Source organism: Pigmentiphaga kullae, from assembly GCF_004216695.1.
GTDB classification, from domain to species: Bacteria; Pseudomonadota; Gammaproteobacteria; order Burkholderiales; family Burkholderiaceae_B; genus Pigmentiphaga; species Pigmentiphaga kullae.
In genome coordinates this window covers 899,377-1,346,933 of the sequence record NZ_SGXC01000002.1, presented here as the reverse complement: position 1 = coordinate 1,346,933, position 447,557 = coordinate 899,377, and the positions used below count along the sequence as shown (strand labels likewise).

At 67.7% G+C, this 447,557-nt stretch carries 418 protein-coding genes, 2 tRNA genes and 2 pseudogenes (2 of these 422 only partly in view); 238 read left to right on the top strand and 184 right to left on the bottom strand.

The window, feature by feature from the left end:
* Positions 1–551: the 3' portion of an NUDIX domain-containing protein gene (locus EV675_RS20680; protein WP_087839420.1), read on the top strand. It extends 25 nt beyond the left edge of the window; only the last 551 of its 576 coding nucleotides appear in the window; its start codon lies beyond the left edge, outside the window; it ends in the stop codon at positions 549–551.
* On the opposite strand, the gene EV675_RS20675 is transcribed toward EV675_RS20680, so the two are convergent.
* The gene (locus EV675_RS20675) at positions 541–1,530 is read right to left on the bottom strand and encodes a 2-dehydropantoate 2-reductase (protein WP_130359374.1); all 990 of its coding nucleotides are present in this window, start codon (positions 1,528–1,530) and stop codon (positions 541–543) included. The two genes, EV675_RS20680 and EV675_RS20675, sit on opposite strands and share 11 nt — an antisense overlap.
* 14 nt (positions 1,531–1,544) lie before the next feature.
* Positions 1,545–2,558: a Bug family tripartite tricarboxylate transporter substrate binding protein gene (locus tag EV675_RS20670; RefSeq protein WP_423213233.1), complete on the bottom strand. Its 1,014-nt coding sequence runs from the start codon at positions 2,556–2,558 to the stop codon at positions 1,545–1,547.
* 84 nt (positions 2,559–2,642) lie between these two features.
* Here EV675_RS20670 and EV675_RS20665 point away from each other — a divergent pair, with 84 nt between their 5' ends.
* Complete coding sequence (locus tag EV675_RS20665) at positions 2,643–3,323, top strand: peroxiredoxin-like family protein (RefSeq protein WP_242621517.1); 681 nt, start codon at positions 2,643–2,645, stop codon at positions 3,321–3,323.
* A gap of 61 nt (positions 3,324–3,384) precedes the next feature.
* Here EV675_RS20665 and EV675_RS20660 read toward each other — a convergent pair whose 3' ends face one another.
* The gene (locus EV675_RS20660) at positions 3,385–5,562 is read right to left on the bottom strand and encodes a malate synthase G (protein ID WP_130359372.1); all 2,178 of its coding nucleotides are present in this window, start codon (positions 5,560–5,562) and stop codon (positions 3,385–3,387) included.
* Between the two features lie 253 nt (positions 5,563–5,815).
* On the opposite strand from EV675_RS20660, the gene EV675_RS20655 reads away from it, so the two are divergent.
* From EV675_RS20655 to EV675_RS20640, 4 genes are read left to right on the top strand one after another with little or no spacing between them, the layout of a single operon-like run.
* Complete coding sequence (locus EV675_RS20655) at positions 5,816–6,430, top strand: biliverdin-producing heme oxygenase (protein WP_130359370.1); 615 nt, start codon at positions 5,816–5,818, stop codon at positions 6,428–6,430.
* Positions 6,431–6,443: 13 nt separating this feature from the next.
* The gene (locus EV675_RS20650; protein WP_242621516.1) at positions 6,444–7,340 is read left to right on the top strand and encodes a heme/hemin ABC transporter substrate-binding protein; all 897 of its coding nucleotides are present in this window, start codon (positions 6,444–6,446) and stop codon (positions 7,338–7,340) included.
* Between the two features lie 10 nt (positions 7,341–7,350).
* The gene (locus EV675_RS20645; protein WP_242621515.1) at positions 7,351–8,460 is read left to right on the top strand and encodes a FecCD family ABC transporter permease; all 1,110 of its coding nucleotides are present in this window, start codon (positions 7,351–7,353) and stop codon (positions 8,458–8,460) included.
* Positions 8,457–9,278, top strand: a complete 822-nt coding sequence (locus EV675_RS20640; RefSeq protein ID WP_207222006.1) for a heme ABC transporter ATP-binding protein — start codon at positions 8,457–8,459, stop codon at positions 9,276–9,278. The genes EV675_RS20645 and EV675_RS20640 overlap by 4 nt, the downstream gene beginning before the upstream one ends.
* An 11-nt stretch (positions 9,279–9,289) precedes the next feature.
* On the opposite strand, the gene EV675_RS20635 is transcribed toward EV675_RS20640, so the two are convergent.
* Positions 9,290–10,918, bottom strand: a complete 1,629-nt coding sequence (locus EV675_RS20635; protein ID WP_130360241.1) for an electron transfer flavoprotein-ubiquinone oxidoreductase — start codon at positions 10,916–10,918, stop codon at positions 9,290–9,292.
* A gap of 159 nt (positions 10,919–11,077) precedes the next feature.
* On the opposite strand from EV675_RS20635, the gene EV675_RS20630 reads away from it, so the two are divergent.
* The 7 genes from EV675_RS20630 (at position 11,078) to ftsB (ending at position 17,671) form a co-directional block, all read left to right on the top strand.
* Entirely contained in the window at positions 11,078–11,770 is a 693-nt protein-coding gene (locus tag EV675_RS20630; protein WP_124689058.1) for a CoA transferase subunit A, read from the top strand.
* A 113-nt stretch (positions 11,771–11,883) separates the two neighbouring features.
* A complete protein-coding gene (locus EV675_RS20625) occupies positions 11,884–12,546 on the top strand; it encodes a 3-oxoacid CoA-transferase subunit B (RefSeq protein ID WP_130359366.1) in 663 nt (220 codons plus the stop codon).
* Between the two features lie 37 nt (positions 12,547–12,583).
* Positions 12,584–13,204 carry a hypothetical protein gene (locus tag EV675_RS20620; protein ID WP_130359364.1) on the top strand — a complete coding sequence of 207 codons (621 nt, stop codon included), beginning with the start codon at positions 12,584–12,586 and terminating at the stop codon, positions 13,202–13,204.
* 201 nt (positions 13,205–13,405) lie between these two features.
* A complete protein-coding gene (locus EV675_RS20615) occupies positions 13,406–15,064 on the top strand; it encodes a CTP synthase (protein WP_130359362.1) in 1,659 nt (552 codons plus the stop codon).
* A gap of 16 nt (positions 15,065–15,080) precedes the next feature.
* A complete protein-coding gene (gene kdsA / locus EV675_RS20610; RefSeq protein WP_130359360.1) occupies positions 15,081–15,968 on the top strand; it encodes a 3-deoxy-8-phosphooctulonate synthase in 888 nt (295 codons plus the stop codon).
* A gap of 22 nt (positions 15,969–15,990) precedes the next feature.
* Positions 15,991–17,274 carry a phosphopyruvate hydratase gene (eno, locus tag EV675_RS20605; RefSeq protein ID WP_130359358.1) on the top strand — a complete coding sequence of 428 codons (1,284 nt, stop codon included), beginning with the start codon at positions 15,991–15,993 and terminating at the stop codon, positions 17,272–17,274.
* A 49-nt stretch (positions 17,275–17,323) separates the two neighbouring features.
* Positions 17,324–17,671, top strand: coding sequence for a cell division protein FtsB (gene ftsB / locus EV675_RS20600; RefSeq protein ID WP_130359356.1), 348 nt, complete (start codon positions 17,324–17,326; stop codon positions 17,669–17,671).
* A gap of 13 nt (positions 17,672–17,684) precedes the next feature.
* On the opposite strand, the gene EV675_RS20595 is transcribed toward ftsB, so the two are convergent.
* The gene (locus EV675_RS20595; protein WP_165404680.1) at positions 17,685–18,356 is read right to left on the bottom strand and encodes a TadE family protein; all 672 of its coding nucleotides are present in this window, start codon (positions 18,354–18,356) and stop codon (positions 17,685–17,687) included.
* Between the two features lie 135 nt (positions 18,357–18,491).
* A complete protein-coding gene (gene hslO / locus EV675_RS20590) occupies positions 18,492–19,424 on the bottom strand; it encodes an Hsp33 family molecular chaperone HslO (protein ID WP_130359352.1) in 933 nt (310 codons plus the stop codon).
* A gap of 68 nt (positions 19,425–19,492) precedes the next feature.
* On the opposite strand from hslO, the gene EV675_RS20585 reads away from it, so the two are divergent.
* Entirely contained in the window at positions 19,493–20,320 is an 828-nt protein-coding gene (locus EV675_RS20585; RefSeq protein ID WP_130359350.1) for a ferritin-like domain-containing protein, read from the top strand.
* On the opposite strand, the gene EV675_RS20580 is transcribed toward EV675_RS20585, so the two are convergent.
* Positions 20,250–21,938, bottom strand: a complete 1,689-nt coding sequence (locus EV675_RS20580) for an acetate--CoA ligase (RefSeq protein ID WP_130359348.1) — start codon at positions 21,936–21,938, stop codon at positions 20,250–20,252. The two genes, EV675_RS20585 and EV675_RS20580, sit on opposite strands and share 71 nt — an antisense overlap.
* Before the next feature lie 286 nt (positions 21,939–22,224).
* Between EV675_RS20580 and EV675_RS20575 the strand changes: the two genes are divergently transcribed.
* The 3 genes from EV675_RS20575 to greB are packed head-to-tail and all read left to right on the top strand — an operon-like array spanning position 22,225 to position 24,454.
* Positions 22,225–23,040, top strand: a complete 816-nt coding sequence (locus EV675_RS20575; protein WP_242621514.1) for an alpha/beta fold hydrolase — start codon at positions 22,225–22,227, stop codon at positions 23,038–23,040.
* A 2-nt stretch (positions 23,041–23,042) separates the two neighbouring features.
* Positions 23,043–23,885 (top strand): 3',5'-nucleoside bisphosphate phosphatase, encoded by an 843-nt coding sequence (locus EV675_RS20570; RefSeq protein WP_130359344.1) that lies wholly within the window; start codon positions 23,043–23,045, stop codon positions 23,883–23,885.
* 5 nt (positions 23,886–23,890) lie between these two features.
* Positions 23,891–24,454: a transcription elongation factor GreB gene (gene greB, locus EV675_RS20565; RefSeq protein WP_130359342.1), complete on the top strand. Its 564-nt coding sequence runs from the start codon at positions 23,891–23,893 to the stop codon at positions 24,452–24,454.
* Between the two features lie 8 nt (positions 24,455–24,462).
* Here the strand turns inward: greB and EV675_RS20560 are convergent, their stop codons facing one another.
* The 4 genes from EV675_RS20560 to EV675_RS20545 form a co-directional block, all read right to left on the bottom strand.
* Positions 24,463–26,721 carry a RelA/SpoT family protein gene (locus tag EV675_RS20560; RefSeq protein WP_130359340.1) on the bottom strand — a complete coding sequence of 753 codons (2,259 nt, stop codon included), beginning with the start codon at positions 26,719–26,721 and terminating at the stop codon, positions 24,463–24,465.
* A gap of 93 nt (positions 26,722–26,814) precedes the next feature.
* A complete protein-coding gene (gene rpoZ / locus EV675_RS20555) occupies positions 26,815–27,018 on the bottom strand; it encodes a DNA-directed RNA polymerase subunit omega (protein WP_087839443.1) in 204 nt (67 codons plus the stop codon).
* A gap of 35 nt (positions 27,019–27,053) precedes the next feature.
* Complete coding sequence (gene gmk / locus EV675_RS20550; RefSeq protein WP_130359338.1) at positions 27,054–27,695, bottom strand: guanylate kinase; 642 nt, start codon at positions 27,693–27,695, stop codon at positions 27,054–27,056.
* An 87-nt stretch (positions 27,696–27,782) separates the two neighbouring features.
* Positions 27,783–28,469, bottom strand: coding sequence for an MlaC/ttg2D family ABC transporter substrate-binding protein (locus tag EV675_RS20545; protein ID WP_130359336.1), 687 nt, complete (start codon positions 28,467–28,469; stop codon positions 27,783–27,785).
* A 176-nt stretch (positions 28,470–28,645) separates the two neighbouring features.
* On the opposite strand from EV675_RS20545, the gene EV675_RS20540 reads away from it, so the two are divergent.
* On the top strand, positions 28,646–30,502 hold the full coding sequence (locus tag EV675_RS20540) for an alpha/beta hydrolase family protein (protein ID WP_130359334.1): 1,857 nt from the start codon (positions 28,646–28,648) through the stop codon (positions 30,500–30,502).
* 13 nt (positions 30,503–30,515) lie between these two features.
* Here the strand turns inward: EV675_RS20540 and EV675_RS20535 are convergent, their stop codons facing one another.
* Entirely contained in the window at positions 30,516–31,157 is a 642-nt protein-coding gene (locus tag EV675_RS20535) for a DsbA family protein (protein WP_130359332.1), read from the bottom strand.
* A 115-nt stretch (positions 31,158–31,272) separates the two neighbouring features.
* Between EV675_RS20535 and EV675_RS20530 the strand changes: the two genes are divergently transcribed.
* Positions 31,273–32,235, top strand: a complete 963-nt coding sequence (locus EV675_RS20530) for a LysR family transcriptional regulator (RefSeq protein WP_130359330.1) — start codon at positions 31,273–31,275, stop codon at positions 32,233–32,235.
* Here EV675_RS20530 and EV675_RS20525 read toward each other — a convergent pair.
* Together EV675_RS20525 and EV675_RS20520 are read right to left on the bottom strand one after the other, a co-directional pair.
* Positions 32,226–33,608, bottom strand: coding sequence for a UDP-glucose dehydrogenase family protein (locus EV675_RS20525; RefSeq protein WP_130359328.1), 1,383 nt, complete (start codon positions 33,606–33,608; stop codon positions 32,226–32,228). The genes EV675_RS20530 and EV675_RS20525 overlap by 10 nt on opposite strands.
* Before the next feature lie 75 nt (positions 33,609–33,683).
* The gene (locus EV675_RS20520; protein ID WP_130359327.1) at positions 33,684–34,754 is read right to left on the bottom strand and encodes a VWA domain-containing protein; all 1,071 of its coding nucleotides are present in this window, start codon (positions 34,752–34,754) and stop codon (positions 33,684–33,686) included.
* Positions 34,755–34,993: 239 nt separating this feature from the next.
* On the opposite strand from EV675_RS20520, the gene EV675_RS20515 reads away from it, so the two are divergent.
* The 6 genes from EV675_RS20515 to EV675_RS20490 all read left to right on the top strand — a co-directional run bounded on the left by EV675_RS20515 (position 34,994) and on the right by EV675_RS20490 (position 40,471).
* A complete protein-coding gene (locus EV675_RS20515; RefSeq protein WP_130359325.1) occupies positions 34,994–36,007 on the top strand; it encodes a S1C family serine protease in 1,014 nt (337 codons plus the stop codon).
* Positions 36,008–36,042: 35 nt separating this feature from the next.
* The gene (locus tag EV675_RS20510) at positions 36,043–37,044 is read left to right on the top strand and encodes an AAA family ATPase (RefSeq protein ID WP_423213232.1); all 1,002 of its coding nucleotides are present in this window, start codon (positions 36,043–36,045) and stop codon (positions 37,042–37,044) included.
* Positions 37,019–38,014 carry a DUF58 domain-containing protein gene (locus tag EV675_RS20505; RefSeq protein WP_130359321.1) on the top strand — a complete coding sequence of 332 codons (996 nt, stop codon included), beginning with the start codon at positions 37,019–37,021 and terminating at the stop codon, positions 38,012–38,014. Before EV675_RS20510 ends, EV675_RS20505 begins: the two co-directional genes overlap by 26 nt.
* Positions 38,015–38,030: 16 nt before the next feature.
* Positions 38,031–39,080, top strand: a complete 1,050-nt coding sequence (locus EV675_RS20500; RefSeq protein WP_130359319.1) for a VWA domain-containing protein — start codon at positions 38,031–38,033, stop codon at positions 39,078–39,080.
* Positions 39,081–39,163: 83 nt separating this feature from the next.
* Positions 39,164–40,084, top strand: a complete 921-nt coding sequence (gene ppk2 / locus EV675_RS20495) for a polyphosphate kinase 2 (RefSeq protein ID WP_130359317.1) — start codon at positions 39,164–39,166, stop codon at positions 40,082–40,084.
* A 66-nt stretch (positions 40,085–40,150) separates the two neighbouring features.
* Complete coding sequence (locus EV675_RS20490) at positions 40,151–40,471, top strand: tetratricopeptide repeat protein (RefSeq protein WP_207222005.1); 321 nt, start codon at positions 40,151–40,153, stop codon at positions 40,469–40,471.
* A gap of 4 nt (positions 40,472–40,475) precedes the next feature.
* On the opposite strand, the gene EV675_RS20485 is transcribed toward EV675_RS20490, so the two are convergent.
* Complete coding sequence (locus EV675_RS20485; RefSeq protein WP_130359313.1) at positions 40,476–41,402, bottom strand: LysR family transcriptional regulator; 927 nt, start codon at positions 41,400–41,402, stop codon at positions 40,476–40,478.
* 106 nt (positions 41,403–41,508) lie between these two features.
* Between EV675_RS20485 and EV675_RS20480 the strand changes: the two genes are divergently transcribed.
* The 3 genes from EV675_RS20480 to EV675_RS20475 are packed head-to-tail and all read left to right on the top strand — an operon-like array spanning position 41,509 to position 44,138.
* On the top strand, positions 41,509–42,447 hold the full coding sequence (locus EV675_RS20480) for a dihydrodipicolinate synthase family protein (RefSeq protein WP_130359311.1): 939 nt from the start codon (positions 41,509–41,511) through the stop codon (positions 42,445–42,447).
* A gap of 40 nt (positions 42,448–42,487) precedes the next feature.
* Positions 42,488–43,453: a Bug family tripartite tricarboxylate transporter substrate binding protein gene (locus EV675_RS30075; RefSeq protein ID WP_242621513.1), complete on the top strand. Its 966-nt coding sequence runs from the start codon at positions 42,488–42,490 to the stop codon at positions 43,451–43,453.
* Positions 43,443–44,138 carry an SDR family NAD(P)-dependent oxidoreductase gene (locus EV675_RS20475; protein WP_242621512.1) on the top strand — a complete coding sequence of 232 codons (696 nt, stop codon included), beginning with the start codon at positions 43,443–43,445 and terminating at the stop codon, positions 44,136–44,138. Before EV675_RS30075 ends, EV675_RS20475 begins: the two co-directional genes overlap by 11 nt.
* A 13-nt stretch (positions 44,139–44,151) precedes the next feature.
* Here the strand turns inward: EV675_RS20475 and EV675_RS20470 are convergent, their stop codons facing one another.
* Positions 44,152–44,964, bottom strand: coding sequence for a DUF72 domain-containing protein (locus EV675_RS20470; RefSeq protein ID WP_242621511.1), 813 nt, complete (start codon positions 44,962–44,964; stop codon positions 44,152–44,154).
* Here EV675_RS20470 and EV675_RS20465 point away from each other — a divergent pair.
* Together EV675_RS20465 and EV675_RS20460 are read left to right on the top strand one after the other, a co-directional pair.
* Entirely contained in the window at positions 44,963–45,700 is a 738-nt protein-coding gene (locus EV675_RS20465) for a uracil-DNA glycosylase family protein (RefSeq protein ID WP_242621510.1), read from the top strand. The genes EV675_RS20470 and EV675_RS20465 overlap by 2 nt on opposite strands.
* Before the next feature lie 13 nt (positions 45,701–45,713).
* Positions 45,714–45,992, top strand: coding sequence for an Rdx family protein (locus EV675_RS20460; protein ID WP_130359303.1), 279 nt, complete (start codon positions 45,714–45,716; stop codon positions 45,990–45,992).
* Here the strand turns inward: EV675_RS20460 and EV675_RS20455 are convergent, their stop codons facing one another.
* The 4 genes from EV675_RS20455 to EV675_RS20440 form a co-directional block, all read right to left on the bottom strand.
* Entirely contained in the window at positions 45,993–46,574 is a 582-nt protein-coding gene (locus EV675_RS20455) for a nitrogen fixation protein NifQ (protein ID WP_130359301.1), read from the bottom strand.
* Positions 46,575–46,757: 183 nt separating this feature from the next.
* The gene (locus tag EV675_RS20450) at positions 46,758–47,984 is read right to left on the bottom strand and encodes a type II toxin-antitoxin system HipA family toxin (protein WP_130359299.1); all 1,227 of its coding nucleotides are present in this window, start codon (positions 47,982–47,984) and stop codon (positions 46,758–46,760) included.
* Entirely contained in the window at positions 47,981–48,253 is a 273-nt protein-coding gene (locus tag EV675_RS20445; protein ID WP_278044771.1) for a helix-turn-helix domain-containing protein, read from the bottom strand. Before EV675_RS20445 ends, EV675_RS20450 begins: the two co-directional genes overlap by 4 nt.
* Before the next feature lie 173 nt (positions 48,254–48,426).
* Entirely contained in the window at positions 48,427–49,347 is a 921-nt protein-coding gene (locus EV675_RS20440) for a YicC/YloC family endoribonuclease (protein WP_130359296.1), read from the bottom strand.
* Between the two features lie 202 nt (positions 49,348–49,549).
* Between EV675_RS20440 and rph the strand changes: the two genes are divergently transcribed.
* The 6 genes from rph (at position 49,550) to ntrC (ending at position 56,670) form a co-directional block, all read left to right on the top strand.
* Positions 49,550–50,305, top strand: coding sequence for a ribonuclease PH (rph, locus tag EV675_RS20435; protein WP_130359294.1), 756 nt, complete (start codon positions 49,550–49,552; stop codon positions 50,303–50,305).
* A gap of 26 nt (positions 50,306–50,331) precedes the next feature.
* Positions 50,332–50,931 (top strand): RdgB/HAM1 family non-canonical purine NTP pyrophosphatase, encoded by a 600-nt coding sequence (gene rdgB, locus EV675_RS20430; RefSeq protein WP_130359291.1) that lies wholly within the window; start codon positions 50,332–50,334, stop codon positions 50,929–50,931.
* Positions 50,931–52,166, top strand: coding sequence for a radical SAM family heme chaperone HemW (gene hemW / locus EV675_RS20425; protein WP_130359289.1), 1,236 nt, complete (start codon positions 50,931–50,933; stop codon positions 52,164–52,166). The genes rdgB and hemW overlap by 1 nt, the downstream gene beginning before the upstream one ends.
* A gap of 368 nt (positions 52,167–52,534) precedes the next feature.
* Positions 52,535–53,947 (top strand): type I glutamate--ammonia ligase, encoded by a 1,413-nt coding sequence (glnA, locus tag EV675_RS20420; RefSeq protein WP_130359287.1) that lies wholly within the window; start codon positions 52,535–52,537, stop codon positions 53,945–53,947.
* Between the two features lie 63 nt (positions 53,948–54,010).
* A complete protein-coding gene (gene glnL / locus EV675_RS20415) occupies positions 54,011–55,099 on the top strand; it encodes a nitrogen regulation protein NR(II) (RefSeq protein ID WP_130359285.1) in 1,089 nt (362 codons plus the stop codon).
* A 50-nt stretch (positions 55,100–55,149) separates the two neighbouring features.
* The gene (ntrC, locus tag EV675_RS20410; protein WP_130359283.1) at positions 55,150–56,670 is read left to right on the top strand and encodes a nitrogen regulation protein NR(I); all 1,521 of its coding nucleotides are present in this window, start codon (positions 55,150–55,152) and stop codon (positions 56,668–56,670) included.
* Between the two features lie 30 nt (positions 56,671–56,700).
* Here the strand turns inward: ntrC and EV675_RS20405 are convergent, their stop codons facing one another.
* The 3 genes and pseudogenes from EV675_RS20405 to EV675_RS20395 all read right to left on the bottom strand — a co-directional run bounded on the left by EV675_RS20405 (position 56,701) and on the right by EV675_RS20395 (position 58,820).
* On the bottom strand, positions 56,701–57,597 hold the full coding sequence (locus EV675_RS20405; protein ID WP_130359281.1) for a ZIP family metal transporter: 897 nt from the start codon (positions 57,595–57,597) through the stop codon (positions 56,701–56,703).
* A 7-nt stretch (positions 57,598–57,604) separates the two neighbouring features.
* Positions 57,605–57,799, bottom strand: a pseudogene (locus EV675_RS20400) (superoxide dismutase); the annotation flags it as partial.
* Positions 57,800–57,914: 115 nt separating this feature from the next.
* Complete coding sequence (locus EV675_RS20395) at positions 57,915–58,820, bottom strand: LysR family transcriptional regulator (protein WP_130359279.1); 906 nt, start codon at positions 58,818–58,820, stop codon at positions 57,915–57,917.
* 100 nt (positions 58,821–58,920) lie between these two features.
* Here EV675_RS20395 and EV675_RS20390 point away from each other — a divergent pair, with 100 nt between their 5' ends.
* From EV675_RS20390 to EV675_RS20380, 3 genes are read left to right on the top strand one after another with little or no spacing between them, the layout of a single operon-like run.
* Positions 58,921–59,664 carry an SDR family NAD(P)-dependent oxidoreductase gene (locus EV675_RS20390; protein WP_242621509.1) on the top strand — a complete coding sequence of 248 codons (744 nt, stop codon included), beginning with the start codon at positions 58,921–58,923 and terminating at the stop codon, positions 59,662–59,664.
* Positions 59,665–59,698: 34 nt separating this feature from the next.
* A complete protein-coding gene (locus tag EV675_RS20385) occupies positions 59,699–60,676 on the top strand; it encodes a Bug family tripartite tricarboxylate transporter substrate binding protein (protein ID WP_130359275.1) in 978 nt (325 codons plus the stop codon).
* Between the two features lie 51 nt (positions 60,677–60,727).
* The gene (locus EV675_RS20380; RefSeq protein WP_242621508.1) at positions 60,728–62,176 is read left to right on the top strand and encodes an NAD-dependent succinate-semialdehyde dehydrogenase; all 1,449 of its coding nucleotides are present in this window, start codon (positions 60,728–60,730) and stop codon (positions 62,174–62,176) included.
* A 1-nt stretch (position 62,177) separates the two neighbouring features.
* Here the strand turns inward: EV675_RS20380 and EV675_RS20375 are convergent, their stop codons facing one another.
* Entirely contained in the window at positions 62,178–63,461 is a 1,284-nt protein-coding gene (locus EV675_RS20375; RefSeq protein WP_130359273.1) for an adenosylmethionine--8-amino-7-oxononanoate transaminase, read from the bottom strand.
* Between the two features lie 99 nt (positions 63,462–63,560).
* On the opposite strand from EV675_RS20375, the gene EV675_RS20370 reads away from it, so the two are divergent.
* From EV675_RS20370 to bioD, 3 genes are read left to right on the top strand one after another with little or no spacing between them, the layout of a single operon-like run.
* On the top strand, positions 63,561–64,763 hold the full coding sequence (locus EV675_RS20370; RefSeq protein WP_130359271.1) for an aminotransferase class I/II-fold pyridoxal phosphate-dependent enzyme: 1,203 nt from the start codon (positions 63,561–63,563) through the stop codon (positions 64,761–64,763).
* Complete coding sequence (locus EV675_RS20365) at positions 64,760–65,428, top strand: alpha/beta fold hydrolase (protein WP_130359269.1); 669 nt, start codon at positions 64,760–64,762, stop codon at positions 65,426–65,428. Before EV675_RS20370 ends, EV675_RS20365 begins: the two co-directional genes overlap by 4 nt.
* The gene (bioD, locus tag EV675_RS20360; RefSeq protein ID WP_130359267.1) at positions 65,425–66,849 is read left to right on the top strand and encodes a dethiobiotin synthase; all 1,425 of its coding nucleotides are present in this window, start codon (positions 65,425–65,427) and stop codon (positions 66,847–66,849) included. The genes EV675_RS20365 and bioD overlap by 4 nt, the downstream gene beginning before the upstream one ends.
* Positions 66,850–66,858: 9 nt before the next feature.
* Here bioD and EV675_RS20355 read toward each other — a convergent pair whose 3' ends face one another.
* Positions 66,859–67,773 carry a LysR family transcriptional regulator gene (locus EV675_RS20355; protein ID WP_130359265.1) on the bottom strand — a complete coding sequence of 305 codons (915 nt, stop codon included), beginning with the start codon at positions 67,771–67,773 and terminating at the stop codon, positions 66,859–66,861.
* A 243-nt stretch (positions 67,774–68,016) separates the two neighbouring features.
* Between EV675_RS20355 and EV675_RS20350 the strand changes: the two genes are divergently transcribed.
* The 9 genes from EV675_RS20350 (at position 68,017) to EV675_RS20310 (ending at position 77,610) form a co-directional block, all read left to right on the top strand.
* The gene (locus EV675_RS20350; protein ID WP_130359263.1) at positions 68,017–68,397 is read left to right on the top strand and encodes a RidA family protein; all 381 of its coding nucleotides are present in this window, start codon (positions 68,017–68,019) and stop codon (positions 68,395–68,397) included.
* Positions 68,398–68,468: 71 nt separating this feature from the next.
* A complete protein-coding gene (locus EV675_RS20345; RefSeq protein ID WP_165404679.1) occupies positions 68,469–69,476 on the top strand; it encodes a Bug family tripartite tricarboxylate transporter substrate binding protein in 1,008 nt (335 codons plus the stop codon).
* 2 nt (positions 69,477–69,478) lie between these two features.
* The gene (locus EV675_RS20340; RefSeq protein WP_130359259.1) at positions 69,479–71,851 is read left to right on the top strand and encodes a xanthine dehydrogenase family protein molybdopterin-binding subunit; all 2,373 of its coding nucleotides are present in this window, start codon (positions 69,479–69,481) and stop codon (positions 71,849–71,851) included.
* Positions 71,848–72,696, top strand: coding sequence for an FAD binding domain-containing protein (locus EV675_RS20335; RefSeq protein WP_130359257.1), 849 nt, complete (start codon positions 71,848–71,850; stop codon positions 72,694–72,696). The genes EV675_RS20340 and EV675_RS20335 overlap by 4 nt, the downstream gene beginning before the upstream one ends.
* Positions 72,693–73,172, top strand: a complete 480-nt coding sequence (locus EV675_RS20330; RefSeq protein WP_165404678.1) for a (2Fe-2S)-binding protein — start codon at positions 72,693–72,695, stop codon at positions 73,170–73,172. Before EV675_RS20335 ends, EV675_RS20330 begins: the two co-directional genes overlap by 4 nt.
* The gene (locus tag EV675_RS20325; protein WP_165404677.1) at positions 73,169–74,263 is read left to right on the top strand and encodes a DODA-type extradiol aromatic ring-opening family dioxygenase; all 1,095 of its coding nucleotides are present in this window, start codon (positions 73,169–73,171) and stop codon (positions 74,261–74,263) included. Before EV675_RS20330 ends, EV675_RS20325 begins: the two co-directional genes overlap by 4 nt.
* A gap of 37 nt (positions 74,264–74,300) precedes the next feature.
* Complete coding sequence (locus EV675_RS20320) at positions 74,301–75,452, top strand: FAD-dependent oxidoreductase (protein WP_130359251.1); 1,152 nt, start codon at positions 74,301–74,303, stop codon at positions 75,450–75,452.
* The gene (locus tag EV675_RS20315) at positions 75,449–76,060 is read left to right on the top strand and encodes an SRPBCC family protein (protein WP_130359249.1); all 612 of its coding nucleotides are present in this window, start codon (positions 75,449–75,451) and stop codon (positions 76,058–76,060) included. Before EV675_RS20320 ends, EV675_RS20315 begins: the two co-directional genes overlap by 4 nt.
* Before the next feature lie 5 nt (positions 76,061–76,065).
* On the top strand, positions 76,066–77,610 hold the full coding sequence (locus EV675_RS20310; protein WP_165404676.1) for a gamma-glutamyltransferase family protein: 1,545 nt from the start codon (positions 76,066–76,068) through the stop codon (positions 77,608–77,610).
* Positions 77,611–77,615: 5 nt separating this feature from the next.
* Here the strand turns inward: EV675_RS20310 and xth are convergent, their stop codons facing one another.
* From xth to EV675_RS20285, 5 genes are all read right to left on the bottom strand, one after another.
* Positions 77,616–78,395 (bottom strand): exodeoxyribonuclease III, encoded by a 780-nt coding sequence (xth, locus tag EV675_RS20305; RefSeq protein ID WP_130359245.1) that lies wholly within the window; start codon positions 78,393–78,395, stop codon positions 77,616–77,618.
* Between the two features lie 232 nt (positions 78,396–78,627).
* A complete protein-coding gene (locus EV675_RS20300; protein WP_130359243.1) occupies positions 78,628–79,614 on the bottom strand; it encodes a Bug family tripartite tricarboxylate transporter substrate binding protein in 987 nt (328 codons plus the stop codon).
* 308 nt (positions 79,615–79,922) lie between these two features.
* A complete protein-coding gene (gene azu / locus EV675_RS20295) occupies positions 79,923–80,378 on the bottom strand; it encodes an azurin (RefSeq protein WP_130359241.1) in 456 nt (151 codons plus the stop codon).
* 11 nt (positions 80,379–80,389) lie between these two features.
* On the bottom strand, positions 80,390–81,586 hold the full coding sequence (locus EV675_RS20290; protein ID WP_130359239.1) for an NnrS family protein: 1,197 nt from the start codon (positions 81,584–81,586) through the stop codon (positions 80,390–80,392).
* 98 nt (positions 81,587–81,684) lie between these two features.
* Positions 81,685–82,719 carry a helix-turn-helix transcriptional regulator gene (locus EV675_RS20285; protein ID WP_130359237.1) on the bottom strand — a complete coding sequence of 345 codons (1,035 nt, stop codon included), beginning with the start codon at positions 82,717–82,719 and terminating at the stop codon, positions 81,685–81,687.
* Between the two features lie 209 nt (positions 82,720–82,928).
* On the opposite strand from EV675_RS20285, the gene EV675_RS20280 reads away from it, so the two are divergent.
* The 4 genes from EV675_RS20280 to EV675_RS20265 all read left to right on the top strand — a co-directional run bounded on the left by EV675_RS20280 (position 82,929) and on the right by EV675_RS20265 (position 86,866).
* Complete coding sequence (locus EV675_RS20280; RefSeq protein WP_130359231.1) at positions 82,929–84,953, top strand: hypothetical protein; 2,025 nt, start codon at positions 82,929–82,931, stop codon at positions 84,951–84,953.
* A 160-nt stretch (positions 84,954–85,113) separates the two neighbouring features.
* Positions 85,114–85,707, top strand: a complete 594-nt coding sequence (locus tag EV675_RS20275; RefSeq protein WP_130359229.1) for a hypothetical protein — start codon at positions 85,114–85,116, stop codon at positions 85,705–85,707.
* Positions 85,704–86,288, top strand: coding sequence for a hypothetical protein (locus EV675_RS20270; RefSeq protein ID WP_242621507.1), 585 nt, complete (start codon positions 85,704–85,706; stop codon positions 86,286–86,288). The genes EV675_RS20275 and EV675_RS20270 overlap by 4 nt, the downstream gene beginning before the upstream one ends.
* Positions 86,285–86,866, top strand: a complete 582-nt coding sequence (locus EV675_RS20265; RefSeq protein WP_130359227.1) for a hypothetical protein — start codon at positions 86,285–86,287, stop codon at positions 86,864–86,866. Before EV675_RS20270 ends, EV675_RS20265 begins: the two co-directional genes overlap by 4 nt.
* 10 nt (positions 86,867–86,876) lie before the next feature.
* Here EV675_RS20265 and EV675_RS20260 read toward each other — a convergent pair whose 3' ends face one another.
* Entirely contained in the window at positions 86,877–88,166 is a 1,290-nt protein-coding gene (locus EV675_RS20260) for a hypothetical protein (protein WP_130359225.1), read from the bottom strand.
* Positions 88,167–88,338: 172 nt separating this feature from the next.
* Between EV675_RS20260 and EV675_RS20255 the strand changes: the two genes are divergently transcribed.
* Both EV675_RS20255 and EV675_RS20250 read left to right on the top strand, forming a co-directional pair.
* Complete coding sequence (locus EV675_RS20255) at positions 88,339–88,692, top strand: cupin domain-containing protein (protein ID WP_130359223.1); 354 nt, start codon at positions 88,339–88,341, stop codon at positions 88,690–88,692.
* A 20-nt stretch (positions 88,693–88,712) separates the two neighbouring features.
* Entirely contained in the window at positions 88,713–89,207 is a 495-nt protein-coding gene (locus EV675_RS20250) for a DUF6306 domain-containing protein (protein ID WP_130359222.1), read from the top strand.
* A gap of 1,071 nt (positions 89,208–90,278) precedes the next feature.
* Here EV675_RS20250 and EV675_RS20245 read toward each other — a convergent pair.
* Genes EV675_RS20245 through EV675_RS20230 form a run of 4 tightly spaced genes read right to left on the bottom strand, consistent with a single transcriptional unit; the run spans position 90,279 to position 94,225 of the window.
* Complete coding sequence (locus EV675_RS20245) at positions 90,279–91,100, bottom strand: amidohydrolase family protein (protein ID WP_130359220.1); 822 nt, start codon at positions 91,098–91,100, stop codon at positions 90,279–90,281.
* Positions 91,101–91,102: 2 nt separating this feature from the next.
* A complete protein-coding gene (locus EV675_RS20240; RefSeq protein WP_130359218.1) occupies positions 91,103–92,164 on the bottom strand; it encodes an isocitrate/isopropylmalate dehydrogenase family protein in 1,062 nt (353 codons plus the stop codon).
* Positions 92,165–92,217: 53 nt separating this feature from the next.
* A complete protein-coding gene (locus tag EV675_RS20235; protein ID WP_130359216.1) occupies positions 92,218–93,210 on the bottom strand; it encodes a Bug family tripartite tricarboxylate transporter substrate binding protein in 993 nt (330 codons plus the stop codon).
* A 37-nt stretch (positions 93,211–93,247) separates the two neighbouring features.
* The gene (locus EV675_RS20230) at positions 93,248–94,225 is read right to left on the bottom strand and encodes a tripartite tricarboxylate transporter substrate binding protein (RefSeq protein WP_130359214.1); all 978 of its coding nucleotides are present in this window, start codon (positions 94,223–94,225) and stop codon (positions 93,248–93,250) included.
* A gap of 114 nt (positions 94,226–94,339) precedes the next feature.
* Between EV675_RS20230 and EV675_RS20225 the strand changes: the two genes are divergently transcribed.
* Positions 94,340–95,296: a LysR family transcriptional regulator gene (locus EV675_RS20225; RefSeq protein WP_130359212.1), complete on the top strand. Its 957-nt coding sequence runs from the start codon at positions 94,340–94,342 to the stop codon at positions 95,294–95,296.
* Entirely contained in the window at positions 95,293–97,332 is a 2,040-nt protein-coding gene (gene ftsH, locus EV675_RS20220; protein ID WP_130359210.1) for an ATP-dependent zinc metalloprotease FtsH, read from the top strand. The genes EV675_RS20225 and ftsH overlap by 4 nt, the downstream gene beginning before the upstream one ends.
* Positions 97,333–97,362: 30 nt before the next feature.
* Here ftsH and EV675_RS20215 read toward each other — a convergent pair whose 3' ends face one another.
* The 4 genes from EV675_RS20215 to EV675_RS20200 form a co-directional block, all read right to left on the bottom strand.
* Positions 97,363–98,331 (bottom strand): Bug family tripartite tricarboxylate transporter substrate binding protein, encoded by a 969-nt coding sequence (locus tag EV675_RS20215; protein WP_130359208.1) that lies wholly within the window; start codon positions 98,329–98,331, stop codon positions 97,363–97,365.
* Positions 98,328–98,681 carry an AtuA-related protein gene (locus tag EV675_RS20210; protein WP_130359206.1) on the bottom strand — a complete coding sequence of 118 codons (354 nt, stop codon included), beginning with the start codon at positions 98,679–98,681 and terminating at the stop codon, positions 98,328–98,330. The genes EV675_RS20215 and EV675_RS20210 overlap by 4 nt, the downstream gene beginning before the upstream one ends.
* Complete coding sequence (locus EV675_RS20205; RefSeq protein WP_130359204.1) at positions 98,678–100,063, bottom strand: acyclic terpene utilization AtuA family protein; 1,386 nt, start codon at positions 100,061–100,063, stop codon at positions 98,678–98,680. The genes EV675_RS20210 and EV675_RS20205 overlap by 4 nt, the downstream gene beginning before the upstream one ends.
* Positions 100,064–100,185: 122 nt before the next feature.
* On the bottom strand, positions 100,186–101,142 hold the full coding sequence (locus EV675_RS20200) for a LysR family transcriptional regulator (protein WP_242621506.1): 957 nt from the start codon (positions 101,140–101,142) through the stop codon (positions 100,186–100,188).
* Between the two features lie 107 nt (positions 101,143–101,249).
* Here EV675_RS20200 and EV675_RS20195 point away from each other — a divergent pair, with 107 nt between their 5' ends.
* The 9 genes from EV675_RS20195 to EV675_RS20155 all read left to right on the top strand — a co-directional run bounded on the left by EV675_RS20195 (position 101,250) and on the right by EV675_RS20155 (position 112,800).
* Entirely contained in the window at positions 101,250–103,523 is a 2,274-nt protein-coding gene (locus EV675_RS20195) for a DUF6351 family protein (RefSeq protein WP_130359202.1), read from the top strand.
* A 95-nt stretch (positions 103,524–103,618) separates the two neighbouring features.
* Positions 103,619–106,039 (top strand): heavy metal translocating P-type ATPase, encoded by a 2,421-nt coding sequence (locus EV675_RS20190; protein ID WP_130359200.1) that lies wholly within the window; start codon positions 103,619–103,621, stop codon positions 106,037–106,039.
* A 100-nt stretch (positions 106,040–106,139) separates the two neighbouring features.
* Positions 106,140–107,849, top strand: coding sequence for a copper resistance system multicopper oxidase (locus EV675_RS20185; RefSeq protein WP_130359198.1), 1,710 nt, complete (start codon positions 106,140–106,142; stop codon positions 107,847–107,849).
* Positions 107,850–107,859: 10 nt separating this feature from the next.
* Positions 107,860–108,849, top strand: coding sequence for a copper resistance protein B (locus EV675_RS20180; protein ID WP_130359196.1), 990 nt, complete (start codon positions 107,860–107,862; stop codon positions 108,847–108,849).
* Positions 108,850–108,890: 41 nt separating this feature from the next.
* On the top strand, positions 108,891–109,274 hold the full coding sequence (gene copC / locus EV675_RS20175) for a copper homeostasis periplasmic binding protein CopC (RefSeq protein ID WP_130359194.1): 384 nt from the start codon (positions 108,891–108,893) through the stop codon (positions 109,272–109,274).
* Between the two features lie 3 nt (positions 109,275–109,277).
* Entirely contained in the window at positions 109,278–110,207 is a 930-nt protein-coding gene (copD, locus tag EV675_RS20170) for a copper homeostasis membrane protein CopD (protein ID WP_130359192.1), read from the top strand.
* Between the two features lie 16 nt (positions 110,208–110,223).
* Complete coding sequence (locus tag EV675_RS20165) at positions 110,224–110,688, top strand: DUF411 domain-containing protein (protein ID WP_479724758.1); 465 nt, start codon at positions 110,224–110,226, stop codon at positions 110,686–110,688.
* Between the two features lie 19 nt (positions 110,689–110,707).
* Positions 110,708–111,394, top strand: a complete 687-nt coding sequence (locus tag EV675_RS20160; RefSeq protein ID WP_130359188.1) for a heavy metal response regulator transcription factor — start codon at positions 110,708–110,710, stop codon at positions 111,392–111,394.
* The gene (locus tag EV675_RS20155) at positions 111,394–112,800 is read left to right on the top strand and encodes a heavy metal sensor histidine kinase (protein WP_130359186.1); all 1,407 of its coding nucleotides are present in this window, start codon (positions 111,394–111,396) and stop codon (positions 112,798–112,800) included. The genes EV675_RS20160 and EV675_RS20155 overlap by 1 nt, the downstream gene beginning before the upstream one ends.
* On the opposite strand, the gene EV675_RS20150 is transcribed toward EV675_RS20155, so the two are convergent.
* From EV675_RS20150 to EV675_RS20135, 4 genes are all read right to left on the bottom strand, one after another.
* Positions 112,771–113,094 (bottom strand): hypothetical protein, encoded by a 324-nt coding sequence (locus tag EV675_RS20150; RefSeq protein ID WP_130359184.1) that lies wholly within the window; start codon positions 113,092–113,094, stop codon positions 112,771–112,773. The genes EV675_RS20155 and EV675_RS20150 overlap by 30 nt on opposite strands.
* A 125-nt stretch (positions 113,095–113,219) precedes the next feature.
* Positions 113,220–114,197 (bottom strand): Gfo/Idh/MocA family oxidoreductase, encoded by a 978-nt coding sequence (locus EV675_RS20145; protein WP_165404675.1) that lies wholly within the window; start codon positions 114,195–114,197, stop codon positions 113,220–113,222.
* A 93-nt stretch (positions 114,198–114,290) separates the two neighbouring features.
* A complete protein-coding gene (locus EV675_RS20140) occupies positions 114,291–115,154 on the bottom strand; it encodes a ChaN family lipoprotein (RefSeq protein WP_130359180.1) in 864 nt (287 codons plus the stop codon).
* A complete protein-coding gene (locus tag EV675_RS20135) occupies positions 115,151–116,182 on the bottom strand; it encodes a hemin-degrading factor (protein ID WP_130359178.1) in 1,032 nt (343 codons plus the stop codon). The genes EV675_RS20140 and EV675_RS20135 overlap by 4 nt, the downstream gene beginning before the upstream one ends.
* Before the next feature lie 156 nt (positions 116,183–116,338).
* On the opposite strand from EV675_RS20135, the gene ilvD reads away from it, so the two are divergent.
* Entirely contained in the window at positions 116,339–118,225 is a 1,887-nt protein-coding gene (gene ilvD, locus EV675_RS20130) for a dihydroxy-acid dehydratase (protein ID WP_130359177.1), read from the top strand.
* A 39-nt stretch (positions 118,226–118,264) separates the two neighbouring features.
* On the opposite strand, the gene EV675_RS20125 is transcribed toward ilvD, so the two are convergent.
* Positions 118,265–118,654 carry a helix-turn-helix domain-containing protein gene (locus EV675_RS20125; protein WP_130359175.1) on the bottom strand — a complete coding sequence of 130 codons (390 nt, stop codon included), beginning with the start codon at positions 118,652–118,654 and terminating at the stop codon, positions 118,265–118,267.
* A 148-nt stretch (positions 118,655–118,802) separates the two neighbouring features.
* On the opposite strand from EV675_RS20125, the gene EV675_RS20120 reads away from it, so the two are divergent.
* A complete protein-coding gene (locus EV675_RS20120; RefSeq protein ID WP_130359173.1) occupies positions 118,803–119,102 on the top strand; it encodes a hypothetical protein in 300 nt (99 codons plus the stop codon).
* Here the strand turns inward: EV675_RS20120 and EV675_RS20115 are convergent.
* The 5 genes from EV675_RS20115 to EV675_RS20095 form a co-directional block, all read right to left on the bottom strand.
* The gene (locus EV675_RS20115) at positions 119,099–121,246 is read right to left on the bottom strand and encodes a M3 family metallopeptidase (RefSeq protein ID WP_130359171.1); all 2,148 of its coding nucleotides are present in this window, start codon (positions 121,244–121,246) and stop codon (positions 119,099–119,101) included. The two genes, EV675_RS20120 and EV675_RS20115, sit on opposite strands and share 4 nt — an antisense overlap.
* Positions 121,247–121,395: 149 nt before the next feature.
* Complete coding sequence (gene folD / locus EV675_RS20110) at positions 121,396–122,253, bottom strand: bifunctional methylenetetrahydrofolate dehydrogenase/methenyltetrahydrofolate cyclohydrolase FolD (protein WP_130359169.1); 858 nt, start codon at positions 122,251–122,253, stop codon at positions 121,396–121,398.
* 78 nt (positions 122,254–122,331) lie between these two features.
* Complete coding sequence (locus tag EV675_RS20105) at positions 122,332–122,982, bottom strand: FMN-binding negative transcriptional regulator (protein ID WP_130359167.1); 651 nt, start codon at positions 122,980–122,982, stop codon at positions 122,332–122,334.
* 147 nt (positions 122,983–123,129) lie between these two features.
* Positions 123,130–123,753 (bottom strand): response regulator transcription factor, encoded by a 624-nt coding sequence (locus tag EV675_RS20100; RefSeq protein ID WP_087839517.1) that lies wholly within the window; start codon positions 123,751–123,753, stop codon positions 123,130–123,132.
* Complete coding sequence (locus EV675_RS20095) at positions 123,753–126,131, bottom strand: PAS domain S-box protein (protein ID WP_130359165.1); 2,379 nt, start codon at positions 126,129–126,131, stop codon at positions 123,753–123,755. The genes EV675_RS20100 and EV675_RS20095 overlap by 1 nt, the downstream gene beginning before the upstream one ends.
* A 270-nt stretch (positions 126,132–126,401) precedes the next feature.
* On the opposite strand from EV675_RS20095, the gene aceE reads away from it, so the two are divergent.
* The 3 genes from aceE (at position 126,402) to lpdA (EV675_RS20080) (ending at position 132,739) form a co-directional block, all read left to right on the top strand.
* Positions 126,402–129,116 (top strand): pyruvate dehydrogenase (acetyl-transferring), homodimeric type, encoded by a 2,715-nt coding sequence (gene aceE, locus EV675_RS20090; RefSeq protein ID WP_130359163.1) that lies wholly within the window; start codon positions 126,402–126,404, stop codon positions 129,114–129,116.
* A gap of 112 nt (positions 129,117–129,228) precedes the next feature.
* Complete coding sequence (gene aceF, locus EV675_RS20085; RefSeq protein WP_130359161.1) at positions 129,229–130,899, top strand: dihydrolipoyllysine-residue acetyltransferase; 1,671 nt, start codon at positions 129,229–129,231, stop codon at positions 130,897–130,899.
* A 10-nt stretch (positions 130,900–130,909) separates the two neighbouring features.
* Positions 130,910–132,739, top strand: a complete 1,830-nt coding sequence (gene lpdA / locus EV675_RS20080; RefSeq protein WP_130359159.1) for a dihydrolipoyl dehydrogenase — start codon at positions 130,910–130,912, stop codon at positions 132,737–132,739.
* 99 nt (positions 132,740–132,838) lie between these two features.
* Here lpdA (EV675_RS20080) and EV675_RS20075 read toward each other — a convergent pair whose 3' ends face one another.
* Positions 132,839–133,552, bottom strand: a complete 714-nt coding sequence (locus EV675_RS20075; RefSeq protein WP_130359157.1) for an SDR family NAD(P)-dependent oxidoreductase — start codon at positions 133,550–133,552, stop codon at positions 132,839–132,841.
* A 130-nt stretch (positions 133,553–133,682) separates the two neighbouring features.
* Between EV675_RS20075 and EV675_RS20070 the strand changes: the two genes are divergently transcribed.
* Complete coding sequence (locus EV675_RS20070; RefSeq protein ID WP_130359155.1) at positions 133,683–134,642, top strand: LysR family transcriptional regulator; 960 nt, start codon at positions 133,683–133,685, stop codon at positions 134,640–134,642.
* A 46-nt stretch (positions 134,643–134,688) separates the two neighbouring features.
* On the opposite strand, the gene EV675_RS20065 is transcribed toward EV675_RS20070, so the two are convergent.
* Positions 134,689–135,036: a hypothetical protein gene (locus EV675_RS20065; RefSeq protein ID WP_130359153.1), complete on the bottom strand. Its 348-nt coding sequence runs from the start codon at positions 135,034–135,036 to the stop codon at positions 134,689–134,691.
* Positions 135,037–135,149: 113 nt separating this feature from the next.
* Here EV675_RS20065 and EV675_RS20060 point away from each other — a divergent pair, with 113 nt between their 5' ends.
* Positions 135,150–135,842, top strand: a complete 693-nt coding sequence (locus tag EV675_RS20060; RefSeq protein ID WP_130359151.1) for a phytanoyl-CoA dioxygenase family protein — start codon at positions 135,150–135,152, stop codon at positions 135,840–135,842.
* Between the two features lie 10 nt (positions 135,843–135,852).
* On the opposite strand, the gene EV675_RS20055 is transcribed toward EV675_RS20060, so the two are convergent.
* The 6 genes from EV675_RS20055 to EV675_RS20030 form a co-directional block, all read right to left on the bottom strand.
* Positions 135,853–136,836, bottom strand: coding sequence for a Bug family tripartite tricarboxylate transporter substrate binding protein (locus EV675_RS20055; protein ID WP_130359149.1), 984 nt, complete (start codon positions 136,834–136,836; stop codon positions 135,853–135,855).
* A gap of 24 nt (positions 136,837–136,860) precedes the next feature.
* A complete protein-coding gene (locus tag EV675_RS20050) occupies positions 136,861–138,240 on the bottom strand; it encodes an FAD-dependent oxidoreductase (RefSeq protein WP_130359147.1) in 1,380 nt (459 codons plus the stop codon).
* 18 nt (positions 138,241–138,258) lie between these two features.
* The gene (locus tag EV675_RS20045) at positions 138,259–139,680 is read right to left on the bottom strand and encodes an FAD-dependent oxidoreductase (RefSeq protein WP_130359145.1); all 1,422 of its coding nucleotides are present in this window, start codon (positions 139,678–139,680) and stop codon (positions 138,259–138,261) included.
* Positions 139,681–139,698: 18 nt separating this feature from the next.
* A complete protein-coding gene (locus EV675_RS20040; protein ID WP_165404674.1) occupies positions 139,699–140,664 on the bottom strand; it encodes a Bug family tripartite tricarboxylate transporter substrate binding protein in 966 nt (321 codons plus the stop codon).
* A gap of 19 nt (positions 140,665–140,683) precedes the next feature.
* Entirely contained in the window at positions 140,684–142,033 is a 1,350-nt protein-coding gene (locus tag EV675_RS20035; protein ID WP_130359141.1) for an FAD-dependent oxidoreductase, read from the bottom strand.
* Positions 142,034–142,120: 87 nt separating this feature from the next.
* Positions 142,121–142,942, bottom strand: a complete 822-nt coding sequence (locus EV675_RS20030) for an IclR family transcriptional regulator (protein ID WP_165404673.1) — start codon at positions 142,940–142,942, stop codon at positions 142,121–142,123.
* A 111-nt stretch (positions 142,943–143,053) separates the two neighbouring features.
* On the opposite strand from EV675_RS20030, the gene EV675_RS20025 reads away from it, so the two are divergent.
* The gene (locus EV675_RS20025) at positions 143,054–143,437 is read left to right on the top strand and encodes a DUF1090 domain-containing protein (protein WP_130359136.1); all 384 of its coding nucleotides are present in this window, start codon (positions 143,054–143,056) and stop codon (positions 143,435–143,437) included.
* Between the two features lie 11 nt (positions 143,438–143,448).
* A complete protein-coding gene (locus EV675_RS20020; RefSeq protein ID WP_130359134.1) occupies positions 143,449–144,816 on the top strand; it encodes a 3-deoxy-D-arabino-heptulosonate 7-phosphate synthase in 1,368 nt (455 codons plus the stop codon).
* A 22-nt stretch (positions 144,817–144,838) separates the two neighbouring features.
* Here EV675_RS20020 and EV675_RS20015 read toward each other — a convergent pair whose 3' ends face one another.
* Together EV675_RS20015 and EV675_RS20010 are read right to left on the bottom strand one after the other, a co-directional pair.
* On the bottom strand, positions 144,839–145,795 hold the full coding sequence (locus EV675_RS20015) for a tripartite tricarboxylate transporter substrate binding protein (RefSeq protein ID WP_130359132.1): 957 nt from the start codon (positions 145,793–145,795) through the stop codon (positions 144,839–144,841).
* Between the two features lie 9 nt (positions 145,796–145,804).
* Positions 145,805–146,617: an amidohydrolase family protein gene (locus tag EV675_RS20010; protein ID WP_130359130.1), complete on the bottom strand. Its 813-nt coding sequence runs from the start codon at positions 146,615–146,617 to the stop codon at positions 145,805–145,807.
* A 117-nt stretch (positions 146,618–146,734) separates the two neighbouring features.
* On the opposite strand from EV675_RS20010, the gene EV675_RS20005 reads away from it, so the two are divergent.
* The gene (locus EV675_RS20005) at positions 146,735–147,619 is read left to right on the top strand and encodes a LysR family transcriptional regulator (RefSeq protein WP_130359128.1); all 885 of its coding nucleotides are present in this window, start codon (positions 146,735–146,737) and stop codon (positions 147,617–147,619) included.
* Between the two features lie 46 nt (positions 147,620–147,665).
* On the top strand, positions 147,666–148,640 hold the full coding sequence (locus EV675_RS20000; protein WP_130359126.1) for a LysR family transcriptional regulator: 975 nt from the start codon (positions 147,666–147,668) through the stop codon (positions 148,638–148,640).
* Here the strand turns inward: EV675_RS20000 and EV675_RS19995 are convergent.
* Positions 148,610–149,092, bottom strand: a complete 483-nt coding sequence (locus EV675_RS19995; RefSeq protein WP_130359124.1) for a carboxymuconolactone decarboxylase family protein — start codon at positions 149,090–149,092, stop codon at positions 148,610–148,612. The two genes, EV675_RS20000 and EV675_RS19995, sit on opposite strands and share 31 nt — an antisense overlap.
* A 227-nt stretch (positions 149,093–149,319) precedes the next feature.
* Between EV675_RS19995 and EV675_RS19990 the strand changes: the two genes are divergently transcribed.
* From EV675_RS19990 to EV675_RS19960, 7 genes are all read left to right on the top strand, one after another.
* The gene (locus tag EV675_RS19990) at positions 149,320–149,916 is read left to right on the top strand and encodes a TetR/AcrR family transcriptional regulator (protein ID WP_165404672.1); all 597 of its coding nucleotides are present in this window, start codon (positions 149,320–149,322) and stop codon (positions 149,914–149,916) included.
* A 130-nt stretch (positions 149,917–150,046) separates the two neighbouring features.
* Positions 150,047–150,349 carry a recombinase-like helix-turn-helix domain-containing protein gene (locus EV675_RS19985; RefSeq protein WP_130359120.1) on the top strand — a complete coding sequence of 101 codons (303 nt, stop codon included), beginning with the start codon at positions 150,047–150,049 and terminating at the stop codon, positions 150,347–150,349.
* A 29-nt stretch (positions 150,350–150,378) separates the two neighbouring features.
* Positions 150,379–151,365, top strand: coding sequence for an ABC transporter substrate-binding protein (locus EV675_RS19980; RefSeq protein WP_130359118.1), 987 nt, complete (start codon positions 150,379–150,381; stop codon positions 151,363–151,365).
* 10 nt (positions 151,366–151,375) lie between these two features.
* Positions 151,376–152,413: an aromatic ring-hydroxylating dioxygenase subunit alpha gene (locus tag EV675_RS19975; protein ID WP_130359116.1), complete on the top strand. Its 1,038-nt coding sequence runs from the start codon at positions 151,376–151,378 to the stop codon at positions 152,411–152,413.
* 65 nt (positions 152,414–152,478) lie between these two features.
* Positions 152,479–153,603 (top strand): porin, encoded by a 1,125-nt coding sequence (locus EV675_RS19970; RefSeq protein WP_130359114.1) that lies wholly within the window; start codon positions 152,479–152,481, stop codon positions 153,601–153,603.
* Between the two features lie 97 nt (positions 153,604–153,700).
* The gene (locus tag EV675_RS19965) at positions 153,701–154,378 is read left to right on the top strand and encodes an isochorismatase family protein (RefSeq protein WP_130359112.1); all 678 of its coding nucleotides are present in this window, start codon (positions 153,701–153,703) and stop codon (positions 154,376–154,378) included.
* An 86-nt stretch (positions 154,379–154,464) separates the two neighbouring features.
* Complete coding sequence (locus EV675_RS19960) at positions 154,465–155,871, top strand: GntP family permease (protein WP_130359110.1); 1,407 nt, start codon at positions 154,465–154,467, stop codon at positions 155,869–155,871.
* On the opposite strand, the gene EV675_RS19955 is transcribed toward EV675_RS19960, so the two are convergent.
* Genes EV675_RS19955 through EV675_RS19915 form a run of 10 tightly spaced genes read right to left on the bottom strand, consistent with a single transcriptional unit; the run spans position 155,872 to position 165,493 of the window.
* On the bottom strand, positions 155,872–157,257 hold the full coding sequence (locus EV675_RS19955) for an MmgE/PrpD family protein (RefSeq protein WP_130359108.1): 1,386 nt from the start codon (positions 157,255–157,257) through the stop codon (positions 155,872–155,874).
* A complete protein-coding gene (locus EV675_RS19950; protein WP_165404671.1) occupies positions 157,241–157,984 on the bottom strand; it encodes an SDR family NAD(P)-dependent oxidoreductase in 744 nt (247 codons plus the stop codon). Before EV675_RS19950 ends, EV675_RS19955 begins: the two co-directional genes overlap by 17 nt.
* Before the next feature lie 2 nt (positions 157,985–157,986).
* Positions 157,987–158,985, bottom strand: coding sequence for a Bug family tripartite tricarboxylate transporter substrate binding protein (locus EV675_RS29755; RefSeq protein ID WP_165404670.1), 999 nt, complete (start codon positions 158,983–158,985; stop codon positions 157,987–157,989).
* Between the two features lie 58 nt (positions 158,986–159,043).
* Positions 159,044–160,714 carry a rhodanese-like domain-containing protein gene (locus EV675_RS19940; RefSeq protein ID WP_130359102.1) on the bottom strand — a complete coding sequence of 557 codons (1,671 nt, stop codon included), beginning with the start codon at positions 160,712–160,714 and terminating at the stop codon, positions 159,044–159,046.
* Entirely contained in the window at positions 160,695–161,288 is a 594-nt protein-coding gene (locus EV675_RS19935; protein ID WP_130359100.1) for a flavin reductase family protein, read from the bottom strand. Before EV675_RS19935 ends, EV675_RS19940 begins: the two co-directional genes overlap by 20 nt.
* A complete protein-coding gene (locus EV675_RS19930) occupies positions 161,275–161,841 on the bottom strand; it encodes a VOC family protein (protein ID WP_165404669.1) in 567 nt (188 codons plus the stop codon). The genes EV675_RS19935 and EV675_RS19930 overlap by 14 nt, the downstream gene beginning before the upstream one ends.
* Before the next feature lie 7 nt (positions 161,842–161,848).
* Entirely contained in the window at positions 161,849–162,298 is a 450-nt protein-coding gene (locus tag EV675_RS29750) for a nuclear transport factor 2 family protein (RefSeq protein ID WP_165404668.1), read from the bottom strand.
* Positions 162,292–163,536: an aromatic ring-hydroxylating oxygenase subunit alpha gene (locus EV675_RS19925; RefSeq protein ID WP_130359096.1), complete on the bottom strand. Its 1,245-nt coding sequence runs from the start codon at positions 163,534–163,536 to the stop codon at positions 162,292–162,294. Before EV675_RS19925 ends, EV675_RS29750 begins: the two co-directional genes overlap by 7 nt.
* The gene (locus EV675_RS19920) at positions 163,533–164,333 is read right to left on the bottom strand and encodes a TlpA family protein disulfide reductase (protein WP_130359094.1); all 801 of its coding nucleotides are present in this window, start codon (positions 164,331–164,333) and stop codon (positions 163,533–163,535) included. The genes EV675_RS19925 and EV675_RS19920 overlap by 4 nt, the downstream gene beginning before the upstream one ends.
* Positions 164,334–164,356: 23 nt before the next feature.
* A complete protein-coding gene (locus EV675_RS19915; RefSeq protein ID WP_130359093.1) occupies positions 164,357–165,493 on the bottom strand; it encodes an acyl-CoA dehydrogenase family protein in 1,137 nt (378 codons plus the stop codon).
* A gap of 133 nt (positions 165,494–165,626) precedes the next feature.
* On the opposite strand from EV675_RS19915, the gene EV675_RS19910 reads away from it, so the two are divergent.
* Positions 165,627–166,421, top strand: a complete 795-nt coding sequence (locus EV675_RS19910) for an IclR family transcriptional regulator domain-containing protein (RefSeq protein WP_165404667.1) — start codon at positions 165,627–165,629, stop codon at positions 166,419–166,421.
* A gap of 48 nt (positions 166,422–166,469) precedes the next feature.
* Here EV675_RS19910 and fhuE read toward each other — a convergent pair whose 3' ends face one another.
* From fhuE to EV675_RS19895, 3 genes are all read right to left on the bottom strand, one after another.
* The gene (gene fhuE / locus EV675_RS19905; RefSeq protein WP_130359089.1) at positions 166,470–168,653 is read right to left on the bottom strand and encodes a ferric-rhodotorulic acid/ferric-coprogen receptor FhuE; all 2,184 of its coding nucleotides are present in this window, start codon (positions 168,651–168,653) and stop codon (positions 166,470–166,472) included.
* 133 nt (positions 168,654–168,786) lie between these two features.
* Complete coding sequence (locus EV675_RS19900; protein ID WP_130359088.1) at positions 168,787–170,016, bottom strand: formyl-CoA transferase; 1,230 nt, start codon at positions 170,014–170,016, stop codon at positions 168,787–168,789.
* 77 nt (positions 170,017–170,093) lie between these two features.
* On the bottom strand, positions 170,094–170,882 hold the full coding sequence (locus EV675_RS19895) for an alpha/beta fold hydrolase (protein WP_165404666.1): 789 nt from the start codon (positions 170,880–170,882) through the stop codon (positions 170,094–170,096).
* A 170-nt stretch (positions 170,883–171,052) separates the two neighbouring features.
* Here EV675_RS19895 and EV675_RS19890 point away from each other — a divergent pair, with 170 nt between their 5' ends.
* The 4 genes from EV675_RS19890 to EV675_RS19875 all read left to right on the top strand — a co-directional run bounded on the left by EV675_RS19890 (position 171,053) and on the right by EV675_RS19875 (position 174,642).
* A complete protein-coding gene (locus tag EV675_RS19890; RefSeq protein ID WP_130359084.1) occupies positions 171,053–171,910 on the top strand; it encodes an IclR family transcriptional regulator in 858 nt (285 codons plus the stop codon).
* A 118-nt stretch (positions 171,911–172,028) separates the two neighbouring features.
* The gene (locus tag EV675_RS19885; protein ID WP_130359082.1) at positions 172,029–173,000 is read left to right on the top strand and encodes a Bug family tripartite tricarboxylate transporter substrate binding protein; all 972 of its coding nucleotides are present in this window, start codon (positions 172,029–172,031) and stop codon (positions 172,998–173,000) included.
* A gap of 19 nt (positions 173,001–173,019) precedes the next feature.
* Positions 173,020–174,126: an LLM class flavin-dependent oxidoreductase gene (locus tag EV675_RS19880; RefSeq protein WP_242621505.1), complete on the top strand. Its 1,107-nt coding sequence runs from the start codon at positions 173,020–173,022 to the stop codon at positions 174,124–174,126.
* A 12-nt stretch (positions 174,127–174,138) separates the two neighbouring features.
* Positions 174,139–174,642: a flavin reductase family protein gene (locus EV675_RS19875; protein ID WP_130359080.1), complete on the top strand. Its 504-nt coding sequence runs from the start codon at positions 174,139–174,141 to the stop codon at positions 174,640–174,642.
* A gap of 183 nt (positions 174,643–174,825) precedes the next feature.
* On the opposite strand, the gene EV675_RS19870 is transcribed toward EV675_RS19875, so the two are convergent.
* Genes EV675_RS19870 through EV675_RS19860 form a run of 3 tightly spaced genes read right to left on the bottom strand, consistent with a single transcriptional unit; the run spans position 174,826 to position 177,411 of the window.
* Positions 174,826–175,806, bottom strand: coding sequence for an alpha/beta hydrolase (locus EV675_RS19870; RefSeq protein ID WP_130359078.1), 981 nt, complete (start codon positions 175,804–175,806; stop codon positions 174,826–174,828).
* Positions 175,803–176,411 (bottom strand): cupin domain-containing protein, encoded by a 609-nt coding sequence (locus tag EV675_RS19865; RefSeq protein WP_130359076.1) that lies wholly within the window; start codon positions 176,409–176,411, stop codon positions 175,803–175,805. Before EV675_RS19865 ends, EV675_RS19870 begins: the two co-directional genes overlap by 4 nt.
* Positions 176,412–176,439: 28 nt before the next feature.
* The gene (locus EV675_RS19860; protein WP_130359074.1) at positions 176,440–177,411 is read right to left on the bottom strand and encodes a Bug family tripartite tricarboxylate transporter substrate binding protein; all 972 of its coding nucleotides are present in this window, start codon (positions 177,409–177,411) and stop codon (positions 176,440–176,442) included.
* Positions 177,412–177,553: 142 nt separating this feature from the next.
* Here EV675_RS19860 and EV675_RS19855 point away from each other — a divergent pair, with 142 nt between their 5' ends.
* The 10 genes from EV675_RS19855 to EV675_RS19810 all read left to right on the top strand — a co-directional run bounded on the left by EV675_RS19855 (position 177,554) and on the right by EV675_RS19810 (position 186,810).
* Complete coding sequence (locus tag EV675_RS19855) at positions 177,554–178,483, top strand: LysR family transcriptional regulator (RefSeq protein ID WP_130359072.1); 930 nt, start codon at positions 177,554–177,556, stop codon at positions 178,481–178,483.
* Positions 178,484–178,556: 73 nt separating this feature from the next.
* The gene (locus tag EV675_RS19850) at positions 178,557–178,958 is read left to right on the top strand and encodes a RidA family protein (protein ID WP_130359070.1); all 402 of its coding nucleotides are present in this window, start codon (positions 178,557–178,559) and stop codon (positions 178,956–178,958) included.
* Positions 178,959–178,960: 2 nt separating this feature from the next.
* Positions 178,961–179,917, top strand: a complete 957-nt coding sequence (locus tag EV675_RS19845; protein WP_130359068.1) for a Bug family tripartite tricarboxylate transporter substrate binding protein — start codon at positions 178,961–178,963, stop codon at positions 179,915–179,917.
* Positions 179,918–179,980: 63 nt separating this feature from the next.
* Positions 179,981–180,667 carry a GntR family transcriptional regulator gene (locus tag EV675_RS19840; RefSeq protein WP_130359066.1) on the top strand — a complete coding sequence of 229 codons (687 nt, stop codon included), beginning with the start codon at positions 179,981–179,983 and terminating at the stop codon, positions 180,665–180,667.
* Positions 180,668–180,817: 150 nt separating this feature from the next.
* Positions 180,818–181,513: a PAS domain S-box protein gene (locus EV675_RS19835; protein WP_130359064.1), complete on the top strand. Its 696-nt coding sequence runs from the start codon at positions 180,818–180,820 to the stop codon at positions 181,511–181,513.
* Positions 181,514–181,625: 112 nt separating this feature from the next.
* Entirely contained in the window at positions 181,626–182,342 is a 717-nt protein-coding gene (locus EV675_RS19830) for a DUF3348 domain-containing protein (RefSeq protein ID WP_130359062.1), read from the top strand.
* 10 nt (positions 182,343–182,352) lie between these two features.
* On the top strand, positions 182,353–184,719 hold the full coding sequence (locus tag EV675_RS19825; protein WP_130359060.1) for a DUF802 domain-containing protein: 2,367 nt from the start codon (positions 182,353–182,355) through the stop codon (positions 184,717–184,719).
* The gene (locus EV675_RS19820) at positions 184,719–185,357 is read left to right on the top strand and encodes an OmpA family protein (protein WP_130359058.1); all 639 of its coding nucleotides are present in this window, start codon (positions 184,719–184,721) and stop codon (positions 185,355–185,357) included. Before EV675_RS19825 ends, EV675_RS19820 begins: the two co-directional genes overlap by 1 nt.
* Positions 185,350–185,952: a DUF2894 domain-containing protein gene (locus tag EV675_RS19815; protein ID WP_242621504.1), complete on the top strand. Its 603-nt coding sequence runs from the start codon at positions 185,350–185,352 to the stop codon at positions 185,950–185,952. The genes EV675_RS19820 and EV675_RS19815 overlap by 8 nt, the downstream gene beginning before the upstream one ends.
* Before the next feature lie 102 nt (positions 185,953–186,054).
* Positions 186,055–186,810: a YoaK family protein gene (locus tag EV675_RS19810; protein WP_130359054.1), complete on the top strand. Its 756-nt coding sequence runs from the start codon at positions 186,055–186,057 to the stop codon at positions 186,808–186,810.
* Here the strand turns inward: EV675_RS19810 and EV675_RS19805 are convergent.
* Positions 186,807–187,631, bottom strand: a complete 825-nt coding sequence (locus EV675_RS19805) for a helix-turn-helix transcriptional regulator (RefSeq protein ID WP_130359052.1) — start codon at positions 187,629–187,631, stop codon at positions 186,807–186,809. The two genes, EV675_RS19810 and EV675_RS19805, sit on opposite strands and share 4 nt — an antisense overlap.
* 107 nt (positions 187,632–187,738) lie before the next feature.
* On the opposite strand from EV675_RS19805, the gene EV675_RS19800 reads away from it, so the two are divergent.
* From EV675_RS19800 to EV675_RS19775, 6 genes are read left to right on the top strand one after another with little or no spacing between them, the layout of a single operon-like run.
* Positions 187,739–189,442, top strand: a complete 1,704-nt coding sequence (locus EV675_RS19800; protein WP_130359050.1) for an FAD-dependent monooxygenase — start codon at positions 187,739–187,741, stop codon at positions 189,440–189,442.
* Positions 189,443–189,452: 10 nt separating this feature from the next.
* Entirely contained in the window at positions 189,453–189,674 is a 222-nt protein-coding gene (locus EV675_RS19795; RefSeq protein WP_130359048.1) for a hypothetical protein, read from the top strand.
* A 34-nt stretch (positions 189,675–189,708) separates the two neighbouring features.
* Positions 189,709–190,677 carry a Bug family tripartite tricarboxylate transporter substrate binding protein gene (locus EV675_RS19790; RefSeq protein ID WP_130359046.1) on the top strand — a complete coding sequence of 323 codons (969 nt, stop codon included), beginning with the start codon at positions 189,709–189,711 and terminating at the stop codon, positions 190,675–190,677.
* Positions 190,678–190,681: 4 nt separating this feature from the next.
* A complete protein-coding gene (locus tag EV675_RS19785; RefSeq protein ID WP_130359044.1) occupies positions 190,682–191,224 on the top strand; it encodes a VOC family protein in 543 nt (180 codons plus the stop codon).
* A complete protein-coding gene (locus EV675_RS19780; protein WP_130359042.1) occupies positions 191,221–192,240 on the top strand; it encodes a fumarylacetoacetate hydrolase family protein in 1,020 nt (339 codons plus the stop codon). The genes EV675_RS19785 and EV675_RS19780 overlap by 4 nt, the downstream gene beginning before the upstream one ends.
* Positions 192,241–192,263: 23 nt before the next feature.
* Entirely contained in the window at positions 192,264–193,244 is a 981-nt protein-coding gene (locus EV675_RS19775) for a Bug family tripartite tricarboxylate transporter substrate binding protein (RefSeq protein ID WP_130359040.1), read from the top strand.
* Positions 193,245–193,253: 9 nt separating this feature from the next.
* On the opposite strand, the gene EV675_RS19770 is transcribed toward EV675_RS19775, so the two are convergent.
* A complete protein-coding gene (locus EV675_RS19770; RefSeq protein ID WP_130359038.1) occupies positions 193,254–194,435 on the bottom strand; it encodes an ABC transporter substrate-binding protein in 1,182 nt (393 codons plus the stop codon).
* A 185-nt stretch (positions 194,436–194,620) separates the two neighbouring features.
* Between EV675_RS19770 and EV675_RS19765 the strand changes: the two genes are divergently transcribed.
* Positions 194,621–195,526 (top strand): LysR family transcriptional regulator, encoded by a 906-nt coding sequence (locus tag EV675_RS19765; RefSeq protein ID WP_130359036.1) that lies wholly within the window; start codon positions 194,621–194,623, stop codon positions 195,524–195,526.
* 23 nt (positions 195,527–195,549) lie between these two features.
* Here the strand turns inward: EV675_RS19765 and EV675_RS19760 are convergent, their stop codons facing one another.
* The 8 genes from EV675_RS19760 to phnD all read right to left on the bottom strand — a co-directional run bounded on the left by EV675_RS19760 (position 195,550) and on the right by phnD (position 202,611).
* Positions 195,550–196,446 (bottom strand): fumarylacetoacetate hydrolase family protein, encoded by an 897-nt coding sequence (locus EV675_RS19760; protein ID WP_130359034.1) that lies wholly within the window; start codon positions 196,444–196,446, stop codon positions 195,550–195,552.
* Positions 196,443–196,976, bottom strand: coding sequence for a VOC family protein (locus tag EV675_RS19755; protein WP_130359032.1), 534 nt, complete (start codon positions 196,974–196,976; stop codon positions 196,443–196,445). The genes EV675_RS19760 and EV675_RS19755 overlap by 4 nt, the downstream gene beginning before the upstream one ends.
* Positions 196,977–197,010: 34 nt before the next feature.
* Entirely contained in the window at positions 197,011–198,039 is a 1,029-nt protein-coding gene (locus EV675_RS19750) for a CDP-6-deoxy-delta-3,4-glucoseen reductase (protein WP_130359030.1), read from the bottom strand.
* A gap of 116 nt (positions 198,040–198,155) precedes the next feature.
* Entirely contained in the window at positions 198,156–198,974 is an 819-nt protein-coding gene (phnX, locus tag EV675_RS19745) for a phosphonoacetaldehyde hydrolase (protein ID WP_130359028.1), read from the bottom strand.
* A gap of 26 nt (positions 198,975–199,000) precedes the next feature.
* Positions 199,001–200,086, bottom strand: a complete 1,086-nt coding sequence (gene psrA, locus EV675_RS19740; protein ID WP_130359026.1) for an iron-containing alcohol dehydrogenase PsrA — start codon at positions 200,084–200,086, stop codon at positions 199,001–199,003.
* Positions 200,087–200,117: 31 nt separating this feature from the next.
* Positions 200,118–200,942 (bottom strand): phosphonate ABC transporter, permease protein PhnE, encoded by an 825-nt coding sequence (gene phnE, locus EV675_RS19735; RefSeq protein WP_130359024.1) that lies wholly within the window; start codon positions 200,940–200,942, stop codon positions 200,118–200,120.
* Complete coding sequence (phnC, locus tag EV675_RS19730) at positions 200,939–201,742, bottom strand: phosphonate ABC transporter ATP-binding protein (RefSeq protein WP_130359022.1); 804 nt, start codon at positions 201,740–201,742, stop codon at positions 200,939–200,941. The genes phnE and phnC overlap by 4 nt, the downstream gene beginning before the upstream one ends.
* On the bottom strand, positions 201,739–202,611 hold the full coding sequence (gene phnD / locus EV675_RS19725; protein ID WP_130359020.1) for a phosphonate ABC transporter substrate-binding protein: 873 nt from the start codon (positions 202,609–202,611) through the stop codon (positions 201,739–201,741). Before phnD ends, phnC begins: the two co-directional genes overlap by 4 nt.
* A gap of 111 nt (positions 202,612–202,722) precedes the next feature.
* Between phnD and EV675_RS19720 the strand changes: the two genes are divergently transcribed.
* Both EV675_RS19720 and EV675_RS19715 read left to right on the top strand, forming a co-directional pair.
* Positions 202,723–203,601: a LysR substrate-binding domain-containing protein gene (locus EV675_RS19720; RefSeq protein ID WP_130359018.1), complete on the top strand. Its 879-nt coding sequence runs from the start codon at positions 202,723–202,725 to the stop codon at positions 203,599–203,601.
* Positions 203,602–203,675: 74 nt separating this feature from the next.
* On the top strand, positions 203,676–204,422 hold the full coding sequence (locus tag EV675_RS19715) for a GntR family transcriptional regulator (RefSeq protein ID WP_130359016.1): 747 nt from the start codon (positions 203,676–203,678) through the stop codon (positions 204,420–204,422).
* Positions 204,423–204,444: 22 nt separating this feature from the next.
* Here the strand turns inward: EV675_RS19715 and EV675_RS19710 are convergent, their stop codons facing one another.
* Positions 204,445–206,196 (bottom strand): tannase/feruloyl esterase family alpha/beta hydrolase, encoded by a 1,752-nt coding sequence (locus EV675_RS19710; RefSeq protein WP_130359014.1) that lies wholly within the window; start codon positions 206,194–206,196, stop codon positions 204,445–204,447.
* A gap of 212 nt (positions 206,197–206,408) precedes the next feature.
* Between EV675_RS19710 and EV675_RS19705 the strand changes: the two genes are divergently transcribed.
* Both EV675_RS19705 and EV675_RS19700 read left to right on the top strand, forming a co-directional pair.
* A complete protein-coding gene (locus EV675_RS19705) occupies positions 206,409–207,440 on the top strand; it encodes a TauD/TfdA family dioxygenase (protein WP_130359012.1) in 1,032 nt (343 codons plus the stop codon).
* Positions 207,441–207,450: 10 nt separating this feature from the next.
* Entirely contained in the window at positions 207,451–208,422 is a 972-nt protein-coding gene (locus EV675_RS19700; RefSeq protein WP_165404665.1) for a Bug family tripartite tricarboxylate transporter substrate binding protein, read from the top strand.
* 9 nt (positions 208,423–208,431) lie between these two features.
* Here the strand turns inward: EV675_RS19700 and EV675_RS19695 are convergent, their stop codons facing one another.
* On the bottom strand, positions 208,432–209,163 hold the full coding sequence (locus EV675_RS19695) for an IclR family transcriptional regulator (protein WP_130359008.1): 732 nt from the start codon (positions 209,161–209,163) through the stop codon (positions 208,432–208,434).
* Positions 209,164–209,322: 159 nt separating this feature from the next.
* Between EV675_RS19695 and EV675_RS19690 the strand changes: the two genes are divergently transcribed.
* Genes EV675_RS19690 through EV675_RS19675 form a run of 4 tightly spaced genes read left to right on the top strand, consistent with a single transcriptional unit; the run spans position 209,323 to position 213,849 of the window.
* The gene (locus EV675_RS19690; RefSeq protein WP_242621503.1) at positions 209,323–211,071 is read left to right on the top strand and encodes a hypothetical protein; all 1,749 of its coding nucleotides are present in this window, start codon (positions 209,323–209,325) and stop codon (positions 211,069–211,071) included.
* A complete protein-coding gene (locus EV675_RS19685) occupies positions 211,068–211,814 on the top strand; it encodes a hypothetical protein (protein WP_130359006.1) in 747 nt (248 codons plus the stop codon). Before EV675_RS19690 ends, EV675_RS19685 begins: the two co-directional genes overlap by 4 nt.
* Positions 211,815–211,833: 19 nt before the next feature.
* Positions 211,834–212,841, top strand: a complete 1,008-nt coding sequence (locus EV675_RS19680; RefSeq protein ID WP_165404664.1) for a dipeptidase — start codon at positions 211,834–211,836, stop codon at positions 212,839–212,841.
* Between the two features lie 21 nt (positions 212,842–212,862).
* On the top strand, positions 212,863–213,849 hold the full coding sequence (locus tag EV675_RS19675; protein ID WP_130359002.1) for a Bug family tripartite tricarboxylate transporter substrate binding protein: 987 nt from the start codon (positions 212,863–212,865) through the stop codon (positions 213,847–213,849).
* Positions 213,850–213,898: 49 nt separating this feature from the next.
* Here EV675_RS19675 and EV675_RS19670 read toward each other — a convergent pair whose 3' ends face one another.
* Entirely contained in the window at positions 213,899–214,333 is a 435-nt protein-coding gene (locus EV675_RS19670) for an RcnB family protein (RefSeq protein WP_130359000.1), read from the bottom strand.
* Positions 214,334–214,460: 127 nt separating this feature from the next.
* Positions 214,461–215,423 carry a Bug family tripartite tricarboxylate transporter substrate binding protein gene (locus EV675_RS19665; RefSeq protein ID WP_130358998.1) on the bottom strand — a complete coding sequence of 321 codons (963 nt, stop codon included), beginning with the start codon at positions 215,421–215,423 and terminating at the stop codon, positions 214,461–214,463.
* Positions 215,424–215,659: 236 nt separating this feature from the next.
* Between EV675_RS19665 and EV675_RS19660 the strand changes: the two genes are divergently transcribed.
* The gene (locus tag EV675_RS19660) at positions 215,660–217,450 is read left to right on the top strand and encodes a putative bifunctional diguanylate cyclase/phosphodiesterase (protein ID WP_130358996.1); all 1,791 of its coding nucleotides are present in this window, start codon (positions 215,660–215,662) and stop codon (positions 217,448–217,450) included.
* 20 nt (positions 217,451–217,470) lie between these two features.
* Positions 217,471–218,634: a GGDEF domain-containing protein gene (locus tag EV675_RS19655; protein WP_130358994.1), complete on the top strand. Its 1,164-nt coding sequence runs from the start codon at positions 217,471–217,473 to the stop codon at positions 218,632–218,634.
* A 6-nt stretch (positions 218,635–218,640) separates the two neighbouring features.
* On the opposite strand, the gene EV675_RS19650 is transcribed toward EV675_RS19655, so the two are convergent.
* On the bottom strand, positions 218,641–219,420 hold the full coding sequence (locus EV675_RS19650; protein WP_130358992.1) for an IclR family transcriptional regulator domain-containing protein: 780 nt from the start codon (positions 219,418–219,420) through the stop codon (positions 218,641–218,643).
* 115 nt (positions 219,421–219,535) lie between these two features.
* Between EV675_RS19650 and EV675_RS19645 the strand changes: the two genes are divergently transcribed.
* From EV675_RS19645 to EV675_RS19610, 8 genes are all read left to right on the top strand, one after another.
* Positions 219,536–220,510, top strand: coding sequence for a Bug family tripartite tricarboxylate transporter substrate binding protein (locus EV675_RS19645; protein ID WP_130358990.1), 975 nt, complete (start codon positions 219,536–219,538; stop codon positions 220,508–220,510).
* Positions 220,511–220,533: 23 nt separating this feature from the next.
* On the top strand, positions 220,534–221,775 hold the full coding sequence (locus EV675_RS19640) for an aromatic ring-hydroxylating dioxygenase subunit alpha (RefSeq protein ID WP_130358988.1): 1,242 nt from the start codon (positions 220,534–220,536) through the stop codon (positions 221,773–221,775).
* 3 nt (positions 221,776–221,778) lie between these two features.
* Positions 221,779–222,252 (top strand): aromatic-ring-hydroxylating dioxygenase subunit beta, encoded by a 474-nt coding sequence (locus tag EV675_RS19635; protein WP_130358986.1) that lies wholly within the window; start codon positions 221,779–221,781, stop codon positions 222,250–222,252.
* Positions 222,249–223,256 carry a PdxA family dehydrogenase gene (locus EV675_RS19630; RefSeq protein ID WP_130358984.1) on the top strand — a complete coding sequence of 336 codons (1,008 nt, stop codon included), beginning with the start codon at positions 222,249–222,251 and terminating at the stop codon, positions 223,254–223,256. Before EV675_RS19635 ends, EV675_RS19630 begins: the two co-directional genes overlap by 4 nt.
* Before the next feature lie 23 nt (positions 223,257–223,279).
* Positions 223,280–224,299, top strand: a complete 1,020-nt coding sequence (locus EV675_RS19625; protein WP_130358982.1) for a 2Fe-2S iron-sulfur cluster-binding protein — start codon at positions 223,280–223,282, stop codon at positions 224,297–224,299.
* A 58-nt stretch (positions 224,300–224,357) separates the two neighbouring features.
* Positions 224,358–225,284 (top strand): LysR family transcriptional regulator, encoded by a 927-nt coding sequence (locus EV675_RS19620; protein WP_130358980.1) that lies wholly within the window; start codon positions 224,358–224,360, stop codon positions 225,282–225,284.
* Positions 225,285–225,377: 93 nt separating this feature from the next.
* A complete protein-coding gene (locus EV675_RS19615; protein ID WP_242621502.1) occupies positions 225,378–226,349 on the top strand; it encodes a Bug family tripartite tricarboxylate transporter substrate binding protein in 972 nt (323 codons plus the stop codon).
* 32 nt (positions 226,350–226,381) lie between these two features.
* On the top strand, positions 226,382–227,962 hold the full coding sequence (locus tag EV675_RS19610; RefSeq protein ID WP_130358978.1) for a sulfatase family protein: 1,581 nt from the start codon (positions 226,382–226,384) through the stop codon (positions 227,960–227,962).
* A 111-nt stretch (positions 227,963–228,073) separates the two neighbouring features.
* Here the strand turns inward: EV675_RS19610 and EV675_RS19605 are convergent, their stop codons facing one another.
* Genes EV675_RS19605 through hmgA form a run of 3 tightly spaced genes read right to left on the bottom strand, consistent with a single transcriptional unit; the run spans position 228,074 to position 231,685 of the window.
* Positions 228,074–229,048, bottom strand: a complete 975-nt coding sequence (locus tag EV675_RS19605; protein WP_130358976.1) for a Bug family tripartite tricarboxylate transporter substrate binding protein — start codon at positions 229,046–229,048, stop codon at positions 228,074–228,076.
* 19 nt (positions 229,049–229,067) lie between these two features.
* A complete protein-coding gene (gene fahA / locus EV675_RS19600) occupies positions 229,068–230,357 on the bottom strand; it encodes a fumarylacetoacetase (RefSeq protein ID WP_130358974.1) in 1,290 nt (429 codons plus the stop codon).
* Positions 230,354–231,685, bottom strand: a complete 1,332-nt coding sequence (gene hmgA, locus EV675_RS19595; RefSeq protein ID WP_130358972.1) for a homogentisate 1,2-dioxygenase — start codon at positions 231,683–231,685, stop codon at positions 230,354–230,356. The genes fahA and hmgA overlap by 4 nt, the downstream gene beginning before the upstream one ends.
* Before the next feature lie 160 nt (positions 231,686–231,845).
* Here hmgA and EV675_RS19590 point away from each other — a divergent pair, with 160 nt between their 5' ends.
* On the top strand, positions 231,846–232,664 hold the full coding sequence (locus EV675_RS19590) for an IclR family transcriptional regulator (protein ID WP_130358970.1): 819 nt from the start codon (positions 231,846–231,848) through the stop codon (positions 232,662–232,664).
* Between the two features lie 238 nt (positions 232,665–232,902).
* Here EV675_RS19590 and EV675_RS19585 read toward each other — a convergent pair whose 3' ends face one another.
* The 4 genes from EV675_RS19585 to EV675_RS19570 form a co-directional block, all read right to left on the bottom strand.
* Complete coding sequence (locus EV675_RS19585) at positions 232,903–234,123, bottom strand: vWA domain-containing protein (protein WP_130358968.1); 1,221 nt, start codon at positions 234,121–234,123, stop codon at positions 232,903–232,905.
* Between the two features lie 246 nt (positions 234,124–234,369).
* On the bottom strand, positions 234,370–234,672 hold the full coding sequence (locus EV675_RS19580) for a Dabb family protein (protein ID WP_165404663.1): 303 nt from the start codon (positions 234,670–234,672) through the stop codon (positions 234,370–234,372).
* 37 nt (positions 234,673–234,709) lie between these two features.
* A complete protein-coding gene (locus tag EV675_RS19575) occupies positions 234,710–235,831 on the bottom strand; it encodes a methyltransferase (RefSeq protein WP_423213231.1) in 1,122 nt (373 codons plus the stop codon).
* A 34-nt stretch (positions 235,832–235,865) separates the two neighbouring features.
* Positions 235,866–236,498, bottom strand: coding sequence for a class I SAM-dependent DNA methyltransferase (locus EV675_RS19570; protein ID WP_130358964.1), 633 nt, complete (start codon positions 236,496–236,498; stop codon positions 235,866–235,868).
* A 74-nt stretch (positions 236,499–236,572) separates the two neighbouring features.
* Here EV675_RS19570 and gor point away from each other — a divergent pair, with 74 nt between their 5' ends.
* Positions 236,573–237,928, top strand: coding sequence for a glutathione-disulfide reductase (gor, locus tag EV675_RS19565; protein WP_130358963.1), 1,356 nt, complete (start codon positions 236,573–236,575; stop codon positions 237,926–237,928).
* An 11-nt stretch (positions 237,929–237,939) separates the two neighbouring features.
* The gene (locus tag EV675_RS19560; RefSeq protein WP_130358961.1) at positions 237,940–238,794 is read left to right on the top strand and encodes a beta-keto acid cleavage family enzyme; all 855 of its coding nucleotides are present in this window, start codon (positions 237,940–237,942) and stop codon (positions 238,792–238,794) included.
* Between the two features lie 25 nt (positions 238,795–238,819).
* Here EV675_RS19560 and EV675_RS19555 read toward each other — a convergent pair whose 3' ends face one another.
* The 3 genes from EV675_RS19555 to EV675_RS19545 are packed head-to-tail and all read right to left on the bottom strand — an operon-like array spanning position 238,820 to position 241,171.
* Positions 238,820–239,782 (bottom strand): Bug family tripartite tricarboxylate transporter substrate binding protein, encoded by a 963-nt coding sequence (locus EV675_RS19555; protein WP_130358959.1) that lies wholly within the window; start codon positions 239,780–239,782, stop codon positions 238,820–238,822.
* A 41-nt stretch (positions 239,783–239,823) separates the two neighbouring features.
* Positions 239,824–240,705 (bottom strand): amidohydrolase family protein, encoded by an 882-nt coding sequence (locus EV675_RS19550; RefSeq protein WP_130358957.1) that lies wholly within the window; start codon positions 240,703–240,705, stop codon positions 239,824–239,826.
* Between the two features lie 16 nt (positions 240,706–240,721).
* Positions 240,722–241,171, bottom strand: a complete 450-nt coding sequence (locus tag EV675_RS19545; protein ID WP_130358955.1) for a carboxymuconolactone decarboxylase family protein — start codon at positions 241,169–241,171, stop codon at positions 240,722–240,724.
* 144 nt (positions 241,172–241,315) lie between these two features.
* On the opposite strand from EV675_RS19545, the gene EV675_RS19540 reads away from it, so the two are divergent.
* Positions 241,316–242,020: a GntR family transcriptional regulator gene (locus tag EV675_RS19540; protein WP_130358953.1), complete on the top strand. Its 705-nt coding sequence runs from the start codon at positions 241,316–241,318 to the stop codon at positions 242,018–242,020.
* Positions 242,021–242,025: 5 nt separating this feature from the next.
* Here EV675_RS19540 and EV675_RS19535 read toward each other — a convergent pair whose 3' ends face one another.
* Together EV675_RS19535 and EV675_RS19530 are read right to left on the bottom strand one after the other, a co-directional pair.
* Positions 242,026–242,835, bottom strand: a complete 810-nt coding sequence (locus EV675_RS19535) for an IclR family transcriptional regulator (RefSeq protein WP_130358951.1) — start codon at positions 242,833–242,835, stop codon at positions 242,026–242,028.
* A gap of 6 nt (positions 242,836–242,841) precedes the next feature.
* Positions 242,842–243,969, bottom strand: coding sequence for an FAD-dependent monooxygenase (locus tag EV675_RS19530; RefSeq protein ID WP_130358949.1), 1,128 nt, complete (start codon positions 243,967–243,969; stop codon positions 242,842–242,844).
* A gap of 331 nt (positions 243,970–244,300) precedes the next feature.
* On the opposite strand from EV675_RS19530, the gene EV675_RS19525 reads away from it, so the two are divergent.
* From EV675_RS19525 to EV675_RS19475, 11 genes are all read left to right on the top strand, one after another.
* Entirely contained in the window at positions 244,301–246,145 is a 1,845-nt protein-coding gene (locus EV675_RS19525; RefSeq protein ID WP_130358947.1) for a DUF2207 domain-containing protein, read from the top strand.
* A gap of 26 nt (positions 246,146–246,171) precedes the next feature.
* Positions 246,172–246,939 (top strand): type I methionyl aminopeptidase, encoded by a 768-nt coding sequence (map, locus tag EV675_RS19520; protein WP_130358945.1) that lies wholly within the window; start codon positions 246,172–246,174, stop codon positions 246,937–246,939.
* Positions 246,940–246,989: 50 nt separating this feature from the next.
* A complete protein-coding gene (gene folC, locus EV675_RS19515; RefSeq protein ID WP_130358943.1) occupies positions 246,990–248,312 on the top strand; it encodes a bifunctional tetrahydrofolate synthase/dihydrofolate synthase in 1,323 nt (440 codons plus the stop codon).
* Positions 248,313–248,371: 59 nt separating this feature from the next.
* Positions 248,372–249,169 carry an SPOR domain-containing protein gene (locus tag EV675_RS19510; RefSeq protein ID WP_130358941.1) on the top strand — a complete coding sequence of 266 codons (798 nt, stop codon included), beginning with the start codon at positions 248,372–248,374 and terminating at the stop codon, positions 249,167–249,169.
* Entirely contained in the window at positions 249,166–249,654 is a 489-nt protein-coding gene (locus tag EV675_RS19505) for a CvpA family protein (RefSeq protein ID WP_130358939.1), read from the top strand. Before EV675_RS19510 ends, EV675_RS19505 begins: the two co-directional genes overlap by 4 nt.
* Before the next feature lie 29 nt (positions 249,655–249,683).
* Positions 249,684–251,204, top strand: a complete 1,521-nt coding sequence (gene purF, locus EV675_RS19500; RefSeq protein WP_130358937.1) for an amidophosphoribosyltransferase — start codon at positions 249,684–249,686, stop codon at positions 251,202–251,204.
* Between the two features lie 223 nt (positions 251,205–251,427).
* Positions 251,428–253,161 carry a nitrite/sulfite reductase gene (locus tag EV675_RS19495; protein ID WP_130358935.1) on the top strand — a complete coding sequence of 578 codons (1,734 nt, stop codon included), beginning with the start codon at positions 251,428–251,430 and terminating at the stop codon, positions 253,159–253,161.
* The gene (locus EV675_RS19490; protein WP_130358933.1) at positions 253,154–253,672 is read left to right on the top strand and encodes a DUF934 domain-containing protein; all 519 of its coding nucleotides are present in this window, start codon (positions 253,154–253,156) and stop codon (positions 253,670–253,672) included. Before EV675_RS19495 ends, EV675_RS19490 begins: the two co-directional genes overlap by 8 nt.
* A 3-nt stretch (positions 253,673–253,675) precedes the next feature.
* Positions 253,676–254,437 (top strand): uroporphyrinogen-III C-methyltransferase, encoded by a 762-nt coding sequence (gene cobA / locus EV675_RS19485; RefSeq protein ID WP_130358931.1) that lies wholly within the window; start codon positions 253,676–253,678, stop codon positions 254,435–254,437.
* Between the two features lie 24 nt (positions 254,438–254,461).
* Positions 254,462–255,169 (top strand): MarC family protein, encoded by a 708-nt coding sequence (locus tag EV675_RS19480; protein ID WP_130358929.1) that lies wholly within the window; start codon positions 254,462–254,464, stop codon positions 255,167–255,169.
* Between the two features lie 21 nt (positions 255,170–255,190).
* Positions 255,191–255,706, top strand: coding sequence for a disulfide bond formation protein B (locus EV675_RS19475; protein ID WP_130358927.1), 516 nt, complete (start codon positions 255,191–255,193; stop codon positions 255,704–255,706).
* Here the strand turns inward: EV675_RS19475 and EV675_RS19470 are convergent.
* A complete protein-coding gene (locus EV675_RS19470; RefSeq protein ID WP_130358925.1) occupies positions 255,703–256,578 on the bottom strand; it encodes a hypothetical protein in 876 nt (291 codons plus the stop codon). The two genes, EV675_RS19475 and EV675_RS19470, sit on opposite strands and share 4 nt — an antisense overlap.
* Positions 256,579–256,716: 138 nt before the next feature.
* On the opposite strand from EV675_RS19470, the gene EV675_RS19465 reads away from it, so the two are divergent.
* The 3 genes from EV675_RS19465 (at position 256,717) to EV675_RS19455 (ending at position 259,019) form a co-directional block, all read left to right on the top strand.
* Positions 256,717–257,871, top strand: a complete 1,155-nt coding sequence (locus EV675_RS19465; protein ID WP_165404662.1) for an enoyl-CoA hydratase/isomerase family protein — start codon at positions 256,717–256,719, stop codon at positions 257,869–257,871.
* Between the two features lie 19 nt (positions 257,872–257,890).
* A complete protein-coding gene (locus EV675_RS19460) occupies positions 257,891–258,580 on the top strand; it encodes a helix-turn-helix transcriptional regulator (protein WP_130358921.1) in 690 nt (229 codons plus the stop codon).
* A 64-nt stretch (positions 258,581–258,644) separates the two neighbouring features.
* On the top strand, positions 258,645–259,019 hold the full coding sequence (locus tag EV675_RS19455; protein WP_130358919.1) for a VOC family protein: 375 nt from the start codon (positions 258,645–258,647) through the stop codon (positions 259,017–259,019).
* 4 nt (positions 259,020–259,023) lie between these two features.
* Here EV675_RS19455 and EV675_RS19450 read toward each other — a convergent pair whose 3' ends face one another.
* Both EV675_RS19450 and EV675_RS19445 read right to left on the bottom strand, forming a co-directional pair.
* Entirely contained in the window at positions 259,024–260,742 is a 1,719-nt protein-coding gene (locus tag EV675_RS19450; RefSeq protein WP_242621501.1) for a CocE/NonD family hydrolase, read from the bottom strand.
* 23 nt (positions 260,743–260,765) lie between these two features.
* Positions 260,766–261,752: a tripartite tricarboxylate transporter substrate binding protein gene (locus EV675_RS19445; protein ID WP_165404661.1), complete on the bottom strand. Its 987-nt coding sequence runs from the start codon at positions 261,750–261,752 to the stop codon at positions 260,766–260,768.
* Positions 261,753–262,010: 258 nt separating this feature from the next.
* On the opposite strand from EV675_RS19445, the gene EV675_RS19440 reads away from it, so the two are divergent.
* From EV675_RS19440 to EV675_RS19390, 11 genes are all read left to right on the top strand, one after another.
* Positions 262,011–262,853, top strand: a complete 843-nt coding sequence (locus tag EV675_RS19440; protein WP_130358915.1) for a p-hydroxycinnamoyl CoA hydratase/lyase — start codon at positions 262,011–262,013, stop codon at positions 262,851–262,853.
* 21 nt (positions 262,854–262,874) lie between these two features.
* Positions 262,875–264,995: an acetate--CoA ligase family protein gene (locus EV675_RS19435; protein ID WP_130358913.1), complete on the top strand. Its 2,121-nt coding sequence runs from the start codon at positions 262,875–262,877 to the stop codon at positions 264,993–264,995.
* 30 nt (positions 264,996–265,025) lie between these two features.
* Complete coding sequence (locus EV675_RS19430; RefSeq protein WP_130358911.1) at positions 265,026–266,189, top strand: acyl-CoA dehydrogenase family protein; 1,164 nt, start codon at positions 265,026–265,028, stop codon at positions 266,187–266,189.
* Positions 266,190–266,330: 141 nt separating this feature from the next.
* The gene (locus tag EV675_RS19425) at positions 266,331–267,122 is read left to right on the top strand and encodes an FAD binding domain-containing protein (RefSeq protein WP_130358909.1); all 792 of its coding nucleotides are present in this window, start codon (positions 266,331–266,333) and stop codon (positions 267,120–267,122) included.
* A gap of 43 nt (positions 267,123–267,165) precedes the next feature.
* Positions 267,166–267,621, top strand: coding sequence for an SRPBCC family protein (locus EV675_RS19420; RefSeq protein ID WP_130358907.1), 456 nt, complete (start codon positions 267,166–267,168; stop codon positions 267,619–267,621).
* Entirely contained in the window at positions 267,618–268,115 is a 498-nt protein-coding gene (locus EV675_RS19415; RefSeq protein WP_130358905.1) for a (2Fe-2S)-binding protein, read from the top strand. The genes EV675_RS19420 and EV675_RS19415 overlap by 4 nt, the downstream gene beginning before the upstream one ends.
* Positions 268,108–270,468, top strand: a complete 2,361-nt coding sequence (locus EV675_RS19410; protein WP_242621500.1) for a xanthine dehydrogenase family protein molybdopterin-binding subunit — start codon at positions 268,108–268,110, stop codon at positions 270,466–270,468. The genes EV675_RS19415 and EV675_RS19410 overlap by 8 nt, the downstream gene beginning before the upstream one ends.
* Complete coding sequence (locus EV675_RS19405; RefSeq protein ID WP_130358903.1) at positions 270,465–271,199, top strand: enoyl-CoA hydratase/isomerase family protein; 735 nt, start codon at positions 270,465–270,467, stop codon at positions 271,197–271,199. Before EV675_RS19410 ends, EV675_RS19405 begins: the two co-directional genes overlap by 4 nt.
* Before the next feature lie 29 nt (positions 271,200–271,228).
* Positions 271,229–272,191: a Bug family tripartite tricarboxylate transporter substrate binding protein gene (locus EV675_RS19400; protein WP_130358901.1), complete on the top strand. Its 963-nt coding sequence runs from the start codon at positions 271,229–271,231 to the stop codon at positions 272,189–272,191.
* Positions 272,192–272,212: 21 nt separating this feature from the next.
* On the top strand, positions 272,213–272,944 hold the full coding sequence (locus EV675_RS19395; protein ID WP_130358899.1) for an SDR family oxidoreductase: 732 nt from the start codon (positions 272,213–272,215) through the stop codon (positions 272,942–272,944).
* 11 nt (positions 272,945–272,955) lie between these two features.
* A complete protein-coding gene (locus tag EV675_RS19390; RefSeq protein WP_124689281.1) occupies positions 272,956–273,357 on the top strand; it encodes a hypothetical protein in 402 nt (133 codons plus the stop codon).
* A 4-nt stretch (positions 273,358–273,361) separates the two neighbouring features.
* Here the strand turns inward: EV675_RS19390 and EV675_RS19385 are convergent, their stop codons facing one another.
* Positions 273,362–274,036 (bottom strand): TetR/AcrR family transcriptional regulator, encoded by a 675-nt coding sequence (locus EV675_RS19385; RefSeq protein WP_165404660.1) that lies wholly within the window; start codon positions 274,034–274,036, stop codon positions 273,362–273,364.
* Positions 274,037–274,237: 201 nt separating this feature from the next.
* Between EV675_RS19385 and EV675_RS19380 the strand changes: the two genes are divergently transcribed.
* From EV675_RS19380 to EV675_RS19370, 3 genes are all read left to right on the top strand, one after another.
* Positions 274,238–275,065 (top strand): alpha/beta fold hydrolase, encoded by an 828-nt coding sequence (locus EV675_RS19380; protein WP_165404659.1) that lies wholly within the window; start codon positions 274,238–274,240, stop codon positions 275,063–275,065.
* Between the two features lie 69 nt (positions 275,066–275,134).
* Entirely contained in the window at positions 275,135–276,106 is a 972-nt protein-coding gene (locus tag EV675_RS19375; RefSeq protein WP_165404658.1) for a Bug family tripartite tricarboxylate transporter substrate binding protein, read from the top strand.
* A gap of 141 nt (positions 276,107–276,247) precedes the next feature.
* Positions 276,248–277,156 carry a LysR family transcriptional regulator gene (locus tag EV675_RS19370; protein ID WP_130358890.1) on the top strand — a complete coding sequence of 303 codons (909 nt, stop codon included), beginning with the start codon at positions 276,248–276,250 and terminating at the stop codon, positions 277,154–277,156.
* 39 nt (positions 277,157–277,195) lie between these two features.
* Here EV675_RS19370 and EV675_RS19365 read toward each other — a convergent pair whose 3' ends face one another.
* The 4 genes from EV675_RS19365 to EV675_RS19350 all read right to left on the bottom strand — a co-directional run bounded on the left by EV675_RS19365 (position 277,196) and on the right by EV675_RS19350 (position 280,331).
* A complete protein-coding gene (locus tag EV675_RS19365) occupies positions 277,196–278,380 on the bottom strand; it encodes an FAD-dependent monooxygenase (protein ID WP_130358888.1) in 1,185 nt (394 codons plus the stop codon).
* Positions 278,381–278,383: 3 nt separating this feature from the next.
* Positions 278,384–279,376, bottom strand: a complete 993-nt coding sequence (locus EV675_RS19360) for a Bug family tripartite tricarboxylate transporter substrate binding protein (RefSeq protein WP_130358886.1) — start codon at positions 279,374–279,376, stop codon at positions 278,384–278,386.
* A gap of 113 nt (positions 279,377–279,489) precedes the next feature.
* Positions 279,490–279,954, bottom strand: a complete 465-nt coding sequence (locus tag EV675_RS19355; protein WP_130358884.1) for a MarR family winged helix-turn-helix transcriptional regulator — start codon at positions 279,952–279,954, stop codon at positions 279,490–279,492.
* A 95-nt stretch (positions 279,955–280,049) separates the two neighbouring features.
* Positions 280,050–280,331, bottom strand: a complete 282-nt coding sequence (locus EV675_RS19350) for an HU family DNA-binding protein (protein WP_124689288.1) — start codon at positions 280,329–280,331, stop codon at positions 280,050–280,052.
* Between the two features lie 370 nt (positions 280,332–280,701).
* Here EV675_RS19350 and bioB point away from each other — a divergent pair, with 370 nt between their 5' ends.
* On the top strand, positions 280,702–281,703 hold the full coding sequence (gene bioB / locus EV675_RS19345; RefSeq protein ID WP_130358882.1) for a biotin synthase BioB: 1,002 nt from the start codon (positions 280,702–280,704) through the stop codon (positions 281,701–281,703).
* Between the two features lie 8 nt (positions 281,704–281,711).
* A complete protein-coding gene (gene arfB / locus EV675_RS19340) occupies positions 281,712–282,134 on the top strand; it encodes an alternative ribosome rescue aminoacyl-tRNA hydrolase ArfB (protein ID WP_130358880.1) in 423 nt (140 codons plus the stop codon).
* 15 nt (positions 282,135–282,149) lie between these two features.
* On the opposite strand, the gene EV675_RS19335 is transcribed toward arfB, so the two are convergent.
* The 5 genes from EV675_RS19335 to EV675_RS19315 form a co-directional block, all read right to left on the bottom strand.
* A complete protein-coding gene (locus EV675_RS19335; protein ID WP_130358878.1) occupies positions 282,150–282,710 on the bottom strand; it encodes a DUF1415 domain-containing protein in 561 nt (186 codons plus the stop codon).
* Between the two features lie 11 nt (positions 282,711–282,721).
* The gene (locus EV675_RS19330) at positions 282,722–283,612 is read right to left on the bottom strand and encodes a cation diffusion facilitator family transporter (protein ID WP_130358876.1); all 891 of its coding nucleotides are present in this window, start codon (positions 283,610–283,612) and stop codon (positions 282,722–282,724) included.
* Positions 283,613–283,718: 106 nt separating this feature from the next.
* Positions 283,719–284,423, bottom strand: a complete 705-nt coding sequence (locus tag EV675_RS19325; RefSeq protein WP_130358874.1) for a hypothetical protein — start codon at positions 284,421–284,423, stop codon at positions 283,719–283,721.
* 94 nt (positions 284,424–284,517) lie between these two features.
* Positions 284,518–285,168, bottom strand: a complete 651-nt coding sequence (locus EV675_RS19320) for a carbonic anhydrase (protein WP_130358872.1) — start codon at positions 285,166–285,168, stop codon at positions 284,518–284,520.
* 93 nt (positions 285,169–285,261) lie between these two features.
* Entirely contained in the window at positions 285,262–285,723 is a 462-nt protein-coding gene (locus tag EV675_RS19315; protein ID WP_130358870.1) for a hypothetical protein, read from the bottom strand.
* A gap of 312 nt (positions 285,724–286,035) precedes the next feature.
* On the opposite strand from EV675_RS19315, the gene EV675_RS19310 reads away from it, so the two are divergent.
* Positions 286,036–286,332: a hypothetical protein gene (locus EV675_RS19310; RefSeq protein WP_130358868.1), complete on the top strand. Its 297-nt coding sequence runs from the start codon at positions 286,036–286,038 to the stop codon at positions 286,330–286,332.
* Positions 286,333–286,339: 7 nt separating this feature from the next.
* On the opposite strand, the gene EV675_RS19305 is transcribed toward EV675_RS19310, so the two are convergent.
* On the bottom strand, positions 286,340–287,323 hold the full coding sequence (locus tag EV675_RS19305) for a Bug family tripartite tricarboxylate transporter substrate binding protein (RefSeq protein ID WP_130358866.1): 984 nt from the start codon (positions 287,321–287,323) through the stop codon (positions 286,340–286,342).
* A gap of 352 nt (positions 287,324–287,675) precedes the next feature.
* On the opposite strand from EV675_RS19305, the gene EV675_RS19300 reads away from it, so the two are divergent.
* Together EV675_RS19300 and EV675_RS19295 are read left to right on the top strand one after the other, a co-directional pair.
* Complete coding sequence (locus tag EV675_RS19300) at positions 287,676–288,590, top strand: LysR family transcriptional regulator (RefSeq protein ID WP_130358864.1); 915 nt, start codon at positions 287,676–287,678, stop codon at positions 288,588–288,590.
* 145 nt (positions 288,591–288,735) lie between these two features.
* Positions 288,736–289,548, top strand: a complete 813-nt coding sequence (locus EV675_RS19295) for a TauD/TfdA dioxygenase family protein (protein ID WP_130358862.1) — start codon at positions 288,736–288,738, stop codon at positions 289,546–289,548.
* Between the two features lie 83 nt (positions 289,549–289,631).
* On the opposite strand, the gene EV675_RS19290 is transcribed toward EV675_RS19295, so the two are convergent.
* Positions 289,632–290,426 (bottom strand): AadA family aminoglycoside 3''-O-nucleotidyltransferase, encoded by a 795-nt coding sequence (locus EV675_RS19290; RefSeq protein ID WP_130358860.1) that lies wholly within the window; start codon positions 290,424–290,426, stop codon positions 289,632–289,634.
* A 203-nt stretch (positions 290,427–290,629) separates the two neighbouring features.
* Here EV675_RS19290 and EV675_RS19285 point away from each other — a divergent pair, with 203 nt between their 5' ends.
* The 11 genes from EV675_RS19285 (at position 290,630) to EV675_RS19235 (ending at position 302,003) form a co-directional block, all read left to right on the top strand.
* On the top strand, positions 290,630–291,223 hold the full coding sequence (locus EV675_RS19285; RefSeq protein WP_242621499.1) for a diguanylate cyclase: 594 nt from the start codon (positions 290,630–290,632) through the stop codon (positions 291,221–291,223).
* A 162-nt stretch (positions 291,224–291,385) separates the two neighbouring features.
* Entirely contained in the window at positions 291,386–291,703 is a 318-nt protein-coding gene (locus EV675_RS19280) for a co-chaperone GroES (RefSeq protein WP_130358856.1), read from the top strand.
* A gap of 25 nt (positions 291,704–291,728) precedes the next feature.
* Positions 291,729–293,351 carry a chaperonin GroEL gene (groL, locus tag EV675_RS19275; protein ID WP_130358854.1) on the top strand — a complete coding sequence of 541 codons (1,623 nt, stop codon included), beginning with the start codon at positions 291,729–291,731 and terminating at the stop codon, positions 293,349–293,351.
* Positions 293,352–293,535: 184 nt separating this feature from the next.
* Complete coding sequence (locus EV675_RS19270) at positions 293,536–294,699, top strand: Gfo/Idh/MocA family protein (RefSeq protein ID WP_130358852.1); 1,164 nt, start codon at positions 293,536–293,538, stop codon at positions 294,697–294,699.
* Positions 294,696–295,886 carry a dihydrodipicolinate synthase family protein gene (locus EV675_RS19265; RefSeq protein ID WP_130358850.1) on the top strand — a complete coding sequence of 397 codons (1,191 nt, stop codon included), beginning with the start codon at positions 294,696–294,698 and terminating at the stop codon, positions 295,884–295,886. The genes EV675_RS19270 and EV675_RS19265 overlap by 4 nt, the downstream gene beginning before the upstream one ends.
* Positions 295,887–295,919: 33 nt before the next feature.
* On the top strand, positions 295,920–296,939 hold the full coding sequence (locus EV675_RS19260; RefSeq protein WP_130358848.1) for an amidohydrolase family protein: 1,020 nt from the start codon (positions 295,920–295,922) through the stop codon (positions 296,937–296,939).
* A gap of 55 nt (positions 296,940–296,994) precedes the next feature.
* The gene (locus EV675_RS19255) at positions 296,995–297,963 is read left to right on the top strand and encodes a Bug family tripartite tricarboxylate transporter substrate binding protein (RefSeq protein WP_130358846.1); all 969 of its coding nucleotides are present in this window, start codon (positions 296,995–296,997) and stop codon (positions 297,961–297,963) included.
* Positions 297,964–297,984: 21 nt separating this feature from the next.
* On the top strand, positions 297,985–298,860 hold the full coding sequence (locus EV675_RS19250; protein ID WP_130358844.1) for a sugar phosphate isomerase/epimerase family protein: 876 nt from the start codon (positions 297,985–297,987) through the stop codon (positions 298,858–298,860).
* Positions 298,861–298,935: 75 nt separating this feature from the next.
* Positions 298,936–299,577, top strand: a complete 642-nt coding sequence (locus tag EV675_RS19245) for a class I SAM-dependent methyltransferase (RefSeq protein ID WP_242621498.1) — start codon at positions 298,936–298,938, stop codon at positions 299,575–299,577.
* A 186-nt stretch (positions 299,578–299,763) separates the two neighbouring features.
* On the top strand, positions 299,764–301,185 hold the full coding sequence (locus EV675_RS19240) for an SIR2 family protein (RefSeq protein ID WP_130358840.1): 1,422 nt from the start codon (positions 299,764–299,766) through the stop codon (positions 301,183–301,185).
* 167 nt (positions 301,186–301,352) lie between these two features.
* A complete protein-coding gene (locus EV675_RS19235; RefSeq protein WP_130358838.1) occupies positions 301,353–302,003 on the top strand; it encodes a DUF7002 family protein in 651 nt (216 codons plus the stop codon).
* A 132-nt stretch (positions 302,004–302,135) separates the two neighbouring features.
* Here the strand turns inward: EV675_RS19235 and EV675_RS19230 are convergent, their stop codons facing one another.
* Both EV675_RS19230 and EV675_RS19225 read right to left on the bottom strand, forming a co-directional pair.
* Positions 302,136–303,836: an adenylosuccinate synthetase gene (locus tag EV675_RS19230; protein WP_130358836.1), complete on the bottom strand. Its 1,701-nt coding sequence runs from the start codon at positions 303,834–303,836 to the stop codon at positions 302,136–302,138.
* Complete coding sequence (locus tag EV675_RS19225; RefSeq protein WP_130358834.1) at positions 303,829–304,398, bottom strand: AAA family ATPase; 570 nt, start codon at positions 304,396–304,398, stop codon at positions 303,829–303,831. The genes EV675_RS19230 and EV675_RS19225 overlap by 8 nt, the downstream gene beginning before the upstream one ends.
* A gap of 324 nt (positions 304,399–304,722) precedes the next feature.
* On the opposite strand from EV675_RS19225, the gene EV675_RS19220 reads away from it, so the two are divergent.
* The 3 genes from EV675_RS19220 to EV675_RS19210 all read left to right on the top strand — a co-directional run bounded on the left by EV675_RS19220 (position 304,723) and on the right by EV675_RS19210 (position 306,878).
* Entirely contained in the window at positions 304,723–305,040 is a 318-nt protein-coding gene (locus EV675_RS19220; RefSeq protein WP_130358832.1) for a pyrophosphohydrolase domain-containing protein, read from the top strand.
* Between the two features lie 291 nt (positions 305,041–305,331).
* Positions 305,332–306,126, top strand: coding sequence for a HEPN domain-containing protein (locus tag EV675_RS19215; RefSeq protein ID WP_130358830.1), 795 nt, complete (start codon positions 305,332–305,334; stop codon positions 306,124–306,126).
* Positions 306,127–306,374: 248 nt separating this feature from the next.
* Positions 306,375–306,878: an MgtC/SapB family protein gene (locus EV675_RS19210; protein ID WP_130358828.1), complete on the top strand. Its 504-nt coding sequence runs from the start codon at positions 306,375–306,377 to the stop codon at positions 306,876–306,878.
* Between the two features lie 3 nt (positions 306,879–306,881).
* Here the strand turns inward: EV675_RS19210 and EV675_RS19205 are convergent, their stop codons facing one another.
* From EV675_RS19205 to EV675_RS19175, 7 genes are all read right to left on the bottom strand, one after another.
* A complete protein-coding gene (locus EV675_RS19205; RefSeq protein WP_130358826.1) occupies positions 306,882–307,811 on the bottom strand; it encodes a LysR family transcriptional regulator in 930 nt (309 codons plus the stop codon).
* Positions 307,808–309,205, bottom strand: coding sequence for a CoA transferase (locus tag EV675_RS19200; RefSeq protein ID WP_130358824.1), 1,398 nt, complete (start codon positions 309,203–309,205; stop codon positions 307,808–307,810). Before EV675_RS19200 ends, EV675_RS19205 begins: the two co-directional genes overlap by 4 nt.
* Positions 309,195–309,980, bottom strand: coding sequence for an enoyl-CoA hydratase (locus tag EV675_RS19195; protein WP_130358822.1), 786 nt, complete (start codon positions 309,978–309,980; stop codon positions 309,195–309,197). Before EV675_RS19195 ends, EV675_RS19200 begins: the two co-directional genes overlap by 11 nt.
* Positions 309,970–311,163 (bottom strand): CaiB/BaiF CoA transferase family protein, encoded by a 1,194-nt coding sequence (locus tag EV675_RS19190; RefSeq protein WP_130358820.1) that lies wholly within the window; start codon positions 311,161–311,163, stop codon positions 309,970–309,972. The genes EV675_RS19195 and EV675_RS19190 overlap by 11 nt, the downstream gene beginning before the upstream one ends.
* 16 nt (positions 311,164–311,179) lie before the next feature.
* Positions 311,180–312,163: a Bug family tripartite tricarboxylate transporter substrate binding protein gene (locus tag EV675_RS19185; protein WP_165404657.1), complete on the bottom strand. Its 984-nt coding sequence runs from the start codon at positions 312,161–312,163 to the stop codon at positions 311,180–311,182.
* A 41-nt stretch (positions 312,164–312,204) separates the two neighbouring features.
* Positions 312,205–313,425, bottom strand: coding sequence for an alpha-hydroxy acid oxidase (locus EV675_RS19180; protein ID WP_130358816.1), 1,221 nt, complete (start codon positions 313,423–313,425; stop codon positions 312,205–312,207).
* Positions 313,426–313,531: 106 nt separating this feature from the next.
* Positions 313,532–314,326 carry a tripartite tricarboxylate transporter substrate-binding protein gene (locus tag EV675_RS19175; protein ID WP_130358814.1) on the bottom strand — a complete coding sequence of 265 codons (795 nt, stop codon included), beginning with the start codon at positions 314,324–314,326 and terminating at the stop codon, positions 313,532–313,534.
* Positions 314,327–314,409: 83 nt separating this feature from the next.
* On the opposite strand from EV675_RS19175, the gene EV675_RS19170 reads away from it, so the two are divergent.
* Positions 314,410–314,802: a LysR substrate-binding domain-containing protein gene (locus EV675_RS19170; protein WP_130358812.1), complete on the top strand. Its 393-nt coding sequence runs from the start codon at positions 314,410–314,412 to the stop codon at positions 314,800–314,802.
* Between the two features lie 706 nt (positions 314,803–315,508).
* Positions 315,509–315,766, top strand: a complete 258-nt coding sequence (locus EV675_RS19160) for an immunity protein Tsi6 family protein (protein ID WP_130358808.1) — start codon at positions 315,509–315,511, stop codon at positions 315,764–315,766.
* Between the two features lie 579 nt (positions 315,767–316,345).
* Here the strand turns inward: EV675_RS19160 and EV675_RS19155 are convergent.
* The 5 genes from EV675_RS19155 to imuA form a co-directional block, all read right to left on the bottom strand.
* On the bottom strand, positions 316,346–317,620 hold the full coding sequence (locus EV675_RS19155; RefSeq protein WP_130358806.1) for an McrC family protein: 1,275 nt from the start codon (positions 317,618–317,620) through the stop codon (positions 316,346–316,348).
* A gap of 18 nt (positions 317,621–317,638) precedes the next feature.
* Positions 317,639–319,480: an McrB family protein gene (locus tag EV675_RS19150; RefSeq protein WP_130358804.1), complete on the bottom strand. Its 1,842-nt coding sequence runs from the start codon at positions 319,478–319,480 to the stop codon at positions 317,639–317,641.
* A gap of 524 nt (positions 319,481–320,004) precedes the next feature.
* On the bottom strand, positions 320,005–323,172 hold the full coding sequence (locus EV675_RS19145; protein ID WP_130358802.1) for an error-prone DNA polymerase: 3,168 nt from the start codon (positions 323,170–323,172) through the stop codon (positions 320,005–320,007).
* Positions 323,173–323,178: 6 nt separating this feature from the next.
* Positions 323,179–324,648, bottom strand: coding sequence for a Y-family DNA polymerase (locus tag EV675_RS19140; protein ID WP_130358800.1), 1,470 nt, complete (start codon positions 324,646–324,648; stop codon positions 323,179–323,181).
* Positions 324,578–325,330 carry a translesion DNA synthesis-associated protein ImuA gene (gene imuA, locus EV675_RS19135; protein ID WP_130358798.1) on the bottom strand — a complete coding sequence of 251 codons (753 nt, stop codon included), beginning with the start codon at positions 325,328–325,330 and terminating at the stop codon, positions 324,578–324,580. The genes EV675_RS19140 and imuA overlap by 71 nt, the downstream gene beginning before the upstream one ends.
* A 170-nt stretch (positions 325,331–325,500) precedes the next feature.
* Between imuA and EV675_RS19130 the strand changes: the two genes are divergently transcribed.
* Positions 325,501–326,805 (top strand): pyridoxal phosphate-dependent aminotransferase, encoded by a 1,305-nt coding sequence (locus EV675_RS19130; RefSeq protein WP_130358796.1) that lies wholly within the window; start codon positions 325,501–325,503, stop codon positions 326,803–326,805.
* 8 nt (positions 326,806–326,813) lie between these two features.
* Here EV675_RS19130 and EV675_RS19125 read toward each other — a convergent pair whose 3' ends face one another.
* Both EV675_RS19125 and EV675_RS19120 read right to left on the bottom strand, forming a co-directional pair.
* On the bottom strand, positions 326,814–327,989 hold the full coding sequence (locus EV675_RS19125) for an alpha/beta hydrolase family protein (protein ID WP_130358794.1): 1,176 nt from the start codon (positions 327,987–327,989) through the stop codon (positions 326,814–326,816).
* 50 nt (positions 327,990–328,039) lie between these two features.
* Positions 328,040–329,014 carry a Bug family tripartite tricarboxylate transporter substrate binding protein gene (locus tag EV675_RS19120; RefSeq protein ID WP_130358792.1) on the bottom strand — a complete coding sequence of 325 codons (975 nt, stop codon included), beginning with the start codon at positions 329,012–329,014 and terminating at the stop codon, positions 328,040–328,042.
* Positions 329,015–329,136: 122 nt separating this feature from the next.
* Here EV675_RS19120 and EV675_RS19115 point away from each other — a divergent pair, with 122 nt between their 5' ends.
* On the top strand, positions 329,137–330,054 hold the full coding sequence (locus EV675_RS19115) for a LysR family transcriptional regulator (RefSeq protein WP_130358790.1): 918 nt from the start codon (positions 329,137–329,139) through the stop codon (positions 330,052–330,054).
* Positions 330,055–330,070: 16 nt separating this feature from the next.
* Here the strand turns inward: EV675_RS19115 and EV675_RS19110 are convergent, their stop codons facing one another.
* The 5 genes and pseudogenes from EV675_RS19110 to EV675_RS19095 form a co-directional block, all read right to left on the bottom strand.
* Positions 330,071–331,537, bottom strand: coding sequence for a diguanylate cyclase domain-containing protein (locus tag EV675_RS19110; protein WP_130358788.1), 1,467 nt, complete (start codon positions 331,535–331,537; stop codon positions 330,071–330,073).
* 82 nt (positions 331,538–331,619) lie between these two features.
* Entirely contained in the window at positions 331,620–332,126 is a 507-nt protein-coding gene (rnhA, locus tag EV675_RS19105; protein WP_423213235.1) for a ribonuclease HI, read from the bottom strand.
* Positions 332,127–332,186: 60 nt separating this feature from the next.
* Positions 332,187–332,306: pseudogene (locus EV675_RS30200) on the bottom strand (DUF5710 domain-containing protein); the annotation flags it as partial.
* Between the two features lie 198 nt (positions 332,307–332,504).
* On the bottom strand, positions 332,505–333,839 hold the full coding sequence (locus EV675_RS19100; protein WP_130358784.1) for an MATE family efflux transporter: 1,335 nt from the start codon (positions 333,837–333,839) through the stop codon (positions 332,505–332,507).
* A 94-nt stretch (positions 333,840–333,933) separates the two neighbouring features.
* Positions 333,934–334,009: transfer RNA gene (locus EV675_RS19095), tRNA-Asn, on the bottom strand.
* Between the two features lie 73 nt (positions 334,010–334,082).
* Here EV675_RS19095 and EV675_RS19090 point away from each other — a divergent pair.
* Positions 334,083–334,679, top strand: a complete 597-nt coding sequence (locus EV675_RS19090; protein WP_130358782.1) for an IMPACT family protein — start codon at positions 334,083–334,085, stop codon at positions 334,677–334,679.
* Between the two features lie 16 nt (positions 334,680–334,695).
* Here the strand turns inward: EV675_RS19090 and EV675_RS19085 are convergent, their stop codons facing one another.
* The 5 genes from EV675_RS19085 to EV675_RS19065 all read right to left on the bottom strand — a co-directional run bounded on the left by EV675_RS19085 (position 334,696) and on the right by EV675_RS19065 (position 339,268).
* The gene (locus tag EV675_RS19085) at positions 334,696–335,514 is read right to left on the bottom strand and encodes an alpha/beta hydrolase (protein ID WP_130358780.1); all 819 of its coding nucleotides are present in this window, start codon (positions 335,512–335,514) and stop codon (positions 334,696–334,698) included.
* A 137-nt stretch (positions 335,515–335,651) separates the two neighbouring features.
* A complete protein-coding gene (locus EV675_RS19080; RefSeq protein ID WP_130358778.1) occupies positions 335,652–336,134 on the bottom strand; it encodes a copper chaperone PCu(A)C in 483 nt (160 codons plus the stop codon).
* Between the two features lie 67 nt (positions 336,135–336,201).
* Positions 336,202–336,561 (bottom strand): DUF2946 domain-containing protein, encoded by a 360-nt coding sequence (locus tag EV675_RS19075; protein WP_165404656.1) that lies wholly within the window; start codon positions 336,559–336,561, stop codon positions 336,202–336,204.
* 41 nt (positions 336,562–336,602) lie between these two features.
* Entirely contained in the window at positions 336,603–337,571 is a 969-nt protein-coding gene (locus EV675_RS19070; protein ID WP_165404655.1) for a Bug family tripartite tricarboxylate transporter substrate binding protein, read from the bottom strand.
* Between the two features lie 206 nt (positions 337,572–337,777).
* Positions 337,778–339,268 carry an FAD-dependent oxidoreductase gene (locus EV675_RS19065; protein ID WP_130358772.1) on the bottom strand — a complete coding sequence of 497 codons (1,491 nt, stop codon included), beginning with the start codon at positions 339,266–339,268 and terminating at the stop codon, positions 337,778–337,780.
* A 47-nt stretch (positions 339,269–339,315) separates the two neighbouring features.
* Between EV675_RS19065 and EV675_RS19060 the strand changes: the two genes are divergently transcribed.
* On the top strand, positions 339,316–339,813 hold the full coding sequence (locus tag EV675_RS19060) for a MarR family winged helix-turn-helix transcriptional regulator (RefSeq protein WP_207222003.1): 498 nt from the start codon (positions 339,316–339,318) through the stop codon (positions 339,811–339,813).
* A 276-nt stretch (positions 339,814–340,089) separates the two neighbouring features.
* Here the strand turns inward: EV675_RS19060 and EV675_RS19055 are convergent.
* Together EV675_RS19055 and EV675_RS19050 are read right to left on the bottom strand one after the other, a co-directional pair.
* Positions 340,090–340,165, bottom strand: a tRNA-Asn gene (locus tag EV675_RS19055).
* A 175-nt stretch (positions 340,166–340,340) separates the two neighbouring features.
* The gene (locus EV675_RS19050; RefSeq protein WP_130358770.1) at positions 340,341–341,543 is read right to left on the bottom strand and encodes an amino acid aminotransferase; all 1,203 of its coding nucleotides are present in this window, start codon (positions 341,541–341,543) and stop codon (positions 340,341–340,343) included.
* A gap of 148 nt (positions 341,544–341,691) precedes the next feature.
* Here EV675_RS19050 and uvrB point away from each other — a divergent pair, with 148 nt between their 5' ends.
* From uvrB to EV675_RS18995, 11 genes are all read left to right on the top strand, one after another.
* Positions 341,692–343,884, top strand: coding sequence for an excinuclease ABC subunit UvrB (gene uvrB, locus EV675_RS19045; RefSeq protein WP_130358768.1), 2,193 nt, complete (start codon positions 341,692–341,694; stop codon positions 343,882–343,884).
* A 250-nt stretch (positions 343,885–344,134) separates the two neighbouring features.
* On the top strand, positions 344,135–344,626 hold the full coding sequence (locus EV675_RS19040) for a low molecular weight protein-tyrosine-phosphatase (protein WP_087779776.1): 492 nt from the start codon (positions 344,135–344,137) through the stop codon (positions 344,624–344,626).
* A gap of 237 nt (positions 344,627–344,863) precedes the next feature.
* Positions 344,864–345,367 (top strand): Rrf2 family transcriptional regulator, encoded by a 504-nt coding sequence (locus EV675_RS19035; RefSeq protein WP_130358766.1) that lies wholly within the window; start codon positions 344,864–344,866, stop codon positions 345,365–345,367.
* 32 nt (positions 345,368–345,399) lie between these two features.
* Positions 345,400–346,611 carry an IscS subfamily cysteine desulfurase gene (locus tag EV675_RS19030; protein ID WP_130358764.1) on the top strand — a complete coding sequence of 404 codons (1,212 nt, stop codon included), beginning with the start codon at positions 345,400–345,402 and terminating at the stop codon, positions 346,609–346,611.
* Positions 346,612–346,626: 15 nt separating this feature from the next.
* Positions 346,627–347,013: a Fe-S cluster assembly scaffold IscU gene (gene iscU / locus EV675_RS19025; RefSeq protein ID WP_087841075.1), complete on the top strand. Its 387-nt coding sequence runs from the start codon at positions 346,627–346,629 to the stop codon at positions 347,011–347,013.
* Positions 347,014–347,022: 9 nt separating this feature from the next.
* Positions 347,023–347,346, top strand: a complete 324-nt coding sequence (gene iscA, locus EV675_RS19020; protein ID WP_130358762.1) for an iron-sulfur cluster assembly protein IscA — start codon at positions 347,023–347,025, stop codon at positions 347,344–347,346.
* Positions 347,346–347,879, top strand: a complete 534-nt coding sequence (gene hscB / locus EV675_RS19015) for a Fe-S protein assembly co-chaperone HscB (RefSeq protein ID WP_130358760.1) — start codon at positions 347,346–347,348, stop codon at positions 347,877–347,879. Before iscA ends, hscB begins: the two co-directional genes overlap by 1 nt.
* Before the next feature lie 15 nt (positions 347,880–347,894).
* Positions 347,895–349,757 (top strand): Fe-S protein assembly chaperone HscA, encoded by a 1,863-nt coding sequence (gene hscA / locus EV675_RS19010; protein ID WP_130358758.1) that lies wholly within the window; start codon positions 347,895–347,897, stop codon positions 349,755–349,757.
* A gap of 45 nt (positions 349,758–349,802) precedes the next feature.
* Positions 349,803–350,144: an ISC system 2Fe-2S type ferredoxin gene (gene fdx / locus EV675_RS19005; RefSeq protein WP_130358756.1), complete on the top strand. Its 342-nt coding sequence runs from the start codon at positions 349,803–349,805 to the stop codon at positions 350,142–350,144.
* A 30-nt stretch (positions 350,145–350,174) separates the two neighbouring features.
* Positions 350,175–350,366, top strand: coding sequence for a Fe-S cluster assembly protein IscX (gene iscX / locus EV675_RS19000; protein ID WP_130358754.1), 192 nt, complete (start codon positions 350,175–350,177; stop codon positions 350,364–350,366).
* 76 nt (positions 350,367–350,442) lie between these two features.
* Positions 350,443–351,996: a TonB-dependent siderophore receptor gene (locus tag EV675_RS18995; RefSeq protein WP_130358752.1), complete on the top strand. Its 1,554-nt coding sequence runs from the start codon at positions 350,443–350,445 to the stop codon at positions 351,994–351,996.
* Here the strand turns inward: EV675_RS18995 and EV675_RS18990 are convergent.
* Both EV675_RS18990 and EV675_RS18985 read right to left on the bottom strand, forming a co-directional pair.
* Entirely contained in the window at positions 351,978–352,442 is a 465-nt protein-coding gene (locus EV675_RS18990; RefSeq protein WP_130358750.1) for a MarR family winged helix-turn-helix transcriptional regulator, read from the bottom strand. The genes EV675_RS18995 and EV675_RS18990 overlap by 19 nt on opposite strands.
* Positions 352,442–353,305: an amidohydrolase family protein gene (locus EV675_RS18985; protein ID WP_130358749.1), complete on the bottom strand. Its 864-nt coding sequence runs from the start codon at positions 353,303–353,305 to the stop codon at positions 352,442–352,444. Before EV675_RS18985 ends, EV675_RS18990 begins: the two co-directional genes overlap by 1 nt.
* A gap of 152 nt (positions 353,306–353,457) precedes the next feature.
* On the opposite strand from EV675_RS18985, the gene EV675_RS18980 reads away from it, so the two are divergent.
* On the top strand, positions 353,458–353,661 hold the full coding sequence (locus EV675_RS18980; protein ID WP_087841084.1) for a hypothetical protein: 204 nt from the start codon (positions 353,458–353,460) through the stop codon (positions 353,659–353,661).
* A 13-nt stretch (positions 353,662–353,674) separates the two neighbouring features.
* Here EV675_RS18980 and EV675_RS18975 read toward each other — a convergent pair whose 3' ends face one another.
* Positions 353,675–354,580, bottom strand: coding sequence for a LysR family transcriptional regulator (locus tag EV675_RS18975; protein ID WP_130358748.1), 906 nt, complete (start codon positions 354,578–354,580; stop codon positions 353,675–353,677).
* Positions 354,581–354,700: 120 nt separating this feature from the next.
* Between EV675_RS18975 and EV675_RS18970 the strand changes: the two genes are divergently transcribed.
* From EV675_RS18970 to EV675_RS18960, 3 genes are read left to right on the top strand one after another with little or no spacing between them, the layout of a single operon-like run.
* Entirely contained in the window at positions 354,701–355,861 is a 1,161-nt protein-coding gene (locus EV675_RS18970) for a mandelate racemase/muconate lactonizing enzyme family protein (protein WP_130358747.1), read from the top strand.
* A 35-nt stretch (positions 355,862–355,896) separates the two neighbouring features.
* Entirely contained in the window at positions 355,897–356,859 is a 963-nt protein-coding gene (locus EV675_RS18965; RefSeq protein ID WP_130358746.1) for a tripartite tricarboxylate transporter substrate binding protein, read from the top strand.
* Positions 356,860–356,863: 4 nt separating this feature from the next.
* Positions 356,864–357,820, top strand: a complete 957-nt coding sequence (locus EV675_RS18960; protein ID WP_130358745.1) for an NAD(P)-dependent oxidoreductase — start codon at positions 356,864–356,866, stop codon at positions 357,818–357,820.
* A 15-nt stretch (positions 357,821–357,835) separates the two neighbouring features.
* Here the strand turns inward: EV675_RS18960 and EV675_RS18955 are convergent, their stop codons facing one another.
* Positions 357,836–358,831 carry an HpcH/HpaI aldolase/citrate lyase family protein gene (locus EV675_RS18955; protein WP_130358744.1) on the bottom strand — a complete coding sequence of 332 codons (996 nt, stop codon included), beginning with the start codon at positions 358,829–358,831 and terminating at the stop codon, positions 357,836–357,838.
* Positions 358,832–359,306: 475 nt separating this feature from the next.
* On the bottom strand, positions 359,307–360,293 hold the full coding sequence (locus tag EV675_RS18950) for a malate dehydrogenase (RefSeq protein WP_130358743.1): 987 nt from the start codon (positions 360,291–360,293) through the stop codon (positions 359,307–359,309).
* A 309-nt stretch (positions 360,294–360,602) separates the two neighbouring features.
* On the opposite strand from EV675_RS18950, the gene EV675_RS18945 reads away from it, so the two are divergent.
* The 7 genes from EV675_RS18945 (at position 360,603) to gltA (ending at position 366,670) form a co-directional block, all read left to right on the top strand.
* Positions 360,603–361,412: a GntR family transcriptional regulator gene (locus EV675_RS18945; RefSeq protein ID WP_130358742.1), complete on the top strand. Its 810-nt coding sequence runs from the start codon at positions 360,603–360,605 to the stop codon at positions 361,410–361,412.
* A 215-nt stretch (positions 361,413–361,627) separates the two neighbouring features.
* Positions 361,628–362,041 (top strand): succinate dehydrogenase, cytochrome b556 subunit, encoded by a 414-nt coding sequence (gene sdhC, locus EV675_RS18940; RefSeq protein WP_130358741.1) that lies wholly within the window; start codon positions 361,628–361,630, stop codon positions 362,039–362,041.
* Entirely contained in the window at positions 362,041–362,424 is a 384-nt protein-coding gene (gene sdhD / locus EV675_RS18935; protein WP_130358740.1) for a succinate dehydrogenase, hydrophobic membrane anchor protein, read from the top strand. The genes sdhC and sdhD overlap by 1 nt, the downstream gene beginning before the upstream one ends.
* Before the next feature lie 3 nt (positions 362,425–362,427).
* On the top strand, positions 362,428–364,206 hold the full coding sequence (gene sdhA / locus EV675_RS18930; RefSeq protein ID WP_130358739.1) for a succinate dehydrogenase flavoprotein subunit: 1,779 nt from the start codon (positions 362,428–362,430) through the stop codon (positions 364,204–364,206).
* Positions 364,207–364,327: 121 nt separating this feature from the next.
* Positions 364,328–365,044 carry a succinate dehydrogenase iron-sulfur subunit gene (locus EV675_RS18925; RefSeq protein ID WP_124689358.1) on the top strand — a complete coding sequence of 239 codons (717 nt, stop codon included), beginning with the start codon at positions 364,328–364,330 and terminating at the stop codon, positions 365,042–365,044.
* Between the two features lie 7 nt (positions 365,045–365,051).
* Entirely contained in the window at positions 365,052–365,312 is a 261-nt protein-coding gene (locus tag EV675_RS18920; RefSeq protein WP_165404654.1) for an FAD assembly factor SdhE, read from the top strand.
* Positions 365,313–365,359: 47 nt separating this feature from the next.
* Complete coding sequence (gene gltA, locus EV675_RS18915; RefSeq protein WP_130358737.1) at positions 365,360–366,670, top strand: citrate synthase; 1,311 nt, start codon at positions 365,360–365,362, stop codon at positions 366,668–366,670.
* A gap of 132 nt (positions 366,671–366,802) precedes the next feature.
* On the opposite strand, the gene EV675_RS18910 is transcribed toward gltA, so the two are convergent.
* Together EV675_RS18910 and EV675_RS18905 are read right to left on the bottom strand one after the other, a co-directional pair.
* On the bottom strand, positions 366,803–367,339 hold the full coding sequence (locus EV675_RS18910) for a rhodanese-like domain-containing protein (protein ID WP_130358736.1): 537 nt from the start codon (positions 367,337–367,339) through the stop codon (positions 366,803–366,805).
* Positions 367,336–367,638: an ArsR/SmtB family transcription factor gene (locus EV675_RS18905; RefSeq protein ID WP_207222002.1), complete on the bottom strand. Its 303-nt coding sequence runs from the start codon at positions 367,636–367,638 to the stop codon at positions 367,336–367,338. Before EV675_RS18905 ends, EV675_RS18910 begins: the two co-directional genes overlap by 4 nt.
* Positions 367,639–368,012: 374 nt before the next feature.
* Here EV675_RS18905 and aceA point away from each other — a divergent pair, with 374 nt between their 5' ends.
* The 4 genes from aceA (at position 368,013) to lpdA (EV675_RS18885) (ending at position 375,421) form a co-directional block, all read left to right on the top strand.
* Complete coding sequence (gene aceA / locus EV675_RS18900) at positions 368,013–369,332, top strand: isocitrate lyase (protein WP_087841099.1); 1,320 nt, start codon at positions 368,013–368,015, stop codon at positions 369,330–369,332.
* Between the two features lie 331 nt (positions 369,333–369,663).
* A complete protein-coding gene (locus EV675_RS18895) occupies positions 369,664–372,531 on the top strand; it encodes a 2-oxoglutarate dehydrogenase E1 component (protein WP_130358734.1) in 2,868 nt (955 codons plus the stop codon).
* A 97-nt stretch (positions 372,532–372,628) separates the two neighbouring features.
* A complete protein-coding gene (gene odhB / locus EV675_RS18890; RefSeq protein WP_130358733.1) occupies positions 372,629–373,861 on the top strand; it encodes a 2-oxoglutarate dehydrogenase complex dihydrolipoyllysine-residue succinyltransferase in 1,233 nt (410 codons plus the stop codon).
* Between the two features lie 132 nt (positions 373,862–373,993).
* Complete coding sequence (gene lpdA, locus EV675_RS18885) at positions 373,994–375,421, top strand: dihydrolipoyl dehydrogenase (RefSeq protein WP_130358732.1); 1,428 nt, start codon at positions 373,994–373,996, stop codon at positions 375,419–375,421.
* 149 nt (positions 375,422–375,570) lie between these two features.
* On the opposite strand, the gene purB is transcribed toward lpdA (EV675_RS18885), so the two are convergent.
* Genes purB through EV675_RS18855 form a run of 6 tightly spaced genes read right to left on the bottom strand, consistent with a single transcriptional unit; the run spans position 375,571 to position 380,842 of the window.
* The gene (gene purB / locus EV675_RS18880) at positions 375,571–376,929 is read right to left on the bottom strand and encodes an adenylosuccinate lyase (protein WP_130358731.1); all 1,359 of its coding nucleotides are present in this window, start codon (positions 376,927–376,929) and stop codon (positions 375,571–375,573) included.
* 55 nt (positions 376,930–376,984) lie between these two features.
* Positions 376,985–377,329 (bottom strand): carboxymuconolactone decarboxylase family protein, encoded by a 345-nt coding sequence (locus tag EV675_RS18875; protein ID WP_124689372.1) that lies wholly within the window; start codon positions 377,327–377,329, stop codon positions 376,985–376,987.
* A gap of 32 nt (positions 377,330–377,361) precedes the next feature.
* Positions 377,362–378,333, bottom strand: a complete 972-nt coding sequence (locus EV675_RS18870) for a tripartite tricarboxylate transporter substrate binding protein (protein WP_130358730.1) — start codon at positions 378,331–378,333, stop codon at positions 377,362–377,364.
* A 49-nt stretch (positions 378,334–378,382) separates the two neighbouring features.
* Positions 378,383–379,120 carry an enoyl-CoA hydratase/isomerase family protein gene (locus EV675_RS18865; protein ID WP_130358729.1) on the bottom strand — a complete coding sequence of 246 codons (738 nt, stop codon included), beginning with the start codon at positions 379,118–379,120 and terminating at the stop codon, positions 378,383–378,385.
* Complete coding sequence (locus EV675_RS18860; RefSeq protein WP_207222026.1) at positions 379,113–379,628, bottom strand: cysteine dioxygenase family protein; 516 nt, start codon at positions 379,626–379,628, stop codon at positions 379,113–379,115. Before EV675_RS18860 ends, EV675_RS18865 begins: the two co-directional genes overlap by 8 nt.
* Positions 379,629–379,675: 47 nt before the next feature.
* Positions 379,676–380,842: a CaiB/BaiF CoA transferase family protein gene (locus EV675_RS18855; protein WP_130358727.1), complete on the bottom strand. Its 1,167-nt coding sequence runs from the start codon at positions 380,840–380,842 to the stop codon at positions 379,676–379,678.
* A 99-nt stretch (positions 380,843–380,941) separates the two neighbouring features.
* Here EV675_RS18855 and EV675_RS18850 point away from each other — a divergent pair, with 99 nt between their 5' ends.
* The gene (locus EV675_RS18850) at positions 380,942–381,724 is read left to right on the top strand and encodes an IclR family transcriptional regulator (protein WP_130358726.1); all 783 of its coding nucleotides are present in this window, start codon (positions 380,942–380,944) and stop codon (positions 381,722–381,724) included.
* An 18-nt stretch (positions 381,725–381,742) separates the two neighbouring features.
* On the opposite strand, the gene EV675_RS18845 is transcribed toward EV675_RS18850, so the two are convergent.
* The 4 genes from EV675_RS18845 to ku form a co-directional block, all read right to left on the bottom strand.
* Positions 381,743–382,612, bottom strand: a complete 870-nt coding sequence (locus EV675_RS18845; protein ID WP_130358725.1) for a hypothetical protein — start codon at positions 382,610–382,612, stop codon at positions 381,743–381,745.
* Between the two features lie 146 nt (positions 382,613–382,758).
* Positions 382,759–382,953, bottom strand: a complete 195-nt coding sequence (locus tag EV675_RS18840) for a hypothetical protein (protein ID WP_130358724.1) — start codon at positions 382,951–382,953, stop codon at positions 382,759–382,761.
* 113 nt (positions 382,954–383,066) lie between these two features.
* Positions 383,067–385,487, bottom strand: coding sequence for a DNA ligase D (gene ligD, locus EV675_RS18835; protein ID WP_130358723.1), 2,421 nt, complete (start codon positions 385,485–385,487; stop codon positions 383,067–383,069).
* A gap of 21 nt (positions 385,488–385,508) precedes the next feature.
* Positions 385,509–386,378: a non-homologous end joining protein Ku gene (gene ku, locus EV675_RS18830; protein WP_130358722.1), complete on the bottom strand. Its 870-nt coding sequence runs from the start codon at positions 386,376–386,378 to the stop codon at positions 385,509–385,511.
* Between the two features lie 169 nt (positions 386,379–386,547).
* Between ku and zapE the strand changes: the two genes are divergently transcribed.
* Complete coding sequence (zapE, locus tag EV675_RS18825; protein ID WP_130358721.1) at positions 386,548–387,642, top strand: cell division protein ZapE; 1,095 nt, start codon at positions 386,548–386,550, stop codon at positions 387,640–387,642.
* A 21-nt stretch (positions 387,643–387,663) separates the two neighbouring features.
* Here the strand turns inward: zapE and EV675_RS18820 are convergent, their stop codons facing one another.
* Genes EV675_RS18820 through EV675_RS18805 form a run of 4 tightly spaced genes read right to left on the bottom strand, consistent with a single transcriptional unit; the run spans position 387,664 to position 392,878 of the window.
* Positions 387,664–388,023 carry a hypothetical protein gene (locus EV675_RS18820; RefSeq protein ID WP_130358720.1) on the bottom strand — a complete coding sequence of 120 codons (360 nt, stop codon included), beginning with the start codon at positions 388,021–388,023 and terminating at the stop codon, positions 387,664–387,666.
* Positions 388,020–389,021, bottom strand: coding sequence for a tripartite tricarboxylate transporter substrate binding protein (locus EV675_RS18815; RefSeq protein ID WP_130358719.1), 1,002 nt, complete (start codon positions 389,019–389,021; stop codon positions 388,020–388,022). The genes EV675_RS18820 and EV675_RS18815 overlap by 4 nt, the downstream gene beginning before the upstream one ends.
* A 24-nt stretch (positions 389,022–389,045) precedes the next feature.
* On the bottom strand, positions 389,046–390,806 hold the full coding sequence (locus tag EV675_RS18810; RefSeq protein WP_130358718.1) for a hydantoinase B/oxoprolinase family protein: 1,761 nt from the start codon (positions 390,804–390,806) through the stop codon (positions 389,046–389,048).
* Between the two features lie 5 nt (positions 390,807–390,811).
* Positions 390,812–392,878: a hydantoinase/oxoprolinase family protein gene (locus EV675_RS18805; protein ID WP_130358717.1), complete on the bottom strand. Its 2,067-nt coding sequence runs from the start codon at positions 392,876–392,878 to the stop codon at positions 390,812–390,814.
* Between the two features lie 159 nt (positions 392,879–393,037).
* On the opposite strand from EV675_RS18805, the gene EV675_RS18800 reads away from it, so the two are divergent.
* A complete protein-coding gene (locus EV675_RS18800) occupies positions 393,038–393,889 on the top strand; it encodes an IclR family transcriptional regulator (protein ID WP_130358716.1) in 852 nt (283 codons plus the stop codon).
* A gap of 142 nt (positions 393,890–394,031) precedes the next feature.
* On the opposite strand, the gene EV675_RS18795 is transcribed toward EV675_RS18800, so the two are convergent.
* Positions 394,032–396,407 (bottom strand): Tex family protein, encoded by a 2,376-nt coding sequence (locus EV675_RS18795; RefSeq protein ID WP_130358715.1) that lies wholly within the window; start codon positions 396,405–396,407, stop codon positions 394,032–394,034.
* 55 nt (positions 396,408–396,462) lie between these two features.
* Here EV675_RS18795 and EV675_RS18790 point away from each other — a divergent pair, with 55 nt between their 5' ends.
* Genes EV675_RS18790 through yoaA form a run of 3 tightly spaced genes read left to right on the top strand, consistent with a single transcriptional unit; the run spans position 396,463 to position 399,559 of the window.
* Positions 396,463–397,236: a hypothetical protein gene (locus tag EV675_RS18790; protein ID WP_130358714.1), complete on the top strand. Its 774-nt coding sequence runs from the start codon at positions 396,463–396,465 to the stop codon at positions 397,234–397,236.
* Positions 397,236–397,439, top strand: a complete 204-nt coding sequence (locus tag EV675_RS18785) for a YdcH family protein (RefSeq protein WP_130358713.1) — start codon at positions 397,236–397,238, stop codon at positions 397,437–397,439. Before EV675_RS18790 ends, EV675_RS18785 begins: the two co-directional genes overlap by 1 nt.
* Positions 397,436–399,559, top strand: coding sequence for a DNA repair helicase YoaA (gene yoaA, locus EV675_RS18780; RefSeq protein ID WP_423213230.1), 2,124 nt, complete (start codon positions 397,436–397,438; stop codon positions 399,557–399,559). The genes EV675_RS18785 and yoaA overlap by 4 nt, the downstream gene beginning before the upstream one ends.
* Here the strand turns inward: yoaA and EV675_RS18775 are convergent.
* Entirely contained in the window at positions 399,543–400,412 is an 870-nt protein-coding gene (locus EV675_RS18775) for a LysR family transcriptional regulator (protein WP_130358712.1), read from the bottom strand. The two genes, yoaA and EV675_RS18775, sit on opposite strands and share 17 nt — an antisense overlap.
* 151 nt (positions 400,413–400,563) lie before the next feature.
* Here EV675_RS18775 and EV675_RS18770 point away from each other — a divergent pair, with 151 nt between their 5' ends.
* Positions 400,564–402,861, top strand: a complete 2,298-nt coding sequence (locus EV675_RS18770; protein WP_165404653.1) for a tripartite tricarboxylate transporter substrate-binding protein — start codon at positions 400,564–400,566, stop codon at positions 402,859–402,861.
* A gap of 12 nt (positions 402,862–402,873) precedes the next feature.
* On the opposite strand, the gene EV675_RS18765 is transcribed toward EV675_RS18770, so the two are convergent.
* The 5 genes from EV675_RS18765 to EV675_RS18745 are packed head-to-tail and all read right to left on the bottom strand — an operon-like array spanning position 402,874 to position 411,372.
* A complete protein-coding gene (locus tag EV675_RS18765) occupies positions 402,874–404,571 on the bottom strand; it encodes a M30 family zinc metallopeptidase (RefSeq protein ID WP_130358710.1) in 1,698 nt (565 codons plus the stop codon).
* A gap of 27 nt (positions 404,572–404,598) precedes the next feature.
* Positions 404,599–406,269 (bottom strand): M30 family zinc metallopeptidase, encoded by a 1,671-nt coding sequence (locus EV675_RS18760; protein WP_130358709.1) that lies wholly within the window; start codon positions 406,267–406,269, stop codon positions 404,599–404,601.
* 8 nt (positions 406,270–406,277) lie between these two features.
* Positions 406,278–407,945 (bottom strand): M30 family zinc metallopeptidase, encoded by a 1,668-nt coding sequence (locus EV675_RS18755; RefSeq protein ID WP_130358708.1) that lies wholly within the window; start codon positions 407,943–407,945, stop codon positions 406,278–406,280.
* A gap of 37 nt (positions 407,946–407,982) precedes the next feature.
* Positions 407,983–409,689 carry a M30 family zinc metallopeptidase gene (locus EV675_RS18750; protein WP_130358707.1) on the bottom strand — a complete coding sequence of 569 codons (1,707 nt, stop codon included), beginning with the start codon at positions 409,687–409,689 and terminating at the stop codon, positions 407,983–407,985.
* 12 nt (positions 409,690–409,701) lie between these two features.
* A complete protein-coding gene (locus EV675_RS18745; protein WP_165404652.1) occupies positions 409,702–411,372 on the bottom strand; it encodes a M30 family zinc metallopeptidase in 1,671 nt (556 codons plus the stop codon).
* 133 nt (positions 411,373–411,505) lie between these two features.
* Between EV675_RS18745 and EV675_RS18740 the strand changes: the two genes are divergently transcribed.
* A complete protein-coding gene (locus EV675_RS18740; protein WP_165404651.1) occupies positions 411,506–413,251 on the top strand; it encodes an ATP-binding response regulator in 1,746 nt (581 codons plus the stop codon).
* Between the two features lie 7 nt (positions 413,252–413,258).
* On the opposite strand, the gene EV675_RS18735 is transcribed toward EV675_RS18740, so the two are convergent.
* Together EV675_RS18735 and EV675_RS18730 are read right to left on the bottom strand one after the other, a co-directional pair.
* On the bottom strand, positions 413,259–413,894 hold the full coding sequence (locus EV675_RS18735) for a response regulator transcription factor (protein ID WP_130358704.1): 636 nt from the start codon (positions 413,892–413,894) through the stop codon (positions 413,259–413,261).
* A gap of 13 nt (positions 413,895–413,907) precedes the next feature.
* The gene (locus EV675_RS18730) at positions 413,908–414,756 is read right to left on the bottom strand and encodes an outer membrane protein assembly factor BamD (protein ID WP_130360216.1); all 849 of its coding nucleotides are present in this window, start codon (positions 414,754–414,756) and stop codon (positions 413,908–413,910) included.
* Positions 414,757–414,845: 89 nt separating this feature from the next.
* Here EV675_RS18730 and EV675_RS18725 point away from each other — a divergent pair, with 89 nt between their 5' ends.
* Entirely contained in the window at positions 414,846–415,856 is a 1,011-nt protein-coding gene (locus tag EV675_RS18725; RefSeq protein WP_130358703.1) for an RluA family pseudouridine synthase, read from the top strand.
* On the top strand, positions 415,853–416,608 hold the full coding sequence (pgeF, locus tag EV675_RS18720) for a peptidoglycan editing factor PgeF (protein WP_130358702.1): 756 nt from the start codon (positions 415,853–415,855) through the stop codon (positions 416,606–416,608). The genes EV675_RS18725 and pgeF overlap by 4 nt, the downstream gene beginning before the upstream one ends.
* Positions 416,609–416,647: 39 nt before the next feature.
* On the opposite strand, the gene EV675_RS18715 is transcribed toward pgeF, so the two are convergent.
* Positions 416,648–416,872, bottom strand: coding sequence for a hypothetical protein (locus EV675_RS18715; RefSeq protein ID WP_130358701.1), 225 nt, complete (start codon positions 416,870–416,872; stop codon positions 416,648–416,650).
* 225 nt (positions 416,873–417,097) lie between these two features.
* Between EV675_RS18715 and phaC the strand changes: the two genes are divergently transcribed.
* The 4 genes from phaC to rimO all read left to right on the top strand — a co-directional run bounded on the left by phaC (position 417,098) and on the right by rimO (position 421,672).
* On the top strand, positions 417,098–418,729 hold the full coding sequence (gene phaC / locus EV675_RS18710) for a class I poly(R)-hydroxyalkanoic acid synthase (RefSeq protein WP_165404719.1): 1,632 nt from the start codon (positions 417,098–417,100) through the stop codon (positions 418,727–418,729).
* A 64-nt stretch (positions 418,730–418,793) separates the two neighbouring features.
* Positions 418,794–419,531 (top strand): acetoacetyl-CoA reductase, encoded by a 738-nt coding sequence (phbB, locus tag EV675_RS18705; protein WP_130358699.1) that lies wholly within the window; start codon positions 418,794–418,796, stop codon positions 419,529–419,531.
* 106 nt (positions 419,532–419,637) lie between these two features.
* On the top strand, positions 419,638–420,204 hold the full coding sequence (gene phaR / locus EV675_RS18700; RefSeq protein WP_130358698.1) for a polyhydroxyalkanoate synthesis repressor PhaR: 567 nt from the start codon (positions 419,638–419,640) through the stop codon (positions 420,202–420,204).
* Between the two features lie 82 nt (positions 420,205–420,286).
* The gene (gene rimO, locus EV675_RS18695) at positions 420,287–421,672 is read left to right on the top strand and encodes a 30S ribosomal protein S12 methylthiotransferase RimO (protein WP_130358697.1); all 1,386 of its coding nucleotides are present in this window, start codon (positions 420,287–420,289) and stop codon (positions 421,670–421,672) included.
* A gap of 19 nt (positions 421,673–421,691) precedes the next feature.
* On the opposite strand, the gene EV675_RS18690 is transcribed toward rimO, so the two are convergent.
* Positions 421,692–422,456, bottom strand: coding sequence for an IclR family transcriptional regulator (locus EV675_RS18690; protein ID WP_165404650.1), 765 nt, complete (start codon positions 422,454–422,456; stop codon positions 421,692–421,694).
* Between the two features lie 74 nt (positions 422,457–422,530).
* On the opposite strand from EV675_RS18690, the gene EV675_RS18685 reads away from it, so the two are divergent.
* The 8 genes from EV675_RS18685 (at position 422,531) to EV675_RS18650 (ending at position 433,373) form a co-directional block, all read left to right on the top strand.
* Positions 422,531–423,691: an acyl-CoA dehydrogenase family protein gene (locus EV675_RS18685; protein ID WP_130358695.1), complete on the top strand. Its 1,161-nt coding sequence runs from the start codon at positions 422,531–422,533 to the stop codon at positions 423,689–423,691.
* Positions 423,688–425,070 carry an MmgE/PrpD family protein gene (locus EV675_RS18680; protein WP_130358694.1) on the top strand — a complete coding sequence of 461 codons (1,383 nt, stop codon included), beginning with the start codon at positions 423,688–423,690 and terminating at the stop codon, positions 425,068–425,070. Before EV675_RS18685 ends, EV675_RS18680 begins: the two co-directional genes overlap by 4 nt.
* 104 nt (positions 425,071–425,174) lie before the next feature.
* Positions 425,175–426,845, top strand: a complete 1,671-nt coding sequence (locus EV675_RS18675) for a hydantoinase B/oxoprolinase family protein (protein WP_130358693.1) — start codon at positions 425,175–425,177, stop codon at positions 426,843–426,845.
* Positions 426,842–428,890 carry a hydantoinase/oxoprolinase family protein gene (locus EV675_RS18670; RefSeq protein WP_130358692.1) on the top strand — a complete coding sequence of 683 codons (2,049 nt, stop codon included), beginning with the start codon at positions 426,842–426,844 and terminating at the stop codon, positions 428,888–428,890. Before EV675_RS18675 ends, EV675_RS18670 begins: the two co-directional genes overlap by 4 nt.
* 61 nt (positions 428,891–428,951) lie before the next feature.
* On the top strand, positions 428,952–429,932 hold the full coding sequence (locus tag EV675_RS18665) for a Bug family tripartite tricarboxylate transporter substrate binding protein (RefSeq protein WP_165404649.1): 981 nt from the start codon (positions 428,952–428,954) through the stop codon (positions 429,930–429,932).
* 11 nt (positions 429,933–429,943) lie between these two features.
* Positions 429,944–430,816, top strand: a complete 873-nt coding sequence (locus tag EV675_RS18660; protein ID WP_130358690.1) for an amidohydrolase family protein — start codon at positions 429,944–429,946, stop codon at positions 430,814–430,816.
* Positions 430,817–430,830: 14 nt separating this feature from the next.
* A complete protein-coding gene (locus EV675_RS18655; RefSeq protein WP_165404648.1) occupies positions 430,831–432,294 on the top strand; it encodes a class I adenylate-forming enzyme family protein in 1,464 nt (487 codons plus the stop codon).
* A gap of 164 nt (positions 432,295–432,458) precedes the next feature.
* Entirely contained in the window at positions 432,459–433,373 is a 915-nt protein-coding gene (locus EV675_RS18650; protein ID WP_130358688.1) for an AraC family transcriptional regulator, read from the top strand.
* Here the strand turns inward: EV675_RS18650 and EV675_RS18645 are convergent.
* From EV675_RS18645 to EV675_RS18635, 3 genes are all read right to left on the bottom strand, one after another.
* On the bottom strand, positions 433,361–434,611 hold the full coding sequence (locus EV675_RS18645; protein ID WP_130358687.1) for an MFS transporter: 1,251 nt from the start codon (positions 434,609–434,611) through the stop codon (positions 433,361–433,363). The two genes, EV675_RS18650 and EV675_RS18645, sit on opposite strands and share 13 nt — an antisense overlap.
* Before the next feature lie 2 nt (positions 434,612–434,613).
* Complete coding sequence (locus tag EV675_RS29745) at positions 434,614–435,225, bottom strand: isochorismatase family protein (RefSeq protein WP_087841146.1); 612 nt, start codon at positions 435,223–435,225, stop codon at positions 434,614–434,616.
* Positions 435,226–435,449: 224 nt separating this feature from the next.
* On the bottom strand, positions 435,450–436,412 hold the full coding sequence (locus EV675_RS18635) for a LysR family transcriptional regulator (protein ID WP_165404647.1): 963 nt from the start codon (positions 436,410–436,412) through the stop codon (positions 435,450–435,452).
* A 91-nt stretch (positions 436,413–436,503) separates the two neighbouring features.
* On the opposite strand from EV675_RS18635, the gene EV675_RS18630 reads away from it, so the two are divergent.
* From EV675_RS18630 to EV675_RS18620, 3 genes are read left to right on the top strand one after another with little or no spacing between them, the layout of a single operon-like run.
* Complete coding sequence (locus EV675_RS18630) at positions 436,504–437,445, top strand: SMP-30/gluconolactonase/LRE family protein (RefSeq protein ID WP_130358684.1); 942 nt, start codon at positions 436,504–436,506, stop codon at positions 437,443–437,445.
* A complete protein-coding gene (locus tag EV675_RS18625) occupies positions 437,442–438,407 on the top strand; it encodes a Bug family tripartite tricarboxylate transporter substrate binding protein (RefSeq protein WP_130358683.1) in 966 nt (321 codons plus the stop codon). The genes EV675_RS18630 and EV675_RS18625 overlap by 4 nt, the downstream gene beginning before the upstream one ends.
* A gap of 2 nt (positions 438,408–438,409) precedes the next feature.
* Positions 438,410–439,072 carry a DUF4286 family protein gene (locus EV675_RS18620; RefSeq protein WP_130358682.1) on the top strand — a complete coding sequence of 221 codons (663 nt, stop codon included), beginning with the start codon at positions 438,410–438,412 and terminating at the stop codon, positions 439,070–439,072.
* Here EV675_RS18620 and EV675_RS18615 read toward each other — a convergent pair.
* Genes EV675_RS18615 through mfd form a run of 3 tightly spaced genes read right to left on the bottom strand, consistent with a single transcriptional unit; the run spans position 439,047 to position 444,134 of the window.
* Positions 439,047–439,700, bottom strand: a complete 654-nt coding sequence (locus tag EV675_RS18615) for a TetR/AcrR family transcriptional regulator (protein WP_130358681.1) — start codon at positions 439,698–439,700, stop codon at positions 439,047–439,049. The two genes, EV675_RS18620 and EV675_RS18615, sit on opposite strands and share 26 nt — an antisense overlap.
* A gap of 59 nt (positions 439,701–439,759) precedes the next feature.
* On the bottom strand, positions 439,760–440,620 hold the full coding sequence (serB, locus tag EV675_RS18610) for a phosphoserine phosphatase SerB (protein ID WP_130358680.1): 861 nt from the start codon (positions 440,618–440,620) through the stop codon (positions 439,760–439,762).
* 28 nt (positions 440,621–440,648) lie between these two features.
* A complete protein-coding gene (gene mfd / locus EV675_RS18605; protein ID WP_130358679.1) occupies positions 440,649–444,134 on the bottom strand; it encodes a transcription-repair coupling factor in 3,486 nt (1,161 codons plus the stop codon).
* A 69-nt stretch (positions 444,135–444,203) separates the two neighbouring features.
* Here mfd and ispD point away from each other — a divergent pair, with 69 nt between their 5' ends.
* The 4 genes in view from ispD to EV675_RS18585 are tightly spaced (at most 25 nt apart) and all read left to right on the top strand, a layout consistent with a single transcriptional unit that may run on beyond the window.
* Entirely contained in the window at positions 444,204–444,932 is a 729-nt protein-coding gene (gene ispD, locus EV675_RS18600; RefSeq protein ID WP_130358678.1) for a 2-C-methyl-D-erythritol 4-phosphate cytidylyltransferase, read from the top strand.
* Positions 444,929–445,480: a 2-C-methyl-D-erythritol 2,4-cyclodiphosphate synthase gene (gene ispF, locus EV675_RS18595; RefSeq protein WP_130358677.1), complete on the top strand. Its 552-nt coding sequence runs from the start codon at positions 444,929–444,931 to the stop codon at positions 445,478–445,480. Before ispD ends, ispF begins: the two co-directional genes overlap by 4 nt.
* A gap of 25 nt (positions 445,481–445,505) precedes the next feature.
* A complete protein-coding gene (locus EV675_RS18590) occupies positions 445,506–446,600 on the top strand; it encodes an adenosine deaminase family protein (RefSeq protein WP_130358676.1) in 1,095 nt (364 codons plus the stop codon).
* Positions 446,601–446,605: 5 nt separating this feature from the next.
* On the top strand, positions 446,606–447,557 hold the 5' portion of the coding sequence (locus tag EV675_RS18585) for a Bug family tripartite tricarboxylate transporter substrate binding protein (RefSeq protein WP_130358675.1). Its footprint extends 29 nt past the window's final position; only the first 952 of its 981 coding nucleotides appear in the window; its start codon is at positions 446,606–446,608; the stop codon falls past the right edge of the window.

Here is a 447,557-nt window from a genome sequence, read left to right as displayed (position 1 = left end):
AACTGGCGCGCAGCTCGGACCGGCTGCGCGAGGAACCGCTGACCAGCGAGCCGGTGTTCCGCGGCAAGCTGCTGGACGTGCGCCGCGATACCGTCCGGCTGCCGGGCGGGGCCACGGCCACGCGCGAATACATCATGCATCCGGGCGCGTCCATGATCGTGCCCCTGCTGCCGGACGGGCAGGTGGTGCTGGTGCGGCAGTATCGCTATCCCATGCACCGGGCCTTCATCGAGTTTCCCGCCGGCAAGATCGACCCCGGCGAGGCGCCGCTGGCCACCGCCCAGCGGGAGCTGCTGGAGGAAACGGGCTACCGGGCCAGCAAGTGGACCGAGCTCACCACCATCCACAACGCCATTGCCTACGCCAACGAGCGCATCGTGCTGTTCCTGGCCGAGGGCCTGGAGCGGGGCGAGCAGAAGCTGGACGAGCACGAATTCCTGGAAGTATTCACCGCCCCGCTGGAGGACCTGATGACCTGGATCCGCCAGGGCGAGGTCACCGACGTCAAGACGGTGATCGGCGCGTTCTTCGTCTCTTCTTCTACGCGCTGACGTCCGGATAGAGGCCGTGCGCCCGGCCGTACAGGCGGGCCAGGCCGAACAGGGCATCGATGCTGGGCGTGGGAACGCCTACTTTCTGCCCCAGTTCGCGCACCACGGCCACGATGGCGTCCAGCTCCAGCGGACGGCCGGCTTGCGCATCCTGCAGCATGGAACTCTTGAAGGCGCCCAGCTTGCGCGTGACGGCGTGGCGGTCCTCGGCGCTCTGGTCGATGGCGCAGCCCAGCTCGCGGCCGATGCGCGCCGCTTCGTCCATGGCATCGGAGCAGAACCGGCGCACCAGCGGGTCGTCCAGGATGCGGTCGACCGTGGCGCCGGTGATGGCCGAGACCGGGTTCATGGTCATGTTGCCCCACAGCTTGTACCAGATGTCATGGCGGATGGTCCGCGAGGCCGTGGCGTCGAAGCCCGCCTGCGCGAGCAGGGCGACGATGCGCTCGACCCGATCCGAGGCCGAGCCGTCCGGTTCGCCGATGATCAGCCCGCCGCCCATGTGATGCTGGACGACTCCCGGTTCCGGCGTCGAGGTGCTGGCGTGGACCACGCATCCGACCACGCGCGCGGCGGGGATGCCGCGCGCAATCCGGCCATCGGGGTCGATGGTCGCCAGGCTGGCCTGCTCCGGCGGCAGGATACCGTGCGCGAACCACCACGGCACGCCGTTCATGGCTGGCAGCACGGCGGTGTCCGGGCCCAGCAGCGGCGCGAGACCGTCCGCCACGGCGGGCAGGGCAGGGCCTTTGACCGCGATCACCACCAGGTCCTGCCGGCCCAGGGCTTCGGCGCGGTCGCTGGCCATGGCCGGCGCCTGGAGAAGCCCGCCGTCCTGCCGCAGCCGCCAGCCGTGCGACTGCAGTGCCGCAAGCGTGGCGCCGCGGGCCAGGGCGCTGACCGCGCAGGCGCCGGTGGCGGCCAGGCGGGCGCCGATGAAACCGCCGATGGCGCCGGCGCCGACGATGCAGACCCTCATGCCCGTTCCCCGCGTCATTCCAGCGTGACGTTGGCCTTCTGGATCAGCCCCTGGTAGGTCTTGGACTTGGCCGCGACCTGGCGATGGATCTCGTCGGGCGACCAGCTGATGGTCTGGAAGGCGAAGGTGTCCAGGCGCTTCTTGATCTCGGGATCGGCCACGACCTTGGCGACGTCGGCGTTGATCTTGTCGCGGATGGCGGCCGGGAGGCCCTTGGGCGCCAGCAGCACGACGAAGGAATTGACGTCCAGACTGGCGGGCCCGCCGCTTTCGGCCACGGTGGGCACGTCGGGCATCTGCGGGATGCGCTTGGGCGCCGCGACCGCGATGTAGCGCAGCTTGCCGGCCTGGTAAGGGCCCTGGCTGGAGGCGATGGTGGCCATGCTCCAGTTCACTTCCTGGGTGCTGACGGCCGCGTACAACTGCCCGACTTCCTTGTAGGGCACGTGCTGCATGCTGACGTGGGCTTCGTTCTCCAGGGCGATGCCGCCCAGGTGGCCGGGGCTGCCTATGCCCCAGGACCCGTAGGTGACCTGGCCGGGCTTGGCCTTGGCGGCCGCGACCAGGTCGGACACGGATTTCCACGGCGACTGGGCCGAGACGGAAACCAGGAAGGGAGTGATGAACAGGGTGGCGACGGGGTCGAAGACCTTGTCCGGATCGTACTGGCGGCTCTTGTACAGATGGGGCAGGGCGGCGAGCTGTTCGCTGTCGAGCTGCAGCAGCGAGTAGCCGTCGGGTGCCGAGCGCTTGAAGGAGTCGATGGCGACGAAGCCCGCGCCACCGGGCCGGTTCTCGACCACGACGCGCTGGCCCCAGGCCTTGCCCAGGCGGTCGGCCACCAGGCGCAGCACGGTGTCGGGGCCGCTGCCGACGGAGAAGGAGGTGACCAGGGTGACGGGTTTGGAAGGGTAGGCGTCGGCGGCGTGGGCCGTGAGAGGGAGCGCGGCGCCGGCAAGCATTGCGGCGGCCGCACATTGTGCGAGGAAGGCGCGGCGCGCCAACGGGGCGCGGAGGCGGTGGGGCATGGTTGGTCTCCTCATGGTTTTTCTGTTGCCCGCTAAGAATAGTGCCCGTCCCGCAGCGCGTCAAAACAGCCGTGGGCACGGCGCTTGCCGCGCGTCATCCTGGTTCAACAGGAGGTGCATCATGACGATGAAGCTGGAAGCGGGGCAGTGCTGCCCGATTATGTCCTGCCCGACCATACGAAGACGCCCCGCGCGCTGTCGGCGCTGCAGGGCGACGATCCCATGCTGCTGGTGCTGATCCGCGGATTCTTCTGCCCGAAGGACCGCGAGCAGTTGAAGGCGTTGACGCGGTTCCATCCGCAACTGGTGGTGGGCAACTGCCGGCTGGTGGTGGTGACCATTGACGATTGGCATACGACCAACAATCTGCGCCAGCAGTTGGGGGCGCATTATCCGTTCTTGTACGACGAGCAGAGGCGGGTGCGGGACGAGCTGGACATCCTGGAGTACACGGATACGCAGCATGAACCGATGATCCCGCATACCTTGCTGCTGGCGCCGGGGCTGAAGATACGCAAGATCTGGAACGGCTACTACTACTGGGGGCGCCCGTCGGTCGCGGAGTTGCATGGGGAGTTGCGGGCGCTGACGCGCGAGATGCGTCCGGATTGGGACTTGCGGGACCCGCAGGTGCGGGAGCGGTGGCGGCGGGGTGAGAAGAAGGCTTTCTATCCCTACGGGACGAAGTCCATGGAGGAGGTGCTTAGGGAGATGGCGGGGGCGGTGGATCAGTATGCGGGGGATGCATCCAGGAAGGATGCTTGAGACGGCCGCATCCGGCCCGCGCGGGGAGCGGTGCCCCCGCCCGGGGTCGGATGTGCCCGGGTTAGCGGGCCTGCGCCTTCTTCTTGGCGCGGTACGCGTGCAGCAGCGGTTCGGTGTAGCCGTTGGGCTGGCTGCGGCCTTCGAAGACCAGGGCCGAGGCGGCCTGGAAGGCCAGCGAGCTTTCCTCGTTGCCGGACATGGGTTCGTACAGCGGATCGCTGGCGTTCTGCTGGTCGACCACCTTGGCCATGCGCTTGAGCACGTCGCGGACCTGGGCTTCGTTGGTGATGCCATGGCGCAGCCAGTTGGCGATGTGCTGGCTGGAGATGCGCAGGGTGGCGCGGTCTTCCATCAGGCCGACGTTGTGGATGTCGGGCACCTTGGAGCAGCCCACGCCCTGGTCGATCCAGCGCACGACGTAGCCCAGGATGCCCTGGGCGTTGTTCTCGAGTTCCTGCTGGATGTCGGCGGGCGACCAGGCGGCGGGGTTGCCGACGGGGACGGTCAGCAGGCCCTGCAGGAGTTCCTGGCTGACGGTGCTCAGCCTGGTCTTTTCCAGTTCCTGCTGGACCGCCTGCACATCCACCTGGTGGTAGTGCATGGCGTGCAGGGTGGCGGCGGTGGGCGAGGGGACCCAGGCGGTGTTGGCGCCGGCCTTGGGGTGGGCGATCTTCTGTTCCAGCATGGCTGCCATCAGGTCGGGCATGGCCCACATACCCTTGCCGATCTGGGCGCGGCCGCGCAGGCCGGCATCCAGGCCGATCAGCACGTTGCTGCGTTCGTAGGCGGCGATCCAGGCCGAGGCTTTCATGTCGCCCTTGCGCAGCATGGGGCCGGCTTCCATGGCGGTGTGGATCTCGTCGCCCGTACGGTCCAGGAAGCCGGTGTTGATGAAGGCCACGCGGGGGCTGGCGGCGGCGATGCAGGCCTTGAGGTTGACGCTGGTGCGGCGCTCCTCGTCCATGATGCCCATCTTCATCGCATGGCGCGGCAGGCCCAGCAGGTCTTCGACGCGGTCGAACAGTTCGCTGGCGAAGGCGACTTCGGCCGGGCCGTGCATCTTGGGCTTGACGACGTAGAACGAGCCCTTGCGCGAGTTGCGGCGGATCTTCAGGTCGGGCAGCGAGGCTAGCGTGGCCACCACGGCGTCCAGGATGCCTTCCGGGATCTCGTTGCCGTCCCGGTCGAGCACGGCGGGGTTGGTCATCAGGTGGCCGACGTGGCGCACGAACATCAGCGAGCGGCCGTGCAGCGTCAGCGACGAGCCGTCGGCGGCGGTGTAGTCGCGGTCGGCGTTCAGGCGGCGGGTGAAGGTCTTGCCGTTCTTGGTGACTTCCTCGGTCAGGTCGCCCTTGTTCAGGCCCAGCCAGTTGCGGTAGATCTTGACCTTGTCGTCGGTGTCGACCGCGGCGACGGAGTCTTCGCAGTCCATGATGGTGGTGATGGCCGATTCCAGCACGACGTCCTTGACGCCGGCGGTGTCGGTGGCGCCGATCTGGCTGGCGCGGTCGACCTGGATCTCGAAGTACAGGCCGTTGTTCTTGAGCAGGATGGCCGAGGGGGCCTGCGCCTGGCCCTGGTGGCCGATGAATTGCTCCGGCCGGCGCAGGCCGGTCTCGCCCTGCCCGAGCGCGACCACGAGCTTGCCGTCGCGCACCGAGTAGCCGGCGGCATCGCCATGCGAGCCCTGCGCCAGCGGCGCGGCCTGGTCGAGGAAGGCGCGGGCGCGGGCGATGACGGCCTGGCCGCGCACGGGGTTGTAGCCGGCGCCGCGTTCGGCGCCGCCGGTCTCGGGCAGGGCGTCGGTGCCGTACAGGGCATCGTACAGGCTGCCCCAGCGCGCGTTGGCGGCGTTCAGGGCGTAGCGCTGGTTGGAGACCGGCACCACGAGCTGCGGGCCGGCCTGTTCGGCGATCTCGGTGTCGACGTTGTCGGTGGTGACGCGCACCTGCTCGGGCTGGGGCAGCAGGTAGCCGATGCTCTCCAGGAAGGCGCGATAGGCCGCCTGGTCGTTGACGGGACCGGGATGGGCGCGGTGCCAGCCGTCGATCTCGGCCTGCAGGCGGTCGCGTTCGGCCAGCAGCGCGCGGTTCTTCGGCGCGAGGTCGTGCACGATCCGCGAGAAGCCTTGCCAGAAGCGATCGCTGTCGAGGCCCGTGCCGGGCAGGGCTTCCTGTTCGATGAAGCGGTCGAGTTCGTTCGCCACTTGCAGGCCGTGGCGATGGGTGCGTTCCGTCATGGGGGTTCTCCTGGCTATGCCTGATGGTGCTGGCGGCCCCCGCGGGCCGCGCCAATGGGATGTATCGATGATAAACGCAGGCGCCGGGCGCAGGGCCCGGGATACCGTGCGCCGGAGTCACAATTGCTTTGCGTGGGGAGAGGGAATGCGAGGGGGCGGAGCGCGCGGGGCGAGACAGATGCCGGCCGAGCAGGCATAATTCGATGTAATTGATATCGATTCTCTTTTGCATTTCCGTCAGAGGTATTACGCCATGTCGCTCCAAAGCGCCTCCCCGTCGTCGCTGGCTCTTCGCCTGAAGACCGCAACCGCTCCCTTGCACGAGAAGCTCGACAAGCTCGTGATGTCGCTCAAGCCGTTCGACACCCGGGAAAGCTACGGCCGCTTCGTCGCCGCCCAGTATCTTTTCCAGCGCGACATCGAGTCGCTGTACGACGATCGGGCCTACGCGGCGCTGATTCCGGACCTGGCCACGCGGCCCCGGCTGGCGGCGGCCCATGCCGACCTGCAGGACCTGGGGCAGGCCATTCCCGAGACCGGCGACGCGCCGCGGGGCCAGGGCATGGCCTTGCCCGAAGGCCTGGGCTGGCTGTACGTGTCCGAGGGCTCCAAGCTGGGCGCGGCCTTCCTGTTCAAGGAAGCGGGCCAGCGGCTGGGGCTGGACGAGAACTTCGGCGCCCGCAACCTGGCGGCGCCGGCCGACGGGCGCGGCGCGGCGTGGAAGCGCTTCGTCCAGGCACTGGACGGCAGCGGCCTGTCCGCCCAGGAGCAGGACCGGGTGGTGGCCGGGGCCAGCGCCGCCTTCGAGCGTTTCGCCGTGCTGCTGGCGCGCAGCTATGATCTGAAGGGCGAGCCGTCGCTCGCATGAGGGAATGATGTCGATGTCCACAATGACGGAGCGCCGCCGGGCCTTGCTGGCGGCGCTGCCGGCCGGCCTCCTGCTGGGCTCCCTGGCCCCGCTGGCGCGCGCCGCCCAGCCGCGGGCCCAGGGGACGCGCGCGGTGTCGGTGGGAGCCGGCGTGACCGAGATCGTCTACGCGCTGGGCGGCCAGTCCCAACTGTTGGCGGTCGATACCAGCAGCCTCTATCCGCCCCAGGCCCTGGCGCTGCCCAAGGTCGGCTACCAGCGCACGCTGTCGGCCGAGGGCGTGCTGTCCCTGGGGCCGCAGGTGCTGCTGGCGGGGCAGGAGGCGGGGCCGCCCGCGGTGCTGCGGCAGATCGAATCGGCGGGGGTCAAGGTCGTGCACGTCGACGGCGACTACTCCTTCGAAGGCGTGCTGGGGCGCATCGCCACCGTGGCGGCCGCGCTGGGCCGGCAGGCCGAGGGCAAGGCGCTGGCAGACGGCCTGGCATCGCGCTGGCAGGCCTTGCAGGCGCGCATCGCGGCGGCGCCGCTGCGCGGGCCCGGCGGCCAGCCGCTGCGCGCGGCCTGCCTGATGCGCCATGGCGCCAATACCATGGCGGCCGGCCGCGACACGGGCGCCGACGCGATGCTCAAGCTGGTCGGCGCGGTCAATGTGTTCGGCGGCGACTTCGCCAACTACAAGCCCTTGTCGGCCGAGGCGCTGGCCAGCGCGGCGCCCGATGCCATCGTCGGCACCTTCGACGGCACGCAGGAACCGGACGCCCGGGCCCGGTTGCTGGCCACGCCGGGCCTGGCTATGACGCCGGCCGGCAGGAACCGGCGTGCGGTCCTGTTCGACATCGTGCTGCTGCTGGGATTCGGTCCGCGCCTGCCGCAGGCGGTCGAAGACCTGTACGGCGCGCTCGCGGCATGAGGGCGGCGCCGTGACGACCGTTTCCCGCGTGGAGACCGCCACGCTGCCGTCGGGCTGGGCCCGGGTGCGGGCGGGACGCATGCCGGCCGCCTGGCTGTTCGCGGCCCTGGCCGTGCTGCTGGCGGTGCTGGTGGTGGTGGCCGCCGGCCGCGGCGCCTATCCCATTTCGGCCTCCAACGTGCTGGCCATCCTGCTGCACAAGGCGGGCTTGTCGCAGGGCGGGTTCGAGCCCCAGCAGATGGGGGTGCTGTGGACCATACGCCTGCCGCGCGTGATGCTGGGCGTGGCGGTGGGCGCGCTGCTGGGCATGGCGGGCGCGACCCTGCAAGGCTTGTTCCGCAACCCGCTGGCCGACCCCGGCCTGATCGGGGTGTCCAGCGGCGCGGCGCTGGCGGTGGCGCTGACCATCGTGTTCGGCAACCTGTGGTGGCCCGGGCTGGCCCAGGCGATGGGGCTGGCGCTGTTGCCGGTCGCCGCCTTCGCCGGCGGCGTGCTGACCACCTTGCTGGTCTACCGCATCGGCCGCACTTCGCTGGGCGTATCCGTGGCCGCCATGCTGCTGGCGGGGATCGCCATGAACGCCATCGCCATGGCGCTGATCGGGCTGGCCAGCTACATGGCGACCGACGAACAACTGCGCAACCTGACCTTCTGGAACCTGGGCAGCCTGGCCCCCGCCACCTGGCCCATCGTGGGCGTGGTGTCGCTGGTCGGCGCCGTGGCGCTGGCGGGCATGTGGCGCCTGCGCAGCGGGCTCAACGCGATGGCGCTGGGCGAGGCCGAGGCCCGCCACCTGGGCGTGGCGGTGGAAACCCTGAAGGCGCTGGCGGTGGTGTTCAGCGCGCTGGCGGTGGGCATGGCCGTGGCCTTCTGCGGCATCATCGGCTTCCTGGGCCTGGTGGCGCCGCACTGCATCCGCCTGATGGCGGGTCCGGACGCGCGCGTCGTGCTGCCCGGCGCGGCCCTGCTGGGCGCCGCGTTGACGGTGGGGGCCGACCTGGCCGCCCGTCTGATCATCGCGCCGGCCGAACTGCCCATAGGCGTGCTGACCGCGCTGATCGGGGCGCCGTTCTTCCTGTTTTTGCTGCTGCGGGCCAAGGGCAGGATGTTCGAAGGATGACGAGCATGCTGGAAGTGCGTTCATTGACGGTCGCGCGCCGCCAGGCCGGCCAGCCGCATCCGCGGGTGGTGCTGGACGGCATCGATTGCGCCGTGGCCGAGGGCGAGGTCGTGATGCTGATCGGCCCGAATGGGGCAGGGAAGTCCACGCTGCTGTCGACCATGGCGGGCGATCTGGGCCCGGCCGCGGGCGAGGTGCTGTTCCAGGGCAGGCCGTTGCGGCAGTGGGCGGCCGGCGAACTGGCCCGGCAGCGGGCGGTGCTGCCCCAGCGGGCCGGACTGAGCCTGCCGTTCACCGTGGAAGAGGTCGTGCACCTGGGGTGCCTGGCGCGCACCGAGTCGCGCCGGCGGCTCGACGGTATCGTCCGGGCGGCGCTGGAGACGGCGGGAGTCACGCACCTGGCCCAGCGGTCCATGCCCGCGCTGTCGGGCGGGGAGCAGGCCCGCGTGCACCTGGCCCGGGTGCTGGCGCAGATCTGGCCCGGCGAAAGCGGCTCGGGCACCGGCCGGCTATTGCTGCTGGACGAACCGTGCGCCAGCCTGGATCCGCATCACCAGCACTCGGTCTGCACGGCGATCCGCGATTTCGCGCATCGCACCGGCGCGGCGGTGATCGTGACCATGCACGACATGAACCTGGCGGCCCAGTATGCCGACCGCATCGTGGCGCTTTGGGAAGGGCGGGTGATGGCCGAGGGCGAGCCGCGCGCGGTGCTGACGCGCGACTTCGTGCGCCGCTGCTTTGCCGTCGACGCGGCGCATTGGCAGGCGGACGCGGATTTCCTGGTGGCGACCCGGCCGCTGCACGACCCGGCCTGAGGCCGCCGCGCTCACATCTCGTTGTAGACCGGCCCTTCGCCCCCCTGCGGCGTCACCCACACGATGTTCTGCGTGGGATCCTTGATGTCGCAGGTCTTGCAGTGGACGCAGTTCTGGGCATTGATCTGCAGCCGTTCGGCGCCGGCGTCGTCTTTCACGAACTCGTAGACGCCGGCCGGGCAATAGCGGCTTTCCGGGCCGGCATAGCGGGCGAGGTTGATGTCGACCGGAACCGAGGGGTCCTTGAGCGTCAGGTGGATGGGCTCGTTTTCCTCGTGGTTGGTGTTCGAGATGAACACCGAACCCAGGCGGTCGAAGGTCAGCTTGCCGTCGGGCTTGGGGTAGTCGATGCGCGCGCAGTCCGCGGCGGGCTTCAGGTAGACGTGGTCGGGCTTGTCGCGGTGCAGCGTCCAGGGGAAGTTGCCGCGCAGCAGCCACTGTTCGATGCCGGTCATCAGCGTACCGACGGTGCGGCCCTTCTTGAACCACTGCTTGAAGTTGCGCGACTTGTTCAGTTCCTCGTGCAGCCAGGATGCCTCGAAGGCGGCCGGGTAGCTGGCCAGTTCGTCGTGGCTGCGGCCCGCCTCGATGGCCTCGAAGGCGGCCTCGGCCGCCAGCATGCCGCTCTTGATGGCCGCGTGGCTGCCCTTGATGCGCGAGGCGTTCAGGAAGCCGGCCTCGCAGCCGACCAGCGCGCCGCCGGGGAAGGCCAGGCGCGGCAGGGACAGCAGGCCGCCGGCCGTGATGGAGCGCGCGCCGTAGGCGATGCGCTTGCCGCCTTCCAGGAAGCCCCGGATGGAAGGATGGGTCTTGAAGCGCTGGAATTCCTCGAAGGGCGAGAGCCACGGATTGCTGTAGTCCAGGCCCACGATCAGGCCGATGGCGACCTTGTTGTCTTCGAGGTGGTACAGGAACGAGCCGCCGTAGGTGTCGGCGTCCAGCGGCCAGCCGGCGGTGTGGATGACCAGTCCGGGCCGATGCTGGGCGGGGTCGATCTCCCAGAGTTCCTTGATGCCGATGCCGTAGCTTTGCGGATCCTTGCCGGCATCCAGCTTGAGTTTTTCGTTCAACTGGCGGCCCAGGTGGCCGCGCGAGCCTTCGGCGAAGATCGTGTAGCGGGCGTGCAGTTCCATGCCCGGCTGGTACTGGTCGGTGGGCTGGCCGTCGCGGCCCACGCCCATGTCGCCGGTGGCCACGCCCTTGACCGAGCCGTCCTCGTTGTAGAGGATCTCGGCGGCGGCGAAGCCGGGGAAGAGGTCCACGCCCAGGGCCTCGGCCTGTTCGCCCAGCCAGCGGGCCACCTTGCCCAGGCTGACCACGTAGTTGCCCTCGTTGTGGAAACAGGCGGGCAGCAGCCAGCCGGGCGTGGCGCGGGCGCCGGTCTCGGACAGGAACAGGAAGCGGTCTTCGCTGACGGGGGTGTTCAGCGGCGCGCCCTTGGCCTTCCAGTCGGGGATCAGCTCGGTCAGCGCGCGCGGGTCCATGACCGCCCCGGACAGCACGTGGGCGCCGATCTCGCTGCCTTTCTCCAGTATGCAGACTCCGATTTCGCGGCCTTTCTCGGCAGCAAGCTGCTTGAGGCGGATCGCGGTCGCCAGGCCGGCCGGCCCGCCTCCGACGATGACCACGTCGTATTCCATCGACTCGCGTTCGTTGCCGTGCATGTACAGGGTTCCTCCGGGTGGGGTGGGGGTGCGGAACCGGCGGTGTCGCCGCTAAGCTAAGATAGTTGGAAGTATCATCCCCGATTGTATTTCAAGCGATCACGGCCGTAGGCCACCACGTTAGCGAGGAAGACGATGAACAAGGTCTATGCCAGCGCCCGCGAGGCGCTAGCGGACATCGTGCGGGACGGGCAGACCCTGGCGGTCGGCGGTTTCGGCCTGTGCGGCATACCCGAAGCCCTGATCGCCGCGCTGCGCGATACCGGTGTCAAGAACCTGACCTGCATCAGCAACAACGCGGGCATCGACGGCGCGGGGCTCGGCCTGTTGCTGGAAACGCGGCAGATCCGCAAGATGATTTCCTCGTACGTCGGCGAAAACAAGGAGTTCGAGCGCCAGTACCTGGCGGGCGAACTGGAAGTGGAATTCACGCCCCAGGGCACGCTGGCCGAAAAACTGCGCGCCGGCGGCGCCGGCATCCCGGCCTTCTTCACGGCCACCGGCGTGGGTACCCAGGTGGCCGAGGGCAAGGAAATCCGCGAATTCGACGGCAAGAAATACGTCATGGAACGTTCGCTGGTGCCCGACGTGGCGCTGGTCAAGGCCCTGGTGGCCGACAAGAGCGGCAACCTGATCTTCAACAAGACCGCGCGCAACTTCAATCCCAACGCCGCGATGGCCGGCAAGGTCACGGTGGCCGAGGTCGAGCGCATCGTCGAGAACGGCGAGCTGGATCCGGATCACATCCACCTGCCCGGTATCTATGTGCACCGCCTGGTCCTGAACGCGACCCCGGAAAAGCGCATAGAACAACGGACGGTCCGGTAAAGGTGACCCCCCCTACGCCCTTCGGGCGCCCCCCAGGGGGCGGCGCTGGTGGACCGGCGGAGCCGGATCCACGGCGCCCTGGGTCGATGGATATCAAGGCAAGGAGAGATGAAATGGCATGGACTCGCGATGAGATGGCCGCGCGGGCGGCGCGTGAGTTGCAGGATGGGTTCTACGTGAACCTGGGCATCGGGCTGCCGACGCTGGTGGCCAATCACGTGCCCGAGGGACTGGAGGTCTGGCTGCAGTCCGAGAACGGGCTGCTGGGCATCGGGCCGTTCCCCACCGAGGACGAAGTCGATCCCGACCTGATCAACGCCGGCAAGCAGACGGTGACCACGCTGCCGGGCTCGTCCATTTTCTCGTCGTCCGATTCGTTCGGCATGATCCGCGGCGGCAAGATCAACCTGGCCATCCTGGGGGCGATGCAGGTGTCCGAGCAGGGCGACCTGGCCAACTGGATGATCCCGGGCAAGATGATCAAGGGCATGGGCGGCGCCATGGACCTGGTGGCCGGTGTCGGCCGGGTGGTGATCCTGATGGAGCACGTGGCCCGCAAGAAGGACGGCACGGTCGACCTGAAGATCCTGCCCGCGTGCACGCTGCCGCTGACCGGCGTGGGCGTGGTGAACCGCATCATCACCGACCTGGCTGTGCTGGACGTCACGCCCCAGGGGCTCAAGCTGGTCGAACTGGCCCCCGGCGTCACGGCGCAGGAAGTGGTCGAGAAGACCGCCGCCAAGCTGGATACCTCCGCCGTTGCCGCGTCGGTTTGAGTGGGGCGGGGCGGCCCGGCGGGCCGCACTGACCGTCGTGTTGGCAGTCCTCGCCGCCACCGCGCATGCCGAGGCCGGCGGGCCCTACATCCCGGCGGCGCTGGCCATTCCGGCCGTCGCATCGCGGCCCGAGGCCTTCGTTCCCGACGGGTTCACGCTCGAGCGGGAAGTGCAGGGGGACCTGGGCCAGGACGCGCCGGGTGTCGCGCAGGTCTATCGCAACGCCGACGGGCGCCGCGCGCTGCTGTTGGGAACGCGGGGCCCCCAGGGCTTCGAGGCCACGGGCTGGGGCTTCGTCCTGCCGTGCGCCACCTGCGGCGTGGACCTGCCGGCCGACCGCAACCTGGAGCTGGCCATACGCCAGCAGCGCGTCGTCGTCACGGACCGCAGCCTGTCCAGGGCGGAAGAGATCTCCACCTCGGCCGAACTGACCCTGTCCTACGACCGCGCCGCGCGCCGCTGGTGGCTGCAATCGCTGCGCCAGCTCACCCTGTTCGCCCGCACCGGCCGCGCCGAAGAGTCGCGCGTGGACTACGAAACCGGCGCCACCCGCGACGCCGTTGGCCGCTACGACGGCCAGGTATTCTTCGCCGAAACCTCCCAGACCGGCACCCTCGAAGGCGACCGTCCCGCTCTAGATACGCTAGTCCTGTACTAGGCAGTTGATCCAGGATGCGGTGGATCCGGCTCCGCCGGTCCACCCGCATCGCCCCCTGGGGGGCGCCCGAAGGGCGTAGGGGGGGGGCTCTATGTCTTTTTGTCGCCAAAGGTTACGCGCGCTCGGATCGCGGGCTTTCGCAACTCCCGCTATAATTCCAATTTCCCGCAAGCGCTCGGCAAAAACCGGGCGCCATTGGCAATGACCAAGTACGTATTCGTTACCGGTGGCGTGGTGTCTTCCCTGGGGAAAGGCATTGCCGCCGCGTCTCTGGCCGCTATCCTCGAATCGCGCGGCCTCAAAGTCACCCTCCTCAAGCTCGATCCCTACATCAACGTCGATCCCGGCACGATGAGCCCGTTCCAGCACGGCGAGGTCTTCGTCACGGAAGACGGCGCCGAGACCGACCTGGACCTGGGGCACTACGAGCGCTTCATCTCGGCGCGCATGCGCAAGGTGAACAACTTCACCACCGGCCAGATCTACGAATCGGTGCTGCGCAAGGAACGCCGGGGCGACTACCTGGGCAAGACCGTGCAGGTCATCCCGCACATCACCAACGAGATCCAGGACTTCATCGCGCGCGGCGCGTCGGCGGCCTGGGATGGCGAGACCGACGTCGCCATCGTCGAGATCGGCGGCACGGTGGGCGACATCGAGTCGCTGCCCTTCCTGGAAGCCGCGCGTCAGATGAGCCTGCGCCTGGGGCGCGGCGGCGCGGCCTTCGTGCACCTGACGCTGGTGCCCTTCATTGCCTCGGCCGGCGAACTCAAGACCAAGCCCACCCAGCACTCGGTGCAGAAACTGCGCGAGATCGGCATCTACCCGCACGCGCTGCTGTGCCGTGCCGACCGCCCGATCCCGGACGACGAGCGCGCCAAGATCTCGATGTTCTCGAACGTGCCGCTGGATGCGGTCATTTCGGTCTGGGACGTCGACTCCATCTACAAGATCCCCGCCATGCTGCACAAGCAGGGCCTGGACGAGCTCGTCTGCGAAACGCTGGGGCTGCAGCCCCAGCCGGCCGACCTGTCCATGTGGGATCAGTTGGTCCATGCCCGCGAAAACCCCGAGGGCGAGGTCCACATCGCGATGGTCGGCAAGTACGTGGACCTGACCGAGTCGTACAAGTCGCTGACCGAAGCGCTGGTGCACGCCGGCATCCACACCCGCTGCAAGGTGGTGGTGGACTACATCGACTCCGAAGAAATCGAGAGCGAAGGCGTGGGCAAGCTGAGCAAGTTCGACGCGATCCTGGTGCCCGGCGGCTTCGGCAAGCGGGGCACCGAGGGCAAGATCCAGGCGATCCGCTACGCCCGCGAGAACGGCGTACCCTACCTGGGCATCTGTCTGGGCATGCAGCTTGCGGTGATCGAATTCGCCCGCCACGTGGCTGGCCTGGCCGGCGCCAACAGCACGGAATTCGACCCGGACACGCTGCACCCCGTGGTCGCGCTGATCACCGAATGGATGGACCGCGAAGGCCGCGTCGAGCGCCGCTCCAACACGTCCGACCTGGGCGGCACCATGCGCAAGGGCGCGCAGCGCTGCCCGGTCAAGGCGGGCACGATGGCGCACGACATCTACGGCGACGAAGTGAACGAGCGCCACCGCCATCGCTACGAGGTGAACAACGTGTACGTGCCCAAGCTGGAAGAGGCCGGCATGGTCATCAGCGCGCGCACGCCCACCGAGAACCTGCCGGAAATGATGGAATTGCCCAACCACCCGTGGTTCATGGGCGTGCAGTTCCACCCCGAATTCACGTCCACGCCGCGCGACGGCCATCCGTTGTTCTCGGCTTATATCCGCGCGGCGCGCAAGCACAAGCTCCAGCGCGTGACGGCGGAGCAGGGCTGAGCGCCTGGAGGTCACCATGAGCCAAGATCCGCACGCTTCGACCCGCAGCTATTCGATCTGCGGCTTCGAGATCGGCCTTGCCAGGCCGTTCTTCCTGATCGCCGGACCCTGCGTGATCGAATCGCAGCAGATGGCGATCGACACCGCCGGCGTCCTGAAGGAATTGACCGGCAAGCTCGGCATTCCGTTCATCTACAAGAGTTCGTTCGACAAGGCCAACCGTAGTTCGAGCAAGTCGTTCCGCGGCATGGGCATGGATTTCGGGCTGAAGGTGCTGTCCGAGGTGAAGGCGCAGGTCGGCGTGCCGGTGCTGACAGACGTGCATGAAACCGAGCAGGCCCGTCCCGTGGCCGACGTGGTGGACATGCTGCAGACGCCGGCCTTCCTGTGCCGCCAGACCGATTTCATCCGCGCCTGCGCGGCCACGCTCAAGCCCGTCAACATCAAGAAGGGCCAGTTCCTGGCACCGCACGACATGGTCAACGTCGTGGCCAAGGCCCGCGAGGCCGCGATCGAGGCCGGCGGCGACGGCGGCAACATCCTGGTGTGCGAGCGCGGTGCATCGTTTGGCTACAACAATCTCGTGTCGGACATGCGCTCGCTCGCTATCATGCGCGAGACGGATTGCCCCGTCGTGTTCGACGCCACGCACTCGGTCCAGCTGCCGGGCGGGCAGGGCACGACTTCCGGCGGGCAGCGCGAGTTCGTGCCGGTGCTGGCGCGGGCGGCGGTGGCCGTGGGCGTGTCGGGCCTGTTCATGGAAACGCACCCGGACCCGGCCCATGCCAAGTCCGACGGGCCCAACGCCGTGCCGCTGGCGCGCATGGGCGGCCTGCTGGCCTCGCTGATAGAACTCGACCGCGTGACCAAGCGTCACGGGTTCCTCGAAAACGATTTCCAATAACTTTTCTAGAGACTGGACTCCTATGAGCGCAATCGTAGACATCATCGGGCGCGAGATCATCGATTCCCGCGGCAATCCCACCGTGGAATGCGACGTGCTGCTGGAATCGGGCGCGATGGGCCGCGCCGCCGTGCCCTCGGGCGCGTCCACCGGCGCGCGCGAAGCCATCGAGCTGCGCGACGGCGACAAGTCGCGCTACCTGGGCAAGGGCGTGCTCAAGGCCGTCGAGAACGTCAACACCGAGATCGCCGAAGCGCTGATGGGCCTGGATGCGCAGGAACAGGCCTTCCTGGACCGCACGCTGATCGAGCTGGACGGCACCGAGAACAAGGAGCGCCTGGGCGCCAACGCCATGCTGGCCGTCAGCATGGCCGTGGCCAAGGCCGCCGCCGAGGAATGCAGCCTGCCCCTGTACCGCTATTTCGGCGGCAGCGGCGCGATGAGCATGCCCGTTCCGATGATGAACGTCATCAACGGCGGCGCGCACGCCAACAACAACCTCGACATGCAGGAATTCATGATCCTGCCGGTGGGCGCCAGCAGCTTCCGCGAATCGCTGCGGATGGGCGCCGAGGTGTTCCACGCGCTGAAGAAACTCATCCATGACAAGGGCATGTCCACCGCCGTGGGCGACGAGGGTGGCTTCGCCCCCAACGTCGAGAACCACGAGGCGGCCATCCAGCTCGTGCTGCAGGCCATCGAGAAGGCCGGCTACGAGCCCGGCAGCCAGATCGCGCTGGGCCTGGACTGCGCCAGCTCGGAGTTCTTCCGCGACGGCAAGTACCGCCTGGAAGGCGAGGGCGTGACCCTGAGCGCCCAGGAACTGACCCACATGCTGGCCGCCTGGTGCGACAAGTACCCGATCATCTCGATCGAGGACGGCATGGCCGAGAACGATTGGGACGGCTGGAAATACCTGACCGAGCAACTGGGCAAGAAGGTGCAGCTGGTGGGCGACGACCTGTTCGTCACCAACACCAGCATCCTGAAGCGCGGCATCGAGCAGAACATCGCCAACTCGATCCTGATCAAGATCAACCAGATCGGCACGCTGACGGAAACCTTCGCGGCGATCGAGATGGCCAAGCGCGCCGGCTACACGGCCGTGGTGTCGCACCGCTCGGGCGAGACCGAGGACACGACCATCGCCGACATCGCCGTCGCCACCAACGCGCTGCAGATCAAGACGGGCTCGATGTCGCGCTCGGACCGCATGGCCAAGTACAACCAGCTGCTGCGGATCGAGGAAGACCTGGGCGACGTCGCCCACTACCCCGGCCGCGAGGCTTTCTACAACCTGCGCTGATGCGCGCGGCCGCGCCCGCTCCGGCGGCGCGGCCTAGGGAAGAGCCTCCATGCGCCTGCTCACGCTGATAATCGCCTTGCTGCTGGTGATGATCCAGTATCCGCTCTGGCTGGGCAAGGGCGGTTGGCTGCGCACCTGGGAACTCGAGCGCCAGCTTGACGCCCAGCGGCATACCAACGACGAGCTGCGCACGCGCAACGTCGCGCTGGATGCCGAAGTGCGCGACTTGAAGAGCGGGACCGACGCCATCGAGGAGCGGGCCCGCTACGAACTCGGCATGCTGCGCCAGAACGAGGCCTTCGTGCAGATCGTCGATACCCCGCCGGCCGGCACGGTGCCCGCCAGCGCGGTCTCGCCGGCTGCCCGGCCGGCGGCTTCCGCACCCAGCCGGCGTTGACGCCGGGCCGCAACTAGGGCGCCAGGATGTCCCGGTTCCTGCCATGCTCGCGCGCCGCCGACTGCATCGGCATGGCGATCTCGCGGCGTATCACCAGCAGGCCCGCCGCGCGGGCCTGTTTCACGTAATCATCGGTTTCCGACGCGCTGGCCAGGGATCGCAGCAGGGTCCGCATGCCCGGCAGATACGGAGCGTGCAGATAGGTCAGCCGGAGCACCAGCGTATTGGCGTCGAACAGCGTCTGGCCCGAGCGCGGGCCGATACCGTCGCGGTAGCGGGAAAGGTAGACCGTGTCGTGGCGCGGGCGCTGGTAGTCGTAGTCGAGTTCCCGTGGTTCCGCGGCGCGGCCGGCGGGGAAGTCCTGGAAGCTGGCGGGAGTCGGGCTGAGTTGTTCGATCCGCGCCCTGCGCAGGCCGTGGGTGCGGGTCCAGCCCGCTAGGCGAGCCCGTACCGCGGACAACTGGTCGTCGGGGTCTTGCATGGCGCGCACGCCCAGGGCGGGGGACAGCGCGCGTTCGAAGGCTTGGGCGGCAGCCGCCGGATCGGCATGCGCGGCCGTGGCCGCGCGGGCAGCCTCGAACAGGGCGTAGCCGACGGCCTGGCGCATCAGCAGCCAGCGGCCCGTTTCGAAGGTGCCCAGGCCCAACAACAGCAAGGGAATGGCGACGACCGTGAATTCGGCCATGGCGGCGCCGCGTTGGCGGGGAGGGGAGCGCATGGACGCAGGAGAGTGGCTGGAAGAGCCCTTCAGCATGCCCGTGCATGGCTGCAGCGTCGATTGTGGGAACCACGGCCGCCAATGGGACGGCCTGCCCGTTTCCTAATGCCGCGCTTCGCTCTGGTGGCGCACCTTGGCCGATGCGTTCGCGAACAGCTCGGCGCAATCGACCGGATCGAACTCGAAGCTCTTCACGCAGTAATCGCAGTTGATCTGGACGCGCCCCTGTTCGGCCAGGATGTCGTCGATTTCCTCCTTGCCCAGGCGCAGCAGCACGTCGGCCACCTTTTCGCGCGAGCAGGTGCAGCGGTACGACACGGCGGCCGGCTCGAAGGTCCGCAGGGTTTCCTGCCAGTACAGGCGCCGGACCAGCGCGTCGGGCGTCAGCGTGAGCAGTTCCTCGGACTTGATCGTCTCGGCCAGGATCTGGGCGCGTTCCCAGGTATCGTCGGCGACAGAGGCCGGCGAGGGCTCGGTCGTCGCCTTGCCGCCCTGGCGGGGCAGTTGTTGCAGCAGCACGCCGGCCGCGCAGCCGGTGTCGGCCGCCAGCCATATGCGCGTCTGCAACTGTTCGGAGGCCAGCATGTAGTGTTCCAGCGCCTGGGCCACCGATTCGCCCTGCAGGGCGACGATGCCCTGGTAGGGCTGCTGGCCGGGCAGGCGATCCTGCGGATCGAGCACCACCGAGAAGCGGCCGCCGCCGTTGGGGTTGAGCAGGCTCTGGAAGGTGCCGTCGTCGGGCACGGCATGGCCTTCGCGCAGCTTGACCGTCGCCCGCATGCCCAGGTCGGCGTGGCATTCGACGACGACCAGGCCGATGGGGCCGTCGCCCTGCAATTGCAGCACCACGGTGCCGTTGAACTTGATGTTGGCGGCCAGCAGCGCGCTGGCCGCGACGAGCTCGCCGAGCAGCTTCTGGACGGCGGGCGGGTAGTCGTGCCGAGCCTGGATTTCCCTCCAGGTATCGCGGATGGACACGACTTCGGCCCGGACCGTCTGGTCCTCGAACAGGTATTTCTTGAGTTGGTCGGACAAGAAGGCTTCCTCGGAAAAAATGGGCGGCTGCGACGATCGGCCTAACCGGGCATTTTACAATGCACCCCATGACTGCTGAATTGGAACTGCGGCAGGCCGCCTGCGCGCTGCTGGTCCTGGACGATCCGGCCGGAAAGGCCGCCCGTACCCGCGCGTTGGCGGCCACGTCTGTATATGTGGACGCCGGCCGCGTCTTGCAAGAGCCCGCGGGGGTGCCAGGCCGTCCGGCCCGGCCGCCGCTGGTGGCGCCGCGCGACGTGCCGGGGCGGGGCGTGGCCTCGGTCGAGGCGCGGGCGGCGCTGCTGCACGCGCTGGCCCACATCGAGTTCAACGCGATCAACCTGGCGCTGGACGCGGTCTGGCGTTTCGCCGGCATGCCCCGGGACTACTACCTGGACTGGCTCAAGGTCGCCGGCGAGGAAGCCCTGCATTTCTCCCTGCTGGCCGAGCACCTGCGCGCCCTGGGCCATGCCTACGGCGATTTCCCCGCCCACGACGGGCTGTGGCAGATGGCCGAGCGGACCCGGTTCGATCCACTGGCCCGGATGGCGCTGGTGCCGCGCACGCTGGAGGCTCGGGGCCTGGACGTGAGTCCGGCGATACGGGCCAAGCTGGCCGGAGCGGGGGACGCGGCGGCGGCCGGCATCCTGGACATCATCCTGCGCGACGAGATCGGCCACGTGGCCATCGGCAATCGCTGGTACCGGTATCTGTGCGAGCGCGAGGGCGTCGACCCCGTGGACCATTATGCGGTGCTGGCCCGGCGCTACGACGCGCCGGGCCAGTTCGGTCCGTTCAATTTCCCCGCCCGCCGGGCGGCGGGCTTCACGGAAGCGGAGCTGCGCCTGCTGGAGCAGTCGGCCATTTCCGGCCGCGATCGTCCTCGATCTGCCTGAGCGCCTGGCGCCGGATCTTGCCCGACGGCGTCAGCGGCAGGGCCTCGACGAATTCGATCTCCTTGGGCGCGCCGTCCTGGCCGAGCTGCGCGCAGGCGTGCGACAGCAGGGCTTCCCGCAGGGCCGCCTCGCGGCCGGCCTTGTCCTGTTCCGGCACGGCCAGGGCGACGACGTAGGCCTTGATGCCGCTGCCGTCCGGCGTCGGCACGACCACCGCCTCGGCCACCTCGGGGTGCTGGGTCAGGCAGTCCTCGATCGGTCCGGGCGCCACCAGGCGGCTGCCGAGCTGGAACATTTCGTCCAGGCGCCCCACGTACCAGAGGTAGCCGTCGGCATCCTGCCGCGCGAGATCGCCCGTGCGATGCCAGGTGCCGCTGACCGGACGCCCGGTTTCCTCGCCACGCCAGTAGCCGGCGAAGAAGGAGGGGTCGGGATGGCCGTGGATGTCGTAGCGATTGACGGCGATCTCGCCATGTTCGCCGGTGGCGACCGGCCGGCCCAGCGCATCGACGATGGCGATCTGGTGGCCGGGGTAGGGCTTGCCCAGGCTGCCCGCGCGGGCGGGCCATTTCTGGCTGCTCTGGCCGATGACGGTGCCGATCTCGACCTGGCTGAAGGTCTCGTTGGGCTCGACCCCCAGGGCGGCCTTGCATTGCTCGAACAGCGCCGCGCCCAGCGAGGTATCGGTGGCGGTGATGGCGCGCAGGGCCAGCCTGTGGCGTTCGGCCGGCCGCGGCACGGCCTTGAGCAGCCGGCGCAGGTCGCGGGTCGTCAGCGCGACGTTGGTGACGCGGTAGCGTTCCAGCAGGGCGAACGTGGCCTCGGGGCCGGGCGGCTGGCGCATGCCGACCACCGGTTGGCCGAAATACAGGCCCGGCAGGACCGCGCCGAACAGGCCGTGGGGGCTGCCCCATTCGGAGGCCGTCCACAGGACGTCGGCGGGCTGGGGAAACCAGTTCTGGGCGGCCACGAAGCCGGGCAGGTTGCCGATCAGGGTGGCATGGGGCAGGACCACGCCCTTGGGCACGCTGCCCGCGCCGGCCGTATAGAGCAGCAGCGCGGGGTCCGAGGCCGAGGTGGGGTGCATGTCGAAGGCACTTTCCTGGCGGGCGAGCAGCGTGCGCCAGGAAAGGACCCGCTCGTCGTCCAGGTCGATGCCGACCGTCTGGCGCAGCAGGGGACAGTGCTCGGTGGCGGGCAGCAGGGCCGCCGCCGCGGCGCCGTCGACGATGGCGATCCGGGCTTCGCTGTCGCGCAGCCGCTGCTCGTAGGTCTGGGCGTTCAGCGCGACCGACAGCGGGACGGTGATGGCGCCCAGCTGGTAGACGGCGATATGGGCGACGATGGCTTCGGGACGCTGGGGCAGGGCGATGGCGACGCGGTCGCCGCGCTGCACGCCCATGCGGCGCAGGCCATTGGAGAAGCGGTTGGCGTATTCGTGCAGGCGGCCATAGGTCCAGACTTCGCGCCGCCCTTCGGCATCTTCGGCGTAGATCGCGATGCGGCGGGCATCGGCGCTGGTGATGGTCCAGCGGCGGCAGCAGACATCGGCGATGTTCAGGCGTTGCGGGACCCACCAACGGAACGTGGTGTAGAGTGCCTGGTACTGGTCTTCCATAACCCTCCGCTGGATTCAGGATCTGGTCCGGCCAGGTCGGCGGACGGGGTTTGCTGCGTTATATGGCAATCATTACTGACCTGACCGATAACCGCAATGGCTTTGGTGCTCGCGGCGCGTGGGCAAAGTGCTCCGCCGGCCCCGTTTTTGCGCGGGTTTTCCTTCAATTTTCCCTAATTGTCGATAAATGAGCATATACGAGCCCCTTGTAGCCTCGCGATCGGAGTATCTGGATGTTCGGGGTTTGCGTCACCATTTTCGTCATTGGGGCGACAACGGTGCGCCGGTGTTGCTGGCGCTTCACGGCTGGATGGATTCGTCGGCATCGTTCCAGTTCCTGGCCGACCGGCTGGCGGGCGGCTTCCATGTCGTGGCGCCGGACTGGCGTGGCTTCGGCCGCACGCAATGGGGCGGCGGCGATTGCTATGAAGTCGGCGAGTATCTGGGCGATCTAGACGCTTTCTGCCGCCATCTGTCGCCTTCTTCCCCCGTCCTGCTGTTGGGGCACAGCATGGGTGGCAACATGGCCATGCTGTACGCGGGCGTTCGTCCCGAACGGGTGGCGGCGGTGGTCAACCTGGAAGGTCTGGGCCTGCCGCCACAGCCGGCCGACGCGGCACCGGGCCGGCTGCGGCTATGGATGGACCAGATCGTGGCCGGCGCGCGGCTGGGCGACTACGACAGCCCCGACGCCTATGCGCAGCGCCTGATGCGGGACAATCCCAGGCTGGATGCGGCGAAGGCGCTCTTCCTGGCCCGCGAGAACGGCTGCCCCGAAGGGGACCGATGGCGGCTGCGCGCCGATCCCGTCCACAAGATCGTCAATCGTGTCCTGTACCGGCTGGAAGAGGTGCTGGCCTGCTGGCGCGAGATCACGGCGCCGGTGCTGTGGGTGGAGGCCGCCGACAGCGCCGTCCGGACCCGGGCGCTGGCCGAGCCGGGCTACGAGGACCGGCTGAGCTGCGTTGCTTGCCTGCAACGGGCGATGGTGGACGATGCCGGCCACATGCTGCATCAGGATCGTCCGGCCGAGGTGGCGCAACTCGTAGCAGATTTCCTGGCGCGGGCGGCGACGACGCCGGGTGGCCGTCCTACAATGTGACCATGGAACCCGTCCTGAACGTCGATCTGCACTGCCACTCCCAGGTGTCGGACGGCATGCTGCCGCCGGCCGAACTGGCGGCGCGCGCGCGCCGCAACGGCGTCGACGTGCTGGCGCTGACCGACCACGATGAGGTAGGCGGCCTGCACGAGGCCGCGGCGGCCTCGCGGGAACTGGGCATGCGTTTCGTCCCGGGGGTGGAAATTTCCGTTACCTGGGCAGGAGAAACGGTCCACATCGTGGGCCTGCGCGTCGATCCCGACGACGCGGCGCTGATCGAGGGGCTGCGCGATACCCGTTCCGGCCGCGAACGCCGCGCCCGCGAAATGGCGGCGCAATTGGCGGCGGTCGGTATTCCGGACGCGTTCGACGGGGCGCTGGTCCACGTCGGCAATCCGCAACTGATCAGCCGGACGCACTTCGCGCGTTTCCTGGTCGAGCGCGGCGTGTGCAAGGATGTGGGCGAGGTCTTCCAGAACTATCTGGTGGAGGGCAAGCCCGGCTACGTGCCCATGCGCTGGGCAACACTGTCCGATGCCGTGGGATGGATACGGGGCGCAGGCGGCGTGGCCGCCATCGCCCATCCGGGCCGCTATCCTTACACGCCGCTGCAGTTCCATGCGCTGTACGACGAATTCCTGCAACTGGGCGGACGCGGCATCGAGGTCGTCACGGGCAGCCATACGCCCGACCAATACCGCGAATACGCCGAGGTCGCCACGCGCTATGGCTTCCTGGCCTCGCGCGGCTCGGATTTCCACGGTCCCGAGGAAAGCCGGGTCGACCTGGGTTGTTTGCCTTCGCTGCCGGCGTACCTGACGCCGATCTGGCACGACTGGTTTTGAGCTTCATGAACAAGGCTTTTGTCAAAGAATCCGAGGGCCAGGACGACGACGACCTGCCCGAGCACCTGGCCCTGCCGGCCGGCGTGCGCAATTACATGACGCCCGACGGCTATGCGCGCCTGCGCGGCGAACTGGTCCATTTGATGAACGTGGAGCGGCCGTCGGTGGTCCAGATCGTGTCGTGGGCGGCCTCCAATGGCGACCGCTCCGAGAACGGCGACTACCTGTACGGCAAGAAGCGCCTGCGCGAGATCGACCGCCGCATGCGCTTCCTGACCCGCCGCCTGGACATCGCCGAAGTGGTGGACACCTCCGCCCAGCCCAACCGCGACCAGGTGTTCTTCGGCGCCACGGTCACCTACATGGACCGCGCCGGCGAGGAACACACGGTCACCATCGTGGGCGTGGACGAGGCCGAGCCGCTGCAAGGGCGGATCAGCTGGATCTCGCCCGTGGCGCGCGCCCTGATCAAGGCGCGCGAGGGCGACACGGTCGTGCTGCGCACTCCGTCGGGCGTGGACGAACTGGAAATCCTGGAAGTGAGCTATCCCGATCCGGCGCCGCGGTAGCGGGCCGGTCAACCCTTGACGCGGATGATGCGCTGGACCTGGGGCACGCGCCGCAGGTGGCGGATGACCTGGGCCAGGTGCTGGCGGCTTTCGACCTGGATCGTGAAGTGCACCGCTACGGTGGACGAGGCCTCGTCCTGCATGGAAACGTGGGTGATGTTGGCGTCGGAGGCCGAGATCTCGGCCGCCACGCGGCCCAGCACGCCGCGCTCCTGGCGCAGCACCACGTCGATGCGGACGGTGAAGTGGCGCGAGGTCTGGTCGTCCCAGGCCACGTCCAGCCAGCGTTCCGGTTCGCGGGCGCGCTGGCGCCGGGCATTGGGGCAGTCCTCGGTGTGGACCACCAGGCCGTGGCCCAGGCGCACGTAGGCGACGATGGCATCGCCGGGTATGGGGGTGCAGCAGGGCGCCAGTTGCACTGCCAGGCCTTCGTTGCCCTGGATGCGTATGGGGCTGGTCGTGCCCTGTTCCGTGTAGCGTTCCACCTGTTCGGCGGTGGTCGAGATGGGGTCGCCCTCGGGCATGAAGCGCCGCGCCACCACCGCCGCGAGCCGTTTGCCCAGTCCGATGTCGGCCAGGATCTCGTCGCGCGAACGCGCGCCGCTGCCGCGCGCCAGCTTGTCCCAGATCGGGTCCGAACTGTCGGGCATCGGCATGTTCATGGACTTGAGCGCCTGGCCCAGCAGGCGTTCGCCGAAGCTGACGGATTCCTCGTATTTGACCGTGCGCAGGTAGTGGCGGATTTCCGAGCGCGCCTTGCCGGTGCGCACGAAGTTCAGCCACTGCGCATTGGGGCGCGAATGCTCGGCGGTAACGATCTCGACCGCGTCGCCGCTCTTGAGCTCGGTGCGCAGCGGCACGAACTCGCTGTTGACCTTGGCGGCCACCGTCTGGTTGCCGACGTCGGTGTGGATGCTGTAGGCGAAATCGATGGGCGTGGCGCCGCGCGGCAGCGAGATGATCTTGCCGCGGGGCGTGAAGACGTAGACCGCGTCGGGGAACAGGTCCACCTTCACGTGTTCCAGGAACTCGCTGCTGTCCCCGGTCTGGCGCTGGATGTCGAGCAGCGACTGCAGCCACTGGTGGGTGCGCTTCTGCAGGTCGTTCAGGTCGACATCGGAGGTCTTGTACAGCCAGTGCGCCGCCACGCCGCTTTCGGCCACCTGGTTCATGTCGCGCGTGCGGATCTGGAATTCCACCGGGGTGCCGTAGGGGCCCACCAGCGTCGTGTGCAGGGACTGGTAGCCGTTGACCTTGGGAATGGCGATGTAGTCCTTGAACTTGCCCGGCACGGGCCGGAAAAGCTGGTGTAGCGTGCCCAGCGCCAGGTAGCACTCGGGCTGAGAATTGACCACGATCCGGAAGCCGTAGATGTCCAGCACTTCCGAGAACGATTTCTTCTGTTCCAGCATCTTGGTGTAGATGCCGTACAGGTTCTTCTCGCGACCGTTGACCTCGGCCTCGATGCCGGCGGCCGGCAGCGCGGCGCGCACGGCTTCCTGGATCTTGCCCACCAGTTCGCGGCGGTTGCCGCGCGCCGCCAGCACCGCCTTGCGCAGCACCATGTAGCGGTGGTGATACATCGCCTCGAAGCAGAGTTCCTGCAGTTCGCGGTAGATGATGTTCAGCCCAAGGCGGTGGGCGATGGGCGAATAGATCTCGAGCGTTTCACGCGCCACGCGGCGGCGCTTCTCGTGGCTGACGGCGCCCAGCGTGCGCATGTTGTGCAGCCGGTCGGCCAGCTTGATCAGGATGACGCGCACGTCGCGCGCCATGGCCAGCAGCATCTTGCGGAAGCTCTCGGCCTGCTGCTCGGCCTTGCTGGCGAACTCCAGCCGGTCCAGCTTGGACAGGCCGTCGACCAGTTCGGCGACCTCGGTGCCGAAGCGCTCGATCAGTTCCTGTTTGGTGACGCCCTGGTCTTCCATGACGTCGTGGAGCAGGGCGGCCATCAGCGCCGCCGCATCCAGTTTCCAGGCGGCGCAGATTTCGGTGACGGCGATGGGGTGCGAGATGTACGGCTCGCCACTGGCGCGGAACTGGCCCAGGTGCGCTTCGTCGGAGAAACGGTAGGCTTCGCGCACCCGGCGGACGTCTTCCGGGCTGAGATACTGCGAAATGGTTTCGGCCAGCGGGGCGAACGACACGCCGGCGGGGGCCGGCGCCGGACTGGCTGAGGCGAGCGCCTGGGAACCGGCGGCGGCGGCAACTGCTATCGGTGTCCCGGAAGGGCTTCCGGAACGCGAGGAAGAAACTGGAAATCCCATGGTCGCCTCAGGAGGAGCGCCTCCGGGGTGACCGGATCGCTCCAGGCATCGCCGGCCTGTAGGCCGGCGGCAAGACCGTCATGGTCTTGGAAATCAGGTGGGGACCTTTTTCAGCATTTCCACCCCGGTCACGCCGGAAGCGACCTCGCGCAGCGCGGTAACGGTCGGCTTGTCCTTGCTATCGAGCTTGGGGGCATGGCCCTGGGCCAGTTGCCGGGCGCGATAGGTCGCCACGAGGGTCAGTTTGAACCGGTTCGGAATTTGCTTCAAGCAGTCTTCTACGGTGATACGTGCCATGAGGGTCCCTGAAAGCTGTGCGTACTGGACGCGAGTCAAAGCGGTGCGGAAGCTTGCGGAATGCCCAGTTGCGAAAACAGGCTGGCATGCCGGGCTGCCTGAGAACGAAAACGCAGCCGGGCGGCGGTAACGATCGTCGTCATGTCGGCCAAGGCTGCGCTAAAGTCTTGATTAATAATAACATATTCGAATTCGGGGGCATGCGCGAACTCGCCCCCGGCCGCCAGCAGCCGCCGTGCGATCACGTGGGGCTCGTCCTGGCCGCGTTCGTGCAGCCGGGTTTCCAGGGCCTCGATGGACGGCGGAAGGATGAAGATGCCGATGGCTTCGGGGAATTTGGCGCGTACCTGGCGGGCTCCCTGCCAGTCGATTTCCAGCAGGACGTCGTTGCCGGCCTCGGTCTGGCGCGCGATCCAACTGCGCGGCGTGCCGTAGAAATTGCCATGTACCTCGGCCCACTCCAGCAGATCGTCGTCGCGCTGCATCTTCTCGAAGGCGGCGGCATTGACGAAGTGGTATTCCTTGCCGTCGGTTTCACCCGGGCGGGGCGGGCGGGTGGTGCAGGAAATCGACAAGCGGATTTCGGGTCTGGCCTTGAGCAGGGCGTTGACCAGGCTGGACTTGCCGGCGCCGCTGGGCGCGACGACCATGAAGACGTTACCGGCGCGTGGAGGCATGAATCAGAGCGGCAGACAAAAAAATATTATATCCCCCCCGCCCTTGGGGGACGCAAGAATACGGCGCTCCGCACCGGCGTAGGGGGGTTATCTACCCGTATTCATCTTCTGGTTATTGGTCTGCAGCGCCTTGATGATGGCGTCCACGCCGCCCTGCGAACCGATCGAGGCGAACTGGTCGCGGTAGTTCTGGATGAACCAGACGCCCAGCACGTTCAGGTCGTAGATCTTCCAGCCCTGGTCGCTTTTCTCCAGCCGGTAGTCGACGGGGATGGGATCGCGCTGGCCGTCGGTGACCGTGGTCCGCACGACGACGTCGGTGGCGCCGGGTTCGGCGCGGAACGGGCGCATGTCGACGCGGGCCTGTGGGGTGATGGTGGAGACCGAGCCGCCGTAGGTGCGCACCAGCATGTTGCGGAACTCCTTCACGAGCGCGGTGCGCTGCTCGGGCGTGGCCTGGCGCCAGTAGCGGCCCACGGCCAGGCGGGTGGTCTTCTCGAAGTCCACATAGGGCAGGATGAGTTCGTCGATGGCCTGGTTGATCTTCTCGGGCGAGCCGGATTTCAGTTCCTGATCCTTGCGGATGCGGTCCAGCACGTTGTTGGCCGCCTTCTGGATGATCACGTTGGGCGGATCCTGCGGGTCGGGCGCCTGCGCGCGAGCCTGGCCCGCGGCGAAGAAGGCAAGGGCCAGCGCGGTCGCCCAGCAGGCGAGCCAGGCCAGGCGGTGGCGGGTCGGAGCGAGAGCGTGAAGGGCGGGGCGCGAGTCGAGCATGGGATCTCCCTGGACGGACGGCGAACGGAGGCCGCCGGTATGTATTGGAGGGTATATCACGTCCGGCGTTCCGGACGACTGAAACAGAATGCTGCAAAGGCCGGACCGGCCCGATGGCGGCACCTCGCTGTGCTATGTTTTCCGGTCATTCCCTTCCTTCCATCGCGGATCGCGCCATGACCTCGACTTCCACCCCCGCCATACGGCTCGTCAAGCGCTACGACGTGCGCGATTTTTTCCGGAAGCCGGAACGTTCCAGCTATCGCATCTCGCCCGACGGCCGCCACCTGGCCTTCCTGGCGCCCGCCCAGGGCCGGCAGAACGTGCACGTGCAGGCATTGGATGAACAAGGCGTTCCCACCGGTCCGGCGCGGGCGCTGACCGGCGAGGCCGAGCGCGACGTGGGCGGCTTCTTCTGGAAGGGGCCGGGCCACATCCTGTACATCAAGGACTTCGGCGGCGACGAGAACTTCCACCTGCTGTCGGTGCCGCTGGACGGCGCGTCCGCGCCGACCGACCTCACGCCCTACGATGGCGTGCGCGCCGACGTGGTGGACGACCTGATCGACGACGATGCCCACGTGCTGTTGTCGCACAACCGGCGGGACTCCCAGGTGTTCGACGTGTTCCGCGTCGAGGTGGCCACCGGCAGGGAGGAGCTGATCGCGCAGAACCCCGGCAACATCACCGGCTGGGCCACGGACCACGATGGCCGGCTGCGGCTGGCGGTGGCCACGGACGGGGTCAACAACACCTTGCTCTATCGCGACACCGAGGCCGAGGAATTCCGCCCCATCCTGACCACGGATTTCAAGGAAACCGTCGCGCCGCTGTTCTTCACGTTCGACAACAAGCGCATCTACGTCAGCTCGAACCGCGGCCGCGACAAGGCCGCGCTGTTCGAATTCGACCCGCACACCGCCCGCGAGGGCGCGCTGATATTCGAGCACCCCGAGGTCGACGTCTCGGGGCTGGCCTATTCGCACCAGCGCAAGGTGCTGACCGAGATCGGCTACGTGACCTGGAAGCCGCAGCGCCAGGTGCTGGATGCGGCCACCGCCGAGATCTACGCCGACCTGGAAAGCCAGTTGCGCGGCTACGAGATCGCGCTGCAAAGCGAGACGCGGGACGAGACCCGCTTCGTCGTGGCGGCCTACAACGATCGCACGCAGGGCGCGCGCTACCTGTACGACGTCGCCTCGCGCAAGCTGACCAAGCTGGGCGAGATCCAGCCGTGGCTGCTGGAACGCGACATGGCGCCGATGAAGCCCGTGCGCTACACCGCGCGCGACGGCCTGAAGATCGACGGCTACCTGACGCTGCCCGTGGGCGCGACGCCGCGCAAGCTGCCGGTCATCATCCATCCCCATGGCGGGCCGTGGGCGCGCGACACCTGGGGCTACAACCCCGAGGTGCAATTCCTGGCCAATCGGGGCTATGCCGTGCTGCAGATGAATTTCCGCGGCTCCACCGGCTACGGGCGCAAGTTCTGGGAGGCCTCGTTCAGGCAGTGGGGCCGGGCCATGCAGGACGACATCACCGACGGCGTCGAATGGCTCAAGCGCGAAGGCATCGCCGATCCCGCGCGCATCGCCATCTATGGCGGCAGCTACGGCGGCTACGCCACGCTGGCCGGCATCGCGTTCACGCCCGACCTGTATGCCGCCGCCGTGGACTACGTGGGGGTGTCGAATCTGTTCACGTTCATGGATACCATCCCGCCGTACTGGAAGCCTTTCCTGGATTCCATGCACGAGATGGTCGGCGATCCCGAGCGGGACAAGGACATGCTGCACGCGGCATCGCCGGTCTTCTTCGTCGACCGGATCAAGGCGCCGCTGTTCGTGGCCCAGGGGGCGAAGGATCCGCGCGTCAACAAGGACGAGAGCGACCAGATCGTGGCCGCCCTGCGCGCGCGTGGCGTGGAGGTCGAATACATGGTCAAGGACAACGAAGGACACGGCTTCCACAACGAAGAGAACCAGTTCGAGTTCTATGCCGCGATGGAAGCGTTCCTGGCCAGGTACCTGTAGGGGCCGTCGTCCCTTATTCCAGCATCCCGGCCAGCGCCGCGCGCCACTCGTCCACGCGGCCCAGGTAGCGGCCGGTGTCCAGCACCCGGTAGCGGCCGTCGCGTTCCAGCGCGAAGGTCGGGAAGCCCTGGCCGCCGGCATGGGCCAGCAGGGCGCGGCTTTCGGCGATGTGGTCGCGCGTGGGCTGGCCCTCCCGCGCCGCATAGGCGGCTTCGAAGGCGGGCCGGTCCAGGCCGATGTCGGCCGCCATCTCGGCCAGCACTCCGGCATCGGCGATGCGCCGGCCTTCCACGTAATGGGCGCGTTGCAGGCGCGCCAGCAGATCGAGATCGCGTCCTTCGCCGCCCGCCTCGAGCGCGGCCAGGATGGCGGTGATGGGCGGTTCGGAATCGAACACCGCGTCGTGGTCGCGCAGCAGGCCGTCGAAATAGGCCTGGCCGAAAGGCTGGCCGGTCATGGCCGCGATGCGGCGATCATGGGGCATGACGTAGTTGCGCAGTCGGTCGGTCACGGGCTGGCGATTGCTGCCGGCCATCATGCCGCCGCCGTGCGCGGTCACGGGCAGCAGTCCGCGGGCCGCCGCCATCAATGGGGCCGAGGCATAGCACCAGCCGCAGAAGGGGTCGTAGATGTAGTGAAGCCGGGTCGTTTCCATGATGGGGCCAAGGGACGCATGGCGTCCGGATTTTGTCAGATGTCAGGATAATTACAAAAAACGATAGTAAAAACCGTAAAATCAAGAATTATTTGTTGCTGGAACCGGTCAAGTCATGGACAGACTCAGCGCGATGCGCGTATTCGTCGAAGTAGTGGACCGGGGCAGCCAGTCCGCCGCGGCCGAGGCGCTGGAACTGTCGCGACCGGCCGTGTCGCGCTATCTGGCGGAACTGGAGGAATGGGTGGGCGCCCGGCTGCTGCACCGGACCACGCGCAGGCTGAGCCTGACCCCGCCTGGCGCCGAGGTGCTGGCACGCTGCCGCCAGATGCTGGAGCTCGAAGGCGACATGCGCGCCGCCGTGTCCAGCCCGGACAGCGCGCCGCGCGGCGTGCTGCGCGTGACCGCCAGCACGTCCTTCGGGCAGGCCCACCTGGCGCCGGCCATCGTCGACTACACCCGCCGCTATCCCGACGTGGCGGTGGACATGGTCATGGCCGACCGCACCGTCAATCTGGTCGACGAGCGCATCGATCTCGCGCTGCGCGTCACCAACGACCTCGATCCCAACCTGATCGCGCGCCGCCTGGCCGCATGCCGGTCGGTGCTGTGCGCGTCGCCCGACTACCTGCGCCAGCAGGGCACGCCCGGCAGGCTGGAGGAGCTCGGCCTGCACAATTGCCTGACCCATTCGTACACCGGCAAGAGCCGGTGGCATTTCGTCCGCGCCGGCGCGCCGGTGTCGGTCGCGGTGGGCGGGAACATCAGTTCCAACGAGGCGACCACGCTGGTCGAGGCGGCGGTGTGCGGAGCCGGGATCGCGATGCTGCCGACCTATGCCGTGGGCGAACTGGTGCGCGCAGAACGCCTGCGGGTGCTGCTGCCCGAGACGCCGCCGCGCGACATGACCCTGTACGGCGTCTACACCTCGCGCAAGCACATGCCGCCCACGCTGCGCACGCTGCTCGATTTCCTGGCGCAGCGTTTCTCGGACCCGCCGGCCTGGGACACCGAACTGCAGGACACGCTGGCCGCGCAGGCCGCGCCCGGCCGGCGCGGCGCGAGCCGTCACCAGTAGCCGGTCGTGACCGCGGGCGCGTCGGCATCCTCCGGTCCCGGGCGGGCGGGGCGGCCGCCGCGGCCGATGCCGTAGTAGGCCAGGCCGCAGCTTTCCACGTACTCGGGATCGTACAGGTTGCGGCCGTCGAAGATCGCGCGCGACTTGAGCTGGCCGGCCAGCCCCCGGAAATCGGGCGACTTGAACTCGCGCCATTCGGTGACCACCGCCAGCACGTCGGCGCCTTCGCAGGCCGCCTGCGCGCTGGGGGCGATGACCAGGCCGGGATGATCGATGGCGCGGCGGGCGTTCTCGGCGGCGACCGGATCGTACGCGCGCACGGTCGCGCCGCCGGCCACCAGTTCGCGCACCAGCGCCAGGCTGGGCGCCTCGCGGACGTCGTCGGTGTTGGGCTTGAAGGCCAGGCCCCACAGCGCGATGCAGCGGCCTTGCAGCGAAGGGCCGAGGTGCTGCCGTATCTTGGCCGCCATGACGCGCTTCTGTTCCTCGTTCACCCGCTGCACGCTGTCGAGCAGCGGCGTGGATTCGCCGTGGTCGGCCGCCAGCCGGGCCAGCGCCTGGATGTCCTTGGGAAAGCACGAGCCGCCGTAGCCCACGCCGGCATACAGGAAGTGGTGGCCGATGCGCGGGTCGGCGCCGGCGCCGTGGCGCACGGCCTCGATGTCCGCGCCGACTTTCTCGGCGATCCTGGCCAGCTCGTTCATCAGCGAGATGCGCGTGGCCAGCATGACGTTGGACGCGTACTTCGTGAACTCGGCCGAGCGCACGTCGGTGTGGATCAGGCGGTCCCGGTTGCGGTTGTAGGGCGAATACAGCGCCGCCATCAGCCGCAGCGCGCGGGCGTCCCCGGTGCCGATGACGATGCGGTCCGGGCGCTGGAAGTCGTCGACCGCGCTGCCTTCCTTCAGGAATTCCGGATTGGAGACGATCGAGACGCGCCAGGCGGCGTCGCGCTCGCGCAGGGTGTCCTCGATCACGGCCTGCACGCGGTGGCAGGTGCCGACGGGCACGGTCGATTTCACGACGACCACCATGTCGCGCGGGATCGATCGGCCCAGTTCGGCGCTGGCCTCGAGCACGTGGCCCAGGTCCGCCGAGCCGTCTTCGTCGGCCGGCGTGCCCACCGCGATGAAGACGATCTCCGCATCGCGCAGCGCGGCGGGCAGGTCATCGGTGAAGGAGAGGCGCCCGGCCTGCGCGTTGTGCGCGGCCATGTCGGCCAGCCCGGGTTCGAAGAAGGGGACGCCGCCTTCCCGCAGCACACGCAGGCGTTCGGCATTGCGCTCGACGCAGACGACGCGGTTGCCCACGTCGGCCAGGCAGGCTCCGGTAACCAGGCCGACGTAGCCGGCCCCTATGATCGCGAGATTCATGTCCCGATTTATATCGGGCGCGCATTGCAATCTGCTGACAGAGGCCTGTCACGGCTCTGCAATACAAGGCCGCTGCTAGCGGCTGCGCTGGAACCAGAGCATGGACAGCACGCAGGCCAGGGTCAGCAGGACCACCGCGGCGGCGCTCAGCAGGGCGCTGAGTTCGGTTTCCTTGCGTTCCATCGAGAACTTGGCGTTGAGGTTGCGGTACACCGAACTCAGGTCCGCTTCGGAACTGGCCAGGAAGTATTCGCCGCCCGTCATCTGCGCGACCGTGCGCAGCGTGGGTTCGTCCAGCCGGGCGAAGAAGGACCAGCCCTCGTCGCCGATGGGCGCGCCCTGCTGGGTGCCGAAGCCCACCGTGTAGACGCGCACGCCCCGCTCGGCGGCCATGCGCGCGGCATCCAGCGGATCCGGGCCGGTGGTGCGCCGTCCGTCGCTGAGCAGGATGATGGTGCCCGAGGTGTAGGAACCCGGCAGCACCGGCTGCAAGGTCTTTTGCTTTTTCCTGGCCGCCTCGGCCGCGCCCGCCTGGTCGAGCGGGACCGCGCGCCGCCCCGCGCGGATGGACGGTGTCTCGAAGATGACCGATTCCAGGTCGATGCCGTCGTCGGGGAACAGCATGGACAAGGCCAGGATCAGTCCGCTGCCGGTGGCGGTGGCGCGCTGCAGCTGGAAGCGGTCGATGGCTTCGACCATGTCCTGCCGGTTGTCCGTGGGCGTCTGCACGACCGCGGCGGTGCCGGCGAACGAGACGATGCCCAGCCGCACATTGGACGGCAGTTCGGAGATGAAGCGTTTGGCCGCCATCTGCGCGGCCACCAGCCGGTTGGGGGCGATGTCGGCGGCCTGCATGCTGCGCGAGACGTCCACGGCCAGGACTACGGTCAGGCTGTCCGAGGGCAGGGTGACGGTGGCGGTGGGACGCGCGCAGGCCAGCAGCGCCGCCGACATCGCCAGCAGGAACAGCAGCGGCGGGATGTGGCGCCGCAGCCGCTGGCCGGGGCCGATGGCGACCTTGGCCAGGCTCAGGCTGGCATAGCGGATGGCCGCCTTCTTGCGGCGGGCAAGCGCGTACAGGTAGAGGGCTACGAGCAGGGGAACGAGGAGCTGCAGCCAGAGAAGATCGGGCCAGAGAAACCGCATGAGTGCTCCTTGGCGCGCAGGAGTGTGCAACGTTGTCTTTAGTATGCCCACGAACCCTTGCGGCGGTAAAGGTATCTGCCCATGGTCGTCGTTTAAGTGTTACCTTATTTTGGCCGGGCCCTCGTTCGATTGAACCGGGGGCGGTCCGGGTTGTCAGCCCTGAATACCCCAAGGGATTCCGGGCCGCGCCCTGGACGCGCGACCGCATTCCGTGAAGAACGCCAAGCTGGACGGTAGTGATGAAACGGGTTGCCCTATACAGCAGGACCGCCAGGCCCCCTTCGGTCGACGCAGCGCCGAAGGACGAGGCCGATGCCGCGCGTCGTCCGGGATGGCCGAAACGTCTTCGGGACTGGACGGCCAGACACCGCTCCGCCTTTTTCGGTCTGGCCCTGCTCGCCATCGCGGGCGGCCTGGTTTTCGTTTTGTTGCAACCTCAACAAAGACCGCTGACCCAGGACGACATCGATTCGGCGGTGCTGCACACCTTGCAGAACAAGACGCTGCCGTCGCGGCCGGCCAAGGCGGCCGAGGCCGTGCGCCAGTCGGTGGTGCAGATACGCGGCTACGGCGACGAGGAAGACGCGGACGACGATGGCGGCAAGCGGGCCAAGCCGGCCACGCCGCCCGCCAAGCCCAAGGCGGGCGGCAAGTCCAAGGGCAAGGGCAAGGACAGGCAGACGGCCAGGAACGAGGAAGGCAACGCGCCCAGGCATGAAGGCAGCATAGGCTCGGGCGTGGTCATCGTCGACAGCGGCGTGATCCTGACCAACTTCCACGTCATCTCGGGCTCCAAGCGCCTGAAGGTCACCTTCTTCGACGGCTACGAGGCCGATGCCGACGTGGTCGCCATCCAGCCGGACAAGGACCTGGCCGTGATCCGCGCCAAGTCCGTGCCCGACGACCTGCCGGCCGCCACGCTGGGGTCCAGCCTGGACCTGTCGCCGGGCGACGAGGTCGTGGCGGTGGGTTTTCCGTTCGGCATCGGGCCGTCGGTGTCGTCCGGCGTGGTCTCGGGCCTGAACCGCGAATTCGTTTCCGCCGAGGGGCGGCACGTGCTGACGCGGCTGATCCAGTTCGACGCCGCGGCCAACCCCGGCAACTCCGGCGGACCGTTGGTGAACATGAACGGCGAGGTCGTCGGCATCGTCACCGCCATCCTCAATCCCACCAATGCCGGGACCTTCGTCGGCATCGGCTTCGCCACCACGATAGAAAGCGCCGGCAGCGCGGTCGGCATGCCTCCCTTCTGACTCACCACGACAGGACGCCTATGAACGACAAGCCCATGAGTGCCGTAGACAGCGCCAACCTGATGGAACGGCTGCTGTACGAGGTCAAGCGCGTGGTGGTGGGGCAGGACCACTTCCTGGAACGGGTGCTGGTGGCCATCCTGGCCCAGGGGCACCTGCTGGTGGAAGGCGTGCCGGGCCTGGCCAAGACGCTGACGGTCAACACGCTGGCCAAGACCCTGCGAGGCACGTTCAAGCGCATCCAGTTCACGCCGGACCTGTTGCCGGCGGACCTGGTGGGTACGCGCATGTACAACCAGCGCACCGGGGATTTCTCCACGGTGCTGGGGCCGGTCTTCGCCAACCTGCTGCTGGCCGACGAGATCAACCGCGCCCCGGCCAAGGTGCAGAGCGCGCTGCTGGAAGTCATGCAGGAGCGGCAGGTCACCATCGCCGGCGAGACCCACAAGGTGCCGTCGCCCTTCCTGGTGATGGCGACGCAGAACCCGATCGAGACCGAGGGCACCTATCCCTTGCCCGAGGCGCAGGTCGACCGTTTCATGATGAAGGTCATCGTCGGTTATCCCAGCGAGGAAGAGGAGTTCGTCATCGTCGACCGGGTCACGGGACCGCCGGTGCAGGTGCAGCCGGTCGCGGTCACCGAGCAGCTCACGCAGCTGCAGGCGGAATGCCGCAAGGTGTATGTCGATCCCGGCCTCGTGCAGTACGCGGTGAAGGTGGTGGCCGCCACGCGCCGGCCCGAGGCATACGGGCTGTCCGACCTGTCGCGCTACCTGACCTTCGGCGCGAGCCCGCGCGCCACCATCAACCTGGTCGAAGGCGCGCGCGCGCTTGCCTTCCTGCGCGGGCGCCACTATGCGCTGCCCGAGGACCTGGTGGACCTGATTCCCGACGTGCTGCGGCACCGGCTGGTGCTGTCGTACGAGGCGCTGTCCGACGGACTGGGGTCCGATCAGATCATCACGCGCATCCTCCAGACCTTGCCGGCCCCGGAGCGGCCATTGGATTCGCATGTTCGGGTTGCGGCGGTTCAGTAAGCGGCCGGCCGAGCCGGCCAACGACGCGGCGGTCGCGTCGGCCCCGCCCAGGGGCGACGCCGAGGAACTGCTGCGCCGCCTGGAATGGACCGTCATCCGCCGGCTGGACGGCGCGCTGCAGGGCGACTATCGGACCTTGTTCCGGGGCTTCGGCCTGGACCTGGCGGACCTGCGCGAGTACCAGGCCGGCGACGACGTGCGCCACATCGACTGGAACGTCACGGCGCGCCTGCAATCGCCGCACGTGCGCGAATTCCAGGAGGATCGCGAGGTCTCCGCGTGGTTCCTGCTGGACCTGTCGGGTTCGGTCGATTTCGGTTCGGCCGGGGTGCGCAAGCGGGCGGTGCTGACCAGCTTCGTGGCCGTGCTCGCGCGGCTGCTGACGCGCTACGGCAACCGCGTGGGCGCGGTCCTGTACGGCGGCCAGGGCGAGGGCGCGATTCCCGCCCGCACCGGCCGGCGCCACGTGCTGCATGTGCTGGATCGCATCGGCGCGCTGCGGGCCGACGGCAAGTCGGGCGAGACGCGGCTGGGCGACCTGCTGGAACGTTCTTTGTCGGCCATCGGCAGGCGCTCGGTAGTGTTCGTGGTCTCGGACTTCATCAGCGCCCCGGGCTGGGAGCAGACGCTGGGCGTGCTGGCCCAGCGCCACGAGGTCGTCGCGGTGCGCCTGTACGACCCGCTGGAGCAGGCCTTGCCCGATCTGGGCCTGGTGGTGCTGCAGGATGCCGAGACCGGCGAACAGCTTTTCGTCGATACCCACGACCCGGGCTTTCGCCGGCGTTTTTCCGCCGCCGCCGCCGAGCGCGAGACGGCGCTGCGCAAGGCCCTGGCGGAGGCGGGCGTGGACTGCCTGGAACTCGCCACCGACGAGCGGCTGGACCGGGCGCTGCTGCATTTCATGCGGCTGCGCCGCCGGCGCAGCCAGCTCGTGGGTGGACTGAACGGGCCCTGGGCCCGAGACATCTGAACCGGGACGCATCTGCATGGAGAACCTGCCCGCCCTGAGTTTCCTGTGGCCCAAGATGCTGTGGCTGCTGGTGCTGGTACCGCCGCTGGCGTTCTGCTATTGGCGGCTGGACCGCCTGCGCCGCGGCATGGCCCTGCGCTATCCCGCGCTGGACGTCGTGGGCGCGAGCGCCAGGCCGTCCCGGCTGCGCCGGGTCCTGCCGCCGCTGTTGCTGCTGCTGGGGCTGTGCTCGCTCATCGTCGCGATGGCCCGTCCCCAGGCGCTGATGATGCTGCCGTCGCGGCTGGAGACGGTGGTGCTGGCCATGGACATGTCGGGCAGCATGCGCGCCGACGACATCAAGCCCACCCGCATCTATGCGGCCCAGCGGGCGGCCAAGGAATTCGTCGACGGCCAGCCCGCCAACGTCAGCGTGTCGGTGGTCGCGGTGGCCGGCGCGGCGGCGGTGGTGCAGTCGCCCACGCGCAAGCGCGAGGACGTGATCGCCGCCATCGAGCGCCTGGAGCCCCAGCGCGGCACCGCGCTCGGCAGCGGGCTGATCATCGCGCTGGCGACCGTACTGCCCACCGCGGGCATCGACGTCGAGCGCTTCCTGGACGGCGGCAGCGCCCGGCCGGCGCCCGTCGACCTGGCCGCGGCGGGCCTGGGCGACGGGGCGGTCCCCGGCTCGTATCCGTCGGGCGCCATCGTGCTGCTGTCCGACGGCCAGAACAACACGGGACCCGATGCGCTGAAGGCGGCCGAGGTCGCGGCGGCGTACGGCGTGCGGATATTCACGGTGGGGATAGGAACGCCCGAGGGCACGACGCTGACGACCGACGGCTGGTCCATGCGCGTGCGGCTGGACGAGGACGTGCTCAAGAAGGTGGCCGACATGACCGGCGCGCAGTATTTCCAGGCCCAGGACGCGGGCGAGCTCAGGAAGGTATATCGCTCGCTCAGCGCGCGCCTGGCGTTCGACAAGCGCGACGTGGTCGAGGTCACGGCGCTGTTCACCGCGCTGGGCGCCTTGCTGGCGGTGCTGTCGGGGCTGCTGTCGCTGTGGTGGTTCGGCCGGGTGCAATAGGCGCGGGACGGGCGCGGTGTCATGACCATGTCATGTCCGTGTAGCAAAAAGAGGTGTTGGCCCGACCTTTCCAAGCGCCCCCCATGAGCTACCAGCCGATTCCCGACCACGAAGAACTGATGCGCCGCATCCACCGCGACCTGATCGACAGTTACGACGAAGAGCTGGAGATCGAATTCGAGGACCGCGAGTGGGACGCCCAGGGCCAGCCGGCCCGCGTGGAAGAGGACCGCGACGCACGGCGCCGGTACTTCCGGGAACTGTTCCGGCTCCAGGCCGAGCTCGTCAAGCTGCAGGACTGGGTCGTGCATACGCGCCACAAGGTGGTCATCATCTTCGAGGGCCGCGACGCAGCGGGAAAGGGCGGCGTGATCAAGCGCATCACCCAGCGCCTGAATCCCCGCGTGTGCCGCGTGGCCGCGCTGCCCGCGCCCAACGACCGCGAACGCACGCAGTGGTATTTCCAGCGCTACGTGCCGCACCTGCCCGCCGCGGGCGAGATCGTGCTGTTCGACCGCAGCTGGTACAACCGCGCCGGCGTCGAGCGGGTGATGGGCTTCTGCAATGACGACGAGTACGAGGAATTCTTCCGCTCGGTGCCCGAGTTCGAAAGAATGCTGGTCCGCTCGGGCATACAGCTGGTCAAGTACTGGTTCTCGATCACCGACGACGAGCAGCACCTGCGCTTCCTGGGGCGCATCCACGATCCGCTGAAGCAGTGGAAACTGAGCCCCATGGACCTGGAGTCGCGCCGCCGCTGGGAGGACTACACGCGCGCCAAGGAGATCATGCTCGAGCGCACGCACATCGACGAGGCGCCGTGGTGGGTGGTGCAGGCCGTGGACAAGAAGAAGGCGCGGCTGAACTGCATCGATCACCTGCTCAGCCTGGTTCCCTATCACGACATCCCCCATTCCCACATCGAACTGCCCCAGCGCGTGCGCCACGAGGACTACATCCGGCGGCCGGTGCCCGACACCATGATGGTGCCCGAGCGCTACTGAGCGTCGGCGCACCGTTCGCGCTATCCTGGCCTTGACGGCTCCCTGGGGCCGATGAATGCAAAGGCCATGGACAAGAACAATTTCCTGAAGATGATCGCCGCCGGCCGCGACAACGCGCTGCTGCGGTTCACGCTGGGCAACCTCTACCTGGAAGAGGACGATGCCGCCTCGGCCGCCGAACACCTGCGGCGCGCGGTCGAACTGGATGCCGGCTACGCCGCCGCGTGGAAGCAGCTCGGCAAGGCGCTGCTGGCGCTGGGGCGCGAGGACGAGGCGCGCGCCGCCTGGGGCGAGGGCATAGCGGCCGCTTCGGCCAAGGGCAGCGTGCAGGCGGTCAAGGAAATGCAGGTGCAGCTGCGGCGGCTGGACAAGAAGCGGCAGCCTTGAGGCCCTAGGCCGGCGTGTCGCCCAGCCGCGCGAGTTGCCACAGCGATTCGGCGGCCGGCGCCATGTCCACGTGCTGGCGGTACAGGCGGATCTCGGTGGCGACCTGCCACGAGGCATCGCCGGCCTCCACCAGCCGTCCGTGGGCCAGCGCCGGCGCCGCCAGGCTGCGCGGCAGCCAGGCCACGCCCCGGCCTTCCAGGGCCAGGGCTTCCAGCAGCAGGGCGTGCGGCGCGGTGAACACCGGATGCAGCCTGGGGTCGCGCGCCGCCGCGCCCAGCCCGGCGCGCAGGATGCGGCCCAGCCCCGAGGCCTCGCCATAGGCCAGCAGCGGGATGGGTTCATCCCGCCGCAGGTCGTGGCGGGGGATACCCGAAGGCGTGGGGGCGCAGACGGGGACGAGCGCATCGTCGGCCAGCCGCACCACCGGATAGGCGGCTTCCTCCAGCCGGCCGGGAAGCGCGGGGTGCGCGTGGCACAGCAGGAACTGGACCTTGCGCTGGAGCATGAGTTCTTCGCAGGCGGCCGTGCCCTCGGACATCATCTCGACCGCACCCAGCTGCAGGCTGGCTTCCAGGCGCGCCAGCCACCCGGGCAGGAAAGACAGGGACAGGGCGTGCGTGACCGCGATGCGCAGGCTGGCGACGCTCTGGTCATGGGCCATGCGGGCTTTGATGCGGGCGGCCACCAGCCGGGCCAGCACGTCTTCGACCAGGGGCAGAAGGCGCCGGCCGGCCGGAGTCAGCGTGGCAGGGTGCGCGCCGCGGTCGACAAGGTCGGCGCCCACCCATTCCTCCAGCGCGCGTATGTGCCGGCTGAACGCCGGCTGCGCGATGGCGCGGGCCTCGGCCGCGCGCGAGAAGTTGCCGCTGTCGGCCAGCGCGACGAAATCTTCCAGCCATTCCAGGTCCAGGGGGCGATTGTCCGGTCCCATCGTGGGGTGTCGTCTCCGCGATAGTTGTATGCATTTCGAGTATTGGACGCCGCGCGGGCGGCCGGCAATGATGGATTCTACTCACCGCAGCCTCATGGAGACCCACTTGCCTGCCATTGCCAACTATCGCGGCATCATCCCCGCGATCGCCTGCCCCTTCACCCCGGATCACCGCATCGACGAACCCGCCCTGCGCAAGCTGGCCTCCTGGCTGGCCGGCCACGACGGCGTGGTCGCGGTCATGACCAACGGCCACACCGGCGAGGTCTTTTCGCTGACGCCGGCCGAGCGGGCCACCGTGACCCGCATCGTCGCCGACGAACTGCGCGGCCGGCTGCCGGTGATCTCCTCCATCGTCTGCGAAGGCCTGTCCGAGGCCGCCGAGCACGCGCGCGCCGCCGTCGAGGCGGGCGCGGCCGGGCTGGACGTGATGCCGCCGCACCACTGGCTGCGCTTCGGCTTCACGTCCGGCCATGCCCTGCAATACTTTGACGCCATCCACCGCGCGGCGCCGGGCGCCGACCTGGTCTGCCATGTGTATCCCGCCTGGACGCGCGCGGCGTATTCCTCGGCCCTGCTGGCGGACCTGGCCCGGCTGCCGTACGTGCAGGCCTTCAAGGTCGGGCAGCGCGACATGAACAAGTACGCGCGCGACATCCAGGCCATCCGCGACGCCGACGCCGGCAAGGCCATCCTGACCTGCCACGACGAATACCTGCTGGCTTCCATGGTGCAGGGCGTGGACGGCGCGCTGGTAGGCTTCGCCACCTTCATTCCGCAACTGATCGGCGACTTGTGGCGGGCGGTGCAGGAAGGCGACCTGAAGCGCGCCCAGCGGATCCAGGCCGTCATTACGCCGCTCAAGGATGCCGTGTATGGCGGCGGCGAACCCACGGGCGAGGCCCATGCGCGCATGAAGGCCGGCATGTATCTGGCCGGCGTGCTGGACGACGCGACCGTCCGTCCGCCTACCGAGGCGCCCGATGCCCGGGAAATGGCGGCATTGCGCGCGGCGGTGGAGCAGGCCGGACTGCTGCGGCGCTGAGCCCGAACGCGACCCGATTCAAAATAAAACGGAGACAAGCATGCAACGCAGACCCTTTCTTGCCGCCGGGCTGGCGGCCGCGGCCTTGTGCGTGGCCGGCGGCGTATCGGCGCAGCCGTATCCCGCCCGCGAAGTGCGCATCATCATCCCGTTCCCGCCCGGCGGCACGCTGGACACGGTGGGGCGGCAACTGGCGCAGCGCCTGAGCGAGCAGACCGGCCAGTCCTTCGTGGTGGAAAACCGGGCCGGCGGCAACGGCATGATCGGGGCGGCGGCCGTCGCCAAGGCGCCGCCCGACGGCTACACGCTGATGTTCAATGCGTCCACGGTGACTACCACGCCGATGACCATGAAGACCGCTCCCTTCGACATGGACAAGGACTTCCAGCCTATTTCGCTGGTGGCCCAGGCGCCCCTGTCGGTGGCCGTGAACAAGTCGCTGCCGTTCAACGACATCAAGGGTCTGCTGGACTACGCCAGGCAGAATCCGGGCAAGCTCAGCTTCGCGGTCGGCTCCACCGGATCGGCGGGCCAGCTCGCCACCGAGCTGCTGCGCCGGGCGGGGCAGATGAACTACCTGATCGTGCCGTACAAGGGGTCCGCGCCGGCCTACCAGGATCTGGTGGGCGGGCAGATCTCCGGCTTCATCGATCCCATCCTGGGGGCCATGTCGTACTACAAGGGCGGCATGCTCAAGATCCTGGCCGTCACGTCGCGTTCGCGCGTGCCCACGCTGCCCGAGGTGCCCACCGTGGGCGAGACCGTGCCGGGCTATGAGTTCTACAGCTGGTACGGCCTGTGGGGCCCGGCCCGGTTGCCCATGGACATCGCCCACAAGCTCAACGCCGAAGTCAACAAGGCGCTGGAGGCCGGCATGCGCGAAAAGCTGGAGCAGCAGGGACTGGTGCTCAAGGCCGGTTCCATCGAGGACTTCGCGCGCTTCCAGCAGGAGGACATGGCGCGGTCGAAGAAGATCATCGTCGAGGGCAACATCCGTGCGGAATGAACGCCGCGCCGCCGTGACGGGCAGCAGCGCGGGCATCGGCCGCGCGGTGGCGGCCGCGCTGCTGGAACAGGGCTGGCGGGTCGTCGGACTGGACCGCGCGGCGGCTACCCTGGATCACCCACGCTTCGAAGGCCGGCCGGTCGACCTCGCGGATGCCAACGCCATCGCCGGCGCGCTGCCCGGTGTGCTGGACTGCGATGCGCTGGTCCACGCGGCGGGCATCATGCGGACCGCGCCGCTGGGCAGCCTGGACGGCGCCGACTTCGAGTCGATGTGGCGGCTGCACGTGGCCGCGGGCAGCCAGCTCGCCGACGGCATGGTGCCGGCCATGGCGGCTCGCGGCCGGGGGCGGGTGGTGCTGATCGGCAGCCGCGTATCCCGCGGCATGGCGGGGCGCAGTCAATATGCCGCGGTCAAGGCCGCGCTGGTGGCCATGGGGCGCAGTTGGGCGGCCGAGGTGGCGGCACGGGGCGTGACGGTGAACGTGGTGTCGCCCGCGGCCACGCGCACGGCCATGCTGGACGACCCGGGCCGCGCCGCCAGCGCGCCGCGCCTGCCGCCGCGAGGGCGCCTGATCGAGCCGGCCGAGGTGGCGGCGCTGGTGGGCTTCCTGCTGTCGGATGCCGCCGCGGCCATCACCGGGCAGGACATCCAGGTCTGCGGCGGCGCGTCGTTGTCCGGGTGAGCGATGACCGGGATCAACCCAGCCGTTCGATCAAGGCCATGGCCGCGGCGGGGGCCTTGGGCTTGAAACCGTTGATCATGTAGACGAACACCTCGCGTCCCCGCGCGGCCTTGGCCGGCGAGGCGGCCAGGCAGGGCAGGTCGGCCGGCGCCTTGCCGCCGGCCCATGTCCGGGCGCGTTCGGCCCAGGCATCGAGATCGGCCGGCGCGTAGCCCAGCTTGCGGTCTTCGCGCGCGCCCTGCAACCGGACGTAGACGAAGGGCGCCGTCACGTCGTGCAGGTGCGGCACGCCGTCCTTGTCGGCCACGATCGCCGCGACCTCGTGCCGGCGCAGCAGTTCGACGAAGGCCGGCACCGCGAAGCTCTCGTGCCGCACCTCCACCGCGTGGCGCAGCGGCCGGCCTTCGTATTCCGGAGGCAGCAGCGCCAGGAAGGCCGCGAAGTCCTCGGGGTCGAACTTCTTGGTGGGCGGGAACTGCCAGTTGATGGGGCCGAGCTTGTCCTTCAGTTCCACGAGGCCGCTGGCCAGGAACTTGTCGATGGAGGGGCCGGCCTCGGCCAGCACGCGACGGTTGGTGGCGAAGCGCGGACCCTTCAGCGCGAAGACGAAATGCTCGGGCGTCTCGTCGTGCCAGCGCGCGAAGCTGGCCGGCTTCTGCGTCCCATAGAACGTGCCGTTGATCTCGATGGAGGTCACGTGGCGGCTGGCGTATTCCAGCTCCCGGCTTTGCACGAGGCCCTCGGGATAGAAGTTGCCGCGCCAGGGTTCGAACACCCAGCCGCCTATGCCCACGCGTACGGAAGACACGCCTGTCGCCTTGCTCATGAGCCGCTTCTCCATCGCACCGGCCGACCCTACAATGCCGTTCCGGTTTTCGTTTCGCTTCGCCATGCCCCTGGACGCCGAACAACTTGCCGCTTTCCGCCGCCTGGCCGCCGGCCTCGATCGCATCGACGGCGAGGCCTATGCCGCCGCCGGCCGCGATCCGCTCGTTCCTATTCTAGGTCTGGGGCCTGCCGATGCGCCATTGTGCTTCTTCGGCCGCGACCCGGGCGCGGACGAAGTCCGGCACGGGCAGCCCTTCGTGGGCAGCTCCGGCCAGTTGCTGCGCGCCGAACTGCACCGCCACCTGGCGCCCGACGTGCCGTATTCGTTCGACGAAGGCCTGCGCGTCGGCGCGGGCTGCTTCTGGATCAGCACCGTGCCCTACAAGCCCTTGCACAACAAGGCGTGGTCGCCGGCGGTGCGGCAGCGTTTCCAGCCATTGATCCAGCATATCTTGTCGGCGCAGTGGCGCGGCGGCGATGTCGTCACCCTGGGCAACGAAGCCTTCGAATGGTTCAGCATCGGCCTGGCGGGCGAGGAACTGGCCGCTGTCCGCGAATTCTGGCGGCGCGAGGACAAGTACGAATCCAGCGTTGCCGTGCCCCTGCGCGCGCAAGGCCGCGAACGGGTCCTGCGCCTGCACCCCTTGCCGCATCCTTCGCCCGCCAATGCCCGCTGGCGGCCGCATTTCCCCCGGCTGCTGAAAGCCCGGCTGGATGCGCTGCTGCCGGCCTGATGGAGGTCTTGCCATGAACGGACCCGCGATTTCGATCACCTATTGCACACAATGCCTGTGGCTGCTGCGCGCGGCGTGGATGGCGCAGGAACTGCTGTCCACTTTCGGCACGGACCTGGGGCAGGTCGCGCTGGTGCCCGGCACGGGCGGGGTGTTCCAGATCCGCTACGACGATGAACTGATCTGGGACCGCAAGACCGATGGCGGCTTCCCGGATGCGAAGGTACTCAAGCAGCGCGTGCGCGACCGGCTGGACCCGGGGCGCGACCTCGGGCACGTCGACCGGTCCTAGCTAGCGCAGGCGTTTCGGGAAGCAGCGCCCGTATTCCTCGCAGCCCGGACAGCCTGGTGCCGGTTGCGGCGTTTCCCCGCGCGTGACCGCCAGGTCGTACGCCAGGAATTTCTTCCAGCGCATGTCGCCCGTGTTGCGCTCGGGCAGCCCCGGGAAGTAGCGGTGCAGCGCGCGCGTGACGTCGTCGCGCCCGGCCAGCCCCAGGTCGCGCCACAGGTGATCGGGCCGCAGACAGGCATGGGCGATGATCGTCGCCAGGCAGGCGACGTCGGCGGCGGGAAGCGCGGGGTTGCGCCAGGCCAGCATGTGGGTGCGCAGGTTGGCCGTGAACGTGGTGCAGGCTTCAGGGTGCGCCGGCAGCGGGGGAAGGGGCGCACCCGGAAACCAGCGGGCGTAGAGTTCCCGTAGTGTCTCCTGCGGCAGCCCCAGCAGGGGCAGTTCGCGCCGGACTTCGCGGGCGGCCAGCAGGCGGGCGAAGAGGCGTGCGTCGAATGCGTCCGGGTGCGCGGCGAAGGCGGCGAGCTGGGCGCCGCGGGCGGCGGGGTCAGCGTGCCCGGGCTGGGTGTTGGGCCGGTCGAGCAAGGCATTTGCTCCGATGGAAAGGGGCGGAAGTCGCGACGGCGTGCCGTGGCATTAACGGCTACGGGGTCTTGGCGAACAATGCTACTCCTGGAAAGCTTTGCTCAATGCGGTTCACGGTAGGGCAGCCTTTATTCAGGGGCCCCGAGGTGGGATGGGGCGGTCCTGCAGTCCCCTCAGCATTCATCACCCCCGCATGAGTTTCTCTTGGCAGTCGTGGATCGATGCTTTCATCAACTGCACCGTCTTTCGTCGGATCGGATACGCCGTCGCACGTTCAGAGAAGGTCGCCGCCTGCGCCAGCATCCGGTCAATGGTGACCTCGGCCGCCTTCGCCGCCACGCCACCCTCCGAGGCCAGGCGCAGCAGATGGCTTCGTTTCACGGCACGGCCTTCGCCGCAGACATCCATGTGGTGCTGGCCCATGGGGCCTTCGCTGAAGGTCAGGTCGAAGGCCGGGGCCAGCCGCCAACGCCGATCCCGCCCGAGGCGCCAGGCAAAGTTCTTCGGGTGGTCGTCGCGGTTGTGAAACAGCACGTTGAAGACGGCCCGCGCGTAAGCCTTCTCCACCTCGCGCTCGTCGCGGGTCAGCAGGCGTGTGGCGCGCAGGAGGGCGGTGTAGTCCGCGCTGCCGGGAAGGCGGAAGTCCACCTGCAGCAGACCCGCCAGGCTGTGCACCGGCACGCGCAAGCCTTGTTCGCGATCGAAGCGTGCCACGCCGAAGGCGGCTAGTTTGGACGATAGATCGAACCACGCACTGGCAGGCATCTCCAGCCCGCAGTCGCGAGCGAGTTCGGCATACATCTGCTCGATGACGCAGACCTCTTTGTGTTCGCCCAGGGCGGGGAATTTCACCAGCCAGGGTTCGCCTGAAGCGTCGCCGCGCGTGCTGACGTGGCCGGATCCTGTGTCGTATTGTACGAGCGCCTTGGGCCGTGCGCCTTGTGGGGAGCCCCCCGTCAACGCCAGCTCGCGCAAGGCGACTCCTGCTTCACCGGCCAGGGCGCGCTCGTTTTCCTTGGCTAAGGCCAGCAGGTTCCAGTCTGGCTCCTCGGCATCAAACTGTGCAGCCGGCACGAAGCGCAGGGCACCCATGGCGCGATCCCCGATGAAGGCCAGGCGATCCAGCGGGCCGGGATGGCGCAGGCCCTGCTGGCGGAACAGCCGGTCCATCAGCAGCAGGCCCCAGCCATCGGGCAGGCTGTCGGCGATCAGGCCTGGCAGGCGGAGCAGATGGGGGGGGAAGTCGCCGTAGGCGGTGGCACGCAGCTTGAGGTGCAGCGGTGACAGTTCCAGCCCTTGCGCCAGCGCCTCGGGCGCATATTCGAACAGGAGCGTGGTGCCATCGTCGGCGAGCAAGCCCAGTGGCAGGTCCTCGCCCCAGCCGCAGTAGTGGACGGCCAGGCGTTTCATGTGCTTTTCCGGCGGCTGGCTCGCTGCCGCTGGCTGGCTGCTTCGGCTTTTTCCATCTGGGCGATGGACTGGCGCTTGAGTATGAACAAATCCTCCAGCTCATTGACCAGTCCGAGCGCCTGCACCGTGCGAACCAAGGTCTCCAGCGAGGACTGGCCGCTACTTTCAAGCTTGCGCAGTGCGCCCAAGGAAAGACCCGCCATCTGCGCCAGCTCGCGCTGTGGCAACCCCTGGGCCAACCGCTGCGCACGCACGCGTTGGCCCAGCACCTGAAGTATTTCGCCAGACGGAGCTAGATTAAGTACCATTATTATGACTTTTATGTCATAAAAATATATACAAAAGCCATTTTAATGGTTTTTATAGGGCGTGGCCATCAGGAGGCGCGCTGTATCGCGATTGCCCACAGGGCAGTGGACTGAATCAGCCGCGCCCCATGTGCTCACTCGATATTCTGCGCCTGCTCCCGCATCTGCTCGATCAGCAGCTTCAGATCCATCGCCGCCCGCGTCACTTCCAGCCCGCCGGCCTTGGACCCCAGCGTATTGGCCTCGCGGTTCATTTCCTGGAACAGGAAGTCCAGCCGCTTGCCGGCGCTGCCCTTGTCGGCCTTCTTGCCCGCGCCGCCCTTGCCGATCAGTTGCCTGAGCTCGGCCAGGTGCGAATGCAGGCGCGACAGTTCCTCGGCCACGTCGATGCGCAGGCCGAACAGGGTGGCTTCATGGGCCAGGCGTTCGGACAGTTCCTCGCCGCGGATGTTCTGGAAGCCGCCGGGGAAGGCGGCCTCGACCGTGTCGCGCAGCTTGCGCGCGAGCCGTTCGCGGTATTCCTGGACGAGCTGGGGCATGCGCTGCTCGACCTCTCCCACGATGGCCGCGACCGAGTCGGCGCGGTCGGCGATCATGGCGGCCAGGCGTTCGCCTTCGCGGTCGCGCGCTTCCTGCATCTGGGTCAGGGCCTCGGCGGCGGCGCGCAGGGCGGCCTCGCGCCAGGTGTCTTCCGATTCCTCGGCCGCCTGCACGCCTGGCCAGGACAAGAGTTCGGACAGGCGCGGCGGCTGGACATCAGGGAGCACGGCCTGGACCTTGCGGAACAGCGTGGCGGCCTGTTCCAGGGCGGCGACGTTGATGGATTCGGGGTCGGTGCTGAGGCGGCGCTGGATGGAGGCGCGTACCTCGATCTTGCCGCGCGCCACGGCCTTGGTCAGCAGCTCGCGCAGCGGCGATTCCAGTGCGCGCAATTCGTCCGGCATGCGGAAATGGAGGTCGAGGAAGCGGCTGTTGACGCTGCGCAGTTCGATGGACACCGAACCGTGGTCGGTGTCGGCGCGCGCGGCGCCAAAGGCGGTCATGCTACGGATCATGGCGAAGGCCTGTCAGGATGTGGGCGAGGCCGACGAGCACGGCGACAGGGCCGGTGCGTTTGTCGGCATGAGCGAGCATGATAAATCGCACGACGGGATTCGTGGGGCCTTGCCCGTACAATGTCCGCATCCGGCCGCCGCGGCGCGGCCCATGCGTCCTGGGCGCCGGCGCGCCGGTCCGCCCGCCGATCTGGAGTTTTTCATGAGCATTGCCCCTTCCGCATTCGCCCGGCCGTCCGGCCGCGGCCTCGATTCGCTGCGCCCCGTGTCCCTGCAACGCGGCTACACCCGCTATGCCGAAGGGTCGGTGCTGGTGAGCTTCGGCGACACGCAGGTGATCTGTACCGCCAGCGTCGAGGACAAGGTGCCGCCGTTCCTGAAGGGCATGGGGCAGGGCTGGGTCACGGCCGAGTACGGCATGCTGCCGCGCGCCACCCATACGCGCGGCGGCCGCGAGGCGGCCAAGGGCAAGCAGACCGGCCGCACGCAGGAAATCCAGCGCCTGATCGGCCGCAGCCTGCGCGCGGTGTTCGACCTGGAAAAACTCGGCGAGCGCACGCTGCACCTGGATTGCGACGTGATCCAGGCCGACGGCGGCACGCGCACGGCCAGCATCACCGGGGCCTTCGTCGCGGCCAGCGACGCGATCGCGCTGCTGGTGGCGCGCGGCGCCCTGGCCGCCTCGCCCATTCGCGACCACGTGGCCGCGGTATCGGTGGGCATCCATCAAGGGCAGCCGGTGCTGGACCTGGACTATGCCGAGGATTCGCAGTGCGAGACCGACATGAACGTCGTGATGACGGGCAGCGGCGCCTATGTGGAGGTGCAGGGCACGGCCGAGGGCGTGCCGTTCTCGCGCCAGGAAATGGATGCGCTGCTGGGCCTGGCCGAGGCCGGCATCGCCGATCTCGTGCGCCTGCAGCGCGAGGCGCTGGCACAACCGTATCCGGGTCGCTGATGTCGGCGCGACCGGAGCGAACGACGATGGCAAGAAAACTGGTCCTGGCATCCAACAACGCGGGCAAGCTGCGCGAGTTCTCGTCGCTGCTGGCGCCGCGCGGCTTCGAGCTCGTGCCCCAGGGCAGCCTGGGCGTGCCCGAGGCGGAAGAACCCCACGTCACGTTCATCGAGAACGCGTTGGCCAAGGCGCGGCATGCCAGCCAACTGACCGGCCTGCCCGCGCTGGCCGACGATTCCGGGGTGTGCGTGACGGCGCTGGGCGGCGAACCCGGCGTCTATTCGGCGCGCTACGCGGCGCGCAGCGGCGGCGAGAAGTCCGATGCCGCCAACAACGCACTGGTGGTCGAGCGCCTGCGCGGCGCGGCCGACCGCCGGGCCTACTATTACGCCGCGCTGGTGCTGGTGCGTTCGGCCGACGACCCCCAGCCGCTGATCGGCGAGGGCCTCTGGCGGGGCGAGATCATCGAGCAGCCGCGCGGCGCCGGCGGCTTCGGCTACGATCCGCATTTCCTGCTGCCCGGCCTGGGCCGCACGGCGGCCGAGCTGTCGGCCGACGAGAAGAACCGCATCAGTCACCGCGCCCAGGCGCTGGCGGTGCTGATGGACAAGCTGGATACGTTCTGATGGCCCGCTCCATCGCGATCCGGCCGGCGGGGCAGGGGGCGCCCGCGGCGCGCGCGGCCATGCCGTTCGCGCCCGGTCCCAGCCTGCTGACCAGCCTGCCGCCGTTGTCGGTATACGTGCACGTGCCCTGGTGCGTGCGCAAGTGCCCATATTGCGATTTCAATTCGCATGCGGCACAGGGCGAGCTGCCGGAGGACCGCTACCTGCAGGCGCTGACCGCCGATCTCGACCAGAGCCTGCCGCAGGTATGGGGGCGCAAGGTGGTGTCGGTCTTCATCGGTGGCGGAACTCCGAGCCTGTTGTCGGCCGCCACGATGGACGCCATGCTGGCGCTGCTGCGCTCGCGCCTGCCGCTGCTGCCCGACGCCGAGATCACGATGGAGGCCAACCCCGGCACGGTCGAGGCCGCGCGCTTCGCCGACTTCGCGGCCAGCGGGGTCAACCGCATCTCGCTGGGCATACAGAGCTTCGACGACGACCGCCTGCGCGCGCTGGGCCGCATCCACGACGGCCGGGCCGCGCGCGAGGCCATCGCCATCGCCCAGCGCCACATCGAGCGGATCAACCTGGACCTGATGTTCGCGCTGCCGGGGCAGACCCTGGACGGCTGCCTGGACGATGTCGAGACTGCGCTGTCCTTCGGCACGGAACACCTGTCCCTGTATCACCTGACGCTGGAACCGAACACGGTCTTCGCCAAGTATCCGCCGGAACTGCCCGACGACGACACGGCCTTCGAGATGCAGGACCGCATCGAGGCGCGGCTGGCGGGGGCGGGATACGACCACTACGAGATATCGGCCTATGCCCGGCCCGGGGCCCGCTGCCGCCACAACCTGAACTATTGGGAATTCGGCGACTATCTCGGCATCGGCCCGGGCGCCCACGGCAAGTTGTCCTTCCACGACCGCATCCTGCGCGAGGCGCGCGTGCGCAATCCCCAGTCCTGGATGGATGCGCTGCTGGAGCCGGCGGCCGGCGCGACGCACCTGGCCGAATCGCGGCTGGTGGGGCCCGACGAACTGCCCTTCGAATTCATGCTGAACGCGCTGCGGCTGGCCGATGGCGTGCCGGCGGCCAGCTTCGCCGAACGCACCGGCCTGAATCTGGCCACCATCGCCCGGCCGCTTGCCCGCGCCGTGGAGCGGGGCCTGCTGGACGAGGATCCGACCCGCATCCGCGCGACGGCGCTGGGCCGGCGTTTCCTGAACGACCTGCAAAGCCTGTTTCTTTGAGCTGACGGAAAAACGGCCCATTGCCCGTAAACGTGCGCGCCGCGCCATCGCACAGCACTAATGCACTTTTTTGGTGCAAAATGGGTCTGATTTCCCGTAAGGCACCAATATGGGGAATCGTCGCGCCGGGTTTGCTTCATGGTGGTGCGTGGCCGGACATCTTCTTCCGCCCGCCAATGTGCGAGAATGCCGCGCCGTCCTGCGCAAGCGGGCCGGAAGGCGGTACGGGTCAGTGTTGGCACGGAAACTGCTTAACTTGATGCGCAACCGTCCAGCGCCCAGATCGCTTCCGGTCGCGCTGTGTGCATTATCGAGAACGCTTGAGCCTCCGGGAGCCGGAGGCGGTTACGAGACTATCAGGAGCCCTAATGGCAACGCCCAAAGACGTCCTCAAGATGATTGCGGACAACGAGGTCAAGTTCGTTGACTACCGTTTCACCGATACGCGTGGCAAGGAACAGCACGTGTCGGTGCCGTCCCACACCGTGGACGAAGACAAGTTCGAAACGGGCCACGCTTTCGACGGCTCCTCGATCGCCGGCTGGAAGGGCATCGAAGCCTCGGACATGCTGCTGATTCCCGAGCCCTCGACCGCCCGCATGGATCCGTTCCGCGAGGAATCGACCCTGATCATGACCTGCGACGTGGTCGAGCCTTCCGACATGAAGGGCTATGACCGCGATCCCCGCTCGCTGGCCAAGCGCGCCGAAGCCTACCTGAAGTCCTCGGGCCTGGGCGATACCGCCTACTTCGGTCCCGAGCCCGAATTCTTCGTGTTCGACGGCGTGACCTGGAACGTCGACATGTCCGGCTGCTTCGTCAAGATCAAGTCGGAAGAAGCCTCGTGGTCCACCGGCATCGAGTACGACGGCGGCAACCTGGCCCACCGTCCCTCGGTCAAGGGCGGCTACTTCCCCGTCCCGCCCACCGATTCCTTCCAGGACCTGCGTTCGGAAATGTGCCTGCTGCTGGAACAGCAGGGCGTGCCGGTCGAAGTGCACCACCACGAAGTGGCGGGCCCCGGCCAGCTGGAAATCGGCACCAAGTTCTCGACCCTGGTGCAGCGCGCCGACTGGAACCAGATCATGAAGTACACGATCTGGAACGTGGCCGCCGCCTACGGCAAGACCGCCACCTTCATGCCCAAGCCCGTCGTCGGCGACAACGGCTCCGGCATGCACGTCCACCAGTCCATCTGGAAGGACGGCCAGAACCTGTTCGCGGGCAACGGCTACGCCGGCCTGTCCGAATTCGCGCTGTACTACATCGGCGGCATCATCAAGCACGCCCGCGCGCTGAACGCCATCACCAACCCCGGCACGAACTCGTACAAGCGCCTGGTTCCGCACTTCGAAGCTCCGGTCAAGCTGGCCTATTCGGCCCGCAACCGCTCGGCCTCGATCCGCATCCCGTACGTGGCCAACCCGAAGGGCCGCCGCATCGAGACGCGCTTCCCGGATCCGCTGGCCAACCCGTACCTGGCGTTCTCGGCCCTGATGATGGCCGGCCTGGACGGCGTGATGAACAAGATCCACCCTGGCGATCCGGCCGACAAGAACCTGTACGACCTGCCGCCCGAGGAAGACGCGAAGATCCCGACCGTGTGCTCGTCGCTCGACCAGGCCCTGGAAGCGCTCGACAAGGATCGCGAGTTCCTGACGCGCGGCGGTGTGTTCAGCAACGCCATGATCGATGCCTACATCACCCTGAAGATGGACGAAGTCACGCGTTTCCGCGCCACGACCCACCCCGTCGAGTTCGACATGTACTACGGCCTCTGATCAGGACCTGATCAGTCGTCAGACAGGAAAACGGGGCGTTCGAACGCCCCGTTTTTATTGGCCATGACTCATTTGCTTCCAGATCCTTCCCCATATCCGGTCGACGCCTTCGCCGCGTTCGAGCTGCTGTCCAGCGCCATCCTCGTCATCGACGACGACGGCCTGATCCGCTACGCCAACGCGCCGGCCGAGGACTTGTTCGAGGTCTCGGTGCGGCAGCTGTACGCGGTCAAGGCCGGCGACCTGTTCCGCGACGGCGAGCAGTTGCGCCAGTCGCTGGAAGAGGCCCGCCAGCACCTGTTCGCCGACAAGCGGCAGATACTGGAGATCGACCGCCTGGGACGCGAGCCGACCCAGGTATCGGTAACCGTGGTCGCGCTGGACGGCCAGCCGTGGCCGGCGCTGATCGAGCTGCGCGAGATCGAGCAGCAGCTGAAGGTAGACCGCGAGGAGCGCCTGCTGGAACAGGCGCAGGCCAATCGCGAACTGCTGCGCAATCTCGCGCACGAGATCAAGAACCCCCTGGGCGGGCTGCGCGGCGCGGCGCAGCTGCTGGAAGCCGAGTTGTCCGATCCCGCCCTGATCGAATACACCCAGGTCATCATCCAGGAGGCCGACCGCCTCCAGACCCTGGTGGATCGCCTGCTGGTGCCGCATCGCGCGCCGCGCATCGTCGGCGACGTCAACATCCACGAGGTCTGCGAGCGCGTGCGGTCGCTGGTGCTGGCCGAATATCCGAACGGGCTGCGCATCGTGCGCGACTACGACGCGGCGATTCCCGAGTTCCGCGGCGACAAGGCGCAGTTGATCCAGGCCGTCCTGAACGTGGTGCGCAACGCCGCCGAGGCCCTGTCGCCGCGTATCGCGGCCGGCGATGCCGAGATCACGCTGCGCACCCGTGTGGCGCGCCAGGTCACCCTGGCCAAGCAGCGCTTCAAGCTGGCATTGGAATTGCATGTGATGGACAACGGCCCGGGGATTCCCCCTGAATTGCTGGACCGGATCTTCCACCCGCTGGTGTCCGGACGTGAGGGCGGCAGCGGACTGGGATTGACCCTGGCTCAGACTTTCGTGCAGCAGCACGAGGGTGTGATCGAATGCGACAGCCGGCCCGGCCTGACCGATTTCCGCCTGCTGTTGCCCTTACCTTGATCGAAGAATTGGATGGATTTTTTTTCCCGAGCGTACCTAGGAAGGCAGCGATGAAACCGATCTGGATCGTAGATGATGACCGTTCGATCCGCTGGGTGCTCGAAAAAGCCTTGGCCCGCGAGAACCTGCCCAGCCGCAGCTTCGGCACCGCGCGCGAGGCCCTGGACGCCCTGAACGACGACGTACCCCAGGTGCTGGTGACCGACATACGGATGCCCGGCGCCGGCGGCATCGAACTGTTGCAGGCGGTCAAGCGGCGCTTCCCGGCGCTGCCCGTGATCGTCATGACGGCGTATTCCGACCTGGAAAGCGCGGTGTCGGCCTTCCAGGGCGGCGCCTTCGAGTACCTGCCCAAGCCCTTCGACGTGGACACCGCGACCGAACTGATCCGGCGTGCCGTCGAGGAAAGCCTGCGCGAGGAGGCCTCGGCCGACGAGACCCTGGTCGGCACGCCCGAGATCCTGGGGCAGGCGCCGGCCATGCAGGAAGTGTTCCGCGCCATCGGCCGCCTGTCGCAGTCGCAGGTCACGGTCATGATCACCGGCGAATCGGGCAGCGGCAAGGAACTGGTGGCGCGCGCACTGCATCGGCACAGTGCCCGGGCCTCCGGCCCCTTCGTGGCGATCAACACCGCCGCGATTCCGCGCGACCTGCTGGAATCCGAGCTGTTCGGCCACGAGCGCGGCGCGTTCACCGGCGCGCAAAGCATGCGCCGCGGCCGCTTCGAGCAGGCCGACGGCGGCACGCTGTTCCTGGACGAGATCGGCGACATGCCCGCCGAGTTGCAGACGCGTCTGCTGCGGGTGCTGTCGGACGGCAGCTTCTATCGCGTGGGCGGACACAGCCCCGTGCATGCCAACGTGCGCGTCATCGCGGCCACGCACCAGCCGCTGGAAGAACGGGTCAAGCAGGGCCTGTTCCGCGAGGACCTGTTCCACCGGCTCAACGTGATCCGCCTGCGCCTGCCGCCGCTGCGCGAGCGGGCCGAGGACATCCCGCTGCTGGCCCGCCATTTCCTGGCGCGCAGCGCGCGCGACCTGGGCGTCGAGCCCAAGCGCTTCACGCCCGCCGCGCTGGCGGCGCTGTCGCGCTTTCCGTTTCCGGGCAACGTGCGGCAGCTCGAGAACGTCTGCCACTGGCTGACCGTGATGGCGCCGGCGCAGACGGTGGATGTGCAGGACCTGCCGCCCGAACTCCTGGAAAAGATGCCGGCCGAGGGCCATGGCACGCCGGCTCCGGGCGCGGTCGGCGCGACGATGCAGGCGCTGGCGACGGATCGCGGCGTGCTGGCGGCACCGAGCGCCGAGACGGCGCGCGCCGCCGGCGGCATGGCGGTGGCCGAGCGTCCGAATCCGTGGCTGGGCGGCCTGCAGAGCGACGTCGAGCAGCGCCTGCAGCGGGGCGAGCCCGACATCATGCAGACCCTGACGCGCCAGTTCGAAAGCATGCTGATCTCGACCGCGCTGCGCGCCACCCGGGGCCGGCGGATCGAGGCGGCTCTCAAGCTGGGCATCGGCCGCAACACCATCACGCGCAAGATCCAGGACCTGGGCCTGGACGACGACGATTGACGCCGGCGGCGCCGGGCGGCGGTCTTGCCGTCAGCCCAGCGCCGTGTCCAGCAGCATCATGATGACGAAGCCCACCATCAAGCCGCAGGTGGCGTAGACCTCGTGCCCCTTGCGGTGCGATTCGGGGATGATCTCGTGGCTGATCACGAACAGCATCGCCCCGGCCGCGAAGCCCAGCCCCCAGGGCAGCAGCATCGCGGAGTAGGAGATGACCGAGGCGCCGATGACGGCGGCGATCGGTTCGACCAGCCCCGTCAGCGCGCCCAGCACGAACGAGAAGCCCTTGCTGTAGCCGATGCCCAGCAGCGCGACGGCCACGACCAGCCCTTCGGGTACGTCCTGGATCGAGATGCCGGTGGTGAGCGCCGAGGCGCGCAGCGGATCGGTGCCGGCGAAGGCCACCCCTATGGCCAGTCCCTCGGGCAGGTTGTGCAGGGCGATGGCGAACACGAACATCCACGTGCGGCGCACGGCCAGCGGCGAATGCTTGCCTTCGACCCCCTTGATGAAGTGTTCGTGGGGCAGGTAGCGTTCCATCGCCAGCAGCAGGGCGGCGCCCAGCAGGATGGCCGCGCCCATCAGCAGGCCCGCGCCCCAGGGGCCGGCACCTTGCAGCCTCGCGGCTTCTATGCCCGGTACCACCAGCGAAAAGGCGCTGGCCGCCAGCATGACACCGGCGCCGAAGCCGAACAGGCTGTCCTGCACGCGATCGGACAGGCGCTGGGAGAACAGCACGGGCACGGCCCCCAGCGCGGTTGCGCCGGCGGCCATCATGCCGCCTATCAGGGCTTCCAGCACCACCGGATCGGTGGCCATCCGCACCCACAGCTGCCACCCGAGCACCGCCAGGCCCAGCAGCGCGATGGCGGCGCCCACGGTCCGGCGCAGCACCTGTCCAGGGGAGGCGGTTCGGTTGGCCGTCGTCATGGGGGCCTCAGCTTTGGGCCTGTCGGTAGCGCCGTTCGACTTCATCCCAGTTCACCACGTTGCAGAAAGCGGCAATGTATTCGGGACGCCGGTTCTGGTAGCGCAAGTAGTATGCATGCTCCCATACGTCCAGACCCAGTATCGGCGTGTTACCAGCCATGAGCGGGCAGTCCTGGTTGCCCGTGCTTTCCACGGCCAGCTTGGTCTGGTGGTGCCTGGTGTAGTGGATCTCCATCGTCTGCCCGTATTGGTAATGATAATCATTTATATTTTAGAATAAAAAGGCCGACTGAAGGAAGAGGCGGGACTTCGTCGCATCAACGCCGAGACGTGAGCCGGCGCAGGACGTCCAGAAGCTTCACCGCGGGCTGGGGCAAGAGCCCGTGGCTTCGCCGGTAGACCTGTAATTGGCGGCGCTTGACCACGCCGGCCACCGGTAGCCGGTCTATCCAGCCTGCCTGCCGTTCCGGCTCGTACAGCGGTTCAGCCAGCCACCCGAGGAAGCCGCCGTGCGAGATCAGGCTCTTGTTCGTGATGTTCGAGCGGGTATTGACGATCACCCCCGGCATGGGCAATCCGGCCTTGGCGAATTCCTTGGACAAGTCCTCGTAGGGGGCGGTCCCTTCGGGCGATAGCACCCACTTGTAGTCCAGGGTGTCCGCCAGGGTGATGACGCTGTTGGCGCGCAAGGGGTGGGACGGCGCGGCGACGATGTAGCTCGCGTCTTCCCAATGGCAATCCGGGATCGCGCAGATGTCGGGACTGGCGGGCATGGAAGCGCCGACGGTAAGGTCGACCTCCCGGTTGACGAGCGCATCGACGAGCACATCGGCGATTCCTTCGACGATATGCACCTGCAGCTTGGGCCATTGTTCCAGTACCTGGGCGATGGCTTGGGGGAGGATTTGTCCGACCGCGCTGGCGATCGCTCCAACGCGGATCGTACCGCGTGCCAGGCCGCGCAGTTCGTCGATTTCTTCGGTAGCGGCCTCGGCTTCTTTCTGGATCAACGCCGCGCGGGGCAGCAGGGTCTCGCCCGCGGCGGTCAGCTTCATGCCGGTCAGGTAGCGCTCGAACAGCGGCATGCCGATCTGCTCTTCCAGCTTGCGTATGGTCCGGCTCAGGGCAGGCTGGGTGATGTTGAGTTTCTGGGCTGCGCGCCCCAGGGTGCCGTACTGGGCAACCGCAAGAAAGGCATCGAGAGGGCGGATGTGGATGGTCATGCCGAAACTTAATGGCGCCCACCGGAAAAAGCAATATTCAGTGCCGCTCTGCCTTACGCATACTGCGCGCATCGTAAACGAGGAGCCAGGAGCGCAAGCAGTGAGGAGCATCATCGTTACAGGAGCGGCCAGAGGCATAGGGCTGGCGTTCGCACGGCGTTTCGCGGCCGACGGGTTCGACGTCGCCATTCTCGACAGCACGGGCGCCGAGCAGGCCGCGGCATCGATGGCACGCGAGGGACTGAGCGCGACCGGCTATTCCGGCGACGTGACGGAGGAGGCGGATTGGAGGCGCATCGTCGAAGACCTGTCCGCGAAAGGAAATGCGCTCTACGGACTGGTCAACAACGCGGCGATGTTCGCGAGCCTGCCCATGCAGCCGTTCACGCAGATTTCCAAGGAAGACTGGATGCAGGTCATGGCAGTCAACACCGCCGGTCCGTTCCTGGGCATCAAGGCGTGTTCGCCAGCCATGCGGGAGGGCGGCGGTGGGCGTGTGGTGAACATCGCGTCCACCTCGCCTTTGAAAGGGGTGACCGGGATGCCTCACTACGTGGCCAGCAAGGGCGCGGTGATCGCGCTCACGCGCAGCCTGGCCAGGGAACTGGGGCCGGCGGGGATCACGGTCAATGCGATCGCCCCGGGATTCACTCTGTCGGACGGCATCCTGACGAACAAGGAGCACGTCGATCAGTTCCGCGACGTGGGCAAGAGTGCGCGGGCGTTGAAGCGGGACCAGATGCCGGAAGACCTGGTCGGCGCGGCCTCGTTCCTGCTGGGACCCGATGCGGCATTCATGACGGGCCAGACGCTCGTCGTCGACGGCGGAGCCATCTTCGTCTGATCACAAGAACCACCAGAAACCAGGAGTCGAGACAATGAAAAAGACAATCACGGCCGCCGCGGCGGCATTCATGTTGGCGAACACGCCGGCCTTTGGCCAGGCGCCGAAATATCCCGCCAAGCCGGTCCGCATCGTGTCGGCGTTTTCCACCGGATCGGGAGCCGACGCGATGTTGCGCATCGTGGCCGATCGCCTGTCCAAGTCGTGGGGCCAGGCCGTCGTCGTCGAGAACAAGCCCGGGGGCACGGGTTTCATCGCGGCCGCCGACGTCATGCGTTCGCCTGCCGACGGCTATACGCTCTTCCATGCGGATGGCCTGAACTTCACCGCGGTGCCGCATCTCTACAAGAAGATGCCCTACGACGCCCAGAAGGATTTCGTGCCGGTGATCCCCCTGCATCACAGCAACTTCTTCATCGCCGTGTCGTCGCAATCGAAATGGAACAGCGCCGGCGATCTGTTGGCCGCCGCGAAGGCGGCTCCCGGCAGGGTGACGTACGGTTCGTGGCAGATCGGAAGCGTGGCGCATCTGGCCGGCGCGGCACTGGAGACCGCTTCGGGCACCCATATGACGCATGTCCCGTTCAAGGACGTGGGCCAATTGTATGCCTCCGTTGCCAACGGTGACGTCGACTGGGCATTCGGGACGCCGGGCAGCGCAGGTCCGTTGCAGCAGGCGGGCAAGCTCAAGTTCATCGGCTGGGCTGGCACGGAGCGTCTTGCCGCCTATCCGGACGTGCCGCTGGTCGGCGAAAGCGGCGGGCCGGCAGGTTTCCAGGTGTCGGGATGGGTGGGGCTGTTCGCGCCTGCGGGCACGCCCAGGGCGCTGGTCGATCAGGTCAACAGGGATGTGGCCGCCATCTACAGCCAGGCGGACGTGCCGCCGAAGATGATCCAGTTCGGCTACATGCCGCTGCTGATCAAGCCTCAGGAAGTCTCGGCGCTGATCCGCAAGGAGTCCGAGGCCTACGCGAAGATCGTGAAGGAAAACAACCTGACGCTGGATCAGTAGGCGCGGCCGCGTGTCTGGACCGACCGTCGGGAAATCTTTGAGGATGGAATCTTGGAACTGGGAAATACCGATACATACCGGCAGCCGGAACTGCTGATCGGGGGCGATCCCCGAGGGCTCGATGGCCGGGAAGCCATGCCGGTCGTGAACCCCGCGACAGGCGGTGCGCTGGGCCTGCTTCCGCTGGCAAGCCGGCAGGATTTGGACGATGCGCTTGAAGCCGCGCAAAGGAGCTTCATGGCATGGCGGCGGGTGGCGCCGGTCGATCGGGGGAGGATCTTGCGCCGGGCCGCCGACCTGATGCGCGGCAGCCTCGAGCCGATAGCCCGGCTGATCACCCTGGAGGTGGGCAAGCCCATTGCCGAGTCTCGCCAGGAAGCGGCGCTGGCCGCGGAGACGCTCGACTGGTTCGCGGAAGAGGGGCGCCGCGCGTATGGACGGATCTTGCCATCGGGGCTGGGCAAGACCCAGTTCATGGTGGTCAAGGAGCCGGTCGGGCCTGTCGCGGCATTCGCACCCTGGAATTTTCCGACGGTCAACGCGGCCCGCAAGATAGGGTCGGCGCTGGCGGCCGGGTGCCCCTGCATCCTGAAGCCTGCGGAAGAGGCGCCCGCGGCGGCGCTGGAAGTGGCCAGGGCACTGCTGGAGGCCGGCCTGCCGCGCGGGGTCTTGTCCGTCGTGTTCGGCGTGCCGGCGGCGGTTTCCGAGCATTTTCTCGCGTCGCCGGTCATACGGAAGGTGTCCTTCACCGGATCCATTCCCGTCGGGCAGCATCTGATGAAACTCGCCGCGGCCTCCGGGAAGCGCACCACCATGGAGCTGGGCGGGCATGCGCCGGTGCTCGTGTTCGGCGATGCCGACGTCGAACAGGCACTGGACCTGGCCGTCGCCTCGAAGTATCGCAATGCCGGCCAGGTGTGCGTGAGTCCCACGCGCTTCTATATCCATGAAAGCATCCATGAGCGCTTCGTCAGCGGCTTCCGGCAGCGGGTGCGGGCCATTCCGGTGGGCGACGGGCTGGCCGAAGGCACCCGCATGGGCCCGCTGGCGCACGACCGGCGCCGGGCTCCCCTGGAAGGCCTGATCGAAAACGCGCTGGACGGCGGCGGCCGCCTCGTCAGCGGCGGCAAGGCCATCGAGGCGGACGGCTATTTCTTCGAGCCGACGGTGCTGGCCGACGTGCCGGAGTCAGCCCGAGTGATGAACGAAGAACCGTTCGGCCCTCTGGCGCTGTTGAACTCCTTCACGTCCACGGACGAGGTGATCGCGCGGGCCAACCGGCTGCCGTTCGGCCTGGCGGCCTATGCGTTCACTCGCTCGACGGACGTGGTCAGGCGGGTATCCCAGGAGGTCGAGGCCGGCATGCTGGCCATCAATTCCTTCATGATCTCGGTTCCCGATGCACCGTTCCTGGGAGTCAAGGAAAGCGGCCATGGCGCCGAGAATGGCATCGAGGGGCTCGAGGCCTGCCTGGTGACGAAGCTGGTTTCGCTGGCCTGATTCAGGCGGCGGGCGGGCGCATGGTCCGCACGACGCCCGCCACCGCGGCGATCAGGAAGTCCAGGTCGTCCCGGCCGATGGTGAAGGCCGGCGTCAGGTAGACGATGTTGCCGAAGGGCCGCACCCAGACGCCGGCCTCGACCAGCCTGGCCCGCAGCGCGTCGCGGTCGAACGGTGCGGCCAGTTCGACCGCGGCGATGGCTCCCAGTACGCGTACGTCGCGCACCCACGGCAGCTCGCGGCAAGGCGCGAGGCCGGCTTCCAGCGCGCGGGACAGGGTCGCGACCTGCTCCAGGCGCGGTTCGTTTTCGAACAGGTCCAGCGAGGCGTTGGCGGCGGCGCAGGCCAGGGCGTTGCCCATGAAGGTCGGGCCGTGCATCAGGGCGTGGCCGGGATCGTCGGACCAGAAGCCGTCGAACACGCGCCGGCTGGCCACGGTGGCGGCAAGCGGCAGGGTGCCGCCGGTCAGGGCCTTGGACAGCGTGACGATGTCGGGCCGGGCATCGGCCTGCTCGAACGCGAACATCGTGCCGGTGCGGCCGAAGCCGGTGAAGATCTCGTCGTAGATCAGCAGCAGTCCGTGGCGGTCCGCCAGCGCGCGCAGGCGGGCCAGCACTTCGGGCGGGTGCATCAGCATGCCCCCGGCGCCCTGGACCAGGGGTTCGACCAGGATACCGGCCAGTTCGTGGGCGTGCTGGCGCAGGAGGGCGTCCAGCTCGGCCTGCGAGGCCTCGTCGCGCGGCAGCGGCGCCATCACGTGCTGGGTCAGCAGGCCGCGGAACAGGCTGTGCATGCCGTCTTCCGGATCGCAGACCGCCATCGTGCCGAAGGTGTCGCCGTGGTAGCCGCCGCGAAAGGCCAGGAAGCGCGAGCGCTGGCGTTCGCCCTGGTTGAGCCAGAACTGCACGGCCATCTTCATCGCCACCTCGACCGCCACGGAACCCGAGTCGGTGTAGAACACGCGCTCGAAGCCCGGGCCCAGCAGCGCGCACAGGCGCTGCGCGAGCCGCGCCGCGGGTTCGTGCGTCAGCCCGCCGAACATCACGTGGGGCATCGCATCGAGCTGGCCGCGCACGGCCTGGGCGATGGCGGGATGGTTGTAGCCGTGGCAGGCGGTCCACCACGAGGCCACGCCGTCCACCAGGCTGCGGCCATCGGCCAGTTCGATGCGGCTGCCGTGGGTGCGCACCACCGGCAGCGGCGGCGCGGCGGTCTTCATCTGCGCATAGGGCAGCCAGACGTGGCGGGCGCCGTCGGCGGCCCAGGCGGGAGCGGGTGTGTGCATGATCGTCCTGCGCCGGCCAGGGCGGGAAGCCGGGCCGGTCGTTCCTCTACAATGACACGCATTCTACGGTGCGGGCGCCTTCGGGCGCACCGCTGGACCATGTCCATATTCGATTCCCTGTTTACCCAAGAGCTCGACCGCGCCGCGCAGCGCCAGACGCGGCGCCGTTTGCGCACCGCCGCCGCGGCGCGCGGCGGGCATGTGACGTTCGAAGGCCATGACGTCGTCGATTTCTCCAGCAACGACTATCTCGGCCTGGCCAGGCATCCCTTGCTGGCCGAGCGCGTGGCCGACTGGACTTCGCGCCATGGCGCCGGCGCGCGCGCCTCGCGCCTGGTGTCGGGCAACCTCGACCTGCACCAGGCCGTCGAAGCCAAGCTGGCCCGCTTCAAGGGGACCGAGGCGGCGCTGCTGTTCGCCTCCGGCTGGCAGGCCAACGCCGCCGTGCTGCCGGCCTTGCTGCGCGTGCCGGGCCAGGGCGACCCGCTGGTGTTCTGCGACCGGCTGAACCATGCCAGCCTGCACCACGGCTGCCAGGCCGCGGGCGTGCGGCAGATACGCTTCCGGCACAACGATCTCGATCACCTGGATGCGCTGCTGGCCGAGCGTGCCGGCCAGCCGGGGCCGCGCCTGATCGTGACGGAAAGCGTGTTCAGCATGGATGGCGACCGCACCGACGTGGCCGCGCTGTGCCGGGTGGCCGAACGCCACGGGGCCTTCGTCTACCTGGACGAGGCCCACGCCACCGGCGTGCTGGGGCCGAGCGGGGCCGGGCTGGCCAGCCTGGGCGGGGGGAGGGTGGATCTGGCCATGGGCACTTTCAGCAAGGCCATGGGCAGCTTCGGCGCCTACGTGGCGGGCTCGCGGCAATTGTGCGACTACCTCGTGAACGTCTGCTCGGGATTCATCTACACCACGGCCCTGCCGCCGCCGGTGCTGGCCGCCATCGACGCCGCGCTCGATCTCGTGCCAGGCATGGACGACGAGCGGCAACTGCTGGCGGGCCTGGGCGACGGACTGCGGCGGGCGCTGGCGGAGCAGGGGCTGGAGACGGGCGCGTCGTCGACGCAGATCGTGCCCGCCATCGTGGGCGAAGCCGGCGCGGCGCTGGCCTTGAGCGATGGGTTGCGCGAACGGGGCCTGCTGGCGGTGGCGATCCGTCCACCCACGGTTCCGGCGGGCACCAGCCGGCTGCGGATCGCGCTCAGCGCCGCGCACAAGGAAGCGGACGTGGCCCGCCTGGCCGGCACCATCGCCGAATTGCGCGCACGGACCGCGGGCGGCAACGGAGGCCGGCCATGACCGGCGGCGCGCGCCTGCCGCTGGTGCTCCTGCATGGGTGGGGCTTCGATGCCTCGACCTGGGCGCCCATGCGCGCGCATCTGGACGGCTGGGAGATCCACGCCGACGATGCCGGCTACTTCGGCCGCGCCGTTGCGGCCCGACGCCCGCCGGCCTATGTGGCGGTGGGGCATTCGCTGGGCGCCATGCGCGGCCTGGAGGAGGCGGGCGGCGGCTGCCGCGGCCTCGTCCTGATCAACGGATTCGCGCGTTTCTCGGCCGCCGCCGATTTTCCCCAAGGGGTGGCGCCCAGGGTGCTGGACCGCATGCTGGCGCGCCTGGCGGCGGATCCCGCGGCCGTGGTGGGCGAATTCCGCCGGCGCTGCGGCGCCGAGGAGCCCGTCGACGCGGGCGCGCTGGACGGGGACGCCCTGGCCGCCGGCCTGCGCCATCTGTGCGAGGGCGATGCGCGCGCGGCCTGGGCGGGGCGGCGCGTGCCGGTCCGGGTCCTGGCCGGCGATGCCGATCCGGTCGTCGCGCCGGCGCTCACTGCCGCCTCGTTCGGCGGCGAGGTCGCTTGGTGCGCGGGCGGCGGACACCTGCTGCCGCTGACACACCCCGAGTGGTGCGCCAACCAGATTCGCATGTTCGCGCGTGAACATGCGGGTGCCGTGGATCCGGCATGACGGCGCACGTCCATGGGCGGGCCGTGGCCCGCCGCTTCGGCGATGCGGCGGAGCGCTACGAGCGCCATGCGGGCTTGCAGCGCGAGGTGGCCGAGGAACTGGCCGCGCGCATCGTCCGCCTGCCGCTGCCGGATCGCCCGCGCATCCTGGAGATAGGCTGCGGCACGGGCTTCCTGGCCGAGGCCCTGGCGCGCCGGCTGGGGCCCGCGCGGTGGACGCTGACCGACATCTCGCCCGCCATGCTGGAGACCGCGCGGCATCGGCTGGCGTTGCCCGGCACCTGTCGTTTCCTGGCCATGGACGGCGAGCATCCCGATGCGGGGCTGGGCGAGTTCGACCTGATCTGTTCCAGCATGGCCGTGCAATGGTTCGGCGACCTGGATGCCGGGCTGGCGCGGCTGGGCGGCCTGCTGGCCGAGGGCGGCTGGATGGCCGTGGCCACGCTGGCCGACGGCACCTTCGCCGAATGGCGGGCCGCGCATGAGAACCATGGCGTGGACGCCGCGGTTCGCGACTATCCCCGTCCCGCGGACATAGGCGCCGCGCTGCCCGGCCTGCGCCGCATCATGCGGGCCGAACGGCGGGTGCAGCCCCATCGCGACGGCATGGCGTTCCTGCGCGGACTCAAGGCGATAGGCGCGGATGCGCCCGCGCCGGGCCGCCGGCCGCTGCCGCCGGCCACGTTCAAACGGATACTGCGCAGTTTCGATACTCAGGGAGCAAGCGTGACCTACCACCTGGCCTACGGCACCTGGAACAAGGGAGGGGCGCCGCGCGGCGTGTTCGTCACCGGCACCGATACCGGCATCGGCAAGACGCTGGTGTCCGCCGTGCTGGCGCGCGCCTGGCAGGCCGACTACTGGAAGCCCTTGCAGACCGGCGTGGCGACCGAACCCGACGACACCGGCACGGTGGCGCTTCTGGCCGATCTTGCGCCCGGACGCATCCATGCGCCCCACGCGGTGCTGCAGGCGCCCTTGTCGCCCTGGGCGGCCGCGCGCGAGGAAGGCGTGGCGCTGGACGCGGCCGATATCGCGCTGCCCGCCACGCGCGCGCCGCTGGTGGTGGAGGGCGCCGGCGGGCTGCTGGTCCCCATCGACGAGCGGGCGACGATGATCGACCTGATCGCCCGCCTGGGGCTGCCGGTGGTGCTGGTGGCGCGCAGCACGCTGGGCACGCTCAATCACACGCTGTTGTCGCTGGAGGCCCTGCGCGCGCGCAGCATCCCGGTGGCGGGCGTGGTGATGAGCGGCGAGCCCTCGGCGGGCAACCGGCTCGGCATCGAACAGTTCGGCAAGGTCCGCGTGCTGGCCGAGATCCCGCGTCTATCCGCCGTCGATGCCGGTGTGGTGGCTGCCCTGGCGCGCGGCATCGAACCGCTGGAGCAGGTGCTGGAAGCGGCCGGAGCCGCGGGCGCCTGAGGCCGGCCTTCAGCGTCCGCCGCCGTCCTGGCCATACAACGTGCGTACCTGCTTGCGCATGTGCTGCAGATAGGCGCTGACGGCCTGCGGCAGGCGCCGGCGGCCCAGCACGCAGACGTCCACGCAGGTCTTGCCCAGGATGGGATGCGACAGCGGAATGCTGACCAGGTCGCCCGCGTCCAGTTCATGGTGGATGGACATGTGCGAAAGGATGGTGATGCCGCCCTGGTTGCGCGCGTAGTTCTTCATCGCGGCGATGGAGTTGGTCACCATCGCCGGCGCCACCCGCAGGCGTTCGCCCGCGCAGATGGAGTCGATCAGGCGGCGTATGCCGAAGTCCGAGGCCGGCAGCGCCGTGCGGTGATTCAGCATCTCGCGCAGCGATATGGACTTGCGGCGCGCCAGTTCGTGCGTGGGCGCCATCACCGCCTCCAGCGGCGCGGAGATGCGTAGCGCGCATTCGATGGCGTCGTGCGGCGTGGGGGTGAACGCCAGGCCCAGGTCCGCGTCGCCGCTGGTGACCGCGGCCAGCGTGGTCTCGGTGCCGGCCACGACGATCTCGAAGGTCACGCCGGGATAGCGCTGCTGGAATCCGGCCACGGTCTGGGTCACGAACTCGATCTGGCCCTCGGTGGAATACAGCTTCACGTGGCCGTTGCGCAGGCCCTTGAGCGCCTCGAGTTCGGCCAGCATGCGCCGCTGGCCGTGCAGCACTTCCTCGGCATAGTGCAGGCAGACCTCGCCCGCCGGCGTCAGCACGACGCCGCGGCTGGAGCGGTCCAGCAGCTTGATGCCCAGTTCGCCTTCCAGCCGCTTGATGTGCTTGCTCAGGGCCGAGGGCGCGATGTCGAGCCGTTCCGATGCGCGCCGTATGCCCTTGCATACCGCGACTTCATAGAAGCTGGCCAGGTCAGCCGGGTTCATGCAGGTTCCCCATTCCGGTGCCGCGCACCGCCCTCGTGCGATCGATGTCCAAGGATGTAGCGTCGCATGCCCCGGTGGCGTGCGGGTGTTCTCGGATCGAGAACATGGTGTGCGTGCCCCTTGTCTTGTTGGGGGGGGGCGATCTCCCGATAATTTTTCGGCGACCGGCAAGACTGACGCCAAGGTGGCGGCACAGCAGCCGGCGGTTCGAGCGTTTCCCGCCAGTCATTATCGAGGCCCCTCATGTCCACAAGCAAGATTTTCATGTCCGACGCCGTCGCCAAGCCCAAGGCGCCGCTTTCGCACGCGGTCGTCGCCGGCGACTTCGTCTTCGTCTCGGGCACCACGCCCTTCGACGCCAACCGCCAATTGGCGCCGACCTTCTCCGAGCAGATGCACCAGGTGATGAAGAACCTCAAGCAGATCCTGGGCGAATGCGACAGCTCGCTGGACAAGGTCGTGAAGGCCAACGTGATCCTGACCGACATCAGCCGCTTCAACGAGATGAACGAGATCTACCGCGGCTATTTCCAGGAAGGCAAGTTTCCGGCCCGCACCACGATCGAGGCACCCCTGGCGATCGCCGGGATGATGCTGGAGATCGAGGTCGTGGCGACCCGCTAGGCAGGCTGGCGGCGCGCGGACCCCGCGTGCCGCCGATGCGTCCTTTCCCCTCTTCGCTCAAGGTATCGAACATGAAGATGTCGTTGAGTTCATCGCTTTTCGCGCGACGCACCGCCGGTGCCGTGCTTGCCTGCGCCGCCGCGGTCTGTGCCGCCACTGCCACGGCGGCCGACCACTATCCCAGCCGTCCCATCAAGATCATCGTGCCTTTCGCCGCGGGCGGCGGCAGCGACGTGACGGCGCGGCTGATCGGCAGGAAACTTCAGGAAGTCTATGGCCAGGCCGTGGTGGTCGAGAACCAGCCCGGCGCCAGCACCCAGATCGCGACCCGCAACGTGATCCGGTCCGCGCCCGATGGCTACACGCTGCTGCTGGCCACCACCTCGGTCGTCAACAATGCGCACCTGTACCCCAGGCTCGACTACGACGCCATGAAGGAACTGGTACCGGTGGTGGGTATCGTCGAAGTGCCGCCGTTCCTGGCCGTGGGGCCCGGCATCAAGGCGACCAACGTCAAGGACTTCATCGCCGAGATCAAGGCCAAGGCCGCCACCGAGAAAGGCGTGACCTTCGGCTCGGCGGGTCCCGGCAGCACGCTGCACCTGGCTTCCGAATGGCTGATCAAGCAGCTCGGCATCAAGGCCGTCCACTCGCCCTACAAGGGCAGCGGTCCGGCATCGGTGGCGCTGGCGCAGGGCGACATCGACTTCAGCTTCGACAACATCCCGCCGCTGCGCCCCATGGTGGATGCCGGCAAGGTGCGCCTGCTGATGGTGGGGGCGCGCAACCGCTTCCCGAGCACGCCGGCGCTGCCGACCTTGAAGGAGTCCGGCCTGCCCGACGAGGAGCTGTCGAGCTGGTTCATCCTGATGGCGCCGGCGCAGACCCCGCCCGCCGTGGTTGCTTCCATCAACGACGAAGTGAACAAGATCCTGAAGAAGCCGGACGTGCGCAGTTCGCTGATCGACCTGGGGCTTGCGCCCATGGACACCTCGGTGGACGATCTGAAGAAGCGCATGCGCAATGACTTCAACATGTGGGGCGGCATCATCAAGGATGCCAAGGTGACGCTGGAGTGAGCATGGGGCAAAGCAAGGTCGACGGTGGCTACGCCCATATCGGGCGGCCGCTGGCCCGGGTGGAGGATGCCCGCCACCTGGCAGGCGGGGGCGCCTTCGTGGCGGACATCCAGGTGGCCGGGTGCCTGGAAGTGGCGTTCTGCCGCAGTCCGGTGGCCCACGGCCGCCTGAAGGGCGTGACGCTGCCGCCGGAGTTGCCGGCCGGGACGTTCTGGACCGCGGCCGACATCGCCGGCCTGGCCTTGCCCATCTACTGCGCGCTGTTGCGTCCGGAGTTCAACGGCGCGCCGTATCCGCTGCTGGCCGACGGCAAGGTGCGTTTCGCCGGCGAGCCCGTGGTGCTGGCGCTGGGCGCGACCCGGGCCGAGGCCGAGGAGCGCGCCGAGCAGGTGCAACTGGACATCGAGCCGCTGGCCGCGGTGGTCGATGCCTGGGACGAGGTCGAGCATCCGGGCGTGCCGCTGCACGACCACCTGGAATCCAACCTGGTCATGCGCATCGGCCGCGCGCTGGGCGATGCGCAGTCCATCATCGACGATCCGGCCGCGCGTGGCCTGCGGCAGGTCACGCGCCGCCTGTCCATGGGCAGGGTGCTGGCCAGCCCGCTGGAATGCCGGGGCTGCCTGGCCTATCCGGATCCGGCCGGCGGCATGGTGGTGCACGTGTCCAGCCAGCGTCCGCACCTGATCCGCACCTTCCTGGCCGAACAGATTCCGGGCCTGACCGAGGCCGACATCCGCGTGGTCGTGCCGGACGTGGGCGGCGGCTTCGGCTCCAAGAGCAATCTCTATCCCGAGGAAGTGCTGGTGACCGCGCTGGCCTGGAAGCTGCGGCGGCCGGTGCGCTGGATCGAGGACCGCTACGAGCATTTCGTCGCCAGCAACCACAGCCGTCAGCACGAGCAGCGCATCACCGCCTATTTCGACGACACGGGCCGGATCCACGCGCTGGACGCGCTGGTGGTGGTGGACGCCGGGGCCTATTCGGCCAAGACCTCCACCGGGGCCATCGAGGCCAACATGGCCACCAACGTCATGCTGGGGCCCTACGACATCCGCAACTATCGCTACGAGGCCGTCAGCATCCACACCAACAAGAGCCCGCTGGGTCCGTACCGGGGCGTGGGCCGGCCGGGCGGCTGCTTCGCGATGGAGCGCATCATCGAGGAAGTCGCCCGCGAACTGGGCGCCGACCCGCTGGACGTGCGCCGGGCCAACCTGATCTCGCCGGCGCAGATGCCCTACGTGTCGGCCACGGGGCTGGCCTATGACTCGGGCAACTATCGCGAGATCGTCGATGCCGCTGGGCGCTTCGTGGCCGAGAACTGGCCCGTTTCGCGGCAGGCCGGGGACGGCTGCCGGGTGGGCGTGGGCTATGCGATGCTGGTCGAGCAGGCCGCGCACGGCGCCGAGGAATGGCGCCGCCGGGGCTCGCCGCTGATCTATGGCCACGAGTCGGCGCGCGCCACGCTGAACATGGACGGCACGCTGGTCATCGAGGTCGGCACGCTGTCGCACGGGCAGGGGCATTTCACCAGCCTGGCGCAGATCGCGGCCGAGATCACCACGCTGCCCATCTCGGCGATACGGATACGCCAGGGCGATACCTCGGCGGCGCCCTACGGACTGGGTTCGGTCGCCTCGCGTTCCATCGTGATGGCGGGCGGGGCGGTGGCCATGGCCTGCCGCGACATCGTCGGCAAGGCGCGCGCCATCCACGCCGTGCTGCACGAGACGGACGACGCGCAGGTCGAGGTGCGCGACGGCGCCTGCGTCTCGCCGCAGGGCACGACGTCTTTCGGCGACCTGGCCCGCGTCGCCTACGTGGGCGTGAGCAAGCTGCCGCGCTCCATTTCCCCCGGCTTCTCGTTCCAGGCCGATTACCGGCCCGGCGTCGAGACCGGAACGTTTTCCTACACGCTGCATGCCGCGCGCGTCAGCGTCGACCCGGACACCGGCTTCGTCAGGATCCTGGACTACCTGGTGGTGGAGGACTGCGGCACCGTGGTCAACCCCCTGATCCTGGACGGCCAGATACGCGGCGGCGTCGCGCAAGGCATCGGCCAGGCCCTGTATGAAGAAATGATCTACGACAGCAACGGCCAGCCGCAAACGGTGACCTTCGGCGACTACGCCGTGCCCAGCGCGGTCGAGGTGCCGCCGATTTCCATCCTGCACTTCAGCACGCCGTCGCCGCATTCCGAGTTCGGCATGAAGGGCATGGGGGAAGGGGGCGCCGTGGCGCCGCCCGCCGCCATCGCCAATGCCGTGCGCGATGCGCTGGCGGAACTGGGTGTGGACGTGTGCCGCACGCCCATCACGCCCGATTACCTGCTGCGCCAGTTGCACGAAGCCGGGCAGGGAGGTGCGCGATGAAGCTGCCGCCTTTCGCGCTGCACGTGCCGCGCACGCTGGACGAGGCGCTGGCGCTGCGCGCCGCCCTGGGCAGCGATGCCAAGGTCCTGGCCGGCGGGCAGAGCCTGTTGCCCATGATGCGTTACCGCATGCTGCGTCCCTACGCGCTGATCGACATCACCCGGGTGGTCTCGCTGACGCGCCTGGATACCACGCCCGTCGTGCGCATCGGCGCGGCCGTCACTCATGCCGACGTCGAGCGGTGCACGCAGGCCGGCGTGCTGTTCGACCTGCTGCGGGCGCATGCCGCCGACATCGCTTTCCTGCCGGTGCGCGGCCGGGGAACGGTGGTCGGCAGTCTGGTCCATGCCGATCCGGCGGGAGACTGGCCGCTGCTGCTGACCGCCCTGGACGCCACGGTGGAACTGGGCAGCCTGCGTGGGCGGCGCGCCGTTGCGCTGCGCGACTTCATCCGGGGCGCGATGGACAGCGACGTGCAGGTGGACGAGATCGCGCTGGCGGCCACGCTGCCCGAGCGGGCATCCGGTCTTCTGCGGTGGGGCCGGTGCAAGCTCATGCACCGGGCCGGCGAATTCGCCTCGGCCAGCGCATTGGCCCTGCAAGGGGCGGATGGCCGGTGGGCATGCTGGCTGGGCGCGATCGACCCCGGTCCGCTGGCGCTGCCGGCCACGGCGGCACGGCTGCCCGCCGCCGGGGGCGCGCTGCCCGCCAGGCGCGACATCGCGGCCTCGGCCCTGGACGAGATCCTGGCCGCCCGGCCGCACATCGATCCGCTGGCGGCATCCCGCCACGCGCAGGCGATGGCCCGGGCGGTCGAACAGGCATGGCAAGGAGTGACTGCATGAACATCACATTGACCGTGAACGGCCGCGAAACCGGACTCGACGTCGAACCGTCCGCGGTACTGGCCGACGTGCTGCGCGAACAGTGCCGGCAGACCTCCGTGCACCTGGGCTGCGAGCATGGCGTATGCGGCGCCTGCAACGTCATCGTCGACGGCCGGGTCGTGCGTGCCTGCCTGACGCTGGCGGGCTCGGTGGACGGCTGCTCGGTGACGACGCTGGAAGGGCTGTGCGACACCACCGCCGACCGGTTGCGCCGGGCCTTCAGCGAACACCACGCCCTGCAATGCGGCTTCTGCACGCCGGGCATGGTCGTGAGCGGATACGACATCGTGCGCCGTGGCCAGTTGCGCGACGAACCGGCGATCCGTCAGTGCCTGTCCGGCAACATCTGCCGCTGCACGGGCTATCACGGCATCGTGGCGGCCGTCGTCGAGGTCGCCAACGAAGAACGACCCACTACCGAGGTGCAAGCGTGAAATCCTCCAACCCTTACGGCATCGTCGGCGCGGCCATCGTGCCGCACGCGCCGCAGTTCCTGTCCCTGCCCGAGAGCGAGGACCTCGAGCAGGTCGCCCGCGTGCGCCGCTCGCTGGAAACCATAGGCGAACAGCTGCGGGCGCTCGAACCCGATTGCATCGTCATGGTGTCCAACGACCACGGCGACCACTTCGTCACCCACGGCGTGCCGCCGTTCTGCGTGCACGTGGCCGACGAAGCCGACGGCATGCACAAGCATCGCGGCATGTGGGCCATCGACGGCGACACCGGCTACGCCCTGGTTCCGGAAATGGAGCGCGCCGGCTTCGACCTGGCCTTCACCATGAACGCCAAGCTGCAGACGGCCTTCACCATTCCCTACGAATTCATGGGCTTCGGGCGCGACGTGCCGCTGGTGGCCCTGTTCGTCAACGCCTACGTGCCGCCCCAGCCCAGCGGGCGCCGCTGCTACGCCTTCGGCGCCGCCCTGCAGACCGCCTTGCAGCGCCTGGGCAAGCGCGCGCTGCTGATCGCCAGCGGCGGCCTGTCCCACTACCCGGGCACGGTGCACTATCCGCATCCCGACCTGGAGGCCGACCAGCGCATCTTCGCCGAGATCCAGGCCGGGCACCTGACGCACCTGCTGAGCTACGACGACTGGGAGCTGGACCGCACCGGCAACGTCGAGCTGCGCGCGCCGCTGATCCTGGCCGGGGCGCTGGGCGAGAACCGGCCGCCGTTCACGGCGCTGCTGGAGCCGTCGTGGCACCACATCTATGCCTCGGCGGGGTGGGACCTGACCGAACCCTCGCCGGCGCGGGACCCGCTGCGCTATCCGGCCATGCCGCCGGAGCGGGCCCGCCTGGCCGAAGCGGTCCTGACCCTGCGTACGCGGGCCGATTCGGCGGAACGTTTCCTGGACGACCCCGCGGCCTTCTGCCAGCCGTTCCTTCTGGCAGACGACGAGCGCGAGGCGCTGTGCGCCATGCAATGGGAAGTCCTGCGCGACCGTTTCAGCATCCATGCCTTGCTGACCTCGGGCGCGGCCATGCAGATCGGCCTGGCCGCCAAGCGCCGCCAGGCCGGATAGAGATTCTTCGCTTCAACATTTTCTTCGGGTATCGGGTATGAAACGCAAAGTAGAAATCGCCGGAGGCGGCATCGCCGGCCTGAGCGCGGGTGCGCTGTTCGCGCGCCACGGCTGGGAAGTCAACGTCCACGAGCAGGGATCCGAGATCCGCGAGGTGGGAGCGGGCATCTACATCAAGAACAACAGCCTGGAAGTGCTGGAGAAGCTGGGCGTGCTGGACCGGATACGCGGCCAGGGCACGGTGCTCGAGCGCGCGCAGATCCAGTTCGCCGACGGCACGGTCAAGCAGGAGCGGCCGCTGCGGGACAAGTCCCGCGTCCACACCTTCGCCCGCCAGGTGCTGATCGAGGGGCTGCGCGACGCGGCGCTGGAGGCCGGCGTGAACATCGTGACCGGTTCGCGCGTGACCGGCGCGCTACCCGGCAAGGGCCTCCTGACCGCCGACGGCGGGCTGCATGAAGCCGATCTGGTCATCGCGGCGGACGGCGTGCATTCGGCGGTGCGCAATTCGCTCAAGATGGGAGGCGGGTTCACCGAGCTGCCGACCATCATCAACCGCTATCTGGTCGAAGGCCGCGCCTTCACGTCCCAGCCCAAGACGGTGGAGCACTGGTCCGGCAACCGGCGCATAGGCGTGACGCCTTCGGGGCCCGACCACACCTACGTCTACATGGTCGCCCCGGCCTGGGACGCCAAGGCGGCGCGCTTTCCCATCGACGTCGAGGACTGGAGCAGGCGTTTTCCCAAGATCGCCGACCTGATGCCGGTGCTGCACCGGGCCGAGGGCACGCAATACCATTACGGCCTGGTCAAGTGCCCGAAGTGGAGCGTCGGCAACATCGCCATCCTGGGCGACGCCGCCCATGGCTTGCCGCCGACCCTGGGGCAGGGGGCGGGCCTGACCCTGATGAACGCCTATGCGCTGGCGCACCTGGTGGCCGACGCCGACGACGTCGCCGCCGCGGTGGCGGCTTGGGAACAGCGCGTGCGCTTCATCAGCGACCGCACGCAGGCCTGGGCCGTGCGCTACGACTGGTTCACGCGCCAGTGGCCGACTTCGCTGGATTTCGCCCGGCCGCTGGTGGCCTGGAGCTTCGGCCAGTTCAAGTGCCTGAACGAGCGCATGCGCGTGGCCGACCGCGGCCTGGCGCAGGCGGGCATAGACATGATGGGAGAGGCACGGCCATGATCATAGACGGCACCAAGACGCTGGCGGCGCCGCGCGCCCGGGTCTGGGAGGCGCTGGACGACCTGGACTTCCTGCGCCGCACGATTCCCGATTGCCGCGCCATCAGCCGCACCGACGACGGCGGCTACCGGGCCACGATCTCGGCGGGCGTGGGGCCCATCCGCGCCAACTTCGAGGTGGCCTTCGCCCGCTCGGTGCAGGCGCCGCAGGAACGCTTCACGCTGACCGGGCAGGGCTCGGCCGGCGTGGCCGGCGCCGCCAGCGGCAGCGTGGCGGTGACGCTGGAGGACATCGCCGGCGGCACCCTGCTGGGCTACCGTGCCGAGACCGAGGTGACCGGCAAGGTTGCCCAACTGGGCGCGCGGATGATAGACGGCGCGGCGCGCAAGTTCTCGGAACAGTTCTTCGCCAACGTGCAGCGCGAACTGTCGGGGGCAGGGGCGCAAGCCGCCGCGCCCGCATCCGGGTTCGTGGCTCCCGCCCAGGCTTGGGCCGCGCCCGCGCCAACCGCCGCGCCGGCGGCGGGTCGCTGGCAGGGCTGGTGGCTGCCCATTGCCTGCGGCGTGGGTTGCTTCGTCGGCACCTTCTGCGCCAACCTGCTGCGATGACCGGCATGGCCAGGCCCGCTCCCCGCGCCGGCGTCTTTGGCCGTCGCCGCGCCATCGTCACCGGCCATCACCTGGCCAGCCAGAGCGCGCTGGACACCTTGCGGGCCGGCGGCTCGCTGGTCGATGCGATGATTTCGGCATCGGCCGTCATGGCCGTGGCGCTGCCGCATGCCACCTCGCTGGGCGGCTGCGGCATGATGCTGTATTACGACGCGGCCTCGGGCACGGTCCAGGCCCTGAACGGCACGGGCCGGGCGCCCGGCCTGGCCCGCCCGGATGCCTTCGGCGACGGCGGCATCGGTCCGCGCGGGCCATCGACCTGGGTGGTGCCCGGACTCGTGCGCCTGTGGGAGCAGGCGCACCGGCGCCATGGACGCCTGCCCTGGGCTTCGCTGATGAAGGACGCGGTGCGCCACGCGGCGGACGGCATCGGGTGCTCCAGCGAGATCCACCGCAACCTCCAGAGCGCCAGGCCGGCGGTGGTCCGCCAGCCCGGCTTCGGCACCCTGTTCGCGCCGGAGGGCCGGCCGCTGACGGCAGGAGACCTCCTGCGCCAGCCCGCCCTGGCCGACACGCTGACTCGTATCGCGCGCGACGGCGCCGGTGCTTTCTACGAAGGGCCCATCGCGCGCAGCCTGGACACCTTCGCGCGGGAGCAGGGCGGCCTGCTGTGCCTGGACGACATGCGGGCGCAGCGCGCGGACTGGGTGCCGCCGGTCAGCCTGAGCGTGCGGGACCGGCACATCCACGTCATGCCGCCGAATTCGCTGGGTGTGCTGATGCTGGCCCAGCTCGAGGCGCTGGCGCCGTACCTGGACGAGCCGGACGGCCAGCGCGCCTACGCGCAGATCCAGATCGCCCGGCTGTGCCTGGAAACCTTCCACCGCAAGGTGGCCGACCCGGCCGCGACCTGGCCCGCGACCCTGGATCCGGCGCGGGTCGCGCGGCGCCTGGCCAGCGTGGCGGATGCGGCGCCCTCGGGCGCGCGGGATCCTGGCGACACCGCCGGCATCGTGCTGGCGGACGGCCAGGGCAACGCGCTGGCCATGCTGCAAAGCGTGTTCCAGCCCTTCGGCAGCGGCTGCGTGGATCCGGCAACCGGCATCCTGATGAACAACCGCCTGATCGAATTCGATCTGGACCCGGCCAGCCCCAACGTGGTGGGGCCGGGCAAGCGGCCGGTCCACACCCTGAACCCGTACATCGTCATGGAAGGCGGCCGTCCATCCATGCTGGGGGTATCGCCGGGCGGCGTGAGCCAGACCACGACGGGCGTGCAGGTGATCGCCCATGCCTGCTTCGAGCACATGCCGCTGGCCCAGGCCATCGATGCGCCGCGCTGGAGCCTCACGCGCGGCGGCGACATCCTGCTCGAACCCGGGTTCGAGGCGGGCGTGGCGCGGCGCTTGCGCGAGGCCGGCGTGCCCGTGGAGGAGGATTCCCTGCACGAGTTCTACTTCGGGTCGGCCAAGGCCATCCGCCTGCGCGCCGACGGCACGCTGGAAGCGGCGGCCGACCTGCGCCGCCAGGCCTGCGCGCTGGCGGACTGAGCGCGCTAGATTTCCAGCGTCGCCATCACCGGCGCGTGGTCCGACGGCTGTTCGTTCTTGCGGATCTCGCGTTCGATCACGCACTCGCTGCACACGGCCTTCAAGGTGTCGGACAACAGGATGTGGTCGATGCGCAGGCCCGCATTGCGGCGGAATCCCAACTGCCGGTAGTCCCACCAGCTGAAGGACTTGGGCGGCTGCTCGAACAGCCGGAAGGCATCGTGCAGGCCCACGTCCAGCAGCGATCGGAACGCGGCGCGTTCGGGTTCGGACACCAGCACGCTGCCTTCCCACTTGACCGGATCATGCACGTCGCGGTCGTCGGGCGCGACGTTGTAGTCGCCCAGTACCGCCAGGCGCGGGTAGCGGGCCAGTTCCTTCTGCAGTCCTTCGCGGAAGGCGGCGAACCATTTCAGCTTGTATTCGTATTTGTCGCTTCCCACCGACTGGCCGTTGGGGCAATAGGCGCTGACGACGCGCAGTTCGCCGGCCGGGGTATCCAGCGTGGCGGCGATGACGCGCTGCTGGGTGTCCTCGAACCCGTCGATGTTCTTGGCTACGTCCTTGACCGGCTGGCGGGTCAGGATGGCGACCCCGTTGTAGGTCTTCTGGCCGGTGAAGACGGCGTGATAGCCGATTTCCTCCAGGGCCGCGACGGGGAACTTGTCGTCGGAAAGCTTGAGCTCCTGCAGGCACAGGGCATCGACCGGATTGGCCTGCAGATAGGCGATGACCTGCGGCAGGCGCACGTTGAGGGAGTTGATGTTCCAGGTGGCGAGCTTCATCGGGCGAGGCGATTTCTAATATGGATGCGGGCTAACGGGGGATTCATCGCCCCATCCGCTGGGCTGGCTGCAAAGCCGAGGCGCGCTTGGCGGCCGGATGGATGTCCGCCGCCTTGCGCATGATAGCAGCCTCGATTCGTGCGGACCGAATCGCTCGTCTACCCCGCCCGGCCCCGACTCCGGATGCTCCCGGCCTCGATCCGGCAGCCGGCGGACCCATGGCCGGGAACGTTCAGTCCCACTGTATGCCCAGTTCCTTCACCAGGCCGCCCCATTTGTCGCTTTCCTTCTTCAGGAAGGCCCCGAATTCGGCGGAGCTGCTGGCCACGATTTCCGCGCCTTCCGAATCGATGCGCTCCTTGACTTCGGGCAGCGCCATGGCCCTCGCGATGCCGTGGTGCAACTCGTCCAGCAGGGCCGGGGGCAGGCCAGCCGGCGCCACCAGGCCGTGCCAGTTGGAAACCTGCATGGCCGGCACGCCAGCCTCGGCGGTGGTCGGCAAATTGGGTAGCTGGTCGACACGGCGCGGACCTGCCACGGCCAGACCGGTAAGGCGGCCGGCTTCGATGTGCGAGCGTACCAGCGTGATGTCCGACACCATGACCTGGACCTGGCCGGCCAACAGATCGTTGAGCGCCGGACCCGAGCCGCGGTAAGGCACGTGCACCATCTCGACCCCGGCCACGCGCTTGAACAGTTCGCCGGCCAGGTGGGGAATGGTGGCGTTGCCGGCAGACCCGAAGTTGAGCTTGCCCGGATTGGCCTTGGCGTAGGACACCAGTTCGCCCAGGGTCTTGATGCCGGTTCGGGGGTTTACGACGATGATCTCGGGCACGCCGATGACCTGCGACACCGGGACCAGGTCCTTGAACGGATCGTAGGGCATCTTGCGCGCGATATGCGGCGCCACGGTCAGCGCGCCGGCCAGCGAATAACCCAGGGTGTAGCCGTCGGGCGCCGACCGGGCGACTTCGGACAGCCCGGTCAGGCCACCCGCGCCCGGGCGATTCTCGACGATCACCGGCTGGCCCAGGATCTTGGTCAGGCCGTTTCCAAGCAGGCGGCATACCGTGTCCGCGGAGCCGCCCGGCGCCAACGGCACGATGATGCGGATGGGGCGCGAGGGGAACTTGTCGGCCGCGCGCACCGGGAACATGGCCGTGGCCAGGGGAAGCGCCATGGCGCCAAGCGTGAGGACGCGTCGTCGTTGATCGATCACGTGGGGTTCCTTGTCTCGTGTCCGGCGGGCTTCGGAAGCGCCCGGTGGCCGGTTCTCGTTGATCTGGTGCCCGCCCGTGGCGCGGGCACCATGTACGCGCACTGTAGGCAATGTGATGCGCGCGGGCTATCCGCGCTCGCGTCAAAGCTGATATGCCTGAATTTGCAGGGGGAGGTCCAGCCGTACCAGGGCGCCGGGTCGGCTCGCGATGCCGCCCCGGGACGGATTCTTGCCGGCGGGCATCCGGGCGGCGCGGCCATGCGGCCATCGCCGGATTGGCGTATGTTCCCGCATGAACCCCCCGGCGCCTATTTCGTCACCGCCACCGTGCCCTTCATCAGCGCCGCATGCCCCGGGAACGAGCAGAAGAACGCGTAGTTTTCCCCCGCCTTGAGCTTGCTCGTGTCGAAGGTGACGGAGTCGGTTTCCCCGCCGCCTATCACCTTGGTGTGCGCGATCACGCGCGTATCGCCCGGCTTGAGGTAGTTCTTCTCCAGCCCGGCGGGAATGCCGTCGGCCGCGATGCCTTGTACGTCCGAGGCCTTGCTCAACACCCAGTTGTGCCCCATAGAGCTCTTGGGCAGCTTGCCCGGGTGCGTGAGCTTGACCGTGAACTGCTTGCAGCTTTGCGGCACGTCGATGCTGGTCTTGTCGAATTTCATGGCATCGTTGCCCGCGATCTCCACGTTGCAGGTGGCGGCGAAGGCGGGGCTGGCCAGGGTGGCGGCCAGCAGCAGCGCCGGGGTGGTGTGCAGGATCTTCATCAGGTTCTCCTTCAGGAACGTCGGTCGAAACGAGGACGGATCAGCAGCGGGAAGAAGCGCCACAGGTACAGCGCGAACCCCAGGATCCAGGCCGCCGCCGATGCGTGCAGGGCGCCCGTGGCCCAGGCCGTGGGCAGCAGCGCGGCCAGGCGCAGCGCGGCCGCCGCGATCACCAGCGCATAGGCCGCCACCATGCTGCGGTCGGTGCGCAGCGGACGCCCCAGGTGGCCCAGCGCCGTGCGGGTGACCATGCCGATGATCAGCACCGCGAAGCCCGCCGCGCCGATGACGTGCGCCGGCCAGGCCAGGCGCGGGACCCAGCCCGCCGCGTGCGCCGCGGCCACCAGCAAGCCGATGCCCAGCGCGGCGTAGCCCACGTACAGGATCCACAGGAGCGGCACGCGCCGCACCGCCCAGGGGCGCCATGCCAGCAGTTGCCAGCAGGTCAGCACGCCGGTGGCAGCAAGAGCCAGGCCCGCCCCTGGCATCCAGCCTGCCAGCAGGAGCGCGATCGCCAGCACGCCCGCGCCGAGCTGCCACTGGCCGCTGCGGGTGTGCATGGGGATGTCCAGGCCGGCCACGGCGCGCATCGCGAAGAAGGGGATCACGCGCCGCGCCACCAGCAGCGCGATCACCGCCATGCACAGCAGTCCGAGGTTGAAGCGCGCCAGCAGCAGGACGTAGTCGCCTTGCAGGACCGTATGGAGGTAGAGGACGTTCGCCGCGCCCAGTCCAAGGACGAGTACGGGTATGCCGTAGTTGCGCTTGCTGCGTGCCTGGTAGATGGAGCGTCCCAGGGCCACGGCGGCGGTGGCGAAGAACAGGGTCTCGCCGCATGCGGCAAGCCAGAAGCCCGCGCCGCCGGGCACCAGGTACCCGATCCGCGCCAGCAGCCAGAGCGCCGTCAGCGCGCCCAGGGCCGTGCCGTGCAGGGGATTGATGCCGGTCCAGTTGGCGCCGGCGGTAAGCAGGAAACCCACCGCAATGGTGGCGATGAAGCCCCAGAGCATTTCATGGGCATGCCAGGCCACGCCGCCGAGCGGCCCGGCCGAGAACTGCGGCGCATACACCCAGAGCAGGATGGACAGGGCGGCCCACAGGCAGCCCGCCAGATACAGAGGCCGGAAGCCCAGCTCCAGGAAAGCGCGCCACTGCGGGGGTGGCGGGGTGGGTGGCACCGGTTCTTCGACTTCCAGCAGGATGGCCATGGGCCGGCTCCGTGGGGGGATGGACGTCTGGTTTGAAGATATATATTAAATGAATCTTATAGGGGGAACCCCAATACCGTCGACGCCGCCGGGGATTTTCAACAGGGATCTTGCGAGCGGGCGCGGGCCACCGCCTCGGCGGCCGGACTGCTCCACGTCCGGTGGTGCCATTCGGAGGGCAGCAGGCCGAAGCGCAGCCGGAACAGCTTGCTGAAGGCCGATTGGTCCGCGAAGCCGCAGCGCCACGACAGCGAGCCGATGTGCAGCCTGGGGCTGCGCTCGATCAAGGCCTTGGCGCGTTGCAGGCGGATTTCGCGCAGCGCTCCCATCACCGTTTCGCCCCGTGATGCGAAGGCCGCGTAAAGGCGGGTGCGCGAGCAGCCGGCGCCGCGGGCGACCGCCGCGACGTCGAGGTCGTGGCGGTGGGCCTCGCGTTCCATGAAGCGCAGCGCCGCCGCATGGCGGCCCCCGTTCAGGTCATCTTCCAGGTCGGATTGTTCCTGGCTCGATCCCTGGCGCCCCAGGTTGCGCAGCATCAGCAGCGCGAGCGTACGCGTGCCCTCCAGCAGGCTGGCGTACTCCATGCCGTCGAGCTTCTGCGGCTGGCGTGTCAGCAGGGCCAGATGATTCAACTGGCTGGCCAGGGCGGGGGCCAGCGCGCAGTGTTCCAGCGGGATGGGCACGTTGCCCGGCTCGCGTCCCAGCGCCGCGCGCACCTCGTCGCGGGGCAGGGCCAGGAAGACCTCGCGCGAGCCCTGGCTCCAGCGGTAGTTCCCGATGCGCCAGGGGTCGTACAGGCCCAGGTTGCCCGGGCCGACGCGTTGAGGCTCGCCCGGAGCGGCATCGCGTATCAGTTCGCCGGCCTGGATCAGCGTGACCACCACCATTTCGGGCGCATGGGCCAGGCGGCGGGACGCCGCCCGCATTTCGTAGGCGGACGAACGCATGGTGCCGAAGATGCAGGTGCTGCTGCGCAAGGTGAGCAGTTCCGCATCCAGTTCGGTACCGGGCGGTGGCGGCAGCATTTCCACCCACTGGTGGGCACGTTCGCGCCAGGCGTCGAAACGCAGTCCCGGCTCCACGTCGTGGGAAGACAGATGCTCCGGTACGCAAGGAGGCGGGGTGGTCGACATGACACAAAATGATACACCTGTGGCGCGCAATGCTACATCCGGGACGATTTTCCGGTACTCGGGACGCTTGCCCCAAACATGCCTGCCTCGCAAAAGAGGCCTTTCTCTAACATCTGCTCATCCTTTCCATGCGAATGACGCGGCATTGCGAATGTCAGGGCGTCGGTTCGTTGCACGGGCCACGGGACCGGTTTCTCAGGAGCGGCAGTATGAAAACAAAACGATTTGTCATGTCGGCACTGGCGTTGGTCGCGGGTGCGATGCTGGCCGGTTGCGGGGGAGACGGGGCCAAGAGCGACGGCGGCTCGGGCACCAGCTACTCGCCCCGCACCTATATGCTGGTGGCCGGGTCCGGGCAGTTGTCGGCCGGCGCCGAGGAGACGACCCGGACCCTGACCTTGAAGAACGTCGAATCCGACGTGCTGTGGTACGAAGGCGGCCAAGGCCTGGAGGTGGGCAAGTCTCCGGTCAAGGACTACGCGGGCAGCATCTGGCGGGACGCCTATGGCGGCGTCGACCCCAACGCGACCGTCCAGTTCCAGCTGCAGGGCAGCGGTGCCATGGAAGGTGTGTATGTGGCGCTTTCCCAGCCCGCCTACGACGAGAAAACCGGGACGATGACGTTCCAGGCGCAGTTGCAGAACGACACGCTGGACCAGGATGCCGGTGCCGCGCTTGCTTTCGACAATGTCACCGTCAAGGTGCTCAACAACCTGGCGGACGACAAGGAGGTGGCGGAGTACACGCAGTACGCCTCGAAGGCGGCCTTGCAGCCCACCGCCACGGCCGGCCAGTACAAGGTGGTGCTGAGCCAGGCGGGCGCGGACATGTTCCTGGTGGACAACGCCCCGGGCACGTACTCCGAGGCCCGGCCGGTTTCCTATTTCCTGCCGCAGTGGTCCTATGCCTATGGCGAGGCGGCGCCGACCGCCACGCTGTTCGGCACCACGTCCAAGGGGGTCTCCAAGCTGTACGCCATGAAGCTGACCAATCCCGCCTATGACGCGGACACCGACGAGATCAGCTACACGGCGACGCTGCAGGGCGCGAACGCGGGCGCGCCGGAGGCCGTCGACGATGCCGTGCTGAGCATCGCCGCGGGCCGCTTCACGCGCTTCCCCATTCCCGGCAAGGGCACCGCCTACCAGGCCTTCGGACAGGGCTACAACCCGTCCACGGCGAACACCAGCTACATCTACTTCGGCAGCGACATCGCCCGCAAACAGGCGGGATCGCTCTGGGGTACCCAGTCCTATCTCAAGCAAGGCTGCGCGCCGAGTTGCCGCAACGACCTGAAGACTATCAAGGACATGGGCATCAACCTGATCCGGCTCTACGACTGGGACACCCGCAACGACCACAGCCAGTTCCTGGACTACGCGAACAGCCTGAACATCAAGGTGATCGTGCCGCTCAGCAACTGGATCTCCACGCAGGGCGACACGGTCTGGAATACGGCGCTGGCCGCGTATTTCTCGAACCGGAACTTCGGCAACAAGGCCGGCACCGACTGGCATCCCGCGATCGCCGGGGTGATCATCTCCAACGAGCTCGATTCCGAAGGCTATCCTGGCAACTACAACACGGCCATCGGCCTGGTCGCGCGCTTCATCGAGGAGGCCGACAAGCGCAAGTTCAGCAAGAGCGTTCCGGTCGGCATGCCCGTTACCTTCGTGCCGCGCGGCGAGCCTTATCTGCTCGGCAGGAACATGCCCGGCTGGAACCAGTTCAACCGCCTGCTGACCGACTCCCGGACCGCGAAGTACAAGGACCGCCTCATGCTTGCTCCGCAGACCTACAACGACGAGACCTATCTGCTCAAGAACGCGGAAAGCACGGGCCAGGGCTGGATTCCCGCGACCTACAAGCAGTTCGGCGTTCCCATCCTGTTCACGGAGATCGGCTACAGCCGGGCGAAGCCCGACTACACCCCGAACTACGTCAACCGGCAGTTGAAAGGCGTGCTGGACTACCAGAAGAGCAATCCTGGCCAGATACTCGGCATCGCCCACTTCCAGTTCGACGACAAGGTCTGGAAGCAGACCGACCACGACACCGACACGGAAGGGGCGTTCGGGGCATTCCATCACGGCAACGTCGTCAAGCAGATCCAGACCGTGCAGGCAGACTACGACTTCTACGAGGACCAGGCCAAGACCAACTACGGCGTGCTGACCATCGACCAATTGAACAAGACCAGCCTGTACGATGCGGTGGTCAACGCCTACAAATAAGAAAAGCGGCGTCTCTTCCTCGGGCCCGGAACCTCATCGCGCGGTTCCGGGCCCGTACGTATCGAAACAATCGCGCAATTTACGCACGGCGAGCCCGGGGGCTACCATCCCCGCTCGTCCAGCATCGCCGGACCTTCACGCGTGAACTACGGAGGGGCGGGTGCGCGTCGCATTCGGCAAACTCAGGGCTCGTCTGGCCACCGGCATCGGTTCGACCATCGCGGTCTGCGCCGCGACCGTCTACGGCATCCTGGGCGCCGCGCCGCCGCCAGCCGCGACCGAGTACACGGCCGGCAGCCAGATCGAGGCCGGACAATGGCAGGTGATACCCAGGCGGGCCTGGGTCAGCGAAGAAAAGAAGGTCCTGGGCGTCCGGCTGCAGGAAGGTGAGCGGGCGCTGGTGGTCGAGGCCGACCTGAACAACCGCACGCAAGCCTCCACCCGCGACTACGCGAAGCTGCTGAAACTGCATCCCGTGGGCGGCGTTCCCGCGCCGGATCCCGAGGTGGCGCTGGTACGCGAGGCCCGGCCGCTGCCGCTGCTGCATCCGGGGCTGGCCGAGCGCGTGGCTTTCGTCTGGAAACTGCCGGCCTCGGCCGTGTTGCCCACGAGCCTGGACGCCGATGTCATCGCCAAGACCTACAAGCCCGTCGACAACCTTTATGGCACGCCTGGCTGGTTCAATCCGCGCGTGGTGGGACGAATCACGATGGCGGTCGAGGCGACGGAAAGCGTGGCGGGGCGGGCCTCGTGAGGCGGCCGTTCACTACCCTGGGCATGGTTGCGCTGGCTGCTGCCGTGCTGTTCGCGATGCAGCGCAGTACGCCGCGCTATCAGGACCTGACCGGACCCATCCCGGCCTACGGGAAGATGGGGAAGGCGGCGTCCACGCGCCTGTTCGATATCGAGGTCGAGCGCGTGGAGTTTGCGCGGCAACTGGTCGGCAAGCGTTTCGGCGGCGAGATACGGCATGAAAGCGCGGGGGTGTGGGCGATCGTCACCGCGCGGATGGCCGCGCGTTCGCGGTCGGTCAACGTCACGCACGCCGTGTGGGAAGGGCCGACGGGACTGCGCTACGAGTTGTCGGACCGGCCGGAGTTCCTGCCGGACCTGCCGCCCCATACGCTCGAGCCAGGCCTGCCGCAGCGTGGCCGCTTCGTCTTCGAGATCCGGCCCGACCAGATCCTGGGTGCCACCTTGCTGGTTTCCGAAGGTCCGTTTCCCCGGCTGGATTCCGAGGCGCACGTCGCGTTGAACGCGCTGCCGACCGCCGCGGACGGCCTGCCGCCGATTGCCGAGACCTTCGATCTGCGGCAGGCGGGAGGCCGGCCGTGAACGCCCGGGATCCCGCCGTTGCGCGGGACGCTGCGGAGTGCCGATGGCGCCGGCGCAGCCTGTGGCTGCTGGTGATCCTCGTGCCCTTGGCCATGGCGGTGGTCATGCATGACAGCGCGCGAACGTGGTGGAGCGGGCGCGCGCGCATCGCGCGCGAAGTTCCCGCGGGCGGCCAGGCCGATCTTGGGGGAGCGAGCTGGCGGCTTCGCGCGTTGCGGATGGCGCCGCTGCCGGCGGGCAAGCGCATACCGGAAAACGCGATGGGCGTGGTGGCCGAATTTGCCGTGCAGGTGCGGGATGCCGACGTGCGCAAGAACTGGGCGGGCTGCGAGATCGCGCTGGAGGACGGCCAAGGGCGGCGCTGGATGCCGACGCGCGTCTTGCCGCTGCCGCGTTCGGAAGCGCGGGAATGCGTGCTGGCCGCGGGATCGGGGCCCAAGGCCGGCGATACCGTGCGCATTCGCCACGCCTTTCTGGTGCCGCGCGATGCCGCCGCGGCCCTGCGCGCCACGGTGGCGCTGGGACCGCAGCGGCCGCGCTACCTGCGCTTTGCCCAGCCGCCGACGTTGGTCCAATAGGCGCTGGCTTTCAGGCGCGTCGTTCCAGAGGCGCTGTGCGCGCCGACGCCGGCTCGCGCACGGGCCGTGCGAACGCGGTTTCCAGCACCGCCGCCAGGAAGCAGATGCGCAGCGGTTCGATCAGGAGTCCCGTGGACGAATCGCGGAACGGGCTGCCCAGCAGCAGCGTCAACCCGTGTGCCCAGAGCTGCCAGGTGTCCAGGTCGTGGGGGCCGATCAGCCGCGTCGCGCCTATCCATAGCCAGGCGCTGCCCCAGTCGATCAACCGGTAGCCGAGAATGAGCGTGACCAGCAGCAGGACGCCCGAATTCAGCGTCAGGCGGATGCCGTTGGCGATGGGCAGGTAGCGCGAACGATAGCCGCCGATGAAATGAGCGACGAAGTCGCGCAGGAATTTCGGAATGGCCCGGTAGCGTTCTCCAAAGCGTTCGATGCGGCGGTGGATGCGCATCAGCTCGGTATCGTCGCGCACGTCGTAGCCGTAGACCAGCGCCGTCATGACCAGCCAGACCACCGGCAGCAAGGCGTAGAAGAACAGGTTCGCCAGCAGTTTGCCGGGCGTCTCGGCCAGCGCTTCCACCGGCACCATCGCCGCCGCCTGCGCGTTCGCCAGCGGCGTGGCCAGGGCATTCAGGAGCGAGGCCAGGTAGTCCCGGATGCCCAGGCCGGTGACCCAGGTCCAGACGTCGTCCTTCCAGCGGCTGATGACGTACAGGCCGATCAGGATCCAGTTCGTCTCGCAGATCACCATGACCACCTGCCACGCCGGCCGTCCGGTGGCATCGCGGCGCCGCTTGGCCAGCTTGCGCACCAGCCACGACACCGCGACCGAGACGAACAGCCAGCGCGAATCCAGGGCGTCGAGGATGTTGCCATGCGTGCCGAACGGATCGAGCGACAGAGCCAGGCGCGAGTATTGCCGTACCGTATCGCCCAGGAATCCCCAGGCGGCGTAGTAGGCGAAGAAGGGCAGCAGGGCCACGGTGATCATCGAAGCCAGCCGGTTCGAGCCGCCGGCGGGCGAGGCCTCGCCACGGGCGGCTTCCTGGGCGGCGCGCACGGCGGGCAGGCCGGGCAGCAGGACCTGGAACATCAGCACCGTGACGATCAGGTGTGCCAGCGCCACCAGCGTCAGCACGGCCAGCCCCGCCAGGTGGTTGGCGAAGCCGGTATGCACGGCCAGCCACAACAGCAACTCGTTCGCCAGCACGCCGGCAAGCACGAGGCACATCAGTTGCGGCCAGAAGCGCAGCCACAGGCGGAAGGTCAATGCGAAGGGCGAGGCGATCGGTTCCGTCATCCCGGCTCCCCATGGGTGGCACGCGGGCGATCCTAGCAAGCGAGGCGCGCGCGTGCTGTATCTTTTTCCTTCGGAATGCGACCGCCGCCGGACTGGCGTATAACGTCAGGTACGACAAGGCAACGCGCTCGGCCTGGAGACTGGAGCGCCCACAGGTTCAGTCGGTGCGATCATGGCCCTCAGACACGCAAGTCCCCTGGAAGCGATCGACCTGCATGCCAGCGACGAACAGCGGGGAACCCACGCCAGCAGCAGCCTGCTCCGCACGGACGGCCTGCAGCTCATGCAACTGGTGCTTCCCGCCGGGCACGAACTGCCGCAGCACCACGTGCCCGGCGAATTGACCATCCAGTGCCTGACCGGCGAAGCCGTCGTCACCACGCCGCACGGCGCCTGTGGACTACGTCCCGGCCAACTGGTCGCGTTGCTCGGCCAGGAGCCGCACGCGGTGCGGGCGCTGGCCGACACGACGCTGCTGGTCACGCTGGTCCGCAAGCCGGGCGATGCCGGCCCTGGCGCCGCCTGACTCATCATCCTGGAGAAATCATGCAGTCTGAATCCGATCGCGCATCGCCGGTGTGCTACGCCGAGCAGGCCGATGCCGCGTACATGGGCCAGCTTGCGCGCGAGGAACTGCTGGCGGCGCTGGACGAATTGCTGGAGGCCGAGCGGGCCGGGGCCCGTGTGGCCGAGGAAACCGTGGCGCAATTGCAGGATCCGGCCGAGCGCGCGCTGATGGAGGCCATCCGGCAGGACGAAGTGAAATGGTGCGGCATGCTGATCGCCGCCATCAAGTCGCTGGACGCCAAGCCCGGCTCGCGCACGGGCGCCTTCCACGGCAAGGCCATGGCCATCGCCGACCTGCCCGCGCGGATGGCTTTCCTGAATCGCGGACAGGCCTGGGTGGTCAGGAAACTGGAAGCCCTGGTGCCCAGGGTCAAGGAGGCCGGCATCCAGGACAATCTGCTGGCCATGCTGGTGGCGCATCGCGAGAACATCGACCGGGTCGAGGCCAGGCTGGCCGCGGCGGGCAAGCCCTGAAGATCGCCGTCTACGCCATCTGCCGCGACGAAGCAGGCTTCGTCGAGCGCTTCATGGCGTCCTGCGCGGACGCCGACGTGGTCGTGGTCGCGGACACGGGATCGACCGACGGCGGCATCGGGCGCCTGGAGGCGCTGGGCGCGTGCGTGCACCGTCTGTCCATCGAGCCGTGGCGCTTCGACGATGCCCGCAACGCCGCGCTGGCGCTGGTGCCGGGCGATGTGGACGTGTGCGTGTCGCTGGACCTGGACGAGGTCCTGTGCCCGGGTTGGCGGCCGGCCCTGGAGGCCGCCTGGGCGCCGGGCACCACGCGTGCGCATTACGAGTTCGTGTCCGCCTTCCATGTGGACGGCAGTCCGGCGATACGCTTCCTGAACAACCGCATCCACGCCCGCCACGGCTACCGGTGGCGCCACGCCTGCCATGAAGGCATCTATCCCGACCGCATCGCCGAACGAAGCGTGCTCGCGCCCGGCGTGCGCGTGGAACACCGTCCGGACCGCGCCAAGCCGCGCGCCTCCTATCTGCCGCTGCTGGCCGCCGCGGCCGCCGAGGAACCGCACGACCCGCGCATGGCGCACTACCATGCGCGCGAACTGTTCCATGCCGGGCGCTACGAGGACGCCGCGCGCGAGTTCGAGCGCTACCTGTCTTTGCCGGGCGATCCGTTCCGGCCAGAGCGGTCGGCCGGCATGCTGTACCTGGCCAAGTGCGAGATGGCCCGCGGGCGCGATGGTCTGGACTGGGCGCTGCGGGCCGCGGCCGAATGCCCGGAGCGCCGCGAGCCCTGGGTCACGCTGGCCGACATCCGCTACCGGCGCGGCGAGTGGGCCGAGTGCCGGGCGGCGGCGATGCGGGGACTGTCGTTGTCCGGCGAGCCCGACGGCTACATGAGCGATCCGGTGTGCCATGGCGCGCTGCCGCACGATCTCGCGGCCATCGCCAACTGGCGGCTGGGCCGGGCCGAGGAGGCGCTGGCCCATGTCGAGCAGGCCCTGCGGATGGCCCCCGGCGACGAGCGGCTGCGCGCCAATGCGGACTTGATCCGCCAGACCCTGCGGGAAGGCGGCGTCAACGCCAATACAGCCGGTCGGGATTGTCCGCCAGGACGGCCCGGCGCAGCTCGGGAGTCGGCAGCCAGCGCGCCAGATCGTCCAGCAGGCGGTCCGGGCCGATCGGGCGATACGGGCTGATTTCGTGCGCCGCCTTGCCGGGCGTGCGGGCAGTGTGGGGCCAGTCGCTGCCCCACAGCAGGGCGGCGGGGACTTCCCGGCACAGTGCCTGGGCCCAGCGGGCGGCGTCTTCGGGGTCCGCCAGCCGATAGGGCGCGGACAGTTTCAGGTGGACGCGCCCCGAGCGCAACAGGCCGGTCAGGACCGCGGCGGCCTCGGCCGACCAGGGGGCCATGGCGAAGTGGTCCAGGACCACGGGGCAGGGCAGCGTGGCCAGGCGGGGCGCCAGCGCCGCGATCACGCCATGGGCGGCATACAACTGCACGTGCCAGCCCAGGCCGGCCACTTGCGCGGCGACGGCGGCTAGCGCCCGTTCCGCTGCGCCGGTGTCGTGCAGGCCGGCGCTTTCCAGGTTGACGCGCACGCCCCGCACGCCGCCTTCATGCAGCGCCCGCAACCGCGCGGGCGCGAAGCCGGCATCGATCACCGCCACTCCGCGCGCCTGTCCATCCATGTCCGCCAGGGCGTCGAGCAGGCAGCGGTTGTCGGTGCCGTAGACGCTGGGCTGCACGATGATCACGCGCGCCATGCCCGTCCGTTCCAGGTGGTGGCGCAACTGGGCGGCCGAGGCGGGACCCGGCGTGTAGTGGCGGTCCGCGACCATGGGATAGGCCGCGGCGGCGCCGATCACGTGGGTATGGCAATCGCACGCCAGTTCCATGCCTAGGCCTCCAGCAGCCGCTTGGCGAAGGCGCGGCCGGTCGCGGCGGTGCCCAGGTTGCCGCCCACGTCGCGCGTGGATTCCCCGGCTTCGACCACGACGGCGGCGGTGCGCGCGATGGCATCGGCCGCGGCGACGTAGGCGGGCTGGTTGGTGCGGCGGCCGTGCCAGTCCAGCAACTGGCCGGCCGACAGGATCAGCGAGAACGGATTGGCGATGTCCTGGTCGGCGATGTCGGGCGCCGAGCCGTGCGCGGCCTGGCCCATCGCATGGCGCTCGCCCATGTTGAGCGAACCGCCCAGCCCCAGGCTGCCTGACAATTCGGCGGTCAGGTCCGACAGTATGTCGCCGAACATGTTGGTGGTGACGATGACGTCGAAGCGCTGCGGGGCGCGGACCACGTGCGCCATCATCGCATCGACGATGAAATCGTCCACGGTCACGTCCGGGAAGTCGCGCGCGGCCTTGTTGCATTCGTCGATGAACATGCCGTCGCCGATCTTGAGCACGTTGGCCTTGTGGACGATGCTGACGTGCTTGCGCCGCGTGCGCGCCAGTTCGAAGGCGGCGCGGGCGATGCGCGCGCAGCACAGGCGGGTGATGCGGCGCAGGGACACCACCACGTCCTCGGTGATCAGCATCTCGCTGCCGCCCGAGGCGATGTTGCGGTCGGCATAGAAGCCCTCGGTGTTCTCGCGCACGACCACGAGGTCGAAGGCGTCGACCTTGTGCGGCACGCCCTGCCAGGTGCGCGACGGGCGGATGTTGGCGTACAGGTCGAGTTCCTTGCGGAAGAACATCGACGGGTTGATCTCGCCCTTGCTTTCGTCCTTGAAGTCGAAGGTGGCCATCGGGCCGAGCATCAGGCCGTCGGCGGCGCGGACCTTGTCCAGCAGCGCCTGGGTGACGGTGGCGCCGTGGCGCCGCAGGCTGTCGTGGCCCGCGACGTCGTGTTCCAGCGCAAGCTCGAAACCGAAGCGCTGCGACGCCGCGCGCAGCACCTCGACGGTGGCGGCCATGGTCTCGGGGCCGATGCCGTCGCCGGGAAGTACGATGATTTTCATGATGTTCCAGCCAGAAAGGAGAAGGGCAGGCCGATCGGCCTGGGATGCGAGGGTCAGTCGATGCTTGCCTGGGTGCTCTTGACCAGGGCCGCGTATTTGTCCATTTCCGCGCGCACGAACTTGCCGAAGCGCTCGGGCGTCATCGGATCGACGGCGCTGCCTTCCGCTTCGAAGCGGCTGCGCAGTTCCGGCTTCCGGGCGATGCGGTTGATGTGCCCGGCCAGCAGCTCGACGATCGCGGGCGGGGTGGCCGACGGCGCGAAATAGCCGCCCCACAGGCTGAACTCGAAGCCGGGCAGGGTCTGCGCGATGGTCGGCACGCCGGCCAGCGCCGCGACCGGCTCCAGCGACGAGACGGCCAGCGCGCGCACGCGCCCGCCCTTGATGTGCGGCATGATCGACGAGGCGCTGGCGAAGAAGCACTGCACCTGTCCGCCGATCAGGTCCGAGATCGCCTGGCCCGCGCCCTTGTACGGAATGTGGGTCATGTCGACCTTCGAGCGGGCGGCCATTGCCGCGGCCGCCAGGTGGCCCGGCGTGGCGGTGCCCGAGGACGCATAGGCGACGCTGCCGGGCTTGTCGCGCGCGGCCCGCAGCAGCGTCTCGACGCTGCCGTAGGGGGAATTCTGCGGCACGGCAAGCACCAGCGGCGCGTTGCCGACCAGGGCGATCGCGCGCAGGTCCTTGAGCGTGTCGTAGCCGGGGTTCTTCATGGCGAAGCCGTTGATGGCGATTTCGCCGGTCTGGCCCAGCAGCAGCGTGTGGCCGTCGGGGTCGGCACGCACGACCTGCCGGGTGCCCAGCGCGCCGCTGGCGCCGGGCCGGTTCTCGACGATGACAGATTGTCCCAGCGCCTGTCCCAGGTCCTGGGACAGCAGACGAGCGAACACGTCGCCTTGGCCGCCGGGGGCGTAGGGCACGATGACCGTGACGGGCTTGGTCGGATAGGCGCCGGCGGCGCGGCCGGTGCCGCCGGCCGCCAGCATGGCGGTGGCCGCGCCGAGCCGGACGAATTCGCGGCGGGACAAGGAGGAAAAAGCAGTCATGGGAACAGTCTCGTAGTGATTTTCTTGGCCGGTCCGGTCATTGCAGCTGCATGCCGGGCTTGGCGACGACGCCGCGCCACAGCGCCAGTTCCTTGCGCAGTTCCTCGCCGAAGGCGGCGGGGCTGAGCGCCAGCGGCGTCGCGCCTTCGTGGCGCAGCCGCTCCTGCACCGGCGCGGCCGCGGCCGCGGCGATCACCGCCTTGTTCAGCGCCCGCACCACGGCGGGCGGCGTGGCGGCGGGGGCCAGCACGCCCCACCAGGTGGTCACGTCATAGCCTTTTACCCCCGCCTCGGCCAGGGTGGGCACCTCGGGAAACAGGGCCGAACGCTTGTCGCTGGTCACGGCCAGCAGGTTCAGCTTGTTTTCCCTGATGTGCGGCAGGATGGTCGGCACCGTCGCGAAGAACACGTCCACGCGTCCGGCCAGCAGTTCCATGCTGGCCGGGGCGCTGCCCTTGAACGGGACGTGGGTCATGGCGGCCCCCGTCTGCTGGCGGAACAGTTCGCCGGCCAGGTGGTTGATGCTGCCCGGGCCGGCCGAGCAGAAGTTCAGGCCCTCGGCGCGGCCGCGCGCGGCGGCCAGCAGTTGCGGCACCGTGGTGGTGCCGAGCTGCTTGCTGGTCACCAGCAGCAGGGGCCCGCGGCCGATCATGGCGACCGGGGCGAAGTCGCGCTCCGGGTCATAGGGCAGCTTGGGCTCGAAGGCCGCGTTGGTGGCGAAGGTCGAGGTCGCGAACAGCACGGTGTAGCCGTCGGGCCGCGCCTTGGCGACCGCGTTGGCGCCCATGGAACCGCCCCCGCCGCCGCGGTTTTCCACCACCACGGGCTGGCGCAGCTGCTCGCTCATCTGCTTGGCGATATCGCGGGCGATGCTGTCGGTGCCGCCGCCGGCGGCGAAGGGAACCACGAGCGTGATCGGGCGCTGGGGCCAGGCCTCGTCGGCCCGGGCCGCGGTGGATGCCAGCGCGCCGGCCGTCGCGGCTGCGCCGGCCAGGAGTATGAAGCGTCGCTTCATGGAAGTGCCTCCGAAAATGTTCTGCAAGGCACTCATCGGTGCCTTGCCGGCATCGTCAGCCATCCCGTTCCTGCTGTAAATTGCAAAAATCCTTTCAATTGATACGGTAATCGTATGAATTTCGATCTGTCGGACCTCCGGGCCTTCGTGACGGTGGCGCAACTGGCCAGCTTCCGTGCCGCGGCCCAGGCCCTGCACGTATCCCAGCCGGCGCTGTCGCGGCGGGTCGACAAGCTGGAACAGGCGCTGGGCATGCGGCTGTTCGAGCGCAGCACCCGCAAGGTCGAACTCAATGCCATGGGCCGCTCGTTCCTGCCGCGCGCCCAGCACGTGCTGTCCGAACTGGAAGGCGCGCTGCTGGGCATGACCGAGCTGTCCGAACGCATACGCGGGCTGGTCACGGTGGCGTGCATTCCGTCGGCCGTGGACAATTTCGTCGCCCGGGCCGCCAGCATCTTCCACGCCCGCTTTCCGCGCATCCGGCTGCGGGTGCTGGACCAGCCGGCGCCCGACGTGCTGCTGTCGGTTTCGCGCTCGGACGCCGATTTCGGCATCAGCTATCTCGGCGTGCGCGAACCCGACCTGGAGTTCGAGGAACTGGCGAGCGAGCCCTTCGTCCTGGCTTGCCGGTCCGACCATCCGCTGGCCCGGCGCCGGCGCGTGCGCTGGGAGGAACTGGCCGACGTGGAATGCATCGGGCTGGCCGCCGGCGGCGGCAATCGCCTGTTGATCGATCAGGGGCTGGCCCATCTGGCCGCGCGCCCCAAATGGATAGGCGAGGTGCTGCACGTGCCGGCGCTGCTCAGCCTGATCCAGGCCGGGGTGGGCGTGGGCGCGGTGCCCAAGCACGCGCTGTCCGGGCCGGCCGGCCAGGGCCTGGCCAGCGTGGACCTGATCGAGCCGGTGCTGGGCCGGCAGGTCGGCCTGATCTGGCGCCGCGGGCAGCCGGCCGCGCCCGCGGTGCAGGCCTTCCGCGACGTGATCGTTGCCGAGGCACGGGCACGAAAGGAAGATCGTACTGGAGGAGTATGCTTGGCGGCAGCCGATCGACACAGGGAGGGGACGCCATGAAGTGGCCGAGCCAGCAGGAGCCGAAGAAATCCGCGAACACCCCCGCAGGCAAGGGCGGACTGCCCGAGGGGCGTGGCGCGGGCAGCCAGATGTCCATGCCGCCCCGCCGGATGTGGCTGATTTTCCTGGCGGTGCTGCTGGTCAACTACTTCCTGGCGCGCTATCTGTCGGGGGGCGGCGCCGACGCGCCCATCACCGTGCCTTACACGGTCTTCAAGGAAGAGGTCGCCAAGGGCAACGTCACCGCCATCTACAGCCAGGGCGAACGCATCGAGGGCCGCTTCGTCAAGGCCGTGACCTGGCCCACCGCCGTTGCCGAGGCCCCCGCCAAGGCCGGCGCGCGGGCCCAGCAGCCGCGCACGTCCACGACCTTCGAAAGCACGCTGCCGGTATTCGTGGGGCCGGGCTTCGAGCAGTTCCTGATCGACCACAAGGTCGAGATCAGCGCCGAACCCATCCAGAGCGGCAACTGGCTGACCACGCTGATCTTCGGTTTCGGGCCGGCCATCTTCATCATCGCGTTCTACGTCTGGCTGTACCGCCGCGCCGCGCGGCAGGGCGGCATGGGCGGCAGCATGTTCGGTCTGGGCAAGAGCAAGGCGCGCCGCTACGACCTGGAGGGCGGCGAGAAGGTCACCTTCGAGGACGTGGCCGGCATCGACGAGGCCGAGAACGAACTGGTCGAAGTGGTCGACTTCCTGAAGAACCCGGCCAAGTACACCCGCCTGGGCGGGTCGGCCCCCAAGGGCGTGCTGCTGGTGGGCGCGCCGGGTACCGGCAAGACCTTGCTGGCCAAGGCCGTGGCGGGCGAGGCCGGCGTGCCGTTCTTCTCCATGAGCGCGGCCGAGTTCGTCGAGATGATCGTGGGCGTGGGCGCGGCCCGCGTGCGCGACCTGTTCAAGCAGGCGCGCGAGCAGGGGCCGTCCATCATCTTCATCGACGAGATCGATTCCATCGGGCGCGCGCGCGGCCAGGTCGCGATAGGCGGCTCCAGCGAGCAGGAACAGACCCTGAACCAGATCCTGACCGAGATGGACGGGTTCTCGGGACGCGAGGGCGTCATCGTGCTGGCCGCCACCAACCAGCCCGACGTGCTGGACAAGGCCTTGCTGCGGCCGGGCCGCTTCGACCGGCGCGTGGTGGTCAACCTGCCGGACAAGAACGGCCGCGAGGCCATCCTGAAGGTCCACACGCGCAAGACGCCGCTGGCCGGGGACGTGGATCTGCCGGAGCTGGCGTCCACCACGCCGGGCCTGTCGGGCGCCGATCTGAAGAACCTGGTGAACGAGGCGGCCCTGCTGGCGGCCCGCCGCGACCAGGACCAGGTGCACCAGAAGGATTTCAACGACGCGCTGGAGAAGATCGTGCTGGGCCCCGAGCGGCCGCTGATCCTGAGCCACGCCGACCGCGAGCGCATCGCCTACCACGAGGGCGGCCACGCCATCCTGGGGCTGCTGGTGCCGGGCGCCGATCCGGTGCACCGGGTCACCATCGTGCCGCGCGGCCAGGCCCTGGGCGTGACCTACCAGCGTCCGCAGACCGACCGCTACAACTATCCCGAGGCCTATCTGCTGGCGCGCATCGTGGGCATGCTGGGCGGCCGGGCGGCCGAGGAGGTGGTCTACGGCACGCGCACCACCGGCGCCGAAAGCGACATCGAACAGGCGTCGAACCTGGCGCGCAACATGGTCATGCGCTGGGGCATGAGCGACCGGCTCGGCATGGTGCAGCTGGCGCCGCGCCAGAACCCCTACCTGGGCGGCGCGGGCGGCAGCCTGCCGTACAGCGAGGAGACGGCCCGGGCCGTGGACGACGAGGTGCAGAAAATCATCCACGGCTGCCACGACCGCGCGCTGGGCCTCTTGCGCGAGCATCGCGGCCAGCTGGATGCGCTGGTGCGGGCGCTGCTGGAGCGCGAGACGCTGGACGAGAAGGAAATCCTGGCGGTGACGGGCCTGCCGCCCGCGCCGCGCCTCAACGAACTGCCCGAAGGGATCCGGCCGCGGGACGACGAGGACAAGCTGCCGCTGCTGTAAGGCGGCAGCCTGGCCCGACGCGCATGTGCATCACTCCTTCTGGATGCCCGCCTTGGCGATGATCTGCGCCCACTTCTGCGATTCGGCGGCCTGGAAGCGGCGCAGTTCGTCCGGGGTGCTGGTCACCAGCTCGGTGCCGGTCGGGCCGTAGAACTTCGCCGCCGTCGGCGTCCTGGCCGCGGCCACCAGCAACTGGTTCAGGCGGTTCACGATGGCCTCGGAGGTGCCGGCGGGCACATAGGCCGCGAACCAGTAGGTCGATTCGTAGCCGGGAACGCCCGATTCCGCGATGGTCGGCACGTCGGGCGCGAGCGGACTGCGCGTGGAGGTCGTGACCCCGAGCGCCTTCAGGTTGCCGCTCTTGGCCTGGGGCAGTCCGGTCGTCATGTCGGTCCACATGACCTGGATCTGGCCGCCGAGCAGGTCGGTGACGCCCATGGGATTGCTGCGGTAGGGCACCGACACGATTTCCGTTCCCGTCGATTGCTTGAAGAGTTCCCCGGCGACCCGGCTGGACGAGCTTCCGTATCCGAACGACAGCTTGCCGGCCTGGGCCTTGGCCAGCGCGATGAACTCCTTGACGTCCTTGACCGGCAGGCTGGGCGGCACGACCATTATCTGTCCGCCCTTGCCGAGCAGCGTCACCGGTTCGAAGTCCTTGACGGGGTCGTAGGGCAGTTTCTTGAACAGATGCTCGTTGGCCGCATGGGTGGTATTGGTCGTGATCAGCACCGTGTAGCCGTCGTTCTTGGCGCGGGCCACGGCCTGGGCGCCGATGAAAGAGTTGGCGCCCGGCTTGTTCTCGATCACCACCGGCTGTCCGCTCGCTTCCGAGACGGCCTGGCCGATCGCGCGCGCGATCTGGTCGGTGGCGCTGGCGGCGGCGAACGGCACGACGAAGGTGATGGGCCTGTCGGGAAAAGTCTGGGCGCTGGCGGCCGATGCGCCCAGCAAGGCGAGGCCGAGCACGGCAAGCTGCCGGCGACGATGGGTGTTCATGGTGTCTCCTCCTTATTGTCGATGGAAATGGGAAGCGTCAGTAGCAGGCTGGAAAGCGTCTTCCCGTGCGTGTCGAGGTTCAGCGAGTCGTTGACGCCGCCGTCGAGCACATCGTCCAGCACGAAATTCATGGCCGCCAGGCGCGGCAGCAGGTAGCGTTTGACCTGGGTCGGCGAGCGCGAAGCGAAGAGGCGGGCCACGCGGGCCTCGGTGACCTGATCGACCAGCAACGGCCAGTCGGCGGGATCGTAGGCGATGACGCTGATGGATGCGCGATTGCCTTTGTCTCCGGTGCGGGCGTGGGCCAGCCGGTGCAGGGGAAGGGTGCGGGGGGGCGTGGTGCTCGTCATGCGGCGAACTCCCAGGTCGGTGCCAGCCACTCGCGCGGCACCAGGCATGAACCGCTGGCCAGCCTGGGCGTGACGGTCGTGCGTACGCCGCCGCCGCCGGCCGGCCCGCAGGTGTAGAGCGCCAGCACTTCGCGCGCGACGCGTTCGGCATCCCGCCGTGAAGCCGCCGCCGCGGCGATGCGCAGCCTCAGGTCTTGCGTCGGGGATGCCAGGACGTCCGCAGCCGCCGTCCAGCGGCCGTTGTCGTCGCCGAACACGCTGGCAACGCCGATGAAATCGGCGCGCATCTTCAAGTCGCCCAGGCCCAGCGCCTGCAGGCGCCTGCGCACGACGTCGGCCGCCAGCGCGGCGCGCGCGGCCGCATTGGGGCCGGCGTAGGAGATTTCCCCTTCCGCCAGCCAGGGACCTTCGTAGCAAAGCGTGGCCTTGAGCGTGGCGGGCCGCGCGTGGCCCCGCACGCCGGTGATTTCCACCCGGTCGGCGCCGATCTCGCGCACCTCGGCCTCGGTGATGTCGGCCACCACGTCGGGCGTCAGATAGGCGCCGGGGTCGTGGATCTCGTACAGCAATTGCTCGACGACGGTCCGCCGATCCACGCAGCCGCCGGTGTGTGCGGCCTTGGTGACGACGAAGCGTCCGTCCTCGTGCATTTCGATGATGGGAAAGCCCAGTCCGGCCAGGTCGGGCACGTCCTTGAAGCCGGGGTCGGCGAAATAGCCGCCGCATACCTGTCCGCCGCATTCCAGGATGTGTCCGGCCATGGTGCCCGCGGCCAGGCGATCCCAATCGTCCTCGGGCCAGTCGAAATGGGCCAGCATGGGGCCGAGCGCCAGGGCGGGATCCGCGACCCTGCCGGTGACCACCACCTGCGCGCCGGCCCGCAGCGCCGCGGCGATTTCACGGGCGCCCAGGTAGGCATTGGCGCTGACCAGGGGACGTTCGATCGACGATTGGTCGAGCAGCGCGCGCATCTGTTCGGCGGTAAGCGCCGTCAGCAGATCGTCGCCGTTGACGATGGCCACGCGCAGCGCGGGCAGCCCGAGGGACGCGGCCAGCCGTTGCAGCTGCCGCGCCGCGCCGCGGGGGTTGGCCGCGCCGAAGTTGCCGATGATGGGTATGGCGCCGTGCACGCAATCGGCCAGGACAGGGGCGACGAAGTGCTCCAGGGAAGGTTCCCAGCCCGAGTCCGGGTTCTGCCTGCGCTGCAATTGCGCCAGCGCCAGGGTGCGCTCGGCCAGGGTTTCGAAGATCAGGGCGCGAGGGCCGTCGTGCGCCAGCAGGGTACGGACCACCGGCACGGCCGCATCCCAGCGGTCCCCGGAAAATCCCGCGCCGGCGCCGATGTGCAGGCTCGGCGCGGCGGACGTAGAAGATGAATGCATGCACACCCGGTCATGGTCGTGGAAGCGGGGCCGGATCGGGTCCGGCGGATGAGTGGCACGATAGCGGCGCGCGGAGTATTCCGGGAAATGGATTATTTGGGATAACTGATCGAAAAAGCCGATTACCGGCGACGGGAATGCGGAGGGGCCGCGCCGCGCCGGCTTCCCCGCCTTTCCCCGGGCTGGGGCCGGCGCTGCATCATGAAGGCAAGCAGCGCCTGGGCGCCTATGGACAGGCTGCGGTCGCGGCGCCGGATGACGAAGACCTCCCGCGTCAGTCCCGGCGTCTCGACCGGCAGCGCGGTCAGGTCGTCGCTGTCGAAGTGGAACAGCGTCAACGCCGGCACGACGGTGATTCCCAGGCCGGCCCGCACCATGCCGGCCACGGTGCTCAACTGGTCCAGTTCCATCATGCCGTTCATCTTGGCCGGATGGATGGCCGCCTCGATATGCTGGCGCACGCTGCTGTCCTGGGCGAGGTGGATGAAGGGCTCGCCGCTCAGCGCCGGCAGCGTGAGCCGCCGCCGGCGCGACAGGGGATGGTCCTTGCGGCAGACGAGGTAGAAGCCGTCGCGGCAGAACGGTTCCGCCTGCAGGTCCGGTCCGACCGAACGCATCGAGGCCAGCGCGAAGTCGGCGCGGCCGCTGCGCACGAATTCTATGCAGCTTTCGGACAGGACGTCGGCGACGTCCACCTGGATGCCCGGATATTCCTGGTGGAACGACGCCAGCACCCCGGGCATCCAGCCGGCCGCCAGCGAAGGCAGCGCGGCGACGCCGGCGCGGCCGCGCCGCCCGGCCGAGTGTTCGCCCAGGTCCTCGAGCGCGTCGCGCAGGCTGGCCAGCACGCGCGTGGCGCCGCCCAGGAACAGCCGGCCCTCGGGCGTCAGCTCGACGCGGCGCGTGTCGCGATCGAACAGGCGTACGCCCAACGAATCCTCCAGCGTGCGGATCAGGCTGCTGAACGCCGACTGGGACAAATGGCATTGTTCGGCGGCGCGCGTGAAGTTCCTGTGCTCGGCCAGAGCCGTGAATGCGCGGACCTGGCGCGTGGAGAGATTCAGATCGGTTATCTGCATATTCGATCACTCCATCAAAAAAAAGCGATGCCCTCGATGATTGTCAAATCTTACTATCCGGTCGCTGTGGGTGACACGACAACGCTAACGGTGATGAGGAGACTTCAATGAAAAGGGCATCATTCGCGCTGACCGGCATATCGCTGGCGGTGGTGCTGGCGGGTTGCGGCGGAGGAGACGGGGGAACGCCGGGCGACGGCGGTCCCCCCGGGGCAGGGGCGCCGAGCTTGCGGATTTCGGTGCTGGGGAATCGCGCCGATCTCGTATCCGGCGGGCAGGCGCTGGTCGAAGTCAAGGTTCCCGAGGGTTCCGCCACGCGCTTCGAACAGATCCGCATGCTGCTCAATGGCAAGGATGTGACCGGCGCGTTCGCCGTGCGCGGGAATGGCCGCTACATGGGGCGGGTGGAGGGACTGGCCGATGGCGACAACAGGCTGGTGGCGCGGACGGACGACGGCGCCACCGCGTACCTGGCGATCAACAACCATCCGAATGGCGGGCCGGTCATCTCCGGCGCCCAGGTCGGCTATTGGGAATGCGCCACCAAGGTCGCGGCGCCGACGCCGACCAACCCCGATCTGGGCGACCCGCTCGACGAGCAGTGCAATATCGCCGCGCCGGTGTTCCGCTATCAGTACCGGACCACGGCCGGGCGCTTCGCCGTCTACGACCCCGCCAATCCGCCGGCCTCGTCGGAGATCGCCAGCGCGACCACGGACGAGGGCAAGACCGTGCCCTACATCGTCCGCATCGAGCGCGGCGTGATCAATCGCGGCAAGTACGACATCGCCTACCTGGCCAACCCGGCCGATCCGGTCAAGGGCTGGACACCGTATGCCCGCCCGGATTCGTGGAACGGCAAGCTGCACTGGAAGTTCGGGTCGGGCTGCGAATACAGCCGCACCCAGGGCAATCCGGGCAGCGTGCTGGACGACGTGGCCCTGAGCCGGGGGTTCATGGTCGCATCGTCCGAGATGACCCAGTACGGCACGCATTGCAACGACGTCACGTCGGCCGAGACTGTGATGATGCTCAAGGAATACATCACCGAGAACTACGGCGAGATCCGCTACACCATGGCCGACGGCAGCTCGGGCGGCGCGCACCAGCAGCACCTGCATGCCTCGAACTATCCCGGCCTGCTGCAAGGACTGCTGCCCGCGGACGGGTGGCAGGACACCTGGACCACCGGCCGGGAGTTCGCCGACTGCGGGCTGCTCAAGCGCTTCTACGACGCGCGCAAGACCGCCGGGCTCCCGTTCACCATCATGGAAAAGGCCCACGTCAACGGCCACGTCTACGATCAGGTGTGCGAAGGGCCGGCCAACACCAACATGGCCTCGCGCACGCCGTTCTATCTCGATCCCACCGTGGGCGGCGCGGGTTGCGGAACACACTGGAACGTCTGGTCGCCCGGCAATACCACGGGCATCCGCTGCACGCTGCAGGATTTCAACATCGCGGTGTTCGGACCGCGTGACGCGACCGGCTACGCCAAGACTCCGATCGACAATGTCGGCATCCTGTACGGCTTGCGGGCGGTCAACAGCGGCAGGATCTCGCCCGAGCAGTTCGTGATGCTGAACGAACAAGTGGGCGGTTACGACATCAACGGTCAATGGCAGTCCGCGCGGATGGCGGCCGATCCCGGCGCGGCCGAAATCGCGCACCGGTCGGGCAGGGTGGCGCACGGCCGGCGCCTGGGCGACGTGGCCATCATCCAGTCCATCAGTTTCAACGTGCGGGAGGAACACTACGATTTCCGCGGCTACGTGATCCGCAACCGCATCCTGCGCGAGCACGGCGACTACGCGAATCACGTCATCTGGCGCTACAAGTCCACGCCGCCCGACTACAACGCGCGCCGTTTCGACGCGATGAACGAATGGCTGGGCACGGTCGAGGCCGATACTTCCGGCAAGACGCTGCGGGAAAAGATCATCGCCAACAAGCCGGCCATCGCGGTGGACGCCTGCTGGCGCGCCGACGCCGCCACCTGGAGCACCGATCCCGACTACTGCAACACCGGCGCCGATCCGACGTCGGCATCGAGCGTGAGCGGCTCCGGGGCGACGGCGGTCTACGGCCCGGGCGCGGATGAGTGGCCCGTTTTCCGGGATACCCGCGTCGCGGCGGGCGAAGGCCTGGCCAGCGACATCATGAAGTGCGCCCTGAAGCCGCTGGCGCGGGCCGATTTCGCCGTGGCTTTCAGCGGCGACCAGTGGACGCGCCTGCAGGCGGTGTTCCCGCTGGGCGTGTGCGACTACGGCAAGCCCGGCGTCGGCCAGGGCGCGCCCGAGCCCTGGCAGAGCTTCATGGACGGGCCTGGGGGCAAGCCCCTGGGGCAGGCACCGTCGTCGGCGCCGGGCGAGGGGGCCTGAACCGCACGGGTTGCCTGCCCCGGATCCGGCGCTTGACTTTGCCATCATGGGAAGCTTGATACTGCGAAGCATCACCCCAGTATCGCGAGGAAACCATGAGTGGACAGTCAACGCCGGCAGTGGCCGGCCCGGGCGACGCCCCTGTGAGCTGGACCCTGCCCATCGAGGGCATGACCTGCGCCTCGTGCGTCGGCCGGGTCGAGCGCGCCTTGTCGCAGGTGCCCGGCGTGCGGCGCGCCAGCGTCAACCTGGCCACCGAGACGGCCGAGGTCGAGGCCGATGCTCCGGTGGAGGCCGCCACGCTGCGCGCGGCGGTCGAGAAGGCCGGCTATGAGATTCCCGCCGGATCGGTGGACCTGAGCATAGGCGGCATGACCTGCGCCTCGTGCGTGTCGCGGGTGGAGAAGGCGCTGGCCCGGGTGCCGGGCGTGGCCGGTGCCGAGGTCAATCTGGCCACCGAGACCGCCCGGGTCTCGCTCGTCTCCAAGGTCGATCAGGCGGTGCTGATCGCCGCGGTGGAGAAGGCCGGGTACGAGGCGCGCCTTGCCGCGCAGTCCGCGCCCGCTGCCGAGGCAAGCGCCGCGGGCCTGCCGACGTGGTGGCCGATCGCCCTGGCCGGGGCGCTTTCCCTGCCGCTGGTCGTGCCCATGCTGTTGATGCCCTTCGGCATCCATTGGATGCCCAATGGCTGGGTGCAATGGGCGCTGGCGACGCCGGTGCAGTTCTGGCTGGGCGCGCGTTTCTATCGCGGTGCCTGGAAGGCCTTGAAGGCGCGTGCCGGCAACATGGACCTGCTGGTGGCGCTGGGTACCAGCGCCGCCTATGGCCTGAGCGTCTATCAACTGCTGCGCCACGGTACCCACGGGGCCACGCATCTATATTTCGAGGCGTCGGCGGTGGTGATCACGCTGGTTCTGCTGGGCAAGTGGCTGGAGACCCGCGCCAAGCGGCAGACCACCGAGGCGATCCGCGCCCTGAACGCCCTGCGGCCCGAGGTGGCGCGCGTGCGGCGCGAAGGCGCCGAGGTCGAGGTGCCGGTCGCCTCCGTGCACCCGGGCGACCTCGTCGTGGTGCGTCCGGGCGAGCGCGTGCCGGTGGACGGCGAAGTGGTCGAGGGCGCCAGCCAGGTCGACGAATCGCTGATCACCGGCGAAAGCCTGCCGGTGGACAAGCAGCCTGGCGACCGCGTCACCGGCGGCTCGGTCAACGCCGAAGGCCTGCTGGTGGTCCGCACCACCGCCGTTGGCGCGGAGTCCATGCTGGCCCGCATCGTGCGGCTGGTCGAGTCGGCGCAGGCCAAGAAGGCGCCCATCCAGCGTCTGGTGGACCGGGTGAGCGAGGTGTTCGTGCCGGTGATCGTCGTCATCGCCACGGTGACCCTGCTGGCCTGGGGCGTGGCGGGCGGCGACTGGGAACAGGCCATCCTCAACGCGGTGGCGGTCCTGGTCATCGCCTGCCCGTGCGCGCTGGGACTGGCCACGCCCACGGCCATCATGGCCGGGACCGGCGTGGCGGCGCGCCATGGCATCCTGATCAAGGACGCGGAGGCGCTGGAGGTGGCGCACAACGTCAAGGTCGTCGCGTTCGACAAGACCGGCACGCTGACCGAAGGCAAGCCCGAACTGGTCGCCGCCGAACCGGCGCAGGGTGAACGCCGCGACCTGCTGGCCGCCAGCGCCGCGTTGCAGGCGGGCAGCGAGCATCCGCTGGCGCGCGCCGTCATGGCCGAGGCGCGGCGCGAGGGTATCGCGGTGCCGGCCGCCGCCCAGGCGCGGGCGGTGGCGGGGCGCGGCATGGCGGCGTCGGTGGAGGGCCGCGAGCTGCGGCTGGGCAGCGGCCGCTACATGCAGGAACTGGGCGTCGAGATCGCGCCGCTGGCGCAGCGGGCGGCGGCGCTTCAGGCCGAAGGCCGCACCGTGTCCTGGGTGGCGAGCGTGAGCGGCCAACCGGTGCTGCTGGGTCTCCTGGCCTTCGGCGACACGCTCAAGCCGACCTCGGATGCGGCGCTGCGGTCGCTGCGCGAACAAGGCATACGCAGCGTGCTGCTGACCGGCGACAACGCCGGCGCGGCGCGCGCCATCGGCCAGGCGCTGGGCGTGGACGACGTGCGCGCGGAAGTGTTGCCCGAGCACAAGGCCGAAGCCATTGCCGCCCTGCGGGCCGACGGCCACGTGGTGGCGATGGTGGGCGACGGCATCAACGATGCGCCGGCGCTGGCCGCCGCCGACGTGGGGATCGCCATGTCGACCGGCACGGACGTGGCCATGCATGCCGCGGGCGTCACGCTGATGCGCGGCGATCCCGCGCTGGTCGGCGACGCGATCGACATTTCCCGGCGCACCTACGCCAAGATCCGCCAGAACCTGTTCTGGGCCTTCATCTACAACGTGGTCGGCGTGCCGCTGGCGGCCCTGGGCCTGCTCAGCCCGGTCCTGGCCGGGGCGGCGATGGCGCTGAGCAGTGTCAGCGTGGTCTCCAACGCCTTGCTGCTGCGGCGCTGGAAGGGCCGCGCCTGAAGGCGCGGGCCCAACATTACACAAACGTAATCTTCGGGTCAGGCTGGGGTGGGGGGCCGCTGGCTAGAGTGGCGGCCTGACCGGATTCATCGGATATCGCATGCACATCAAGACTTCAAGGCGGACATTCGTCACCGCCCTGGCAGCGGGCGGCGCACTGGGCGCGCTGGGCCTCTGGCGCAAGCCAGTGTGGGCAGCCATCGGGCCGGGCGATCCCCACGTGCTGACCGGCACCGAATTCGATCTTCAGATCGGCGAGACGCCGGTGAACTTCACCGGCAGCCCGCGTACCGCGATGACCGTGAACGGCGGCATACCCGGGCCGCTGCTGCGCTGGCGCGAAGGCGACACCGTCACCCTGCGCGTGCGCAACAAGCTGAAGGCGTCCACCTCCATCCACTGGCACGGCATCCTGCTACCCGCCAACATGGACGGCGTGCCCGGATTGAGCTTCGAAGGCATCGCGCCCGACGGCATGTACGTCTACACCTTCAAGGTGCGCCAGAACGGCACCTACTGGTACCACAGCCATTCGGGATTCCAGGAGCAGTCGGGCATCTACGGGCCGCTGATCATCGATGCGAAGGAGCCGGAGCCGTTCGCCTACGACCGCGAATACGTCGTGATGCTGTCGGACTGGACCGACGAGGACCCGGCGCGGCTCATGCGCACGCTGAAGAAGCAGTCCGACTACTACAACTTCCACAAGCGCACCGTCGGCGATTTCTTCCGCGACGTCCGCGAGAAGGGCTGGTCGGCCACCATCGCGGACCGGAAGATGTGGGCCGAGATGCGGATGAACCCGACCGACATCGCCGACGTCAGCGGGTACACCTACACCTATCTCTTGAACGGACAGGCGCCGGACGGCGGTTGGACGGGGCTGTTCAAGCCGGGCGAACGCCTGCGCCTGCGCTTCATCAACGGCTCGGCCATGACCTATTTCGACGTGCGCATCCCCGGCCTGAAGATGACCGTGGTGGCGGCCGACGGGCAGCACGTCAAGCCCGTCGCGGTGGACGAGTTCCGCATCGCCGTGGCCGAGACCTACGACGTGATCGTCGAGCCCGCCGCGGACGAGGCCTACACCATCTTCGCGCAGTCCATGGACCGCACGGGGTATGCGCGCGGCACGCTGGCCGTGCGCGAAGGCGTGCACGCGCCGGTGCCCGCCCTGGATCCGCGGCCTGTCCTGGCCATGGAGGACATGGGCATGGACCACGGCGGCATGGCGGGGATGGACCATGGCAGCATGTCCGGCATGGACCATGGCGCCATGTCCGGCATGCAGACCCATCCCGCCTCGGAGGCGGGCAACCCGCTGGTGGACATGCAGACGATGAGCCCAACGCCCAAGCTGGACGACCCCGGCATGGGCCTGCGCGACAACGGCCGCCGCGTGCTGGCCTATGCCGACCTGCGCAGCACGTTCCAGGATCCGGACGGGCGGATGCCGAGCCGGACGATAGAGCTGCACCTGACCGGACACATGGAGAAATTCGCCTGGTCGTTCGACGGCATCAAGTTCTCGGACTCCCGGCCCGTGGTGCTGAAGTACGGCGAGCGGGTCAGGATCGTGCTGGTGAACGACACGATGATGACCCATCCCATCCACCTGCACGGATTGTGGAGCGACCTGGAGGACGAGCACGGCAATTTCCTGGTCCGCAAGCACACCATCGACATGCCGCCGGGGTCGCGGCGCAGCTACCGCGTGACCGCCGACGCCCTGGGGCGTTGGGCCTATCACTGCCACCTCCTGTACCACATGGAAGCCGGCATGTTCCGTGAAGTCCGGGTGGAAGAATAAGGGGCCGGCCATGATCTTTTCGATTCATCGCAATACGCCGGCGCTGGCCGCCGCGCTCATCGGCCTCGCGCTGGCCGGCGCGGCGACCGCGCGGGCCCAGGCGCAAGGGATGGACCACTCGCACATGGACCACTCCGGGATGCAGGGGACGGAACATTCCCCGATGCAGGGGATGGACCATTCCAATATGCCGGGCATGGATCACTCGACCATGCAGAACATGGACCTCGCTCCCATGCAAAGCATGGACCAGGCACCGATGCAGGGCATGGACGCCGCGCCCACGGAAAGCCGCACGCCCATTCCCAGGCTGACCGATGCCGACCGCAAGGCCGCCGCCTTCGATACGGCGGGCCACGCCGTGCACGACAAGGGCATCAATTCCCTGTTTCTGCTGGACCGGCTGGAATGGCAGGACGCGCGCGGCGGCAACGCGCTGAACTGGGATTTCAAGGGCTGGATAGGCGGCGATACCGACCGCCTGTGGCTCAGTTCGGAGGGCGAGCGCTCGGGCGGCAAGCTCCACGAGGCCGAGGTCCAGGCCTTGTGGGGGCGTTCCATCAGCCCCTGGTGGGACGCCGTGGGCGGGGTGCGCCACGATTTCAAGCCGGGCTCGTCGCAGACCTGGGCCGCGTTCGGCTTGCAGGGAATGGCGCTCTACAACTTCGAGGCCTCCGCCATGGTCTTTGCCGGCGAGAACGGGCAGACCGCCGCGCGCCTGAAAGGCGAGTACGACATCCTGTTCACGAACCGGCTCATCCTGCAGCCCGCCGCTGAGGTCAATTTCTTCGGGAAGAACGACCATGGGCGGGGCATCGGGTCCGGCCTGTCGAACACGGAAGTGGGCGTCCGCCTGCGATACGAAATCCGCCGCGAATTCGCCCCTTACATCGGCGTGACCTGGAACCGGACCTACGGCGCCACCGCGGACTATGCCCGCGCGCACGGAGAGCGCCGCAGCGACACCCGGTTCGTGGTCGGCGTGCGCATGTGGTTCTGATTCCCCTTCATTCTTCTTTCCCATCCGTTTCAAGGTCCATCATGTCCAATGCTCGCACCGCCCTGAACGCCGCCGTCCTGACGGCCGGGCTGCTTGCCGCCGCCGCGGCCCAGGCCCATCCCGAACTGCTGTCCTCGACTCCCGAGGCCAAGGCCGAGACCGCGGCGCCATCCAGGATAGAACTGCGCTTTTCGGAAGCGCTGGTCACCCAGTTCTCGGGCGCAAGGCTGCTCATGACGGGCATGGCCGGCATGACCCACGCGCCCATGCCCGTGGAGGCCCGGGTCTCGGGCGATGCCGATCCCAAGACGATGGTGATCACGCCGGCCAAGCCCCTGGCTGCCGGCACCTACCGCGTCGAGTGGCGGGCCGTGTCGTCGGATACGCACCCCATCACCGGCAATTTCTCGTTCAGCGTGAAGTAGGCGATGGCCGACGGGCTGGGCGTTGCCGTCCGCTTTGCGCTGTACCTGGACCTGGCGCTGCTTTGCGGCGTGCCGCTGTTCCTGCTCCACAGCTTTCAAAGGGAATGGGAAGAGGGCGAACCCGGCCTGGAGTTCGGCGCCTGGCCGGCCGTCGCCGCGGGCGCCGGGGCCCTGCTGGCGGCGCTGAGCCTGGCGCTGCTGGCCCAGTCCATGAGCGGGGCCGAATCGCTCACGGCGTTGCGATTTCCTATACTGGCCATGGTGGTTGGCGGCACGCACGCGGGGTTGGCCGGCGCGATACGGATAGGCGCGCTGTTGCTGGCCCTGTGGCTTGTCCTGAGAATGAAGCACCGGCGCGTCGCGGGTTTGCGGGCGTTGGCTGGCTGCGCCTTCGTCGCGCTTGCCAGCTTGGCCTGGGGCGGGCATGGCGCCATGGACGACGGCGCACGGGGCTACGTGCACCTGTGGGCTGACGTCGTCCATCTGCTCGCGGCCGCCGGCTGGGTGGGCGCGTTGGCGGTCTTTGCGAAGATGTCGTGGCCGTCCGCGGGTGCCCCGAAGCGGCAGGTCCGCCTGCTGAGCCGGGGGCTGGCGGGCTTCGCGGGCCTGGGCACCGTCATCGTCGCGGCCTTGACGCTCACGGGGGCGGCCAATTATGCGTTCATCGTCGGTCCGACCTTGAACGGCCTGCTGTCCAGCCCCTACGGCCTGCTTCTTTTGGGCAAACTGGGGCTGTTCGCCATGATGCTGGCCTTGGCGGCCGCGAACCGGTTTCGCCTTGCCCCCAGGCTGGAGGCGGCCATCGCCGCGGACCGCCCCGGCGCCGCCCTGGTCCTGCTGCGCCGGAGCGTGGCCCTGGAGGCCGGCGCGGCGACCGCTATCCTGTTGTTGGTGGCGTGGCTGGGAACGCTCGGCCCACCCACCGGATCTTGAAGGAAACCATGCCATGATGCACAAGCACGCAAGCCTGTCACGCCGCACCCTCCTGATCGGGGCGGTCTTGCTTCCACTGGGCGCCCGGGCGCAGAAGACGAACACCGTGGAGGTCTGGAAGACGCCGACTTGCGGATGCTGCAAGGACTGGATCAAGCACCTGCGGGACAACGGCTTCCAGGTGATCGCCCATGACGTCGACGATACCTCCGAGGCGCGGCGCCGCCTGGGCATCCCGGACGACAAGGGCTCCTGCCATACGGCCGTGGTGGACGGCTATGCGCTGGAAGGGCACGTGCCGGCCCGGGAGATCAAGCGGCTGCTGCGCGAACGCCCCTCGGCCGTCGGCCTGGCCGTTCCCGGCATGCCCCTGGGATCGCCGGGCATGGACGGGCCCGAATACGGCGGCCGGAAATCCGCCTACGATGTCCTGCTCGTGCGGACCGGCGGGCGGTCCAGCGTCTACCAGGCCTATCGCTGATGAGCGACGGGACGCCACCATGAAACTACTGGTCGTGGAAGACGAGGCCAAGACCGGCGAATATCTCCGGCAAGGGCTGACCGAGGCCGGCTTCGTGGTCGACCTGGCGGACAACGGCCTGGACGGGCAGTACCGGGCGCTGAGCGAATCCTACGACCTGGTCGTGCTCGACGTGATGCTGCCCGACGTGGACGGCTGGCGTATCCTGCAAACCCTGCGCGCCGTCGAGAACAACGTGCCCGTCCTGTTCCTGACCGCGCGCGACAGCGTGGCCGACCGGGTCAAGGGCCTGGAACTGGGCGCGGACGACTACCTGGTCAAGCCCTTCGCCTTCTCCGAACTGCTGGCGCGTGTGCGGACCCTGCTGCGCCGGGGCAGCGGACAGATCGCCACCGACCGCATCCAGGTCGGCGACCTGGTGCTGGATCTGGTCCGCCGCCGGGCCACGCGCGCCGGCCGGCGCATCAACCTGACGAGCAAGGAATTCGCGCTGCTGGAACTGTTCGTGCGCCGGCGCGGCGAGGTGCTGCCGCGTTCGCTCATCGCCTCCCAGGTCTGGGACATGAACTTCGACAGCGACACCAACGTCATCGACGTCGCCATCCGGCGGCTGCGCGCCAAGATCGACGATGCGTTCGATGCCAAGCTGATCCAGACCGTGCGGGGCATGGGATACGTCTTCGAAGAACCCGAGGACATAGGTTGATGCGCCCGTTTTCCCTGACGACGCGGCTGACGACCTTCTTCTCGCTGTCGTCGGCCGCCGTGCTGCTGGGACTGGGGGCCTTGATCGCCATCTCGATGGACCGGCACTTCGCGCACGAGGATTTCGCCGTGCTCGAGGAGAAAGCGGGCCTGGTCCGCGGCATCGCCCAGGTCGCCGATCCGGCGGCTATGCCGCAGCGCCTGGGCACGGCGCTTCAGAACCACCCCGGACTGGTCGCGCTGGTCCGGACGGAGCAGGGCGCGGTGCTCCATGCCACGGGGGGCTTCGAATTCGACGCTGCCGTGAGCGCGGCGCGGGCCTTGCCAGCCGGCGTGACGGAGTTCACTTGGCGGCAGGACGGGGCCGAGTACCGGGGACTGCGCACGATGGCGGGAAAACCGGGCAGCGAACTGCTGGTCATCGTCGGATTGGCGACCGAGATCCACGCGCACTTCATGCACGGCTTCCTGCATTCGCTGGTGCTGTACGTGGTGCTGTCGGCGCTGGTGAGCGGCGTGTTCGGCTGGTGGGCGGCCCGCAGCGGGCTCGCGCCGCTGCGCACCATGGCCGCCCAGGCCCGGGCCGTTACCGCGCAGAAGCTGGACCAGCGCATGCCCGTCGAGGCCGTTCCGCCGGAGATGGCGGATCTGGCATCGACCCTGAACGCCATGCTGGCGCGGCTGCAGGACGATTTCCGGCGGTTGTCGGAATTCTCTTCCGACCTGGCCCATGAACTGCGCACGCCGCTGACGAACCTGCTGACGCAGACCCATGTGGTGCTGGCGCAGCCCCGCGAGGCCGGGAAGTACCGCGAGATCCTGGCATCGAACGAAGAGGAACTGCAGCGCTTGTCGCGGATGGTATCCGACATGCTCTACCTGGCGAAAATGGAGCATGGCATTACCCTGCCCCAGGCGGAGGCCATCGCGGTCCAGGACGAGGTCAACGCCTTGTTCGAGTTCTACGAGGCCCTTGCGGAGGACAAGGCGGTGGCCTTGCGGCTGTCCGGCCAGGGCCGGATCGTGGGCGACCGCCTGATGTTGCGGCGTGCGCTGAGCAACCTGCTTTCGAACGCGTTGCGATACACCCCCGGGAAGGGGGCGATAGACGTCGACATCGCGTGCGACGAGGTGTCCGTGACGATAGGCGTCGAGAACGATGGCAAGGAGATCCCCGCCGAACTGATCCCCTCGCTTTTCGACCGCTTCTTCCGGGCCGACAAATCCAGGGCACGGCCCGACTCGGAAAGCGCCGGCCTGGGGCTGTCGATCACCCGGGCCATCATGGTGGCGCACGGTGGCCATATCGCCGCGGGTTCGGCCGCCGGCCGGACCCGCTTCACACTGGTCTTTCCGGTCAGGCACGCGCCGGACGCCTCACTTGCCCCAGACGCGCGGGGGCAATGACCACTCGCCGTTCTCGAATACCCAGCCGTCCGAAGCGATGAACCTGTCGCTCCGGGCGGAAGGGACGCTTTGCGCCCTGGGCGTGGCGGGGCGTGTTTCCTTCGAGGCGTGCGGCAGCGTGTCCGTGTGGACCAGCCTGCCGTCCTTCATGGCATAGGCGTGGTCCTGGCGGACCCATTCACCGTTGACGAAGGTCCAGCCGTCGGCGCTGGCCAGCACCGTGGGCGCGGCGTAGGCCGGGGAGGCGCCGCCCGCCAGGGCCGCGACGAGGATGAGCATCTTGCCGTTCAACATGTCGATCTCCAGAAGTACCGGGCACCGCACGGTGGCGCCTGGTGGGCTGTGCGTGGGCTTGCACAGGAGCCTTCACTTTAGGAGTCGGGCACGAACAGCAGGATGGCCGGGGAATTACATGTCGGTCATCTGGCGGCGGGTTCGCCCCGCATGATGCGGTCGATCCCGTCCAGCGCCCGCATCGCGGGCAGCACCGAGGCGATGTCGCAGCGGCTGGGCCGGCCTTCGCGCAGCGCGGCGATGAACTCGGTGTCCTGGGCCTCGAAGGCCGGCTGCGCGCCGGGCATCTCCACGACCTTGCCGTCGCTGTCGGTCAGTTCGTCGCGGAAGGCGCGGTAGGTGTCTTCTTCGCCGATGTAGCGGTAGAAGCCGCCGAAGGGGCCTTTGTTGTTGAACGACATGGCCATGGTCAGCAGCGTGCCGCGCTTGCGCGAACGCATGGCCACGGTGACGTCCATGGGAATGCCCAGTTCCGGATGGTCGGGGCCGCGCTGGCCCCAGACGTCGAACTCCGATTCGTCCAGCAGCCAGCAGAACAGGTCCACCGTGTGGCAGGCATGGTGCCACAGCAGGCTGTCGACCCAGGTGCGCGGCTCGCCGAACATGTTCAGGTTGTTGCGGCGGAAGAAATAGGTTTCGCAGACCAGGTGGTGCAGCGTGAAGTCGCCGCTCTGGATGCGTTCGCGCAGGGTAGTGTGCGGCGGCGCGAAGCGGCGGCTGTGCGCGACCATCATGGGCACGCCGGTTTCGGCCTGCACGCGCGCCAGGCGCTCGGTGTCGGCCAGGGTCAGCGCGGCGGGAATCTCGATCAGCATGGGCTTGCCCAGGCGGGCGGCCAGTTCGGCGTGCTCGGCATGCAGGCCCGAGGGCGTGGCCAGCACCACCGCGTCCACGTCGGGGCGCGCCAGCGCGGCGGCCAGGTCGCCGGTGCAGTCGGCGATGCCGTATTGCGCCGCCAACTGGCGGCCGCGCGCCATGTCGGCCGCCGCCAGGGCCACGATCTTCACGCCCGGCATGGATGCGAAGATACGCGCGTGGGTCGAGCCCATGGCGCCTTCGCCGGCGATGCACAGACGGATGGGAGCGGACGAGCGGGCAGGCATGGGAGGCGGTCTCCGTGATGAGGGCATGCGGCCGAGGACCGCGCCCGTTGTTCGAGGGGATCCCGCTATTCTAGGCGGCGCTTGCGCGCTGGACTAGCGGCCGGGTGCCTGGAACGCCTTGCACGGGTCTTCGCGCGGCGCGGGCGGAATCACGATGTCGCGGTCGTAGGCGCCGGGCGCGGCGGGCTGCTCGGTGTAGCCCACCGACAGGATGGTGCCGGGCTGGAGCCAGCGCGGCACGCCGATGTCGCGGCGGGCATGGCCATTGCCGGCCAGCAGGACGACGGGCCGTGGGGCGGATGCGCCGGGTACGCGCGCGGCGCTGGCGATCGCGCCGGCCATCACGGCATCGCGCGCGAGCTGGGCCATGGCCATGCCGCCCAGCATGGATGGGGGCAGGGCGCCGCAATGGGCCTCGGCCACTTCCTTGCGCTGCGCCGCCAGCAGGTCGGGCGGCGGCGAGAGCAGGCCGAGCCGGCGCAATTCGTCGGTAGCGAACAGGGCCGCGGGCCCTTGCTTCATGATGGTGCCGGCATCGGTGCGCGACAGATTGGCGGCGACCACCGGCAGCTTCTCGCGCAGCGCCAGTTCCAGCACGGGGCGGTAGTGCGCCCAGTCCCAGCCCGCCTTGGCCGGTGCCGCGGCCTGGATCACGCAGTCGGCGGTCGTACAGGTGCGCAGGGCACGGTCCAGGTCGGCCTGCCGTTCGCGGTCGAACTGCTCCATGGCGATGGCCGGCCGCCAACCCGCGCGCACCGCGCGCGACAGCGCCTGCAGTCGCAGGCGATGCCCCTGGGCGTTGTCGTGGACTTCGCCCAGCAGCACGACCTGATGGCGTGGCAGCTCGGCCGCCAGCGACGCGACGGCGGCGTCGCGGCTGCCGGGCAGCCACGAGCAGCCGGCCAGCAGCAGGGCCGCGGCGGCGCCGGCCAGCGGCGCGAGCGTGCCGGCCTTCATGCCGCGGGCCGGGACGCGTCCGGCGCGATGGCGGCCAGTCCGTCGGCCAGGGTCGTCCACGCCGTCAGCTCGGGCTTGCCGGGTTTGCGTTCGCCGAAGAACTGCACGATCAGCGAGCCTTCGGCGTCATAGCATTCCAGCGAGGTCACGATGCCGTCCACGGTGGGCTTGCGCACCAGCCAGGCTTCGGTGAACAGGTCCATGCGCAGGTGCAGGTTGAAACCCGGGTCCAGCACGTTCAGCCAGGGGCCCATGGGCGCGATGCGATGGACCGGTCCGGTATGGATCTGCACGCAACCGGCGTTGCCGACGAACACCATGATGGACAGCCCCGAGGCGGCGGCTGCGTTCAGCACGGCATCGACGGCGCCGACGCCGACCTGCCGCGCGAACTCCGGAGGCGCCAGCCGCAGCGCCTGCGTGCGTTCCACGCCATGCCGCCGCAGCAGGCCGAAGAACTCATGGGTGTCGCGCAGATCGCGCCATTCCTGGCGGAAAGCCTCGACGTCGACATCCTTGTCGGCCTTGCGCTCGGGCGCCGGCCGCGGTTCCGGCGTGACCGGCTGCGCGCTGTCGGCGTGCGCCGCCAGCAGGGCCTCGAACGCGGCGCGGTCGGTGCCCTCGACCACGTAGATCTTGTGCACCGCCTCGCCCTGCTGGTCGAACACCTGCAGGCTGGGGCGCTCGCCGGCCACGGCGTAGGCGTGCCGCCACTGCGACAGGAACAGGCGCAGGTCGATGTCGGGGTTCAGGGCCAGCCCCATCCTGCCTTCTACCTGGACGTGGTCGTAGACCCCGGTCTTCTCGTGGACGGCGGCCTCGTTGCGGGTCAGCGCCAGCAGCGGCCCGGCCGCCTTCAGTCCGCCCAGCAGCGCGCCCCAGTCCGGCTTGAGCCGGGTCGCGGACGGATCGGCGGCGACCAGTTCGCCTTCGCTGGCGCCGATTTGGGCTGCCGCGTCGCGCATGCGCAGTTTGGGCTGCTCGGCCTTCAGGGCCAGATAACGTTGCCAGAGAGTGGTTGCTGTCATGCCGGAAACCTTGGTGCGGAGGAAAATTGCTCGTAATGATAATGATTTTTATTAATTGACGTAAGCCACGCCCCGGAATGCATCGAGAGAGCAGGGCGGGCAGGCTCGTTCCGCCCTATACTAGAGTGTTTCGTCATTCTCTTTGCGAGTCCCCTCATGCCGCAATACCGCTCCCACACCTCCACCCATGGCCGCAACATGGCTGGGGCGCGCGCGCTATGGCGCGCGACCGGCATGAAGGACGGCGATTTCGGCAAGCCCATCGTCGCGGTCGTCAATTCGTTCACCCAGTTCGTGCCCGGCCACGTGCACCTGAAGGACCTGGGCCAGATGGTCGCCCGCGAGATCGAGGCCGCCGGCGGCGTCGCCAAGGAATTCAACACCATCGCGGTGGACGACGGCATCGCCATGGGACACGGCGGCATGCTGTATTCGCTGCCCTCGCGCGAACTGATCGCCGACTCGGTCGAGTACATGGTGAATGCCCATTGCGCCGACGCCATGGTCTGCATCTCCAATTGCGACAAGATCACCCCGGGGATGCTGATGGCCGCCATGCGGCTCAACATCCCGGCCGTGTTCGTGTCGGGCGGCCCGATGGAAGCGGGCAAGGTCATCGAGGCCTACCATCCCGCCCAGGACGTGAACGGCCAGAAGATCATCAAGGTGGACCTGATCGACGCCATGATCAAGGCCGGCGACCCCAGCGTGTCGGACGAAGACGTCGAGAACTACGAGCGCTCGGCCTGTCCCACGTGCGGCTCCTGCTCGGGCATGTTCACCGCCAACTCCATGAACTGCCTGACCGAGGCCCTGGGCCTGTCGCTGCCGGGCAACGGCACGCTGGTGGCGACCCACGCCGACCGCAAGGCCCTGTTCCTGCGCGCCGGCCGCGTGGCGGTCGAGCTGTGCCGCCGCTACTACGAACAGGAAGACGCCTCGGTCCTGCCGCGCAACGTCGCCACCAAGGCGGCGTTCACCAACGCGATGGCGCTGGACGTGTCCATGGGCGGCTCGACCAACACCGTGCTGCACCTGCTGGCCGCGGCGCAGGAGGGCGGCGTGGACTTCACGATGAGCGACATCGATCGCATCTCGCGCCATGTGCCCTGCCTGTGCAAGGTCGCGCCCGCCACGCAGCAGTACCACATCGAGGACGTGCACCGCGCAGGCGGCATCATGTCCATCCTGGCCGAACTCGACCGCGCGGGCCTGCTGGATACCTCGGTGTCCACGGTGCACAGCAAGACCCTGGGCGAGGCCATCGCCGCGCACGACATCAAGACGACCGCCGACGAGGCCGTCCATGCCTTCTTCCGCGCCGCGCCCGGCGGCGTTCCCACGCAGACGGCATTCAGCCAGGACAAGCGCTTCGACAAGCTGGACCTGGATCGCGCCCAGGGCTGCATCCGCGACAAGGCCCACGCCTATTCGCAGGACGGCGGCCTGGCCGTGCTGTACGGCAACGTGGCAGAGAAGGGCTGCATCGTGAAGACCGCGGGCGTCGATGAAAGCATCCTGAAGTTCACCGGCAAGGCGCGTATCTTCGAAAGCCAGGAAGACGCCGTGGATGGCATCCTGGGCGATACCGTGCACGCCGGCGACGTGGTCATCATCCGCTACGAAGGCCCCAAGGGCGGTCCCGGCATGCAGGAGATGCTCTACCCGACCTCGTACATCAAGTCCAAGGGCCTGGGCAAGGCTTGCGCGCTGCTGACCGACGGCCGCTTCTCGGGCGGATCCTCGGGCCTCGTGATCGGCCATGCCTCGCCCGAGGCGGCCGAGGGCGGCGCCATCGGCCTGGTGGAAGAGGGCGACATCATCGAGATCGACATCCCCAACCGCAGCATCAACCTGCGTGTGGACGCCGCCGAGCTGGCCAGGCGCCGCCAGGCCATGGAGGCCCGCGGCGGCAAGGCCTGGCAGCCGGTCGATCGCCAGCGCGTCGTGTCGCAGGCCCTGCAGGCGTATGGAATGATGGCCACCTCGGCCGACCGCGGCGCCGTGCGCGATATTTCGCAATTGATGCGCCGGCCTGCCTGATCGCGGGGCGGGCGGCAGCGAAACGCCGGAGCGGGGCGGTCAGGCCGATTCCCGCCCGGCGGTTTCTTCTTTCTGCAGGCGGTTGAGCAGCTTGGCGAATTCGATGACGAGCTTGCGGTGGTGGGCGTCCAGCGCAGCGAAGCTGCGGCGCAGGACCTGCGTGTCGTCGGTGTAGGAAGTGTCGTCGCCGTCGCGCAGCACAGGCGGCGTGGCCGGCAGTACGCGGACATTCTCGATCAGGGCGTAGAGATCCGTCACGCCCACGTTCATGGCCCGGGCGATGCTTTCCAGGCGTCCGATGGACGGTTTTTGCTTGCCTGTCTCGATGCGCGACAGATTGCCCGCATCGGTGCCGGCTTCCATGGCGACGGCCTCGAGCTTGAGCCCGAGCTGTTCCCGCATCTGCCTGATCGCCGAGCCTATGTCCATGGAGTGATTGTCCGAACGCCTTGCTTGCTGCGCAAAGCGTACGGCGCAAATTTCTGGTGTATATTTTGCGTTAAAGGCAAAATTAGGGAGGCTGTACAGGAAGGGAGTGGCCATCCAGCCGCTTGCGCCATCCTGGAAATTGCGTGCTATGCAAATACACCAAGGCGTCGTTGAACTGCTCGTGCTCAGCGGTATCGATCGCGAAGGCCATCTCGCCTGGATCTTTGTCCCCAGCGGGTGGGACATCACCAGGCTGGAGCGCAAGTTTCCTTTCTCGGGCCATGCCAGGGCATCGCGCCGCCGCGCCTTGGTCTCCGTGCAGACCGCCCGGGAGCTGATGCATCGTTACGGCACCAATCCGGTGCTGGAAATCCCGGGCAAGTCGTCGCTTGCCGACCTGCTTTCCGACGACCTTTCGGGCGTCAGAATGCTGATCTCTCGCGATTAGGACCCGGCGGTTTCGGACATGCCGCTGTGGCGCAGCAGGGCCTCGATACTGGGATCGCGGCCGCGGAACGCGCGGAACGATTCGATGGCGGGCCGGCTGCCGCCCATTTGCAGGATCTCCCGCAAGAAGCGTTCCCCGACTTCCGGCCGTAGCGTGTCCTCGGTGGCGGCGTCTTCGAAGGCCGCGTAGGCGTCCGCCGACAGCACCTCGGCCCACTTGTAGCTGTAGTAGCCGGCCGAGTAGCCGCCCGCGAAGATATGGCTGAAGGTGTTGATCCAGCGCGAGACCTCCGGCTGGGGCAGGACGTGCAGGCGGTCGTTCACCGCGCGCGACAGGGCCAGCACGCTTTGCGGGCCGTCCGGATCGTAGTCGGTGTGCAGGTGCATGTCGGTGGCTGCCAGCACGACCTGGCGCAGCGTCATCAGCCCGCCCTGGAAGTTCTTGGCGGCCACCATCTTGTCGTACAGCGCGCGGGGCAGGGGGGCGCCGGTTTCCGCGTGCGCCGTCATCTGCTCCAGCACGGCCCATTCCCAGCAGAAGTTCTCCATGAACTGGCTGGGCAGCTCGACCGCATCCCACTCCACGCCGTTGATGCCCGATACGCCCAGGTCCTCCATCTGCGTGAGCATGTGGTGCAGGCCATGGCCGCATTCGTGGAACAGGGTGATGACTTCGTCGTGCGTGAACAGCGAGGGCTTGCCGCCGCTGGGCGGCGTGAAGTTGCAGATCAGGTAGGCCACCGGCGTTTGCAACTGGCCGCCGGGGCGGCGATAGCGGGTGCGGGCGTCGTCCATCCAGGCGCCGCCGCGCTTGCCGTCGCGCGCGTACAGGTCCAGGTAGAACTGGGCGAGCAGCGTGCCGGCGGCCGATTCGACGCGGAAGAAACGCACGTCCGGGTGCCAGGCCGGCGCGCTGTCCGGACGGATGTGGACCGAGAACAGCGTCTCGATCACCTTGAACAGGCCCGCCAGCACCTTGGGCTCGGGAAAGTATTGTTTGACCTCGTTTTCCGAGAACGCATAGCGCGCCTGGCGCAGTTTCTCGGACGCATAGGCGATGTCCCAGGGTTCGAGCTCGGCCAGGCCCAGTTCGGCGGCGGCGAATTCCCGCAGTTCGCGCAGGTCGCGCTCGGCATAGGGGTGCGCGCGCTCGGCCAGCTCGGCCAGGAAGGTCTGCACCTGCTCGGGCGTGTCGGCCATCTTGGGCACCAGCGACACCTCGCCGTAGTTGGCGTAGCCCAGCAGGCCGGCTTCCTCGCGGCGCAGGCGCAGCAGGTCCAGCATGATGGCCGTGTTGTCCCACTCGGCCTGGCCCTGCCCGTATTCCGGGCCCAGCTCCGAGGCGCGCGTCACGTGCGCCTTGTACATGGTCTCGCGCAGCGCGCGGTTGTCGGCGTATTGCAGCACCGGGAAATACGACGGGAAGTGCAGGGTGAATTTCCAGGCCGGCGTGTCGTCCCGGGCCTCGCCTTCCTTGGCCGGCGCCTTCCTGGCGGCCTCGCGCGCCGCGTCCTTCACGTCCTCGGGCAGGCCGGCCAGTTCGGCTTCGTCGCGCACGATCAGCGCGTAGGTGTTGGTGGCGTCCAGCACGTGGTCGGAAAACGCCTTGGACTGCGTGGCCTGCTGTTCCTGGATCTCGGCGAAACGGGGCTTGTCGGCCTCGGGCAGCTCGGCGCCGCCCAGGCGAAAGCCCCGCAGCTCGTTCTCGATCAGCTTCTTGCGGGCCGGGGTCTGCTGCTGGAACGCCTTGCTGGCCGCCAGCTTCTTGTAGCGCTCGTACAGCGCCTGATTCTGGCCCAGGCCGGCCCAGAATTCGGTCACGCGCGGGAGGTTCTCGCCGTAGGCGGCACGCAGCTCCGGCGTATCGGCCACCGAATTCAGGTGCCCGACCACGCTCCAGGCGCGCGACAGTCCCTCGGTGCCTTCATCCAGCGTCTCGACCACGTTTTGCCAGGTGGCCGGGGCATCCGCCGCCTGGTCTGCCTCCAACTTGTCCACCGCCTGCTGCGCCCGCTCCATCAGTGCCGTGATGGCGGGGGTGATGTGCTCCGGACGGATGGCATCGAACGGGGCCAGGCCCGACAGGTCCATGAGCGGGTTGCCGGCCAGGGCGGCGGTGGACGGCTGGGAAGCGGATGACGTCATGGGGCAGACTCCAGAAAGGCAATGGGTAACCCGGCCCGCCGGGCGCCATAAGGCGCGCCGCGGGCTCGTATCAGGCATGTGGGGACATTCTCGGCGAAATCCAGGCCGAGAGGGGCGGAGCAGGGCGCTTTCGGCGCGAACCGGCGCTTTTAGCCTCGGCCGGCCACGCGCTCTGCGGATTCCAGTGTGTTGGCCAGCAGCATCGTAATCGTCATGGGGCCGACACCACCGGGGACCGGGGTGATCCAGCCGGCCACTTCCGAGACGCTGGCGAAATCGACGTCGCCGCACAGTTTGCCGGCATCGTCGCGGTTGATGCCCACGTCGATCACCACCGCGCCGGGCTTGACCATGTCGCCCGTCAGCGTGTTGCGGCGGCCCACGGCGGCCACCACCACGTCGGCCTGGCGGGTGTGGTAGGCGAGGTCGGGCGTGCCGCTGTGGCACACCGTGACCGTGGCGTTGGCCTGCAACAGCAGCAGCGCCATCGGCTTGCCCACGGTATTGCTGCGGCCGATCACCACGGCGTGCTTGCCGCGCAGGTCGTAGCCGGTGCTTTCGATCAGCTTCATGCAGCCGTAGGGCGTACACGGACGGAAACCGTCCAGTCCGGCCATCAGTTCGCCGGCGCTGAGCACCGAGTAGCCGTCCACGTCCTTGCGGGTGGAGATGGCCTCGATCACCTTGTGCGGGTCGATGTGCCTGGGCAGGGGCATCTGCACCAGGATGCCGTGGATGGCGGGGTCATGGTTGAGCAGATCGATGCGGGCCAGCAGCTCGGCCTCGGTCATCGTGGCCTCGTACTTCTCCAGCACCGAATGGAAGCCCGCGTCGTGGCACGCCTTGACCTTGTTGCGCACGTACACGTGCGAGGCCGGGTCCTCGCCCACCAGGATCACCGCCAGGCCGGGACGCGTGCCCTGGCGCGTGAGTTCGGCGGCGCGCTGGGCGATGTCGGAGCGGATCTGCTTGGAGAGTTCGTTGCCGTTGATGAGGCGTGCGGGCATGGCGGTCTGAAGGCAAAGAGGAGTGGAGGAACGAGGGCGCGGGCGCCTGGGCCATTTTAGCGCACGGGGGCCGCCGCTTCAGGCAGACGTTCCGGTTTCCGCCGCTTTCATCGCCGCCGCAACGGCCCTGTCCCCGTCTCGCCCGGACGCATCCAGGCCCGCCACCACGCCCCGCCGGTCGGCCTCGTTGCGGTTCTGGCTCATTTTCCATTTGGCCTGCAGCCGCGCGATGGGCATTTCCAGCCCGACGATGGCCGACAGCCTTTCTTCCAGGAAGGCGGGCGGCGCGTCGCTCATCTTCCACGGGTCGTCGCGTCCCTGCTCGAACATGCGCGTCAGCCGGCCCACCACGCCCGCCACCCAGCGCGGATCGTCATGCACGATGATCCGGCCATGGGCGTGCACCACGGCGTAGTTGTAGGTGGGCACGACTTCGTGGGTCGTGCGCTTGGTCTCGTACAGGCTGGGCGATACGTAGGCGCTGGGACCCTGGAAGACCGCCAGGCTTTCGGCCTGGGAATCCGCCAACTCCCGCCAGACCGGATTAGCTCGCGCCACGTGGCACAGCAGCGTGCCGTGCGGGCCGCGGTCGGGGTTGAGGATGAAGGGCAGGTGGTTGGCGTCCAACCCCTGCGGTCCCGCCGTCACGAGCATGCCGAGTGGACAGGTGCGTATCAGGTTGCGAATCCTGTCCGGGTCGGCCTGCTCGAAATGCGGCGGCAAATACATAGTTACCTTGGTGTCGAGCGACAGGAGAGCAAGAACACGATGCTTCGCACCGAGAGAACTCATCCAGACCCGGGATGCGGTGGATCCGGCTACGCCGGTCCACCCGCATCGCCCCCTGGGGGGCGCGCGTAAGCGCGTAGGGGGGGGCTACCCCTGCGGCCGATGGTGCAGGGCGACCTTCATCAGGTCGGCCACGGTCGTGACCTGCAGCTTTTCCATGATGTTGGCGCGATGCGCCTCGACGGTCTTGATGCTGATGCCCAGGTCGTCGGCGATCTGCTTGTTCAGGCGGCCGGCCACGATGCGTTCCAGCACCTGTTGTTCGCGCACGGTCAGCCGGGCCAGCAGAGCCTCGTGGCCGCGCCGGGTGGCTTCGTCGGCCGCGCGGGAATGGGCCTGTTCCAGCATGTTGGCGATGATCTGGCGCAGGTCCGCTTCGTTGAAGGGCTTTTCCAGGAAATCCACCGCGCCTTTCTTCATGGTGGAGACCGCCATGGGCACGTCGCCGTGGCCGGTGACGAAGACGATGGGCAGGGTGGACTTGCGGGCAAGCAACTGTTCCTGGAGTTCCAGCCCGGTCATGCCCGGCATCCGCACGTCTGCGATCAGCACGCCGATCACCTCGGGGTCGTACTCGGCCAGGAAACGTTCCGAACTCTCGTAGGCCCGTACCCGGTAACCGTTGGCTTCGAGCAGCCATCGGAGAGAATCTCGCACGGCTTCGTCGTCGTCGACAATGAAGACCGTGCTGGATTGGGGCGTATTGCTCATCAGGTAAGCTCCTTGGGTGCGGATTCCAGTTCGGGGGCGGGTCCGGTCGGCAGGATCGGACGTACCCACGGAAGCGTGAACTTGAAGATCGTGCCTCCGGCGGGATTGGCTTCGGCCCACAGCCGGCCGTGGTGGAATTCGATGATCGTGCGGCAGATGTTCAGGCCCATGCCCATGCCTTCCGACTTGGTGCTGTAGAAAGGCTCGAACAGCCGTTCGGGATCGGCCAGCCCATGGCCGGTATCGGTGACTGCCACTTCTACCATGTCCTCGCGCACGTTCGCTTCCACCAGCAGTTCCCGCCCCTCTGAATCCTGCATGGCCTCCAGGCCGTTTTTCATCAGATTCAGGACCACCTGTTCGATCAGGATAGGATCGGCGAGAACGTCCGGCAACTGTTCGGGTATTTTTTGAATGATATCGATCCGCCGGGTCCGGGACTCGATCCCGGCAAAACCGACCGCATTATCCACGATCGTGGGCAGGCTTACCCGCTGGCGCTTGGGCTCGCTCCGCTTCACGAATTCGCGTATGCGGCGGATGATCATACCCGCACGCTGGGCCTGTGCGGTGGTTTTTTCCAGGGCCGGGAGCAATTTGGCCGGGTCGGTATCGCCGGCGCGTACCAGCGCCACCACGCCCATGCTGTAGTTGTTGATGGCCGTCAGCGGCTGGTTCAGTTCGTGCGCCAGCGACGAGGCCATCTCGCCCATGGTGATCAGGCGGCTGGTGAGCTGGATCTTCTCCTGCTGGGCGCGGGAGGCTTCTTCCGAGGCCCGGCGCTCGGTGATGTCGCGCGCCACCTGCATCCGCACCCGGCGCCCGTCCACCCATTGCAGCATGCGGTGGCGCACCTCGAACCAGCGGTGGGTGGACGAGGAGTACACCTCGATGGCTTCATCGGTGAAACGCCCGCGCCGGCCGGCGGACAGCTCGTCGTGCCCGGTGGGCTGCGAGCCCAGCACGCGCCGGTAGGTCTTGTTGGCGAACAGCAGCTCCGAGCCCTTGGCGGTCTCGGCCGTGACCGAAATGGCGTCGTCCAGGCCCTCGAGCACGGTCATGAAGCGTTCGTGGGCGGCGGCCAGGGCCTCGCGGATGCGCTTGGGCTCGGTGATGTCGGTCATGGACGTCATCCACCCGGTCTGCACGCCGCGCTGGTCGAGCAGGGGCGAGACGTACATCCGCGCGAAGAAGATCGAGCCGTCGCGCCGCTGCGCCTCCATCTCGAAGCCGCTGCTGGGGGCGTTGCCCGACAGCAGCATCTCGGTGTTGCGCCACTGGGCGGCGTGGTCGCCCTGGGGCCAGTAGGGGTAGGGCGGGGGCCGGCCCAGCAGGTCGGCCTCGTCCCAGCCCATCATCCGGCAGAAGGCCGGGTTCACATAGGTGATGCGGCCTTCCATGTCCAGCACCCGCATGCCGGTCAGCATGGAGTTTTCCATGGCGCGGCGGAAGGCGGTCTCGGCGATCAGGGCCTGCTCGGCCTGGGAGCGGAAGCGGGTGTGGCGCCACAGCGCGAACAGGCTCCATATGATGACCGCCGACAGCGACACCACCACCCAGACCAGCATGGTCTGCGAGGTGTCGGTTTGCGTGCGGTAGCCGCGCGCGCTCAGCATCATGCCGTTGCCCGGCGGGTCCAGCGGCACTTCGTAGGCGTTGATGGCGCCCTTGTCCGCGCGCGAGGACGAGGACACCAGCGGCATTTCATTGCCGTCCAGGATGGACACCTTGTACTTGTGCTGGGTCTCCTGGGGGATCAGGTGCTGCAGGATGGCGTCCACCGAGTACACCGTGGCCAGCGTGCCCAGGAAGCGCTCGTCCTGGAACACCGGCACGTACAGGTCCAGGTAGACCTCGTTGTACTGGCCGCGGTAGGGGCGGGAATACGCCGGCCGGTGCTCGTCGCGGGCGATCTCGAAGGCGCGGAAGGCCTCGGGCTCGGCCGCGCCCGGGGCGCTCATGCGGAAGGTCTGGCCGGCGCGCCGGTCGGGGGTCGAGATCCAGACCGCCTTGCGGTCGGCGTTGATCCACGCCACGTGGATGATCTCGGGGTGCTCGACCTGGAGCTCGCGGGCATCGTCCAGGAAGCGGCCCTCGGTCATGTTGGTGCGCACCAGGTCGCGCCCCAGCGCCCCCATGCGGTCGCGCGCCGCCAGCATGCGCAGGCGCATCGATTGCTGCGCCCAGTCGACGTCCCGCACCAGCGTGCCGTAGCGCTGGGCGTCGTCGCGGGCGTCCAGCCACCACAGGATGGAGCCCATGACGCAGACGAACAGCCCCAGCGCGATGGCCGGCGTCAGCCAGTACCAGCTGCGGCGGCGCAGACGCCCCAGATCCTTGAACGGGGCGGGGATATTGGAAGGATGAACGGTAGACATGAAGAAAGTTTACGCACAGTGTGGTGCGTTCGGAGGCCCGCTGTTTTATTGCAGCGCAGAATGCTTTTATCCAGGTTTCGTGCTAGATTTCACATCGTGGTAAATGATATCGTAAAGCGAAATTTTTATTGCATGGAAGGCTTCCTGCCTTCTAGAATCGCGCCGGAGTTGCGAGGGCCCTAGTTTTACATAGGCGAAGGCCGCCAACAGCGACTTAACCCTCGGATGGCTACGAGCCGTCCGGATGTCACAGAGACTCAGGAGACAGGCATGTCCGCTCTTCCTCAGGTCGGGGCCGGTATAACCGCCGCCAACGACGAAGATACCCTGGAAACCCAAGAATGGCTCGACGCCCTGGAAGCGGTCCTGGATCGCGAAGGTCCTGAGCGCGCGCACTACCTGCTGGAACGCCTGATCGACGTGGCGCGCCGTTCCGGTGCGTACATCCCGTTTTCTCCGAACACCGCCTACGTCAACACCATCCCGCCCCACATGGAGCCGGCGCATCCGGGCAAGCTCGACCTGGAAGCCCGCATCCGCTCCTATATTCGCTGGAACGCGATGGCCATGGTGGTCCGGGCCAACCGCCTGCATCCGGCCGACGGCGGCGACCTGGGCGGCCACATCGCCTCGTTCGCCTCGCTGGCGACCATGATCGAGACCGGCCAGAACCACTTCTGGCACGGCGAGACCGAAAGCCGCGGCGGCGACCTGGTCTATTTCCAGGGCCATTCCTCGCCCGGCGTCTACGCCCGCGCCTTCCTGGAAGGCCGCCTGTCGGAAGACCAGCTCAACCATTTCCGCCAGGAAGTCGACGGCAAGGGCCTGTCGTCCTACCCGCATCCGAAGCTGATGCCCGACTTCTGGCAGTTCCCGACCGTCTCGATGGGCCTGGGCCCCCTGATGGCCATCTACCAGGCCCGTTTCCTGAAATACCTGCACGCCCGCGGCATCGCCGACACCAGCAACCGCAAGGTCTGGGTGTTCTGCGGCGACGGCGAGATGGACGAGCCCGAATCGCTGGGCGCCATCAGCCTGGCCTCGCGCGAAAAGCTCGACAACCTGGTGTTCGTGATCAACTGCAACCTGCAGCGCCTGGACGGCCCGGTGCGCGGCAACGGCAAGATCATCCAGGAACTGGAAGGCGAATTCCGCGGCAGCGGCTGGAACGTCATCAAGCTGATCTGGGGCGGCTACTGGGATCCGCTGCTGGCGCGCGACAAGGAAGGCATCCTGCGCCAGATCATGGAAGACACCGTCGACGGCGAATACCAGGCCTACAAGGCCAACGACGGCGCGTTCGTGCGCGAGAAGTTCTTCGGCAAGCACCCCAAGCTGCTGGAGATGGTCAGCCGCATGAGCGACGACGACATCTGGCGCCTGAACCGTGGCGGCCATGATCCGCACAAGGTGTTCGCCGCGTTCGACGCCGCGCAGAAAAGCGAAGGCCGCCCGACCGTCATCCTGGCCAAGACCATCAAGGGCTATGGCATGGGCGCCGCCGGCGAGTCGCGCAACCCCGCGCACCAGCAGAAGAAGCTGGACGACGACATCATCCGCGCCTACCGCGACCGCTTCAACATTCCGGTGCCGGACGACAAGCTGGGCGACCTGCCGTACTTCAAGCCTTCCGACGAATCGCCGGAAATGAAGTACCTGCACGAGCGCCGCGCGGCCCTGGGCGGCTACCTGCCGCACCGCCGCCAGAAGGCCGACGAACACCTGCCCGCACCCGCGCTGTCGGCGTTCCAGGCCGTGCTCGACCCCACCGCCGAAGGCCGCGAGATCTCGACCACGCAAGCCTTCGTCCGCATCCTGACGCAGCTGCTGCGCGACAAGACCCTGGGTCCGCGCGTCGTGCCCATCGTGCCCGACGAGTCGCGCACCTTCGGCATGGAAGGCATGTTCCGCCAGATCGGCATCTACGCCCACGAAGGCCAGAAGTACGTGCCCGTGGACAAGGCGCAGGTCATGTACTACCGCGAAGCGGAAGACGGCCAGATCCTGGAAGAGGGCATCAACGAAGCGGGCGCGATGAGCTCCTGGATCGCCGCGGCGACGTCCTACTCGTCGAACAACCGCATCATGGTGCCGTTCTACATCTATTACTCGATGTTCGGCTTCCAGCGCATCGGCGACCTGGCCTGGGCCGCCGGCGACATGCAGGCCCGCGGTTTCATGCTGGGCGGCACCGCCGGCCGCACGACGCTCAACGGCGAAGGCCTGCAGCACGAGGACGGCCACAGCCACCTGATGTCGGCCACCATCCCCAACTGCGTGTCGTACGACCCGACCTTCGCGCACGAACTGGCGGTCATCATCCAGAACGGCTTGAAGCGCATGGTGGAAGACCAGGAAAACGTCTTCTACTACATCACGGTCATGAACGAGAACTATGCCCAGCCGGGCCTGAAGGCCGGCGACGAAGAGGGCATCATCCGCGGCATGTACCAGTTGAAGAAGAGCGAGGCCAAGGCCGAGCACCGCGTCCAGCTGCTGGGTTCGGGCACCATCCTGCGCGAAGTCATCGCCGCCCAGGAGCTGCTCGAGAAGGACTGGGGCGTGGCCGCCGACATCTGGAGCGTGACCAGCTTCACCGAGCTGCGCCGCAACGGCCTGGACGTCGACCGCCACAACCTGCTGCACCCGACGGAAAAGAAAGCCCAGGTCGCCTACGTGACCGAAGCCCTGGAAAAGACCGAAGGCCCCATCGTCGCCTCGACCGACTACATGAAGTCCTTCGCCGACCAGATCCGTCCGTTCATCCCCAAGGGCCGCACCTACAACGTGCTGGGCACCGACGGTTTCGGCCGTTCCGACTTCCGCGCCAAGCTGCGCGAACACTTCGAGGTGGATCGCCACTTCGTCACGCTGTCCGCCCTGAAGGCGCTGGCCGACGAAGGCAAGATCCCGATGAAGAAGGTGGCCGAGGCCATCAAGAAGTACGGCATCAACCCCGAGAAAGCCAACCCTCAACACGCGTGATCGATGGCCGGGATGGGTAAGATAGGCACTGCCCCTGTCTTGCCCGCCCGGCCGGCGCGCGCCTGCCTGCGGCGGGGGCGCCGGTGGGGTCCGGCTTTCTGGAGACTACAGAATGAGTAATGTGAGCGAGCTGAAAGTCCCCGACATCGGTGATTTCAGCGAAGTCGAAGTGATCGAGATCCTGGTTTCGGTGGGCGACACCATCAAGGCCGAGCAAAGCCTGATCACCGTCGAGTCCGACAAGTCGTCCATGGAAATCCCGGCCGCGCAGGGCGGGGTGGTCAAGGCCATCAAGGTCAAGGTCGGCGACAAGGTGTCCGAAGGTACCCCGCTGGTCGAGATCGAAGCCGCCGGCGGCGCCGAGGCGCCCCGGCAGGAAGCGGCGCCGGCCAAGGCCGAAGCGCCCGCCGTTGCACCCGCCGCCAAGCAGGAAGCCGCGCCCGCGCCCCAGGCCGCGCCGGCCGCCGCGCCCGCGCAGGGCGGTGCCGAGGAAACGGTGGTCGTGCCCGACATCGGCGACTTCAAGGACGTCGAAGTCATCGAACTGCTGGTCAAGGTCGGCGACCAGGTCTCGGCCGAGCAAAGCCTGGTCACGGTCGAATCCGACAAGTCCTCGATGGAAATCCCGACTTCCACGGCGGGCGAAGTCACCGCCGTGCTGGTCAAGGTCGGCGACAAGGTGTCCAAGGGCAGCCAACTGGTGAAGGTCAAGAGCGGCGCCGCCGCTGCCGCGCCGGCCGCCAAGGCCGAAAGCGCCCCGGCACCCGCCGCCAGGGCCGAGGCGCCCGCCGCCGCGCCGGCCCAGGCCCCTGCGGCCAAGCAGCCGCCCGTGCCGGCCGATCCCGCCGCCGAACACACGCCTTCCAAGGCCCATGCCTCGCCGTCCGTGCGCAAGTTCGCGCGCGAACTGGGCGTGGACCTCTCCAGGGTGCCGGCCACCGGTCCCAAGGGCCGCATCACGCCCGACGACGTGCGCAACTTCGTCAAGCAGGCCCTGGCAGGCGGCGCCGCCGCCGCGGCGCCCGCTGCCGCCGGCGGCTCGGGCTCCGGCCTGGAAGTGCTGGCCTGGCCCAAGGTCGATTTCGCCAAGTTCGGCGAAATCGAGGCCAAGCCGCTGTCGCGCATCAAGAAAATTTCCGGCGCCAACCTGCACCGCAACTGGGTGATGATCCCCCACGTCACCAACAACGAGGATGCGGACATCACCGACCTGGAAGCCTTCCGCGTCCAGCTCAACAAGGAAAACGAGAAATCCGGCGTCAAGGTCACGATGCTCGCGTTCCTGATCAAGGCCGTGGTCTCGGCGCTGAAGAAATTCCCCGAGTTCAACGCCTCGCTGGAAGGCGACAACCTGATCCTGAAGAAGTACTTCCACATCGGCTTCGCCGCCGATACGCCCAACGGGCTGGTGGTGCCGGTCATCCGCGATGCCGACAAGAAGGGCGTCCTGGAACTGGCCAAGGAAACCTCCGAACTGGCCAAGAAGGCGCGCGACGGCAAGCTCTCGCCCTCGGAAATGCAGGGCGGCTGCTTCTCGATCTCGTCGCTGGGCGGCATAGGCGGCACGAGCTTCACGCCCATCATCAACGCGCCCGAAGTGGCCATCCTGGGCGTCAGCCGCTCGGCCATGAAACCCGTGTGGGACGGCAAGCAATTCGTGCCGCAACTGACGCTGCCCATGTCGCTGTCGTACGACCACCGTGTCATCGACGGCGCCGCCGGCGCCCGCTTCAACGCCTACCTGGCCTCGGTGCTGGCGGACTACCGCCGCATCCTGCTGTAAGGAGCAACGGATGGCGATAGAACTGAAAGTACCCGACATCGGCGACTTCAAGGAGGTCGAGGTCATCGAGATCCTGGTGGCCGTGGGCGACACCATCAAGGCCGAGCAAAGCCTGATCACCGTCGAATCCGACAAGTCCTCCATGGAAATCCCCGCCGAGCAGGGCGGGGTGGTCAAGGCCATCAAGGTCAAGGTCGGCGACAAGGTCAGCGAAGGCTCCGTGCTGCTCGAGATCGACGCCGCCGAAGGCGGTGCCGCCGCCAGCCCGGCCCCGGCCGTGGACACCAAGTCCCGCACCGGCTTCCCCAAGGTCGAACTGGCGCCCGCCGCCATGCACGAACTGGGCGAACCCACCTCCGACAAGCCGGATCCCGATCCCGTCCCGCTGCCCGCTGCCGCGCCGGCCGCCGCCAGCTTCGGCGGCAAGGCCGACCAGAGCTTCGACGTCGTGGTCCTGGGCGCCGGCCCCGGCGGCTACTCCGCCGCCTTCCGCGCCGCCGACCTGGGCCTGAAAGTGGCCCTGATCGAACGCTACGCCACCCTGGGCGGCGTCTGCCTGAACGTCGGCTGCATTCCCTCCAAGGCCCTGCTGCACACCGCCGCCGTGGTCGAGGAAGCCGCCAAGATGGCCGAACACGGCATCACCTTCGGCAAGCCCGAGATCGACCTCGACAAGCTGCGCGCGTTCAAGGACGGCGTCGTCGGCAAGCTGACCGGCGGCCTGGCCGGCATGGCCAAGGCCCGCAAGGTCACGGTGGTGACGGGCGTTGGCTCCTTCGTCGGTCCCAACCACATCGAGGTCGAGACCAAGGAAGGCAAGCAGGTCCTGCAATTCGCCAGCGCCATCATCGCCGCCGGCAGCCAGTCGGTGAAACTGCCCTTCGCCCCCGAAGACGAACGCATCGTCGACTCCACCGGCGCGCTGCTCTTGAAGAGCGTGCCCAAGAAAATGCTCATCATCGGCGGCGGCATCATCGGCCTCGAAATGGGCACGGTGTACTCCACCCTGGGCGCCAGGCTGGACGTCGTCGAAATGCTGGACGGCCTGATGCAGGGTGCCGACCGCGACCTGGTCAAGGTCTGGCAGAAGATGAACGAACACCGCTTCGACAACATCATGTTGAAGACCAAGACGGTGGGCATCGAAGCGAAGAAAGACGGCATCTGGGTTACTTTCGAGGGTGAAAAAGCCCCCAAGGAACCCCAGCGCTACGACCTCGTGCTGCAGGCCGTCGGCCGCAGCCCCAACGGCAAGAAGATCGGCGCCGACAAGGCCGGCGTGCAGGTGGGCGACCGCGGATTCATTTCCGTGGATTCCCAGATGCGCACCAACGTGCCGCACATCTACGCCATCGGCGACATCGTCGGCCAACCCATGCTGGCCCACAAGGCCGTGCATGAAGGCCACGTGGCGGCGGAAGCCGCGGCCGGCCAGAAGAGCCACTTCGACGCCACCGTGATCCCGTCCGTGGCCTACACGGATCCGGAAGTCGCGTGGGTGGGCCTGACCGAAGACGAAGCCAGGAAGCAGGGCCGCAAGGTCACCAAGGGCATGTTCCCGTGGGCCGCTTCGGGCCGCGCCATCGCCAATGGGCGCGATGAAGGATTCACCAAGCTGCTGTTCGACGAAGAGACGCACCGGATCGTGGGCGGCGGCATCGTGGGTACGAATGCCGGCGACATGATTGGCGAGGTCGCTTTGGCGATCGAGATGGGGGCGGATATGGTGGATATCGGGAAGACCATCCATCCGCATCCGACCCTGGGCGAGTCGATCGGGATGGCGGCCGAGGTGGCGGAAGGGGTGTGTACGGATTTGCCGCCGGTCAGGAAGAAGTAGGGTTGTCGTAGTTTGAAAAAAAGGCCGCACTTCATTGTGTGGCCTTTTTTGTTTTTTGCGGCAGCCAGGGGAACGGGTGCCTTGATGGGCCGGCCATGATCACCACCGAACGGTCCGACCACAATAGTCGAGGTATTCGAGGCCGGGATGGCCCAGCTTGGTCAGAAGCACGTTCACAACCCCGGGAACACTTTCCTCGATCGACAATCTCCCCTCAGGGCCTCCCAGGTCGGTGCGCACCCAACCCGGCGCGATCAGCAGCATGGCCCGTGGCGTTTGCGCTTGACGCGCGGCAAAGCTGCGCATGAATTGGTTCAAGGCCGCCTTGCTGCCACGGTAAACCTCCCGCTGGCCGGATTCATTGTCGGCGATACTGCCTTGTCCGGATGACATGACCCCGATCAGGCCGGCCGGCGTGACAAGGTCGGACAAGCGCTCGACCACCCGCATCGGGCCAAGCGCATTGGTGATCATGAGATTCACGAAATCCTCCGTCGAGACCTCACCGATGGTCTGAGTCGGGTCCGGATTGGTCGTCCCGGCATTGACAAACAGAATGTCGAACATCCGGCCGGACAGGCGCTCGTGTAAGGCTCGGATCTGCTCGGGTCGGGTAATGTCCAGCGTTTCAATGTCGACCCGGTCCGGATGCGCATCGGCCAAATCGTGCAAAAGAGTCCGGCCGCTACCGGCGCGAACCGTGCCCACGACGTGCCAGCCGTTTTTCAGGAATTCGGCCGCCATGGCGTGGCCGAGGCCGCGCGAGGCGCCGATGAGCAGGACGGTGGGGGTGTGAACGGGCGCTTGGGGCATGGGATTCTCCTTTTCGCACTATTGAAGCCATGGATTGTCGAACCTGGCTCTAATTTGCACCAGACGCCTGGCGTGCAATTATTGATTGCGTCAGACGCCATGCCTGGCCGGTTTCGATTATGCTGGGCGCATGACACGCGTCGACCTCAACCTCCTTCCCGCGCTGGACGCATTGTTGACTGAGCGTAGCGTCACGGGGGCCGCCCGGCGGCTGAAACTCAGTGTTTCTGCAACGAGCCGTACGCTCACTCGCCTGCGCGCGGTTACGGGCGACCGCCTGCTGCTGCAGGCTGGGCGCACGCTGGTGCTCACGCCATATGCGGAACAACTGAGCCAGCGCATCTCGGCGCTGACCCACGAAGTAGAGGGGGTCCTGAGTCGCACCGAGCATCAGTTCGACATTGCCACCCTGGAGCAGCGCTTCACCCTGCGAGTGGGTGAAGGCTTTATCGACCAGCTTGGCGCGGCTTTGATGGACCGGATCCGCCGCACGGCACCCGGTGTGCAGCTTCGCTTCGCCCCCAAGCCGAACTGGAATGCTCAACCGCTAAGGGAAGGCGCGATTGATCTGGAGATCGGCATCGTCAAAACCTCGGCCCCCGAGGTACGTACGCGTTTGCTCTTCCGCGATCGCTATGTCGGCGTGTGCCGCATCGGCCATCCGCTTCTGAGTGAACGGAGCATCAGCGTAGAACAATGGGCCGCATACGACCATGTGATGACTTCACGTACCGGCGAAGCGGAAAGTTCGATTGACGCAGCCGTTGAACCGCCGAATGGGCGGCGGAAGGTGCGGATGGTGGTGCCGTCTTATACGAGCGCCATGCAGCTGACTCGTCATTCGGACTTGCTGGCCGTTGTCCCGCATTCATGCGTCGGCAACTCCTTTGTGCCGGATTACGCGGCGGCCAATGGCTTACAGTGCTTCGAACTACCCGTGCCCATACCCGCTTTCAATATCTCGGCAATCTGGCATTCGCGCCTCGATCACGATCCGGCTCATTGCTGGTTTCGTGCCGAAGTGCTGGATCTCTGCCTGGAGGCTTATCCGCGAAATCTGCCTCAAGCTTCGCCGCCACTCCATCGCTAGTGTGGTCCTCGCCAGTTGCGCGGCCAGCCGATGCCCAAGCGGAACGTCAGAGCCGAATGACGACCGCGTATAAGTCCAACGCAGCGAGTGCGGCGTTCAGGAACAGCAGCCCGCGCTCGCGCAGCAGGATCGCGTATAGGCCAAGGCATATATGGCCGGCCAGGAATCCGCCGAATATCAGCGGTGACGATGCGCTCTCTGGCTGTATGGAAATCGCGATAGCCCCACCGATCAGCAGGAGATTCGCTATATAGATCGCGAGCTGCGGAGGGCTGGCGAATGTTCGCCACGGAGCGGTTTTCTCGCCGGCGGCGCGGGGGATCCTCTCGCGTCCGCAATTCGGACACGGCTCTGGAGGGGCGAGATGAATGGTCTGGGCGGAGGGCGATGCCATGTGTATCCTCGAAGCAGTCGAATAGACAGCGCATGGCCACGGGGCAGTACGCCGCTTTACCTGCATTGAGTGGCGGGAGTCGGGGCGCCGGTTCCTCCAAGGACTTCTTGCCAATGAAAACTGCTCAAGCCGATTGCTTCGCCGATCAAGGGTATGTCCGGTTGGAGGGTTTTCATCCGCGAGGGCGGATGATGGCTGTCCGGCAGAAGCTGCTTGATGAACTCAAGCGCGTGTCCGAGGGAAAGGGCATGCCCGCTTCGGTGCGTGGTCTGCCTGTTTTCCAGCAGATCGGCAAGCTGTCTTCGCTTGTCAGGCTGCCCGGGCTGCACGAGTCGCTGGTCACCCAGGCGTTGCTGGCCGAGGTGACGCGACTGGCCGGACGGGTGCCGAAGATTGTCCAGGATGTCGAGCTGTTGCTGTCGCCGCCCCGTCAAGGTGCCTCGACGCTGCAAGGTTTGAACTGGCATGTGGACGTGGCGGCGAAGCCGCCAGGCCGCTTGCCCGGGATACAGGCATTTTTCCTGATCGATGACGTGGCTGGCGGGGGTGGGGGAACGCTGGCGCTGGCCGGATCCCATCGTGTCGATATGCAGCCGGATGGGTCGTCGTCCCGACTACGCCGGATATTGAGAACGGCGGAAGATCTGAAGCGCGAGCTCGATGGCTTGAAGGTCAGGGTCGTCGAGATGTCCGGACGTGCGGGCGATGTCTTCCTCATGGACATGCGTCTGCTGCACACCCCGTCGGTCAATTCGACTCAGCACGTGCGGATGATGGCGACGTCCCGTTGCTTCCTCGACCCCTGATGCCGCTGGCTTACTCGATCTTGATATGGGCCTTCTGGATCACCTCGCCCCAGAGCCGATAGTCATCCTTGATCATCTTCTCGAACGCGGCCGGCGGTCCGCCGATTTTCTCCGCTCCCAGCGCCGTCAGCCGCTGCTTGAATTCCGGCGTTTCCATCACCAGGTTGATGGCCTGATTGAGCTTGGCAACGATGCTGTCCGGGGTACCGGTGCGTGCCACGATGCCGAACCACGAATACAGCTCGAAGCCCTTGATACCCTGTTCATCCAGGGTAGGCACATCGGGGAATTGCGGGGACCGCTTCAGTGCCGTGACACCCAGCGACCGCAGCCGTCCCGACTTTAGCAGCGGCTGCACCGAGAACTCGATGTCGAAGTGCACCGGCACGTCTCCCGCCACCAGCGCGACGTTGGCCGGCGCCGAACCCCGGTAGGGAATGTGTTGCATCTCCACCCCGGTTACCTGCTTGAACCGTTCCGTGCCCAGGTGCGGCATGGTACCGGAGCCGCCCGAGCCGTAGTTCATCCGTCCGCCTTCGCGCTTGGCCAGGGCGATCAGGTCCTGGATGCCCTTACCCGGAAAATCCGGCGCCACGGCCACCTGGTGCGGGCTGCGGAACACGCCGGCGACGGCGCGGAAGTCGCGCACGGGCTCGAAGTTCATGGAGGGGTAGAGCCACTTGCCGGTGGAGATGACGTTGCTGGCCATCAGCAGGGTGTAGCCGTCGGCGGGCTGGCCCAGCACGACTTCGCTGCCGATGATGGCGCCGGCGCCGGGTTTGTTCTCGACCACGACGGGTTGTCCCAGGACCTTGCCCAGTCCTTCCGCGATGGAGCGGGCCGTGGTGTCGGAGGGGCCGCCGGCGGGGAAGGGCACGATCAGGCGAAGGGGTTTGGCGGGATAGTCTTGGGCCAGCGTAGGGAGGGCGGTGCCGGCCATGACGGCGATCAGCACGGCCGTGGCCAGTGTCTTGCGTCGAACGATGTTGTGCATGGTTGTCTCCTTTTTCAATCTGGTTCAGGCGGGGCGTGCCTGGACCGCGTTTTCTTCCGCGTTGGCCACCGCCTCGTCGGCCGATATCAAGGCGCCCTGGCTGCGGAGCACCTGGCGCAGTGTGTCGACTGCGGGGTTCTCCAGCGTGGCCTGACCCGTGGCCGCCAGGGCGGCGTAGGCGCCGGCGGCATGGCCCAGGCACATGGCGGTGCCCATGTGGCGGGCGCCGCCGTTGGCCTCGCGGGTGGCGGAGATTGCCCGGCCGGTGACGACGATGCCTTCGATGGATGCGGGCAGCAGGCAGGCCAGGGGGATCTCGAAAGGCGCAGGCGGCATCCACAGGTCGACGCCGGTGCCGCCGGCCTCGTGCAGGTCCATGGGACCGGCGCCCAGGGCGACGGCGTCGGCAAAGCGTTTGCCGCCGACGATGTCTTCGGTCGTCAGGATGTGGCGGCCGACGATGCGGCGCGTTTCGCGTATGCCGACGCGTTCGGCGATGCCGGCTAGCACGGATTTTTCGAAGCCGGGCACGTGCTCGCGCAGGAAGGGCACGATGGTCTTGATCTGTTGCCGCCCGATCTGTTCGGCCCGTGTCAACTGCGCGCCGTCCAGCGCATCGATGCCGTGGATGCGGCTCATCAGGCAGATGGCGTCGGTGTCGCCGGGCGTGCTGCAGAAGGACAGGCTTTCCCAGGCCAACTGGCCGCGCTGCAATCCGTCCAGGGCGATGGCGCGCTTTTGTTCGCGGGGGATGGCGCGGAAGGCGCGCACGTCCACATTGGACATACGAAACACCAGGGTCAGGGGCTGGCGTCTGTCGCGCAGTTCGGGTTCTTCGCCCACGCAGGGGACGCCGGCCGCGGCGGCGATGACGGCGTCGCCGGTGGCATCCACCAGCATGCGGGAACGCAGGGCACGGCGGCCGGAGACGTTCTCCAGCAACAGGCCGGCCACGCGATTGTCGTCCATCAGCGGCCCGGCCACGCGCGAGTGCAGCAGCACGTCCACGCCGGCCTCCCTCGCCATGTCGTCGGCGACGATCTTGACGACTTCGGGGTTGAAGGGGAAGTTGGTGATGGTGACGGGGTTGGCGCTGGCCTCGGCCAGGGTGTAGCGGCGAAAGCCGTCGCTGCCGCCGGCGGCCTCGATGCGCCGGGTGAGTTCGAAGCCCATGCCGCCCACGCAGCGCACCGTGCCGTTGAACAGGCCGATGTACTGCGCGACCATGCCGGAAGTCGCGGTGCCGCCCAGGCAGCCGGCGCGTTCGACCAGCGCGACGCGGGCGCCGCCGCGGGCCGCCGCGACGGCGGCGATCAGGCCGGAGGCGCCGCCGCCCGCGACGATGACGTCGTAATGGTCGAGTACGGGCGTGTTCAGGGTTTCGGTAATGACCGAAGCATTCATGTCGTGTCTCCTTGCGGATCAGAAGGGCAGCGGTTCGGTCCAGCGAAGCTGCTTGGGGCTCGTGCCTTCGCGGATGGCGCGCGCGGCGGCGTGGCCGGCCACCTCGCCGGTCTGGCAGCACCAGGGGAAGTTGCGCATGACCATGAAGATGGTCTCGAAGGTGAAGGACAGCGAGGCGCCGGTCAGCAGCAGGTTGTCGACTTCCTTGGGCAGGAAGCAGCGGTAAGGCACCTCGAAGCTGTACTTCGCGTACTGGTCCCAGAAGAAGGTCTTGGTCATGGGACGCGTCACGGCGTCGGGAAAGCGCCGCTGCTCGCGCGCGTCGTCGATGGAGAAGACGTATTCGCCGATGGGATGGCGGCCGTCCCGCACGCCCACGTAGCGGCCGACGTGGGAAATGAAGGCGTCCTGGAAGCCCGGCACGTATTTGCGCAGGAAGGCAGCCTCGGCGTCGATCAGCCGGCGTAGTTCCCGCTTGGCGCGCGAGGCATGCTCGGTGTCTTCGTCCATGTGCAGCGCCCATTCGTAGGGTACGTTCTGCCACAGGATGAAGGTGCCGGGGCCCTGGATGGGGCTCATGTCCACGGTCGGATGGCCGATGTAGTGGTCGCCGTAGACGCCCTGGTCGGCCAGGCGGGGGCGGTAGAGTGCGGGCGGAATGTCGCCGGCCGCGCGCGCCGCGTTGATCAGCTTGCTCAGGGCGGGATCGTTCTCGCGCCGCTGGTAGGCGGCGGTCTGCGCGAAATCGATGCCGCTCATGATCCACAGCAGTCCGCCGGGTATGGGGCGCTCCTGCTCATCCCTGGCCACGGTTTCGGGCTGGCGTCCGCCGCCGCGCACGAAAGGGGCGCCGGCGCGCGCTACCACTTCGGCCGTGCCGCTGCCTTCGATGAAGACGCGGCCGCGTATGGCCTGGCGGCCCTGCACGGTCTCGATGATGGCGTGGGTGATGCGGCGCTGGCCGCCGTCGGGCTGCATCTCGACGTCGACGAAGGCGGCGCCGTAGATGGCCCGCACGCCGGCTTCGTCCAGCATTCGCAGCATGATGTTGCCGGCGGCATCCGGGTTGAAGGAGGAGCGGCGGAAGGGCGAACCCGGTTTCAGGTAGTGGTCGTAGTGGGACAGCGCGTTGCCGGCCCAGTCGGGCAGTTCCTTTTCGGTGGCGGTGTAGATGGCGCCTTCCGTGGCGAAGCGTTCCATCAACTCGGTATGGATGCCGCCGACGCCCGTGTTGGCGGCGCCCTGGAGCCCGGAAGTATGGACGCCGCCGGGCATGTCGAATTTCTCGACCAGGACCACGCTGCAACCCTCGCGGCGCGCGCGCAGCGCCGCCGCGAAGCCGCCGGGACCCGCGCCGATGACGACGACGTCCGCGTCCTCGATGACCGGCACGCCCCGGGCCGTGCGGCCCAGGGGCTCGATGCTGCTACTGCTGTTCAACTCAGGTTCTCCCCAGGATTATTCGGCGGTGATCTTGTTGTCCACGATCACCGGTTTCCAGCGCGCCAGTTCTTCCTGCATGAAGGCCTTGAATTGCGCGGGCGTGCCGGGCGCGGGCTCCATCAGTTGCTGGCGCAGCAGTTCCACCACCTGCGGTTGGCGCAGCACCTCGCCGATCGCCGCGCTGATGCGTCCGGCCAGCGCGGGGGACATGCCGCCAGGCGCGACGAACCCCATCCAGGCGCTGCCGACGATGTCCGGGTAGAACTCGCGCAGGGCCGGCACCTCGGGCAGCAGCGCCGCGCGCTCGGCGGTGGAGACGGCGATCGGCACCACCTTGTCGCCGCGCACCTGGGCCATCGTGGCCTGCGCGGGCAGGCAGCCCATCTGCACTTCGTTGGTCATCACGGCGGTGGTGGCCTGAACCGCGCCGGCGTACATCACGGGCACGATCTGCGTGCCGCTCTTGTTGGCGAGCAGCGTCATGACCAGGTGGCCCAGCGAACCGTTGCCCACGTACGAGTAGTTGTACTTGCCGGGATGCTTCTTCAGGGCGTCGACGAGTCCGGGCAGCGTCTTGACGCCCAGCTCCCTGGAGGCGATCAACAGGCAGGGCTGATGCACGCCCAGCGTCAGCGGCGTGAGGTCCTTGGCCGGGTCGTAGGCCATGCGCTTGTAGAGCAGGGGGTTGTGCACCAGCGGGCCGGCGATGCTGACACCGAAGGTGCTGCCGTCCGGATGGGCGCGGGCCACCAGCGTGGTGCCTATCATGCCGCCGGCGCCGGGCCGGGAGTCGACGATGAAGGGCGTGCCGAATTTCTTCTGCAAGCCTTCGGCGACGACGCGCGCCACGGTATCGGTGGTCGTGCCGGCGCTGAAAGGATTGATGACCGTGGTGGCGCGGCTGGGCCACTCCTGGGCGGCCGCCACGCTGGCGGTGGCCAGCAGGGCGAGGCAGGCGGTGGTTTGTCGTGTTCTTTTCATGGGTGTCTCCAGGGAAATCTCAGGCGGGCTGGCCTTGGGGGGCAACCTGTTCGCGGCGGAACAGGGCATGGGCTTGTGCCAGGCGCTGTTGCACTTCCGAGGCCGGAACGTTGGCGGGGCGGCGGCCGCCGGCTGCCGCGATGGCGCCCAGCGTGCCGACCGCCTGCCCCATCGCCATGGATGTCGCCATATGGCGTGCGCCGGCCATGGCTTCGCGGGTCGCGCTCAATGTGCGGCCGCATACCAGCAGGCCTTCCACGTCCACGGGCAGCAGCGCGCGCAGCGGTATTTCGAAGGGCTGGGGCGGCGCGTACAGGCGGATGCCGGTGCCGCCGGGCTGGTGGCGGTCCATGGGGCCGGCGCCCAGGGCGATGGAATCCTCGAAGCTTCGGGCCTGCATGATGTCTTCTTCGCTCAGCGTGTGGCGGCCCCGGATGCGGCGCGTCTCGCGCACGCCCACGCGTTCGGCGACGTCGGCCAGGATGGCGTTCTCGAAGCCGGGGATCTCGCGCCGCAGGAAACCGACGATGCTGGCGATTTGCCGGCGGCCTTCCCGCTCGGCGCGCGAGGCGTCGCGGGCATCCAGCGCGTCGATGTCCTGGATGCGGCTCATCAGGCAGATGGCGTCGGTGCCGCCCGGCGTGCTGACGAAGGACAGGCTTTCCCAGAACAGTTCGCCGCGCCGCAGGCCGCCCAGCACCAGGGCGCGGCGCTGGTCGGAGGGCACCGCGCGAAAGCGCGCCACGTCCACGTTGGACAGCCGGAAGGACAGCGTGCAGGGTTGGCGCTCGCCGCCGTCGTCCTGGAACGGGACCCCGGCGCTGGCGCATACCAGCGCATCGCCCGAGGCGTCCACCACCACGGGTGCGAGCAGGGCCAGGCGGCCCTGGACGGTCTCGACCGTTACCCCGGCCATGGCGCCGTCCCGCACCAGCGCGCGCGCGAAGGTCGTGTGCAGCAGCACTTCCACGCCCGCTTCGTTCACCGAGCCGTCCAGCACCCATTTCACCGTCTCGGGATTGAAGGGCAGCACGCGCAGCGGGAACGGCGTGCCGGCGGCCTCGCCCATCACGTAGCGGTGGAAGCCGTCCGAGCCGCCGGCGGCCTGCACGCGTTCGGCCAGTTCGAAAGGAATGCCGCCCACCACGCGCGTCTCGCCATGGAAGAACGCCACCCACTGGGCCACGAGGTTGGCGGTGGCGGCGCCGCCCAGGCAGCCGCCGCGCTCGACCAGCAGTGTGCGTGCGCCGGTGCGGGCCGCGGCGATGGCGGCCACGGTGCCGGAGGCGCCGCCGCCCACGACGATGACGTCATAACGGCCCGTGACGGGCGTGTTCAGGGTTTCCTGGATGGTGTCCGATGGCTGCATGCATGTCTCCCGGGCACCCTGTGCGGGTGCCTCCTGTTCATGCCACGCAGTGTCGCCCTCGGTATCGCGTGCCGCCAGCCGGTGTTCTCATATGTGAACACTTTTCGCATCGAGCGGCGGGGCGCGGTCCGCCGCCACGGCGATTTCCGCGGCGGCGGCGCGCAAGGCCTGCTCCAGTTTCAGCTTGCGCGCGTCGTCCAGCCGGCTGGCCGGCAGGGCCAGGCCGACGGCGGCCAGCACGCGGCCGTGGACGTCCAGCACGGGCACGGCCAGGCCGACGATGCCGACCGTGAATTCGCTGAAGGACCAGGCCACGCCTTCTTCCCGGATCTGATTCAGTTGCCGCCGCAGGACCGCCGTGGAGCGTATCGTCTGTTCGGTGCGCGGCCGCAGCTTGACGCGCTGGAGATAGGCTTCGCGTTCGGCCGGCGGCAGCCACGCCAGCAGCACCTTGCCCGCCGAGCTGGCGTACAGCGGCTGCATGACGCCCACGTGCACGGAGTACAGCACCGCGTTGGGCGACTGGGCCGATGCGATGCGCTCGGCCATGTCGTTGCGCAGCACGCTCAGGCCGGCCGATTCGCCGGTGTCGAGCATGAGCCGCTGCAGCCACGGTCCGCTGGCGCGCAGCAGGTCGCGGTTGTGCGCGCCGCGCCGGGCCAGCGCGTAGGCGCCTTCGCCCAGCTGGAACTGCTGCGTATCCTGCAATTGCTCGATGTAGCCCCGGCCGACGAGGTTGTGCAGCAGCGCGGTCAGGCTGCTTTTCGGCACGCCGGTCCGCCGCGAGATCTCGGCGTGCGTCATGGCGCGTCCGGTGCTGGCCAGCAGTTCCAGGATGTCGAGGACGCGGTCGGCCGACTTGACGCCGGGCCGAGGCGGGCGGGATTTGGGCGAGGGGGCGGTGTTCACGGGCAGATTGTAGGGCTGGACCGGGCAGGCTCCGGCGCCGCAATGGCCTGGCCTTTCCGGGCGGCGGCGCGGTAAGGTGCGGTCTGGAAAGCCAACAACGGAAAACCGCCCATGAAACGACTCGCCATCCTGCTGCTCCTGTCTTGCGGTGCCACCGTGTCCGTTGCCGCGCCGGACGCCGCCGATCCCTGCGTGCAGAAGCGCGCGGACATCCTCAGGCAGATCGAGCAGGCCAGACAGCACGGCAACGACAATCGGGTCGCCGGGCTGAACCGGGCCTTGCGCGAACAGGAAGCGCATTGCACGCCGGAATCGATACGCCGGGCCCGCGAAAAGGATGTTGCCCAGGCGCGCCAGAAGCTTGCCGAGCGCGAACGCGAACTGCGCGAGGCCAGGAGCGAAGGTAAGGATGCCGGCAAGATCGCCAAGCGCGAAGCCAAGCTGCGGGAAGCCCGGGATGAACTGGCGCGGACGCAGAAAGAATTGGTCAACTGAGCGCAGACCGGATGCTCGACGACCTCCTGAAAGGCGTGGTTCGCCGCTATCGCCTGCCGGCGGACGCTCGTCCGCTTCCAGGAGCGCGTACCGCCAACCCGTCGACGTCGCTCGCGCTGGTTATCGAGCAGGCCCGCCAGACGATCGCCGATGGGGGCGAACCGGACGCGAAGCTGGCGGGGGCTTTCACCGAGGCCCTTGCGGGTCTGATCCGCGAAGCGATGCGCCCGGCGGCCGGCGACCCGGTCATCCAGGCCATGGTGATCGAGCACCGGCATGCGCACGTGCGCGAATACGCCTCGCTGTTCGCGCGGGCCGGCCAGGATCGCCGACAGGTCCGGGCGGCGGTCGATGCCGTGGCCCATCCGGCCAGGCTGCAGCGCATGCCCGACGGGCCCGCGCGGCAAGCCCTGGCGCAATGGCGCGCCGCCGCTGCCCGGCAGTCCTGGCGCGACGTCCAGATGGGCCTGCCGCGCCTGCGGGCCATGCCGGAGATCGCCAGCGGCTCGCCGCTTCAGATCGGCCTGGCCAGATTGCTGGACAACCCCGCGCTGGTCCGCCTGCAACGCCTCGATGCCTTGGGCTCGGATGAAGCCGTGCGCCGCTACCAGGCGCTCCGGGATCGGCATGGGCCGCGCCCGGGAAGCGCCGAGGCAGCCGCGCAAGGAGGCGTTTCACGCAAACGCGGCAAGGCCGTCGAGGCCGCGGCAGCCCGGGCGCTCGGCGCGTTGGCCGAACGCCTGGACAGGGAGGAGGGCGGCACGGCCTACCGGGTGGTGACGTCGATGCTTGTGCCGTCTTCGATACCCGCCAGCCACGCGCACGCCAAGACCGAATGGGATGCGGTCCTGCTGCGGCGCGCGCCGGACGTGGAGGGCGAGCCGGCCTGGGACGTCTGTCTACTGGTCGAAGCCAAGGCTTCCATCGAGGCCGCGGCGACCGACCTGCCGCGGTTGCAGCGCGGTGTGCGCTTGCTGGCGCACGCCGAGGCGGGCACCGTTTATCCGTTTCCGTTCCAGTCCGGCGAGGGCGTGGTGCGCTTGCGGGGATCATCGCTGCGCGCGCTGGCCGCCGACGAAGCCGGCCTGGCGCGTTCTGTGCTGTATTGCTGCGATGCGCCCGACGAGCCCGAGCCACGGCTGCTGGGCGCGGCCAGCCGCATGCAGCTCCTGTCGGCGCCGGCCAGCCTGGCGTTCGCCAGCGCGCTGGAGGAGAGGGGTGAAGCGGATCCGCGGGACCTGGAAGCGGTCTGGAGCGATCTGCTGCATTCCCCGCGCTGGGCCGCGGTGTTGAACCAGTATCAGGCCCTGCGCCAGGCGCGCGGCCTCTTGGTCCATGTGGAAGACCTGATGGCCGCGATCGCGGGCGGATCACCCTGATCCGGTAGATTGCCGGCGCGCCTCAGTTCACGGTGATGCCGCTCTTCTTGACCACGTCCCGCCACTTCTGGATTTCCGCGCGGCGGAAGGTCTCGAGTTCGGCGGGGCTGGAGCCGACCAGTTCGGCGCCGATGCCTTCGAGCTTGGACTTGACGTCCGGATCCTTGAGGACGTCGGCCAGCGCGGCCGACATCTGGTCGACGATGGCCGTGGGGGTGCCGGCGGGCGCGAACACGGCGTTCCATTCGTAGGACGAGAAGCCCGGCACGCCGGATTCGGCGATGGTGGGGATCTGTGGCAGCACGGCCGAGCGCTTGTCGCCGCCGACCGCGATGGGCCGCAGCTTGCCGTTCTGGATGTGGGTCCACGCCGATCCCAGGCTGGCGAACATGATGGGCACCTGGCCGGACATCACGTCGACCATGGCCGGGCCGCCGCCCTTGTAGGCGACGTGGACGAGCGAGGTACCGGCCATGACGTTGAACAGTTCGCCGGCCAGGTGTTGCGCCGAACCCGGACCGGCCGAGGCGAAGTAGGCCGGGCTCGCGGACTTGCCGTTGCGGATCAGGTCCTGCACCGAGGAGATCTTGCCTTGCGGCGAGGTCACCAGCACATTGGGCACGCGCAGCAGCAGCGATACGGAGTCGAAGGCCTTGAGCGTGTCGAAGCTCATCCTGCTCTGCAACGCGGGGTTCTGCGCGTGGTTGGAAGCGTCGAGCATGAAGGTGTAGCCGTCGGGGGCGGATCGGGCCGCCGCGGCGCCGCCGATCATGCCGCCGGCGCCGCCCTTGTTGTCGATGATGACCGACTGGCCGAGCCTGGCCGAGAGCTTGGGGCCCATGATGCGGGCCACCGTGTCCACCGTGCCGCCGGGCGGGTAGGTGACGATCAGGGTGACGGGCTTTTCGGGCCAGGCCGCGTGCGCGGCCGGCAGGGGCAGGGCGAAGGCCAGGGCGGCCAGGACGGGAATGCGGATCATGGTGTCTCCTTAGAATGCAAAGCAGCGGCTCGGATTGGCCGCGAGGATGCGCAGGCGTAGATCGCTGTCGCCGATCCAGTCGGCGAGTGCCTGATAGGTTTGCGCATAGGTCACGCCGGGGTGCTGGGTATGGGGCCAGTCGCTGCCCCAGACCAGGCGGTCCGGTCCGGCATGTTCGAGCAGCAGGCGCGCGGCCTGGCGCGCCGCCGGTCCGTCCGGCTCGGACCAGTTGCGATAGGCGCCCGAGAGCTTGACCCAGACGCCATCGTCGCGGGCGGCTTCGAGCAGCCACTGGAAACCGGCGTCGGCGGCGGCCGGTGCGTGCGCGGGCCGGCCGAAGTGGTCCACCACCACGCGACATTGCGCCGCCCGCAGCGGGCCGACGATGGCGGGCAGGCGCGCCGCTTCCACGTGGACTTCGACATGCCAGTCCAGCGCCCGCAGGCAGGCCAGAAGGCGGGGCCAGCCGCCCCGATCCAGCGCGGGCAGCGGCTGGCCGATCAGGTTCAGCCGGATGCCGACGATGCCGCCGCGCGCCAGTCGCTCCAGTTCGTCCGGCGCGGCATGCTGGTCTACGACCGCCACGCCCCGCAGGCGGGTCGGCGCCTGGCGGATGGCGTCGAGCATGTAGCCGTTGTCCGTGCCCAGGAAGCTGGGCTGGATCAGTACGCCGGCCTGCAGCCCATGGGCGTCCAGGTGCCCGAGATAGTCTTCCAGCAGGGCATCGGTTTCGGGCGCATAGCGCCGTCCCGGCGCCAGCGCCAGCGAGCGGGCGAAGACATGGGCATGGGCATCGATCAGCAGGGGCGTGGGGTTGGCCACGAGGGGCTCTCCGGAATCGTGTCCGGCCTGGGCGGTCGTGCCGGAGTCGGGCCGATTCTAGAAACGCTTGTTATATTTATCTATCCAGAAAAGCATGTTTTTGTATAAGGTTTTGTGATGGATATCCGGCGCCTGGAAGAATTCATCGCGGTCCTGGACATGGGCAGCCTGAGCAAGGCGGCTGAAAAACTGGGCGTGGCCCAGCCGGCCCTGAGCCAGTCCCTGGCGCGGCTCGAACGCGAACTGGGCGTGAAGCTGTTCCAGCGGTCGCGGCGCGGCGCCGAGCCCACGCCGGCGGCGCGGCAGATCGCCGAGGAAGTGCGGCGCGGCGTGTTCCGCATCGTCAACGCCATCGACGCGGCCCAGGCCATCGCGGCGGGCCGCGCGGGAGTGCTGCGCGTCGGCCTGGTCTCCAGCGCGCTGATCGACATCCTGCCGCGCGCCCTGCGCACGCTGCGCGATGAAGCGCCCGGCCTGCGCATCGTGCTGCGCGAAATGAGCAACGCCGAACAGGCGCAGGCCTTGTCGCGCGGCGAAATCGACGTGGCCCTGGTACATACGCCGGTGGCCCTGTCCGGGGTCATGCACGAGAAAGTGCTGATGCGCGAACGCCTGGTGGCGGCGGTGCCGGAAGACCTGCTGCCCGGCGGCCGGGGCCGGGTGTCGATGGCGGACATCGCCCGCGCCGGCCTGGTGATGTTTCCCCATGAGCAGTTGCCGACCTTCTACGAATCCGTCATGGACGCGTTCCGCAAGGAGGGCCTGGACGCGGAAATCGTGCAGGAGGCCAACCGGACCCTGACCGTGCTGGCCTGCGTGGCCGGCGGCTGCGGGATCGCGCTGCTGCCCAGCTGGATACGGTCGCTGGATTTCGCCGGCGTGCGTTATTGCGAGGTCGTGGACGGCGCGCGGCTGCCCAGCTTCGACGTCAGCGCGATCTGGCCCAAGCGCGCCGTGGCGGGGCTGGCGGACGAGTTCGTGCGGGCCTGCGGGGCGGGGTAGTAGGGCAGGGGCGTCACAAAACCGGCCGCTCGTTCGTCCTATCGGCATGGACAAGCACATATTCCCCGGGCCCGACGCGCTGGCCTCCAGTTTCGCCACCAGCCATGCCGGCGTGGTGGCCTTCATCGCGGTGGCCTCGGAAGGCAGCTTCGCCAAGGCCGGCGATCGCCTGGGCATCGGTCGGTCGGCGGTCAGCCGCAGCGTGCAGAAGCTGGAAGCCCGGTTGGGCGTCCGGCTGTTCGTGCGTACGACGCGCAGCACGTCGCTGACCAGGGAAGGTGAGCGGTTTTTCGAGAACTGCCAGCCCGGCGTGGCGCGTATCGCGCAGGCGCTGGACGAGATGCGGGAGCTGCGGGAGGGGCCGCCCTCGGGGCTGCTGCGCATCAGCGCCACGGTGGGCTTCGGCCGCAAGGTCGTCGCACCGCTGCTGAACGGTTTTCGCGCGGCCTATCCGGAGGTGTCGGTCGACCTGCTGCTGGACGACAGGCCCACCGATTTCATGGCGGACCGGGTGGACGTGTCGTTCCGCAATGGCCGGATGGAAGACCGCCAGATCATCGCGCGGCAACTGATTCCCATGCAGATGCTGCTGTGCGCATCGCCCGCCTATGTCGCCGAGCGGGGGCTGCCGCGCGGCATCGATGCGCTGGCCGATCATCGGTGCGTGAATTTCCGCCTGGCCTCCGGGCGCGTGGCCGAGTGGGAGTTCCAGGTGGACGGCCAGTTGCGCAAGTTCACGCCGCAGGCGATGCTGGCTTTCAACGATGCCGACCTGGTGCTGCAAGCGGTACTGGACGGACAGGGGATCGCGCAGATGGCGGGCTATCAGGTCTGCGAACACGTGCGGGCCGGCACGCTGCTGGCCTGTCTGCCGCAGCATGCGCCGGCCGGCCGCGGCCATTACCTGTGTTATCTCAGCCGCCAGCACCAGCCTGGACGCATGCGTGCCTTTATCGACTACATGACGGCGCGTATCCGCGCGCTGGATCTTCAGTCCAGCTTGGCCCGATCCAGGCCGTAGGCCTTGTCGGCCGCGCCCGGCGTGGTCCGGAAGCCCACGTTCAGGCGGTTCCAGCCATTGATGGCCATGACCGCGAAGCTCAGGTCGGCGATTTCCTTCTCAGACAACTGGGCACGCACCTGTTCGTAGATGTCGTCGGGTACGCCGTGTTCGGGCAGGCGGGTCAGTACTTCGGTCCACGCCAGGGCCGCGCGCTCGCGCGGCGAGAACAGCGAGGACTCGCGCCAGATGGCGACGTGGTGCACGCGCAATTCCCGTTCGCCGTCGATCTTGGCTTCCTTCACGTGCATGTCCAGGCAGAAGCCGCAGCCGTTCATCTGCGAGGCGCGGATGTCGATCAGGTGCAGGATCGAGGCTTCGATGGTGCCGGATTTCTTGACCAGCATGCTGAATTCAACGAACTTCTTGAACAGCTCGGGAGACTGGGCCATGGCGTTGATGCGTTGGGTCATGATGCTTTCCTCGGTGGCTGGGGACGTCGGTTGGGGAACGGCTCCATCGTAGGCTTGGGAACGGCGGCGCGGTAGCCCCGCGCAGGGGACCGCCGTGTTGCCTGTCCGGCACCAATGACCGGTACACTGCGCGTTGCCGAGTCCCTCCGACGACACGTATGCCCGATCCCTCGCCCCGCAAGAAGCCACGCATCAAGCGCTCCGCCGGCCATCCCACGGAGAGAACCATGGTGGGAAAGGCCGCGATCATCGACGCGGCGATCGCGCTGATGAAGACCAAGACGCCGCAGGAATTGAGCGTGCTCGAGATCGCCACGGCCGCCGGCGTCGACCCCGCGTTGATCCGGTATTACTTCACCAACAAGCAGGGGCTGATGCGCGCCGCGGCCACGCACATCATGGACCAGCTCCAGGCTCGCAGCCAGGTCATGCTGGGCCGGGACGCGCCGCTGGAAGAGCGGATCCGCAAGCGCCTGGTGCTGTTGATCGAGGCGCTCAAGGACAACCCGCGCTTTCTGCAGCTCGTGCTCAACGAGATCTACAGCCACGCCGACACGCCCGAACGCATCGACACGCTGCAGGGCGTGGCGGCGCGCGGCCTGGCGCTGAGCGAGGCGCTGCTGGTCCCGCGCGACGGCGACCCGGACCTCGAGGCCATCGACCCGCGCTTCCTGCATGTGGCGTTCCTGGGACTGTGCACGTTCTTCGTCGATGCGCAGCCCATGCTCAGGATCCTGTTCAGCGACGAGCAGGACGACCCGGACCTGACCGGGCGCTACCTGGATTTCGCCACGCGCCTCATCATGCACGGCATCGTGAAGTAGGCGTTTCCGCTAGTCTGAAAATTCTTGACACCTTTTTCCGGGGTCGATAATCTGCGCTCTATTCCTAGTTTTAGGAATAGAGAAAACTCAACGCCAGCGCCGTTTTCGGCCGACTCATCGCGAGGAAGGTATGCCCGAGCAATTCAACGTCCACCTGGCCAGCTGGAAGGGAAACGAGCCCAGTCCGCACGCGGGCACGGGCATGGTGGAAGCGCCCGGCGAAGGGGTGAACCTTCGCTGGCAGAGCAGGGAGTCGGCCCCCACCGACTACGAGAACGCGCTGGCCGACGCGATCGAAAGCGCCTACCTGGCCGGCGCCAGGACCTCGCAGCAGTTCGCCGACCACCTTAACAGCGCCGGGGTGGCCAATCTGTCGGGACGGGGCTGGAGCGCCGCGAGCCTGGAACAGGAAATGTCCCGCCTCGGCTACTGAGCCGACCACGTTCACCCAAGGAAGCCGCCATGAGCCTGCTGTCCGCCGCAAGAGCCGCCGCCTGTATCGCCGCCGTGTCCCTGATGCTCCCGCAGGCACGGGCGGAAAACCTCCGGGACGTGACCTACCTGTTGCCGGCCCCGCCCAGCCTGCCGGCCTTCGCGCCGTGGATGATCGCGCAGCAGAAGGGCTACTACGCGCAAGAGGGGCTGAAGATCAATTTCGTGGTCGGCAAGGGCGGCGCCGACGTCGCCAAGCAGGTGGGCGCGGGCAATGCGCCGCTGGGCGGCGGCGTGGGCGACACGCCCATCATCGTCCGGCCCAACGGCGTGCCGGTCAAGGCGGTGGCGGTGCTGGGCGGGGCCTCGCTGATGCACCTGGCCATTAACCGCGCCGCCGTGCCGGGCGGCATCCCGGACCTGAAGGGCAAGACCATAGGCGCGATGTCCTACGCCGACACGACCTACTACGCGCTGCTGGGCATGCTGCGGGCCAACGGCCTGCCGAAGTCGGCGGTCGACATCCAGGCCAGCGGCCCCTCGGTCTGGCAGCTCTTCGCCGAGCAGAAGATTCCCGCGCTGGCCTCGGTGCCCGAATGGACGGTCAGCGCGCAGGAGGCCGGCGTGAAGGTCGAGCTCATTCCGGCGGACCGCTATTTCAAGAGCATGGCCCAGGCCATCCTGGCGTCCGACGAGACCATCCGCAAGGAACCCGAACTGATCCGCAAGTTCGTCAAGGCCACGCTGCGCGGCCTGGCCGACATCTCGCGCGATCCGGCCGCGGCCACGGCCGACTACGTCAAGGCGGTGCCCGCGTACCAGGGCAGGGAGAAATATGTGGAGTCCGTCCTGCGGCTGTACAACGCCACGGTCTACCAGGGCCAGCCCCGGTTGGGCGCCATCGACCCGGACCGCGTCGCCACGCTCCAGTTGTTCTACCTGAACGAAGGCATCATCTCGCGCGCGGTCCCGCTGAACGATTTGTTCACGAACGACTTCGTGCCGGCGAAACAGTAGGAACACATCCATGAATCCCATCGTCCAGGACGGCCTGGCCCTTGCCGCCGCGACCCGCGTGGAAACCGGTCTGCGCAACCTCTGGTACCCCGTCACGCCCAGCTATGCGGTGCGCGACACCCCGCTGGGCATCACCCGGCTTTCCGAGAACATCGTGCTGTGGCGCGACCGCGCCGGCACCGTGCGCGCGGTCGAGGACCGCTGCCCGCATCGCGGCGCCCGCCTGTCGCTGGGCTGGAACCTGGGCGAGCGCATTGCCTGCTGGTACCACGGCGTGGAAGTCGATGGCGAAGGCAAGGTGGCCGATGTGCCGGCGCTGGAAAGCAGCCAGCTCGTGGGCAGGAAATGCCTGCGGTCCTATCCGGTGGTCGAGTACGGCGGCGCCGTCTTCCTGTGGTTCGGGTCCATGGAGCATGGGCAGCCCAGGCCCTTCGCGCTGCCCGAGGAAATGACGAACGACGAATACTCGGGTTTCCTGTGCATGCAGAACTGGAAGTGCAATTACCGCTATGCCATCGACAACGTGATGGATCTCATGCACGGGACCTATCTGCATTCGAACTCGCATTCGATGGCCCAGGGCGACAAGAAGGCGGAAATGGTCATCCGCCACACCGACTGCGGCCTGGTGTTCGAGAAGGTCGGCCAGCGCGGCGTGAACTTCGACTGGGTCGAGTTCGGCCATACGTCCTCGCTGTGGATCCGCCTGTCCGTTCCCTATCGTCCCCAGTATGGCGGCGGCGAGTTCTTCATCGTGGGCTTCGTCACGCCCGTCGACGACGGCAATTGCCAGGTCTACTTCTGGCGCATCCGCAAGTCCCAGGGCTTCGAGCGTAACGTCTGGCGCTTCCTGTACCGCAACCGCCTGGAAGGGCTGCATTGGGACGTGCTGGAGCAGGATCGCGTGGTCATCGAAAGCCTGGCGCGCCACGCGCGCAGCCAGGAGAACCTTTATTCCCATGATCTCGGTCTCGTGCGGGTAAGGCGCGTGATGGAGAAGCTGGCCAGGGAACAGGTCGAGGCCGAACAGGCCGCGGCCGTCCACTGAACGGCAACGACGAGTAGTCCCCTCGGGCGGGCCTGCCCGATATCCTCCTTTCCACAGGAACGACCATGAAACTCGCGCTTTCAGGGGGGCTCGCGCTCGCCCTCGTTTCCCTGCCTTGCCTGGCCCAGTCGCCCGCCGGCAACGTGACGCTGTACGGTGCCATCGACACCGGTGTCGAATACATCACCCACGCCAGCGCCGGCGGCGGATCGGGCATGCGCATGCCCACGCTGACCGGCGGGCAACTGCCGTCGCGCTGGGGCCTGCGCGGCAACGAGGACCTGGGCAACGGCTGGCGCGGCATCTTCAACCTGGAAAGCGGCTTCTTCGCCGATTCCGGTTCGTCCGGCCAGGCGGGCCGCCTGTTCGGGCGCACCGCGATCGTCGGCGTCGAGGGACCATGGGGCAGCTTCACCCTGGGACGCCAATCGACCATGCTGGCCTGGTCGCTGATGGATGCCGACGTGATCGGACCGTCGGTGTTCAGCATGGCGAGCTTCGACAGCTACATCCCCAACGCGCGCGCCGACAACTCGCTGGCCTACCGCGGCAGGTTCGGCGGCCTGACCGTGGGCGCGACCTATTCCTTCGGCCGCGATACCTCGGCGGCCGGCAACTGCGGGGGCGAGCGCCCCGGGGACGCCCAGGCGTGCCGCGGGTGGTCGGGGCTGCTGAAGTACGACGGCGGCGGCTGGGGCGTGGCGGCCGTGGTCGACGAGCAGCGCGGCGGCCCGGGCGCGGCGCCGGCAGCGGTGGTGCCGGGCGTGGCCGGCGTCGCGATCGCTTCGTCGGACAGCCGCGACCGGCGCTACATGGCCAACGGCTACGTGCACATCGCCGACCTGAAACTGGGCGCCGGCTGGATGCACCGCCGCATCGAAGGCAGCGCCGCCGACGTCTCGACCAACCTGTATTTCCTGGGCGCCACTTATCCGATCGGCAACTGGACCCTGAACGCCCAGGCCTCGCGCATGATCGCCAATGCCTACCAGGCCAAGGGCACGATGCTGGTCGGCCGCGCCAGCTACAGCTTCTCGAAGCGGACCGCCGCCTATGCCATGCTGGCCCACATGGGCAACAGCGGCGCGGGGGCGGTGTTCTCGGTGTCCAGCAGCAGCATCGTTCCGTGGTCGCCCAAGGCGGGGCAGGGGCAGGTGGGGGTGATGGTGGGGTTGCGGCATTCGTTCTAGGCGCCGGTCGAAAGGCGGTGCGTCGTCGTCGCGATAACGAAAACGTACCGCTCGCATAGCAAAAATGTTCTGGATGCCTTCAGGGGTCCGTCATCTAATGGCGGACATCGACCCTGCCAGGACGAAGCAATTGATCGATATTTCGCAGCACCCGGATTACGCCTTCTTCCACGAACGCGGTTTCGCCGTGCGGCTGGGGTTCGGCCGGCGGCCCGCGCTGATGGTGGTGGACCTGACCAACGGCTTCACCGATCCGTCGCGTCCGCTGGGCGCCGATCTCTCGGCCCAGGTCGCCGCCACCAACGCCTTGCTGGACGTCGCCGCCGGGAAGGACGTGCCGGTCATCTTCACCTGCGTGCGCTACGACGATCCGCAGATGCGCGACGCGGGGCTGTGGGCGATCAAGCAGAAGGGAACGATGTCCCTGGCGGCCGAGGGCGACGGCCACCACGTCGATGCGCGGCTGCATCGCCGGGAGCACGACATCGTGTTGGTCAAGAAATACGCGTCGTGTTTCTTCGGCACCGATCTCGCGTCCCGGTTGCAGAACCTGGGTGTCGATACGCTGATCCTGACGGGCACGTCCACCAGCGGCTGCGTGCGCGCCACCGCCGTGGACGCCTGCCAACTGGGGTTCCGCCCCATGGTGGTGCAGGAAGGCGTGGGCGACCGCTCGGCCGCGGCGCACGCGCAAAGCCTGTTCGATCTCGACACCAAATACGGCGACGTGGTCGGCCTGGAGGAAACGCTGGCCTACCTGCGGGGGCTGGCCTAGAAGGGCGGCGCCTGGGGCCCGGACCGGAGACTGTCGCGTCGGTATGAGATGATCGGGCTTTGTCAGGCCTTGCCCGAAGGAATCCCATGACCAGCACGCTCGCCATCGTCGTTTCCCTGGCGTTGTTGATGTACCTGGCCTATCGCGGCGTGACCGTGCTGCTGCTGGCGCCGCTGATGGGCGCGCTGGCGGTGGTGCTGTCCGGGGACGCGGCATTGCTGCTGCCCATCTATACCGGCACGTTCATGACCGCCCTGAGCGGCTACGTGCTGCAGTTCCTGCCTATTTTCCTGCTGGGCTCGCTGTTTGGCCAACTGATGGCCGACTCGGGGGCCGCCAATACGCTGTCGCGCTGGATCGTCGCCAGCGTGGGCGAGAAGCACGCCATCGTCACCGTGGTGCTGGCCTGCGCGCTGCTGACCTATGGCGGCGTGTCCCTGTTCGTGGTGGCCTTCGCGATCTACCCGGTCGCGGTCGACCTGTTCAGGGCGGCGCGGATACCCAAGCGGCTGATCCCCGCCACGATCGCGCTGGGCGCCTTCACCTTCACCATGACCGCCTTGCCCGGCACGCCCGCCATTCAGAACGCCATTCCCATCCCGTACTTCGGCACCAACGTCTTCGCCGCGCCCGGCCTGGGCATCATCGCGGCCGCGATCATGTTCGGCGGCGGCTCCTGGTGGCTGCGGCGCCGCGCCGCGGCCGCCCATGCCGCGGGGGAAGGCTACGGCGACCACGACGACGCCGGGGAGGGCGCGCCCGCGCAGGCGGAGCAGGACGCCCGGTGGTCGGTCATGCCCGTGCCGCTGGCCTTGCTGCCGCTGCTGCTGGTGGTGGGGATCAACGCCTTGTTCACCTACGTGGTGTTCCCGGCGGTGGATTTCTCGTTCCTGGCCCAGCGCTTTCCCGATCTGGCGCCGCAGAAGATCGTCGGCCTGTGGGCGCTGATCATCGCGCTGGCCACGGCCTGCACGGCGCTGGTGCTGCTGCGGCTCAAGCATTGGAGCAACCTGAAGAACACCATCAACCAGGGCGTGTTCGGGTTCATGCTGCCATTGTTCAACACGGCATCCGAGGTCGGCTACGGCGCGATCATCGCGGGCCTGGCGGGGTTCGCCATCATCCGCGACGCGGTGCTGAACGTGGCGCCGGGCAATCCGCTGATCTCCGAGGCGGTGGCGATGAACGTGCTGGCGGGCATCACCGGTTCGTCCTCGGGCGGCTTGAGCATCGCCTTGCAGACGCTGGGACAGGACTACCTGCGCATGGCCCACGAGGCGGGCATCAGCGCCGAGCTGATGCACCGCGTGGCCGTGATGGCCGCCGGCGGCATGGACACCTTGCCGCACTGCGGCGCCATCATCACGCTCCTGGCCATCTGCAAGCTGACGCACCGGCAGTCGTATGGAGACATCGCCGCGGTGACGATCCTTTTTCCGCTGCCGGCGCTGGTGCTGGTCATCGCGCTGGGGACGATGTTCGGCGGGTTCTGATCAGATACCACGGACCGGCTTAGCATTCCCGGCCGCTGCCCAGTGGTTGATATCGTCGAGCTGGTCCATGCTGGCCAATCGGGCGATTTCCCCGGCGACCAGGGACGGGGCATTTTCCGCCGCCTGCACGGCCGCGCATTCCAGGTACTTCCGTTCGAGTTCGGCGACGCTCATGGGGGCAGCCGGACCGCCCGGCATGGTTGCCACCGTGTGTTCGATGGCCTGGCCCGAGCGCAGCGTCAATCGGACCGTGGCCGGCGCCAGCTCTCCGGGGTTGCGGGTGTCGACGGCGAGGTGGATGCGATCCACGATCCCGGCGATTCCGGGGTCGAGTACCGCCGCCGGCGCGATCTCGGCCAGGCCCAGCCGGCCGCGCAGCGCGATCGAGGCCAACCCGTAGCGCAGCGAGAATTGTCCCGTGACTTGAGGATGGGCGGCGGGGGAGAACGCGCCGCCGACCAGCCTGTCCATGAAAGGCGAGATACGCGCGTCGATCCTGGCGATGTCGTCGAGCCGGATGCCGCCTTGCCGCAGTACGGCGTGGAGGGCGTCCAGCGCGGCATGGCTGCAGGCGCAGACCGGGTACTTCTTCAGGCCGGTTTCCCGCAGCGAGAAACGGACGCCGAATCGATCCGAGAACCGTTCGCGATCACTTGGGAAATACAGGTTCCAGAGTCCGAATCGCCCCTCGAAGGCCTGGGCCGGCGCGGTCATGCCGGCCTGGGCGAGCAGGGCGGCCTGGACACCGGAGCGGGCAGCCAGCGCGGGTTGCAGGCGTTTGGCCAGTACCTGTTCGACGTTGGCTTGTTGCGAACCGGCGGCCATGGACAGGCACAGTCCCAAGGCATGGGTGATTTGTTGCGGAGGCAGCCGCATCAGCAGCGCGGCGGCGCCGGCGGCGCCGAAGGTGCCAAGGACGGCGCCGATGGTCCAGCCCTTCTGCGGTCCCGAGACGGCATCGGCCAGCCGGCAGACGAGTTCGCTGCCCAGGGCGTAGGCCTGCAAAACCTCGCGCCCCGTGGCCCGGACCGACTCGCCCACGGCCCAGGCCGCGGCCGCCACGATGGCATCGGGATGCACGTTGGCGTGCAGGCTGTCATAGTCCAGGGCCGAGGCGCTGAGCGCGTTCACGAATGCGGCTTCGGCCGCGGGCACCTTCCAGGGCCCTGACCAGATGCTGCTTTGCGCCGCGCCGCCGTTGCGCACCGTCAGTTCGCGCACGGCGATGACGTCGGGCTGTGCCGCCCCCGCCCATGCCACCATGCGTGTGTCGAGGATCAACCGGCGGGCGCTCCCCATGGCGTCGGCGGGAAGCCCGGTTCGGGCCGCCGCTGCCAACCGGTCGCCCAGCCATTGCGAGAGGGAAGTTTCAGTGGGTGCCGCCATCGACTTTCAGTACCGTGCCATTGACGAAATTCGACCGCTCGCTCAAGAGATAACAGACCGCCTCGGCCACATCCAGGGGCTGGCCGGCGGGGCGGTCGCCGTCGCCCTGGCCGGCAGCGTCCGAGGCCGCCACGATGGCCTGCATGCGCGGCGAGGCGATGGGGCCGGGGGCGACGACGTTGACGCGGATGCCGTCGCGGGCATAGCGCATGGCGGCGCCGCGCGAGAGCAGTTCCAGGGCGGCGTTGGCGGCTCCGCCGGGCAGGTGCACCGGCCGTGGCCGGCTGCCGCTGCCGCCGGACAGCGTGACGATGCGGCCGTAGCGCTGCGCGATCATGTCCGGCAGCACGGCACGCATGGCGCGCAGCGCGCCCAGGTATTTGGTGTCCATGGCCGCAGCGAAACTGGCTTCGGGCAATTCAAGGAATTCGCCGAACGCGGAAATGGACACTGACACGACCAGGGAGCCGGCCGCGCCCAGCCTGTGCTTGATGCTCCGCGCGGCGTCATTCACGCTTGCTTCGTCCAGCAGATCGACAGGGACGGCGATGGCCCGGCCCGGCAGGCCGGCCGCCAACTGTTCCAGTTCGGCCGCGCGCCGTCCCGACAGGGCGAGTATCGCCCCGCGTTGCGACAGCAGACGTGCCATGGCCTGTCCCAGCGTGCCGGTGGCGCCGACCAGCCAGACCGGACGTCCGCCGAATGCGTCGGCAATCGACTCGCTCACGGTCACACCCCCGTATCGATCTTGGATTGTTCGATGACCTCTCCCCATCGGGCGTATTGCTGGCGGCCGAGCGCGTCGAGCTCCTGTGGGGAGCCGGACTTCACGGCCCAGCCTTGTTCGCCGAATTGCTTGACGATGTCGGGCCTGGCCAGCACGCCGCGAATGCCCTCGTTGTATTGCGAGACGATATTGGCAGGCATGCCGGCGGGGCCCCACACGCCGTACCAGACACTGAAGTCGAAGCCGGCCAGCCCCTGTTCCTGCAGCGAGGGAATCTGGGGCAGCAGAGGAAAGCGGTCCTTGCTGGTGCAGCCGATGATGCGCAGCCTGCCGGTCTTGGCATGGGTGTTGGCGGTCGCGATGGGCAGGAACATCAGGGCCACCTGATTGCCGAGCAGGTCCTGGATGGCATTGGCCGTGCCGCGATAGGGCACGTGCATCATTTCCACGCCCGCCTGCTGCTTGAACAATTCTCCGAACAGATGGTTCTCGGTGCCGTTGCCCGGGCTGGCATAGCTGATCTTCCCGCCGCCCGCCGCGAGCCACCGTATGAGCGTGGGCAGGTCGCTGGCGGGAACGCTGTCGTTCACGACGAGCGCGAATGTGCTCCATCCTACCTGCGAGATGGGCTGGAAGCTCTTGACCGGGTCGAAGGGAATGTTCTTGTAGAAGTACGGCAACAGGAACATGGTTGACGTCTGCAGCATCAAGGTGCCGCCATCCGGCGCGGACTTGGCGACCGTATCGATGCCGATGACGCCGCCGGCGCCGGGCTTGTTCTCCACGATCACGGTGCGGTCCCAGCGCGATTGCAGAAGCGGCTGCATCAGGCGCGACATGGTGTCGGGGCCGGTCCCGGGGGTCGAGGCGATGACCAGGCGGACGGGGCCGCCATTGGCACGGACCAGCGCCGGAAAGGGGAGCGCCGCGGCCGTTGCCGTCCAGGCGATGCGCGCGATCGCCTCGCGCCGGGTCACTGCGGTCGTCTGCTTCTTGTGCATGGCTGTCTCCTGGTGTGTGAGCGATGCCCGGTGACGCGTGCGGCCCAGGCAAGGGGGGCTAGTTGCGGGATCCGGCGGCATTCGCCGGTGTGGGGGCTTCGGGAGTGCGCGGCGAAGCGGGCGGCCGGTCCCCCACGAGGTAGCGGGTGCCTGGCTCGCGGGCGACCTGGGCGGCCAGGTCGATTTCCCACGACAGGTAGTCGCGCATGGCGGAATCCAGTCCGCCCAGCGGCGAAGAGGGGATGTGCCACATGTCTTCAGGAGGATCGACGGCATCTTCCAGCCCGGTCTGCATCGGCAGGCCCGCCTCGCGCCAGGCCTGGCGCCCGCCTTGCAGGAGTCGGACCGGAGCACCGTAGAGCTCGGTGATTTCCCGGGCCGCGAACGCGCCCGTGACCGCGTCGTCGGCAACCAGGGTGACGCAAGGGAGCCGCGGCAGCGCGGGCACGCTGTGAGCCAGCCGGGAACGCATGACGAAGCGGGAGCGGGGGATGTGGCCCTTGTAGTAGTCGTCGCTGCTGCCCAGATCGAGTACCAGGGTAGTGCCGCCTTCCAGGTCGCGTGCCAGTTGCGGGGCATCGACGGTATCGACAAGAGGGATCAGGCGGGCCGGGAGCCAGCAGGCCGTGCCGGACTCGGTCATGTGGCTGAAAATGTCGCGATGATCGAGCACGCTGACGTCGCGCAAGCCCATTTGCAGCAGCCAGGCGGCGGTGATGCTGGCGCGGATGCCGTCGTCGTCGGCCAGCAGCAGGGGCGTGTTGCGGACGGCGACGTAGTAGTCGGTTGCCTGTAGCAGTTGGCCGCCGGGCGCGCTGCGAGAGCCGGGAAGGTGGCCGGCCTGGTATTCCCACGGCCCGCGCACATCCAGCAGGAGCGGACGGTTTGCGGGTTCGCCTTCGGCCCGCGACAGCCAGGCGGACATGTCCACCACGGCAATGTCGAATCGCTCCCGCAGGTTCGCGGCCATCCGCCGTATGCCGTCGAGCCGTGCCGGGTCGACGGGCTCGACCAGGTCGCTGCGGCCCGATTCCAGTGGAAATCCCGCCAGGTGCCAGCCCATGGTCCCGTTCTTCAGCGCCACCACCCGGTTGCGGACGCCGGCGCTGATCAAGGACTGCGCGCCCAGTATGCCGCGCGTGCGGCCAGCGCAGTTGATGACGATGGTCTCGTCATGATCCACCATGGCCGGCACGCGCGACAGCAGATCGGCCCCGGGGCAGTTGCGGGCGGTGGGCAGGCTCATGCGGTGGAATTCATTGGGCGGGCGGCAATCGAAGATGCGAACCTTGGCGCCGCTGGCCATCAGGCCATGCAGCTCGGCCGCCTCGATCATGGGCGTGTGATAGTGGGCCTCGACCAGTTCCCCGAAGGCCTTGCTTGGAACATGTATGCCCTTGAACAGCGACTTGCCGTGACGCTGCCAGGCCTGGTTGCCTCCCCGCAGCAGGCGCAGGTTCGTATAGCCCAGCCCGAGGCAGCGCCGCGCCGCGCGTGCCGCCATGCCGTCTCCTTCGTCGCTGGTCAGGACGATCAAGGTCCGTTGCCACGGAACCAGCCGGAACAGGCGCGCCTCCAGGTCGGCGAGCGACAGCGAACAGGCGAACAGCATGTGGGATTTGGCGAACAGTCCTTCGTCCCGGGCATCGAACAGGGCGAATCGCTGGTCCCCCAGCAGCAACGCTTCGAGTCCGGACGCGTCGATGAATTCAAACTCGTCGGTGGGCATGATGGAGACTCGGGTGGCTGGTGGACGGCCGGACCGCGGCAGCGGCCGGAGGGAAGGCGGCGACGAGCCCGGCGCCGGGTTCGTCGCCCAGCCTCAGGTATGCGCCGTTGAGATAGATCAAGGGCGAGATGGCGTCGCCGATGGCGAGCCGATAGACCGTTCCGACGAAAACGGTGTGCGTGCCGACGTCCACCTGGGAGACCCGCCGGCAGAAGATGTTCGCCTGGGCTTCGTTCAGGTAGGGCACGTCGTCGGCCGACAGCCGCCAGTCGCCGTGTTCGAAGCGTTCGTCCATGGGCATGGATTTGCCGAACAGGCGGGAATGCTCGACCTGTTCGGTACCCAGGACGTTGATGCAGAATCGCTCGCCTTCGGCCAAGGCCGCGTGCATGCTGCCGGAACGGTTCACGACCACGAGCAGGGACGGGGGATCCATCGACACCGAAGATACGGCCGTCACGGTGATGCCGTGGTTGCCCGCGCGGTCGCGGGCCGAAACGATGGAAACCGTGGCCGCGAATCCGCGCAGCGCGCGGCGGAAATCGGTACTGATCCGGTTTTCATCGGCCGACATGCGAACCCCCCATGCCCTGTTCGATACGCGCCTTCAGATCGGCCCGCCAGGCTTGCGCGGACGCGAAACTGGGGTCGGCACGGCACCATGCCTGCGTCCGGGCACGGATGCGGTCGGCCGGTTCGGTCAGGTCCAGCGGCTCGGAGCGCGGCTGCTGGACATACCAGGGCGTATCCACGAAGAGTTCGAGCCGGTTGCCCTCGGGATCGTGGAAGTACAGGGTCCAGGCATTGCCGTGGTCGATGGCGCGAAAGCGGCTCGGTCCGGACTCGCGCTGAAGCCAGCCGAACATTTCCTGCAAGCGTTCCAGCGAGGCGACGCGGAACGAAATCTGGTTGATGACCTTGTCGTCCTCGGCGCCGGTCCGCCCGCTGACCAGGACCACCTGGTGATGCTCCCTGGGGTTGCGGCTCATGAAAGCCAGCTCGCGGCCGGGCAGATGGCCGCGGTCGGTCAGGACCAGCCCCAGTACGCGCTGATAGAAGCCCACCATCGTGTCCATGTCGCGTACATGGATGCCGACGTGGCTGAATTCGAGATCGGGCGTGGACATGGCGGCCTTACACGGGCAGGAATATCGGGGTATGGACGATGTCGCCGAACAGCACGACTTCGCAGTGGCGGATGCGCAGCTTGCCGTCGTGCCGGGCAAGCGCCATCCGATAGACGCCGCAATAGGAGGGCCTGCCGTCCAGCCAGACCGTGAAGGAGGCCGTCGTGTGCGTGGCATCGTGGTTGCAGCGCACCCCGCCGACCGTGTGCACGCTGCGGCGGCGGTCGCGCTCCGCCCCGGAGACGATGCGGGCGCGCAGCCGCTTGAGGTCTTCGCCGATGATCAGGACGTTGTTGCCCTGTTCGATTTCGGCTTCGCGTGCCACCAGGTAGTAGCCGTCGGGGGTGAACAGCTCCAGCCATGCGGTTCCCCGCCTGCGGTCCAGCAGGCAGGCATATTCATCGAGCAGCGCGGTGACTTCCGGGTCGACCCGGGTGTCGTCGTCGAATGTCAGCATGTCGGCGCTCCCGCGGCTTCGTCCACTCCCATGTACTGCCGCCAGCCTTTCCACAGCGCCCGCACGGCGTGGTCGTCGGCGGGGCCGCCTTGGGGGTCGGTCCTGTCGATGCCGCGGCCGATGTTGATGCGGCCGCCGGCCCGGGCCTGCAGCCCTTTCTGGACGCGGGAGAAGACCAGGATGTCGTCGACACCGGCCCGGCCGCCGGGGCCCCAGGAATAATGGAAGCGTTCGCCGATCGCCCGGCGCTGTTCCTCGGTGGCGGACACGGGGGCCAGGCAATAGGTCAGCACATTGGTCTTGTCTACGCTGACCGGCTCGATGATCCGGAAGCTGGTGACGTCCCAGACCGGGTTGTACAAGGCGATGAAGCTCGGGAAGATGCCCAGGTAGAGACGTCTTTCGCGAAGCGTTTGAATCGTCAGCGTGCGAATGTCGTCGCATTGGTCGAACGCCCCGTGGATGCCCAGGTCCAGGGAAAAGCGCGACCCCTCTTTTTCCTGGAAACCGCTGGTTCCTTCCATCTGGAACAGCGCGGCGCGCTGCGTGAACGCGTAGTCGTGCAGATACTCGGCGTGATAGTCGTCGAGCGTGTTCTCCATCAGCAGCTTCCAGTTCGCGTCGTAGCTGTAGCGATAGGCGCCCAGCGCCACGAGCTCCTGGCCCGCATAGGCGCCGATCTCGGCCAGGTGGGGCGCGGCCAGGCCCAGGTAGGCCACCAGCGGCGGCGCGTCGGGGTCCAGGCAGCCGAACCACATGCCGGCATGGACTTCGAAACGGGCAACCGGGACCAGGCCGTTCTCGGCGAAGTGGAATCGGTCGCCGTAGGCTTCGACCTTGGGAACGCTGATCAAGCCGCCTTGCGTGTCGTAGGTCCAGTGGTGGTAGGGGCATTTCATCTTTTCGCACTGGCCGGCCGGCGCGTCGACGAGCAGCGTGCCCTTGTGGCGGCAGGTGTTCAGGAACAGCCGCAGCTGGCCGTCCGCGCCGCGGATCGCGATGACGGGTTCGCCCGCCAGCTCCGCGGTACGGAACTCGCCAGCCTGCTTCAGCTCGCTGTCGTGGGCGATGAATTGCCAGGTATGGGCAAAGATATCGCGCTGTTCGAGCGCAAAGATGCGGGGGTCGGTGTAGCACCGGCGGTCCACGTAGAGCGGGCCGGCCGCGAGACCTTGCAGCACCGGGTCGGCCGATCGTACGGACCTTGCGGTGTCCGGCGGGGATGTCGTGGCGTTCATGCCTTGTCTCCTGCCCCGGGCTCGGCGCGCTCCGCTTCCACGCCGGGGATGGGACCCATCGCCCGTTGTTCGAGGCCGATGAAGTCCATCAGTTTCTTGATGCGGGCGTTGGCGGTGGGGTCGAAGGGCTCGCGCAGCGGGCGGATGCGTTCGCTATACGTCTTCTTGATCGTCTTTTCGGTGGGGGACCTGGCGTCCCACAGCGCGGCATCGTCCAGGACCTGGGGCAGTTCCGAGGCGTCGAGCCACGCCGACTTGTAGACCACGATGCCCGCGCGATTGACCAGGAACACCGGATTGTTGAATTGCGGGTCGACCCAGGCGAGCTGGTTGGCGCCGTCCAGCGCGTCGATCAGCAGCGGAAACGGGAAGGGCTCCTGCTCGCGGAGCCGGGCGGCATTGCGGCGCTTCTCGTCCATCGAAGCATGGGCGCCGATGCGGCTGCCGGGATGGGCTTCTCGCGTATAGACATAGCAGAATTCCACCGCCTGCGAATACTGTCCGTAGAGCGAAACAAGGCTGGGCGTGGTGGTGCGGATGTTCGTCACGCACGGCGGGCACGCCAGGCTGCCGAAGACCACGAGTACGGACTTGCGCCCCCGGTAGGCGTCCAGGTCGAAGGCGGGGCCGTCCAGGGTTTCGCCTCGCAGCGGCGGCGCTTCGCGGCCCAGCGGCGCGCGGGCGCGGAATGACGCGATCAGCTCGGACCATTGGTCGCTCAGCGCGCCGCCCAGCGGGTCCGTTTGCCATGCCCTCGACCAGGACACGGGGTGGGGGGTGTTGTATTCGGATGTCATCGATGGGTTTCCTTTGCGTCGGATCAGGAGTGCGCCAGTTCGAAAGGCAGGCCGAGCTCGGCCTGCCCGACCATGACCGCGCCGAAGTGGTGCCGGCGGTGCAGCGAATGGACATCCATGTCGCGCATCATGCGTTCCAGCGGAAAGGATCTGAAGAAGGCCGTGCTGCCGACCAGCTGGCCGGCGACTTCCTTGAATCGCTGCAGGCAATCGACGGCCAGGTACTTGGCCTCGTTGCTCTTGAGCAAGCCCTGGACCATGTCATGGCGGGCCAGGTTGACGGCGTGGTAATACAGCAGCCGGGCGGCGTCGATCCTGGCGCGGATCTCGCCGACGTACATCTGGTAGACCTGGGTATCGACCTGGCCGCGTTGCCGCATGTAGTCCACCGTCCACTGGAACATGGCCTGCAGCGTTCCGAGGTAGTTGGCGGTGAAGCCGAAGTTGATCTTGCCCAGCCAATGTTCGGTCAGGAACGCGCCGGGACGCGCGAGTACGCAATCGTCGGGCACGAAGCAGTCCTTGAAGGTCAGCAGGGGGCTGACGCAGGCCCGCATTCCCGCGGGGTTCCAGAACACTTCATCGATGTCGAGTCCGGCGCTTTCCCGGTGGACCACCACCGTCTCCAGCAGGTTGGTCTGCTCGTTGCGCACATGTACCGTCAGCCAGTCGCTGCGCGAAGCGTTCGTGGCGTAGTGCTTGACGCCGGTGATCGACAGGCCGCCACGCACGGGACGGGCCACCGTGCCGCCACGGCCGCCGCCCGGCTCCGAACCGGCGCCCACCAGCAGCCGGCCATGTTCTTTGGTGGGCGCGAGAAAGCGCGCAACCTGTTCGTCGGTGCCGAATGCCCGGACGATCTGCGCGGCGTTGCTGTGGACCTGGAAGCAATGGGCCGTCGATGGATTGCCCATGGCCAGCCGCTCGATGATCAGAAAGTAGGAAAGCGGATCGTCGCCATCGAAGCCGAATCCCAGGCCGCCATCCTTGCGCGGCAGCGTCGACAGCAACAGCCCTTCGCGATGCAGGTCGCGGAAATCGGCATCGGGAAACTCGCCCCGTTGGTCCAGTTCCGCCGCGCGCTTGGATATGGACGAAAAAACCAGTTCGTCGACTCTGTCGACCAATTCCTGTTGCCGGGGACTGAACACTGTCTCCATGACGTCTCCTCGCCTTCGGTTATGATTGTGCACTAGATGAAAATGTGTGCGTTTAGTGAAAATTATGGTCGCGGTGTGTCCGGACTGTCAAGCGGTATGCTCCGCACTTGCAGGAAGACCAAGAAAGGCAGAGATGACGACGAACGAGGAATCGAGAGACCCGCAGAGCTACGTGCGCGCGCTGGCGCGCGGCCTGGCGTTGATGGAGGCATTGGGAGGGCACCCGCGAGGCAGATCGCTGACCGACCTGGCACAGGAGGCCTCGCTGGATCGGGCCACGGCGCGGCGCCTCCTCCTGACCCTGGGTTCGCTGGGCTATGTCAGGAATGAAGACAGCCGCTACATGCTGGCGCCGCGGGCGCTCAGCCTGGGCTATGCCTATTTGTCGTCCTATCCGTTCTGGGACGTTGCCCGGCCCTTGATGGCGCGGCTGACCGAGAAGGTGCACCAGAGCTGTTCAGCGGCCACGCTGGACGGGCCCTACGCCGTATACGTGGCGCGGATCCGGAGCAATCCCCATATCGTCGATGTCAGCCGGACCGTCGGCAGCCGGGTGCCGGCCTATTGCACGTCGCTGGGGCGTGTCTTGCTGGCGGCCCAGCCCGTCGACGTGCAGCGGGACTTGCTGCGCCAACTGCCGCCCGCGCGCAATACCCTCCACACCGTGGTCGACACGGACCTGCTGCTGGACATGCTGCGGGAGATCGGCGGGCAGGGCTGGGCGCTGGTCGACCAGGAACTGGAGCCGAACCTGCGATCGCTGGCGGTGCCGGTGCGGGATGGCGCCGGGAAGGTCGTGGCGGCCTTGAACATCAGCGTGCCCGAGGGAAGGGCGTCGGCGGAGGAGTTGCTGGCGAACTATCTGGAGCCGCTGCGCAAGACGGCGGATGAACTGACCGCCGCATTGCGGGCCAGGGAGTCGGCATAGAAAGCTGCCGGTGCCGCGGTTCCGGCACGCCTTCCTGGCCCGTTCGGTTCAGAACTTGTACTTCAGGCTGACCGTGACGTTGCGCGGCGCGCCGTAGGTAAGCTGGCTGTAGGCCGCGAACATGCCGTAGTACCGCTTGTCGAACAGGTTGTTGATGTTCAACTGCGCGGTCATCTGCTTGTTGATCTCGTAGCGCGCCATCAGGCCGACCAGGGCGTAGTCCTTCTGCTCGACCTTCTCGACCGTGCCCAGCGGGTTCGTCGCGTGCGTGTAGGTCTTGCCCTGCCAGCTCAGGCCGCCGCCCAGCGTCAGCCCGCTCCATGCGCCCGGCAGGCGGTAGGTGGTGAACAGGCGGAACAGCCGGCGCGGGTACAGGCTGTTCACGTCCGTGCCGTCGGCGGCCTTGGCCCGGAAGTGCGTGTAGCCGGCGCTCAGGTTCCAGTTGGGGGCCAGTTCGCCCGCGACTTCCAGTTCGAAGCCCTTGCTGGTCGCGCCATCCACGGCGCGATAGGCGGTCTCGGGCGGGTTGGTCCCGGGCACGGTGTCGGTGGTCTGCTGCGCCAGGTTGTTCTGCTTGATGTGGAACACCGACGCGGAGGCATTCACCCGGCCATCCAGGAACTCGCCCTTGATGCCCGTTTCCATGGCCTTGCCCTTGACCGGGTCGAGGTAGCGGCCGGTCACGTCGCGCGCGTTCTGGGGCAGGAAGATGTCGGTGTAGCTGGCGTAGAGCGAGTACTGGTCGTTCAGGTCGTAGATCACGCCGGCGTAGGGCGTCAGCTCGTTGTCGCTCTTGACCTCGTAGGCGCCGCTGTAGGCCACGTCGCCTTTCTTCCGGTAGTTCGTCATCCGGGCGCCAAGGATCACCTTGAGCGGATCGGTCACATTGAAGCGCGCGACGCCGTAGATGGCCTGCTGGGTGGTAGTGCCGTTCTCGTAGAAGGTGGGAGCGCCCCAGCTGGGTTCCGGAAAGGTGCCGTTCCAGGCGTTGAAGTCCGGCGCGAGGCCGCCCGCGGGATTGGCCGCGCGGGCATCGGCGTTGAACTTCTGGTTGGCGTAGACGTAGCCGAAGGCCAGCTGATGCTTGCGTCCCAGCAGCTCGAACGGACCGTCGGCCTGCACCGCCACGTCGTCCTGCGTCGTCTTGACGTCATAGGAGCCGGCGAAGGTGGTCATGCCCAGCCCGGTCGTCCGGTCGGGCGCGCCCGACAGATAGAGCAGGTAGGAGTCGGCCTTGCGTTCGCTGCGGTTGTAGCTGAGCTTGACCCGCCAGTCGTTGTCGAAGCGGTGCTGCAGCGAGGCGAAGTACGTCTGGTAGGTCGTGTCCCAGCGCGTCCAGTCGGCCGCCGCGCTCTTGGAGCGGTCCCAGTTGGTCGGGGTGCCGTCGCTGTACCACAGCGGCAGGCCGCCCCACATCGGGCCGCGCGCCTTGGTCTTCTGGTAGCTCAGGCCCGCCGTCAGCAGGGTGTTGCTGGTCAGGTCGGCTTCCAGCGTGGCGAACAGCGTCTGGTTCTTGTTGCTGAGCCGGTCGACCCAGCTGTCGCGTTCGGCATGTTCGCCCACCACGCGCAGCCGCACCGTCTTGGCGGTATTGACCGGCGTGGACAGGTCGACCATGCCGCGGCGCTGGTTCCAGCTGCCCAGGTCCAGTTCCGCGGCGCCGGTGAATTCCTTGCTGCTGGCCCGTTTGCGGACCATGTTGACGGCCGCGGAAGGGTTGCCCGAGCCGGTGGTCAGCCCGGTTGCGCCGCGCACGATTTCCACGCGGTCGTAGGTGACCAGGCTGCTGAAGATCTCGCCCGAGCTCCAGGGCTGGTCCCAGGTGGTCGGCACGCCGTCCACCATCAGCGCGTTGATGTCGAAGCCGCGGGCGTTGAACTGGGCGCGATGGGTCTCGTACTGGTTCACCGAGACGCCCGTGGTGTTGTTCAGCACGTCGGTGATGGTTTGCAGCCTCTGGTCTTCGAAGCGCTGCTGCGTGACCACCGTCACCGACTGGGGCGTGTCGCGCAGGCTCAGGCCCAGCGGGGTGGCGGTGCGGGAGGGGCCTGTCGTGGTGTACGACCCGGTGCCTTCGGTGGTGGCGGGGTCTTCGCCCTGGGGGGAGGCGTTCACCGTGATTTCCGGCAGCACGGCTGGTGCTTGCTGCGCCAGGGCGGACAGGGGCAGGGCTGCGGCAAGGCACAGGCTGAGTCGTTTGAGTCGAACGGGTACGGTTGGGCGGGCTGCCATTTTCTCCCTCGTGATGGTCGGTTTGAGTTCCCCAATTAATTGTAATGATAATTGTTTTTATTTGTGCTTATGTTTACTTTTTTCTCGGGTGTTTGCCGACGGCAACAGCCGGCATCGGAGCGGAAGGGGGCTGCTAGCCGACGACGCGCCTTTCCCGCAGCGCCTGGATCGCGGCGTCGTCCAGTTCCGCGACGCCGTGCAGGACCGCGTCCGTGTGCTCGCCCAGGTAGGGCGCGCGTACGATGTCCACCCGCGAGCCGGACAGCCGGATGGGCATGCCGACGGTGGCCCATGGGCCGCGCCCGGCATCGTCGATGTGTACGTACATGCCGCGCTGCCGGACGTGTTCGTTGCCGGCCAGTTCGCCCGTGCCCAGCACGGGTCCGCAGGCGACGCCCAGCTTCGCCAGGGCCTCGAACATCTCCGTCTTCGTGTGGCGCCTGGTGACCGACTCGATACAGGCCCAGAGCTCGTCCTGGTTGCGCTGCCGGGCGGCCGGCGTCGCGAAGCGCGGATCGCGCGCCAGCGCCTCGCCGCCCAGGAAGCGGGCCAGGGGTTCCCAGGCATCGTCCTGAAGCACGATGTAGAGATAATCGTTGGGGCCTTCGGGACGGCACCGGACGGTGTTGCCCGGCAAAGCGCCGCCGGAATGGTTGCCGGCGCGGGGCAGGTCGCCGCCGGCGCCGGGCGGGGTACCGTTCGTCTCGTGGGCCAGCCGCTGGTGGTCGCGCCATTTGATGCGGCCCAGGTTCATGACGGCGTCCATCATGGCGCATTCGACCCGCTGACCCAGGCCGGTGCGTGTGCGCTGGTGCAAGGCGGCCAGCAGGCCGATGGCCAGGTGCAGGCCGGTGCCCGAGTCGCCGATCTGCGCGCCGCTGACGGTGGGCGCGCCGTCGGCCGTGCCGGTCACGCTCATCGCGCCGCCCATGGCCTGGGCGATGTTCTCGTAGGCCTTGAGGTCCTTGTAGGGGCCGGTGTCGCCGAAGCCCTTGATGGATCCGACGATCAGCCCCGGCTGGGCGGCATGCAGGGTTTCCCAATCCAGTCCGAGCCTGTCCATGACGCCCGGCGCGAAGTTCTCGACCAGCACGTCGCAGCGTTCGGCCAGCCGCAGCAGCAGTGCCACGCCTTCGGCCTGCTTGAGGTCGATCACCACGGACTGCTTGTTGCAGTTGAGCATCGTGAAATACAGGCTGTCGATGCCGTCGGCGTGCCGCAGGTGGTGGCGGGTGATATCGCCCCGGGGCGGTTCGACCTTGATGACCTCGGCGCCCAGCCACGCCAGCAGCTGGGTGGCGCTGGGGCCGGCCTGGACATGGGTCAGGTCGAGTATCCGGACGCCATGCAGCGATGTCTCCATTCTGGAATCCTTATCCATGGGCCGGGCGAAAAAAAACAGGCCGCAGCCTGTTCGGAGTGTATTGCAGGGCGGTGTGCCTAGCGCGATCCGGCGTAGCGCTCGACGTGTCCGGCGAAGCCCGCGGGATCCTCGATCATGGGAAAGTGTCCGCAGCCATCCATGATGGCCAGGCGCTCGGCCGGCAGGGCCTGGCGCAGCGCGTCCAGGCTGTCGCCCACCGGACCCTTCGAGCCCAGGATCGCGAAGGTGGGCACGCGGGACCGGGCCAGCCCCTGCGGGGCGTCGTACTCGCGCAGGGCCCACATCGCGTCCATCATGGTGTGCGCGCCGGCCTTGCAGCGGTCGATGTTCCAGCGCTGGTGCAGTGCCGGCGTCAGGTTGCCGACGCGCGCGGCCACGTTGTCGAAGGTCTGGACGGGCAGCGCGAAATTGCTTTCCACGTAGGCCCAGCGGTCCGCCCAGGCCTGGGCCGGGCGGATGGGCGTTTCCACCAGGATGACGGCGCGCATTCTTTCCGCGTGGTGCTCGGCCAGGGCCAGGCAGACGACGCCGCCTATGGACGTCCCCAGCACGGTGGCCCGGGCGAGTCCGTGCTCGTCCATGAATGCGACTACCGCGCGGGCATACATGGGGTAGGTCCAATGGCGGACGAGCGGGTCGGAGTCCCCCTGGCCGGGCAGGTCGATGGCGTACACATGGTGGCGCCGGGCCAGGTCCTCGATCACGAACTGGAACTCGAAGACGGAGCTGCCGTTGCTGTGCAGCAGGATCAAGGGTTCGCCCCGGCCGGCCTCGACGTAGTGCAGCCGTGTGTTCTCCAGTGCCGTGAAACCTTCCTTCCACCGCGGATCCGAATGTCCAACCATGCTCGTGCCTGCTCCAGGTCCTTGTCCGCCGGGCGCCGGCGGGACGGGTTCATCGTGCGGCCAGTCTAGCCATCGGGGTCCGGCGCCATCAACGGCGTCGCGGGCGATTTCCCGCGGTCCTGGGAAATATTCCGTATCATGGAAACATTCTTCAAGATTTGCAGCGAGACATGGCCACGAAGACATCGACGGCGCGCATGGAAGGCGCGCAAAGTACCGCCCGCGCGGCATTGCTGCTGCGGACGCTGGCCACCTTCGGATCCATGGGCGCGCCGCTGATGGACATCAGCCGGCTGACCGGCCTGCCCAAGGCCACGGTCCATCGCCTGCTGGCGGCCATGGTGGACGAGCGCCTGGTCGAACGCCCGACGGGCACGCGCAACTACCGGCTGGGGCCGGACGTCTTCGCCTTCGGCATCGCCGTGCGTTCCTGCTTCGACCTGCAGCCGCTGGCCGGGGCCTCCCTGGCCCGCCTGGCCGAAGGGACGGGTACCGCGGCGTACCTGGGGGTGCGCAGCGGCTACGACATGCTGTGCCTGGACAAGCACGTGGCCGTGGCCGACGAGGCGGGCCTGCTGCTGGAAGTGAACGACCGCTGGCCGCTGGGCATAGGTTCGTTCAGCCTGGCGGTGCTGGCTTTCCTGCCCGAGCCGGAAATCCAGGACGTGATCGGCTTCAACCGCCGCCGTGTCCGCCCCGAGGACACCCTGACCTTCGAACACATCGCCGGGTCCATCGTGAAGACCCGCCGCAACGGCTACGCCCGGCGCACGATGCGCTCGTACAAGGGCAACGCCGGCGTGGCGGTGCCGATACTGGATGAGCGGAACTATCCCATCGGGTCCTTGTGCGCGGTGGCCGAGGCCAGCCGCATGAAGGGCGGCTACCTGCAGGAACTGGTGGGCAGGCTGCGGCACGAGGCCGCGCTGATCGCCAAGCTGTACGAAGGCGCGCGGCTGCAGCAGCAACAGGAAGAGAAATGGCGCGTGGCGGTGCGCGGGTCGGGGTCGCGGCACCTGCTCGGGTAGGCGGATCCGGCGCTGTCCGGTCGCCTTTGTTAATTCCATAACATGGAACTTTGACCATTCTTCCCGCAGATCCTCCTGCCTATACTGGCGTCAACCAAAACGACAGGAGGAGACCACCATGTCCGTGCACCGCTGGCTTGCGGGATCGATGCTGGCCATCGCGGCGATCGCCGCGCCCTGGGCCGCGCATGCCAACGATACCTACCCGGATCGCCCCGTCCGCCTCGTCGTGCCGTTCGCGCCCGGCGGTTCCAGCGACATCGTCGGACGCGTGTTCGGCGAATACCTGCAGAAGAAGACCGGCCAGCCCGTGGTGGTCGAGAACCGCGCCGGCGCCAACGGCATCATCGGGACCCGCTACGTCAAGGAAGCGGCGCCCGACGGCTATACGCTGGAGCTGAGCACCAACACCACGCACGCCGCCAACGTCAGCCTGTACAAACAGCTTCCCTACGACGCGATGGCGGACTTCGAGCACATCGCGCCCTTCGGCCTATCGGCCTCGGTGGCCATGGTCAGCAAGGAGTCGGGCATCGCTTCCGTCCGCCAGTTGGCGGAGTACGCCAAGGCGCATCCCGACAAGGCCTTCTTCGGCTACTACAACTCGGCCTCGCAGATGTCCGGCGAACTGTTCCGGCTGAAATCCGGCGCGCCGCTCAAGGGCGTGTCCTACAAATCCATCGGCAACGCCACCTCGGACCTGCTTGGCGGCCACATCCAGGTGATCTTCATGGAGTACCTGCCGGCGGTCGGCCAGATCCCCGGCGGCAAGCTGGTGCCGCTGGGTGTGACGGCCAGCAAGCGCTACGGCGCCTGGCCCGACGTGCCCACCATTGCCGAGACCTACCCGGGATACGAGCTCGACTTCCACCTGGGACTGGTCGCGCCCAAGGGCACGCCCGCGCCTATCCTCGCCAAGCTGCACGCCTGGATGGACGAGGCCGCGCACGACCCGGCCTTCGTCGCCAAGCTGAACGAACTGGGGATGGAGCCGCTGCCCATGAGCCGGCAGGAATACGTGCGCTTCTCGCGCGAAAAAATCGACTACTGGGCCCGCCAGGTCAAGGCCGCCGGCGTGCCGCCGCAATGACACCGCAACGAGATAGGACATGGACATGCGCCTGGGTTACTTCACGATGCCGCTGCATCCCCTGCATCGCAATCCCACCGAAACCCTGCAGGAAGACCGCGAGGCCATCATCCTGGCCGACAAGCTGGGCTTCCACGACGCCTTCGTGGGCGAACACCTGACCGACCAGGCCGAGAACGTCACTAACAGCCTGCTTTTCCTGGCTACCTTGATCCCGGTGACGACACGGATCAAGCTGGCCTCCGGAACCTCCAACCTGTCGCACTCGCATCCCACGCTGCTGGCCGCCCACGCGGCCATGTTCGACCACCTGGCCAAGGGCCGCTTCATCTTCGGCATCAGCCCCGGCGCGCTGGCGTCCGACGCCGAGGCGCTCGGCATCCTGGACCAGGACCGCAACCGCCTGTTCGCCGAAGCCATCGACGTCATCCTGGCCATCTGGGAAAAGAACGCCCCCTACGACATCGACCTGCCCGACAATCGCTTCAAGGTCACCACGGCCGGCACCTGCGCCTTCGAGATCGGCCGCGGCATCATGCCCAAGCCCTACCAGCGGCCGTATCCCGAGATCGTCGGCACCGTGGTCGCGCCGTTCTCCAAGGGCGTCGTCGCCATGGGCCGGCGCGACTTCCACCCCATGTCCGCCAACTTCCTGTTGGCGCACTGGCTGCGCAGCCATTGGGACAACTACGCCGAAGGCAAGCGCTCGGTGGGCGTGGAGCCCGACGTGGCCGACTGGCGCATCGCCCGCACCATCTTCGTGGCCGACGACGACGCCACCGCGCGGTCCTACGGCAAGCGCGACGCCAACAGCCCCTACCGGTACTACTACAAGCAGATGCTGACCAAGATGAAGATGTCCAACCGACACGTCATCTTCAAGAAGCACCGCGACGAGGACGACAGCGCCGTCACCCTGGACCGGCTGGTCGACGAACTGGTGATCGCCGGCACCGTGGACGAGGTCGTCGACCAGATCCTGGCGCTGCGCGAGACCGCGGGCGACTTCGGCGAGATCGTCTACGCCGGGATGGACATGGTGGACAAGACCCTGGCCAACCGGTCGATGGAACTGATGGCCACCCAGGTCATGCCCCGGGTCAACGCCGCCATCGGCGGCCGCTAGCGGGAGCCGGCCATGGCGCTGAGCGCGGAAGAATTCCGGCGGATGATGCGGCGCTATCCGGCCGCCGTCACCGTCATCACCACCGGCCAGGCGCCCGACCGGTCCGGCATGACGGCCACCGCGGTGATGTCGCTGTCCATGGAGCCGGTGCAATTGGTGTGCGCCATCAACCGCTCTACCTATACGCACGAGCGGCTGGTACGCCACGGCCGGTTCTGCGTGAATGTGCTGGAACGCGGGCAGATCCGGGTGGCCAAGCGGTTCGCGGGGCAGGGCGGCATGGCGGGCGAGGCCCGGTTCGGCGCCGATGACTGGACCAGTGCGCCGTCGGGCGTGCCCATGCTCAAGGGCGCGGTACTGGCGTTCGATTGTGCGCTGGTACAAAGCGTGGAGGCGGGCACGCACACCTTGATCGTGGGGGAAGTGCAGGCGGGGTGCCGCAGCGGGGAGTTGCAGCCGCTGTTGTATGTGGATGGGGGCTGGGCGGGGGTCGAGCCGGTGGCGGAGGTAGGGTGACGAGGGGCATCCTCCACCGGCAGAAGGCGAGTCAATCAGGCTTCGTCGACGATACTGTCCATTGCGGCAAGCAGATCAGGGTCGCTTTCGATTGAAAAAAACGACCCTCGCAAGGGCCCCAAGATTTGCCAGATTCTGGGTAGCCTCGTGGCGTCGCTCGCTCCGGCCGTGGTAATTGCAGATCTACGTGAATAGCGATTCGCCTTCAGCCTTTGTGTCGGGCTGCCTTTGAAGGGGACCAGATACACCACCAAGGGCCCGTCCCATGAACACCGCCGCATCACGCGCAGCTCCGGCCGCCATTGGTACGCTTTCCGCATACCCCGAAAAACCATGAGGCATGCCCGGATAGACCGTCAATTCATGTTGGCGGTTCATTCCTGCCAATCGCCCCGCGAACATGCGTGAATCCTCGATAAGAGGGTCGGCATCCCCCACCCCCAGCCAGACCGGCGGAAAGTCGTGCAGCCCGGTTTTCGCGGGTACGACCGAGTCGGGAGGATGGGGCCATGCGGGGCCAAGGTATTGTTGCCATACCCATTTCGACTGCGGCCGCAGATTCTCTCGCGGACCGCCCAGGTTTCCGTAGAACAGGATCAAACAGGGAAGCGCCGCCGCGCGCCCGGCGTCCGCCAATCGGCGCCAAGTCAGAACACATAGCGAAGCGCCGGCCGATTCGCCCCACAGAACTGCGCGGGCGGGTAGGTCCAGGTCGTTCGCATGATCCAGCAACCACTCCACGCCAGCCACCACATCATCGCGCTGTGCCGGAAACACATGCTCCGGCGAACGCCGATAATCCAACGCGACCACCGATCGCGAAGTGGCATTGGCAATGCCCCGGCAGACCGCCTCGTGCGAATCCAGCCCGCCCGCCCACCAACCCGCTCCCCGCACGAACACGACAAAAGCGTCGTCGCGGCAGATAGCCGGCCGATATAAACGTGCGCGCATATCACCCTGCGCACCCGCAACAGTCAGATCACGCGTGCTCGCAATGGGCGGCAACCGCGCATTGATCGCCGCAAAGTATCGATCCTGCTGAGCCCGTGCCTCGGCCAGCGGCAGCACAGTGGGATCCGCCTGGGCGCACCCAGCAGCCTTGAGGCGAGCAAGCTCGGCGGCAATCAGGGGATCGAGAACTGGAAGCGGTGCCGCCGTCATGCCTGAGCCTCCTGCCGCATGCTCTTGGGCACCAGGGAAAAATCCCAGCCATTGTTCTCCATCTTGTCCAGCACATCGGCACCGTACTGGTCGATGATCTTCTGCCGCACGGCGGGCAGGCGGCCGACGTCGTCGAAGTCTTCCAGCTGGCCCTGGATGATCACGAGCAGATGGGCGTCCTGGTCGGAGATGTTGATGAACTGGCGGGCGACCTTGGGGGGCATGGCGATCATGTCGTAGGGGGCCAGTTCCACGCTTTCCTGGCCTTCGTCGCCCCAGCGTATCAGCCACCGGCCGGAAAGCGCCATGAAGGTTTCGTGGGTCTTCCAGTGCACATGGAGTTCGGGGCCGTCGTTGGGCGCGGCAACGGCGAGGCCGACGCGGATGACGCCCTTGTCGCCGTCGACGATGGCGGGGTTGGGGGAAAGCCGTCCGGGCAGGGAGGCGGGCGCCATCAGCACGTAGTTGGCCTTGGGGTTGAATATGCGCAGCACGTCGGCGGGGATGCCCAGGTTGTCGTTCCAGTGGGCGGAGCGCGGTTTGAGTTTGTCGAAGCGGGCGATGCGGGATTGCATCTCGTCCTGGGTGGGGCAGAGGGTCTTCATGACGGTTCCTGGTGGCAAGGGAAGGGGCTCAGTTCTGCACGCTGATGGCCGCGTCGGACACGACTTTTTTCCAGGCGGTGTAGTCCTGCTTGATGAAGGCGGAGAAGTCGCGCGGATTGGAATAGACGACTTCGATGCCGTTGTCCGCCAGGCGTTTACGGACCTCGGCGGCCGAGAATCCGCGTTTGATGGCGGCGGAGATCTTGTCGACGATGGGCGATGGCGTGCCTTGCGGCGCGAGGACGCCGTACCAGGTCGTCACGACCATGTCGGGTAAGCCGACTTCGACCGCCGATGGGGTGTCGGGCAGCAGGGGTTGGCGTTCCCGGGTCAGCACGAACATGGCTTTCAGTTGCTGGCCTTTGATGAGCGGCACGGAGCTGGGCAGGCCGTTGATGACCATGTCGATCTGTCCGCCTACCGCCGAGGTTACGGCCTGCGAGGCGCCCTGGTAGGGAACGTGCAGGATGTCGGTGCCGGTCAGTGCCTTGAATTTCTCGAAGGCTAGATGGTTGGAGGATCCTGCGCCGCCCGAGCCGTAGCTGTACTGGCCCGGATGGGCGGCAAGCCTTGCGCGCAGCGCGGAAAAGTCATCCTGGCCGAACTTCTGTGGATTGACTACGAATACGTTGGGCACCTCGGCGACCATGGCCACGGGTGCCAGGTCGGCCAAGGGGTCGAAGCGCAGGCTCTGGTTGATGGCGGGGGTAATCGTCAGTGTGGGCGAGGTCAGCAGCAGGGTATAACCGTCGGGCTGGGCCTTGGCGACGTGTTCCATGGCGATGCGTCCGCCGGCGCCGGACTTGTTTTCCACCACGACCGGCTGACCCAGTTCCTGCGTCAATCGTTCGGCCAGCATCTGGCCGACGACGAAGGTGGCGCCGGTGGGAAACGGCAAGACCAGTTTGACGGGCTTGGCCGGGTAGTTCCCGGCATCGCCAGCAACCGCGAGCGTGGAACAGGCCGCCAACAGGGCGCCCAGCATCCATGTCGGTTTCATCGCTGTCTCCTGTGCTTGTGTTTGGCAGGGATGCTACGCGCCGCCGGACGCGGTGTCGGCGGGGTGGCGCTTATGAAGGAAATAAGCGGCGTCTAATGGGCGCAGGCTGGAGACTGCGCTTGCCTATCCCCGGGGAGTCCCTATGCATCCGTTGGCCAATGTCGACTTTCGCACCCTGCAGATTTTCCTGACGTTGATGACCGAGCGAGGGGTGACGGCTACATCGCTGGTGGTGGGCATTTCGCAGCCGGCCATCACGCAGGCGCTGAACAGGCTGCGCAAGACCTTCGGCGATCCGCTGCTGGTGCGCAGCCCGCAAGGCATGCAGCCGACGGAAAAGGCGTTGGCGCTGGAGCGCGAGATCAGGCGGTTCCTGGAGGAGGTTGCGCACATCCAGGCGTCGCAGCAGGATTTCGACCCTGCGCGCGAGCAGCGCGAGGTCGTGTTGACCGCACCCGAGTACCTGGAGCAATTGCTTTTGCCCGCCGTGGCCACGGTGCTGCGGCGCGACGCCCCGCGCGTCGCGTTGAGCATACGTTCGCCCGACCAGCGGCGCATCGATGCGCTGCTGGCCGCGGGCGACGTGGACTTCCGGCTGGGCTGGGTGCGCGATCCCCAGCCCTCGGTGCGGGCCATGCCGCTGTTCGAGGACGATGTGGTGGTGATCGGCGGACCCGGCAACCGGGCGCTGGCCGAGCCGCTGACGCTACCGGCCTATGTGGCCTTGCCGCACGTGCGGCTGCTGGGCAGCGGCCGCACCACCTCGGGACGGGTGATCGACGAGTTCATCAAGCAGCAGGGCCATAGCCTGGCGGTCTGTATTCATGCGCAAGGGTTGATGGCGCTGCTGGGCACGCTGATGGTGTCGGATGCCGTCGCGACGGTGCCGCGGCGCATGGCGCTGAAGATACGGGAGGTCTTTCCGGTGCGGATGGTCGATTTCCCGGGCCGCTTGCCGCGTGTCAGCAATGCCTTGTACTGGCACGAGCGTACCCAGCGCAGCGCGTTCCACCAATGGTTCCGGGGCGTGATCGGCGAGGCGGCCCGGCATGCCGCCGCAACGTACGCGTGACCGGGTAGCGGCGGCCGGGTTTTTATGGAATGATTGTGAAATATTACTGATATTTCACGTCAAAGGAGCCCCCATGCCTCGCAAGCAACGCATTCTCAGCCCCCACGTCGCCGAAGCCGCCCCCGGCCTCTGGTCCAACTGCCTGCAAGTGGGCGACACGCTTTACCTCTCCGGCCTGACCTCCCGCGCCAACGATGGCGACACCATCCAGGGCAGCGACGAATACGAACAGTCGCAGTACATCTTCACCAAGATCAAGCACTTGGTGGAAGCCGCGGGCGGCAAGATCGACGACGTGGTCACGCTGACGGTGTTCGTGACGCGCATGTCGGGCAACCAGGGCGTCTGGAAGGCGCGCCGCGAGTTCTTCACGGGCGACTTCCCGGCCTGCGCGCTGGTCGAGGTGAAGGGGCTGGCCAAGCCGGAGATCCTGGTCGAGATCCAGGGCCAGGCCCGCCTGGGCGCAGGGGGCTGATCATGAAGAAACTCGTGTTGGGCCTGGCGCTGTCGCTGGCATCCACCGCCCCGATGGCGCAGCCGTTTCCCTCGCAACCCCTGACGCTGATCGTGCCTTATGCCGCGGGCGGGTCGTCCGATGCGTTGGCGCGTGCGCTGGCCCAGGTGGTCGGCAAGGCGGCGGGGGTGACGGTGGTGGTGGAGAACCGTCCCGGCGGCGGTACGGTCATCGGCGCGCAGGCGCTGCTGGCCAAGCCGGCGGATGGGCAGACGGTGCTGATGATGGCGGCGAGTTTCGTCATCAATCCGTATCTGATCAAGAGCCTGCCGTTCGATGCGCGCAAGGATTTCCAGCCGGTGACGGCGCTGGCCTCGAATCCGCACGTCCTGGTGGTGTCGTCGAAGGTGCCCGCGCAGGACCTGAAGGGTTTCATCGACTGGGCGAAGGCGCAGCAGGGCAAGGCGAGTTTCTCGTCTTTCGGCAATGGGTCGTCGGGGCATCTGGGCTTCGAGCTGTTCAAGCAGCGCGCGGGCGTGGAGATGCTGCACGTGCCGTACAAGGGGTCGGCGCCGGCCACGATGGCGGTGTTGTCGGGCGAGGTGGACGCGACGCTGGGCGACGTGGGCGTGGTGGCGCCGCACATCGCGGCGGGCAAGCTGAGGGCGTTGGCCGTGTCCGGAACCAGCCGCTCGGCGGCGCTGCCCGGGGTGCCGACTTTCGCCCAGGCGGGGTTGGAGGGGTTTTCGTCGGAAACCTGGATGGGGCTGTTGACCCGCGCGGGCGTGGCCCAGGACCGGGTGGACCGGCTGCATGACCTGTTCGCGCAGGCCTTGAAGGATCCGGAGGTGCAGAAGACGTTGCAGCAGCAGGGCATGGAGGCCAAGCCCTCGACCCCGACAGAGTTCGCGCGTTTCCTGCAGCAGCAGTCGGACCAGTACCGCGTCGCGGTGGAGAAGGCGGGACTCAGGCCGGAGTGAGCCGGGGCAGGGCGCCCGCGAGGCTACAATCGCGGGCGCACCCGCCACGCATCATTGATCCGCATGCCCAGACCCTCGAAGACCTCGCGACCCGCCGCCTCCCGCGACGGCGATGAACATGCCGGCGGCTCGCTCTCGCTGGGCGAGCAGGCCTACGTGGCGGTCAAGCGGATGATCCTGTCGCACGAGCTGCGGCCGGGCGAGCACATCAATGTCGGGCAACTGTGCCAGCGGCTGGACCTGGGCCGCAGCCCCATCCATCTGGCGACGCATCGGCTGGCCCGCGAAGGGCTGGTGGAGATCCTTCCGCGCAAGGGCCTGCTGGTCAAGGCCGAGACGCTGGACGGTTTCCTGGAGCTGATCGCGGCGCGGCAGTTGATCGAGCCTTTTCTGACGGGACTGGCGGTGGATCACATGCGCCCGGAAATCGTGCAGCAGTTGCAGGAACTGGTGGATGCCGGCTGGGAACGCTATCGGGCGAAGGATCATGCGGGCGGCATGGAGATCGACCGGCGCTTCCACCATCTGCTGTACGAGACGGCGGACAACCGCACCCTGTCGGATTTCGCGGCGCTGCTGCTTGATCGTTCCATGCTGCTGTGGTTCCGCCCCAAGGTGGACGCGGGCGAGCGGGCGAACGTGGCGGAGCTGGAGGACCTGCTGGACTGTATCCGGCGCGGCGACCGCGCCGGAGCGGTGCGCACGATGGAAGCGCACGTGGGGTCGATCCGGCAGAAATACCTGGGTTGAGTCTTTCGCCTGCCACTGGTACTTGTACTTCGGACTCGTCACGTTGATCGCGATCTGCGCGCCCACGTACCGGACTCCCAGGCCGAATCCCATTGAGTAAAATCATGCGTCAGGTCTCCTTTGCGTGACCCCAATTACCCGAATGACCCGATGGCCAAGCTGCCGCCCGCCGAAGTCCTGGACCTGCTGCTAGATGCCATCTGCGTCGTGGACCACGACGGCCGTTTCCTGTCCATTACCGGGGCGGGCGAAAGCATCTTCGGCTACAAGCCCGAGGAGATGCTGGGCAGGCGCATGATCGAGTTCGTCCATCCGGATGACCGCGCGCGCACCTTGCAGGCGGTGGAGCGTATCGAGGCCGGTTATCTCCAGCGCTATTTCGAGAACCGCTACGTGCGCAAGGACGGCAGCGTGGTCCGTATCATGTGGTCGGCGCGCCTGTCGGACGACAAGGCGCGTCGGGTGGCGGTGGCCCGCGACATTTCCGCGCGCGACGACGTGCTGCCGGACGAACGCCTGCAACCGGCCGGGACGGCCGGCGAGGCATGGCGGCTTTCGTCGGCGCCGCCCAGCCTGACGCCCCCCGGGTTCGCGCCGATTCCGCTGTCGGGGCAGGACTACCGGGTGCTGCGCGCCCTGGCCAACGGCACCGGCGAATGCGTGACGCGCAAGGCCATCGTGCAGGCGCTGGGCGAGAATTTCCTGGACTACGACCAGCGCCGCCTGGACACGCAGATGCGCCGCCTGCGGCGCAAGGTGGAACAGGCGTGCGGGCTGGAACTGCCGGTGTCGACGGTGCGCAGCCAGGGGTTCAAGGTCTACCGGAAGATCGAAGTGGCCGACTAGGGGCCCGGGCCGGCTCTGTCAATGCAGATGTAACCACTTCTGTTCCCGTTGCCCCAGGCGGGTTGCCGGGCGGCCGGCCGTGTAAACTTCCGGCTTTTGCCCGTCCGGTCCCATGGCGCACATGTCCGGGCGCACAGGCGCCAGCGGCCCGGCTTTCGTCCGCCTGCTTGCCCGCCTGGCGCACGCCCACGTTCCCACCCCCCGGCAGCCGCTTGCCGACCGGCTGAGCCTGTGGCTCGGCTGGACCGATGCCATCGCGCTGTCCGCGGTATTGAGCGGCAACGCGAAAGCGGCGCCTGCCAGCACGCCCGCCAGCGATACGGCCGCGCGGGAGGATTGCGCGCGGGTGCGGGACGAACTGGCCCTGGCCATCGAGCGGGACAGGGTGCTGCGCCCCGTGCGCAGCCGCCACCGGCGCGATCCCGCGCTGCTGGTCGATCCGGACGAGGACACCGATTTTTCCCGCTACCGCCAGCGCTGCCTGGCCAAGCAGCAGCAGATGGAGACCGGCATCGCGGCCCTGCGCGGCCGGTTGCGGGCCATGCTGGCCGCCGGCTCGCCGGAAATGGCGCGGCTGGCAGCGGTGGACGCGGTCATGGAGCGGGTGCTGGGCACGCAGGAGCGCAATCTGCTGGCCTCGGTGCCCGGCCTGCTGGAAGGCCATTTCCTGCGCCTGCGCAAGGCCGGCCAGGATCCCGCCAATGACGACAACGATCCCGGCCCCTGGCTGGATACCTTCCGCGCGGACATGCGGGGCGTCCTGCTGGCCGAACTGGATTTCCGATTTCAACCGGTCGAGGGGCTGCTGGCGGCCCTTCGCGCAAGCTGATCCGTCCTAGATGAGCAGATATCTTCCTTTCGTGGTTTTCTTCGTGGGTCTGGCCGTGGTGGGCTGGGTGGGCGTGGGCTATGTCGGCTCGAACCTGCTGGCGCTGGCGGTGATCCTGCTGATCGCCGCGTTCTACGTGCTGGGCGGGCTGGAACTGCGGCGTTTCCACGAGGCGACGTCCTCGCTGGCGCGGGCCGCGGCGGAGCTGTCGGCGCCGCCGTCCAGCCTGGGGACGTGGCTGGAGCAGGTGCATCCTTCGCTGCGCAACGCGGTGCGGCTGCGCGTCGAGGGTGAAAGGGTGGGGCTGCCGGGGCCGGCGCTGACGCCGTATCTGGCCGGCCTGCTGGTGCTGCTGGGCATGCTGGGCACGTTCCTGGGCATGGTGGCGACGCTGCGGGGCACCGGCGTGGCGCTGGAAAGCGCGACCGACCTGCAGGCGATCCGCGCGTCGCTGGCGGCGCCCGTGAAGGGGTTGGGCTTCGCCTTCGGGACCTCGGTGGCGGGCGTGGCGGCGTCGGCGATGCTGGGGCTGCTGGCCTCGCTGTGCCGGCGCGAGCGCCTGCAGGCGGCGCAGATGCTGGATACGCGTATCGCGACGGTGCTGCGCCCGTATTCGCTGGCTCACCAGCGCGAGGAATCGTTCAAGCTGTTGCAGCGGCAGGCGGATCTGATGCCGGCGCTGGTGGACCGGCTGCAGGCCCTGGCCGAGTCCGTGGCCAAACACAACGAGGCCCTGGGCGAGCGCCTGGCGGCCGGGCAGGAAAGCTTCCATGGCCGGGTGGAGGCCGAGTACCGGCGCCTGGCCGGATCGGTGGAGCAAAGCCTGAAGGAAAGCCTGGCCGACAGCGCACGGGTGGCGGGCGCCACGATACAGCCGGCGGTCGAGACCGCCATGGCTGGCCTGGCGCGCGAGACGGCCAGCCTGCACGAGACGGTCACGCAGGCGGTGCAGCGGCAGCTGGATGCGCTGTCCAGCCGCTTCGAGGCCAGCACCGCCACGGTGGCCGATACCTGGAACACCGCGCTGGGCGAGCACCGGCGGACCAGCGACGCGCTGGCGGGCGACCTGCGCACGGCGCTGGACGGGTTCGCGTTGACCTTCGAGCAGCGCTCGGCCAGCCTGGTCGACGGCGTGTCCGCCCGCCTGGAGGCGTCGGTGGACAAGGTCTCGTCGACCTGGGGAACGGCGCTGGCGGCGCATCAGCAGACCAGCGAGACCCTGTCGGGCGAACTGCGCGCCACCTTCGACGGCGTCGCGCAGGCTTTCGCGCAGCGTTCGACCGAGATGGTGGAAACCGTGGCCGCGCGGCTGGAGAACGTGGCCGGGCAGGTGTCCGAGGCGTGGCGCGCGGCGTTGGACGGGCACCAGCGCACCAGCGAGGCGCTGGCCGGCGACGTCCGCGCGTCGTTCGACCGGCTGGCGGGGGATTTCGAGCAGCGTTCGGCGGGGCTGGTGGACGGGATCGCCGCCCGCCTGGATGCCACGGCCGGCGCGGTGTCCGGCGCCTGGAACACGGCGCTGGCCGAGGCCGCGGCCACCTTCGAGCGCCATGCGGCCTCGCTGCTGGACACGGTGGGACAGGCCCATGGCGAACTGCGGTCCGAGCTGGCCTCGCGCGACGAGGCGCGGCAGGCGGCCTGGACCGGCGCCCTGGAAACCCTGGCCGGCTCGCTCAGCCAGGAATGGCGCGAGGCCGGCGCGCAGATCGCGGGCCGGCAGCAGGAGGTCTGCGACACGCTGGCGCGCACGGCCGGCGAGATCTCGTCCGAGTCCCAGTCTCATGCCCGCGCCACCATCGCCGAGATCGAGCGGCTGGTGCAGGCGGCCTCGGAAGCCCCGCTGGCGGCGGCCCAGATCATCGGCGAACTGCGGCAGCAACTGTCCGACGGCATGACGCGCGACAACGCGATGCTGGAAGAGCGCGAGCGGCTGCTGCAAACGGTGGGCAGCCTGCTGGATACCGTCAACCACGCCAGCACCGAACAGCGCGAGGCGGTCGATGCGCTGGTGGCGGCGTCGGCCGACATGCTGGACCGGGTGGGCACGCGCTTCACCGAACAGGTCGGCGCCGAGACCGGCAAGCTGGAGTCCGTGGCGGCGCAGGTCACCGGCAGCGCGGCCGAGGTGGCCAGCCTGGGCGAGGCGCTGGGGCAGGCGGTCAAACTGTTCGGCGAATCCAGCGACAGGCTGATGGAGCAGCTGCGCGGCATCGAAGGCGCGCTGGACAAGGCCGTCGCGCGTAGCGACGAGCAGCTTGCCTATTACGTCGCGCAGGCCAAGGACGTGATCGACCTGAGCATGATGTCGCAGAAACAGATCGTCGAGGAGCTGCGGCAGCTCGACGCGCAACGGACGCCGGTGGGCGACGCGACCTGATGGCCGACGACATCGAATCCAACGTCGAGGCGGCATCGCCCGTCTGGGCGGTCTTCGGCGACCTGATGTCGGTCATGCTGGGGGCCTTCGTGCTGCTCCTGGTGGGCGTGATCGGCACGCAACTGGAACTCTCGACCAGGCTCGAGGAAGAAGTCCAGCGGCGACAGGGCGAGGTGCAGCGGCGGCAGGCCCTGGAGCAGGCGCTGGCCGGGCCGCTGGCTACGGGACGGGTGACGCTGGTCGATGGCCGCATCGGCATCAGCGGCAACGTGCTGTTCGCGCTGAACTCGGATGCCTTGCAGCCGGAAGGCCGGCAGGTGCTCAAGAGCCTGGTGGGGCCGCTGGGCGCCTACCTGAAGGCTCGAGACGAGATCATCATGGTGAGCGGTTTCACCGACGACCGCTTGATACGCGAGGGCAACCGCCGCTTCGCCGACAACTGGGAGCTGTCGGCGCAGCGGGCGCTGACGGTGACGCGAGCCCTGATCGACGAGGGGATTCCTTCGTCGTCGGTGTTCGCCGCCGCCTTCGGCGCCGAGCAGCCCGTGGCGTCCAATGCCAATGACGAGGGCCGGTCGCGCAACCGGCGCGTGGAGATCGCGCCCATGCCCCGGTCTTCCCAGCAGCGCCGTGAGTAGGGACACCGTGTCCGACGCGGCGGCGCTGCTCGACACCTGGCGCGGGCAGGGGGCGGATCGCGTCGATCCGCTGCGTTTCCATTTCATCGAGGCGCTGGCGCGGCGCGCGTCCGCGCACGAGGGCGAGGCGCGCCGCATCCTGGACGAGAAGCTGGCCGGCGCGCTGGCCGCCTATGCCCGCGACGTGGAGCGGGCGGCCGACCAGCGCGAGACCGTGGCGGCGCCTGCGCCGGCCGACGGCCTCGGTACGCTGGTCGATCTGCTGTCCGCCCATGGCGCCGCGCTCCAGGACGCCGCGGGCGACATGGCGGTGCTGGACTACTTCCGGGGCCTGTGGGCCGAACTGCGCGTGGGCAGGGAGCTGCGGCAGGCCCTGGAGAACGTGCCCGAGAACGCAGGGCCGCTGAACTCGCTGCATCTCGTGCACCAATCGCTGATGCTGATGCACGACCTGGCGCCGGGATACCTGCGGCATTTCCTGTCGTACGCCGATACCCTGTCCTGGCTGGAGCGCATGAGCGGCGCCGATCTGCTGCTGGGCGCCGCCCCGCGCGCCGAGGCGCCGAAGAAGGCGGGCAAGGGCAAGGCCGACTGAGGCCGCTCCCGCCCCCGGAGGGCGGGAAAACGTTATGCTTGGCGAGTCGTCCGGCGCGGCCTCTGGTGGCCCGTGCGCCGCCGTTCCCGGAATGCCCGCGCCATGCTCCTGTTCTACCTACGCAAACTGACCTCCGTCGAGCGCACGCCTCAAGCCAACCGCCACCTCGCCTATATCCTGGCCCTCGTCGCCGGCGCGGTGAACGCGGGCGGCTTCCTGGCCGTCCAGCAGTACACCTCCCACATGTCCGGCATCCTGTCGTCCATGGCCGATCACCTGGCCCTGGGCGGCATCGCCTTCTTCCTGCAAGGGCTGGCCGCGCTGCTGTTCTTCGTGCTGGGGGCGGGGACGTCGGCGGTGCTGATCAACTTCGGCCGCCGCTCGCGGCTGGCCAGCGAATACGCGCTGCCGCTGCTGCTGGAGGCGGGGCTGCTGCTGTGTTTCGGCCTGCTGGGGGGCAACATCGAGCAGTTCCGCTGGCTGGCGGTGCCGGCCACGGTCATGCTGCTGTGCTTCATCATGGGCCTGCAGAACGCCATCATCACCAAGATCTCGCGCGCCGAAATCCGCACCACCCACGTCACCGGCATGGTGACGGACATCGGCATCGAACTGGGCAAGTTGTTCTACTGGAACGTCTCGCGCGAGGCCGATCCGGGTCATTTCGTGAAGGCCGACCGCGCCAAGCTGCGCGTGCTGGCGATGCTGGTCGGTCTTTTCTTCGCGGGCGGCGTAGGGGGCGCGCTGTCGTTCGCCTATTTCGGCTTCGTGTCGACCGTGCCCCTGGCCGTGCTGCTGGGCTTCCTGGCGGCGATGCCGGTGGCCGAGGACATCCAGGGCTACTGGCGGCACCACTAAGAGGGGCGGCGCGAGGACGCCGCGCCGCGGCCCGTCACGTTCAGCGGCAGGCTGTCCAGCGCCGCCAGCAGTTCGCGCTGGGTGCGCACGCCCAGCTTGGCGAAGGCGCGGTAGCGGTAGGTCAGCACCGTGGTCAGCCGCAGCCCCAGCAATTCGGCCGTCTCGCGCGAGGTCTTGCCCGCCAGCAGGTGCGCCACCACCTGGCGCTCGCGGTTGGCCAGCAGCGACAACACCTTGTGATGCAGGGTATCGCCCGCCGTCGGCTCGGACGTCGACCGCACGTGCGCGGTAACCGCCGCCTGCAGCACCGGCGCGCAGGTGGTGATGATGTGGAAATCCCGTTCGTCGAAGGGTTTGTAGGCCAGGTTGCGGTAGAAGCTGACCGCGATGCGCCCGCCGTCGGGATTGAGCAGCAGCACCGAGGTCCGTTCGCGTATGCCGGGCTGGGTGTAGCAGACGTCCCGGTAGTGGGGATCGCGAACGTCCTCGGCGTACTGGTGGCTGAGCCAGGTCTGCGGCCGGACGGGCGCCTTCTTGCGCGCCATCCACACCATGTTCGAATCCTGCAGGTCGAAGCGGTTGCGGTAGTACTCGGCGGCCGTCACCGCTGCGACCTCGCCGTGGGCGCTGGCCGTGGAAACCGCCGCGACGCGTCCGTTCGCTTCCAGCGCGAAGACGGTGCAGTGGCTGGCGGGCAGCAATTCCTGCATGGCGGACAGGAACGAGCCGGCCAGCGACGGCGTGCCTATGCCCGCGATGGCGCGGACGGCGAAGGCCGAGGGGACGGTGTCCGAGACGGGGACGACTTTCCAGCGTTTCATGATGCGCGGGGGCTAGGGGTATTCATGTAGTAATAAATGACGACAACTCGAGCGCCGCTTTGCTGAAGAATACCGGCATCGTCCATCACCGACCAGCACGGCACAGCATGTCAGCAAGACTCGACCGCATCGGTCCCTTCATCTACCAGCGCCATGCGCCGCGACTGCCCGCGCTGCGGGACGGCGCCGAGGCGCGCCACGCGGTCCTGATTGCCGGCGGCGGGCCGGTGGGCCTGGCGCTGGCCCTGGGGCTGGCGCGGCACGGCGTGCGTTCGGTGGTGATCGAGGCCGACGACAGTGTCTGCGAGGGCAGCCGCGCGGCCTGTATCTCGCGCCGCAGCCTGGAAATCCTGGAGCGCCTGGGGGCGGTCGACGCTTTCCTGCGCAAGGGGCTGGCGTGGACCACGGGGCGCAGCTACTACGGCCGCAACGAAGTTCTGTGCTTCTCGATGCCGCACGACGAGACGCAGAAGTTTCCGCCCATGGTCAACCTGGAGCAGTACTACATCGAGCAGTACCTGCTGGACGCCATCGAGGCCCGCAACGCGTCGGACCCCGGTTGCGTGGACGTGCGCTGGGCCTCGCGCGTGACCGGCCTGCGGCAGGACGCGGACGGCGTGCGGGTCGAGATCGAGAACGCGCTGGGCGCCTACGAGGCCCGGGCCGACTGGCTGGTGGCCTGCGACGGCGGACAGAGCTTCGTGCGCGGCGAACTGGGCCTGTCCATGGCGGGCACCGGCTACGACGGGCGCTACGTCATCATCGACATCGAACTGCCCAGCCGCGCGCCCACCGAACGGCGCGCCTGGTTCGATCCGCCCTGGTGGCGCGGTTCGACCATCCTCATGCACCGGCAGCCCGACGACATCTGGCGCATCGATTACCAGGCGCGGCCCGGCGAGGACGCCCAGGAAGCCCTGCAACCGGCGCGTGTGCGCGAGTTCGTCCAGCGCCACCTGGATGCCATCGGCGAGGGACACCTGCCGTGGAAGCCGGTCTGGACGTCCATCTATCGCGCCGGCGCCATGACCATCGGGGGCTACCGGCATGGCCGCATCCTGTTCGCCGGCAACGCCGCCCACGCGATGCCCATCTTCGGCGTGCGGGGACTGAACTCGGGGTTCGACGACGCCGACAACCTGGCGTGGAAGCTGGCCTACGCGATCAAGGGGCAGAGCGGCCAGGCGCTGCTGGACAGCTACAGCGACGAACGGCTCGCGGCTTTTCACATCAACGCCGCCAGCGCCATGCGCAGCACCGAGTTCATGTCGCCGCCATCGCGCGGCTTCGACCTGATGCGCGAGGCCTGCCTGTCGCTGGCCGAAAGGCATCCGGGCATCGCGCGCCTGATCAATCCGCGGCAGACCCATGCGATCACTTATGCGGAATCGCCGCTGTCCAGTCCGGACGAAGACACGGTCGAGGGGCCCGCCCTGGGCGCGCCGCTGCTGGATGTGCTGCCCGGCGAGGGCTTGCGGCATCTTTCCACGGTGGTGAATGCGGGAGCGGGGGGGCGATTCACCTTGCTGCTGTTCGACGAGGACGGCGAGTCGAGCGGCCGCATGCGCGCGGCGTTCGACGGACAGGAATTGCCGCTGCGGGTGCTGCGCGTGGCCAGCCGCGCCGGGGAAGCCGCCGGCGATACCCTGGCCGATCCGGATCATCGCGTGCGGGCCGCCTATGGCGGCGGACGGGGGGCCGCCTGGCTGCTGCGGCCCGATGGACATGTGGCGGCCCGCTGGCGGCGGGCCGAACCGGCGGCCGTGCTCCGGGCGCTGCGGCGCGCGTGCGGACTGGCCGCGCAAGACTGAGAGGCTTTTCATGAATCTGGACGATCCGGCGCGCGATCGCGTCTATACCCGCTGCGCACAGGCGGTGTCCGAGGCCGGCGAGAACCGCGAGCCGCTGTTCCTGGCGCGGCTGGCGCTGCTGCTGTTCGAACAGGTGGGCGACGAGGCGCGCTGCCTGGCCGCCATCGACGAGGCGCTGCGCGAACTGCCCGAACCTTCGCTGTCCGCGCCGGGCGGGGCGAGGGCCGGCTAGAGCCATGTATCCATCAACGAAAACGGAGACAACCATGCATAGACGCAGATTCGCCCTGGCGGTCATGTTGCTGGCCTGGGCCCCGGCCATCCTGGCCCAGGGCGACTATCCCTCGCAGATGATCAAGTGGGTGGTGCCTTATCCCGCCGGAGGCGGGACCGACAACCTGGCGCGCACGCTGGCCGAGTCCATGCGCGCCGGCCTGGGCCAGCAGATCGTGATCGAGAACCGCCCGGGCGCCGCCACCAACGTGGGCGCGGAACTGGTGGCGCGGTCGCGGCCCGACGGCTATACCGTGATGTCGGGCGACAACGCGGTGCTGGCCTTCAATGAGTATCTGTTCAAGAGCCTGCCGTTCAGCCCCGAGAAGGACTTCACCTACATCGGCGCGATCGGCAAGTTTCCGCTGGTGCTGGTGGTGAACCCGGCCTTTCCCGCCCGGAACTTCAAGGAGTTCCTGGACTACGTGCGGGCCAACCCCGGCAAGGTCAACTACGCGTCGGTCGGCAACGGGTCGCCCCATCACCTGGCGATGGAGATGTTCAAGCACCGCACCAAGACCTTCATCACCCACATTCCCTATCGCGGCGCCGCGCCCGCCATGCAGGACGTGATGGCCGGGCACGTGCCGGCCATGTTCCTGGACCTGGCCTCGGGCCTGTCCATCATCCAGAGCGGCAAGGTGCGCCCGCTGGCGATCGGTACGCGCAACCGCACGCCGGTGCTGCCGGACGTGCCTACCCTGGCCGAGCTGGGCGTGGAGGACGTGGACGTGTTCGCCTTCCAGGGCGTGCTGGGGCCGGCGGGCATGCCCGCCGAGGTGGTGCGCCGCCTGAACGACGCGTTGAACAAGGCGCTGAAGAATCCTTCGGTGATGAGCCGCTTCACCGATTTCGGGCTGGAGCCGACCCCCGGCAGCCCCGAGCAGTTCCGGGCCCTGGCCCGCGCCGAGTCGCGCAAATGGGGCCCCATCATCAAGGCCAATCACATTTCCCTGGACTGAAGCCATGGCTGAACCAACCCTACCCGACGCGCGCCCGGTCTGCGGCCTGCATCACTTCGCGTGGCGCTGCCGCGACGCCGAGGCCACCCGGCATTTCTACGAGGACCTGCTGGGCCTGCCGCTGGTGCACGTGATCAAGAAGGACAACGTGCCCAGCACGGGCGAGTTCTGCCCCTACGTGCATATCTTCTTCCGCATGCAGGACGGCTCGCACATCGCCTTCTTCGACCTGGGCGACGACGCGGCCTCGCTGCCCAGCGCCAACACCCCGGCCTGGGTGCAGCACATCGCGCTGCGCGTGCCCGACCGGCGCAGCCTGGAGGACATGCGCGCGCGCCTGCTTGGCCACGGCGTAGAGTCCATAGGCGTCATCGACCATGACGGCTACATCGAGTCCATCTATTTCTTCGATCCCAACGGCCTGCGGGTGGAACTGACCATCGAGGTGGCCGAGCCCGCCACGGTGCGCGGCTATGCCGAGGCGGCGCACGGCCTGCTGGCGGACTGGAGCCGGGAGAAGCAAGAGCGCGCGGCGGGGCGGGCATGAAGGCGGGACAGTATCCGCTGCGGCTCGCGACACTGGCCGATGGTTCGCGCGACGGCCAACTGGTGCTGGTGAGGCCGGACCTGCAAGGCTGCGTGCCGGCGGGCGCCATTGCCAGGAGCTTGCAGGACGCGCTGGACGATTGGGAGCAGGCCGCGCCCAGGCTGGACGCGCTAAGGGCGCGGCACGACGAGGAAGGCTGGCGCCGCGCCGAACCGTTCCTGCCGGGCCACTGCATGGCGCCGCTGCCGCGCGCCTACCAGTGGGCGGACGCCTCGGTCTATCGCAATCACGCCCGGCTGATCTACCAGTGGCGCAAGGAGCCCATTCCGCCGCGCTATGAGGAAATCCCCCTGGTCTACCAGGGAGGCTCCGATGTCATGCTGTCGGCCACCGAGGACATCGTGGCTGCCGACGCCGCGCAGGACATCGACCTGGAAGCCGAGATCGCCGTGGTGACGACGGATGTCCCCATGGGCGTGGATGCCGCGCGTGCCCTGGACCACATCGCGCTGGTGGTGCTGTTGAACGACGTCTCGCTGCGGGGACTGATCCCGGGCGAAGTGGCGCGCGGCTTCGGCTTCTACCAGGGCAAGCCGGCCACCAGCTTCGCGCCGGTGGCCGTGACGCCGGCGGCGCTGGGCGAGGCCTGGCGGGGCGCGATGGCGGACCTGCGGGTGCGCGTGCGCATCAACGGCGCGCCGTTCGGCGACCTGAGGTCGGGCGAGGAGGCGGTCTTCCATTTCGGCCAGATCATCGCCCACCTGGCCGCCACGCGCGCGCTGGGCGCGGGCACCATCGTCGGCGCCGGAACCATCAGCAATGCCGATCCGGCCGCGGGCAGCGCCTGCATTACCGAGGCGCGCGTGCGGCAGATGCTGGACGGCGTGCCGGAGGCGCAATTGCACCCCTATCTGGACGACGGCGACAGGGTGAACATCGAAGCGGTCGACGCCAGGGGGCGGTCGGTGTTCGGCGCGATCGACCAACGCGTGCGCATCGCGGCAAACCGCAACTGAGCGGCGCATCACGAGGAAAGAACATGACGAGACTTCTTCCGGGACGCCTGGCGCTGGGCGCGGCTGTCCTGTGTTCCCTGGGATGGACGGCGGTCCAGGCCCAGTCCTATCCCACCCGGCCGATACGCATGGTGGTGCCGTTTCCCGCGGGCGGCAGCACGGACGCCACCGCGCGCTTGATCGCGGAGCCACTGGGCCATGCCCTGGGACAGCCCGTGATCGTCGAGAACCGTCCGGGGGCCAACGGCAACATCGCCGCCGAGCAGGTGGCGCGCGCGCCGGCCGACGGCCATACGCTGTTCTTCGCGACCTCGGCCATCCTGACGATCAATCCGGCGCTGTACCGCTCGCTGCGGTTCGACCCGCGCAAGGATTTCCAGCCCGTGGCCCTGGCCTGCACCAACCAGGTCGTGCTGGTCGCGAACCCGGCCGTGGCCGCCGATACCTTGCCGGAAGTGATCCGCCTGGCCCGCGCCAAGCCTGGCGGGTTGACCTTCGGCTCGACGGGCAATGGCGGCATCGCCCACCTGGCGGGCGAGATGCTCAACACCCGGGCAGGCATCTCGCTGCGCCACATTCCCTACAAGGGCGCGGCGCCCGCCATGCAGGACCTGCTGGGCGGCCAGGTGGACCTGATGTTCGATGCCCTGGCGACCTCGCTGCCGCAGATCGAGACCGGGCGCCTGAAGGCCATCGCCATCCCGCGGCCGACCCGTTTCGCGGGGCTGCCGCAGGTGCCCACTTTCGCCGAGGCCGGCATCGCCGATTTCGACGTGAGCGTGTGGAATGGCGTGGTGGCGCCGGCCGGCACGCCCATGGCCATTGTCGAGCGCCTGAACCGGGAAGTGAACCGCATCCTGGAGCGGCCCGAGGTGCGCGACAAGCTGGCCCGGCAGGGGCTGGAGCCCGCGCCGGCCACCGTGGACGGATTCCGCGGCCGGATGGAAGCGGACCTGGCCCGGTGGCCCGCCATCGTGAAGGCGGCGGGCGCGACGCTGGATTGAGCGTGCGGGTCAGGCGCCGCCGTCCGCCTTGAGCGCGCATTCGCGCGCGTAGGCGTCCTCGTGGTTGGCCAGCACGTTCGGCACCAGCACCTTGAAGGCGGGCTTGCCGCCCGCGCCGTCCACCACCTGGTAGATGTGGTAGTTCTGGACGGGATAGTTGTTGCGGTTGAACCGGAACGGCCCGCGCACCGACTTGAACGGCGCGCCGCGCAGCGCGGCGGCCAGCGCCCGGCGGTCGGACACGTCGCCCGAGCGCGCGCGGACGGCGGCATCGATCAGCATGGCGGCGTCGTAGCTGAACGCGGCATAGGACGTCGGGGTGCGCTTGTACTTCTTCTCGAAGGCGGCGACGAAGCGGCGCGATTCTTCGTTGTCGGCGCCGGGCTGCCAGGATTCGGCCACGATGGCGCCGACGCCGGCCTTGCCCATGGCGTTCACGCTGCCGGGCTCGACGGTGTGCACGGAATACATGGGCAGCTTCTGCAGCATGCCGAACTGCTGGTACTGGCGTACGAAGCTGACGCCCTGGCTGCCCGGGAAGAAAGCGAACAGCCCTTTCGCGCCCGAGTTTCCGGTGGCGGCCAGCTCGGCCGAGAAATCGAGCTGGGTGAGCGGCGTGTAGGTTTCCTGGGCGATCTTGCCGCGGTAGAAGCGCTTCAGGCCGGTGACCTTGTCCTTGGAACCCAGAAAGTTGGGCGCGAGGATCGCGACGGGATCGACGCCGGTGTCCTGGAGATACTTGCCCATGGCCTCGGCGGTGGCGTCGCTTTGCCACGAGGTGATGAAGAGGTTGGGCTTGCACTGCGCGCCGGCGGTGGGCGAGGGGCCCGCCACCGAGCCGATGAAGGGAACGTCGGTGCCGGCGATCTTTCCCTGCAAGGCCATCAGCACGTTGGCATAGGTCAGCCCGGTGACCACGTCGACCTTGTCCCGGTCGAGCAGCTTGGCCAGGGACTGGACGGCGATTTCGGGCTTCATCTGGTCGTCCTCGCGCACGACCCGGGTGGCCACGCCCCCCAGCTTGCCCTGCATCTGCTCCACGGCCAGCATGAAGCCATCGTACTGGTCCTGTCCGACGTCGGCCGACGGGCCGGATAGCGTGGCCAGAAATCCTATCTTGAGATCGGCGGCTGCCGGGCCGCAGACGGCCGCGGCGGCCAGGCCCAAGGTCAATGCCAGAGTGTTTCGCATGTCTGTCTCCCTTTCTTGAATGTCCTGCCCGCGCATCGGTGCGGTTCGGGCATCACTGTGTTTTATAGTTAGGCCATTGGCTGGCCAGTATCCGCGCCTGCCGGCCCGTCATCCATGGGTTGGCGATGATTCCAAGCTATTAGCAGGGTTGATAGTTCTTCCCAAGCCGCGACAGGAGCCGCGATGTGAAAGACCTGAATCTGCTCTACGTGTTCGAGGCCTTGTGGCGCGACCGCTCGGTCACGCTGGCGGCCGAGAACCTGGGAGTGACCCAGGGCGCGGTCAGCAGCGCGCTCAAACGCCTGCGCGTGGAGTACCGGGACAAGCTGTTCGTGCTGGCCGGCCGGCGCATGGAGCCCACGGCGCTGGCGGCCGAGATCGCGCCCGCGCTGCTCGAATCGCTGAACGCGATACGCAAGACCTCGGGCATGCTGTCGTCGTTCGACGCGGCGCAGTCCCGGCGGGCCTTCACCATACGCACGCGCGACGTGGGCGAGGTGGTGGTGCTGCCCAGCCTGTTCACGCGCATCGCCCGGGCCGCGCCGGACGTCAAGCTCAATGTCGTGTTCGCCCCCATCGACGAGACCGTGCAGGGCCTGTCGACCGGCCGCATCGACGTGGCCCTGGGCTACCTGCCGGCGCTCGAGCGCAACATCCACCGCAAGGTGCTGTTCAAGCAGCGCTACCTGTGCCTGATGCGGCGGGATCATCCCATCGCCCGGCAGGAGCTGACGCAGAAGCGCTTCGTGGCCCAGCAGCACCTGCTGGTGGAGTACGCGGGCAGCGGCCACATCCTGCTGGAACGGGCATTGAACGAGGTGGGCGCGCGCGACCGGATCCAGGTGCGCATGCAGCAATACCTGGCGGCCCCGCACCTGGTGCTGAATTCGGACTTGATCTGGACCTGCCCGGAGTCGCTGGTGGTGGAGCTGTGCAAGTACTTTCCGCTGGCGGTCAAGCCGGTGCCCCTGCCGCTGGGCCACTTCGAGGTGGCCCTGTACTGGCACGACCGTTTCCACAAGGATCCGGCCAGCCAGTGGTTCCGCGAACAGGTGGTCGACTGCATCGACGGCATCGGCTTTCGGCCCTGAGCGGCGGGCGTGCGCGCGCAGGCTCATTGCACGATGGTGAAGCGGAATTCGCCTATGTGCTCGATCCATTGCCGCACGACGTCGCCCGGTTTCAGGAAGCGCTTGCGCGCGGCGCCCACGCCCGCCGGCGTGCCGGTCAGGATCAGGTCGCCCGGTTGCAGCGTCAGGCGCGAACTCAGGTGGGCGATCTGGTCGGCGATGCCGAACAGCATGCGCGAGGTGTTCGAATCCTGCATCAGCTCGTCGTTCACCCACAGCTTCATGGCCAGGTTCATGGGGTCGGGCACGAAGCGCGCCGGCGTGATGGCGGGGCCCAGCGGGCAGGCGCCGTCGAAGGATTTCTGGCCTATCCAGTCCCACTTGAAGGGCGAGCCCTCGGCCACGCCGGGCCGGCCGAAATGGCCGCGCGCCGACAGGTCGTTGGCCACCACGTAGCCCGCCACGTAGTCCATCGCCTCGTCCACGGCCACGTCCTTGGCGGTCCTGCCCACGATCACGCCCAGTTCCAGTTCCCAGTCCAGCTGGGGGGCGCCGTTCGGCACGCGCACCCGGGCCTCGGGCCCGACCACCGTGGCGCCCGAGGCCTTGATGGCGTGCCAGGGCATCTGGCCCGCGCCCTTGGGGTCGATCTCCAGCGGCATGGACAGCTCGCGCTGCATCTCTTCGACGTGGTCGCGGTAGTTGGCGCCGGCGAAGTAGATGGTGGGCGGGTGGGGGTGCGGCGCGAGCAGGGTGGCGCCGCGGACCGGTTCGCGGCCCGGCAGGTCGCCGGCCAGCACGGCCAGCTTGCCGTCGGCGCGCGGCCAGTCGTCCAGCACGTCCTGCACGCGCGCGTAGCGCGGCGAGGCGTAGATGTTGCCCTCGTGGAGCAGGCCGGTACGGCTCTGGCCGTCGTGCAGGAAGGTCACGAGCTGGATCATGCGTCACCCTGGTTGCGGATCTTGAGTTCTTCCAGCGAGCCGATGTCGGCCGCGTCGTCCATCGAGAAGCGATCGCCGAAGTCGAACAGGTCGTCGTGCTGGAAGCCGTTGTCGTAGCACTGGAGTTCCCACCAGTTGTGGTCCAGGTCTTCCAGGTAGAAGGAGTACACGCCGTGCATGTCCTGCACCGGCAGCACCTGGCGGATGCCGTACTTGTCCTGCAGGCGCACGGCGTCCGCGTGGGCCTGGTTCACGGCCTCGCGGCTGGGCAGGTCCAGGCCCCAGTGGTTCAGGAGGTTGGCGGGGTGGACCTGGTCGCCCACTTCCACGCAGATGATGTGGAAGCGCATGGCCAGGCGCACCGCCATCGCCGGCTTGCCGTGGCGCACGCATTCCAGTCCCAGGAATTCCTCGTAGAAGCGGCGCGAGGCCTTCAGGCTGTAGCACTCCAGCGTGCCGTGGCCCAGGCAGAAGGGCTTGATCACGGAGTCGTGGGCCGGCGTATCGACCCTGCAATTGTCGGGCAGCATGATGTCTCCTTGTTCCAGAATGTGGGTTCGGACCTCAGCGCTTGTCGGCCGCGGTCAGGAACGCGTCGGCGAAGAATTCGTCCTCGGGCAGGCCGCAGCGCGCCACGTAGTCGCGGCGCGCCGCGTCCACCACGACCGGCGCGCCGCAGGCGTAGACCTGGTGGCCGGACATGTCGGGGAAGTCCTCCATCGCGGCCAGGTGCACGTACCCCGTGCGCCCGGTCCAGGCGCAGGCGGGCGTGGGCTCGCTCAGCACCGGCACGAAACGCACGTGCCCGTGCCGGTCGGCCCATGATTGCGCGAGATCGTGCAGATAGAGGTCGGTCCGTTTGCGGCCGCCCCAGTACAGCGTGATGGGGCGGCGGATGCCGCGCGCCAGGGCATGCTCGATCAGCGACTTGATGGGAGCGAAGCCGGTGCCCGAGGCCAGCATGATCATGGGCTTGTCGCTTTGTTCGCGAAGGAAGAAGGAACCCAGCGGGATCTCCAGCTTGTGGATCTCGCGCAGCTTCATCGCGCCGAACACGTGGTCGGTGAAGCGCCCGCCGGGCAGGTGGCGCATGTGCAGCTCGACCTGGCGCACGCCCTCGTTGTCGGGAACGCTGGCGATCGAATAGCTGCGGCGGGTGCCGTCCTGCAGCAGGATGTCCAGATACTGGCCGGCGCGGAACAGCGTGGGCTCGTTCATGGGCAGGCCCAGCGTGACGATCATCACGTCGTCGGCGGCCCGTTCCATCTTCAGCACGCGGGCCGGCATGTATTTCGAGCGGATCGCGTCGGACGGATCCAGTTCGTTCACCTGGACGACCAGATCGGTCAGCGGCGTGGCCTTGCACAGCAGCGCGTAGCCCTGGCGCTTGTCGTCCTCGTCCAGGCAACTGGGGTGGACGTCGCCGTAGTCGACCCGGCCTTCGACGATGGTGGCGCGGCAGGTGCGGCAGATGCCGGAGCGGCAGCTGTAGGGCATGAACAGCCCGTTGTCCAGGCCGGCCTTCAGGACCGGGGTGCCGGGCGGACAGGCGTAGGCATGTCCGCTGGGTTGCAGGGTGATGGTGTAGTCCATGTCTCTCCATCTGTGCCCGGTGCGTGGCCGGGGCGCAGTCATAGTGTTCGACGCCAGTCTAATGACGGTCGCGCCGGGGAACTATCGTTCGGAGAGAAGGCTTGTTATTAACGGGATTATTGGCCCGCGATCTTCGCCACCACCGGGGGCAGATCGGCCACGCTGTCGATCACGTAATGCGCGCCCGCGGCCCGCAGCCGCTGGCCGGCCGCCTGGCGCAGCGCCGCCACCCGTTCGGCGGGGAGAGCGGACAGCTCGTCAAGGGTAAGCCCGGTCTCGTTGCCCGACAGCGCCAGCCCCACGCACCACATGCCCGCGTTGCGGCCTTCCTGGATGCCGGGGAGGGTGTCGTCCACCTTGATGCAGGCGCGCACGTCGCCGATGCCCAGCGCCAGCACGTTGGCCAGCGCCATATAGGGGCCGGGGCGCCCGCCCGCGCTCAGTTCGTCGCCGGCAACCACATGGTCGGCCGCGATGCCGTGGCCGGCGGCGATGGGCAGCAGCACGTCCAGGACCTCGCGCGGATAGCCGGAGCAGGAGCCTATGCGGATACCCTGCCGGCGCAGCCACGCCAGGGTTTCCCCGGCGCCGGGGATGGGCGCCGAGTAGTCGCCCACCTTGTCGATCTGCATGGGCATGAAGCGCCGGTAGATGGCGTCGACGTCGGGTTCGCCGGGTGGCTGGCCGAAGCGTTCCCGCCACTGCGCCCGTATGCCGGGATGATCGAGCAGGGTGCGGATGTGATCGCGCTTGGACAGGCCCATGGGGCCGCGCGCCTGGTCCAGGCCGACGTCGATGCCGAAGGAGGCGAAGGCGTCGACGAAGATTTGCGTCGGGGCCAGGGAGCCGAAATCCACCAGCGTGCCGGCCCAGTCGAAGATGACGGCCTGGATGGGGTGGGGAACGGGCAGGTCGGGGGGCAGGGCGATGGACATGGCGGAGGTCGATGAAGGAATGGGAGTCATGCGGCGGCGATGAAGTTGCGGCCGCGCGGGCCGCGCAGGGCACGGTCGATGCGAAGCTGCCAGTCGGCGTCGGCGATGCCGTAGCTGGCGGGGTCGGTGTTCACGCCGGCATCCTGGAGAAAAGCCGTCAGGCGCGCGACGGCGCCGTCGCGGTCGTCGGCCTCGAAGATGGCCAGCATCTGCGCATCGACCTCGGGGTCGCGTCCCCAGGCCAGCTCCAGGATGCGAGGCAGGCTGAACGAGCAGGCGATGCCGTGCGGCACGCCGCGTTCCAGCGTGATGTCGTAGGACAGCGAGTGAGCCAGGGCGGTGCGGGTATTGGAGAAGGCCAGGCCGGCCTGGAGCGCCGCGGTGGCGAGCCGCTCGCGCAGGCCGAGGTCGCCCGGGGCGGCCAGCAGCCGGGGCAGGGTCCGGAGGATGCCGCGTGCGGCGGTCACGGCCAGGCTGGCCGAAACCGGGTTGCGATGGACGTTCCACAGGGACTCCAGCGCGTGCGACAGCGCGTCCAGGCCGCTTGCCAGGGTGGCGCCGTGCGGCAGGCTGGTCATCAGGCCGGCATCGACCACGGCGGCTTCGGGCCAGGTGCAGGGCAGGTGCAGCGAGAGCTTACGGGACCGCGCCTGGTCCCACAGGGTGGCCCAGGGGGTGACTTCGCTGCCGGTGCCGGCGGTGGTCGGGACGGCGATCAGCCGCCGGTGCCCGTGCGGGGTGCCGGGGGCGCCGGTCTCCAGCCAGTGCAGGAGTTCGCCGAAGGTGCCCGACGGCGTGCGCACCACCATGGCCTTGCCGCAGTCGATGGCGCTGCCGCCGCCCAGCGCGATCACGCATTCGACGTCGGGATGGTCGCGCCAGAGGCGCTCATACAGCGGGCCGAGCCAGGCGACGTCGGGGTTGGGCAGGACATGCGGCTCGACGGCCGCCAGGCGTTGGCCCAACAGGGTTCGCAGGCGGTCGACCAGGCCCAGCGGCCCGGCCTCGGGAAACGCGACCAGGATGGCGCGGCGCGCGCCCAAGAGGCGCGGCAGCTGGTCCAGCGCGCCGCGGCCGACGTGTGCGGCGACGGGATTGGTATAGGTCCACATGAGTCGTTGCGAGAGAGGTGGGGGCCGGGCTTCAGTGCCGGCCGGTGCGTTGGATCCGGTGGCGGAGCTGGCTGGAAATGGCGTCGGCGACGACCACCATCGCTGCGATGACGATGATGCAAGTGGCGGTCTCGGTGTAGCGGAACAGCTTCAGGCTGCTGACCAGTTCGAAGCCGAGTCCGCCGGCCCCCACCATGCCGAGCACGGTGGCCGATCGCAGGTTCACCTCGAAGCGGTACAGGACGACCGCGATCCAGGCTGTGACCACCTGGGGCAGTACGCCGAACACGATGACCTGCAGCGGCCGCGCGCCGGTGGCACGCAGCGCTTCGACGGGACCCTGGTCGATTTCCTCGATGGCCTCGGCGAAGAACTTGGCCAGCATGCCGGCGCCGTGCACGGCCAGGGCCAGCACGCCCGGAAAGGGGCCCAGTCCAACGGCCGAGACGAAGACCAGCGCGAGTATCAGCTCGTTGATGCTGCGCACGACGTTCAGCACCTGGCGCGTGGCCAGGTAGATCCAGCGGCGGCCCTGGAGATTGCGCGCGGCCAGGAAGGACAGCGGAATGGCTGGCAGGATCGCCAGCAGCGTGCCCCAGATCGCGATCTGCACGGTTTCCAGCGCGGGCGCGACGAGGCGGCCCAGCATGCTCCAGTCGGGCGGCAGGGTGCGCCCGGCGAAGTCCATGATCTGCGGCAGGCCGGAGGCCAGCTCGGTCCAGCTGATCTGCGCGCCGCTCGCGCTCCATTGCAGGGCCCAGGCCAGCGCCAGGGCAGCGCCCGCCAGGGTGATCCAGCCCTGGGCGCCGCGCGGGGCGGGGCCCATCCAGCGATACCGGTTCGTCGAGGTGTTCATGCCCGGGCTCCCGAGGAGACGACCAGCCGCGCGGCCGGAGGCGGGGCGATGCCGCCCGCGTCAGCCGGGCCGGCCGGATGCCGGTAGATGCGATCGACGGCGGATTGGCACAGCGAGCCGGCGGCGCCGTCGAACACGACGCGGCCGCCGTTCAGTCCGACGATGCGGTCGGCGAACGCGCGCGCGTAGTCGACCTGGTGCAGGTTGCACAGCACGGTGATGCCCAGGTCGCGCGAGGCATCGCGCAGGTACTGCAACACCTTGCGCGAGGTGTGGGGATCCAGGCTGGCGACCGGTTCGTCGGCCAGGATGACGCGCGGCTGCTGTGCCAGCGCGCGGGCGATGCCCACGCGCTGCATCTGTCCGCCGGACAGCGCGTCGGCGCGCTCGTGGGCCTTGTGGGCCAGTCCCACGCGGGCCAGGCATTCGTGCGCCAGCGCCACATCCTCGTCGCGGAAGCAATGCAGCACCGAGGCCAGCGTGGACATGGCGCCCAGCCGGCCGGTCAGGACGTTCTTGAGTGCGGTCAGCCGCGGCACGACGTGGTGATGCTGGAAAATCATCGCCACGCGCCGCCGCAGCGCCCGCGTGTCGCCGCATTGCATGACGTCGATCCCGTCCAGGCGCAACTGGCCGCTGTCGGCCGCGACCAGCCGGTTCATGCAGCGCAGCAGGGTGGATTTGCCCGCGCCGGACTCGCCCAGCACCACCACGAATTCCCCGGCCGCGGCATCGAGGTCGATGCCGCGCAGGACCGCGTTGTCGCCGTAGCGCTTGGTCAGCTGGCGGACGTGGATCACTTCATGCTCCGCAGGTCGAGCTTGAGCACCTTGGCGGTGTCGCGCACGATGTCGTAGGCCGCGTCATCGGTCGGCTGGAGGCCGTTCAGCACGCCCTGGTCCCCCCAGGGCAGGTCCTTGATGTTGGCCAGCGCCTCGGCCAGCTTCCGCTTCAAGGCGGGGTCCAGGTCCTTGCGCCAGACCATGGGCGATTCGGGAATCGGGTTCGAGCTCCAGACGATCCGCAGGTCGTCCTGCCTGACCTGGCCCTTGGCGATGGCGCTGGCCAGGATGCGGTCGGCCACCGAGGCGGCATCGACCTTCTTGTTGGCCACCGCCAGGATGCTGGCGTCGTGCGAGCCGGAGAAGACCACACGGCCGAAGAAGATGTCGGGATCGTATCCGGCTTGCAGCAGGCCGGCCTTGGGGAACAGGTGGCCGGAAGCGGAGGTCGGGTCGACGAAGGCGAAGTTGCGGCCCTTGAGATCGGCGGGCGTCGCGATGCCGCTGTCCTTGCGGGCGATGATCAGGCTCTTGTACGAGCTTTGCCCGGTCTTCTTCGTGACCGCGACGGCGAAGGCCTCGACGTTGGCGACCGAGTTGGCCAGCACGTAGGAGAACGGCCCCAGGTAGGCGGCGTCCAGCTTCTTGGCGCGCAGCGCCTCGATCACGCCGTTGTAGTCGGTGGCGACGAAAGGCTTGACCGGCATGCCGAGCTGGCGTTGCAGGCTGTCGAGCACCTGCTTGCTGCTTTCGATCATGGCCTGGGAGTCCTCGGCGGGGATCAGGCCGATGGTGAGCGTGCCCGCGGCATGGGCGGGTGCGGTGGCCAGCAGGGGAAGGGCCAGGGCGAGCAGGGCGCGGCGCAGGCGGGGGAAACGCAGGGACATGGAGGTTCTCGCTGGGGTTGGTTCGAGTGCCGCCAGATTAAGAACCCAATGTGACAGGGGTTTATCAAGACATTCACGATTTCGTCATCGTTCCATAGACACAATCTATGGATGTCAGCCGCCAAGCTTCGCGCCTTCCTTGCCGTTGCCCAGTACGGGACCTTCAGCGCCGCCGCGCGGGCGCTGGGCATGAGCCAGCCCACCCTGACCACCCAGGTGCAGGGGTTGGAGCGCCGCTACAACGTCGAGCTGTTCCACCGGCGCGGGCACCGGGTCGAGCTGACCGCCATTGGCGCCCGCCTGCTGCCGCTGGCGCGCCAACTGGGCGAACTGGAGGCCGATGCCTACAGCCTGCTGCACGACAGCGGAGAGCTGAACGCGGGCCAGCTCCGGCTGGGAGCGGTCGGACCTTTCCATGTGATCGAGATGGCCGATGCCTACCATCGCCGCTATCCGCGCATCGACGTATCGATACGCATGGGCAATTCGACGTCGGTGTTCAAGGACCTGGAGGACTACACGGTGGACATCGGCGTGCTCGCGCGCTTCCACGATGCGCCCGGCTTCAGCGCCATGCCCTACGCCCGGCACGCGGTGATCCTGTTCGTGCCGGTCGGCCACGCCTTCGCCGGCCGTGCCGGCGTGCCGCTGGAGGCTTTGCAGGGCCAGCCGCTGCTGCGGCGCGAGAGCGGATCCAGCACGCGCCGCGCGGTCGAGGAGGCGCTGGCGCGGCAAGGCGTGGTGCCCGACAACGCGATGGAGATCGGCAGCCGGGAGGCGTTGCGCGAGGCGGTGGCGCGCGGCATGGGCATAGGCGCCGTGTCCGAGGCGGAGTTCGTGCCCGATCCGCGCTTCGTGCCGGTCCGGATCGAGGGCGATCCTGCCTTCACCGAGACCTATCTCTACTGCCTGGAGGAGCGCCGCCACAGCCGCATGCTGGAGTCGTTCTTCGACGTCGCGCTGAGCTTGCGCAAGGCCGTTGGCCGGTAGGGTGCGCGATCCGCGCCGCGCCTGCGCCGTATACTGCCCGATTGCCCGACGCAGACAACCAACCAAGGCATTCGATGGAGCCGTCCGCTATCACCCGATCTTCCGCATTCCTGCAAGCCAACGATGAAGGCAGCGCGACCAGTTTCCGCTGGCTGCTGGGGCAGTCCAAGACCCTGACGCTGCCGGAGCAGATCGCCGCCCACGTGGGCGACCGCATCCTGAGTTCCGCCATCGAGCCGGGCGAGTGGATACGCGAGCAGGACCTGGCCGACGAGTTCGCGGTCAGCCGCAGCCCGGTGCGCGAGGCGATGCGGCTGCTGGAGAAGGAAGGCATCGTGCGCATCCATCCGCGCCGGGGGGCGCAGGCCACGCAGTTGTCGCTGAAGGAAATCGAAGACCTGCAGGAGGTGCGCCAGGCCCTGGTCCGCGTGGTGGCGCGGCGCGTGGCCAGCCAGTCGTCGCCCGAACTGGTGGCGATCCTGGAGGCGGGGGTGGCCCAGCTCGCGCCGCTGGCCGAAGACCCGGCGGGCGGCGATGCCTTCGGCGAGACGCTGTCGCGCCTGACGCTGTGCTGCGCCGCCCATAGCGGCAACGACCGCCTGTTCACGCTGATCACGTCGCTGTCCTTGCAGATGTCGCGCTATACCCGGCTGGGCCTGCGTTCGGTCGAGCGCCGCAAGCGTTCGCTGGCGCTGTGGCGCAAGTCGCTGCAGGCGATCCGCAAGGGCGACGCGGACGAGGCCGAGCGGCTGTGGGCCGCCCGGCTGGACGAGAACAGCGCGGAGATCCGCCGCCAGCTGAAGGACAGCGGCGCCGCGTAGGTCCGGGCCCGCGCGGCCCGGGCTAACGTGCCCCCAGGCTGGAGCAGCGATAGCTGTCGGCCGACAGCGGATCGCCGCCGCCATAGCGCGGGAAGGCCGGATAGCGGCACATGGGCCGCGATGCCAGGACCTTGTATGGCGCCGCCGTGTCGCGCCGGACCTGCACCAGGGCATCGGCCGGCGCGGCGCCCGCGTCGGCCCAGCGGTCCAGGGTATCCAGCGTATCGTGCGTGGTGGGAACTTCCTGGCCGGAGGTGCGGCTGGCCGCGCGGCCGCCATGCGACGAGGCGGGCGACACATACAGGCGCAGGAACTTGTCGGCGTCGGATTGCCCCATGCGCGCGACGACGCTTTCGTAGTACTGGATGCCGGCTGCCGGGCTTTGCGCGAAGTCCCCGGTGTTCTCGCGGATGATCAGCTTGCCGCCCCGCTTGAAGAAGGCCGACAGGTCGGGGTTGGTGGAGTCCATCCATTCCGACACTTGCCGGATGCGGTCCGCGTAAGCGAGGGGATCATAGCCGCGTACGTCGAACGCGGGGTCGCGGGCGATGACGTAGCGGGCGTAGCTGCTGCCGTAGATCACACCTCGCGCGTCGGTGGCCGCCGGCGTGGGAACGGAAGGGATCTGCCCGGTGCTGATCCAGCGGCCGATGCCTTCGCCTGCGGGCTGTATCTCGCCGCCGAACATCCTGCCCGGATAGGTGGTGATGCCGTTGGCGAGCGGGAAGGGCATGCTCACGGGGCCATAGGCGGCCTTCAGCGTGGCGAGCTGCGCATCCGACAGGCAACTGTCGCCGGCGTCGCCGCCGTCGGGGCAGCGCAGCGCCTGGAGGTCGAACCTGGCCTGGCAGCCCAGGTAGTCGCTGACCACGCCATCGGCGATGCCGTCCAGCGCGTCGCAGGCGCCATTGACGGCGTCGGCCACCAGCTTGATCTTGGCGGCATCCAGCGTTCCGCCGTGGAACTGCGGCTGGGTGAAGGCCAGGAAGCCGTTGAAGAGCCCGGTCCATTGGATGACGGGGACGACCGACACGATACCGTCGAAGTCCTGGGGATAGCGCTGCGCCATCGTCAGCCCCTCGCGGCCGCCTTCCGATCCGCCGAAGAAGTACTGCTTCCTGGGGGCGCGCTGGTAGAAGCGCCGAAAGACTTCGTGCGCGACGTCCTTGACCTTCTTGTAGGACTCGTGGGCGAAGTTGGCGAACATCTCGTCGTTCAGCGCGAACCTGGCGGGGTCCGTGGCGAGATAGGCGGCGGCATCGTGGCCGGAGTCGGTGCCGAACGTGGCGTAGCCCTGGGCCAGCGGCAGCGGCTGGCCGGCGGGTGCGTCGCGCAGGGGGTCGAGCCCGGTGACGAGGCTGCCGTTGAAGCCGCCGCCCCCGACCATCAGCGCTTTCTCGTTCCAGGACAGCGGCAGGTTGATCTGGAAGCGGATGGGATCGGCGCCGGCGCTGCGCGCCGCGATGGCTCCCTGCACCTGGCAATATTCCGGCAGGCCCGCGACACTGCCTGCCGGCATCAATTGCGCCGATGCCAGTGTCGCATCGCCGCTGGGCAGGCCGAGCAGGCGGCCTTCCACCTTGGCGCCGGCCAGCGCGGGACAGGCCGTCCGCAGCGCGGCCTGGTCGGGAGGGGGCGTCGTACCGGATGGGCTGCCGTCACCGCCCCCTCCGCAGGCCGCGACGGCCAGGACAAGGCCTGCGCCAAGCAGGAATCCGAGGCGGGGCCGGGCGGATCGGGTGGTACGTGGTGGGGCGGTCGGGGTTGCGTGCATGTCTCCTCCTTGCCTGGTTGTCATGACCGATGGCCGGCTTTCCATGGGTCGTTCATGAAATTTAATTCATGTTTTGCATGGAGTTTGATGCATCTTCGTGCCGATGGCAACAGGGGTTCGTGCCTCCGAGGGCATCCTTTTCGGGGGGGATTTCACCTTGAATTGTCGACAATGTTAAGATGTTCAAAATTCAACAGACCCAAGGAGACACCATGACAGCCCAAGCCTTGCAACCCATCGCCGGTCCCGAGGTCTGGACCGGCACCAGCCTGGCCGGCTCCAGCGACTGGATCTGGCGCCTGGCGCCGGACGAGATACGCGAGCTGGCCGAGGCTACCGCCGCGGCCCGCGCGAAGGGCATGAAGCCGACCGAGTTCGAGGCCGCCGACTTCCCCGTTCCGCGCATGGCCGCCCGCCTGGAGAAGGTGCGTCAGGAACTCGAGGGCGGGCGCGGCTTCGCCTTGCTGCGCGGCCTGCCCATCGCCGACTACACGGACGACGAGGCGCGGCTGCTGTTCTGGGGGCTGTCCGTGAACCTGGGCGAGCCGCAGGAGCAGGACGGCGCCGGCAATCGCATGCACAGCGTCACCAATACCGGCCTGAAAGTGTCGAACGACAACTCGGTGCGCAGCTACCAGACCGACGACGAACTGACCTTCCACAATGACGGCGGCGATGCCTTCATGCTGCTGTGCCTGCGCACCGCGGTGTCCGGCGGCGTCAGCAAGCTGGTCAGCGTCGCGGCGCTGTACAACGAGGTGCTGCGGCGCCGGTCCGACCTGGCCGGCGTGCTGCAGGAGCCGTTCCATTTCGACACGCGTGGACAGCATCGCGGCGGCCTGCGCATCCAGACCGTGCCCATCCTGAATTTCTTCGAAGGTCGGCTCAGCGCGCTGTACAAGCGCCGCTACCTGAAACTGGCGCAGGATTTGCCCGGCGTGCCGCGCTGGACCGACGCGCAGGCGCAGGCCATCGAACTGGTCGAGGAAATCTGCAACGACCCCGCGGTCCAGTTGAGCTTCAGCATGGAGCCGGGCGACATCCAGATCGGCAACAACTATTCGGTGCTGCATGCCCGCACCAAGTACCAGGACCACGACGATCCGGCCCATCGCCGGCACCTGTTGCGCGCCTGGCTGACCCTGCCCAACGGCCGGCCGCTGCCGGCGGTGTTCGGCCAGACGCGCGAGTTCGGCACCTCGTACGAGCGCCGCCATGGACAGGCCGCCGTGTCGGCGTCGTGAGGAGAGGGCGATGATCTTCAAGAATCTGTTGGCCGCCGCGCTGGGCGGCATGCTGTTGGCCACTCCGGCGGCGCGGGCGGACGATGCCTTTCCGTCGCGGCCCAGCCGGCTTATCGTGCCTTATACGCCGGGCGGCAACACCGACCTGTTGGGGCGGGTGGTCGCGCAGGGGCTGTCCCAGGTCTGGGGGCAGTCGGTCGTGGTCGAGAACAAGCCGGGCGCGGCCGGCACGATAGGCGTGGAAATGGTGGCCAAGTCCAGGCCGGATGGCTACACCACCGTGCTTGGCTCGTTCGGCAACATCCTGGTCGCGCGCAGTTTGTACAAGAGCCTGAGCTACGACCCGGCCAAGGACCTGGAGCCGGTGGTGCTGCTGGCCACGCCGCCGGTGGTGCTGGTTGCCAACGAGAAGATGCCGTTCGATGACGTGAAGGGGCTGATCGAATATGCGCGGCGCAACCCGGGCAAGCTCAACTACGGTTCGTCCGGCAATGGCTCGTCCAATCATCTGTTCGGCGAGTTGTTCGCGTCCATGGCGGGCGTCAAGCTCACCCACGTGCCTTACAAGGGCAGCGGGCCGTCCGTTTCGGACACCATCTCCGGACAGATCCAGTTGAACTTCGCGCCGTTTCCCCTGGTGCGCGAGCACATCAAGGGTGGCAAGCTCAAGGCGCTGGCGGTGACGAGCGCGAAGCGCTCGCCGGTGCTGCCCGACGTGCCCACGGTGGCCGAGGCCGGCCTGCCGGGTTACGAAGCGGTGGGATGGTTCGGGCTGATGGCCCCCGCGGGTACGCCCAAGGCTGTCCTGGACCGGATCAACCGCGACGTGAACCAGGTGTTGAAGTCGCCCGCCATCCGGGAGAACCTCGCGAGCGAAGGCGCCGAGCCGGCGGGCGGTTCGGTGGACGACGCGCGGCGGTCCATCGCCGAGGGCGAACGCAAGTGGGGAGGGCTGGTGGAGAAGCTGAACATCCAGCTCTAGCCGCCGGCGCTACTTCAGCTGGTTGAGCGTTTGTACGGCCTCGCGCAGCGGTCCGATCAGCTTGTCCGGATCGAAGCGCGAGGCCGGCGTGACCAGGGACAGCGCGGCGATGCAGGCGCCCTTGGCATCGAACACCGGCATGGCAACCGACTGCACCCCCGGCGTGTCGGTGCCTTCCGAGACCGCGTAGCCTTGCGCGGCGATCGCTTTGAGCAGGGCCGGCCTGGCCAGCACGGCGCCCTGGCGCTGGAGCATTTCCCGGTAGGCCGGACTGGAGAACGCGGTCAGCACCCGGCCGGACGAACTGTCGTTCAGCGATAGCAGGGTGCCGACCTTGACGTCGGCGCGCACCGCCACCTGCTGCGCTTCCACGCGGCGCACCAGCCGCACGCAATTGCCGTTCAGCACGGCCAGCGAGGCCGTTTCCCCCACCTGCAGGACCAGCTCCTGCATCACGTGCGCGAACCGTTCCCCCAGGTTGGCCTGGACCAGCGCGGTCTCGCCCACCAGCGCCGCGTGCAGCGACAGGCGGTAGCTGCCCTGTTCGGTCTGCTCCAGCCAGCCCGCTTCCATCAGCGTCAGCAGTTTCTGGTAGGTCGTGGCCCGGCTGCCGCCCGAGGCGGCCGCGAGTTCCATCAGCTTCATGGGCCGGTCGGACTTGCCCAGCAGATCCAGCAATTGCAGCGTCTTCAGTACCGAACTGAGCGGCCGGACGCCGCCGGCTTCGCGCGCTTCGAGCATGGCGCAGCTTCCTCGTCAGAAAAATTCTTGCATTCCCGGTTGGGGAGTATAGAATGATTTAAATAGAATCATATGTATTCTAATAGAATACATCAAAGGCCGGACGGCCAGGTGTTTCCGATGCGCCGCATGGCCGGCGCGATGACGACAGGAGCATGCATGGACTTTGCCGACGTGGAAGAGGCCGCCGCGGCCCAGGCGCAAGATGGCGCCGCGGCCGGGCACGAACCCCGGATCCGCAGCGCGGATCTGTTGATGACGCCCGCCCGCATGGGCGTGATGCAGGCCAGCCGCCTGAGCGTGTCCCGGCTGCTGATGGCCAAGGCCATACGCGAGCGCTGGACCATCGAGCTGGTGCGCTGGCAGATCGACGACCGCGCCCGCGGCACCGCGCTGTACCGCATCGACACGGGCGCGATGCCGTTCGATTTCATCGTGCATTCGTTCGAGCCCAAGATGGAAGGGCGGGCGGGCCGCATCATCGGCCGCGCATGGGACATGATGGCGGCGCTGGTCGAAGGGCCGGTGTCCGAACGCGACATCCGCATCACCGGCCAGGAAATCCCCAAGCTCTACGCCGGCCGCGCCACGCCGGGCACCTTGATCTGGGCCCGTTCGAACCGCAGCGCGCGCGTGTTCAACCACACGGTGGAGTCGCTGGCACAGGGGCGCCAGCCCGACGTGCCGACGCTGGCCGATGTCTGCTACCTGATGCGCAATACCGGACTGGACGGCAACGGCACCTTCGGCACCCGTTCGTTCCGCGCGCTGGAAAGCACGCATCCGCTGCGGCGCCCGCTGGATGCGCAGATGCTGTGCGCGTACATGATGCGGGTGTTCTCGGTGGACCTGGTCAACCACCTGGCGCGCTGCGCCTCGCCGGCGGCGGCGCGGCTGGCGCCGGAGATCGAGCGTTTCCTGGGCGTGGGCAACGCTTCGGCGCTGGGGCTGATCCTGTACGTGAACAACCATCCCAAGCTGGTGCACCACTGGGTGCAGGCGCGGGAACGGGCCATCGTGGGCGCCAGGCGGCTGCGCGTGGCGGCAGGCGACGCGAAGCTGGCGCTGCTGCTCAAGCTGCTGGACAAGGCCATCGCCTTCCGGCGCGAAGACCGGATGGATTACGAACAGTTCACGGCCAGCGCCGACATCGCCGCGGACCTGGCGTCCATCCGGACGCAGGTGCGGGCGCTGCACGATACCGGCGCGGTGCGGGGCAAGGTCGAACGCTATCCCTTGTCCGCGCTGTGCGACGTGCTGGACGGCACGGTGCACGAGGAAGCCTACGAGACCTTCCTGGGCCTGCTGACCGAGCTGGTGCCCGAACTGTGCGACCGGCTGGCCGAGGGCCTGGCGGTGGACGAGGAATACGCGACCGATCCGTCGATGTCCATCGGTCATCTGCGCGATCTGCTGCATGCCGAATACGGCTGGGCCTTCGACATCGACCTGGAGGCCGAGGGCGCGTCGAAATTCGTCTGGTACAAGTCGGCCACGGCGGAAGAGCCGCGCCGCGGCCCGCGCGCGGAGGCGGGCGAGGTCTTCAACCTGGGGCTGGACCTGCCGCGCCTGGTGGTTGGGCTGGAGCGCGAGATCGCCCAGCGTCCGCCCGCCACCAGCGTCGCGCGCTTCCTGCTGGAAAAACCGGAATACCGCTTCATCGTGAGCCGCGTGCAGACGCTCAGCGGCATGGCCTTCCACTCGCCCCACGCCAACATCATGGGCGAGCAGTTCGTGCCGTGCGAGATCACGCGCTTCATCAACATCGGCATACACGGCATCGACAAGACGCGCGACTACCTGCAGCGCAACCTGCGCGGCGTCATCTACCAGGGCGCGCCCACGGCCGCCGAGATCGCCGCCGGCGCCGATCCCCATTGGTTCTATCCCCAGGAGCCCGTCCTATGAACAGGGAAGTCGTCGATTCTCCCCGCGTGTTCGATGTATCCGTGCGCGAGGCGCGCATGTGCATAGACCGCATCCTGCTGGTGTGCCGCCTGCCGTCCGGCTACGTGCACGGCGTCAGGGAAGTGGTGCTGCTGTCCCAGTCCATGGGGCTGGGCGGCTTCCGCGCCTTGTACGAAGGCTATGAGCGGCTGCGCGAAGGGGCGCTGGAGCGGGTGTCGGTGCAGGATGCCGACGATGGCGTGCTGGTGGTGGACGGCGGCGGCATCCATGCCTGGGTGCTGCTGCCCACGCTGATGGACCTGGGCGTGGAGCGGGCGCGGTCGGCCGGCCGCGCCACGCTGCGCGTGTCGGGCGTGCAGGATCTGCACGAGCTGCACGTCATGGCCGCACTGGGCCGCCGCTACGGCACAGGCGCCGAGGTCTCGCAGCCCGACAAGGGCGCGGGCCACGAACAGAAGGCGGTGGTGACGCTGTTCAACACCGCGCGGCCCCTGGGCATGGATGAATGGGATCCGCTGCTGGCCCAGGCCATTCGCCACGGCTACCCCGTCGACGGCGGCCTGTGGCGCGCCATCCATGCCTTGTCGAACCAGGCGCTGGCCCCCGACTCGGTGGTTTCGCGCCGCCATGCCGGACCGGTCATCCTGCGCGACGACGGCACGCTGCAAGGCCGCCCGCCCGCCGACGACGACATGGACCTGAACATGCTCCGCCATGTCCCCTCCAGCCAAGGATGCGCGTGACGCGCGAAGGACGATGCAGATGAACATGGTCAACAAACAGGTCGGCATCATCGTCGACGGATTGTCGATGCCGGTGCCGGAGCGGCGCTGGTTCGAGGAATGGCGCGAGGCGGGCATCGGCTGCGTCAACACCACGGTGGCGGTGTGGGAGAACGCGGCCGAGACCCTGGGCCTGCTGGGCAAGTGGCGCGTCGTGCTGGAACAGAACCGGGACCTCGTCGCGCCGGCCGCCAGCGTGGCCGAGATCGAGGCCGTGGCCGCCTCGGGCCGCACCGCCGTGATGTTCGGGTTCCAGAACACCGCGCCGGTGGAGCACAACCTGGACCTGTTCGGCATGTTCCGCGAACTGGGCGTGTGCGTGATGCAGCTGACCTACAACCTGCAGAACTACATCGGCTGCGGCTACTGGGAGGAAAAGGACACCGGGATCTCGTCGCGCTTCGGCAAGCTGGCGCTGGAGGAAATGAACCAGCTCGGCATCCTGATCGACCTGTCCCATTGCGGCGAGCGCACGACCCTGGAAGCCATCCAGATGTCCGGCAGGCCGGTGGCCATCACCCATGCCAATCCACGCGAGTACGTGGGCACGCCGGTCTACGGCGCGGGCCGCCTGAAGCAGACCGAGGCCCTGCGCGAACTGGCCCGGCGCGGGGGCGTGATCGGCCTGACGCCCAACCGCAACATGACCCGGCACGGCGCCGCGACCACGCTGGAGCAGTTCGGCGACATGGTCGCCTGGACCGTGGACCTGCTGGGCATCGACGCGGTGGCCATCGGCACGGACTATTGCCCGGGCCATCCGCGTTCGGTGCGCACCTGGTGGCGCTACGCGAAGTGGTCGCGCCAGAGCGCGCCCGCCAAGGAAATGGAGATCGCGCCGCACGAAGGCTGGTCGGAGTGGATGCGTACGCCCGCCGGCCTGCAGAACGTCATTGTCGAGTTGGACCGGCGCGGTTTCGGCCAGGCCGACATCGACAAGATCATGGGGGGTAACTGGATGAGGCTGTTGCGTGAAACGATAGGCTGATTCGTCGACTAGGAGCTGGCCATGAACCGATTGCTGCGGTGTGTGTTGGGGGTGGGAGTGGTGGCGGTGCTGGGCGCGGCCTCGTCCGCCCGGGCGCAGGACGAGGCGTTTCCGAGCCGGCCCATCCGGCTGCTGGTGGGATTCGCGCCGGGTGGCGGAACCGATGTGGTGGCGCGGGTCATCGCGCCCCGGCTGTCCGAGATCCTCGGCCAGTCGGTGGTGGTGGAAAACAAGCCGGGCGCCAGCGGCATCGTGGCCGGCGGGATGGTGGCCAAGGCGCCGCCCGACGGCTATACCTTGATGATGGGGGTGGTGTCGGTCAACACCATCCTGCCGCATCTGTTCAACAACATTCCGTACGACACCGCCACCGACTTCGCGCCGGTGACGCTGACGGCGTCGGTGCCGCACTTCATCGCCGTGCATCCTTCCGTACCGGTGCACAGCGTGGCCGAACTGATCGCCTACGCCAAGGCGCACCCGGGCCAGCTCAGCTTCCCGTCCGCCGGCAGCGGCACCACGCCGCACATCGCCGGCGAGATGTTCAAGAGCATGGCCGGGGTGCAATTGCTGCACGTCCCGTACAAGAGCACGGGGCAATCCATGCCCGACCTGTTGGCGGGGCGCCTGCAGGTGGGGTTCGATACCTATCCGACCACGGCTCCCTACGTGAAGACGGGCAAGCTGCGCGCGCTGGCGGTAACCGGCGCGCGCCGGCTGGCGGAGTTTCCCGACCTGCCCACGGTGGCCGAGTCGGGCCTGCCCGACTACCGTTTCGCCACCTGGTACGGCGTCTTCGCGCCCAGGGGCACGCCGGCCGCCATCGTCAACCGCCTGCACGACGGCATCGCCAAGGCCATGGCGGCGCCCGACGTGCGCGAGCAACTGTTGAAGATGGGCGTGGACGGGACCGAGACCAGGACGCCGGAGGAGTTCGCGTCGCTGGTGCGTGCCGATGCGGAGCGCTTCGGCAAGCTGGTGAAGGCGGCGGGCGTGCGGGTGGACTAGGCGGCGCAGGCCTCCCGCGGCGATGGCGCGGGAGGCGTGTCGTGCGGGGCTACGGGTTGAGGATGGCCTGGAGCACGACGCCGGTGGCCACGCCGATCAGGAAGTAGTCGGCCCCGACGTTGATCCAGTGGTAGCCGCGCGGGGGCGGGGACAGGCGATGTCCGCGCCAGTTGTCCACCACGTACTGCGGCCCGCGATAGGGATAGGGGACGCGGTCGCCCTTGGACCAGTGCCTGTAGGCGGGGTCTGCCGGGCCGGGGCCCTGCGGGCCGCGGTGGCCGTGGCCGGGCGCGCGGCCCGGGCCGCGTCCCATGTCGTGGCCGGGACCTTGTCCCGGATGATTCATGCCCGGATGTCCCGGTCCGCCCGGGCCATGGCCGCCGCCGGGCCGTCCGCCGGGAGGCCCGCCCTGCGCATAGGTCGCGGTCGAGGCCGCGAGCAGGATACCGGTCAGCAGATGCGCCAGCAGACGCTTGGGTGCCATGATGATCTCCTTGAGGCATTGCAACGCCGGAACACAGGCGTTGCGTCGATTCTATGCCTCGCGCACGGCTGCGCCACCCCCGCGGGGCCATGCAGGTATTGCAGCCTGTTTCAAGGGACCGGCGACGTCATTCCACCGTGACGTTGGCGGCGCGCACGATGTCCTTCCACTTCAGGTAGTCGGACTTGAGCAACTGCGCGAATTCCTCGGTCGACATGGCCTGAGCCTCGGCGCCCTGGGCGTGGATGGCTTCGCGGGTCTCGGGCTGGGCCAGCAGCTTGTTGACCGCCGTGTTGACGGTGGCGACGATCTCCTTGGGCGTGCCCGCCGGCATGAACAGGCCATACCAGGTGCTGACGTCGAAGCCCTTGTAGCCGAGCTCGGCGACGGTGGGCACGTCCGGCAGCGAGGTGCTGCGTCTGGCGCTGGTGACGGCCAGGGCGCGCAGCTTGCCGGACTGGATCTGCGCCATGGCCGACGGCACCGAGGACACCAGCAGGTCGACGTTGCCGGCCAGCACGTCCATCATGGCGGCGTTCGATCCCTTGTAGGGTATGTGCCGGATGTCGATCTTCGCCGCATCCTTGAAGATCTCGCCGGCCAGGTGGATGGTGGTGCCGCTGCCGGGCGAGCCATAGGTGATGGAGCCGGGGGCGGCCTTGGCCGCGGCGACCACGTCGGCCAGGGTCTTGAAGCGCGAGTTGGCCTGCGTGACGATGGCGATGGGCGTATAGCCGACGTGCGCCACGGCCATCAGGTCCCTGGTCGGTTCGTAGGCCACGCTCTTGTACAGCCAGGGCGCGACCACCAGGTTGTCCTTCTGGCCCATCACCATCTCGTAGCCGGTGGGCGCCGCGCGCACGGCCGCCGCGATGCCTATGGTGCCGCCCGCGCCGGCGCGGTTCTCGGCCACGATGGTCCATTTCTCGGATTCGCCCAGCCGGGTGGCGACGAGGCGGGAAAGAATGTCGGTGCCTCCGCCCGGCGGGAAGGGAATCAGCAGGCGGATGGGCTTGGACGGATAGGCCTGGGCGTGGGCGCCCGTGGCGGCCAGCGCCAGGGCGGCGATGGCAAGACATTTGCGGAACATGGGATGTCTCCTCGTTCTGAGGGCGTCAAGCATACCGGAATCCGCCGCCGCACCCGCGCCGGCCGGACCTTCGGCCGTCGCGCCTCGCACGTGGCGATGGAAAACAAGCGTCATTTCCTGGATCATGGGGGCATTCCAGTCAATAGAATATCGGGCGGACCGTTTTTCCCCCACCGTGCCGGAGCGGCGTCGCGCGTGCGGAGGGGAGGGCGGCCCAGCCGTGGAGGAGGGAGCGCGTGCCCCCGCAGTACAACAACAGCCGACGGGCAGTCGGCACGAGGGAACCCGCCAACGATGCGAAATTCCCGGGCGGCCTCGAGCCGGAAACCGATTTCATACGCTACGCGCTGGACTGCGCAGCCATCGTGGCCAGCACCGACGCCCGGGGCACCATTACCTATGTCAATGCGCGGTTCTGCGAAATCAGCGGCTATTCCCGGCAGGAGTTGCTGGCCTCCAATCACCGGATATTGAAGTCGGGCCTGCACGGCACGGCGTTCTTCCGCGCCATGTACCGCGAGATCTCGCAAGGCCGCGTCTGGCACGGCGAGATCTGCAACCAGCGCAAGGACGGCTCGCTCTACTGGATGGAAACGACCATCGTGCCCCGTGTCCTGCAGGACGGGACGGTGGACAGCTATACCTCGATCTGCCTGGACATCACCGAGCGCAAGCTGCTCGAGGACGCCTTGAGGACCAGCAAGGAGAGCCTGCGGCGCATCGCCTATGTCGATCCGGTAACGGGGCTGCCGAACCGCAGCTGGTTCCACCAGCACGTGGTGTCGCTGGTCGGCGAATGCCGGCTGGCCGGCACGGGATTCCACCTGGGGCTGATGGACGTCGACGCCTTCAAGGAAATCAACGACTTCTTCGGCCACCTGGCGGGAGACGAACTGCTGCGCGAAGTCGCGCGGCGGCTGAGCGCGATGGGCGACGCCCGCCTGTCGGTCGCGCGGATGGGAGGCGACGAGTTCGGGCTGGTCCTGACCGGCGCGACCGATGACGAGGCCGCCGCGGTGTTCGAGCGGGCGCTGGAACGCGTGCGCGATCCCCTGCGCATCGCCGAGACGTCGCGGCGGTGTTCGGCCAGCCTGGGCGTTTCCGTGTATCCCGGCCACGGCGCAGACAGCGAAAGCATGTTCCGGGCGGCCGACCTCGCGCTCTACCATGCCAAGTCGCTGGGCCGGGATCGCCTGGAATGCTTCCAGCCCACGCTCAGGGAAACCGCCGAACGCAAGTCGGAGCTCCTGGCCGAGATCGAGACGGGGCTGCGCCGCGAGGCGTTCGAGCTGCACTACCAGCCCATCGTGCCGGTCGCGCCGGGCGGCAAGGTCGCGCTGGAAGCCTTGATGCGCTGGCGCCACCCGCAGCGCGGCCTGCTGCCGCCGGCCGCGTTCCAGGAAGGCTTCGCCGATCCGGCGGTGCGCGCCGCGCTGGGCATGTTCATGCTGGAGCGCGTGTTCCGCGACGTCGACGCGCTGTACGCGCGCAACATCCGCCTCGGCCGCGTGGCGATCAACCTGACGAATTCCGATTTCCGTTCCGAGGCCTTCCTGGACCGTTTCTTCGCGTTGTTCCGCGACAGCGGAATCGGCCCGGACCGGTTCTGCGTCGAGGTCACCGAAAGCATGTTCCTGGGGCTGAACCAGAACCGGGTCGAGGACGGCCTGCGCCGCCTGCACGAGGCCGGCGTCGAGATCGCGCTGGACGACTTCGGCACCGGCCATGCGTCGTTGACGCACCTGCGCCTGCTGCCCATCGACAGGTTGAAGATAGACCGCAGCTTCGTCGCCAACCTGGTGGCCTCGGCAGAGGACCAGGCCATCGTGCGGGGCATCATCGACATCGCGCACAGCCTGGGCAAGACCGTGACGGCCGAGGGCGTGGAAACGTCGGAGCAGGCGAAGCTCCTGGCCCGCATGGGCTGCGACCTGCTCCAGGGGTGGTATTTCGGCAAGGCGTGCGACGCCGGCGGCCTGTCCGACGTTCTCGACATGATGCCGCCCGTCGGCGATCCCTCGCCCTAGGCGGAAGGAACCGCACGAGCATGGACGCCAAGTCGGTCTTCGCGACGGTTGCGCTGATGGTGCTGGCCAACGGCGCCGTGCTGGCGAACGTCTACCGCGATCTGCCCGGGGCGCTACGGCCCGCCGCGATCCGCTGGCAGGCCGGAACGGCCCTGGTCGCGCTGGGCAGCGCCTTCTTCGCGTTCGGCAGCATCCTGCCCTTGCCGATCATGGTGACCCTGGCGAACGGTACGCTCCTGTTCGGCCTGGGTTCCTACCACCGGGCGTTCGAGCGCTTCTATGGCCGCCGCTCGGCACCGGTGGACGTCGTGGTCGCCCTGGCCGCGGCGGCAGGTACGTTCTGGCTGTCGGCCATCGATCCGTGCTTCATCTGCCGCGTCGAAATGCTGTCGGCCGCGTGGACGCTGCTGCTGCTCCGGTCGATGTGGCTGCTGCACGCGATGCGCGCGCAAGACGAGTCGCGCAGCCGGCGCATGTTGATCGTGATCTATGGTCTGGTCGTGATCTACGTCATCGGCCGGGTCGTCGTCTACCTGCATCTGGACGTGCCCGGCGAGACCTCGATCGCGACCAACGACTACGGCATCAATCTGGTCTCGCCCATGTTCGTGGCGCTGTTGCCGGTGATCGGCACCACGGCGTTCGTGCTGCTGTGCACCGAGCGGGTGAAGCGCCAGCTGGAGATCGCGGCCGCCACCGACTACCTGACCGGTCTGCCGAACCGGCGCACGCTGGTGGCGGATGGGAACTGGGCGTTCCGCAGGGCGCGCGAGACCGGCGCGGGGCTGGCCGTCGGGGTGATCGACATCGACCATTTCAAGGCGATCAACGACACCTACGGCCACGGCGTGGGCGACGAGGTGCTGGCCTTTACCGCGGACTGCCTGAAACAGGCGGCGCGCAAGGGCGATCTGGTCGCGCGCACCGGCGGCGAGGAGTTCGTGGTGCTGATGGACGACCTGGACCTGCGGGCGGCGACCGCGGCGCTGGAGCGCATCCGCGTCGCGGTGGCGGACAGCCGCTTCAGCGTCGACGGCACGCCGGTCCCCATCACCATTTCCGCCGGCGTGGCCGGCTGCGAGCCGCGCGACCGGGATTTCGACGACGTGTTCCGCCGGGCCGACCGGGCGCTGTACCTGGCGAAGCTGGCGGGGCGGGACCGGGTCAAGCAGGCGGTGGCTTAGGGCCTGTTACAGCATCGCGCTCAGCATCCGGCGGCCGCCCAGCAGCTCCGGCAGCAGGACTTCCACCATTTTTTCCAACGTATAGCGGCCCGTGGCCGCGACCAGGCTCATGGCCGCGACCGTGCGTCCCGTCTGGTCGTGGATGGGGACGGCGATGGAACGCAGGCCCAGTTCGAGTTCCTCGTCGCTGGTGGCATAGCCCAGGCGCCGCGTTTCCTCCAGCAGCGCCGTCAGTTCGGGAATGCCGGTGCGGGTGCGCGGCGTGAGCGCGCGGCGGGGCATGCGGCCCAGCAGGCGCGCGATTTCCTCGTCCGGCAGGGCCGCCATCAGCACCCGTCCGGTGGCCGCGCAATGGGCCGGCAGGCGCGAACCCATGCCCAGTCCGTCCGACAGGCTGCGGCGCGTGGCGGCGCGCGCCACGAACACCACGTCGCCGCCGTCCAGCACGGCCAGCGAACTCGATTCCTTGGTGCGCTCGCTGATGGTTTCCAGCACCGGCTGGACCAGTTTGGGCAGCGGGCTGGAGCTGACGTAGGCGTGCCCCAGGCGCAGCGCGCGCGGCGCCAGCCGGAAGTACCTGCCGTCGCTTTCCACGTAGCCCAGCCGCTGCAGCGTCAACAGCGAGCGGCGCGCCGTGGCGCGCGGATGCCCGGTGATCTCGGCCGCCTCGCTCAGGGTGAGCGGGCCGCTGCGCAGGCCGAAGGCTTCGATGATGGCCAGGCCTTTCTCCAGGCCGGCCACGTATTCCTTGTCTTCCTTGCTGCGGGGTTCGGGCACGGTGCTCATGGTCGAAAGAGTGTTCGTTTTGCGAACATTCTAACCACTTTTCTTGATCGAAGGATATTAGCGAACTAACGTTCGCTTTGCGACTTTCTGTTCGATTATCCAAAAGAGGTCAAAGATGAGACAACCTGCATGGACAGCCTGTGCCATCGCCGCATGGGCGGCGATCTCCAGCTCGGCCCAGGCCGACGAAGGCACCTTCCCCAATCGCCCGGTACGCATCGTCGTGCCTTATTCGGCCGGCGGCACCGCCGACGTGCTGCCGCGCATCCTGGGCGAGAAGCTCAGCGCGGCCTGGGGCCAGCCCGTCATCATCGACAACCGCCCCGGCGCGGGCGGCAACATCGGCGCCGACATCGTGGCCAAGGCGGCGCCCGACGGCTATACGCTGCTGGCCACGCCGCCCGCGCCGCTGGCCATCAACCAGTATCTGTACAAGAGCCTGCCGTTCGATCCCGAGCGCTTCGCGCCGGTGACCGTGCTGGCGCGCGTGCCCAACGTACTGGCGGTCAAGACCGGCCTGCCGGTGAAGTCGGCGCAGGAGTTCATCGACTATGCCCGCAAGAACCGCGGGCAGGTCACGGTGGCGACCCAGGGCAACGGCACGACCTCGCACCTGACCGGCGCGCTGGTCGCGGCCCAGGCCGGCCTGGAATTCGTGTTCGTGCCGTACAAGGGCACGGCGCCGGCGCTGGCTGACCTGATGGGCGGGCAGGTCGACGCCTTCTTCGACAACATCAGTTCGACCTTCCGCCAGCACGAGTCGGGCAAGGTGCGCATCCTGGCCGTGACCGGCGCGCAGCGCAGCCCCTTGCTGCCCAAGACGCCCACGCTGGCCGAGTCGGGGTTGCCCGGTTTCGACGTCAGCACCTGGTTCGGCGTGGTCGCGCCGGCCGGCACGCCGCCGGAGGTGGTGGGCAAGCTCAACGCCGCCATCGTCGAGGCGCTGAAGATGCCCGACGTCAGGCAGAAATTCATCGAACAGGGGGCCGAGGTGGCCGGCGACACGCCGGCCCGGATGGCCGAATTCATGCGGGCCGAGCGCGCCAAGTGGAAAAAGGCCATCGACACGGCCGAGGTCACCATCAACTGATGCTTGCAGCAACGAGGAAGTCCATGTCTAGCAGCGACACCCAAGAACCCCGGACCTGGGAGCCGGGCCTGACGCGCGTGCCTTACTGGGTCTATCGCGATCAGGCGATCCATGACGCCGAACAGCGGCGCGTCTTCCAGGGGCCGACCTGGAACTACCTGTGCCTGGAGGCCGAGATCGCCGAGCCGGGCGCCTACCGCACCACCTTCGTGGGCGACATGCCGGTGATCGTCGCCCGCGACGAGGACGGCGAACTGCAGGCCTTCGAGAACCGCTGCGCCCACCGGGGCGCGCTGATCGCGCTGGACGACGGCGGCAAGACGCGGGACTTCGCCTGCGTCTACCACGCCTGGCGCTACGACCTGCAAGGCAACCTGCGCGGGGTGGCGTTCCAGCAGGGCGTGAACGGCAAGGGCGGCATGCCGCCGGACTTCCGCATGGAGGACCATCACCCGCGCAAGCTGCGCACCGCCAGCGTGGCGGGCATGGTGTTCGGCAGCCTGGACGAGGACGTGCCGCCGATCGAGGAGTACCTGGGCGACGAGATCCTGGAGCGTATCGAACGCGTGCTGTGCAAGCCGGTGGAGGTGATCGGCCGCTTCAAGCAGACCATCCCGAACAACTGGAAGCTGTACATGGAGAACGTCAAGGACTCCTACCATGCCAGCCTGCTGCACGTGTTCTTCACCACCTTCAACATCAACCGCCTGTCGCAGAAGGGCGGGGTGATCGTGAGCGAGACCGGCGCCCACCATGTCAGCTATTCCAAGGTTTCGCACCAGCCCCAGCCCAACGCCGAGTACAGCGCCGAGAAGCTGCGCTCGGACAAGGAAGGCTACGCGCTGGCCGACCCCAGCATGCTGGACGGCTGCGACGAGTTCGGCGACGGCGTGACCTTGCAGATCCTGTCGGTGTTCCCGGGCTTCGTGCTGGCGCAGATCCAGAACACCCTGGCCGTGCGCCAGATCCTGCCCGACGGGCTGGACCGGACGGTGCTGAACTGGACCTACCTGGGCTTCCAGGACGATACGCCGGAATTGCGGCGCATGCGGCTCAAGCAATCCAACCTGACGGGGCCGGCCGGTTTCGTGTCCATGGAGGATGGCGCGGTGGGCGGCTTCGTGCAGCGCGGCATCGCGGCCGGCCGCGATCAGCAAGCCGTGCTGGAGATGGGCGGCGGCGGCATCGAGACCCAGGAGAACCGCACCACCGAGGCGTCGGTGCGCGGATTCTGGAACGCTTATCGCGGCTACATGGAGATCTGAAGCATGGCCGAATTCACCCAAGAGCGGCTGGGCACCCTGAACGCCGCCTACGCGCGCTGCATCGACAACGACGAGGTCGAGGCCTGGCCGGCGTTCTTCGAGGAACGCTGCCTGTACGTGGTCAATACCGCCGAGAACCACGCGGCCGGCATGGAGGCGGGCGTGATCTATGCCGACACGCGCGCCATGCTGCAGGACCGCGTCTCGGCGCTGCGCGACGCCAACGTCTACGAGCGCCACCGCTATCGCCACATCGTCGGACTGCCGTTCGTGCTGGGCATCCAGGACGGCGAGGCCAGTGTCGAGACGCCCTTCCTCGTGGTGCGCATCATGCGCGAGGGCGCCACCGAGGTGTTCGCGTCCGGGCGCTACCTGGACCGCGTGGTCGAGGGCGAGGATGGGCAACTCAGGTTCGCGCGGCGGCTGGCCATCTGCGACAGCCGGAACATCGACACCCTGCTGGCGATCCCGCTATGAACGCGGCCGTTGGATCGGCCGGGGGCGCGGCGCGCAAGCGCATCGCCATCGCGCTGGGCGATGCCAACGGCATCGGCCCGGAAATCGCCGTCAAGGCCGCCCGCGCGCTGCGTGACGAGCCGGTCGATTGCGTGCTGGTGGGCGATGGCTTCGTGCTGCGCGAGCAGGTGGCCCGCCATGCGCCCGGAATGGCGCTGACGGCCTTCGAGCCAGGCGCGGCGCGCCTGCCGGATCAACTGCCGTGGGCCGAGGTGGCGGCCCTGCCGCCGTCGGAATACGCGCCGGGCGAGGTGCGCGCGGCGGCCGGCGCGGCCATGGTGGCCTACGTGGGCGAGGCGGTGCGCCTGGCGCGCGCCGGCCTGGTCGATGCCGTGGTCGGCTGTCCGCATTCGGAGACCTCGGTGGCACGGGCCGGCATTCCGTTCTCGGGCTATCCGGGGCTGATCGCGCAACTGACCGGGACGCCGGCCGACCGGGTGTTCCTGATGCTGGCCACGCCCGATCTGAGGATCGGCCACGTGACGCTGCATGAACCGGTGCGGCGGGCGCTGGACCGGCTGGACACGCAACTGGTGGTCGACGCGGCGCTGGCCGTGATCGACGGCGCGCGTGCGATCGGGATCGACCGGCCGCGCCTGGGAATCTTCGGCATCAATCCGCACGCGGGCGAGGGCGGCCTGTTCGGCGACGAGGACCAGGCCATCACCGAACCCGCGGTGGCGCGCCTGCGCGCCATGGGCCTGGAGGTGGACGGTCCGCAGGGGGCCGATCTCATGCTGGCGCAGCGCGGGCACGACGTCTACCTGGCCATGTTCCACGACCAGGGACATATCCCGATCAAGCTGCTGAGCCCCCGGCAGGCCAGCGCGCTGTCGCTGGGCGGCGGCGTGCGTTTCAGCAGCGTCGGGCATGGCTGCGCCTTCGACATCGCGGGCCAGGGCACGGCCGATCCATCGGCCGTGCTGCGCACCGTGCGCCTCTTGGCCGGGTTGGCCGATCACTAGGTCCGCCGGACCGGATGGAATCCATGCAATACACCATACGCATCGATCAACGAGACATCGAATTTCCCTGCGAGGACGGCCAGACCGTCCTGGACGGCGCGCTGGCCGCCGGCTACGAGATCCCGTATTCCTGCCGCACCGGCATCTGCGGCAGTTGCCGGGGCCGCATCGTGCGGGGGGACGTGCGCGGCGGGGCCGGCGAGGGCGTGCTGGACGAGGACGAGCGGCGCCAGGGCGGGGCGCTGTTGTGCCAGGCGCGGCCCTGTTCCGACCTGGACGTGGCGGTGCGCGACATCGAGCGCCGCGATCCGGCCGCCAGCAAGACCGTGGCCGCCAAGGTCTACCGGCTGGCACGCGCCGCCCACGACGTGACGGTGCTGCACCTGCGCTTTCCCGCCGGCACCCGGGTGCGCTTCAAGGCGGGGCAGTACCTGCACGCGCGGATGGCGGACGGCACCATCCGCCACTTCTCCATGGCCAACCCGCCGCAGCAGAGCGACGGCGTGGAACTGCACATCCGGCACGTTCCCGGCGGCAAGTTCTCGGCTTACCTGGCGGAGTCGGTGCAGGCCGGCCAGCTGCTGGACGTGTCGCTGCCGTTCGGCGACTTCTATCTGCGCGAGACCGGCCTGCCGGCGGTGCTGGTGGCCAGCGGCACCGGTTTCGCGCCCATCAAGTCCATGGTCGAGGACGCCATCCGGCGCAAGCTCGACCGGCCCATGACTCTTTATTGGGGCGCGCGCCGGGAAGCGGACCTGTACCTGGCGGACCTGCCGCGCAAGTGGGCCGACAAACACCCCTGGTTCCGCTTCGTGCCCGTGCTGTCCGACAGCCCGGCGGACGACGGCTGGCAGGGCCGCCGGGGGCTCGTCCACCAGGCGGTGCTGGACGACTTTGCCTCGCTGGCCGGGCACGAGGTCTATGCCTGCGGCGCGCCGGCGATGATCAGCGCCGCGCGCCAGGACTTCGTGCACGAGCGGGGGCTGCCCACCGACCGCTTCTATTGCGACGCCTTCGTACCCATGGCGCCGCAGGCGGCATAGCGTCCGTGCCCGCTTCCGGCTGTGCCAGAATGAGGCGTCGTCGGGGTGCGGAGCTTTCATGGACTGGATTCAACGCCTGCGTGTCAGGCAACTGTATGTGCTGGTTTCGCTTCACGAGACGGCCAACCTGAGCCTGACCGCGGCGCGCATGCACATGACCCAGCCCGCCTTGTCCAAGTGGCTGCGCGAGCTGGAAACGGACCTGGGCGTGGAGCTGTTCGAGCGGCATTCGCGCGGACTGGTGCCTACGCGTTTCTGCGACACGCTGGTCGAACATGCGCGGATGGTATTGGGGGAACTCGAACGCACGGGCGAGGCGCTGCGCGCGATGAGCGACGGGGCGGTGGGGCAGTTGCTGGTCGGCACCACGCCCATCGGGACCAGCGGGCTGCTGCCGGCGTGCCTGGGCCACTACCGCCGCCTGCGGCCGGGCATCTGCGTGGGGGTGCACGAGAATTCCCTGGAGAAGCTGCTGCCCCTGTTGAAGGAAGGCCGGCTCGATTGCATCGTGTCGCGCATCGAGGCGCCGGTGGATCCCGCCGTCGTGGCCGAGCCGCTGCAAGAAGAGGGGATATGCGTGGTGGCCAGCCGCGATCATCCGCTGGCGCGGCTGCGCAAGGTGGACTGGGCCCGCGCCCGCGACTATCCCTGGGCGCTGCCCCAGGCCGGCACGCCGCTGCGGCGCGAACTGGAACTGGGCCTGGCCGCGGTGGGCGAGCCGACGCCGCGCGCGGCCATCGAGGCCTCGTCGGTGGTCCTGATCGCCTCGCTGCTGCAGGACGGCGAGATGCTGGCGGTGATGTCGGACGCCGTGGTGCAGGCGCTGTCCCGGCTGGGCCGCCTGAAGGTCCTGCCCCTGGCGCTGGGCCGCCGGGCCACGGTGGGCGTCCTGCGGCGCGCCGGCACGCTGCCGACGCCGGTGCTGGAGGATTTCCTGTCCTGCCTCAGGGACGCCGCCCAGGCGGCCGGCCGCCGGCCGGAATAACCAGAATTCATGACAGCGGGCCCAATAGTCATTATCCAGCCGCGGCCCGCGCATCCATACTCCAGGCACAAATCCATCATGCAAGGAGACAACATGGGTGCGACCCGTATCCTCGTCGCGGCCTGTGCCACATTCGCCGTGGCCGCGACCGCCGCCGCGCAGCCGGCGGCCTTTCCCTCCCGGCCCGTGCGCATCGTCGTGCCGTTCGCCCCGGGTGGCGCCGTGGACGTGATGACGCGGCAACTGGCGCGCGTCATGTCCGAACAGCAGGGCTATACCGTCATCGTCGAGAATAAGCCTGGCGCCTCCGGACTGATCGCGTCCGAGGCGGTGGCCAAATCCGCGCCCGACGGCTACACGCTGCTGATGGCGACCTCGAACACGCATGGCGTGAACAGCGCCCTGTTCAAGCAGCTGCCCTACGATCCGATCAAGGACTTCACGCCGGTGGCCATGGTGGCCGACAACGTCGTCGTGCTGCTGGCGCACCGGTCGTTTCCGGCGGCGAACTTCCAGGAAGCGGTCGCCCTGATCCGCAAGACGCCGGGCAAGTACAGCTATGCCTCGCCGGGATCGGGCACGGTCCATCACATGGGCATGGAATTGCTGAAGGCGGCCGCCCGCCTGGACGTGGTGCACGTGGGCTACAAGGGCGCCGGTCCGGCGATGGCCGACCTGGCGGCGGGACATGTGCCGCTGATGATGGGCGGCATCGCGCCGGCGGCGCCGTTCATCAAGTCGGGCGCGGTGCGTGTGCTGGCCGTGGCCAATCCCGAGCCGTTCCCCACGCTGCCCGGCGTGCCGCTGTTCAAGGACGTGGCGCCGGAGGTATCGGTGACCTCGTGGATGGGGCTGACGGCGCCGGCCGGCACGCCCGCCGCCGTGGTGGACCGCATCAACGCCGATGTGCGCAAGGCCCTGGACAAGCCCGGTTTCGCGCAGACCATGGCCGACATCGGCATGGTGCCCCGCCCGATGAACCCGGCCGACATGGGCCGCCAGATCGCCGCCGAGATGCCCAAGTGGAAGCGGGCGGTGCAGGTTTCCGGCGCCACCGCCGAATGAGTCCGGACGACAACGCTTCGATGGAATCCCCGATGCCGCAATCGCAACGCCCCGTCAATTTCCTGCTTTTCATCACCGACCAGCATCGCGCCGACCACCTGGGCGCCTATGGCAACCGGGTCGTCGCCACGCCCAACCTGGACGCGCTGGCCGCCGCCGGCTGGCGCGGCGACGAGATGCACGTCGCCACGCCCATCTGCATGCCCAACCGCGCCAGCCTGCTGACCGGCCGCTATCCGTCGGCCCACGGCGCGCGCCACAACGGCATCCCGCTGGACCTGCAATCGTCCACCTTCGTCGACGTGCTGCGCCAGGCCGGCTACCGCACTTCGCTGGTGGGCAAGGCGCATTTCCAGAACATGACGGACAACCCGCCGCCCTGGCCGCCCAACCCCGCCGACCGGCTGGCGCGCGAGGCGAAGGTGCGCGGGCCCGGACGCTACGACCAGGAGAACCGCAACAAGTGGCTGACCAGGGAAGACTATGACCTCGACTATCCGTTCTACGGTTTCGAGGACGTGGACCTGGTGGACGATCACAGCGATTCGGTCCACGGCCACTACCGGCAGTGGCTGCGCCGCCATCATCCCGAGGTCGAGGCCCTGATCGGGCCGAAGGCCGCCACGCCCGCGCCGGACTACGTGCTGACCTCGTTCGGCCAGGCCTGGCGCACGGCGGTGCCCGAGGAACTCTATCCCAGCGCCTACATCGCCGATCGCACCATCGAGCGCCTGGAGCGCGCCGGCGGCCAGCCGTTCTTCATCCAGTGCTCGTTCCCCGATCCCCACCACCCCTTCACGCCGCCGGGCAAGTACTGGGACATGTACGACCCCGACGAGATGGAGTTGCCGCCGTCCTTCCACACCGGCGCGGCGCCGCTGCCCCACGTCGAATGGCTGTACCGCCAGCGCGACAGCGGCAAGGCGGTCAAGCACACGCCCGCCATCTTCGCCTGCACCGAGCGCGAGGCCAAGGAGGCGCTGGCGCTGAACTACGGGTCCATCACCAACATCGACCACCAGATCGGCCGGGTGCTGGCGGCGCTGAAGCGGCTGGGTCTGGACAAGGATACGGTGGTGATCTTCACCAGCGACCACGGCGACTACCTGGGCGACCACCAACTGATGCTGAAGGGTCCCATCCACTACCGTGGCCTGGTGCGGGTGCCGTTCATCTGGCACGACCCCGCGCTGCCGGCGCGGGGCGCCGGCAGCGCGCTGGCCAGCACCATCGACGTCGCCCCGACCATCCTGGCGCGGGCCGGCGTGGCGGGCTTCAACGGCATCCAGGGCAAGAGCCTGCTGGACGTCATGGCCGGCAAGGCCGAGCGCGTGCGCGAGCACCTGATGATCGAGGAAGAGGGCCAGCGCGTCATCCTGGGCTTCGACGCCCGCATCCGCTGCCGCACCCTGCGCTCGGACCGCTATCGGCTCACGATCTACGACGGCGCCGAGTGGGGCGAACTGTACGACCTGGAGCGAGACCCCATCGAGGCCAGGAACCTGTGGGACGATGCCGAATACGCGGACGTGAAGGCCGACATGATGCAGGCCCTGGCGCGCGACATGCTCTACCACATCGACACCAGCCCCTATCCCGACGCGCTAGCGTAGAGACCTCCGTCAGGCACGACGCGTCCCCTACCCAGGGCACCGCGGATCCGGCTTTGCCGGTCCGCCAGTGCCGCCCCCTGGGGGGCGCGCGTAAGCGCGTAGGGGGGGAGATCAGTCCAGGGTGATCTTCAGGTCGCGGATCAGTTTTTGCCAGAGCTCGCTTTCGCTCTTGACGAGGGCGGCGTATTCCTGGGGTGTGCTGCCTACGGGCTCGATGCCGAACTCGACCAGTTTCTTGTTCACGGCCGGGGTCTTGATGGCGGCGGTGACTTGTTTCTGGAGGGTGGCGATGACCTCGGGCGGCGTGTTCGCGGGGGCGACCATGCCGACCTGGGCCGAGGCTTCCACGCCCTGGATGCCCAGTTCCGCGAAGGTAGGCACGTCGGGCAGCTGCGGCAGGCGCGTGGGGTTGGCCACGGCCAGCGGGCGGACCTTGTGGCCCTTGATGAAGGCATTGCCGGCGGCGAGGTCGGTCATCATGGCCGGCAACTGGCCGCCCGCCACGTCGACCAGCGCGGGCGCGGCGCCGCGATAGGCGATGTGCAGCATGCGCATGCCGGTGCGTTCCTTCAGCAGTTCCATGGCCAGGTGATGCGGGCTGCCCGCGCCGGCCGAGGCGTAGCTGTACTTGCCCGGCTGGCTCTTGACCTTGGCGATGAAGTCCTTGGCGTCCTTGAACTCGGTGTTCGGACCCACGATCAGGATCATGGGGAACTTGCCCATCAGCGTGACCGGCGCCAGGTCGCGCGTGGGGTTGTAGCTCAGGTTCTTGTACAGGGCGGGGTTGAACACCAGCGTGCCGTTGTCGGCCGACAGCACCGTGTAGCCGTCGGGCGCGGCGCGCGCCGTCTCGACCGCGCCGATGGCCGTGTTGCCGCCGGGCTTGTTGTCCACCACGACGGGCTGCTTGATGATCTCGGACAACTGGGCGCCGATGGTGCGGGCCAGGAAGTCGGAGCCGCCGCCCACCGCGTAGGGAACGATCCAACGAACGGGCTTGGAAGGATAGGCGTCGGCCGCCGCGGCCGCGCCGGTCCAGAGGACCAGCGCCGAAGCCGCCAGTGCCGTCGTCCACGTGCTTTTCATGTTTGTCTCCTTGGAGTTGTCATTGGTGGGGCAGGGCGGGCAGGATGGTGCCGGCGCACGAGCCGAAGCCCACGCGGTAGCCGTCGCCCTGGCACCAGCCGGTCAGGATGACTTCATCGCCGTCCTCGATGAAGGCGCGGGTCGCCCCGCCGATGTCCACCGGATTCTTGCCATTGACGGTAAGTTCCAGCAGCGATCCGTACGAACCTGCGTCGGGCCCGCTGATCGTGCCGGACCCCATCAGGTCCCCCACCCGGGTGTTGCAGCCGGACACCGTATGGTGCGCCAGTTGCTGAGCCATCGTCCAGTACATGTGCTTGAAGTTGGTGCGGGCGATGGGGGATGCGTGGTCGCGGCCCTGCGGGCGCAGCGACACTTCCAGCTGGATGTCGAAGGCGTGCTGGCCGTCGTGGCGCAGGTAGGCCAGGGGTTCGGGTTCCTGCCGCGGCTGCAGGGTGCGGAACGGCGCCAGGGCATCCATCGTGACCACCCACGGGGAAATGGTCGTGGCGAAGCCCTTGGCGTTGAAGGGGCCCAGCGGCACGTATTCCCAGGCCTGGATGTCGCGCGCGCTCCAGTCGTTCAGCAGGACCATCCCGAAGATGTGCGATTCGGCCTCGTCGCTGGACACCGGTTCGGCCATGCCGTTGGGCACGCCGACGAAAAAGCCGGTCTCCAGTTCGAAGTCCAGCTTCAGGCAGGGCGAGAACACCGGCCTTTCCTGGTTGGGAAGCTTGATCTGCCCGTTGGGCCGCCGCACCGGCGTGCCGCTGACGACCACCGACGAGGCTCGGCCGTTATAGCCGATGGGGATCTCCAGCCAGTTCGGCAGCAGGGCGTTCTTGGGATCGCGGAACAGGGCGCCGACGTTGGTCGCGTGTTCCTTCGACGAATAGAAGTCGGTATAGCCGGGGATCTCCACCGGCAGCAGCAGCGTGGCGCCGGCCTGCGGCACCAGCGCCTGGGCGCGCGCCGCGGCGTCGTCGCGCAGGGTGGCGGTATCGGCGGCCAGCAGCGTGCTGACCTGGCCGCGCACGCTGCGCCAGGTGTCCCGGCCGGCGGCCATGAAGGCGTTCAGGCTGGCGGCGGCGAACAGGGGCCGGGGCGTGCGCAGCAGGCCCGTCTGTTCGAGCCGGGCCAGGTCCAGGATCTGGTCGCCGATGGCCACGCCCACGCGGGGAGCGGCGTCGGCGGACGGCTTGAACACGCCGTAGGGCAGGTTCTGGATGGGGAAGTGGCTGTCGGCGGCATTGGCCGATTCGACCCAGCTTCGCAGGCCGGGGGCGATCGTGGGATCGGCGGGATTCATCGGGTCTCCGGGGAAAAATGCTTGGTCAGGTTCTGCCAGCACTGGAAGTACTGGCTTTGCAATTGGGCGGTGTCCAGCGCATAGCGGGTGGGCTTGATGACGTGGCGGGTCTCGAACATGAACGCCATCGTATCGCCGACCTTGTGCGGCCGGGAGGTGTCGGCGCGCGAGGCTTTCTCGAAGGTGTCGCCGTCGGGGCCGTGGCCGGTCATGCAGTTGTGCAGGCTGGCGCCGCCCGGCACGAAGCCCTCGGCCTTGGCGTCGTAGGCGCCGTGCACCAGCCCCATGAATTCGCTGGCCACGTTGCGGTGGAACCAGGGCGGACGGAAGGTGTCCTCGGCCGCCAGCCAGCGCGGCGGGAAAATGACGAAGTCCAGCGAGTCCACGCCCGGCGTGTCGCTGGGCGCCTGCAACACCAGGAAAATGGACGGATCGGGATGGTCGTAGCTGATCGAGCCTATGGTGTTGAAGCGGCGCAGGTCGTACTTGCAGGGGGCGTAGTTGCCGTGCCAGGCCACCACGTCCAGCGGCGAATGGCCGATGGCGGCGCGCCAGAGACGGCCGCCGAACTTGGCCACCAGCTCGAAGCGGCCCTCGCGGTCCTCGTAGCTGGCGCAGGGGGTCAGGAAGTCGCGCGGGTTGGCCAGGCCGTTCGAGCCGATCACGCCCAGGTCGGGCAGGCGCAGCAGGGCGCCGAAGTTTTCGCAGATATAGCCGCGCGCCTGGCCGTCGGGCAGCGACACCTGGAAGCGGCAGCCGCGCGGCACGACCGCGATCTCCTGCGGTTCGAGGTCGATCACGCCCAGCTCGGTGGCGAGGCGCAGGCGGCCTTGCTGGGGCACGATCAGCAGCTCGCCGTCGGCGCTGTAGAAATAGCGGTCCTGCATGGAGCGGTTGGCGGCGTACAGGTGGATGGCGCAGCCCTGCATGGCATCGGCCGATCCGTTGCCCGCCATGGTGACCCAGCCGTCGACGAAGTCGGTCGGCGCCTGCGGCATGGGCAGCGGATCCCAGCGCAACTGGTTGGGCGAGGTGGGCGGCACCTGGCTGAAATCGCCCACCAGACGCGGGCTTTCCATGGGCTCGAACGGCAGGTGCACCGCGGCGGGCCGGATCCGGTACAGCCACGAGCGACGGTTGTGGCTGCGCGGCGCGGTGAAGGCCGTGCCGGACATTTGCTCGGCATACAGGCCGTAGGGCGCGCGCTGCGGGGAATTGCGCCCCACGGGCAGGGCGCCCGGCAGGGCTTCGGTGGCGAATTCGTTGCCGAAGCCCGACATGTAGCCGGCGCTGGCGGCGATTTCCGCGGGATGAGAGGTCGTGTTCATGATCGTCTGCGCATGGGGGGACGAGGATAGGCGGGGTGTCTCTGGAAATTTACGTCGAAAGTAATTTATTTACGTTAAGCGTAATTTTTGTTGAGGGCGGCGTCAAGTCATTACGTCATGCGTGCTAGGATTACGTTAAACGTAATCTGACGGGGGCGGCGTGGCTACCAAGGAAAGCACGGACGCAGGCGGGGGCGAGGCGCCCGCGCGCGGCGGCGGCGGGGTCCAGGCGCTGGAAACGGGCCTGACGGTGCTCGACGCCTTCGCCGACGTGATCCGCCCCATGATGCTCAAGGAAATCGCCCTGGCGGCCGACATGCACCCGGCCAAGGTGCACCGCTACCTGGCCAGCTTCGTCAAGCGCGGATACGTGGAACAGGACGCGCAGGGGCGCTACAGCCTGGGGCGGGGGGCGCTGCGCATCGGCCTGGCCAGCCTGGCCTCGCTGGACGCCGTCCGGCTGGTCACGCCGTTGCTGGACGAACTCAGCAACGCGCTGGGCGAGACCGTGCTGGCGGCGGTCTGGGGCAACCGGGGGCCCACCGTCGTGCAATGGCGCGACTCGCCCCGGCCGGTCATGGTGAACGTGCGCCCCGGCTCGGTCCTGCCGCTGCTGTCGTCCGCCACCGGGCGGGTGTTCGCCGCCTTCATGGAGCCGCCGCTGACGGCCGCGCTGGTCGAGGAGGAACTGAAGGAGCGGGCCGCCGAGAGCGCGTATCCGTCGAACGCCGGGGAAGTCGCGGAACTGCTGGATGGCGTGCGCGCGCTGCACGTGGGCCGCGTCACCGGCGACGTCCTGCCCGGCGTGGACTCCGTCAGCTCGCCTGTCTTCGACTACGACTCGCGCATGGTGCTGGCCATCACCGCCCTGGGCAACAGCGCCCGTTTCGACTCCGACCCCGCCGGCCCCATCGCCACCGCCGTCCGCCAGGCCGCCGAAACCCTGTCCCACCGCCTGGGCTACCCCGCGGCCTCATGACGAAAAGAAGAAAAGAAAAAGCCGCTCGACAGAGCGGCAAATGACTGCACCCAACACCAGTATGGCCCTGCCCAAGGGTGGCGCGAACCCCGCACCATCCCCAATATGTCGCGAACTCGCGACCAACTCAGCCCTGCGAAGATCGCCCCATCCCGACCCAGGGCACCGCGGATCCGGCTCCGCCGGTCCGCCAGTGCCGCCCCCTGGGGGGCGACCGAAGGGCGCAGGGGGGGCTAGCCTAATACTCGACCGGCAGCAGGATTTCGCCCCGGATGCCCGCGCCGTCATTGATCACCACACGCAGCGTCTTGGTCTTGCCGTCGACCTTGGCGCGGTAGGTGATGATGTAGCCGCCAGCCGCCACTTCCGCGATGGGCAGGTCGATCAGGCTGAACTCCTTTTCGTCCCATTCGAAATACGCGCCGCCCGTGCCTTCGGTGCCGGCGAAGACCTTCATGTCCGTGTGGATGCCTGGGCTGCCGATGGCGGGCGACACCACGTGCACCACGGCCTTGCCCTTGAGCTTGGCGATGAGGTCGGCCGCGGTGGGCGGGATCCAGCGGCCGCTGATGTTGGCCTCGGTGTAGCTGCCCCCATTGTGCGACACGACGTCGGTGACGACGATCAGCACCCGCTGCGCGCCGGTGCGCCATGGCGTCTTGTCGAACGCGAACTGCAGGGCGCCGACCGCGTTCTCGGGGCCGTCGCCGCCGCCCGTGGCCGCTTCTTCACTGATGAACTGCTTGAACTTGGTGAAGTCGGTGGTGGGCGCGAAGACCTGCCGTTCGCTGGTATCGAAGGCCGGCGGCTGCGTGCTGCCCGTGCCGATGCGCGTGGAGCCGGTGGCCTTGGTGTCGAAGGCATCGCCGAAGGTGACCGCGCCCAGCTGGACGTCCAGCCCGCTCTTGCCGAGGAAGTCGGCGAACTCGATGATGGACGACTGCACGCTCTTGAGCGCGCTGCTCATGCTGCCCGTCGTGTCGAACACGAACACGATGTCGGCCTTGGCCCGGGTGGAGTCCTCGCCGATGCGGCGCACGGTGTGGCCCTTGACGATGCCGCCCTCGACCACGACGAAGTCCTCGGCATCCAGGTCAGGCACGGCCGCGCGTGTCAGGTTCGCGCGGGTCGCGGCGAATTTGTTGGGGCCCGAGCGCATGGACAACTGCCGCGCCGACAGGGTCGTGGCGGTGGGCGCCGCGAAGCCCGCGACGTTGATGTCGTACAGGCCGCTGCCGTCGGTCCTGGCGGCGATGGAGGCGGCCGCCGTGATGGTCGGGTCGGTGATCGTCGCGGGCGGTTTGGCCGTGCTGTCGGCATAAGGGTCGGGAGGCGGTGGCGGCGGGGTGGTGCCACCCCCGCCCCCGCCGCTGGGTGTGACCGCGCCGTCGCCGCCACAGCCCGCGAGCAGTCCCGCGACCAGCAGCGCCATCAATCCATTCCTGGAAAACAGTTTCATCGTCGTGCTCCCTTATGTTCCCCCCCAGGGGGCGCATGGCATGAATGCGCGGCGCGCGGACCATCCTGATGAAAGAGGGTGGGCCGTGCGACGCGGACTGGTGTTGAACCGCGGTCCGAATCGGATCAGGGGTTCGTGCAGGGGATGGTAGGGAGGAACCGCGGGCCGCTGAATATGGCAAACGGTGGGCCCGGGCTAGGCCGAAAGGAGGGGGGAGCCGCGCCTTGCGCGAAGGCGCGGCGGGGATCAGGCGATTTCGTAGTCGACCATGCAGCCCGAGCTGAGATAGCGATCCATCCTGGCGCGCGTTTCCATGTGCACCGGATGGGCGTGATAGCCCTGCAGCGCGTCGCGGTCGGTGAATACCGTGTAGACCACGACGTCCAGCGCCTTGCTGGATGTGCTGAAGTTCAGGCCGGCCTCGGACTCGAGCAGGCCCGGGATGCGTCCGCGCTGTGCCGCGATGGTTTCGCGGATGATGGCGAAGACCGATTCGCGGGTTTCGCCTTCTTCGAGTTTCAGGCGCCACATGGCGATGTGCTTGATCATGGAAGTTCCTTGGTGCATGCGTGGAAGTGGATGTCGCCTAGCGCGCCGCGAGCCGCCACAGTGCCGTGGTTTCGGCGGCCCGGGCCGCGTGCAGGGGGTCGTTTCCGTCCTGCGCCTTGGGATGCCGGGGCCGGGTCTCGATCCGGTCTATCACCTTCAGTCCGGCGGTCTCCACCCATTCCAGCAACTCGGAGCGGGAACGCAGGCCCAGGTGTTCGGCCAGGTCCGACAGGATCAGCCAGCCTTCGCCCCCGGGCGCCAGATGATCGGCCAGCCCGGCCAGGAAGCCGCGCAGCATGCGGCTGTCCGGATCGAAGACTGCTCGGTCCAGGCTGGAATGGGCCGGCCCGGGAACCCAGGGCGGATTGCAGACGACGAGTTGCGCGCGGCCCGTGGGAAAGAGGTCGGCCGCTTCGATGCGGACGCGGGCCGACAGGCCCAGCCGCTCGATGTTCTCGCGCGCGCAGGCCAGGGCGTGGGGATCGGTGTCGGTCGCGACGACGCGGCGCACGCCGCGCCGGGCCAGCACGGCGGCCAGCACGCCGGTGCCGGTGCCGATGTCGAAGGCGGTGTCCTGTCCGGGCAGCGGCGCCTTGGCCACCAGTTCCACGTATTCGCCGCGTATCGGCGAGAACACCCCGTGATGCGGATGGATGCGGGCATCGAGCGCCGCCACGGGCACGCCTTTCTTGCGCCACTCGTGGGCGCCGATCACGCCCTGCAGTTCGCGCAGCGAGACCACGGCGTCGCGGCCGATGTCGCCGTAGGCTTCCCGGCAGGCCAGCCGCACGTCGGGCGCCCGCCGCAGCGGGATGCCGAAATCCGCGTCCAGGGGGACCAGCAGCATGCCCAGCACGCGCGCGCGCTGCAATTGCGCCTGGCGGTACAGGTGAAAGGTCTGGGTGATGGTGGCGCCGGGCTTGAACGGCCGGCGTTCCACCCGCCGCCCCATGGCCTGCAGCAGCAGGCGGGCGTTCTGGAAGTCGCCGTGCCACAGCAGCGCCGTGCCCTCGCAGGCCAGGCGGTAGGCCTGGTCGGCCGGCATGCGGTCATCCGCCAGCACGACGCGCCGGGGAGGGGGATGCCCCCCGGCCGACAGCCAGGCCGCCTCGCGGGGTTCGGGGTCGTTCCAGTACAGGATGTCGTCGGCGGTCGTCACGGTGGGGAAAAGGCAAGGGCGAAGGGGGCCGAGTCTACTCCATCGGCGCGGCGCGCCGCCGCCAGACGGTGGCGAGCCAGGGCTGCTGGGCGCGGGGCAGGCCGGCGGGCCGGTAGTAGTGCTCGAGTTCGTCGAAGCCGGCGGCGTCCAGGTAGCGGCGCCAGTGCTCCAGGTCATGGTAGACCCCGTAGCGGCCCCGGTTCCAGCCTTCCTCGTTGTTGCCGCGCGGGTTGGAGCAGAACAGCACGCCGCCGGGCTTGAGCGTGGCGCGCAGCGCCGCCAGCACGCGCGGCAGGTCCTGGCTGGGGATGTGGAACATCGAGGCGTTGGCGAAGATGCCGTCGAAGCGGTGGGCCGGCAGGTCGAGCGCCAAGAAGTCCTGGCACCAGACCTCGCAGCCGCTGTGCGCCCGCGCCATGGCGGCGAACGAGGGCGAGCCGTCCAGGCCCACGGCCTCGTGGCCGAGCTCGCGCAAGGCCTTCAGGTCGCGGCCCGGCCCGCAGCCGAAGTCCAGGATGGACAGCGGCGCGGGCGCGGCGATGTGCCGCAGCAGCGCGTCGATGTTCTGCCGGACGTCGTGGTCGCGCGTGCCTTCCCAGAAGGCGGCGGCGTTCTGTTCGTAGTAGTCCAGCGTGGGGGCGGAAAGCTCGCGATGGGGTTCGGTCATGGGTTCGGTGGCGTGGGCCGTGCGGGTTATGATCCAGGGCCTACGTATCGTTTCTTGTTGCGGAGACCTGCCTGATGCCTGCGTTCGACTACGACCTTATCACCATTGGCGCCGGTTCGGGCGGCGTGGCCGGCTCGCGCCGGGCGGCGTCGTACGGGGCGCGCGTGGCGATCTGCGAGGACAACCGGGTGGGCGGTACCTGCGTCATCCGCGGCTGTGTGCCCAAGAAGCTGCTGATGTATGGCTCGCAGTTCGCCGATGCCTTCCAGGATGCGGCCGGCTACGGCTGGAGCGTGCCCGGCGCCAGCCTGGACTGGGGCGCCCTGGTGGCCGCCAAGAACCGCGAGATCGACCGCCTGGAAGGCATCTACCGCCGGATGCTGGACCAGGCCGGCGTGACGCTGATCGAAGGCCGGGCCGTGGTGGTGGATCCGCATACGGTCGAGGTCGCCGGCAAGCGCCATACGGCCGAGCGCATCATGGTCGCCACCGGCGGCCATCCCGTGCTGCCCGACATCCCCGGCATCGAGCTGGCGATCACCTCCAACGAGGCGCTGTCGCTGGACAAGCTTCCCGGCGACGTGCTGATCGTGGGCGGCGGCTACATCGCGCTGGAGTTCGCGGGCATCTTCCGCGGCGCCGGCGCGCGCGTGACCCTGGCCATCCGGCGCGACCAGGTGCTGGGAGGATTCGACCAGGACATCCGCCAGGCCGTGGCCGAAGGATTGCAGCGGCGCGGCGTCGTCATCCGCCCGCACACCCGCGTCGTGGGAATGGCGCGGCGCGACGGCCGCATCGCCGTGCAGATCGACGACGGCGAAATATTGATGGTCGACCAGGTGATGATGGCCACGGGCCGCGCGCCCAACACCCGCGGGCTGGGGCTGGAGGCCTGCGGCGTGGCGCTGGGCGAGCATGGCGAGATCAAGGTGGACGGACAGTCGCGTACCAGCGTGCCCGGCATCTACGCGGTGGGCGACGTGACCGACCGCCTGAACCTGACGCCCTGGGCGATCGCCGAAGGGCGGGCCCTGGCCGAGACGCTCTACAACAACAACCCCATGCAGGCCGATGCCGAGAACGTGCCCGCGGCCGTATTCAGCCAGCCGCCGGTGGCCACGGTCGGCCTGTCCGAAGAGGACGCGCGCAAGCGCTACGGCAAGGTCCGCGTCTATCGCTCGCGCTTCCGGCCGATGAAGAACACACTGTCGGGACGCGACGAGCAGACCATGATGAAACTGGTCGTGGACGACGCCAGCGACCGGGTGGTGGGCTGCCACATGGTCGGCCCCGACGGCCCCGAGATCATCCAGGGCCTGGCCATTGCGATGAAATGCGGCGCCACCAAGCGTCAGTTCGACCAGACCATAGGCTTGCACCCGACGGCGGCCGAGGAGTTCGTCACCATGCGCGATCCGGTCGGCGCCTGAGGGAAGAAAAGATGAACATGCCCGCTTCCACCGCGTCCGGCCTGGATGCCCCGCTGATCGTCACGGTGGCGCCCAATGGCGCCTACAAGAAGATCGCCGACCATGCCGCGGTGCCGGTCACGCCCGGCCAACTGGCCGAGACCGCCAAGCGGTGCCTGGACGCCGGCGCCTCCATGCTGCACATGCACGTGCGCAAGGCCGACCAGTCGCACAGCCTGGAGCCCGACGCCTATCTTGCCGCCACGCGCGCGGTGCGCCAGGCGGTGGGCAACGAACTGGTGGTGCAGATCACGACCGAAGCCGCGGGCGTGTACGCCCCCGACGAACAGGTCGCGGCGGTGATGGCCGTCAAGCCCGAGGCCGTGTCCGTGGGGCTGCGCGAGATCGCGCTGGGCCCGCAGGCCGACGCCCGCGTGGCTTCGCTGTTTTCCTGGCTGGCCCGGGAACGGGTGATGACCCAGGTCATCCTGTACGACACCGGCGACGTCGAACGCTGGCAGGCCTACCGCCGCCAGGGCGTGGTGCCCGATGCGCCGTGGTTCCTGCTGTTCGTGCTGGGGCGCTACAGCGCCGGCCAGACGTCGTCGCCGTCCGACCTGCTGCCTTTCCTGGCCGCCCACGACCACGCCTATCCGTGGGCCATGTGCGCCTTCGGCCGCCACGAGCACGCCTGCGCCGGCGCGGCCGCCGCGCTGGGCGGACATGCGCGTGTCGGCTTCGAGAACAACCTGTATCTGCGCGACGGATCCATCGCGCCGGACAATGCCGCGCTGGTGCGCCAGGTGGCCGAGGTCGCCGGCGCGCTGGGTCGCAGGCTGGCGACCGCGGACCAGGTGCGCGCGCTGTTCCTGGGCGACGAGCGCTAGAACCGCGCCCGTCGCGTCCGCCGGATCAATCCAGGCGGATGTCCGCGGCGCGCACGATTTCCCCCCACTTGGCGGCTTCGGCGCTGCGGTACTTGGCGAAATCCGCGGGCGTGCCGCCCAGGGGTTCGGTACCCGAGGTGGCCAGTTCCTGCCTGTACTCGGCGCTGGACAGAATCTTGTTGACGGCCTTGTTCAGGATGCCGACCGTGGCGGCCGGCGTGGCGGCGGGCGCCACCAGGCCGAACCATGCCTCGGAGGTGAAGCCCGGCAGGGTCTCGGCCACCGCGGGTATGTCCTCCATGCCCTTCACGCGCTTGGGCGAGGCCACGCCCAGCGCCCGCATCTTGCCGCCCTTGACGAAGGGCAGCGTGCTGGGCGAATTGTCGAACATCACCTGCACCACGCCGCCCATCAGATCGGTCGCCGCCGGCGCGCTGCCGCGATAGGGGATGTGCTGGATGCCGATGCCGGCCTGGGTCTTCAGGAGCTCCATCGTGAGATGGCTGGTGGTGCCGTTGCCCTGCGAGCCGTAGGACAGCTTGCCCGGATGCTTGCGCGCGTAGTCCACCAGTTCGGCCACCGTCTTGAACGGCGCGGACGGATTGGCGACCAGCATGATGGGTACCGCCGCCACCAGGGCGACCGGCGCGAAGCTGGTGGCCGGGTCGTAGCCGGGGTTCTTGTACAGGTGCTGGTTGATGCTGAGCGGGCCGGCGGTGGACAGCAGCAGCGTATAGCCGTCCGGCTGGGCGCGGGCCACGGCCTGCGCGCCGATGTTGCCGCCCGCGCCGGGGCGGTTTTCGACGACCACCGTCTGCTTGAGTTCCGTTCCCAGGCGGGCGGCCAGCGTCCGGGCGATGATGTCGGTCGTGCCGCCCGGCGGGAAGGGCACGACGAAGGTGATGGGTTTCTCGGGATAGCCGGCGTGGGCGGACGCGCCGGCGGCAAGCATGGCCGCGGCCAGCAGGAATCGCGGGTTCAAGGGCATGGGGGGTCTCCTGGATCTTTGTGGTGGGGAAGGGGCGCGGATCAAGTCTGCCGGGGCAGCGGCTCGAAGCCGTACAGCGCCTGCGGGTTGTCGACCAGCATCCGCTGGCGATCGGCCGCGTCGGGCACCCACAGCGGGATGAGGTCGACCAGGTCGCCGTCGTTGGGCATGGGGCCGGTATGGATGGGATGGGGCCAGTTGCTGCCCCAGATCATGCGGTCCGGGCGGGCGGCCACCACGCGGTGGATCATCGGCAGCATGTCGGCATGTGGGTAGGGCTGGCTGGACAACCGATACAGGCTGGCCAGCTTGATCCAGCAGCGGTCGGTGTCCAGCAGCGACATCACCGTCGAGAAGGCCGGCGAATCCAGGCCTTCGTCCGCGCGGATGCGCGCCAGGTGATCCAGCACGTAGTGGCAGCGCAGCCCGCGCAGCCGGTCGGCCACGGCCACCAGTTCTTCCGAGCGGTGGAAATGCAGCAGCAGGTGCCACCCCATTTCGCCGGCCTCGGCGGCCAGCGCTTCCAACTGGTCGAAGCCCACGCCGCCCGAGACCACGGTCGACATGCGAAAGCCTCGCACGCCCCTGGCATGCAGCGCCTCGCGCTGGCGCAGCGGCGTGCCGGGCGGCAGCACGGCGATGCCCTTGATACGGGGCCCCAGCCGTTCCATGGCGTCCAGCATCGCGGCGTTGTCGGTGCCGTGGGCGCCGCCCTGGACCAGCACGCCGCGGTCGAATCCCAGCGTGGCCAGCATGTCGCGGTACTGGTCGGCCGAGCAGTCTTCCGGCGTGTAGCTGCGCTCGGGCGAGAACGGGAAGCGGTCCCGCGGGCCGAAAATGTGGGCGTGGCAGTCGCAGGAACCGGGGGGAACGGCGAAGGCGGGCGCGCGGGTGTCGCGGTCCGGACCGGGGCAGGCTTGCATGGCGGACTCCTCGTGTTCAGGCCTGGGCGGCCAGCTCGCGCTCGCGTTCGGCGATGCGTATCAGCATTTCGGCGCCGCGGTTGGCGGCCGAGACGCCCCGGAAGACGAAGGCCAGGTTCACCACCGCCTGCATCTCGTGCCAGCTGGCGCCGGCCCGGCGCGCGGCCACGCCATGGATGACGGCGGCATCGCTCAGTTCGGCCACCAGCATGGCGAAGATCAGCAACTGCACCTGCTTGTCGTCGAAATGGGCGGTCTCCAGCGCATGGGCCCGGACCTTCTCCTGCAATTCCACCATGAGCGGGTCCAGCGCGCCGGTCACGTCGAGCCGGGCTTCGACCCGCGGGGGAAGGAAGCCGGCCATCTGGCGGTAGCTGGCGGCGCGGTCCTCCTTGGTGGCGAGGGGGTCGGCATAGGGGCCGAAGGTTTGCTGGACGAAAGCCGGATCGGGGCGCGAACGCGTCATGGATTCTCCTTGATCGATTTAAATATAGTAATCGATTATTTTTTAATTCTTCAATTTTTTGTTTTCATCGATAATTTCAGCTAAACAGGGAGGAAGCCGCTAGAATGCGCGTTGCGCGCACGCGCTTTCATCCCGAGTTCCAGCATGACCACATTGACCGATACGCCCTCCGCAAGCGGACCCACGCTGTCCACCACCCTGGTCGAAGCCCTGCGGGGTTCGATTCTGGGCGGCACGCTGCTGCCCGGCAGCAAGCTCAGGCTGGACGAATTGCGCGAGCAGTACGACGTCAGCCTGAGCCCCTTGCGCGAGGCCCTGACACGGCTGGTGTCCGACGGGCTGATCGTGACGAACGACAAGAAGGGCTACCGGGTGGCGCCCGTATCGGCGGACGACTTCCGGGAAGTGACGGCCTTGCGGATGAACCTGGAGGTGATGGCCCTGGGCGAGTCCATCCGGCGCGGCGACGAGCATTGGGAGGACGCCCTGGTGGCGGCCTACCACCGGCTGAGCCGGCTGGAGGCGGCGGACCGCAGCGGCGACAAGCTGCCGGCCTGGGAGAAGGCCCACCGCACTTTCCACATCACGCTGTTCTCGGCCTGCGGCATGCCGCTGCTGCTGCGCTTCTGCAATACGCTGCACGACCTGAGCGATCGCTATCGCCGCCTGTTCCTGGCCAGCAATTCGCCCGACCGCAACGTGCCGGCCGAACACGAGGCCATCTATCAGGCCGCGCTGGGCCGCAACGCCGAGCTGGCCTGCGACATCCTGCGGCAGCACCTGTCGCGCACGGGAACGAATCTGTTGAGCGTGCTGCCGGACGGCGAGCCCGACGCGGCCGGCCGCTGACTGCGTCAGCCCGCGGGCGGATAGCCCCGGCTGCCGAGCAGCGAGGACAAATCGCGCGCGGCCTGGAGGATGACCTGTTCCGTGCGCGCGCGCGAATCGGCATCGGCGCCGAATGCGGTTTCCGGACCCGCCACGCTGATGGCCGCGGCGGCTTCGCCCAGCGCGCCGAACACGGGCGCGGCGCATGAGTTGATGCCTTGTTCGAACCCGGAGAAGCTCCAGGCGCAGCCGCGTTCGCGGTCCGCCGCCAGTTGCGCGCGCAGCTTGCCGGCCTGGGCCGACGCCGCGGGATCCGCCTCCAGCAGCGCATCCAGGGTGGCAGGCGGCTGCCACGCCAGCAGCATGCGGCCCGGCGTGGTCAGGTGCGCGGCGACGCGGCTGCCGACGCGCACGCTGCTGATCAGGCCGGCCTCGGGCATGTCGCGCAGCAGATAGACGACGTGGCCGCCGTCCAGCGCGGCCAGGTAGGCCGAGACGTTCAGCTGGCGCCGCACGTCGGCCAGCACCCGGCGGCCCAGGTCCAGCATGTCATTGGCGGCAGTGGCGGCGGTGGCCAGCTTCAGGAAGGGCAGGCCGATGCGGTGCCCGCCCTGGGGCAGGGCTTCGAGCACCCCTTCATGTTCCAGCGTGGCGATCAGCCGCATGACCGTGACGCGGTTGACGTCGATGCTGCGGCCGACCTCGCTCAGGTTGGACGTGCTGCCGCCGTCGACCACGTAGCGCAGCAGCCGGAACGCCCTGACCACCGGCGAGACCAGGGCGCCGGGCTTGCCGGCGGATTCGTCGCTGTCCAGGGGGTCTGCGGAAAATGACATGGAAGATCAGGCCAGGGGCACGGTCCAGGCATTGTATTCGTACACCCAGTCGGCATTTCCGCCTTCCTTGAGCCAGTTGTTGCCGCGCGAGCCGATCTGGACGCGGGCGGTGCGGTCGTGGCGGGCGGCTTCGTAGCGCTTGAGGGCCTGGGCGGGCGCATCCGGCGTGTCCGCCAGGTAGCGGGCCAGCACCACGGCATCCTCGATCGCCATGCCGGCGCCCTGGGCCATGAAGGGCATCATCGGGTGGCAGGCATCGCCCAGCAGGGTGACGTTGCCGCGCGACCACGAGGGCAGCGGGTCGCGCACGTACAGCGCGGACTTCAGCACCTCGTCGCAGGCCGCCAGCAGGGCGCGCGCCTCGGGATGGAAGTCGGCGTAGGACGCGCGCAGTTCCTCGACGCTGCCCGGCATGGTCCACGATTCGTGGCGCCAGCTGTCCTGCGGCGTGGTGGCGAAGATGAAGATATCGCGGCCCAGGTTCAGCGGGAAGGTGACGATCTGTGTTTCCGGATTGGGACCCCACCACTTGGTGAACGCGCCCAGGTTGGGCACGCCGTCCAGGCGCGAGGCCGGCACCACGGCGCGGTAGGCCACCACGCCGGTGAAGTCGGGATATTCGTCGCCCAGCAGGTGCTTGCGGACCGTGGAGTGGATGCCGTCCGCGCCGACCAGCACGTCCACGCGCTGGGAGGTGCCGTCCTCGAAACGCACGGTGATGCCGTCGGCGCCTTCGTCTATGCCCACGGTGCGCTTGCCCAGGTGGATGGTCGCGGCGGGCACGGCCTGTTCCAGCGCGGCCAGCAGGTCGGCCCGGTGCATGGTCAGCTGGGGCGCGCCGTAGCGCGTTTCGGCCGCCTGCGACATTTCCAGGCGCGAGGTTTCCTCGCCCGTGTCCCAGGTGCGGCTGATGCGATGCGTGGGGCGGGCCGCGGTCTTGCGCAGTTCGTCGCCCACGCCCAGTCCGTCCAGCGCCAGCACGGCGTTGGGGGTGAGGTTGATGTCGGCGCCGACGCGCGCGAACTTGGGGGCCTGTTCGAAAACCACCGATTCCAGGCCGACCTTGCGCAGGGCGATCGCCGCTGCCAGCCCGCCTATGCCTGCGCCGCTGATGCCGATGAGGGGCGATGCCATGGAACTTCTCCTGTGCCGTGCTGGGGGTTGTACAAAAATGAACGATAAGTTCAAAAAATTCTAGAGAGACGGCAGCGGGATGTCAATGGGAAAAACACCTGGATGCGATCAGGGCAGGGGCGCACAGCCGGCGGCGCTGTGACGAGGAAACAACTTGAGACGGGCGGCGGCGCCCGTGCGCGCGGGCGGTGGTACAGTCCTGCCAAAACAAGGCTGGTGTCATGTCTGAGAGCGGATCGCATTCCCGGGCCGAGGCGGCCCATGTCGTCATTTCTTCCGTAATGGCCGCGGCCGGGCCGCTACCCCGATCCGCCCGGTGACGAGGCCGGACATGAGATTCTGTCTGCTGGCCCTGTGCTGGCTGTTGCTCCTGGCCGGGCCGGCGCGCGCGGACGAACGCATCCTCGAATTCTTCAGCGACATCAAGGTCGAGCGCAGCGGCGACCTCCTGGTGACCGAGAACCTGCGCGTGCGTTCGGAAGGCAAGCAGATCAAGCATGGCCTGCAGCGCGATTTCGCGCGTCTGTACCGGCGCGCCGACGGCAGCCGCTCGGTGGCGGGGCTGGACATCGTCTCGGTGCGGCGCGACGGCCGGGCCGAGCCCTTCGTCTCGTCGCGCCTGCGCGACGGCGTGCGGGTTTCCACCGGCCGGCCGGACGTGGTGTTTCGTCCCGGCGAATACCAGTACACGCTGGTGTATCGCGTCACGCGGCAGTTGCAGGCGGCCGGTGGCGAGGACCGGCTCTCGTGGGACGTCACGGGCCGGGACTGGACCCTGCCCATCGACCGGGTGCGCGTACGCATCGTGCTGCCGTCGGACGAGCCGGTCCGGCAGGCCGCGGTGGCGGGCGAGGGCGCGCCGGGGCGGGTCCAGGAAAAGGAAGCCGGACGGGTGGTGTTCGTGTCGACCCGCGTGCTGGAGCCGGGCGAGAACATGACGGTCGAGCTGGGATGGCCGGCGGGCGAGGTGCGGCGGCCCGGGCCGCTCAAGGCCTGGTGGTACGGCGTGCAGGACCATGCCGAGTTCTGGGTGGCCAGCGTGGGCGTCGCGCTGTTGCTGCTGTATTACCTGGCCGCCGCGGCCCAAGCCTGGCGGCGGGGCAGGCACGACCGGACGCCGCAGGCCGACCCGCCGGAAGGATTGTCCGCGCCCGCGCTGCGCTATGTGTACCGCAAGGGCTACGACCGCTGGGCCTTCCTGTCCGGCATGATGGAATTGCTGGCCCGCCGCTCGGTGCAGGTGCTGGAGCGCGCCGACGGACGCTATCTCGAACGCTTGCCCAACCAGACCGGCGGCGACGCGCGCCACGATCCGCTGCTCAACGCCATGCTGGGCCGTTTTTTCGCGGGCGGCCGCACGCTGCTGCGCCTGGACGGGCTGTACCGGCGCTGTTACGACGAAGCGCAGGGCGGCCAGCGCGAGTGGCTGGACGAAGCCTATGCGCGCTCGCTGTTCGTGGCCTACGGCGATCGCGCGCGCAAGGGGGCTTATCTCTGGATCGCCATGACGGTGGCGCTGGTCGGGCTCGCCATCGTGCGCGAGGGCAGTCCGCTGTCGTGGGCCGCGTGGGGCATCCTGCTGCCGCTGCCCGCGGTGCCGGCCTGGTTCGCGGTCTATGCGCAGTGGCGGGCGGGGGCGACCAGCCTGGCCAGCCGCACCGTGTTGAGCGTGCTGGGGCTGCTGTGCCTGGCGGGCGGGCTGGCGGTGCTGGCCACGCATGTGGAGTCGGCCAGGCTGCTGCTGACCGGGCTGGCGCCGCTGGCCTCGCTGGTGCTGGTGTGCGCGGGCTTTCTCGGCCTGCGGGGCTACACCGCGCAGGGGCGGGCGCTGCGGGCGCGGATAGACGGTTTTCGCCGCTTCCTGGTCCGTCCGCCCGCGGTCGCTCCGGCCGATGCCGAAAGCGCGCTGGCCCGCTACGAACGCTACCTGCCGCATGCGCTGGCCCTGGGCGTGGACCGCCGCTGGGCGGCCGCGCACGCCGCGCAGGCGCGCGGCGCCGCCTCGGCGGCGCGGGTGGACATGCAGGCCCGCTATGGCGGCGTCCACGACCCGCTGGTCCGGCCGCGCGCGGTCATGCGCACGCTGGACCGCTGGTCGGCCAAGGCCTCGCCGGTGCGCGCGCCGCGGACCCCGCGCGGCGGGGGCGTGGAAGAGACCGGCGAAGGCCGGCGCTAAAATCGGGCAAACACGGAGTTCACCGCATGGCAATCACCCTCAAGTCCCCGCAGGAAATCGAAGCGATGCGCGTGGCGGGCGGCATGGCGGCCGAGGTCCTGGAGATGATAGGCGAGTATGTCCGGCCCGGCGTCTCGACCGAGGAACTCGACCGCCGCTGCTACGAATACATCACCCAGGTCCAGAAGGCCATTCCGGCCAACGTCGGCTACCACGGTTTTCCCAAGACGCTGTGCACGTCCATCAACGGCGTGGTCTGCCATGGCATTCCCAAGCCCGAGGACGTGCTGCGCGACGGCGACATCATCAACATCGACGTCACCGTGATCCACGACGGCTGGCACGGCGACACGAGCCGGATGTTCTACGCCGGCAAGCCGTCGCAGGCGGCCGAGCGCCTGGTCGACGTCACGCTGGAAAGCATGCTGCGCGGCATCGCCGCGGTGCGCCCGGGCGCGACCCTGGGCGACGTGGGCGCGGCCATCCAGACCTGCGCCGAGGATGCCGGCTTTTCGGTGGTGCGCGATTTCTGCGGCCACGGCATCGGCCGCAAGTACCATGAGGCGCCGCAGGTACTGCATTATGGCCGGCCCAACAGCGGCCTGCGCCTGAAGAAGGGCATGGTGTTCACCATCGAGCCCATGCTCAACGCCGGGCGCCAGGAGGTCGAAGTGCTGGACGACGACTGGACCGTGGTGACCGTGGACGGTTCGTGGTCCGCGCAGTGGGAGCACATGGTGGCCGTGACCGACGACGGCTACGATATCCTGACCGCCTGGCCGAACCGCCGCTGACGTTTTCCCCTGAATCTCCTCGTTATTTTCCTGCCTTGCCGGTCGTATCCATGCCGTCTTCCTCCGCTTCCCGTCCCGATGCCCACAGCCCCCTGGCGCAGTGGCTGGCCTATCTCGAATCCATCCACAGCCGCCCGATAGACATGGGCCTGGGCCGCGTGCGCGAGGTGGCCGCGCGCCTGGAGCTGGACCTGGACGCGGTCAAGATCGTGGTGGGAGGCACCAACGGCAAGGGCTCGACCTGCGCGATGCTCGAGGCCATGCTGCTGAGCGCCGGATACAAGGTCGGCCTCTACACCTCGCCGCATCTGCTGGATTTCAACGAGCGGGCGCGCGTGAACGGCGAGTCCGCCAGCGATGCCGCCCTGACCGGACAGTTCGCCGCCGTGGACGCGGCCCGCGGCGATACCTCGCTGACCTATTTCGAGCTGACCACGCTGGCCATCCTGCGGCTGTTCGCGCAATCGGCGCTGGACGTGGTCATCCTGGAAGTGGGGCTGGGCGGACGCCTGGACGCGGTCAACATCGTCGACGCCGACTGCGCCATCGTGACCAGCGTGGACCTGGATCACGTCGAATGGCTGGGCGACGACCGCGAGAAGATAGGCTGGGAGAAGGCCCACATCTACCGTCCGGGCAAGCCCGCCATCTGCGCCGATCCCATGCCGCCGCAGTCGCTGGTGGATTATGCCGAAAGCATAGGCGCCGATCTCTGGCGCTTCGGGCGCGACTACAACTACGCCGGCGACAAGCAGCAGTGGAACTATGGCGGCCGCAGCCAGCGCCGCAACGCGATGGCCTATCCGGCGCTGCGCGGCGCCAACCAGCTGTTGAACGCCTCGGCCGCGCTGGCCGCGCTCGAAGCCCTGCGCGACCGGCTGCCCGTGCCGCAGCAGGCGGTGCGCCTGGGGCTGTTGCAGGTGCAATTGCCGGGCCGCTTCCAGATCCTGCCGGGGCAGCCCGCGGTGATCCTGGACGTGGCGCACAACCCCCACGCCGCCGCCGTGCTGGCCGACAACCTCGACAACATGGGCTTTTATCCCTACACCTACGCGGTGTTCGGGATGCTGAACGACAAGGACGTCGATGGCGTCATCGCCAAGCTGGGCGACCGCGTCGACCACTGGTACTGCGCCGGCCTGCCCGGACCGCGCGGGTTGAGCGGCGAGGAACTGGCCGCGCGCCTGCGCGCGCGGGGCGTCAAGGAAGACAAGGATTCCTCGATCCACGCCTGCGCCGACCCCGCCGCGGCCTATGCGGCGGCGCGGGAAAGCATGGGCGAGGGTGATAGAATCCTGGTCTTCGGATCTTTCCTTACCGTGGCAGGCGTGTTGGCGTCGATGCGTGCGGCCAGGCCCGCCCGCGCGGACTGAGCCGGAGCCCCCGCAGGGGGCGGCGCAAGACCCTGCCGCCTGTTTAGCCGGACGTATCAATGGGATTGCTCGAGCGCAAGAAGAAGGCGGCCACGACCACGGCCAAATCCAGTCGCGCCGGCTATGCAGCCGGGGCCGAATCGCAGGATCCCGCCCAGGAAGCGCGCCGCCGCGCCAGGCGCCGTCTGGTAGGCGCCATCGCCCTGGTCCTGGCAGCGGTCGTCGTGCTGCCCATGGTGCTCGATTCCGAGCCGCCCATGCTCCCGGACGACATTCCCATCCAGATTCCCGATCGCAACCTGGCCACCCCCGAACCGGTGGCCAAGCCCCCGGTGGCCGAAGCGCCCGCCGCCCCGCCCGCGGAGACGCCCGCCGCGCCGGCGGCCAGGCCCGAACCCGCGGCGCCTCCGGCAGCGCCGGCCACCCGGCCCGAACCTCCGAAACCCGAGGCGCCCAGGCCCGAGCCCGCGAAGCCTCAGGCCCAGCCCGAAGCGCCCAAGCCCGCGCCCCCGAAGCCGGCGCCCAGCGACACGTCCCGCGCGGATGCCGCGCGCGCCGAGGCGGCCCGGGCCCGTGCCTTGCTGGAAGGCAATGCGCCCGCTCCGGCGGCGCCCAAGCCCGACAGCAAGGGCAGTTTCGCGGTGCAGATCGCGGCGTTTTCCACCGAAGAGCGCGCCAACGACATGCGCGACCGGCTCAGCGCCGCGGGCATCAAGAGTTTCACCGAGCGGGTGAAGACCGGCAAGGGCGATGTGTTCCGCGTCCGGGTCGGTCCCTTCGCCTCGCGCGAGGCGGCCGATGCCGCCCGGGCGCGCGTCAGTTCGGCCGGTTTCAGTAGTTCCATCGTGCCGCTGTGACCAATTTCGACTACGGCGTCCTGCTGATCCTGGGCGCCTCGGTGGTGATCGGTCTGTTTCGCGGCCTGGTGAAGGAAGTCCTGTCGTTGATCGCCTATGTCGCCGCGTTCGTGGTGGCGGTCCGCTACGGCCCGCTGGCCTACGAATGGCTGGCGGCCTATATCGAGACTCCGGGGCTGCGCGCGATCGTGGCCTACGCGGGCGTGTTCATCGCCGTGTTGCTGGCGGTGGGACTGGTCAACGTGGCGTTGGGGCTGTTGCTCAAGGCCACGGGCCTGTCGCTGGCCGATCGCGGCCTGGGCGCGGTGTTCGGCCTGGTGCGCGGCGTGGTCATCGTGATGGTCCTGGTGGTGGCGGCGGGATTCACGCCCCTGCCCAAGGAGCCGTGGTGGACCGGAGCCGTCCTGTCTCCCTACGCGGAAGAGGGCGTGCGGGCGGTCAAGCCGTATGTGCCGGAACAGTTCGCGGACTGGATCCGCTATTAAGAAGTTTGTGCTGCTGAAAAGAGGCTCTCATGTGTGGAATCGTCGGTGTCGTCTCGCACGCGCCGGTTAATCAGTTGCTCTACGACAGTCTGCTGCTGTTGCAGCATCGCGGTCAGGATGCGGCGGGCATCGCCACGTCGCAGGGCAACACCTTCAATATGTTCAAGGCGCATGGCCTGGTCCGCGACGTCTTCCGTACGCGCAACATGCGTTCGCTGCCCGGAAACTCGGGCATCGGCCAGGTCCGCTACCCCACCGCCGGTTCCAGCTCCAGCGCGGAAGAAGCCCAGCCGTTCTATGTCAACGCGCCGTTCGGCATCACCTTCGCCCACAACGGCAACCTGACCAACACCGAGTCGCTGCGCGAGGAACTGTTCCGCGTCGACCGCCGCCACATGAACACCAACTCCGATTCGGAAGTGTTGCTCAATGTGCTGGCGCACGAATTGCAGCGCGCATCGAACGGCGTGTCGCTGGACGAGGACGCCATCTTCAGGGCGGTGTCGGCGGTGCACAAGCGCGTGCGCGGCGCCTACGCGGTGGTGGCCGAGATCGCCGGCTACGGCATGCTGGCCTTCCGCGACCCCTACGGCATCCGGCCCCTGTGCCTGGGCAAGGTCGAGACCGAAAGCGGCGTCGAATGGATGGTGGCGTCCGAGTCGGTCACGCTCGAGGGCATGGGCTTCAAGTTCGAACGCGACGTCGCGCCGGGCGAGGCCGTGTTCATCGACCTGAACGGCCGCTACGGCGCGCGCCAGTGCGCCGACAATCCGCAGCTGACCCCCTGCATCTTCGAATACGTCTATTTCGCGCGTCCCGATTCGCTGATGGACGGCGTGTCGGTGTACAGCGCGCGCCTGCGCATGGGCGAATACCTGGCGGACAAGGTCGCGCGCAACCTGCGCCTGGGCGAGGTCGACGTGGTCATGCCCATACCCGATTCGGCCCGGCCGGCGGCGATGCAGCTGGCCGCGCGGCTGAACCTGGACTACCGCGAGGGCTTCATCAAGAACCGCTACGTCGGCCGCACCTTCATCATGCCCGGCCAGGCGGTGCGCAAGAAGTCCGTGCGCCAGAAGCTCAACGCCATGAGCGAAGAGTTCAAGGGCAAGAACGTGCTGATCGTGGACGATTCCATCGTGCGCGGCACCACCAGCGGCGAGATCGTCGAGATGGCCCGGGCCGCGGGCGCCAACAAGGTGTTCTTCGCGTCGGCGGCGCCCCCGGTGCGTTTCCCGAACGTGTACGGCATCGACATGCCCACGCGCAGCGAGTTGATCGCCCATGGCCGCTCCGACGAGGAGATCGCCCGCGTGATCGGCGCCGATGCGCTGATCTACCAGGACCTGGCCGCCATGCGCCAGTCGATCACCGACATGAACCCCGCGCTGACCCAGTTCGAATCCTCGTGTTTCGACGGGCACTACGTGACGGGCGACGTGACGCCGGAGTACCTGGATCATCTCGAGCGCATGCGCAAGAGCCGCAGCGAGGACAGCGGTGCGGGCGGCCTGCGCGTCAACATGGGCTCCGCCGCGAATGAGGCGTAGCGGCTGACTGGCGGCGCCGATATAAGCGGAGGTTTTTGCCTCCGCTTTTTTTTAGATCCTTTTGTGTATATGCACATTACGAACCGGTCGTTTTATTCATAAGCCGGTCTTTGTAAGCTGCAAGCCTGGGTGCGCGCCCGCGCGGGATACGCATGCCCGCTCCGGCCCGAGGCGCCGGCGCGCTCCACCCATCGCCATCCGGCCACATCTAGAGGCTTGCCGCATGTACCAGTATCAACCCGTCGACCAGTTGCTGGTCGATCAACGCGTTGCGCAGTTCCGAGACCAGACGCGGCGTTTCCTGAACGGGCAGCTCAGCGAGGACGACTTCCGCACGCTGCGCCTGCAGAACGGCCTGTACATCCAGCGCCACGCGCCCATGCTGCGGATCGCCGTGCCCTACGGCATGCTGGCCTCGCGCCAGTTGCGCACGCTGGCCTACATCGCGCGCAAGTGGGATCGCGGCTACGGGCATTTCAGCACCCGGCAGAACATACAGTTCAACTGGCCGAAGCTGGAGGACGTGCCCGACATCCTGGCCGAACTGGCCAAGGTGCAGATGCATTCCATCCAGACCAGCGGCAACGACATCCGCAACACGACCACCGACCAGTTCGCCGGCGTCGCGCCCGACGAGATCGTCAATCCCCTGGTCTGGTGCGAACTGATCCGCCAGTGGTCCACCTTCCACCCCGAGTTCGCGTTCCTGCCCCGCAAATTCAAGATCGCGGTCAGCGGCGCGGTCACGGACCGTGCCGCGGTGGGCGTGCACGACATCGGCCTGCAGGCCGTCGAGCAGGACGGCGAAATCGGCTTTCGCGTCTGGGCGGGCGGCGGACTGGGCCGCACGCCGCTGGTGGGCCAGCTGATCAACCCCTACGTGCCCTGGCAGCATCTGCTGACCTACCTGCAGGCCATCCTGCGGGTCTACAACCTGCACGGCCGGCGCGACAACAAGTACAAGGCCCGCATCAAGATCCTGGTCAAGGACCTGACGCCGCACGTGTTCGCCGAAGAGGTCGCGCGCGAATGGGAGCACCTGAAGGACGGTCCCGAGACCCTGACCGCCGAGCGGCTCCAGGCGGTGTCCGGCCGTTTCACCGCGACGCCCTACGCGGCCGATCCCGGGCCGGATACTTCGGCCCAGCACGCGGGCAACGATCCGCGCTTCGCGCAATGGCTGCGCCGCAATACCCATCCGCACAAGGTCCAAGGCTACGCCGCCGTGACGCTGTCGCTCAAGCCCACGGGCGTGCCGCCCGGCGACATCACCGCCGACCAGATGGATGCGGTGGCCGATCTGGCCGACCGCTACAGCTTCGGCGAGATGCGCGTCTCGCACGAACAGAACCTGGTGTTCGCCGACGTGGCCCGCGGCCAGCTCCATGCGCTGTGGAAGGAGCTCGACAAGCTGGGGTTGGCGACGCCCAACATCGGTCTGCTGACCAACATCATCGCCTGCCCCGGCGGCGACTTCTGCGCGCTGGCCAACGCGGTGTCGATTCCGGTGGCCGAGGCCATCCAGCGCCGCTTCGACGACCTCGACTACCTGTACGAGATCGGCGAGCTGGACCTGAACATCTCGGGCTGCATCAACTCCTGTGGCCACCATCACGTGGGCCACATCGGGATCCTGGGCGTGGACAAGGCGGGCGAGGAGTGGTACCAGATCACGCTGGGCGGACGCCAGAGCGGGGCCGCCAAGCCCTTGCCCGACATCGAGTCCACCCGCGGGGGCGGCGCGGCGATCGGCCGCATCATCGGACCCTCGTTCGCGCGTGGGGAAGTGGCCGACGTGGTTGCGACCCTGGTCGAGACCTACATCGACCTGCGCGACAGCGATGCCGAGCGCTTCATCGACGTGGTCGAGCGCGTGGGCATCGATCCCTTCAAGACCCGGGTCTACGCCGAGCGCAAGCAGGCCAAGGCCGCCCTGGCGGAGGCTGCCCATGTCTGAGCAGCAGCAAGCCGCCACGCTGATCCGCCATCGGGATCTGGAAGTCGACACCTGGAAGCGCTTCGAGCCCACCGAGGCCCGGCCGCTGCCGGCCGACGACGAGGATTGGCTCGTGCCGCTGGCGGTCTGGCAGTCGGCGCGCGCCGAACTGCGCGGCCGCCGCCGGCCCGTGGGTGTGCTGCTGGGGCCCGCCGACGATCCCGCCGAGCTGGCCGAGGAGGGCAGGATAGACCCCACCGGACTGGCGCTGATCGCGGTCGATTTTCCCATCTACACCGATGGCCGGGGCTATTCCATCGCCTACCTGCTGCGCACGCGGCTCGGCTGGCAGGGAGAACTGCGGGCGGTGGGCGACGTGATGATCGACACCATCCATTACCAGGCCCGGTCGGGCTTCGACAGCTTCGCGGTCAAGCACGGCCACGACCCCGAACAGGCGCTGCGGGCCTTCGGCACCTTCACGGCGGCCTATCAGCAAAGCTACCCGGTGCCCGCCGCGCGGCAGGGCTGACCCATGGGCAAAGTCTATCTGGTGGGTGCGGGCCCCGGCGCGGCGGATCTGCTGACCGTGCGCGCGGCCCGGCTGCTGGGCCGGGCCGACGTGGTCTTCCACGATGCGCTGGTGGACGGCGAAGTGCTTGCGCTGGCGCCCCAGGCCCACCTCGTGGCCGTGGGCAAGCGCTGCGGGCAGTTGTCCACGGTGCAGCAGTTCATCAACCGCCAACTGGTCGATGCCGCCCGCCGGCATGCCTGCGTGGTGCGCCTGAAAGGAGGCGACCCCATGCTGTTCGGGCGCGCGCAGGAGGAAATCGCCGCGCTGGCCCGGGCCGGCATCGAGGTCGAGGTGGTGCCCGGCATCAGCGCGGCCTTCGGCGCCAGTTCGGCGCTGGGCCTGTCCCTGACGCGCCGCGGCCTGAGCCGCAGCGTCGTGTTCCTGACGCCCGCCGTGGGCAATGGCGAGCGCCCCCATGCGTGGGCGGATGCCGCCCGGGGCGCCGATACCGTGGTGCTGTACATGGCCAGCCGCCAGGCGGAGGCGATCGCCCAGGGCCTGATGGCCGCGGGCATGGCGCCGGGACGCCCGGCGGTGCTGGTCGAGAATGCCAGCCTGCCGGCCCAGCGGGTGCTGCCCACCACCCTGGAGCGCCTGCCGCAGGCCGCGCGGGAACTGGGCTCGGGGCCGGCGCTGATCATGGTGGGCGAGATCTACGCCGAACTGCTCGAGCAGGCCGCGGGCCGCCTGGACGCGGAAACGAGGCGGACCGCTGCGGCCTGACTGCATTTCTCTTACACTTCGGTCATGTTGATCGAAGACTACGGACTCGCGCTGGGCAAGAGTTTTCTGTTTTCCCTGGCGACGCTGCTCCCCATCCTGAATCCCACGGCGACGGCACCGATATTCCTGTCCCTGACCGAGGGCGCTTCCCCGGGCGTGCGGGAAGTGCTCGCGGCCAGGATCGCCCGCAACGTGTTCCTGCTGCTGTTCGCGGCGATGCTGATCGGGTCGGTCGTGCTCGATTTCTTCGGCATCTCGCTGGCCATCGTCCGCGTGGGCGGGGGGCTGCTGGTGGTGGCCAGCGCCTGGCGCCTGCTCAATTCCAGCGATGGCGGGGCCGAGCGCTCGGCCCGGCTGGCCGAGGGCTTCACGGTCGAAATGGCCAACCGCCGCGCCTTCTATCCCCTGACGTTCCCCATCGCCTGCGGGCCGGGTTCCATTGCCGCGGCCATCACCGTGGGCGCCAGCCTGCACGATCACGCCTCGCTGTTCGTCAGCGGCACCCGCATCGCCGGCGCGGTGCTGGGCCTGTCCCTGGTGGCGGGGTCGGTGCTGCTGTGCTTCCGCTACGCGCAGCAGTTGCTGCGCCTGCTGGGAGACACGGGAACTGTCGTGTTCCTGCGGTTGTCAGCATTCATTCTGCTCTGCCTTGGCGTCCAGATCGTCTGGGACGGCGCGTCCGAACTGCTGCTCGGCGTGCTGCGCCAGGTCCCGTTGCCCCCATCCACCTGACAGCCCTCGTGGCCTTGACCCATGAAAACCGTACTCGTTGACCGCCTGCTCGCCTTCACCGCCATTGCCAGCCTGGGCGCCGTGGCGGTCGCGCTGGTGTCGCAGCATGTCTTCGACATGCAGCCCTGCGCCTGGTGCGTGCTGCAGCGCCTGATCTATCTCGCGATTGCGGTATTCGCAGTGCTGGGCCTGGTGCTGCGGCGGATCGCGGCGGCGCAGAAGACCTGCGCCGGCATCGTGGCGGCGCTGGCGCTGGCCGGCGTGGCTACGGCCATCTACCAGCACAATGTCGCCTCCCAATTGATGAGTTGCGACCAGACCTTCGCCGACCGCTTCATGACCGGTTCCGGACTGGACGGGTCGCTGCCTTCGGTATTCGGCATCTACGCGACCTGCGCCGACGCGGCGGTGGACCTGCTGGGCGTACGCTACGAGATCTGGAGCGTGCTGCTGTTCGCGGTGCTGGCGGTGGCGGGCGTGGCGGCATTGCTGCTGCGCCGGCGGCCGCGCTCCTTGTTTGCCGGGGCGGCGCACTAGGCCGGCAGCATCGCCCGGATCCGGCTCAAGAGCGCTTCGAGATCGATAGGGTCGATCGCATACAGCGAGGGCCGCGCGCAGCGCTCCAGGAACGGTTCGTAGACGTCCTGGTTTTTCGGCTTGCCGATGCCGTCGAGTATCGTGAGCAGCGTATGGCCACGGTGCCGGCGGTTCCTCTGTTCGTCGGCGGCACGACCCGGGGGAAACGGATCCTCCGCACCCGATATCAGCATGGCGTGCATGCGGCCAAGTCTCATGATGTTCTGGACGGGGTCGTCAGGCCTGGCATGCCTCGTGGTCGAAGGCCGCGAAGTTGAATCCATCGTCTGCGCGACCCACTCGGCATCGCGCCTGGTCCTGCCGCTGAGCAGCGGGCCAAGCAGCCATCCGCGGGGATGGTCTCGGGGTGGCAAGCCCCGCAAGGCAAGGGTCCGGAACTGTTCTGCCGATAGATGCTCCGCGCAATCCCGCAGCTCGGTGGAATAAGCGGGTTCAGACCATTTCGACGGCGGAGCGGACAGGAGGCGGGCGATACGCAGCGCGTGCGGGTGGCGGTACACCATGTCCTTCATTTGTCTCGAAGACTGCGCCAGCTTGATCGTGGATTCGGGGTCGAGATAGGGCAACGCCGCCTGCTGCATCTCCAGCGGCAGCCGCGTGAATGGAGACGGCGATTCGGACGAGGGCTGAGCCAGCGCCGCCGGCCTGCGGCGTCCAGTCTGGTGGATGGGCGGCGGCTCGGAGGGATCGCGGGGAGAGTGGGGACGGGAGCCAGCGTCGGATGGCGGCGAGCCATCCCTTTGATCCGTGCCCTGGACGGTGTTTCTGGCCAGGGAGAACAGAGACGAGAGACGACCGTTGATCGAATCCATGATTTTCCTGGAAAAAGGATGGATGCCGATAGGTAACGATGGCCCGGGTCATGGTTCCTGGCCGGTGCCGTGGCCGGCCGGGCGGATTTCGTCGGCACATGAGTTATCGTCACGACATTGGCGCCGCGGAGAAATCGTGTGAGTGAGTCCAGAAAGCAGGGGGGGCGTACCAGTGCGCCGGTCGGGTTTCGCGAAATCTCCGCCCAGGGCGGGTATCGCGTGGGCGTGGCCACGCTCGATGCGCAGGCCACGCTGAACGCCTTGTCCCTGGAGATGGCCGAACGCCTGGCGATGCAGCTCGATGCCTGGGCCGCCGATCCGGCCATCGCGGTGGTGGTGCTGGAAGGCGAAGGGCGCGCGTTGTGCGCCGGCGGCGACCTGCGAAGCGTGTACCACGAGATGCGCGACCACCGGGGCGACGGCGCGCCGCGCCGCATCGCCCGCTTCTTCGAGCGCGAATACGGCCTGAACCACGCCATCCATGCCTATCCCAAGCCGTTCCTGTGCTGGGGCAACGGCATCGTCATGGGCGGGGGCATGGGCCTGCTGATAGGCGCGAGCCACCGCGTCGTCACGGAAAGCTCGCGCCTGGCCATGCCCGAGATCGTCATCGGCCTGTTTCCCGACGTGGGCATGTCCTGGGCCCTGAACCGCATGCCGGGCAAGTCGGGCCTGTTCCTGGGGCTGACCGGCGCCGCACTGCAGGCTGCCGACGCGTTGTTCGCCGGCTGGGCCGACTACCACATCCCGCATGCCCGCAAGCAGCAGGTGATCGATGCGCTGGCTCGCCAGGCCTGGACTGGCGAGCGCCGTGCCGACGACCTCCTGCTGCACGACGTACTCGACGCCTGCCACGTCGCCCCGGACCCGGCGCAAGGCCCGCTGCGGCGCAACCTGGATACGGTGGCGACGCTGTGCCGGGCGCCGGCGCTGGACGACGTCATCGGCGCCATCCTCCAATACGATGGCGCCGATCCCTGGCTGGAAGGGGCGCGCGACGCCCTGGCCAAGGGCGCGCCCAGCACCGCGCGGCTGGCCTGGGAGCTGCAGCGGCGCACGCGCCACATGTCGCTGGCCCAGGTCTTCCAACTGGAGTATCAGGTCGCCCTGTGGTGCTGCACCCGTGGCGATTTCCAGGAAGGTATCCGCGCCCTGCTGATCGACAAGGACCGCCATCCGGCCTGGAAGGCCACCCATGGGACCGAGGTCGGAACCGCCTGGGCGGACCGGGCCTTCCGCGACATGGCCGCCGATTTTCCCGTGCCCGCCTCGCTGCGGGCACTGGCCGGATAGGGGCCGCGAGCCGGCCGCCGTGTCCAGGTCCGAGCGCCTGTTCGCCTTGCTCCAGGCCTTGCGGCGCCGCAAGCGGCCGGTCAGCGGACGCCTGCTGGCCGGGGAACTCGGCATCAGCCTGCGCACGCTCTACCGCGACATCGCCAGTCTGCAGGCCCAGGGCGCGCAGATCGAGGGCGAGCCAGGCCTGGGCTACGTGCTCAGGCCGGGTTTCCTGCTGCCTCCCATGATGTTTTCGGAAGAAGAGATCGAGGCCCTGGTGCTGGGCTCGCGATGGGTCGCCCGCCGCACCGACGAGCCGCTGGCCTGGGCGGCCCGCAACGCCCTGGCCAAGATCGCCGCCGTGCTGCCCGACGACCTGCGCCACGGCCTGGACACCTCCGCGCTGCTGGTGGGGCCGGCGGCCCCGCAGGAACAGGTGGACCTGTCCGAGATCCGCCGCGCGATCCGCGCCGAGCACAAGCTCGACATCGTCTATCGCGATGGTGCCGGCGCCGCTTCGCAGCGGCTCATCTGGCCGTTCGGCCTGGGGTTCTTCGAGCAGTCGCGCGTGGTGCTCGGCTGGTGCGAACTGCGGCAGGATTTCCGCCATTTCCGCACCGACCGCATCCAGGCCATGAGCGCCACCGGCCTGCGCTACCCGCGCCGGCGCCAAGCCCTGCTGAAGGCGTGGCGCGAGAAAGAGGGCATACCCCCGCAAGAAGTTTGATACTGACAGAAATTGGCAGCATGGGCCGCTATCCTGGACACGCCTACCAACCAGGAGCGACTTCATGAACCATCCGAACTTCGTCATTCTCTACGTCGACCAGCCCGAGGCCAGCGGCCGCTTCTACGCGGACCTGCTGGGCGTCAGCCCGATCGAGTCCTCGCCCACCTTCGTGCTGTTCATGCTGGATACCGGCCTGATGCTGGGCCTGTGGTCCCGGCACACGGTGGAACCGCCGCCCGCCGCTGCGCCGGGCGGCGGCGAGATCGTCTTGCGCATGGAAAGCTACGATGCCGTCGACGCCCGCTGCGCGGACTGGACGGCGCGCGGCATTCCGCTGCTCATGCCGCCCGCGACCCTGGAGTTCGGCCGCTCCTTCGTCGCGCGGGATCCGGACGGGCATCGGTTGCGCGTGTTCGCGCCCGAAGCGGCCCGATAGCTTCTCAGCCAGCGGCCGGGATGATGGGCAGCGTCAGATAGGATGCCCTTTCCGGCCCGCCGTACACGGTGGTGCGGCCCTGGAAATCCTGGCCGCCGCGATCCGCGGGGTCGGTATGGGTGAGCCGCCCCTTGATGCCTTCGAACTCGAAATCCTTGCCCTGTATCGTCAGGCGCAGGCGGTAGCCGCGCGGGATGACGATAGAGGTGGGCCAGATTTCGAGGTCGAGGGGATACGCGGTACCGGGTTCGATCTTCTGGATTTCGTCGTGCGCATGGAAGATCCGGTAAGGCATGGACATCCGTTCGTCGACCTTGCGGTGCGATGCGCGCAGCCATCCCCGGGTCAGCGGCGTGGGTTCGTGGGCGCCGTCGAACACGATTTCCCTGCCGTCGGGATCGAAAAGCCGCAGGACGGCAAAGAGGTCGGCATCCCGGGTGGAGGAGGAGACCCAGATGCGCAGCGGGATGAAGCCGGTGATTTCGGTCGTGGTTTCGAAGGGCGGGGTGGTGAAGTCCAGGTGTTCCTGCTGGGCCTGAAAGCCGGCGCTGGCGGCTTGGGTGGGCGCGGCGGTATCCAGGGTCGCGTTGCCGGGATGCAGATAGAACCTGGTCCAGCGGGTGCGCGCGAGCGGAAACTCGTGTTCGGCGCGGCGGGTTTCGCCGTCTACGGTGCGGATGGACAGCAGCACGGGCGGGGTCCGGTCCCAGCCGTTGGGCAGGCCCTTCAGGAAGTGATCGAAGAATTGTTTTTGCAGCGCGATGTAGCGGGGCAGGTAGAAGCTTTCGTAGTGGGTGCCGATGTGCATGGACAGCCATTTTTGCGCGGAGCCGGCGCGCAGGTAGCCTTCGATGTTGCCGCGCAGATGGTTGCCGGGGCCGCCCCAATTGCCGGCCGACAGCACGGGAACGGCGATGCGGGAAAGGTCGGGCGTGCGTTCTTTGTGCCAGGCGTCGCACAAGCCGTGCCGCGCCATTTCCGCGGGATAGTCGCTGCGGTTGGCGGCCAGCAGGGTTGCGCTCAGCGCGGGGCCGGTCGTGGGCTGGCCGTCGTCGCGGTCGCGGTAGGGCGTATCGCCGTTGCCATGCTGGTTGGACAGCACCTGCTTGGGCCACCATGAGCTGAGGAAGCCGTTGCTGCGTATGCCGCCGTGATAGCCGTAGTCGCGGTAGTGGTCGGATCGGCCTTCCCAGGGCACGATGGCGGCCAGGTACTGGGGGCGCAGCGCGGCGACACGCCATTGGGTGGCGGCATAGTACGAAATGCCGATCAAGCCCACCTTGCCGTTGCTCCACGATTGCGTGCCGGCCCACTCGATGGCGTCGCGGTAGTCCTGGATTTCGCGCGGCGACATGGGGTCGAGGTAGCCCGGCGACTTCCCGCTGCCGCGCGCGTCGACGTGGATGACCACGTAGCCGTCGGGTACCCATCGCTCGGGGTCCACGGTTTCCCAGCGCAGGTAGCGGCCAGTCGAGCCGTCCTGGCACAGGCCGGGATGCAGGCGCTGCAGTTTTTCCCATTGCGGCTTGAAGCCGTCGGCGAAGTGGACGTCCTTGCCGTAGACCCCTTGGGCCATGACGACGGGGTAGCGTCCCGGTTCGGCGGGGCGGAAAACGTTCGCTTTCAGGACGGCGCCGTCGTCCATCGGGATCTCGACGTCTTTTTCGAAGACGAGTGTATGGGGGGCGGCTGGATTCCGGGCTGGGGTGTTCGGTTCGGTCACGATAGGGTCTCCGTGTTGTCCGGCTATTGTTTTTCGATCCTGGCGGCCTGCATGATGTCGGTGTAGGTCGCGGTTTCCTTGGCGAGGTAGTTCGCCATGTCCTGGGGCGAGCCGCCCGCCACGTCCAGCCCCATGGCGCCGAGACGTTCCTTGAGCGCGGGCGAGGCCAGCGCGTCGTTGAAGGCGCGGTTCAGCCGGGCCACGATCTCGGGCGGCGTGCCCGCCGGGGCCAGCGCGCCCTGCCAGCCGCCCTGGACTTCGTAGCCGGCGACGCCGGCTTCTTCCACCGTCGGCACGTCGGGCAATTGCGGGAAGCGCGTCGAGCCGGTTACCGCGATCGCGCGCAGCGTTCCGCTCTTGACCTGTTCGATCGCCGAGACCGGGTTGAGGAAGGCCAGCTTCACTTCGCCGGACATGACCGCATTCATGGCGGGGGCGGCGCCCTTGTAGGGAACGTGTACCAGGTGGGTGCCTGCCTTGTAGTTGAAGTACTCCGCGACCAGGTGCATGGTGTTGCCGATGCCGGCCGAGCCGTAGGGGATGTTGGAGTTGGCCGGCTTGGCGAGCTTGACCAGATCCTGCACGGTCTTGACCGGCAGGGATGGCGTGACCACGAGTACCTGGCCGCGTGTCGATCCCACCAGCACGACGGGGACGAAATCCTTGGCGGTGTCGTAGGGCAGGGATTTGTACAGCAGGGGGTTGATGACGTGCGAGCCGGTCGTGTACAGCAGGGTATAGCCGTCGGCCGGCGCCTTGGCCACGAGATCCGAGGCGATGATGGAGTTGGCGCCCGCGCGGTTCTCCACGATGACCGCCTGCTTGAGCCGCTTGCCCATTTCCTGGGCCAGGATGCGCGACACCGTGTCGGGGTTGCCGCCCGGAGAAAAGGGCAGGATCAGCTTGATGGGACGGTCGGGAAACGTGTCGCCGCGGGCGGCGGGTGCGGCAAGGGTCAGGGCTGCGAGGCAGGCTGTGGAAAGTCCAACCAGAAAAACCGGGTTCTTCATGATGTGTTCCTCCTCCATGGCGGTGTTCCCGACGAGGTCGGGGCGCGCGTCTTGTCGTGATGGCTCAGGCAGTCATGCAAAAAAATCGATAAAAATCTCAATGTGAATTTTTGTCGATAAAATTATATGAAGAAAAACAATATCGACGATCAAGGAAAACCCCGAGCCCTCATGAAATAAAAGAATGTTTCCTTATATAAAGTAATCTTATATAATACCTAGTACGCAATTCATCCGGCATCCACGAGGAGACAAGCCATGAGCGCCAACCAGACCGCCGTCCAGTCCAATGACCAATCGCCCGTACTCGTCGATTTCGAAGACGGCATCGCATGGGTCACCTTGAACCGGCCCACGAAACGCAACGCCATCAACCCGGGCATCGTCTACAACATGGTCCGGGTGCTGGAGGAACTGGAAGCGGACGACCGCTGCAAGGTCCTGGTGCTGACCGGCGCGGGCGACGCGTTCTCGGCCGGCATGGACCTGCGCGAATACTTCCGCGGCACGGACAACAATCCCAAGGAACGCATCAAGCTGTACCGCGCCAACGCCCAGTGGCAATGGCGCCAGCTGCGCTTCTACGCCAAGCCCACCATCGCCATGGTCAACGGCTGGTGCTTCGGCGGCGCCTTCACGCCGCTGGTGTCCTGCGACCTGGCGATCGCCGCCGAGGAAGCCCAGTTCGGACTCTCCGAAATCAACTGGGGCATCATCCCCGCCGGCGTGGTCAGCCGCGCGGTGGCCTCGCTGGTGCGCGAACGCGAAGCCATGTACTACGTGATGACGGGCGAAACCTTCGACGGCCGCCGCGCCGCCGACATAGGCCTGGTCAACGAGGCCGTGCCGCGCGAGCGCCTGCGCGAGCGGACCCGCCAACTGGCCAAGGTCCTGATGGAAAAGAATCCCACCGTGCTGCGCACGGCCAAGATCGCCCATCGCATGGCGGCCGAAATGAGCTGGGAGCAGGCCACCGATTACCTGATGGCCAAGGTCGACCAGTCCACCTTCCACGATCCGGAGCGCGGCCGCGACAATGCCATGAAGCAATTCCTGGACGAAAAGTCGTTCAAGCCCGGTCTGGGCGCGTATCAGCGCTAAGACGGCACGAAGGGGTATCGCATGTCTTCATTCGCTCTGGACCGCCTGCTGCGGCCCAAGTCGATCGCCGTGGTCGGCGCTTCGCCCGAGCCGGGTTCGGTCAGCGGCCTGCTGCTGGCCAATCTGCAGCGCTTCGGCTATGCCGGGCAGCTGCACCTGGTCAGCCGCAGCCGGGACGAGGTCAACGGCATCCGCTGTTTCAAGTCCATCGATGAACTGCCGGAAGGCGTGGACGTGGCCGTGCTGGTGGTGCCGCAGGTGGCGGTGGCCGATTCGGTCGCGGCCTGCGGGCGCCGGGGCGTGGGCGCGGCGGTGGTGTTCGCCTCGGGCTTTGCCGAGATGGGCGACGAAGGCCGGTCCGCCCAGGAAGCCATGGCCGCCATCGCGCGGCGCCATGGCGTGGCCGTGCTGGGGCCCAACTGCCTGGGCTTCATCAACTTCGCCGATGCCGTGCCGCTGACCTTCGAGCCGGTGCAGCCGGCGCCGGTCCGCTCCGGTCCGCGCATAGGCATCGTGGCCCAGAGCGGCGCGATGAACGGCAACCTGCGCCAGGCGTTCCTGGGGCGCGGGCTGGGGGTCTCGTTCTCGATCTCGACCGGCAACGAGGCGGTGCTGGGCGCGGAGGATTTCCTGTCCGCGCTGGTCGAGGCGCCCGACGTCGATGCCTTCGCGGTGTTCGTCGAAATGCTGCGCAAGCCGGCCGAATTCCTGCGCGTGGCGCGCCGCGCGCGCGAACTGGGCAAGCCCGTCGTGCTGATGCATCCGGGCCGCAGCCAGCGCGCCCGCGAGGCGGCCAAGTCGCACACGGGCGCGTTGGCGGGCGATCACCAGGTCATGCGCACGCTGGTCGAGCGCGAAGGCGTGGTGGTGGTCGACAGCATGGACGAAATGTTCGATGTAACGGCCATTCTCGCGCGTTACCCGCAGCCGGTGACCGAGGGCGGGGCGGCCGTGGCCTCGAACTCGGGCGCCCTGCGCGGACTGGCGCTGGATTTCTGCGAAGACATCGGCCTGCAACTGGCCGATTTCCAGCCCGCCACGATGCAGGCCCTGTCGCAGATCCTGCCCGACTTCATGGCGCCCGACAATCCGCTGGACCTGACCGCGATCGGCATGCAGAAGCCGGAGATTTTCGGGCTGTCGGCGCAGGCCATCCTGGACGATCCCGGCGTGGGCAGCCTGATCATGCCGCTGATGGGCGGCTCGCCCGCGCAGCAAGTGGCCAAGGCGGATTCACTGCTGCCGGTGATGCAGGCGTCGCGCAAACCCGTGTGCTTCGTCATCATGGGCGACAGCGGCCCGCTGGGTAGCGAATTCCTGGAGCGGGTCCATGCCAGCGGCATGCCGTTCCTGCGGTCGCCCGACCGCGCCATGCGCGCCATGGCCCATGTGCATCGCTACGGACGCCTGCACGCCGAGGCGGCCGAACGCAGCGGGGCGCAAGCCGGCCTGCGCCGCGACGATCTTCAGCCGGGGCCGCTGGCCGAGTTCAAGGGCAAGCAATGGCTGCGCGAGCTGGGCATCTCCACCCCCAAGGGCGGGCTGGCCCGCACGCCGGCCGAGGCCGAAGCGCTGGCGCGCGAGATCGGCTATCCGGTGGTGCTCAAGGCCCAGGCCGACACGCTCATGCACAAGAGCGACGTGGGCGGGGTGGCGGTCAACCTGCGCGATGCCCAGGCGCTGGGCGATGCGTGGCAGCGCATCCAATCCTCGGTGGCCCGGCATTGCCCGGATATCGCGCTGGACGGCATGCTGGTCGAGGCCATGTCCAGCCCCGGCCTGGAACTGGTGGTGGGTGGGCGCCGCGATCCCAATTGGGGCGTGGTGACGCTGGTGGGGTTGGGCGGGATATGGATCGAGGCCCTGCACGACGTGCGCCTCTTGCCGCCCGACCTGACCGAGGCGCAGATCCTGCGCGAACTGCAGCGCCTGAAGGGGGCCAAGCTGTTGTCCGGCCTGCGCGGCGCGCCGCCGGTGGACGTGGCGGCGGTGGCGGCCGTGGTGCGGCGCCTGTCCGCGCTGATGCTGGCGAATCCCGGGATCGCGGAGATCGATATCAATCCGCTGATCGCCTTGCCGGCCGGCCAGGGCATCGTGGCCCTGGACGCGCTGTTCGTCATGGACGCGGAGCCGGCGCCCTGAGGGCGCGGTGCTTGCACGGAGAGCAATCCTATGTCGTCATTCGATAGCGAGACGTTTCCTCAGTTGATGGACACCGTCGAGCGCTTCATCCGCCAACGCCTGATGCCGCTGGAGCGGCAGGTGGAGGAAAAGGAGGAAGTGCCGCCCGAGGTCATCGAGGAAATGAAGCAAATGGGCCTGTTCGGCCTGGGGATTCCCGAAGCCTACGGCGGCTGCGAACTGGACCTGATGCAGGAATTGCAGGTGCAGATGGCCTTCAGCTATACCTCGCCGGCATTCCGGCTGGTGTTCTGGCCCAACGTGGGCATAGGCAGCAAGGGCCTGGTGCTGGCCGGCACCGAGGAGCAGAAGCACAGGTATCTGCCGGGCCTGGCCAGCGGCGAGCTGCGCGCGGCATTCTGCCTGACTGAACCCGACGCCGGCTCGGACGCGGCCAGCCTGAGGACGCGTGCCGAGCGGGACGGCGACATGCTGGTCATCAACGGCACCAAGCGTTTCATCACCAACGCCACGCGCGCCCATGTCTTTACCGTCATGGCGCGCACCGACCCGTCCCGGCCGGGCGCGGCCGGCATCAGCGCCATCCTGGTCGATCGCGATACCCCTGGGCTGCACATAGGCAAGTCCGAGAAGAAGCTGGGCCAGCGCGGCTCGCCCATCGGCGACGTGATCTTCGAGAACGTGCGGGTGCCGGTATCCAATGTGATAGGCGGCGAGTCCGCGTTGGGGCAGGGCTTCAGGACCGCCATGCAGGTGCTGGATCACGGCCGCATCAGCGTGGCAGCCTCGGGGCTGGGCATGGCGCGCCGGCTGATCGACGAGGCGGCGCGCTACGCCCTGCAGCGCAAGCAGTTCGGGCAGCCCATTGCCGAATTCCAGCTGGTGCAGGCCATGCTGGCCGATTCCGAAACCGAATACCTGGCCGGACACGCACTGGTGATGCAGGCGGGCCAGGCCCTGGCGCGCGGAGAAGACGTGCGCAACCAGGCGGCCGCGGCCAAGTATTTCTGCTCGGAGGCGCTGTCGCGCATCGCCGACCGCGCCCTGCAAATTCACGGCGGCTCCGGCTATGTGGCCGAATACAACGTCGAACGCCTGTACCGCGATGCCCGGGCGCTGCGCATCTACGAAGGTACCAGCCAGGTCCTGCAACTGGTGATCGCGCGTACCATGCTCAAGCGCTACCAGGATTGAACGCCATTTTCGAGACTTATCGAAAATGTTTGTGAGGCCATCGCAAACCCGTGTTTCAGCCTTTGCGGTGTTTCTTCTACAGTTAGCGGGGATCAGGCGGCGCGGCATGTCGCGGCCGCCCACGATAATGACGGAGACAATGTGTACCCCCTGAGCTATGTGCGTCCGGCCACCTTGCAGGAAGCGCTGGACTGCCTGGCCCGCGAGCCCGAAGCCCGCCCCCTGTCGGGCGGCATGACCCTGGTGCCCACCCTCAAGCAGCGGCTGGCGGCGCCTTCGCACCTGGTTGATCTGACGCGCCTGCCGGAGTTGCAAGGCATCTCGCGCGACGGCGACATGCTGAAAATCGGTGCCGCCACGCGCCATGTGCAGGTGGCCGAATCGACCCTGGTGGGCCAGACCATTCCGGGCCTGGCGGCCCTGGCAGGCCTGATCGCCGATCCGCAGGTGCGCAACCGCGGCACCATGGGCGGGTCCGTGGCCAACAACGATCCCTCCGCCGACTATCCGGCCGCCGTGCTGGGGCTGGGGGCGACCGTGATAAGCAGCCAGCGGCGCATCGCCGCCGACGATTTCTTTACCGGCATGTTCGAGACCGCGCTGGTCCCGGGCGAGATCATCGTGGGCTTCGAATTTCCCGTTCCCCGCCGCAGCGCTTACGCCAAGTATCGCCACAAGGCCACGGGCTACGCGGTAACGGGCGTGTTCGTCGCCGATACCGCGCAAGGCGTGCGGGTGGCGGTGACCGGGGCCGGGCCCTGCGTATTCCGCTGGCACGAGGCGGAGGCGGCGCTGGCCAACGGCGACGCCGGGGCGCTGGCCACGGTTCCCCTGGATGCCGATGAACTGAACGAGGACCGCGCGGGCAGCGCCGCCTATCGCGCCAATCTGGTGCGGGTGATGGCGCGGCGCGCCTGGGCGCAATTATCTTGAATCGCGGACGGCCCGGAGCGAGGCCGCGCAAGGTGGAGAAGTCATGGAACTGAAAGGATCGCATACGCTGCGGGCACCCCGCGAACGGGTGTGGGAATACCTGAACACCCCGGAAATCCTGCAGGCATGCGTGCCTGGCTGCGAATCGTTCACCGCTGGCGAGGCGCAGGACGAATATGCCGCCGTGGTGGTGGCCGCCATCGGCCCGGTGAAGGCGCGCTTCAAGGGGACCCTGAGCATCGCCGACAAGCGCGCGCCGCAGGGCTATCGCATCATCGGCCAGGGCGATGGCGGCATCGCCGGTTTCGGAAAAATGGTGGCCGACGTCGAGTTGGCCGAAGACGGCGAGGGCACGGTACTGACTTACGTGGCCCAGGCCCAGGTCGGCGGCAAGCTCGCGCAGATCGGCGCGCGGCTGGTGGGCTCGGTGGCCAACAAGATGGCGGCGCAGTTCTTCGAACGCTTCAGCGTCAAGGTGGAAGAGAAGGTCGCGCCATGAGTCGTGTGGAACTGCGCGTCAATGGCGTGGCGACCAGCCGCGAGGTGGATGACCGAACCCTGCTGGTGGAACTGCTGCGCGGCGAACTGGGCCTGACCGGCACCCACGTCGGCTGCGATACCAGCCAGTGCGGCGCATGCACGGTCAAGCTCGACGGCGCCGCGGTCAAGTCGTGCACGGTGCTGGCCGCGCAGGCCAGCGGCGGCGAGGTGCTGACCGTGGAGGGGTTGTCGACCCCGCAGCAGCTGGGCGAGGTGCCGGCGGCCTTCGTCGCCTGCCATGGCCTGCAATGCGGCTTCTGTACGCCGGGCATGATGATGGCGATCGACTACTACCTGGATACCGACGGTTCGCTGGACGACGAGCGGATCCATCGCGCCCTGGAAGGAAACATCTGCCGCTGCACGGGCTACGTCAACATCATCGAGGCGGTCAAGCACGCGGCGCGTGCGCGCATGGAAGCGGGCAAGCCCGTCGGGAGGCAGCATGGATAGCCGATTGGTCGGCCAGCCGCGTCCGCGCGCCGAAGACCAGCGGCTGGTGCGGGGCCAGGGCCGCTATACCGACGACGTGAATCTGCCCGGCCAGGCCTATGGCGCGTTCGTGCGGTCCACCCATGCCCATGCCGTCATCCGCGGCATCGACATCGAGGCGGCGGCGCAGGCGCCCGGGGTGATCGCGGTGCTGCGCGGCCAGGATTACCTGGACGACGGCCTGCGCGGCATGGACCACATTCCCAATCCCGCCGACGCCGTTGCCTTCAAGGAACGTGCCTTCCAGCATTCGCTGACCGGCAGTATCTTCAACCAGCGGCATCTGCCATTGGTGGTGGATCGCGTGCGCCACGTCGGCGAGCCGGTGGTGCTGGTGGTGGCCCGCAGCATGCGCGAGGCCCGCGACGCCTGCGAAATGGTGCTGATCGACTACGACCCCTTGCCGGCCGTGGTGGACGCGGTGCAGGCCATGGACGAAGGGGCGCCGCAATTGTGGGACGGCGCGCCGCGCAACCTGTGCTTCCAGGCCCGGGTGGGCGACGAGGCCGCGGTGCGCGAGGCCTTTGCCCGCGCCCACCACGTCGTGCGCCGGGAGTTTCGCAACAGCCGCATCGTCAATTGCCAGATGGAACCGCGCTCGGCGCTGGGCAGCTTCGACGAAGGCTCCGGCGAATACCTGCTGATCTCGGGCAGCCAGGGCGTGACGCGCCAGCAGATGTGCATCGCCGATGCACTGGGGATATCCCCGGCGAAATTACGAGTGGTGTCGCCTGACGTGGGCGGCGGCTTCGGTCCGCGCAGTTGCGTGAATCCCGACCAGCTCGCGGTGCTTTGGGCCGCGCGCAGGGTAGGGCGGCCGGTGAAGTGGACCAGCGACCGCAACGAGGCCTTCCTGTCGGACTACCAGGGGCGCGACCAGGTCATCCGGGCGGCCATCGCGTTCGACGCGCAAGGACGCATCCTGGGCATAGACAACGAGATCGTCGGCAACATCGGCGCCCATACCGTGTCGTATGTGCCCCTGGCCAACGGCTCGCGCATCATGACCACGGTCTACCACGTGCCCGCGGCCACGGCGCTGCTGTCCGCGGTGCTTACGAACACGCCGCCCACCGGCCCTTACCGGGGCGCGGGCCGTCCGGAAGCCACGCACGTGATGGAACGGATGCTGGATGTCGCCGCCGACGAGATGGGCATGGACCGCATCGAACTGCGCCGGCGTAATCTCATCCAGCCGGCGCAGATGCCCTATCACAGTCCCATGGGGCTGACCTATGACAGCGGCGCCTTCGCGGCCAACATGGAGCGGGCCCTGGTGGTATCGCAGTGGAGCGAGGCCGGGCAGCGCAAGCGCGATGCGCGCGCGCGCGGCAAATTGCTCGGCACGGGGCTGGCCAATTACGTGGAGTCGCCGGTGGGCGCGCCGCGCGAACGCATCGAGATCACCATAGGCACCGATGGCCACGTTGATTTCGTGGTCGGCACGCAAAGCACGGGGCAAGGGCACGAAACCAGCTTCGTGCAGGTGCTGGCCGACGAACTGGGCGTGCCCTTCGAGGCCGTCACCATGCGCACCGGCGATTCCCACTTCGTCAAGGTGGGGGGCGGTTCGCATTCGGACCGTTCCATGCGCCTGGTGGGGCATCTGCTGCTGCAGGCCGGCGAGCGCTTGCGATCCACGGCGCTGGTGGCAGCGGCCTCGATGTGGGGCGTTGATGTCCAGGGCCTGCGCTACGAGGACGGTCGCGTGCGCGACCAGGCCGGGCAGCGCGCGGCGGGCCTGGGCGAGATCGCGGCCCATATCGGGCGCGAGGGCGTGCCCGGCAATCCGCAAGAGCGCCGCTTCTACGTCGACGCCGAGTTCAATGGCCGTATCGCCGCCCATCCCACGGGCACGGCGGTCTGCGAACTGGAGATCGATCCCGAGACCGGCGACGTGGAGATCGTGCGCTATACGTCCATCGACGACGTCGGACGCCCGATCAATCCGCTGATCGTCGAAGGCCAGGTGCATGGCGGCCTGGCGCAGGGCATAGGACAGGCCTTTTTCGAGGACTACCACGTCGACCCGGAAAGCGGACAGATATTCAGCGGTTCGTACATGGACTACGGCGTGGCGCGAGCGGGGGCGATCCCGCGGCGCTTCGACGTGGAACTGACCGAGGACCGCACCCACGGCAACGCGCTGGGGGTCAAGGGCGGCGGCGAGAGCGGCATCACGCCTGCCACGGCCGCCATATTCAACGCGCTGGCCGACGCGCTGCGCGGCATCACGCACGAAGAGCTGCCCATGCCGGCCACGCCCGCCGCGATCTGGTCGGCCATACAACGCGCACAGGGAGTACAGCCATGAGCGAACCGGTATCGGTCCGCAGCCATGCGGGCCTGCTGGACATCGTATTGAACACCCCGGGGAACGGCAATCTCATGAGCGCCGAGATGGGGCAACTGATCATCGACGCCGTCTCCAACCTGGACGAGCAGGTCCGCTTGATCCGCCTGTCGGGCGAGGGCGAGGATTTCTGCGCCGGGCGGGTCTCGCCCATGCCCAAGCCGGGTTCGACGCCGACCGGCGAGGCCCTGCGGCGCAATGTGGCGATGCCGGCGCTCGCGCTGTACGACGCGCTCAAGACGGCGCCGGTGCCGGTGCTGTCCGTCGTGCACGGCAAGGCCTATGGCGTCGGCTGCGCCCTGGCGGGCGTGTGCGACATCACGCTGGCTGCCGATGACGCAAGCTTCCAGATTCCCGAGATGGAGCGCGACATTCCTCCCGCCCTGGTGATGTCGGCGCTGATCGGCCGGGTACCGATGAAGACGATCGCGCGCATGGTGCTGACGCGGGATCTGGTGGGCGCCCGCGAGGCCTGGCAGGCCGGTCTGGCCAGCGAGGTCGTGCCGCGCGCCGAGCTGCGGTCGCGGGCCGACCGCATCGCGGCCACGATCCTGGAGTGCAGCCCGGTCACGGTGCGCGCGGTCAAGCAATTCATGGAGCTGGCGCCGGGATTGCCGGTAGGCACCTCCAGCAGCCTGGCCGGACATCTGTCCGGCACCGCGCTATCGGCCAAGTTCGAGCGGCCGGCGTGACGAAAAGCTTTCGAGAGGAGACGATATCAATGAAGAAGTGCCTTGCCGCGTTTGCCGCGATCACTCTGATGTCCGGCGCGCCGGCCCTGGCCGCCGACTACCCCGTGCGGCCCGTGCGCATGTTGCTGGGATATCCCGCGGGCAGCGGCATCGACAATGTGGCGCGCCAGGTGGCCGCGGGATTGGAAAAGGAACTCGGCCAGCCGGTGGTGGTGGAAAACAAGGCCGGTGCGCTCGGCAACCTGGCCGCCGATTTCGTGGCCAAGGCGCCCGCCGACGGCTACACCATCCTGTTCACGCCAAACTCCACCCACGCGGCCAACGTCCATCTGTTCAAGAAGCTGCCCTTCGATCCCATCAAGGATTTCGCGCCGGTGGGCACGGTGGCCAGCCTGGGGTTCGTCCTGCTGGTGGCGCCCGAACACACCAAGGTCGACAACGTCGCGCAGTTGACCAAGCTGCTCAAGGACCAGCCCGGCAAGTATTCGTGGGGCAGCGGCAATGCCACGGGGCAGGTGGCCGGAGAACTCTACAAGACGCTGGCAGGCGTCGATGCCGTCAACGTGCCTTACAAGGGCGTGCCGCCGGCCCTGACCGATCTGATCGGCGGGCGGGTGAGTTTCCTGTTCGCCGACGCGACACTGGCCATTCCCCAGCTCAAGGGGGGCCGCGTGAAGGCGCTGGCGGTAACGGGCAGCAAGCGGCCCACGTCGTTGCCCGATGTGCCCACCATGGACGAAGCTGGCGTGAAAGGCTACGACCTGGGGGGATGGTTCGGCATCTTTCTGCCCGCCAATCCGCCCGAGGCCGTGCGCAAGACGCTTAGCGCCGCGCTGCTCAAGGTTACCGGCAGCCCCGAGATGGCCCGCTTTCTGCGCGGCATCGGCGCCGAACCCCTGAGTGGAGGTCCGGACGATCTCGCGCGGGTGGTGGCGGTCGACACCGAGAAATGGGGGCGCATTATCCGCGCCGCGGGCATGACCGTCGAATGACGAACAAGGGACGGGGCAGACATGCGCAGCCTTGAGGATCGCGTCGCGATCGTGACCGGCGCCAGTTCCGGCATCGGCCGGGCCGTGGCGGTGGCGTTCGGCCAGGCCGGCGCGCGCGTGGTGCTGGCCGCCCGCGGCCGGGACGCCCTGGATGAGACGGCACGGATGGTGCGCGAGGCGGGCGGCGAGGCGCTTGCCTGCGTCGCCGACGTCAGCCGCGAAGAAGACGTGGCGCAATTGTTCGCCGCCGCGCTGGCCGCCCATGGCCGCGTGGACGTGCTGGTCAACAACGCCGGCGTCACCACCAGCCAGCCCATCGAGGACATGAGCCTGGATACCTGGCGCAGCGTCGTCGACGTGAACCTGACCGGCGCCTTCCTTTGCAGCCGCGAGGCCTTTCGGGTCATGAAGCCGCGGCGCCAGGGGCGCATCGTCAACATCGGCAGCGTGGCGGCCAAGGTGCCGCGGCCGGACTCGGTGCCGTACACCACGACCAAGCACGGCTTGTCCGGCATGACCCACGCGCTGGCGCTGGACGGACGGGCGCACGGCATCGCGGTCAGCGTGCTGCATCCCGGCGTGACCGAGTCGGCGCTGGCCGCCAAGTCCGGCCGCAAGTTCGAACCCGGCGAGTTGATGAAGGCCGAGGACGTGGCCCGGGTCGTGCTGCTGATGGCCAGCCTGCCGCCCGAGGTGAATTTTTATGAAGGCACGATGTTTCCCCTGTCCATGCCTTTGCTGGGCAGGGGCTAAAATCCCGAGGCATGAATGCCTCGTTTCCCATCCGCAAGGAATGCCCGCCCGGCGCCTGTATCTGCGAACGCGACCATTTGCTGGCCGACCCGCAGGGCGATAGGCGCATCCTTCTGTTGACCAAGGAAGAAGAGAAGCGCCTGGTGGCCCGTCTCGAAACCCTGGCCACCCTGGAAGACCTGATGGCGATGCAGGCGCGCATGCATGCGCAACTGGGCATCGTCTTGCATATCGAACCCAGCGCCAATGAAGTCCGCACGGTGCGAGGTATCACCATCGAACTGGCCGAGCAGCGGGGCCTGTGCCGCAAGACGCGCGAAGCCGTTCCCGCCGCGATCCGCCGCTGCTTCGAACGCACTCCCGGGATCGTCTACGCCTTGCTCGACTCGCGCGACCTGTTGGGAGGGGCGTAGCCGCTCAGTCGGTGGACGCCAGTGCCTGCCGTTCGGCCGCCATGGGCGCCAGCCCTTCGATGGCCAGGCGCAGCAGCGCGCGCAGCGAGGCCAGGCCGACGCCGGGTCGCGGCGTGGGCTGGCTGAGCCAGCGCCGCACTTCGGCCAGGTAGATGGTGACGAACAACGAGGCGATCAGATCGGGGGCCGCGTCGCTGCCGATCTGCTTTTGTTCCTGTTTGCGCCGCACCACGTCGGCCAGCATGGCGTAGATGTTGGCGCGGCGGGCGTAGAAACGGCGTGTTTCCTCGCCGCGGTCGCTGCTGCGGGCCAGGAAGTCCGAGGTGGCCTGCACCGCCGGCCTCGAGATCTGCGGATGCCTGGCCCAGTAGCGGTAGCGCAGTTCGAAGAAAGCCATGAGCAAATCGATCAAGGGACCGTCCCGCCGCAGCACCCTGGCGCCTTTGTCGTTCACGGCATCCAGGTCGTTGTTGACGATCATCATCAACAGATCGAGCTTGTCCTCGGCATAGACGAAGATGGTTCCGATGGCCACTTCGGCGCGCTGCGCGATCTCGCGCGTGGTCGCCACGTCGTAGCCCTTTTCCAGGAAGACGTCGCGCGCCGCCTGCTTGATGCGCCGCAGCTTGTCGAGTTTGGCGCGCTCGCGCAAGCCCAGTTCCTGATTCGGGGAAGACAAAGCGGATGGATTCTTCATGAAAGAGCAGGGCGCGAAGGAATGAGAGTGGCGGTGGTGCCGTGGCCGCCTATTCTAGAAGAACTCGGCAGGCCTCCTCCCATGATGATGCAAGATTCTCTTGATAAGTAAAGAAACTTTATATAAGGTGTGATGATCATAAGCGCCGGACGTGACCGGACGCGCGAGAGACAAGGGTACGAAATGGTCGACACGCTGGGGCAAGCTGCCCGGATCCACTCCACGGTTGACGATGGCCGGGCCGTGGTCTGGCGGCAATGGGGCGCGGGTCCGCTGGTTGTCCTGCTGCACGGCAACAGCGGTTCGTGGACGCATTGGGCGCGCAACATCGCCGCCCTGGCCGAACGCTTCACGGTACTCGTGCCCGACCTGCCCGGCCATGGCGATTCCGATCTGCCGGCCGGCGACGTGTCGTGCGCCGCTTTCGCCCGTCTGCTGTGGCAGGGGCTCGATCAGATCGCAGGTCCTGACGCGAACGTGGCGCTCGCTGGATTTTCCCTGGGCTCGGTCCTGGCGGAAAGCATGGCGCGGCAACAGCCGCAGCGCGTCCGCCAGATCCTGTTGTTGCGCGGCGCTTTCTCGCGCACGGTGCCGCGGCCGCCCGAATTGCTGCGGTGGCGAGGTATCGCCGATCCGGCCGAGGCGGCCCGTATCCACCGGCACAACCTCGAAGTTTCCATGTTCGGCGACGCCGCCCTGATCGATGACGAGGCCGTCCGGCTGCATGCCGACAACCTGGAGCGTTGCCGGCTGGACACCCGGCCGCTGCTGGCCAGCCGCGAATTGGAGGCTTTCCTGGGCCTGCGTTGCCCGGTGCATGGCATTGCCGGCGAACGCGATGTCTACGGCGGCGGCGATGCGCCCGCGCAAGGCCGCGCCTTGCGCGAGGTGCTGCCGCAGGCGGTCTTCGACATGATTCCCGGCGCGGGCCACTGGGCGGCCTACGAGGCCGCGGATACGGTGAATGCCCTGATGGTGCGGTCGCTGGAAATGAAACATGATCAAATTTGATCACGTTCAAAAACAAGAAGGCCGCGGCCGAGCGGCATGACCCATATGGCTATGAGTAAGGAGACTGCAATGAAGAAAATGATCATGACGGCCCTGGCGACCGCGACCGTACTGGCGCTGCCGGCGGCACACGCGCAAGGGGACTTTCCCAATCGTCCGCTGAGGCTGGTGGTATCGTTCCCGCCGGGCGGCAGCACGGACCTCATCGCCCGCGTCATGGCGCCCGTCATGTCCAAGCAACTGGGCCAGCAGGTGGTGGTCGAGAACAAGGGCGGTGCAGGGGGCAACATCGGCGTCGAATCGGTGGTTCGGTCGGCGCCCGATGGCTACACGATGGTATTCAGCGGGGCGGGCGCGCTGGGCATCAACAGCGTGCTGTATCGGACGATGCCTTTCGATCCCGTCAAGGATCTCATTCCGGTCAGCATGGTCGCGAGCTCGCCTTTCGTCGTGGTCGGGCCGGCGAACTCGCCGTACAAGGACGTCAAGGCCCTGCTTGCCGCGGCCAAGGCGGAGCCGGGCAAGCTGTCGATCGGCCATGGCGGCCTGGGCACGGTCATGCATCTGGCCAGCGAGCTTTTCAACCAGATCGGAGAGGTGAAGACCGTCCTGGTGCCCTACAAGGGCACGGGCCCGGCCACCACCGATGCGCTGGCCGGGCAGATCCCGGTGGCCATGAGCGACGTGCCCAGTGCCGTGGGGTACATCAAGGAGGGGCGCATGAAGGCCTTCGCCGTGACGACGCGCGAACGGTCGAGTTCGCTGCCCGACGTGCCTACGCTGGACGAGTCGGGCATGAAGGGCTACGAGGCCATGGGCTGGTTCGGGATCGCCGTGCCCGCCGGCACGCCCGAACCCGTCGTCAAGCGCCTGAACGCGGCGATCCGGACGGCGTTGACCGACCCCGGCGTGATCGAACGCGTGCGCGCGGCCGGGGCCGACCCCGCGCCGACCTCGCCCGAGGAGTTCCGCAAGATCATCGCTACCGATATCGCCAAGTGGGGCGACATCGTGCGGCGGACGGGGTTGAAGCTGGACTAATTCCCCCCCCCTACGCCCTTACGGGCGCCCCCCAGGGGGCGATGCGGGTGGACCGGCGGAGCCGGATCCACCGCATCCTGGGTTTGGGGTCTTGGGTCTTGTGGGGGCGCAAGGTTGGGGGAAAACTGAAATAATTGGCGCATGAATATTTCTTTGCGCCAATTGCGGGCTTTTCTGGGCGTGGCGGCATCGGGTAACTTCACCCGTACCGCCCAGCGTCTGCATCTTAGCCAGGCGGGGCTGAGCGCGACCATTCGCGAACTCGAATCCCAGCTCAATACCCGGTTGTTCGAGCGCACCACCCGTGCGGTGGTGCTGACCGAGGCCGGTCGTGTCTTTCTGCCCGCGGCGGAATTGGTCGAGCGCGAACTCAGCGCCGCGGCGGCGCGCCTGCGCGACATGGGGCGCCAGGAGGGCGCTGCCCTGCGGCTGGCGTTCACGCCCTTGATGGCGGCCAATGTCGTGCCGGAGAGCATGCGGCGGTTCCTGGCGGACCACCCGCGGGTCGAGGTCGAGATCATTGCCGGCAGTCCCCTCGAAATCCAGCAACTGGTCGAGACGGGCGAGGCCGATGCGGCTTTCGGCGCGTTCTTTTCCAAGGTGTCGGGGCTGGTGCGCAAGGCGCTGGCGCCATCGGGGCTGCTGGCGGTCTATGCGCCGGGAAGCTATGCGCCGGTGCCGTCGGCGAAGGGGCGCAGGGACACGACCTGGGAGATACTGCGCGACCAGCCTTATGTGGCGCTGACCGAAGACAGCCCTATTCATCAACTGGCCGAAGATGCCTTGTTCAAGCATCAGGTCAACGTCGGCCGCCGCATCGCGGTACAGCACCTGGATACGGCGCTGGGGCTGGCCGAGCAGGGCTTCGGCATTGCGGTGATTCCGGAGTTTTCGCAGATCGCGTGCGCACGCTACGCCGTGGAGCACCGGGTGATCAGTCCGGCGGTGGCTTTCGATTTCAGCTATGTGATGCGGGCGGGAGTGCCCCCGCCCGATACGCTGATCGAATTCGCCGAGGTCTTCAAGTCCGTGATGGCGGCCCGCACGTAGGGAAAGATTTCCGCTTGGGCCGCGATGTCGGCGGGGCGATCAGATGGGTACGGTCTCGACGTCGTAGGTGAAGAGCCACTCGTAGCGTTCCTTCACACGGTCTTCCTGCCACTCGCGGTTCACGTAGGCGGCCGCGCCCTCGGCGTGGGCCAGTTCGCGATTGTGGAATCGTTTGGCGTTGGCATTGGCGCCCAGGATGACATTGGCGGTGCGGTCCATGCGGGCCTGCTCGTAGCGTTGCAGCGCCTGTGCCGGATCCGCGTACTGGCGCAATGCGCGCGCCAGGATGTAGCCGTCCTCCAGGGCCATGCCCGCGCCCTGCGCAAGGAAGGGCAGCATGGGATGGCAGGCGTCGCCCAGCAGGGTGACCCGGCCTTCGCTCCAGCGCGGCATGGGATCGCGAACCATCAGCGCCCATTTGTAGGGCACGTCGATGGCGCGCACCAGCGTATGCACGTCCTCGTTCCAGCCGCGCAGGTCGTTCAGGCACTCTTCGGTGGTGCCGCGCTCGGTCCAGGACTCGACCTGCCAATCGCTGCGCTCCACGGCGGCGACGAAGTTCACCAGCTTGTAGCCGTGCAGCGGATAGTGGATGACGTGGGCGCCGGGGCCCACCCAGTTCACGCCCACCGGGCGGCTCAGGCGCTCGGGCAGCTTGTCGGCCTCGATCACGCCGCGCCAGGCGACCAGGCCGGAGAAATCCGGCCGGTCGGCGCCGAACAACTGGCCGCGCACCAGCGAGTGCACGCCGTCCGCGCCCACCAGCACGTCGCCCTGGAAGCTTCGGCCGTCGGCCGTGTAGGCGGTCACGCCGTCGCCGTTCTGCTCGAAGCGCTCGAACTTGGCGCCCAGCACCAGGGCGTCGGGATCGGCGCGCCGTACGCCGGCGGCGATGGCCTGGTGCAGGTCGGCGCGGTGCACGGTCAGGTACGGATAGCCGTAGAGTTCGCGCGACACGTCGCCCAGGTTGAACAGGTTCCAGGTCTGGCCGGTGTTCCACAGCCGCACGATCTTGCCTTCGGGCTCGCAGGCCTGGGCGGCCATGTCGCCTTCCAGGCCCAGCGCATACAGCACGTGCACGGCGTTGGGCCCGAGTTGTATGCCCGCGCCGACTTCTTTCAATTGCGGGGCCTGTTCCAGGATGCGGACCTGGAAACCTTGTTGGAGCAGGGCGAGGCCGGCGGTCAGTCCGCCCAGGCCGCCGCCGGCGATGATGATGCGCATGAGTCAGTCCAGTGTGGTGTTGGTGCGTTTGATCAGTTCGGCCCAGCGCTTGGTGTCGCTCGCCAGGAAGTTGCGGAATTCCTCCGGCGTGGTCTTGATCACGTCCTGGCCGCCGGCCTTCATCTGGCTCATCAGTTCGGGGTCGTCCTGGGCCGCGCGTAGCGCGGCGTTGAGCTTTTGCACGACGGCGGCCGGCGTGCCGGCGGGCGCCACCAGGCCGGTCCAGGAATACGATTCGAAATCGCCGCCGAAGACTTCGCGCACGGTGGGCACCTGCGGCATGTCGGCCGAGCGCGCGGCGCCGCCGGTGGCAAGTACCTTGGCCCGGCCGCTTTCCAGGTAGGGCCGCACGACGGTGATGGTCTCCAGCGTCATGTCGATCTGGCCGCCTATCATGTCCGCCAGCGCCGGCGCGCCGCCCTTGTAGGGCACGTGCAGGATGTTCGCGCCGGACACTTCCTTGAACCATTCACCGGTCAGGTGGTTGATCGAACCGTTGCCCGCGGAGCCGTAGGACACCTTGTTCTTGGCGGCATAGGCGACCAGTTCCTGCAAGGTATTGGCGGGAAAGGCATGGCGCACCACGAGCAGGATGGGGCTGCGCGCCACCAGGCCCACGTGCGCGAAGGATTCCATCGGCGAGTAGGCCAGGTTGCGGTACAGCCCCGGCGCCACGCCCAGGCTGCTGGTGCTGGCCCACAGCAGGGTGTGGCCGTCGGGCTTGGCGCGCGCGACCGAGGTGGAGCCGACCGTGCCGCCCGCACCCGCGCGATTCTCTATCACCACGGGTTGGCCGAGTTGTTTCGCCAGCGTCCTGCCTACCAGCCGCGCGGTGGTATCGGTGGGGCCTCCGGGCGGGAAAGGCACGACGATGGTGACAGGCCCGGCGGGAAACTCGGCGGCCGCGGCCGATACGGTGCCGGCCAGGGCCAGCGTTGCCAAAGTGGCGAGGCACGCACGCCGCGTCGGCGTTGCGCGCAAGACTCGCTTGTTCATCGATGTCCCCTCATTGTCCGTCATGTTGGGGGGACTATAAGATGAAGCGATGAGCGAGTTGAATCACATAATAATTATGGAATCACAAGGAATTTCGATCAGCGCGGTGCCCGCTATGCGGCGCCGATATGCCGGCTGCGCAAATCGTCGATGACGGTGCGCAGCAGTCCGCGCAAGGTCTTGAGTTCCTTGGGGTTGAGGCTGGAGAAGGCCTCCTGTTCGAAGCGGTTCAGCTCGCGCGTGCCGGCCTCGACCACTTCGCGTCCGGCCGGGGTCAGCGTGATGCGCAGGATGCGGCGATTGTTGGCGTCTTCCTTGCGCTCGAGCAGGCCGCGTTCTTCCAGGGTCGAGAGCAATTGGCCCATCGATTGGGGGGTGACATAGAAGCGCCTGGACAGATCCGCGGAGGACAGCTTTTCACGGTGCGCGACCACGGACAGCACGGTGAACTGGATGCCCGTCACGCCGTAGGGCTTGAGCAGCGCGTCGCTGAAGTTGCGCAGGGGATGGTGTACCTGCGAGACCAGGTAGGTGGTGCTGGGACCGCTGAAGGGCTCGGCGGGTTGGTCGGTAGGCAAGAATGACTCCGGGAGCGAAGGATTCTTGCAGTGTAAGGCAGACTGATTCGGCGCGCACCGCCGCGTGTGGCGGAGGGCGCGCGTGGCGGCGACGCTTACTTGACGTCGACGGCGTCTTTCAGGACCTTGGCGGCGCTGAAAGCGGGGGCCTTGCGGGCAGCGATCTGGATCGCTTCGCCGGTACGGGGGTTGCGGCCCGTCTTGGCGGCTTTTTCTTTCACCGAGAACTTCCCGACGCCAGGCAGCACGACCTCGTCGCCCTTGGCCAGCGTGTCGCGCAGGGCATCGCCCAGCGCGTCGATGAAGGCTTCAGAGACATTCTTCGGTTGTTGGGTGCGCTCGGCGAGAGCGTCGATCAGTTCCTTCTTGGTGCGCATGCGTACTCCTTGAAAAATATCGGCAGACCGGCCGGATGGCCGCCTGCCTATGCACAGAGCCGGCATTCAAACAATCTTGGAGCAGAAATGCAAGTCCGGCGGCGAATGTTGACAATCGGCGCAGCACTGGGCGAGAGCGGCCACTGCGTGGCGACGTCCGGGCGCCTTACCCGGAAAATCCTGCGAAGTTGCAACGGGCGTAGGCGTCATGTTGGCCGCGATTTGATCCAAAATCAGGGTGTACACGGCAAGTTCGCCGATTTTTGGTGCAAAAAACGGATTTTTAATATTTGATGCGGCCGCCCGGCTTGCTTACCATGTGCGCTGGCCGCGCCCCGTGGGCCGCGCCATTCCCCGTGTAGGAGTACCCATGCAAGCTGATCCCGTCGTCGCGCCCTCGGTCGCCGCTGTTACATCTCGCCGCAATTGCACAGCCTGGAACGTGGATGGGGTGCTGGCGCTGTTCGAGCTGCCGTTCGCCGATCTGCTCTACCAGGCGCAGCAGGCGCATCGGCGCTTCTTCGATCCCAACGCCATCCAGTTGTCGACCCTGCTGTCGATCAAGACCGGCGGCTGCCCCGAGGATTGCTCGTACTGTCCGCAGTCCTCGCGCTACGACACCGGGGTCGAGACCGAGAAGCTGATGCCGCTGGACGAGGTGCTGGAGGCGGCCCAGGCGGCCAAGGACAACGGCGCGACGCGGTTCTGCATGGGGGCGGCCTGGCGCAGCCCCAAGCCGCACCAGGTCGACGCGGTGGCCGACATGGTCAAGGCGGTCAAGGACCTGGGCCTGGAGACCTGCGTGACGCTGGGCATGCTGCGCGACGGCCAGGCCGAACAACTGCGCGAGGCCGGGCTCGACTACTACAACCACAACCTGGACACCTCGCCCGAGTTCTACGGCCGCGTCATCACCACGCGCACCTACCAGGACCGGCTGGATACGCTGGGCCGGGTGCGCGACGCCGGCATCAAGGTCTGCTGCGGCGGCATCGTCGGCCTGGGCGAATCGCGCCGCGAGCGGGCCGGGCTCATCGTGCAGCTGGCCAACATGGATCCGTATCCGGAGTCCGTGCCGATCAACAACCTGGTGCGCGTGCAGGGCACGCCGCTGGCGGACAACGCCTCGGTGGACCCGTTCGAGTTCGTTCGTACCATCGCGGTGGCGCGCATCACCATGCCCGAGGCCATGGTCCGCTTGTCGGCCGGCCGCGAGCGGATGGACGAGGCCCTGCAGGCCCTGTGCTTCCTGGCCGGCGCCAATTCCATGTTCTACGGCGACAAGCTGCTGGTGACCGAGAACCCGCAGGCCGAGGCCGACCGCGAGCTGCTGCGGCGGCTGGGCATGCGCGTGGACGCGGCCGCGCACTGAGTTCGCCCATGCCCGTCCTGCATCTGGCTCCCGGCGTCGCCATCGATGAGGACGAGATCGTCTTCACGATGATCCGCGCGCAGGGGGCGGGCGGCCAGAACGTCAACAAGGTGTCGAGCGCGGTCCACCTGCGCTTCGACCTGGGCGCCTCGTCGCTGCCGCAGGCGTGGAAAGAGGCGCTGATGCAGAAGGCGGACCGGCGCATCTCCAGCGCCGGCGTGGTGGTGATCAAGGCACAGGCCTATCGCAGCCAGGAAAAGAACCGGGCCGACGCGCTCGAACGCCTGACGGCCCTGCTGGCCTCGGTGGCGGAGCCGCCCAAGCCGCGCAAGCCCACGCGGCCCACCAAGGGGTCGCAGCAGCGGCGCCTGCAGCGCAAGGTGCGGCATGGCGAGGTCAAGCGGATGCGCGGCCGCGTGAGCGAGGACTGAAGCCCGCGCGGCGTCCTACAGCCCCAGTTTCTTCCAGCCTTCGTGGCCCAGTTCGCGCAGCGTCTCGATGTTGCGCTCGTAGATGCTTTCCGCTTCCGGAAAGGCTTCGACCGCCTTGTCCACGCTGGCCTCGCGCAGCAGATGCAGGGTGGGGTAGGGAGAGCGGTTGCTGTAGTTCTCGATGTCGTCGGCGCCGGTGCCGGCGAACTGGTAGTCGGGATGGAAGCTGGCGACCTGGATCTCGCCTTCCAGGCCCAGCGCTTCCACGGCGGCGTCGGCTTCGTCCAGGAACTCGTTGTAGTCGTAGAAATCGGCCAGCGCCCAGGGATGGATCAGCAATACGGTGTCGACCTGCTCCGGGTCGCTTTGCGCCAGCGTGCGCAGGCATGCGCCCAGTTCCTCGAGCAGCGCGTCGGCGTCGCGCGCCTCGCTGACCACGTACTGGATCTGGTCCTTGGCATGGACGGCCTTGGCGAAGGGACAGAGGTTCAGGCCGATGACGGCCTTCTCCAGCCACGCGCGGGTCGCGTCGACGATGGCCGGATGGGGGAGGGAGTCGGGCGGGGAAGTGAACATGATGCGCGGGCTCAGCTGATGCGGACCTCGGGCGAGGCGACCGCCTGTTGTTCGGGTTCGATGTGGATGACGATGGAGCTGCCTTCGATGTAGCCATGGATGGCGGCTTCCAGCCGGTCGCAGATCGCGTGGGCGGCGCCCACGGACATCGTGCCGGGAACGACCAGATTGAATTCGATGAAGACGCGGGGGCCCGAGCGGCGCGAGCGCAGGGTGTGGGCCTGCAGCGCCCCGGTGCCGTGGTCGCGGATGATCTGCCGCACGCCGTCGACGATCTCCCGCGGCAGGGCCTCGTCCATCAGGCCGCCCACCGAGTCGCGCATCAACTGCCACCCTGACCACAGGATGTGCAGCGCCACCAGGCCGGCGATGACGGAGTCCAGGCGGGTCCAGCCGGTCAGCGCGACCAGCGCCACGCCGGCCACGACGCCTATCGACGAGACCACGTCGGTCCACAGATGGCGGCCATCGGCGACCAGCGCGGGCGAGTGCCAGCGGCGCCCGTAGCGCATCAGCAGGGTGCCCCAGACCCCGTTGATCAGCGTGGCGCCCAGGCTGATCGCCATGCCCAGCGCCGGCGTGTCGAGCGGCCGCGGGTTCAGGAAACCCAGGTAGGCCTCGCGCAGGATGGTCAGCGCGGCGAATACGATCAGCGTGCTTTCCAGGACCGCGGACAGGTACTCGGCCTTGTTGTGGCCGTAGGGGTGGTTGGTGTCGGCGGGCATGGCGCTGACCGACAGCGCCACCACGGTGATGACCGCCGTGGCGACGTTGACGATGCTTTCCAGCGCGTCGGAATACAGCGCGATGCTGCCGGTCAGCCGGTAGGCAAGGTATTTCAGGCCAAGGACGACGATCCCGACGACAATGGTGGCCACGCCGAATCTCGTGGCGCGTGTCATGGGGACTCCGTGTTCCCGTGGCGCAGGACGGGAGGGGGCATGGGTTCGGGCAGGCGTGCGGATCCCCGCATTCTAGCCGGGTCCGCGCGGTTTGCGTGCCCGGCGCTCAGCGGCCGCCCAGGCCGGGCAAGAGGCCCCGCAGGTCGGGTATCTGGAACGAGCCGCCGGGCAATTCGAAGCGCGAGGCCTGGGGTGCGCGGTCGTCCAGGGTCTCGACCCTGAAGCGGTCGCCGAAGCGCAGCAGGCCGAGCCGGTCCGCCTGCAGGCGCCGCGCCAGGTCGTCGGCCCCGGGGGGAAGCAGGGTGCCCGACAGCGAGGCCAGGCTGCGGCCCAGTTTCAGCGCCGCGGCGGTCAGTTCGCTGGCGGCGGACGCCGAGGTCAGGACCAGTTCCTCGGTGCGCCGCTGCCGGCGGCCGTCTTCATAGGTCAGCACGTAGACGGTGCCGCCGATCCCGGCCACGGTCTCGCTGCGCGTGGTCGGCTGCAGGGACACGATGGCGCTGACCTGTTCGAGCGCGGCCGTGGGGCTGGGCATCAGGCCGCCCGCCATGCGCATCAGGTCGGCCGCCTCCATGACCACCTGCTGTCCGTTGACGCGGCTGACGGCGTAGATCTTGTCGCCGCGGGCAAGCAGGTAGTTGTTGGGGCTTTGGGGCGAGGCGGCCCGCAGGTTGTTGCCGGCGTATTCGACCGAGGCGGAAAAAGGCTGCCCCCGGTCGTCCAGGCCGGCCAGCCGGGCGGTCCCGGCGGCGTGGGCGAGCAGGGGAAGGGACAGGGACAACAGCGCCGTGGCGGCAATACGTAACATCATGGTCCAGGCTCCGTGCGCAGCGGCCGTGCGCGGTGCAAACCGCTTGGACCGCCGGGGCCCGATGACGTTGCGTAAAAATTGTTGCCCGGCTTCCTCAGTCCAGCGGGATCGGGCTTTCGGTAACGGGATGGAACTCGCCTGTGGCCGGATCGCGCACCATCAGCACGCCGGTGGCGACGCCGAAGTAGGCGCCGTGCAACTGCAACTGGCCGCGTTCGGCCAGGATGCGCACGCACGGGAAGGTCATCAGGTTGTTCAGGCTGTGTTCGACCGTGGCCAGTTCCAGCTGGCGGATGTACATGCCGGGGTTTTCGCCGGGCGGGACGGTGCGCTCGACCACCGGGGCGATCTGCTGCATCCATTTGCCGATGAAGTCCCCGGGCGACAGCGGGTCGGCGCTGTTGGCGAAGGCCGAGACGCCGCCGCACAGGGCGTGGCCCAGCACGACGATGTGCTTGACGCGCAGCGACTGCACCGCGAACTCCAGCGCCGCGCTGGTGCCGTGGTAGTGCTGGGTGTTGCCTTCGTAGGGGGGGACGAGGTTGGCGACGTTGCGGACCACGAAGATCTCGCCGGGGCCGGCGTCGAAGATGACTTCCGGGGCCACGCGGGAATCGCAGCAGCCTATGACCATGATTTCGGGCTTCTGGCCCTTTTCGGCAAGCGTCTTGTAGCGGTTGCGCTCGTCGTTGAAACGGCCGCCCAGGAAAGAACGGTAGCCGTCTGTGAGTCGTGCTGGGAACATGCTTCACCTGTTGCTGGCCCGCCCTGGACGGGCGGGGGACATCATGATACCAGCCGGAACTTTCCAGGGATGCTGGGGGATGCCCGGGGCCGGTCAGCGTGCGGCGTCCTGGGCGGCGCGCAGGCTGACCAGGGCCTGGGACAACAGGTGCAGGGGGTCTTCCGAGGCCACGACGGGCCCGTCGTTCAGCGTCAGCACCAGGACGCCGGCGGGCAGCTCGATCAGCTTCAGGGCCCCGGGCGGGATGGCCAGCCCCGCCTTGGGCGCGATGATCTTGAGGGTGGTCAGCAGCGCCGCGATTTCTTCGTGTTCGTAGATGGGGTGCCATTGCGACAGACGGTCCATCACTTCCCGGTGCAGGGATTCCCCGGAGCTTTGCAGGGACTGCTCGACGCCGAAGATCTGCGCGCTCCAGAGCCCGCGCTCGTCCGTCTCGATGGTGATGGCCCGGGCCGGAATGTCCGGACGCAGCGGGTGCACGGCGGCCCTGAGATGGGTTTCCGCAGTGTGGCGGGTCTCGCGCGTCGTGGGGGGAATGCGCATGGCGGAGTCCATTCCGATTTCCGGTCAGCTTAGCCGCATGCCCGGCCGCCAGGGGTTACAGCGGCGTTGCGGTCTTTTCCGGGTTTAACAGCTTGGTTGCGCCGGCGCGGCCGTGTCGCGCGCAACGCAACGAGTTTCGCGGCGTTGTGGAGTTCCGGGCCGCGCTTCTATATGCTTGCCGCTGGCCAGACAACGATAGAACTTACAAGGATTGCGGAAGCCATGAGAACGGTGCTCGCGGGACTCGCGACCGCTGTGACGATGGGGTGCACCATGAACGGTCACGACCGGGCGGGTGCAACGACTTCGGGGCAGGAGGAGTGCGTGACCAGTCGTGACGTGAAAGAGGTCGTCGTCCGGCTGCGGGACATGGGGTGGACCGCCCAGCGCACGATCGATGCCGTGCTTTCCAACTCGCAGATCGACGATGTCGAGACCCGGACCTGGTTCGTCGGTCTGGTCTCGGAAATCTACGGCGGCAACACTTCGCTGGCCGATGTCGACGCCGACTACGCCGCCTGCATGAAGACCCTGTCCCCGCAGGCGGTGCCCGTGCAGTCCGCCTCGGCCCGGCGGGAGCCGTCCGCGGCCCGGGGGCCGCGCGGCGACACGCCGGGTTAGGTCCGGCTTATTCCGGCTGCACGCCCGCGGCCTGCGCCACCTTGCGCCAGCGCGTGATCTCGCTGGCGACGAAGGCGGCGAACTGTTCCCCGGACATGGGCTTGGCGACTTCGCTGCCGGTCTGCTCGATGCGCGTGACGTAGTCGCGATCGGTCGCGACCTTGGCGATCTCGGCGTTCAGGCGCGAGGCGATGTCGGCGGGCAGGTTCGCGGGGCCGAACAGGCCGGTCCAGGTCGTGACGTCCAGCCCCTTCAGGCCGCTTTCCTTGAAGGTGGGCACGTCCGGCAGCGAGGCCGAGCGCTTGTCGCTGCTGATGGCCAGGGCGCGCAGCTTGCCGGCGCGGACCGAGGACAGCGTGTTGGGAATGGTTTCCAGCATGAGCTGGACCTGTCCGCCCAGCAGGTCCGGCATGGCGGCGCCGCCGCCCTTGTACGGTACGTGGACGATCTCCACCTTGGCTTCCGACTTGAACAGCTCGCCGCCCAGATGGGAGATGGCGCCGATGCCCGCCGAGGCATATGACAGCTTGTCCGGGTTGGCGCGGGCGTAGCCGATCAGGTCCTGCAGATTCTTGGCCGGCAGCGAGGGGTTGACCACCAGCACCAGCGGGCCGTCCTGCAAACGGCCGATGGCGGTGAAGCTCTTGGCGACGTCGAAGGGCAGGGTCTTCTTCAGCACCGGGTTGATGGCGTGGGTGCCGATGGTGCCGAACAGCAGCGTGTAGCCGTCCGGCTGCGCGCGCGCGACGTAATCGGAAGCAATGATGCCGCCCGCGCCGGGCTTGTTCTCGATGATGACCGGCTGCCCCAGGCGCGCGGCCAGCGAGGCGCCGAAGGCGCGGGCCAGGATGTCGGAGGAACCGCCGGCTGCGAAGGGCACCACCATGGTGACGGGGCGGGTCGGATAGCCCTGGGCTTGGGCGGCGGACAGTCCGATGGATGCGAAGGTCGCGGCGACACAGGCTCGCAGCACGTATTTTTTCAATACCATGGTGAATGCTCTCTGGACGAAAAAACGAAGGAAGAAAATATCCGGCCGGTTTCCGGCGGATAAATACCGATTATTCCGGCCATATGGGCGGGAATATTATTGATGTCTCTTCCGTTGATATTCCGCGCAAACCGGGGGTGGCTGGCGCGGGCCACGGGATTTCCACGAAAAAACGATCACGATATGTGGCGTTTAAACCGAATGCCGTGTTTCGTGTATGGTCCAATGGTTAATAGGTGACACACTATAAGCGCGCGTCGAAGGGTGTCAAGCGCTTCTTGCCAAATCGCCGCCTTCTCTGGAAGATAGCAACAAGCTATGCGAATACGGCATTTCTGTTAGATCGAAAACCATGGATTTCAAGCAGCTCGAATATTTCGTCCGCGTGGCCGAGCATGGCAGCTTCAGCCGGGCCGCCGCCGCGTTGGGCCTGGGGCAGCCCTTCCTGAGCCGGCAGATCCGCCAGCTCGAGGTGGACCTGCGCAAGACCCTGTTCCACCGCCATGGGCGCGGCATCGTGCTGACCGACTCGGGCGAGCAGTTCCTGCTGTTCGCCCGCAGCGTGCTGCAGCAGCTCGACGCCGCCACCCAGTTGCTGTCGCGCTCGGAAACCGAGATCACCGGCCGCGTGGTGATCGGCATGCCGCCGTCGCTGGGCAGGGTGCTGACCGTGCCGCTGGTGCGCGCCTTCAGCGAGCGTTTTCCGCTGGCCCGGCTCACCATCGTCGAGGCGCTCAGCATGACGCTGTACGAGCGGCTGATCTCCGACAAGCTGGACGCCGCGCTGATGTACGACCCGGCCGTCTCGACCCTGACCGAGGTCGAACCCCTGGTGCGCGAGCCGCTGTGCCTGATCCTGCGCAAGACCGAGGCGGGCCAGGAAAGCCGTCCGCTGGCGTTCTCGCACCTGGCCGAGCACCGGCTGATCTTCCCGTCCGAGCCGCATCCGCTGCGCATGCTGGTCGAGGCCGAAGCCGCACGGCAGGGCATCGTGCTGGACATCGCCTTCGAGATCGATGGCGTCGAGGCCATCGTGGCGCTGGTCGACAAGGGCTTTGGCGCGGCCGTGGTGCCCTACAACCTGGTGCGCGCGGGCATGCCGGGTACCGACCTGCGCATCTGCCCGTTGGTCGAGCCCGTGGTGGGCGGGGTGATCGGGCTGGTCACGCACAGCCGCCGGCCGCCCACGCTGCTCACGGCCAAGACCGTGGACCTCTTGCGGCAAACCGCGGCGGAAACCCTGGCCGGCAGCGAACCTGCCGCCTGAGTAATGCGAAAATTGCATAACAACTAGTCGGCCTGGGGGCTAGCAGGATCGCGGTCCGCGAGGGATGATTCCACCCATGCCGACCGGGCCGCCGGTGGCCGCCGGGGTTTCCGGTAGTTTGTTTTTGCGGAATCAGGAAAACACCATGAAATATGAAGCCATAACGGTCAAACCCATATCCCCGCATATCGGCGCGGAAATCGGGAATATCGATCTGACCCGCCCGCTGTCCGACCAGGAGGTCAAGGAACTGCACGCGGCGTTCATCGAGCACCAGGTCATTTTCTTTCGCGACCAGAAAATCAGTTTCGAGGACCAGATCCGCACGGCCGAGTATTTCGGCACGCTGGGCAAGCACGTCGGCGTGAACACCATCAGCAAGACCACCGATAATCCGCTGGTGCGCAAGTTCCACTACGACGAGACCTCCAAGCAGATCTCGGGCGAGAACTTCCACAGCGACCAGTCGTGTGCGCCCATCCCGCCGCTGGGCAGCATGCTGTACAACCACACGGTGCCCCCGCACGGCGGCGGCGACACCATGTTCGCCAGCATGTACGCGGCCTACGACGCGCTGTCGCCCCGCATGAAGACCTACCTGGAAGGCCTGACCGCCACCCATGACGGCACGCGCGTGTTCGGCCCCGGTACGCCGATTTCCTCGCACCCGGTCATCGTGCGCCACCCCGAAAGCGGCAAGAAGCTGATTTTCGTCAATACCGATTTCACGTCGCACATCAACGAACTGCCGCGCCTGGAAGGCGAGCGCGTCCTGCGGTTCCTGGTCGACCACTGCAACAAGCCCGAATGGACCTGCCGCTTCCGCTGGGAGCCGCATTCGATCGCGTTCTGGGATAACCGCTGCACCCACCACAAGGCCATCTGGGACTACTGGCCCAACGTGCGCTCGGGTTTCCGCGTCCAGGTCGAGGGTAAGGAAGCGCCGGTGGCGGGCTGATTCTTTTTTCGTTGTCGTTGTTGCCTGTGTTAGGCGGCCTGCATCGCGGGCCGCCTTTTTTTACGCCTGTGGCAGGCAGAGCCTTAACTTGCCAGCATTTTCCCGATCGCCGACCGGGCGTGGCGGACGAACGCGACCATCCGGTCGCCACCTGTGGCCGCGCCGGCGTTTTCCGGATCCAGGTATGCCGCGCGCGCCTGTTCCAGCACCGGCCGATGTTCGGCTGGCAGGCGCTCGAGCAGCCACGTCGCGGCGGTGTCCTTGGAGGCGATCCGGCCGGTGGACGCGCTGTACCAGATCCTGGCGAGCGCCAGCACCACGTTCCGCTCGTCTCCGGCCCAGTCCGCTTCGGTGTTCCATTGGGCCACGGTGTCCGCCAGCGCGCGGGTGAAGTCCCGCGGGGGTACGGGGTCGAACAGGCCCGCCGCGGGCGGGCCGGCCAGCACCACGCTGTGCTGGAAGGCCTTGGTCAGCAGGATGGCCAGGTCGGGATCCAGCAGGGGCGGCTCGAACGTGCCGGCGAGCAGGTCCTGGCGCAGCCATTCCCCGAATTGCAGTTCACGCCTGGCCGGATGGCGCCACGGGACGAGCGAGCTCCTTGCCACGACTGTCACTTCCAGCGGACGCCACGGCCCATCGCTGCCCGGGGGCGAGGATACCGCCAACAGGTCGAGCATCAATGCCCGGCGCGTAGCGTCGTCCGGCGCACCGTCTACCGTGACCAGCAGGTCGATGTCGCTATGCGGCTTCAGGCCGGCGTCCACCGCCGATCCGAACAGATGAATGGCGAGCAGGGTGCCGTGAAGATGCTGTTCGATCACCTTGCGCGCGAGGTCGATCTGGCCGGCGATTTCGAGGGGAACCGATAAGGTGGTCATGATGGAACGCCTGCGCGGGGGAGAGGGATGGGACCCGGGGCCCGGCGCCTTGTTCCCCGGACGCCGTCGGTCCAGGCGGCTTGAAGCGGGCGCCGCGCCGCGATAAATTTTCCGCACGGCGGGCCATGGCCGCGTGCCGGCCCGCGTATCGAATCGGAGGCACGATGAACGTCTTTGAAACGATTGCGGCCCAGGCGGCCGCCATGAAACTTCCCATCTATGCCGTTACCGCCGCGACCGTGCCGAGGCGGGACGCGCCCATTCTTCTCATCATCCATTGGCACGGCTTCGCGCGCGAGACGCCGCTGCGGCGGGACGAATTGCCGTTGCCGCCGCGGTCGGTCGCCGGTTCGGCGCTGCAGGTCGAAGTGCCGGCCGGGGACATCGAATCGGTGGAGCGGGCGCTGCTGGACGCGGCATGGCAATTGGGTGCCTGGGACCTCGAACGCGTGGTGAAGCGCCCCTGGTGGCGGCTGGGGGCGCCGGCCAGCGAAGCCCTGGCCGGACACCGGGCGTTCGGCGACTATCCCGATGCGAACGACGGCGACCCCGGCGTCGTCATGGAGGCCCCCGACCGCGACGAACTGATGCGGGCGGCCGCCCGTCGGGGCTACGTGCGATGGCTATTCCGCCCTCGCAAGAGCGGCCTGTGGCAGCGGTTCCAGGACGAGGACAGCACGCTGGACATGTCCGGGGGCCGCGCGCCGCCTTGCCCGGTACTGCCGTACCCCCTGGAAACTGGCCGCGCCGGCCGCGCGGTCTATCGGTTGGGGCGGGTGGACCGGCTCATCATTTGATGTAGCAATTTGATACAAATACCCTTCAAGAGCCCCTCTTGAAGGGCGCGGGGCCTGCTCCAATTTTTCGAACCGCAGCGGCATGCTGCCGGCGCCGGCGACCTTGCGCGAACGGTGCCGATATCCCTTTCTGATGATTTGCAATCGCTTAGGAGATTGATCATGAAGATTCGTCCCCTTCACGACCGGGTGATCGTCAAGCGGATCGAACAACAACGCAAGACGGCCTCGGGCATCGTGATCCCGGATTCGGCGGCGGAGAAGCCCGAGCAGGGCGAAGTCGTCGCGGTGGGGCCGGGCAAGTCCCTCGATGACGGCAGCGTGCGTCCGCCGGCGCTCAAGGTCGGCGACCACGTGCTGTTCGGCAAGTATGCCGGCCAGACTGTGAAGATCGACGGCGAGGAAGTCCTCGTCTTGCGCGAAGAAGACGTGCTGGGTGTGCTGGAAGGCGCCCGGGACGAACTGAAGAAAGCCGCCTGACGATCGTCACGACGAGGAGAAAGACATGAGTGCGAAAGACGTGCAATTCCATGACGGCGCCCGTGCCCGCATCGTGCAGGGCGTGAACACGCTGGCCAACGCCGTGAAGGTCACGCTGGGGCCCAAGGGACGCAACGTGCTGCTCGAACGCAGCTTCGGCGCGCCGGTGGTCACCAAGGACGGCGTGTCGGTGGCCAAGGAAATCGAGCTCAAGGACAAGTTCGAGAACATGGGCGCCCAGATCGTCAAGCAGGTCGCTTCCAAGACCGCCGACGTCGCCGGCGACGGCACCACCACCGCCACGGTGCTGGCCCAGTCCATCGTGCAGGAGGGCATGAAATACGTGGCCTCCGGCATGAACCCCATGGACCTGAAGCGCGGGATCGACAAGGCCGTGGCCACCGTCGTCGATGAACTGCGCAAGCTCTCCAAGCCCATTTCGACGAACAAGGAAATCGCCCAGGTGGCGGCGCTGTCGGCCAACTCCGACGAAGCGGTGGGCGAGATCATCGCCCAGGCGATGGACAAGGTGGGCAAGGAAGGCGTCATCACCGTGGAAGACGGCAAGTCGCTGGAAAACGAGCTGGACATCGTCGAAGGCATGCAGTTCGATCGCGGCTACCTGAGCCCGTATTTCATCAACGATCCCGAGAAGCAGGTCGCCCACCTGGAGGATCCGCTGATCCTGCTGCATGACAAGAAGATCTCCAGCATCCGAGATCTGCTGCCCGTGCTCGAGGCCACGGCGAAGGCCGGCAAGCCCCTGCTGATCGTGGCCGAGGACATCGACGGCGAGGCGCTGGCGACGCTGGTGGTCAATGCCATGCGCGGCGTCCTGAAGGTCGCGGCGGTCAAGGCGCCGGGCTTCGGCGACCGCCGTAAGGCGATGCTCGAGGACATCGCCATCCTGACCGGCGCCACCGTCATCTCGGAAGAGACCGGCCGGCAGCTCGACAAGACCACGCTGGAGGATCTGGGCAGCGCCAAGCGGGTCGAGGTCCAGAAGGAAAACACCATCATCATCGGCGGAGCTGGCGAGCAGTCGCGCATCGACGCCCGCGTCAAGTCCATCCAGGCGCAGATCGAACAGGCCACCAGCGACTATGACCGCGAGAAGCTGCAGGAGCGCGTGGCCAAGCTGGCCGGTGGCGTGGCGGTTATTAAGGTGGGCGCGGCGACCGAAGTCGAGATGAAGGAGAAGAAGGACCGCGTCGACGACGCCCTGCATGCCACGCGCGCCGCGGTGGAAGAGGGCATCGTGCCGGGCGGCGGCATCGCGCTGCTGCGGGCCCGGGCCGCCGTCGAGAAGCTCGAGGGCGCCAACGCCGACCAGCACGCCGGCATCCGCATCGTGCTGCGCGCGCTCGAGGCGCCGCTGCGCGCCATCGTGGCCAACGCCGGCGAAGAGCCCTCGGTGGTCGTGTCCAAGGTGCTGGAAGGCAAGGGCAACTTCGGCTACAACGCCGCGACCGGCGCATACGGCGACCTGGTCGCCATCGGCGTGGTCGATCCGACGAAGGTCACCCGCACGGCGCTGCAGAACGCGGCGTCCATCGCCGGCCTGATCCTGACCACGGACGCCACGGTGGCCGAGCTGCCCAAGGAAGAGAAAGTCCCGACGCCCGCCGGAGGCGGCATGGACTTCTAAGCCGCCGCAGCGTTCCAACCCCTGTTGACCGCGCCGGATTCCGGCGCGGTTTTTTTTGCGCACTAGGGTTTCCCCCGCCGTCCTGATGCCGTTCCCGCCGTTGACATCCATCGGCCATATCGTCACTATTCACCAAATGGTGAATTAAGTGCAGACCCGCACACAGTCGACGACGGAGACACGCATGGCAACACAACGACTCGGCCTGATCATGCACGGGGTGACCGGCCGCATGGGCATGAACCAGCACCTGATCCGGTCCATCGTGGCCATACGCAAGCAGGGCGGCGTCACGCTGTCCAACGGCGACAAGGTCATGCCCGATCCCATCCTGGTCGGTCGCAATGCCGAGAAGATGGAAGCCCTGGCCAAGGCCCACGACATCCCGCGCTGGGGCACGGACCTGGACAAGGCCCTGGCCAACCCGGACGATTCGGTGTTCTTCGACGCCGGCACGACGCAGATGCGCCCCACGCTGCTGGCCAAGGCCATCCGCGCCGGCAAGCACGTGTATTGCGAGAAACCCATCGCCACCAACCTGAACGAGGCGGTGGAGATCTGCCGGCTGGCCGAAGGCTCGGGCCTCAAGCACGGCGCGGTGCAGGACAAGCTGTTCCTGCCGGGCCTGCGCAAGCTGGACATGCTCAACAAGGCGGGCTTCTTCGGCAAGATCCTGTCGGTGCGCATCGAGTTCGGCTACTGGGTGTTCGAGGGCGACCTGCAGCCCATCCAGCGGCCGTCCTGGAACTACCGCACCGAGGACGGCGGCGGCATCATCCTGGACATGGTCTGCCATTGGCGCTATGTGCTGGACAACCTGTTCGGCGAAGTGCAGGCCGTGTCCTGCCTGGGCAAGACCCACATCCCCACGCGCTGGGACGAAGCCGGCAAGCCCTACCAGGCCACCGCCGACGACGCCTGCTACGCCACCTTCGAACTGGCCGATGGCGTCGTGGCCCAGGTCAACAGCTCATGGACCACCCGCGTGCGGCGCGACGACCTGGTCACCTTCCACGTAGACGGCACGCACGGATCGGCCGTGGCTGGGCTGACCGACTGCCGCACGCAGTCGCGCGTCAACACGCCCAAGCCGGTCTGGAACCCCGACGTGAAACAGACCATGCCGTTCTTCGAGCAATGGCAGGAAGTGCCCGACACCCAGGTCTACGACAACGGCTTCAAGATCCAGTGGGAGCACTTCATCCGCCACGTGGTGGAGGATGCGCCGTACCGCTGGACGCTGCCCGAGGGCGCCAAGGGCGTGCAACTGGTCGAGGCCGCGCTGCAAAGCTGGAAAGAGCGACGCTGGGTGGACGTGCCGCGGCTGGACGTCGGAGCCCAGCGATGAGCCTGTCCATCAACCTGCCTGCGGCCTGCGGCCTGCGGCGGTACGCGCTGCGCGACCGCGCGCCGTTCCAGGCCCCGCCCGCCGGCGCGCAGTTCGATCGCATCGCCTATTCGGCGGCGCACGTGGTGGCCGATCCGCTGGCGGCCATCGACCCGTGGCTGCAATGCGCCGTGGACTGGGACGCCACCATCGCCTACCGCCAGCGCCTGTGGGCACTGGGCCTGGGCGTGGCCGAGGCCATGGACACCGCGCAGCGCGGCATGGGCCTGGACTGGCCCACGTCGCTGGAACTGATCCGCCGTTCGCTGGACGCGGCCCGCGACGTGCCCGGCGCACGCGTGGCCTCGGGCTGCGGCACCGACCACCTGGCGCCCGAGGATGCACACAACATCGACGACGTGATCCGCGCCTACGAAGAACAGATGGCCGCCATCGAAGGCCTGGGCGGCCGCCTGATCGTCATGGCCAGCCGCGCGCTGGCCCGCGTGGCGCGCGGTCCCGCCGACTACGAACGCGTCTACGACCGCATCCTGAGCCAGGCCCAAGAGCCCGTCATCCTGCACTGGCTGGGCGACATGTTCGACCCCGCGTTGAAAGGCTACTGGGGCAGCGACGACGTGGATGCCGCCATGCGGACCGCGCTGGACGTGATCGCCGCGCACCCCGACAAGGTCGACGGCATCAAGATCTCGCTGCTCGACAAGGACAAGGAAATCGCCATGCGCCGCCGCCTGCCCGCGGGCGTGCGCATGTACACCGGCGACGACTTCAACTACGCCGAACTCATCGCCGGCGACGGCCAGGGCGAACTGCCCAACCACCGCCAGAGCGACGCGCTGCTGGGCATCTTCGACGCCATCGCGCCGGCCGCCAGCGCGGCGCTGGCGGAACTGGCGGCCGGCAACGTCGACGCCTTCAACCGGATCCTGGCGCCCACCGTGCCGCTGTCGCGCCACATCTTCAGCGCGCCCACGCGCTTCTACAAGACCGGCGTCGTGTTCATGGCCTGGCTCAACGGCCACCAGAACCACTTCGCGATGGTGGGCGGGCAGCAGAGCGCGCGGTCGTTGCAGCACTTCGCCGAGCTGTTCCGGCTGGCGGATGGGGCGGGGTTGTTGGAGCAGCCTGAGTTGGCGGTGGGGCGGATGAACACCTTGCTGGCCCTGCATGGCGTGGATGGTCGATAGGACTGCTGGATAGGTCTCGACAAAGGAAGCCGCGTGAGAAAAATCGATAGCTATTCCCACCTGTTCCCGCCCGCGTACTTCGAGCGCATGAAGGCGCTGGCCAAGGACCAGGGCGCGATCAAGCGCTGGTTGACGGTGCCCGTCCTGTACGACCTGGACGCCCGCCTGAAGATGATGGAGGAGTTTCCGGGATACCAGCAGATCCTGACGCTGTCGTCGCCGCCCATCGAGTTCGTGGCGGGGCCGGAAGACTCGCCGGAACTGGCCCGGCTGGCCAACGACGGCATGGCCGAGATCGTCGCCCAACATCCCGACAAATTCCCGGCCTTCGTCGCGTCGCTGCCCATGAACAACGTCGAGGCCGCCCTGCGGGAAATGGACCGGGCCATCGGCGAACTGGGCGCGCGGGGCATCCAGATCTTCACCAACGTCAACGGCCGGCCGCTGGACGATCCCGAGTTCTGGCCCATCTTCGAGAAAGCGGTGAACGAGTACCAGGTGCCGATCTGGATGCACCCGGCCCGTGGCGCGAACTTCCCCGACTACCTGACCGAGAAGAAATCCAGGTTCGAGATCTGGTGGACCTTCGGCTGGCCCTACGAGACCAGCGCGGCCATGACCCGCATGGTGTTCTCCGGCTTCTTCGACAAACTGCCCGAGATGAAACTGATCACCCACCACATGGGCGCCATGATCCCGTTCTTCGACGGCAGGGTGGGGCCGGGCCTGGACCAGTTCGGCAGCCGCACCTCGGACGAAGACTACGAAGGCCTGCTTGCGCGCATGCCCAAGCGGCCCATCGACTACTTCCGCATGTTCTATGCCGACACCGCGCTGGCCGGATCCAAGGCCGGCGTGGCCTGCGGCCTGGAATTCTTCGGCGCCGAGAAAGTCCTGTTCGCCACCGATTGCCCGTTCGATCCGGAAGGCGGACCGGCCTTCATCCGCAGCATTCCCGAGGCCATCGACGCGCTGGACCTGAGCGAGGCCGACCGCGAAGGCATTTACTTCGGCAACGCCTTGAAGCTGTTGAAAATGGGCTGCGACTGCTAAGCCGCCCGCAACGGCGATGCCGGAAACATAGCCGGCACGCACCGAGGAGACATGCATGAAATCCTGGATAGGCAAGATCGTGCTGGGCGCAGGCGTGCTGGCCGCTACCGCGGCGGCCCAGGCGCAAGGATATCCGTCGCGGCCCGTGCGCATCATCGTTCCCTACGCCCCCGGCGGCACCGTGGACCTGGTCGCCCGCGTGGTGGCCGGCAGATTGTCCGAGCAGACGGGCCAATCCTTCGTCGTCGAAAACCGCGCCGGCGCCAGCGGCGCCATCGGCAGCGAAGCCGTGGCGCGCGCGCCGGCCGACGGCTACACCCTGCTGGTGCAGTCGCCCACCCTGATCGCCAATGCGCTGATGTCCGACACCGTGCCCTACGACACGGCCAAGGACTTCACGCCCATCTCGCTGCTGGGCTCCGTGCCCATGCTGCTGGCGGCCCACCCCAGCGTGCCGGCCGCCAACCTCAAGGAATTCATCGACCAGGCGCGCGCCAACCCCGCCAAGTTCACCTTCGGCACCTCCGCCGTCGGATCGCCCATGCACGTGGCGGAAGAAGCCATCAAACACGACGCCAAGCTCGACATCCTGGTCGTGCCGTACAAAGGCACCGCGCCGGCGCTGAACGACCTGCTGGGCGGACAGGTCAGCGCCATCATCGACGCCATACCCTCTACCTATCCGCACGTGGCCAGCGGAAAACTCAAAGCGCTGGCCGTTACCACCAGCGCGCGCCTGCCTTCCATGCCCAACGTGCCCACCGTCGCGGAATCCGGGATACCCGGCTTCGACATGGTCACCTGGTACGGACTATGGGGACCGGCCAAGCTGCCGGATGCCGTGCTCAAGGTCTTGTCGAAAGAGCTGGCCGTAGCCATGAAGTCCCCCCTGGTGACCGAGCGCCTGGGCAACCAAGGCTTCATCGCCGACGGCGGCAGCCCCGCCTCGTTTGCCGCCTTCATCGACAAAGAGCGGGCCATGTACACGCGAGTGATCAAGGCCGCGAACATCCAGATCAAGTGATTTTTTTACGGTAGCCGACCCATGCGCGATTTCTCCCAAGACCATCAATGGATGTCCATCAACACCGCCACCGTGCGCAAATCGCGCGGACAGGAAGTGCCGCTGTTGGACATCCTCGACGCCTGCGCGCGGTTGGGCGTGCGAGCCATTTCCCCCTGGCGCGACCAGGTCGCGGCAGCGGGGCTGGAACAAGTGTCGCGCGTCGTGCGCAGCCATGGGCTGGCCTTGTCCGGCTATTGCCGTGGCGGCATGTTCACCGCGTCGGACGATGCTGGCTTGCTGCGGGCGCGGGATGACAACCGCAGGGCCGTGGACGAGGCCTGCGAATTGAACGCCGCCTGCCTAGTGCTGGTGGTGGGCGGCTTGCCGGGCGGCTTGCAGGGCAAGGCCGAGTACCACGACATCGGTCGCGCTCGGGCGCAGGTAACCGAAGGGATCGCGCAATTGCTGGAGTACGCGCGCGAACGCAAGATGCCCATCGCCATCGAGCCGCTGCATCCGATGTATGCGGCGGATCGGGCGTGCATCAATACGCTGGAACAGGCGCTGGACGTGTGCGATCTGGTGGATCCTGCGCGTAGCGGGGATATTGGCGTGGCGGTGGATCTTTACCACGTCTGGTGGGATCCGAAGTTGCAGGCGCAGATCGCGCGGGCAGGGCAGAAGCGGCTATTGGCTTTTCACGTTTGCGATTGGCTTACGCCTACCACCGACCTGCTGAACGATCGGGGCATGATGGGGGATGGGGTGATCGAGATTCCCAAGGTACGGGAGTGGGTTGAGGTGCAGGGGTTCGCGGGGTTTAGTGAAGTGGAGATATTTTCGTATCGGTGGTGGGAGCTTGATACCGATACGATTTTGCGGACCTGCATCGAGCGGCATCGGTCGGTGGTGTAGGGGTGAGGGGAGGGTAGTGTCGGTGGCTCTGATATGCTTGAGCGCGTCACGTACTCAAGTTTTCGGAGTGCCGTGTTGTCCAAATTTCCCGCTGACAATGTCATTGCCCTGTACCGAGAACATGCCGCTGCGTTCGAGAAAAATAGAAATCATGAATTCATCGAACGTACTTGGCTGAACCGGTTTTTGGAGCTGCTTCCCGGTTCTCGGTCGGATGTGCTGGATATCGGCTGTGGCAACGGTGCGCCGATGGCGCGCTACCTTATTCAGAACGGATGCAGGGTAACCGGGGTGGATACGTCGCTGCCATTGCTCGCGCGTGCGCGTGCGTCGTTTCCGGAGCAACGTTGGATAGCGGCGGATATGCGGCAGATGCCGGTCACAGGGTCATTCCATGGTTTGCTGGCCTGGCATAGTTTTTTTCATCTATCCCCTGAAGATCAACGGCCTATGTTTGCTACTTTTCGGCAACTGGCGGCGTCGAGTGCGGTTTTGATGTTTACAAGCGGTACTTGTTTGGGCGAGGTTATCGGCCAGTTCGAAGGTGAGCCTCTTTATCACGGCAGCTTGGATACGGGTGAGTATCAAGAATTGCTGTATGCCAATGGATTTACGGTAGTGCGGCATGTCGAGGAGGATGCGACATGCGGGGGAGCGGCGGTGTGGTTGGCGAAGCGGGATGGGGGAAGATTGCTTGGGGCGAAATCGGATACTTGAAAAGAACGGCTCTCGGCCAAGGACAGTCAGTCGACAGATGGCAACTAATCGCCGACAATCTACTCGGCTTGCATATCCGCGGATGACTCAGTCGTTCGCACACAAAAATCATGACTCGGCAAAAATGAACGCTGTGACTTGGCCCATAGATACTTCCCCGGATATTTTTAGCGTGATCTAACTAATATGCCACTCAACTATAGTCAGTACCAAGAAGAGGTAACGCAAGACGTTGCTGATGTTCTGAAGCTTGCTAGCTGTCAGCCCATACTTTTTGTGGGCTCTGGCTTCGCGAAGCGGTACGCGGGCGGCCCAAATTGGCGGGAGCTGCTCGCACTGTTGGCGAAAGACTGCCCGCTGGTCGACAAAGATTTTGCATATTACGAGCAGGCATACAGCTATGATTATAAAAAGATCGGCTCGATCTTTACCGATTTATATCGCGAATGGGCGTGGGGAAAGGGGCGTCCAAGGTTTCCCGCCGATTTTTTTAACGGGCAATATAAAAGTGACATTTTTATTAAATATGCCGTAAGCGAAAATCTTAAGAGTTTGGGTCCAAAGAAAGGGTCTTATGGGTCTGAAGTTTTGGATGCAGAAATTGCCGCTTTAAAAAAAATTAGTGCCCATTCAGTGATTACGACAAACTACGATACTCTCATGGAGTCGATATTTCCGCAGTATGAGCGCGTGATTGGGCAGCAGATCTTGCGAAAACCGTACCTGGCGATTGGCGAGGTTTTCAAGATTCATGGCTGCATTACAGATCCTCAGACCATTGTAATAAATGAAGCGGACTACAGTAGGTTTGAGCAAGACCATAAATACCTTAGCGCCAAGTTGCTTACGTACTTTGTGGAGCATCCGTTAATTTTTATTGGCTATCGCGCGGATGATCCAAGTATTAAGAAAATTCTCTACGATGTCGACCGAATGGTTCGAATCGACATCAAGGGGGACTACGAGCTTGTTCCGAATATTTATATACTAGAACGTGATCAAAATATTACAGAAGGCTCGTATCCGGCTCGAGAGAAGGTGATATCCGTTGGGGCGGATACAAATATCCGTATCAAAAATATTTCAGCCTCGTCATTCGAGTGGGTCTATAAAGCGTTTGGTCAAGCTGGAAGTCTCGAAAAAATCGACACAAAGCTCTTGCGTGCATTAATGGCGAGGTCCGTGGAGTTAGTCCGATCGAGTATTCCAAAAAAACATGTAGAGATCGATTTTCAGACGCTAGAACACGCTGTTAATTCCGGTGAGGAGTTCGCGAAATTGTTCGGCGTCACGTCGCTCTCTGATCCATCGAAAGTGAACCTGAGCTACAAGTATTTGCTTAGTGGGGTTGCTGTCGCCCTTGGTTTGAAGAAAGGTTGGAACGATGCACAGAAATTGCTGAATATTCTTAAGAATACGGACAGCTTCGATATGAAAGCATCTGACAATAAGTACCATATCTCGATTCCGTCCAGTAAAACTGGAGTAATTCATCGATACTCTGAGGCTGCTGTCGATTTGTTACGAAAGGTGAAAAATGGCGAGGCATATATAATCGACCGACAAGAATTGGACTTGAATGAGGCTGCAAAGGCGGCTGCCTCTTAAGCGTCGAGGTATCCGCCAAAAGTCGGTTGTCGCCAAGAACGGACGTTGAGGTACAACTGCCTTTCGCTTAGATGCCTATTCCTTTTTTGATGATTTCAATAGCCCTCAATGAGCGCAACGGTCATCGACCGGAGGATGTGGTGAATAATAAGAATGGTAAATAAGAAATGGATTTGAATGCGTTTGTTAATCGTTATCCGGTGCTATATCACATGGCCGAGCGGGGGTCCTGGCCATCAATCCGGGAACGAGGTCTTCTCAGCACGAGTGCCGCACTCGACTATTATGAGATGACCGGCGATGAGCGTGCGTCGCACGAGGTGATGCATAGGCCCGAGAAAGTAGCGATTGGTTCTGAAGGCAGTCAAATCATCCTTCGTGACCAGAAGCCCATGGAGCCTACTCGACTGGCAGGAGCGCTGCAAGGCATTACACCGACCGAGTGGTATCAGTTTCTAAATAATAAGGTTTTCATGTGGGCACAAGAGCATCGGCTGTTCGGCTTGCTCAATGCGCGCGCCTATAAAAAGCTTGAGCATGATGTCCTGACTATTAACACTGCTGCTCTTATGGAGAAGCATGCCGACCGAGTTTGGCTTTGCCCGATGAACTCCGGCAATACGTTTCCAATGCCGCATATCCGCAGTTTGAACACATTTCAGCGCATCACCGACTACGCTACCAAGCGTAACGGATCTCCCCAGAAGGAAGTTGTAGAAGTCGTAATTGACTACAGCATTCCCGATATTGCTGATTTCGTGGCGGAAGTACGGCGAATAAAGGGTAGGGAGGTGCTCGGCACGATTTCCATTCGCTGACAATAGTTACTCCTGCCTTGTCGTGATGTTCCAGCGTTTGCAAGGACGCTAGTGGTTCTCTGTTAGCCGCAGCAAGCTCCTTGAAAAGCACATCACATCATCGCCCACCAGACACGTCAAATCAGCGCGCTCTTAACGATTAATCTCATCGTCGTCACGCATTCTGCCTCCCAACCAATTGCGTCTGTCTATGATGTTCCGTATATCCAGCTTGGCTGATTCTCCCTGCGGAAAGCGCGTGCTTATCAAGGACACCGGTGCATGGGCAATTCTTTCCACTTCCTCGATGAATTTTATCGTTTCTTCGGTCAGTTGCTCAAACCGTCGAGCGTTTCGATTTGTTCCGTTGATGTAATCGGAAAACGTCAATACGATATCCGTTGGCGCATTCAGGGAGCAGGCCAGCCTGAACTGTTCCCAGTCGAATCTTCCTACGCGCCTCTTCCGCTTTGTCGTCGACGTTATCTCATTGCCCTGCAACTCTTGCGGGTCGAGTCCTGCTTCTCGCGCAACGGTTTCGAAGTCGATCTCGTGTTTTATCGCACCAGATGATCCACCCGTATCCGGATTTCCAACCCGAATAGGCGTATACCTGGTCACGAGCAGGATCCTCCTTATCCGACTAGGAGATATACCCGCCTCCGCCAAGCAACCTGCAACATTCGTGTCTCGGGAAGTTACATGGGGATACTGGCCGTGATACAGGCTAAGACCACTGCCCTGCGTTCCCTCTAACAAAATTGACTGGCCTGATCGGTAAGCTTCTTCCAACTGTCTGGTGGTTGCCCCTCGGTATCGAGGCCCGGTTCCGACGTACGGCTCCAGCTCTGGCACGTCCTTCGCGAGTCGAATCCCTTGACCCGTCCGGCTGAGAATCCTGCGGGCAGCAGCAGCACCTCCCCCCTGCCCGGTAGACCCTATCTTGTCGACCAATTCGCTTTCCCTTTTTTTGTCGGCGTCTTCAATGATCATGACCTGTGGATCAATGAAGAGTCGTTCAGGTGTGACATTGCAATCCTTAACTTCCTTGAGAAGCTTCTCTACATCCAAGGTCATCCCAGGACCCAGCAAGATCTTGGCATTTGTATCTTTTGCACCCGATGGCAACTGGTGATAAACGTATTTCCCCGATCGACTAATCACTGTGTGTCCAGCATTCGGTCCTCCCACCCTCACCAGTACATCGTATTCATTGGCGAGGTACGCTGCAATATTGCCCTTGCCTTCGCTGCCAAACTGACTTCCAACAATTACGTCTACACAGCGGAAATCCGGCGCCGAATATAGGCCCAAGCGGGCAGCCACGCGAACCAAAGTATCTTGCGCGTCGGAACGGCTGGTTTCTATACGAACGTCCGCATCCTTCTTGAAGAACTGAATGTCGTCTTCATTCTTCATAAGATCCGCATCTGGATACGCGCCAGACTCTTTCACTGCTGAGCTATTAGCGCGATTTTTCCATCGTTTTCCTGCTTCATTCTTATCCAGGATATACAAATGGACATGAACGGCAGTTATTTCGGTTGAAGCCCTGAAGTGCTCCAGTTGTGTCGTGTTTCGTACATTATCAACAACAATGGTCCTTCTTGGTGCTGTATCTCTGGAGATTTCCATAACTTTGTCATATAGCCATGCGCCAGATGTGCCCTTGTCCATCTCGTCACCAAGACGCTGTAGCGAAATTCTGTCTTTACCAAAGTCTCGACTCTTGGCGATATCACGCAAAATGTCGCTGCTCTTCACGACATGGAACCCAAATTCGTCCCGCAATGCTCTGGCCAGCGCCGATTTCCCGGTGCACAGGTGACCGCTAATCAAGACGATCCTACGCATGACTCCTCCGTTTTTTGCATTCTTCAATGATTGCTTCAATCACTAGCTTGCTTGATGCAGAATTTGTATCGAAAGACTTGTCTGCAATCTCACGCAGGCATCGTGCAGCCATTTCGTTGGGATGAGTAATCGCTTGTTCGTATGGTGTGATTTCCTCATCCGATGTTCCAGCTCTTGCTCGAGCCTCATATCGTTCACGCAAAACGTTTTCCGGAGCGTACAAATGCAAGTGGAAAACCGCATCTCCATAACGCTCACGGAAAATTTCGACTTGCCGGCGCTTCCGCACACTATCCAGCAGCCAGCGCTCATTCCCTACAGCATTTGCAAAAGCGGGCGTAGCGACATCATTGGCTACCCAAGCGAAGTCAGTTTGTTTATCAAGCTCATCGCCAAGCTCTTGGAGCGTCGACTTGCTGGGAATAAGCCCTTTCTCTAGAGCAACACTCTTTAAATGCGTACTGGTCGAAACCTTTGAGAATCGATAAGCATCTTGCAACGCGCTGGATATCGTCGTTTTTCCTACTGCAGACGGGCCACTCAACAGCAGCAGAATTTTCATAGCACACCCGATCGAACTCTAGGCCGTTTCCCTCCTAGTGGGGAAACGGGTGACAGTATCGATAAATCCCGACGAGACTTGTGGGAGTTTCGCCTATCCAAGGTGGTACGCCACTCATAATATAGAGAACTCTCAGGGCTCCCTCAATTTGCTGGGCAACCGGGCGATAATGGGAGATTATGCATGGGGCATCGTAGTGGCTATAGCGTAACCATGCTCGAATGCAAACCCCATCTCCGGTTGCTCTTGCGCCCCTAGTTAGCTACTATTTAACAAAATTTTTCAAAAATATCAATCCGTCAAATCAATTAGGAATCCACTCCCATGAAACTTCCATCCCGAACCGATCGGCTGAGCTATTTTCAGAAGTATGTGGCGGAGACGGAAAAGGAACGAGGCTTTGATAAAGAGACTGCACTGGAAAAGTGCTTGCTTCTTGGAGAAGAAGTGGGCGAACTTTTCAAGGCGGTACGGCAGCACAAAGGCATAAAAACAGACCCAAGCTCAGACACCCATGAAATTGGCAATGAGCTCGCCGACATCCTCAACTTTGTTTTCGCACTTGCAAATCGATTCGATGTCGACTTGGCCGAGGCATACGCGCACAAGGAAACCTTGAATAGCGTGAGATCCTGGACATGAAGTTGAGGTTGCTTTCGCACAGGAGTAAGCGCATCAGCTGAGCAGCCCTGAACGCTATGGAGCACCCTTGGCGAATGGCTGCTTTGGGTCGAAAGCAGCCGTCCATAAATGGCAGCTTGTTTCGACCCTAAGTGGGTTTCTGTCGGTGCTTATGTTGGTCACCTGGGTCCCGGTTATACATCGGCTTGTTAGCCGACCCCAGCCGCCCTAAGATCAGGCTGTATCAAGGGGATAGCTCGCCATACGGTACGCTGTGGATAAGTCGTATAACCGGATCCAGGGGTCAACAATATGTCCTTCGCTTCCTACGCGAATGAACAAGACAAGCTAGATCGATGCATCAATGCATTCGGCACGCAGTCATTCCGAGATCAGGCCGACCGAGACTACATTGCCGCGCGATTGGCATGCCGCCACGAACTGTTCCCTCAGTTTCTTTGGTCTTCACATCAAGCGATAGAGAAGTATCTAAAGGCGATCCTTCTCTACAATCGCATAAAGGCGGATAGGGTGGGTCATGACTTGGCCCAAGCCTTGTCTCTTATGCAATCCTTGCCGTTTGAGCTAAAATTTTCGAAGAGAAGCCGGAGGTTCATAGACCACCTTGCGGAGGTCGGCGAGTTTCGATACATCGACATTCCTTTTCATGTGTACGGCCACATACTTGTCGATCTCGACTTGGCTGTTTGGGAGGTTCGCAGGTACTGCCAAGTCTTGGATGTCTTTGGAAAGCAGCTTCCGCTTGATGAGCAGAAACTTCTTGAAGATGCCTGGTCGGATTTGGCCTCTAGCGAGGCCAAGCCGCGGTACAAGTTCCGACTACATGGCGGTCTTTTGGAGAAGATTATCACTGACCGCAAGCACCCAAGTCACTCAGCATTGCTATGGCATAACCCGTGTTTCGGCATTCGGAAGCGAACTACGGTGAAGGCAAAGAACCACCTAAATGCGCAGAACTCGGTGCTGTATCTCTATCCGGAAATGCTCGACGAGTTGCTTAAGTACGTCTTCATCCCCAAGAAGCTGGTAGCCGGCTACCGAGAACACTTGTCGCAGATCAAAGCAGGGGCAAAGGCTAGACCGTAGCTGTGCCGTCCAACCGTCCATCGAACGGTGTTGGCCGACGTTCGCCTCTGGCCGAAGCTGACGTTCACTATATGACCCGGAAGAGGAAGTGCCTATAACTGTGAGCCTAGGCATCTGAGAACAAGCTTAGCGTTGGGCCTATTCGACTTACTGACTCTACACCTTGTTACGAGCGTGAATGCTCTGTGACTGCGCATCCAACCAGCCTACCCGTAGGCTGACGATTATCCGAATAGAAAAGGCCACCCATGGACACCCCCCTCTGGACCCAAATCTGGACCACCGCCTCCAGCGAATTCTCCGACATCCCCGACATAGCCGAACTAACCCGCGTCTTCGTCCGCCTTCTAGTCGCCATGACCCTGGGTGGCCTACTAGGCCTGGAGCGTGAACTACGCGGCAACGCCGCCGGCCTTCGCACCCACATGCTGGTCGCCCTGGGCGCCGCACTGTTCGTTCTCGTCCCCCTGCAAGGCGGCATGGAAGTAGCCGACATGAGTCGCGTTCTGCAGGGCGTTATCGCCGGCATAGGCTTCCTCGGCGCCGGCGCCATCCTGAAGTCAAACGGCCGCGAGATCCACGGCCTGACCACGGCAGCCAGTATCTGGCTGACGGCCGCCATCGGCATCGCAGCGGGCATGGGGCGGGAGATGACCGCCATTGTCAGCACGCTGTTCGCGCTGTTCATCCTGGCGCTGCTGCGCAAGCTCACGCATAACCGCAACCAGCCGAAGCACGAGGACCATCAATAGGGTTCAGGCGCGCGTGCCGGTGTGCAAAAAGCCGATGTCGGTCGGCTTGAAGTTGACGACTTCGCAGGCGATGTCCAGGCAGGCGCCGACCAGGGGCCGCAGGTCGCGTTCGCGCGAGATCAGGAAGTAGTCCAGCGCCGCCAGGGGAGGCGTGCCGCGCAGCCGCACGAGCAGGCCGGCCTGGACGAGTTGGTCGGCCCAGGATTCGGGCAGCACGCCCAGTCCCAGTCCCTGTATCAGCAGTTGGGCGATGACGGCCCAGCTGTTGCAGTGCAGGCGCCGCGCCACGGTGGCGTCGATGGACTGGAGGGATTGTTCGATGATGAGGGCGGTGCCGCTGGAGGGCGGTAGCGAGATCAGCGCGCAATCGGGCAGCAGGGCCGGCAGCCGGCCTTCGCCCTGGCGGTGCAGGGCGGGGGAGCAGACCCAGGCGAAGCCGGCGCTGCCGAGGTATTCGGCCTTGATGCGGTTGTCGGAGGGGCGGTTGGCGATGACGGCGAAGTCCAGGTCGCCTTCGGCCACGCGCCGGGCGAGGTTGCCGAGCGAGCTGCCGGCTTCGACCACGGGGTCCAGTTGCAGGTCGGGGTGGGCGGTTTGCAGGCGGGCGATGAAGGTGGGCAGCCAGGTCAGGGCGCTCAATTCCCCTACGCCGAAGTGGCAGCGGCCGCGCAGGATCTCGGCCTGCCGGCCCATGCCGGCGACGACGTTGGCCTGTTTGAGCAGTTGTTCGACGTGCGGCAGCAGTTGTTCGCCTTCGCTGGTCAGGCGGGCGCGCAAGGAGCTGCGGTCGAACAGGATGCTGCGCAGGCTGTGTTCGAGGTCGGTGATGCGCTTGGACAGGGTCGAGACGGAGATGTGCAGGCGTTCGGCGGCGATCATGAAGTTGGGGCTGGTGGCCGCCAGGTAGAACGCTTCGAGCTGTTTCAGTGTCATGGCCGAAGAGGGGAAGGTGCCCAGGCCGCGGGCGAGCTGCCCAGGGGATGGGGACCGGGGGTTGTCCCGTCGTCCAGGCCGGCGACGGCGGGCGCTACGTGGTGGGTGGTGCCGAACGGGCCGTGGCGGGTGACCAGTTGGGGCGCCAGGGCGTCGAAGGCGTCGCCGCCCCGGTGCGACGGGTCGGCCCAGGCCAGCAGGTACGTCGCCACTCGCGCCAATGATACCCGGACCTCCCAACTGCCGCCGGACTGCTGCCGCTGACGCAGCGCGGCCAGCGTGCCGAGTATGCCGAGTTGGCCGGTCAGGTAGTCGGTCAGGAGGCGGGTGGGCGACAGCCGGGGCTTGCCGTCCCGCGCGTGCAGCGCGGCGATGCCGGTGGCGGCCTGTACCACCTGGTCGAAGGCCTTGCGTGTTCCCCAGGGGCCGTCGTGGCCGTAGGCGCTCACGCTGACGTGGACGAAGTCGCGACCGGCGCGCGGCAGCAGGCCGGCGGCGTCCAGGCCGAAGCGGGCGAGCGCGCCGGGCCGCCACGAGTCGACGACGATGTCGGCGTCGGTGGCCAGCACCCGCACGCGGGCGAGGTCGTCCGGGTCGTTGAAGTCGGTGAAGGCGTTGCGCTTGCCTATGCCGGTGTCCAGGATCTGCGGCAGCGGGTCGGGTTGGGCGGGCGACGAGATCCGCAGGACGTCGCCGCCGTGGAAGGCGAAGTGGCGGGCGACCACCGGCCCGGCAATGACGTGGGACAGGTCCAGGACCCGCAATCCGGCCAAGCCGCCCACAACCGGCGCGCCGGCGCGCAGCGGCCGCACCGTCAGCAGCGGCGCCGAGGCGATGGCGGCGCCCGCGTCGCTGGCCAGCCAGGCTTCGGGCGTTCGAGCCCAGGCGCCGGGCAGGCCGTGTCCGGCCACCGCGTCCTCCAGTTCCTGGGCCGGCCAGCGCCGTATGGCCGCGGCCAGGGCGGGCGCCGTATTGGCGCAATTCAGCAAGGCCAGGGTGCCGTCACGCAGATGGGGATAGGAGCCGGAAGGCAGGAACCACCGACCGTCGGCGGTGGGATAGAAGTCGGACTTCAGTTCCTTGCCGTGCGACGACTGGGGAAAGCGATGGTCGTGGATGCGCTGGAAGTGCGTGGGTTCCAGCCCGGCCAGCGCCTGTGCGGGCGACACCTCGTAGTGCGCGCGGGGCGTGCCCTGGGCGACCAGCGTGGTGCCATGGGCCACCGCCAGTTGGAAGGCCGAGGCGATGTCCGCCAATGGCAGCGGCGAGTCCAGCGCCGGGCGCGGGCCGGCCAGCGTGAACGCCGTCAGGCCGGGCAGGCCCGCGCCGGCCAGCAGGTCGTCGGCGATGGCGCGGACGCGCCGCTCCGGGGCGCCCGCGTGTTCACTTGCCACGGAACACCGGTGTCCGCTTGCCGGTGAAGGCCTCGCGTCCTTCGACGTAGTCGGCGCTGCGGAAGCAGTCCAGGATCGCGTCCTTGCAGGCCTGCCAGTCCCGTCCGTCCGGGGCGGTGGAGGTTTCGATGGCGAGCTTGGACGCGCGGTGCGTCAGCGGCGCCAGGCCGGCGATGGTGCGCGCGAGGTCCAGCGTTTCCTCGCGCGTCTGGATACGGTTGACGAGGCCCATCTGCCGGGCTTCGTCGGCCGTGTAGCGGCGGGCGGTGAACATGATTTCCTTGGCGTGGGCCGGCCCCACCAGTTGCGCCAACCGGTGCAGCCAGAGCTCGTGGTAGCCCACGCCCACCTTGCCGGCGGGGATGCAGAACTGCGCCTGTTCGTTGCCATAGCGCATGTCGCAATGCAGGGCGATGGCGACGCCGCCGCCGAAGCAATAGCCGTTGATGAAGGCCAGCGTGGGTTTGCGCACGGCGCCGATGCGGCCGATGGCGCGTTCGACGGTGGCGTTGTAGCGGCGCACGTTCTCCTCTGTGTCGCGCTGTTCGCCGAACTGCGAGATGTCCGAGCCCGAGGCGAAGGCGCGGTCGCCCGCGCCCTCGAACACGATGGCGCGCACGTCGTCGCGGCTTTCCAGTTCGTCCAGCAGTCCGGGCAGGGACTGCCACATGTCGAAGGTCAGCGCGTTGTGCTTGGCCGGGTGGTCGATCACGACGCGGCCCAGGTGCTGCTCGACGGCGACGTGGATGCGGCCGGGCCGGGCTTCAGATGACATGTTCGCTCCTGAGTTGCTGCAGGGTGTCGCCCTGGATGCCGATCTCGGCAAGAATGGCCTCGTTGTCCTGGCCGGGCATGGGGGCGACGCGCCGCACGCCAACCTCGTGGTTGCCCAGGCTGAAGGGCTGGCCGACCAGGTGGATGTCGCCCAGCTTCTCGTGCGCGACGGGCCAGGCGATGCCCAGGTGCCGCACCTGCGCGTCGTCGAAGGCCTGCTTGACGTTGTTGACGGCGCCGCAGGCCAGGCCGCTGGCGTTCAGGTGTTCGATCCAGTGTTCATTGGTCTGCGTGGCGAACACGGCGGCGATCTCGTCGTTGAGTTCGCGGCGGTTGGCCGAGCGGTTCTTGTTGGTGGCGAAGCGCGGATCGTCCAGCCAGCGTTCCCGGCCCATGGCGTGGCAGAAGCGTTTCCACATCACGGTGCCCGACACGCAGATGTTGACCTGTCCGTCCTGCGTGTCGAACACGCCGGTGGGGATGATGGTGGGGTGGTCGTTGCCGGCCTGAACGGGAATCTCGCCAGCCACCAGATACCGGGCGCACTGGAAGTCCATGGTCGCCAGCAGCGACTCCAGCAGCGAGGTCCGCACCCATTGCCCCTGTCCCGTCTTCTCGCGTTCGTACAGCGCGGTCAGGATGCCCACCGCGCCGAAGACGCCCGCCGTCGTGTCGGCGATGGCGATGCCGGCGCGCACCGGCCCGTGGCCGGGCAGGCCGGTGATGGACATCATGCCGGTCATGCCCTGGATGATCTGGTCGTAGCCGGGGCGCCGCGCATAGGGGCCGTCCTGGCCGAAGCCGGAGATGCTGGCGTAGATCAGGCGCGGGTTGCGGGCGCGGAGCGTGTCGTAGTCGATGCCCAGTCTATCCTTGACGTCGGGGCGGTAGTTCTCGACGACGACGTCGGCCTGCGCGGCCAGATCCAGGAACAGCGCGCGGCCTTGGTCCGATTTCAGGTTGAGCGTGATGCTGCGCTTGTTGCGGTGCAGGTTCTGGTAGTCCGGCCCCAGGCGCATGCCGCCCATCTCGTTCTCGTGCTCGGGGTCGACCGGCTCCTCGATCTTGACCACGTCGGCGCCCCAGTCCGCCAGGACGCGCACGGCGGTCGGGCCGGCGCGCACGCGCGTCAGGTCGAGCACGCGTATGCCGGTCAAGGGCAAGCGGGCCTGTTGTTCAGACATCCTGATTCTCCTTTGCTTACTTCACCGAGAATTTCTCGAATTTCATCCGGGCGGTGGTGTCCGCCCACATCTGGCGCTCGCTGGCGACCTTGCCGGCGAAATCGTCGGCCGAGCCGGCCGCCGCCGCGACGCCCTGTCGTTCGTACAGGCTGGCCACCTCGGGCGAGGCTAGGGCCTTGTTCAAGGCGCGGTTCAGCGCCTGCACGCGCTCCTTGGGCATGCCGGCGGGGCCGACGATGCCGTACCAGGTGGGCTTGTTCAGTTCCGGCAGGCCCAGCTCGACATAGGTCGGCACGTCGGGCAGGCTGTCCAGGCGGGACGGCGCCTGGACGGCCAGGGCGCAGACCTTGCCGCTCTTGATGTGCGTCATGGCCGAGCTGACGTTGTCGAACACCGCGTGCACCTGGCCCGCGTACAGGTCGTTCATGGCGTTGGACAGGCCGCGGTACGGCACGTGGAGCATGTTGGTGCCCGTGGCTTGCAGGAAGCGCGCGCCGTTCAGGTGCGACAGCGAGCCCGCGCCGGCCGAGCCGTACGAGTACTTGTCGGGGTTGGCCTTCAGGTTCTTCAGGAAGGCCTGCATGTCACACTTGGGCGCGACCGAGGGCGCCACCACCAGCACGCCGGGCGCCGTGATCAGCGCGCCGACGAAGCTGAAGTCCTTGACCGAGTCGTAGGGCGCTTCGGTATAGATGTTGGGCGCGATGGCATGCGTGGTGGCCGAGGCGACGCCCAGCGTGTAGCCGTCGGGCTTGGCGCGGCGCACGAAATTCATGGCGATCAGCCCGGCCGCGCCGGCCTTGTTCTCGATGACCACCGACTGTCCCAGCGCCGTGCCCATGGCCTGCTGGATGGCGCGGGCGGCGGTGTCCGTCGGGCCACCCGCCGCCATCGGAACGACGATGGTGATGGGTGCGGCGGGAAACGAATCGGCCACGGCGGGGGCGGCCAGGCCGGTACCCAGGGTGGCAAGCAGGGTGGTCAACAGGGTCTTGTTCACGGTTTTCTCCTCGTCATGTCGGATCCTCTTCAGGATTCTTGTCATACCTGCAACAGGCAGTGCGGACCAAGCTCGTCCAGGCGGCTGGCACCCAGCATCGCCATGTTGCGATCGACCTCGGTTTGTAGAAGCTGGATGGCGTGGGCCACGCCGGCCTGGCCGCCCACGGCGGCGGCGCAGATGAAAGGGCGGCCGGCGAACACGTAGCGGGCGCCCAGCGACAGCGCGATCAGCACGTCGCCGCCGCGCCGGATGCCGCCGTCCATCATCACGGCCAGGCGCTGTCCGACCGCGTCCGCGATGGCGGGCAACACGCGCAAGGGCGCGGCGGCGCCGTCGAGCTGGCGCCCGCCGTGGTTGGACACGATGATGCCTTCGGCGCCGATCGCCAGCGCGCGGCGCGCGTCCTCCACCGACAGGATGCCCTTGACCACCAGGTTGCCGCGCCACTGCCGGCGTATCGCGGCGATGTCGTCCCAGGTCAGGTGGTCGCGGCCCGTGGTGTCGCGCACCGCCTTGGCGGAAAACGCCGGCGCGCCGCGTTCGGCGAACGAGTTCTCGAAATGCGGCATGCCGCGTGTGGCCAGCGTCCGCAGCAGGGTGTGGACCAGCCAGCCGGGATGCGTGACGCCCTCCCAGGCCAGCCGCGGGGTGGGGCGCAGGGGCAGGGAAAAGCCCGCGCGGATGTTGTTCTCGCGATTGGCCCACACGGGAATGTCTACTGTGACCACCAGCGTCTCGTAGCCGGCGCGCGCCACGCGTTCGACCAGGGCGGCGCGGCGGACCGGATCGCCCGGCAGGTAGGCCTGGAACCACGTGCCGGGGGCCCGTTCGTGGATCTCTTCCAGCCGCATCAGCGACGAGCCGCTCATGATCATGCACGCGCCTTCCTGCCGCGCCGCCAGGGCCATGGCCAGATCGCCCTGGTAGGCCAGCAGCGCGCTGATGCCCACCGGCGCGATGCCGAACGGCACGCGGTAGGCCTGGCCCAGCAGCGTGGTCTGCGTCGAGCGGCGGGAAACGTCCGCCAGCACGCGCGTGACGAACTCATGGCGCCGGAACGCAGCACGGTTGGCGGCCAGCGACCGGTTGTCCTCGGCCGCGCCCAGCACGTATTCGCGCAGCGGCCGGGGCAGGTAGCGGGCCGCGGCGCGTTCGAAATCGTCCAGGTTCAGGACGTGGCGGATGCGGGCGGGAAGCCCCGTCGTGCGCGCTTCATAGGCGGCGTGCGTGGCCGGGGTGGGGTGGTGCGTCGTCGTCATGCGGCAAGACTACACATCCGCCGCTATTGAAAAAAGTGAAATTATTTGTGGGTAGTACTTCTAATAAATCGAAATGAATGGTGCCGAAGCGAAGACGGCGCATCGATCATTCGATGTTGGCCCCGGATGCCTTCACCAGTGGGCCCGCGGCGTCGAAGTCTTTCCGCAGCAGACTGTCGAACGCCTCGACCGACATCTGCTCGGCATCGATCCCCAGCCGGGTCAGGCGTGCCTGTACCGTGGCGTCGGCCAGCACTTTGTCCATCGCGGCGTGGATCTTGTCGATTTCTTCCCGCGGCATGCTCTTGGGGGCCAGGATGCCGAACCAGGTGTCGTACTTGTAGCCGGGGGCGCCGGCCTCGGCCGCCGTGGGCAGGTCCGGCAGCAGGGGGGAACGCTTGGCGCCGGTGTAGGCGAGCATCTTGATGCGCGCGTCGTTCTTGAAGCCAATGATGGCCGGCACGGCCGCGGCGGTGCCCTGGGTGCGGCCCGCCAGCACTTCGTTGATCGCGTCGCCGGTCGCCTTCATGGGAATGTGCTGCATTTTTCCGCCGACGTTGGCCAGGAACGATGCCCTGGTCAGGTGGGTGGCGCCGCCGTTGCCGGCGGAGGAGTAGTTCAGTTCGCCCGGCTTGGCCTTGATGGCCTTGATGTAGTCCCGCAGCGAATCGACGCCCAGGGTTCCGGGGACCGCGATCACGAATCCCGCGTTGCCGACATAGGCCACGCCGGAGAAATCCTTGATCGGATCGTAGCCGGGGCTGCGATACAGGGACGGGGCGAGGTTGTGGCTGGCCGCGGTGAACAGCAGGGCGTTGTGGTCGGTCGAGCGGGCCACGAAGGTCGTGCCCATGGTGCCGCCCGCGCCGGCGCGGTTTTCCACGATCACCGTGGCGCCCAGGGGGGGGCGGTGTCGAGCAAGTGTGAACGTCCGGCGTAGTGTGCGCCGTGCCGCGGCGGTCGCGCCTGGCCAAGTAAAAAGAGGTGACCGCGCAGGAGCTTGCCAAGGGAATCGTCGTTGCTACCGGCCCCACGACCCGGATCGGCAAGGCGATCCAGGCCGCATACGGGGCGCATGGGTTGTCGATGCCCAATGTGGCGGTGGAGGTCAACTCCTCGCAGGCCGCGTGCCTGATGGTGGCAAAGGGCGTGGGCATCGGGTTGGTCGATCTGGCGACGGTGCATCAGTACCAGTTGCCCGACGTCGAGTTTCGTCCTTTCCGCCCGCACATCGAATTTAGCCTGTGCCTGATTTTTCCGAAGGATCGTGCGCGTTCACGGCTCGCCCTGAAGTTCGCCCAGGGCTTGCGGGAGCAATTCCATCCGGTCCGGTTGTCAATGGAAATTCCGGTTCGAGACGACCAGGCTTCACAATAGGGGCGCCAGGTTCTCGGAGCGTTTTCCGTTTTCGCCAGATCCAAAGCTGCTACCGTCGTCGTGTTGTTTCTCGGGACTGGTTTCGCTCTGGTTCTAGCATTGCAAACAAGTTTGATGGACGTCGCCGGTGAGGCTCGGCATTGGCCGCAGCGTTAGCCATAGCGCGTTCAATTTCTCGAACGCGATCGGTGCCGTCCTGGGGGGCTATCGGCCATGAACGAGCATTCGACACTGCCGCGCTGATCGTGGACAATCCTGTTCGCCGCACTCGCCGATACCAACCGAAATTTCTGCAAAACGCAGCGAAAACCTCACGGAGTCTTTTGTGGCATGTGCACGATGTAAGGACCTTTGCATTCGCTATGCAGTCAGACATCCTCATGAGCTACGCAAAGCGATACAAATCGGCGCGGAGAATATCGCCGACGGAACACTCGGTGAAGTAGTTCCCGACAGTCCTTGTGTCTCCGTCTCGTTTATCGAACTCGCGAAGGGAGCCGCGTGGGACGACTACATCGAATACCACTTTCGCTGTCTGCATTGCGATGAGATATTTTGGCTGCACGCCGAAACGTATCACGGCAGTGGCGGGTACTGGGAGCCGAAAGACTCCAAATCGATACGCGAGAACATTACAAACTAGGCGAGGAACATTGCCGCGTGCATCAACGTTAGCTACGTCTTATAGCACGTGGACTTCTTGGTCATGACGAACACAGAACTCTTACTCAAGATCGATGCAGCTCTATCAGCTATCGGGCCTCTGGTGACTCCCGGATGGCAAAATGTACAGAGCATTCATCGGCAATTGATGTGGTGCCGTGCCCAGATTTCCGGCGAATCGTCGGAGCCAAAACAGGGGCCGCTCACAATGGGACTGATTGCCACTCGGGAATTCGACATGTGGAGCGATAACCCGGAACTTGCAGCCCTGATCAATCAGATACAGCGTGCTTTTGAGTGAATTGAATGACCGCTTTCGGCCAATTTCTGCCTTCCGCCAGCCCCCCGGGGCCGACATTCAATCGGCTGCTTCGCTAGCCAGCCGGCGCTCATTTCGAAACTTACCGGATCGGACATCGGCTACTGCGGTCATTTGACATGTCATCACCGCCAGACTGAGTGACCGTTTACGGGTGAATTAATCGATATGACGCTCGTCGGCACAAAGCAGTTGCTAGTAGGACGCATGCAAGCGCCCTTGCTGCACGCCATTGATAAACCTCAGCGCATCAGCGTCAGAAAGTCTGCTGCGTTCTAGCTAAGGTAGTTTTTTGTGGATATACAACCAATCGACGTGAAGGCTCTGGTCGAACGCTAGGGATCAGAGACTCTTTTTGGGCAAGTTCGTTAACCCTTTAAGGAATCAATTCCTCCGACCAGTGAATGTCCATGCACAGCGACTGATGAAGTGGCGCGTAAATCGATTCATTGGTCGCCGTCGACATGCGAAGTGGGACGGGCCGCTAAACACGCTTTACCGAGAGGATTGCGCTCGCGCACCCAAAGTATCCTTGCGTCGGCGCAAAACCTCAACTTCATTTCATATAAGCGGTGCCATCGAAATCGTGATCGTGGTGACGCGGCCGGTTTCGCCGTCGTCGATGCGGAAAACCGGCGGCGCGCATCCTTCATGCAGGTCGACGGGCCGAGGATAGACGAGTTCAAGGCGCGTGCAACGATACCGCTTGGAATACGCGAGCAACTGATATACGTCCGCTTCGTCGACACCCCAGTCGTCGAAGCTGGGATTGAGTGACTTCCATTTCGCATCGACGATCCGGTCGAGCGAGAAAGGCGCGTCTGCGGAAATCTTCTTCCAGACGGTTACATCCGGCTTGAGTGTGAAGAGGGACTGCCTGTCTTGCTTGATGAGCGCGAGTTGAGGACCCTGGCGAATGACGATGCCTGCCGTCTCCGCCTCCTTCAACTCTTCCCGGTGGCACACATAGTCTTCGAAAAGCTTGTTCATGTCGAAAAGCAGCGCGGGCGCGGCCGCGCTTCCGGCACGTAGGTCCGGGCTCGCCAACTCAAGCAGCCATTCGCACCATTGCATGACGGCACGATAACGCAAGGTCTGGCGGTCGTAGCGCAGCCGTCGCACATCTGTGGACGTCAGACGAATCTGCGCGACACCCGTCAGGCGGGAGTGCAATTCGAACCACAGCCGCTGCGTCGACGCGAGCTTTGCCCAATGGCGACATGCATCGAGCGCCGCACGAATGATGCGGTTGTACTGATTGTCGACAGTGAACTCGTCATACTCGCAATGAAGTAGGTGAGGTCGCGCGAGGTTGTGCCGTAATTGTCCTTCCGCGTGAAAGCGCCCTCTCACCACGGTAAGGTCTCCGGATTCTGGAACATAGCGGCTGACGAGTCCCGACTGTGCGACGGCGAGCACGCAGAGCAGAAACTCCTGGATGAATATTTCTAGAAGCGGCGCGCGCACCGCGCCCTGCTGCGCGCTGCCCATCGCCGAAACCTTCAGCTTTCCCGCGTGATGTAGCATGGACAGCAGCGCAGCGCGCCCTCGCGATGCGTCGTCGCCGTGGGTCGAGATGCCGACCTTGGGCAAGATCTCTAGTACACACGACGCGACCCTGACGATGCCGCAATGCTGTGCGAGCTTAACGCCGCCCACGGCCCGCTGACAGAACCCAGGGTGCCGATCGTTGATCTTGAGCAGTGCTTCGGCCTCGTGCGAAGTGAGATACGCGGCGACGGACGCCGATCGATCATTCGCAGCGGCGGACGCAGCATCTTCCATCACGGGAATAAGCGCGTACTCGACCGCCGTCACGGTGCGTAGGACTTGCATGCTGGTCCTGGTCTCGCGTCAGAATGTTGCCGATTCGTCTGGCATATCCGGCGCAATCGCCGTGCCGTCGTCGTACAACTTGACGATATCCGCCTCGGTCCACGAGGACGGATTGCCCACAGCAAGCGACACGCGCGGCGCGCTCCCGACGAGATGTGCGCCGCCTGGAAAGAGCATGGCCGACGTGAGCTTTCGCTCGAGGAAGAAAACGCTCGACGTGTCACGTCCCGTCAATGCCAGGCGCACCTTTTCCATGTCGTCGAAAAAGTATTCCTGCAACTGCGGAATAACGCGCTCGGCGAGCCGCCTCCGCAATTCAGGCAAGCCGTCAATGAACATGAACGTCGCGTGACCGATAGCATGGTTGCGGTCGAGCATGAACTCTAGCCGGTCGTTAAGCCGCGTCATAAGCTTGCGGAGATCGATCGGGCCGAGGGCTGGAGAATTGCTGATGAGTTCGGGCTGCGGCGGGCACTCCACGAAACGAAAGCGTCTCCGTAACGCAACGTCCATCGTGGCTACGGATCGATCCGCCGTGTTCATGGATGCAACGATGTCGAGGTTGTCGGGCACGCCGAAATCTTCGTCCCTTGAGCCCGGCAGCCTAACCCAAGTCCCATCGCCATCGTTCGGTTCACTTCCCGCCCTCACGCGCTTGGACGGTTCAATCAACGTGATGAGTTCGCCGAAGACCTTGGCCACGTTCGCGCGGTTGATCTCGTCGATGAAGAGCGTGAAGCGTCGGCTCGGGTCTGCGTGAGCCTGTTCGCAGAGCTTCCGGAACGGGCCTTTTTCATAGGTCACGGCGATCCCGTTGCCGTCCGGCGCGGCAGTCGGCCTCAATCCGCCGACGAACTCTTCATATGAGTAACTCGGGTGGAACGATACAAACGTGAAGTCCTCACCTGCTTCGAAAGCTTCGCGCATGCGTTCCTGCATCTGGTATGTCTTTCCGGTTCCGGGCGGCCCATAGAAGATTACGTTGTCAGAAACTCGAAGAGGTGGCGGAGTGCTATCGCTTTCCTCATCGTCGCCTTCGGGCTCGTCTTCGCCTTCGGGCTTCTTCTTCAAAAGCGTACCTATCGGCTCGCTGTAGTAGTCAACTGCGCCGGGGAACTGGATCTCCAGCTTGCTGCGCAAATCCAGCAGCGCAGCATCTTGCAACGGGCGATTGCCAACCATCGCCTTTGTCCAGATCTTGTGCCCCCGCATCACCTTGTTCTTGTTGTTCTGGCTGAACATCCGCTCGAACGAGTCTGGAAACAGCACGTGACACAGCGTGTGATAAAGCTGTCTGCCCTTACCTGACGGAATGGAATGCAGCCACTCCGCGAAGTCGAATCCGCTGCCATTCAATAGTGCCGTACGCGCGGACGGCGCCATGGCGACGAGTGCGGCGAAGGCCTGAACTGCGAACGCCATCTCGGATGGAAAGTACTGGTTGTATCCGGGGCCCGCGCTCCCTAGCCCCGAAAGCACTGGTTTATCAAGAAAATTTGACTGAACGGGAAAGGGCGCTGCGGGCTTGATATTCCATATCTCTTCGAGCCGTTTCAATTTTTTTGGCGGCCGCAGATTCGTCGCGGGAAGCTGGACAATCCAGAATATCTCGGTCATCAGCGCGATGTCTAAGGGCGTGCATGTGGCCAACTGCAATTCGAGCTTTTGATAGAACGTGCCGCCTCCCGTATCCGGCTGATCCACGAAGTTTGTGGTCAGACTCTGGAAATGGGGCGCTGTCCAGATCTCCTGGTTAGGTAGAAAGAGCGATTGCTGATTAATCAGGCATTGATGTTTGAAATCCTGTGCGGCCTGAAATACCTGCGCTGCATTCAGATGATTCGGATTAAAACGGCTCATGGATTTTGGCGCAATGGCGCTGGATTGTTAACGTGCGGTGCGGCAGTCATTTGTTGGTTTAACCAAGCACAGTCGAGGTGCAGCGTGAAAAAGCCGGTCCGTTGAGATCTTCGGAGACCCTAGCGGTTTTCCGTCTGGTGCGTTTGGCAAAAGGAGGAAATATTGCTCTCGTGTAGCCGTCCAAAGACAGTCCGCAGTAGGAATTCCAGCCAGTCATAATACCAAGCGCTCTTGCGAGTCTACCGAAGCAACTTTCGTGAGGAGGGTAATCGTGCGTTCGATGGCCAAGATCTGGCGGTTTGGTACATGCGCAGGCGGACATTCGCGAGCCAACGATCGAGGCTGATCGCGAGTGACTGCTTTAGCCGATACGCAGCAGGCATCCCGGCACGAACGAGCGGCGGTTACCTGAGGACAGACGTTGTCGTTGTGGAGGCTCGAATGACGGCAGTGGGTCGAAAGCAAACCTCGACACGCCTACATTCGCCCAGGGCTTGCGAGAGCAATTCCCCCCAACCCGACTCTCAATGAAAATCCCGACTCGACACAACCAAACTCCCCAATAACGGCGTCAAATCCACCAGCCTCTTCGCCAGCAGATGCCGCACATTCTGATGCGATTGCCACGTCCCATACACCCCCAGCAGCGGCGCCCCCACCAGTTCCCTGCGCTGGCGTTCGACCAGCCCCGGCCAGACGATGACGTTGACCTGCCCGGTTTCGTCTTCCAGCGTGACGAAGACCGCGCCCTTGGCGGTGCCTGGGCGCTGGCGCACGGTGACGATGCCGCAGGCGCGCGCCAGGCGGCGGTCGGGGTAGGTGTGCAGGGCTTCGGCGGAGGCGAAGCCGCGCCGCGTCAAGCGATCGCGCAGTAGCGCCATGGGATGGCGCCGCAGGGTCAGTTTCAGGGATTCGTAGTCGGCGCGGATGTCGTCGGCCTCGTTGGGAACGTCGAGCAGCGGCGCCTGTTCGTACACCATGGCGTCGCGCAATAGATCGCGCTGGGGCACGCTGTCGGTGGCTTCCCAGAGCGCCGCGCGCCGGTGGCCGGACAGGTGGCGCAGCGTGTCGGCCGCGGCCAGGGCCTGCAAGGCATGCCGGTCGAGGTCGGCGCGCCGGCCCAGGTCGGTGGCGTCGGCGAAAGGCCGGTGTTCGCGCGCGGCCTGGATGCGCCGGCCGGCTTCTTCCGACAAGCCCTGGACCTGGTTCAGCCCGAGCCGCACGGCGGGGCGTTCACCGCCGGTGGCTTCCAGGGTGGCCTCCCAATCGCTGGCCAGCACGTCGGCGGGCAGGACGGCCACGCCATGGCGCTGCGCATCCTGGATCAACTGGTAAGGCGAATAAAACCCCATGGGCTGGCTGTTGAGCAGGGCGGCCAGGAAGGCCTCCGGTTCGTGCCGCTTGAGCCAGGAGCTGGAGTAGGCCAGTTGCGCGAAGCTGGCGGCATGCGATTCGGGAAAGCCGTATTCGCCGAAGCCCTGGATCTGGCGGCAGATGGAGTCGGCGAAGACGCGGTCGTAGCCGTGGATCAGCATGCCGGTGACGATGCGTTCGTAATGCTGCGCCAGGTCGCCCTTGCGCCGCCAGGCCGCCATGGAGCGCCGCAGTTCGTCGGCCTGGCCTTCGCTGTAGCCGGCGGCGTACATGGCGATCTGCATGACCTGTTCCTGGAAGATGGGCACGCCGTAGGTGCGGGCCAGTGCCTTGCGGACCTTGGGGCTGGGATACGGAATCCGGGCGGGACCGTGCAGCCGTGCCTGTTCGCGCTGTTTCAGGAAGGGGTGGACCATGCCGCCCTGGATGGGGCCGGGCCGGACGATGGCGACCTGTATCGTGAGGTCGTACAGATTGCGTGGCTGCAGGCGGGGCAGCATGCTCATCTGCGCGCGCGACTCGATCTGGAAGACGCCTATGGTGTCGGCCTGGCAGATCATGTCGTAGGTCTTGGCGTCGTCCGGTGGAATGCTGTAGAGGTCGAGCAGTTTCCGTTGCCGCTGGCTGGCGAATTCCAGGGCGCGCCGCAGCGCCGTCAGCATGCCCAGGGCCAGCACGTCGACCTTGAGCAGGCCGACGGCATCCAGGTCGTCCTTGTCCCATTGCACGACGCTGCGGTCCGGCATGGCGGCGTTCTCGATGGGCACCAGACGCGACAGCGGCCCGCGCGACATGACGAAGCCCCCGGGATGCTGGGAAAGGTGGCGCGGAAAATCCAGCAGTTGCTCGGTCAGCCTGGCCCAGAGCTGCGCCGCGGGCGAGTCGGCGGCAAGCCCGCATTCCGCGAAGCGGTTCAGCAGGTTCTTCCTGCCGTCCCACCATTGGTGGGCCTTGGCGACGCGATCGACCAGGGCCAGGTCCATGCCCAGCGCGCGCCCCACGTCGCGCAGCGCGCTGCGCGACCGGTAGCTGATGACGACGGCGGTCAGCGCGGCGCGGCGCCGTCCGTATTTTTCGTAGACGTACTGGATGACTTCTTCGCGCCGCTGGTGTTCGAAGTCGATGTCGATGTCCGGCGGTTCGTTGCGTTCCTTGCTGATGAAGCGTCCGAACAGCGAGTTGTCGTCGGGCGGGACCACGGTGATGCCCAGGCAGAAGCAGACCGCGGAGTTGGCGGCCGATCCGCGTCCCTGGCAGAGGATGCGGCGGTCCTTGGCGAATCTGACCAGGTCGTGGACGGTAAGGAAGTAGGCCTCGTACTGGAGTTCGCTGATCAGTTCGAGCTCTTTTTCGAGCTGATCGCGAATCTTGTCGGGAATGCCTTCGGGGAAACGCCTGTTGGCGCCGGCATAGGTCTCGTCGCGCAGGTAGGTGGCGGGCGTGGCGCCGGCCGGCACCAGTTCCTCGGGGTATTCGTACTCCAGTTCCTTGAGGTTGAAGGTGCACAGCCGGGCCACGCGCAGGCTTTCCCGCATGAGTTCCGAACCATAGACCTGCGCCAGGTGCACGCGCGCGCGCAGGTGCTGTTCGGCATTCGGCACCAGCGCATAGCCGCATTCGGCTACGGACTGGCGCAGGCGGATGCCGCACAGCGTGTCGTGCAGGGGCTTGCGCGAGCGGACGTGCATTTCGACCTGGCCCAGGGGCACGACAGGCAGGTCCATCGTGCGGGCGGCGTCTTCGACGGCCTGGCGGTGGGCGCCGTCGCCGGCGCGATTGAGCAGCGACAAGCCCATCCAGCACCGCTCCGGAAAGGTCCGCGCCAGCCAGCCGGCCTGTTCGGCAAGAACGTCGCGGGCAACGCCATGGGCGGGCGCGAGGATGGCCAGGCAGTCCGGCGCGCCGCGCAAATGCTCATGCCCGGCCTCGGGATGGGAAAGATCGCCGGGCAGCAGGCGATAGCTGCCCTTGGCGGCGCGCATGCGGGCGTAGGTGATCAGTTCCGACAGGTTGCCATAGCCTTCCTTGTTGGTGGCCAACAGGATCAGATCCATGGGCGGAATGCCGTTCTGGGCGTCGAGCCGGAACTGGCTGCCCAGGATCAGCCGCAGTTTGTGCTTCTTCGCTTCCTCGTGCGCGCGCACGATGCCGGCCAGCGAGCATTCGTCGGTGATGGCCAGGGCCGTGTAGCCCAGTTCGGCGGCGCGTTCGACCAGTTCTCCGGGCCAGGAGGCGCCGCGCAGGAAGGTGAAGTTCGTCAGGCATTGCAGTTCGGCATAGCCGGGCAGGGAAGGGATCGAGGGCGGGGGCGATGACATGGCGATTCAGGCGTAGAGCCCGTGCAGATACCAGCGCGGCTCGTCCAGCGCCTGGTCCAGGTAGAGCCAGTAGCGGATGCCGTCTTCGCTTTCGGCCACGAAGTAGTCGCGCGAGACGGGGGCGCCGTCCCACCAGCCGCTTTCCAGGCGTTCGGGGCCGCGCAGCAGGCGCAGCGGGGTGCCGTAGTAGGGCCGGTGGTTGCGCAGCACCAGGGCGATGGGTTGCGCGAGCAGCCATAGCGGGCGTTCGGCTTCGGGGGCCGTGTCCTGCTGGCCTGGGCGAGACGCCGACAAGGCCGGCTGCCAGCGGTTGGCGGCTTCCGGCCGGTGGTCGGCGCGGGGCCGGGCGGCCAGCACGCGGTCCGCGCCCAGCCGCGCCGTCAGCAGTTCCAGCAGGCGGTCGTGGTCGGCGGGGGTGCCGCCGGGATCGGTGAACAAGGCCTCGGAGGGCGCGGCGCGGGAGACGAGCTGGTCGGCGTGCAGGGCCACGGCGATGGCCGGCGCTTCCAGCGTCAGGCGTTCGAGATGTTCCTTGAGCAGGCGCAGCAGGTGGTCGGCCTGCCAGCCGGGCCGGGCCAGGGCCACGGTCAGCCGCGTGGGCGGCCGGGCGTGGCGGCCGCGCTCGTGCTCCAGCAGGAGGACGAGCGCGCTGGCCGCCGTATGCGTGGCGCCCAGCCATCCCACGAGTTGCTGGACGAGGCGCCGGGCCACGATCATGACGGCGGCGGTGTGCTCCAGGCGGGCTATCGGTTCCAGGCGCGCGGAAAATCGGAGCGGCGCGCGGATCCAGTCGAACAATTCGGGCGCCTGGCCGCGGGCCTGGTCGAGCATGTGCGGCAGGGCGTGGCCGCAGCGCTTTTGCAGGCCGGCGCGGGGCAGCCGCATCAGGGCGGCGAGGGTACGGCACCCTATGCCGTCCAGCCAGGCCTGGTGCGGTCGCGCCGGGGGCAGTAGCAGGCAGGGCAAGGGGGCCATCCGGCGCAGCAGCCGGTCGGGCCGCAGGACACGGCGCGGGCCGGGCGTGGCCTGTGCCGCGAGCAGCCAGGCGCCATGGGCGGTCGGCCCCATGCCGATGCGGGCCCGGCAGCCCAATTGTTCCAGCGTGCACCGGATGCGCCGGCACAGCGCCAGGGGGCCGCCGAAGGCGCGCAGGCTGGCGCCGACGTCCAGCAGCAGGCTGGCGTCGGGGCCGGGCGCGACCTCGGGCGTGTATTGCAGCATGGCCAGCGCGGCGGCATCGAGCAACTGCCGTTCGCGCCCGGCATCCCGGGGAACGAACGCGGCATGCGGGGCGAGGGCGCCGGCGCCTTTCTTGCGCATGCCCGGCCGCACGCCCAGTTGCGCGGCGGTCGGCGTCACGGCCACCACCGTCTCGTGTTCGAGGACCACCAGCGGGCCGGCCGCGTCATCCAGCCAGGACGGGTTCAGCGCGTCGAGGCTGGGCTGGGTCAGGTAGACGCTGATCCACAGGCGCATGGGAAGACTCGGAAAAATCGGGAACCGGGCCCGTGGCCGCCACCGCGCGCGAAGGCGCGAGCGGCACCAGCAGGGTGGCGTCGTGGACGGGGCCGCGGCGCTTGAGGATGTCCACGCGCAGTTGGTCGCCGGCGGGATGCAGCAGCAGGCGCAGCGGCGCGGGCGATGCCTGGCGGGCCGATTCGGCGGGGCGGAACAGGAAGAAGGCGGTGTCGCCGGCCTGGGCGGCCAGGTGCAGCCGGCGCAGGGCGATGACGGGCGGGCGCGAGGCCCAGTACAGCAGGGCGCCGCAATGCCCCTGCTTGAGGACTTGTTCGGCGGCCCACAGGGCGTCGGCCGCCTGGGCGGGCGCGATCCACAGCAGTTGCCGGCTGGAAAGGCGATGGGTCTGCCAGGCCTGGATGGATGGCTGGTGGGGCGGGTGGAGCAGGACGATGCTGCGCTGGGCGGGCAATTGCCGCAGCGCCGGCAGCAGCAGGCGGATCTCGCCTATGCCCGGCCGCGGCAGCAGCAATTCGGTCAGGCTGCCCAGCGGCCATCCGCCGTCGGGCAACTGGCGGGAAAGCTCGGCATGGCCGGTATCCAGGCCGGGGCGGCGGTTGCGGGCAAGCTGCGATCCCCGCCACAGGAGGGGGTGGATCGCGGTGCTGGCGCGCGGCGTGGAGATTCCGGCAGAAGACATGGGGCAACGGCGGTTTACGGCAGAATACTGTATAAATATACAGTGATCGAGTCAAGCCGTGGAAAGTCATCGCAACGCCGGCGGGGCCGTTCCGCCGCCGGCACGCTCGTGTTCTGGTATCGTGGCTTGGCCGAGTCGTTGCTCCAATCCCTACGAAGACCCGTTCATTCATGAAACCCATCAACAAATCGAACAAGCTGGCTCACGTCCTGTACGACATCCGCGGCCCCATCATGGATAGAGCCAAGCAGATGGAGGACGAAGGCCAGAAGCTCATCAAGCTCAACATCGGCAACCTGGCCGTGTTCGGTTTCGACGCGCCCGAGGAAATCCAGCTCGACATGATCCGCAACCTGCCGAACTCGGCGGGCTATTCGGACAGCAAGGGCATCTTCGCCGCGCGCAAGGCGGTCATGCACTATACCCAGGCGCAGGGCGTGCAGGGCGTGACGCTGGAAGACATCTACCTGGGCAACGGCGCCTCCGACCTGATCGCGATGGCCACCAACGCGCTGCTGGACGATGGCGACGAACTGCTGCTGCCCACGCCCGACTATCCGCTGTGGACGGCGGTCGCCAGCCTGTCGGGCGGCACGCCCGTGCACTATCTGTGCGACGAGGCCAAGGGCTGGATTCCCGACCTGGACGACATCCGCGCCAAGATCACCCCGCGCACCAAGGGGATCGTGGTCATCAACCCGAACAATCCGACCGGCGTGGTCTACCCCGACCACGTGCTGCGGGAAATCATCGCCATCGCGCGCGAGCACGGACTGGTCATCCTGGCCGACGAGGTCTACGACAAGGTGCTGTACGACGGCGCCCGCCACACCGCGCTGGCCAGCCTGTCGACCGACGTGCTGACGCTGACCTTCAATTCGCTGTCCAAGAGCTACCGCGCCTGCGGCTATCGCGCGGGCTGGCTGGTGGTGTCGGGCGACAAGCGCGCCGCCCGCGACTACATCGACGGCCTGAACATGCTCGCCAACATGCGGCTGTGCGCCAACGTGCCGGGCCAGTGGGCGATCCAGACCGCGCTGGGCGGCTACCAGAGCATCAACGACCTGGTCGCCGAAGGCGGCCGGCTGCGTCAGCAGCGCGACCTGGCCTACGAGCTGATCACCGCCATTCCGGGCGTGACCTGCGTCAAGCCGCAGGCCGCGCTCTACATGTTCCCCCGGCTGGACCCCGAGGTCTATCCCATCGAGGACGACCGCCAGTTCTTCCTGCAGATGCTGGAAGCCACGCGCGTGATGCTGGTACAGGGCACGGGGTTCAACTGGCCCCACCCGGACCACTTCCGCATCGTGTTCCTGCCGCACGAGGCGGACCTGCGCGAGGCCATCGGCCGCATCGCCAAGTTCCTCGAAGACTACCGGCTCAAGCATGCGAAGAAGTCGCCGGCGTCTTCCGAGGCCGATCCGGACGACCGTGCCGTCGTCGTGCCGGCCCGGTTCGGCGCGAAGGCCGGCTAGGCGCGGCGTCAACCCTGCGGGCGCTGCTTCAGCTCCCGCATGGTGGCGTCTATCCAGTCCGCGATGGTGTCCACGCCCAGCGCCAGGTTGTCGACGCTGCAATGCTCGGCGCCGCCATCGCGCAGCGTATGGACGAACAGTTCGGCCTTGGGGCTGTTGATGCATTCGGCGACCAGGCGTTCGGCCTGGGCCAGCTTGATCTGCCGGTCGTTCTCGCCGTGCGTGACCAGGATGGGGCAGCGTATGCGGTCCAGCACGCCCTCCAGCGTCATGCGGTCCGCCGTGGCCAGCAGGCCTTCCACGCTGGTCTGTCCGAACACCCACATCGCGTGTTCCCAGTAATGCGGAACGGGTAGCCGCGGGTCCTGGCTCTGGTGGCGGTAGCGCTGGGTCGCGCCCCAGTCGTAGTTGGCGCCCCAGGCCACGCAGCAGCGCAGGCGCGGTTCGAAGGCGGCGGCGCGCGGCGCGTGATAGCCGCCCAGCGACAAGGCCATGATGCCTATGCGCGAGGCATCGACGTCGTCGCGCGTTTCCAGATAATCGACGCAGGCCGAGGCGGGCACCTCGGCCTCGGGGAAGTTGGTCAGGCCCTGCAGGCGCAGGGCTTCGCCCACGCCGGGGTTGTCCACCAGCAGCACGGACACGCCGCGTTCGCGCAAGGCGTCGCCGATGCCCATCAGGTACAGGATCTCCTTGGTCACGTCCAGGCCGTCGAAGTGCACCATGCAGGGCGCGCCGCCGGGCGGCGTCTCGCGCGCGGGGACGTACAGGGCCGGCAGGGTGGTGCCCTGGTAAGGCACGTCCACCCATTCGACGGGCTGGCCGGTCAGTTCCACGTAGCGGCGAAAGCATTCCAGGGTGTCGCGGAAGGCCGCGTCCCGGCCGGGGAAGCGCGGCGCCTGCATGCGTTCGGCCTGCACGTAGTAGATGGCGGCGCGCTTGAACTTGCGGCCCGCGCTGTAGGCGCGGTCGTGCTGGAGGTCCTGCTGCGCCAGCGCCTTGACGCGGTCGGCCAGTCCGGTCCAGGCGGCGAACAGGATCTCGGCCGCGCGCGGGTCGCCGCGGCGCGACGCTTCCTTGACGGGGCCGGAGGCATCGTCGATCTCGCCGATCTCGGCGCCCATGCCGAGCGCCAGGTTGACGGCCATATTCCAGGTGTAGTTGTCGCCGAAGTATTCAAACATGATCGATGTCCATTCGTGGTTGCGTGCAGGGGAGCGGTACGGACCGGCGGCTAGTCGGCCTTGATGTTCTTCTCGGCGATCAGCCTGGCCCACATCGATTGCTCGGCGACCAGGTCCTTGGCGAATTGACCGGGCGGCTGGAGCACGAGGTCGTAGCCGTCTTTCTGCAGGCGGGCCTGCATCTCGGGCGTGCGCATGACCCGGGCGATCTCTGTCGCCAGTTTGTCGCGGATATCGGTGGGCAAGCCCTTGGGCGCGAAGACGCCTTGCCAGACGTAGGCCTCCACCGGCACGCCTTCCTCGCGCAGGGTGGGGATGTCGGGAATGGCGGGCGAGCGCTGCGCGGCGGCAAGCGCCAGCCCGCGCATCTTGCCCGCGCGGACCATGGGCTGCGAGTTGCCGACGGAGTCGCACAGGAAGTCCACTTCCCCGGCGATGACCGAGGTCTGCGCCGGTCCCGCGCCCGAATAAGGCACGTGCAGGGCCTTGATGCCCGCCGCATCCAGCATCTGTTCGCAGGCCAGGTGGCTGCCGCCGCCGGTGCCCGCGCTGGCATAGCTCAATGCGCCTGGCCTGGCCTTGGCCAATGCGATGAATTCCTTGAAGGTCCTGGCCGGCAGCTTGGTCGAGGCCACCAGGTAGGCGGGAAAGCGCAGCGCCTCGGTGATGGGCGTGAAGTCGGCGGCCGGGTCGAAGGCGTGCTGCTTGTGCAGCAGCGGACCGATGACGTGGGCGCTGTTGGTGGTGTAGAGCAGCGTATAGCCGTCGGCCGGCGCATCCTTGGCCAGCCGGCTGCCGATCAGCCCGGTGGCGCCGGCGCGGTTGTCCACGATCACGGGCTGGCCCAGCGCCTCGCCCAGCAGCTTGCCGGCCAGGCGGGCATAGGTGTCGGTGGAGCCGCCCACGGGGAAGGGCACGATCATCTTGATCGGCCGGGTGGGGTAGGCCTGCGCGCCCGCCGTGGACGCGATCAGCAGCGAGGCGGCGGCAAGGAAAAGACGCGGCGCGATGAGGGGGCGTTTCATGGTGTCTCCGTGCTGTTCGTGTGCAGGCCATTCTGGACGGAGTCTCGGCCCAGGAGAAATGCCGTTTTTCGGGGCGAGCTATAAAATAATTCGATAGCGGAAAGACGAGGGCGGGGCAGGCGATGGATCTGGTTCAACTCCGGTATTTCGTGCGCGTCGCGCAATTGAAAAGCTTCACCAAGGCCTCGGTGGCGCTGCACATCGCGCAGCCCGCGCTGACACGGCAGGTACTGCTGCTGGAGGACGAACTGGGCGTGCAGCTTTTGTTCCGCCACAGCCGCGGCGTGGAACCGACCGAGGCCGGCATGCGGCTGTTGTCGGGGGCCGAGTCCATCTTTCGCCTGGTGCGGGAAGTCCGCGCCAATGTCATCGCCTCCAGCACCACCGTGGCCGGCACCTTGCGGATCGGCTTTCCGCCTTCGCTGGGCGGCTTCGTGATCGGCACGGTCGCGGCCGCGTTCCAGAAGATGTACCCGCAGGCCACGTTCGACCTGTGCGAAGGCCTGAGCAACGAGTTGCGCGACCGGCTGCTGGCCGACAGGCTGGATCTGGCGGTGTTGGCAGGGGGCGCCAATCCACTGCTGGTCAGCACGCACCTGTGCGACGAGGAGCTGTGGGTGATGATGCCTCGCCGCCTCAAGGGCCGGCATGCGCTCAGGACCTACACGCTGAAGGAGTTGGCCGGGCTGCCGCTGATCCAGCCCGGACGCACGCAGCTGGCGCGCCAGCACATCGAGACCGAGGCCGCGCGCCTGGGCGTGACGCTGAACGTGACGGTGGAAACCGACGCCTTCCAGGTGATCAAGGATCTCGTGCGCCGCGGCATAGGGGCCCACATCTCTCCGTACTCGGGCATAGGCGCCGACATCAAGCGCGGGGACTTCGACGGCGGTCCGGTGAAGGGCCTGTTTCTCTCGCGCTATCTCGTGCGGCGCATCGACCGGCCCATCAGCCTGGGCATCACCAAGTTCCAGGAGATCCTGGTCGATACGCTCAGGGACCTGGGCGCTTCGGACCGGGCGATCCGGCTGCCCGCCTGAGGCGGGCTCGGCGCGCTCAACCGGTTTCGGGGCTGACGCGGTACCGGTTTCTGCCGGCCCGCTTGGCTTCGTACATGGCCATGTCGGCCGCGCGCAGAAGGTGGGTGGGACTGGTGCCGGACCCCGCGCGGTAGACCGCGATGCCCAGGCTGGCATGGACCTGGACCGCCTGTCCGGCAAGCTGCATGGGGTCGGCGATGTCGGCCAGGATCTGTCCGGCCAGGGTTTCGCCCTGCGCATGGCCCGCGTCGTCCCGGGCGATCACGACGAACTCGTCCCCCGACAGCCGCGCCACCAGTTCGACATGGGGCAGGCCGGCCTTCAGGCGCCGCGCGATCTCCTTCAGCAGCAGATCGCCCTGGTCGTGCCCCAGGGTGTCGTTGACCTGCTTGAAACCGTCCAGGTCCAGGAACAGCACTTCCAGCACGCCGCCGCGCCGGTCGGTCGACGCCATGGCCCGGGGCAGGCGCTCCTGGACCGCGCGGCGATTGGGCAGGCCGGTCAGCGTGTCGCGGCGCGCTTCGAGCCGGGTGGCCTGTTCGCGCGTGCGCCGTTCGGTGATGTCGTGCACGATGCTGTGAAAGCCCACGATCCTGTCTTCGACGATGTCGGGGATCAGCGTGACGGCGCCGTAGTGCATCGTGCCGTCGGGAAAGGCCAGCGGCATCTCGAACGAGACCCGTTTGTGGCGGCGCACGGCCCGCTTCACGTGCCGTTCGATCTCGTGGGCCTTCTCCGGCCCGAAGGTCTCGGCCAGCGAATGGCCGATGATGTCGCGGGATGCCTTGCCCACCACGGCCCGGTAGGCTTCGTTGACGAAGCGGTAGCGAAGGTCGGGCCCGAAGTACCCGATCATGGCCGGCAGATGGTCCGTCAGGGTCTGCAGTTGCTCGTGCGCGTGGCTCAGTTCGCGGGTGCGCTGTTCGACCTGTTTCTCCAGCGCGGCCAGTCCGGCCGCGAGCGAGGATTCGGTGGTGATGCGCACGCGCAGGGCGGCTTCGCGCTGCGTGAGCTCGCGGTTGGCCAGTTGCGCCGCATCGCTCAGCAGGTCGAGCTGGCTGGCGCTCAATTGCCGCGGCACGGTGTCCAGCACGCACAGGCTGCCCAGGGCCAGCCCGTCGATGCTGCGCAGGGGGATGCCGGCATAGAAGCGCACGCCCGGCGCGCCGCTGACCAGCGGGTTGTCGAAGAAGCGCGGGTCCTGGGTCGCGTCGGGCACGAGCAGGCGTTCGCCGCCCAGGATGCAGTGGGCGCAGAAGGCATATTCGCGCGGGGTCTCGGAGATCTCGATGCCGATCCTGGACTTGAACCACTGGCGATCCCGGTCGATCAGGGAGACCAGCGCGATCGGCACGCCGATCGCATTCGCCGTCAGCCGCGTGATCAGGTCGAAGGCCGGTTCGGGCGGCGTGTCGAGCAGGTCGAGGGCCTGCAGCAGCGACAGCCGTTGTTCTTCATCGGGAGCGAGCGGGGCGACTTGCATGGCGTGAACGTGCGAACGTCGACGCGACAAGGATAGAACATGTCGGCCCTGCCGGGCACCTCCGGCGATGCCGGCCGGGTCGTTATCCGGCGGCGCTGTGTTCGGCCACGATGCGCACCACCACTTCGCCGCGGCCGGTACGCCTGGCGTGGTCCAGCCCTTCGTTGGCCAGCGCGTCGGCGCGTTCGTTGCCCAGGTGCCCGCTGTGTCCGCGCACCCACCGGAAGGTGGCGCGATGCCGGTCCGCCTCGGCGATCAGCGTCTTCCACAGCTCGACGTTCTTGACGTCCTTCCAGTTCTTGCGCACCCAGCCGTGGCGCCATTGCGTCATGCCGTTCACGACGTACTGCGAGTCGGTGTAGACGACTACCTCGCAGGCCTGGGGCAGCCAGCGCAGCGCCTCGATGGCGGCGGTCAACTCCATGCGGTTGTTGGTGGTGTCGGGCGAGCCGCCGAAGATCTCCACAGTGGCCTCGGTGGTGCGGATCCACGCGCCCCAGCCCCCGGGCCCGCCGGGGTTGCCGCGGCAGGCGCCGTCGCAATAGACGATGGCGCCGCCGGCGGGCGGGGTCTCGTCGCCCGTGGGCAGCGGCGCGGCGGCCGGCTGCGATGGCGCGGGCGCGGGCGCGTCGGCATCCAGCCAGCGCTGGAAGGGCGCGGCATCGGCGCCGTCCTTGACATACCACTTCTTCTGCGCCGGCGACCATCTGGCCCCGAGCGCCTTGGCTTCGTCTTTCTCGGCAAAGGGCACTTTCAGCCAGACAACCATGGAGTCACCAATTCGATGCAAGGGGCGAGACCTTAATCGGCGCGGCAAGCCGTTGTCAAGGCGGCGGGGCCGGGAAGGGGCTTGCCGGGAGCCTGCCTATTTCGTGGGCGGGGAACCTCGAAGCCTGCTGTGATGCGGGTCGGTTCGCCCTGTTTCGCGGCTGTCCCCAGCCTTGTCCACAGGATGCGGGGATAACTGTTACACGTTATCCAGCCGCGCGGCCGGAGCGGACCGGACCTCGCGATAGATCGTGCGCGGCGCGGCCAGGTGCAGCGTCACGCCGCGCAGGGCGTTGAAGGCGAGGAAGGACAGCCATAGTCCATGGTTGCCCAGGAGCGGCAGCAAGGCGAGCGACAGCGCCAGGAAGGCCAGGCCGCAGACCAGCATGGCGCGCATCAGCGCGCGGGTCTGGGTGGCGCCGATGAAGATGCCGTCGTACAGATAGGCCGCGACCGACGCGATGGGCGCCAGCGCCAGCCAGGGCAGGAAGCGGCCCGCGGTCTCGCGCAGCGCCGCCTGGTCGGTCAGCAGGCCTACTATCCATGGGCCCGCGGCCAGGTAGACCAGGGCGTAGGCCAGCGCGCCGCCGAAGGCCCAGCCCATGCACAGCCGCACGGCGCGCCGCAGGCCGGGACGGTCGCCCGCTCCCACGGCGGAGCCCACCAGCGCCTCGGCCGCATGGGCGAAGCCGTCCAGGCCGAAGGCCATGAAGGTCAGGAAGTTCAGCAGCAGCGCGTTGGCGGCCAGGACCAGGTCGCCCTGGGTGGCGCCCAGGTGGGCGAACCATCCCATGCTGGCCAGCAGGCAGGCGGTGCGCACGAAGATGTGGAAATTGATGCCGACCAGGCGCCGCATCGCGGCGGCGTCGCGCAGTACGGCCAGGCGCAGTCGCGGCCAGGCGGCGCGGTGCGAGCGCCACAGCAGGATGCCGCCGGCCAGCGTGCCCGCGCCATCGGCCACCGCGGTCGCGGCGCCTATGCCCGCCACGCCCAGGCCGAAGCCATGCACGAACAGCAGCACGGCGCCCAGGTTGACCACGTTGATGAGGATCTGCAGCGCCAGCGCCATCCGGACGCGCTGGCAGCCCAGCAGCCAGCCCAGCACGACGTAGTTGACCAGGGCCAGCGGGGCCGCCCAGATCCGGCCCGAGCAGTAGGCCATGGCCTGGCGCGTGGCCTCGGCGCTGCCGCCCAGCAGGCCCAGCACCAGCGTGATCAGGGGCCGCTGCAATACCAGCAGCGCCAGGCCGATGGCCAGCGCAAGGGATACCGCCCGCACCACGCTGGCGGCCAGCGCCTGTTCGTCGCCCTTGCCCCAGGCCTGCGCGACGAGCCCCGTCGTGCCCATGCGCAGGAAGCCGAAGCCCCAGAAAAGGAAACTGAAGAGCAGGCCCCCCAGCGCCACGCCCGCCAGGTATTCGGGACCGGGCAGGTGGCCCGCCACGGCGGTGTCCACCGCCGACATCAGGGGCTGGGTCAGGTTGGCGAGCACGATGGGCAGGGCCATCGCAAGTACGCGCCGATGGGTGAGCATAGAAGAGGTTGCCGGCACGCGCGTCGTCCTGTTCAGGCATCGGTTGCCCAAATGAAAAACGGACGCCTGGGGCGTCCGTTTTTCATGTAAATCTTGGCTCCCCGAACTGGGTTCGAACCAGTGACCTGCGGATTAACAGTCCGTCGCTCTACCGACTGAGCTATCGGGGAAAGGAGCCCGCAAATATAGCAGAAAAATGACTTCCGTCAAAGAAAGACGCAAGGGGCGCGGTAAACTCGCCGCATGAGTTCCCTCTTCACGCTCGAGGCGCCTTGCAGCTACCGCGAGGAGGTCCGCAAGAGCCGGTTCGTCGCCCACGCGGCACCCGTGGCCAGCGCCGACGAGGCGCTCGCTTTCTTCGCCCGGCATGCCGACCCCACGGCCACCCACAACTGCTGGGCCTACCGCATCGGCGCCGCGTATCGCTTCAACGACGACGGCGAGCCGGGCGGGACGGCGGGCCGTCCCATCCTGCAAGCCATAGACGGACAGTCCTGCGACCGCGTGGCCGTGCTGGTGGTGCGCTGGTTCGGCGGCACGCTGCTGGGCGCGGGCGGCCTCGTGCGCGCCTACGGCGGCTGCGCGGCCAACTGCCTGCGGCTGGGGCGGCGGGTGCCGCTTCTGGATCTGGCCGAGGCCGAGGTCGCCTGCACCTTCGCCGAATTGCCGCTGTTCAAGGCGCGGTTGAAGGAGCACGGCGCCGAGGTGCTGGAAGAGCGCTTCGACGAACAGGGCGCGACGCTGGCATTGAGCGTGCCGCGCCCCCGGCTGGAGGCGCTGCGCGCGATGCTGTCCGACCTGAGCCGGGGCCGCGCCGTCCTGGCCGTGCGGGACGAATAGGCCTGCGCCCCGGGCCCTACAGCCCCGCCAGGCGGCACGCGCGCTGGGTCAGGATGCCCTCGGGCGAGGCCAGGTCGTTCAGGATGGTGAAGTGGTTGCGGTCGGGCAGCCGCAGCAGTTCGCCGGGCAGGCCCGCGCGCGCGGCGGCGAAGGTTTCCGACTGGCGCTGCAGTTCGGGCAGTTCGGCGGCGCCGTAGGCCAGGACGAGTTCACGCTGGCTAAGGGGACGTTGCAGGGGGCTGAGCCGCCGCACGTCGGGCGGGCACAGCCGCAGCTTGTCGTTCAGGTAGGAAAGGCGGATCGGCTCGAGGTCGTAGATGCCGCTGATGGCCAGTCCGCCGCACACCCCCGGCTCATCCAGGACCATGGCGGCCAGGTGCGCGCCGGCGGACCAGCCGCTGACGATCATCCGTTCGGGATCCGTGCCCCATTGTGGGGCTTGTCGCGCCAGCCATCCCAGGGCGGCGCGGATTTCGCCGACGATGCCGTCCAGGGATTGCTCGGGCGCCAGCGTGTAGCCCACCAGCGCGACGTGCAGCCCGTGGGCCAGCGGGCCGGCCGTCAGGAAGCTGAAGTTTTCCTTGGAGCGGGTCTGCCAGTAGCCGCCGTGGATGAACACCATGAGCGGGCCGGGCCGGGCCGCGGGGAAATAGTCGATGCGATTGCGGGGCGCCGGGCCGTAGCGCAGGTCCAGGTATTGGGGATGGGCGGCCCGCAGCTTGGAGCTGCGTTCGTCGAATTCCGCCATCAGCACCGCGCTGTTGAGCACGGCGGCGGAATTGTTGTAGGAAGCGTCCAGCGCTTCCCGGGTCATGCCGTTGTACAGCGCAGTCATGCGGCGGTTCCGATCCGGGCGAGGGGCAGGGCGGTTATGGGCACGGTTTGCAACCAAAAGTGTCCGAAATAGAAGAATTCATCCTTTCTCGTTCGATTGCAAGACCCGTGCCGGCCTGCCCGGCACGGACCGCCGCATCAATGATGGTGGCCGCCCGCCGCATGGCCGGTGGCGCCGGCTCCGGCGCCCTCGACCTTGAAGTCCACCTTGACTTCGCCAGCCTTCTCGAAGACCAGGGTGGCGGGGAAGCTCGTGCCTTCCTTGAGCGGCGCCTTCAGGCGCATGAACATGATGTGGTAGCCGCCGGGCTTGAGCTCGACGGTCTGGCCCGCGGGCAGGGCAATGCCGTCGAGCTGGCGCATGCGCATGATGTCGCCGTCCATCTGCATGGTGTGCAGCTCGGCGGTGGCCGAGACGTCGGCGCGGACGGCGATCAATCTGTCGTCGGCGCCGGTGTTGCTCAGCTTCATGAAGCCGCCGCCGGCGGGCTGGCCCGTGACGGTGGCCCGGCTCCAGGGCTGGCCGATCTGGATGGCGCCGGCCGTATGGCCCTGGGCGAGGGCCTGGCCGGTGGCCAGCAGGGAAAACAGCAGTGACAGGGTAAGCGTGCGGATCCGCATGAGAGTCTCGTCTTGGAAAGAGGGCCGGCAAGGCCTGCCGGCGTGGCGCGTCGGGATGGGCATGGATTCAGGCCGGCGGCGCGCGGGACGAGAAATTGAGGTGGGGCGGGGCGGGTGGGTGCGACATGGCCCGGATGGGCCGGTAGGCGTGGCCGAGATCGCGCGCGGGCGCGATCTGCGCCTGGAGGGCGGGCGGGGGCAGGGCGACGTGGGCGCCGGCCGCGCACAGCGGGCATTGCATCGCGGCCAGCGCGTGCGGATCGCCGTCGCGCGGATCCTGAGGGGCCGGGGCGCTGCCCTGCGCGGTGCACAGCGCGCCCAGCCATGGCGACGGGCCCGCCGACGCATGCGCGACAGGCAGGGCCGCGTGCCAGAGCACGCACAGCAGTGCCAGCCAGACGAAGCGTGGATAAGCGTGAACGGCCATGGGCGGGATGATACCCCAGTCCCGCCCATGGCCCGCCCGAGTCATTCGGGCTTGATGCCGGCCTTGCGCGCCACGTCGCCGAACAGCTTGACCTCGCGTTCGATGCGGGCCTTCATCTGGGGCGGAGTCTCCCGCATCGGTTCGAAGCCGGCGGCGCGTAGCTTGCCGGCGTATTCGGTGTTGGCGACGACCTTGCCGACCGCCTCGGCCAGCCGCGCGCGGATGGCCGGTTCCACCCCCATAGGCAGCATGATGCCGAACCAGATGCTCATGACCACCTCGGGATAGCGCTCGGCCGCGGCCGGTACCTCGGGCAGCGCGGGCAGGCGCCGGGGTTCCATGACGGTCAGCGGCAGCAGCCGGTTGCTGCGTATGTATTCGACCGATGGCGCATAGGTGGCCGAGGCCAGGTTGATCTGTCCGCCGACGGCGTCGGCCACCACCGCGGCCGCACCCTTGTAGGGCACGTGCACCAGATCGATGCCCGCGGCGGACTTCAACAGCTCCACGGCGAAGTGCTGCGGCGTGCCGTTGCCCGAGCTGCCATAGGTCAGCTTGCCCGGATTGGCCTTGGCGTACTTGACGAGTTCGTCCAGGGTCTTGACCGGGGCCTGGGGATGGGCGAGCAGCAGCAGGGGCGTGCCGCCGATCAGGCCGAGGGGATCCAGGTCGCGCGCGATGTCGAACGGCAGGTCCTTCTGCATGGACGGCGCGATCGTGCGCGCGCTGTCGGCGAACAGGATGGTGTAGCCGTCGGCCGGGCCCTTGGCCACCATGTTCGAGCCGATCACGCCGCCCGCGCCGGGGCGGTTCTCCACCACCACCTGCTGGCCGAGCTCGGCCGACAGGTAGGGGGCGATGAGCCGCGCGACGATGTCGGTGTCGCCGCCGGGGCCGAAGGGCACGACGAAGCGGATGGGGCGGGAAGGGAAGGTGTCGGCCCGGGCGGGCGCGACCGCCGCCGCGGCCAGGCCGGCCAGCGCGGCCGACAGCAAGGCGCGTCTTTGCATGGTGTCTTCTCCGGTGGTGCGGGCGCGATGGATGCTCGCCGCCTCGTCATGGGAACGACCGGAGCCTGGCATGCTGCGAAAACGCGTTCAGGACCGGCCGCGCTGCGGCAAATTACCGGACGGTCTGGCGTTGATCAAGATTGAATGTTGAATGAAGATTCGGGCGGCTTGCCGCCAGGTACCGGGCAGGCAATGTTCCACCCCATTCAGCCCAAGCCGACTTCCTCGAGATAGCTTTCGAGCGCACCGGCTTCGTCGGAACCAAAGATAGCGCCGACATAACCGTCGGGTCGAACCAGCACCCATTCGCCAGGTGCAAGGCCATAGGCGTCGCGTAGATGGCCGCCATCGTCTGAGAGCTCGTGCCCAGCTCCGACTTGATGGATGCGGAGATCGCCTCGAGGTGTTGCGATTTCGCGGGTCGTTTCATAGCCAAGCAGGCTCCAGTGCCCACCGGCGAACAGATCGAACAGCCGCCGGGGATGACCGGCCGCGCCACGCAGCGGCGCGTCCGGTGCTCGGTCGCCCGCGAGAAGGCTTCCTGACCGGGATGACGGTTCGAGGGTAAGGGGCGATTCCGGATAACCGATGTCGAGCTGATGGACTTCGCGTCCCCGGCGCATGGAACCGCGCTTCTGCGCCTCGAGCAGCCGGGTCGAGAGACCCAGCATTTCTTCCGCCACAGGCCGCCTCTCTTCCTCGTAGGTGTTGAGCAGCCTATCGGGCGCGCCGCCCAGTACCGCCGCCAGCTTCCAGCCGAGATTGTAAGCATCCTGAACGCTCGTATTGAGACCCTGCCCTCCAGTGGGCGGGTGGACGTGCGCGGCATCGCCGACCAGGAATATGCGGCCGACGCGGTAGCGATCCGCCAGACGGGCGCTCATCGTATAGGCCGAGGCCCAGGACACCGATCGAACATGGATATCGTCGCGGCCGGTTCGCTTCGCCACCATGGCGTTGAGCGCGTCGACGGAGAGGTCCGCTTCTCCTTCGCTTGGGATTGCTGCCTGGATCTGGAACAGATCGGTCCCGGCGAGCGGGCAGATCGACATCAACCGTGGCCTATCGCCGACATGATATTGATGCCACGCGTCACGGCTCAGTCCCACGAGATCGACATCAGCCACCATTGCACGCGCGCCCAGTGTCTTGCCGGGAAAGTCGATGCCGAGGGCGTTGCGGATGGAGCTGCGTCCACCGTCGGCCGCGATGAGATACGGAACATGAACCAGCTCTTCACCGACGGGACTGACCAGACGCGCCGTGACGCCATCCTCTTCCAGCTCGAAGCCGACCAGCTCGCACCCGAACTCGACGCGGCTGCCAAGCTCGGTGAGGCGTTCGCGCAATAGTCGCTCGGTCAAGAACTGCGGGAGCATTAGGGGGATATGGTAGGGCTCAGCCGGCGTCGGCGGTTCGACCTCGAGGGCCGTATCCGTGTGGCTGCCATCATCATGATATTCGCGTAGCGGCGGGTAGACGCCGCCGGCGGCAACGAGCCGGTCAAGCACTCCGAGATCCTCGAATACTTCCTGTGATCGCGGCTGTATGCCCTTGCCGCGCGACCCAGCGAACGGACGGTCCAGTTTCTCGATCAGCCGGAATGACACGCCTCTTCTCGCCAGGTCGACCGCGAGTGTCAGGCCGGCAGCACCGGCGCCGCAAATCAGGACCGCAGGCGGGCTTTGCTCTTTCATGCGAACCTCCAATGTGTATAATGCACATATTAGTGGAGGGCTGACAGGTGTCAACAAAAAAAGTGCAAAATGCACATATTAAAGCGGTATTTCCCTCCCTGCATGCGTCACTGCTCGAAATCGTGACCGTGATGAACCGGCCGGAAAGGGACGAGGAGTTGCTGGAGTTGGCGGGTCTGACGCTCGAGCGTGCGCTCTTCCCTCTGCTCGTCTTCGTCGAGCGCAAGGGACCGATCGGAGTCGTCGATCTCGCCGGCAGGGTTGGTCGCGATTACTCGACGGTCAGTCGACAGGTCGCGCGTTTGGAAGAGCTCGGCCTCGTCGAGCGTCGGGCGGGTTCGGTGGACAAGCGCGTGCGCGAGGCGATCATCACGCCGCGAGGAAAGTCTGCGACCGACGCTTTGGATGCTGCCCGTGAGACTATGGCGCTGGACCTGTTCCACGATTGGTCTCGCGAGGACCTTGACGAGTTGGTGCGCCTTATGAGGAAGCTCGCCGAAGGCATGGCCAAGGAACCGGCACGGTCGAACCTGTCCGCCAGCTAATCGTCGATGCAGGATCGCTTCTTCTCGGCGTTGATCGAGAGGCCCAAATTGCGTGGGCGAATTCGTAGGCGATCGGGAGGAAGCTCACGCCGGAGAAGGCAGTGGCAACGGCTGAAGCCGGGGCAATCGCCAGGCTGAGCCCACCGGCGAGGCGGCATGAGGTTTGTGCAACCGACGCGTTGTGCCCGGATATCCGGCTTCCAGGCGAGGATCGTCTCTGGAAGAAAGCCTGGGGTGGAAACTGCGGCGCACAGCGCTTGCAGTTTCGTTTTGAAATGGCTCCCCGAACTGGGTTCGAACCAGTGACCTGCGGATTAACAGTCCGTCGCTCTACCGACTGAGCTATCGGGGAATCAAGCCCAAAACTATAGCATGCCCAAATGGTAGAGCGCAACCAGGGCACCGTGGATCCGGCTTTGCCGGTCCGCCCGCGCCGCCCCAAGGCGGGCCCGGCCCCCTCGGGGGCTGCCGCGTAGCGGCTGGGGGCTCACCATACTGGGCGCCGGAGGGCGTAGGGGGGGCTTTACCTACTTCAGCACGGCGGCGATGCCGTCGGCGACGGCATCGATGTTGCGGCTGTTGAGCGCGGCCACGCAGATGCGGCCGGTCGAGACGGCATAGATGCCGTGCTCTTCACGCAGGCGGTCCACCTGCGCCGCGGTCAGGCCCGAGTACGAGAACATGCCGCGCTGCTGCATCACGAAGCCGAAGTCGCGGGCCACGCCGCGTTCCTTCAGCTTGGCGACCAGGGCGGCGCGCATGGCGCGGATGCGTTCGCGCATCTCGCCCAGTTCGGCTTCCCATTCGCTGCGCAGTTCGGGCGAGGTCAGCACCTGGGCGACCACCGTGCCGCCGTGGGTGGGCGGGTTGGAGTAGTTGGTGCGGATCACGCGCTTGAGCTGGCTCAGCACGCGGCCGCTTTCGTCCTTGTCGGCGGCGACCAGGGACAGGGCGCCCACGCGCTCGCCGTACAGCGAGAACGACTTCGAGAACGACGAGCTGATCAGGAAGGTCAGTCCGGCGTCGGCGAACTGGCGCACGGCCGTGGCATCGGCGTCGATGCCGTCGCCGAAGCCCTGGTAGGCGATGTCCAGGAACGGGATGAGCCGGCGCGCCTTGACCACCTCGACCACCTTGGTCCACTGGTCGGCGGTCAGGTCCACGCCCGTGGGGTTGTGGCAGCAGGCGTGCAGCACGACCACCGTGCCGGCGGGGTAGCCTTCCAGCGCCGCGATCATGCCGGCGAAGTTCACGCCATGCGTGGCCGCATCGTAATAGGGGTAGTTGACGACTTCGAAGCCGGCATATTCGAACAGCGCGCGGTGGTTTTCCCAGCTCGGGTCGCTGATGGCGACCTTGGCCTGGGGAACCAGCCGCTTCAGGAAGTCGGCGCCGATCTTCAGCGCGCCCGTGCCGCCCAGGCTCTGGGCGGTCAGGACCCGGCCCGCGGCGATCAGCGGGGAATCGGCACCCAGCAGCAGTTCCTGCACCGCGCGGTTATAGCCCGGCAGGCCCTCGATGGGCAGGTAGCCGCGCGCCGCGGCGGCGTCGATGCGCGCCTGCTCGGCCTTGCGCACCGCTTTCAGGAGGGGGATCCGGCCTTCGTCGTTGTAGTACACGCCCACGCCGAGATTGACCTTGTTGCTGCGGGTGTCGGCGTTGAATTGTTCGGTAAGGCCCAGAATGGGGTCGCGAGGGGCCAGTTCTACGGCGGCGAAGAGCGAAGTCATGAAAAGCGTCCGTTAAGCGCGCAGGGTTGAAGGAAGAAGTGGTGCGGAGGATAATGGCAGGTTGGTTTTTACAATGCGAAATCCATCGGGCCCGGAACTCTGGGACCCTTTCGCTGCCGAAGTTTTCCTGATGAAACAAGAGTCTAGCATGCAGACTACGCCTTCCGAAGGGCTGAACGAGGCCGCTGAAGACGCGGCCGGGAAGGCCGCGCAAGGGCTGCGCGATGACGCCGCCCTGGTGGCGGCAGCGGCCGACGCGCAAGGGTTCGAGCCGCGTTTCGTCACCTACGACGGCAGCCCGTTCCAGCTCTACCAGCCTTATCCGCCCGCCGGCGACCAGCCGACCGCCATCGGCCAGTTGTGCGAAGGCATCGAAGACGGCCTGATGTACCAGACCCTGCTGGGCGTGACCGGCTCGGGCAAGACCTACACCATGGCCAACGTGATCGCCCGCATGGGCCGCCCGGCCATCGTGCTGGCGCCCAACAAGACGCTGGCCGCCCAGCTCTACGCCGAGATGCGGGAGTTCTTCCCGCGCAACGCGGTCGAGTACTTCGTCTCGTACTACGACTATTACCAGCCCGAAGCCTACGTGCCGACGCGCGACCTGTTCATCGAGAAGGACTCGTCCATCAACGAGCACATCGAACAGATGCGTTTGTCGGCCACCAAGAGCCTGCTGGAACGCCGCGACACCATCATCGTGGCCAGCGTCTCGTGCATCTACGGTATCGGCAACCCCGACGACTACCACGACATGGTGATGATGCTGCGCACCGGCGACCGCATGGGGCAGCGCGACATCATCGCCCGCCTGGTGGCCATGCAGTACACGCGCAACGACACGGAGTTCATGCGCGGCACCTTCCGCGTCCGGGGCGAGCTGATCGACGTCTTCCCGGCCGAGCACGCCGAACTGGCCCTGCGCATTACGCTGTTCGACGACGAGGTCGAGACCCTGGAGCTGTTCGACCCGCTGACCGGCAAGGTGCGGCAGAAGATCCTGCGCTTCGCGGTCTACCCGGGGTCGCACTACGTCACGCCGCGCGCCACCGTGCTGCGCGCGATCGACACCATCAAGCAGGAACTGCGCGAGCGCACCCGCTACTTCGTCGACAACGGCCAGCTGGTCGAGGCCCAGCGCCTGGAGCAGCGCACCCGCTTCGACCTGGAGATGCTGCAGGAGCTGGGGTTCTGCAAGGGGATCGAGAACTACTCGCGCCATCTGTCGGGCGCCAAGCCGGGCGATCCGCCGCCGACGCTGGTGGACTACCTGCCGCACGACGCCCTGATGATCATCGACGAGAGCCACGTCACGGTCGGGCAGGTCGGCGCCATGTACAAGGGCGACCGCTCGCGCAAGGAGACCCTGGTGAACTACGGCTTTCGCCTGCCGTCCGCGATGGACAACCGGCCGCTGAAGTTCGAGGAATTCGAGTCCAAGATGCGCCAGACCATTTTCGTCTCGGCCACCCCGGCGGACTACGAAAAGAAGCACGCCGACGCCGTGGTCGAGCAGGTGGTGCGGCCGACCGGCCTGGTCGACCCCGTGGTCGAGATCCGGCCCGCGCTGAACCAGGTGGACGACGTGCTGAGCGAGATCCACGAGCGGGTGGCGCGCAACGACCGGGTGCTGATCACCACGCTGACCAAGCGCATGGCCGAGGACCTGACGGACTTCCTGACCGACCACGGCGTGAAGGTGCGCTACCTGCACTCGGACATCGATACGGTCGAGCGCGTGGAAATCCTGCGCGACCTGCGCCTGGGCACCTTCGACGTGCTGGTGGGCATCAACCTGCTGCGCGAGGGGCTGGACATTCCCGAGGTGTCGCTGGTGGCCATCCTGGACGCGGACAAGGAAGGCTTCCTGCGGTCCGAGCGCAGCCTGATCCAGACCATAGGGCGGGCGGCGCGCAACCTGAACGGCAAGGCCATCCTGTATGCCGACAACATGACCGACTCGATGCGGCGCGCGCTGGACGAGACGACCCGCCGCCGCGAGAAACAGTTGCTCTTCAACGAGGAACGCGGCATCGTTCCGCAAGGGGTCAAGAAGGAAGTGCGCGACCTGATCGACGGCGTCTACGCGCCTTCGGACGGAATGGACGGCGACGACTCCCTCGAGGCCGCCCGCTTCGAGGCCATGGGCGAGAAGCAGATCGCCAAGGAGATCAAGAAGCTGGAGAAGGCCATGCTGGAGTACGCGCGCAACCTGGAGTTCGAAAAGGCGGCGCAGGCCCGCGACCAGTTGCTGGCGCTCAAGCAGAAGGTATTCGGCGCGGGCGGGCAGCAGGCCGACGAGGACGCCCTGAACGCGGCCGGGCCGGCGCGGGGGTGAGTGGAGCCGCCGCGGGGCGCGGCAAACTTGTGCATCGCGAGATAGTTGTGCACCGAATTGGTGCTTCAAGGGGAGCGGAAGGGGATGCACCCGTGGAACCGCTCTTGTGCGCAACGCATCCCGATGGTGTCCATTCTCTAACGTGTAGAAGGTAACGCCCTGATTCTAAAGAGGTTTTTAAAGCACTACATTTTCATGTGCTTATAAAAAAAGCTTGAACTATCCGGGGTTTTCCCGCACACTTCTGGACATGATGACCAAGGTACTGTTTGTGTGCATGGGCAACATCTGTCGCTCGCCGAGCGCAGAGGGCGTGTTTCGCCGCTTGGTGAAGGACGCCGGTCTTTCCGACGTTGTCCGTATAGAATCGGCCGGGACGCACGCCTTCCATATTGGCGAGCCGCCCGACGCCCGTATGCAGGCTGCCGCCCGCAAGCGTGGCTATGACATCAGCGAAATCCGCGCGCGCCAGATTCGCGTCGACGATTTCCGCGAATTCGACATGATCCTCGCGATGGACTGGGACAACCTGTCCTTGCTGCAGCAGCAGGCGCCCAAGCAGTACCAGCACAAGCTGATGCTGTTGATGCGCTTCGCCAACGAGTACGAGGAAGCCACCGTTCCCGATCCGTACTACGGCGGGCCGGAAGGGTTCGCCAAGGTGCTCGACTATATCGAGGACGCCTGCCAGGGCCTGCTGGAAGTCGTGCGCAAGCGCGCCACCCAGTACCAGGCGGCCTGATCCCCGCGGTCATTTCATTCTGTTCTCCTTGCAGGCCCGGATAGCGTCCGGGCCTTGTCTTGCCGGCGGCGGCCTCGTCGTCCGGCCTGGGCGGGGGATTCCGCCCAATATTTTTGCGTCGCAGCAACCCCTCTCCGTAATTTCCCGAACTAATCCCTAGAAAAACATTCGGGAATTGGCTATACTTGAGCAAATCGTTAAGGATTTGCTCCCGCCGGTACACCTCAGGGGTTTCGAATGCGACTCACCACGAAAGGACGCTTCGCCGTCACTGCCATGATCGATCTGGCGCTGCGCCAGCACAGCGGCCCGGTCACGCTGTCCGCCATCAGCCAGCGCCAGAACATTTCGCTGTCCTATCTGGAGCAGTTGTTCGGCAAGCTGCGCCGGCACGAACTGGTCGACAGCATGCGCGGTCCGGGCGGCGGTTATTCGCTGGCCAAGCTGGCGCGGCACGTCACGGTGGCCGACATCATCTTCGCGGTCGACGAACCGCTGGACGCCACCGATTGCGGCGGCAAGCAGGACTGCTCGCGCGGCAACGACGGCAAGGCCGGCAAGTGCATGACGCACGAACTGTGGTCCACGCTCAATCGCAAGATGGTCGAGTACCTGGATTCCGTCTCCCTGCAGGATCTGGTCGACCAGCAGCGCATGCGCGAGTTGCAGGAAGCCAACGCCGCCAAGTCGGTGCTGGTGGACCGCCGCTCGGGCGCTCCCGAATCCACCGCGACGGCCTGAGCGCCGGCGCAGCAACACAAGGGTTGGATGTCATGATCAAAACGCCGGTTTATCTCGATTACTCGGCGACCACGCCGGTGGACCCGCGCGTGGTCGACGCCATGGTGCCCTGGTTGTACGAGAAATTCGGCAACCCGGCCTCGCGCAGCCACGCCTACGGCTGGGATGCCGAACGGGCCGTCGAAATCGCCCGCGAACAGGTGGCCGCCCTGGTGAACGCCGATCCGCGCGAAATCGTGTGGACTTCGGGCGCCACCGAATCCGACAACCTCGCGATCAAGGGCGCGGCGCATTTCTACGCCGAACGCGGCAAGCACATCATCACGGTCAAGACCGAACACAAGGCGGTGCTGGACACCTGCCGCGAACTCGAGCGGGAAGGCTTCGAGGTCACCTACCTGGACGTGCAGGAAAACGGCCTGCTGGACCTGGAGGCCTTCAAGGCGGCGATCCGCCCCGACACCATCCTGGCCTCGGTCATGTACGTCAACAACGAGATCGGCGTCATCCAGGACATCGAGAAGCTGGGCGAGATCTGCCGCGAGAAGCGCGTGATCTTCCACGTCGACGCGGCCCAGGCCACCGGCAAGGTCGTCATCGACCTGGCCACGCTCAAGGTCGACCTGATGTCCTTCTGCGCGCACAAGATGTGCGGTCCCAAGGGCATAGGCGCCCTGTACGTGCGGCGCAAGCCGCGCGTGCGGATCGAGGCGCAGATGCACGGCGGCGGCCACGAGCGCGGCATGCGCTCGGGTACGCTGGCCACGCACCAGATCGTCGGCATGGGCGAGGCCTTCCGCCTGGCCAGGGAAGAGATGGCGACCGAGAACGAGCGCGTGCGCATGCTGCGCGACCGTCTGTGGGCGGGTCTTTCGACCATGGACGAGGTCTACCTGAACGGCGACATGGAGCAGCGCATCCCGCACAACCTGAACGTCAGCTTCAACTACGTCGAGGGCGAGTCCCTGATCATGGCGGTCAAGGAACTGGCGGTGTCCAGCGGCTCGGCCTGCACCTCGGCCAGCCTGGAGCCCTCATACGTGCTGCGCGCCCTGGGCCGCAGCGACGAGCTGGCGCACAGCTCCATCCGCTTCACCCTCGGCCGTTTCACGACGGAAGAGGAAATCGACTTCACCGTCCAGCTGATCCGCGGCAAGGTCGACAAGCTGCGCGAAATGTCCCCGCTGTGGGAAATGGTCAAGGACGGCATCGACATCAACACGGTGCAGTGGGCTGCACACTGAACCAGGAGAAAAAACATGGCCTATAGCGAAAAAGTCATTGATCACTACGAGAACCCCCGCAACGTCGGCTCCTTCGAGAAGGGCGACGACTCCGTGGGAACGGGCATGGTGGGCGCGCCCGCCTGTGGCGACGTGATGAAGCTGCAGATCAAGGTCAACGAGCAGGGTGTCATCGAGGACGCGCGCTTCAAGACCTACGGCTGCGGTTCGGCCATCGCCTCCAGCTCGCTGGTGACCGAATGGGTCAAGGGCAAGACCCTGGACCAGGCGCTCGATATCCGCAACACGCAGATCGCCCAGGAACTGGCGCTGCCTCCGGTCAAGATCCACTGCTCGATCCTGGCCGAGGACGCCATCAAGGCGGCCGTGAACGACTATCGTGCCAAGCACGGAAACAGCTAAGAGGAAACCATGTCGGTAACGTTGACCGAACGCGCCGCGCGCCACGTCAGCCGCTACCTCCAGAAACGGGGGAAGGGCATAGGCCTGAGGCTGGGCGTGCGCACCACCGGGTGCTCGGGCCTGGCCTACAAGCTCGAGTACGTGGATGAAGCCCAGGCCGAGGACCAGGTGTTCGAAAGCCAGGGCGTGAAGGTGTATGTCGATCCCAAGAGCCTGCCGTACCTGGCCGGCACGGAACTCGACTATGCGCGCGAGGGGCTCAACGAGGGCTTCAAGTTCAACAACCCGAACGAAAAGGCGTCCTGCGGCTGCGGTGAGTCTTTCACCGTCTGATGCAACACGATCCCGATCACTTCGAGCTGCTGGGCCTCGCGCCCGGTTTCGCCATCGACCGCGATGCGCTGGACCGGGCCTGGCGCGAGGTCCAGGCGCGGGTCCATCCGGACCGCCACGCGGCGGGTTCGGCCCAGGAGCGGCGCGTGGCCATGCAGTGGGCCTCGCGCGCGAACGAGGCCTACCGGGTGCTGCGCGCGCCGCTGTCCCGGGCGCGCTACCTGTGCGAGCGGGCGGGCGTCGACCTGCAGGTCGAGACCAACACGGCCATGACCCCGGCCTTCCTGATGCAGCAGATGGAATGGCGGGAAGCGCTGGACGATGCCCGGTCGGGCCGCGACGCGGCCGCGCTGGAGGCGCTGGCGGGCGAACTGGCCGCCGCGCGCCGCCGCATGACGGCCGAGGTGGGCCAACTGCTGGACGAGAAGCACGACTATGCCGCTGCCGCCGCGCGCGTGCGGGAGTGGATGTTCATTGAAAAATTCTCCGAAGAGATCGACCTGGCCGTCGATGCTCTGGCGGAACAAGACTGAGAACGACAGGAACGCATGGCGCTTTTGCAGATAGCCGAACCCGGCATGTCCGAAGCCCCCCACCAGCGTCGTCTGGCGGTGGGCATCGATCTGGGCACGACCAATTCGCTGGTGGCGTCGGTACGCAGCGGCGCGGCCGAGGTCCTGCGCGACGAAGAGGGCCATGCGCTGCTGCCCTCGGCGGTGCGCTACCTGCCGGGCGGCGACGTCCGGATCGGGCGCAAGGCGCTGGCGGCCCAGGCGCAGGATCCCCACAACACGCTGGTGTCGGTCAAGCGCTTCATGGGCCGCGGGCTGGCCGACGCCGAGCGGCTGCACGTTCCGTATGAGTTCGTCGATGCCCCGGGCATGGTGCGCATCCGCACCGTGCAGGGCGACAAGAGCCCGGTCGAGGTCTCGGCGCAGATCCTGGCCACGCTGCGCCAGCAGGCCGAGGACGCCCTGGGCGACGATCTGGTGGGCGCGGTGATCACCGTGCCGGCGTATTTCGACGACGCCCAGCGGCAGGCGACCAAGGACGCGGCCCGGCTGGCCGGGCTGAACGTGCTGCGGCTGCTGAACGAGCCGACGGCGGCGGCGATCGCCTACGGCCTGGACAACGCGGCCGAAGGCATCTACGCGGTCTATGACCTGGGCGGCGGCACGTTCGACATCTCCATCCTGCGCCTGTCCAAGGGCGTGTTCGAAGTCATTGCCACGGGCGGCGACACCGCGCTGGGCGGCGACGATTTCGACGCGGCCATCGTGGCGTGGGCCGTGAACGACCGCAAGCTCTCGGAACTGCGGCCGGAAGACCAGCGTGCCTTGCTGGTGGCGGCGCGCCAGGCGCGCGAGGCCCTGACCGACGCGCCGCAGGCCGAACTGGCCGCCACGCTGTCGGGCGGACGCACGCTGGCGCTCGCGCTGACGCGCGACCATTTCGAGACCCTGGCGCGTCCGCTGGTGGCCCGTACGCTGTCCAGCGCCCGCCGGGCGCTGCGCGACGCCAGCCTGGCGGCGGACGAGGTCAAGGGCGTGGTCATGGTGGGCGGCGCGACGCGCATGCCCATCGTCCGGCGCATGGTGGCCGACCTGTTCGGCACCGAACCGCTGATCAACCTCGACCCGGACCAGGTCGTGGCGCTGGGCGCGGCCATGCAGGCCAATCTGCTGGCGGGCAACCGCACGGCCGACGACGAGTGGCTGCTGCTGGACGTGATCCCGCTGTCCCTGGGCCTGGAGACCATGGGCGGGCTGGTCGAACGCGTGATCGGGCGCAACAGCACCATTCCGGTGGCGCGCGCCCAGGAGTTCACGACCTTCAAGGACGGCCAGACGGCCATGGCCATCCACGTGGTCCAGGGCGAACGCGAACTGGTGTCCGACTGCCGCTCGCTGGCCCGTTTCGAGCTGCGGGGCATTCCCCCCATGGTGGCCGGCGCCGCCCGCATCCGCGTGACCTTCCAGGTCGATGCCGACGGGCTGCTGAGCGTGACGGCGCGCGAGCAAAGCTCGGGCGTGGAGGCCTCGATCTCGGTCAAGCCCTCGTACGGGCTGTCGGACGACGAAGTGGCGGCCATGCTGGCGGACGGCATGAACAGCGCCGACGTGGACATGAAGCTGCGCGCCCTGCGCGAACAGCAGGTCGAGGCCCGGCGCCTGGTCGAGTCGGTCGAGGCGGCGCTGCAGGCCGACGCCGACCTGCTGGACCCGGACGAGCTGGCCGCGATCCGGGCCCAGCTGGCGCGCACCGCCGACGCGGCGGCCAGCGACGACAGCGAGACGGTGCGGACCCAGGTCGAAGCGCTGGCGCAGGCCACCGAGGACTTCGCCGCGCGCCGGATGGACCGCAGCATACGCCAGGCGCTGTCGGGGCGCCGCGTCGACGAAATCGTGTAAGGAAGCGCCCGGCGCTTCCGTTCGCATCATCATCAGGTTGCCATCATGCCCAAACTCACCGTGCTTCCGCACGCCGAACTCTGCCCGGAAGGCGCGGTCATCGAAGACGCGCCCTCGGGCGTGTCCATCTGCCGGGTGCTGCTCGACAATCACATCGAGATCGAGCACGCCTGCGAACTGTCGTGTGCCTGCACCACCTGCCACGTGGTCGTGCGCGAGGGTTTTTCCTCGCTCGAGTCGGCCACCGACAACGAGGAAGATCTGCTGGACAAGGCCTGGGGCCTGACGTCCACGTCGCGCCTGTCCTGCCAGGCCGTGATCGAGGATACCGACCTGACGATCGAGATCCCCAAGTACACCATCAACCACGCCGCCGAGAATCACTGACCCACGCAGGCGCCGGCGAGGAGAACCTCGATGAAGTGGACCGACATCTACGAAATCGCCACGGCGCTGGCCGACGCGCATCCCGGCGTGGATCCGGAGCAGGTGCGTTTCACCGACCTGCACAACTGGGTGCTGGAACTTCCGGGCTTCGACGACGATCCGAAACGTTCCGGGGAGAAAATTCTCGAAGCCATACAGATGGCGTGGATAGCCGAGGCCTAGGCCCGGCCGGTGGTGCCGGCGTGCGCCGCGGGAGCCGGCCGCGATCCGGGCCATGGCGATACGGACGAGCATGCGAGTGACGTTTCTGCATTTCCTGACGCGGGCCGTGCCCATCCTGGGGCCGGCGGCGGCGCTGCTGGCGCTGGGTGCGTGCGCGCCCGCGGTTTCCCTGCAAGAACCCGCCACCGCCTCGGTGGTGCCAGCGGGCCCGGCCATGCCGCCGGAGCCGGCCGCGCCCGAGCCCGAGCTGCCCTATACGCCGGTGCCCATCGTCTATGCCGTCACGGACGAGGGCACGGTCAGGGTGCCGACCGCGCCTGCCTGGAATCCCGGGGCGGACATGTCGGTGGACACCCGTACCGGCACCCAGGCCTACGACCAGGCAAACCGGAAACAGTCCAGCTACGAGTTCGAGCAGAAGCTGGACGACACCTGGGTGGTCAGGCAGAACGTCCGCTACGGCCGGCCCGATAACCAGCCGGCCGTGGATTGGATCAACGGTTCGCCGGCGCCGCAGGATGCGCTGGGGCCGGGGCTGGGCACCTTCAACGTCGGCTCGCAGGCGCAGGCCCGGTTCACGACGCTGGGATTCCAGCATACGTTCAAGTTCGGCTTCGACTACGTCAAGTCGCGCGACATCTATGAAAGCCGGCTCGCGCCGTCGCCGTCGCTGGACATCTTCGACGCGGCCTACGGCACGGCCATCGGCCAGCCGCGCATCGCCGCGCGTTCGTTCGCGGAGGAAAGCAAGCTGGGATTCTTCGTGCAGGATCAGGTGCAGTACCGGCGCTGGGTCCTGTCCATGGTCGGGCGGCGCGACCAGAATACCCACCGCACCATCGACCTGAACGCCGCCGGGAACGACGGCACCGGCCTGCGCGAGGACGACGTCTACAGCGGCCGCCTGGGGCTGCGCTACCAGTTCGACATCGGCCTGGCGCCGTACGTGAACTATTCGCAAAGCTACGCGCCCCAGGCCGGCACCGCGGCGTCGGCCAGCAGCCAGCAGTACGAGACCGGCGTGCGCTACCAGCCGCCCGCGCTCGGCCAGTTGATGACCATCACGGCGTTCAACCAGATCCAGAACAATGCCCAGACCTCCGAGGCGCAGGAAGGCTGCGCCGTGGCCGGGTGCAGCGCCTGGGCCGAACTGCGCATACGCGGCGCCACGGTCGAGAGCCGGATGCAGCCGCTGCAGGGCCTGAACCTCGTGGCCACCTACGCGGTCACCAACTCGACCGTGACCGGCGCGAGCGAGGACGCCTACGCGGCCATGCTCGGCAACCGCTATGCGGACGTGTCCGAGCAGCGCGTTTCCGTGGGGGCCAGGTACGCCGTCACGCGAGGCAGTTTCGCCGGCCTGAGCCTGGACGGCAGGGTGGGGCGCGCGGGCGCGGTCTATAGCAACGTGGCCCAGCCGGGCCTGGCCGTTGCCTATACCCTGGTGGACGCGGGCATCAACTACGACTTCGCCCACCTGAGCCCCGACCTGAAGGGCCTGAAGCTGCGCGCCAGCGCGAACAACATGTTCGATACCAGCTACGCGTCGTACTGCTACACCGATTCGTGCACCGCCGGCGGCCGCCGCTCGGTGTCGGCCATCCTGAACTATCAGGTGCCCTGGCCCTGAGGCGCGGCCTGCGCCTCGTTCACTTTCTTCAACAGCCGCAGCAGTTCCCGCCGTTCGGCGGGCGTCAGCATGGCCGTGGCCTCCTGGTCCAGGTCCAGCGCGGTCGCGGCCGCCTTGCGGTAGAGGCGGGTGCCCGCCGGGGTCAGCAGCAGGATCTGCATGCGCTGGTCCGAGGGCTGGCGCTCGCGGCGGATCAGGCCGCGCTCGAGCAGCCGCGTAAGCACCGCCGCCATGTTGGGCGGCGAGACGTTGATGGCGTCGGCCAGTCGCTTCTGGCTGATGCCCGGGTTGGCGTCCAGCAGCGACAGCACGGCGAATTCCGCCTGGCGCAGGTCGTGGCCGGCCATGCGCTGGGCGAACAGCGGGCGGATGCCGGACGACGCCAGGCGCGCGCTGTGGCCGACCAGGCCCAGCAGGAAGGTCTGGTCCAGGGAATCCTGTTCCATCAGGCGAAGCCCAGCAGCCTGGCCGCGTTGTCTTTCAGGATCAGCGGATGGACTTCGGGGCGAAAGCCCGCGGCCTCGAAATCCTGCATCCAGCGCTCGGGGGTGATCAGCGGGAAGTCGGAACCGAACAGCATCTTGTGCTTGAGCTGGGTATTGGCGTAGTGCACCAGTTCCTTGGGGAAATATTTCGGCGACCAGCCCGACAGGTCGATGTAGACGTTGGGCTTGTGCAGGCAGACCGACAGCGCCTCGTCCTGCCAGGGCCAGGAAGGATGCGCGATGATGATCTTCATGCCGGGGAAGTCCGCCGCGACGTCGTCCAGGTGGATGGGGTTGGAATACTTCAACCTGAGCCCGCCGCCCCCGGGCATGCCGGTGCCTATGCCCGAATGGCCGCTGTGGAAGATGGCGGGCAGGCCGGCTTCGGCAATGGCCTCGTACAGGGGGTAGGCCAGCTTGTCGTTCGGGTAGAAGCCCTGGACCGTGGGGTGGAACTTGAAGCCGGCGACCTGGTAGTCCTCGATCAGGCGGCGCGCCTCGCGCACGCCCATCTTGCCCTTGTGCGGGTCGATGCTGGCGAAGGCCAGCATCATGTCGCGGTTTTCCAGCGCCGCCTCGGCGATCTCTTCGTTGGGAATGCGCCGCCGGCCCAGGTTGGCCTCGGCGTCGACGGTGAACATGACCAGGCCGATGCGTTTTTCGCGATAGCGGGCGATGGTCTCGGGTATGGTCGGCCGATGGGTGAACTTGAAGTATTTCTCGGCCGCCTCGTCGAATTCCCTGCCGAAGGCGTCGGGCGCGCAGCGGCAGGAGACTTCGGCATGGACGTGGATGTCGATGGCGATGAGGTCGTCGATGTTCATGATTAGTTATAAAACATAATAGATATTTTTCATAACTATACGGAGACGGCGGGCAGGCGTCAGGAGGGGAAACCCTGGGGCGGGACCGCGAAGGGGACTTGCGCTATCCTTGCCGGAATGCCATGTGGCGTGATTTTCGATGGAACCGGCCTATGGCTACCGACAAAGACAACGATCCCGACCTGCAAGCCCTCATCCAGTGGTGCACCGAAGTCGAGGGCTTCCTGGTGGCAGCGGGCGCCAGCCGTGAAGAGGCCCAGGACTACATCGAGCAGGAAGCCGAGTGGTTCACCGACCAGTTCTACGACGGCCTGACGCCCGAGGAAGCCGCCAAGGCCAGCCTGAACGACCAGTAGGCCCGGGGGATGGTCACGACCGTCCGCGCCGTGGCCGCGCCGGCCGGATCAGGGTAATCAACTGATCCGTGACGGGTTGCAGCGCCTGCCTGGGCCAGACCACGTGGATGGGGCGCTCGGGCAGGGCGTGCACGATTTTCAATATCCGCAGGCTGCCGTTGCCGGCATGGCGCTGCGCGACCTGGCGGGGCATGACGGCCAGCATGGGTGTGCCGGGCAGCACGCTGGCGATGGCGTCGTAGGTCCGCGCCGCCACCCGGCAGGCGGGCGGCGGCACGTCGTGGCGCTGCCAATAGCGGTCGAACTCCAACCGCGAGGGCGTGCCGGGCGCGGGTGCGGCGAACGGATGCCGCGCCAGGGCCTCGGGCGCCAGCGGCCCGTCGGGGATCTCCGGGCCGGGCACGCCGCACACGAACACGTTGCGGTCTAGGTAGAGCTGGCGCGAGAGCAGATTCGCCGGCATTTCGCCGAACAGCGACAGGATCGCCAGATCCAGTTCCCCCCGCGCCAGCGCGGCCAGCAAGGTCAGGCTGTCGTCTTCCCGCAGATCGATCTCGATCTCGTCGGCCAGCGCGCCGGCGGGGCGATGCAGCAGGCCGGGCACGACCAGGTCCAGCGCGCGGGGAATGCAGCCCACGCGCAGGTGCCAGCGGCCGTCCCGCGCCATGTCCTGCAGGCGCCGCACGTCGGCCGCGACGCGGCGCGCCACCTGCTCGGCCAGGGCGCCGGCCGCCGTGGCGCGGCTGCCTTGCGACGATCGCTCGAACAGGCGCACGCCCATGCGTTCCTCGGCCTCGCGCAGCAGCCGCGACAGCGCCGGCTGGGAGGTTTCCAGGGCGACGGCGGCCTGGTGCAGCGATCCGGTCTCGGCGGTGGCCAGCACGGCGCGCAGGTGGCGCAGTTCCAGGGATTTGCTCATGATGGGCTGAGGTCGAATGGGATACGAATCTGATATCGGTATATCTCATATACATATCATTTTCAAATAGCCCAGGCTTGCGTACGCTGGCGACATTCCAACCCATGCAAGGGGTATGTCGTGAAAGTGCGAAACGCGGAGTGCCTGGCCGTTCATCCCGGCTGGCGCAAGAACCTGATCTTCATCCGGCTGGAGCTGGAGGACGGCACGGTCGGCTGGGGCGAAAGCTACAGCCAGTACGACCGCGACGAGGCCGTGGCGGCGCAGGCCCGCGAACTGCTGCGCTACCTGGTGGGGCGCGACGTTTTCAACATCCGGTATTTCTGCCAGGTGGCGTTCGACGACTACGCGCAGCGCCGATCGTCCCTGGAATTCTGGAGCGCGCTGTCGGGCATCGAAATGGCGATGTGGGATGCCGTGGGCAAGCTGCTCGGCCAGCCCGTGCACCGTCTGCTGGGCGGCCGCTGCCGCGAGCGCGTGCGCGTCTACGCGAACGGCTGGGGGTACAAGCTCAAGACGCCGGACGATCACGCGCGCGCGGCCGAGAAAGTGGTGGCCGAAGGCCATACCGCGCTGAAGTTCGATCCGCTGCCACGGCCCTGGCGCACCTACATCCCGCGCGAGCACATACTGCACGCCGTGGCGGTGGTGCGCGCGGTGCGGGACGCGGTCGGGCCGGATACCGAATTGCTGCTCGACCTGCACCGCCGGCTCGCGCCGGTGCATGCCATCGAACTGGCGAAGCAATTGGAGGAATTGAATCCGTACTGGATCGAGGAACCCTGCCAGAAGGAGAACATGGACGCCATCCAGGAGGTACGCCAGGCCACGACCATCCCGGTGGTGACGGGCGAGGCGCTGTACGGGCGCGCGGATTTCCGCAGCGTGTTCCGCAGCCGGGCCGCCGACATCATCAACCCGGACGTGTCCAACTGCGGCGGCATCCTGGAACTGCTGTTCATCGCGGCGCAGGCCGAGACCGAGATGATCGCGGTGTCCCCGCACAACTACAACTCGACGCTGCTGTCGCTGTCGGCCACCGTGCACGCGTCGGCCTGCATGCCCAATTTCACGATCACCGAATACTTCGTGCCTTTCGAGTCGTTTTCGCAGCGTATCTCGCGCCAGGCGCTCAAGCCCGTGGATGGATATATCCAGGTGCCGGAACTGCCGGGCCTGGGGCTGGACATCGACGAGGCCGCGCTGCGGTCCATGCCTTCGCAGCCTTATCCGACGCGCAGCCTGCGGCACAGCGAGGACGATCTCGAAGCCACGTTCTGACGGCCGGGCCCACGACGAAAACCAAGGAGACAACCATGAAATACTCAGTCCGATGGTGGGGCGCATGCGCCCTGGCGGGATCGCTGCTGGCGGCGCTGTCGCCGGCACGGGCCGCCGAATGGCCCGAGCGCCCATTGCACTTCATCACGACGTCCGCCGCGGGCTCGCCGCTCGACACCATGATGCGTTCGCTGGGCAAGGAGCTGGGCGATGTCCTGGGACAGACGGTGGTGGTGGAGAACCGCCCGGGCGGCACCGGCGCGGTGGGGATGAACATGGCCTTGAACGCGCCGGCCGACGGCTACACGGTCGTGTCGGCCACCGGGTCCACCTCGTTCCTGATGGCCGAGAAGGACAGCCGTTTCCAGCCGTCCGATTTCATCTTCCTGCGGGCTTTGCAGACCGAGCCGTCCAGCGTGGCGGTGCGCAAGGACAGCCCGTACCGCAGCCTGAAGGATCTGGTCGAGGCACTGAAGCGCCAGCCCGACAAGGTCAACGTCGGCGGCTATGCCACCGCCGGCTTCCACCAGTACGTGATGTACCGCCTGGAGCAGAAGGCGGGCTTCAAGTCGACCTGGATTCCCTACCAGGGCGGCAACCAGGCGCTGCTAGCGCTGATGGGCGGTCACCTGCACGCCGCGGTGATCACGCCCAGCACGGCCATGGCCCAGATCCGCAACGGCGACGTGCGCCTGCTGGGCATCAGCAGCGAGTCGCGCAGCGAATTCTTTCCCGACGTGCCGACCTTTCGCGAGCAGGGGTACGATGTGGTGGAGACGCTGTGGCGCGGCGTGATGGTGGCCAAGGGCACGCCGCCCGCGGTCACGGCACGGCTGGTGCGAGGCATGGAGGACGTCGAGAAGCGGCCCGCGTGGAAGACCTTCATGCGCGAGAACATGCAGGACAGCATGCCGCTGTCGCAGCCTGACCTGCAGCGTTTCGTCGCCAGCGAGGTCGCCGACCGGCGGCAGTTCCTGATGTCGCTGCAGAAGAAATAAGGCAATGAATATTCTTTGTTCGGAACGCGGCGCGAGGGAACTGGCCGACGCCGGCATCCTGGCGCGCTGGCCGGGCCAGGTCAATCTGATCGGCATCGGGCAGGCCGACCAGGCGGACGTGGTCTTCCTGACGCGCGACGTCGTCTGGCCTTCGACCGACGACTGGCTGGCGCCGGCTACCGCGGCGTTCTACGACGCGATGCTGGCCGCCCCCAGGCTGCGCTGGGTCCACACCTATGCCTCGGGCGCCGACCGGCGCATCTATCACGACCTGCGCGCGCGCGGCGTCAAGGTCACCAACTCCGCCGGCGCCAACGCCGGCGCGGTGGCCCAGACGGCGCTGGCGGGGTTCCTGTATTTCGCCCGCCGGCTGCACACGGCGCGCCGCCAGCAGTTGGAGAAGCGCTGGCAGCCGATGGCGCACGACGAGGTTCGCGCGCTGCGCAGCACCGAGGCCATGGTGGTGGGGTGGGGCGAGATCGGCAGCCGCATCGGGCAATACCTGGCCACGCTGGGCATGCCGCTGCGGGTGCTGCGCCAGAGCGCGGAACCGGTGGCGGGCGTGGGCGCCACCGGCGGCTACGAGCGTTTCAACGACTGGGTGGGGCAGGTGGACTGGGTGTTCTTCGCCTGCCCGCTGTCGCCGGCCACGAGAGGGCTGTTCAACATGCGCACGCTGGATGCGCTACGGGCCGAGCGGCCGCTGGGCGTGGTCAACGTGGCGCGCGGGCCCCTGATCGACACGCAGGCGTTGCTGGCGGCCCATGAGCGCGGGCTGGTGCGCCATGCCCACCTGGACGTCTTCACCACCGAGCCGCTGCCGCCGGATCATCCATTGTGGGACTGCGACGATTTCCTCGTGACGCCCCACATGGCGGGGACCTCGGACGGCAATCGCGAAGAGGTGGTGGAGCGTTTCCTGGGGCTGTTCGCCCGCTACCTGGAAGCGGGCGGGAACTGAGGCCGGCGGCCCGGTTCAGGAAAAGAACTGGCGCCGCGCTTCGGCCGACACGTCCACGCCGGCGGCATGGGCGCGCCGCAGCACGTCCCAGTAGTAGCGGTAGCTGGCGCGGTCGTGCAGCCGGCCGGCCTGCGGGTCGCCGTCGCGGATGGGGCCCCAGTCGGCGCGCGCGGCGGCCAGCAGGATGCGCTCGGCATCGGCAACGTCGGCCGCGCTGGGCGACAGGGCCTCGACGATGGGGTCGATCTGCGAGGGGTGGATGCTCCACATGCGCGTGTAGCCGAACTCGCGTCCGGCGCGCTGGGCGGCGCGCGAGATGACGTCGGGCGCGTTCAGTTCGGTGACGACGTTGTGCGAGGGCACCTTGCCGTAGGCGTGGCAGGCGGCCGCGATCTCGAGCTTGGCGCGGGCGATGAGCGGATGGTCGAACTGGCCTTCGGCGGTCAGCGCGTGCGCGGGGATGGCGCCGTGGTGCGAAGACACGAAGTCCATCAGTCCGAAGGACAGGCATTCGATGGCGGGGTGGGCGGCGATGCGGAAGACCTCGCGCAGCGCGCCGTGGGTCTCGATCAGCACGTGGACGGGGATCTTGCGGTCCAGTCCCAGTTCCATGCCTATGCGTTCGATGGATTCGGCGGCGTTCAGGGCGTCGTTGGCGGAGTTGACCTTGGGGACGGTGATGTAGGCCAGTCTGGGGCCGGCGATGCCGATGAGGATGTCGAGGTCGCTGATGAAGGAGGGGTGGTTGACGTCATGGACGCGCACGCCGACGCGGCCGTGTCGGTTGGCGTCGCTGGCGGCCAGGCGGGCGGCCATTTCCGCATGCTCGGCTTCGCGGCCGACGGCGGCGCCGTCCTCGCAGTCCAGGGTGACATCGAACACGGGGCCGGCCTGGGCCTGGCGCTCCAGGCTTTTCTGCATCAGCTTTTCGGAGCCCGCGTAGTGATCGCAGACGGGAAGCACCGCGGGGGGCTTGGCGGACTGGTGCAGGACTTCAGAGGGGTGTTTCATGGGGCGCTGTTCTGGTCTATGTTCGGTCTGAGTTCTTGAGACGGCCGTGTCCGGGGCGGTGGGCTTGCGGGGCGCAGCGACGCCGGTCCCGCTGCGCGGGACTTCCCGGTTTTGTCAGGCTCGGCGGGGCGGGCGCAGAACTCGCGCGGGGACAGTCCCCCGGACTGTCCCTACTGCCGCGCTCGAACAGCTGCGCCCTTGCTTCCCCGCCGAGCCTGACAAAACCGGCGGCGCCGAATGCGCCCCGCAAGCCCACCGCCCCGGACACGGCCTGCGGCAGCGAGTATTGTCGCGCCGCAGGGGTGGGGGGCGAAAAAAAAGCACGCGAGACGATATCGTACTCGCGTGCTTCCTTGCCGGGCCAAAAGAACGCCGTTCCCCGCCAGCCCGGTTGTGCCCCAGGATGCGGGTGGATCCGGCTTTGCCGGTCCACCCGCATCGCCCCCTGGGGGGCGCGCGAAGCGCGTAGGGGGGGTTACAACAGATGCTTGACGCCGTCGCGCTCTTCCGTGAGCTCTTTCAGCGTCAGGTCCATGCGCTCGCGCGAGAAAGCGTCGATTTCCAGGTCCTTGACGACCGCGTATTCGCCGTTCTTCGTGATGACGGGAACGCCGTAGATGATGCCTTCGGGGATGCCGTACGAGCCGTCCGAGGGAACGCCCATCGTGACCCACTTGCCGTTGCTGCCCAGGATCCAGTCGCGGACGTGGTCGATGGCGGCGTTGGCGGCGGAGGCGGCCGACGAGAGGCCGCGGGCGTCGATGATGGCGGCGCCGCGCTTGCCCACGGTCGGGATGAAGGTGTTGCGGTTCCACTCGTCGTCATTGACCACCGACAGGGCGGGCTTGCCGGCCAGGGTGGCGAAGCGGAAGTCGGGGTACATCGTGGGCGAGTGGTTGCCCCAGACGATCAGCTTCTCGATGTCGCCGACGGCGCAGCCGGCCTTGGCGGCCAGTTGCGACAGAGCGCGGTTGTGGTCCAGGCGCAGCATGGCGGTGAAGTTGCGGGCGGGCAGGTCCGGGGCCGACTTCATCGCGATGTAGGCGTTGGTGTTGGCGGGGTTGCCCACGACCAGCACCTTGACGTTGCGGCTGGCGACGGCGTTCAGGGCCTTGCCCTGGGCCGTGAAGATCTGGGCATTGACCGTCAGCAGGTCCTTGCGCTCCATGCCGGGGCCGCGGGGGCGGGCGCCGACCAGCAAGGCCACGTCGGCATCCTTGAAGGCGGTCATGGGGTCGCTGTGGGCGGTGACTTCCTTGAGCAGCGGGAAGGCGCAGTCCTCGAGCTCCATGATGACGCCCTTGAGCGCCTTCTGCGCCTTTTCATCGGGGATTTCCAGCAGCTGCAGGATGACCGGCTGGTCCTTGCCGAGCATTTCGCCGGAAGCGATGCGGAACAACAGGGCGTAGCCGATCTGGCCGGCGGCGCCGGTGACGGCGACGCGCATTGCGGGCTTGGTCATATGAGTCTCCGAAGAGGATGGGGGTGAGTAGGAATGACGCGACGCGCAGTGTAACTCCGCCGGGGAAGGGCACGGCGCGATGCACGATGGGGAATGGGGGATGCGGAATCGACGGCCACGGCCAGGGGAGGGCGGCTGGGCGCCAGGGTGCTGCGGGCGGCGCGGCAAGCGTGGGTCGGCATGATCGTGGGAGTGTAGAAAAATCGCCGTTGAGCGTCAATAAACATATCTTATGTTTTATATAAGACATAAGATTTTTTTACGGGTTTGGTTGGACATCGCGGGTTACGCTGTGACACAATCCCGGCCATGCCGTTCAAGCCCCATCCGCCCTGCCTGTCCGCTTCGACCGACGCGCCCGCGACGGCCGGTCCGGCCGTGGCTCCGGAGCCGGGGGCCCCGGGCGCGGCATTCAGTCCTTTATACAGGCAAATCAAGGGCCTGATCCTGCAAAGCCTGGATCGCGGCGAATGGAAGCCGGGCGAGGCCATCCCCAGCGAGCTGGATCTGGCCGCCCGGTTCAAGGTCAGCCAGGGCACGGTGCGCAAGGCCATCGACGAACTGGCCGCCGACAACATCCTGCTGCGCCGCCAGGGCAAGGGCACCTTCGTCGCCACCCATCACGAGGACCGCGTCCGCTTCCGCTTCCTGCGCCTGGCGCCCGACGACGGGCAGCACGCGCGTTCGCGCAGCCGCTTCCTGGAGTGCCGCCGCCTGCGCGCGCCGGCCGAGGTGGCCAAGGCGCTGGAGCTGCGCGCGGGCGACAGCGTGGTGCTGGTGCGCCGCGTGCTGTCGTTCGGCGAAATTCCCACGGTCATCGACGAGATCTGGCTGCCGGGCTCCCTGTTCAGGGGGCTGACGGCCGAACGCCTGGCCGAATACAAGGGGCCGATGTACGGCCTGTTCGAAAGCGAGTTCGGCGTGCGCATGATCCGCGCCGACGAGAAGATCCGCGCGGTCCCGGCCGGAGCGCCCGAGGCCGAGCTGCTGGATATCGAGGCGGGAACGCCTTTGCTGCAGGTGGAACGGATCTCGTTCACCTACGGCGACCGTCCGGTCGAGATGCGCCGCGGGCTGTATCTGACCTCGCGCTACCACTACCGGAACAGCCTCAATTGATGCCGTTTTGGGACACGATTTGATACGGTGGCGCTGAATGGGCGAAAATAGCAGGGTTTGCCTTACTCGGCGGCTTTCGGGCGGCTCCACGACGCCGGCTCCTGGAACCCCGACGAAAGCCTGGCCCGCCGGCCCGGCTTTCCTGGACGACTCCTGACGCCCTGTCACGCAACAATGGTTCTTTTCATGGTTCGCTTACTTTACCCGAGGTCGTGATGTCCGACTCTGCCGCAAAACCCCGCCCACAGTTCAGAAATATCAATATCACGCAGATCGCGCGCTACCGGCTACCGCTGGCCGGCAAGGTGTCGATCCTGCATCGCATTTCCGGCTTCGCGCTGTTCCTGGCGCTGCCGCTGGTGCTGCTGCCGCTGTTCGAGCGCAGCCTGATTTCTGAGATCGGCTTCGCGCAGTTCCACGATTTCGCTTCGCATCCCTTGGTCAAGATCGTCCTGCTGGGCCTGATCTGGGCGTACCTGCATCACTTCTGTGCGGGCATCCGGTTCCTGGCGCTGGATCTGCACAAGGGACTGGAAAAGCACACCGCCCAGCGCACCGCGGGCGCCGTGCTGGTCGTCAGCCTGGCGCTGACCGTCGTCTTCGGTTTGAAACTGTTCGGAGTATTCTGATGTCGGCCCCGCAAAATATCGGTCCCAAGCGCCTGGTCGTCGGCGCGCACTACGGCGTGAAGGACTGGGTCCTCCAGCGCGTCACCGCCGTCATCCTCGTCATCTACACGCTGGTGCTGGGCATCGGCGCGCTGATCACTCCGGAATTCACCTACGAAAACTGGGTGCGCCTGTTCAATTTCGAAGTGCTCAGCTTCCCCCTGGGCAAGCTGCTGGCCATGCTGGCCTTCATATCGCTTGCCTATCACGCCTGGATCGGCGTGCGTGACATCTGGATGGACTACGTCAAGCCGACGGGCATCCGCCTGGCGCTGGAAGTCCTGACCGTTCTGTGGCTGGTCGGCTCCGTCGTCTATGCCGCTCAAATTCTGTGGAGAATCTAAGTCGTGGCCGCCGTTAAATCTTCTCTTCCGCGCCGCCAGTTCGATGTGGTGGTCGTCGGCGCCGGTGGATCCGGCATGCGTTGCTCGCTCCAGCTGGCCCAGGCCGGCCTGAGCGTCGCCGTCTTCTCCAAGGTGTTCCCGACCCGTTCGCACACCGTCGCGGCGCAGGGCGGCATCGGCGCCTCGCTGGGCAACATGAGCGAGGACAACTGGTTCTGGCACATGTACGACACCGTCAAGGGGTCGGACTGGCTGGGCGACCAGGACGCCATCGAATTCATGTGCCGCGAGGCCACCAACGCGGTCTACGAGCTCGAGCACTTCGGCATGCCGTTCGACCGCAACCCCAACGGCACGATCTACCAGCGTCCGTTCGGCGGCCATACCGCCAACTTCGGCGAAAAGCCGGTGCAGCGCGCCTGTGCCGCCGCCGACCGGACCGGCCACGCGCTGCTGCACACGCTGTACCAGCGCAACGTCGCCGCCCGTACCCAGTTCTTCGTCGAATGGATGGCGCTGGACCTCATCCGCGACGCCGAAGGCGACGTGGTGGGCGTGACCGCGCTGGAAATGGAAACCGGCGAGATCTACATCTTCGAAGCCAAGACCACCGTGCTGGCCACGGGCGGCGCGGGCCGCATCTGGGCCGCCTCGACCAATGCCTTCATCAACACCGGCGACGGCCTGGGCATGGCGGCGCGCGCGGGCCTGCCGCTGGAAGACATGGAATTCTGGCAATTCCACCCCACCGGCGTGGCCGGCGCCGGCGTGCTGATCACCGAAGGCGTGCGCGGCGAGGGCGGCATCCTGCTGAACAAGGATGGCGAGCGCTTCATGGAGCGCTATGCCCCGACGCTGAAGGACCTGGCGCCGCGCGACTTCGTGTCGCGCTCGATGGACCAGGAAATCAAGGAAGGCCGCGGCGCGGGCCCCCATGGCGACTACGTGCTGCTCAAGCTCGACCACCTGGGCGCCGAGACGATCAACAAGCGTCTGCCGTCGATCCGCGAGATCGCGATCAAGTTCGCGAACGTCGATCCCATCAAGGAACCGATCCCGGTCGTGCCGACCATCCACTACCAGATGGGCGGCATCCCGACCAACTACCACGGCCAGGTGGTCGTGCCCAAGGACGGCAACCCGAACGCCGTGGTCAACGGCCTGTACGCCATCGGCGAATGCGCCTGCGTGTCGGTGCACGGCGCCAACCGCCTGGGCACGAACTCGCTGCTGGACCTGGTGGTGTTCGGCCGCGCGGCCGGCAACCACATCGTCGGCGCCGATCTCAAGCGCCGCAGCCACAAGGACCTGCCGGGCGACGCCGCGGACTTCACGCTGGGCCGCGTCGACGCGATGGAAAGCCGCAAGCAGGGCGAGCGCGTGCAGAACGTCGCCAACGACATCCGCAACTCCATGCAGCGCCACTGCGGCGTGTTCCGCACCCAGACGCTGCTGGACGAAGGCGTGGGACAGATCCTGGAACTGGCCGAGCGCGCCAAGAACGTTGCCTTCCAGGACCATTCCAAGGTCTTCAACATGGCCCGCGTGGAAGCGCTGGAGCTGGAGAACCTGATCGAGGTGGCCAAGGCGACCATCGTGTCGGCCGCCGCCCGCAACGAGAGCCGCGGCGCCCATGCGCACAGCGACTTCCCCGAGCGCGACGACCAGAACTGGCTGCGCCACTCGCTGTGGTATTCCGAAGGCAACCGCCTGGACTACAAGCCCGTGACGATGAAACCGCTGACCGTCGACAGCTTCCCGCCCAAAGCCAGAACGTTCTAACCGATATGACAACCCCTTCCCAGGGCGCCGGGGATCCGGCTCCGCCGGTCCGCCAGCGCCGCCCCCTGGGGGGCGCGCGAAGCGCGTAGGGGGGGACCCCAACTTTTTTTGGAGTGCTCGGATGAGTGCTAAACGTGTTGTGAAGTTCGAGATCTACCGCTACGACCCCGACAAGGACCAGCGTCCCTACATGCAGAAGCTCGAGGTCGAGCTGGGTCCGAACGACAAGATGCTGCTCGATGCGCTGGTGCGCATCAAGAACGACGTCGACGACAGCCTGTCCTTCCGCCGCTCGTGCCGCGAGGGCGTGTGCGGGTCCGACGCCATGAACATCAATGGCAAGAACGGCCTGTCGTGCACGACCAACCTGCTCGACCTGAAGCAGCCCATCGTGCTCAAGCCGCTGCCCGGCCTGCCGGTCATCCGCGACCTGATCGTGGACATGACCCACTTCTTCAACCAGTACCACTCGGTCAAGCCGTTCCTGATCAACGACACGCCGCCGCCCGAGAAGGAGCGGCTGCAGTCGCCCGAGGCCCGCGAAGAGCTGGACGGCCTGTATGAGTGTATTCTGTGTGCTTGCTGCTCGACGTCGTGCCCGTCGTTCTGGTGGAACCCCGACAAGTTCGTGGGCCCGGCCGGGCTGCTGCAGGCATACCGCTTCCTGGCGGACAGCCGCGACGAAGCGACCGGGGAACGTTTGGATAACCTCGAGGATCCATACCGTTTGTTCCGTTGCCACACCATCATGAACTGCGTCGATGTCTGTCCCAAGGGGCTGAACCCCACCCGGGCAATAGGCAAGATCAAGGAAATGATGGCCCGGCGGGCGATCTGACGCCGTGGTGCCGGAGTTTTCCCTGCATGACCGGACGCGCCTGCGCTGGCGCGCCCGGCGTGGACTGCTCGAGAACGACCTGATACTGACGCGTTTCCTGGACGCGTACGAATCCCGGCTTACCGACGCCGACGTGGCGGAGCTGACCCGGTTGCTCGAGCTGTCCGACAACGAGCTGATGGACTATCTGTTGGCTCGCAAGGAACCCGAGGGAGACCTTGCTACGCCAGCCATGCGGGACTTGCTGAATCGGCTGCGCTCGGTGTGAGCGGCCGGAGTCCATGTGAATTGATTTTGATGGAAGAGGAACATCCGATGAAACTGTCCGACAAGAAAGCGACCCTGACATTCTCCGATGGGAGCCAGGGTGCCGAGTTTCCGGTTTATGAAGGCACGATCGGCCCGTCGGTCGTGGATATCCGCAAGCTGTACGCGCAAACCGGGATGTTCACCCTCGATCCTGGTTTCATGTCGACGGCCGCTTGCTCGTCCAGCATCACCTACATCGACGGCGACAAGGGCGAGCTGCTGTACCGTGGCTATCCGATCGAGCAACTGGCGGTCAAGTGCGACTTCCTGGAAACCAGCTACCTGATCCTGAACGGCGAACTGCCCAACGCCAAGCAGAAGGCTGACTTCGAGCACCTGGTGACCCATCACACCATGGTCAACGAGCAGCTGCAGTTCTTCCTGCGCGGCTTCCGCCGCGACGCCCACCCGATGGCCGTGCTGACCGGCCTGGTCGGCGCGCTGTCGGCGTTCTACCACGACTCGATCGACATCACCCAGCCCAAGCACCGCGAGATCTCGGCCATCCGCCTGATCGCCAAGATGCCCACGCTGGTGGCCATGGCCTACAAGTACTCGGTCGGCCAGCCCTACGTCTATCCGAAGAACGACCTGTCCTACACCGGCAACTTCCTGCGCATGATGTTCGCCACGCCGTGCGAGGAGTACGTCGTGAACCCGGTCATCGAGCGCGCGCTCGACCGCATCTTCATCCTGCACGCCGACCACGAGCAGAACGCCTCGACCTCGACCGTGCGCCTGTGCGGTTCGTCGGGCACAAACCCGTTCGCGGCCATCGCGGCGGGCGTGGCTTGCCTGTGGGGCCCGGCCCACGGCGGCGCCAACGAAGCGGCGCTGCAGATGCTGGAAGACCTGCTGGCCGCCGGCGGCGTCGACAAGCTGGGCGAGTTCGTCGCCAAGGTCAAGGACAAGGATTCGGGCGTGCGCCTGATGGGCTTCGGCCACCGCGTCTACAAGAACTACGACCCCCGCGCCAAGCTGATGCAGGAAACCTGCCGCGAAGTGCTGGAAGCCATGGGCCTGCAGGACGACCCGCTGTTCAAGCTGGCCATGGCCCTGGAAAAGATCGCCCTGGAAGACGACTACTTCGTCCAGCGCAAGCTGTACCCGAACGTCGATTTCTATTCGGGTATCGTCCAGCGCGCCATCGGCATCCCGACCCAGCTGTTCACGGCCATCTTCGCGCTGGCCCGCACCGTGGGCTGGATCGCGCAGTGGGACGAAATGATCTCCGATCCCGACTACAAGATCGGCCGTCCCCGCCAGCTGTTCACCGGTTCGCCCGCGCGCGACGTGCCGGACCTGGGCAAGCGCTGATCCCTTGGCCGGCGGCTTGCCGCCGGCGAGCGAGGTCCTTCCCCGAAACCCGCCTGCTTGCAGGCGGGTTTTTTTCATCGCCGGGCCGTCCCAAGAAGAAAAAGTGCCCCCTTGAGGGGGCATCGCCGCGGGTCAGAGGCTTCGGGCGGCCAGGCCGCGCCGGTTCCACGGCAGCCTGGCCAGCACACGGGCCAGGCCGCAGAAGCCGGACAGCCCGGCGAATACCAGCCCGCCACCGACCAGCCCGGACAACAGGTGGAACCAGGGGCTGATCGTCACGCCCAGGACCACGCCCAGCACGACCAGCGTGCCGGCAACGATCTGGACCTGCCGCTGGAGCTCCAGCGGCTGGGAGCGATCCCGCACCACGGGCAGGCCGGCGCGTTTCCAGGCATCGAGTCCGCCTTCCAGGATGCAGGCGTCGCCAGGGGCTTGGGCGGCCAGCGCCTGCGCATGCATGCGCGTGCGGTTGCCGGATCGGCAGTGAAAGACGATGGACGTGCCGGGGGCCGCCAGCGGCCCGGCGTCGGCCAGCCGGGCAAGCGGTATGTGGCGCGCGCCCGGGATGCGTTCCCGCGCGTGTTCGTCGGCATCGCGGATGTCGACCAGCAGGGCGCCCTGGTCGAGCAGGGCGGAGGCGGCGTGGGGGGGAAGCAGGCGGGGCATCATGATGTGCTGTCCTTGGAAGGGGGGCAGAAGATCGCCTTGAGCGTGGCGATCAGCCGCGCCACGTCGGGGTTGGCGATGCGGTAGTGCAGGGTCTGGGACGTCCTGCGGAACGAGACCAGGCCTTCGTCGCGCATCCTGGCCAGGTGCTGGGACAGCGCGGACTGGCTGAGCGGCACCTGGGCCAGCAGTTCGCCCACGGTGAGCTCGCCGTGTTCGATCAGCAGGCACAGCACCAGCAGCCGGGATTCGTTGCCTACCGAGCGCAGCAGCGCCGCGGCCTGGGCGGCTCCTTCTTGCATGAAGCGTTTGTCTTCCGGGGATGAGGGCATGGTGTTGATTGATTAGTAAAATCTAATTTAGAAAATTCTAAACAAATGGGCGGAAATTGTCCATCAAGATGGCCAATTCTCGTATCTTGGTTCGATCCCGCACATCGCAAAATCGCACGAAGAAAATCGTTGCTTCGCAAAAAAACCGGCTTTCATAGGCCGGTTTTTTGTTTCTCATCATGGAATTTAAATTTTAAGTTATTGATTTTATTAAATAAAAAATAATTCTTATACAAGAGAAGAAAGATTGATTGCGTTGCAGCATATCTATAGATTGTTTCTTACCCGGCACCGCGGCCGCCAGGATTTCCAACCGTCGTTCCCTACCCTTGAAGGAGACATTCATGTCACAACGCAACGCCGAAATCGAGAAGCTGGAGCAGGAGTGGCGCGAGAACCCGCGCTGGAAGGGCCTGCGCCGGGGCTACGACGCCGAACGCGTCGTGGCGCTGCGGGGCTCGGTGCAGCCCGAGCACACCCTGGCCCGCCGTGGCGCCGAGAAGCTCTGGAAGATGTTGAACGAGGAACCCTTCGTCAATTCGCTGGGCGCGATGACGGGCAACCAGGCCATGCAGCAGGTCAAGGCCGGGCTGCGCGCCATCTACCTGTCCGGCTGGCAGGTCGCGGGCGACGCCAATCTGGCGGGCGAGATGTATCCCGACCAGTCCCTGTATCCGGCCAACTCCGTCCCGTCGGTCGTGCGCCGCATCAACAACGCCTTGCAGCGCTGCGACCAGGTCCAGTGGATGGAGGGCGGCCGGCCGGGCACCCCGGATTACATCGATTATTTCGCACCCATCGTGGCCGATGCCGAGGCCGGCTTCGGGGGTGTCCTGAACGCCTTCGAGCTGATGAAGGCCATGATCGACGCGGGCGCCTCCGGCGTGCATTTCGAGGACCAGCTGGCTTCGGTCAAGAAGTGCGGCCACATGGGCGGCAAGGTCCTGGTGCCCACGCGCGAAGCCGTCTCCAAGCTGATCGCCGCGCGCCTGGCCGCCGACACGCTGGGCGTGCCGACGCTGCTGCTGGCCCGCACGGACGCCGATGCGGCCGACCTGATCACCAGCGACGTCGATGAGAACGACCGGCCGTTCATTACCGGCGAGCGCACGGTCGAAGGCTTCTTCCGCACGCGGGCGGGCATCGACCAGGCCATCTCCCGCGGATTGGCCTATGCGGCGTATGCCGACCTGATCTGGTGCGAGACCTCGACCCCCAACCTGGACTACGCGCGCCGCTTCGCCGAGGCCATTCACAGCCGGTATCCGGGCAAGCTGCTGGCCTACAACTGCTCGCCGTCGTTCAACTGGAAGAAGAACCTGGACGACGCCACGATCGCCAGGTTCCAGCGCGAACTGGGCGCCATGGGCTACAAGTTCCAGTTCATCACGCTGGCCGGTTTCCATGCGCTGAACTACGGCATGTTCGACCTGGCCTACGGTTATGCCCGCGAGCAGATGACGGCGTTCGTTGCCCTGCAGCAGAAGGAGTTCGCGGCAGCCGAGCGCGGCTTCACTGCGGTCAAGCACCAGCGCGAGGTCGGCACCGGCTATTTCGACGCGGTGACGCAGGCGGTGGAGGGCGGGCGGTCGTCCACCACCGCGCTGCACGGCTCGACCGAGGCCGAGCAATTCGAGGAGCATGCCGAGCAGAAAGTGGCGTGAGCGTGAAGAGTGCGTGATGGCGCTCCCGGTGTGGTGCATGCACCGCATCGGGAGCGGACAGGCGCTGCGTTGCAGCACCGGAACTTAAGGACATGCGCGGGGTCATCCAGTACAGTGGCTGTCGTTCAAACCGCCACACTCGCCTGGCTTTTCCGAGCGAGGGAAGTCCCTAAGTGCTATGCTTTACAGGTTTATTGATTTAATTCCTTCCAACCGAAAGGTTCCATCAACCGCCTTCTGCACTAGCTATCCGCTAATCGGCCAAGCCGTGTCGCGGAAGGTCCGTCCTGCATCGAACGGGTGAAACACCCGGCAAGGTGAAGCGCAAATCATGTCCAGCATCCAAGAATCCAGCACCTCGTATCTGTTCGGGGGTAATGCGCCGTACGTGGAAGAACTCTACGAGGCCTACCTCGACAATCCGGGTTCCGTTCCCGACAACTGGCGCAATTACTTCGACCAGTTGCAGCACACGCCGGCGGTTGACGGCCAGGAATCCACCCGCGACCAGGCCCATGCGCCGGTCATCGAATCCTTTGCCCAGCGCGCGCGCGCCAATGCCTTCCTGCCGCGTACCGCCGAAAGCGACCTGTCTGTCGCGGGCAAGCAAGTCCACGTCCAGTCCATCATCGCCGCCTACCGCTACCTCGGCGCGCGCTGGGCCGACCTCGACCCGCTGCAGCGCCAGGAGCGCCCGGCCATCCCCGAGCTGGAGCCCAGCTTCTACGGCCTGACCGAAGCGGACATGGACAAGGTCTACTCCGCCACCAACACCTACTTCACGACCGCCGAGCACATGACGCTGCGCGAGATCGTGAAGGCGCTGCGCGACACGTACTGCCGCAGCATCGGCGTCGAGTTCATGCACGTGTCCGACCCGGTCATCAAGCGCTGGATCCAGCAGCGCCTGGAAAGCACCCAGGCCACGCCCAGCCTGTCGGCCGAGCAGAAGAAGCACGTGCTGGACCGCCTGACCGCGGCCGAAGGCCTGGAACGCTACCTGCACACCAAGTACGTCGGCCAGAAGCGCTTCTCGCTGGAAGGCGGCGAAAGCTTCATCGCCGCCATCGACGAGTTGATCCAGCATGCCGGCGAAGTCGGCATCCAGGAAGTCGTCCTGGGCATGGCCCACCGCGGCCGCCTGAACGTGCTGGTGAACACGCTGGGCAAGATGCCCAAGGACCTGTTCGCCGAATTCGAAGGCAAGTACGACGACGGCGGCCTGGCCGCCGGCGACGTGAAATACCACAAGGGCTTCTCGAGCGATATCTCGACCCGTGGCGGTCCCGTCCACGTGTCGCTGGCGTTCAACCCCTCGCACCTGGAAATCGTCAACCCCGTGGTCGAAGGCAGCGCCCGTGCGCGCCAGGAACGCCGCGGCATGGAAGGCGGCAAGCAGGTGCTGCCGGTGCTGGTCCACGGCGACGCCGCCTTCATCGGCCAGGGCGTCGTGATGGAAACCCTGAACCTGGCGCAGACCCGCGGCTACGGCACGGGCGGCACGGTCCATCTGGTCATCAACAACCAGATCGGCTTCACCACCTCCGATCCGCGCGACACCCGTTCCACGCTGTATTGCACCGACGTGGTCAAGATGATCGAGGCGCCGGTGCTGCACGTGAACGGCGACGATCCCGAAGCCGTCGTGTTCGCCACCCGCCTGGCCCTGGACTTCCGCGTCGAGTTCCAGAAGGACATCGTGGTCGACATCGTCTGCTTCCGCAAGCTGGGCCACAACGAGCAGGACACCCCCGCGCTGACCCAGCCGCTGATGTACAAGCGCATCGGCCAGCACCCCGGCACGCGCAAGCTGTACGCCGACAAGCTGGCGGTGCAGGGCGTGATCGGCGAGGGCGAGGGCGACGAATACGTCAAGCGCTTCCGTTCGGCGATGGACGAAGGCCGCCATACGGTCGACCCCGTCCTGACCGACTACAAGAACAAGTACGCCGTCGACTGGTCGCCCTTCCTGGGCCGCAAGTGGACGGATGCCGCCGACACCTCGATGCCGCAGGCCGAGTTGAAGCGCCTGGGCGAGCGCATCACCACGGTGCCGGAAGGCTTCAAGGTCCACCCCATCGTCGAGAAGGTCCTGGCCGATCGCCGCGCCATGGCGCGCGGTGAAATGAACCTGGACTGGGGCATGGGCGAGCACCTGGCCTTCGCCAGCCTGGTGGCCGCGGGCTACCCGGTGCGCCTGACCGGCCAGGATTCGGGCCGCGGCACCTTCACCCACCGCCACGCCGTGCTGCACGACCAGAAGCGCGAGCGCTGGGATTCGGGCGTGTACGTGCCGCTGCAGAACGTGTCCGAGGCGCAGGCGCCGTTCCGCGTCATCGACTCGCTGCTGTCCGAGGAAGCCGTCATGGGCTTCGAATACGGCTACTCGACCGCCGAACCCAATTCGATGGTGATCTGGGAAGGCCAGTTCGGCGACTTCGCCAACGGCGCCCAGGTCGTGATCGACCAGTTCATCAGCTCGGGCGAAGCCAAGTGGGGCCGCCAGTCGGGCCTGGTGCTGATGCTGCCGCACGGCTACGAAGGGCAGGGCCCGGAACATTCGTCGGGCCGCATCGAGCGCTTCCTGCAACTGTGCGCCGACACCAACATGCAAGTGGTGCAGCCGACCACGGCCGCGCAGATCTTCCATCTGCTGCGCCGCCAGATGATCCGCCAGTTCCGCAAGCCGCTGGTCATCTTCACGCCCAAGTCGCTGCTGCGCAACAAGGACGCCACCTCGCCGCTGTCCGACCTGAGCAAGGGTTCGTTCCAGACGCTGATCGGCGAAGTCGACGAAACCATCGACGCCTCCAAGGTCAAGCGCCTGCTGGTGTGCTCGGGCAAGGTCTACTACGACCTGGTCAATGCCCGCAAGGAGCGCGGCGCCAACGACGTGGCCATCGCCCGCGCCGAACAGCTGTATCCCTTCCCGCACAAGAGCCTGGCCGCCGAGCTCAAGAAGTACCCGAACGCCACCGAGGTGGTCTGGGTGCAGGACGAGCCGCAGAACCAGGGCCCGTGGTTCTACGTGCAGCATCACCTGTACGAGAACATGAACGAGGGCCAGAAGCTCGCGTACGCCGGCCGTCCGGCCTCGGCGTCGCCGGCCGTCGGCTACTACTCCAAGCACATGGAACAGCTGAAGTCGCTGCTCGACCAGTCCTTCGGCCGTCTCAAGGGCATCGTGCTGACCAAGTGATCCTTACGTCCGGGACCGCCGCTTGCAGGCGGTCCCGGCTTCCGGCCGCCTGGCGCCGGAACCAGAAAGAACTCCCCATACTTGCGGAATAACTGACATGGCCATAGTCGACGTAAAAGTCCCCCAATTTTCTGAATCGGTGTCGGAAGGCACCCTGCTGACCTGGAAGAAGAAGCCGGGCGAAGCCATCTCGCGCGATGAGATCGTGATCGAGATCGAGACCGACAAGGTCGTGCTGGAAGTGCCGGCGCCCGCCGACGGCGTGCTGGCCGAGATCGTCAAGGCCGACGGCAGCACCGTCGCCTCGGAAGAAGTGATCGCCAAGATCGACACGGAAGGCAAGGCCGGCGCCGCTGCCGCGCCCGCCGCCGCGGCTCCCGCCCCGGCCGCCGCCGCGCCGGCTCCTGCCGCTGCGCCCGCCGCCGCTGCGTCCGCCGCGCCCGCGACCTCGATCCCGTCGCCCGCCGCCGCCAAGCTGCTGGCCGAGCAGGGCATCGCGCCCGAGTCCGTGCAGGGCACGGGCCGTGGCGGCCGCATCACCAAGGGCGACGCCCTGGGCGCCGCCGCCGCGCCGGCCGCCAAGCCCGCCGCCGCGCCCGTCGTCAACGAAGCCGCGACCCTGGTCAACGGCCGCCCCGAGCAGCGCGTGCCGATGAGCCGCCTGCGCGCCCGCGTGGCCGAGCGCCTGCTGCAGTCGCAATCGGAAAACGCCATCCTGACCACGTTCAACGAGGTCAACATGCAGGCCGTGATGGACCTGCGCGCCAAGTACAAGGACAAGTTCGAGAAGGAACACGGCGTCAAGCTGGGCTTCATGTCCTTCTTCGTGAAGGCCGCCGTGGCCGCGCTCAAGCGCTATCCCATCATCAACGCCTCGGTCGACGGCAAGGACATCGTCTACCACGGCTACTTCGACATCGGCATCGCCGTCGGCAGCCCGCGCGGCCTGGTGGTGCCCATCCTGCGCAACGCCGACCAGCTCAGCCTGGCCGACATCGAGAAGAAGATCGCCGAATTCGGCCAGAAGGCCAAGGAAGGCAAGCTCAGCCTGGACGACCTGACCGGCGGCACGTTCTCGATCTCGAACGGCGGCACCTTCGGCTCGATGCTGTCGACCCCCATCATCAACCCGCCGCAATCGGCCATCCTGGGCGTGCATGCCACCAAGGACCGCGCCGTGGTGGAAAACGGCCAGATCGTCATCCGCCCGATGAACTACCTGGCGATGTCCTACGACCACCGCATCATCGACGGCCGCGAAGCCGTCCTGGGCCTGGTCGCCATGAAGGAAGCTCTGGAAGATCCGCAGCGCCTGCTGCTAGATATCTGATCCCCCCTACGCGCTGACGCGCCCCCCCAGGGGGCGATGCGGGTGGACCGGCGGAGCCGGATCCACCGCATCCTGGGTCAATACCCGCGTTGGCACTTGGGGTAGTTGGGTCCTTCTAACTGGAAGAATGAAATGAGTAAGCAATTCGACGTCGTCGTCATCGGTGCCGGTCCTGGCGGGTACATCGCCGCGATCCGCGCCGCACAACTGGGCATGTCGGTCGCCTGCATCGACGCCTGGAGCAATGCCAAGGGCGGTCCCGCCCCCGGCGGCACCTGCACCAACGTGGGCTGCATTCCCTCGAAGGCGCTGCTGCAATCGTCCGAGTACTACGAGCATGCCGGCCACCACTTTGCCGACCACGGCATCGAGGTCAAGGGCCTGGGCCTGGACCTGGGCAAGCTGATCAGCCGCAAGGACACCGTCGTCAAGCAGAACAACGACGGCATCCTGTTCCTGTTCAAGAAGAACAAGGTCACCTTCTTCCATGGCACGGGCGCGTTCTCGGGCCAGGTCGACGGCGGCTGGTCGATCAAGGTTTCCGGCCCGGCCGAGGAAGAGCTCGTCGCCAAGCACGTGATCGTGGCGACCGGTTCCAGCCCGCGCGCGCTGCCGGACCTGCCGTTCGATGAAAAGCAGGTGCTGTCCAACGACGGCGCGCTGGCCATCGGCGGCGTGCCCAAGCGCCTGGGCGTGATCGGCGCCGGCGTGATCGGCCTGGAACTGGGCAGCGTGTGGCGCCGCCTGGGTTCGGACGTGACCATCCTGGAAGCCATGCCCAACTTCCTGCCCGCCGCCGACGAGCAGATCGCCAAGGAAGCGCTGAAGGTCCTGACCAAGCAGGGCCTGAAGATCAACCTGGGCGTGAAGATCTCCGAGGTCAAGGCCGCGGCCAAGTCCGTCACGGTCAAGTACACCGACGCCGCCGGCGCCGAGCAGTCGCTGGTCGTCGACAAGCTGATCGTGTCCATCGGCCGGGTGCCCAATACCCAGGGCCTGAACGCCGAAGGCGTGGGCCTGAAGCTGGACGAGCGCGGCTTCGTGACGGTCGACGAAGACTGCCGTACCGGCCTGCCCAACGTCTGGGCCATCGGCGACGTGGTGCGCGGCCCCATGCTGGCGCACAAGGCGGAAGAAGAGGGCGTTGCCGTGGCCGAGCGTATCGCCGGCCAGCACGGCCACGTCAACTTCAACACCATCCCGTCGGTCATCTACACCTCGCCCGAGATCTCCTGGGTGGGCCAGACCGAGCAGGCGCTCAAGACCGAAGGCCGCGCCTACAAGACCGGCACCTTCCCGTTCCTGGCCAACGGCCGTGCCCGCGCGCTGGGCGACACGACCGGCATGGTCAAGGTCATCGCCGACGCCAAGACGGACGAGATCCTGGGCGTGCACATCATCGGCCCGCAGGCCTCCGAACTGATCTCGGAATGCGTGGTGGCCATGGAGTTCCGCGCGGCGTCGGAAGACATCGCCCGCATCTGCCATGCGCATCCGTCGCTGTCCGAAGCCGTCAAGGAAGCCGCTTTGGCGGTAGACAAGCGTTCTTTGAATTTTTAACCCCCCTACGCGCTTACGCGCGCCCCCAGGGGCGGCACTGGCGGACCGGCGAAGCCGGATCCGCTGTGCCCTGGGGGTGGGGCGAGTGGCATTACAAGGGCGGTCTTGCATTCATTGCGAGGCCGCTTTTCTTTTGCCCGGGGGGACGGTCAGGTCGCGACGCCGCGATGGGAGGCAACGACGCGATCCACGAAGGTGCCGGCAGCACCGGTGTAGGCCTGGGGGTCCAGCATGCGGTCGATGTCCTCGGGCTTGAGGTGGCGGGCAATGGTCGGGTTGGCCAGCAGGCCGTCCTTGAACGTGCCGCCTTGCTCGAACACGTCCATGCAGATCTCGTAGACCAGCTCGTGGGCTTCCTGCCGGCCCAGATGGTCGCCCAGCTTCATCATGACGGCCTCGGACAGCAACAGGCCCTTCTGCACGGACAGGTTGCGTTCCATGTTGTTGCCCCGGACGGTCAGGCCGGCCGTGACGTAGGCCAGCTTGGCGAAGGCCGCATCGGCCATGCAGCACAGGCGGGCGACGAATTCGCGTTCGGTCTGCAGCACGATCTTGTCGCGCTCGTGCTCGGCCATCATGCCTTCCAGCCCCAGCGCCACGGTGCTGCGGACGACGCGCGAGATCGCCACGATGCCTTCGCAGGCGGGCGGGTTGCGCTTGTGGGGCATGGTGCTGCTGCCCACTTTCCCCATGGTGAAGGGCTCTTCGAGTTCGGCCGTCTCGGTTTTCTGCAGGCTGTAGATCTCGTGCGCGATCTTGCCCGCGGTGCTGGTGCAGATCGCCAGCACGCAGGCCAGTTCGGCCATGCCGTCGCGGGCCACGTGCCAGCAGATCTCGGGGCAGGCCAGGCCCAGTTCCCTGAACAGCGCTTCCTGGACCGCGATGCCCTGTTCGCCCAGGGCGGCCAGCGTCCCCACCGCGCCGGAGAACTGGCCGACCAGCACCCGTTCCTTCATCTGCCGCAGGCGTTCCAGGTTGCGGCCGATCTCGGCCGCCCACACCGCGGCCTTGAAACCGAAGGTGATGGGCAGGGCCTGCTGGCCGTGGCTGCGTCCCGCCATGGTCTGGTCGCGATGCCGTTCGGCCAGCGCGATGACATGGGCCTGCGCGCGGCGGTAGTTGTTCTCGATCTGCTCCAGCGCTTCCTTGACCTGCAGGATGGTGCCGGTGTCGACGATGTCCTGCGTCGTCGCGCCCCAGTGGATGAATTCCCCGGTGTCGCCGTCGCACACTTTCTTCATGGCCCGCAGCAACGGAACGATGGGGTGGCTGGTGCGATCCATTTCCTGCTTGAGCTCCGCCAGATCGATGAGTTCCACCCGGGCCTTGGCCTGGATCTCGTCGGCGGCTTGCTGGGGAATGATGCCCAGGCGGGCTTGCACGCGGGCAAGGGCGGCTTCCACGTCCAGCCATTTCTGGACGGTCTGTTCGTCGCTGAAAATGCTCCGGGTGGCGGCGGTGCTGAACTGGTCTCGGAACAGCGCGCTGTCGATGACGTAGGCGCTCATGGGGCGGGTCTCCTGTCTGGGGGCGTCGATGGACGATGCGTGGCGATGGCGGCTTTCACGCGGAGGCGTTCTGCTGGAAGGCTTCCATGGCATGCAGCGAATAGACGTAGGCCGCGCCGGCGTTCAGCGCGATGGCCGTTCCCAGCGCATCGCTTACTTCGGCCTCGGTGGCGCCGGCCTTGACCGCCGCCGCGGCATGCGAGGAAATGCAGCCGTCGCAGCGCGTGGTGACGGCCACGGCCAGGGCGATCAGTTCGCGCGTCTTGGCATCCAGCGCGCCGTTGGTGCCCAGGGCCGCGTTCAGGCCCCGGTAGGCGTCCAGCACCTTGGGGTTGGTGTTGCCCAGCTTGCCGGACGATTGGCGCAGCGTGCCCAGCAGTTCCTTCCAGTTCTCGAACATGTGTTGCTCCTGTCTAAGGGGATGAGGGGACATCAATCGACTTTGGTGCCGGCGGCGGTGATCACCTTCTTCCAGAGGGCGATGTCGTCGGCAAGGAAAGAGGCGAAGAATTCGGGCGTGCTGTTCATGGGTTCCACGCCGGCCTGCATCAGCTGGGTGCGGAATTTCTCGTCGGCCAGCGCGTCGTTCACCGCCTGGTTCAGGCGCTTGACGATGGCCGGCGGCGTGCCGGCCGGCGCGAGCAGGCCGTACCACGCGGCGACGTCCATGCCCTGCACGCCGGATTCGGCCAGCGTGGGCACGTCGGGCACGGCCGCGGACCGCTTCGAACTGGTCAGCCCGAGGACCTTGACCTTGTCGCTGCCCATCAGCGCCGACATGGACGGGATGTTGATGAAGGTGAACTGGACCTCGCCCGTCTGCACGCCGTTGATGGACGGCCCCGAACCCTTGTAGGGGACGTGCGTGGCCGAGATGCCGGTGCGCAGCTTGAACAGCTCGGCGGACAGGTGCTGGGTGCTGCCGTGCCCCGACGACGAGAAGTTCAGCGCCCCGGGATGCTGCTTGCCGTAGGCGACAAGCTGCTTGACGTCGTTCACCGGCAGCTTGCTGGACACCACGAGCAGGTTGGGGCTCTGGCCGAATACGGCGATGGGCGCGAAGCTCTTGATGGGGTCGTAGTCGAGCTTGGGAAACAGACTGACGTTGATCGCCAGCGCCGACGAACTCAGGAACAGCGTGTAGCCGTCGGGGTCGGCGCGGGACACGTAGGTAGCGCCGATGTTCTGGCCGGCGCCCGGCCGGTTCTCGACGATCACCGATTGGCCGAGCTTTTCCCCGAGTTGCTGCGCGAGCAGGCGGGCCGTCATGTCGGTGCCGCCGCCGGGCGTATAGCCGACCACGATCTTGACCGCGCGGGTAGGAAAGGACGCGGCGTCGGGGGCCGCCTGGGACAACGGGCTCAGCAATACCAGTGCCGCGCCTGCGGCAAGACGATGAAACATGGATGTCTCCTGTCGGGCGCCTTTGCGAGCGCGCTTGTTGTGGAAGGGGTTACTGCCTGGCCGCGCGCACGCGTGCGGCGTACTCCTGGATGCGTTGCCTGAGCCCCGGCCGGGCCGCCGAGCGGGCCAGCAGGGCAAGGTCGAGATCGTCGGCCTGCGGAGCCTGCACCGCCTGGTCGAGCCAGGCCTGGGTGCGGGCATCGGGAGCGTGGGCGCAAGGCGCATCCAGCTTCTCCGCCGCGTCGATGCGTGCCTGCGCCAGGCCGACCGCCAGGGCCTCGTCCGCGTCGATCCAGCGGCCCGATCGTACCCAGGCCTGGGCCGTATCGCCGCCCACCAGCAGGGCCAGGCGGCGCGTGCCGAGCACCAGGCCGAAGCCGGCGGCGCCCGGGAAGGCGAACGAGGCATCGCCGCGCACGAGGCGCCGGCGGCAGGCGGCGAAGAGATCGGCGCCGGCACCGGCGACCCGGCCATGGGCGATGGCGACCGTCTCGAACGGGGCCTGGTGCACCGCCTGCAATAACAGTTCGATGCGGACGAAGCGGGCCAGCAGGGAGTCGTCGGTTTCCCGGTCCAGCGCCGACAGGTCCACGCCGGTGCAGAAGTGGCGGCCCGCGCCCTCGATCACGAGGCGGCGCACGCCGTCGCGGACGCAGGCGTCGACGGCCTCGGTCAGCGCGGCCACGAGATCCGCCGACAAGGCGTTGCCGCTGGCCGGCCGGTCGAGCAGGATGCGGCGCACGCCCGCTTCGGCGCCGGCCTGGATCTGGAGCAGGGCCTCAGGCATTGGCGTATCCGGAAACGAAGGACTTGGCGGCGCCGGTCTCGGCATCGTAGACATGGCGCGGCTGCTTGCCGATGTCGGTGCCGTAGACGTGGATGCTGATCGAGACCCGGTCGTCGTAGGCATTGCGCACGAGATGGATGTCGCCGATGGACGGCGACACGCAGGTGGTCTGCCCGGGCTCGATGCGTTCTTCGGTGGAAGCGGGGACCAGGCGCCCGCTTTCCCTGGCATAGGCGCGCGAGTATTCGGCGCCGCGCAGCATGCCGATCACGCCCCAGGTGCAATGGTCGTGAACGGGGGTGCGCTGCCCCGGGCCCCAGACGAAGCTGACCACCGAGTAGCGGTCGGCGGGATCCCGGTGCAGCAGGTACTGCTGGTAGTGGACCGGGTGGGGGCGCGAGCAGTCCTCGGGCAGCCAGTCGTCGTGGGCGACGAGTTCGCGCAGCAGCGCCGCGCAGGCCTCGACGGCGAGCGGCTCGTCCGGCCCGGCGTCGAGCGCGGCGTCCATGCCCTGGACGAAGGAGGCCAGCCGGCCGGGAAGGGTGGTCGTGGCCGTCATGCCTGAGTCTCCTGGTTCAAGGTGCCGCGGATTTCTTCGCCGTGCTCGCCCAGCGCGGGCGGGGTGCGCCGTATCGGCGGCGATTGTCCGTCCAGCCGGACCGGCGAGGCGAAGGTGCGCGTTTCGCGACCGCTGGGCAGGCGCAGTCCGCGTACCCAGTCCATGTGCTCGACCTGGGGATCGGCCAGCGCCGAGGCGTAGTCGTTGATGCGGGCATGGGGCACGCCGGCCTGCCGGAAGACGTCGATCCAATGGTCCACGCCGTGCAGCGCGAAGCGGGTCTCCAGGATTTCCTTCAGGGCGCCCTGGTTGCGCGCCCGGTCCAGGATGGTGCCGAAGCGCGGGTCGTCCGCCAGCCCGGGCTGCTCGACGGCGCGCACGACCGCGCGCCACAGGTTGTCGTTGCCGGCCGCGATCGCGAAATGGCCGTCCGCGGCGCGATAGGCCTGGTAGGGAGCGTTGCGGGGGTGGGCCGAGCCCAGCTTGCGCGGGTTCACCCCGGTACCGAAATACTCGCTGGTCTGCAGCGCGCCGATGGCGAGCGTGCAGCCGAACATGGGAATGTCGAGGTGCGCGCCGCGGCCGGTCCGTACCGCCTTCAGTAGCGACGAGGCCACGGTGAAGGCCGCGTACAGGCCGGACGAGAAGTCGGAGATGGGGACGCCGCACTTGACCGGCGCCTCCGAGTCGCCGGTCACACTCATCACGCCGGCGGCCGCCTGCATGGTCAGGTCGAAGCCGCCTTCCTGGGCGCGCGGGCCGCTCTGTCCGTAGGCGGAGATCGAGCAATACACCAGGGCCGGATTGCGCGCCGACAGCGCCGCGTAGCCCAGCCCCAGGCGATCCATGACGCCAGGGCGGTTGTTCTCGATCAGGACGTCGGCCTGGTCCACCAGCGACCGGGCGGTGGCGACGTCCACGGGATTCTTCAGGTCCAGCACGACCGAGCGCTTGTTGCGGTTCAACGAGGCGAAGTTCTCGCTGTATCCCTCGTTCAGCGGCGGCCAGGCGCGCATGGCGTCGCCCCCGGGCGCCTCCACCTTGACGACCTCGGCGCCCAGGTCGGCCAGCAGCATGCCGCAGAACGGGCCGGCCGCGATCGAGCAGAACTCGATGACGGTGATGCCGGCCAACGGCAGTTCGCGGGGTTCGATGTCGCTCATGAGGGCTATGTCTCCTTGTCGGGTTGGAGAGAGCTTATGGGCGTTCCCAGAAGAGGTACAACTGTTCTAGAATATGGAACGATCTGGCGAGGCATGGACATGAACAACACCTTGCTCAAGGGGCTGGCCGTCATCGAATTGCTGGCGCGCAGCCAGGGCGCCATGGGCGTCACCGACATCGCGCGGGCGCTGGGTCTGCCCAAGAGCAACGCGCACCGGCTGTTGCAGGCGCTGGCCGCGCAGCGCTACGTGATCCGCCACGACGGCGGGTCGTACAGCATCTCGATCAAGCTATGGGAACTGGGGTCGGCGGCCTTGTCGGGGTTCGACCTGCGCCGCCATGCGGAAGGCGTGATGGACGCCCTGATGGACGCCACTGGCGAGTCCGTGCACCTGTCGGTTCTGGACCAGAAGGAAGTCGTCTATGTCCACAAGGTCGAAAGCCTGAACCCGGTCCGGGCGTATTCGCAGATAGGCGGGCGCGCGGCCGCCCACTGCGTGGCCACGGGCAAGGCGATGATCGCGTTTCGCACCCAGCAGTGGCTGGCGGCGATGTCCCAGGAGCTGACCGCCTACACGCCCCATACCATCGTCGATCCGGCCGCCTTCACGGCCGAGATGGCGCAGATCCGCAAGCGCGGCTATGCCGTCAATCGCTGCGAGTGGCGCGAGGCGGTCAGCGGCGTGGCGGCGCCGATACGCGACGGCATGGGCAACGTCATCGCGGCCATCGGCGTCTCCGGGCCGGATGCCAGATTCAAGCCGCGCCGGCTGCGCGAGTTCTCCGAGCGCGTGCTGCTGGCCGCCCGCGAACTTTCCGAGGGGCTGTCGGGCGGGCCGCATCACGGCCTGTCCCATGTGGCCAGCGCCTGGCGGCCCTAGCGCCGCCGCGTGCGGCGTTCAGGAGGCGCTGCCGGCCCAGTGGCCGCTGATCAGGCCGTCCGGCCTCTGCCGGGCCTGGATGCGCGCGCTGTCGGCCCAGGCGTCGCGCCTGACCTGGAGGCCCGCGTAGATGCCGTAGCCCGCGCCGCAGCCGATCTCGCCGCCGGCCTCGACGCCTTCGCCGGCCCGGATCGCGCCCTGGGCCAGGATGTCGCCCAGGGCCTTGATGCCCCACGCCGATTCGATGTGATTGCCGGCCGTGACGTTGCCGCCGGCCAGGATGCCTTGGGCCGCCGCCAGGTCGTGCCCGGCGCTGATGTCGGCGCCGGCCTTGATGCCGCGTCCGCTGCGCAGGGCGTGGCCGGCCTGGATGCTGCCGTCGGCCTGGAGCATCAGGCCGGCCACGATGTCGCCGCCGGTCTGGATGTCCCATTTGGCGCGGCAGTGTCCGCCCGCGTCGAGCTGGGTGGCCGCCTCGATGCCCCAGCCGGCCGAGATGTCGCCGCCGGCGCGGATGTGGCCGCCGCTGGCCAGGTTGCCCGCCGCCTGGATGTCGCTGCCGGCCACGATGGCGGTGCCGGCCCGTATGCCGCCGCCGGTGCAGAGATGGCGGCCGGCGCGCACCAGGGTGTCCACGTTGATGCCGCTGCGGACTTCGAGCGTGCCGGCGAACACGATGGCATGGGCGTCCACGGCATCCAGGCGCAGGACGGTATCCACCGGCCCGAACTGGTCCAGCAGCCAGCAGGCGTCGTCGACCCGGCCGTCGGCCACCAGGGCATCCAGGATGGCTTGGTAGTCTCCGTGTCCGTTATGGTCGCGGATGAACCAGCGGTAGCCGCCGGTGCAGGGGTTCTTGGCTTTGACGAATTGCTTGGTGAGTTCCATGGTGCCATCCAGGCTGAACGAGCGAACCGGCACGGGCGCGCGAAGGGCGCCGTGTCGAGGCGGTGCCGCGGCGCGGCCATCGAGGCGCGCGCCGGTCGGCGTCCGTAGGGGGGCGGGGGGCGGCGCAATGCGCCGCGAGCCTGGAGTTAGCCCGGTTTGGACCGGGCGTAGGCGCAGCGGGCGGCGGCTTCCTGGGCGTCGAGGAAGGTGGCGCGCAAGGGCCTGGAGAATCCGCAAGGCGCGAAATCGCCGTGCATGGCCGTGCCTGGCGCAAAGCACCATAGGCGCAGCCCCGTCGGCAGGGGGCCCGGCGGAATCAGGCGGGCGATCTGGGCGGACAACACGGTATCGTCGTGGCTAGGGTTCCGGCCACCCCGGGCCCGGCGGAGCGGGGAAGGATGGCCGACGCGCCGGATGCTACCAGTTATGGGGAATGCGTCAAGTCGGCGGCGTTTCAGGCGTCTTCGCCCGGATCGAAGTCCAGGCGCCGCATCGCGTCCGCCAGCGAGATCCGCGACCGCTCGTAGTCGGCCCAGGGCGTGTTGCCCGTGGCCAGCCGCTCGCCCAGGGTGTGCAGGGTCCAGTGGGCCGAACCCGACAAGTCGTCCAGTTCCTCCCAGGCCACCGGCACCGACACGGCCAGTCCCGGCCGGGCGCGCACCGACCAGGCCGATACCGTGGTGGCGCCGAAGCCGTTGCGCAGGTAGTCGATGAAGATCCGGCCGACCCGGTTCTTCGGCCCGCTCTTGGCCACGAAATGGCTGGGCAGGGTCTGCGCCAGGTGCTGGACGATGGCGCGCGAGAAGGCCTTGACGGTGTCCCAGTCGTATTGCGGCCGCAGCGGCACGATGATGTGCATGCCCTTGCCGCCGCTGGTCTTCAGGAAGGCAGGCAGGCCCAGCTCTTGCAGGAAGGCGTGCACGAGCCGGGTGCCTTCGCGGATGCGCGGCCAGTCCACGCCTTCGCCGGGGTCCAGGTCGAAGGTCATGCGGTCGGGCGTGCCGATCGCGTCGTCCGTGCCGTTCCAGGTATGCAGCTCGATGGTGTTCATCTGCGCCGCGGACAGGAGGCCCTGCTGGTCGTCGATCTTCATCAGCGGCGGATGGCCCGGGTCGATCTCGCGCGGCAGCCGCACCACGCCGGGCAGCGCGGCGCGGTCGGCGTGCTTCTGGAAGAAGAGTTCGCCTCCCACGCCATCGGGGGCGCGCACCAGGGCCACGGGCCGGTTTTTCAGATGCGGCAGCAGCAAGGGCGCCATGGCCGCGTAGCACTGGACCAGTTGCAGCTTGGTGATGCCGCTCTGCTTGTCGATCACGCGCCCCGGATGCGTCACGCGAAAAGAGGCGGGCAGGCCGTTGCTTTGCATGGTGTCGGACTCCTTGGGCGGTGCGGCTGCCTGTTCGCGGGTGACGGCGCCGGCGGGCTTGTCGGTGCGCAGCCCGCGGAAGACGCCCTGGCGGATGTGGCCGCCGCCGGTCCATTCGGCGAACGAGACTTCGGCCAGCAGTTCGGGACGCACCCAGTGGGCCTTGCCCAGCCCTTTCGTGTTGCGCTCGAACGGGGAGTGCGGCGCGGCCAGTTCATCCAGGCGCTTCTTCAGCGACAGCAAGGTGCGCTGGTCGAATCCCGAACCGACGTTGCCCGCGTAGCGCAGACGCCCATCTTCGTCGTGCACGCCCAGCAGCAGCGAACCCAGTCCCGAGCGCGTACCTTGCGGATCGGTATAGCCGCCGATGACGAACTCCTGGCGGTTCTGGCACTTGAGCTTGATCCAGTCGGTCGAGCGGCCCGAACGGTAGCCGCCGTCCTTGCGCTTGCCGATCACGCCTTCGAAGCCCAGCCGGCATGCCGAGGCGACCAGGTCGCGCGGCGCGGCCTCGAACGCGTCGCTGAAGCGCAGGCGCGCCGGGTCGGCGTGTTCCAGCAGGCTGCGCAGCGTCGTGCGCCGCTCGGCCAGCGGCAGCCGGCGCAGGTCGCGGTCGGCATAGAAGGGCAGGTCGAACAGGTAGTAGACGGCATCGCGGGCGGAACCCGTCTCGAAGGCGTTCTGCAGGGCCTGGAAGTCGGGGATGCCGTGTTCGTCGGGCACGATGATCTCGCCGTCCAGCCAGGCGTCGGCCAGGTTCAGGGCCGCGATGGCGGTGCGCAACTCCTCCAGCTTGCGCGTCCAGTCCTTGCCGGTGCGTGTGTACAGGCGCACCTGGCCGCCTTCGACGCGGGCCAGGATCCGGTAGCCGTCGAACTTCAGTTCGTATTGCCAGTGTTCGGGATCGGGCGGCGGCGCGTTCACCAGCGTTGCCAGCTGAGGCTCGAGCGTGGCGGGCAGCCTGGCGTAGGCCGGCGCCGGGGCGGACGCTTCCTCGGCATCGGCCTCGGGGCCGGTGACCGCGTAGTCGTCCTTCTCCTTGATCAACAGCCAGGCGGGCTGCTTCTCGGCCTTGCGCATCCGCACCAGCGCCCATTGGCCGTGCAGCTTGGCGCCGCGCAGCTCGAACTTGAGCTTGCCCGCGCGATAGCCCTTGCGCGGATCCTCCAGCGGAATCCAGGTCCCGGCATCCCAGATGGCGACGTCGCCGGCGCCATAGTGGCCCTCGGGGATGCGGCCTTCGAAGCTGCCGTAGGACAGCGGGTGGTCCTCGACCTGGACGGCCATGCGCTTGACGCCCGGGTCCAGGCTCGGGCCCTTGGGTACGGCCCAGCTCTTGAGCGTGCCGTCCAGTTCCAGCCGGAAGTCGTAGTGCAGGCGCCGCGCCGCATGGCGCTGGACGACGAAGGACAGGGCGTGCGCGCCGGGCTTGCCGCCCTCGGCGGGTTCGGGCGTGTGGGCGAAGTCGCGCTTGGCGCGGTAGGTCCGCAGGGCGTCGTTGCTGGCCATGACGGGCTCCGGTGGCCGGGGTCAGGCGCTGCGCCGGGTCTTGCCGCCGCGGGCGGGCCTGCCGCCGGTGGAGCCCGCGCCGCCCTGGCGCTTGTCCAGGCTGCGCTTGAGCAGCTCCGTCAGGTCCACGATGTCGGCGGTGGGACGCGCTTGCTCCATGGACTCGATGGGATGGACGGCTTCGGTCTCCTCGGCCTCGATCTTGGCCTGCACCAGTTGCAGGATCTTCTCCTTGAACTCGTCGTGGAACTGCTCCGGATCCCAGTCGCCAGCCATGTCCTCGATCAGCTGGACGGCCATCTTCATTTCGCGCGCCGAGATGCCTTCGGCGTGGCTGCCTTCCTCGGGCAGGTCGAGGTTTTCCCACGAGCGGATCTCGTCGCCCCAGCGCAGCAGGTTCAGGACCAGGCCGGGGCCGGCGGGAATCAGCGCGGCCAGGTGCTGCTTGGTCTGGATGACCACGCGCGCCACGCCTATCCGGCCGGTCTTGAACAGCGCCTCGCGCAGCAGCGCGTAGACCTTGGCGCCCTTGCCCAGGGGGGCCAGGTAGTACGGGCGTTCGAGATAGACGAACGGAATGGCGTCGGCCGCCACGAAGGTCTCGATCTCTATGGTTTGCGTGGATTCGGGATAGGCGGCGCGGATCTCGTCGTCGGACAGCACGACGTAGCGGCCGTCTTCATAGGCGATGCCCTTGACGATGTTTTCGCGCGCGATCTCGCGTCCGGTGCGCTTGTTGACGCGCTTGTAGCCCACCGGGTCCATGCTGCGCTTGTCCAGCCAGTCGAAGTCCAGCTCGTTTTCCTGGGTGGCGGTGTACAGCGCCACCGGAATGTGGACCAGGCCGAAGCTGATGGCGCCTTTCCAGAGTGTGCGTGCCGTGGTGGCCATGGCCGTTCCCCTTGTGGTGCGGAATCGTCACGTCCAGCATATCCGAGGCCGGGGGCACAGGCGGTGAAAATCCTGGGTGAACTGGTAGCAGAGTGTTATCCGCCGCCAGGGCCCGCGGGGAAGGGCGGCCGCGCGCTGGACGTATACTTTCGTCTTTTGCCCGACCGTAATGAACGTCCGCGAATACTATGAACAAGCCCTGGCCGAGCGCGGGTTCGCCCCGGATTCGGCCCAGCGTGCCGCCATCGAGCGCCTGCAGCGCTACTACGACGATTGGGTGGAGTTCAAGTCGCTGCGTTCCAATGCCCTGAAACGTCTGTTGAACCGGCCGGGCGTGCCGCGCGGCGTCTACATGTGGGGCGGCGTCGGGCGCGGCAAGAGCTTCCTGATGGACGCCTTCTATGCCACGGTGCCGGTCCAGCGCAAGACACGGCTGCATTTCCACGAATTCATGCGCGGCGTGCATCGCGAACTGGACGAGGTCAAGGGCATGGCCGACCCGCTGGACGAAGTGGCGCGCCGCATCTCGCGCCGCTACCGGCTGATCTGCTTCGACGAGTTCCACGTCTCGGACGTGGCCGACGCCATGATCCTGTACCGGCTGCTGCTGGCGCTGTTCGCCAACGGCACGTCGTTCGTGATGACGTCCAACTACGAACCTTCGACGCTGTATCCCGACGGCCTGCACCGCGACCGCATCCTGCCGGCCATCGCGCTGATCCAGGAAAAGATGGACGTGATGAACGTCGATTCCGGCGTGGACTATCGCCGGCGGGCGCTGGAGCAGGTCGAGATCTACCACAGCCCGCTGGGCCCGGAGGCGGACGCGGCGCTGGAGAAGGCCTTTGCCGCGCTGGCCGATACCCCGCCCATCGAGCCGCCGGTGCTGTCGATCGAGAATCGCCAGGTCAAGGCCCGCAAGCTGAGCGGGACGGTGGTGTGGTTCGATTTCGCGACGCTGTGCGGCGGGCCGCGGTCGCAGAACGACTACCTGGAACTGGCCAGCCGCTTCCACGCGGTGATCCTGTCGGACGTGCCGGCCATGGGGCCGCGGCAGGCGTCCGAGGCCCGGCGCTTCACCTGGCTGGTGGACGTGTTCTACGACCACAAGATCAAGCTGATCATGTCGGCGGCCTGCGAACCCGAGGAGCTTTATACCGAAGGGGCGCTGGCCAACGAATTCCACCGGACGGTGTCGCGGATACTGGAGATGCAGTCCAGGGAATACCTGGATGCCGAGCGGCGGGAGGCGGTGGTCCTGTAGCCGCCTCCGGGGGCGGTTCGATCAGTGGCCGGCTTCCAGCGATCCCAGCGAGGCATCGAGGCCGTCGAGCAGGTCGGCGGCGCTTTCGGGAAGCGCCGGGTCGCGGGCAAGCGACTGCAACAGCAGGAGCAGGCTGCCCGCCGTGGCTTCTTCATGGCCGGCGTGCGCGAAATGCGGATCGAGCGATCCGTCGCCCGCATATTTCCTGCGCAGGAAATCGAGCAGGTCGATCTCGAAATCGGCAACGGTGACGTTGCCGATGCCCATCACGCATGAACAGGGTCCGCCGCGCAGCGGCAGGTGGCGCTGCACCAGGCCCTGCCAGCGGCCGGCCAGCGCAACGGCCTTGAGCCGGGAGGAAGTGGCGCGCGGCGTGCTCACTCGAGCTTGACTCCGATCTTCTGCGTCAGGGCGCGGAATTTCTCGACCTCGGCTTTGCGGAAGTCGCCGTATTCGGCCGGGGTCGAGGGCAGCGGCACCTTCGCGGTTTCCGCGAAGGACTTGAGCAGGTCAGGATCCTTCAGGATCTTCTGTACCGCGGCGTTGATCGCCGCGATGACGGCCGGGGGCGTGCCCGCGGGCGCTTCCAGCCCCACCCATGAGGACAGCGCGAAACCCGGAATGGTCTCGGACATGGCGGGGACCTTGGGCAGCGCCGGGCTGCGATCGCGGGTCGTGACGGCCAGCGCCTTGACCTTGCCGGCCAGCACGCTGGGCAGCACCGAGGTGTCGCCGAACAGGTAGTCGATCTGCTCGCCCAGCAGCGCGGTGAACGCCGGCGCCGTGCCGGGGAAGGGGATGTGCGTGGCCTTGGCGCCCGTGGCCTGGTTCAGCATTTCGCCGGCCAGGTGCGGCACGCTGGCCGGACCCGACGAGCCGAAGTTCATGGAACCGCCCTTGTGCTGGAGCGCCGCCAGCAGGTCGGACAGGTTCGCGTAGGGCGAACGTTCGGGCACGGTCAGGATGAAGGGACTGTCGGACAGCAGCGCCACCGGCGCCAGGTCCTTGAGATAGTCGTAGGGCAATTGCTTGAACAGCGACGGCGCGATGGCGTGCTGGGTCACGCTGACCAGGAGCGTGTAGCCGTCGGGCCTGGCCCGCGCGACGTAGCTCGCGCCTATCGTGGTGCCGCCCCCCGCGCGCGATTCGACGACGACGGGCTGGTTCCATTCGCGGCCCAGGTACTTGGCGACGGTGCGGGCGAGGATGTCGGCGCCGCCGCCGGGGGCGTAGGGAACGACCAGGATCACCGGCCGCGAGGGAAAGGCGTCGGCGGCCAGCGCCGGGGCCGGGCCGGCCGCCAGGGCGGCGCAGGTTGCTGCGCCTATCGCGGCCATCTTGCGGGCCGCCTGCAAGGGATCGGGTCTTTCGGACGTCATGGTGTCTCCTCTGGGGTGGAACGATCAGCGGCGGGCGTCTTGCCGGAGCCGCCGTGTTGCCGTGACGTCGATTCTGTCGTCGACGATCACGACCTGATAGACGTCGCGTGCGTTGCCGGCGCTGACGTAGCCCTGCCGCACGTCGTCGAGCACGGACTCGGGATCTCTTTCGGCGGGCGGGCCGAAACCGCCCCCGCCGCCCGCGCGCAGATGCAGCGTGTCGCCGGCCTTGAGGCGTTCGTTGCGTATCTTGCCGGCCACCGTTTCGGGCCGGCCCGAGCCGTGGCGGGTCACGACGACCTCGTTGGGTAGGCCGGCGTGGCCGCCATGCAGGCCCCAGGGCGCGCATTGCATGCGGTCGGCCTGGACGTCGACCGACAGCGTCGAGCGGGCCCGGACGACGACCTCGGTGCCCAGTCCTCCCCGGTATTTGCCGGCGCCGCCGGAGTCGGGGCGCAGGGCGTGGCGTTCGATCAGGATGGGGTACTTGGATTCGAGCTGTTCGCAGGGGCTGTTGTGGGTGTCGCCGTCGTTGGAGCAGACCACGCCGCTCATGCCGTCGGCCGACTGCTTGGCGCCCCAGCCGCCGCCGGTCGGGCCGATGAAGCCGATGAAGAACTGGCCGTCCGCCGGCGCGATGCCATGGAACATGGCGATCACCAGGTCGGCGTGGTGCGCGGCGATGGTGCGGTCGGGAATCGCGCTGGCCAGCGCCTTGAAGATGGTGTCCACCACGGTCATGGGGAAGGTCATCCACTTGCGCATGGCCGCGGGCTTGATGGCGCTGACCACCGTTCCCTGCGGGACGATCACTTTCAACGGGCGGAAGCTGCCTTCGTTGATGGGGTAGTCCGTGGGCGAGGTCAGGCATTTGTAGGCGACTTGCGCGCAGGAATAGCCGGTGCTGGGGCCTGAGTTGAAGAAGCCGCGAACCTGCGGGCTGATGTCGGACAGATCGACGGTCAATTCGTCGCCTTGCTTGATCACGCGCACCTTGATCGGCACGGGCCTGCCGATGTCCAGGCCGTCGTCGTCCATGAAGGATTCCGCTTCGTAGACGCCGTCGGGAATCGACAGCGTCCGCTGCCGGGCCGCGGCCTCGGACTGGTCCATGATGTTCATGATGGCGCCCAGCACGGGCCCGCGGCCGTATCGCTCCAGCAGTTCGGAGAAGCGCCGCGCGCCGGTGGTGACCGCCACGATCTGCGCGCGCAGGTCGCCCATCGCCCGTTCGGGCAGGCGGACGTTGGTGCGGATGATCTCGACCAGATCCTCGTTGACCACGCCTGCCCGCTGGTATTTGAGCACCGGGATCTGTATCCCTTCGGCATAGATGTCCGAGGTCACGCCGCCCAGCGCGCCGCCGACGTCGGGCCAGTGCGCCATGCAGCAGGCCCAGGCCGTGAGCCGGCCGTCGAAGAAGATGGGCTGGCTGAAGGTGAAGTGGTTGAGGTGGCTGCCGGTGATGTAGGCGTCGTTGGTCACCAGGATGTCGCCGGGCTCGATGCCGTCGCTGCCGTACCGGTCCAGGTTGGCCTTGATCGTGTTGGCCATGCCGCGGATGAAGCTGGGCAGGCCGATGCCGATGGAGACGGTCTGCCCGTCGGCGGTGAAAAGGCCCACGGTGAAGTCCAGCGCTTCATAGATGATCATGTTGTAGGCCGTGCGCATGAGGTTGGTCTTCATCTCCTCGGTCACGGCCAGGACGCCGTTGCGGACGATCTCGGTCAGGACGGCGTCCGGGCGCGGGGTGTCCAGGTCGGGCGGCGCGGAAGGGGCGGGCATGGTCATCAGGCTCCAAGTTCGATGTGCAGGTTGCCGTAGGCGTCCACGGCAAGGCGGTCGCCGGGAAACACGACCGTGGTCGAGGCGTGTTCCTCGATCAGGGCGGGGCCGTCGATGCCGGCGCCCGCGGGCAGGGCGTCGCGGCGGAACACGGGGGTTTCGATGTCGCGGGCCTGGGCCGAGAAATAGACGCGGCGGTGTCCCGCGCGAGCGGCCGCTATCGATCTTTCCGCAGACGGGGAAAGCTCTTCCATGGGCGGCTTGGGCATGACGCCGGTGGTGGCGGCGCGCAGCGTCACGATCTCGACGGGCTCGCCGGGCGCGCAGGTGCCGTACCGCTGCTGATGGACGAGATCGAACTGGGCCTTGATGGCGGGTTTGTCGCCGGATCGCAGCGCGGACTCGTCCAGCTCGACCGTCACGGAGTGTTCCTGGCCCACGTAGCGCATGTCGGCGGAGTAGGCGACGGTGATCGATCGGGGCCGGACGGTGCTGCTTTCCAGGGCCGCGCGGCCCTGGCCGGCGAGCTGGTCGAGCTGGTCCATGACGTCGTCCAGGCCGACGTCGGCCAGCCTGGCGAAGCTGGTGCGGACGTAGTCGTAGCGCAGGTCGGAGTGCAGCATGCCGAAGGCGCAGAAATGGCCTGGCGCCCGGGGGATGATGACGTGGCGCATGCCGATTTCGCGCGCCACCGCGGCGGCGTGCAGGGGGCCGGCGCCGCCATAGGCGACCAGCGTGAACGAGGCGGCGTCCAGGCCGCGTTCCGTCGAGACGCCCTTGACCGCGTAGGACATCTTCGTCGCCGCGATGCGCAGGATGCCTTCGGCCGCCTGTTGCACGTCCAGGCCCAGCGGCGAGGCGACACGGGCGTCGATCGCCCCGCGGGCCGCTTCGAGGTCCAGCGGCATCTGCCCGCCCAGGAAGCGGTCGGCGCCCAGGCGGCCCAGGACCAGATTGGCGTCGGTGACGGTGGGGGCTTCGCCGCCGCGGCCGTAGCAGGCCGGCCCCGGCGCGGCGCCGGCGCTGCGGGGGCCGACGCGCAGGGCGCCGCCGTGGTCGAGTTCGGCGATGCTGCCGCCGCCCGTGCCGACTTCGAAGACGTCCACCAGCGGGATCTGCACCGGCAGGCCTTCGTTGTAGCCCCCCACCAGCGCGAGATTGCCGGTCAGGATGCGGCCGTCCAGGATGACGCCGGCCTTGGCGGTGGTGCCGCCCATGTCGAAGGCCACGGCATTGGCGATGCCCAGGCGGGCGCACAGGGCGTGGGCGCCGACGACGCCGGCTGCGGGACCCGACTCCAGCATGCGCACGCATTGCTGCCTGGCCTGGTCCGGCACATACAGGCCGCCGGTCGACTGGACCAGCAGGAACGAGCCGGCGAATCCCTGCTCTTGCAGGTGGCCTTCGATTTCGCCGATGTAGCGGCTGACGGTGGGGCCGACATAGGCGTTGGCCACGGCCGTCGAACAGCGCTCGAACTCGCGGTATTCCTGCGACAGTTCGTGCGAAGCGGTCACGAAGGCGTGAGGCAGGCGGGACTGCACGATAGCCTTGACCCGGGCCTCGTGGTCCGGATTGGCGTAGCAATGCAGCAGCAGGATGGCGACGGCCTCGACGCCGCGGGCGATGAGATCGTCGCAAATGCGATGCACCTGGGCTTCGTCCAGCGCGGCGTGGACCGTGCCGTCGGCCGTCATCCGCTCGGCCACCTCGAAGCGCAGCGCGCGCTCGACCAGCGGCACGTGCTTGGCGAAGAAAAGGTTATAGGCGTCGGGCCGGTTGATGCGGCCGATCTCGTAGATGTCGCGGAAGCCTTCGGTGATCAGCAGCGCCGTGCGCGCGCCCTTGCGCTCGAGCAGGGCGTTGATCGCCACCGTCGAGCCATGCAGGAATATCTCGGCATCCCCGAAGCGGGTGTCCGCCTGAGCGACGCCGCTGGCGATGCCTTCGACCAGATGGTCGGGTGTGCTCAGGGACTTGCCCAGCGACAAATTGCCGGTCCCCGCGTCGAAATAGGCCACGTCGGTGAAGGTGCCTCCGATGTCCGCGGCCAGCCTGCTGCCTGTTCTCATGAAATCCAACCCTTGTGATGAATCGTTGTCTTTTTTATAAGGTAACCTAGGTTACCTGTAATCGTCAAAGAGATGGATGTGAGGGATTAATTCCATTAAAATCAAAAACTTAATGGAGAGTAACTATGGTTTTCATGAAACTCGGCGTGGTTGTCAGCCATGGATGAACCCCAATCGACGCCGGCCGTGAACGACGCGGCGGACGCGGGCGACCCGGCCAAGGTCGAGCAGATCGCCGCCGTGCAGCGCGCGTTCGAGGTCGTGGAGGCCCTGGCGGACGCCAAGGACGGGTTGTCATTCACGGACATCGTCGGCCTGCTGGCGGTGAACAAGGCCATCGCCTTCAAGCTGCTCAACACGCTCGTCGCCTGCCGCTACGTCTTCCGCGACCCCGCTTCCGGGCGGTATTGCCTGACGTTCAAGCTCAGCAACCTGGGGCTGCGCAAGATGTCCCGGTCGCTGCTGCTGGACCAGAGCAACGCCATCCTGCGCGAACTGGCGGATGCCACGGGAGAACTCATCCGGCTGGCCGTGGCCGAGGGCGACAGCATCACGTGGGTCTCCTCCATCCTGGCGCAAAGCCGGCTGCTGCAGCTCAATCCCAGCTATGGCTTCGAAGTGCGGCTGCACCTGCATGCGGCCGGCAAGGCCTGGCTGTCCACGATGAGCAGCGAGCGCGCGCTGGGCCTCGTGCTGCAGCGGGGCCTGGAGCCCGCCACGGAACATTCGCTCGCCACGGTCGAGGCGATCCTGGACGACCTGAAGCTGTCCGCCCAGCGGGGCTATTCGATTTCCTACGAAGAGCATTCCCTGGGCGTGGGCGCGATCGGCGTGCCCGTGATGGTGCGCCGGTTCGGAGACCACAAGGAATGCGTGGGCGTGGTGACGCTGGCGGCGCCGTGCGCCCGGATGAACCGCCAGGCGCTGGAGGACATCGCCCCCAGGGTCAAGGAGACCGTGGCCCGGCTTGCGGCGATCTGGCCGGTGGGGGACGGCCGCACTTATTCGTGATCTGACGAAAAATGCCCCCACGCTTGCCGCTACGCGGCAGCGCTGCCCCCCGAGGGGGCGCTTTTTTGCCTTGGGGCGGCCCGGCGGCAAAAAAAGGGGAAGCGCGTTCGCTTCCCCTTGGTGCGCCGTCCGGCGTCGCCGCCTACCGCTTCAGCTTCGCGAAGGCTGCGGCCATCGCGCTTTCGCCCGGCGGCGGCGAGCTCATGCCGCGATCGCGCCCGCGCCCGCGCCCGCCGCCCGCCGGGCGGCCTGTGCCGGCGCTGCCGCCGTCGCCGCGGCGCGCGGGGACCGAGTCGTCGTTCAGGCGCATGGTCAGCGCGATGCGCTGGCGCTGCAGATCGACTTCCTGGACCTTGACCTTCACCGTCTGGCCCACGCGCACCACGTCGCGCGGGTCCTTGACGAATTTCTCGGACAGCGCCGAGATGTGGACCAGGCCGTCCTGGTGGACGCCGATGTCGACGAAGGCGCCGAAGTTGGCGACGTTGGTGACCACGCCTTCCAGGATCATGCCCTGGCGCAGGTCGTTCAGCGTCTCGACGCCGTCCTGGAAGGTGGCGGTCTTGAACTCGGGGCGGGGGTCGCGGCCGGGCTTTTCGAGTTCGCTGAAGATGTCCTGGACGGTGGGCAGGCCGAAGCGTTCGTCGGTAAATTGCGCGGGCGAGACGCCCTTGAGGGCGGCGCGGTTGCCGATGACTTCGCGGATCTCGGTCTGCAGCCTGGCCAGGATGCGTTCGACCACCGGGTAGGCTTCCGGGTGGACGGACGAGCAGTCGAGCGGATTGTCGCCGTCGGCCACGCGCAGGAAGCCGGCGGCCTGTTCGAAGGCCTTGTCGCCGAAGCGCGGCACGTCCATGAGTTTGGCGCGCGAGGGGAAGGCGCCGTTCTGGTCGCGCCAGGACACGATGTTCTTTGCCAGCGCGGCGTTCAGGCCGGAGACGCGGGTCAGGAGCGGCACCGAGGCGGTATTCACGTCCACGCCCACGGCGTTCACGCAGTCCTCGACCACGCTGTCCAGCATGCGGGCCAGTTCGCGCTGGTTGACGTCGTGCTGGTACTGCCCGACGCCGATGGACTTGGGATCGATCTTGACCAGCTCGGCCAGCGGATCCTGCAGGCGGCGGGCGATGGAGACGGCGCCGCGCAGGCTGACGTCGAGTTCGGGGAATTCGGTGGCGGCCAGTTCCGAGGCCGAGTAGACGGAGGCGCCGGCCTCGGACACGACGATGCGGGTCAGGTTCAGGTCGGGATAGCGCTTCATCAGGTCGGCGGCCAGCTTCTCGGTCTCGCGCGAGGCGGTGCCGTTGCCGATGGCGATGAGCTCGATCTGGTGGCGTCGGGCGATGCGGGCCAGGGTCTCGATCGAGCCGTCCCAGTCGCGGCGGGGCTCGTGCGGGTAGACGGTCGCGGTGTCCAGCAGCTTGCCGGTACGGTCGATGGCCGCGACCTTGACGCCGGTGCGGATGCCGGGGTCCAGGCCCAGCACGGCTTTCGGGCCGGCGGGCGCGGCCAGCAGCAGGTCCTTCAGGTTCAGGGCGAAAACGCGGATGGCCTCGGTTTCGGCTTCCTCGCGCAGGCGGGCCAGGTTCTCGGTCTCGAACGAAGGCAGCAGCTTGACGCGCCAGGTCCAGCGGCAGACTTCACCCAGCCACTTCTGGCGAGGGCTGACGTCCAGGCCGAACACGCCGTCCAGGCCGACCAGCTTGGCGACGCGCGCCACGCAGGGATGCGGCAGTTGTTCTTCCAGTTCGGGTTCCAGGCCCAGGCGCAGTTCGAGCACGCCTTGCTGGCGGCCGCGCAGCATGGCCAACACACGGTGCGAGGGCAGGGTGCGCAGCGGTTCGTTGAAGTCGAACCAGTCGCGGAAGTTGGCGCCTTCGGCTTCCTTGCCCTCGGCCACCTTGGAGTAGACCAGGCCGGTGCTCCACAGGTAGCCGCGCAGGTTCTCCAGCACCTCGGCGTTCTCGGAGAAGCGCTCGGTCAGGATGTCGCGGGCGCCGTCCAGCGCGGCCTTGGCGTCGGCCACGCCGGCCTCGGCGTTGACGTAGGTGGCGGCGGCGGTTTGCGGATCGATGGCCGGATCGGCGAGAATGGCGTCGGCCAGGGGCTCCAGGCCCGCTTCCCGGGCGATCTGGGCGCGGGTCCGGCGCTTGGGCTTGTACGGGGCGTAAAGGTCTTCCAGGCGCTGCTTGGTGTCGGCGGCGGTCAGCGCGTCCTTGAGTTCCGGCGTCAGCTTGCCCTGCTGGTCGATCGAGGCCAGGATGGCCGCGCGGCGGCTTTCCATGTCGCGCAGGTATTCCAGCCGTACTTCCAGGTTGCGCAGGACGGTATCGTCCAGGCCGCCGGTCACTTCCTTCCGGTAGCGGGCGATGAACGGCACGGTCGCGCCGTCATCCAGGAGTTCCACCGCGGCGGAGACCTGCGCCGGGCGCGCGCCGAGTTCTTCGGCAAGCTGGGCGATAATGCGGGATTGGGCCTGGGTGTCGAGTGCCTCGCCCCGGTCGGTGACCATAGCCATCGAGTCCGTCCTACCTTGGAAAATGAAGCCGCGGATTTTGCCACAGTCTGAGAATATGTCCTTAATTGCTTTCCGACCGGGCGTTACGCAATGTGTCGATGGCCTGCCCGCCACGAGCCGCCGGGCCGCACGGCTGGCGCGCTGGCTGCTGCCTGCCGCCGTGGCCCTTGCCGCCGTGCCGGCGCTGGCGGCCGAGGGTGACGGGCAGTCCGTCCCCGCCCAGGCCTATGCCTCGAAAGAGGCGGCCCAGGCCGCCGCCGACGCCGCCAAGGCCGAGTCCGACCGCATCAAGCGGCAGTACGACGTCGAGGCGGCCGAGTGCATGCACAAGTTCTTCGCCAACCGCTGCGCCGAAAAGGCCAGGCTCGAGCGCAATGCCGGCGTGACGCGCACCGATGCGGACCGCCGCGCGGCCGAACTGTACATCCGGCGCGAGGAGGCCCGCGAGCGGCACGAGAAGCGCGACCGCGACAATGCCGAGCGCGACGCCAAGGCCACCGACCGCGCCGCCCGCAAGGCCGAGGAAGCGGCCAGCCGCCCGCCGCCCAAGGCCGAGCCGGCCCCGCCGCCGCGCCCGTCGGCCCCCGCCGCCGCGCCGGCGCCGCGTCCGCCCCGCGACGTGGACGATCCCGCCGTTCGCGCGCGCAACCGCGCCGATTTCGAACGCAAGCAGGCCGAGGCGCGCGAATACGCCGAGAAGCAGGCGCGCGAGCGCCAGGAAGCCGAGGCCAAGCGCGCCCGGCGCCGGGCCGAGCGCGAGGAAGAGGCCGGGCGCCTGAAGGCGCAGCAGCAGGAGGAGGGGGCGCCGGCGCCCGCCGGGAAGCCGTGATGGACGACAGGATCCAGGCGCTGACCGCGCGCATCGTCGAACTGCAGCTCGAGCACCGCGACCTCGACGCCGCCATCGAGCGGCTGGCGGTCGACACCGCGGTGGACGAACTGCGCCTGAAGCGCATGAAGAAGCGCAAGCTCCAGCTCAAGGACCACATCGTGGCCTTGCAGATGCAGTTGATTCCGGACATTCCTGCATGACGGCTTCGATCATGGACATCGGCGCCGACGTGGCCGCCGTGTTCGCGGCCGATGGCCCGCTGGCCGCCCGGCTCAAGGGCTATCGGCCCCGCATCCAGCAGATCGAACTGGCGCAGGCCATCGCGCAGGCCATTGGCGATCGCGGCACGCTCGTGGCCGAGGCCGGCACCGGTACCGGCAAGACCTTCGCATACCTGGTGCCGGTGCTGATGCATGGCGGCAAGGTGCTGGTCTCGACCGGGACCAAGACGCTGCAGGATCAGTTGTTCGCCCGCGACCTGCCGGCCGTGCGGGACGCGCTGGGACTGCCAGTGGTCATCGCGCTGCTGAAAGGCCGGTCCAACTACCTGTGCCACTACCACCTCGAACGCACCGTGGGCGACGGCCGGCTGGCCTCGCGCGCGGAGGTCGCGCAACTGCGCAAGATCGAGGTGTTTGCCAAGCACACCCGCAGCGGCGACAAGGCCGAACTGGCCGAAGTGCCCGAGAATGCGGACATCTGGCACAAGGTGACCTCCACCCGCGACAACTGCCTGGGATCCGATTGTCCTGCCTTTCGCGAGTGCTTCGTCATGCAGGCCCGCAAGCGCGCGATCGAGGCCGACGTTGTGGTGGTGAACCATGCGCTGTTCCTGGCCGACCTCGCGCTCAAGGACGAAGGCATCACCGACCTGCTGCCGGCTGCCGACACCGTGGTGTTCGACGAGGCCCACCAGTTGCCGGCCGCCGCCACCCGTTTCCTGGGCGAGTCGGTGTCGTCGCACCAGTTGCTGGACTTCGCGCGCGACGCCACCGTCGCCGGCCTGTCGCATGCGCGCGAAAGCGCGGACTGGCCGGTGCTGGGGCAGGCCGTCGAGCAGGCCACGCGCGAGCTTCGGCTGTCCTGCGCGGCGGTCGAGAAAATGCCCGGCCAGCGCAGCACCTTCGACACGCTGCCCAATCCCCGGGACTTCGGCAAGGCGGTGCAGCAGGTGATCGATACGGTCCACACCCTGGGCCGTATCCTGATGGCCGTGGGCGAGCGCCACCCCGACCTGGACATGGTGGCCAAGCGCGGCCCCGACCTGATCGCGCGGCTGGCGCGCTGGACCGAGGCCCATGGCGTGCCGCCGGCGCATCCGGAGCAGACCGCCAAGCCGGCCGAATCCGCCTGGCCCGAGCCGGCGGCCGAGTCGTCTTCCGGACAGCCTGCCGAGCCGCCCCAACAGCGGGCCGACGACGGCTGGGTGCGCTGGGTGGAAACCGGCGCCAGCCACATCCGCCTGCACACCGCACCCTTGTCCGTCGCGCAGGCGTTTTCGCAGTACCGGCCGGCGGGCCAGGCCTGGATCCTGACCTCGGCCACCTTGTCGGTGCGCGAGGATTTCTCCCATTTCACACGCCAGCTCGGCCTGTACGAGGCCACGACCGGCCGCTGGGAATCGCCATTCGACTATGGTACGAACGGCCGGCTGTTCGTGCCGCACGGCATTCCCGCGCCGCAGGATCCACGTTTCACCGAAGGATTCGTCGAGGCCCTGTTGCCCGTGCTGGCGGCCAGCCGGGGTTCGGCGCTGGTGTTGTGCACGACCCTGCGCGCGGTGGACCGGGTGGCCGAGCTGTTGCAGGAAGCCTTCCGCGAGCGCGGCTGGGAGTGGCCCCTGTTCAGGCAGGGCGACCGTTCCCGCCGCGAATTGCTGGAGCGCTTCCGGACCAGTGCACACGCCGTGCTGGTGGGCAGCGCCAGCTTCTGGGAAGGCATAGACGTGCCCGGCGACGCGTTGACCCTGGTGGCCATCGACAAGCTGCCGTTCGCGCCGCCCGACGATCCGGTGCTGGACGCGCGCATCCGCGCCAGCCGCGAGCGGGGCGGCAATCCCTTCTTCGAATACCAGCTGCCCGAGGCGGCCATCGCGCTCAAGCAGGGCGCGGGACGGCTGATCCGCACCGAAACCGACTGGGGCGTGCTGATGGTGGGCGACCGCCGGCTGGTCGAGAAGCCCTACGGCAAGCTGCTGTGGCGCGGCCTGCCGCCGTTCACGCGCACGCGCAACGTGGTGGACGTGGAGGCTTTCTACGCTCAAAGGGGCGAGGTCGTCTCGCCCGAGACCTGCCCGGAAAGGCTCACCATTTCGCGATGAACTGGGCGACCTGGCGCACCGGGGAATCGGTGCGCCAGATGGCGGTCAGCTCGGTCTTGGGCGCATCGGCCAGCGGCACGTAGTGCAGATCGTCGCGCCGCACATGCATCAGGTTCTCCGCCACCACGCACAGGCCTTCCCCGGCCGCGCACAGGCCCAGGGCGACGTGGATCTGATTGGCTCCCACATATTGGACGGCGCGGCGTCCCTTCTTTTCGAGGAAGCCGCGATACCACCGGTGCAGCCGTGGGGCCGCGGTCTCGTCGGGGAGAATCATGGTGTGGCCGGCAAGATCCTTGATGGACAGGGATTGCAGCCGGGCAAGGGGATGATCGGGGCCCATCGCGACCCATTGGGCCCGGCGGGCGACGACCCGGCTGATCATTTCGTCGTCGGGCGTGGGGAAATACAGGAAGCCCATGTCCAACGTCCCGTCCAGTACCTGGCTGGTCATCTCGTCCTCCTGCATCTCGATCAGCCGGATCTGCACCTTGGGGTGCGCGAGGCGGGCGGCGCGGACGCGCTCGGGCAGCAAGTCGTAGAGGCTGCCTGCCAGGCAGCCCACCGTGAACGTGGCGGCCGACGCCACGCTGCGCCGCGTGAGTCGTCGGCCCGCCCAATCCATTTCGGCCACGATGCGCCGGGCGCTGCGAAGAAATTCCGTCCCGTCGGCGGTCAGGGCGGTGCCGTGCGTCGAACGGGCCAGCAGGCGGACGCCCATTTCCCGTTCCAGCGACTGGACGACGCGTGTCAGGCGGGACGGCGAAACATGCAGCGCGGTTGCGGCCTGGGCGAAATGCAGGTGTTCGGCCAGGATGACGAAGGCTTTCAGGGCGAACAGGTCGACGTTCATGGCAGGAAAGGAGAGTGAGCCTGGTATTGCATATTACGCAATATAGGTTCGATTTCATCAATTCCACTTCGCCCGCTTTGTTCGCAGAATGCGTTCCAGCCCCTGTGCCTGCACCGGGAATGCCGAACGCCACCCGCCAAGGAGCGAACCCATGAAACGCCGCTTGAGCCTGATGCTGGCAGTGCTGCTGCCCTGCATCGCCATTGCCCAGCAGCCTCCGCTGCGCCTGCTGGTGGGCTTTCCCGCCGGCGGCAGCAACGACGTCATCGCCCGCCACCTGGCGCAGGGGATGTCGGACCAGTTGCAGCGAAATGTCATCGTCGAGAACAAGCCTGGAGCCGGTGGGCAACTGGCGGCGGTGGCGCTGAGGAGCGCCGCCGCCGACGGCAATACGTTGTTCCTGTCGAACAGCCATGCGCTGGCCATGATCCCGTTGACCGTGCGCCAGCCCGGCTACGATCCGCAAAGAGATTTCGTGCCGGTCGGGCTGGTGGCGATCTCCAACGATGTCCTGGCGGTCAATCCCAAACTGCTGGGCGACGTGCGCAACCTGAAGGGCTTGATCGACTGGGCGAATGCCCATCCCGGAAAGGGCAGCGTGGGCGTTCCGGCCCCCGCGAGCGATCCGTACTTCGGCGTCCAGATCCTGGCCAGGGATTTCGGGGGCGACGTCACGCCGATACCGTATCGGGGCGATGGACCCGTGGTGCAGGATGTCGTCGCCGGGCAGATCCCCGCGGGCATCGGTTCCATCGGGGCCATGATGCAGTACGAGCGGGAAGGCCGCGTGCGCGTCATCGCGGTCAGCGGTCCGAGACGGCTGCCTTCGATACCTCATGTCCCGACCTATGTGGAACAGGGGCTGGCCGGCTACGGCGTAAGCGGCTTCGTCGCGGTGCTTGCTCCTGCGGGATTACCTACCGACCTCGTGCGCCGCTACAACCGGGCGGTTACCCGCGTCGTGGAGTCGCCCGCATTCGCGGCCAAGGTCAGCGAGCTGGGCGTGCTCCCGCCGCCAGTTCGCCCGATGCGCTTGGCGCGCGCATCAAGGAGACGACGGCGGCCTTCGCCACGATGGTGGAGCGCGCGGGATACGCGGGCCCGTGATCCCGCTCGTCATTCACGACCTTCCCATCGTTCTTCTCCGTGGCAAGCACCACGACCCCGAGGTATCGCAACCATGACCGTATTGATCGCCGGCGGCGGAATCGCCGGCCTGTCCCTCGCGCTGACCTGCCAGCAGATCGGCGTTTCCTTCAAAGTCTTTGAAACCGTCCGCCGGATCCGCCCCCTTGGGGTGGGTATCAACCTTCAACCGAGCGCGGTCCGCGAATTGATGGACCTCGGCCTTGGCCACCTGCTCGATGACATAGGCGTCCGGACCCGCGACTATGGCATGTACACCAAGCATGGCCTGCACATCTGGACGGAGCCCCGCGGCTTGCAGGCGGGGTACCGGTGGCCGCAATATTCGGTCCATCGGGGCAGGCTGCACATGATGCTGTATGAAGAGTTGTTGCGGCGCGCCGGACCGGATTGCGTGGAGTGCGGATGGGCGGCGACCGGATTTGCCGACGAGGGAGGCAAGGCGGTGCTTCATCTACGCAATGCCGAAGGCGCGGACCGCATCGAACGAGGAGACATCCTGGTCGGGGCCGACGGCATCCATTCGGCCATTCGCCGGCAGATCGCGCCGGACGAAGGCGAGCCCGTCTGGGGAGGGGCCGTCCTGTGGCGCGGCACTTCGCGTGCGATTCCCTACAAGACGGGGGCCTCCATGGTCATGATCGGCCACTCCGGCCTGCGCTTCGTCGCCTATCCGATTTCCGCGCCGGATCCCCGCACCGGATTGGCGACCATCAACTGGATCGCGAACCTGAACTACGAGCCCGGCCAGCCTTGGAACAAGGAAGACTGGAACCGGGAGGCGCGCCTGGAGGATTTCCTGCCGCGTTTTACTGACATGCGCTTCGACTGGCTGGACGTGCCGGCGCTGATCGCGGCCGCGGATACCGTATACGAGTATCCGATGGTGGACCGCGACCCGCTCGGCCATTGGACGGTCGGCCGTACCAGCCTGATGGGAGACGCCGCTCATGCGGCCTATCCAGTGGGTTCGAACGGTGCGGGTTCGGCCATCATCGATGCCAGGGAACTGGGGAGGGCGTTCCTGGAACATGGATTGACGCCCGAGGCGCTGTCGGCCTACGAGGCCAGGATGCGGCCGGCTACGGCCCAGGTCATCCTGACCAATCGCGTTGCCGGGCCGGACAGCATCCTGGACCTGGTCGAGGAGCGCTGCGGCGGACGTTTCGACCGCATCGAGGACGTGGTCCCGCAGGAAGAGCTGGCGCGGCATTCCGTCCAGTACAAGGCGATAGCGGGGTACTCGGTGCAGGCCACCAACGAACGGCCGCCCACGATCGAGCCTGGCGTGCGCATTCGCTAGCGTGAACAGGCCCTAGCGGACGACGACGGACAGTGCCGTGCCCGGCGGTACCGTAATGGTCTCGAGGTAGGTGCCGCGCATGTTCGGCCGCGCGGTGGCGAAGAAACCGTGTGGGACGAGCTGTTCCGGCAGGCTGCCGGGCAGAGGGGTGTCAGCGTCCAGAGAGCCGTCCAGGGGCACGAGCGTGTATCCCGACTCCCTGCGTTCGGGGAATCCATAGCCGGGCGGGGACGTGCCGGCGGGAAGCAGGGCGATGGCCGCACTGAAACGCCTCAACGCGACCGTAAGACCCGGCCCGTCTGCTTGCCGGATGGCGTCGTTCAGCATTTCCCAGGAGTCGGTCGACGACATGTTGCGCAGCAGATCACGGTAGAACGCCAATCCGTAGTGGCGCAGGAGGTATGCGCCGAAAGCCCCCTGCACGGGGAAGCTGACGCACAGCTCGGAAGGATCGTTGGAGTACCGGGCCAGGTCGCAGTTGAACCCGCCTTCGCTGCCCAGGACCATCCAGGCGAACAGCGCGCTGTCGCGGATTTCGTGCAGCGTGTCGCGTTCAGGATCGAACAGGATGTCCTGCATCATCAGTGCCGTGGTTTCTTCAAGCCAGACGGCATGGCGGTAGTCATCGTCGCCGCGCTGGATGCCGCGGCGGTAGACGTTGGCCAGATGGGTCATTTCATGGGCCAGTACCGAAGCCGCCGGTTCGTAGTTTCGCGGGTAGAGGGAGGTGTATAGCGTCTCGACGCTCATGACGATGGACAGCGCGGCGTTGCTGGTGCGGCGCGGATCGTCGGGGGCCGGGTCCGTGGGGCGCAGCGGGAAATCATCGATGCGGACGTAGGCCTGGGCCATCGATGCGATGCCCGTGACGAAGACGATGTCCAGCGGCTGGTCGGCGGGTATGAGACCGGCGCGGGAGTGAGGGCCCCAGGGCGGTCCGGCGATGTCGGAAACCCTGGCATAGATGGAGGCTGGTCCTACCGCGAACCGTTCGATCAGTTTGTCGAGCTGGCCGGCCGTGACCAGACCGCTCTCGAGCTGGCCATCCTCCATCCACAGGTTGACCACGCGCCCGTCCGGCGCGTGTTGCCGGCGGGCCAGCGTGACCCGGCGCTCGGAGACATCCATGACGTCGCCACTCTGTTGGACCAGCCAGGAACGCGTGCTTCCTGGTGCTTCGTCGTGCGGCGCAGTGGCTTCGGGGACCGCCGTGGCGCGATGCAACACGTCGGACAGCCTGCTGGCGGGGCGTTGGCGATGACCGGCATTGAGCCGCGCCGCGGGCCGAATCGATGCCAGGCGCGATACGGATGCGCGGGACACCTGCGCCGGGGCGGGGAGCAAGTCCACGGGATAGGGCGAGCGCGCTGCCAGTGCGAGCGGCGGCATGGATTGCGGCGTCTTGCCCAGATTGGCGAATACGAGCTGTACGTCACGGCCGGGAATCCCGTCGATGCGCACCGGCACCTCCACGTTGGCGGCGGTGGCATTGGTGTACTGCCAGACCGCAACCCCCGCGCCGGCATAGCGATGCGCATCCGTCGCGCCGCAACGGGGGCCTTCGCAATCCACCGTGAGTCCGGGCGACGTGGGGACTTCGGTCTGCGGCGTGGAGCCGGGCTGGGAGTCGCCGCCGCAGGAGGCCATGGCCAGCCCGAGCAGCATGGCGAGCAGCGATGGCGGCAGCCGATGGAACCGGGGCAGGGACATGGCAGATACTCCAGGGAGAAAGGTGCTTCATCGGACCACGACTGACACGCTGGTATGGGGCGGGACGGTGATGGTTTCCTCATAGACGTCCCGCACCGCGGGCCGCACGAACGGGAAGAATCCTCGCGGCTGCAGGTACATCGGTACGCTCGTTGGCAGTCCGTAGTCCGCGTATAGCGAGCCGTCCATCGGCACGAGCTCGTAGCCGGCATCGCTTCTGGCGCCCAGGCCGAAGTTCGGCGGCGAAGCTGCCGGCAGCAGCGCGATGGTCGTGCCGATGCGGCGCAGCGTGGTCTGCACGCCGGGGCCGCCCACGTCGCGGATGGCCTTGTCCAGGATGCCCCAGGAGTCCGGCGCGCCGGTCTCGTCCAGCAGCCGTTGATAAAGGGCCATGCCGTAGTGGCGCAGCAGGTAGGCGCCTATGGTCGAGTTGATGTTGTAGCTGTCGCAGCGGTCCACGGCCAGGATGGCGATCGACAGGATGTCGCAGTTGAAGCCCTGGCCGCGCAGCCAGTAGCGGACGAAGAAATCCCGGCTCTCGTGGTGGCGGTTCAGTCCGGGCAGGTAGAGGGCGTCCTCGGCCATCAGCGCCATCAGTTCGACGAACCAGGATTGGTGGAAGTATTCCTGCCCCGGCTCCTTGGCGATGACCTGCCGGTAGCGGGTGGAAAGGTGAGTCAGTTCATGGGTGAAGGTGGCCAGTTCATCCAGCACCGGATTGTAGAAATTGTCGTCGGAGATGAAGAGGACCAGCGCTTCATTGCTGAGATTGTCCTCCGGAGGGCCAGCCGGGTCGTTCAGCCCGACGTCGTTCCAGTGCACCATCCCGGCCGCCATCATGTCGCGGATGAAGGCCACGTGCAGGTCCTGATCAGGGGCAAGGGCCGGCAACCCGACGTCGGGATACGGCCCCCATGGCGGTCCGGACAGTGCGACGGTTCGGTCGTAGACCGCGGTTTCTCCCTCGACCAGGTCACGGATGAAACCGTCCAGCATCGCGTCGGTCACGCTTCCCGCCGCCTGGGTTTGCGCATCGACCCAGACGTGGATGCCGCGCCCGTCGCGGGCCACGGCCTGGCGGACCAGGGTCGAGCGGCGGAACGCGTCCTCGTCCGTGCCCATCCCGTATCCGGACACCCGCCAGGTGCGCACGTCTCCGAGCCGGGGCGCCGGGGCGGCCACGCGCGGCGCGATGATTTTGGCCGAGGGCGAGGGTTTGCGGCTCTTCAACCCTTGCATCGGATCGGCCGCCATCGGCGGCAGGTCGGGCCGCCGATGGCGGCGTGGGCCTTCGCCCTTGGCCGCGTCCGCGCCGGCCGGGGCCGCCAGCCTGGCGGCGGGCGCCGCCAGAGGATATGGCGATCGCAGGTACAGCTCCAGCGCCGGCAGGCGCTGCGGCGTGTCCCCATGGTTGGTGTAGATCAGTTGCACGTCCTTGCCGGCCAGGCCTGCCAGCCTGACGGGCAGCGCGACCCGCTCGTCGCCGGTGTTGGTGTACTGCCAGATGCCGATGCCCGAGCCTGCGTAGCGGTGGGCATCGATGGCGCCGCAGCGGGGGCCGCTGCAATCGACCTCGAGTTGCGCACCGGGAGGCGGCGGTTCCGGCGGGGCGATGGGATCGCCATCGCCGCCGCATCCCGACAGCAGCATCAGGCTGGCGGCGGCGAGCAGGGAAAGGACTCGGGCGGCGATTTGCATGGAGGCTCCTAGCGCACGACGACCGACAGGCTGGCGTGCGGCGGCACGGCGATGTTCTCCCGGTAGGTGTCCCGCACGGCCGGCCGGGCAAAGGGGAAGAAGGCGCGCGGCATCAGGGTCATGATCGTGTCGGTGGGCAGGGCCAGTTCGCTCGCGTAGGTAGCGCCGTCGATGGCGGCCAGCGTGTAGGCGCCGTCGGTCCGTTCCGGCAGCCCGTAGCCCTTGGGCGAGGCGGCCGCCGGCAGCAGGGCGATGTTGGTGGCGAAGCGGCGCAGGGCGGCATCCGCGCCTTCTCCGCCCGCCTGCCTGATGGCGTCGTCCAGGATGGCCCAGGAATCGGAAGAACTGGTGTTGCGCAGCAGTTGCCGATAGAAGCCGATGCCGTACTGCCGCAGCAGGTAGGCGCCTAAGGACGCCTGTACGCCAAGGACATAGCAACTGTTGCCGTTGGCGTCCCGCGCGGTCTTCAGGTCGCAGTTGAAGCCGTCCGCGGCGCCGCCCGACAGCCAGTACCAGCGGTAGATGTCGCCCACGGGTTGGTACGCGTCGATGCCGGGCAGATAGAGGATGTCCTGCATCATCAGGGCCGTCATCATGTCGAGCCAGGGTTCGAAGGACTGGTCGTTGGCGGGTAGCGCCGAGCGGTGATAGATGTTGGCCATCTGAGTCAGCATCAGCGCCATGGCTGCGGCCGGTTCGCCGGATGCGTAGTAGTCGTCCGGCTGATAGAAGCGCTCCGTGGTCAGGTACACGGCAAGTGCCTCGTTGCTGGTGCGGACGTATTCGTCGAAGTCGGGATTGCCCGTCTGTTGGCGGATGCGCAAGTCCCGGCCGCCCGGGTAGGACACGTAGGCCAGCTCCTTGCCCAGCACGATGTTCAGGTCCTGCGCCGGCGGTATCGCGCCGGCTGTCTCGTGCGGCCCCCAAGGCTCGCCGGCGAGGTCCGTCGCTCTGGCATAGACGGCATGGGGGCCCGTGGCCACGCGCTGCAGCAGCGCATCCAGCATGGCGTCGCTGACCAGCGCGTCGCCGTATTGGTCGTCCTCGAGCCAGATGTTGACACGGCGCGGGCCATCCGGCCCCTGGGCCTGCCCCTGGCGATACAGCGTGAACGGGCGTTCGACCCGGCCTTCGGTCCACGTATCGACCCACCACGGGCGCGTGGCGCCCACGACGGAGGCAGGAGCGACGGCCCGGCTGGCGGTGGCCTGTTTTTCCGTGGCCCGTTTCTCCGTGGCCTGTTCCGCAGCGAACGGCACGGCCAGGGAAAAGGCGGGGGCGCGCCGTGCGGCCGCGGGCGCATCCGCCGGGTAGGGCGAGCGCTCGAACAATTCGATGCCGGGCATCTTCTGCGGCGCGTCGCCGTGGTTCGTCATGATCAACTGCACGTCCTTGCCGGCCAGGCCCGAGATGTCGATCTCCACCTCGCGCCGTTCGCCCGTCGTGTTCGTGTATTGCCAGATGCCTACGCCCGAGCCCAGGTAGCGATGGGCGTCGACCGCGCCGCAATGGGGGCCGCTGCAATCGACGGCCAGTTGGGCGACGGCCGGAGGCGGCGGCTCGGGGGTGTCGGGCGTCACGGCGCCGTCGCCGCCGCAGGCCGACAGCACGAGCGCCGGACCGAGCAGGGCCAGCCGGAGGGGAAGGGTATGCATGCGTAGCGAAAAGGAGAGCATGGCTTTTCCTTGAGACGATTGCCGGTGATGTCCGGGCCTATCGGATGACCACCGACAGGCTGGTGTGGGGAGGTACGGTCACGGTTTCCCGGTAGGTGCCCTGGATGCCCGGGCGCACGAAAGGAAAGATGCCGTAGGGGGCGAGCTGCATGGGCGTGGCCGTGGGGAGTTCGCTGACGGCATAGCGTGCGCCGTCCATGGGGACCAGCGCGTAGCCGTTCTCCTTGCGCGCCGGCATGCCGAAGCCTGTCGGTACATTCGTGGCCGGCAGCAGGGCCGCAATCGTCGAGAACCGCTGCCAGGCCTGGGCGAACCCGGCGCCGCCCGCCTGCCGGATGGCATCATCCAGGACCTCGAACGAGTCCCGCGAACTCGTGTTCTGCAGCAGTCCGTGGAAGAATGCCACGCCGAACTGGCGCAGCAGGAAGGCGCCGAAGCTGCCCACCCGGTCGTAGCCGTAGCAGGCCTGGGTAAAGTCCGAGGCCGAGACCGAGCGCAGGTCGCAGTTCAGCGAACCCCATTTGACCAACCGGAGCCAGCTCGCGAGCCTGTCGTCCCGTATCGAGTGCTTGGAATCGAGGTCTTCCCGGAACTGCACGTCCTGCATCATGGTGGCGACCATTTCCTCCAGCCACGTGTCGTTGGCGTAGGAGATCGTGCGGCTGAAGTCGCGTCCATAGGCGGTGGCCGCGTGGGTCAGTTCATGCATCAGCGTCGAAGGCCCGTAGCCGACAGGACCGAGCGGGTCGTACACCGAGGCGGCATGGAGGACGGCGGCGATGGCCTCGTTGCTGAAGCGCAGCCATTCGTCGATCTCCGGGATGCCGGTGGGCATGTCTCGCCTCAGCACGTTGAGCAGGTCGACGTAGCCGCCGCTGGCCAATCCATCGGCAATGACGATGTGAAGGTCCTGGTCGGGCGGGATAACGTTTTCGTATGGGCTGGGCCCCCAGAGCGGCCCGGCAAGCGCCACCAGGCGGGCATAGGATGAATCGTCCCCTGCCAGGACGCGTTGGGCCAGTTGGTCCAGCATGCCATCGGTGATGAGGTCCGGACCCTCCGTGGGGTCGGCGACCCAGAAGTTCACCCGGCGAGGATCGATACCCGAGGCCATGACCTGCTTGCGCAACGTGGCGGGGCGCGACCGGATGGAGTCTGGTTCGTCGACGGATGAGTCTATCCACCAGTTCCGCCGATCGCCCACCTGGGGCGGGACGCGGACATCGGGCGCGGCCCGCAACTGCGGCGAGATTTGCCGCTGCGCCCGAAATTTGCGCCACATGGCCTCCGGAATGCGGCCATGGCGGATCGTGGGGAATGTGGAAGGCTGACCTGCGCGCAGGGAAAGGCCGTTCAGGGTGGACGCCAGCGCTGCGCCCGGATAGGGCGAGCGGACAAAGAGTTCCAGCGCAGGCAGTTTTTGTGGTGTATCGGAATGGCTGGCGTAGATCAACTGGACATCCTTGCCGGGGATGCCGGCTATCCGTATGGGCAGCGCCACTCGTTCGTCCGTGTCGTTCGTGTATTGCCACAGGCCGATGCCTTGGCCGTCGTAGCGGTCGGGGGCGATCGCGCCGCAATGAGGGCCCGCGCAGTCCACCGCCAGGCTGGCCGCGGGAGGCACGACGGGCGGGGCCGGCAGGGCTTGGTCGCCGTCCCCGCCACAGGCGGCCAGGAGCAGCCACACGCCATGGATGGCCAGGGACCTGATCGGGACGCATGTTCGTGCAGAGGTGCTTGTCATGGCGGATCCTTGCTATCGGATGACGATGCTCAGGCTGGAGCGCGGCGGAACGAGCAGGGTTTCGCTGTAGCTGCCCTGGATGCGGGGCCGCACGAACGGGAAGAAGCCGTAGGGTTCCAGGTAAAGCGGGACGCTGGCCGGCAGTGCGGTGATGTCTGCATACGACGCGCCGTCCAGCGGCACGAGGGAGATCTCGTGTTCGTGCCTCTCGGGATAGCCGAATCCGGCCGGCGAGGCGGCCGCGGGAAACAGCGCCGCGCTGCTGCCGAAGCGGCGCAGCATGGCCTTGAAACCGTCGCCCCCCACCTGCCGGAGGGAGTGGTCGAGGATCTCGAAGGTGTCGGTCGAGCTGTAATCGTTCAACAGCGAGACGAACAGATCGACGCCGTACTGGCGCATCAGGTAGGCCGCCAGCGAATTGACCGTGTTGTAGCCGTAGCAGGCCCGGTCCGGCGAGGGGATCGGATACATGTCGCGCAGATCGCAGTTGAAACTACCGTACCGGCCCCAGATCATCCAGCTTCGGAAACGCGCCGCGGTGTCGGAGGGCGCCGGGTCGTCGGGATGGTAGACCAGGTCCTTCATCGCTTCGGCGACTGTTTCGTTCAGCCAGGAGTCGAAGTTGTACTCGTTGCCGCCGAGAATGCCTCGATAGAACCAGAACACGAGGTGCGTGAGTTCGTGCGAGAAATTCTGGATGAAGTCGGTATAGACGTCATCGGGGGCGTAGATGGTCCGGGCGTGCATGTACACCGCCAGGGCTTCGTTGGACTGCTGGATGTAAGGAAGGTCCGGATAGTAGTGACGCACGTAGGTGTCGGAGAAACTGACGTAGCCCAGGACCTCCATCCGCTCGACGATCACCACGTTCAGGTCCTCGCCGGCGCCGATGATGTCTTCGTAGGGTGTTGCGTTCCAGATCGGCCCCGCGATCCTGGTCACCCGGTCGTAGGTGGTCCGGATCCGTTCCTGCAGTTGGTCCAGCGCTTCGTCGGTCAGCACGCCGGCGTCCGTGACCGCGTCCTCGACCCAGATATTCAGGGTCCTGGGATCGGCGCCATCGACGCGGAAAGTGCGGCGCAGCGTGGTCGGACGCAGCGCCTTGGCGTCGTCCCGGTACGAAAAATCATTTACCCACCATTGCTTCGTGTCGCCCACCCGATGGGACGCCGCGGCGGCCATGCTGGCCAGAGCCGGGCCGGAGGCGGTTTTCATGCGGGGGCGGGGCAAGGCGCGCATGTCGTAGGGCGCGTGCGGCAGCCGGCTTTCCGCCGGATCCGGAGCGGGGCCCGCCGCGCGCAGCAGGGCGGCCGATGCGGCCGCGGCGGCGTAGGGCGAGCGCAGGAACAATTCCAGCGGCGGCAGCTTCTGCCGCGCATCCGACTGGTTCACGTAGGAAAGATGGACGTCCTTGCCCGGTATGCCGTCGATGCGGACAGGCACTTCCACGCGGTCGTCGGTGTCGTTGGTGTACTGCCAGACCCCGATCCCGGAGCCCGCGTAGCGGTGGGCATCGACCGCGCCACAATGGGGGCCGCTGCAATCGACGGCCAGTTGCGGCACGGTCTCGGGAGGTGGCGGCACCGGGCCGGAGCCGTCTTCCCCCCCGCCGCATGCAGCCAGGGCCAGGATGGACAGCAGCGACAGCACGCGCAACGGCCGGGCGTGGAGTCGAGGGAGCATGGGCGGTACCTGTCGGATGGGAATTGGCCGCCAGCGTATCGGAATGCCATGCCGCGCACATTGGCCCAAGGTCCAATGCCTGGGCGCCCCCGTCCGTGATAGCGTTGTGCCAATTTCCGGAATCCCGAGCCCGATGTCCGCCTCCCGCCTTCCCCTTGCCGAGCAGATCCAGGCCGAACAGGCGGCGATCCTTCGCCGCAACCTGCCGTTCTCGCTGTGCGGCGCGCTATTGACGGTGGGGTTGGTGTGGGCGGCGCTGCGCGATGCGGTGCCCGCGGGGCAACTGCTGGCCTGGTTCCTGGCGCAGGCGGCCTGGACGCTGGTCCGTGCCTGGGGCGTCACGCGATATCGCAGGGCGACCGGCAGCGCGGCGGGCCTGGCCCGCTGGCGGCGGGCCGCCATCGCCACGACCGGGGTGGCCGGGCTGCTGTGGGGGATTCCGTTCGCCTACTGGATGCTGCACGTGGACCTGCCGCACCAGATGTTCCTCATCGTCGCGCTGCTGACCCTGGGCACGGGGGCGATCTACGCCTATTGCATCGACCTGCCGCTGCTGTATGCCTTTGAACTGCCGTATTTCTCGCTGCCTTTCGTCGCCATCCTGACCATTCCGGGCACCATGCATACCGTGCTGGCGCTGGCGGCGGCGCTGTACCTGGCCGTCACGCTGGTGTTCGCGCAGCGCATGTCGCGCACGCAGATCGACTCGCTGCGCCTGCGCTTCGAGAACCTTTCCCTGGTCGAGAGCCTGCAGCGCGAGAAGGATGCCGCCGAGCGCAGCGACCTGGCCAAGTCGCGCTTCCTGGCCGCGGCCAGCCACGACCTGCGCCAGCCGGTCCATGCGCTCAGCCTGTTCATCGGCGTGCTGAAGGAACAACCGCTGCCAGACGAAAGCCGGCGCCTGGTCGACAGCGTGGGGCGGGCCGCCTCGGCGCTGGGGACGCTGTTCGAGGCGCTGCTGAACATCTCGCGCCTGGACGCCGGCGTGGTGCGCGTGAACCGGCGGACTTTCGCGCTGGCCGCGCTGTTCGACCAGTTGCTGCTGGAATTCACGCCCCAGGCCGATGCCAAGTCGCTGGTCCTGCGCGTGCGGCCCACGCGGGCGGTGGTCTATACCGATCCGGCGCTGCTGGACCGGATCCTGCGCAACCTGGTCGACAACGCCATACGCAACACCCCGCGCGGCGGGGTGCTGCTGGCGTGCCGCCCCCGGCGGGGAGCCTGGCGCATCGAGGTCTGGGACACCGGGGCGGGCATCCCGGCATCCGAGCAGGACAAGGTATTCTGGGAGTTCCACCAGTTGAACAATCCCGAGCGCGACCGGGGCAAGGGCCTGGGCCTGGGGCTGGCCATCGTGCGGCGCACGGCCAAGCTGCTCGGGCATACCGTCGGGCTGCGCTCGCGCCCGGGGCGGGGCAGTGTTTTTGCCATTACCGTGCCCCGGATGGCGGAGCGGCACGTCGACCAGCCGGCTGCGGCGCCGGCCCATCGTGCCGCCGGCGCGCTGCGGGGGCGGCTGGTGTTCGTGATCGACGACGACACCGAGAACCGCCACGGCTTGCAGTTGCTGCTGGAGGCCTGGGGCTGCAGGGTCGTGGCCGGCGCCAGCGGCCGCGAGATCCTGCTGGCCGCGGCCCAGCGCAACGAGCGGCCGGACCTGATCATCAGCGACTACCGGCTGCGCAACCATGAGACGGGAATCGAGGTGATCGACGCCCTGCACGAGGAATACAACGACGAGAGCATCCCGGCGATGCTGGTCAGCGGCGATACCGACCCCCAGCGCCTGGCGGAGGCGGCCGCGCGCACCTGGCCGCTGATGCACAAGCCGGTCGAGCCCGCCGAGCTGCGGGAGGCCCTGGCAAGAATGCTGGGTTAGCCTCGGCCTACCTGGGTTTGCCGAACAGGCCGGCGCGGCGCGCGGCCAGTACCGCCTGGGTGCGGTTGACCACGCCCAGTGCGGCGAAGATGGCCGAGATGTGAGCCTTGACGGTTTTCTCGGTGGTGGCCAGGCGCTCGGCGATCTCGCCGTTGCGCAGGCCCTCGCACAGCAGGCAAAGCACCTCGGTCTGGCGCGGCGTCAGGCGGCCCGGGGGCTGTTCGGACAGGACCGCCAGCGAGGCGGGAAGGGGGCTGTCCGGGGGCCGCACGAGTTCCCCTGCCAGCACCCGCCGCATGGCGTCCAGCAATTGCCCGACGTCGGCCGACTTGTGCAGGAAGCCGTGGGCGCCCGCGGCCAGGGCCGCTTCGGCGTCTTCCTGGTCTTCAGAGGCGGACAGCACCATGATCCGCAAGCCGGCCCCCGCTCGCCGCAACTGGCGCACCAGCGCCGCGCCGCCCAGGTCGGGCAGGTAGTAATCCATCAGCGCGATGTCGGCCGTGGCGTCCTTGAGCAGGGCCAGGGCCTCGGCGCCGCCGGCGGCGGTGCGCAGATGCAGCGAGGGGCCGGCCGCTTGCCGCAGGGCAAGCGCCAGCCCCTCCCGGAACATGGCGTGATCGTCGATCAGCAGGGCGCTGGTCACGGGCGCGGCGCCCTTACCAGATCTTCCACCACGGGCCGCTTTCCTTCTGGAAGCCGCTCTTGACGAAGGTGCTGTCGGGATAGTTCATGCTCAGCACGCGCGAGGCGTCGTCGCGCAGGTCGGTCATGCCCATCTTGTCGTAGGCCAGCACCATGATGTAGAGCGCTTCCTCGACCGCCGGGGCACCCTGGAAGTCGCGCACGGCGGTCTGCGCGCGGTTGACCGCGGCCACATAGGCGCCGCGATCCAGGTACAGGCGGGCGACGTGGACCTCGTTCATCGCGATGGAGTTGACGAGGTAGTTCAGCCGCAGGCGGGCGTCGGGCGCGTACTTGCTGTCGGGGAAGCGGGCGACCAGGGATTTGAAGGCGTCGAACGACTCGCGCGCGCCCTTGGGGTCGCGCTCGCTGGGGTCCTGCCGCGTCAGGCTGGCCAGGAAGGCGCTGTCCTGGTAGAAGTTGATCAGCCCCTTCAGGTAGAGCATGTAGTCCAGGCTGGGGTGGTTCGGGTGCAGGCGCTCGAAACGGTCGATCGCGGCCAGCGCCTGGGCGTTCGAGCCGTCCTTCCAGTAGACGTAGGCGATGTCGATCTGCGCCTGCTGGGCAAAGACGCCGAACGGGTAGCGCGATTCCAGCTTTTCCAGCAACTTGGCCGCCTGGGTCCAGTTGCCGGTGTCCATCTCGTCCTTGGCCTCCTTGTACAATCTTTCGGCAGTCCAGCCCACCGTGGGGTCGGGTTCCTTGCCGGTATTGGCGCAGCCCGCCAGGACGAAAAAGGCCAGCAGGCAGGCCAGGGCCAGGCCCAGCCGCGTGACGAGGCCTTGCCGCCGGACCGGGGCCACATGCCCGCAGGCCGCTTGCATTGCCAGGGAATTCAACTGCATGGTGGTGTCCCTCACCAATAGACTATCCGTGATTATATTCGGGCTTCGCGGCCACGCCCTCCAGAAACATGTCATCTTCGCTGCCGTCCCAAGATATCGAAACCCAGGAAGCCGAACCGCGCCTGCTGGACCTGCCTCCCGGCACCCCGGCCGGCCGCCTGGACAAGGTCCTGGCGCAACTGCTGCCCGAGCATTCCCGCAGCCGCCTGCAGGGCTGGATCGAGCGCGGCGGGGTGCTGGTCAACGGCAAGGAGGCGTCGGTGCGGCAGGTGGTCGGGCCGGGCGACCAGCTAACGGTGTGGGAGGAAGCGGCGCCCGAGTCGCTGGCCTTCACGCCGGAAGCCATCGATTTTCCGGTCGTGGCCGACAGCGCCGACTGGATCGTGGTCGACAAGCCGGTCGGCCTGGTGGTGCATCCGGGGGCGGGCAACTGGCACGGGACGCTGCTCAACGGCCTCTTGCACCGCTACCCCGAGCTGGCCCAGGTACCGCGTGCCGGCATCGTACACCGGCTGGACAAGGATACCTCGGGGTTGATGGTGGTGGCGCGCACCATTACGGCGCAGACCTCGCTGGTGCGGCAGTTGCAGGCCCGCACCGTGGGACGGCGCTATCTGGCGCTGGTGTCGGGCCACGTGCGGCGCGGCGGCACCATCGACCGGCCCATCGGGCGGGATCCGCGCGTGCCGGTGCGCATGAGCGTGGAGCGGCCCATCGCCGCCAAGCCGGCCATCACCCATTTCGAGCCCCTGCGCCAGGGCCGGGCGCACGGCGGCATGCCGGTGACCGAGGTCGAATGCCGCCTGGAAACCGGCCGCACCCACCAGATACGGGTGCACATGGCCAGCATCGGCCATCCGCTGCTGGCCGATACGCTGTACGGCGGCAAGGCGGTGGAGCCCGCCGGGCGGCAGATGCTGCACGCGGCCCGGCTGCAATTCGACGATCCGGTCCAGGGCGGGCCCCGCGTGTTCCGCGCGCCGGTACCGGACGACATGCAGGCCGTCGTGCGCGTGATCGCCTGGGACGATGACGGGCAGGAGGCGGACGACTACCTGGACGAGGGGGACGAGGAATGAATGCTGCCGAGCCGTTCGTGCACGAGGGCCCGGACTGGCCCGGGCTGCGCATCGTCGCCACCACCCGTACCGGCGGCGTCAGCACGGGGCCGTACGCCTCGTTCAACCTGGGCGCCCACGTGGGCGATGCGCCCGAGGCCGTGGCCGCGAACCGCGCGCGCCTGCGCGCGCTGCTGCCGTCCGGTCCGTTGTGGCTGGAGCAGGTACACGGCACGCGGGTGGCCGATGCCGATCGCGAAACGGATCCCGCGCCGGCCGACGCCGCCGTCACGCGCACGCCGGGCAGGGTGCTGGCCATCATGACGGCGGACTGCCTGCCGGTCGTGATCGCGGCTCCCGGCGCCGGTGTCCTGGCCGTGGCCCATGCCGGCTGGCGCGGGCTGGCGGCCGGCGTGCTCGAAAACGCGGTCGCGGCGATGGCGGTGGCGCCGGATACGGACCTGCGGGCCTGGATAGGGCCGGCCATCGGCCCGGCGGCGTTCGAGGTGGGCGACGAAGTCCGGGCCGCCTTCGCGCGCATGGCTGAACCGCCGGCGCAGGCCTTCGTGCCGACGGGCGGCCGCGACGCGGCGGGCGCGCCCAAGTGGCGGGCCGACCTGCCGGCGCTGGCCGAGCAGCGGCTGCGCGCCGCGGGCGTGGCCACGGTCGTGCGCAGCAATCTCTGCACGGTGGCCGGCAACGACCGTTTCTACTCCTACCGGAAGGAAGGCGTCACCGGACGCTTCGCGACGCTGGCCTGGCTGGCTTCCTGACCGCCAGGCGCTCGGGGCCACGCATGATCGCCGGCTCCATCAGGGTTTCTCTTGATCAGGGTTTTCCGGGGTGTCGCGCGCCGCTTCGCGCGCGCGGCGCAGCCGCTTGCGCATGGGCGCGGTGAAGATGTAGAGCAGGATCGCGACCGGCAGCAGTCCGTAGAACAGCAGGGTCGCGATACCCGCCAGCACGGTGGGCTGCGCCAGGGACATCAGCAGTGTCACGTAAAGCCAGCCGATGGCGACGAGGAAGGAAAAATGCATGGGTCGGCAAGTCTGAAAGAGGTATGAAACGTCGGCCCTGTCGGCCGCCGCGCCGGCGATTTCCGGGGGCTTGGCGCGATTTGACAGCCGCTGGCGCGCTATGCACTATGGCATCTAGCGTAATCGAATCAGCAAGGTGTTCTAGTGAGTCAGTCCAGGCAGGATTCTACGAACCCCTTGGCGTGGCTGGAAGCATGGCAGCAGATGTTGAATCAGAAGGTCGACATGCCTGGGTCGTCGGCGCCTTCGAGCCGCATCCTGTCGGGCGGGCACGCCATGGCCCCCGAAAAGCTGCTGGAGATCCAGCAGGAGTTCGCGCAGGAGTGGGCCGATCTTTGGCGGGCCGCCAGCGCCGGCCAGCTCGAACCGCTGTCCGATCAGCGCTTCGCCGGTGAAGCCTGGGGCGCCAGCCCCGCCCATGCCTTCCTGGCGCATGCCTACCTGCTGTCGGCGCGCACCATGCTCAAGATGGCCGACAGCATCGAGGCGCCCGAGCACGTCCTGAACCGGCTGCGCTTTGCCACCATGCAGTGGGTCGAGGCCATGTCGCCCTCGAACTTCCTCGCCCTCAATCCCGATGCGCAGCGCCGGCTGCTCGAATCCGGCGGCGAAAGCCTGCAGCAGGGCATCGCCAACCTGATGGCCGACCTGAAGAGGGGGCGCATTTCCCATACCGACGAAGCCTCGTTCGAGGTCGGGCGCAATCTTGCCACCACCGAAGGGTCGGTGGTGTTCGAGAACCGGCTGTTCCAGCTTATCCAGTACAAGCCGCTCGCGCCCCGCACCTATGCGCGCCCGCTGCTGATCGTGCCGCCCTGCATCAACAAGTTCTACATCCTGGACCTGCAGCCGCACAACTCCTTCGTGCGCTTCGCGCTGGAACAGGGCATGCAGGTCTTCATGGTGTCGTGGCGCAATCCGTTGTCGGCCGACGCCGACGGCGTGCAGCATGCCGACTGGGACGCCTACCTGCAAGAGGGCGTGCTCGAGGCGATAGACGCGGTCTCGTCCATTTCGCGGCAGCCGCAGGTCAATGCGCTGGGATTCTGCGTGGGCGGCACGCTGCTGTCGTCGGCGCTGGCCGTGGCCAAGGCGCGCGGCCAGGACCCCGTGGCCTCGCTCACGCTGTTGACGACGCTGCTGGATTTCGCCGACACCGGCGTGCTCGACGTGTTCATCGACGAAGCCCAGGTACTGCTGCGCGAACAGCAGTTCGCCGCGGGCGGGGTGCTGGCGGCGCGCGAGCTGGCCACCACCTTCGCCTTCCTGCGTCCCAACGACCTGGTTTGGAACTACGTCGTCAACAACTACCTGAAGGGACAGGCGCCGTCGGCCTTCGACCTTCTGTACTGGAACGCCGACAGCACCAACCTGCCGGGACCGTTCTATGCCTGGTACCTGCGCAACACCTATCTCGAGAACAACCTGCGGGTGCCCGGCAAGGTGCGCGCCTGCGGGGTGGGACTGGACCTGAGCGCGCTCGACATGCCGGCCTACGTGTACGGCTCGCGCGAGGACCACATCGTGCCCTGGACCTCGGCCTACGCATCGACCTCGCTGCTGCGCGGGCAGATGCGCTTCGTGCTGGGGGCCTCGGGCCATATCGCGGGCGTCATCAATCCGGCCTCGCGCAACCGGCGCAGCTATTGGGTGCGCGAGGACGACAAGCTGCCGGCCGATGCCGCCGCCTGGATGGGCGGGGCGCGCGAAGTGGCGGGCAGCTGGTGGAACGACTGGGCAACCTGGATCAAGGAGCACGGAGGGCGCCAGGGCAAGGCGCCGGGCGCGCTGGGCAGCGCCGAACATCCCGTCATCGAACCCGCACCGGGCAAGTACGTGCGGATCCGGGCGGCATGACAGGAGACATGCGTATTCTGCGGGTCAAGCGGCGGGGGGTTCCGCCGTTTCATAAGGAGGCATCATGAGCGGAAAGATAGCGTACGTGACGGGCGGCATGGGCGGCATAGGCACCGTCATCTGCCAGCGGCTGGCCAAGGCGGGGTTCACCGTCGTCGCCGGTTGCGGGCCCAATCGCGATTCTCAGCAGTGGCTGAACGAACAATCGGCGCTCGGCTATACGTTCCACGCCTCCGTGGGCAACGTGGCGGACTGGGATTCCACGGTGGCCGCGTTCGCCAAGGTGCGAGAGGAGTTCGGGCCGGTCGACGTGCTGGTCAACAACGCGGGCATCACCCGCGACGGCGTCTTCCGCAAGATGACGCTGGACGACTGGCGAGCTGTCATCGACACCAACCTGAACAGCCTGTTCAACGTCACCAAGCAGGTCATCGGCGACATGACCGAGCGCAAGTGGGGGCGTATCATCAACATCAGTTCGGTCAATGGCCAGAAGGGGCAGTTCGGCCAGACCAACTATTCCACGGCCAAGGCCGGCATCCACGGCTTCACCATGGCGCTGGCGCAGGAAGTGGCTTCCAAGGGCGTGACGGTCAATACGGTCTCGCCCGGCTACATCGGTACCGACATGGTGCGGGCCATCCGTCCCGACGTGCTGCAGACCATCGTCGACACCATTCCCGTGAAGCGCCTGGGCACGCCGGACGAGATCGGATCCATCGTGGCGTGGCTGGCCTCCGACGACGCCGGCTTCGCCACCGGCGCGGATTTCTCGCTGAACGGCGGCCTGCACATGGGGTAAGCCCCCATCGGGTCCAAGGCGTTCCACGCCGGGTTGGACTAAACTTGATGGCCGGTGCGGTCGGCGGACCGCACCGGTTTCATACAAATCTAAGTTGGGGGCAAGCATGGCGCAGCAAGCTGGAGCCGGCAACGCGTTGCGGTTGATAAAAAAATATCCCAATCGCCGGTTATACGATACGCAGACCAGCACCTATATCACCTTGGCCGACGTCAAGCAGCTCGTGCTGGACAACGAGACCTTCGAGGTCGTCGACGCCAAGTCCGGCGAGGACCTGACCCGCAGCATCCTGCTGCAGATCATCCTGGAAGAGGAAACCGCCGGGGCGCCCATGTTCACGTCCACCATGCTGGCCCAGATCATCCGTTTCTACGGCCATGCGATGCAGGGCATCATGGGTTCGTACCTGGAAAAGAACATCCAGGCCTTCATGGAGATCCAGAACAAGCTGGGCGAGCAGTCCAAGGGCCTGTACGGCGGCCAGTTCGGCCCCGAGGCCTGGGCGCAGTTCATGAACGTCCAGACGCCGATGATCCAGAGCATGATGAGCAGCTACATCGAGCAGAGCAAGAACCTGTTCGTGCAGATGCAGGACCAGATGCAGAACCAGACCCGGTCCATGTTCACCACTTTTCCCTTCACGTCTCCCTCCAAGGACGACGAGCGCAAGTAGCGCGGGGGCGGGCCTGCCGTAACCCGGTAAAATGCCCCCATTCCGCTAATTCCGGCCGCGAGTCGCGCTCGCGGTGCGCCCGATGTCCATCCATTCCACCGATTCCCCGACCCCCGCCGCCGTTCCCCGCGTGGCCTTCGCCAGCCTGGGCTGTCCGAAGGCGGCCTCGGATTCCGAGCAGATCCTGACCCAGCTGCGCGCCGAAGGCTACGAGACCTCCAAGACCTACGAGGACGCGGACCTGGTCATCGTCAATACCTGTGGCTTCATCGACGATGCGGTCAAGGAAAGCCTGGACACCATAGGCGAGGCCCTGCAGGCCAACGGCAAGGTCATCGTGACCGGCTGCCTGGGCGCCAAGAAGGAGTCCGACGGCGAGGGCGTGGTGCAGAAGATGCATCCCAAGGTCCTGGCCGTGACCGGGCCGCACGCGACCCACGAGGTCATGCAGGCGGTGCACCAGCACCTGCCCAAGCCCCACGACCCCTTCAGCGACCTCGTGCCGCCGCAGGGCGTGCGCCTGACGCCCAAGCACTATGCCTACCTGAAGATATCCGAGGGCTGCAACCACCGCTGCAGCTTCTGCATCATCCCGTCCATGCGCGGCGACCTGGTGTCGCGGCCGATCCACGAGGTCATGCGCGAGGCCGAAAACCTGGTCAAGGCCGGCGTCAAGGAAATCCTGGTCATCTCGCAGGACACCAGCGCCTACGGCGTGGATGTGAAGTACCGCACGGGCTTCGTCGACGGCCGCGCGGTGCGTACCCGGATGACCGAGCTGGTGCGCGAACTGTCCAGGCTGGGCGCCTGGATCCGCCTGCACTACGTCTATCCCTATCCGCACGTGGACGAGGTCCTGCCGCTGATGAACGAGGTCCACGAGAGCGGCGGACGCGTGCTGCCGTACCTGGACGTGCCGTTCCAGCACGCCAGCCAGCGCATCCTGAAGCTGATGAAGCGCCCGGCCTCGTCCGAGCGCAACCTGGACCGCATCCGCGCCTGGCGCGCGATCTGTCCGGACCTGACGATACGCAGCACCTTCATCGCCGGCTTCCCCGGCGAGACCGAGGCCGAATTCGAGGAAATGCTGGACTTCCTGCGCGAGGCCGAACTCGACCGCGTGGGCTGTTTCGCCTATTCGCCGGTCGAGGGCGCGGCCGCCAACGAACTGCCCGATCCCGTGCCCGACGAAGTCCGGCAGGAGCGCCAGGCCCGCTTCATGCAGGTCCAGCAGGCCGTGTCCCGCAAGCGCCTGGCGCGCCGCGTCGGCAAGGTCATCAAGTGCGTGGTGGACGAAGCGGGCCCCGAGGGCGGCATCGCCCGTTCCATGGGCGATGCGCCCGACATCGACGGCAAGGTCTATGTGGCGCCGGTCGACAAGCCCTGGAAGCGCTACAAGGTAGGCGACATCATTTCCGTCCGCATCGCCCGTTCCGACGACCACGACCTCTGGGGTGCGGTAGCGTAAGGACGCCGTTCCCGGCGTTCTATCTCTTGATCAGCAGGGGCGCGATTTCCGCCGCCAGGCGCTTGAGCGCGGGCGCGACGGTGGCGGCGACGTGGGTGTCGGTGAACAGGGCGTCCGAGGCGCCGCAGGTCAGGACCAGCGTGCGATGGCGGTCGGCGGGCTGGACCGGGACGCCGATCGCGGTGAAATTCTCCTGCGGATAACGCATGAACACGGCGCCGTGGCGCGCGTAGTCGTCCAGCGCCGTTCGCAGCCGGCCGGGAGCCCCGTCGGCATCCCATCGCCCCTCTGCCTGCAAGCCGGCGACGATGCGTTCGCGTTCGGCCGGCGGCTGGGCCGCCAGGTACGCCAGACCCAGCGATGAGTCGGTCAGGCCGACCGTCGACCCTATGTGCAGCATCACCCGGCGCACCTGGGCGGGCTCGCAACGCTGGATGACCACCATGCTGGCCTCGTGCCTTTCGGCCAGCAGCACCGTGGTGCCCAGGGCGTCGGCGGCGGCCTTCATCAGCGGTACGGCATAGTCGTTGATCCCGGTCTGCGCGACCACGGCATAGCCCAGCAGCAGGGCGGCCGCGCCCACGCGCAGCTTGTCGTTCGCGGTGGGCACCAGATAGCCCAGCGCCGCCAGCGTCTTGCACAGCCGCCAGACGGTGGGCTGCGGCAGCCCGGTCAGCCGGGCGATTTCCGTGGTGCCCAGTTCGCCGCGCGCGGGCGTGAAGCAGCGCAGGATTTCCAGCCCTCGGGCCAGCGCGGTGACGAACAGCGGATCCGTTTCTTTCATGGCGCGCGCGGGCCTTGACACCCTTTCGGGTGAAGCCCAGAATAAATTCATAAAACGAATTATCAATTCATATAATGAATTATTCAAGCCCCATACAGCAGGATTGCACGCCGGAACTGGCCGAGATGCGTCCCGCCATCCGCCGCTTCGTCGGCGAACGGCTGGAGCCCCTGGCCCGACAGATGGACCGGGACGGCCAGGTGGCGCCTTCGGCGCTGGCCGAGATGCGCCAGCAAGGCTATCTGGGCATGCGCCTGCCGGCCGAGTACGGCGGCGGCGGATTCGACCTGGCCACCTATTGTCTGGTGATGGAGGAGGTGGCGCGGTCGCACCGCGTCTTCACCGTCATGCTCGATTGCACCAGCGGCCTGACGCCAATCGGTATCGCGCGCCACGGAACGCCGGCGCAGCGCGACAAGTACGTCGCCCGGCTGGCCAGCGGCGAATGGCTGGGCAGTTTCGCGCTGACCGAACCCGAGGCGGGGTCGGACGCGGCCGCCTTGCGCACCACGGCGGAGAAAAGGGAGGGGGGCTGGGCGATCAACGGGCTCAAGCAGTTCATCAGCGCCGCGCACCGCGCGCAGGTGATCATGGTGCTGGCCGTGACCGACACGGCCCGGCGCGCGCGGGGCGGCATCACGGCCTTCCTGGTGGACCAGGGCACGCCGGGCATGCACATCGCGCGCGTGGACAAGACCATTGGGTCCGATCCCATCGAACTGGCCGAAATCCGCTTCGACGATTGCTTCGTGCCCGACGAGGCGGTGCTGGGCGAGGTCGGCGGCGGATTCGGCATTGCCATGGGGTCGCTGGCCAGCGGGCGCATGGGGGTGTCGGCCGCTTGCATAGGCACCGCCGACAGGCTGTTGGAAGAAGCCGTGGCCTACGCCAAGACCCGCGTCACCTTCGGCCAGCCGCTGGCCGACAGGCAGGCCATCCAGTGGATGCTGGCGGATTCCGCCACCGAACTGGCGCTGGCGCGGTCGCTGGCCTACGACACCATGCGGCGCATCGATGCCGGCCAGGATGCGGGCGCGGCCACCAGCATGGTCAAGCTGTTCTGCTCCGAGATGGTCGGGCGGGTGGCCGACCGGACGGTGCAGATACTAGGCGGCTCGGGCCTGATCCGAGGCGTGCCGGTCGAGCGCTTCTACCGCGACGTGCGGCACTACCGCATCGGCGAAGGCGCCTCGGAAATCCAGCGCATGCTGATTGCCCGGGCGCTATTGAAATGACGGCCTGTCCGCCGGATGCCAATGGGGAAGGCCGGCCGCTGGCGCGACGCCTGGCGGCGTTCGCGCTGGGCCTGCGGCGCGAGGACCTGTCGCCGGCCCGGCGCGAGAAGGTCGCGCTGATCCTGGCGGATTTCCTGGGTTGCGTGCTGGCCGGGTCCAGCCTGCCCGAGGCCAGGTCGGCCTTCGTGCTGGCGCAGCCCGGCGCGGTGCGGATTCCCGGCGGACCGGACGGCCTGAGTCCGGAGTCGGCGGCCATCGCGATGAGCGCCATGGGCTCGCTGCTGCAATTGCACGATGGCTATGGCAACGGCGGCAACCATCCTTGCAACAGCATCATTCCCGTGGTGTGGTGCATGCGCGAGGGCAGGGCCATGGCATCGATCCACATGGCCATCGCCGTCGGCTATGAAGTCGCGAACCGGCTGGCGGCCAGCGCGCATCCGGCCCTGACGCTGGCCGGGCTGGCGCCGACCTCGTGCACAGGCGCGATCGGCGCGGCCGCGGCGCTGGGGCGCCTGCTGGAGCTGGACGAAGATACCCTGGCGCGCGCGCTGGGCAATGCCGCCTTCTCGTTTCCCGCCGCCGCGCTGCGCGGCTTGACCGAACATGGATCGGCGGCGCCGCTGCATGGCGGCCTGGCGGCGCGCTGCGCCATCGAGTCGGTCAAGCTGGCGCGCGCCGGCCTGGGGGCGGGCGACCGCATCTTCGAGGGCGGCGCCGACCCGGGCGTCCTGGACGTGCTGCGCAGCCGGGGGCTCGCGCAGGATCCGGAAACCTGGCGCGGCGAGACGCTGGACGGCGTGTACTTCAAGCCCATTCCCGCCTGCCGCCATGCCCAGCCGGCCATCGATGCCATCCAGGCCATCTGGAACGGCGGGCCGGTGGCGGCAGAGGAAATCGAACGCGTCGACGTGCATACCTATCCGGTCGCGCTGCGCTTCGGGCCTGCGCCCGGGCCGGCGCACGAGCTCTACGACCGATTGATGAGCGTGGTGTGGGCCGTGGCCAGCGCCTTGCGCCACGGCCGGTACGACCTGTCGAGCGTGCGCCGGCCCGCCGTCGAGCCCGAGGTGCAGGCGCTGTATCCGCGCATCCATCTGCACGTCGACGAGGCGTATGCGCAGCTGTACCCACGCTATCTGCCGGCGCGGGTCGAGATCGCGCTGCGCGGAGGGCGCCGCCGAACCGGCGCCTGCATGATGGAGTACGGCACGCCTTCCGAACACGGCCCTTATTCGCCGGGCGGCACGCACACGCCGCCGTTGGACGGGGCAGGGGTGGAGCGCAAGTTCCGCGAGCTGGCGCGTGCCGTGCTGGACGAGAGGCAGGCGGATGCGCTGTGGCGCGAGGCGAGGGCGGTGGAGGACCTGGGCGGTTAGGCGCAGGTCGCGGTTGCCGGGCGTTTTCTTTCTAATTGTCCTATTGACAGAACAATAGATCATAAATAAAGTCCTCCGGAGTATCCTGAATGCAAGAGGGGCGCATGTCGGAAGTCAAGCTCGATCCGGTCACCCTGGCCGTCCTGAAAGGCCGGCTGGAGCAGATCGCCGATGAAATGGACGCCACGCTCTACCGCAGCGCGTTCAATCCCATCATTGCCGAGGCCCACGATGCCTGCCATGGGATCTACGACGGCGCGAGCGGCGATACGCTGGTGCAGGGCAAGTCCGGCCTGCCGGTGTTTGTCGGGGCGATGGCCTTCGCCGTGCGCGCCGCGGTCCAGGCGGCCCGGCCGCTGGGCGGCATGCGCGAAGGCGAGGTCTGGCTGTTCAACGACCCTTACGACGGCGGTACGCACGCCAACGACTTCAAGCTGGTCAAGCCCTTTTTCGTGGAAGGGCGGCTGGTCTGTTTCCTGGCCTCGGCGGCGCACTGGCATGACGTGGGCGGCAACGTGCCCGGCAATTACAACCCGGCCGCCACCGAGTGCTGGCAGGAGGCAGTCCAGATTCCGCCCGTGCGCATCGTGCAGCAGGGCGAAGTGAATCCCGACGTGCTGGCCATCCTGCGCGCCAACACCCGCATGCCCGACAGCCTGTGGGGCGATCTGAACGGCCAGCTCGCGGCGCTGGAACTGGGCGAGCGCCGCCTGGCCGAGCTGTTCGCCGCCTATGGCGAACCGAGGGTTACCGGCGCCATGGGTGCCCTGCGCGAGCGGGCGCGCAAGCTGATGCGGGCGCACATCGCGTCGCTGCCCGATGGCCGCTATTCGTTCGAGGACTACCTAGACAACGACGGCATCCGCGACGAGATGCTGCGCGTCGCGCTGGACATGACGGTGGAAGGCGAGCGGCTGGTACTGGATTTCTCGCGCACCTCGGGTCCTTGCGCGGGCGCGGTCAACATCTCGCGCGCGACCGCGGTGGCGGCCTGCTATGTCGCGCTCAAGCATCTGTTTCCCGATGTGCCGGCCAATGCGGGCGTGCTGGACGCGGTCGAGTTCGTCATGCCAGAGGGCCTGTTGATCACGGCGCAGCGGCCCCGGCCTGTCGGCGGCTACACCGAGACCATCCTGCGCATGATAGACGTGGTCTTCAGCGCGGCGGCGCAGGCCGACCCGGCGCGCGCCGTGGCCCAGGCCTACGGCACGATCAACGCGCTGTCCATCGCCGGGCTGCGCAGCGACGACGCACGCCGGGGCCAGCGCTGGGTGATGTTCAGCTTTTTCGGCGGCGGCCATGGCGGCCATGCCGGCGGCGATGGCCTGAGCCACGGCAACGCGCCCATTTCCACGGCCACGATACCGCCGCTGGAAATCATCGAGGCCGCGTATCCGGTGCGTTTCACGCAGTGGTCGCTGCGGCCCGATTCGGGCGGGCCCGGCATGCACCGGGGCGGGCTGGGCGCGGTCTACGAGATCGAACTGCTGGAACAGTCGGCGCAGGCCTTCGTCTTCGGAGAACGCGGCAAGTCCGCGCCCAAGGGCATCGCGGGGGGCGGCAACGGCGCGCTGAACCGGTTCAGCTATCGCGTGGACGGCCAGTGGCGGACCCCGCCCATGGTGTCGAAGATGATGGGCATACCCCTGTCCCGCGGGGACCGGGTCAGGCTGGAGACGCCGGGCGGAGGCGGCTATGGCGACCCCGCGCGGCGCGGCGCCGGCGCCGTGGAGCGCGACCGGGCCATGGGCTATGTGACGGAGGGTGGGCAGTGAGCGGGCAGCGGCGGGTCGTCGGCGTCGACGTGGGAGGTACGTTCACCGACTTGTTCGTGCTGGACGAGGCGGACCAGTCGGTGGCCGTGGTCAAGGTCCCGTCCACGCGGGGCGAGGAAGCGGTGGGCTTCATGAACGGCATCGCGCGGCTGGACGATGCCGCCGACGGCGCGGCGGGCATCGCCACCATCATCCATGGCACCACGGTCGGCACCAATGCGCTGCTCGAGCGCAAGGCCGCGCGCACGGGGCTGATCACCACGCGCGGCTTCGCCGACGTGCTGGAGATGCGGCGGCGCGACCGGCCGCATACCTGGGGGCTGCGCGGGGAATACCTGCCGCCGATTCCCCGCGACCTGCGCAAGGAAGTGGACGAGCGCGTGCTGGCCGACGGCTCGGTCCATACCGAGGTGGATCTGGGGCAGGTCGAGGCCCGCGTGCGCGAGCTGCTGGCGCAGGGATGCGAGGCGGTCTGCGTCTTCTTCATCAACACCTATGCCAATCCGGCCAACGAAGCGGCGGCGGTGGCGCTCGTGCGCGAGCTGTGGCCCAACGACTGCGTGACCTCGTCGGCCGAGGTCCTGCCCGAGATCCGCGAATTCGAGCGCGTCTCCACGGCCAGCCTGAACGCGGCATTGCAGCCCGTCGTGGGCGGCTACCTGCGGCGGCTGGAAGGCAATCTGCGCGAACGCGGCTTCGGCGGGCAATTGATGATCGTGCAGAGCAACGGCGGCGTGATGTCGCGGCAGACGGCCTGCGAACTGCCGGTGCGCACGACGCTGTCCGGGCCGGCGGCGGGCGTCATCGCCTGTGCCGCCATCGCGCAGGCGGCGGGCCATCCGGACGTGATGACCGGCGACATGGGCGGCACCTCGTTCGACGTCTCGCTGGTGGTGGACGGCCGGGTGGCGCTGGCCGAGCAGACCAGCATCGCCTTCGGCATGGTCGTGCGCTCGCCCATGATACAGATCGAGACCATAGGCGCCGGCGGCGGGTCGATCGCCAAGGTCGATGCCGGCGGCATGCTGCAGGTGGGGCCGGAATCGGCGGGCAGCCGGCCGGGACCGGCCTGCTACGGACACGGCAATCCCTATCCCACGGTCACCGACGCCAACCTGCTGCTGGGCCGCATCGACGCCGCCCGTCCGCTGGGGGGCGGCCTGCTGGGCAAGCTGGACGTGGAGCTGGCGCGCGCCGCCATCCAGGCGCATGTCGCCGGGCCGCTGGGCCTGGACGTGCTGGAGGCGGCCGAAGCCATCCTGACCGTGGCCAACGCCAAGATGGCCGGCGCCCTGCGCCTGGTATCCATCGAGAAGGGACACGATCCGCGCCGCTTCGCCTACATGCCCTTCGGCGGCGGGGGCGGGCTGCACGTGTGCGCGATGATGCGCGAGACGGGGGTGGAAACGGGCATCGTGCCGCGCTATCCGGGCGTGACCTCGGCGCTGGGCTGCGTGATGGCCGACCTGCGCCACGACGCGGTGCGAACCGTCAACCGTGGCCTGCGCGAGGTGGATTTCGAGATCCTGCGCGCGCTGGCGGCCGAGTTCCGCGAACGCTGCGACGCGCACCTGGCGTCGGCCGGCGTGGCCATCGCCTCGGTGCGCGAGGAACTCTTCCTGGACATGCTCTACCAGGGCCAGACCCATACGGTGATGGTGCCGGTCGAGGCCGACCGCCTGGACGCGCAGGCCGTGGAGGCGGCGTTCGAGACCGCGTACCGGACCGAGTTCGGACGGCTGTTGCCCGGCATCCCGGTACGGATCATGAATCTGCGCTACGCACGGGTCGGCGTGCGGCCGAAGTTCGATCTGCGCCTGCTGGCGCCCGCGGGCGACGTGTCGCCCGGACCGGCCGCCACGCAGCGCGTCCACGTCGATGGAACCTGGACGGACGTGCCGCGCCACGCGCGCCTGGACCTCCCCGTGGGCACGCGGGTGGTGGGGCCGGCCATCCTCGAGCAGCCCGACACCACCGTATGGCTGGAGCCGGGTTTCTCGGCCACGACCGACGACCACGGCAACCTGATCCTGAAACCGCTTTGAGCCGGGCGGGATGGCCCGCCCGGCATGCGATGCAAGTTCCGTAGACGATGAGGTAGGCGAAATGAGATCCCGCATCAGGCTTCGTGAGTACCTGGCCCTCCTGTGCGCCGCGCTGGCGGCCGGCGCCCCGGCCGCGTCCCGCGCGCAGGACTATCCGTCGCGCCCGGTCATGATGGTCAACACCTGGGCACCGGGCGGCCCGTCCGATGCCATCATCCGGCCACTGCTGGAGAAATTCTCGCAGAAATTCGGCCAGCCCTTCGTGCTGGAGAACCGCAGCGGCGCCAACGGCAGCATAGGCACCAGCTACGTGGCGCGGTCCAGGAGCGACGGCTATACATTGCTGTTCGCCAACGTCGGGCCGATCGCCATCAGCCCCTGGCTGCCGGACAAGCCCAACTACGATTCGATCAAGGACTTCCAGCCCATCGGGCAGATCGTCTCGGGGTCCACGGTGCTGGTGGTGGCGCCATCCTTCCCGGCCAGCGACATGCGCGGGTTCATCGACTACGCGAAGAAGCACCCAGGCAAGATCACCTACGGCTCGGTGGGCATAGGCAGCAGCACGCACGTGGCCGGCGCCACGCTGGCCAAGATGGCCGGCATCGAGATGGTCCATGCGCCTTACCGGGGGTCCTCGCAGATCCAGGTCGACATCATGTCCGGCCAGATCCAGTCCGCCTTCGTGAGCCTGGGCGGCGCGCTGGAACTGATCCGCGCGGGCAAGCTCAAGGCGATCGCGGTCAGCACGCAGTCGCGCTCGTCGGTGCTGCCCGACGTGCCCGCGGTGTCCGAGACCGTGCCGGGCTTCGACTTCAATGTCTGGTACGGGCTGATGGCGCCCGCCGGCACGCCCAGGGAAGTGGTGCGGGCGCTGGCCGACGCGCTGAAGGAAACGATGGAGATGCCGGATATCCGGAACCGGCTGCTGGCCAGCGGCCTGGACCCGCATCCGACCGGCCCGGCCGAGTTCGCCAGGAAGATCGAGCAGGACCTGGCGGCCTGGAAGCAGGCGGTCGCCAATGCCAACCTGACGCCGTAATCGAGGAAGCGATGACCTTGCACAGCTACGACATCCCGGCCATCGACGCCGTGGTCAACATCTGGACGCCCGAGCTGCTGGCGCAGCGGCCCAAGCGCGATGCGTTCTACAGCGGCAAGATGAACGTCGACACCGCCATCATGCAGGGGCTGTCGCACGAGGACATGCTGCGCCGCATGGATGCCGCCGGCATCGAGCAGGCCTTCCTGATCGCCGCCAAGGTCGGCCCCTGGCAGCATCGCGCCAGCTACCACGTGCCCTATGAAGCGGTGGCCGAGGCGGTCAACCGCCATCCGGACCGCTTCCACGGGCTGGCCGGGCTGGATCCCACGGAAGGCATGCGGGGCGTGCGCGAACTGGAGAAAGCCGTGCGGGAGTACGGCTTCATCGGCGCGCATTTCTATCCCCACTGGTTCGAGCTGGCGCCCGATCATGCGAAGTGGTATCCCTTCTACGCCAAGTGCGCGGAGCTGGACGTGCCGGTACAGCTCCAGGTTGGGCAGTCCATGATCTACGATCCGTCGCACCGGCTGCGCAGCGTGGGCCGGCCCATTTGCCTGGACGCGGTGGCCTGCGACTTTCCCGAGCTGAAGATCATCGGGATACACGTGGGCATACCCTGGACCGAGGAGATGATCGCCATGGCGTGGAAGCATCCCAACGTCTACATCGGCACGGACGCCCACAGCCCCCGGTACTGGTCGGAGGCCTTCGTGAAGTACATCGACAGCTACGGCCAGGACAAGGTGATATTCGGCACCGATTTCCCCATCCTGGACTTCAAGCGGGCGCGGGACGAGATCGAGGCGCTGCGCCTGAGGCCGGGCCCGCGGGAGAAGCTCTTGCGCGGCAACGTGCTGCGCGTCTACGGGCTGGACCGATGAGCGCGGGCAGGCCGATGCGCGGCGCGAACATCGCGGACCAGCTGGCCCTGCACGCCAGCCAGCGGCCCACCAAGCCCGCCATCATCCATCGCGAGCGGGTCATCGACTACCGGCAGCTCGACCTGCTCGTGCGTCAGCGGGCTTCGCTATTGCTGGAGACCGGCGTGCAGCCCGGCGACGTGGTGGGCGTGGCGCTGAAGGACACGCCCGAGCACCTGGTCATGCTGTATGCCGTCGCGCGGGCCGGCGCGGTGATCCTGCCGGTGGACTGCCGCTGGCAGGCCGGCGAGAAACTCAGGGTGGCGCGGCATTTCGGCGCGCGCCGCGTGCTGGTCGAGCCGGGCGACGACTTCGAGCCCGGCCTGTGCGTGGCCGCCGGCGAGGACTGGCTGGCGCGCGCGCGGGACGTGGCGGTGCGCGACCGCTTCCCGGAAGGCGACCGGGGCTTCTGCCTGTCGCTGTCGTCGGGGACCACGGGGCGCCCCAAGGGACCGCTGCTGTCGCACGCACAGTTCATGAGCCGCTTCTTCACGCACTACGCCGACCTGGGATTCGGCAGCCGCGAGACCTACATCAACGCCACGCCGCTGTACTTCGGCGGCGGCCGCGCGTTCTCGGTCTCGTCGCTGTACGTGGGGGCCACGACGGTGCTGTGCCCGCCGCCCTACAAGGTCGAGGAACTGGCCGCCGAGGTGGCGCGCACGGGCGCCACGATCACCTTCCTGGTACCCACGCTGCTGCGGCGCGTGTTGCAGGCCGAGCCGCGCGACGTGGCGCCGCTGCGCGGCCTGCGCACGCTGATCTCGTCGGGCTCGCCGCTGACGGCCGAGGAGCGGCGCCGCATCCGCAACGAGGTCTGTCCCAATTTCATCGAGTACTACAGTTCCACCGAGGGCGGCGGCGTGACCGTGCTGTCCAACCAGGAACTGGAGGCGCAGCCCGCCTCCGTCGGCCGGCCGGTGTTCGGCGTGCGCCTGCAGGTCGTCGACGAACAGGACCACCCATTGCCGCCCGGCGAAGTCGGGCGTATCCGTTACGAGGGCGCCACGGTGGCGCAGGGTTTCCACCGCGACGAGGAGGCGAGCAGGGAGGCCTTCCGCGACGGCTTCTTCTACCCGGGCGATCTGGGCTACCTGAACGAAGAAGGCTACCTGTTCCTGTGCGGCCGGGCCAAGGACATGATCATCCGCGGCGGCGTGAACATCTATCCGCTGGAGATCGAGTCCATCCTCATGACGCACCCCGACGTGCAGGAAGCGGCGGTGGTGGGCCTGCCCTCGAAGGAGTTCGACGAAGAAGTGGCCGCCTTCGTGATGATGCGTGGCGATCGCGACGCGGCGGCCCTGGCCGCCTGGTGCAGGGAACGGCTGGCGCCCTACAAGGTGCCGCGCCATTTCCGCTTCGTCGACGAGTTCGAGCGCAATTCGGCCGGCAAGATCATCAAGAAGCGCCTGATCGAGGGACCGACCCCGGATTAGCCGGTGGCTGCCCGTTTTCGCGCCATGGTCCGCAAACCCGCATGGTTGCTGGCGCCGGATGATTTGTCCGCAGCCTTTCCCCAGGGTTGTTCACAGCGGGTGGGGATAAGTCCGGCTGCCGGGTAGTATATGGGGTGAGCCGTTCCCGCCTTCCGGGAGATCCCGTGAACACCGACCCTTCCTCGGCCGCCGCCCGGTTGCGCCAGGTATTGATGGATACCGGCGCCTACAGCCTGCACCAGTCGTTCGACTACGGAGGCCGGCTGGCCGGCAGCGTGGTGCATTGCAGCTTCGATGCCCATGAGTTGTCCTGCCCGGCGCTGCCCCACATGCTCCTGCTCGTCTCGCACGAGTACCGGCTGAGGTCGGCCAGATTCGACCTGGGCTGGGGCTACCGCGACCATTTCGTCAATTTCGTCAATCCGCTGCACCTGATTCCGCCCGGCACCGCTTTCCGCTGGGTCAAGGACGGGCCCGCCCGGGTGTCGCTGCTGACGTTCGACCAGCAGGCTGCGCTGGAGATGTTCGAGGAACTGGGGTGCGAGCGGCCGGTGGATGGCATGTGGTCGCTGGCCCAGCGCGGCTTCGTGAGTCCGCTGGTCTACACGGCCCTGGGAGCGTTCGTCCGGGACCTGGGGGCCGGCCAGGTCTCGCGCCTGCTGTCCGACAGCTTCGGCGCGCTGGTGTTGAACGAACTGGGCAAGAAGTGGCGGGCGGAGCCGGCGGCCGCGACGGCGCCGCGCCTGAGTCCCCAGGCGTTGCGCAAGGTCACCCGCTACATGGACGAACACCTGGCCGAGGACATTTCCCTGGCCGAGCTGGCCGCCTTGTGCGGCTTGAGCCGATACCATTTCCTGCGCTGCTTCAAGGCCGCGCAGGGCGTGTCCCCATACCGCCACCTGACCGCGATGCGGGTGGAGCGGGCCCGCCACCTGCTGGCGACGACGGGCCAGCCCGTCTCGTACGTCGCCAGCGTCTGCGGCTTCGCGTCGGCGGGCGCGATGGGCCGGGCCTTGAAGAAGGCCCTGGGCAGTTCGGCCTCGGCCTACCGCGCCACGGCCGGCCACTACGACGCCTGAGCCCGGACGCCGGCCTCGACCTTGCGCGGGGCGGTCTCCTTCAGGAACAGCGACACGGCGAGGCCGATCGCGATGCCGCCCAGCGCCAGGTACAGCGTGTACTGGATGCCATGGTGCTGGGCGATGTAGCCGGCCACCACGGGCGCGACCCCGCCGCCGAAGATCTCGCCCAGGCCGCTGACCGTGCCGATGGCTGAGGCCACCATGCCGGGAGGCGCCGCCTCGGTGGCGATGGGCCCGGTCATCAGGGCCAGCAGTCCGAAGCAGAAGAACGACACCACCAGCAGCACCCCGAACAGCGCCCAGGGCGAGGCATCGGTGCGGATGAAGGCATACAGGGCCAGCGCGGCGCCGACGAAGGCCAGGAAGGCGGCGGCGCGGCGGCCGATGAAGTCCGAGATGCCGGGCACGCCGAATTCACCGAAGAACCCGCCGATGCCGATGGCCGAGACCACCAGTCCCATTTGCTGCGGTGTCAGCTTGAGGTAGTCGGTCAGGTAGTTGGGCACCATGGCGCCGACCACGAAGATGCCGGTCATCGCGCACAGGATGGAGGCGACCGCGAGCAGCAGGTTGCGCCGGCGCAGCAGTTCCTTCCAGGACAGCGTGGCCCCGGCAGCCGGCGCGGCGGGCAGCCCGCCCTGGACACCGGTGCCGGGTTCGCGGATGACCTTGTACATGAACCAGGCGAGGATCAGGCCAGGCACCGCCGACAGGAAGAACACATAGTGCCAGGAGGGCAGTACGTCCATCAGCTGGGTGGCGATGATGGGTGCGAGCCCCAGTCCGAACAGCGGAAAGGCGCTCTGCTGCAGTCCCTGGTTCAGGCCGCGGCGCCGCGGATGGGAGGCCTCGCCGGCCGCGGCCACGCTGGTGGGGCAGAAGGAGCCCTCGGCGACGCCCATGACCGTGCGGATCAGCATCAGGCTGATCAGGCCCGTGGCCAGCCCCGACAATCCGGACAGGCAGGAGAACGCGATGGCGGCGGGGATCAGGACCTTGCGTCGGCCGACGCGGTCCGAGACCCGGCCCATGGTGATGGAGAACACGCCCCAGGCCAGGCCCAGCACCCCGATGAGCAGGCCGAGGTCCTGGTAGGACAGATCCAGGTCCTTCATCATGAAGGGGAACATGGGGGCGAGCAGCCAGCGGTCCAGGCCCATCAGGCCGAAGCCCAGGGCGAGGATGGTAACGGCCTTCCATTCGTAGGCGGTATCGTGCACGAGCGGCGGGGTCATGGTCATGCTCCGCCCAGCGCGTCCAGCACCTGGCGCGTGGAGACGACCTTGCCGAACACCCTGTCGATGGTGGCGAGCGTGGCGCGATGCGAGGCGTCGTCGAATCCGCCGGTGGCGTCGTCCACGAAAAAGACCCGCAGGTCGCGCATGAAGGCGCTGCGCGCGGTCGACTCGCAGCAGACGCTGGTGACCGTACCCGTGATGATCACGCTGTCGGCGACGTTGCGGCCCCGGATGTTGCGGATGACGGTCTCGAGGCGGGTGTTGTAGAACGCGTCGTAGCGATGCTTGGGTATGACGACCTCGCCGGGCAGGGGGGCCAGCTCGGCGATGATCTCGACCCCGGGCGTGCCCGCGCGCATGCCGGCCGTCTTCAAGTGCGGCAACTGGGTCGTCTCCAGCGGCGAGACGTCGAATCCGTCGTACAGCACGTGCTGGGTGTAGATGACCGGGACACCGGCCTCGCGCGCGCGGGCGACCAGCGCGGCCATGGCGGGGACGCGCTGGCGGGCGGCGGCGACCTCCATCGGCGCGTCCGGCAGGACGAAGTCGTTCTGCATGTCGACGACCAGCAGGACGGCCTTGGCGGGATCAAGGGAAAGGGAAGAGGGCATGCGAGAGGCCTCCGTGGGGTGGGTGGAAGGCCGAACATAGCGCCGCCGGCCGCGGGCCAAGCGCAGGAAATTGCGGTGGCAGCGCAAAAGTTGCGCAGCGGATGAGGAGCCTGCCCATTTTCGCGTCACCGCCCGCAGACCCGCATGGAATCTAGGCCGGGTGAAGTTGTGCCCGTGCTTTCCCCAGGGTTTTCCACATCGCCTGGGGATAAATCGCGCAGGCCCTAGCGGAGGCGGGCGGCTTCCCGCGGCGGACGGTCGGGCCAGGTGCCGTCGCGCGCCAGGCGGGCCGCGGTGGCGACGACCAGGTCCCGGATGCCGGCCACGGCGCTGTGCGATGCGCCGTGCGAGGTGGCCAGCACCACCTGCGCGGTGGTGCGCAGGTCGGAAACCGGCGTGGCCTGTACGCGCCCGGCCTGCCATTCCTCGATGAAGGACGAGACGATCATGACCGAGCTGCCGTTGCCGGCGGCGATCAACTGCACGGTCTGTGCCATGGAGTCCAGCTCGTGCTTGATCCTGAGCGCCAGGCCGCGCTGCTCGGCCTCGCGCGACAGCATCTGGCGCACGCGGTGGCGCAGCGTGGGCAGCACGAGGTCCATGCGGGCCAGTTCGGCGAAGGGGACCGCATGGGAGGGCGGGGAGCCGTCCGCGGGCGACACCAGGTACAAGGGTTCGTCGCGCAGGGTGTCGATGAGGTGGGGACTGCCGGTTTCCCCCACGGTGAACAGGATGGCCATCTCGAGCCGGTTCTGCTTCAACAGCGCCTCGAGTTCGTCGGTCATCGCCTCGACCACGTGCAGCGTGACCTCGGGATGGGCCTCTTCGACCGCCTGCAGCAGGGGCACCGTCATCATGCGGCTGATGCTGCTGGGAATGCCGATGCGCACGATGCCGCGCGGCGATTCCGCGTCCTGCCGCAAGTCGTGTTCGGCGGCCGCCACCATGTCCAGGATGCGCCGCGCATGGCCGAGCAGCTTGCGGCCGGACGGCGTGGGCTGCACGCCATGGGCATCGCGCACGAACAGGCGCGTGCCCAGTGAATCTTCCAGCTTCTGGATCTGCGCGCTGAGCGCGCTCTGCACGACGTGCAGGCGTTCGGCCGCCTGCGAAAAGCTGCCGGTTTCCAGTATGGTGACGAAGTAGCGCAGGCGTCGCAGGTCCATGGCGGGCGTGGCCCGGGGCATCGCGGATCCAGATGGGGGCATCTGAAAAAACCGTTACCCGGGCTGGAGAACGACTGCCATTATAGGTGGCTGTTCCGCCCGTCCCGGTCCCATGTACGCCGCTCCCCCCGATCTGTCCACCGAGGTCTTCGCCGCGCTGCCGCCGTCGCTGCACCTGATGCAATCGATGTCGCCCTGGGTGCGCGCGCGGGGAGCGGGACCGCTGCACTCTTTCCTGGAGGGCCCGGCTTTCGATCGGGAAGGCGTGTTGTACTGCACCGACCTGGCCCATGGCCGCATCTTCCGCATCGATCCGGCGGGCCGCTTCTCGCAGGCTTGCCGCTACGACGGCGAGCCCAACGGCCTGAAACTGCACCGCGACGGCCGCCTGTTCATCGCCGACCGGCGCCACGGCCTCATGGCCATGTCGCCGCGCGACATCTGCCCGCAGGCGCTGCTGGCGCCGGAGGAGGCGCGGGGACTCCAGGGCCCCAACGACCTGTTGTTCGCCGCCAATGGCGACCTGTATTTCACCGACCAGGGCGACAGCGCCCTGAACCGGCCCACGGGCCGGCTGTGCCGGCTACGGCGCGGCGCGGGCCGCGTGGAAACCCTGGTCGACGAGCTGGCGGGTCCGAACGGCCTGGCCTTCGCGCCGGGCGAGCGGCTGCTTTACCTGGCCGTGACCCGGGACAACGCCATCTACAGCGTGCCGCTGGACGAGGCGGGACGGGTCGGCAAGGTGGGGCGCTTCATCCAGTTGTCGGGCAGCCCGACCGGCCCCGATGGCCTGGCGACGGACATGCGCGGCAATCTGGCCGTGGTCCATGCGGGACTTGGTTCGGTATGGCTGTTCAGCGCGATGGGCGAGCCGCTGCTGCGCATCCGTTCGTGCGCGGGCCGCCGCACCACGAACGTCGCGTATGGGGGGCCCGACCGGCGCACGCTGTACGTGACCGAGGCGGAGCAGGGCGTGATCCTGGCCGCCCGCATGCCCGAGCCCGGCCTGCCGCTGTACGCACATATGAAGAACGACAACGAGGAGACCCCATGAAACGCATCGCGCTTGCGCTATCCATCATGACCGGCGCGTCGGGCGCCGCGCACGCCCAGGACTATCCGTCGCGCCCGATACGCCTGATCGCGCCCTTCGCGGCGGGCAGCACCGTGGACATCCTGGCGCGCGCGCTGGCTCAGCCCTTGTCGCAGCAGCTGGGCCAGCCGGTGGTGGTCGAGAACAAGGGCGGCGCGGGCGGCAACATAGGCGTGGACTTGGTCGCCAAGGCGCCCAGGGACGGCTATACGATAGGGATAGGCACGACCGGACCGATGACGGTGAACCCGGCGCTGTACGGATCGAAGATGCCCTTCGACACGCGCAAGGACCTGGCCATGGTGGGCGTGATCGCCAGCAGCCCCAACGTGCTGCTGGTGCATCCGTCGGTGCCGGCGCGCAGCCTGCAGGAATTGATCGCCTATGCCCGCGCGCATCCCGGCAAGCTGAACTTCGCCTCGTCGGGCGTGGGCAGCACCAACCATCTGGCGGGGGAACTGTTCAAGTCGCTGGCGCGCGTGGAGATCGTGCACGTGCCCTACAAGGGTAACCAGGACGCGCTGACCGACCTGCTGGCCCAGCGCGTGCAGATCCTGTTCAGCGGCGTGCCGCCGGTGCTGTCCTTCATCAAGTCGGGCCAGTTGCGCGCACTGGCGGTGGCCGGACCCGAGCCCTCGTCCGCGCTGCCGGGCGTGCCCACGGTGGCCCAGGCCGGACTGCCCGGCGCCGAGGTCGTGGCCTGGTACGGCCTGATCGCCCCCGCGGGCACGCCGCGTCCGGTCATCGAGCGGCTGAACGCGGAGCTGCGCAAGGCCTTGGCCCAGCCCGAGGTCAGGGCCCAACTGGCATCGGCGGGCGCAGACCCCTCGAACGACGGACCCGAGGCCTTCTCCCGGCTGGTCGAGGCCGAGTTGCAGAGGTGGCAGCGGGTGATCACGAACGCCAACATCAGGATGGAGTAAGCATGCAAGCAACCGGCTTGATCGCCGTCTGGCTGCACGTGCCGCCGCATCGCGAGGAAGAGTTCCATGCGTGGTACGAGCTGGAGCACATCCCGCAGGTGGTCGGCCTGGAGGGGTTCGTCAGCGGCCGCCGCTATTACTGCGACCAGGTTTTTCCCAAGTTCCTGGCGCTGTACGAGACGCGCGACGAAAGCGTGGAGGAGAGCCCGGGCTTCCAGCACGTGGTCACGCATCCGACGCCCTGGTCGGGCAGGATATGGACTTTCTTCGGCAAGGATCGCATCCGGCAGAACCTTGTCCGCCTGGCCTCGGTGTCGCACGGCAGACATCCGGATCCCGGCGCCGTGCTGCTGCGGGCCTTCCGCGCGCCGCGCGACCTGACCGCAGCCGACGGACTTGAGCAGGGAAGGGCCAGCGCGGACATGCCGGGCTGCACCCGATACCGGCTGTTCCGCCAGGTCCGCGATCCCGGCCATTACCTGGAGATCTTCGATTTCGCCACGCCAACGCACGCGGCGGGACCGGCGCCGGCGGCCTTTTTCGAGCAGCCCGCGCGGCGCCGCTTCGACGACGGCGCCGGGGACGTCGTCCGGCACGTCTACGCGGCCACGGGAACGCCGCTGGTGAAGGACGAGACGGTCAGGGGCGCAGGTAGCCCAGGATGACGTCGACCATGTGGGCCAGCCGCTCGTCCAGCGCGGGGGGCGCCATCAGGTCGCGGCCGAAGATTTCCGACAGCGTGTACTGGTTGGACAAATAGAAATAGGCCACGCTGGCAATCGAGATGTAGAGCTGCACCGGGTCGACGCCGGCGCGGAACAGCCCCTGCGCCTGGCCGCGCTCCAGGATGTCGGCCAGCCACTGCACGAAGGGCGAGTGCATGTCCCGCACCTGGGACGACCGCTTCAGATGGGTGGCCTGGTGCAGGTTCTCGTTGTTGAGCAGGCACAGGAACTCCGGGTTTTCCAGATAGTAGTGCCAGGTGAACTCGACCAGCCGGCGCACCGCATCGGGCGGGCTCAACGCTTCCAGGTGCAGTTCCCGTTCGGCCTGGCGGATCGCGGCATAGGCGCGTTCCATCACGGCCAGGAACAGGTCGTCCTTGTTGTTGAAGTAGTAGTAGATCAGGCGCTTGTCGACCTTGGCGCGTTCGGCGATACGGTCCATGCGGGCCCCGCCCAGGCCCAGCGACGCGAACTCGGCGGTCGCGGCCTCCAGGATGATCTGGCGCGTGCGTTCGGCATCGCGGGTGCGGGGCGCATCCGCCGAAGCCTTGGCTGGGCGTGGTGACATGGCGGGCAAATCCTGAAAGTGGGGCTGGACCGTAACACTACAACAGAAGCGGCCGCGGATCAGCCCAGGGTATCCTCGAACCAGTTCAGGATGCCGTCCAGGCCGCAGACGTTCAGCGCGCGGCTGGTTTGTTCGCGCACCACAGGCTTGGCGTGGTAGGCCACGCTCAGGCCGGCCAGTCCCAGCATCTTCAGGTCGTTGGCGCCGTCGCCCACGGCAATCGCGCGCGCCAGCGGCGCGCCGTGGCGCTGGGCGAACTCGCGCAGGTGGCGAGCCTTGGCGTCGGCGTCCAGGATGGCGCCCTGCACCTTGCCCGTGAGCCGGCCGTCCTCGACCTCCAGCGTGTTGGCATGCGCCTCGTTCAACTGGAGCCGCTGCTGCAGGCGGCTGGTGAACCAGGTGAAGCCGCCCGAGACCAGCAGGGTCTTGATGCCCACCCGCTGCGCCGCCAGCAGCAGCCGCTCGGCGCCGGGGTTCAGCCGCAGCCGTTCCACGTAGACCTGTTCCAGCGCTTCCAGCGGCAGCCCCTGCAGCAGCGCCACGCGGCGGGTCAGGCTTTCGCTGAAATCGGCGATCTCGCCCCGCATCGCGGCCTCGGTAATGGCGGCCACCTGCGGCTTGAGGCCGGCCATGTCGGCGATCTCGTCGATGCATTCGATGTTGATCAGGGTCGAGTCCATGTCCATGGCCAGCACCTTCCAGTCGGCCAGCCGGGCGCCGGGCTCGACGTAGGCCCAGTCCACGCGGGCCTCCTGGCAATAGGCGGCTACCTGGGCGCGCGCGGCGGGCGCGTCGTCGGCTTCGGTCAGGCGGACGGCGCCGGGCGCGAGTTCGACGATGCGCCGGGCACGGGCCAGGGCCGAGACGTGTTCGATGGCTGCCTGGGCAAGGTCGGGGGCCTGGATAACGAGATGGGTCATGGGTAGGGAAGGGAAAGGGGAAACGGATTCAGACCAGCGAGCGCAGCACCGTGCGCACGGCGTCCACGCGCGCCTTCAGGTCGGCGCCCTTGATCTCGATGCGCAGCTTGTCCTGGCCCGACAGGCGCATGTGCCGGTTCTTCTGGACCAGGCTGATGACGCGCATCGGGTCGATGGGGGGATTGGGCTCGAATTGCAGCACGGCGGCCGATTCGCTGGCGTCGATCTTGATCACGCCCACCGACTTGGCCGCCAGGCGCAGCCGGTGGATCTCGATCAGGGCGCGCGCGGCCTCGGGCAGCTTGCCGAAACGGTCGATCAGTTCTTCCTGGATCGTGTCGATGTCGGCGGCGTCCTCGCAGTTGGCCAGGCGCTTGTAGATGGCCAGGCGCGCGTGGACGTCGCCGCAGTAGTCCTGCGGCAGCAGCGCGGGCACGTGCAGGTTGATCTCGGTGGTGGCCGACAGCGGGGCGTTCAGGTCGGGCTCGCGGCCGTTCTTCAGGGCCCGGACCGCCTCGTTCAGCATATCGGTGTACATCTGGAAGCCCACTTCCTGGATGTTGCCCGACTGCGATTCGCCCAGTACCTCGCCCACGCCGCGTATCTCGAGATCGTGCATGGCCAGGTAGAAGCCCGAGCCCAGTTCCTCCATGGCCTGGATGGCTTCCAGGCGCTTCCTGGCGTTGCTGGTGATGGCGTCCTCGCCGGGCGTCAGCAGGTAGGCGTAGGCCTGGTGGTGCGAGCGCCCGACACGGCCGCGCAACTGGTGCAGCTGGGCCAGGCCGAAGCGGTCGGCGCGATGCAGCACGATGGTGTTGGCCGTGGGCACGTCGATGCCGGTCTCGATGATGGTGGTGCACAGGAGCACGTTGTACTTCTGCTGGTAGAAGGCCTTCATGACCTGCTCCAGCTCGCGCTCGGGCATCTGGCCGTGCGCGACCGCGATGCGCGCCTCGGGCACGAGTTCCTCGAGCTTGGCGCGGCGGTTGTGGATGGTCTCGACCTCGTTGTGCAGGAAGTACACCTGGCCGCCGCGCTTGAGCTCGCGCAGCAGGGCCTCGCGGATGGTGCTGCCGTCCTCGCGCCGCACGAAGGTCTTGATCGCCAGCCGCTTCTGCGGGGCGGTGGCGATGACCGAGAAATCGCGTATGCCTTCCAGCGACATGCCCAGCGTGCGGGGGATGGGCGTGGCGGTCAGCGTGAGCACGTCGACCTCGGCGCGCAGCGCCTTGAGGGCTTCTTTCTGGCGCACGCCGAAGCGGTGTTCCTCGTCGATGATGACCAGGCCGAGGTTCTTGAACCTGACCTTGTCCGACAGCAGCTTGTGCGTGCCGATGACGATGTCGACCCGGCCGTCGTTGATCTGCTCGATGGAGGCGCTGATCTCCTTGGTCGACTTGAAGCGGGACAGCTCGACCACGCGGACCGGCCAGTCGGCGAAGCGATCGGCGAAGTTCTGCGCGTGCTGCTCGGCCAGCAGGGTGGTGGGACACAAAAGCGCGACCTGCTTGCTGTTGGCCACGGAGATGAAGGCGGCGCGCAGCGCCACCTCGGTCTTGCCGAAGCCCACGTCGCCGCATACCAGGCGGTCCATGGGCTTGCCCGAAGTCATGTCCTGGATCACGGCCTGGATGGCGGCGGCCTGGTCCGGCGTTTCCTCGAAGCCGAAGGATTCGGCGAAGGCCTCGTAGTCGGACATGGGCAGCTTGAACATGTGGCCCTGGCGCAGCGCGCGGCGGGCGTACAGGTTCAGCAGCTCGGCGGCCGCGTCGCGCGCCTGGGCGGCGGCCTTGCGGCGGGCTTTCTCCCACTGGCCGGAGCCGAGCTGGTGCAGCGGCGCGGTCTCGGGGTCGGCGCCGCTGTAGCGCGCGATCACGTGCAACTGCGACACCGGCACGTACAGCGTGCTGCCGCCGGCGTACTCCAGGTGCAGGAACTCCATCTCGCCTTCGCCGATGTCCATGCTGACCAGGCCCTGGTAGCGGCCGATGCCGTGCTGGACGTGGACGACCGGATCGCCCACGCGCAGTTCGGACAGGTCGCGCACCATGGATTCGACGTTGCTGGCCCGCTCCTGGCCGCGTTTGCCGCGGCGCACGGCATGGCCCGGGAACAGGTCGCTCTCGGTCAGGAACAGCAGCCTGGGGTCGGCCAGGCCGAAGCCCGAGGACAGCGGAGCGATGCCGATCGCGAAGGAGGCCGTGCGGCCCAGGAAGTCCTGCACGGACTCCACCGGCTCGGGGTCCAGTCCGAACTCGGCCAGCATCTGCGCGATGGTCTCGCGGCGTCCCGCCGATTCGGCGCACAGCAGCACCCGCTGGTCCTGCCGGGCAGCCAGCGCGCGCAGGCGCGCCACCGGATCCTCGGCCTTGCGCTGCACGGCGACCTCGGGCGGCGCGGCGAAGGCCGGGTGCGGGCGGTCGCCGGCCAGGGCCAGGCGGGCGAAGCGCTTCAAGTGGCCGAACAGGCCGTCGGTGTCCAGGAAAATCCGGGACGGGGGCAGGATGGGGCGCTCGCGGTCGCTCTTGAGGAATTCGTAGCGGCTGGAGGTGTCCTGCAGGAAGCGCCGGATGGTGTCCTCGGCGTCGCCCAGCGTGACCGCGATGGTCTGCTCGCCCAGGTAGTCGAACAGCGTGGCCGTCTCGTCGAAGAACAGCGGCAGGTAGTATTCGACGCCCGGGAAGGCGATGCCGTTGCCGATGTCCTTGTAGGGCGTGGCGCGCGACGGGTCGCCCTCGAATTCCTCGCGGAAGCGCGCGCGGAATTCGTTGCGCGCGGCCTCGTCCATCGGGAACTCGCGGCCCGGCAGCATCTGGATTTCCTTGACGGGATACAGGCTGCGCTGGGTGTCGATGTCGAAGCTGCGGATGGACTCTATGGTGTCGTCGAACAGGTCCAGCCGATAGGGCAGGGCCGAGCCCATGGGAAACAGGTCGATCAGGCTGCCGCGGATGCAGAATTCGCCCGGCGCGGTCACCTGGGTGACGTGCGTGTAGTTGGCCAGCGTCAACTGTGCCCGCAGCGCGGCCTCGTCCAGCCGGTCGCCCTGCTTGAACGAGAAGGTGTAGGCCGCCAGGAACGCGGGCGGGGCCAGCCGGTACAGCGCGGTCGTGACCGGTATCGTCAGCACGTCCACGTCCTGGCGCAGCAGGGCGTGCAGGGCCTTCAGGCGCTCGGAGATCAGGTCCTCGTGGGGCGAGAACGCGTCGTAGGGCAGGGTTTCCCAATCGGGAAACTGGTGTACCCGCAGGCCGGGCGAGAACAGGCGGATTTCCTCGGCCAGGCGCTGGGCGTCCAGCGGATCGGCCGTCAGCACCGCCAGCGGCTTGCCGGCGCGGCGCGCCAGGTCGGCCAGCAGCCAGGCGTCGCCGGCGCCCGGCGGGCGGGGCTGGGCGTAGCGTTCGCCGGGCTTGAGCGCGGTCAGCACGGCCTGCGTCAACGCCGAAGGCAGGCAGGCTGCGGGCGTGCTGGCGGAAGAGGAAGACGTGGAAGCGGTGCTGGCTGGCAGGGACATCGGTTTCGCGGGAAGAGCGTCGCCCAGGGGCCGGCGCGGGCGTGGCGGCAATTCCGTATTATAGAAGCCATGAGACCGATTTCCCGATTGATCGCCATCGTGCCGGCCGGCGGCGTGGGCGCGCGCGCCGCCGATCCCGCGCAGGATCCGGCGGCCTGCGCGCCGGTGCAGCCCAAGCAATACCGGCTGCTGCGCGGCCAGCCCATGCTGCGCCATGCGGTCCAGGCACTGTTGCGCGATGACCGCATCGGCCAGGTGGTGGTGGCCGTCGGCCCGGACGACACCCTGGCCGGCGCCGCGCTGGCGGGGCTGCCCCGCGTGGCCTGCCTGCCCTGTGGCGGCGCCACGCGCGCCGACACCGTCACCAATGCGCTGGCGCGCTGCGGGGCCGAGGCCGACGACTGGGTCCTGGTGCACGACGCCGCGCGGCCGGGCTTGCCGCCGGCGGTGCTGCAGGCACTGATCGACGCCTGCCTGGACGACGAGGTGGGCGGGCTGGTGGCCATGCCCGTGGCCGACACTATCAAGACCCAGGGCGGCGGCGCCGTGCCCCGGGTGGCCGGCACGGTGCCGCGCGACGGGCTGTGGCAGGCCCAGACCCCGCAGATGTTCCGGGCCGGCCTGCTGCGCCGCGCGCTGGCCCATGCCGCCGTGCGCGGGCTGGCCGTGACCGACGAGGCCAGCGCGGTCGAGGCGCTGGGGCTGGCGCCCCGCCTGGTGGCGGGCACCCTGTCGAATTTCAAGGTGACCTGGCCCCAGGACTTCGCCTTGATGGAAAAACTGCTGGACGAAACATGAACAAAGACAAGGACATCGATCCCACCACCTATCCCTACCGCATCGGGCAGGGCTACGACGTGCACGCCCTGGTCGAGGGCCGGCCGCTGATCATCGGCGGCGTCAGGATCGAGCATACGCACGGCCTCCTGGGCCACTCCGACGCCGACGTGCTGCTGCACGCGGTTACCGACGCCATCCTGGGCGCGGCGGGGCTGGGCGACATCGGCCGCCACTTTCCCGATACCGATCCCGCCTATGCCGGCGCCGACAGCCGGCTGCTGCTGCGCACCGCGATGCAGCGGGTAAGCGAAGCCGGCTGGCAGGTCATCAACGTCGATGCGACGGTCCATGCCCAGGCGCCCAAGATCGGTCCCCACGCGCCGGCCATGGTCGCCAACATCGCCCAGGACCTGGGCGTGCCCGGGGCCTGCGTCAACATCAAGGCCAAGACCAACGAGGCCCTGGGCTTCCTGGGGCGCAAGGAAGGCATCGCCGCGACCGTGGTCGCGATGCTGGCGCGCAAGCCCGATCCCTTCCTGTACAAGGACCTGTACGCGGGGGATTGACCCCGCCTGGATGGAGTTGCCGGACATGCCCGATACCCGAATTTCCACCGAGGCCGTACGCGCCTTCTGCCACGCGCTGCCCAAGGCCGAGCTGCACTGCCACCTGCTGGGCGCGCTGCGCCGTTCCACCTTCCATGAACTGGCCGGCGGCAAGGGCGGCCTGTCCAGCGAACAGATCGATGGCCTGTACGCCCATGGCGAGAAGCGCCAGGGGGCGATTCCCGGGCTGCGCGCGCTGGAGGACTACGGCCTGCGGACGCTGGACGATTTCTACCGCGTGACCCGCGAATACCTGGAGGATGCCCGCGCACACAACGTGCTGTACGCGGAGTTCTTCTGGAATCCCACGGGTTCGGTGCGCGGCTCGGGCCTTTCCTATGCCGCCATCCAGGACGCCATGGTGCGCGCCATCCACGACGCCGAGCGGGACCTGGGCATCGTCGGACGCCTGGTGCCGGCCATCGACCGCGAGGCACCGCCCGCCGCCGCGGTGGAAATGGTCGAATGGATGGTCGCGGCCCGGCGCGACGAGGTGCCGGGCATAGGTATCGACTACCGCGAGGCGCTCGGCCCGCCGGAGTGGTTCGAGCAGGCCTATGCCGATGCCCGGCGCGCGGGCCTGAAGACCACCGCCCACGCCGGCGAATACGGCCTGCCCTGGACCAACGTGCGGACCGCGCTGGACGTGCTCAAGGTCGATCGCATCGACCACGGCTACACCGTGGTCGACCAGCCGGAGTTGGCGCGGCGCTGCGTCGAGTCGGGCATCGTGTTCGCGGTCGTGCCAGCCAATTCGTACTACCTGCGCACGCTGCCGCCGGACCGCTGGGCGCTGGAGCACCCCATCCGCAAGATGCGCGCGATGGGACTGCGCATCCACCCCAACAGCGACGATCCCACCCTGCACAACATCACCCAGACCAAGGCCTGGACCATGATGGTCGAAGACTTCGAGTTCCCCGTTGCCGACCTGCGCGGCTTCATGCTGAACGGCCTGGCCGGCGCCTGGGTCGACGCGGGCCGGCGCCGCGCCTGGAGCGCCGACTGGAATCGCCGCTTCGACGAATTGCATCTGCAGCACTTCGGCATCCCCGCCACTTCCTCACACTCCGCTTCCTGACGACCATGACCGCCACTCTACGACGCGCTTTCCTCGTTTCGGCCCTGGCGCTGGGATGCGCCGCCACCGCGCAGGCCCAGTCCCCCTGGCCGGCCAAGCCCATCCGCCTGATCGTGCCGTTCACGGCCGGCGGCAGCACCGACGGCATCGCGCGCCTGGTGGCGCAGAAGCTGGGCGAGCGCCTGGGGCAGTCGGTCATCGTCGACAACGTCGGCGGCGGGGGAGGGACCATAGGCACCTACCGGGCGGCGCAGGCCGAGCCCGACGGCTACACGCTGCTACTGGGCGTGGACAGCCCGGCGGCCATCGCGCAGTACGTCAATCCCCAGTCGGTCAAGTACGACACCGCGCGCGATCTGGTCGCCATCGGACTCATCGCGACCCAGCCCATGGTCATCATGGGCCGCCCCGGCCTGCAAGCGGACTCCTTCGCCAAGGTGCTGGAGATGGCCAAGGCCCAGCCCGACACGCTGACCTACGCCACCTCGGGCATAGGCACCGTGCTGCACCTGGCCATGGAGATCATCCAGCAGCAGGCCCAGGTGCGCCTGCGCCACGTGCCGTACCGCGGCGGCGCGCAGGCCACCACCGACCTGCTGGGCAACCAGGTCGACCTGGCCATCCTGGCCTCGGGTTCAGCGGTGCCGCTGGTGGCTGCGAAGAAGGTGAAGGGCCTGGCCGTGACCACCGCCCAGCGCCTGCCCACGCTGCCCGACGTGCCCGCCATCGGCGAGCTGCCGGCCCTGAAGGGCATGGCGATGACGGCCTGGATCGGCCTGTTCGCGCCCGCGCGCACGCCGGCCAACGTCGTGGCCAGGCTGAACCAGGAATTGAACCAGGTCCTGCAGCAGCCCGAGGTCAAGGCCAAGTTCGCCGAGCAGTCCGTGGTGCCGGGTACGGGCAGCGCCGCGCAATTCGGCGATTTCGTCAAGAAAGAGCAGGCGCGCTATCAGCGCA

What these genes read in the sequence shown, in the direction of transcription:
- EV675_RS20675 (WP_130359374.1), bottom strand. Translation starts at nt 1,530, where the DNA reads ATGAGGGTCTGCATCGTCGGCGCCGGCGCCATCGGCGGTTTCATCGGC.
- EV675_RS20670 (WP_423213233.1), bottom strand. Translation starts at nt 2,558, where the DNA reads ATGCCCCACCGCCTCCGCGCCCCGTTGGCGCGCCGCGCCTTCCTCGCA.
- EV675_RS20660 (WP_130359372.1), bottom strand. Translation starts at nt 5,562, where the DNA reads ATGACGGAACGCACCCATCGCCACGGCCTGCAAGTGGCGAACGAACTC.
- EV675_RS20655 (WP_130359370.1), top strand. Translation starts at nt 5,816, where the DNA reads ATGTCGCTCCAAAGCGCCTCCCCGTCGTCGCTGGCTCTTCGCCTGAAG.
- EV675_RS20650 (WP_242621516.1), top strand. Translation starts at nt 6,444, where the DNA reads ATGTCCACAATGACGGAGCGCCGCCGGGCCTTGCTGGCGGCGCTGCCG.
- EV675_RS20640 (WP_207222006.1), top strand. Translation starts at nt 8,457, where the DNA reads ATGACGAGCATGCTGGAAGTGCGTTCATTGACGGTCGCGCGCCGCCAG.
- EV675_RS20635 (WP_130360241.1), bottom strand. Translation starts at nt 10,918, where the DNA reads ATGGAATACGACGTGGTCATCGTCGGAGGCGGGCCGGCCGGCCTGGCG.
- EV675_RS20630 (WP_124689058.1), top strand. Translation starts at nt 11,078, where the DNA reads ATGAACAAGGTCTATGCCAGCGCCCGCGAGGCGCTAGCGGACATCGTG.
- EV675_RS20625 (WP_130359366.1), top strand. Translation starts at nt 11,884, where the DNA reads ATGGCATGGACTCGCGATGAGATGGCCGCGCGGGCGGCGCGTGAGTTG.
- EV675_RS20615 (WP_130359362.1), top strand. Translation starts at nt 13,406, where the DNA reads ATGACCAAGTACGTATTCGTTACCGGTGGCGTGGTGTCTTCCCTGGGG.
- kdsA (WP_130359360.1), top strand. Translation starts at nt 15,081, where the DNA reads ATGAGCCAAGATCCGCACGCTTCGACCCGCAGCTATTCGATCTGCGGC.
- eno (WP_130359358.1), top strand. Translation starts at nt 15,991, where the DNA reads ATGAGCGCAATCGTAGACATCATCGGGCGCGAGATCATCGATTCCCGC.
- ftsB (WP_130359356.1), top strand. Translation starts at nt 17,324, where the DNA reads ATGCGCCTGCTCACGCTGATAATCGCCTTGCTGCTGGTGATGATCCAG.
- EV675_RS20595 (WP_165404680.1), bottom strand. Translation starts at nt 18,356, where the DNA reads ATGGCCGAATTCACGGTCGTCGCCATTCCCTTGCTGTTGTTGGGCCTG.
- EV675_RS20585 (WP_130359350.1), top strand. Translation starts at nt 19,493, where the DNA reads ATGACTGCTGAATTGGAACTGCGGCAGGCCGCCTGCGCGCTGCTGGTC.
- EV675_RS20580 (WP_130359348.1), bottom strand. Translation starts at nt 21,938, where the DNA reads ATGGAAGACCAGTACCAGGCACTCTACACCACGTTCCGTTGGTGGGTC.
- EV675_RS20570 (WP_130359344.1), top strand. Translation starts at nt 23,043, where the DNA reads ATGGAACCCGTCCTGAACGTCGATCTGCACTGCCACTCCCAGGTGTCG.
- greB (WP_130359342.1), top strand. Translation starts at nt 23,891, where the DNA reads ATGAACAAGGCTTTTGTCAAAGAATCCGAGGGCCAGGACGACGACGAC.
- EV675_RS20560 (WP_130359340.1), bottom strand. Translation starts at nt 26,721, where the DNA reads ATGGGATTTCCAGTTTCTTCCTCGCGTTCCGGAAGCCCTTCCGGGACA.
- rpoZ (WP_087839443.1), bottom strand. Translation starts at nt 27,018, where the DNA reads ATGGCACGTATCACCGTAGAAGACTGCTTGAAGCAAATTCCGAACCGG.
- gmk (WP_130359338.1), bottom strand. Translation starts at nt 27,695, where the DNA reads ATGCCTCCACGCGCCGGTAACGTCTTCATGGTCGTCGCGCCCAGCGGC.
- EV675_RS20545 (WP_130359336.1), bottom strand. Translation starts at nt 28,469, where the DNA reads ATGCTCGACTCGCGCCCCGCCCTTCACGCTCTCGCTCCGACCCGCCAC.
- EV675_RS20540 (WP_130359334.1), top strand. Translation starts at nt 28,646, where the DNA reads ATGACCTCGACTTCCACCCCCGCCATACGGCTCGTCAAGCGCTACGAC.
- EV675_RS20535 (WP_130359332.1), bottom strand. Translation starts at nt 31,157, where the DNA reads ATGGAAACGACCCGGCTTCACTACATCTACGACCCCTTCTGCGGCTGG.
- EV675_RS20530 (WP_130359330.1), top strand. Translation starts at nt 31,273, where the DNA reads ATGGACAGACTCAGCGCGATGCGCGTATTCGTCGAAGTAGTGGACCGG.
- EV675_RS20525 (WP_130359328.1), bottom strand. Translation starts at nt 33,608, where the DNA reads ATGAATCTCGCGATCATAGGGGCCGGCTACGTCGGCCTGGTTACCGGA.
- EV675_RS20520 (WP_130359327.1), bottom strand. Translation starts at nt 34,754, where the DNA reads ATGCGGTTTCTCTGGCCCGATCTTCTCTGGCTGCAGCTCCTCGTTCCC.
- EV675_RS20515 (WP_130359325.1), top strand. Translation starts at nt 34,994, where the DNA reads ATGAAACGGGTTGCCCTATACAGCAGGACCGCCAGGCCCCCTTCGGTC.
- EV675_RS20510 (WP_423213232.1), top strand. Translation starts at nt 36,043, where the DNA reads ATGAGTGCCGTAGACAGCGCCAACCTGATGGAACGGCTGCTGTACGAG.
- EV675_RS20505 (WP_130359321.1), top strand. Translation starts at nt 37,019, where the DNA reads ATGTTCGGGTTGCGGCGGTTCAGTAAGCGGCCGGCCGAGCCGGCCAAC.
- EV675_RS20500 (WP_130359319.1), top strand. Translation starts at nt 38,031, where the DNA reads ATGGAGAACCTGCCCGCCCTGAGTTTCCTGTGGCCCAAGATGCTGTGG.
- ppk2 (WP_130359317.1), top strand. Translation starts at nt 39,164, where the DNA reads ATGAGCTACCAGCCGATTCCCGACCACGAAGAACTGATGCGCCGCATC.
- EV675_RS20490 (WP_207222005.1), top strand. Translation starts at nt 40,151, where the DNA reads ATGGACAAGAACAATTTCCTGAAGATGATCGCCGCCGGCCGCGACAAC.
- EV675_RS20485 (WP_130359313.1), bottom strand. Translation starts at nt 41,402, where the DNA reads ATGGGACCGGACAATCGCCCCCTGGACCTGGAATGGCTGGAAGATTTC.
- EV675_RS30075 (WP_242621513.1), top strand. Translation starts at nt 42,488, where the DNA reads ATGCAACGCAGACCCTTTCTTGCCGCCGGGCTGGCGGCCGCGGCCTTG.
- EV675_RS20465 (WP_242621510.1), top strand. Translation starts at nt 44,963, where the DNA reads ATGAGCCGCTTCTCCATCGCACCGGCCGACCCTACAATGCCGTTCCGG.
- EV675_RS20470 (WP_242621511.1), bottom strand. Translation starts at nt 44,964, where the DNA reads ATGAGCAAGGCGACAGGCGTGTCTTCCGTACGCGTGGGCATAGGCGGC.
- EV675_RS20460 (WP_130359303.1), top strand. Translation starts at nt 45,714, where the DNA reads ATGAACGGACCCGCGATTTCGATCACCTATTGCACACAATGCCTGTGG.
- EV675_RS20450 (WP_130359299.1), bottom strand. Translation starts at nt 47,984, where the DNA reads ATGAAACGCCTGGCCGTCCACTACTGCGGCTGGGGCGAGGACCTGCCA.
- EV675_RS20440 (WP_130359296.1), bottom strand. Translation starts at nt 49,347, where the DNA reads ATGATCCGTAGCATGACCGCCTTTGGCGCCGCGCGCGCCGACACCGAC.
- rph (WP_130359294.1), top strand. Translation starts at nt 49,550, where the DNA reads ATGAGCATTGCCCCTTCCGCATTCGCCCGGCCGTCCGGCCGCGGCCTC.
- rdgB (WP_130359291.1), top strand. Translation starts at nt 50,332, where the DNA reads ATGGCAAGAAAACTGGTCCTGGCATCCAACAACGCGGGCAAGCTGCGC.
- hemW (WP_130359289.1), top strand. Translation starts at nt 50,931, where the DNA reads ATGGCCCGCTCCATCGCGATCCGGCCGGCGGGGCAGGGGGCGCCCGCG.
- glnA (WP_130359287.1), top strand. Translation starts at nt 52,535, where the DNA reads ATGGCAACGCCCAAAGACGTCCTCAAGATGATTGCGGACAACGAGGTC.
- glnL (WP_130359285.1), top strand. Translation starts at nt 54,011, where the DNA reads ATGACTCATTTGCTTCCAGATCCTTCCCCATATCCGGTCGACGCCTTC.
- ntrC (WP_130359283.1), top strand. Translation starts at nt 55,150, where the DNA reads ATGAAACCGATCTGGATCGTAGATGATGACCGTTCGATCCGCTGGGTG.
- EV675_RS20405 (WP_130359281.1), bottom strand. Translation starts at nt 57,597, where the DNA reads ATGACGACGGCCAACCGAACCGCCTCCCCTGGACAGGTGCTGCGCCGG.
- EV675_RS20395 (WP_130359279.1), bottom strand. Translation starts at nt 58,820, where the DNA reads ATGACCATCCACATCCGCCCTCTCGATGCCTTTCTTGCGGTTGCCCAG.
- EV675_RS20385 (WP_130359275.1), top strand. Translation starts at nt 59,699, where the DNA reads ATGAAAAAGACAATCACGGCCGCCGCGGCGGCATTCATGTTGGCGAAC.
- EV675_RS20375 (WP_130359273.1), bottom strand. Translation starts at nt 63,461, where the DNA reads ATGCACACACCCGCTCCCGCCTGGGCCGCCGACGGCGCCCGCCACGTC.
- EV675_RS20370 (WP_130359271.1), top strand. Translation starts at nt 63,561, where the DNA reads ATGTCCATATTCGATTCCCTGTTTACCCAAGAGCTCGACCGCGCCGCG.
- EV675_RS20365 (WP_130359269.1), top strand. Translation starts at nt 64,760, where the DNA reads ATGACCGGCGGCGCGCGCCTGCCGCTGGTGCTCCTGCATGGGTGGGGC.
- bioD (WP_130359267.1), top strand. Translation starts at nt 65,425, where the DNA reads ATGACGGCGCACGTCCATGGGCGGGCCGTGGCCCGCCGCTTCGGCGAT.
- EV675_RS20355 (WP_130359265.1), bottom strand. Translation starts at nt 67,773, where the DNA reads ATGAACCCGGCTGACCTGGCCAGCTTCTATGAAGTCGCGGTATGCAAG.
- EV675_RS20350 (WP_130359263.1), top strand. Translation starts at nt 68,017, where the DNA reads ATGTCCACAAGCAAGATTTTCATGTCCGACGCCGTCGCCAAGCCCAAG.
- EV675_RS20345 (WP_165404679.1), top strand. Translation starts at nt 68,469, where the DNA reads ATGAAGATGTCGTTGAGTTCATCGCTTTTCGCGCGACGCACCGCCGGT.
- EV675_RS20340 (WP_130359259.1), top strand. Translation starts at nt 69,479, where the DNA reads ATGGGGCAAAGCAAGGTCGACGGTGGCTACGCCCATATCGGGCGGCCG.
- EV675_RS20335 (WP_130359257.1), top strand. Translation starts at nt 71,848, where the DNA reads ATGAAGCTGCCGCCTTTCGCGCTGCACGTGCCGCGCACGCTGGACGAG.
- EV675_RS20330 (WP_165404678.1), top strand. Translation starts at nt 72,693, where the DNA reads ATGAACATCACATTGACCGTGAACGGCCGCGAAACCGGACTCGACGTC.
- EV675_RS20320 (WP_130359251.1), top strand. Translation starts at nt 74,301, where the DNA reads ATGAAACGCAAAGTAGAAATCGCCGGAGGCGGCATCGCCGGCCTGAGC.
- EV675_RS20315 (WP_130359249.1), top strand. Translation starts at nt 75,449, where the DNA reads ATGATCATAGACGGCACCAAGACGCTGGCGGCGCCGCGCGCCCGGGTC.
- EV675_RS20310 (WP_165404676.1), top strand. Translation starts at nt 76,066, where the DNA reads ATGGCCAGGCCCGCTCCCCGCGCCGGCGTCTTTGGCCGTCGCCGCGCC.
- xth (WP_130359245.1), bottom strand. Translation starts at nt 78,395, where the DNA reads ATGAAGCTCGCCACCTGGAACATCAACTCCCTCAACGTGCGCCTGCCG.
- azu (WP_130359241.1), bottom strand. Translation starts at nt 80,378, where the DNA reads ATGAAGATCCTGCACACCACCCCGGCGCTGCTGCTGGCCGCCACCCTG.
- EV675_RS20290 (WP_130359239.1), bottom strand. Translation starts at nt 81,586, where the DNA reads ATGGCCATCCTGCTGGAAGTCGAAGAACCGGTGCCACCCACCCCGCCA.
- EV675_RS20285 (WP_130359237.1), bottom strand. Translation starts at nt 82,719, where the DNA reads ATGTCGACCACCCCGCCTCCTTGCGTACCGGAGCATCTGTCTTCCCAC.
- EV675_RS20280 (WP_130359231.1), top strand. Translation starts at nt 82,929, where the DNA reads ATGAAAACAAAACGATTTGTCATGTCGGCACTGGCGTTGGTCGCGGGT.
- EV675_RS20260 (WP_130359225.1), bottom strand. Translation starts at nt 88,166, where the DNA reads ATGACGGAACCGATCGCCTCGCCCTTCGCATTGACCTTCCGCCTGTGG.
- EV675_RS20255 (WP_130359223.1), top strand. Translation starts at nt 88,339, where the DNA reads ATGGCCCTCAGACACGCAAGTCCCCTGGAAGCGATCGACCTGCATGCC.
- EV675_RS20250 (WP_130359222.1), top strand. Translation starts at nt 88,713, where the DNA reads ATGCAGTCTGAATCCGATCGCGCATCGCCGGTGTGCTACGCCGAGCAG.
- EV675_RS20245 (WP_130359220.1), bottom strand. Translation starts at nt 91,100, where the DNA reads ATGGAACTGGCGTGCGATTGCCATACCCACGTGATCGGCGCCGCCGCG.
- EV675_RS20240 (WP_130359218.1), bottom strand. Translation starts at nt 92,164, where the DNA reads ATGAAAATCATCGTACTTCCCGGCGACGGCATCGGCCCCGAGACCATG.
- EV675_RS20235 (WP_130359216.1), bottom strand. Translation starts at nt 93,210, where the DNA reads ATGACTGCTTTTTCCTCCTTGTCCCGCCGCGAATTCGTCCGGCTCGGC.
- EV675_RS20230 (WP_130359214.1), bottom strand. Translation starts at nt 94,225, where the DNA reads ATGAAGCGACGCTTCATACTCCTGGCCGGCGCAGCCGCGACGGCCGGC.
- EV675_RS20225 (WP_130359212.1), top strand. Translation starts at nt 94,340, where the DNA reads ATGAATTTCGATCTGTCGGACCTCCGGGCCTTCGTGACGGTGGCGCAA.
- ftsH (WP_130359210.1), top strand. Translation starts at nt 95,293, where the DNA reads ATGAAGTGGCCGAGCCAGCAGGAGCCGAAGAAATCCGCGAACACCCCC.
- EV675_RS20215 (WP_130359208.1), bottom strand. Translation starts at nt 98,331, where the DNA reads ATGAACACCCATCGTCGCCGGCAGCTTGCCGTGCTCGGCCTCGCCTTG.
- EV675_RS20210 (WP_130359206.1), bottom strand. Translation starts at nt 98,681, where the DNA reads ATGACGAGCACCACGCCCCCCCGCACCCTTCCCCTGCACCGGCTGGCC.
- EV675_RS20205 (WP_130359204.1), bottom strand. Translation starts at nt 100,063, where the DNA reads ATGCATTCATCTTCTACGTCCGCCGCGCCGAGCCTGCACATCGGCGCC.
- EV675_RS20200 (WP_242621506.1), bottom strand. Translation starts at nt 101,142, where the DNA reads ATGCAGATAACCGATCTGAATCTCTCCACGCGCCAGGTCCGCGCATTC.
- EV675_RS20195 (WP_130359202.1), top strand. Translation starts at nt 101,250, where the DNA reads ATGAAAAGGGCATCATTCGCGCTGACCGGCATATCGCTGGCGGTGGTG.
- EV675_RS20190 (WP_130359200.1), top strand. Translation starts at nt 103,619, where the DNA reads ATGAGTGGACAGTCAACGCCGGCAGTGGCCGGCCCGGGCGACGCCCCT.
- EV675_RS20185 (WP_130359198.1), top strand. Translation starts at nt 106,140, where the DNA reads ATGCACATCAAGACTTCAAGGCGGACATTCGTCACCGCCCTGGCAGCG.
- EV675_RS20180 (WP_130359196.1), top strand. Translation starts at nt 107,860, where the DNA reads ATGATCTTTTCGATTCATCGCAATACGCCGGCGCTGGCCGCCGCGCTC.
- copC (WP_130359194.1), top strand. Translation starts at nt 108,891, where the DNA reads ATGTCCAATGCTCGCACCGCCCTGAACGCCGCCGTCCTGACGGCCGGG.
- copD (WP_130359192.1), top strand. Translation starts at nt 109,278, where the DNA reads ATGGCCGACGGGCTGGGCGTTGCCGTCCGCTTTGCGCTGTACCTGGAC.
- EV675_RS20165 (WP_479724758.1), top strand. Translation starts at nt 110,224, where the DNA reads ATGCACAAGCACGCAAGCCTGTCACGCCGCACCCTCCTGATCGGGGCG.
- EV675_RS20160 (WP_130359188.1), top strand. Translation starts at nt 110,708, where the DNA reads ATGAAACTACTGGTCGTGGAAGACGAGGCCAAGACCGGCGAATATCTC.
- EV675_RS20155 (WP_130359186.1), top strand. Translation starts at nt 111,394, where the DNA reads ATGCGCCCGTTTTCCCTGACGACGCGGCTGACGACCTTCTTCTCGCTG.
- EV675_RS20150 (WP_130359184.1), bottom strand. Translation starts at nt 113,094, where the DNA reads ATGTTGAACGGCAAGATGCTCATCCTCGTCGCGGCCCTGGCGGGCGGC.
- EV675_RS20145 (WP_165404675.1), bottom strand. Translation starts at nt 114,197, where the DNA reads ATGCCTGCCCGCTCGTCCGCTCCCATCCGTCTGTGCATCGCCGGCGAA.
- EV675_RS20140 (WP_130359180.1), bottom strand. Translation starts at nt 115,154, where the DNA reads ATGAAGGCCGGCACGCTCGCGCCGCTGGCCGGCGCCGCCGCGGCCCTG.
- EV675_RS20135 (WP_130359178.1), bottom strand. Translation starts at nt 116,182, where the DNA reads ATGACAGCAACCACTCTCTGGCAACGTTATCTGGCCCTGAAGGCCGAG.
- ilvD (WP_130359177.1), top strand. Translation starts at nt 116,339, where the DNA reads ATGCCGCAATACCGCTCCCACACCTCCACCCATGGCCGCAACATGGCT.
- EV675_RS20125 (WP_130359175.1), bottom strand. Translation starts at nt 118,654, where the DNA reads ATGGACATAGGCTCGGCGATCAGGCAGATGCGGGAACAGCTCGGGCTC.
- EV675_RS20120 (WP_130359173.1), top strand. Translation starts at nt 118,803, where the DNA reads ATGCAAATACACCAAGGCGTCGTTGAACTGCTCGTGCTCAGCGGTATC.
- EV675_RS20115 (WP_130359171.1), bottom strand. Translation starts at nt 121,246, where the DNA reads ATGACGTCATCCGCTTCCCAGCCGTCCACCGCCGCCCTGGCCGGCAAC.
- folD (WP_130359169.1), bottom strand. Translation starts at nt 122,253, where the DNA reads ATGCCCGCACGCCTCATCAACGGCAACGAACTCTCCAAGCAGATCCGC.
- EV675_RS20105 (WP_130359167.1), bottom strand. Translation starts at nt 122,982, where the DNA reads ATGTATTTGCCGCCGCATTTCGAGCAGGCCGACCCGGACAGGATTCGC.
- EV675_RS20100 (WP_087839517.1), bottom strand. Translation starts at nt 123,753, where the DNA reads ATGAGCAATACGCCCCAATCCAGCACGGTCTTCATTGTCGACGACGAC.
- EV675_RS20095 (WP_130359165.1), bottom strand. Translation starts at nt 126,131, where the DNA reads ATGTCTACCGTTCATCCTTCCAATATCCCCGCCCCGTTCAAGGATCTG.
- aceE (WP_130359163.1), top strand. Translation starts at nt 126,402, where the DNA reads ATGTCCGCTCTTCCTCAGGTCGGGGCCGGTATAACCGCCGCCAACGAC.
- aceF (WP_130359161.1), top strand. Translation starts at nt 129,229, where the DNA reads ATGAGTAATGTGAGCGAGCTGAAAGTCCCCGACATCGGTGATTTCAGC.
- lpdA (WP_130359159.1), top strand. Translation starts at nt 130,910, where the DNA reads ATGGCGATAGAACTGAAAGTACCCGACATCGGCGACTTCAAGGAGGTC.
- EV675_RS20075 (WP_130359157.1), bottom strand. Translation starts at nt 133,552, where the DNA reads ATGCCCCAAGCGCCCGTTCACACCCCCACCGTCCTGCTCATCGGCGCC.
- EV675_RS20070 (WP_130359155.1), top strand. Translation starts at nt 133,683, where the DNA reads ATGACACGCGTCGACCTCAACCTCCTTCCCGCGCTGGACGCATTGTTG.
- EV675_RS20065 (WP_130359153.1), bottom strand. Translation starts at nt 135,036, where the DNA reads ATGGCATCGCCCTCCGCCCAGACCATTCATCTCGCCCCTCCAGAGCCG.
- EV675_RS20060 (WP_130359151.1), top strand. Translation starts at nt 135,150, where the DNA reads ATGAAAACTGCTCAAGCCGATTGCTTCGCCGATCAAGGGTATGTCCGG.
- EV675_RS20055 (WP_130359149.1), bottom strand. Translation starts at nt 136,836, where the DNA reads ATGCACAACATCGTTCGACGCAAGACACTGGCCACGGCCGTGCTGATC.
- EV675_RS20050 (WP_130359147.1), bottom strand. Translation starts at nt 138,240, where the DNA reads ATGAATGCTTCGGTCATTACCGAAACCCTGAACACGCCCGTACTCGAC.
- EV675_RS20040 (WP_165404674.1), bottom strand. Translation starts at nt 140,664, where the DNA reads ATGAAAAGAACACGACAAACCACCGCCTGCCTCGCCCTGCTGGCCACC.
- EV675_RS20035 (WP_130359141.1), bottom strand. Translation starts at nt 142,033, where the DNA reads ATGCAGCCATCGGACACCATCCAGGAAACCCTGAACACGCCCGTCACG.
- EV675_RS20025 (WP_130359136.1), top strand. Translation starts at nt 143,054, where the DNA reads ATGAAACGACTCGCCATCCTGCTGCTCCTGTCTTGCGGTGCCACCGTG.
- EV675_RS20020 (WP_130359134.1), top strand. Translation starts at nt 143,449, where the DNA reads ATGCTCGACGACCTCCTGAAAGGCGTGGTTCGCCGCTATCGCCTGCCG.
- EV675_RS20015 (WP_130359132.1), bottom strand. Translation starts at nt 145,795, where the DNA reads ATGATCCGCATTCCCGTCCTGGCCGCCCTGGCCTTCGCCCTGCCCCTG.
- EV675_RS20005 (WP_130359128.1), top strand. Translation starts at nt 146,735, where the DNA reads ATGGATATCCGGCGCCTGGAAGAATTCATCGCGGTCCTGGACATGGGC.
- EV675_RS20000 (WP_130359126.1), top strand. Translation starts at nt 147,666, where the DNA reads ATGGACAAGCACATATTCCCCGGGCCCGACGCGCTGGCCTCCAGTTTC.
- EV675_RS19995 (WP_130359124.1), bottom strand. Translation starts at nt 149,092, where the DNA reads ATGACCCAACGCATCAACGCCATGGCCCAGTCTCCCGAGCTGTTCAAG.
- EV675_RS19990 (WP_165404672.1), top strand. Translation starts at nt 149,320, where the DNA reads ATGGTGGGAAAGGCCGCGATCATCGACGCGGCGATCGCGCTGATGAAG.
- EV675_RS19985 (WP_130359120.1), top strand. Translation starts at nt 150,047, where the DNA reads ATGCCCGAGCAATTCAACGTCCACCTGGCCAGCTGGAAGGGAAACGAG.
- EV675_RS19980 (WP_130359118.1), top strand. Translation starts at nt 150,379, where the DNA reads ATGAGCCTGCTGTCCGCCGCAAGAGCCGCCGCCTGTATCGCCGCCGTG.
- EV675_RS19975 (WP_130359116.1), top strand. Translation starts at nt 151,376, where the DNA reads ATGAATCCCATCGTCCAGGACGGCCTGGCCCTTGCCGCCGCGACCCGC.
- EV675_RS19970 (WP_130359114.1), top strand. Translation starts at nt 152,479, where the DNA reads ATGAAACTCGCGCTTTCAGGGGGGCTCGCGCTCGCCCTCGTTTCCCTG.
- EV675_RS19965 (WP_130359112.1), top strand. Translation starts at nt 153,701, where the DNA reads ATGGCGGACATCGACCCTGCCAGGACGAAGCAATTGATCGATATTTCG.
- EV675_RS19960 (WP_130359110.1), top strand. Translation starts at nt 154,465, where the DNA reads ATGACCAGCACGCTCGCCATCGTCGTTTCCCTGGCGTTGTTGATGTAC.
- EV675_RS19955 (WP_130359108.1), bottom strand. Translation starts at nt 157,257, where the DNA reads ATGGCGGCACCCACTGAAACTTCCCTCTCGCAATGGCTGGGCGACCGG.
- EV675_RS29755 (WP_165404670.1), bottom strand. Translation starts at nt 158,985, where the DNA reads ATGCACAAGAAGCAGACGACCGCAGTGACCCGGCGCGAGGCGATCGCG.
- EV675_RS19940 (WP_130359102.1), bottom strand. Translation starts at nt 160,714, where the DNA reads ATGCCCACCGACGAGTTTGAATTCATCGACGCGTCCGGACTCGAAGCG.
- EV675_RS19935 (WP_130359100.1), bottom strand. Translation starts at nt 161,288, where the DNA reads ATGTCGGCCGATGAAAACCGGATCAGTACCGATTTCCGCCGCGCGCTG.
- EV675_RS19930 (WP_165404669.1), bottom strand. Translation starts at nt 161,841, where the DNA reads ATGTCCACGCCCGATCTCGAATTCAGCCACGTCGGCATCCATGTACGC.
- EV675_RS29750 (WP_165404668.1), bottom strand. Translation starts at nt 162,298, where the DNA reads ATGCTGACATTCGACGACGACACCCGGGTCGACCCGGAAGTCACCGCG.
- EV675_RS19925 (WP_130359096.1), bottom strand. Translation starts at nt 163,536, where the DNA reads ATGAACGCCACGACATCCCCGCCGGACACCGCAAGGTCCGTACGATCG.
- EV675_RS19920 (WP_130359094.1), bottom strand. Translation starts at nt 164,333, where the DNA reads ATGACATCCGAATACAACACCCCCCACCCCGTGTCCTGGTCGAGGGCA.
- EV675_RS19915 (WP_130359093.1), bottom strand. Translation starts at nt 165,493, where the DNA reads ATGGAGACAGTGTTCAGTCCCCGGCAACAGGAATTGGTCGACAGAGTC.
- EV675_RS19910 (WP_165404667.1), top strand. Translation starts at nt 165,627, where the DNA reads ATGACGACGAACGAGGAATCGAGAGACCCGCAGAGCTACGTGCGCGCG.
- fhuE (WP_130359089.1), bottom strand. Translation starts at nt 168,653, where the DNA reads ATGGCAGCCCGCCCAACCGTACCCGTTCGACTCAAACGACTCAGCCTG.
- EV675_RS19900 (WP_130359088.1), bottom strand. Translation starts at nt 170,016, where the DNA reads ATGGAGACATCGCTGCATGGCGTCCGGATACTCGACCTGACCCATGTC.
- EV675_RS19895 (WP_165404666.1), bottom strand. Translation starts at nt 170,882, where the DNA reads ATGGTTGGACATTCGGATCCGCGGTGGAAGGAAGGTTTCACGGCACTG.
- EV675_RS19890 (WP_130359084.1), top strand. Translation starts at nt 171,053, where the DNA reads ATGGCCACGAAGACATCGACGGCGCGCATGGAAGGCGCGCAAAGTACC.
- EV675_RS19885 (WP_130359082.1), top strand. Translation starts at nt 172,029, where the DNA reads ATGTCCGTGCACCGCTGGCTTGCGGGATCGATGCTGGCCATCGCGGCG.
- EV675_RS19880 (WP_242621505.1), top strand. Translation starts at nt 173,020, where the DNA reads ATGGACATGCGCCTGGGTTACTTCACGATGCCGCTGCATCCCCTGCAT.
- EV675_RS19875 (WP_130359080.1), top strand. Translation starts at nt 174,139, where the DNA reads ATGGCGCTGAGCGCGGAAGAATTCCGGCGGATGATGCGGCGCTATCCG.
- EV675_RS19870 (WP_130359078.1), bottom strand. Translation starts at nt 175,806, where the DNA reads ATGACGGCGGCACCGCTTCCAGTTCTCGATCCCCTGATTGCCGCCGAG.
- EV675_RS19865 (WP_130359076.1), bottom strand. Translation starts at nt 176,411, where the DNA reads ATGAAGACCCTCTGCCCCACCCAGGACGAGATGCAATCCCGCATCGCC.
- EV675_RS19860 (WP_130359074.1), bottom strand. Translation starts at nt 177,411, where the DNA reads ATGAAACCGACATGGATGCTGGGCGCCCTGTTGGCGGCCTGTTCCACG.
- EV675_RS19855 (WP_130359072.1), top strand. Translation starts at nt 177,554, where the DNA reads ATGCATCCGTTGGCCAATGTCGACTTTCGCACCCTGCAGATTTTCCTG.
- EV675_RS19850 (WP_130359070.1), top strand. Translation starts at nt 178,557, where the DNA reads ATGCCTCGCAAGCAACGCATTCTCAGCCCCCACGTCGCCGAAGCCGCC.
- EV675_RS19845 (WP_130359068.1), top strand. Translation starts at nt 178,961, where the DNA reads ATGAAGAAACTCGTGTTGGGCCTGGCGCTGTCGCTGGCATCCACCGCC.
- EV675_RS19840 (WP_130359066.1), top strand. Translation starts at nt 179,981, where the DNA reads ATGCCCAGACCCTCGAAGACCTCGCGACCCGCCGCCTCCCGCGACGGC.
- EV675_RS19835 (WP_130359064.1), top strand. Translation starts at nt 180,818, where the DNA reads ATGGCCAAGCTGCCGCCCGCCGAAGTCCTGGACCTGCTGCTAGATGCC.
- EV675_RS19830 (WP_130359062.1), top strand. Translation starts at nt 181,626, where the DNA reads ATGGCGCACATGTCCGGGCGCACAGGCGCCAGCGGCCCGGCTTTCGTC.
- EV675_RS19825 (WP_130359060.1), top strand. Translation starts at nt 182,353, where the DNA reads ATGAGCAGATATCTTCCTTTCGTGGTTTTCTTCGTGGGTCTGGCCGTG.
- EV675_RS19820 (WP_130359058.1), top strand. Translation starts at nt 184,719, where the DNA reads ATGGCCGACGACATCGAATCCAACGTCGAGGCGGCATCGCCCGTCTGG.
- EV675_RS19810 (WP_130359054.1), top strand. Translation starts at nt 186,055, where the DNA reads ATGCTCCTGTTCTACCTACGCAAACTGACCTCCGTCGAGCGCACGCCT.
- EV675_RS19805 (WP_130359052.1), bottom strand. Translation starts at nt 187,631, where the DNA reads ATGAAACGCTGGAAAGTCGTCCCCGTCTCGGACACCGTCCCCTCGGCC.
- EV675_RS19800 (WP_130359050.1), top strand. Translation starts at nt 187,739, where the DNA reads ATGTCAGCAAGACTCGACCGCATCGGTCCCTTCATCTACCAGCGCCAT.
- EV675_RS19795 (WP_130359048.1), top strand. Translation starts at nt 189,453, where the DNA reads ATGAATCTGGACGATCCGGCGCGCGATCGCGTCTATACCCGCTGCGCA.
- EV675_RS19790 (WP_130359046.1), top strand. Translation starts at nt 189,709, where the DNA reads ATGCATAGACGCAGATTCGCCCTGGCGGTCATGTTGCTGGCCTGGGCC.
- EV675_RS19785 (WP_130359044.1), top strand. Translation starts at nt 190,682, where the DNA reads ATGGCTGAACCAACCCTACCCGACGCGCGCCCGGTCTGCGGCCTGCAT.
- EV675_RS19780 (WP_130359042.1), top strand. Translation starts at nt 191,221, where the DNA reads ATGAAGGCGGGACAGTATCCGCTGCGGCTCGCGACACTGGCCGATGGT.
- EV675_RS19775 (WP_130359040.1), top strand. Translation starts at nt 192,264, where the DNA reads ATGACGAGACTTCTTCCGGGACGCCTGGCGCTGGGCGCGGCTGTCCTG.
- EV675_RS19770 (WP_130359038.1), bottom strand. Translation starts at nt 194,435, where the DNA reads ATGCGAAACACTCTGGCATTGACCTTGGGCCTGGCCGCCGCGGCCGTC.
- EV675_RS19760 (WP_130359034.1), bottom strand. Translation starts at nt 196,446, where the DNA reads ATGATCCAGCTCGTGACCTTCCTGCACGACGGCCAGAGCCGTACCGGC.
- EV675_RS19755 (WP_130359032.1), bottom strand. Translation starts at nt 196,976, where the DNA reads ATGCTGCCCGACAATTGCAGGGTCGATACGCCGGCCCACGACTCCGTG.
- EV675_RS19750 (WP_130359030.1), bottom strand. Translation starts at nt 198,039, where the DNA reads ATGGACTACACCATCACCCTGCAACCCAGCGGACATGCCTACGCCTGT.
- phnX (WP_130359028.1), bottom strand. Translation starts at nt 198,974, where the DNA reads ATGTCCATCGCCCTGCCCCCCGACCTGCCCGTTCCCCACCCCATCCAG.
- psrA (WP_130359026.1), bottom strand. Translation starts at nt 200,086, where the DNA reads ATGTGGACCTATACCAATCCCGTCGCCGCACACGTCGGCCGCGGCGCG.
- phnE (WP_130359024.1), bottom strand. Translation starts at nt 200,942, where the DNA reads ATGAACACCTCGACGAACCGGTATCGCTGGATGGGCCCCGCCCCGCGC.
- phnD (WP_130359020.1), bottom strand. Translation starts at nt 202,611, where the DNA reads ATGTCCCTGCGTTTCCCCCGCCTGCGCCGCGCCCTGCTCGCCCTGGCC.
- EV675_RS19720 (WP_130359018.1), top strand. Translation starts at nt 202,723, where the DNA reads ATGTCAGCCGCCAAGCTTCGCGCCTTCCTTGCCGTTGCCCAGTACGGG.
- EV675_RS19715 (WP_130359016.1), top strand. Translation starts at nt 203,676, where the DNA reads ATGGAGCCGTCCGCTATCACCCGATCTTCCGCATTCCTGCAAGCCAAC.
- EV675_RS19710 (WP_130359014.1), bottom strand. Translation starts at nt 206,196, where the DNA reads ATGCACGCAACCCCGACCGCCCCACCACGTACCACCCGATCCGCCCGG.
- EV675_RS19705 (WP_130359012.1), top strand. Translation starts at nt 206,409, where the DNA reads ATGACAGCCCAAGCCTTGCAACCCATCGCCGGTCCCGAGGTCTGGACC.
- EV675_RS19700 (WP_165404665.1), top strand. Translation starts at nt 207,451, where the DNA reads ATGATCTTCAAGAATCTGTTGGCCGCCGCGCTGGGCGGCATGCTGTTG.
- EV675_RS19695 (WP_130359008.1), bottom strand. Translation starts at nt 209,163, where the DNA reads ATGCTCGAAGCGCGCGAAGCCGGCGGCGTCCGGCCGCTCAGTTCGGTA.
- EV675_RS19690 (WP_242621503.1), top strand. Translation starts at nt 209,323, where the DNA reads ATGGACTTTGCCGACGTGGAAGAGGCCGCCGCGGCCCAGGCGCAAGAT.
- EV675_RS19685 (WP_130359006.1), top strand. Translation starts at nt 211,068, where the DNA reads ATGAACAGGGAAGTCGTCGATTCTCCCCGCGTGTTCGATGTATCCGTG.
- EV675_RS19680 (WP_165404664.1), top strand. Translation starts at nt 211,834, where the DNA reads ATGAACATGGTCAACAAACAGGTCGGCATCATCGTCGACGGATTGTCG.
- EV675_RS19675 (WP_130359002.1), top strand. Translation starts at nt 212,863, where the DNA reads ATGAACCGATTGCTGCGGTGTGTGTTGGGGGTGGGAGTGGTGGCGGTG.
- EV675_RS19670 (WP_130359000.1), bottom strand. Translation starts at nt 214,333, where the DNA reads ATGGCACCCAAGCGTCTGCTGGCGCATCTGCTGACCGGTATCCTGCTC.
- EV675_RS19665 (WP_130358998.1), bottom strand. Translation starts at nt 215,423, where the DNA reads ATGTTCCGCAAATGTCTTGCCATCGCCGCCCTGGCGCTGGCCGCCACG.
- EV675_RS19655 (WP_130358994.1), top strand. Translation starts at nt 217,471, where the DNA reads ATGGACGCCAAGTCGGTCTTCGCGACGGTTGCGCTGATGGTGCTGGCC.
- EV675_RS19650 (WP_130358992.1), bottom strand. Translation starts at nt 219,420, where the DNA reads ATGAGCACCGTGCCCGAACCCCGCAGCAAGGAAGACAAGGAATACGTG.
- EV675_RS19645 (WP_130358990.1), top strand. Translation starts at nt 219,536, where the DNA reads ATGAGACAACCTGCATGGACAGCCTGTGCCATCGCCGCATGGGCGGCG.
- EV675_RS19640 (WP_130358988.1), top strand. Translation starts at nt 220,534, where the DNA reads ATGTCTAGCAGCGACACCCAAGAACCCCGGACCTGGGAGCCGGGCCTG.
- EV675_RS19635 (WP_130358986.1), top strand. Translation starts at nt 221,779, where the DNA reads ATGGCCGAATTCACCCAAGAGCGGCTGGGCACCCTGAACGCCGCCTAC.
- EV675_RS19630 (WP_130358984.1), top strand. Translation starts at nt 222,249, where the DNA reads ATGAACGCGGCCGTTGGATCGGCCGGGGGCGCGGCGCGCAAGCGCATC.
- EV675_RS19625 (WP_130358982.1), top strand. Translation starts at nt 223,280, where the DNA reads ATGCAATACACCATACGCATCGATCAACGAGACATCGAATTTCCCTGC.
- EV675_RS19620 (WP_130358980.1), top strand. Translation starts at nt 224,358, where the DNA reads ATGGACTGGATTCAACGCCTGCGTGTCAGGCAACTGTATGTGCTGGTT.
- EV675_RS19615 (WP_242621502.1), top strand. Translation starts at nt 225,378, where the DNA reads ATGGGTGCGACCCGTATCCTCGTCGCGGCCTGTGCCACATTCGCCGTG.
- EV675_RS19610 (WP_130358978.1), top strand. Translation starts at nt 226,382, where the DNA reads ATGCCGCAATCGCAACGCCCCGTCAATTTCCTGCTTTTCATCACCGAC.
- EV675_RS19605 (WP_130358976.1), bottom strand. Translation starts at nt 229,048, where the DNA reads ATGAAAAGCACGTGGACGACGGCACTGGCGGCTTCGGCGCTGGTCCTC.
- fahA (WP_130358974.1), bottom strand. Translation starts at nt 230,357, where the DNA reads ATGAATCCCGCCGATCCCACGATCGCCCCCGGCCTGCGAAGCTGGGTC.
- hmgA (WP_130358972.1), bottom strand. Translation starts at nt 231,685, where the DNA reads ATGAACACGACCTCTCATCCCGCGGAAATCGCCGCCAGCGCCGGCTAC.
- EV675_RS19585 (WP_130358968.1), bottom strand. Translation starts at nt 234,123, where the DNA reads ATGAAACTGTTTTCCAGGAATGGATTGATGGCGCTGCTGGTCGCGGGA.
- EV675_RS19580 (WP_165404663.1), bottom strand. Translation starts at nt 234,672, where the DNA reads ATGATCAAGCACATCGCCATGTGGCGCCTGAAACTCGAAGAAGGCGAA.
- EV675_RS19570 (WP_130358964.1), bottom strand. Translation starts at nt 236,498, where the DNA reads ATGACCGAACCCCATCGCGAGCTTTCCGCCCCCACGCTGGACTACTAC.
- gor (WP_130358963.1), top strand. Translation starts at nt 236,573, where the DNA reads ATGCCTGCGTTCGACTACGACCTTATCACCATTGGCGCCGGTTCGGGC.
- EV675_RS19560 (WP_130358961.1), top strand. Translation starts at nt 237,940, where the DNA reads ATGAACATGCCCGCTTCCACCGCGTCCGGCCTGGATGCCCCGCTGATC.
- EV675_RS19555 (WP_130358959.1), bottom strand. Translation starts at nt 239,782, where the DNA reads ATGCCCTTGAACCCGCGATTCCTGCTGGCCGCGGCCATGCTTGCCGCC.
- EV675_RS19550 (WP_130358957.1), bottom strand. Translation starts at nt 240,705, where the DNA reads ATGCAAGCCTGCCCCGGTCCGGACCGCGACACCCGCGCGCCCGCCTTC.
- EV675_RS19545 (WP_130358955.1), bottom strand. Translation starts at nt 241,171, where the DNA reads ATGACGCGTTCGCGCCCCGATCCGGCTTTCGTCCAGCAAACCTTCGGC.
- EV675_RS19540 (WP_130358953.1), top strand. Translation starts at nt 241,316, where the DNA reads ATGACCACATTGACCGATACGCCCTCCGCAAGCGGACCCACGCTGTCC.
- EV675_RS19535 (WP_130358951.1), bottom strand. Translation starts at nt 242,835, where the DNA reads ATGTCATTTTCCGCAGACCCCCTGGACAGCGACGAATCCGCCGGCAAG.
- EV675_RS19530 (WP_130358949.1), bottom strand. Translation starts at nt 243,969, where the DNA reads ATGGCATCGCCCCTCATCGGCATCAGCGGCGCAGGCATAGGCGGGCTG.
- EV675_RS19525 (WP_130358947.1), top strand. Translation starts at nt 244,301, where the DNA reads ATGAGATTCTGTCTGCTGGCCCTGTGCTGGCTGTTGCTCCTGGCCGGG.
- map (WP_130358945.1), top strand. Translation starts at nt 246,172, where the DNA reads ATGGCAATCACCCTCAAGTCCCCGCAGGAAATCGAAGCGATGCGCGTG.
- folC (WP_130358943.1), top strand. Translation starts at nt 246,990, where the DNA reads ATGCCGTCTTCCTCCGCTTCCCGTCCCGATGCCCACAGCCCCCTGGCG.
- EV675_RS19510 (WP_130358941.1), top strand. Translation starts at nt 248,372, where the DNA reads ATGGGATTGCTCGAGCGCAAGAAGAAGGCGGCCACGACCACGGCCAAA.
- purF (WP_130358937.1), top strand. Translation starts at nt 249,684, where the DNA reads ATGTGTGGAATCGTCGGTGTCGTCTCGCACGCGCCGGTTAATCAGTTG.
- EV675_RS19495 (WP_130358935.1), top strand. Translation starts at nt 251,428, where the DNA reads ATGTACCAGTATCAACCCGTCGACCAGTTGCTGGTCGATCAACGCGTT.
- EV675_RS19490 (WP_130358933.1), top strand. Translation starts at nt 253,154, where the DNA reads ATGTCTGAGCAGCAGCAAGCCGCCACGCTGATCCGCCATCGGGATCTG.
- cobA (WP_130358931.1), top strand. Translation starts at nt 253,676, where the DNA reads ATGGGCAAAGTCTATCTGGTGGGTGCGGGCCCCGGCGCGGCGGATCTG.
- EV675_RS19480 (WP_130358929.1), top strand. Translation starts at nt 254,462, where the DNA reads ATGTTGATCGAAGACTACGGACTCGCGCTGGGCAAGAGTTTTCTGTTT.
- EV675_RS19475 (WP_130358927.1), top strand. Translation starts at nt 255,191, where the DNA reads ATGAAAACCGTACTCGTTGACCGCCTGCTCGCCTTCACCGCCATTGCC.
- EV675_RS19470 (WP_130358925.1), bottom strand. Translation starts at nt 256,578, where the DNA reads ATGGATTCGATCAACGGTCGTCTCTCGTCTCTGTTCTCCCTGGCCAGA.
- EV675_RS19455 (WP_130358919.1), top strand. Translation starts at nt 258,645, where the DNA reads ATGAACCATCCGAACTTCGTCATTCTCTACGTCGACCAGCCCGAGGCC.
- EV675_RS19445 (WP_165404661.1), bottom strand. Translation starts at nt 261,752, where the DNA reads ATGAAGAACCCGGTTTTTCTGGTTGGACTTTCCACAGCCTGCCTCGCA.
- EV675_RS19440 (WP_130358915.1), top strand. Translation starts at nt 262,011, where the DNA reads ATGAGCGCCAACCAGACCGCCGTCCAGTCCAATGACCAATCGCCCGTA.
- EV675_RS19435 (WP_130358913.1), top strand. Translation starts at nt 262,875, where the DNA reads ATGTCTTCATTCGCTCTGGACCGCCTGCTGCGGCCCAAGTCGATCGCC.
- EV675_RS19430 (WP_130358911.1), top strand. Translation starts at nt 265,026, where the DNA reads ATGTCGTCATTCGATAGCGAGACGTTTCCTCAGTTGATGGACACCGTC.
- EV675_RS19420 (WP_130358907.1), top strand. Translation starts at nt 267,166, where the DNA reads ATGGAACTGAAAGGATCGCATACGCTGCGGGCACCCCGCGAACGGGTG.
- EV675_RS19415 (WP_130358905.1), top strand. Translation starts at nt 267,618, where the DNA reads ATGAGTCGTGTGGAACTGCGCGTCAATGGCGTGGCGACCAGCCGCGAG.
- EV675_RS19410 (WP_242621500.1), top strand. Translation starts at nt 268,108, where the DNA reads ATGGATAGCCGATTGGTCGGCCAGCCGCGTCCGCGCGCCGAAGACCAG.
- EV675_RS19405 (WP_130358903.1), top strand. Translation starts at nt 270,465, where the DNA reads ATGAGCGAACCGGTATCGGTCCGCAGCCATGCGGGCCTGCTGGACATC.
- EV675_RS19400 (WP_130358901.1), top strand. Translation starts at nt 271,229, where the DNA reads ATGAAGAAGTGCCTTGCCGCGTTTGCCGCGATCACTCTGATGTCCGGC.
- EV675_RS19395 (WP_130358899.1), top strand. Translation starts at nt 272,213, where the DNA reads ATGCGCAGCCTTGAGGATCGCGTCGCGATCGTGACCGGCGCCAGTTCC.
- EV675_RS19390 (WP_124689281.1), top strand. Translation starts at nt 272,956, where the DNA reads ATGAATGCCTCGTTTCCCATCCGCAAGGAATGCCCGCCCGGCGCCTGT.
- EV675_RS19380 (WP_165404659.1), top strand. Translation starts at nt 274,238, where the DNA reads ATGGTCGACACGCTGGGGCAAGCTGCCCGGATCCACTCCACGGTTGAC.
- EV675_RS19375 (WP_165404658.1), top strand. Translation starts at nt 275,135, where the DNA reads ATGAAGAAAATGATCATGACGGCCCTGGCGACCGCGACCGTACTGGCG.
- EV675_RS19370 (WP_130358890.1), top strand. Translation starts at nt 276,248, where the DNA reads ATGAATATTTCTTTGCGCCAATTGCGGGCTTTTCTGGGCGTGGCGGCA.
- EV675_RS19365 (WP_130358888.1), bottom strand. Translation starts at nt 278,380, where the DNA reads ATGCGCATCATCATCGCCGGCGGCGGCCTGGGCGGACTGACCGCCGGC.
- EV675_RS19360 (WP_130358886.1), bottom strand. Translation starts at nt 279,376, where the DNA reads ATGAACAAGCGAGTCTTGCGCGCAACGCCGACGCGGCGTGCGTGCCTC.
- EV675_RS19350 (WP_124689288.1), bottom strand. Translation starts at nt 280,331, where the DNA reads ATGCGCACCAAGAAGGAACTGATCGACGCTCTCGCCGAGCGCACCCAA.
- bioB (WP_130358882.1), top strand. Translation starts at nt 280,702, where the DNA reads ATGCAAGCTGATCCCGTCGTCGCGCCCTCGGTCGCCGCTGTTACATCT.
- arfB (WP_130358880.1), top strand. Translation starts at nt 281,712, where the DNA reads ATGCCCGTCCTGCATCTGGCTCCCGGCGTCGCCATCGATGAGGACGAG.
- EV675_RS19335 (WP_130358878.1), bottom strand. Translation starts at nt 282,710, where the DNA reads ATGTTCACTTCCCCGCCCGACTCCCTCCCCCATCCGGCCATCGTCGAC.
- EV675_RS19330 (WP_130358876.1), bottom strand. Translation starts at nt 283,612, where the DNA reads ATGACACGCGCCACGAGATTCGGCGTGGCCACCATTGTCGTCGGGATC.
- EV675_RS19325 (WP_130358874.1), bottom strand. Translation starts at nt 284,423, where the DNA reads ATGATGTTACGTATTGCCGCCACGGCGCTGTTGTCCCTGTCCCTTCCC.
- EV675_RS19320 (WP_130358872.1), bottom strand. Translation starts at nt 285,168, where the DNA reads ATGTTCCCAGCACGACTCACAGACGGCTACCGTTCTTTCCTGGGCGGC.
- EV675_RS19315 (WP_130358870.1), bottom strand. Translation starts at nt 285,723, where the DNA reads ATGGACTCCGCCATGCGCATTCCCCCCACGACGCGCGAGACCCGCCAC.
- EV675_RS19305 (WP_130358866.1), bottom strand. Translation starts at nt 287,323, where the DNA reads ATGGTATTGAAAAAATACGTGCTGCGAGCCTGTGTCGCCGCGACCTTC.
- EV675_RS19300 (WP_130358864.1), top strand. Translation starts at nt 287,676, where the DNA reads ATGGATTTCAAGCAGCTCGAATATTTCGTCCGCGTGGCCGAGCATGGC.
- EV675_RS19295 (WP_130358862.1), top strand. Translation starts at nt 288,736, where the DNA reads ATGAAATATGAAGCCATAACGGTCAAACCCATATCCCCGCATATCGGC.
- EV675_RS19290 (WP_130358860.1), bottom strand. Translation starts at nt 290,426, where the DNA reads ATGACCACCTTATCGGTTCCCCTCGAAATCGCCGGCCAGATCGACCTC.
- EV675_RS19285 (WP_242621499.1), top strand. Translation starts at nt 290,630, where the DNA reads ATGAAACTTCCCATCTATGCCGTTACCGCCGCGACCGTGCCGAGGCGG.
- EV675_RS19280 (WP_130358856.1), top strand. Translation starts at nt 291,386, where the DNA reads ATGAAGATTCGTCCCCTTCACGACCGGGTGATCGTCAAGCGGATCGAA.
- groL (WP_130358854.1), top strand. Translation starts at nt 291,729, where the DNA reads ATGAGTGCGAAAGACGTGCAATTCCATGACGGCGCCCGTGCCCGCATC.
- EV675_RS19270 (WP_130358852.1), top strand. Translation starts at nt 293,536, where the DNA reads ATGGCAACACAACGACTCGGCCTGATCATGCACGGGGTGACCGGCCGC.
- EV675_RS19265 (WP_130358850.1), top strand. Translation starts at nt 294,696, where the DNA reads ATGAGCCTGTCCATCAACCTGCCTGCGGCCTGCGGCCTGCGGCGGTAC.
- EV675_RS19255 (WP_130358846.1), top strand. Translation starts at nt 296,995, where the DNA reads ATGAAATCCTGGATAGGCAAGATCGTGCTGGGCGCAGGCGTGCTGGCC.
- EV675_RS19250 (WP_130358844.1), top strand. Translation starts at nt 297,985, where the DNA reads ATGCGCGATTTCTCCCAAGACCATCAATGGATGTCCATCAACACCGCC.
- EV675_RS19240 (WP_130358840.1), top strand. Translation starts at nt 299,764, where the DNA reads ATGCCACTCAACTATAGTCAGTACCAAGAAGAGGTAACGCAAGACGTT.
- EV675_RS19235 (WP_130358838.1), top strand. Translation starts at nt 301,353, where the DNA reads ATGGATTTGAATGCGTTTGTTAATCGTTATCCGGTGCTATATCACATG.
- EV675_RS19230 (WP_130358836.1), bottom strand. Translation starts at nt 303,836, where the DNA reads ATGCGTAGGATCGTCTTGATTAGCGGTCACCTGTGCACCGGGAAATCG.
- EV675_RS19225 (WP_130358834.1), bottom strand. Translation starts at nt 304,398, where the DNA reads ATGAAAATTCTGCTGCTGTTGAGTGGCCCGTCTGCAGTAGGAAAAACG.
- EV675_RS19220 (WP_130358832.1), top strand. Translation starts at nt 304,723, where the DNA reads ATGAAACTTCCATCCCGAACCGATCGGCTGAGCTATTTTCAGAAGTAT.
- EV675_RS19215 (WP_130358830.1), top strand. Translation starts at nt 305,332, where the DNA reads ATGTCCTTCGCTTCCTACGCGAATGAACAAGACAAGCTAGATCGATGC.
- EV675_RS19210 (WP_130358828.1), top strand. Translation starts at nt 306,375, where the DNA reads ATGGACACCCCCCTCTGGACCCAAATCTGGACCACCGCCTCCAGCGAA.
- EV675_RS19205 (WP_130358826.1), bottom strand. Translation starts at nt 307,811, where the DNA reads ATGACACTGAAACAGCTCGAAGCGTTCTACCTGGCGGCCACCAGCCCC.
- EV675_RS19195 (WP_130358822.1), bottom strand. Translation starts at nt 309,980, where the DNA reads ATGTCATCTGAAGCCCGGCCCGGCCGCATCCACGTCGCCGTCGAGCAG.
- EV675_RS19190 (WP_130358820.1), bottom strand. Translation starts at nt 311,163, where the DNA reads ATGTCTGAACAACAGGCCCGCTTGCCCTTGACCGGCATACGCGTGCTC.
- EV675_RS19180 (WP_130358816.1), bottom strand. Translation starts at nt 313,425, where the DNA reads ATGACGACGACGCACCACCCCACCCCGGCCACGCACGCCGCCTATGAA.
- EV675_RS19160 (WP_130358808.1), top strand. Translation starts at nt 315,509, where the DNA reads ATGACGAACACAGAACTCTTACTCAAGATCGATGCAGCTCTATCAGCT.
- EV675_RS19155 (WP_130358806.1), bottom strand. Translation starts at nt 317,620, where the DNA reads ATGCAAGTCCTACGCACCGTGACGGCGGTCGAGTACGCGCTTATTCCC.
- EV675_RS19150 (WP_130358804.1), bottom strand. Translation starts at nt 319,480, where the DNA reads ATGAGCCGTTTTAATCCGAATCATCTGAATGCAGCGCAGGTATTTCAG.
- EV675_RS19145 (WP_130358802.1), bottom strand. Translation starts at nt 323,172, where the DNA reads ATGTCATCGCCCCCGCCCTCGATCCCTTCCCTGCCCGGCTATGCCGAA.
- EV675_RS19140 (WP_130358800.1), bottom strand. Translation starts at nt 324,648, where the DNA reads ATGCGCCTGTGGATCAGCGTCTACCTGACCCAGCCCAGCCTCGACGCG.
- imuA (WP_130358798.1), bottom strand. Translation starts at nt 325,330, where the DNA reads ATGTCTTCTGCCGGAATCTCCACGCCGCGCGCCAGCACCGCGATCCAC.
- EV675_RS19130 (WP_130358796.1), top strand. Translation starts at nt 325,501, where the DNA reads ATGAAACCCATCAACAAATCGAACAAGCTGGCTCACGTCCTGTACGAC.
- EV675_RS19125 (WP_130358794.1), bottom strand. Translation starts at nt 327,989, where the DNA reads ATGTTTGAATACTTCGGCGACAACTACACCTGGAATATGGCCGTCAAC.
- EV675_RS19120 (WP_130358792.1), bottom strand. Translation starts at nt 329,014, where the DNA reads ATGAAACGCCCCCTCATCGCGCCGCGTCTTTTCCTTGCCGCCGCCTCG.
- EV675_RS19115 (WP_130358790.1), top strand. Translation starts at nt 329,137, where the DNA reads ATGGATCTGGTTCAACTCCGGTATTTCGTGCGCGTCGCGCAATTGAAA.
- EV675_RS19110 (WP_130358788.1), bottom strand. Translation starts at nt 331,537, where the DNA reads ATGCAAGTCGCCCCGCTCGCTCCCGATGAAGAACAACGGCTGTCGCTG.
- EV675_RS19100 (WP_130358784.1), bottom strand. Translation starts at nt 333,839, where the DNA reads ATGCTCACCCATCGGCGCGTACTTGCGATGGCCCTGCCCATCGTGCTC.
- EV675_RS19090 (WP_130358782.1), top strand. Translation starts at nt 334,083, where the DNA reads ATGAGTTCCCTCTTCACGCTCGAGGCGCCTTGCAGCTACCGCGAGGAG.
- EV675_RS19085 (WP_130358780.1), bottom strand. Translation starts at nt 335,514, where the DNA reads ATGACTGCGCTGTACAACGGCATGACCCGGGAAGCGCTGGACGCTTCC.
- EV675_RS19080 (WP_130358778.1), bottom strand. Translation starts at nt 336,134, where the DNA reads ATGCGGATCCGCACGCTTACCCTGTCACTGCTGTTTTCCCTGCTGGCC.
- EV675_RS19075 (WP_165404656.1), bottom strand. Translation starts at nt 336,561, where the DNA reads ATGGCCGTTCACGCTTATCCACGCTTCGTCTGGCTGGCACTGCTGTGC.
- EV675_RS19070 (WP_165404655.1), bottom strand. Translation starts at nt 337,571, where the DNA reads ATGCAAAGACGCGCCTTGCTGTCGGCCGCGCTGGCCGGCCTGGCCGCG.
- EV675_RS19065 (WP_130358772.1), bottom strand. Translation starts at nt 339,268, where the DNA reads ATGAAAGAGCAAAGCCCGCCTGCGGTCCTGATTTGCGGCGCCGGTGCT.
- EV675_RS19050 (WP_130358770.1), bottom strand. Translation starts at nt 341,543, where the DNA reads ATGACTTCGCTCTTCGCCGCCGTAGAACTGGCCCCTCGCGACCCCATT.
- uvrB (WP_130358768.1), top strand. Translation starts at nt 341,692, where the DNA reads ATGCAGACTACGCCTTCCGAAGGGCTGAACGAGGCCGCTGAAGACGCG.
- EV675_RS19040 (WP_087779776.1), top strand. Translation starts at nt 344,135, where the DNA reads ATGATGACCAAGGTACTGTTTGTGTGCATGGGCAACATCTGTCGCTCG.
- EV675_RS19035 (WP_130358766.1), top strand. Translation starts at nt 344,864, where the DNA reads ATGCGACTCACCACGAAAGGACGCTTCGCCGTCACTGCCATGATCGAT.
- EV675_RS19030 (WP_130358764.1), top strand. Translation starts at nt 345,400, where the DNA reads ATGATCAAAACGCCGGTTTATCTCGATTACTCGGCGACCACGCCGGTG.
- iscU (WP_087841075.1), top strand. Translation starts at nt 346,627, where the DNA reads ATGGCCTATAGCGAAAAAGTCATTGATCACTACGAGAACCCCCGCAAC.
- iscA (WP_130358762.1), top strand. Translation starts at nt 347,023, where the DNA reads ATGTCGGTAACGTTGACCGAACGCGCCGCGCGCCACGTCAGCCGCTAC.
- hscB (WP_130358760.1), top strand. Translation starts at nt 347,346, where the DNA reads ATGCAACACGATCCCGATCACTTCGAGCTGCTGGGCCTCGCGCCCGGT.
- hscA (WP_130358758.1), top strand. Translation starts at nt 347,895, where the DNA reads ATGGCGCTTTTGCAGATAGCCGAACCCGGCATGTCCGAAGCCCCCCAC.
- fdx (WP_130358756.1), top strand. Translation starts at nt 349,803, where the DNA reads ATGCCCAAACTCACCGTGCTTCCGCACGCCGAACTCTGCCCGGAAGGC.
- iscX (WP_130358754.1), top strand. Translation starts at nt 350,175, where the DNA reads ATGAAGTGGACCGACATCTACGAAATCGCCACGGCGCTGGCCGACGCG.
- EV675_RS18990 (WP_130358750.1), bottom strand. Translation starts at nt 352,442, where the DNA reads ATGGAACAGGATTCCCTGGACCAGACCTTCCTGCTGGGCCTGGTCGGC.
- EV675_RS18985 (WP_130358749.1), bottom strand. Translation starts at nt 353,305, where the DNA reads ATGAACATCGACGACCTCATCGCCATCGACATCCACGTCCATGCCGAA.
- EV675_RS18980 (WP_087841084.1), top strand. Translation starts at nt 353,458, where the DNA reads ATGGCTACCGACAAAGACAACGATCCCGACCTGCAAGCCCTCATCCAG.
- EV675_RS18975 (WP_130358748.1), bottom strand. Translation starts at nt 354,580, where the DNA reads ATGAGCAAATCCCTGGAACTGCGCCACCTGCGCGCCGTGCTGGCCACC.
- EV675_RS18965 (WP_130358746.1), top strand. Translation starts at nt 355,897, where the DNA reads ATGAAATACTCAGTCCGATGGTGGGGCGCATGCGCCCTGGCGGGATCG.
- EV675_RS18960 (WP_130358745.1), top strand. Translation starts at nt 356,864, where the DNA reads ATGAATATTCTTTGTTCGGAACGCGGCGCGAGGGAACTGGCCGACGCC.
- EV675_RS18955 (WP_130358744.1), bottom strand. Translation starts at nt 358,831, where the DNA reads ATGAAACACCCCTCTGAAGTCCTGCACCAGTCCGCCAAGCCCCCCGCG.
- EV675_RS18950 (WP_130358743.1), bottom strand. Translation starts at nt 360,293, where the DNA reads ATGACCAAGCCCGCAATGCGCGTCGCCGTCACCGGCGCCGCCGGCCAG.
- EV675_RS18945 (WP_130358742.1), top strand. Translation starts at nt 360,603, where the DNA reads ATGCCGTTCAAGCCCCATCCGCCCTGCCTGTCCGCTTCGACCGACGCG.
- sdhC (WP_130358741.1), top strand. Translation starts at nt 361,628, where the DNA reads ATGTCCGACTCTGCCGCAAAACCCCGCCCACAGTTCAGAAATATCAAT.
- sdhD (WP_130358740.1), top strand. Translation starts at nt 362,041, where the DNA reads ATGTCGGCCCCGCAAAATATCGGTCCCAAGCGCCTGGTCGTCGGCGCG.
- EV675_RS18925 (WP_124689358.1), top strand. Translation starts at nt 364,328, where the DNA reads ATGAGTGCTAAACGTGTTGTGAAGTTCGAGATCTACCGCTACGACCCC.
- gltA (WP_130358737.1), top strand. Translation starts at nt 365,360, where the DNA reads ATGAAACTGTCCGACAAGAAAGCGACCCTGACATTCTCCGATGGGAGC.
- EV675_RS18910 (WP_130358736.1), bottom strand. Translation starts at nt 367,339, where the DNA reads ATGATGCCCCGCCTGCTTCCCCCCCACGCCGCCTCCGCCCTGCTCGAC.
- EV675_RS18905 (WP_207222002.1), bottom strand. Translation starts at nt 367,638, where the DNA reads ATGCAAGAAGGAGCCGCCCAGGCCGCGGCGCTGCTGCGCTCGGTAGGC.
- aceA (WP_087841099.1), top strand. Translation starts at nt 368,013, where the DNA reads ATGTCACAACGCAACGCCGAAATCGAGAAGCTGGAGCAGGAGTGGCGC.
- EV675_RS18895 (WP_130358734.1), top strand. Translation starts at nt 369,664, where the DNA reads ATGTCCAGCATCCAAGAATCCAGCACCTCGTATCTGTTCGGGGGTAAT.
- odhB (WP_130358733.1), top strand. Translation starts at nt 372,629, where the DNA reads ATGGCCATAGTCGACGTAAAAGTCCCCCAATTTTCTGAATCGGTGTCG.
- lpdA (WP_130358732.1), top strand. Translation starts at nt 373,994, where the DNA reads ATGAGTAAGCAATTCGACGTCGTCGTCATCGGTGCCGGTCCTGGCGGG.
- purB (WP_130358731.1), bottom strand. Translation starts at nt 376,929, where the DNA reads ATGAGCGCCTACGTCATCGACAGCGCGCTGTTCCGAGACCAGTTCAGC.
- EV675_RS18875 (WP_124689372.1), bottom strand. Translation starts at nt 377,329, where the DNA reads ATGTTCGAGAACTGGAAGGAACTGCTGGGCACGCTGCGCCAATCGTCC.
- EV675_RS18870 (WP_130358730.1), bottom strand. Translation starts at nt 378,333, where the DNA reads ATGTTTCATCGTCTTGCCGCAGGCGCGGCACTGGTATTGCTGAGCCCG.
- EV675_RS18865 (WP_130358729.1), bottom strand. Translation starts at nt 379,120, where the DNA reads ATGCCTGAGGCCCTGCTCCAGATCCAGGCCGGCGCCGAAGCGGGCGTG.
- EV675_RS18860 (WP_207222026.1), bottom strand. Translation starts at nt 379,628, where the DNA reads ATGGACGCCGCGCTCGACGCCGGGCCGGACGAGCCGCTCGCCGTCGAG.
- EV675_RS18855 (WP_130358727.1), bottom strand. Translation starts at nt 380,842, where the DNA reads ATGAGCGACATCGAACCCCGCGAACTGCCGTTGGCCGGCATCACCGTC.
- EV675_RS18850 (WP_130358726.1), top strand. Translation starts at nt 380,942, where the DNA reads ATGAACAACACCTTGCTCAAGGGGCTGGCCGTCATCGAATTGCTGGCG.
- EV675_RS18845 (WP_130358725.1), bottom strand. Translation starts at nt 382,612, where the DNA reads ATGGAACTCACCAAGCAATTCGTCAAAGCCAAGAACCCCTGCACCGGC.
- ligD (WP_130358723.1), bottom strand. Translation starts at nt 385,487, where the DNA reads ATGGCCAGCAACGACGCCCTGCGGACCTACCGCGCCAAGCGCGACTTC.
- ku (WP_130358722.1), bottom strand. Translation starts at nt 386,378, where the DNA reads ATGGCCACCACGGCACGCACACTCTGGAAAGGCGCCATCAGCTTCGGC.
- zapE (WP_130358721.1), top strand. Translation starts at nt 386,548, where the DNA reads ATGAACGTCCGCGAATACTATGAACAAGCCCTGGCCGAGCGCGGGTTC.
- EV675_RS18815 (WP_130358719.1), bottom strand. Translation starts at nt 389,021, where the DNA reads ATGACGTCCGAAAGACCCGATCCCTTGCAGGCGGCCCGCAAGATGGCC.
- EV675_RS18810 (WP_130358718.1), bottom strand. Translation starts at nt 390,806, where the DNA reads ATGCCCGCCCCTTCCGCGCCGCCCGACCTGGACACCCCGCGCCCGGAC.
- EV675_RS18805 (WP_130358717.1), bottom strand. Translation starts at nt 392,878, where the DNA reads ATGAGAACAGGCAGCAGGCTGGCCGCGGACATCGGAGGCACCTTCACC.
- EV675_RS18800 (WP_130358716.1), top strand. Translation starts at nt 393,038, where the DNA reads ATGGATGAACCCCAATCGACGCCGGCCGTGAACGACGCGGCGGACGCG.
- EV675_RS18795 (WP_130358715.1), bottom strand. Translation starts at nt 396,407, where the DNA reads ATGGCTATGGTCACCGACCGGGGCGAGGCACTCGACACCCAGGCCCAA.
- EV675_RS18790 (WP_130358714.1), top strand. Translation starts at nt 396,463, where the DNA reads ATGTCCTTAATTGCTTTCCGACCGGGCGTTACGCAATGTGTCGATGGC.
- EV675_RS18785 (WP_130358713.1), top strand. Translation starts at nt 397,236, where the DNA reads ATGGACGACAGGATCCAGGCGCTGACCGCGCGCATCGTCGAACTGCAG.
- yoaA (WP_423213230.1), top strand. Translation starts at nt 397,436, where the DNA reads ATGACGGCTTCGATCATGGACATCGGCGCCGACGTGGCCGCCGTGTTC.
- EV675_RS18775 (WP_130358712.1), bottom strand. Translation starts at nt 400,412, where the DNA reads ATGAACGTCGACCTGTTCGCCCTGAAAGCCTTCGTCATCCTGGCCGAA.
- EV675_RS18770 (WP_165404653.1), top strand. Translation starts at nt 400,564, where the DNA reads ATGAAACGCCGCTTGAGCCTGATGCTGGCAGTGCTGCTGCCCTGCATC.
- EV675_RS18765 (WP_130358710.1), bottom strand. Translation starts at nt 404,571, where the DNA reads ATGTCCCTGCCCCGGTTCCATCGGCTGCCGCCATCGCTGCTCGCCATG.
- EV675_RS18760 (WP_130358709.1), bottom strand. Translation starts at nt 406,269, where the DNA reads ATGCAAATCGCCGCCCGAGTCCTTTCCCTGCTCGCCGCCGCCAGCCTG.
- EV675_RS18755 (WP_130358708.1), bottom strand. Translation starts at nt 407,945, where the DNA reads ATGCTCTCCTTTTCGCTACGCATGCATACCCTTCCCCTCCGGCTGGCC.
- EV675_RS18750 (WP_130358707.1), bottom strand. Translation starts at nt 409,689, where the DNA reads ATGACAAGCACCTCTGCACGAACATGCGTCCCGATCAGGTCCCTGGCC.
- EV675_RS18745 (WP_165404652.1), bottom strand. Translation starts at nt 411,372, where the DNA reads ATGCTCCCTCGACTCCACGCCCGGCCGTTGCGCGTGCTGTCGCTGCTG.
- EV675_RS18740 (WP_165404651.1), top strand. Translation starts at nt 411,506, where the DNA reads ATGTCCGCCTCCCGCCTTCCCCTTGCCGAGCAGATCCAGGCCGAACAG.
- EV675_RS18730 (WP_130360216.1), bottom strand. Translation starts at nt 414,756, where the DNA reads ATGCAAGCGGCCTGCGGGCATGTGGCCCCGGTCCGGCGGCAAGGCCTC.
- EV675_RS18725 (WP_130358703.1), top strand. Translation starts at nt 414,846, where the DNA reads ATGTCATCTTCGCTGCCGTCCCAAGATATCGAAACCCAGGAAGCCGAA.
- pgeF (WP_130358702.1), top strand. Translation starts at nt 415,853, where the DNA reads ATGAATGCTGCCGAGCCGTTCGTGCACGAGGGCCCGGACTGGCCCGGG.
- EV675_RS18715 (WP_130358701.1), bottom strand. Translation starts at nt 416,872, where the DNA reads ATGCATTTTTCCTTCCTCGTCGCCATCGGCTGGCTTTACGTGACACTG.
- phaC (WP_165404719.1), top strand. Translation starts at nt 417,098, where the DNA reads ATGCCTGGGTCGTCGGCGCCTTCGAGCCGCATCCTGTCGGGCGGGCAC.
- phbB (WP_130358699.1), top strand. Translation starts at nt 418,794, where the DNA reads ATGAGCGGAAAGATAGCGTACGTGACGGGCGGCATGGGCGGCATAGGC.
- phaR (WP_130358698.1), top strand. Translation starts at nt 419,638, where the DNA reads ATGGCGCAGCAAGCTGGAGCCGGCAACGCGTTGCGGTTGATAAAAAAA.
- rimO (WP_130358697.1), top strand. Translation starts at nt 420,287, where the DNA reads ATGTCCATCCATTCCACCGATTCCCCGACCCCCGCCGCCGTTCCCCGC.
- EV675_RS18690 (WP_165404650.1), bottom strand. Translation starts at nt 422,456, where the DNA reads ATGAAAGAAACGGATCCGCTGTTCGTCACCGCGCTGGCCCGAGGGCTG.
- EV675_RS18685 (WP_130358695.1), top strand. Translation starts at nt 422,531, where the DNA reads ATGAATTATTCAAGCCCCATACAGCAGGATTGCACGCCGGAACTGGCC.
- EV675_RS18680 (WP_130358694.1), top strand. Translation starts at nt 423,688, where the DNA reads ATGACGGCCTGTCCGCCGGATGCCAATGGGGAAGGCCGGCCGCTGGCG.
- EV675_RS18675 (WP_130358693.1), top strand. Translation starts at nt 425,175, where the DNA reads ATGTCGGAAGTCAAGCTCGATCCGGTCACCCTGGCCGTCCTGAAAGGC.
- EV675_RS18665 (WP_165404649.1), top strand. Translation starts at nt 428,952, where the DNA reads ATGAGATCCCGCATCAGGCTTCGTGAGTACCTGGCCCTCCTGTGCGCC.
- EV675_RS18660 (WP_130358690.1), top strand. Translation starts at nt 429,944, where the DNA reads ATGACCTTGCACAGCTACGACATCCCGGCCATCGACGCCGTGGTCAAC.
- EV675_RS18655 (WP_165404648.1), top strand. Translation starts at nt 430,831, where the DNA reads ATGCGCGGCGCGAACATCGCGGACCAGCTGGCCCTGCACGCCAGCCAG.
- EV675_RS18645 (WP_130358687.1), bottom strand. Translation starts at nt 434,611, where the DNA reads ATGACCCCGCCGCTCGTGCACGATACCGCCTACGAATGGAAGGCCGTT.
- EV675_RS29745 (WP_087841146.1), bottom strand. Translation starts at nt 435,225, where the DNA reads ATGCCCTCTTCCCTTTCCCTTGATCCCGCCAAGGCCGTCCTGCTGGTC.
- EV675_RS18635 (WP_165404647.1), bottom strand. Translation starts at nt 436,412, where the DNA reads ATGCCCCGGGCCACGCCCGCCATGGACCTGCGACGCCTGCGCTACTTC.
- EV675_RS18630 (WP_130358684.1), top strand. Translation starts at nt 436,504, where the DNA reads ATGTACGCCGCTCCCCCCGATCTGTCCACCGAGGTCTTCGCCGCGCTG.
- EV675_RS18625 (WP_130358683.1), top strand. Translation starts at nt 437,442, where the DNA reads ATGAAACGCATCGCGCTTGCGCTATCCATCATGACCGGCGCGTCGGGC.
- EV675_RS18620 (WP_130358682.1), top strand. Translation starts at nt 438,410, where the DNA reads ATGCAAGCAACCGGCTTGATCGCCGTCTGGCTGCACGTGCCGCCGCAT.
- EV675_RS18615 (WP_130358681.1), bottom strand. Translation starts at nt 439,700, where the DNA reads ATGTCACCACGCCCAGCCAAGGCTTCGGCGGATGCGCCCCGCACCCGC.
- serB (WP_130358680.1), bottom strand. Translation starts at nt 440,620, where the DNA reads ATGACCCATCTCGTTATCCAGGCCCCCGACCTTGCCCAGGCAGCCATC.
- mfd (WP_130358679.1), bottom strand. Translation starts at nt 444,134, where the DNA reads ATGTCCCTGCCAGCCAGCACCGCTTCCACGTCTTCCTCTTCCGCCAGC.
- ispD (WP_130358678.1), top strand. Translation starts at nt 444,204, where the DNA reads ATGAGACCGATTTCCCGATTGATCGCCATCGTGCCGGCCGGCGGCGTG.
- ispF (WP_130358677.1), top strand. Translation starts at nt 444,929, where the DNA reads ATGAACAAAGACAAGGACATCGATCCCACCACCTATCCCTACCGCATC.
- EV675_RS18590 (WP_130358676.1), top strand. Translation starts at nt 445,506, where the DNA reads ATGCCCGATACCCGAATTTCCACCGAGGCCGTACGCGCCTTCTGCCAC.